Annotated in this window: 394 protein-coding genes, 6 pseudogenes, 1 riboswitch and 1 other annotated feature (2 of these 402 cut by a window edge); of the genes and pseudogenes, 69 read left to right on the top strand and 331 right to left on the bottom strand. The window is 45.9% G+C overall.

Annotation, left to right across the window (positions count from 1 at the left end):
• On the bottom strand, nt 1-1,731 hold the 5' portion of the coding sequence (locus tag GON05_RS09495) for an S-layer homology domain-containing protein (protein WP_181646240.1). It extends 3,381 nt beyond the left edge of the window; only the first 1,731 of its 5,112 coding nucleotides appear in the window; it begins with the start codon at nt 1,729-1,731; its stop codon lies off the left edge, out of view.
• Between the two features lie 207 nt (nt 1,732-1,938).
• Here GON05_RS09495 and GON05_RS09500 point away from each other — a divergent pair, with 207 nt between their 5' ends.
• Nucleotides 1,939-3,129, top strand: a complete 1,191-nt coding sequence (locus GON05_RS09500; protein ID WP_157318931.1) for an ATP-grasp domain-containing protein — start codon at nt 1,939-1,941, stop codon at nt 3,127-3,129.
• Nucleotides 3,126-3,878 carry an esterase family protein gene (locus tag GON05_RS09505; protein WP_157318932.1) on the top strand — a complete coding sequence of 251 codons (753 nt, stop codon included), beginning with the start codon at nt 3,126-3,128 and terminating at the stop codon, nt 3,876-3,878. Before GON05_RS09500 ends, GON05_RS09505 begins: the two co-directional genes overlap by 4 nt.
• 71 nt (nt 3,879-3,949) lie before the next feature.
• Here the strand turns inward: GON05_RS09505 and GON05_RS09510 are convergent, their stop codons facing one another.
• The 7 genes from GON05_RS09510 to GON05_RS09540 form a co-directional block, all read right to left on the bottom strand.
• The gene (locus GON05_RS09510; RefSeq protein ID WP_157318933.1) at nt 3,950-5,011 is read right to left on the bottom strand and encodes a Gfo/Idh/MocA family protein; all 1,062 of its coding nucleotides are present in this window, start codon (nt 5,009-5,011) and stop codon (nt 3,950-3,952) included.
• Nucleotides 5,008-5,835 (bottom strand): sugar phosphate isomerase/epimerase family protein, encoded by an 828-nt coding sequence (locus GON05_RS09515; protein ID WP_157318934.1) that lies wholly within the window; start codon nt 5,833-5,835, stop codon nt 5,008-5,010. The genes GON05_RS09510 and GON05_RS09515 overlap by 4 nt, the downstream gene beginning before the upstream one ends.
• Nucleotides 5,836-5,896: 61 nt before the next feature.
• A complete protein-coding gene (locus GON05_RS09520; protein WP_157319284.1) occupies nt 5,897-6,676 on the bottom strand; it encodes a phytanoyl-CoA dioxygenase family protein in 780 nt (259 codons plus the stop codon).
• A gap of 39 nt (nt 6,677-6,715) precedes the next feature.
• Nucleotides 6,716-7,597 (bottom strand): carbohydrate ABC transporter permease, encoded by an 882-nt coding sequence (locus GON05_RS09525; protein ID WP_127452765.1) that lies wholly within the window; start codon nt 7,595-7,597, stop codon nt 6,716-6,718.
• A 12-nt stretch (nt 7,598-7,609) separates the two neighbouring features.
• A complete protein-coding gene (locus GON05_RS09530) occupies nt 7,610-8,578 on the bottom strand; it encodes an ABC transporter permease (protein ID WP_145664795.1) in 969 nt (322 codons plus the stop codon).
• A gap of 133 nt (nt 8,579-8,711) precedes the next feature.
• Nucleotides 8,712-10,388 carry a type 2 periplasmic-binding domain-containing protein gene (locus GON05_RS09535; protein ID WP_157318935.1) on the bottom strand — a complete coding sequence of 559 codons (1,677 nt, stop codon included), beginning with the start codon at nt 10,386-10,388 and terminating at the stop codon, nt 8,712-8,714.
• A 38-nt stretch (nt 10,389-10,426) separates the two neighbouring features.
• The gene (locus GON05_RS09540) at nt 10,427-11,599 is read right to left on the bottom strand and encodes a Gfo/Idh/MocA family protein (protein ID WP_246239006.1); all 1,173 of its coding nucleotides are present in this window, start codon (nt 11,597-11,599) and stop codon (nt 10,427-10,429) included.
• 370 nt (nt 11,600-11,969) lie between these two features.
• Here GON05_RS09540 and GON05_RS09545 point away from each other — a divergent pair, with 370 nt between their 5' ends.
• Both GON05_RS09545 and GON05_RS09550 read left to right on the top strand, forming a co-directional pair.
• Nucleotides 11,970-12,818, top strand: coding sequence for an AraC family transcriptional regulator (locus GON05_RS09545; protein WP_157318937.1), 849 nt, complete (start codon nt 11,970-11,972; stop codon nt 12,816-12,818).
• Between the two features lie 30 nt (nt 12,819-12,848).
• Nucleotides 12,849-13,937, top strand: coding sequence for a DUF3626 domain-containing protein (locus tag GON05_RS09550; protein ID WP_157318938.1), 1,089 nt, complete (start codon nt 12,849-12,851; stop codon nt 13,935-13,937).
• An 80-nt stretch (nt 13,938-14,017) separates the two neighbouring features.
• Here GON05_RS09550 and GON05_RS09555 read toward each other — a convergent pair whose 3' ends face one another.
• From GON05_RS09555 to GON05_RS09600, 10 genes are all read right to left on the bottom strand, one after another.
• Entirely contained in the window at nt 14,018-14,959 is a 942-nt protein-coding gene (locus tag GON05_RS09555) for an SPFH domain-containing protein (protein WP_157318939.1), read from the bottom strand.
• 1 nt (nt 14,960) lies between these two features.
• Nucleotides 14,961-15,386: an NfeD family protein gene (locus tag GON05_RS09560; protein ID WP_157318940.1), complete on the bottom strand. Its 426-nt coding sequence runs from the start codon at nt 15,384-15,386 to the stop codon at nt 14,961-14,963.
• Nucleotides 15,387-15,578: 192 nt separating this feature from the next.
• A complete protein-coding gene (locus GON05_RS09565) occupies nt 15,579-17,153 on the bottom strand; it encodes a glycoside hydrolase family 43 protein (protein WP_157318941.1) in 1,575 nt (524 codons plus the stop codon).
• 19 nt (nt 17,154-17,172) lie between these two features.
• Nucleotides 17,173-18,327: a glycoside hydrolase family 88 protein gene (locus tag GON05_RS09570; protein ID WP_157318942.1), complete on the bottom strand. Its 1,155-nt coding sequence runs from the start codon at nt 18,325-18,327 to the stop codon at nt 17,173-17,175.
• Nucleotides 18,328-18,360: 33 nt separating this feature from the next.
• Nucleotides 18,361-19,191, bottom strand: a complete 831-nt coding sequence (locus GON05_RS09575) for a carbohydrate ABC transporter permease (protein WP_157318943.1) — start codon at nt 19,189-19,191, stop codon at nt 18,361-18,363.
• A gap of 1 nt (nt 19,192) precedes the next feature.
• Nucleotides 19,193-20,095, bottom strand: coding sequence for a carbohydrate ABC transporter permease (locus GON05_RS09580; RefSeq protein ID WP_157318944.1), 903 nt, complete (start codon nt 20,093-20,095; stop codon nt 19,193-19,195).
• Nucleotides 20,096-20,185: 90 nt separating this feature from the next.
• Nucleotides 20,186-21,529, bottom strand: coding sequence for an ABC transporter substrate-binding protein (locus tag GON05_RS09585; protein ID WP_157318945.1), 1,344 nt, complete (start codon nt 21,527-21,529; stop codon nt 20,186-20,188).
• Between the two features lie 251 nt (nt 21,530-21,780).
• Nucleotides 21,781-23,379, bottom strand: a complete 1,599-nt coding sequence (locus GON05_RS09590) for a response regulator (RefSeq protein WP_181646242.1) — start codon at nt 23,377-23,379, stop codon at nt 21,781-21,783.
• Complete coding sequence (locus tag GON05_RS09595; RefSeq protein WP_157318946.1) at nt 23,354-25,150, bottom strand: cache domain-containing sensor histidine kinase; 1,797 nt, start codon at nt 25,148-25,150, stop codon at nt 23,354-23,356. Before GON05_RS09595 ends, GON05_RS09590 begins: the two co-directional genes overlap by 26 nt.
• Before the next feature lie 105 nt (nt 25,151-25,255).
• Complete coding sequence (locus GON05_RS09600; RefSeq protein WP_157319286.1) at nt 25,256-27,133, bottom strand: beta-L-arabinofuranosidase domain-containing protein; 1,878 nt, start codon at nt 27,131-27,133, stop codon at nt 25,256-25,258.
• Between the two features lie 151 nt (nt 27,134-27,284).
• On the opposite strand from GON05_RS09600, the gene GON05_RS09605 reads away from it, so the two are divergent.
• Nucleotides 27,285-28,163, top strand: a complete 879-nt coding sequence (locus GON05_RS09605) for a helix-turn-helix domain-containing protein (RefSeq protein ID WP_157318947.1) — start codon at nt 27,285-27,287, stop codon at nt 28,161-28,163.
• Between the two features lie 23 nt (nt 28,164-28,186).
• On the opposite strand, the gene GON05_RS09610 is transcribed toward GON05_RS09605, so the two are convergent.
• The 5 genes from GON05_RS09610 to GON05_RS09630 form a co-directional block, all read right to left on the bottom strand.
• Complete coding sequence (locus GON05_RS09610; protein WP_246238944.1) at nt 28,187-29,092, bottom strand: nucleoside hydrolase; 906 nt, start codon at nt 29,090-29,092, stop codon at nt 28,187-28,189.
• Between the two features lie 228 nt (nt 29,093-29,320).
• Nucleotides 29,321-30,454: a glycerate kinase gene (locus GON05_RS09615; RefSeq protein WP_157318948.1), complete on the bottom strand. Its 1,134-nt coding sequence runs from the start codon at nt 30,452-30,454 to the stop codon at nt 29,321-29,323.
• Between the two features lie 33 nt (nt 30,455-30,487).
• On the bottom strand, nt 30,488-31,639 hold the full coding sequence (locus GON05_RS09620; RefSeq protein WP_246238945.1) for an NAD(P)-binding domain-containing protein: 1,152 nt from the start codon (nt 31,637-31,639) through the stop codon (nt 30,488-30,490).
• Between the two features lie 12 nt (nt 31,640-31,651).
• Nucleotides 31,652-32,704 (bottom strand): Gfo/Idh/MocA family protein, encoded by a 1,053-nt coding sequence (locus GON05_RS09625; RefSeq protein WP_157318949.1) that lies wholly within the window; start codon nt 32,702-32,704, stop codon nt 31,652-31,654.
• Nucleotides 32,705-32,710: 6 nt separating this feature from the next.
• Nucleotides 32,711-33,448, bottom strand: a complete 738-nt coding sequence (locus GON05_RS09630) for a ThuA domain-containing protein (RefSeq protein ID WP_157318950.1) — start codon at nt 33,446-33,448, stop codon at nt 32,711-32,713.
• A gap of 159 nt (nt 33,449-33,607) precedes the next feature.
• Here GON05_RS09630 and GON05_RS09635 point away from each other — a divergent pair, with 159 nt between their 5' ends.
• The 3 genes from GON05_RS09635 (at nt 33,608) to GON05_RS09645 (ending at nt 38,726) form a co-directional block, all read left to right on the top strand.
• A complete protein-coding gene (locus GON05_RS09635; protein ID WP_246238947.1) occupies nt 33,608-34,516 on the top strand; it encodes an AraC family transcriptional regulator in 909 nt (302 codons plus the stop codon).
• Between the two features lie 217 nt (nt 34,517-34,733).
• Nucleotides 34,734-36,272: a type 2 periplasmic-binding domain-containing protein gene (locus tag GON05_RS09640; protein ID WP_157318951.1), complete on the top strand. Its 1,539-nt coding sequence runs from the start codon at nt 34,734-34,736 to the stop codon at nt 36,270-36,272.
• Between the two features lie 117 nt (nt 36,273-36,389).
• Nucleotides 36,390-38,726 carry a helix-turn-helix domain-containing protein gene (locus GON05_RS09645; RefSeq protein WP_157318952.1) on the top strand — a complete coding sequence of 779 codons (2,337 nt, stop codon included), beginning with the start codon at nt 36,390-36,392 and terminating at the stop codon, nt 38,724-38,726.
• Nucleotides 38,727-38,802: 76 nt separating this feature from the next.
• On the opposite strand, the gene GON05_RS09650 is transcribed toward GON05_RS09645, so the two are convergent.
• The 60 genes from GON05_RS09650 to GON05_RS09940 all read right to left on the bottom strand — a co-directional run bounded on the left by GON05_RS09650 (nt 38,803) and on the right by GON05_RS09940 (nt 125,257).
• Entirely contained in the window at nt 38,803-40,827 is a 2,025-nt protein-coding gene (locus tag GON05_RS09650) for an alpha-amylase family protein (protein WP_157318953.1), read from the bottom strand.
• A gap of 30 nt (nt 40,828-40,857) precedes the next feature.
• A complete protein-coding gene (locus tag GON05_RS09655; protein WP_157318954.1) occupies nt 40,858-41,733 on the bottom strand; it encodes a carbohydrate ABC transporter permease in 876 nt (291 codons plus the stop codon).
• Nucleotides 41,734-41,754: 21 nt separating this feature from the next.
• Nucleotides 41,755-42,708, bottom strand: a complete 954-nt coding sequence (locus tag GON05_RS09660) for an ABC transporter permease (RefSeq protein ID WP_246238949.1) — start codon at nt 42,706-42,708, stop codon at nt 41,755-41,757.
• A 229-nt stretch (nt 42,709-42,937) separates the two neighbouring features.
• Entirely contained in the window at nt 42,938-43,477 is a 540-nt protein-coding gene (locus tag GON05_RS09665; RefSeq protein ID WP_157318955.1) for a methylated-DNA--[protein]-cysteine S-methyltransferase, read from the bottom strand.
• 12 nt (nt 43,478-43,489) lie between these two features.
• On the bottom strand, nt 43,490-44,956 hold the full coding sequence (locus tag GON05_RS09670) for an AlkA N-terminal domain-containing protein (RefSeq protein ID WP_157318956.1): 1,467 nt from the start codon (nt 44,954-44,956) through the stop codon (nt 43,490-43,492).
• A gap of 374 nt (nt 44,957-45,330) precedes the next feature.
• Entirely contained in the window at nt 45,331-45,795 is a 465-nt protein-coding gene (locus tag GON05_RS09675; RefSeq protein ID WP_246238950.1) for an Imm30 family immunity protein, read from the bottom strand.
• Between the two features lie 293 nt (nt 45,796-46,088).
• Entirely contained in the window at nt 46,089-46,325 is a 237-nt protein-coding gene (locus GON05_RS38800) for a hypothetical protein (RefSeq protein ID WP_185157200.1), read from the bottom strand.
• Nucleotides 46,326-46,473: 148 nt separating this feature from the next.
• A complete protein-coding gene (locus GON05_RS09680; RefSeq protein ID WP_157318957.1) occupies nt 46,474-46,827 on the bottom strand; it encodes a hypothetical protein in 354 nt (117 codons plus the stop codon).
• 180 nt (nt 46,828-47,007) lie between these two features.
• The gene (locus tag GON05_RS09685; protein WP_157318958.1) at nt 47,008-48,606 is read right to left on the bottom strand and encodes a stalk domain-containing protein; all 1,599 of its coding nucleotides are present in this window, start codon (nt 48,604-48,606) and stop codon (nt 47,008-47,010) included.
• Between the two features lie 453 nt (nt 48,607-49,059).
• Nucleotides 49,060-49,758: a metallophosphoesterase family protein gene (locus GON05_RS09690; RefSeq protein WP_157318959.1), complete on the bottom strand. Its 699-nt coding sequence runs from the start codon at nt 49,756-49,758 to the stop codon at nt 49,060-49,062.
• A 493-nt stretch (nt 49,759-50,251) separates the two neighbouring features.
• Nucleotides 50,252-50,548: a hypothetical protein gene (locus GON05_RS09695; RefSeq protein ID WP_246238952.1), complete on the bottom strand. Its 297-nt coding sequence runs from the start codon at nt 50,546-50,548 to the stop codon at nt 50,252-50,254.
• Nucleotides 50,549-50,641: 93 nt separating this feature from the next.
• Nucleotides 50,642-50,911: a hypothetical protein gene (locus GON05_RS09700; RefSeq protein ID WP_181646243.1), complete on the bottom strand. Its 270-nt coding sequence runs from the start codon at nt 50,909-50,911 to the stop codon at nt 50,642-50,644.
• A gap of 146 nt (nt 50,912-51,057) precedes the next feature.
• Nucleotides 51,058-51,420, bottom strand: a complete 363-nt coding sequence (locus GON05_RS09705; RefSeq protein ID WP_157318962.1) for a hypothetical protein — start codon at nt 51,418-51,420, stop codon at nt 51,058-51,060.
• A gap of 334 nt (nt 51,421-51,754) precedes the next feature.
• The gene (locus GON05_RS09710) at nt 51,755-52,336 is read right to left on the bottom strand and encodes an LOG family protein (RefSeq protein WP_157318963.1); all 582 of its coding nucleotides are present in this window, start codon (nt 52,334-52,336) and stop codon (nt 51,755-51,757) included.
• Nucleotides 52,337-52,358: 22 nt separating this feature from the next.
• A complete protein-coding gene (locus tag GON05_RS09715) occupies nt 52,359-52,673 on the bottom strand; it encodes a MazG nucleotide pyrophosphohydrolase domain-containing protein (protein ID WP_157318964.1) in 315 nt (104 codons plus the stop codon).
• A gap of 337 nt (nt 52,674-53,010) precedes the next feature.
• The gene (locus GON05_RS09720; RefSeq protein WP_157318965.1) at nt 53,011-53,562 is read right to left on the bottom strand and encodes a DinB family protein; all 552 of its coding nucleotides are present in this window, start codon (nt 53,560-53,562) and stop codon (nt 53,011-53,013) included.
• A gap of 73 nt (nt 53,563-53,635) precedes the next feature.
• Nucleotides 53,636-54,583 carry a helix-turn-helix transcriptional regulator gene (locus GON05_RS09725; protein WP_157318966.1) on the bottom strand — a complete coding sequence of 316 codons (948 nt, stop codon included), beginning with the start codon at nt 54,581-54,583 and terminating at the stop codon, nt 53,636-53,638.
• Between the two features lie 241 nt (nt 54,584-54,824).
• On the bottom strand, nt 54,825-56,060 hold the full coding sequence (locus tag GON05_RS09730; protein ID WP_157318967.1) for a family 1 glycosylhydrolase: 1,236 nt from the start codon (nt 56,058-56,060) through the stop codon (nt 54,825-54,827).
• Nucleotides 56,061-56,095: 35 nt separating this feature from the next.
• On the bottom strand, nt 56,096-56,917 hold the full coding sequence (locus tag GON05_RS09735) for a carbohydrate ABC transporter permease (protein WP_157318968.1): 822 nt from the start codon (nt 56,915-56,917) through the stop codon (nt 56,096-56,098).
• Nucleotides 56,918-56,929: 12 nt separating this feature from the next.
• Complete coding sequence (locus tag GON05_RS09740) at nt 56,930-57,637, bottom strand: carbohydrate ABC transporter permease (protein WP_220138838.1); 708 nt, start codon at nt 57,635-57,637, stop codon at nt 56,930-56,932.
• A gap of 298 nt (nt 57,638-57,935) precedes the next feature.
• The gene (locus GON05_RS09745; protein ID WP_157318970.1) at nt 57,936-59,198 is read right to left on the bottom strand and encodes an ABC transporter substrate-binding protein; all 1,263 of its coding nucleotides are present in this window, start codon (nt 59,196-59,198) and stop codon (nt 57,936-57,938) included.
• Nucleotides 59,199-59,326: 128 nt separating this feature from the next.
• Nucleotides 59,327-60,355: a LacI family DNA-binding transcriptional regulator gene (locus GON05_RS09750; protein WP_157318971.1), complete on the bottom strand. Its 1,029-nt coding sequence runs from the start codon at nt 60,353-60,355 to the stop codon at nt 59,327-59,329.
• A 180-nt stretch (nt 60,356-60,535) separates the two neighbouring features.
• Nucleotides 60,536-62,071, bottom strand: coding sequence for a response regulator transcription factor (locus GON05_RS09755; protein WP_157318972.1), 1,536 nt, complete (start codon nt 62,069-62,071; stop codon nt 60,536-60,538).
• Nucleotides 62,061-63,800 (bottom strand): cache domain-containing sensor histidine kinase, encoded by a 1,740-nt coding sequence (locus GON05_RS09760; protein ID WP_157318973.1) that lies wholly within the window; start codon nt 63,798-63,800, stop codon nt 62,061-62,063. Before GON05_RS09760 ends, GON05_RS09755 begins: the two co-directional genes overlap by 11 nt.
• A gap of 211 nt (nt 63,801-64,011) precedes the next feature.
• Nucleotides 64,012-65,127, bottom strand: a complete 1,116-nt coding sequence (locus GON05_RS09765) for a glycoside hydrolase family 88/105 protein (protein ID WP_157318974.1) — start codon at nt 65,125-65,127, stop codon at nt 64,012-64,014.
• A 104-nt stretch (nt 65,128-65,231) separates the two neighbouring features.
• Nucleotides 65,232-66,872 (bottom strand): extracellular solute-binding protein, encoded by a 1,641-nt coding sequence (locus GON05_RS09770; RefSeq protein ID WP_246238954.1) that lies wholly within the window; start codon nt 66,870-66,872, stop codon nt 65,232-65,234.
• A 41-nt stretch (nt 66,873-66,913) separates the two neighbouring features.
• Nucleotides 66,914-67,786 (bottom strand): carbohydrate ABC transporter permease, encoded by an 873-nt coding sequence (locus GON05_RS09775; protein ID WP_181646244.1) that lies wholly within the window; start codon nt 67,784-67,786, stop codon nt 66,914-66,916.
• Between the two features lie 19 nt (nt 67,787-67,805).
• Nucleotides 67,806-68,762, bottom strand: a complete 957-nt coding sequence (locus tag GON05_RS09780) for an ABC transporter permease (protein WP_157318975.1) — start codon at nt 68,760-68,762, stop codon at nt 67,806-67,808.
• A 262-nt stretch (nt 68,763-69,024) separates the two neighbouring features.
• Nucleotides 69,025-73,569: a family 43 glycosylhydrolase gene (locus tag GON05_RS09785; RefSeq protein WP_157318976.1), complete on the bottom strand. Its 4,545-nt coding sequence runs from the start codon at nt 73,567-73,569 to the stop codon at nt 69,025-69,027.
• Between the two features lie 345 nt (nt 73,570-73,914).
• Entirely contained in the window at nt 73,915-75,372 is a 1,458-nt protein-coding gene (locus GON05_RS09790; protein WP_157318977.1) for a sulfatase family protein, read from the bottom strand.
• A 177-nt stretch (nt 75,373-75,549) separates the two neighbouring features.
• Nucleotides 75,550-76,314, bottom strand: a complete 765-nt coding sequence (locus GON05_RS09795) for a response regulator transcription factor (RefSeq protein WP_157318978.1) — start codon at nt 76,312-76,314, stop codon at nt 75,550-75,552.
• A gap of 157 nt (nt 76,315-76,471) precedes the next feature.
• Nucleotides 76,472-78,340 carry a sensor histidine kinase gene (locus GON05_RS09800; RefSeq protein ID WP_157318979.1) on the bottom strand — a complete coding sequence of 623 codons (1,869 nt, stop codon included), beginning with the start codon at nt 78,338-78,340 and terminating at the stop codon, nt 76,472-76,474.
• 130 nt (nt 78,341-78,470) lie between these two features.
• On the bottom strand, nt 78,471-79,508 hold the full coding sequence (locus GON05_RS09805) for a TRAP transporter substrate-binding protein (RefSeq protein WP_309491788.1): 1,038 nt from the start codon (nt 79,506-79,508) through the stop codon (nt 78,471-78,473).
• A gap of 88 nt (nt 79,509-79,596) precedes the next feature.
• A complete protein-coding gene (locus tag GON05_RS09810) occupies nt 79,597-80,889 on the bottom strand; it encodes a TRAP transporter large permease (protein WP_157318980.1) in 1,293 nt (430 codons plus the stop codon).
• Complete coding sequence (locus GON05_RS09815) at nt 80,889-81,383, bottom strand: TRAP transporter small permease (protein WP_157318981.1); 495 nt, start codon at nt 81,381-81,383, stop codon at nt 80,889-80,891. Before GON05_RS09815 ends, GON05_RS09810 begins: the two co-directional genes overlap by 1 nt.
• Before the next feature lie 231 nt (nt 81,384-81,614).
• Entirely contained in the window at nt 81,615-89,810 is an 8,196-nt protein-coding gene (locus GON05_RS09820) for a glycosyl hydrolase 115 family protein (protein ID WP_157318982.1), read from the bottom strand.
• Nucleotides 89,811-90,078: 268 nt separating this feature from the next.
• Entirely contained in the window at nt 90,079-92,181 is a 2,103-nt protein-coding gene (locus GON05_RS09825) for a CBM96 family carbohydrate-binding protein (RefSeq protein ID WP_157318983.1), read from the bottom strand.
• 36 nt (nt 92,182-92,217) lie between these two features.
• Nucleotides 92,218-93,786: an S-layer homology domain-containing protein gene (locus tag GON05_RS39685; RefSeq protein WP_181646245.1), complete on the bottom strand. Its 1,569-nt coding sequence runs from the start codon at nt 93,784-93,786 to the stop codon at nt 92,218-92,220.
• A gap of 85 nt (nt 93,787-93,871) precedes the next feature.
• Nucleotides 93,872-99,169, bottom strand: a complete 5,298-nt coding sequence (locus tag GON05_RS09835) for a glycosyl hydrolase 115 family protein (protein ID WP_157318985.1) — start codon at nt 99,167-99,169, stop codon at nt 93,872-93,874.
• A gap of 116 nt (nt 99,170-99,285) precedes the next feature.
• A complete protein-coding gene (locus GON05_RS09840) occupies nt 99,286-100,893 on the bottom strand; it encodes a response regulator (RefSeq protein WP_181646246.1) in 1,608 nt (535 codons plus the stop codon).
• Nucleotides 100,886-102,697 (bottom strand): cache domain-containing sensor histidine kinase, encoded by a 1,812-nt coding sequence (locus GON05_RS09845; protein ID WP_181646247.1) that lies wholly within the window; start codon nt 102,695-102,697, stop codon nt 100,886-100,888. Before GON05_RS09845 ends, GON05_RS09840 begins: the two co-directional genes overlap by 8 nt.
• 63 nt (nt 102,698-102,760) lie before the next feature.
• Nucleotides 102,761-104,104 (bottom strand): ABC transporter substrate-binding protein, encoded by a 1,344-nt coding sequence (locus GON05_RS09850; protein ID WP_157318988.1) that lies wholly within the window; start codon nt 104,102-104,104, stop codon nt 102,761-102,763.
• 78 nt (nt 104,105-104,182) lie between these two features.
• Nucleotides 104,183-105,025, bottom strand: coding sequence for a carbohydrate ABC transporter permease (locus GON05_RS09855; protein ID WP_246238955.1), 843 nt, complete (start codon nt 105,023-105,025; stop codon nt 104,183-104,185).
• Nucleotides 105,026-105,964, bottom strand: coding sequence for a carbohydrate ABC transporter permease (locus GON05_RS09860; protein ID WP_246238957.1), 939 nt, complete (start codon nt 105,962-105,964; stop codon nt 105,026-105,028).
• Nucleotides 105,965-106,179: 215 nt separating this feature from the next.
• Nucleotides 106,180-107,850, bottom strand: a complete 1,671-nt coding sequence (locus GON05_RS09865) for a type 2 periplasmic-binding domain-containing protein (protein ID WP_157318990.1) — start codon at nt 107,848-107,850, stop codon at nt 106,180-106,182.
• Between the two features lie 42 nt (nt 107,851-107,892).
• Entirely contained in the window at nt 107,893-108,774 is an 882-nt protein-coding gene (locus GON05_RS09870; protein WP_157318991.1) for a carbohydrate ABC transporter permease, read from the bottom strand.
• 15 nt (nt 108,775-108,789) lie between these two features.
• A complete protein-coding gene (locus GON05_RS09875; RefSeq protein WP_397369438.1) occupies nt 108,790-109,779 on the bottom strand; it encodes an ABC transporter permease in 990 nt (329 codons plus the stop codon).
• A gap of 130 nt (nt 109,780-109,909) precedes the next feature.
• Nucleotides 109,910-111,514, bottom strand: coding sequence for a response regulator transcription factor (locus GON05_RS09880; RefSeq protein WP_157318992.1), 1,605 nt, complete (start codon nt 111,512-111,514; stop codon nt 109,910-109,912).
• A gap of 17 nt (nt 111,515-111,531) precedes the next feature.
• The gene (locus tag GON05_RS09885) at nt 111,532-113,412 is read right to left on the bottom strand and encodes a sensor histidine kinase (RefSeq protein WP_246239016.1); all 1,881 of its coding nucleotides are present in this window, start codon (nt 113,410-113,412) and stop codon (nt 111,532-111,534) included.
• Nucleotides 113,413-113,591: 179 nt separating this feature from the next.
• Nucleotides 113,592-114,440: a sialate O-acetylesterase gene (locus tag GON05_RS09890; RefSeq protein ID WP_157318994.1), complete on the bottom strand. Its 849-nt coding sequence runs from the start codon at nt 114,438-114,440 to the stop codon at nt 113,592-113,594.
• Between the two features lie 21 nt (nt 114,441-114,461).
• On the bottom strand, nt 114,462-115,763 hold the full coding sequence (locus tag GON05_RS09895) for an ABC transporter substrate-binding protein (RefSeq protein ID WP_157318995.1): 1,302 nt from the start codon (nt 115,761-115,763) through the stop codon (nt 114,462-114,464).
• Entirely contained in the window at nt 115,756-116,541 is a 786-nt protein-coding gene (locus tag GON05_RS09900; protein WP_181646248.1) for a response regulator transcription factor, read from the bottom strand. The genes GON05_RS09895 and GON05_RS09900 overlap by 8 nt, the downstream gene beginning before the upstream one ends.
• Nucleotides 116,534-118,315 (bottom strand): cache domain-containing sensor histidine kinase, encoded by a 1,782-nt coding sequence (locus GON05_RS09905; RefSeq protein WP_157318997.1) that lies wholly within the window; start codon nt 118,313-118,315, stop codon nt 116,534-116,536. Before GON05_RS09905 ends, GON05_RS09900 begins: the two co-directional genes overlap by 8 nt.
• 97 nt (nt 118,316-118,412) lie before the next feature.
• Nucleotides 118,413-119,234, bottom strand: coding sequence for a carbohydrate ABC transporter permease (locus GON05_RS09910; RefSeq protein ID WP_157318998.1), 822 nt, complete (start codon nt 119,232-119,234; stop codon nt 118,413-118,415).
• A gap of 33 nt (nt 119,235-119,267) precedes the next feature.
• Complete coding sequence (locus tag GON05_RS09915) at nt 119,268-120,188, bottom strand: carbohydrate ABC transporter permease (RefSeq protein WP_157318999.1); 921 nt, start codon at nt 120,186-120,188, stop codon at nt 119,268-119,270.
• 60 nt (nt 120,189-120,248) lie between these two features.
• Nucleotides 120,249-121,565 carry an extracellular solute-binding protein gene (locus GON05_RS09920; RefSeq protein ID WP_157319000.1) on the bottom strand — a complete coding sequence of 439 codons (1,317 nt, stop codon included), beginning with the start codon at nt 121,563-121,565 and terminating at the stop codon, nt 120,249-120,251.
• 294 nt (nt 121,566-121,859) lie between these two features.
• Nucleotides 121,860-122,777, bottom strand: coding sequence for a family 43 glycosylhydrolase (locus GON05_RS09925; protein ID WP_246238959.1), 918 nt, complete (start codon nt 122,775-122,777; stop codon nt 121,860-121,862).
• A 114-nt stretch (nt 122,778-122,891) separates the two neighbouring features.
• Nucleotides 122,892-123,239: a VOC family protein gene (locus GON05_RS09930; RefSeq protein ID WP_157319001.1), complete on the bottom strand. Its 348-nt coding sequence runs from the start codon at nt 123,237-123,239 to the stop codon at nt 122,892-122,894.
• A 183-nt stretch (nt 123,240-123,422) separates the two neighbouring features.
• A complete protein-coding gene (locus tag GON05_RS09935) occupies nt 123,423-124,034 on the bottom strand; it encodes a zinc dependent phospholipase C family protein (protein ID WP_157319002.1) in 612 nt (203 codons plus the stop codon).
• Nucleotides 124,035-124,606: 572 nt separating this feature from the next.
• The gene (locus GON05_RS09940; RefSeq protein WP_157319003.1) at nt 124,607-125,257 is read right to left on the bottom strand and encodes an HAD family hydrolase; all 651 of its coding nucleotides are present in this window, start codon (nt 125,255-125,257) and stop codon (nt 124,607-124,609) included.
• A gap of 501 nt (nt 125,258-125,758) precedes the next feature.
• Between GON05_RS09940 and GON05_RS09945 the strand changes: the two genes are divergently transcribed.
• On the top strand, nt 125,759-128,893 hold the full coding sequence (locus tag GON05_RS09945; RefSeq protein ID WP_246238961.1) for an amidase family protein: 3,135 nt from the start codon (nt 125,759-125,761) through the stop codon (nt 128,891-128,893).
• A 401-nt stretch (nt 128,894-129,294) separates the two neighbouring features.
• On the opposite strand, the gene GON05_RS09950 is transcribed toward GON05_RS09945, so the two are convergent.
• The 11 genes and pseudogenes from GON05_RS09950 to GON05_RS09995 all read right to left on the bottom strand — a co-directional run bounded on the left by GON05_RS09950 (nt 129,295) and on the right by GON05_RS09995 (nt 136,650).
• Complete coding sequence (locus tag GON05_RS09950; RefSeq protein ID WP_157319004.1) at nt 129,295-130,050, bottom strand: creatininase family protein; 756 nt, start codon at nt 130,048-130,050, stop codon at nt 129,295-129,297.
• Between the two features lie 270 nt (nt 130,051-130,320).
• Complete coding sequence (locus GON05_RS09955) at nt 130,321-130,749, bottom strand: OsmC family protein (RefSeq protein WP_157319005.1); 429 nt, start codon at nt 130,747-130,749, stop codon at nt 130,321-130,323.
• Nucleotides 130,750-130,927: 178 nt separating this feature from the next.
• Nucleotides 130,928-131,119 (bottom strand): annotated as a pseudogene (locus GON05_RS09960) (macrolide ABC transporter ATP-binding protein); the annotation flags it as partial.
• 117 nt (nt 131,120-131,236) lie between these two features.
• A pseudogene (locus GON05_RS09965) lies at nt 131,237-131,714 on the bottom strand (sigma-70 family RNA polymerase sigma factor); the annotation flags it as partial.
• A gap of 125 nt (nt 131,715-131,839) precedes the next feature.
• Nucleotides 131,840-132,928, bottom strand: coding sequence for a low temperature requirement protein A (locus GON05_RS09970; RefSeq protein WP_157319299.1), 1,089 nt, complete (start codon nt 132,926-132,928; stop codon nt 131,840-131,842).
• A gap of 117 nt (nt 132,929-133,045) precedes the next feature.
• Entirely contained in the window at nt 133,046-134,044 is a 999-nt protein-coding gene (locus GON05_RS09975) for a type I glyceraldehyde-3-phosphate dehydrogenase (RefSeq protein WP_157319006.1), read from the bottom strand.
• A gap of 49 nt (nt 134,045-134,093) precedes the next feature.
• Nucleotides 134,094-134,420: a hypothetical protein gene (locus GON05_RS09980; protein WP_157319007.1), complete on the bottom strand. Its 327-nt coding sequence runs from the start codon at nt 134,418-134,420 to the stop codon at nt 134,094-134,096.
• Between the two features lie 20 nt (nt 134,421-134,440).
• A complete protein-coding gene (locus tag GON05_RS09985) occupies nt 134,441-135,139 on the bottom strand; it encodes a pirin family protein (RefSeq protein WP_157319008.1) in 699 nt (232 codons plus the stop codon).
• A gap of 52 nt (nt 135,140-135,191) precedes the next feature.
• Nucleotides 135,192-135,467: a GNAT family N-acetyltransferase gene (locus GON05_RS38805; RefSeq protein ID WP_164819503.1), complete on the bottom strand. Its 276-nt coding sequence runs from the start codon at nt 135,465-135,467 to the stop codon at nt 135,192-135,194.
• Between the two features lie 14 nt (nt 135,468-135,481).
• Nucleotides 135,482-135,706, bottom strand: coding sequence for a (4Fe-4S)-binding protein (locus GON05_RS38810; protein ID WP_181646249.1), 225 nt, complete (start codon nt 135,704-135,706; stop codon nt 135,482-135,484).
• Complete coding sequence (locus GON05_RS09995; protein WP_157319009.1) at nt 135,703-136,650, bottom strand: ring-cleaving dioxygenase; 948 nt, start codon at nt 136,648-136,650, stop codon at nt 135,703-135,705. The genes GON05_RS38810 and GON05_RS09995 overlap by 4 nt, the downstream gene beginning before the upstream one ends.
• A 218-nt stretch (nt 136,651-136,868) precedes the next feature.
• Here GON05_RS09995 and GON05_RS39690 point away from each other — a divergent pair, with 218 nt between their 5' ends.
• Nucleotides 136,869-137,003: a hypothetical protein gene (locus tag GON05_RS39690; RefSeq protein WP_276509483.1), complete on the top strand. Its 135-nt coding sequence runs from the start codon at nt 136,869-136,871 to the stop codon at nt 137,001-137,003.
• A gap of 61 nt (nt 137,004-137,064) precedes the next feature.
• Here GON05_RS39690 and GON05_RS10000 read toward each other — a convergent pair whose 3' ends face one another.
• From GON05_RS10000 to GON05_RS10025, 6 genes are all read right to left on the bottom strand, one after another.
• Nucleotides 137,065-137,937: a LysR family transcriptional regulator gene (locus GON05_RS10000; RefSeq protein WP_157319010.1), complete on the bottom strand. Its 873-nt coding sequence runs from the start codon at nt 137,935-137,937 to the stop codon at nt 137,065-137,067.
• 370 nt (nt 137,938-138,307) lie between these two features.
• Entirely contained in the window at nt 138,308-139,870 is a 1,563-nt protein-coding gene (locus GON05_RS10005; protein WP_157319011.1) for a response regulator, read from the bottom strand.
• The gene (locus tag GON05_RS10010) at nt 139,863-141,764 is read right to left on the bottom strand and encodes a sensor histidine kinase (RefSeq protein WP_157319012.1); all 1,902 of its coding nucleotides are present in this window, start codon (nt 141,762-141,764) and stop codon (nt 139,863-139,865) included. Before GON05_RS10010 ends, GON05_RS10005 begins: the two co-directional genes overlap by 8 nt.
• A 36-nt stretch (nt 141,765-141,800) precedes the next feature.
• A complete protein-coding gene (locus tag GON05_RS10015) occupies nt 141,801-143,504 on the bottom strand; it encodes a type 2 periplasmic-binding domain-containing protein (protein ID WP_246238962.1) in 1,704 nt (567 codons plus the stop codon).
• 272 nt (nt 143,505-143,776) lie between these two features.
• The gene (locus GON05_RS10020) at nt 143,777-144,673 is read right to left on the bottom strand and encodes a LysR family transcriptional regulator (protein WP_157319013.1); all 897 of its coding nucleotides are present in this window, start codon (nt 144,671-144,673) and stop codon (nt 143,777-143,779) included.
• A 252-nt stretch (nt 144,674-144,925) separates the two neighbouring features.
• Nucleotides 144,926-145,900, bottom strand: a complete 975-nt coding sequence (locus GON05_RS10025; RefSeq protein ID WP_157319014.1) for a ring-cleaving dioxygenase — start codon at nt 145,898-145,900, stop codon at nt 144,926-144,928.
• Between the two features lie 290 nt (nt 145,901-146,190).
• Here GON05_RS10025 and GON05_RS10030 point away from each other — a divergent pair, with 290 nt between their 5' ends.
• From GON05_RS10030 to katA, 4 genes are all read left to right on the top strand, one after another.
• Nucleotides 146,191-146,601: a heme-copper oxidase family protein gene (locus GON05_RS10030; protein WP_157319015.1), complete on the top strand. Its 411-nt coding sequence runs from the start codon at nt 146,191-146,193 to the stop codon at nt 146,599-146,601.
• Between the two features lie 42 nt (nt 146,602-146,643).
• Entirely contained in the window at nt 146,644-146,973 is a 330-nt protein-coding gene (locus tag GON05_RS10035; RefSeq protein WP_309491790.1) for a c-type cytochrome, read from the top strand.
• Between the two features lie 37 nt (nt 146,974-147,010).
• Nucleotides 147,011-148,198: an MFS transporter gene (locus GON05_RS10040; protein WP_157319016.1), complete on the top strand. Its 1,188-nt coding sequence runs from the start codon at nt 147,011-147,013 to the stop codon at nt 148,196-148,198.
• Nucleotides 148,199-148,318: 120 nt separating this feature from the next.
• Nucleotides 148,319-149,776, top strand: coding sequence for a catalase KatA (katA, locus tag GON05_RS10045; RefSeq protein WP_157319017.1), 1,458 nt, complete (start codon nt 148,319-148,321; stop codon nt 149,774-149,776).
• Nucleotides 149,777-149,870: 94 nt separating this feature from the next.
• Here katA and GON05_RS10050 read toward each other — a convergent pair whose 3' ends face one another.
• The 5 genes from GON05_RS10050 to GON05_RS10070 all read right to left on the bottom strand — a co-directional run bounded on the left by GON05_RS10050 (nt 149,871) and on the right by GON05_RS10070 (nt 153,079).
• Nucleotides 149,871-150,095, bottom strand: a complete 225-nt coding sequence (locus GON05_RS10050; RefSeq protein ID WP_157319302.1) for a DUF896 domain-containing protein — start codon at nt 150,093-150,095, stop codon at nt 149,871-149,873.
• A gap of 124 nt (nt 150,096-150,219) precedes the next feature.
• Nucleotides 150,220-150,657, bottom strand: a complete 438-nt coding sequence (locus tag GON05_RS10055) for a Dps family protein (protein WP_157319018.1) — start codon at nt 150,655-150,657, stop codon at nt 150,220-150,222.
• 87 nt (nt 150,658-150,744) lie between these two features.
• Nucleotides 150,745-150,939, bottom strand: a complete 195-nt coding sequence (locus GON05_RS10060; protein WP_057305706.1) for a CDGSH iron-sulfur domain-containing protein — start codon at nt 150,937-150,939, stop codon at nt 150,745-150,747.
• A 40-nt stretch (nt 150,940-150,979) separates the two neighbouring features.
• Nucleotides 150,980-152,812 (bottom strand): amidohydrolase, encoded by a 1,833-nt coding sequence (locus GON05_RS10065; RefSeq protein ID WP_157319019.1) that lies wholly within the window; start codon nt 152,810-152,812, stop codon nt 150,980-150,982.
• Nucleotides 152,813-152,905: 93 nt separating this feature from the next.
• Complete coding sequence (locus GON05_RS10070; RefSeq protein WP_157319020.1) at nt 152,906-153,079, bottom strand: DUF1427 family protein; 174 nt, start codon at nt 153,077-153,079, stop codon at nt 152,906-152,908.
• Between the two features lie 306 nt (nt 153,080-153,385).
• Between GON05_RS10070 and GON05_RS10075 the strand changes: the two genes are divergently transcribed.
• Both GON05_RS10075 and GON05_RS10080 read left to right on the top strand, forming a co-directional pair.
• Complete coding sequence (locus GON05_RS10075) at nt 153,386-154,024, top strand: hydrolase (RefSeq protein WP_127452523.1); 639 nt, start codon at nt 153,386-153,388, stop codon at nt 154,022-154,024.
• An 82-nt stretch (nt 154,025-154,106) separates the two neighbouring features.
• Nucleotides 154,107-154,943 (top strand): alpha/beta fold hydrolase, encoded by an 837-nt coding sequence (locus GON05_RS10080; RefSeq protein ID WP_127452521.1) that lies wholly within the window; start codon nt 154,107-154,109, stop codon nt 154,941-154,943.
• A gap of 445 nt (nt 154,944-155,388) precedes the next feature.
• Here GON05_RS10080 and GON05_RS10085 read toward each other — a convergent pair whose 3' ends face one another.
• Nucleotides 155,389-155,760 (bottom strand): ATP-binding cassette domain-containing protein, encoded by a 372-nt coding sequence (locus tag GON05_RS10085; protein ID WP_181646279.1) that lies wholly within the window; start codon nt 155,758-155,760, stop codon nt 155,389-155,391.
• 12 nt (nt 155,761-155,772) lie between these two features.
• Nucleotides 155,773-156,981: an IS110 family RNA-guided transposase gene (locus GON05_RS10090; RefSeq protein WP_246238963.1), complete on the bottom strand. Its 1,209-nt coding sequence runs from the start codon at nt 156,979-156,981 to the stop codon at nt 155,773-155,775.
• 383 nt (nt 156,982-157,364) lie between these two features.
• On the opposite strand from GON05_RS10090, the gene GON05_RS10095 reads away from it, so the two are divergent.
• Nucleotides 157,365-157,724 (top strand): YmaF family protein, encoded by a 360-nt coding sequence (locus GON05_RS10095; protein ID WP_157319022.1) that lies wholly within the window; start codon nt 157,365-157,367, stop codon nt 157,722-157,724.
• Nucleotides 157,725-157,844: 120 nt separating this feature from the next.
• On the opposite strand, the gene ltrA is transcribed toward GON05_RS10095, so the two are convergent.
• From ltrA to GON05_RS39695, 5 genes are all read right to left on the bottom strand, one after another.
• A complete protein-coding gene (gene ltrA / locus GON05_RS10100) occupies nt 157,845-159,218 on the bottom strand; it encodes a group II intron reverse transcriptase/maturase (RefSeq protein ID WP_181646250.1) in 1,374 nt (457 codons plus the stop codon).
• 811 nt (nt 159,219-160,029) lie between these two features.
• The gene (locus GON05_RS10105; protein ID WP_157319023.1) at nt 160,030-160,248 is read right to left on the bottom strand and encodes a DUF7660 family protein; all 219 of its coding nucleotides are present in this window, start codon (nt 160,246-160,248) and stop codon (nt 160,030-160,032) included.
• A 113-nt stretch (nt 160,249-160,361) separates the two neighbouring features.
• A complete protein-coding gene (locus GON05_RS10110; RefSeq protein WP_157319024.1) occupies nt 160,362-161,012 on the bottom strand; it encodes an FMN-dependent NADH-azoreductase in 651 nt (216 codons plus the stop codon).
• Between the two features lie 193 nt (nt 161,013-161,205).
• Nucleotides 161,206-161,949: an SDR family oxidoreductase gene (locus GON05_RS10115; protein ID WP_157319025.1), complete on the bottom strand. Its 744-nt coding sequence runs from the start codon at nt 161,947-161,949 to the stop codon at nt 161,206-161,208.
• Between the two features lie 83 nt (nt 161,950-162,032).
• A complete protein-coding gene (locus tag GON05_RS39695) occupies nt 162,033-162,164 on the bottom strand; it encodes a hypothetical protein (protein WP_258567553.1) in 132 nt (43 codons plus the stop codon).
• 142 nt (nt 162,165-162,306) lie between these two features.
• Here GON05_RS39695 and GON05_RS10125 point away from each other — a divergent pair, with 142 nt between their 5' ends.
• Nucleotides 162,307-162,885, top strand: coding sequence for a TetR family transcriptional regulator (locus GON05_RS10125; RefSeq protein ID WP_157319026.1), 579 nt, complete (start codon nt 162,307-162,309; stop codon nt 162,883-162,885).
• Nucleotides 162,886-162,978: 93 nt separating this feature from the next.
• Here GON05_RS10125 and GON05_RS39700 read toward each other — a convergent pair whose 3' ends face one another.
• Together GON05_RS39700 and GON05_RS39030 are read right to left on the bottom strand one after the other, a co-directional pair.
• The gene (locus tag GON05_RS39700) at nt 162,979-163,104 is read right to left on the bottom strand and encodes a hypothetical protein (protein WP_276509493.1); all 126 of its coding nucleotides are present in this window, start codon (nt 163,102-163,104) and stop codon (nt 162,979-162,981) included.
• Nucleotides 163,105-163,118: 14 nt separating this feature from the next.
• Nucleotides 163,119-163,273 (bottom strand): annotated as a pseudogene (locus GON05_RS39030) (zinc-binding alcohol dehydrogenase family protein); the annotation flags it as partial.
• Nucleotides 163,274-163,430: 157 nt separating this feature from the next.
• Here GON05_RS39030 and GON05_RS10135 point away from each other — a divergent pair.
• Nucleotides 163,431-163,784 (top strand): winged helix-turn-helix transcriptional regulator, encoded by a 354-nt coding sequence (locus tag GON05_RS10135; protein WP_157319027.1) that lies wholly within the window; start codon nt 163,431-163,433, stop codon nt 163,782-163,784.
• 208 nt (nt 163,785-163,992) lie between these two features.
• On the opposite strand, the gene GON05_RS10140 is transcribed toward GON05_RS10135, so the two are convergent.
• From GON05_RS10140 to GON05_RS10165, 6 genes are all read right to left on the bottom strand, one after another.
• A complete protein-coding gene (locus GON05_RS10140; protein ID WP_157319303.1) occupies nt 163,993-164,325 on the bottom strand; it encodes a winged helix-turn-helix transcriptional regulator in 333 nt (110 codons plus the stop codon).
• A gap of 235 nt (nt 164,326-164,560) precedes the next feature.
• Complete coding sequence (locus tag GON05_RS10145) at nt 164,561-165,769, bottom strand: MFS transporter (RefSeq protein WP_157319028.1); 1,209 nt, start codon at nt 165,767-165,769, stop codon at nt 164,561-164,563.
• A gap of 273 nt (nt 165,770-166,042) precedes the next feature.
• Nucleotides 166,043-166,705 (bottom strand): MBL fold metallo-hydrolase, encoded by a 663-nt coding sequence (locus GON05_RS10150; protein WP_157319029.1) that lies wholly within the window; start codon nt 166,703-166,705, stop codon nt 166,043-166,045.
• A gap of 99 nt (nt 166,706-166,804) precedes the next feature.
• Nucleotides 166,805-167,128, bottom strand: coding sequence for an NIPSNAP family protein (locus GON05_RS10155; RefSeq protein ID WP_157319030.1), 324 nt, complete (start codon nt 167,126-167,128; stop codon nt 166,805-166,807).
• A gap of 13 nt (nt 167,129-167,141) precedes the next feature.
• Nucleotides 167,142-167,804: an MBL fold metallo-hydrolase gene (locus GON05_RS10160; protein WP_157319031.1), complete on the bottom strand. Its 663-nt coding sequence runs from the start codon at nt 167,802-167,804 to the stop codon at nt 167,142-167,144.
• A 55-nt stretch (nt 167,805-167,859) separates the two neighbouring features.
• The gene (locus tag GON05_RS10165; RefSeq protein ID WP_157319032.1) at nt 167,860-168,882 is read right to left on the bottom strand and encodes a zinc-binding alcohol dehydrogenase family protein; all 1,023 of its coding nucleotides are present in this window, start codon (nt 168,880-168,882) and stop codon (nt 167,860-167,862) included.
• A 174-nt stretch (nt 168,883-169,056) separates the two neighbouring features.
• Between GON05_RS10165 and GON05_RS10170 the strand changes: the two genes are divergently transcribed.
• Nucleotides 169,057-169,440: a winged helix-turn-helix transcriptional regulator gene (locus tag GON05_RS10170; RefSeq protein ID WP_157319033.1), complete on the top strand. Its 384-nt coding sequence runs from the start codon at nt 169,057-169,059 to the stop codon at nt 169,438-169,440.
• 293 nt (nt 169,441-169,733) lie between these two features.
• Here GON05_RS10170 and GON05_RS10175 read toward each other — a convergent pair whose 3' ends face one another.
• The 15 genes from GON05_RS10175 to GON05_RS10250 form a co-directional block, all read right to left on the bottom strand.
• Complete coding sequence (locus GON05_RS10175) at nt 169,734-170,357, bottom strand: hypothetical protein (protein WP_157319034.1); 624 nt, start codon at nt 170,355-170,357, stop codon at nt 169,734-169,736.
• A 205-nt stretch (nt 170,358-170,562) separates the two neighbouring features.
• Nucleotides 170,563-171,024, bottom strand: coding sequence for an NUDIX domain-containing protein (locus GON05_RS10180; RefSeq protein ID WP_157319035.1), 462 nt, complete (start codon nt 171,022-171,024; stop codon nt 170,563-170,565).
• Nucleotides 171,025-171,080: 56 nt separating this feature from the next.
• The gene (locus GON05_RS10185; protein WP_157319036.1) at nt 171,081-171,566 is read right to left on the bottom strand and encodes an 8-oxo-dGTP diphosphatase; all 486 of its coding nucleotides are present in this window, start codon (nt 171,564-171,566) and stop codon (nt 171,081-171,083) included.
• A 153-nt stretch (nt 171,567-171,719) separates the two neighbouring features.
• A complete protein-coding gene (locus GON05_RS10190) occupies nt 171,720-172,175 on the bottom strand; it encodes a GNAT family N-acetyltransferase (protein ID WP_309491791.1) in 456 nt (151 codons plus the stop codon).
• 133 nt (nt 172,176-172,308) lie between these two features.
• Nucleotides 172,309-172,569 carry a DUF3977 family protein gene (locus tag GON05_RS10195; RefSeq protein WP_157319038.1) on the bottom strand — a complete coding sequence of 87 codons (261 nt, stop codon included), beginning with the start codon at nt 172,567-172,569 and terminating at the stop codon, nt 172,309-172,311.
• Nucleotides 172,570-172,723: 154 nt separating this feature from the next.
• Complete coding sequence (locus GON05_RS10200) at nt 172,724-173,092, bottom strand: hypothetical protein (RefSeq protein ID WP_157319039.1); 369 nt, start codon at nt 173,090-173,092, stop codon at nt 172,724-172,726.
• Between the two features lie 165 nt (nt 173,093-173,257).
• Complete coding sequence (locus GON05_RS10205; RefSeq protein WP_157319040.1) at nt 173,258-173,848, bottom strand: HAD family hydrolase; 591 nt, start codon at nt 173,846-173,848, stop codon at nt 173,258-173,260.
• Nucleotides 173,849-174,067: 219 nt separating this feature from the next.
• Entirely contained in the window at nt 174,068-174,880 is an 813-nt protein-coding gene (locus GON05_RS10210; protein ID WP_157319041.1) for a hypothetical protein, read from the bottom strand.
• Between the two features lie 243 nt (nt 174,881-175,123).
• The gene (locus tag GON05_RS10215) at nt 175,124-175,546 is read right to left on the bottom strand and encodes a hypothetical protein (protein ID WP_157319042.1); all 423 of its coding nucleotides are present in this window, start codon (nt 175,544-175,546) and stop codon (nt 175,124-175,126) included.
• A 26-nt stretch (nt 175,547-175,572) separates the two neighbouring features.
• The gene (locus tag GON05_RS10220) at nt 175,573-175,833 is read right to left on the bottom strand and encodes a hypothetical protein (protein WP_157319043.1); all 261 of its coding nucleotides are present in this window, start codon (nt 175,831-175,833) and stop codon (nt 175,573-175,575) included.
• Nucleotides 175,834-176,123: 290 nt separating this feature from the next.
• A complete protein-coding gene (locus tag GON05_RS10225; RefSeq protein ID WP_157319044.1) occupies nt 176,124-176,453 on the bottom strand; it encodes a YobA family protein in 330 nt (109 codons plus the stop codon).
• A gap of 149 nt (nt 176,454-176,602) precedes the next feature.
• Nucleotides 176,603-176,854 (bottom strand): hypothetical protein, encoded by a 252-nt coding sequence (locus tag GON05_RS10230; RefSeq protein WP_157319045.1) that lies wholly within the window; start codon nt 176,852-176,854, stop codon nt 176,603-176,605.
• Between the two features lie 118 nt (nt 176,855-176,972).
• The gene (locus GON05_RS10235) at nt 176,973-177,440 is read right to left on the bottom strand and encodes a hypothetical protein (RefSeq protein WP_181646252.1); all 468 of its coding nucleotides are present in this window, start codon (nt 177,438-177,440) and stop codon (nt 176,973-176,975) included.
• A 417-nt stretch (nt 177,441-177,857) separates the two neighbouring features.
• Entirely contained in the window at nt 177,858-178,556 is a 699-nt protein-coding gene (locus GON05_RS10240) for a stalk domain-containing protein (protein ID WP_157319046.1), read from the bottom strand.
• Between the two features lie 432 nt (nt 178,557-178,988).
• Nucleotides 178,989-179,567 (bottom strand): DUF4352 domain-containing protein, encoded by a 579-nt coding sequence (locus GON05_RS10250; RefSeq protein WP_157319047.1) that lies wholly within the window; start codon nt 179,565-179,567, stop codon nt 178,989-178,991.
• Between the two features lie 397 nt (nt 179,568-179,964).
• Here GON05_RS10250 and GON05_RS10255 point away from each other — a divergent pair, with 397 nt between their 5' ends.
• Nucleotides 179,965-180,624: a hypothetical protein gene (locus GON05_RS10255; protein ID WP_185157203.1), complete on the top strand. Its 660-nt coding sequence runs from the start codon at nt 179,965-179,967 to the stop codon at nt 180,622-180,624.
• Between the two features lie 80 nt (nt 180,625-180,704).
• Here GON05_RS10255 and GON05_RS39265 read toward each other — a convergent pair.
• The 4 genes and pseudogenes from GON05_RS39265 to sigK (GON05_RS10275) form a co-directional block, all read right to left on the bottom strand.
• Nucleotides 180,705-180,809: pseudogene (locus GON05_RS39265) on the bottom strand (S-layer homology domain-containing protein); the annotation flags it as partial.
• Nucleotides 180,810-181,072: 263 nt separating this feature from the next.
• On the bottom strand, nt 181,073-181,633 hold the full coding sequence (locus GON05_RS10265) for an NADAR family protein (protein ID WP_157319048.1): 561 nt from the start codon (nt 181,631-181,633) through the stop codon (nt 181,073-181,075).
• Nucleotides 181,634-181,799: 166 nt separating this feature from the next.
• Nucleotides 181,800-182,486 (bottom strand): annotated as a pseudogene (locus GON05_RS10270) (ABC transporter ATP-binding protein).
• 48 nt (nt 182,487-182,534) lie between these two features.
• Entirely contained in the window at nt 182,535-183,095 is a 561-nt protein-coding gene (sigK, locus tag GON05_RS10275; protein ID WP_309491792.1) for an RNA polymerase sporulation sigma factor SigK, read from the bottom strand.
• A gap of 933 nt (nt 183,096-184,028) precedes the next feature.
• On the opposite strand from sigK (GON05_RS10275), the gene GON05_RS10280 reads away from it, so the two are divergent.
• The 3 genes from GON05_RS10280 to GON05_RS10290 are packed head-to-tail and all read left to right on the top strand — an operon-like array spanning nt 184,029 to nt 187,595.
• Nucleotides 184,029-185,111: a GerAB/ArcD/ProY family transporter gene (locus GON05_RS10280; RefSeq protein ID WP_157319049.1), complete on the top strand. Its 1,083-nt coding sequence runs from the start codon at nt 184,029-184,031 to the stop codon at nt 185,109-185,111.
• Nucleotides 185,104-186,489 carry a spore germination protein gene (locus GON05_RS10285; protein WP_157319050.1) on the top strand — a complete coding sequence of 462 codons (1,386 nt, stop codon included), beginning with the start codon at nt 185,104-185,106 and terminating at the stop codon, nt 186,487-186,489. Before GON05_RS10280 ends, GON05_RS10285 begins: the two co-directional genes overlap by 8 nt.
• Entirely contained in the window at nt 186,486-187,595 is a 1,110-nt protein-coding gene (locus GON05_RS10290) for a Ger(x)C family spore germination protein (RefSeq protein WP_157319051.1), read from the top strand. Before GON05_RS10285 ends, GON05_RS10290 begins: the two co-directional genes overlap by 4 nt.
• Nucleotides 187,596-188,024: 429 nt before the next feature.
• Here GON05_RS10290 and GON05_RS10295 read toward each other — a convergent pair whose 3' ends face one another.
• From GON05_RS10295 to GON05_RS10305, 3 genes are read right to left on the bottom strand one after another with little or no spacing between them, the layout of a single operon-like run.
• A complete protein-coding gene (locus tag GON05_RS10295) occupies nt 188,025-189,149 on the bottom strand; it encodes a Ger(x)C family spore germination protein (RefSeq protein WP_157319052.1) in 1,125 nt (374 codons plus the stop codon).
• On the bottom strand, nt 189,146-190,261 hold the full coding sequence (locus GON05_RS10300; protein WP_157319053.1) for a GerAB/ArcD/ProY family transporter: 1,116 nt from the start codon (nt 190,259-190,261) through the stop codon (nt 189,146-189,148). The genes GON05_RS10295 and GON05_RS10300 overlap by 4 nt, the downstream gene beginning before the upstream one ends.
• Nucleotides 190,254-191,780 carry a spore germination protein gene (locus GON05_RS10305; protein ID WP_157319054.1) on the bottom strand — a complete coding sequence of 509 codons (1,527 nt, stop codon included), beginning with the start codon at nt 191,778-191,780 and terminating at the stop codon, nt 190,254-190,256. Before GON05_RS10305 ends, GON05_RS10300 begins: the two co-directional genes overlap by 8 nt.
• A gap of 174 nt (nt 191,781-191,954) precedes the next feature.
• Here GON05_RS10305 and GON05_RS10310 point away from each other — a divergent pair, with 174 nt between their 5' ends.
• A complete protein-coding gene (locus GON05_RS10310) occupies nt 191,955-192,983 on the top strand; it encodes a DUF3231 family protein (protein ID WP_157319055.1) in 1,029 nt (342 codons plus the stop codon).
• 334 nt (nt 192,984-193,317) lie between these two features.
• Here GON05_RS10310 and GON05_RS10315 read toward each other — a convergent pair whose 3' ends face one another.
• Together GON05_RS10315 and GON05_RS10320 are read right to left on the bottom strand one after the other, a co-directional pair.
• Entirely contained in the window at nt 193,318-195,492 is a 2,175-nt protein-coding gene (locus tag GON05_RS10315) for a GGDEF domain-containing phosphodiesterase (protein WP_157319056.1), read from the bottom strand.
• Between the two features lie 368 nt (nt 195,493-195,860).
• Nucleotides 195,861-196,955, bottom strand: coding sequence for an L-dopachrome tautomerase-related protein (locus GON05_RS10320; RefSeq protein WP_181646282.1), 1,095 nt, complete (start codon nt 196,953-196,955; stop codon nt 195,861-195,863).
• A 228-nt stretch (nt 196,956-197,183) separates the two neighbouring features.
• On the opposite strand from GON05_RS10320, the gene GON05_RS10325 reads away from it, so the two are divergent.
• A complete protein-coding gene (locus GON05_RS10325; protein WP_246238964.1) occupies nt 197,184-197,675 on the top strand; it encodes a CBO0543 family protein in 492 nt (163 codons plus the stop codon).
• The gene (locus GON05_RS10330; protein ID WP_157319057.1) at nt 197,672-198,190 is read left to right on the top strand and encodes a CBO0543 family protein; all 519 of its coding nucleotides are present in this window, start codon (nt 197,672-197,674) and stop codon (nt 198,188-198,190) included. Before GON05_RS10325 ends, GON05_RS10330 begins: the two co-directional genes overlap by 4 nt.
• Before the next feature lie 114 nt (nt 198,191-198,304).
• Here GON05_RS10330 and GON05_RS10335 read toward each other — a convergent pair whose 3' ends face one another.
• Entirely contained in the window at nt 198,305-198,595 is a 291-nt protein-coding gene (locus GON05_RS10335; RefSeq protein ID WP_157319058.1) for a hypothetical protein, read from the bottom strand.
• A 204-nt stretch (nt 198,596-198,799) separates the two neighbouring features.
• Here GON05_RS10335 and GON05_RS10340 point away from each other — a divergent pair, with 204 nt between their 5' ends.
• The 5 genes from GON05_RS10340 to GON05_RS10360 are packed head-to-tail and all read left to right on the top strand — an operon-like array spanning nt 198,800 to nt 201,113.
• Nucleotides 198,800-199,042, top strand: coding sequence for a spore gernimation protein GerQ (locus GON05_RS10340; RefSeq protein WP_157319059.1), 243 nt, complete (start codon nt 198,800-198,802; stop codon nt 199,040-199,042).
• Nucleotides 199,043-199,054: 12 nt separating this feature from the next.
• Nucleotides 199,055-199,441: a spore coat protein gene (locus GON05_RS10345; protein WP_053376866.1), complete on the top strand. Its 387-nt coding sequence runs from the start codon at nt 199,055-199,057 to the stop codon at nt 199,439-199,441.
• Nucleotides 199,438-200,574, top strand: a complete 1,137-nt coding sequence (locus GON05_RS10350) for a zinc-dependent alcohol dehydrogenase (RefSeq protein WP_157319060.1) — start codon at nt 199,438-199,440, stop codon at nt 200,572-200,574. Before GON05_RS10345 ends, GON05_RS10350 begins: the two co-directional genes overlap by 4 nt.
• A 31-nt stretch (nt 200,575-200,605) precedes the next feature.
• A complete protein-coding gene (locus tag GON05_RS10355; protein ID WP_157319061.1) occupies nt 200,606-200,806 on the top strand; it encodes a hypothetical protein in 201 nt (66 codons plus the stop codon).
• Between the two features lie 10 nt (nt 200,807-200,816).
• Entirely contained in the window at nt 200,817-201,113 is a 297-nt protein-coding gene (locus GON05_RS10360) for a spore coat protein (RefSeq protein ID WP_157319062.1), read from the top strand.
• A 541-nt stretch (nt 201,114-201,654) separates the two neighbouring features.
• Here the strand turns inward: GON05_RS10360 and GON05_RS10365 are convergent.
• From GON05_RS10365 to GON05_RS10390, 6 genes are all read right to left on the bottom strand, one after another.
• The gene (locus tag GON05_RS10365; protein WP_157319063.1) at nt 201,655-202,233 is read right to left on the bottom strand and encodes a DJ-1/PfpI family protein; all 579 of its coding nucleotides are present in this window, start codon (nt 202,231-202,233) and stop codon (nt 201,655-201,657) included.
• Between the two features lie 253 nt (nt 202,234-202,486).
• Nucleotides 202,487-202,921 carry a hypothetical protein gene (locus GON05_RS10370; RefSeq protein ID WP_157319308.1) on the bottom strand — a complete coding sequence of 145 codons (435 nt, stop codon included), beginning with the start codon at nt 202,919-202,921 and terminating at the stop codon, nt 202,487-202,489.
• 308 nt (nt 202,922-203,229) lie between these two features.
• The gene (locus GON05_RS10375) at nt 203,230-203,646 is read right to left on the bottom strand and encodes a hypothetical protein (protein WP_309491793.1); all 417 of its coding nucleotides are present in this window, start codon (nt 203,644-203,646) and stop codon (nt 203,230-203,232) included.
• A gap of 29 nt (nt 203,647-203,675) precedes the next feature.
• Entirely contained in the window at nt 203,676-204,701 is a 1,026-nt protein-coding gene (locus GON05_RS10380) for a DUF3231 family protein (protein ID WP_157319064.1), read from the bottom strand.
• 257 nt (nt 204,702-204,958) lie between these two features.
• The gene (locus tag GON05_RS40065) at nt 204,959-205,345 is read right to left on the bottom strand and encodes a group II intron maturase-specific domain-containing protein (RefSeq protein ID WP_157319065.1); all 387 of its coding nucleotides are present in this window, start codon (nt 205,343-205,345) and stop codon (nt 204,959-204,961) included.
• A 96-nt stretch (nt 205,346-205,441) separates the two neighbouring features.
• Nucleotides 205,442-205,951 (bottom strand): reverse transcriptase domain-containing protein, encoded by a 510-nt coding sequence (locus tag GON05_RS10390; protein WP_220138840.1) that lies wholly within the window; start codon nt 205,949-205,951, stop codon nt 205,442-205,444.
• Between the two features lie 288 nt (nt 205,952-206,239).
• Between GON05_RS10390 and GON05_RS10395 the strand changes: the two genes are divergently transcribed.
• The 5 genes and pseudogenes from GON05_RS10395 (at nt 206,240) to GON05_RS10415 (ending at nt 209,906) form a co-directional block, all read left to right on the top strand.
• Nucleotides 206,240-206,794, top strand: a complete 555-nt coding sequence (locus GON05_RS10395) for a CBO0543 family protein (protein WP_157319066.1) — start codon at nt 206,240-206,242, stop codon at nt 206,792-206,794.
• A gap of 468 nt (nt 206,795-207,262) precedes the next feature.
• Nucleotides 207,263-208,259 (top strand): annotated as a pseudogene (locus tag GON05_RS40070) (IS110 family RNA-guided transposase).
• Nucleotides 208,260-208,628: 369 nt separating this feature from the next.
• Nucleotides 208,629-209,072, top strand: a complete 444-nt coding sequence (locus GON05_RS10405; protein ID WP_157319067.1) for an ASCH domain-containing protein — start codon at nt 208,629-208,631, stop codon at nt 209,070-209,072.
• 76 nt (nt 209,073-209,148) lie between these two features.
• On the top strand, nt 209,149-209,661 hold the full coding sequence (locus GON05_RS10410) for an acyl-CoA thioesterase (protein ID WP_028554763.1): 513 nt from the start codon (nt 209,149-209,151) through the stop codon (nt 209,659-209,661).
• 26 nt (nt 209,662-209,687) lie between these two features.
• Nucleotides 209,688-209,906, top strand: coding sequence for a hypothetical protein (locus tag GON05_RS10415; protein WP_157319068.1), 219 nt, complete (start codon nt 209,688-209,690; stop codon nt 209,904-209,906).
• Between the two features lie 665 nt (nt 209,907-210,571).
• Here GON05_RS10415 and GON05_RS10425 read toward each other — a convergent pair.
• The 9 genes from GON05_RS10425 to GON05_RS10465 form a co-directional block, all read right to left on the bottom strand.
• Nucleotides 210,572-211,246, bottom strand: a complete 675-nt coding sequence (locus GON05_RS10425) for an ABC transporter ATP-binding protein (protein WP_220138841.1) — start codon at nt 211,244-211,246, stop codon at nt 210,572-210,574.
• A gap of 69 nt (nt 211,247-211,315) precedes the next feature.
• The gene (sigK, locus tag GON05_RS10430; RefSeq protein WP_127452517.1) at nt 211,316-212,017 is read right to left on the bottom strand and encodes an RNA polymerase sporulation sigma factor SigK; all 702 of its coding nucleotides are present in this window, start codon (nt 212,015-212,017) and stop codon (nt 211,316-211,318) included.
• 195 nt (nt 212,018-212,212) lie between these two features.
• Nucleotides 212,213-213,229: a glycoside hydrolase family 130 protein gene (locus GON05_RS10435; protein WP_157319071.1), complete on the bottom strand. Its 1,017-nt coding sequence runs from the start codon at nt 213,227-213,229 to the stop codon at nt 212,213-212,215.
• Nucleotides 213,230-213,367: 138 nt separating this feature from the next.
• Nucleotides 213,368-215,677 (bottom strand): glycoside hydrolase family 3 N-terminal domain-containing protein, encoded by a 2,310-nt coding sequence (locus GON05_RS10440; protein ID WP_157319072.1) that lies wholly within the window; start codon nt 215,675-215,677, stop codon nt 213,368-213,370.
• Between the two features lie 52 nt (nt 215,678-215,729).
• Nucleotides 215,730-217,331, bottom strand: coding sequence for a response regulator transcription factor (locus GON05_RS10445; protein ID WP_157319073.1), 1,602 nt, complete (start codon nt 217,329-217,331; stop codon nt 215,730-215,732).
• On the bottom strand, nt 217,294-219,087 hold the full coding sequence (locus GON05_RS10450; protein WP_157319074.1) for a cache domain-containing sensor histidine kinase: 1,794 nt from the start codon (nt 219,085-219,087) through the stop codon (nt 217,294-217,296). The genes GON05_RS10445 and GON05_RS10450 overlap by 38 nt, the downstream gene beginning before the upstream one ends.
• Nucleotides 219,088-219,138: 51 nt before the next feature.
• Nucleotides 219,139-219,969: a carbohydrate ABC transporter permease gene (locus tag GON05_RS10455; RefSeq protein WP_157319075.1), complete on the bottom strand. Its 831-nt coding sequence runs from the start codon at nt 219,967-219,969 to the stop codon at nt 219,139-219,141.
• A 21-nt stretch (nt 219,970-219,990) separates the two neighbouring features.
• A complete protein-coding gene (locus GON05_RS10460) occupies nt 219,991-220,866 on the bottom strand; it encodes a carbohydrate ABC transporter permease (RefSeq protein ID WP_157319076.1) in 876 nt (291 codons plus the stop codon).
• Nucleotides 220,867-220,945: 79 nt separating this feature from the next.
• A complete protein-coding gene (locus GON05_RS10465; protein ID WP_246238966.1) occupies nt 220,946-222,253 on the bottom strand; it encodes an extracellular solute-binding protein in 1,308 nt (435 codons plus the stop codon).
• Between the two features lie 299 nt (nt 222,254-222,552).
• Between GON05_RS10465 and GON05_RS10470 the strand changes: the two genes are divergently transcribed.
• Nucleotides 222,553-223,374, top strand: a complete 822-nt coding sequence (locus GON05_RS10470) for a phytanoyl-CoA dioxygenase family protein (protein WP_157319077.1) — start codon at nt 222,553-222,555, stop codon at nt 223,372-223,374.
• Here GON05_RS10470 and GON05_RS10475 read toward each other — a convergent pair.
• From GON05_RS10475 to GON05_RS10560, 18 genes are all read right to left on the bottom strand, one after another.
• Nucleotides 223,365-224,249 (bottom strand): AraC family transcriptional regulator, encoded by an 885-nt coding sequence (locus GON05_RS10475; protein ID WP_157319078.1) that lies wholly within the window; start codon nt 224,247-224,249, stop codon nt 223,365-223,367. The genes GON05_RS10470 and GON05_RS10475 overlap by 10 nt on opposite strands.
• A 34-nt stretch (nt 224,250-224,283) precedes the next feature.
• Nucleotides 224,284-226,476 carry a family 78 glycoside hydrolase catalytic domain gene (locus tag GON05_RS10480; RefSeq protein WP_181646254.1) on the bottom strand — a complete coding sequence of 731 codons (2,193 nt, stop codon included), beginning with the start codon at nt 226,474-226,476 and terminating at the stop codon, nt 224,284-224,286.
• Between the two features lie 45 nt (nt 226,477-226,521).
• On the bottom strand, nt 226,522-228,747 hold the full coding sequence (locus GON05_RS10485) for a helix-turn-helix domain-containing protein (protein ID WP_157319080.1): 2,226 nt from the start codon (nt 228,745-228,747) through the stop codon (nt 226,522-226,524).
• A gap of 106 nt (nt 228,748-228,853) precedes the next feature.
• Nucleotides 228,854-230,494 carry an extracellular solute-binding protein gene (locus GON05_RS10490; RefSeq protein WP_157319081.1) on the bottom strand — a complete coding sequence of 547 codons (1,641 nt, stop codon included), beginning with the start codon at nt 230,492-230,494 and terminating at the stop codon, nt 228,854-228,856.
• Nucleotides 230,495-230,576: 82 nt separating this feature from the next.
• Nucleotides 230,577-231,452, bottom strand: coding sequence for a carbohydrate ABC transporter permease (locus GON05_RS10495; RefSeq protein ID WP_181646283.1), 876 nt, complete (start codon nt 231,450-231,452; stop codon nt 230,577-230,579).
• Between the two features lie 17 nt (nt 231,453-231,469).
• The gene (locus tag GON05_RS10500) at nt 231,470-232,330 is read right to left on the bottom strand and encodes an ABC transporter permease (RefSeq protein ID WP_338114039.1); all 861 of its coding nucleotides are present in this window, start codon (nt 232,328-232,330) and stop codon (nt 231,470-231,472) included.
• A 396-nt stretch (nt 232,331-232,726) separates the two neighbouring features.
• Nucleotides 232,727-234,895: a glycoside hydrolase family 88/105 protein gene (locus tag GON05_RS10505; RefSeq protein WP_157319082.1), complete on the bottom strand. Its 2,169-nt coding sequence runs from the start codon at nt 234,893-234,895 to the stop codon at nt 232,727-232,729.
• A gap of 68 nt (nt 234,896-234,963) precedes the next feature.
• Nucleotides 234,964-236,526 carry a type 2 periplasmic-binding domain-containing protein gene (locus GON05_RS10510; RefSeq protein ID WP_157319083.1) on the bottom strand — a complete coding sequence of 521 codons (1,563 nt, stop codon included), beginning with the start codon at nt 236,524-236,526 and terminating at the stop codon, nt 234,964-234,966.
• A 173-nt stretch (nt 236,527-236,699) separates the two neighbouring features.
• On the bottom strand, nt 236,700-239,063 hold the full coding sequence (locus tag GON05_RS10515; RefSeq protein ID WP_157319084.1) for a helix-turn-helix domain-containing protein: 2,364 nt from the start codon (nt 239,061-239,063) through the stop codon (nt 236,700-236,702).
• 73 nt (nt 239,064-239,136) lie between these two features.
• Nucleotides 239,137-240,003: a carbohydrate ABC transporter permease gene (locus GON05_RS10520; protein ID WP_127452493.1), complete on the bottom strand. Its 867-nt coding sequence runs from the start codon at nt 240,001-240,003 to the stop codon at nt 239,137-239,139.
• Between the two features lie 54 nt (nt 240,004-240,057).
• Nucleotides 240,058-241,026 (bottom strand): ABC transporter permease, encoded by a 969-nt coding sequence (locus GON05_RS10525; RefSeq protein ID WP_157319085.1) that lies wholly within the window; start codon nt 241,024-241,026, stop codon nt 240,058-240,060.
• Between the two features lie 256 nt (nt 241,027-241,282).
• Nucleotides 241,283-242,815, bottom strand: a complete 1,533-nt coding sequence (locus GON05_RS10530; RefSeq protein ID WP_157319086.1) for a sulfatase family protein — start codon at nt 242,813-242,815, stop codon at nt 241,283-241,285.
• Nucleotides 242,816-242,822: 7 nt separating this feature from the next.
• Nucleotides 242,823-246,128: a glycosyl hydrolase gene (locus tag GON05_RS10535; RefSeq protein WP_157319087.1), complete on the bottom strand. Its 3,306-nt coding sequence runs from the start codon at nt 246,126-246,128 to the stop codon at nt 242,823-242,825.
• A gap of 244 nt (nt 246,129-246,372) precedes the next feature.
• On the bottom strand, nt 246,373-247,863 hold the full coding sequence (locus tag GON05_RS10540) for an extracellular solute-binding protein (RefSeq protein ID WP_397369571.1): 1,491 nt from the start codon (nt 247,861-247,863) through the stop codon (nt 246,373-246,375).
• Between the two features lie 116 nt (nt 247,864-247,979).
• Entirely contained in the window at nt 247,980-248,852 is an 873-nt protein-coding gene (locus GON05_RS10545; protein ID WP_127452486.1) for a carbohydrate ABC transporter permease, read from the bottom strand.
• Between the two features lie 12 nt (nt 248,853-248,864).
• Nucleotides 248,865-249,707, bottom strand: coding sequence for an ABC transporter permease (locus GON05_RS10550; protein ID WP_397369573.1), 843 nt, complete (start codon nt 249,705-249,707; stop codon nt 248,865-248,867).
• A gap of 330 nt (nt 249,708-250,037) precedes the next feature.
• Entirely contained in the window at nt 250,038-252,290 is a 2,253-nt protein-coding gene (locus GON05_RS10555; RefSeq protein WP_157319089.1) for a helix-turn-helix domain-containing protein, read from the bottom strand.
• Nucleotides 252,291-252,471: 181 nt separating this feature from the next.
• On the bottom strand, nt 252,472-253,302 hold the full coding sequence (locus GON05_RS10560) for a phytanoyl-CoA dioxygenase family protein (protein WP_157319090.1): 831 nt from the start codon (nt 253,300-253,302) through the stop codon (nt 252,472-252,474).
• Nucleotides 253,303-253,495: 193 nt separating this feature from the next.
• Between GON05_RS10560 and GON05_RS10565 the strand changes: the two genes are divergently transcribed.
• Nucleotides 253,496-254,335 (top strand): AraC family transcriptional regulator, encoded by an 840-nt coding sequence (locus GON05_RS10565; protein WP_157319091.1) that lies wholly within the window; start codon nt 253,496-253,498, stop codon nt 254,333-254,335.
• A gap of 7 nt (nt 254,336-254,342) precedes the next feature.
• Here GON05_RS10565 and GON05_RS10570 read toward each other — a convergent pair whose 3' ends face one another.
• The 21 genes from GON05_RS10570 to GON05_RS10670 all read right to left on the bottom strand — a co-directional run bounded on the left by GON05_RS10570 (nt 254,343) and on the right by GON05_RS10670 (nt 276,887).
• A complete protein-coding gene (locus GON05_RS10570; protein ID WP_157319092.1) occupies nt 254,343-254,891 on the bottom strand; it encodes a hypothetical protein in 549 nt (182 codons plus the stop codon).
• Between the two features lie 415 nt (nt 254,892-255,306).
• Nucleotides 255,307-256,581 (bottom strand): histidinol dehydrogenase, encoded by a 1,275-nt coding sequence (gene hisD, locus GON05_RS10575; RefSeq protein WP_309491795.1) that lies wholly within the window; start codon nt 256,579-256,581, stop codon nt 255,307-255,309.
• Nucleotides 256,582-256,632: 51 nt separating this feature from the next.
• Nucleotides 256,633-257,592 carry an aldo/keto reductase gene (locus GON05_RS10580; protein WP_157319094.1) on the bottom strand — a complete coding sequence of 320 codons (960 nt, stop codon included), beginning with the start codon at nt 257,590-257,592 and terminating at the stop codon, nt 256,633-256,635.
• Between the two features lie 28 nt (nt 257,593-257,620).
• On the bottom strand, nt 257,621-258,412 hold the full coding sequence (locus GON05_RS10585) for a phytanoyl-CoA dioxygenase family protein (RefSeq protein ID WP_157319095.1): 792 nt from the start codon (nt 258,410-258,412) through the stop codon (nt 257,621-257,623).
• 42 nt (nt 258,413-258,454) lie between these two features.
• A complete protein-coding gene (locus tag GON05_RS10590) occupies nt 258,455-259,471 on the bottom strand; it encodes a Gfo/Idh/MocA family protein (protein WP_157319096.1) in 1,017 nt (338 codons plus the stop codon).
• A gap of 32 nt (nt 259,472-259,503) precedes the next feature.
• Nucleotides 259,504-260,334 carry a carbohydrate ABC transporter permease gene (locus tag GON05_RS10595; protein ID WP_157319097.1) on the bottom strand — a complete coding sequence of 277 codons (831 nt, stop codon included), beginning with the start codon at nt 260,332-260,334 and terminating at the stop codon, nt 259,504-259,506.
• 17 nt (nt 260,335-260,351) lie between these two features.
• Nucleotides 260,352-261,239, bottom strand: coding sequence for a carbohydrate ABC transporter permease (locus tag GON05_RS10600; protein WP_157319098.1), 888 nt, complete (start codon nt 261,237-261,239; stop codon nt 260,352-260,354).
• 86 nt (nt 261,240-261,325) lie between these two features.
• A complete protein-coding gene (locus tag GON05_RS10605) occupies nt 261,326-262,765 on the bottom strand; it encodes an extracellular solute-binding protein (RefSeq protein WP_157319099.1) in 1,440 nt (479 codons plus the stop codon).
• A gap of 57 nt (nt 262,766-262,822) precedes the next feature.
• Entirely contained in the window at nt 262,823-263,665 is an 843-nt protein-coding gene (locus tag GON05_RS10610) for a PIG-L deacetylase family protein (RefSeq protein WP_157319100.1), read from the bottom strand.
• Nucleotides 263,666-263,887: 222 nt separating this feature from the next.
• On the bottom strand, nt 263,888-266,131 hold the full coding sequence (locus tag GON05_RS10615) for a helix-turn-helix domain-containing protein (RefSeq protein ID WP_157319101.1): 2,244 nt from the start codon (nt 266,129-266,131) through the stop codon (nt 263,888-263,890).
• A 102-nt stretch (nt 266,132-266,233) separates the two neighbouring features.
• Entirely contained in the window at nt 266,234-267,022 is a 789-nt protein-coding gene (locus GON05_RS10620) for an SDR family NAD(P)-dependent oxidoreductase (RefSeq protein WP_220138842.1), read from the bottom strand.
• Between the two features lie 64 nt (nt 267,023-267,086).
• On the bottom strand, nt 267,087-267,878 hold the full coding sequence (locus GON05_RS10625; RefSeq protein ID WP_157319102.1) for an SDR family oxidoreductase: 792 nt from the start codon (nt 267,876-267,878) through the stop codon (nt 267,087-267,089).
• A 12-nt stretch (nt 267,879-267,890) separates the two neighbouring features.
• Nucleotides 267,891-268,721, bottom strand: a complete 831-nt coding sequence (locus GON05_RS10630) for an HpcH/HpaI aldolase family protein (protein WP_157319103.1) — start codon at nt 268,719-268,721, stop codon at nt 267,891-267,893.
• A 46-nt stretch (nt 268,722-268,767) separates the two neighbouring features.
• Complete coding sequence (locus tag GON05_RS10635) at nt 268,768-269,712, bottom strand: Gfo/Idh/MocA family oxidoreductase (protein WP_246238968.1); 945 nt, start codon at nt 269,710-269,712, stop codon at nt 268,768-268,770.
• Between the two features lie 14 nt (nt 269,713-269,726).
• Nucleotides 269,727-270,536 carry an IclR family transcriptional regulator gene (locus GON05_RS10640; protein ID WP_157319105.1) on the bottom strand — a complete coding sequence of 270 codons (810 nt, stop codon included), beginning with the start codon at nt 270,534-270,536 and terminating at the stop codon, nt 269,727-269,729.
• Between the two features lie 21 nt (nt 270,537-270,557).
• Nucleotides 270,558-271,316 (bottom strand): SDR family NAD(P)-dependent oxidoreductase, encoded by a 759-nt coding sequence (locus tag GON05_RS10645; protein WP_157319106.1) that lies wholly within the window; start codon nt 271,314-271,316, stop codon nt 270,558-270,560.
• A 12-nt stretch (nt 271,317-271,328) separates the two neighbouring features.
• On the bottom strand, nt 271,329-272,645 hold the full coding sequence (locus tag GON05_RS10650) for an aspartate aminotransferase family protein (RefSeq protein WP_157319107.1): 1,317 nt from the start codon (nt 272,643-272,645) through the stop codon (nt 271,329-271,331).
• A gap of 23 nt (nt 272,646-272,668) precedes the next feature.
• Nucleotides 272,669-274,219: a M81 family metallopeptidase gene (locus GON05_RS10655; protein WP_246238969.1), complete on the bottom strand. Its 1,551-nt coding sequence runs from the start codon at nt 274,217-274,219 to the stop codon at nt 272,669-272,671.
• Nucleotides 274,164-274,568 carry a RidA family protein gene (locus tag GON05_RS10660; RefSeq protein WP_157319109.1) on the bottom strand — a complete coding sequence of 135 codons (405 nt, stop codon included), beginning with the start codon at nt 274,566-274,568 and terminating at the stop codon, nt 274,164-274,166. Before GON05_RS10660 ends, GON05_RS10655 begins: the two co-directional genes overlap by 56 nt.
• 44 nt (nt 274,569-274,612) lie before the next feature.
• Nucleotides 274,613-275,713 (bottom strand): alanine racemase, encoded by a 1,101-nt coding sequence (locus tag GON05_RS10665; RefSeq protein WP_157319110.1) that lies wholly within the window; start codon nt 275,711-275,713, stop codon nt 274,613-274,615.
• Between the two features lie 19 nt (nt 275,714-275,732).
• Entirely contained in the window at nt 275,733-276,887 is a 1,155-nt protein-coding gene (locus GON05_RS10670; protein WP_157319111.1) for an N-acetylglucosamine-6-phosphate deacetylase, read from the bottom strand.
• A 393-nt stretch (nt 276,888-277,280) separates the two neighbouring features.
• On the opposite strand from GON05_RS10670, the gene GON05_RS10675 reads away from it, so the two are divergent.
• The gene (locus tag GON05_RS10675; protein ID WP_246238971.1) at nt 277,281-278,693 is read left to right on the top strand and encodes a GMC oxidoreductase; all 1,413 of its coding nucleotides are present in this window, start codon (nt 277,281-277,283) and stop codon (nt 278,691-278,693) included.
• A gap of 3 nt (nt 278,694-278,696) precedes the next feature.
• Here GON05_RS10675 and GON05_RS10680 read toward each other — a convergent pair whose 3' ends face one another.
• The 14 genes from GON05_RS10680 to GON05_RS10745 form a co-directional block, all read right to left on the bottom strand.
• Complete coding sequence (locus GON05_RS10680) at nt 278,697-279,725, bottom strand: LacI family DNA-binding transcriptional regulator (protein WP_157319113.1); 1,029 nt, start codon at nt 279,723-279,725, stop codon at nt 278,697-278,699.
• Nucleotides 279,726-279,749: 24 nt separating this feature from the next.
• Complete coding sequence (locus tag GON05_RS10685) at nt 279,750-280,508, bottom strand: SDR family oxidoreductase (protein WP_157319114.1); 759 nt, start codon at nt 280,506-280,508, stop codon at nt 279,750-279,752.
• A 24-nt stretch (nt 280,509-280,532) separates the two neighbouring features.
• Nucleotides 280,533-281,360, bottom strand: coding sequence for a phytanoyl-CoA dioxygenase family protein (locus GON05_RS10690; RefSeq protein WP_157319115.1), 828 nt, complete (start codon nt 281,358-281,360; stop codon nt 280,533-280,535).
• A gap of 126 nt (nt 281,361-281,486) precedes the next feature.
• Nucleotides 281,487-283,025: an extracellular solute-binding protein gene (locus GON05_RS10695; protein WP_157319116.1), complete on the bottom strand. Its 1,539-nt coding sequence runs from the start codon at nt 283,023-283,025 to the stop codon at nt 281,487-281,489.
• A 91-nt stretch (nt 283,026-283,116) separates the two neighbouring features.
• On the bottom strand, nt 283,117-283,977 hold the full coding sequence (locus GON05_RS10700) for a carbohydrate ABC transporter permease (protein ID WP_157319117.1): 861 nt from the start codon (nt 283,975-283,977) through the stop codon (nt 283,117-283,119).
• A complete protein-coding gene (locus tag GON05_RS10705; RefSeq protein ID WP_397369575.1) occupies nt 283,971-284,831 on the bottom strand; it encodes an ABC transporter permease in 861 nt (286 codons plus the stop codon). The genes GON05_RS10700 and GON05_RS10705 overlap by 7 nt, the downstream gene beginning before the upstream one ends.
• A 231-nt stretch (nt 284,832-285,062) precedes the next feature.
• On the bottom strand, nt 285,063-286,856 hold the full coding sequence (locus GON05_RS10710) for a sensor histidine kinase (RefSeq protein ID WP_157319118.1): 1,794 nt from the start codon (nt 286,854-286,856) through the stop codon (nt 285,063-285,065).
• 7 nt (nt 286,857-286,863) lie between these two features.
• Nucleotides 286,864-287,658 (bottom strand): response regulator transcription factor, encoded by a 795-nt coding sequence (locus GON05_RS10715; protein WP_157319119.1) that lies wholly within the window; start codon nt 287,656-287,658, stop codon nt 286,864-286,866.
• A 740-nt stretch (nt 287,659-288,398) separates the two neighbouring features.
• Nucleotides 288,399-289,733, bottom strand: a complete 1,335-nt coding sequence (locus GON05_RS10720; RefSeq protein WP_157319120.1) for a sulfatase family protein — start codon at nt 289,731-289,733, stop codon at nt 288,399-288,401.
• Nucleotides 289,730-291,124, bottom strand: a complete 1,395-nt coding sequence (locus tag GON05_RS10725; protein ID WP_157319121.1) for a sulfatase family protein — start codon at nt 291,122-291,124, stop codon at nt 289,730-289,732. The genes GON05_RS10720 and GON05_RS10725 overlap by 4 nt, the downstream gene beginning before the upstream one ends.
• A gap of 22 nt (nt 291,125-291,146) precedes the next feature.
• The gene (locus tag GON05_RS10730; RefSeq protein ID WP_157319122.1) at nt 291,147-291,935 is read right to left on the bottom strand and encodes a carbohydrate ABC transporter permease; all 789 of its coding nucleotides are present in this window, start codon (nt 291,933-291,935) and stop codon (nt 291,147-291,149) included.
• A 5-nt stretch (nt 291,936-291,940) separates the two neighbouring features.
• Nucleotides 291,941-292,858: a carbohydrate ABC transporter permease gene (locus GON05_RS10735; protein WP_157319123.1), complete on the bottom strand. Its 918-nt coding sequence runs from the start codon at nt 292,856-292,858 to the stop codon at nt 291,941-291,943.
• A gap of 93 nt (nt 292,859-292,951) precedes the next feature.
• Entirely contained in the window at nt 292,952-294,664 is a 1,713-nt protein-coding gene (locus GON05_RS10740; protein ID WP_157319124.1) for an alpha-L-fucosidase, read from the bottom strand.
• An 18-nt stretch (nt 294,665-294,682) separates the two neighbouring features.
• A complete protein-coding gene (locus tag GON05_RS10745; protein WP_157319125.1) occupies nt 294,683-296,026 on the bottom strand; it encodes an ABC transporter substrate-binding protein in 1,344 nt (447 codons plus the stop codon).
• A 383-nt stretch (nt 296,027-296,409) separates the two neighbouring features.
• Here GON05_RS10745 and GON05_RS10750 point away from each other — a divergent pair, with 383 nt between their 5' ends.
• A complete protein-coding gene (locus tag GON05_RS10750) occupies nt 296,410-297,549 on the top strand; it encodes an ROK family protein (protein WP_221435217.1) in 1,140 nt (379 codons plus the stop codon).
• 105 nt (nt 297,550-297,654) lie between these two features.
• Here GON05_RS10750 and GON05_RS10755 read toward each other — a convergent pair whose 3' ends face one another.
• The 11 genes from GON05_RS10755 to GON05_RS10805 all read right to left on the bottom strand — a co-directional run bounded on the left by GON05_RS10755 (nt 297,655) and on the right by GON05_RS10805 (nt 310,675).
• Nucleotides 297,655-298,638, bottom strand: a complete 984-nt coding sequence (locus GON05_RS10755; RefSeq protein ID WP_157319127.1) for a Gfo/Idh/MocA family protein — start codon at nt 298,636-298,638, stop codon at nt 297,655-297,657.
• Nucleotides 298,631-299,626, bottom strand: a complete 996-nt coding sequence (locus GON05_RS10760; protein ID WP_157319128.1) for a Gfo/Idh/MocA family protein — start codon at nt 299,624-299,626, stop codon at nt 298,631-298,633. Before GON05_RS10760 ends, GON05_RS10755 begins: the two co-directional genes overlap by 8 nt.
• Nucleotides 299,627-299,644: 18 nt before the next feature.
• The gene (locus GON05_RS10765) at nt 299,645-300,712 is read right to left on the bottom strand and encodes a Gfo/Idh/MocA family protein (RefSeq protein ID WP_157319129.1); all 1,068 of its coding nucleotides are present in this window, start codon (nt 300,710-300,712) and stop codon (nt 299,645-299,647) included.
• A 14-nt stretch (nt 300,713-300,726) separates the two neighbouring features.
• Nucleotides 300,727-302,256: a DUF3604 domain-containing protein gene (locus GON05_RS10770; RefSeq protein WP_246238972.1), complete on the bottom strand. Its 1,530-nt coding sequence runs from the start codon at nt 302,254-302,256 to the stop codon at nt 300,727-300,729.
• Nucleotides 302,257-302,293: 37 nt separating this feature from the next.
• Nucleotides 302,294-303,349, bottom strand: coding sequence for an aldose 1-epimerase family protein (locus GON05_RS10775; protein ID WP_157319130.1), 1,056 nt, complete (start codon nt 303,347-303,349; stop codon nt 302,294-302,296).
• Between the two features lie 21 nt (nt 303,350-303,370).
• Complete coding sequence (locus GON05_RS10780) at nt 303,371-304,702, bottom strand: sugar ABC transporter substrate-binding protein (protein ID WP_157319131.1); 1,332 nt, start codon at nt 304,700-304,702, stop codon at nt 303,371-303,373.
• A 32-nt stretch (nt 304,703-304,734) separates the two neighbouring features.
• Nucleotides 304,735-305,565 carry a carbohydrate ABC transporter permease gene (locus tag GON05_RS10785; RefSeq protein ID WP_157319132.1) on the bottom strand — a complete coding sequence of 277 codons (831 nt, stop codon included), beginning with the start codon at nt 305,563-305,565 and terminating at the stop codon, nt 304,735-304,737.
• Between the two features lie 3 nt (nt 305,566-305,568).
• On the bottom strand, nt 305,569-306,681 hold the full coding sequence (locus GON05_RS10790; protein WP_157319133.1) for a carbohydrate ABC transporter permease: 1,113 nt from the start codon (nt 306,679-306,681) through the stop codon (nt 305,569-305,571).
• A gap of 28 nt (nt 306,682-306,709) precedes the next feature.
• Nucleotides 306,710-307,903 (bottom strand): ROK family transcriptional regulator, encoded by a 1,194-nt coding sequence (locus GON05_RS10795; protein ID WP_157319134.1) that lies wholly within the window; start codon nt 307,901-307,903, stop codon nt 306,710-306,712.
• Between the two features lie 697 nt (nt 307,904-308,600).
• Nucleotides 308,601-309,791: an ROK family transcriptional regulator gene (locus tag GON05_RS10800; RefSeq protein WP_181646256.1), complete on the bottom strand. Its 1,191-nt coding sequence runs from the start codon at nt 309,789-309,791 to the stop codon at nt 308,601-308,603.
• Between the two features lie 146 nt (nt 309,792-309,937).
• Entirely contained in the window at nt 309,938-310,675 is a 738-nt protein-coding gene (locus tag GON05_RS10805) for an MBL fold metallo-hydrolase (RefSeq protein WP_157319136.1), read from the bottom strand.
• A 229-nt stretch (nt 310,676-310,904) separates the two neighbouring features.
• Nucleotides 310,905-311,003: riboswitch (purine riboswitch) on the top strand.
• 58 nt (nt 311,004-311,061) lie between these two features.
• Between GON05_RS10805 and GON05_RS10810 the strand changes: the two genes are divergently transcribed.
• Both GON05_RS10810 and GON05_RS10815 read left to right on the top strand, forming a co-directional pair.
• Complete coding sequence (locus GON05_RS10810; RefSeq protein WP_127452447.1) at nt 311,062-312,495, top strand: NAD(P)/FAD-dependent oxidoreductase; 1,434 nt, start codon at nt 311,062-311,064, stop codon at nt 312,493-312,495.
• Nucleotides 312,496-312,664: 169 nt separating this feature from the next.
• A complete protein-coding gene (locus tag GON05_RS10815; RefSeq protein ID WP_157319137.1) occupies nt 312,665-313,015 on the top strand; it encodes a LytTR family transcriptional regulator DNA-binding domain-containing protein in 351 nt (116 codons plus the stop codon).
• A 443-nt stretch (nt 313,016-313,458) separates the two neighbouring features.
• Here the strand turns inward: GON05_RS10815 and GON05_RS10820 are convergent, their stop codons facing one another.
• The 7 genes from GON05_RS10820 to GON05_RS10850 all read right to left on the bottom strand — a co-directional run bounded on the left by GON05_RS10820 (nt 313,459) and on the right by GON05_RS10850 (nt 321,863).
• The gene (locus GON05_RS10820; RefSeq protein ID WP_157319138.1) at nt 313,459-313,827 is read right to left on the bottom strand and encodes a hypothetical protein; all 369 of its coding nucleotides are present in this window, start codon (nt 313,825-313,827) and stop codon (nt 313,459-313,461) included.
• A 130-nt stretch (nt 313,828-313,957) separates the two neighbouring features.
• Nucleotides 313,958-315,214, bottom strand: a complete 1,257-nt coding sequence (locus GON05_RS10825; RefSeq protein ID WP_157319139.1) for an MFS transporter — start codon at nt 315,212-315,214, stop codon at nt 313,958-313,960.
• 6 nt (nt 315,215-315,220) lie between these two features.
• The gene (locus GON05_RS10830) at nt 315,221-315,661 is read right to left on the bottom strand and encodes a MarR family winged helix-turn-helix transcriptional regulator (RefSeq protein WP_157319140.1); all 441 of its coding nucleotides are present in this window, start codon (nt 315,659-315,661) and stop codon (nt 315,221-315,223) included.
• 160 nt (nt 315,662-315,821) lie between these two features.
• Nucleotides 315,822-317,180 carry an MATE family efflux transporter gene (locus GON05_RS10835; protein WP_157319141.1) on the bottom strand — a complete coding sequence of 453 codons (1,359 nt, stop codon included), beginning with the start codon at nt 317,178-317,180 and terminating at the stop codon, nt 315,822-315,824.
• 371 nt (nt 317,181-317,551) lie between these two features.
• Nucleotides 317,552-318,637: a lactonase family protein gene (locus GON05_RS10840; protein ID WP_157319142.1), complete on the bottom strand. Its 1,086-nt coding sequence runs from the start codon at nt 318,635-318,637 to the stop codon at nt 317,552-317,554.
• A 42-nt stretch (nt 318,638-318,679) separates the two neighbouring features.
• Nucleotides 318,680-319,324, bottom strand: a complete 645-nt coding sequence (locus GON05_RS10845; protein ID WP_157319143.1) for a DUF2238 domain-containing protein — start codon at nt 319,322-319,324, stop codon at nt 318,680-318,682.
• A 97-nt stretch (nt 319,325-319,421) separates the two neighbouring features.
• Nucleotides 319,422-321,863 carry an HAD family hydrolase gene (locus GON05_RS10850; RefSeq protein WP_157319144.1) on the bottom strand — a complete coding sequence of 814 codons (2,442 nt, stop codon included), beginning with the start codon at nt 321,861-321,863 and terminating at the stop codon, nt 319,422-319,424.
• Between the two features lie 109 nt (nt 321,864-321,972).
• On the opposite strand from GON05_RS10850, the gene GON05_RS10855 reads away from it, so the two are divergent.
• A complete protein-coding gene (locus GON05_RS10855; RefSeq protein ID WP_157319145.1) occupies nt 321,973-322,788 on the top strand; it encodes a glycosyltransferase family 2 protein in 816 nt (271 codons plus the stop codon).
• On the opposite strand, the gene GON05_RS10860 is transcribed toward GON05_RS10855, so the two are convergent.
• A complete protein-coding gene (locus tag GON05_RS10860; RefSeq protein ID WP_157319146.1) occupies nt 322,777-323,622 on the bottom strand; it encodes a helix-turn-helix transcriptional regulator in 846 nt (281 codons plus the stop codon). The two genes, GON05_RS10855 and GON05_RS10860, sit on opposite strands and share 12 nt — an antisense overlap.
• Nucleotides 323,623-323,756: 134 nt before the next feature.
• Between GON05_RS10860 and GON05_RS10865 the strand changes: the two genes are divergently transcribed.
• From GON05_RS10865 to GON05_RS10880, 4 genes are all read left to right on the top strand, one after another.
• Complete coding sequence (locus GON05_RS10865; RefSeq protein WP_157319147.1) at nt 323,757-324,752, top strand: Gfo/Idh/MocA family protein; 996 nt, start codon at nt 323,757-323,759, stop codon at nt 324,750-324,752.
• Nucleotides 324,753-324,796: 44 nt separating this feature from the next.
• A complete protein-coding gene (locus GON05_RS10870; protein ID WP_157319148.1) occupies nt 324,797-325,735 on the top strand; it encodes an aldo/keto reductase in 939 nt (312 codons plus the stop codon).
• A gap of 396 nt (nt 325,736-326,131) precedes the next feature.
• A complete protein-coding gene (locus tag GON05_RS10875) occupies nt 326,132-326,872 on the top strand; it encodes a (S)-benzoin forming benzil reductase (RefSeq protein ID WP_157319149.1) in 741 nt (246 codons plus the stop codon).
• A gap of 138 nt (nt 326,873-327,010) precedes the next feature.
• Nucleotides 327,011-327,766, top strand: a complete 756-nt coding sequence (locus GON05_RS10880; protein WP_127458734.1) for a DeoR/GlpR family DNA-binding transcription regulator — start codon at nt 327,011-327,013, stop codon at nt 327,764-327,766.
• A 52-nt stretch (nt 327,767-327,818) separates the two neighbouring features.
• On the opposite strand, the gene GON05_RS10885 is transcribed toward GON05_RS10880, so the two are convergent.
• From GON05_RS10885 to GON05_RS10955, 15 genes are all read right to left on the bottom strand, one after another.
• Nucleotides 327,819-328,013 (bottom strand): YbdD/YjiX family protein, encoded by a 195-nt coding sequence (locus GON05_RS10885; protein ID WP_181646258.1) that lies wholly within the window; start codon nt 328,011-328,013, stop codon nt 327,819-327,821.
• Between the two features lie 4 nt (nt 328,014-328,017).
• Nucleotides 328,018-330,087, bottom strand: a complete 2,070-nt coding sequence (locus GON05_RS10890; protein WP_157319151.1) for a carbon starvation CstA family protein — start codon at nt 330,085-330,087, stop codon at nt 328,018-328,020.
• 114 nt (nt 330,088-330,201) lie between these two features.
• Nucleotides 330,202-330,957, bottom strand: a complete 756-nt coding sequence (locus GON05_RS10895; protein ID WP_157319152.1) for a LytR/AlgR family response regulator transcription factor — start codon at nt 330,955-330,957, stop codon at nt 330,202-330,204.
• A gap of 6 nt (nt 330,958-330,963) precedes the next feature.
• Nucleotides 330,964-332,577: a LytS/YhcK type 5TM receptor domain-containing protein gene (locus GON05_RS10900; RefSeq protein WP_246238974.1), complete on the bottom strand. Its 1,614-nt coding sequence runs from the start codon at nt 332,575-332,577 to the stop codon at nt 330,964-330,966.
• Between the two features lie 481 nt (nt 332,578-333,058).
• On the bottom strand, nt 333,059-334,297 hold the full coding sequence (locus GON05_RS10905) for an MFS transporter (RefSeq protein WP_157319317.1): 1,239 nt from the start codon (nt 334,295-334,297) through the stop codon (nt 333,059-333,061).
• A gap of 195 nt (nt 334,298-334,492) precedes the next feature.
• Complete coding sequence (locus GON05_RS10910) at nt 334,493-335,491, bottom strand: ROK family protein (protein ID WP_157319153.1); 999 nt, start codon at nt 335,489-335,491, stop codon at nt 334,493-334,495.
• Nucleotides 335,492-335,508: 17 nt separating this feature from the next.
• Nucleotides 335,509-337,143 (bottom strand): beta-N-acetylhexosaminidase, encoded by a 1,635-nt coding sequence (gene nagZ, locus GON05_RS10915; RefSeq protein ID WP_157319154.1) that lies wholly within the window; start codon nt 337,141-337,143, stop codon nt 335,509-335,511.
• Between the two features lie 26 nt (nt 337,144-337,169).
• Entirely contained in the window at nt 337,170-337,997 is an 828-nt protein-coding gene (locus GON05_RS10920; protein WP_246238975.1) for a carbohydrate ABC transporter permease, read from the bottom strand.
• Entirely contained in the window at nt 337,994-338,854 is an 861-nt protein-coding gene (locus GON05_RS10925) for a carbohydrate ABC transporter permease (RefSeq protein ID WP_338114042.1), read from the bottom strand. Before GON05_RS10925 ends, GON05_RS10920 begins: the two co-directional genes overlap by 4 nt.
• A 35-nt stretch (nt 338,855-338,889) precedes the next feature.
• A complete protein-coding gene (locus tag GON05_RS10930) occupies nt 338,890-340,230 on the bottom strand; it encodes an extracellular solute-binding protein (RefSeq protein WP_157319156.1) in 1,341 nt (446 codons plus the stop codon).
• A gap of 94 nt (nt 340,231-340,324) precedes the next feature.
• The gene (locus GON05_RS10935; RefSeq protein WP_181646259.1) at nt 340,325-341,950 is read right to left on the bottom strand and encodes a response regulator; all 1,626 of its coding nucleotides are present in this window, start codon (nt 341,948-341,950) and stop codon (nt 340,325-340,327) included.
• Nucleotides 341,947-343,767 (bottom strand): sensor histidine kinase, encoded by a 1,821-nt coding sequence (locus GON05_RS10940; protein ID WP_157319158.1) that lies wholly within the window; start codon nt 343,765-343,767, stop codon nt 341,947-341,949. Before GON05_RS10940 ends, GON05_RS10935 begins: the two co-directional genes overlap by 4 nt.
• Before the next feature lie 138 nt (nt 343,768-343,905).
• Complete coding sequence (locus GON05_RS10945; RefSeq protein WP_157319159.1) at nt 343,906-344,349, bottom strand: OsmC family protein; 444 nt, start codon at nt 344,347-344,349, stop codon at nt 343,906-343,908.
• A 5-nt stretch (nt 344,350-344,354) separates the two neighbouring features.
• On the bottom strand, nt 344,355-344,753 hold the full coding sequence (locus GON05_RS10950) for a DMT family transporter (protein WP_157319160.1): 399 nt from the start codon (nt 344,751-344,753) through the stop codon (nt 344,355-344,357).
• Between the two features lie 169 nt (nt 344,754-344,922).
• On the bottom strand, nt 344,923-345,717 hold the full coding sequence (locus tag GON05_RS10955; protein WP_157319161.1) for a sugar phosphate isomerase/epimerase family protein: 795 nt from the start codon (nt 345,715-345,717) through the stop codon (nt 344,923-344,925).
• A gap of 1,253 nt (nt 345,718-346,970) precedes the next feature.
• On the opposite strand from GON05_RS10955, the gene GON05_RS10960 reads away from it, so the two are divergent.
• Nucleotides 346,971-347,378, top strand: coding sequence for a hypothetical protein (locus GON05_RS10960; RefSeq protein WP_221435219.1), 408 nt, complete (start codon nt 346,971-346,973; stop codon nt 347,376-347,378).
• 833 nt (nt 347,379-348,211) lie between these two features.
• On the opposite strand, the gene GON05_RS10965 is transcribed toward GON05_RS10960, so the two are convergent.
• From GON05_RS10965 to GON05_RS10985, 5 genes are all read right to left on the bottom strand, one after another.
• The gene (locus GON05_RS10965) at nt 348,212-349,984 is read right to left on the bottom strand and encodes a methyl-accepting chemotaxis protein (RefSeq protein ID WP_157319163.1); all 1,773 of its coding nucleotides are present in this window, start codon (nt 349,982-349,984) and stop codon (nt 348,212-348,214) included.
• 417 nt (nt 349,985-350,401) lie between these two features.
• Nucleotides 350,402-351,571: a lysophospholipid transporter LplT gene (lplT, locus tag GON05_RS10970; RefSeq protein ID WP_157319164.1), complete on the bottom strand. Its 1,170-nt coding sequence runs from the start codon at nt 351,569-351,571 to the stop codon at nt 350,402-350,404.
• Between the two features lie 14 nt (nt 351,572-351,585).
• Nucleotides 351,586-353,745: an AMP-binding protein gene (locus GON05_RS10975; RefSeq protein ID WP_157319165.1), complete on the bottom strand. Its 2,160-nt coding sequence runs from the start codon at nt 353,743-353,745 to the stop codon at nt 351,586-351,588.
• 276 nt (nt 353,746-354,021) lie between these two features.
• On the bottom strand, nt 354,022-354,399 hold the full coding sequence (locus GON05_RS10980; RefSeq protein ID WP_157319166.1) for a VOC family protein: 378 nt from the start codon (nt 354,397-354,399) through the stop codon (nt 354,022-354,024).
• A 92-nt stretch (nt 354,400-354,491) separates the two neighbouring features.
• On the bottom strand, nt 354,492-355,223 hold the full coding sequence (locus tag GON05_RS10985) for a glycerophosphodiester phosphodiesterase (protein ID WP_157319167.1): 732 nt from the start codon (nt 355,221-355,223) through the stop codon (nt 354,492-354,494).
• A gap of 291 nt (nt 355,224-355,514) precedes the next feature.
• Between GON05_RS10985 and GON05_RS10990 the strand changes: the two genes are divergently transcribed.
• From GON05_RS10990 to serC, 4 genes are all read left to right on the top strand, one after another.
• Nucleotides 355,515-356,396, top strand: coding sequence for a carbohydrate ABC transporter permease (locus GON05_RS10990; protein WP_397369577.1), 882 nt, complete (start codon nt 355,515-355,517; stop codon nt 356,394-356,396).
• Nucleotides 356,393-357,214 (top strand): carbohydrate ABC transporter permease, encoded by an 822-nt coding sequence (locus GON05_RS10995; RefSeq protein ID WP_157319169.1) that lies wholly within the window; start codon nt 356,393-356,395, stop codon nt 357,212-357,214. Before GON05_RS10990 ends, GON05_RS10995 begins: the two co-directional genes overlap by 4 nt.
• 86 nt (nt 357,215-357,300) lie before the next feature.
• A complete protein-coding gene (locus GON05_RS11000) occupies nt 357,301-358,686 on the top strand; it encodes an ABC transporter substrate-binding protein (RefSeq protein ID WP_157319170.1) in 1,386 nt (461 codons plus the stop codon).
• A gap of 281 nt (nt 358,687-358,967) precedes the next feature.
• Complete coding sequence (gene serC / locus GON05_RS11005) at nt 358,968-360,062, top strand: 3-phosphoserine/phosphohydroxythreonine transaminase (RefSeq protein WP_157319171.1); 1,095 nt, start codon at nt 358,968-358,970, stop codon at nt 360,060-360,062.
• 85 nt (nt 360,063-360,147) lie between these two features.
• On the opposite strand, the gene lpdA is transcribed toward serC, so the two are convergent.
• From lpdA to pdhA, 4 genes are read right to left on the bottom strand one after another with little or no spacing between them, the layout of a single operon-like run.
• Nucleotides 360,148-361,563 carry a dihydrolipoyl dehydrogenase gene (gene lpdA, locus GON05_RS11010; RefSeq protein WP_127455367.1) on the bottom strand — a complete coding sequence of 472 codons (1,416 nt, stop codon included), beginning with the start codon at nt 361,561-361,563 and terminating at the stop codon, nt 360,148-360,150.
• 4 nt (nt 361,564-361,567) lie between these two features.
• Complete coding sequence (locus GON05_RS11015; RefSeq protein ID WP_181646261.1) at nt 361,568-362,887, bottom strand: dihydrolipoamide acetyltransferase family protein; 1,320 nt, start codon at nt 362,885-362,887, stop codon at nt 361,568-361,570.
• Nucleotides 362,888-362,919: 32 nt separating this feature from the next.
• Nucleotides 362,920-363,900 (bottom strand): alpha-ketoacid dehydrogenase subunit beta, encoded by a 981-nt coding sequence (locus GON05_RS11020; protein WP_157319172.1) that lies wholly within the window; start codon nt 363,898-363,900, stop codon nt 362,920-362,922.
• A gap of 36 nt (nt 363,901-363,936) precedes the next feature.
• Entirely contained in the window at nt 363,937-365,019 is a 1,083-nt protein-coding gene (pdhA, locus tag GON05_RS11025) for a pyruvate dehydrogenase (acetyl-transferring) E1 component subunit alpha (RefSeq protein ID WP_127455364.1), read from the bottom strand.
• A 263-nt stretch (nt 365,020-365,282) separates the two neighbouring features.
• Here pdhA and GON05_RS11030 point away from each other — a divergent pair, with 263 nt between their 5' ends.
• On the top strand, nt 365,283-366,014 hold the full coding sequence (locus GON05_RS11030) for an alpha/beta hydrolase (RefSeq protein WP_157319173.1): 732 nt from the start codon (nt 365,283-365,285) through the stop codon (nt 366,012-366,014).
• A gap of 81 nt (nt 366,015-366,095) precedes the next feature.
• Here GON05_RS11030 and GON05_RS11035 read toward each other — a convergent pair whose 3' ends face one another.
• Nucleotides 366,096-366,920, bottom strand: coding sequence for a lipoate--protein ligase family protein (locus GON05_RS11035; protein ID WP_157319174.1), 825 nt, complete (start codon nt 366,918-366,920; stop codon nt 366,096-366,098).
• A 208-nt stretch (nt 366,921-367,128) separates the two neighbouring features.
• Here GON05_RS11035 and GON05_RS11040 point away from each other — a divergent pair, with 208 nt between their 5' ends.
• Complete coding sequence (locus GON05_RS11040; RefSeq protein WP_181646262.1) at nt 367,129-368,400, top strand: ATP-binding protein; 1,272 nt, start codon at nt 367,129-367,131, stop codon at nt 368,398-368,400.
• On the opposite strand, the gene GON05_RS11045 is transcribed toward GON05_RS11040, so the two are convergent.
• The 10 genes from GON05_RS11045 to alaS form a co-directional block, all read right to left on the bottom strand.
• Nucleotides 368,383-370,200 carry a peptidoglycan D,D-transpeptidase FtsI family protein gene (locus tag GON05_RS11045; protein ID WP_157319176.1) on the bottom strand — a complete coding sequence of 606 codons (1,818 nt, stop codon included), beginning with the start codon at nt 370,198-370,200 and terminating at the stop codon, nt 368,383-368,385. The two genes, GON05_RS11040 and GON05_RS11045, sit on opposite strands and share 18 nt — an antisense overlap.
• A 149-nt stretch (nt 370,201-370,349) precedes the next feature.
• A complete protein-coding gene (locus tag GON05_RS11050; RefSeq protein WP_246238976.1) occupies nt 370,350-372,527 on the bottom strand; it encodes a methyl-accepting chemotaxis protein in 2,178 nt (725 codons plus the stop codon).
• Nucleotides 372,528-372,714: 187 nt separating this feature from the next.
• A complete protein-coding gene (locus GON05_RS11055) occupies nt 372,715-373,998 on the bottom strand; it encodes a peptidase U32 family protein (protein ID WP_157319177.1) in 1,284 nt (427 codons plus the stop codon).
• Between the two features lie 26 nt (nt 373,999-374,024).
• Complete coding sequence (locus GON05_RS11060) at nt 374,025-374,954, bottom strand: peptidase U32 family protein (RefSeq protein WP_309491796.1); 930 nt, start codon at nt 374,952-374,954, stop codon at nt 374,025-374,027.
• Between the two features lie 38 nt (nt 374,955-374,992).
• Nucleotides 374,993-376,093 carry an endolytic transglycosylase MltG gene (mltG, locus tag GON05_RS11065; protein ID WP_157319321.1) on the bottom strand — a complete coding sequence of 367 codons (1,101 nt, stop codon included), beginning with the start codon at nt 376,091-376,093 and terminating at the stop codon, nt 374,993-374,995.
• A 118-nt stretch (nt 376,094-376,211) separates the two neighbouring features.
• Nucleotides 376,212-376,508: a DUF1292 domain-containing protein gene (locus GON05_RS11070; protein WP_127455358.1), complete on the bottom strand. Its 297-nt coding sequence runs from the start codon at nt 376,506-376,508 to the stop codon at nt 376,212-376,214.
• Entirely contained in the window at nt 376,505-376,813 is a 309-nt protein-coding gene (locus tag GON05_RS11075; RefSeq protein WP_056610485.1) for a DUF1292 domain-containing protein, read from the bottom strand. The genes GON05_RS11070 and GON05_RS11075 overlap by 4 nt, the downstream gene beginning before the upstream one ends.
• Before the next feature lie 6 nt (nt 376,814-376,819).
• Nucleotides 376,820-377,236, bottom strand: a complete 417-nt coding sequence (gene ruvX, locus GON05_RS11080; RefSeq protein ID WP_127455357.1) for a Holliday junction resolvase RuvX — start codon at nt 377,234-377,236, stop codon at nt 376,820-376,822.
• A 17-nt stretch (nt 377,237-377,253) separates the two neighbouring features.
• Entirely contained in the window at nt 377,254-377,514 is a 261-nt protein-coding gene (locus GON05_RS11085) for an IreB family regulatory phosphoprotein (RefSeq protein ID WP_028555746.1), read from the bottom strand.
• Nucleotides 377,515-377,626: 112 nt separating this feature from the next.
• The gene (gene alaS, locus GON05_RS11090; RefSeq protein ID WP_157319178.1) at nt 377,627-380,254 is read right to left on the bottom strand and encodes an alanine--tRNA ligase; all 2,628 of its coding nucleotides are present in this window, start codon (nt 380,252-380,254) and stop codon (nt 377,627-377,629) included.
• 461 nt (nt 380,255-380,715) lie between these two features.
• Between alaS and GON05_RS11095 the strand changes: the two genes are divergently transcribed.
• Nucleotides 380,716-380,940, top strand: a complete 225-nt coding sequence (locus GON05_RS11095; RefSeq protein ID WP_157319322.1) for a DUF3951 domain-containing protein — start codon at nt 380,716-380,718, stop codon at nt 380,938-380,940.
• Nucleotides 380,941-381,180: 240 nt separating this feature from the next.
• Here GON05_RS11095 and GON05_RS11100 read toward each other — a convergent pair whose 3' ends face one another.
• From GON05_RS11100 to cymR, 5 genes are all read right to left on the bottom strand, one after another.
• On the bottom strand, nt 381,181-382,251 hold the full coding sequence (locus GON05_RS11100) for an AI-2E family transporter (RefSeq protein WP_127455355.1): 1,071 nt from the start codon (nt 382,249-382,251) through the stop codon (nt 381,181-381,183).
• A gap of 148 nt (nt 382,252-382,399) precedes the next feature.
• Nucleotides 382,400-382,600: a hypothetical protein gene (locus GON05_RS11105; protein ID WP_079419326.1), complete on the bottom strand. Its 201-nt coding sequence runs from the start codon at nt 382,598-382,600 to the stop codon at nt 382,400-382,402.
• Nucleotides 382,601-382,610: 10 nt separating this feature from the next.
• Entirely contained in the window at nt 382,611-383,132 is a 522-nt protein-coding gene (locus GON05_RS11110; RefSeq protein ID WP_157319179.1) for a PRC-barrel domain-containing protein, read from the bottom strand.
• 28 nt (nt 383,133-383,160) lie between these two features.
• Entirely contained in the window at nt 383,161-384,309 is a 1,149-nt protein-coding gene (locus tag GON05_RS11115; RefSeq protein WP_157319180.1) for a cysteine desulfurase family protein, read from the bottom strand.
• A gap of 8 nt (nt 384,310-384,317) precedes the next feature.
• Nucleotides 384,318-384,737, bottom strand: coding sequence for a cysteine metabolism transcriptional regulator CymR (cymR, locus tag GON05_RS11120; protein ID WP_127455352.1), 420 nt, complete (start codon nt 384,735-384,737; stop codon nt 384,318-384,320).
• Nucleotides 384,738-385,058: 321 nt separating this feature from the next.
• On the opposite strand from cymR, the gene mnmA reads away from it, so the two are divergent.
• From mnmA to GON05_RS11135, 3 genes are all read left to right on the top strand, one after another.
• On the top strand, nt 385,059-386,147 hold the full coding sequence (mnmA, locus tag GON05_RS11125; RefSeq protein ID WP_157319181.1) for a tRNA 2-thiouridine(34) synthase MnmA: 1,089 nt from the start codon (nt 385,059-385,061) through the stop codon (nt 386,145-386,147).
• Nucleotides 386,148-386,198: 51 nt separating this feature from the next.
• A complete protein-coding gene (locus GON05_RS11130; RefSeq protein ID WP_157319323.1) occupies nt 386,199-386,882 on the top strand; it encodes an AlkZ-related protein in 684 nt (227 codons plus the stop codon).
• Between the two features lie 143 nt (nt 386,883-387,025).
• Complete coding sequence (locus tag GON05_RS11135) at nt 387,026-387,400, top strand: DUF3889 domain-containing protein (protein WP_157319182.1); 375 nt, start codon at nt 387,026-387,028, stop codon at nt 387,398-387,400.
• Here GON05_RS11135 and GON05_RS11140 read toward each other — a convergent pair.
• The 5 genes from GON05_RS11140 to GON05_RS11160 all read right to left on the bottom strand — a co-directional run bounded on the left by GON05_RS11140 (nt 387,395) and on the right by GON05_RS11160 (nt 393,955).
• Nucleotides 387,395-388,714 (bottom strand): replication-associated recombination protein A, encoded by a 1,320-nt coding sequence (locus GON05_RS11140; protein ID WP_157319183.1) that lies wholly within the window; start codon nt 388,712-388,714, stop codon nt 387,395-387,397. The two genes, GON05_RS11135 and GON05_RS11140, sit on opposite strands and share 6 nt — an antisense overlap.
• Before the next feature lie 636 nt (nt 388,715-389,350).
• On the bottom strand, nt 389,351-390,103 hold the full coding sequence (locus GON05_RS11145) for a tRNA threonylcarbamoyladenosine dehydratase (RefSeq protein ID WP_157319184.1): 753 nt from the start codon (nt 390,101-390,103) through the stop codon (nt 389,351-389,353).
• A gap of 24 nt (nt 390,104-390,127) precedes the next feature.
• Nucleotides 390,128-391,906: an aspartate--tRNA ligase gene (gene aspS / locus GON05_RS11150; protein ID WP_157319185.1), complete on the bottom strand. Its 1,779-nt coding sequence runs from the start codon at nt 391,904-391,906 to the stop codon at nt 390,128-390,130.
• Between the two features lie 43 nt (nt 391,907-391,949).
• A complete protein-coding gene (hisS, locus tag GON05_RS11155; protein ID WP_157319186.1) occupies nt 391,950-393,215 on the bottom strand; it encodes a histidine--tRNA ligase in 1,266 nt (421 codons plus the stop codon).
• A gap of 434 nt (nt 393,216-393,649) precedes the next feature.
• Nucleotides 393,650-393,955, bottom strand: a complete 306-nt coding sequence (locus GON05_RS11160; RefSeq protein WP_127455345.1) for a winged helix-turn-helix transcriptional regulator — start codon at nt 393,953-393,955, stop codon at nt 393,650-393,652.
• Nucleotides 393,956-394,077: 122 nt separating this feature from the next.
• Here GON05_RS11160 and GON05_RS11165 point away from each other — a divergent pair, with 122 nt between their 5' ends.
• Both GON05_RS11165 and GON05_RS11170 read left to right on the top strand, forming a co-directional pair.
• Nucleotides 394,078-394,467, top strand: coding sequence for a DoxX family protein (locus GON05_RS11165; RefSeq protein ID WP_157319187.1), 390 nt, complete (start codon nt 394,078-394,080; stop codon nt 394,465-394,467).
• A 341-nt stretch (nt 394,468-394,808) separates the two neighbouring features.
• Complete coding sequence (locus tag GON05_RS11170; protein ID WP_157319188.1) at nt 394,809-395,117, top strand: hypothetical protein; 309 nt, start codon at nt 394,809-394,811, stop codon at nt 395,115-395,117.
• 103 nt (nt 395,118-395,220) lie between these two features.
• On the opposite strand, the gene GON05_RS11175 is transcribed toward GON05_RS11170, so the two are convergent.
• From GON05_RS11175 to GON05_RS39910, 10 genes are all read right to left on the bottom strand, one after another.
• The gene (locus GON05_RS11175) at nt 395,221-397,167 is read right to left on the bottom strand and encodes an FAD-dependent oxidoreductase (protein WP_157319324.1); all 1,947 of its coding nucleotides are present in this window, start codon (nt 397,165-397,167) and stop codon (nt 395,221-395,223) included.
• A gap of 211 nt (nt 397,168-397,378) precedes the next feature.
• Entirely contained in the window at nt 397,379-397,552 is a 174-nt protein-coding gene (locus GON05_RS11180; RefSeq protein ID WP_157319189.1) for a hypothetical protein, read from the bottom strand.
• Between the two features lie 84 nt (nt 397,553-397,636).
• Nucleotides 397,637-398,077: a D-aminoacyl-tRNA deacylase gene (dtd, locus tag GON05_RS11185; protein WP_127455342.1), complete on the bottom strand. Its 441-nt coding sequence runs from the start codon at nt 398,075-398,077 to the stop codon at nt 397,637-397,639.
• Between the two features lie 41 nt (nt 398,078-398,118).
• A complete protein-coding gene (locus GON05_RS11190) occupies nt 398,119-400,305 on the bottom strand; it encodes a RelA/SpoT family protein (protein ID WP_157319190.1) in 2,187 nt (728 codons plus the stop codon).
• Nucleotides 400,306-400,536: 231 nt separating this feature from the next.
• Nucleotides 400,537-401,049: an adenine phosphoribosyltransferase gene (locus GON05_RS11195; protein WP_157319191.1), complete on the bottom strand. Its 513-nt coding sequence runs from the start codon at nt 401,047-401,049 to the stop codon at nt 400,537-400,539.
• A complete protein-coding gene (recJ, locus tag GON05_RS11200) occupies nt 401,046-403,490 on the bottom strand; it encodes a single-stranded-DNA-specific exonuclease RecJ (RefSeq protein ID WP_181646263.1) in 2,445 nt (814 codons plus the stop codon). The genes GON05_RS11195 and recJ overlap by 4 nt, the downstream gene beginning before the upstream one ends.
• A gap of 57 nt (nt 403,491-403,547) precedes the next feature.
• Nucleotides 403,548-404,501: a cation diffusion facilitator family transporter gene (locus tag GON05_RS11205; protein ID WP_181646264.1), complete on the bottom strand. Its 954-nt coding sequence runs from the start codon at nt 404,499-404,501 to the stop codon at nt 403,548-403,550.
• A 65-nt stretch (nt 404,502-404,566) separates the two neighbouring features.
• Nucleotides 404,567-405,493: a protein translocase subunit SecF gene (gene secF, locus GON05_RS11210; protein ID WP_127455337.1), complete on the bottom strand. Its 927-nt coding sequence runs from the start codon at nt 405,491-405,493 to the stop codon at nt 404,567-404,569.
• Nucleotides 405,483-406,715, bottom strand: a complete 1,233-nt coding sequence (secD, locus tag GON05_RS11215) for a protein translocase subunit SecD (RefSeq protein ID WP_157319327.1) — start codon at nt 406,713-406,715, stop codon at nt 405,483-405,485. Before secD ends, secF begins: the two co-directional genes overlap by 11 nt.
• Nucleotides 406,716-406,816: 101 nt before the next feature.
• A complete protein-coding gene (locus GON05_RS39910) occupies nt 406,817-407,173 on the bottom strand; it encodes a post-transcriptional regulator (RefSeq protein ID WP_157319192.1) in 357 nt (118 codons plus the stop codon).
• A gap of 165 nt (nt 407,174-407,338) precedes the next feature.
• On the opposite strand from GON05_RS39910, the gene spoVB reads away from it, so the two are divergent.
• Nucleotides 407,339-408,904: a stage V sporulation protein B gene (gene spoVB, locus GON05_RS11225; RefSeq protein ID WP_157319193.1), complete on the top strand. Its 1,566-nt coding sequence runs from the start codon at nt 407,339-407,341 to the stop codon at nt 408,902-408,904.
• Nucleotide 408,905: 1 nt separating this feature from the next.
• Here spoVB and GON05_RS11230 read toward each other — a convergent pair whose 3' ends face one another.
• Together GON05_RS11230 and GON05_RS11235 are read right to left on the bottom strand one after the other, a co-directional pair.
• Entirely contained in the window at nt 408,906-409,592 is a 687-nt protein-coding gene (locus GON05_RS11230; RefSeq protein ID WP_127455334.1) for a DUF421 domain-containing protein, read from the bottom strand.
• Nucleotides 409,593-409,698: 106 nt separating this feature from the next.
• Nucleotides 409,699-411,039: an ArsB/NhaD family transporter gene (locus GON05_RS11235; protein WP_157319194.1), complete on the bottom strand. Its 1,341-nt coding sequence runs from the start codon at nt 411,037-411,039 to the stop codon at nt 409,699-409,701.
• Nucleotides 411,040-411,148: 109 nt separating this feature from the next.
• Here GON05_RS11235 and GON05_RS11240 point away from each other — a divergent pair, with 109 nt between their 5' ends.
• Nucleotides 411,149-411,529: a TIGR04086 family membrane protein gene (locus tag GON05_RS11240; RefSeq protein WP_246238978.1), complete on the top strand. Its 381-nt coding sequence runs from the start codon at nt 411,149-411,151 to the stop codon at nt 411,527-411,529.
• A 93-nt stretch (nt 411,530-411,622) separates the two neighbouring features.
• Nucleotides 411,623-412,462 (top strand): phosphatase PAP2 family protein, encoded by an 840-nt coding sequence (locus GON05_RS11245; RefSeq protein WP_157319196.1) that lies wholly within the window; start codon nt 411,623-411,625, stop codon nt 412,460-412,462.
• A 48-nt stretch (nt 412,463-412,510) separates the two neighbouring features.
• Here the strand turns inward: GON05_RS11245 and yajC are convergent, their stop codons facing one another.
• From yajC to GON05_RS11290, 9 genes are all read right to left on the bottom strand, one after another.
• Complete coding sequence (yajC, locus tag GON05_RS11250; RefSeq protein ID WP_157319197.1) at nt 412,511-412,825, bottom strand: preprotein translocase subunit YajC; 315 nt, start codon at nt 412,823-412,825, stop codon at nt 412,511-412,513.
• Between the two features lie 15 nt (nt 412,826-412,840).
• Nucleotides 412,841-413,980, bottom strand: a complete 1,140-nt coding sequence (gene tgt / locus GON05_RS11255) for a tRNA guanosine(34) transglycosylase Tgt (protein ID WP_127455329.1) — start codon at nt 413,978-413,980, stop codon at nt 412,841-412,843.
• Between the two features lie 45 nt (nt 413,981-414,025).
• On the bottom strand, nt 414,026-415,099 hold the full coding sequence (gene queA, locus GON05_RS11260) for a tRNA preQ1(34) S-adenosylmethionine ribosyltransferase-isomerase QueA (protein ID WP_157319198.1): 1,074 nt from the start codon (nt 415,097-415,099) through the stop codon (nt 414,026-414,028).
• Nucleotides 415,100-415,109: 10 nt separating this feature from the next.
• Nucleotides 415,110-417,302: a SpoIID/LytB domain-containing protein gene (locus GON05_RS11265; protein WP_157319199.1), complete on the bottom strand. Its 2,193-nt coding sequence runs from the start codon at nt 417,300-417,302 to the stop codon at nt 415,110-415,112.
• A 580-nt stretch (nt 417,303-417,882) separates the two neighbouring features.
• Nucleotides 417,883-418,893 carry a Holliday junction branch migration DNA helicase RuvB gene (gene ruvB / locus GON05_RS11270; protein ID WP_127455327.1) on the bottom strand — a complete coding sequence of 337 codons (1,011 nt, stop codon included), beginning with the start codon at nt 418,891-418,893 and terminating at the stop codon, nt 417,883-417,885.
• Nucleotides 418,894-418,948: 55 nt separating this feature from the next.
• The gene (gene ruvA / locus GON05_RS11275) at nt 418,949-419,578 is read right to left on the bottom strand and encodes a Holliday junction branch migration protein RuvA (RefSeq protein ID WP_127455326.1); all 630 of its coding nucleotides are present in this window, start codon (nt 419,576-419,578) and stop codon (nt 418,949-418,951) included.
• Nucleotides 419,575-420,078 (bottom strand): crossover junction endodeoxyribonuclease RuvC, encoded by a 504-nt coding sequence (gene ruvC, locus GON05_RS11280; protein ID WP_127455325.1) that lies wholly within the window; start codon nt 420,076-420,078, stop codon nt 419,575-419,577. Before ruvC ends, ruvA begins: the two co-directional genes overlap by 4 nt.
• A 118-nt stretch (nt 420,079-420,196) precedes the next feature.
• Nucleotides 420,197-420,862 (bottom strand): BofC C-terminal domain-containing protein, encoded by a 666-nt coding sequence (locus GON05_RS39915; protein WP_157319201.1) that lies wholly within the window; start codon nt 420,860-420,862, stop codon nt 420,197-420,199.
• 92 nt (nt 420,863-420,954) lie between these two features.
• Entirely contained in the window at nt 420,955-421,266 is a 312-nt protein-coding gene (locus GON05_RS11290; protein ID WP_157319202.1) for a hypothetical protein, read from the bottom strand.
• 113 nt (nt 421,267-421,379) lie between these two features.
• On the opposite strand from GON05_RS11290, the gene sigW reads away from it, so the two are divergent.
• Nucleotides 421,380-421,991 (top strand): RNA polymerase sigma factor SigW, encoded by a 612-nt coding sequence (sigW, locus tag GON05_RS11295; protein ID WP_127455323.1) that lies wholly within the window; start codon nt 421,380-421,382, stop codon nt 421,989-421,991.
• Nucleotides 421,992-422,063: 72 nt separating this feature from the next.
• On the opposite strand, the gene GON05_RS39035 is transcribed toward sigW, so the two are convergent.
• From GON05_RS39035 to GON05_RS11320, 5 genes are all read right to left on the bottom strand, one after another.
• A complete protein-coding gene (locus GON05_RS39035; RefSeq protein ID WP_220138843.1) occupies nt 422,064-423,638 on the bottom strand; it encodes a LysM peptidoglycan-binding domain-containing protein in 1,575 nt (524 codons plus the stop codon).
• A 189-nt stretch (nt 423,639-423,827) separates the two neighbouring features.
• The gene (gene pheA / locus GON05_RS11305) at nt 423,828-424,691 is read right to left on the bottom strand and encodes a prephenate dehydratase (protein WP_157319203.1); all 864 of its coding nucleotides are present in this window, start codon (nt 424,689-424,691) and stop codon (nt 423,828-423,830) included.
• Complete coding sequence (gene thrB / locus GON05_RS11310) at nt 424,688-425,665, bottom strand: homoserine kinase (RefSeq protein WP_157319204.1); 978 nt, start codon at nt 425,663-425,665, stop codon at nt 424,688-424,690. Before thrB ends, pheA begins: the two co-directional genes overlap by 4 nt.
• Before the next feature lie 27 nt (nt 425,666-425,692).
• Nucleotides 425,693-426,979 (bottom strand): homoserine dehydrogenase, encoded by a 1,287-nt coding sequence (locus tag GON05_RS11315; protein WP_127455320.1) that lies wholly within the window; start codon nt 426,977-426,979, stop codon nt 425,693-425,695.
• A 34-nt stretch (nt 426,980-427,013) separates the two neighbouring features.
• The gene (locus tag GON05_RS11320; protein ID WP_246069137.1) at nt 427,014-427,496 is read right to left on the bottom strand and encodes an ACT domain-containing protein; all 483 of its coding nucleotides are present in this window, start codon (nt 427,494-427,496) and stop codon (nt 427,014-427,016) included.
• Nucleotides 427,497-427,662: 166 nt separating this feature from the next.
• Between GON05_RS11320 and GON05_RS11325 the strand changes: the two genes are divergently transcribed.
• Complete coding sequence (locus GON05_RS11325; protein ID WP_157319205.1) at nt 427,663-428,172, top strand: NUDIX hydrolase; 510 nt, start codon at nt 427,663-427,665, stop codon at nt 428,170-428,172.
• Between the two features lie 40 nt (nt 428,173-428,212).
• On the opposite strand, the gene GON05_RS11330 is transcribed toward GON05_RS11325, so the two are convergent.
• The 20 genes from GON05_RS11330 to GON05_RS11425 form a co-directional block, all read right to left on the bottom strand.
• Entirely contained in the window at nt 428,213-429,232 is a 1,020-nt protein-coding gene (locus tag GON05_RS11330; protein ID WP_157319206.1) for a C40 family peptidase, read from the bottom strand.
• Between the two features lie 186 nt (nt 429,233-429,418).
• Nucleotides 429,419-430,492 carry an anthranilate phosphoribosyltransferase gene (locus GON05_RS11335; RefSeq protein ID WP_157319207.1) on the bottom strand — a complete coding sequence of 358 codons (1,074 nt, stop codon included), beginning with the start codon at nt 430,490-430,492 and terminating at the stop codon, nt 429,419-429,421.
• 944 nt (nt 430,493-431,436) lie between these two features.
• Nucleotides 431,437-432,738 carry a GTPase ObgE gene (gene obgE, locus GON05_RS11340; RefSeq protein ID WP_157319208.1) on the bottom strand — a complete coding sequence of 434 codons (1,302 nt, stop codon included), beginning with the start codon at nt 432,736-432,738 and terminating at the stop codon, nt 431,437-431,439.
• Nucleotides 432,739-432,793: 55 nt separating this feature from the next.
• Complete coding sequence (locus GON05_RS11345; protein WP_157319209.1) at nt 432,794-433,549, bottom strand: Spo0B domain-containing protein; 756 nt, start codon at nt 433,547-433,549, stop codon at nt 432,794-432,796.
• A 188-nt stretch (nt 433,550-433,737) separates the two neighbouring features.
• Nucleotides 433,738-434,049: a 50S ribosomal protein L27 gene (rpmA, locus tag GON05_RS11350; RefSeq protein ID WP_127455314.1), complete on the bottom strand. Its 312-nt coding sequence runs from the start codon at nt 434,047-434,049 to the stop codon at nt 433,738-433,740.
• Nucleotides 434,050-434,053: 4 nt separating this feature from the next.
• Entirely contained in the window at nt 434,054-434,407 is a 354-nt protein-coding gene (locus GON05_RS11355) for a ribosomal-processing cysteine protease Prp (RefSeq protein ID WP_157319210.1), read from the bottom strand.
• Between the two features lie 11 nt (nt 434,408-434,418).
• Nucleotides 434,419-434,730, bottom strand: coding sequence for a 50S ribosomal protein L21 (rplU, locus tag GON05_RS11360; protein WP_127455312.1), 312 nt, complete (start codon nt 434,728-434,730; stop codon nt 434,419-434,421).
• A gap of 13 nt (nt 434,731-434,743) precedes the next feature.
• Nucleotides 434,744-434,831, bottom strand: a sequence feature (ribosomal protein L21 leader region).
• Nucleotides 434,832-434,884: 53 nt separating this feature from the next.
• Complete coding sequence (locus tag GON05_RS11365; protein WP_127455311.1) at nt 434,885-436,048, bottom strand: Rne/Rng family ribonuclease; 1,164 nt, start codon at nt 436,046-436,048, stop codon at nt 434,885-434,887.
• Nucleotides 436,049-436,071: 23 nt separating this feature from the next.
• The gene (locus GON05_RS11370; protein ID WP_309491800.1) at nt 436,072-436,938 is read right to left on the bottom strand and encodes a M50 family metallopeptidase; all 867 of its coding nucleotides are present in this window, start codon (nt 436,936-436,938) and stop codon (nt 436,072-436,074) included.
• 1 nt (nt 436,939) lies between these two features.
• The gene (locus tag GON05_RS11375) at nt 436,940-437,839 is read right to left on the bottom strand and encodes a M23 family metallopeptidase (RefSeq protein WP_157319212.1); all 900 of its coding nucleotides are present in this window, start codon (nt 437,837-437,839) and stop codon (nt 436,940-436,942) included.
• A 176-nt stretch (nt 437,840-438,015) separates the two neighbouring features.
• Complete coding sequence (locus GON05_RS11380) at nt 438,016-439,164, bottom strand: FtsW/RodA/SpoVE family cell cycle protein (protein ID WP_181646267.1); 1,149 nt, start codon at nt 439,162-439,164, stop codon at nt 438,016-438,018.
• Nucleotides 439,165-439,171: 7 nt separating this feature from the next.
• Nucleotides 439,172-439,966, bottom strand: a complete 795-nt coding sequence (minD, locus tag GON05_RS11385) for a septum site-determining protein MinD (protein WP_127455307.1) — start codon at nt 439,964-439,966, stop codon at nt 439,172-439,174.
• Nucleotides 439,967-440,008: 42 nt separating this feature from the next.
• On the bottom strand, nt 440,009-440,668 hold the full coding sequence (minC, locus tag GON05_RS11390) for a septum site-determining protein MinC (protein WP_157319213.1): 660 nt from the start codon (nt 440,666-440,668) through the stop codon (nt 440,009-440,011).
• A 72-nt stretch (nt 440,669-440,740) separates the two neighbouring features.
• A complete protein-coding gene (gene mreD, locus GON05_RS11395; protein WP_127455305.1) occupies nt 440,741-441,268 on the bottom strand; it encodes a rod shape-determining protein MreD in 528 nt (175 codons plus the stop codon).
• Nucleotides 441,269-441,281: 13 nt separating this feature from the next.
• Entirely contained in the window at nt 441,282-442,133 is an 852-nt protein-coding gene (mreC, locus tag GON05_RS11400; protein WP_157319214.1) for a rod shape-determining protein MreC, read from the bottom strand.
• 45 nt (nt 442,134-442,178) lie between these two features.
• A complete protein-coding gene (locus GON05_RS11405; protein ID WP_127455304.1) occupies nt 442,179-443,213 on the bottom strand; it encodes a rod shape-determining protein in 1,035 nt (344 codons plus the stop codon).
• 35 nt (nt 443,214-443,248) lie between these two features.
• Nucleotides 443,249-443,938, bottom strand: coding sequence for a RadC family protein (gene radC, locus GON05_RS11410; RefSeq protein ID WP_157319215.1), 690 nt, complete (start codon nt 443,936-443,938; stop codon nt 443,249-443,251).
• Between the two features lie 109 nt (nt 443,939-444,047).
• Entirely contained in the window at nt 444,048-444,500 is a 453-nt protein-coding gene (locus GON05_RS11415) for an RrF2 family transcriptional regulator (protein ID WP_127455302.1), read from the bottom strand.
• A 97-nt stretch (nt 444,501-444,597) separates the two neighbouring features.
• Complete coding sequence (locus GON05_RS11420) at nt 444,598-445,209, bottom strand: Maf family protein (protein WP_157319331.1); 612 nt, start codon at nt 445,207-445,209, stop codon at nt 444,598-444,600.
• Between the two features lie 47 nt (nt 445,210-445,256).
• On the bottom strand, nt 445,257-445,499 hold the full coding sequence (locus GON05_RS11425; protein WP_127455301.1) for a DUF4321 domain-containing protein: 243 nt from the start codon (nt 445,497-445,499) through the stop codon (nt 445,257-445,259).
• Nucleotides 445,500-445,645: 146 nt separating this feature from the next.
• Here GON05_RS11425 and GON05_RS11430 point away from each other — a divergent pair, with 146 nt between their 5' ends.
• Nucleotides 445,646-446,884: an N-acetylmuramoyl-L-alanine amidase gene (locus GON05_RS11430; protein ID WP_157319216.1), complete on the top strand. Its 1,239-nt coding sequence runs from the start codon at nt 445,646-445,648 to the stop codon at nt 446,882-446,884.
• A 57-nt stretch (nt 446,885-446,941) separates the two neighbouring features.
• Here the strand turns inward: GON05_RS11430 and GON05_RS11435 are convergent, their stop codons facing one another.
• From GON05_RS11435 to GON05_RS11460, 6 genes are all read right to left on the bottom strand, one after another.
• A complete protein-coding gene (locus tag GON05_RS11435; protein ID WP_157319217.1) occupies nt 446,942-448,288 on the bottom strand; it encodes an SPOR domain-containing protein in 1,347 nt (448 codons plus the stop codon).
• A 153-nt stretch (nt 448,289-448,441) separates the two neighbouring features.
• Nucleotides 448,442-449,830, bottom strand: a complete 1,389-nt coding sequence (gene murC / locus GON05_RS11440; protein ID WP_181646268.1) for a UDP-N-acetylmuramate--L-alanine ligase — start codon at nt 449,828-449,830, stop codon at nt 448,442-448,444.
• A gap of 7 nt (nt 449,831-449,837) precedes the next feature.
• On the bottom strand, nt 449,838-451,223 hold the full coding sequence (locus tag GON05_RS11445) for a bifunctional folylpolyglutamate synthase/dihydrofolate synthase (RefSeq protein ID WP_157319219.1): 1,386 nt from the start codon (nt 451,221-451,223) through the stop codon (nt 449,838-449,840).
• Between the two features lie 61 nt (nt 451,224-451,284).
• Nucleotides 451,285-453,954 (bottom strand): valine--tRNA ligase, encoded by a 2,670-nt coding sequence (locus GON05_RS11450; RefSeq protein ID WP_157319220.1) that lies wholly within the window; start codon nt 453,952-453,954, stop codon nt 451,285-451,287.
• A gap of 532 nt (nt 453,955-454,486) precedes the next feature.
• The gene (locus GON05_RS11455; RefSeq protein WP_181646270.1) at nt 454,487-455,584 is read right to left on the bottom strand and encodes a LysM peptidoglycan-binding domain-containing protein; all 1,098 of its coding nucleotides are present in this window, start codon (nt 455,582-455,584) and stop codon (nt 454,487-454,489) included.
• Between the two features lie 110 nt (nt 455,585-455,694).
• Nucleotides 455,695-456,591 (bottom strand): RluA family pseudouridine synthase, encoded by an 897-nt coding sequence (locus GON05_RS11460; RefSeq protein ID WP_157319222.1) that lies wholly within the window; start codon nt 456,589-456,591, stop codon nt 455,695-455,697.
• Between the two features lie 278 nt (nt 456,592-456,869).
• Between GON05_RS11460 and GON05_RS11465 the strand changes: the two genes are divergently transcribed.
• On the top strand, nt 456,870-458,378 hold the full coding sequence (locus GON05_RS11465; protein ID WP_246238981.1) for a phosphodiester glycosidase family protein: 1,509 nt from the start codon (nt 456,870-456,872) through the stop codon (nt 458,376-458,378).
• A 92-nt stretch (nt 458,379-458,470) separates the two neighbouring features.
• Here GON05_RS11465 and hemL read toward each other — a convergent pair whose 3' ends face one another.
• Entirely contained in the window at nt 458,471-459,769 is a 1,299-nt protein-coding gene (gene hemL / locus GON05_RS11470; RefSeq protein ID WP_157319224.1) for a glutamate-1-semialdehyde 2,1-aminomutase, read from the bottom strand.
• A 72-nt stretch (nt 459,770-459,841) separates the two neighbouring features.
• Here hemL and GON05_RS11475 point away from each other — a divergent pair, with 72 nt between their 5' ends.
• Nucleotides 459,842-460,501 carry a Crp/Fnr family transcriptional regulator gene (locus GON05_RS11475; protein ID WP_157319225.1) on the top strand — a complete coding sequence of 220 codons (660 nt, stop codon included), beginning with the start codon at nt 459,842-459,844 and terminating at the stop codon, nt 460,499-460,501.
• Here GON05_RS11475 and hemG read toward each other — a convergent pair.
• Nucleotides 460,498-461,373, bottom strand: the 3' portion of a protein-coding gene (hemG, locus tag GON05_RS11480; protein ID WP_157319226.1) for a protoporphyrinogen oxidase. Its footprint extends 591 nt past the window's final position; 876 of the gene's 1,467 nt are visible here — the last part of the coding sequence; the start codon falls outside the window, past its right edge; its stop codon occupies nt 460,498-460,500. The genes GON05_RS11475 and hemG overlap by 4 nt on opposite strands.

Consider the following 461,373-nt stretch of genomic DNA (forward strand, 5'->3'; position numbering starts at 1 on the left):
ATCCGTCAACCCCTGCTGCGCCGCTGTGATCGCCGCGCCCAGCGCCGTCGGAACGCCCGCCTGTAAAACGGCGGCATTAAACACTTGAACCGCCGAGTTTAACTGGTTAACGGCAGCATCCAATTGATCCTGCGTATAATTGCCCGCGTTATCGAGTATCTGCTGCGCCGTATTCTTCGCAGTTTCCAACGCAGTGCGCGCTCCCGCTGACGCCTGCCCCACGTTCACCCCTTGCGGATGATCCGTCAACGCCTGCTGCGCCACCGTAATCGCCGCGCCCAGCGCCGTCGGAATGCCCGCCTGTAAAACGGCGGCATTAAACACTTGAACCGCCGAGTTTAACTGGATAACGGCCGTATCCAACTGATCCTGCGTGTAATTGCTCGCGTTATCGAGTATCTGCTGCGCTACATTGGACGCGGTCTGCAATGCGGTGCGCGCTCCCGCCGACGCCTGCCCCACGTTCACCCCTTGCGGATGATCCGTCAACGCCTGCTGTGCCGCCGTGATCGCCGCGCCCAGCGCTGTAGGATTGCCGGCTGAAATAATCACGTCTTCGAATGTATCTATCGCCATTTCCAAATGTGCCACAGCCACATCTAATTCGCCTTGAAGATATTGGGCGGCTTGATTGAAAATTTGTTGGGCTGCAGTGATCGCGTTTTGCAAAGCGCTGCGGTCTGCCGCCGAAGTTTGTCCCACGTTCACCCCTTGCGGATGATTCGTCATCAGCTGCTGTGCCGCTGTGATCGCCGCCGCCAACGCTGCGGGATTGCCGGCCTGGATAATGTCCGCATTGAATGCCGCAATGGAAGAAGTCAGAGGTATTGCGGCGTTTGCCAGGTCGGAGGCGATGGTCGCATTCCCGATTCCGTCGATAAAAAGCTTAGCTGTGTCATAGGCTGCAGACAAGTTGTTGTACGTATTGGCCGGTACTTGTCCTACTCCGGTGCCCGTCAGATGACTTTTCAACAACGACTTGGCGCCGGCGACCGCTTGAAACAACGCAGTTCCGTCCACAAACGTATGTCCGTTGCTAGACGCATAAGCAGATACGGGTGAATTCGCAATTCCGAATATTTTCAGATTGCCTGGATTGGATGCAAATACGCCTGTCCCAAAAGTTGTTGCATCACCTAACACCGTTATGCTTGTCAAGTTATTATTATAAAATGAGCTGCTGTCGACTTTCGTTACGCCTGCCGGGATGACTAGTTTCGTAATGTGATTAGTGTCGAAAGCTCCGCCGTTAATCGTCTTTAAATTTTCCGATAATTTAATCGTTGTCAAATTATTCATATAAAAAGAGTAGTTGCCGATCATCGTCACACTATCTGGAAATACGACGGAAGTTAATGGATTGTTTTCGAATGCACTTGAGCCGATTGTTAACAAGCTGTCAGGAAGGTCTATGGAAGTGAGGCTGGTATAACGGAATCCATACGTTTGAATGACCTTTACACTGTTCGGAATCACGACGCTCGTAATTTGGGGTTTGCCCGTACCGTACGTATCAAACGCTGATCTTCCGATCTCGGTCACCATCGTCCCCGCATACGCGGCGGGAATAACCACGTTCAGATCCGTGCCCTTGTAGTCTGTAACCGTGGCACCATTGGAACCGACTGTAAAAGTAAAATCGCTCTCAGCTGCATATACAGGTCGAATCTGCGAAAATGAAGTCCCAAACACAAATAATACAATGAATAGGGATAAGACTAATTTTTTCATGGTTTGCTCCTTTAATATAACGGTTTCTGCAACTAGAACGTTCGCTATCATTCATTGTAAAGAAGGCTAATGAAAGAATAATGAAAGAATCATACGATTTCGCTGTCATTACTTCCATAAAGCACTAATCTTTACAATTGATTTTCTTGAAAACATGGAAATGTCAGGATAAGATTTTAGATAATAGGAGTCAGGAGGGACAAATAAATGAACTTTATTTTCTTTTCACCGAATTATCCAAATTACTGCACGGAATTTTGCTTTCACTTGAAAGAATGCGGAGTGAACGTACTTGGCATTAGCGATGTTGATTATTACCTGCTTAACGAGAAGCTGCAGTATTCGCTGACTGAGTATATCAAAATAGATCGTCTGGAAGATTATGATGAGGTTCTGAGAGCGGTCGGTTACTATACCCATAAATATGGAAAAATTGATCGTTTCGAATCCCTTAACGAGCATTGGCTAGAGCTTGATGCACACATTCGAACGGATTTCAACATTTTCGGGACAAAGCTCGATTTCATTTCTAATTTGAAGCAAAAATCGAAGATGGAAAAGTTTTTCAAAAAAAGCGGTGTCGAGTCCATACGTTCCATAACGAAATTCGACCGTGCGAAGGCAAAGAAATTCATTTCGAAAATCGGCGGCTATCCCGTGGTTGTAAAACCGAATATAGGCGTTGGGGCGAACATGACTTACAAAATCGCGAACGAGTCGGAGCTTGAGCATTTCTTGCATACCAAACCGCCAGAAGTCGAATTTATCATGCAAGAGCATATAGACGGCGTACTGCAAACCTACGATGGTCTCGTCAACAAGGATGGAGAAATCCTATTTGCTGCAAGCCACGAATTTCCGCATAGCATCATGGAATCCGTAAATGCTGGAAATCATTTTAGCTATTATTGTTTAAAGGAAGTAAGCGGGGAAATCGAGGAGGCCGGGAGAAAAATCATCCAAACCTATGGGATTAGAGAACGCTTTTTTCATCTCGAGTTTTTCAAATCTAATAGAGACGGAAATATTATTGCGCTTGAAGTCAATATGAGGCCGCCCGGTTCGTGGATGACGGATGCGATCAATTACACTTACGACATCGATATCTACGAACTATGGGCGAATATGGTTGTTAATAATCAGGTGGAAGGACCTTTTGTCGGGAAGTATTATACCGGGTTTGCCAGCCACAAAAACCACCTCCCCTACGCCCATGGACACGAAGAGATCATGCAGCGATATCACCATGAGATTGTCCATCACTTCAGCATTGAGGATGTACAAAGCCAGTCAAGGGGAAATTATGCGTATCAATTTCGCTCAAAGGACTTTAATGAAGTGAAACGAATTGAAGCTTTTATCCATGCAGTAGAAAACAAAGTCGAGGTGTATGCATGAAAGTAACCTATCACAAGGTATATAGTGACAACTTGCAAAGGGACATGGAATACAAAACTTACGGACATCAAGGGAAGCCCGTTCTTGTTTTCCCCACCTCCTGCGGGCGGTTTTATCAATATGAAGATTCCGGCATGATTGGAACGTTGGAAAGTTATATTGAACAAGGCCAGATTCAAGTCTGGACATGCGACAGCATGGATGAAGAGACATTTTATGCCAAGGACTCGACGACCGATGAGAAAATGAAACGCCATGACCAATATGATGCCTATGTGAAAAATGAGCTCATTCCTTCTATTTTGCATCAAAGCAAGGAGAATAACGGAGGACAAACGCAGAAGATTTTGGCGACAGGATGTTCGTTGGGGGCTTATCACAGTGCCAATATGTTTTTCCGGCACCCACAATATTTTGACAGTTTAATTGCTTTAAGCGGTTTGTATTCGACCAATCGTTTTTTTGGAGAAGAGGTCCCTCCTTCAGCTTATTACCATTCTCCACTTCACTATTTAAAAAACTTGGAAGACGATTTCTATCTGAATCATTACAGGAACAGCAAAATCATCATTTGCACAGGGCAAGGCGCTTATGAAGATTTAATGCGATCGGAAACGCAGAAGCTCTTGGAAGTGCTGCAGGAGAAACACGTCCCAGCTAACGTGGAGTTTTGGGGGCACGATGTTAATCATGATTGGTACTGGTGGAAGAAGCAAATCCTGTACTACATGAATTGGTGCTTAAGTTAATCCAATAGTTAAACAGGCTGCCAATTTGCCGGCAGCCTGTTGTCGCTTTATTTTATTCTTTTATTTTACAATTATAGCGAATTTTGTCTATGACATTCTTCCATAACGGCAATTTGCTGGCGTACTTGTGATGGTGTAATTTCCAGTTCTTTCCCATGTACGATCGTATTATAAATCATGTTATAGAAGTTTTGGGCCATCGAAGGGAATACATCTTTCCCCTGTTCGGCAGGGATGTCCCAGCTTTCTTCGTACCACTTTAGTTGTTCACGGCAGTAAGCCGGCTCATTTTTTTCGTTGACCATAGGCGTTGTCACTAATTTCAGTTCTCCCGCTTCCTCCTGTTTGAAATATTTCCAGTCCAGATGGGTTGTGCTCCCTTTAATTCCGCCTCTAGTCCCTTGGACATTATAGGTGAAACTCGGATAGGCGCAGCAGGAAGAAATTTCTATATCAATGACAGGACGCCCGTGGCCATGCAGGATGATCTTTACATAGTCCTCGGCGTCTCCAGCCGTATTCGCGCGATCCATCATGGAAGTGATATGCGGCATTTCCTCGCTTCCGAAAAATTGGAGGGCTTGATCTACCGGATGTGGACCCGTATTTAAGAGATTGCCTCCATCATTCGCTTTTAAAGTCTGCCAATCCCATCTTCTTGCAAAATTGTTGTAGGCAATACTGACCTGAACCACGCGTCCAATCACGCCGGATTTGATAATTTCCTGCACTTGGCGATAAGCAGGTGCGTACCTGGACTGCTGAAAAATAGCAAGCAATTTCCCTGTTTTCTTCGCCGTATCCATCAAAATATCAACCTCATGTGCCGTTCGGGCAAGCGGTTTCTCAGACAGGACATGAAATCCGCTTTCCATAATTTCTTTAGAAATCGTGAAATGAAAATGGCTGGGCGAAGCATTTACAATTAGATCAAGATCATTTCTCTTGAACAAATCACGGTAATCACGGTAAACCTCACAATTCAACTCTTTTTTGGCTCGCTCCAACCGCTCCTCCAACATGTCAGCTACTGCAACAATTTCATATTGCTCCTTCATTTGACTTAAGGAATTGGCATGTATGTCACGACCGCTGCGTCCTTGTCCTATAATGGCAACTCTAATCTTTTTCATATCGTTACCTCCGATATTAATTTGCGCATGTATTGTACATATTGGGGAAAGGCAATTTCCGGGTTTTCCAATTCAGGGTGCCATTTTTTCTCCCACTCTAAGGTGAAGTAACCTTGATAACCTTCACGAATTAATAACTTGTAGATGTCTTTCAGCGGTATATCTCCTTCTCCGGTTAAACAGTATTGGAAGCTTTCTCCCCCGCCTTCTCCGGCGCGTGAGTCCTTCACATGTGTGTACTCGATCCACTGCCCGAGTGTCTTCCAGGTTTCCTCAGGCTGTTCTCCCACCATGCGGTAAGGATGATGCACATCCCACAGTACCCCGACGGCTTCCGTATCCACCTGCTCCAACACCTTTTTCATATTTATGCATGAAATCCAGTCATCATGTGTTTCAATTAAAAGCTTAACACCGTGTGCCTTTGCGATTTTTGCCATTTCGCTTACATGCTGAACGACCTGCTCAACAGCCATTTCCCGGCTAGCATCATCGCTAATTTTACCGCCAAACACACGAATGTAACGTGTCCCGAAAATACGGCAAAGCTTCGAAAATTCCCTAATCTCCTGCATATTCTTCTCGAAGTTTTCAGCAGAGAATAAATGGACGGAGCTGGAAAAGCAAGATACATGCAGACCGGCATCTGTGATTTTACGAAGTGTTTGTTCAACCTGCTCGGAAAACTCCGGAAGCTTGTAAATATTCATTTCACCGGTCAAACCTCTAAAATCAATTGCGTCAAATCCATATTCGGTTGCGTTGGAAATAATTTTGTCTAAAGGCCACTCTGGACACCCTAACGTGGTAAAAGATAATTTCATATAGGTTCACTCCAATTTGTTCACATATTTTAGACTTCTTTTCCCATCCTATTGTCAGCTATCAAACTTCCAGTAATGTTCCTTCATATTTATAGTTTCTAAATCTCGGATTAATGCCGTGAAGCATCAACCCCTGTCCCCAGTTTACATGTTTATCATTCGTCGGCTGATCCTCGGGATCACGAACCTGGACAAGTATATTTCTACGCGTCCGGTCGCTGCGGTTGATCGGTGAGCCATGAATCGTTAAATAGTTAAAAAATAAGACGTCTCCGGATTCAGCGACACAAGGAATTCCGCTCTCTATAGGATATTCTTTATGATTCAAATAATAGCTTCCTACATGTGGTAATGGCCCCTGTTTATGCGATCCCGGAATAACATGTAAGCAGCCGTTTTCCTCATTCGTATGATCCAAATGGATGCTGGCGAGCATCATACTGTGCTTGCTGTGCGGGAAATACGGATAATCCTGATGCATGGGGAAGGCTGCCCCCTTCTCTGGAGGTTTGACCATCATCTTGGTATGATGCAGTTGAACATTATCGCCAATCAATTGGGTGAAAATCTTGATCAAATTCCTTTGAGTGATCATCCGCATAAACTGGGCGTCATGATATTGAACATCATGGAAGCCCTTAAGTACCAGCTTCTTTAATTCTTCCGGCGGCAGGTAGTCTCCAGCCCAAGCATGGCTCCGGTCAAATTTAGATGCAGCCGCCCTCTTCAGGAATGTTTCTACCGATTCACGGAACGTTTCAACTTCCTCTGCGTCATAGACACCTTTTACAAGTAAGTAACCATTCTCATGATAAAACTTCACTTGATCCTCAGAGATCATGCCAATCCCTCGTTTCAACTTTAATAAGGTCCTATTTGCTCAACCCTTCACAGCGCCTACCAAAACCCCTTTGGTAAAGTATTTTTGCAAGAAAGGATACACGGCAATGATAGGTAATGTAGCAATAATGATCGTGCAATATTTAATAATTTCGCTAACCGCCTCTTTATCGCTCCCGCCGGACCCGGTAATCATACTGTCGGTACTGCTGTTTATCAAAATCTCACGCAAGAAGAGCTGTAAAGGATAAGCATCTCGATCTCGCAAATAAATCATGGCGCTGAACCACGAATTCCAATGGGCCACAGCGTAAAACAAAATCATAACGGCGATCACGGCTTGCGATAAAGGCATCACAATTCGAAACAAGATCGTGAGATCATTGGCTCCGTCAATACGAGCGGATTCTTCCAAACTATCCGGAATCGCCGCAAACGAGGTTCTCATGATAATCAAATTATAGGTGCTGATCGCCCCCGGTAGAATGAGTGCCCACATCGTGTCAAACATGCCGAGACTTTTCACAAGCAAATAGTTTGGAATCAAGCCTCCGCTAAAAAACATCGTAAACACAATCATCATCATGATGGAATCCCGCAGCATGACACCTTTTCTCGATAATACATAGGCACCGATCGAGGTAATAATCACGTTGATGCTTGTTCCTACTACAACATAAATTAACGTATTGGTGTAACCCGTGATAATATTGGGATTTTTAAAAACACTGATGTAACCGTCTACATTAAAACCCAATGGCCAGAGCAACAACCCGGAATGACTCGCTAAACTTGAGGGGTTGCTTAAGGACGCCATAGTAACATATAGAAATGGATAAAGTGTAATTAAAGCTAAAAACAGCAAGAAGCATATATTAAAAAAACCGAAAATAGCTTCGGCCTTGCTTCGCTTTAGATTCATCGTCATCCCTCCCTACCAAAGACTGGTTTCATTGACTTTTTTACTGATTTTGTTGGTAGCTACCAAGAGCGCAAAATTGATCACCGAGTTAAATAATCCAACGGCTGCGCTGAAGCTGTAGTTTGCTTCCAAAATCCCTTTACGGTATACATAAGTTGAAATCACATCTGAAGTTTCGTACGTAACGGGATTGTATAACAGGAAGATTTTATCGAATCCGACGTTCATCATGCTTCCCATTCTTAAAATAAACAAAATGATAATGGTCGGCATAATCCCCGGCAGTGTAACATGCAGCATTTGCTTAAAACGTCCCGCTCCGTCAATCGTCGCAGCTTCATACAAGTCCTGATCGATGCCGGCTAAAGCAGCCAAATAGATAATCGAGCCCCAACCCACTTCCTGCCAAATATTAGAGCTCACATAGATGGTTCGGAATAATCCGGGTTCAAGCAGCATCGTTATTCTTTCCATTCCCATGAAGGCGAGTAAATCATTAATAATCCCGTTTCTTGCCGTAAAATCTACAATTAAACCGCATAAAACCAGAACCGAGATAAAATGCGGTAAATAAGTCACCGATTGCACAAACCTTTTAAAAACATCATTTCTTCGTACTTCGTTTAATAGCAAGGCCAAAATGATTGGCGCTGGAAAACCAAATATAATGTTATATACACTAATTAAAAGGGTATTCGTAAGAATTCTGCCGAAATAAACATCGTTGAAAAAATCGGTAAAATGCTGCATTCCCACCCAAGTGCTGCCCCAAATTCCCTTCATTGGGGAGAAATCTTTAAAAGCAATCGAGGCTCCATACATAGGAATATATTGAAAAATAATATAGTAAGCGACCACGGGTAAGGCCATGAAATAAATGATTCTGTTTTTATACAAGTCTCTTCGAAGTCTATGGACAAAGCTGCTTTGCTTCGTCGTCTGATAGACACTTCTGGCATGCGCCGCCTCACCAACCGTCATATTCTCCATCGTTCGTCCCCTTTGAGTGAAGAAATTCGCGCAGCAGGCATCCAGCACTGATCTTACCTTTGGGAGGCGATCAAGTGCTGGCGCTCTGGCTGCTAGCCAATCCAAATCTGGTCAACGTTAAGGCTTATTGCCTTGCCATGTATCTGTCGTATGCGGCTTGCTGAATTTTGATCGCATCTTCGATTCCCATAGCTTTTAATTTGCTCATATAATTATCAAACTCACTAAGAGGGACTTGTCCCATGATCATTTTAGAGAATATCTCATCCCTATACGTATTAACCGCAGAAGTAATGGATGCCATCTTGGTTGATTCCTCAATGGTTGGCGTTACGCCCGGCGGCATGGTTCTGTCGTAGGAGCCTGCTTTCCATAAGCCAATAATTTGCTGTTGTTCAGGTAAAGCCATGCGCTGCTGCCAAATCTCAGGTGTCATGATAAAGGCCAGCCCGCCGGATCCTCGGGAATATTTAGATAACGCCTCATCAATCGACAAGCCCTTTGGATTATTCGTAATCTCTGGAAGCAATTGAGGCGAACCGTTCACCATCTTGTAGCTCTCGCCTTCAATACCGAAGGTATTAAGCAGTGATCCTTCCGGGCTGTAGCCATAGTCCAACCACATCGCAGCTTCCTTCGCATATTTACTTTTTGCGGATATCGCGACACCGCCGCCACTGGCTACCTTGATTTCATCAACATTGAAATTATAGGATTTCGTGCCTGTAACATAAGGCGGAACCGTTCCTGATAATTTTACCGACGGATCTTTCGCTTTCATCAATTGAACAAATCTACCAAATGTTCCTGATGTCGATCCCGTCCATGAGCCTGCACGGTTACCCATAACTTTGGTATCGAATTGTTTGGCATCCGTAATTCCAAAATCAGGGTCGATCAAGCCTTCTTTATACCACTTTGCCAAGGTTGTTAGCGCTTCCTTATACTCCGGTGTGTAAGGTCCATATTTGACTTTATCGCCGTCATGATAAAACCCGTAGTTAATCCCCCATGCTCTGACCCAGTTCTGCAGGTCCCCCGCTCCTTTTGGCGCCAAAGGAATTTCGTCATTTTTACCACTGCCGCTAGGATTTTTCGTTTTGAAAGCTTTTAGCACTTCATACCAATCGTCAATTGTTTCAGGTGACTTTAAATTCAGTTTTTCCAACCAGTCCTGGCGGATTTGCCATCCAAAAGTCTGGAAAGCAGGATTCGGATTCGGGTTTACTTTTGCATATTGATTCGGCGATTGGGCCTCGGGATAAACATAGATCGTACCATCGTCTGTACGCAGCTGTTTATTCGCTTTAGGGTCGGAGTTCATAAACGCTTTAAGATTGGGTGAGTACTTATCTACCAAATCATTCAGCGGCAAAATGACGCCATCCTTGATCGCTTTATTGGGCCCGCCGTTATAATCGCCTATCCAGTTATAATAAATCAGATCAGGTAAATCGCCCGACGCGACCATGAGGTTAAACTGTTCTTTGATCGCCGCCCCATCCATAGATGCAGGATGAATGAACTCGATATGAATCCCTGTCCTTTTTTCCAATTCTTTAAACACAGCGATTTCATTATAGTTTTTCATCGTTGCCGCTACTTTGGCATCCATGGGCACAAACATTTTTAAGGTGATAGGCTTATTAACGATAGGAAGTGGGATTGAAGATAAACTTGCTTCATTTTTTTCTGACGTACTTGATTGCTTCGAAGCATTAGAGGTGCACCCCGTTAATACACTTGCGAATAATACAACAGAAAGAGATAAAGCTGAAACCATGCCAAGTTTACCCTTCATTGATCGTTCCCCCTAGATATTTTGTGAGTTGATAAGACCTAACCCTGGGAATAGCTGATATCCATAAAAACATCCTGTCTCACTGTCTTCTTGTATTTGGAGCTTCGGATCAGTTCGTTCAGCTTCTTCTCATATTCGTCGGCATCCAAAGGCAGCCTGATGGTTTGATCGTTGAACGAAGAAAGCATAATCGCACTCGCAAGGGTTAGTCCATTGATTCCCTCAGGACCGTGTGCGATAAGCTCCCCGCCGCCATTTTGTATCGCCTCGATAAATTTCTCTGTCACGACTTGATGCCCTGAAGGCACATTCACGTTCACAGGAATTTCCGTGTACCAATTTTCAACATTACCCATTCTACTTTGCGATTCTTTGATAAAACGAAGCATCGACTCACGGGTTCGATAAAAAACAATTTGATTATCCTCAAAAACCAATTTTCCGTACTCTCCCACAATCTCCATCCGGTTGGATCCAGGTGTTTCAGCGGTAGTCACGATAAAATGGCCAACCATCCCGTTCTCATGCTCAAAGTAGGCCGTCACTTCGTCTTCCACTTCGATATCATGATATTTGCCAATATGCGCAAAACCGTTGATACGTGACGGAAGACCGAATAACCACTGGTAGAGATCCAGATTATGCGGACATTGGTTGGTCAAAATTCCTCCGCCTTCTCCAGCCCAAGTTGCACGCCATTCGCCGCTATCGTAGTAAAGTTGGGATCGGAACCATTTGGTGTTAATCCAGGTCGCTCTGATTAATTTGCCCAGCTCGCCGCCGTCAAGAATGTCTTTAATTTTTTTGTGATGAGGGTAGGTTCTTTCTTGAAACATAATGCCAAACATCAGATTGGGATGGTGTTCCTTGGCACTTTCATAGGCGTCAATCGTTTTTTGTGCATCATTGACATGCACCGCAATAGGTTTCTCACATAAAACATGGATGCCCTTATGGAAAGCATCAATCGAGATAGGCGTATGATCGTAATGGGGAACGGCTATTAATACAGCCTCTATCTCCGATTTCTCAAAAAGCTCCGTATGGCTGTAATAGGCCTTGGTATGGTACAGAGCTGCTGCTTTATCAGCCTTTTCATGTACAACATCACAAACGGCTACGACTTCAACTGTCTCCATCCGTGTCAAATACTTGAGATGGCTGTTTCCCATTCCGCCTAAACCAATTACACCTAATTTCACTTTTCTCATTGGACTCAACCAATACCCCTCCCCGTATATTAAAGTGTAGTTAAGCCTGACCGCAGGAAGAAAAACGAAGAATAAAGCGTTTTCTTTTGCTATTCTAAAATAATACTCGAAATAAGTCATAGTTTTTTGTGATGAAAATATCGTTTTTTGTGCAGGAATGGCTACTTGATTCCCTTGACGGTAGTCTGTAAAATAGTTTTGTATAAACTTCTTTAATATGGAAGTGTAGGAAAGGTTGGGGAGCACCGGAGTTTATAGAACATCAGATTGATTGCGGTCATTATTTCACCGACTGTCGTTGGATTGTATCCAGCATCAGTAACACTACAATTCACCTGAATCTTCAGGTATTTAAAGTGAGGTAATATGGATGAACTTAGCTTATGAAAGTATAGACGAATGCATCCGTTATGAACGTAGAATCTATAATCCCAATAAATGTAATGTTAACTTTCATTTGCACGAAGAGTTTGAGATTTACTTTTTAATCTCAGGTGATGTAAACTACTTCGTTGAAAAGAACATGTATCCAATTAAATTTGGCGATGTCATGATTACAAATAATCAAGAAATCCATAAACCTTCCTTCAAAAACGATAACGTATACGAACGAATAACGTTACAGTTTGCACCACATATCGTTCGCAAGTTTAATTCTCCAAGTCTCGACCTTCTAAGCTGTTTTCTAAATAAACCTAAAGGCCAACAAAATAAGATTACGCTCCAACCCAGCCAAATCAATGAATTTCTACGTCTTTTTAATCAAATTGAGAATCTTAAACCCCATGCCGGCTATAAGATTTTAAAGCTGAATTATCTCATTGAATTGCTAGTCTTGATCAATATTATATTCAAAGACGTTAATCGTTCGGACAACCTTTCTTCTATGCCGGAATTATTAACTTCTCTATTAGACTACATTGATATGAATTTGGAAAAGGATCTCTCACTTGAATCTCTTTCTACCAAGTTTTATGTGGATCGATTCTATATGGGGAGAGTTTTCAAGAAATATATCGGTAGTAACATCCATGAATATATTCTTTTCAAACGAATATCCAAAGCTAAACAGATTCTCTCGGAAGGCTATAGCGTCACGGATACCTGCGAACTGTGCGGATTTAATGATTATTCTAATTTTTTGAAAATGTTTAAACGCACCGTTGGCATCTCTCCCGGCAAATATAAGGGAAATTTAGGTAATATGGACATTGACTAATCGGTTCGAAGAGGAGCGACTACTATATCCATGAAATTATCAAATTCACAATTATTGGCTTTAGAGCATATTACAAAGTACGCGAGGAGCCACAAAGATGAAGCTGAGCGGGCAATGAAGGAAATTATTCAAATGTCTAATATCGCGTCTAGACCATTTGAAGAAGCTGTCGCCAAACTCAAGGCGCACGCAAAAATTGCCCTGCATTTTCATCCAGACAGACCGGATCCGACGATGAAAAGCGTTGCCGAGGCCCTACTTGAGCAAGGAATTTATAAGAGCCAATTTGAAACATTATTATCAAATGGTAGTGTATCCGCTTACCCTGGCGGTCAACGCGACCTTTGGGAAAAGAAGATTTTTGGAGGCGCCTATCAACAAATGGGCTCAACCAATAGCCAGCGTCCCAAGTATGGGGCACTGGATTTGATGTTACATCCCGATGGTCCAGCACCACGTTTTGGATCTTGCTATTTCCTTTTATCCCCGGAGGTCTCACATCGTTGTACATTCACTTATTTAGATTCTCATCAAGATCCGAAGGAAAAGGGTACATATGAGGAGTTCGATATCATTTTGGCCGCTCTCCTGAAAGAGGCATTCTTAAGAGATTTTGCTATTGGGGGAAAAAATCTGACCCCTCAGAAATTAATCAATCATCTGTTGATTAATCTGGAGAGGCCATTCTCTGACCCAGGAACGAAAGAGCCTAGCCGCAATCTTAACCATTATATTGAGGCCCAGATACATGGAGATATTTCACTTAAGGAAGACGTGGAAGTACTCGTTGCAGATCCTTCATTTAAAGGTACTCCTACGGGCCGGACCCTGGAGCAAATATGCCTCAAGTATGCAATTGATCTCTATTGGCATATGGGCTTTGCGCTTTTGGCAAACGAAGTTCCCTCCGATTTTAGAGGTCCCTCGATGCCTTCCTTGGCCAAACGCATTGCACGAAATGATTTTATCGATGTGAGCATGATTGGATCTGCTGTAATGGACTTGAAACGCGATCCTGCTGCTTGGAGCGATCGTGGAACCTATAAAGAAGTGCTTCAAGAGTTGAAACTTATGTGGCATGTTCTAGTGAGATATGGAAAGCCACTTTCGAAGTTTTAACCTATACTTAATGGCAAAAGAAAAAAGAGACAGCCGTTAGACGAGGCCGTCTCTTTTCACTGTATCAGAACTGGGCCGTTTTATTGATCACTATTTTTATCTAATTTAAATACTTTGGCAATCGCTCCAACTGAGCCTAATGTACTAACTACATCCGTTGGGATGAAGATTGTTGATGCTGCTCCATTGGCCATCTCGGAAAGTGCCTCAAAAGACTTATAAGTAAGGATCTCCGAATTTAGACCGGCTTCATTTAGTGCTTCTATGCGTGAACGCTCTGCATTCGCAACAAGCTTAATAGCTTCTGCACGTCCTAAAGCTTCTAGTTCCTGGGACTTTTGCTTGGCTTCAGCGTCAAGAATTTGACGTCGTTTCTCCGCTTCCGCTGCAAGTATAACAGCAGACTGCTGCGCTTCTGCACGAAGGACGGTGGCTTGTTTTTCACCTTCTGCCTGTAAGATATTCGCCCGTTTTTCTCGTTCAGCTCTCATTTGTTTTTCCATGGAAGTTTGGATATCAATTGGAATCTCCAGTTGTAAAATTTCTACTCGATCAATTCTCACTCCCCAGTTCTCCGAAGCATTATCCAGGGCTTGACGCAGTTCAGCCTGAATGCGGTCGCGATTCGAAAGAATTTCATCAAGTTCCATTTTACCAATCGTGGAGCGTAAAGCCGAAGCTACAATATTGTGAATGCCTTGCACATAATTGGCTATGCCATATGTAGCTAATTTAGGATCAACCACGGAGAAAAATGTTGCAAGCTCGACGCCAATGGCCACGTTATCTTTGGTAATAACGGATTGGGAAGGAACTTTCTCCTGCTGAATTCTTAAATCATGCCGACTGCGAACATTATCAATAATGGGGATGATGATGTTAATACCTGCATGCAGTGTTTTATAAAACTTCCCTACTCTTTCAACAATCGCTACGGTTTGTTGAGGAACAATCCTAATGCCTTTAATGATAACAACAACAATGAGAATAATAAGAAAAAGAAAGACGATAACCCCTACCATATTACACCTGCCCCTTTTTTACATACAGTTTCGTGACTTTAACATCTATGACAATCGCTTCTTCACCTACTTGAATCAGCTCATCTGCGTATGCACTCCACATTTCGGAGTTCACCTTAACCAAACCGCCTTCACCAGGTTTGATATCACTTATTACGAATGCCTTTTGACCTATTAATTGATTCGGTGATGGCAGCAATTCTTTGGATGAAGGTATCAGCTTGCGTACAATAGGCAACAAAAAAGCATAAATCAAGAACGCACCAACCGTAAACACACATAGCTGTATCAGAAAAGAAAGATGGACGATTGCAGTGATCATTGAAAGAAAAGCACTGGCTGCTAGAACTAACATGTAAAAAGTACCTGTATAAAGTTCAAAAATCACAAATAACACGGCCAAAATAAGCCACAGTAACCAAAGCAATTTGTTTCCACACCTCCCTTTCAGCATCATTTCCTTGTTATGTTTTATGTGATATCCTGCTTGACTATGTCATTAAAACTACAAAGAAAGCAGTTACTTATGAAAACGAAACATACAAAAAAACCAGTAAACTCAAGGTTTACTGGTTTTTTTATAAACTTTGACCCCTCACATCATTGTTAGCTGCAAAACCTAGGCATCAATCTCCATATAATCAAAGAAGTCGAAGTCCGCATGCAGGCGAGTTCCGCGCAAATCCTGTGCGCAAAGACCAACGAAAGCGCCGGTAAAGGATAATTTGCTTTGGTAGCTGTCGGCAAGATTACCGGAGTACAGCGTCGGCCCCATTGGCTGCCACGACTGGCCGTCTAAACCATAAAAGAATTGAATTTGATCGAAATTCATTGCGGCTTTGAGATATACCCGTCCTTCAGGAATCGGCACATACGTGTCCAATTCATCATATTGTCCCTGATCGTTAACGACGATCGCCAGATGCTTGCCGAGCTGGTCATCGTGGGAAATGCGCAAATAGTAATGATCGGACTCATCATAATAAAGCACAAGACCCGCCATTTGTGTAAAAGCTTGCGGCTCATACTCCACACATGTCACGATCTCACAAGTAAAGCTTTGAATGCGTCTTGCCACTAGGCTTTGGTGGTGCAAAGAGGTAAGCGACTCTCTCCCCTTGAGCCGCAAATAGCCAGGACGCTCAGATAAGCTTAACCATGACTCGTCAGCCGGGACGCGCAGTGTGTGCCAATGCACGCTGAGCTTCCGTTCGTCAAAATCATCGCGGATCGGATCCGGATCAAACGGATGCGGCGTCAGCTCTGTTTCAGGAATGTGCAGCTGCGGCTGCTTTCCGCCTGCGGCCAGCCGCAGCCAGCCTTCCGGCGTCCACGTTACTTTCTGCAGGGAGGTTTCTCGTCCTAGTGGACTGAGTTTGCTGCCGTCCGGAAGAGGACGGGAACAAATGAACACCATGTACCAGTCCCCTAGCTGCGTTTCCACCAAGGAACCGTGGCCTGCGTTTTGCAGCGGATGATCCGGCGTGTTTCTTGTTGTGATCATCGGGTAGTCCGGATCAACTTCATAGGGACCTCCTACGGAAGTTGCGCGCATAAGGGTAGCGGCGTGCATTGGACCCGTTCCCCCTTCAGCTACCAGTAAATAGTAGTAGCCATCCTTTTTATACACCATCGGCCCTTCTGTCACACCCAAATCTGTCCCTTCGGTAATCAGCTTGATCTCTCCGATCAGCTTGCCTTCATGTGGACAGAACTCCTGCATGATAATGCCAGCGAACCGTTTCTTGTTTTTGCGAAAATCCCACTGCATATTAAACAGATACTTGCGGCCATCCGTGTCGTGGAACAAAAAGTGATCGAAACCGCTGGCATTCAGATAGATCGGTTCCGACCAAGGTCCCTCTATCGAAGGCGCTGTCACAATATAGTTGTGCAGATCCTTATATACACCTTTTCTACCAACTACATTCGTAAAGCACAAGTAAAACGTACCGTCGCAGTAGCTTAAGGAAGGCGCCCAAATGCCGCCTGAACTTGGCACACCGCGCAAATCCAGCTGACTCACCCGATCGAGTGGACGCGTTAAGGGTCTCCAGTTCATCAAATCTTTGGAATGATGAATGAGCACCCCAGGGAACCATTCGAAGGTAGATGTTGCAATATAATAATCATCCTCAACCCGAATGATCGACGCATCCGGATTGAAGCCGCGTAGAATTGGATTTTGAATCATGCTGTCGTACTCCTTTTCATTACCACAAATACAAATCGTTCCCTTTAAGCTTGAAAATCGCTTCCATGAAATAATAATCGCCATAAATAATTGCGTGATGATGGTTTGCCGAATGATAGGCCGCTGAACCGAATTGAACCAGGCTATCGCTGCCCGTTGTCCAATCGATTCGAGAGCTATCCAGCGTTTTGAGCAGCTTCAACGCAGCCCCGAGGTACAGATCCTTTTCATGCTCGCCTACGGCTTTCGCAATTTCAATCAGACCACACGCCGCAATGGCTGCAGCTGTATCATCCTCCAGCTTCGGTTCCTTCGGCTGTCGGAAATCAACGGGAATGACGCCATCCGCAGGAATGTTCGCGATAAAATAGTTGGCAATCCGTTTCGCGGTTTGCAAATAGTCATCCTTTTGCGTATGAATGTAGCTCATCATGTACCCATACAAAGCCCAGGTCTGCCCTCTCGTCCAGGAGGAGCCTTCTTCATAGCCTTGTCCGCCATACGATCTGATCACACCGCCTTCAAACGGATCAAATTCCACGATGTGGTTCACAGATCCATCTGCTCGAACAAACGCCGTCATCGCCGTATCGGCATGCTTCATCGCAATTTGCTTGAACCGCGGATCTCCTGTTTCTTCCGAAGCCCAGTACAGCAGCGGAATATTGAACATGCAATCAATAATGGCCCAACCTCTCGTATCGGAGCCCTCTAGATCGTTCCAAGCCCGAATAAAGCCCCCTGCCAAATTAAAACGGCCCGCGAGCAGGACAGCAGCATGCATCGCTCTCTTGCGAGATTCCGGATTCTGCGTCACTTTATAATTAGCCACACTCGTCGGCAGCCACATAAATCCAACATCATGATGCAGTCCATAAAATTCATCAAAACATCGATTTAATTCTTTTTCGGAGATTTGCGCAATTTCTTTATATTTCTCGTTGCCGGTTTCATGATACATGAGCCACATCATGCCGCCCCAGAAGCCATTCGTCCACCAGTTAATTTCATCTGTCTCCGTGCCTGTAGGATTATCGACGATACGATTATCATGTGTTCCGTTAATGGTTGTGTACGGAATTTTATGTTTTGACTTCTCGCTGACCCAGTCCATTTTCGTTGAAATCCTATCAATAACGTCATTCAACCAACCTTGTTCCTGTTCTTTTAACATTTGCTTCTGCCCACTTTCCCCATTGTTTAGTGATTAGCCTTTGGTTGCACCTGCTGCAATTCCTTTGACAAAGTACTTCTGAAGCGCGATGAAAGCGATTAAGACAGGGATAATTGAAATCGCCGTGCCTGCGAAAACCATGTCCCACTGAGAAGCATATTCGCCGACGAAACCGAAGATTTCGACGATCATCGTTTTGGGCTTATCCGAAGGCAGCACCAAGCTTGGCATCAGGAAATCGTTCCAAATCCCGAGACCGTTCAGCACAACCAAGCTCGCCGTACACGGCCCAAGCAGCGGGAATACGATCCGCCAGAAAATGCCGTACTTGGAGCAGCCGTCAATTTCAGCCGCTTCCTCAATTTCACGCGGCACCCCTTTCAGAAAGCTTGTATATAGCAACACGCCGAACCCAACCGAGCCGGAGATATAGATGAGAATCGGTGCGCTTAATGTGCCGTATAAACCTATCATTTTCATCTCTTTGAACAGCGGAATCATATAGACTTGAAATGGAATCATCATCCCTGCTAGAAAGTAGACATATACCATGTTCGTCCATCTTTTATTCGTCCGTTCAATGGCGTATGCCGCCATGGGGATGACCGCAATCATCGCGATAATCGAGCATAGTGTTAAAATGATAGAGTTGACCATCGCTCTAGGGAAATCTGTTTTGGTCCACAGATACACGAAGCTGTCCACGTACCAGCTGGTTGGAAATGAGATAGCATCCCGCAGAATCGCACCATTGCTTTTAAAGGCGGAAATTAAGCTGAAGTAGATGGGAAAAAAGAAGATAATAGCAAGAATTAGTGTCAGGACAAAGAGGAGAATCTCCAGTATATTTTTCTGCTTTCTCATCTTATAGCTGCACCTCCCTGCTGCGAAGCAGCTTAATTTGAATCAGCGATACGATCAAAATGAGAATAAATAAGACAAGCGATAGCGCTGTTCCGAAGCCTTGCCGCAGCTCGCCAAAGCCGACTTTGTAAATAATGTACGTCAGTGTTTCTGTTGCAAATCCAGGTCCACCGTCCGTCATGACGGCGATCTGATCGAATATTTTGAGGGATGCAATCATCGACAACATCATGCAGACCGTAAAGGCTCCTGCCAGCAATGGGAACGTGATATGGCGGAATTGCTGCCATCGGTTCGCTCCGTCAATGCTTGCCGCTTCCGTCAACTCTGGCGGAATCCCTTGCAGACCAGCCAAATAAATAATCATATAATAGCCGGCGCCTTTCCATACCGTTGCAAAAATGATGGAGATCAAGGCATAATCCGGATTTCCAAGCCAATCGACGTTCAAGAAGGAAAGATGCAGCTTAGCAAGCAATTGTGTAATCACGCCAAAATTGTAATTCAGAATAATTGTCCAGACAAACCCCATAACAATCCCGCTGAGTAACGTTGGGAAGTAAAAAATGCTGCGAAACAAATTGCGGAACCATTTCACCTGATCTACGAGCATCGCCAGCAGCAGGGCCACGACATTTTCAACAATAACTAAGACAACAGACAAAATTAACGTATTTCTCAGCGCATTATGTACGCGCTCGCTATGCCACATCTCTACGAAGTTATCGAAGCCGATAAAGCGAATATCCGGACTAACACCGTCCCAGGAAGTAAAGCTAAGGTAAACACTGCTTGCTGTTGGGACCATGACGAATAAGGTATAGAGGATCAGTGCAGGAACAAGAAACACGATGGAATAGTTTAGCCATTTTCTTTTTCTCTTAACAGGCTGTATGCTTGTCATTCTCTTATGCCTCCTATTGGAATTTGAAGGCAGTAGCAGGAAAACCTCCGCAAGTGACGCAGAGGTTCTCCGTTTGCAGCCTTTTCGCTTTTATTTTTTCATTGCCTTCACTTCGGTATCCCACTCAGCATCCGCTTTTTTCAAATAATCCGCGTTGAAATCACCTTTCACTAACCAATCTTGAACGGATTTATAGAACCAGTTACGGAATTGCGGCGGGATTTGGTTAGCTCCCCAGAAGTTATTGATTTGAAGTGATTTTTTAACATTTGGATCCGCCATCATCGTCAACACTTCTTGCAATTGCTGGGAAGCTTCATAGTTCATTTTTTCCTTTGTAGATGGGATTGCGCTTGCTATTTTCAAGTATTTCGGATATTGCTCTTTGCTGAAGAAGAACTTAATGAAGTCCGAGATCGCCGCTGTTTTGTCGGCATCTTTCGCTGCATTAGCTGACAGGGACCAACCTGCAGGTTGAGCAAGACCAACAACGTTTACTGCGCCTGTTTGATCCGGTACGGGGTACCAGCCAAAATCAAATTTCGGATCCGCTTGTGCAATCGTCGGGAACATCCAAGGACCGGAGAATAAGCTTGCTGCTTTACCGGTCACGAGCATGGAAGCCGTTTGGTTGTCCGCCGTACTCATGTAACCTTTATCTACGTAGCCTTTCGTAAATAGATCCGTCAATAGCTGCATCGCTTTCGCTGGACCTGGATCCGTAAAGCTCACTTTGCCTTCGGAACGCTTGGAATTCCAATCCGCATCTTTGATGAACACTTCGTCGATCAAAAATTTATTGACCCAGAAGCCCCAGTGAAAAATATCTTTACCGCCGACAACGATCGGTGAAATGCCTTTTGCTTTCAGCTTTTCCTGCACAGCGATGAAATCCGCGTACGTTTTGGGCTCATCGGTAATGCCTGCATCCGCGTACGCTTTTTTGCTATAAATGATCCCTTGTGGAGCAGGCAGCGCGATCGGCGCATTATATACTTTGCCGTTTACTTGTGGAACGTTTTCAAACAAGCCTTGTAGATCTTTTGGAAGTTCTGCCAGCTTGCCGGCATCCGCGAACAATTGCGTGTCACGCATTTCAACTAAATCCGGGAATTCACCAACGGCGTCTTTGGTTTTTAAGAAGTCCAGATAAGCCGCTGTCGTTGTTTCGCTCAAATCTTTGATTTTAACGTTCGGGTTCGCTTTCGTATAAGCGGCAATGGAATCGGCTACCGCTTGTTTGGTCGCCGGGTCGCCTGTCGCATAAATGACGCTGAAGGTTACATCCTTCTTCGGAGCTGCAGTCGCTGCAGCTGTGCCAGCCGGAGCCGCGCTTGATGCTGGAGTTGCGGAATCACTTTTGCTACCGCAGCCTGCCACAATGAGTGCTAATGCTGTCGATCCTACGAGTACTTTAGAAAAAGTTTTAACCATGGTTGAAAGTAACCTCCCTTTAGTTGTAGCTTCTTTTGAACAATCCTTGCTGTGTGCTTTGTTCGTTTGAATTAAGACTAACATACGCCCAAATCGTTTAGAATGAAGTTTTTTAAGCTTGATATGCATGAATTTAAGAAGGTGAAAACGGATGCAATAACTTTCTTCTACATGGAAAAACAGCCTCCGCTTAGGCTCCGAAACGAAGCTATGGCAGAAGCTGTCTTTAGAAAAAACAGATTGACTACGATTTATCCTTTAATTTGACTCTTATATTCATGCGGAAGCTTGCCATAGCTTTTCTTGAACATATCGCTGAATTGCCGTGGATTATGATAGCCAACCTGCTCAGCAATTTCATAAACGAGCAAATCCGTTTGCAAGAGCAGCCGGACTGCATTTTTCATCCGAATGTTCGTGACGTACTGCTTAAAATTCTCATTCGTGTGCTTCTTAAAGAAGCTGCTAAAATAGTACGGATTCATAAAAACTTGGGAAGCCATGCTTTCCAGCGTTATGTTCTCGCTGTAGTGCTCCTCAATGTATTCCTTAATCATCTTCATTTGCTGCGCTTCGCGGCTGCCGCCAGCGGTGCTTACTTGCTCCAGTATGTCCAAAATACGGGCATTTATAAAAGCGATAAGATCACCAAAACAGTAAAATTGATGCATCCGCTGCTGCCAGTCTTTCCGCTGCTCCGACGACACCTGAGGGTCAATTCCCACAGCCGACATCTCCTCCATTAAGTCCGTCAGCAGGGCGTATACGATTAAGATCGCCGATTCTTTGCGACCATTGGCGCCCGCTGCAGCATGCTCAAAGAAGCTGCCCAACAGCTCCTGCACCTGCTGCTTTTCCTTGGCGATGACCGCTTTAATCACAGCTTGCTTGGCATCAGCCAAGAGTTGATCTGAACCGCCACGCCGTTCATTCTGTGACCAAGAAAGAATCGTCCCATCCTTTTCAAAATAGCTATAGTTCATCGTCTCAACGGCCGACAAGTAGGATTGCCTTATGTCCTGTAGACTGTGAGCCGGCATTCCGATACAGATCGTCACATGAATTTTCAGATAAAATAAAATCTTATCCCGCATTTCGCTCACAAGAGGCTGCAAATCATCCTCTACATGCATGTGGTTCACAATGACGCATAAATTTTCACCTTTACGAAAGACGAGACCGCTGCCATAAAGTTGGATCAGCTCATCAACCAGATTGGATACCGCAAACACGAGCAGACGCTTCTCATGCTCCCCCCACCTGCCATCCTGCAACTGTACATGCGCAAGCTTCACATACAACACACTGAAACAGGGGCCCGTAAACTGTGTGTTCAATGCCTGAAGCTTACGCTGTGCTTCCTCCCACCGAATATCGCCTTGGGTAAGCCTGTCGAACAGCTCCTCGAGCTGTGTCTTTTTATCTTTTTGTTCATAAACAGCGAGCTTCCCCTTGGAGGATTGATCTTCATTCGCCTCCTGCAGCAACGTCATCGCTTTGCCCACTGCCTCGAGCAGCAGCCTCTTCTCAATCGGCTTCACCAAATAATCGACCGCACCGAAGGCTAGCGCGTCTTTAGCATAAGAGAACTCCTGATAGGCGCTGATGAAAATAATTTTCGTCCGAAGTTGCAGCCTTTGCACTTCTTTAATAACATCGATGCCTGATCCGTCCGGCATACTAATATCCGTGATGACCAGATCAGGCTGAGTGAGTTCAATCTGCTCCATCAAACCTCTGCCCGTCATCGCCTCACCTACGATTGCAATGCCGAGCTCTTCCCACGGAATGAGTTTTTTTAACCCTTTGATAATGATCGGTTCATCATCTGCTAGAATGGCGTTCAACACGGACACTCACCTCTTTCGTTAAAGGAATGACAAGACGGACGGTTGTTCCAATATGTTGACTGCTATTGATCTCTACACCAAAACCTTGCCCATACAGCGCCACAATTCGCTCATGGACATTAATAAGCCCGATACTGCTGCCCGTATCCAGTGAACTGCCCTTAGCCAACTTCTGACGAACAAGTTCAAGCTCATCCTCATTCATCCCTACACCGTCGTCGTCCACCGTGACACTAAGCAAGTTGTCCGGCAGCTTTTCAATCGATATACGAATTGTACCTTTTCCTGGTTTAGGCATAATGCCATGATAAATGGCATTTTCGACGATCGGCTGCAGCGATAACTTCGGAATCGCATAGTCCATTAAGTCCGCATCGAACCGGAAGTCAAGGCCTAGCTTATGCTCGCCGTACCTGATGACCATCAATTGAAAATATTGCTCCACATTCGCTTTCTCAGCCCGGATTGCAACCGATTCTTCGCCATAATCGAGGACATACTTAAGCTGATGAGATAACGATAGAATCATATCCCCAACCTCGTTCGCATCTTCCGCAACGGCGTTCATCCGAATTACTTCCAGTGTATTGTACAAATAATGCGGTCTGATCTGGCTTTTTAGTGCATTAAGCTCCGCCTGCTTTTGCTTAATTTGCGCTACATACACAACATCAATGTATTCCTTCAACCGTCCCACCATTTTATTAAAACCATGGGACAGTAAACCCAGCTCATCCTCCGTCTTGACGGTCACCTTCGTATCGAAATTACCGGATTCTACTTTTGCCATTTCTCGCGTAATGCTGCGAATCGGGTTGGAGAAGCGATTGGAGAACCAGACAGCTACCACAATCAACGAAACCATACACAAGCCAATGACGATCGTAATCGTCTTAATGAGCTGCTCGACTTTGAGAAACAATTCCTTTTTATAAAACTCTCCAACGATCTTAATGTTATTCTCGGCTGTTTCCTGTTGTAGATGCAAAAAATCATCTGATGCATTCGCATGAAAAACAGAACCGATTAGCTCTGTCTGATTGCTATAAAGGATAATCCCCTGTTTATCAACGACATAAACGGTATCACGGTTATTCAGAACCATTTGCTTAAAAATCTCATTAAACACGCCAAGCCCAACATCCATATAAAAGCTCCCGACGATCTCGCCTTCGACCTTTGAAGACCCCAGGACATCGGTTAGGTTGCGACCAAACGTCATCACTTGGTCCGATGCCCCAAGAAAATAATCTTGCTTATGTGTCGAAAAAAAGCCAAGACCGTTACGATTAAGCTTCATCTGCTCTTGCCATTCCACCCTCGGATATTGATATTGGTAATCCAGGGCAACGTTGTTCTTGGATAAGCTTTGAAAAGTTCCGTCCGGCAAAACAAAAAAGACACTTTGCAGGTTACGTTCTGTATACAACACCGTTTGCAAGAAATCGTTGATCGTCATCGTCAAGCGAATGTCTTTCTCCTTGCTTTGCGCTGCAATCGCTTGTCCCAATTGGCCATAGAGGCCGCCAACTCCGTAGGAGTACATGAGTTTGGAAATATTGTTGTATTTGACAAACATATCATCTACATTTCGGCTCGCAAACAGCAGCATTTGCTCATAATTGTTCGTCGCATAACGCTCCATAAAGCCGCTGAACGTCTGCAGTGAAATATAACTGAGAATGAGCAGCGGGATGAGACCGACGGAAATGAAAGAGAGTGTAAATTTGGCAAAAATGCTTTTGTGCAGCCGAAAAGGGTTCGATGCCATCTGGGAGCCGCCTCATGCTTTCGATTTAGAATAAGTCTATTTTAACAGAATTCGCCCGCTAAACGAGCGATGATATTTCATGTGAAGGTGCGCTTTTTTAAGAACTTATTCAGGGGCCTGATCAACAGGAAAATAAACAGTATACGTCTCATCCTTGATTTCATATAGAGGAATAAAGCGTATTCCCTTATCCTGCCCTTTCGTTCGATAGTAGCCGACATTCCACCAGCTGTGGTTTCTTTCGCGATCCGCCACGAGCATCGTCTCTGGCAAATCGGGATTTCCAACCAATCTACGTTCATATTCAACCAACCCTGCCAAAACAATCGGGCCATCCATAAAAGCTATCATGTCCTCTGCACCAGGAAGTGGCTCAGATGTCAATGATTTTGGAAACGCAATCTGCACGATATCCCCATTGCTCCATGTTCTACGAATCCCAATAAACGATTGCGGTCTTACTGGATCTGTCAGTTGAACGCCATTCACGTAAATAACGGGCTCATCTTTCACCCAGCTTGGGACTCTAAGTTTTAGTGTAAATTCAACCTCCATATCACAAGTCATTGTCAAACTATACTTAAATCGATCAGGTCGATGGACAGGGATTGGCGGCATATCAATTTTCGTTATCGCCGTCATGCCTGTAACATTCCAATTGTTCAAAGGATAGACGCCGTATTGCCCGTCTTGTTGTAGACAAATATTAATTTCAGTATCATCCAGCTTCAATTTAACTTCAGCGGGTATCCACTGACATACGGTCACTCCCGCTATCTCCTCCATGAAAATCTGCTGTTCATAAGAGGCATTCGCTTGAATAAGCGTTCCATGGCAGCACCAAAAGTGCTGTGTAGGGGAGCCCCACTTCTTATGACTCCCCGCGCCGATGCCTAGAAAATACGAAATCATGCCTGTTTCTCCATGCTGATGAGCAAGAACTCCGTTATAAAATCTTCTCTCCCAATAGTCCGCATATTGTGGTTCTCCTGTCCATCTGAGCAGTACATGAGCAAGTCGCATCATGTTGTAATTCACACAATGTTCCTGTCCAACTCCCATTCTTTCCACCATCTGACCGGGCGGCACCCATAATTCACCATCATCTCCAGCCCCCGTGCAATAATATCCTCTATTCGTAACCGCGCATGTCCAGAACGCCTCCACGACCTCTCGAAAACGTCTTTCTCCAGTTACTTCCCACGCTCTAGCAGCTCCCAAAATTTCAGGAATCTGCGTATTCGCATGCTTATTCGTCAAGACATCTTGTCCTGTTAACAAGGCGTCAAAAAACCGGCGGCGATCATAACGATGGATTAATGCAAGGTGTGTTTCGTCCCGAGTTACACCATATAGATCTGCCCAGACCTCCAACATCCCGCCTGTTTCCAAGTCCAGGAGATCATCCATTTGCTCACGGCTAAATGGTTCGGTGAAACGATGAAACCAAACGGCTACACCGCGCATTAAATCGAGCGCTTGTTTATTTTGACCAATTGCGTACATGTCGTATAGTCCCATCAAAAGCTTATGAATCGTATAATGCGGTGCCCAGACATACTTTCCTTTGGCTATTCTGTTCATATAGGACTCTGGAAATGCAGCAAGCCATTCCCCTCCATTCGCCTCCTGACAACGCGCCAATTCTTGGACGATGTAATCCGCTTTGGCTTTAACCAGCAAATCTTCCGTTTGCGCATAGATCCGCGCTGCTGCAGACAGCCAATGCCCCATCATATGTCCACGCAACTCACAAGTCGGTGATTCCCATCCCCAATGCCAATGTTCGGGTCCGTCCATACTCGTCGTAGTCGCGCTTGTAGTTCCTCCATTTCCACTGTAGCTCCACAATCCTGCTTCCAGATAGAAATTACGAAGCAGATTTTCATTCGTTAAGCTTAAGACGTACTTCTTGTTCAGCTCGAAACGTGCTGTAAGGGGTCCTGCGGACAATTTAACCCGTCCTGCCTGATAATCATTCATTTTAGTCATACGCAATGAGATACCTCCATTTTTTTGCATCTTAAGAATATTTTAAACCCCAATAAGTTGGATAAGAATGCACGGAACAGTATTTTACATATACTTTCTTTAGGTATAATCTATATACAGGCCATATAAGGGGGCAAGTAAGATGGATCCGTTCGTTTATTTAACTGGTGATCGTTTTCCCATGATAAGGGATATGGGGTGGAATCAAGTAGAAGAAGTTTATACGCATCACGACCGCCTATTGGATTTTGATGTATTCATATTTGTGACCAAGGGGAGCATGCAGGTCATTGAGGGGACCACGGAATATATCATTAACGAGAAGGAACACTTATTTTTGAAAAGAGGACTTCATCATTGGGGACGCCCTGAAACCGTGCCAGGAACATCCTGGTATTGGGTACACTTTAACTCCCCTGTACATGACTACTCATCCTATAAAGAGCACTCCCCTTTACCTGAAATCGACTTTTTTTATCCTGATCACTATGCCTACCGATTCCCTATGCCCAAGCATGGAACTTCGCCTTTTCATAGAACCTTAGAAAACAGACTACAAATGTTAGTTGAGGATTTTCAAAAGCCTAAGGAGCATGGTATGGTCCAGCTAAGCATTCAAGTCTATCAATTGTTTTTGGAACTTCATAAATCAACGAAAGAGTATAACAGATCTACTAGAAATGTAGGAAAAGGAGCAACGGTTACTGGGAGAGTTATGACTTTTCTTAAGCAGCATACGGACGAGGACTTTGATTCTACCAAACTAAGCAGCCATCTGAATTTGAACTACAGTTACGTATCGGCAACCTTCAAAACACAAACAGGACTAAGCATTATTGAAGCGCATACGAAATTAAGAATAAACAAAGCGATCGATTGGATGCGAAACACTTCTCTCAATGTATCTGAGATAAGCGAGAGGTTAGGTTATAAGAATCCTTATTATTTCAGTCGCGTTTTCAAAAAAGTAATAGGGGAATCTCCTTCTTCTTATATGAGTAATTTCTATAGGAATAAGTAGAGTCAAAAATAGAGAGCTGCTTCTTAGCAGCCCTGTGGATTTGCGAATAGAGATAATTTTGCATAGAAATCCTCTAATATAAACCGTGAGTCTACGCTCCGGTAAACTCGAATTTTCCGATTTCCAGCTTTATGTTGATAACTCATGTCTGAATGAATATTAGGGGCCTCAATTAGATCATAGTCAAATGCCTGATCGTCGAGCAATAGCGAAGTTGCAGGAGAATCACCAAGAACCCATATTTCCCCTTTCGGCCACTGAGGTCGATCCCCGTTTTTCATGTTGTGTTGGATCAGATATTCATATAAGTATTTACCGATTTCTCCATACGGGCGAACTTTAACAGCCAATTCTGCCAGTCCAACGCGAACCATATCATACACATTTTTCGGAACCTGCCATACATGTATCGGTGAGTTGAATACGACTTGGGCCGCTTCGATGTCGTTCGATAAATTAAATTCAACGTCGCCATCCGGATAGGTTCCGCCTCCAATCCAAATGGCCGTTAATCGCTCTGCGATTCTCGGTTCCTTCAAATAAGCAGATGCCAGATCGGTCAAAGGTCCTTGAAATGTGACAAATAGAGGCAGGGGGTCATCTTTCATGGCTTCTTCAATGATCAGATCAGCACCATTGGAAGATACGGGGGTTAAGGTATCCGGTATTTTATGGTTAGCGCCTTTGACTACTCTAAATTTGTCTTTCATGTGCATTAAATCAAGAAGATGCAGGACTTCCTGATAGGAATCCTCTGCACCTGTTGAGCTGCGAGTTCCGAAATGGGCGCCGATTATTCCTTTTATTTTTAAACGTGGCGATAAGATGGCATGCACAATGGCATATTGATCATCCGCTTCGCATTTCGCATCCGTATTGATAATAACTCGTATTTGTTTTTGTTCCGGCACTTCAAATGGCATATTCATACTTCATTTCACACCTTTTTTCGTTTCTTAAAAAATATCATTTCAGCTGAAACAATGAAATGAACTTATTGCATCTGAAAGTGTGGTTCTTTTAGAACATTGCGCTATTCTGCTCATTTAATCCTGTGCCTAAGTATAAAAGCAAATAACCGAGGCCCCTTCGGGTCCCGGTCACATGCGTAATCAAAACAATCGTCCTATCTTATTGATTCAAACCCTTAAAAATCTTCAAAATCTCAACACCAGTGTTCGTATGACCTGCTCACTCGCTTGCTCTAGCAATTCAGGTGCTTGCTTCATGGCGTCTTCTAATAGCATAGGACCTCTCATAATGCTATGAACACTATGAATACCAACATCATACAAGTGTTCAATCCCTTTACCTACCGAACCAGCGAAGGCAATGGTAGGAACATTGAATTTTTGTGCCTCTTGAGCAATGCCCATCGGTGTCTTGCCAGATACCGTTTGGTTGTCAATCCGGCCTTCTCCTGTTATGACAAGATCTGCGTCTATTAGATGCTGGCGCAATGAGGAATACTCGATAACAACATCAATCCCGCGTTGTAGCTTAGCAGGAAAGAAAGCAAGGAATGCTCCACCAAGACCGCCTGCAGCACCAGCACCGGGCTTATCATGCAGATGCATGCCGGTATGTGCTTCGATAAGATCGGCCCAATGTGTCATATTTCGCTCGAGTTGATTGATCATTACAGGGGTAGCACCTTTCTGAGGGCCAAAAACATGAACAGCGCCTTCTGGTCCGATCATAGGATTCTGCACATCCGAAGCGATCAGAAATTGAGACTCGGCAATTCGCGGATCCCAGCCACGATTATCGATGGTGACAATCTTGTCCAAGGCCCCTCCGCCCCATGAAACTTCTTCCCCGGCTTCGTCCAATAGTCGCATACCCAACGCTTGCAGCATCCCTGCGCCACCATCAAGCGTAGCACTCCCGCCAATTGCCAATATGAATTCGCGATATCCGGCATCCAGTGCTTTGGAGATTAATTCACCCGTTCCATAAGTGGTTGTTATTAACGGATTTCTTTGATCTTGTGATATTAAACAGATACCTGAAGCACAAGCCATCTCGATTACAGCGACCGATTCAGATTTAATCGCACCGTAACGGGCTTCTATCAGATTTCCTAGTGGCCCAGTTACGATTGCCGGATTAGACACGCCTCCGATACCTTCAATCAGGCAATCAATGGTCCCTTCTCCTCCATCAGCTACCGGAATGCATACAGTTTGAACATTGGGTTTATATCTCCTAAAACCCTTGTCAATAGCTAGTGCTGCAGCGGCTGCACTCATGCTTCCTTTGAAGGAATCTGGCGCAATAATTATCTTCATTGTCTTCCCTACTTTCCAAATGGAACCAACAATCTATTCGGCAAGCACGATATCCCATTCATGAATCTCATAATTACGGGCTCCTTCAATAATATAAGGATCCTCTTTCACCCATGCCTCGACTTCCTCCATGCTGTTTGCTTTGTAGATAACCAATCCGCCAGCTCCGTCTGTGAATCGCCCGTTTGCCAGCAGCTTGCCTTCCTCTCGCCGATTCGCTAGAAATTGTAAATGCTGTTCTCGAAACATCACGCTTTTATCCGCATCTTTCATCGGTAGAAAAACAGCAAAATGCTTCAAGAACTCTTTATTCTCGTCCCGCTGAAGTTGAAAGCCCAGCATAGCGGACATATCCTGTCCTGCAAAACCGTTTCGAATCGCGCCTTTCAGCAAGCTTCTTACACGGTTGCCGACAGATAGATCTACGCCGCTTTGCTTGGCCATTTCAATTGCGAGGTCCAGATCTTTTCCAAGAAGCTTAATGGCAAAACCAGGCTTGTAGTCTTCCTTCGCAATGTGATTACTATAGTGACGTTCAAGCATGCGGCTTCCTGCAAAGCTCGAACCTAAAATCTGCACAAGTTTCTCTTCTTCAACAGATGATTTCCTTCCAAGCGCCAAACCTTCACTAACCGCTTGCGTATGAATACCAACCATCAGTTGATTAATAAGTTTCACGACCGAGCCGCTTCCGCTGCTGCCAACGTAATCAACTTGCTTGCCGATTGCTTGAAGCACGGGGAGCGATCGTTCGAAATCGTTCCTATCACCGCCGACCATAATGCTCAGCGTACCCGCTGCGGCACCTGTCGTACCGCCGCTAACCGGCGCGTCGAGAAATGAAATGCCGCGATCAGCAGCAGCTAGGTATATTTTACGATTTAACTCCGGACTAACGGTACTGTTGTCAATCAGCATGAGACCCTCACGCCCATTGTTAATCAAACCATTATCGTCCAGATACACCTGTTCAATATCAGCAGGCAGCGGTAGACAAGTCATAATTAAGTCCATGTGAGAGGCAAGATCCGCAACCGTGTGCCCCGTATGTCCCCCTAATGCTTTAAGCTGCTCTTCAGCTGCTTTGCTTCTGTTTATCCCGTATACCTCATAGCCTGCATGAATTAAATTGCGAGCCATTGGCAAACCCATATTACCGAGACCAATAAATCCGATTTTCTTCAAAATAGTACCTCCTCATCTAATAACCTTATCTATAGTTATGGGGACCTTTTCTCCCCGTTTGGCGCTCTCAACCGCAGCAAAAACCATCGCCATGCTCACCAAATTATCGGAACAATCCGTTTCCGCTTTGCGGCCTTCATTCAGCGATGCCATCATCTCATCGAAACAAGCGTCATGACCTTCTTTGCCCGTCCAGATCTCGGAAGGTCCAACTGTTTCAAACTCCTGCATGCGAGAATCCGTAGTCACTTCTCCCCGCAACACATTGCAATACGGATCGTTGTCGCCATCCCATATGAGCGTGCCTTTCGAACCTACAACCCGCCAACTTCCTTGCCAAGATGTTGGAGCGCCATGTGCACACCATGATCCGTTGTACGAAAACACCGATCCATCCGACATCTCGAAGATACAGATTGCTGAAGCGTTTCCTTTATACCAAGAATACGGGGGATTGAACTCATGGCAATACACGGAGATGGGATCAGCCTGAAGCAAATACCGTGCCTGATCGAACGTATGAATAGCCATATCCAATAACAAAGGATTATTCATGACATCACGAAATCCGCCGAAGTGCGGCCCCAAGAAGAAATTCGCTGTTGTTTGTCCCGGCTTTCCAATTCGATCTTGATCGATCATTCCCCGTGCTTCCCTGATCTGTTTCGAAAAGCGGCGATTCTGCATAACGGAATATGTCTTGCCATGCCGTCGTACAAAGGCCTCCATCTCGATGGCATCCGCCATCGAAACGGCCATCGGCTTTTCGCCAATCACGTCGCATCCTAATTCTACCGCTTTCATTACGATTTGCTTGTGAACCTCGGGAATCGTCACATCAAAGACTAAGTTCGAATCTGTTTGGCGTATGGCGTAATCCAAATCATCGCTGCATAAGCAATCGATCCCAAATTCCCTTGCCATTGCTTCCGCAGCCGATTTATTAATATCAACCAATGCGACGATTTCTATATCCGCACGAGACATCGCATACTTCACCCAGCGCTTAGCCATATTCCCACAACCGACTTGTGTAAGCTTATATGTTTTACTCACAGATGACATGATGGACTATACCTCCTGCTGCGACTTAAGCTTTTCTAACGGCTTGCGGTTTCCGAAGTTAGGTGCCGGTCTTGTCGTCGGCGCTGCCCAATGTACAGCATTTCGAATAACCGTTCGGATTTGTTCATTGTAATAGGTCGGATAAGTTTCGTGCCCCGGTCGGAAGTAGAATATCTTTCCTTGCCCGCGCTGATACGTGCAGCCGCTTCGGAACACTTCTCCGCCTTCAAACCAACTGACGAATATAAGCTCATCCGGCGTTGGGATTTCGAAGCTTTCGCCGTACATTTCCTCTTGTTCCAGTTCAATATATTCCCCAATGCCTTCTGCAATAGGATGACCAGGTGCCACGACCCACAGTCTTTCCTTCTCATCGGCTTCCCGCCATTTCAGGTTGCAAGTTGTGCCCATCAGCTTTTTGAATATTTTAGAGAAATGCCCGGAGTGCAGAACAATCAGCCCCATCCCCGCTAATACGCGTTTATAAACGCGCTCCACAATTTCATCCGTAACCTCGCGATGCGCTTTATGGCCCCACCAAATCAGTACGTCGGTTTCATTTAGCCTTTCTTCCGTTAGGCCGTGCTCATCTTCTTCCAAAGTCGCGTAACCAATCTCCAGTCCACTACCTAAACCTTCCCCAATAGCATGATGGATACCCTTCGGATAGATTGCTTTCACTTTCTCGTTTATCTGCTCATGTCGGTATTCATTCCAAATCAAAACACGTTTTTTTTCGCTCATACGAATTCGCCTCCTGAATGTTCAATGCGTTCATCTACCTCCGATTATAGACACCTCCCCCAAACAAAAGATACGATCAAACCTGACCTCTTCTTCTCCAAAAATGACATCCATGATATACTGGTTCCGTAATTGCCTACAAAAGCGAGGTGCTCCTCATTGAAAATCCCTAGCCATGAACACGTGTCTCCCGTCAAAGAGGAAGTTGTCGACTATTTCAATCCTTCTCTATACTTGAAAATATGGGAAATAGATCTTGAGCCTCTCCAACCCGATATGGAGATCACTGGAATCTGGCATTTCCATAAAGAAGTCGAATTTCTGATCGTTACCGAAGGAAACATGGGTATTCAAACAAAAGATGAGTATTATTCACTGCAAAACGGAGACATTGTCCTTCTAGGTTCCTCCGAGCTGCACAGAACACATAGATCGAGCATGTCTCCTTTAAAATTCATTGTTTTCCAAGTCGATATATTCCGGTATTTCGACCAAAGCGACCTTCCTTACCTGCATGGCTTCTCTGAAACAACTCGTGCGCTAAGTGAGCTTAATTATTTGCTGCGTGAATCTCCAAAAGTGCGCCAGGAGATATTCTCTCTTATTCAATCTATATACGATGAATCTCAGCAAAGAGAGCGCGGTTACGAGCTGTTCATAGGCGCCGCCATTAAGCGTCTACTTTGGCTTCTCGTTCGTCACGATACCCGTGGCCTTCTTCAGAACAACGATTCCTACGATATTCAACGACTCCGACCTGTCTTCGACTATGTCGAACGCAACCTGCATCAAAAAATTACGATTGAAGATGCATGTACGCTCCTTAACTTCAGTTACCATTATTTTATCCGATATTTCCGTTCCGTCATGGGATGTTCCTTCATAGAGTTTATTAACCATAAACGCATTAAAAACGTCGAGAGACTTCTTCTTACCCAAAATCTAAGTATTACTGAGATTGCCCATGTATCCGGTATACCCAGCACGGCGCAGTTTTACAAACTGTTTAATCGTTACAACAAATGTTCGCCAAAAGAATTCATAAAAAACATGAGTGGCAAGAGATAATTCGAACGATCTGCTACGGACTTTTCTTACACTTTTCCAAGTTTTCAAGCTATGATTCCCACATTCCACCGTATTCGCAAAGGACAATTATTTTCTCAGCAGCTGTATACAAGTAATGTCTCTATTCTGCCCTTTGAATGGAATTTATGATGAAGTTGAAGCTAGGGCGTTCATCATCACGCTGCGCTTCAACACTATTTCGGGGAGGATACGAAAGATGAACGTAGTAAAACGATTACCGGTTTTAATCACGATTCTCACAACAATTACATGCATGACGGCATGCTCATCTAACGTGGGGAACACACAAAGCAACTCGAAGGGTACTGAAAACGCTGTCAATTCAGCCAAGGAGCCTCTCTCCATTCAAATGTTCGCAGGACTTTATAATGAAGTCCCTGATATGAATGATGCTTTTTGGACAGAATGGCAAAAGCGGACTAATTCGAAATTGAATATGGAATGGGTACCTTCCGGGGACTTGGACACGAAATTGGATCTCTTGCTTGCATCGGCACAATTGCCGGAGGTGCTGTCAGTTCCAGACTTCAAAAGGCCGTCATTGATCGGCGCAATTAAGAGTGGGGCTTTCTGGGATCTTACGCCTCTGCTTGGCGATTTCAGCAAATATCCCAATTTGAAAAACAATGTTGGCGCGAATGCATTTAAATACAGAACGGTTAACGGCAAAATTTATTCTCTTCCAGGATCACGCTCTGCGATCGACCCAGGAATCAAGATTCGCGAAGACTGGCTCAAGAAGCTCAATATTCCCGTCCCTACAACGCTTGACGAATACGCAGATGCATTAGTCAAAATCACACAGGGAGATCCTGACGGAAACGGTCGCGCTGATACGCTCGGATTAATTGGCGGAGGCGTTATCATCAGCGACGGCGACGCTTCATTTGCTTCCGGCTTTGGAGCCATGAATCCAACCTACAACAACGAAGGAGGACTTATTTACACCAACTTAAATCCTCAATATACAGATACAATCGCCTATTTCAGAAAACTCTATCAGTCTGGTGCGTTGTCTAAAGAGTTTGCTGTAACGAAACGTACCCAAGCACAAGACCTATTCACAACTGGACGCGCTGCTTCCTATACAAGAAGCATCTGGTGGGACAAGGAATGGGAGGATTTGATTAAGAAAAACGGTCAACCGGACGCAAAGATTCTCAATCTGACATTAAAAGGTCCGAAGGCTTATGCCGTTAACTTGACGATCGGCGGCACCGGAAGCTTCCTGATCTCCAAGAAAGTTCCAGAAGCCAAAGTCATCCAATTGCTTGACTATTTCGAGAAAACGGCCTCTACCGAAATGACCGACTTAGCTTATTATGGCATCGAAGGCGTTCATCACACTGTGATAGACGGACAAAAGGTCCTTAATGAGAAAGGGGTTAAAGAAGTAAACACCACCAGCAAAAACGCAGGCGTACTTGCCACCATGAAATGGGGAAAAGTCATCAGCGCATCGGGGGATAAAGCTTATAATGATGCCAAAATAGCTGAAGTAAAAAACTTTGACGAAATCGGCAGCGTGGATCCGTTCAACTATCTCAATTCAGACATATGGAATGAGCTATGGGCGAAGCGCCAAGATGAGTGGAAATCCATGGTCACCAAAGCAATCGTTGGTCAAATTACGATGGAAGAATACCAGAAATATGTAGACACTATTAACAACTTGCCAGAGGCTAAAAAAGCCTATGCTGAATTCGCGACCCAGTATAAAGCGATAAAACCGTAATTTATACACGTACGCATTGATATTAAAGGAAAGGAAGGTAATCAGAACTTATCCTGATTACCTTCCTTGTCTGTTTATTTCTAGCTCTTGTAGATCCACGGAGAGAGAGGGAATGCCATGATGAATTGGCTCAAAAAAATTCAACACCTATTTCAATACGCAATACCTCGAACGAATTACTTTAAACGCCTCGTCTGGTTGGGGTGTATTTCCGTATCTCTGCCTCTTATCATACTTGGTTCAGCCTATTATCAAATTTCCGTCGAGAAGCTTAAGCATCAATTTCAAGAAGATAGCCTTACTTCTCTTACGCAATTAAAAGATAGAACGGAAAGCGCAATGACAAGCGTGGAATATCAATCTTTACAGCTGCTAAACAACCCTTCTCTTCGTTCCGCGCTTGGACAGCCTACATTCTCTGAACAATTTGTTACGCAGATGGAGCTCCTCGACTATATGCAGGTTCAGAAAAATGCAAGTCCTTTAATCCAGGATATCGTATTCTACAGCAGCATGTCCGATACAGTACTTACTAATTTCTATGGAAAGTCTACGCTTGAAAATTCAACACAGCTGAGTAGTATCCAAGCCGCTATGAATTTGACGAAAAGCGAGGGATGGACTTATTTTCCTGGCAATCGCCAAAACGGATATATTTCCTATGTTCGTCAACTTCCTGTCATGAGAACCGGCCCTTTGCAAGGCTTACTGATCTATCAGGTCAAAGCCAGCGAAATTGAAAAACTTATCTTTCAATCCGTCACTAACAAGCTATCCGAATCTCTGATTGTAATCGACCCGGACAATACCATACTGCTCCATTCAACCGATTCATCCTTACTAGGAAAATCGATGAATGACTTGCCTCTGTACCAGAACATTTTGAATTACAATGGCAAAAATCAATCCTTTATAACAACAAACGAATCCGGCGAGAAATTTCTAACCGCAATTAACAAATCTTCGTTGGGAAGAACCTATATCTCGCTCTGGCCGGAACAAGAGCTAACGAAACAATTAAATTGGTTACGCCTGCTTATTGTGAGTTCCGTCCTTATCATTCTCATCTTTGGTATTATCCTTACGATCGCGTCTTCAAAGTTCGCTTACAGTCCGATTGATCAACTAATTCGGTATGGAGGACAATTGCGAAACGGTACTCTAGGGCGTGTCTCAGGTTCTGGAAATGAGCTCGATTATATTCGCTCAAGTTTGGCCTATTTGAATGAGCAGGCCAGTTCTCTCCAGAACTATGTTCAGAAAATTCAACCAGCCCTGCGCGATCAATTTATGATGAAGCTTCTGCTTGCAAGTAATGTCGTAAAGCTTGCCGAAGTCGAAGAGGGTTGCCGGTCGTTTCAGCTGCCTTTGAGTGGCAATTTTGCCGTGCTCATTGTGAGACCGGAGAACTTGTTTAAGGAAAAGCGTTTTTTTCCCAATGAAGGGCCTGTTATTGCCTTTGCCGTGAAAAACGTCATGCATGAGTTGATTGATTATGAACACATATCTGAGGGATTCGTTCTAGGCGAGGAAGAAAGGGAATCTATTGCCGTTATACAATTTAAGGATTCAGCCAATGAGACAGATTGGAATCAGGCTCTTCTTGCTTATGCGACAAAAATTCGCGAAATTCTTCGAACGCATCTTTCCTTCGATGTTTCAATTGGCATTGGTGGTTTGCGTTCAGAAATCGCACTTATTTCCGAATCCTACAAAGAGGCTTCACGCGCTTTGCAGCAACGGTTATTTGATGATAACCGGACCATTTTTCAATATCAAAGTAAAGCAGCTACAACAGAGAGATTAACCCTATTTAATTACCCCAAGGATATTGAATTATCCATTACAGAGTACCTTCTTCAAGGCGATCATCTGATGGCGAAACAATCACTACAGCTTTTTTACGAACGAATACGTATCTCTGATTCTTATAATACAGCCATCTATTGCTACCATATCCTTCTGTCCTCCATCATTCAATCGCTTGAAGAAATGGGCTATGGCGTGCTCGACAATCTTGGGGATAATCTATTCGTACAACTTAAGGCTAGACAAACCTACAGCGAGGTTCAGGAATGGTTCATCGAAGTTCTCTTCCCCATTCATAAACAAATTGCAGAACAAAGCCGTAACAATTCAACGCGCAAAGCCGTACAACTGGTCTGTCAACACATTGAAGCCAACCAAGGCATGCCTTCTCTCATTGAATGCGCAGAACTCGTGCAAATTAGTCCTTCCTATTTAAGTCGATTATTCAAGCAAGAAGCTGGAATGACCTTTATTGAGTATTTAATGAAATACAAAGTCGAACGAGCAAAAAAATTACTGGAAGAGACGAACTATAGCATTACGGAGATTGCTGAAATCATTGGCTATTCGGAAAGGAATCTGAATCGGGCGTTTCAACGACATGTCATGATGTCCCCCAATCAATATCGTTTATCGTTAAGGTAGAGGCTCATTTTGGCAGAAAAAGCCCACACATTTTGGGATGCAGGCTTTTCTAATGTTGCTATATACAACTGTACCACTACTGAAATTCAATTAGCAGGCATTCCCAAATATCCAGCTTCGGCAAACTAAGGACGAGATGATTCCCCTTTACCTCATACGCAATAGATTCACCGGATATCAACGGCCGTACATCGGCTATTTTCCGGCCTCTAAGCGCTATCTTTATTTCAATGTTATGGAGTGGAATGTTCGTTGCGAGCGGCCTTCTTCCGACTCCGTTAACCAGATGGATAAGCCACTGGCCGCTTTTCTCGAACATCGACATTTGCAAGCCATGATATGGGGTAACCTCGACCATTTTATCCTCGCCTAGTGCTATTTTCATGATATTGGATACTAATCCATAATGCTCACCCAACTTGTACTCATTAATGAGGGCACTCAATGAAAAGGTCAGATACACAGAACTTCCGAGTCCCGATCCATGATGAATGCAAAGTGGAATATCGGTATGGCTGACTGGTAATGATGCTCTTTCGGGGGGAGCACCGACGCTTTCTAACGGAGAAAACGGCGGAACCAACGTTGCCAGGACGCTCGATTTCGCGTTTGACGGCTTAGTATAATGAACCTTTCCACGATGCGGGATTAGCTCCGTATCCTCCATGCCAACCTGAAGCGGATTGTTAGCTCCTTCAAAACGTAGGTATGCGGCCGTTAGGTATTCGCTGACGGATGACCTACCTACTATTCCCAACAATTTCCGCAACTCCGGTTGCTCCGATACTTCACCCTCGCTGATTAGATGTCCGCCTTCTTCTACAAACTTGCTCAGGACAGCCGTGAAATCATCGCTTACTTTCATACCTTCAGGCAAAATAAGTGCCTTATATTGCGTCAACCGTTCTGAAGTAGCCTGTTCTTGCAATAACACGTCAAACGGTATTTGACAGTTGATCAATCCGTCAGCCCAACCCTCTGCTGCAGCGTCAGCTGTCCACATTAACGCTACCTGCGCTAACGTTTGTGCCTTATCCATATACATCTCTACTTTACTGACATTGCGATTAAATTCAGTTACCGTTTCAATAATTCGTTTATCCGTGATCGTATCGGGGATGCCAGTCAGGGAATGCCAGATGCTTCCTCCATGAGAAGTAATTTGAGCCAACCAGAAGCGATATTCCGCCGGCGGTAAGCCCGTATGCCTCCACTCCATGCCTGGGCTTGAGTGAACGATTCCAAGCGGCGGAGGGTTGTCTGGAATCGAACGTCCTAGCTTTATACTAAGCGCAGGTTTCCAGAACTCCGGAATACGATGATGCCCTTCGGACAAAATATCTTGCGGTTCCGTACATAAGATATCCGTAGTTTCCATACGGGCATACAGATTATCTTTGTACAGATTGTAATATAGAATCATAGGTACTTCCGGAGATTTTCGCTTAATAAACTTGTACATTTTCTCCATATTATCTCGGATACAGGAAGATGGCCAATCTACAGCAAATAAATTTCGGTCAAGTGGAATTTCTACCCCATAGCGATTACGGTATTTATCCTTGCAGATTTCACAGTAACAAGGCACATAATGCGGCGCATTAAAAAATATACCATCAACATCGTAATGGCTTAACACTTCCTCGAGCACAGGTATCGCCACGTCTTCATTTCGATAGCCGCTATTTAAGCACGTACTCATAAGCAGTGACCAATTGCCAGGACGCTCAGCGCCAATAATTTCCGGCAATCCCGAAGGTTGTCTTACAAACCAGTTTGGCTTCCTAAGGTAAACAACATCTTCTGTCTTGCTGAAATCCAATCTTGCAATGAAGCGAATATCCTGTTCATGACAAGCCTCAATAACTTCCTTCAGTAGATCAAAGTCCTGAGGAAGATACTCATTTACTTTATGTCCGTCTATCTTCGATGGATACCACGCATAGATGCCGCCGACATTAAATACGAGCGCCGTAGCCCCCATTTCTTTCATTTGCGATGCTAATTTACGTGGATTAATGAAGTGGGTATCCTTAATCTGCAAGTTGGTCTGTATAATACGTTGAGGTTTATCTAACCAATTAATAATATTTTTCGCCATTTTCAGCTCTCCTTCATATAAATTCTTGAGTTAGCCTTTAACCGAACCAAGCATTACTCCTTTAGCGAAGTGCTTCTGGAGAAACGGATAGACAACAAGAATAGGTAACATGGCTAGCACGATAGAAGCCATCCGTATCGTTTCTTGTGGAATGGATTTTTCATCTCCGCTAGCTCCTGCCATTCCGGCATTATCTGAGTCGATCACCAACGACTTTACCAACACCTGCAGCGTCCATTTTTTCGTATCCGATAAGTAAATGACTGCGTTGAAATACGTATTCCAATGAGCTACCGCAAAAAATAAAGTAAATGTAGCAATTGCAGGCATAGATAGCGGAATTACGATGCGCAAGAAAACACCAATATCAGAGCAACCATCAATTCTCGCTGCATCCTCAAGCTCAGAAGGCATGGATTCAAGAAAACTTTTAATAATAATCAAACTCCATGCGCTTGTTAAGACCGGCCAAATCAGGGCCCAATAGGAATTTAACAACCCAAGTTGCTTGACTAATAAATAACTCGGAACGATGCCCGCATTAAATACAAGCGTGAAAATAATAAATCCCATCATCGCGTTACGCCCTGGCAGTGCCTTTTTTGTTAATGCATAGGCCATCGAGAACGATACAATCAAGTTTAATGCCGTACCTACAATCGTGATGAACGTTGTGCTCTTCAGAGCATTGATGAAACTGCCTGTAGACAGGATATAGGAGTATGCCGACAGCGACCATTTTTGTGGAAATAAATTAAACTGCAACGGGATATACACGTCCGGGTCCGTAAAGGATACGCTGAACACATAGAGAAATGGAGCCAGACAAATTAATGAAATTAGGCTTAGTAGACCGTAGTTAATCCAATCAAATATGGCTATTTTTTTACGTGCAACTACACTCATTTTTCTTCCTCTCCCTTTTCATTAATAAATGCCTTCATGACCTAATTTTTTGACCATATAATTAGAGGTCATAACCAGAATGAAGCCGACAACGCCCTTGAACATGCCGATCGTAATACCTGCGCTGATCTGACCTCGTAAAATTCCTTGTGTATACGCATACGTGTCGAATACTTGAGCCACTTGCATAACAAGGGGATTCATCATTAGCAGCATTTGCTCGAAACCGACATCTGTTATTTGACCTATTCGTAAGATTAATAGAATAATGATTGTCGAACGAATGGCGGGTAAAGTGATATGCCAAATTTGGCGAAACCGATTCGCTCCATCCACAACAGCGGCCTCATATCTTTGCGGGTCGACCCCAGCCATCGCAGCAAGAAAAATGATCGTACTCCAACCTACCTCCTTCCACATGGTCTGAGCCGTGATTAATCCCCAAAAGTACTTCGGCTCTGATAAAAAAGAGATAGTTTCAAAGCCCGCCGCGCTGATCAGCTTATTGACAAGCCCAACATCCGTCGATAACACGAAGAAAGTCATACTCGAAACAACAACCCAAGACAAAAAATGGGGCAAATATACAATAGATTGATTGAATCGCTTGAATACCTCATGACGAACTTCATTTAACATCAGCGAGAGTAAGATAGGTAATGGAAACATAAAAACGATACCGAACACGTTAATGGCTAATGTATTTCGCAGCATGATATAGAAATTTTGATCAGCAAACAAATCTCTAAAATGTTTAAAACCAACCCATTCGCTACCTGTAAAACCTAAATAGGGACTGTAATCTTTAAAAGCGAGTAAAAGCCCAAATAATGGAACAAGTTTGAATACAATAAAAAACACGATGCCAGGCAACGCAAGCAAATATATCAATTTATATTGCATCATTCGCTTGCTCAATTGTTTCCAATACCCATTAGCTGTAAAAACCTGATCAGCTCTTTCGATCTTCAACATAGGTCGCACCTCTCCTTCATGACTGTTAACCAGATTATGCTTATTATTGTACGGCCATGGGAATGAGCAAAATAGGGACATAAATTGAAAATGACCGATACAGGGTATCGGTCCAATTGAGATGAAAGTTATGTCTGTTTCTTAATGGCCTTATCGGGTACGGGCGACTATATTTCCTGTACTATTTACAACTTAGCCTTGTAAGTAGAAAGAAATGTCTATTCCCGTATCAAAGCGCTGTACCTCTTGTCGGCACAAAAAGCCCCGACATATCGGCACCCTCAAATTCAAGCAATTTCACCTTTTTATCAATACCCCCGGCGTACCCCGTCAAGCTGCCATTTGAACCTACAACTCGGTGACAGGGAATGATGATTGAAATTGGATTATGCCCAACAGCTCCACCTACTGCCTGGCTTGACATACTTTCCTTGTTCATCTTTGCCGCCATTTTCTTTGCAATGTCGCCGTAGGTGATCACCTCGCCGTATGGTATTTTACATAGAATGCTCCACACCTCTTGACGGAACCCACTGCCAATGGGAGAGAGCGGCAATTCTGAAATGTCGGGCTTCTCGCCTGCAAAATATTTGTTCAGCCATTTTTTTACGGTATCGAATATCGGCATGTCTCCACGCACGATCACACCTTCAGGTATAGTAGCCCCGTGATACTTTTGTCCCTCAATCCATGTGCCAACAAGACCACTTCCATCAGATGCAAGTGTAATGATTCCAACGGGTGACGGGTAGGTTGTCTGATAATACATGTTCCTGCCTCCTTATAGCGTTAGCGAGTTCCAAAGGTTGATGGTGGCATAACTGCGCCACGGTCGCCATGCTTCCGCCATTTTCAGTAATTCCTTTGATGTGTAAGGCTGTAAGGCCTTTTTGACACCAGCGTCCGTTTCAAGGAAAGCGTCCGGCCATTCCATAGCGCGCATGGCGATGTACTGCGCTGTCCAGCTTCCAATACCGCGAATCGCGATCAGCTTTTTCATCTCTTCCTCCGGCTGGGTCGGGAGGTTAAAATCAATCTCCCTCTGTACGAATGCTTGTGCCAGTTCATAGATCGTATTTGAACGCGCAGAAGTAACCCCTAACACTCCGAAGAGATCTTCGATCGCTCCGTCTAAAGACAATATATTTTCGGGTAAAGGAAAAATATGGGTCAATCCCTCAATTGAGGTTTGTATAGGCACTCCGTAAGTTTGGACAATTCTTGTCGCCAATGTGCTTGCCGCTTTCACTGTAATTTGCTGTCCCAGCACCGCCCGAACGGCTATTTCAAACGCGTTGAAGCACCCAGGCACGCGGGCTCCCAAAACACAAAGACCGGGTCGAATGTCGTTCATTCCCTGAAGTGTTTCATACACCGCACCAGGATCGCAGTATAAGTCAAACAGATGACGTATCCGTGCTAATACTTGCGGCAGTACCGGCAGTAAAGTTGCGCTCACGGTTACGCTCAATGCATACTTTTTAGGATCATGCCCCACGCGCACCCAACCGTGCACAGGTTTTCTATCAACGTTTACCATCTGCACGGTACGCATGTATTCACCGTTTTTTACAACTTCAATTCCTGCTATTGCGCGTCCGGCCAAAAAGTTCAGCATTTCGTCCCAAAGATAGGGCGGACGATAGCTTAATGATAAAGTGATGTTGTCTGTATGCTTTTTATCTTCTGCCTTCCGTTTTCGTAAAGCCGTAGGCGAAAGTTTGTATTGTTTTTTAAAAAGGTCGTTGAAACGACGCAAGCTGCCAAAGCCCGCCGCCATCGCAACTTCCAGTACCGGCAAATGTGTGTCTGTGAGCAGGTTTTTGGCCAGCAGCAATCTGCAGGTTTGCAAATACTGAATTGGCGACACCTGATATTCTGCTGTAAAAACGCGCCGCAAATGTCGGTCCGTACAGCCAAGTCGTCCGGCTATTTCTTCTAAACTTTGCCCGCTACCGCTGCTTTCTTCTAACATTCTTGCTGCTCGATAAACTAAATTAGCTGTAGCGTCGGTAATTGAAGTGCCAGGAGCAAGCTCCGGCCTGCATAAAAGGCATGGGCGATATCCCGCCTGCTCCGCTGACGCCGCAGTCACATAAAAAGTGCAGTTTTCCGGCTTCGGTTGCTTAGCCCGGCAGACAGGACGGCAGTAGATTCCCGTAGACGATACGCCTACAAAAAAGCGTCCGTCGAAACGTGCATCTTTTGCCTTGAACGCTGCATACAGAGCATCTTTGTTATCCGTCATCTGGTCACCCCTCTCCTGACCTATTGTTATTATATCATGTTGTCCCAAAAGGTCTGGCCATTTTCGGACATGGTTTTTGAGGAGGACATTATGACGAACACGCTCAGCCATGCCCCCACTTTTCAAGCAGCTTGAACTATAAGTGCATTTGAAGCGTTCGCTTATAAGCAACATTGGCAGCCCATATCGACCCGTTAACGTAATATAGACCACCGATCATACCGGCAGCCTATCAATTCGGAGAATTTAAATGTGCTGTAAAATGGGGAATCCAAATTGATAAGTTCCTCTATTTTCCACAACCTCAAGTAATTTCTTACACCAACCGTACAATGAAATTATCTTCCGGATGTTGAATGAAATCCATGTTTCATCTAAATTGCACTCAATAATTGATCAACAGCCTCTGCAAACTTGGCATGATTTTTATTCTTGATTTCAGTAACAAGCGAAATAATCACATTTCTATTCATAACATCTAAATTTTTAACTATTTGGATATATACAACTAGAGAAGGAGGATGATTTAATATTCGTTTATGTAGAACTTTTGCCCACTCCCTCGCATGAGGAAGCATTACTGGAATTGATACTGCCAGTTCTTTTAAAGTTACTTCTAATTTATATTTTTGGTCAAATGATTCAATAGCATGGATTAGATTAAACATCACTTCGTCATAATCAGTTTCATCATAAAATCCTGAACATAAAAATTTTATTGATGAAAGTTCGTTCAGATTAATAATGTCTTGAATTGCATTTTCAAATTTTGTAATTTCTTGCTGACTTACTAACGTTCTGTTCTCTATAAGAATTTCTCTTTGCACATTCAATTTCAACAGCTTTACCCCTTTTCTAGCGAAATTAGCACCTGCTGCTTTTTCATATTGTTATTAAGATATAGTTCCCGTTAACCATTTAGGTTGTTATATTTCATTCTCAGGATATTTTGCACGTTACAGCCAGGACATGATAAATATCTTTCAAAGTCTGAAGGGTTCACATTACTTTCAATGTCCATAACTTGTAAGAAGTGCTTATTACATTTGGGGCAATTTACTTTTGTAGTTGGGTCTTTGCTTAAAACTATAGCAGCGTTTATCCATTCTTTATTCACTGCTTACCTTCTTCCTTATAGTAATTTCAAGTCCCAGTCATAGTTATATGGCTGTGATGCCCCGAGCAACTTATTTTCACTCTCTAAATACCTTAATGTTAGCTCAATATCATCTACATCATAACTCCGTACAATTATCATGTGCTTGATAAACAAACCTGGAGGGTTGATATTCTTACGTGAAAGATTATTTTTTAGCCTGTCAGGTGTGTACAAGATGCTCCATCGCTTGCTTCCATCTTCAAAGGTCATGGTAACTTATACCCAATTCCATTCATCTGACGGACCCTGCGGGTCATCATCGAAACACCAGTTCAATAATTACCTCGTACTGAGTCCATTGGGAGCCAGCCGCGGTGTTAAATGAGGTGTTATGCAGTTCTGCAGAATTCCTGTGTTATTATTCCAGAATTCCTTCACTTTCTAATTCACTTTTATTAGTCAGACCCTCAACAATCGATATATATAAAATAAAATAGTCTTTGACTCTTCGTTCCTTCATTAATTTTTCTATTTTCTTTCGTGTATCTTTTACCATATCTTCAGAGATAGCTAGTTCATTAGGATCTAAATTCACTATTGTTTTATCCCAATTACTTGTCCATTTTGGCTGAGCATTTTTAATGTACTTCTCAATGTATGTCCAAGATTCCCTAAGTCCATCTATGATTTTTGGAGGATTAAAATTACTTGGTTCGGATACTAAATCTAAAAAAATTCTAGTAACCTTATTTAGATGACCATAGATATTCATAATATCACCATTTGTAAAATTTGTTTTTTCAGATCTACTAACAGCCTAAACTTTCGAGTCCTACGTTAAACTGCCAGTTACTTCATGAAAACAGGGAACAACTGCCGTAGCAAGCTGGTCCCTGTTTATTGTGCTATAGTTTCCCGTTACTTTAATCAATAGTTGCTAGTGATTATAACTTTATTGTTTTAACCCAGTTGCTTCTGTATCAACAATACGAACACTCTTGCTCGCATCATCCCATTCAATTTTGCTGCCTAGGCTTTCGGCAACATAGCGAAGCGGCACGTAAGTCACATCGTCAATGAGTGTTGGCGCCGTATCAAAAACCGTAGTAACGCCGTTGACGCTAGCATCATTTGAACCAATTTGCATCACTATTTTTTTATCATTTCTTTCGGCTATGATTTGGTTATGCTCTGCGTCCCAAGTTACCTTGGCCCCAAGCATTTCAAAAACCTCACGAAGTGATATCATGACGTGGCCATCCTGCATAAAGAGCTTATGTTGGAGGATTTTCTCTTTTTCATTCAACCATAACGAAATATTGTTTTGCTGATCGTCAATCTTCTCGAGGCAGATTACATTCCTATTGTTGGTAATCACTATCGTATTCTTTGATAACGGGAGGATCTGCGAAAACCCGATGATTTTATTTGTTATCTCAAGGGTAAACCTTACTTTCCCCTGGTTATTTAAAGAATGAATAGTGCCTCCATTTGTTGACACGTAGACGTTACCCTGATCATCAGATACAAAGTTTTGATTAAAATTTCCAGCCATATTATATCCGGCTGAGCGTTCGGAATCGCTTAAGGTATAGCTCCAAATCGTATCGTTAGAATTAAATTTTTTATTTGACAATGTTGAAGTTTTCTCATCGACTTGGTAGTAACCTCCATAGTGGTCAATCGGTCTGCTGCTTAGTGTAAAGGCAGTATCCGGGTTTGTTTCCTCAGTAAGTCCGGTTGAAGTAATTGTATAAATCTTCTCCCCGATCAAGAGGTAGCCAGCGGAAATGGTTACAGATTTCGACGTATCCTTCGGAAATCCCCACAATACCTCTCCTTCAGCGTTCAGGCAAATGAGCTGATCATCAATAACCACCAGCAAGTGGCCCTGCGAATCTGCAAAAAGCTTTTGCATATTGAACACGTTGAATGAATGATCATTGACCTTCAGCTCTTTGAATTGCCATTTCACGGTACCATTCGTTTCTAGCAAGGTAAGCCCATTGTTTAACAAAGCAATAAAGTTACCCTTGTGATCAACCGTGTAAAACATATCAGCTATGTAAGAGTTGTTTTTTCGTACTAATGCAAGAGGTATATCCTGATACTGGTTAAGTACTTTTCCGTTCTTATCAAACCGTGTCATTGTATCTTTTGATACAGTCTTCTTAGGATCAAGAAAGGCAAAATCATCGGTAACCGAATATAGACTGCCGTCGGCGCCAATTTCAAGTTCATGACTAGCGCTTTTCTGCTTCCAAATAACTTGACCATTCTCATTTACCGCAAAAACTTCGCTAAAATTATGTAAAATAACAGTGTGCTCATCCATCTTTGTTGCATTGAAATGGTCGTACTGACTATCACTCGTAATTGACCATTTCAATCGATACTTTTCATTTTCATTATGAAGAATCCAGTTTCGCCCGCTATCATCTTTCACTGGGAGTGCCAGTGGTTCCTCCATTTCAGACTCTGCAAGAGCTATGGATGTTGATATGTGGCTTAATAATAATATCCCTGTGAGAGCTAGTAATATTTTTTTCATTTGAAGTTAGTTCCCCCTAAATAGCACGTGAATATACAAAGATATTCTACATCTACTAACAAACCCCTTTTTTATCTAAATTTTCTTCGCGCCTTCTACCGCGTGACGAGCTGCACGCAATCCATCCATCTTAGTCTAACGAGTAATATAATTGGCTTATGAATATTTTAATTAGCACAATGACAAAAGCTGCGAGCCAACCGAAAAAGAAAAGACCTAAACACGCACTAAACATTTGTTTCCCGAAACTTCTTGTTTTATCTGATATCTTGATCGTTAAGATATAACCTATAAATATTAAAAAGAATAAAGTCCAAAAGATACTCTGAAATAGATAGATGGCTCCGCCGAATAAAAATGATGCTAGAATAAAATAAATTATCGATTTTTTCTTGTTCATTGTTCACCCTTTGATGTTTTTATGGCTAAATCTCCCACGTTGTATCTCATTAACTAGGATTGCTCAGTCGGAAGTAGCTCAATTGATTTATATATAAGTTTTTGTTTATTTGGTAATTCCATATCTCTATGAAAGTGACCAAAATACCACTTTTTATAAGATAACCGCTCTTGTATTTGCTCAAAGTAATCACTTAACTGATCCTTATGAATACCCGAATGTTTAGATTCATTCAGTGTATGCAAAGTCGATGTAGGGCACATATGCGTAACTACAAAGTCAACCTCCCAATTATGCCGCTCTAAATTCTTTATTCCTTCATTGTACTCTTCCAGTGATGGCATCTCTTCTGGCCACCAATTAACATTCTCTTTTCGATATTCTTTATCGTGAGATTGAGCTCCTCCAAAAGTAAATATCTTATATCCCTTAATAGTAAAAATCTGTCCTCGCATTAAATGTATAATGCTTTCATTTATTCGATGTACCTTCCCACCATTCCAACACTCCACAGGATAAGTATTAAGTAACTGGAAATTCTCATGATTTCCGTCAATAAATAAAGTACTAAAGTTTTTTCGAGCTAACCATTTCCTCCAATATATTTCATCATTTTTATTATCCCAGACAAGTCCAAAATCCCCAGCAATTATTACAAAGTCATCTTTACTTAACTCTCTATTTATAGAGAAGCGCTTGGAATTCAATTTACCAATATCAATATACCCATGAAGATCACCGGTTACGTACAATGTAATTCACTTCCTTGGGGAAATCTCGATTTAATAGCTAACAGTTCATTCTGCATTCAACACGATTTTCCTTCATTCAAAGCAAACCTGCCTAATACGTGAATAAAAAAGATACCCACAGCAACGGGCCGCGAGTCCAAGTTATATTTTCGTGTTCCATAAGTGCAATCATATTTCTCATATTAATGTCAAAGTTATACGGTATCTAATTACTTTATAAAGTCGGGATAAAACCAATGTAAATCAAAGAATAATTTTTCTAATTTCCTGAATCCACCACATCCATCATACACTCTATTCCATTGTCTATCTGCATAATAAGTATCAATGTATCTAAACTCTAATTTATTACTTTCAAACTGGCTTATTAACAAACTGAAGTCCATCATTTCAAGTCCAGTAAATGGGATTGTTTATCGCTTATTCAACACTTGGATTATTTTCATAATGTCTTTCTTCATAAGATTTCCCATTCTCATTAGAGATGTGATATTCAGAGTATCCTTACGGTCGCTATCTCTTTTCCAGCCCATAATTTAAAGCAATATCCACCCACGAGTAAATGCCATGGTGCTTCCTCGACTAGAAAACGTACATCTGCGTATGTATCCCACGTACCTTCAATGAACCCAGTGACCTTAACAGGTACCGTCCAAGAATCTCCTGTAAATGTCTTACCAATAATCTCTCCATAATTGACAATGAGATCCCTTAACCAAACATCTTTGGGAATGTTGCTTGGATCTCTTTCCCATGTAATGATGGCTCTGAAAGAACGATTAGTGTCCAAGTTTTTCCTCCTTTCCATATCCAATACCGCAGGGAGTAACTACTTGTCATCTGCTTCCTGTGCTATATAACTCAGCTATCGTACACCACTAGTTCAACCATCTTTTTCTTCTTCAACCCTTTGGGATTCTCTAAATGTACCGAGAACGCCTGTAATAAGACCGATTAACCCAAATGTAAATCCATATCCAGAAGAATCTTCAAAAGATAGCAAAACAATTACTCCGAACAGTATAATAATGACACCTAAAAGTTGAGCTTGAAGTGCGCTTGGATTAATAAAGTCCAAAAATACACATCCATAAAAGATCGCAACAGCTATTAGAGTTAGGACGATTAAACAGATTAAAGCAAAACTCCCCATCTTGACCTCCTCAAGATTCAAAAAAATGCTTTCGGCCACATAGTTTCCTTAAAAAACTCGGCTGCCAATCCATGCTGGTAGTTCTTTCTTAGTTGCTTGTTAAGCTAACGTTCTCTGATTACTTAATGTATTGCCATACACACCAGTTAAATTAGATTTCCATCCCAATCAACAAAATTCAGTTGGTCTTTTGGAAATAGGCACCATTCGATAATTGTTTTAACAAGCCCTGGTGTGATAATACGATCATCCCAAATTGGAGTTTGTACTCTAACCCAACCTTGAAGAACTTTATTTTCTAGGCCCCCAAACTCCTTACCCTGTATTACAATATGCGGTGTCTTATGATTGTCTGACTGCGCTACACGATAAGAAACAATTAATTTTTTATCTTCTGAAACAATACTAAGATTGATTCTTCCATAATCCTCGGCATCTTCTTGAACATTCCAATAATACATCTTGCCGTTATACTCTAGCTTCCGTCTTCCTTTTGTGTTTACACCCATAGGCTTATTCCTCTCCTATTCATAATAAAACCTCCCATTAGTCCTATTTAATCTAGGTCTTTCTACTAATGAGAGGTTTTAATCTGCTATATTGAACTAACTTTCTATCCGCTTTGAGCGTATTTCGTTCTGTTCTTTGCATATTACTAGTTAAATTCCAGAATATTTCATATATGTTTATTCAACGGTTGACTTCGTTATCCTGCACTTTTGATCAACTATAACGATGTTATATCGCAATTTATCCCTAATATCCTCGGCATTGTCGACCCAACTTTAATAAAAAAAGAAGCTGCCTCTTAGCAGCCCCTTATAGACGCAACTCCATCAAAACTTAAGTACGCTTTTCAGTGAGATAAGTTTTAACCGAGGGAGCCGAGTAGGTCGAAAACTTCTCTAGAATAGCTTCCGGGGTATACTCAGCGATGACTATCGAGCGATATTTGGGCTGCATGAATTGCTCGCGTTCCATATTATCAAACATCGACACAAGCGGATCAAAATATTGATTAATATTCAGCAGTCCGCATGGCTTATTATGCAAACCCAACTGAGCCCATGTAAAAATTTCAAAATATTCTTCCAATGTTCCAGGACCGCCAGGAAGAGCAATAAATCCGTCTGCCATATCGGCCATCTTAGCTTTACGTTCGTGCATCGAATTCACCATAATAAGCTCTGTCAGACCTTTATGCGCAATTTCGCGGTTTTGTAGAAAATGAGGGAGTACGCCAACTACTTGACCTCCTTGTTCCAATACAGCATCAGCAACAGCTCCCATCAGCCCTACATTGGCTCCTCCATATATAAGCGTAATCCCGCGTTTGGCAAGTTCTTGTCCTAGTTTAACTGCATTTTCTTTATATATAGAAGAGCTCCCTTCACTGGAGCCGCAGAATACAGCGATTGATTTCATTAGCTGAACTCTCCTTTCATTATTATGAGTAACGTGCTCCAAGCTTTTGTTTATGCATCTCTACTATATCTTCGAGGGATATATTGTATTCATTTGCAATGACAATTAGATTTCCTAGCACATCCCCAAGTTCTTCTGTTAGATGAGCTTTGTTCTCTTCATATGAGCCTTCAATTTCATCAGGCCGATCCCGCCCAATTTCCAATGCACGAATGGCACGAGCTACTTCTCCAGTTTCCTCCGCAAGAAAGCCAATTCGAATAAAGATATTCAAATCTAACCATTTCCGCTGCTGGTAATAATCCTTTACCCATGACTGAAATTCATTCATATTCATTTTAATCCTCCAAATGCTAAATAAATTACACACAAGCGTTACTTTGAAATATCTTACCATATTAAGATGTCAACCGAGTACAAGTAACTTTTGACTAGTGGGAGTGATGACAATCCGATAGCAAACATCAGACTGAGCGATGCTGTGCCTAGCCAATTAATTTTTCTATTCATGCAAAGGGTATCTTATTAGCGTACTAGCATTATTTCATCTTTATTAAAATGCTGAAATATTGATATTCTACCACGTAAAAGGGCTGCCATGCGGCAGCCCTTCATCATACCTATTAACCAATTTTATCCACTAAAATAGATAGCGATAATCTAACCGCCAACATTTATGCGTTATTTCCCAAAAATTGTTTCAACCGCTCCAACTGCGATAAATGATGCCTGTAATGCATCTCTATAAGCAAAAACCACTCATTGGCGTTTAGAGCGCCGAATCCAGGATGAAGAATTTTTCTGTTTATTCTGCTCTCGGGTACCGTACTCAAAGTGGATTCCGTATTTTTCATCCGCTCCACAATACCGAGAAAACTTTCCTTCAGCTGCTCCTTACTTTCCGGTTGTTTCGGAGTGTATTGCGGTGAAGCAGGTACTCGAATCCGCACGGGAGGAAAACTTCCCAGTTCGAAGGCTCCTTTGCCCCTCTCTGTTTTTTCCTCCATAGCGTCTAATGTCGCTACACTTCCAGCCAAACATTGATCAACATTGTGCAAATGCATGAATTGTGCCGATTGAATTAGATGCATATACATTTGACCAATCGACCATTCCTCCTCGTTCGGTTTTTTTATCAGCTGCTCCATATCGAGGCTATCCAGTTCTATTAAATAACGCCCTACTGTTGTCTCAAATGCTTGTAATGCTTCCGCTGTACTTCTCATGAATCAAACAACTCCTCATCATTCATTCTTGGATATGATCCAAATATAACAAAACGCTACTGACAATAGCGTGTCAGTAGCGTTTTAAGATTTTTTCGGCCTCTTCCCGAATCCGATGTCGGAGAGACTCCGGTTCCAACACCTCGACATTCCCGCCCCAGCCGAGGATATAAGACAGCAGCTCCTCCGGCTGTCGGACAAGAAAGTTGACGAGAAGACCGTCTTTCCGCTCCTCAGTCGATTCCATATAATAATGACAAGTCTCAGCGATTTTGTCCGCAATTTCAGGATGAGCCAGAACCAGCACCCGTTCGTTACGGTCGTCCAACGGACGGTAGTTGTTAAGGTTAAATCCGTTTGGAATGAGAAAGCGATCCTCCAATACGGTTAGCCCCGTCATCCGCGACAACCGGAAATGCCGAATTTCTTGCCGCAAGTCACAACGTGCAATCAAAATCCAATTTCCCTGAACAAGCGCCAATCCATATGGAGCGATTTCACGTGTACTCTTCCGATTGCCGTCCGCTTCCGGCATTTTTTTCAGATACGTCATACGTAATTTGCGGAGCTCCATAATTGCCCGCCTCGCTTGTCCGAGATAGTCCTTTTCCCTCAAGCTAGTTACCGGCTCGCCGGCCTGAAGAAGCCGCATCGTTTCCCGAACGCGCATCGACTCGTCGTGCACTGTTTCTGGCAGGATCGCTTCAATTTTGCGTCGGGCCGCCTTAGCTGCACTTACGTAATCGCCATCCAACCTCTGTTCGATAAAGTCAGTACCCATAAGCACGGCTACTGCTTCTTCAGCAGAAAACCCGACTGGTGGAAGAAAATAACCTTCTATTAGAGAGTAACCCTGCCCGGGAGCCCCAAGGATCGGAACCCCCATTTCACTTAGAGCTTGTATGTCCCGATATATTGTCCGAACGCTAGTCTCAAATATCGATGCCAAATCTTCTGCTCTTACTACTTTACTCCGTTGTAGTTCAAGCATTATGGCGAGCTGCCGATCGGTCTTGTTCATTACTGTTCCCCCCGTGTCCGTCCTGTCACTCCATCTACTTATTCTACCACAGCGAATTACACGTTAGCATGGAATTGACAGCCAACACTTACTTTGATTGTAATATTATGGTACCATAATATTACAATTTTATTGATTTTTTGTTTTCATCCGCTAAAATAACCATCCAGGCTCTACTGCCTGTTAACGCAACAAGACTGCCGTACAATCTCACGGCAGCCCCTGTTTATTGGTAATTTAGCTAAAATAAAACTGACTTTTTTCTCAATTCTTCCTCGAATCTTTCGCCTGCCGCATTTTTAACTCTACGAATCGTTCCGTCGGGCTTCTCCTCCAAACTGTATAGACCGAAGGTAGCCAGATTCTCTTGAAACGATAGCCCATTCGTCCGATAAGGCCAATCCACCATATCCAGAAAAGGAAACCACGTTACGCCATAAAGCTCAATTCCCTCCTCACTCATCTTCCAGCTTGCACGAATGAGTTCTTCCAACCAAGAAACGCGTTGTTCTACGCTGCCATTATAGCTGGTTTCCGTAATGAAAATGGGCTTCTTGTATCGTTGATACAGATCCCTGGCAATATCGATCATATCCTCAGCTGAACCCATCACCGCACGTGGGACCATTCCTTGCTCGGCCGTCTCTTTGCCAATCACATTCAAGGAAAATTGCGGATAATAATTGACTCCGATAATATCTAGATCAATCCGATTCTCTGCATACCATTCTAAATCACGATGGCTAAAATGATGATCCAATACCCACGTGTATAAAGGATGTGCCTGCTGAATGCGACCCTGTATAAGCTCCCACATGATAAACCGAATTTCATTCCATAAATGGGTTTCTTCGATATAGGATTCATCTACGGCTATATACTTCTTTGAAGCCTCCACATGCACCATCACCGCATCTGGGTCGACTTGTTTTAAATGCTGAACTGTTAGGATGATTCCCTTACATAATTGATTCATAAGTAAACCAAAGCCCAGTAAGCCCGTTAGATATGGCGGCCAAGTTCCGCTCCATCCACACCATTCCGCATTAACGAATGGCTCATTTAGCGGCGTGTAGTAAGAAGTTATGCCTTTGTATCTTTCCGCAAATGCCTTAGCATATCTAGCAACTAATTGCGGGTACTCCGCATTCATGAATTCATTCTTAAGCCATAGCGGCGTACCATAATGCATCAAGTCAATGATGGGCACTAATTCTCTATGCCGATCAAAGTAAGCCATCACCTTATCTGTCCATGACCAATCGAATACACCCTTGCTCGTTTCAATCCGATACCAGGGAACGCCATACCGAATCATGGTAGCTCCCGATGCCCTCACTCGATCTAAGTCCTCTTCCCAAAATTGATAATGCTGTGTAATTTCGAATTCATCTAGAACCCTCTCGCCTCTCGCCGTTTGACCGATGAAAGTATTCTCGATTCCTACAGCCCAAACCCAAGGATGTAATTTGCCCATACAGTCGTTCTCTCCTTTTCCGTCAAATCTTTTCTCTATTCTTTCATACCGGTAAATGCAACACCTTGAATGAAATACTTTTGCGCAAATAAAAAGGCAATAACAAGCGGTGCGGTAGCAATCGCTGCCCCAGCAGTTAAAATGCCATATTCCACAACATGCTGCCCCATAAATAAGGCAAGTCCAGCCGGCAGCGTTCTCATGTCCTCGGTACTTGTAATAATCAATGGCCACAATAAATCATTCCAGTTGTACATCAAGTGGAACAGCGCCAAACTCGCAATAGCGGGCTTAGCAAGAGGCAAAATGATTTGCCAATATAGTCTAAATTCAGAGCATCCGTCTATTCTCGCTGCTTCATCCAATTCTTTGGGCAAACCTACAAGAAACTGTCTTAACATAAAAATACCAAATGCATTCGTTGCACGTGGGACAATTAAACCCACAAACGTGTTAAGCCAGCCAAAATGGCTAAGCATGATAAACAACGGAATAATGGTTACTTGGACGGGAATCATTAATGCAACAAGCACAAGAAGAAACAACTTATTTCTTCCTCTAAACGAAAGTCTCGCAAACGCATAACCGGCCATGGAGTCAAACAGGAGAGAGATCAAGGTAACACTGAACGAGAAAATAACGCTGTTTTTGAAAAACACCAGAAAAGGAATCCTACTCCATACATGGATATAGGAGTCTAAAATCATTTTGGATGGAAGCAAAGTAGGTGGAAAATGTACAATTTCGTTCTCTGGTTTAAATGATGTTAGCACCATCCATACGAAAGGAAAAGCGATGAAGATTGCTGCCGCAATGAGCATAAGATACTGGAAATTGCGGGTTAAAGTTACCTTCATATCCAATACCCCCTAATCCGTTTCATTGTAGTTAAACAACTTAAGTTGAGTTAGTGTAATTAAAAATACAAAAATAAACAAAATCCAAGCCGCTGACGAGGCATATCCCATATCGAGCAATTCAAAGCCTTGATGGTAAATGTAATAAACGATGGTTTCCGTACTGAACAAGGGACCTCCGTGCGTCATAACAAACACCTGATCAAATACTTGGAATGAGGCAATGAGGGAGATAATGATCACAAACAGCGTGGTATGCCTTAAGGACGGCAATGTAATATGCCAAAATTTTTGGAACGTGTTAGCGCCGTCAATTTTTGCAGCTTCATACAAGGAAACAGAAATCCCTTGCAAGCCTGCCATAAAAATGACCATATTGAATCCGACATTTTTCCAAATAGCAATTAGAATAACAACCGGCATCGCCCATGTCGTATCCCGCAGCCAACCGGTCACGGAAAAGCCAATGAGATGAAAATAATAAGAGAGTAAGCCTATATCCGGATCCATCAAAAAGGACCAAATAATCGAAAGCACAGCAAACGAAGAGATCACGGGCAGGAAATAAATCGCTTTAAAGAAACTCATACCTTTAAGCGTTAAATTACACAATAGAGCGAGCAGCAGCGAACAAATAATACCCAGAGGGACAGATCCAACTGTAAAATAAACGGTATTTCTCACGGAATTCCAGAAGCGCTCATCCTGCATCAATTTCATGTAATTACTTAATCCTATAAATGGGTGGTCTGATTCCAGCAGACTCCATTGATGAAGGCTCAACCAAAACGAATTCATGATTGGCCAAAATACAAATAATGATAAAATCAGTCCAGTGGGCAATAAAAAGAAAAAGGCTGCCCGGCTTTGTTTTATCAAAGGCTTTCTGATAGTGCGTGTGCTTGTCATAACGACCTCCTGAACCGGGTTACTCTTAACATAAGCGGCATGAGAAGCACCCTGTCAAACTGGTGTTTTCGACCACAGTCCGTAGGGTGCTTTTTCACACCGTTATGAACTATTTGCCTGATAAAAGGGCATCCAATTTCTTGCTTGCATCTGCCATTGTAGCTTCTACGGTACCTTTGTTATTGGTAATCGCTTGAATAGCCGGAGTAAAGATATCGCTGTCAATTTTGCTAAACTGTTCTAAGCCTGCTAGATAAAATCTTGAATCATTTGCGACCGCTGCAAATTGAGGAATGAGTGGATTCGATTTTACCTGCGCATTGTCATTTAAATCTGTTCGCGTTGGTGGGAATCCGCTTTTTGAAGATAGATAAGCTTGTGCATCCGCACTGTTCCAGAACTTCATGAACTCGTAAACCTCATTTTTGTGCTTCGTGTTTTTCCCGATAACCATGGCAACCGCATTCGCAAGCGTAGCCTTACCTGCAGGGCCTGCCGGAACCGGTGCAACGCCAAAATTCACGCCGCTTAATCCAGCAGCCATCCAAGGACCATTAATTTCCATGGCTGCTTTGCCAGATGCGAAGATTTTATCAGCATCTCCACCCGTGAGATTAACGGGTGAAATCCCCTTGTTTGCGACTAGGTCAGCCCATATTTTAAGCGCTTCCACAGTTTTGCTGTCGTTTAACATGGACTTCTTGTGATCGGAAGAAAGAATGTCTCCGCCGTTGCCCCAAATGAGAATTGGCCACATCGGAATTGTTGCATGGTCAGCGAGCACCAGCCCATATTGTTTATCCGTGCCGTTCGTTTTCGTTGTTTTAAGAATAGCATCCTGCCATTCGGCCCATGTTGAGGGAGGAGCGGCAATCCCTGCAGCTTTGAATAGGTCCTTGTTATAGTACATTAATAACGTTGCTGTATTGGCCGGCACTGCGTATAACTTGTCATTATATTTCATTGCCTCAACTAAACTCTTCGCCATAACATTTTGGTCGATCCCCTTCCCGTAAATATCATCTACTGGAAGAATCAAGTTGCCTTTAGCATATTGCGGAATCAGCGACGAATCGAAAGAGGCGATATCAGGACCTTGCCCCGAAGCTAGTGATGTAGGTAATTTGGCAAGAAGTGCATCCCATGGAGAAATGTCCATCGTAACTTGAATATTGGGGTGTTTATCATTAAATTGTTTGACTAGTTCTTCATAGGCCGGACGATCCGGACCCGTGAATCCATTCCAATAGGTTAACGTTACTTTTTGTCCAGAAGCTTCTTTACTTCCTCCACATGCTGTCAGAACAACGGATAAAGTCAAAACGGATACGAACGAAATCACCCATGATTTTTTCATTAAAAAGTTGCTCATATTATTCCTCCTTTGATTAAATGTAAGAGACCCCTGTTTTTTGACACCTTGGGCAGCCATTTCACGTTACATCCCTATCACTTCCTTTCAAATTTAAATCGATTTAAATTAATTTTAAAAAAAAGCGTTTATGGCCTATCTGCACCGCATGATTCGCGAATGATGAGATGTGTAGACATAATCGTTCTTTTTTCCTTTACTTCTTGGTTATTTAGGAAGGCGATTAATTTCTCCGCAGCTGCATAACCAATCTCTCTCATGGGCTGATGAATCGTCGTAAGCTCGGGACTGACAACTGTTGCCATTTCAATATCATCAAAACCTACAACGGACACATCACCTGGAACCGAAATCTTGTTTTCTTTATAAAATTTCAATGCGCCAATTGCCATAAGATCATTTCCTGCGAACACTGCATCATAATCGATTTGTTTACCCATTAATTCCGCTGCAGCTTCGTATCCGGACTCTCTGGAAAAATCCTTTTCAATGATTAAAGCTTCATCGTAGTGAATTTTATTATCAGAAAGAGCTTGCTTATACCCCTCTAACCGATCAATACCTTCTTGATGGTCTAATGGACCTGTAATATGTACAATTCTCCTTCGGCCAATCCGTATAAGATGCTCTGTAGCTGTATAAGCCCCCCCCTTATCATCTCTTTCGACCGTTAGCACATTGTCATGGTGCCATTTCCCCAGATATACAACAGGGAAGCCTGATTCAACCATTCTTAAAATATTTCTATCATGTATGGAAGCCGATGAAAGTATGATCCCATCTGTACGGCGATTCTTCAATATTTTATTGTAAGCGGCAGATTCATCCTTTTCCGATGGGCTTGTCGATAGCATCAAATTATAATTATGATTATCAAGCACTTCGTTAATTCCTTCTAGTAGCTGAGCAAAGTAAGGATGAGTGAACACATGATGAGAGGTATTGGGGATGATAAATGAGATGGTTTCCGTTTTCTTAGCTCTGAGACTGCGGCCAATCTCGTTCGGAATATAATTCAGCTTCAAAGCTGCTTCTTCTACCAATTTCTTCGTTTTCACGTTTACCCTTGGATCTCCAGAGAGAGCTAAGGATACGGTCGCCGTTGAAACATTGGCAAGATTAGCAACGTCTTTTATTGTTACTGTAAAATTTTTCACTTGTTACCCCTTTTTTTGTTTAAATCGATTTAAATTGTATATCCGAATAATAAATCGTTCTCATTATTTTGTCAATACTAAGTTCGATGAACGCCTAAGTCGTACTGGCCATAAATCAAAACCGGAACCCAGCGGAGTCCCGGCCTTCAATCGGAGGTTTCTTGATCGGTGGTGTGAATGTCACTGGCCAGCCATCTGCTTGCGGTATTCCTTGGGGGAGACCCCCGCTATTTTGTTGAACATATGTGTGAAATAATTAGAATCGTTGAATCCGGTGGCCTCGGAAATTTCGAATATTCTCATTTCTGTGCTTTTCAGCAGAAGCTTCGCTTTCTGTACGCGCAGGTTCTGCACATAGACGGTTACACTTTCCCCGATTTCCTTTTTAAACAGATTGCTGAAATAACTGGGATTGAGGTGGACATGGGCTGCTACTTCAGCCAAGCCGCATACCCCCATGTATGATTCTTCAATAAACCGAATGGCCTGCTTGACCGGATTATCATTCTTGCTAGCAAGCCAGTTATTGTAGGACTGCATGAATTCATGGATGTAATCATTCAGCCATGCAGCAATTTCCTTCGGCGTCGCACATTTGTAGACAGAATCCCACTCTATAGGACGAACGGCCATTTGCCATTCGGGAAACCGGACCTGCACCAGCCGGAGAATGGCAGCAGCCAGCAGCAGCGCTTCGATCTTTGCGGTTTGCGGGGGTAAATAGCTAATCCGAATGGATTGCCCCTGCATCTCCCGGCTCAGCAGACTGTTATCCTCCGACATGAGCCAAGTTACAATTTCCTTCTCTTTCTCGTAAAGCGCTGTCTGGTTGAGCAGTGAATCATTGGCAGACCCGTGGTCCCTATCCCCTTCCCGGCAATACCGTCTGTAGCCCTGGTGTAATTCCTCCGTACTGGCGCATAGCCCTTGTCCGTTGCATTCAAGAGCCAACCTCAGATAATGATCGACTGAATCGGTGAGTAACTGCAGCCATGAGGAGGATGTATCCGGCCGGGAAGCACTCCGATCCACCAATAAAGCCCACTCCGAAGCATTCAGGGGGAACAGGCGAAAGCCGTCAGGAAACCATTTATTCAAGTGCTCCCCGGCTATATTCGCGAAAGCAAACTGCAAAAGCGGCACATCCTGATCTGAATAATGCTTCTCCGGTGGGAAATAGGTAGGAATATGGAGAAAGTGCAGCTCACATTGCTTCATCCGTTTCAAGAGAGCCTCCACCTCTTCACCGTTGCAGGGCATACCCATGATCGCCGAGCGTAACTCGCTGTCTTCATGCTGGCGCTTCCAGCCCTCCACCAAGAGCTGGGACTGGCTTTCTTCAATCAGCTGCACATAAATCCGGTCGAGTACGCTTAAGATATCCGCTTCCACACAAGGCTTCGTGATAAAGTCCAGCACCCCGAACTTGACGGCAGACTGGGCATAGGAGAAATCCTTGAATCCGGTTACAATCACAATTTTCGTTAGCCAACCGCGGCTTCTGATTTCTTCTGACAGCCGCAGACCATCTATATGGGGCATTCGGATATCGGTCAACAAGAGATCCGGGACACATTTCTCCATCATTAACAAGGCGTCCCTGCCATTTCCCGCTTCCCCCATGACCATCCACTCGGCGGACCGCTTCGCCACCAGCCTTTGCAGCCCCTTACGAAAGTTAGGCTGGTCCTCTGCAATAAACATCTTACCTTTCATCCGTTCCCTCCTCATGACTCCCCAGTGTCCCAGACTTAATAGGGAGCGTCATGTGAACAACCGTTCCTTTCCCTTTACTGCTGACAATTTCCACTCCATAAGCAGGTCCGTATACCAGTTGAATGCGCCGCAACACACTTTTGTAGCCGATTCCTGTCTTATAGCCGCCATCCGGTAGATCAGCCTTCTCCTCTGTCAAAATTCTCATGGTTTCTTTATCCATGCCACATCCATTGTCGGCTACCTCGATATGCAGCGCTTCATTAAATAGGAAAGCTTTAATCCGCAGCACTCGTTCACTCTCCATATCACGAAAAGCATGCACAAAAACATTTTCTACCACCGGCAGCAAGAGGGATCGCATCATCCGCAAATTCAGCAAAGACTCCTCCGCTTGAATAATGGTTTCAATCTCGCCGGTGAACAGCTCTGTCTGGATCTTGATGTAATTGCGAATCTGATGCAGCTCCTCGCCAAGAGTCGTATCCGTCTGAACAGATTTAAGGGAATACTTCAACATCTCCGAGATAGCGTTGATTAGAAGCGCTGCCTCCTCTTGGTCTTCACTGTACAGCTTCCAATACAGCTCATTGAAAAGGTTGTGCAGATAATGAGGATTCAGCTGTGCCTGGATGGCCTTCAACTCCGATTCTCTCTGGCTGATTTGCGCCAAATACACCTTATTGATCAGCTCGCTCACTTGCTCTGCCATGCTGTTGAAGCTGTCTCCGATGTAGCCCAACTCATCACCGGAATCCACTTTGACACGGACCGTGAAATCGCCGGAACGCAGTAATCGCAGTCCCTGCATCAGATGGGCCAGAGGAGTCAGGAGTGTCCGGGTGGAAATCGTAATAAGCAGGGCACTTAGCAAGATCACACCGATTCCGGCAAATGCCAATACCTGAATGATGTCTTTATTTTTCCGCTGTATCTCTTGTAAGGAAGCCCCTCCATATAGGGTAAATCCTGCCGGAATCAGCTCGTGGCGGACAAACAGATAGCTGATGCCATTCATTTTAACATAACGGGGATAATTGGCTTCTGTCAGTTGCAAGAGTTGCTCCATCTCGCTCTGGTCGGTATTGGAGTAGAGCATGCCGCCCATAGGCGCAAGTAGCAGGACCTTGCCACTGCCGTTCTCCGTGAGATCGCGCAGCACCTTGGATACTAGGCTTTCTTCCATCACCAACACCATGGTGCCATACGGGATCAGCTTCTCATTAAGCATTCGTCTAGCAGCAACCAGAACGGTTCTGCGGCCGTCGGGATCAATAGTGCTGGCCGCCTCGGCCCGGCCCCAGACCATATTCCCCCGATTGGGTTTAAGCTTTTCCATCATTCTGGTCAAGTCTTCCGTTCCCGGCTCTCCCGACGCACCGGTTTTAGAGAGAACCGTCATTTCCCCATTTTCATTGTATAAGAAAACGGAGCGGATGGACGGCGCATCCACCAGCAGCATATTCAACTGCTCTTCCACATACTTGCGGTTCTTGAATTGGGTGTAAGAATCGCTTGCGGGAACGGTGTTCTCCCTGAGGAATAGTTCGATGTTCGGATTCAGGATAATGGATTGAGATACTCGGTTGATTTCCTGGAAGGACATCTCCAATCGGGCCAAAGCCTGTTCGTTGGCGATGGAGAACTGCCTGCTGATTTCACCCTCCATTAACTGGATATTTGACCGGTAAACCATCCAGCCTGCCAAGGCAAAGGCAAGTGTTACCATACACGAGAGCAGCACGATCAGTTTGAACTTGAAGCTGCCTTTTATTTTTCCGGTTATATTCCCGGGCCAGCTTGTTGGATGCAGTCGGCTCCCCTCCCCCCTTGAATTTCATCTTGTATTATAAAACGCTTCCTTCCAAGCAAACAAGGTTTACATTGTACCTGTCTGCTTAGGAAGAAAGCGCATCACGCTCCAGTCCGTTTTACCCTTATTAGGTTAAGGCTTCATACAACGCTATAAGAGCAAGGGACTGCCCGTATGCCATAGGCATGATGGTAATATTTTTATAATGATCTTTATCCATGCCCATACCAGTTCCAGCCGATACATTCAGCACAGTTCCATCCCCGCTGATATTTTGGCAAACAGCCTGGATAGCCTTGTCTGCAGCAGCCTGATAGGTGAAATCCAGAATACCGGCTTTTATGCCTTTCAAGATACCCGCAGCAATTGCTGCCGATCCCGATACCTCTTCATAGCTGGTAGTGTCTTGCAGGACTGTGTGCCAGAGACCGGAAGTGGCTTGGAGCGGAACGAGAGCATGGATCTGAGCTTTGTACGTGTCAACCAGAAATTGACGGACGCCCGGGTTCATCGTATCCTGGCAAGTTTCCAGATAATCCACGAGGCCGTAGGTGAACCAGGAATTGCCACGGCACCAGAAGATGCTGCCGAAATTATCATTCCGCTCGAAACTCCAGCCATGGAAGAACAGTCCGGTATGCTTGTCGAACAAGTACTTGATATGGAGCAAAATCTGGTGTAGGGCTTCTTGCTCCCACTCCGGCCGATTGAACTTTCGCCCAGCCTGGTTCAGAAACAGAACCGCCATAAAGAGCGTATCAATCCATAACTGCCCATTGTGCAAGTGGATTCCATTACGGTTGCCAATGGCAGTGACTGTATGTTGGAAGCCTCCTTCTTTGGTTTTGGGCAGCTCATGAATGAGCCAGTCCGCATGATCCTTGCATAGCTGTTCCAGCTGGTCGGAAGGCTCAAGCTGATCTAGGAGCAGAACCAGAGCCAGATAAGGAGCGGTCGTATTAATATTTTTTGAGGGCAGACCTACCTCCAAATTGCGGGAATACCAGTTCTGTAGAAATGGCATATAGCGATGATCGCTGTAATACTTCTGCAGCTTGTACAGACCATAAAGACCAACACCCTGCGGCCAGTCCCATTCTTCGATTCCGAAATCCCGTTGGACAATCCCTTTTCTTGTATCGGTCTGGACCACGGTTTTATCCTTTTCATAGTCGCTGCCGCCCAGATTCATAAGTTTGTCTACGACCAGTCCAATTTTTTGAAGCAGCACTTCATTTATCATGATTCATATACTCCTTCTCATATAAAATGTTCCGAAAGCAAACTTAGCCCGGCCTTTGCCGGACCAAGTCTGCATTCATCCTATTATTCTTGACCCTTCAGCCCTTATTTGTGTTGGGAGCGGACCATCTCCAGGATATCCTTACCCAGGAAGGCTCTGTCCTTATTTTCTTTGTACCAGGTATTCATGAATTCCTCGATCTGTTTGCCTCCGCCTCTCTCCCAGGCAGCTTTAGCATCTGCAGCGGCCTGCTCAGGGGTATATTTGGCCCCGCCAATAATACCTTTGGCATAGATGTCCTTCATTTCCTTGTCGATATTGGTATTGATCACGACCAAATCGCTCGGTAAGTTAGGCATATGTTCGTAGTGACTTAACGCCGGATACTGGGCCTCGGGATTAAGCAGAAACTCGTCGGCTTTCTTCAGCATGTCCAGACCTGCCTTCTGGTCAGGATCACTCACGTCGAACGCAGTGGTGGAAATAAGAAGCGGATTCTCGGGTATCGAATAGAACATGGTGTAGTCCATCGCCCAATCCAGTTCCTTAGCATTCTTCGCAGGATCAATGACCTTAGGAAAACCGTCCGCACCTTTCTTCCAATGCTCTCCCTCCACTCCTTTTTTCAGAATTAGGCTGTTCTCCGGCTTTATCATGAAGTTAATATATTCCATAGCGGCTTTCGGATCTTTAGCATCAGCATTGATCACCGTGGTCATCTGAACCGGATTTACCACATGATGAACGAATTGCCCCATGGGAGACCTGGGCTCTGCCATCGGCGCAATCTCCGCTCCCGGAACAACCTTGCGGAGCGTTTGGAGGTCTGTTACGGTACTTTCAAACCAATTGCTGACAACAGGAGGAAGATAAACGCCTATTTTTCCATTCAGATAATCCTGCTTGGCTTTGGCCCCATTCTTATCTGCTAGGTAATCCTTATCGATAAGTCCTTCCTCAAATAACCTTTTCTTGAATCTAAGAGACTCTAGTGTATTTTCCCAAGTTCTTACAATTTTGTCATCACTGGAGATTTTCCAGCCGTATGAGCCGAACATGGAATCCACCATGCCATCCGAAGTGTAGCTCATATTAGTTCCATAAGTATCCTTCTTCCCGTTGCCGTCAGGGTCCTGCTCAACGAATGCTTTCAAAACGACAAGCAATTCGTCGGTGGTCTTCGGAACCTCCAACTTCAGCTTTTTCAGCCAATCCATCCGGATAAAGGCCACACTTTGCAAATGGGGCTCATTGATTTTACCGATTTCGTAAAGCTTACCGTCCGGCTTGGTACCTATCTTGCGAAGCTGAGGGTACTTTTCTAGCAGCTTCTGGTATTCAGGTGCATATTGCAAGTAATCGTCCAGAGGCAGCAATTGCTTCTGCTGGTACAGGGAATTCCGGAACCCCGTATCAAAGTCATTGACAATATCCGGTGCACTGCCCGATGCGAACAGCACATTCAGCTTCTTGACTGACTCTGCCCGGGCTACTGGCACATACTTGGCCGTAACGGGAGAATGTTCATTGATCCACTTGGTCCAACGGTTCTCCTCAACCGTTCCCTCCGCTGCGGGAATATTGCCTCTGTCATAGTTGGAAACGGTAATTGTCGCTTTTCTTTCGGCTTGTCCCTTTGTCCCCTCTTCCTTCTGACTGCAACCAGCTGCCCCTGCTGCCATAACCGCCGTCAGTCCCAGTGCCAACGTGATCTTCATTCTTGGTGTGGATGTTTGTCTAAACATGTGGAATCCCCCTCAATCTATGATTGATTTCGTTGTTGCTGCTAACCTTTGATAGAGCCAAGCATAATACCTTTGACAAAATACTTCTGCAGGAATGGGTATACCACCAGCATGGGCATAACCATAACCATAACCCCAACTGCTTTCAGCTTTTCGGATACCATCTCCTGCTGCTGCAGCATATCCATGGCCGACATATTAAAGTTCCCCTGAATTTGCAGCATCCCCTGTACGATAACAGTAAGATTTTGCAAATTCGTTTTACTGATATAAAGAATAACGCTCATGAACATGTTCCAGTAGCCCACCCCGTAGAATAACGTCAGCGTAGCCAGCATGGGAAGAGACAAGGGCAATAGGATGCGCAACAGCAGCTGGACCTCGCCGCAGCCGTCAATCTGGGCGGAATCCATCACTTCTGCTGGGGTGCTCTCAAAATAGCTTTTCATAATCAGCATGTTATAGGTGCTAATCAGCCCACCCAGCCAAAGCGACCAGTACGTATTGGTCAAATGCAGGCTATTCATGACCAGATAAGTCGGGATCATGCCTCCGCTAAAGAGCATGGTGAACAATGCGGCCGTTGTGATCGGCTTGCGAGCGTACAGGTAACGACGAGATAAGGGATAGGCCGTCAGCACTGTAGCCAGCATGCTCAAGGCCGTTCCGCATAAGGTAATGATCACGCTGTTGGTAAAGGCTCGCAAGGCCGGTGTATTTTCAAAAAAGTATCTATAAACCGTGAAGTCAAGTCCCACCGGCCAGAACCAAACCTGACCCAAGTCAACCGCATGCCCCGAGCTCACGGACAGCGCAATCAAATGCAGGAAAGGCAGGATGCAGGTGAGCGAAATAATGATCAATACCACGTAAATAAAGCTTACAAAAATTTTCCCGCCTGTGGATTCCCTCAAGAGGAATTCACTCCTTTCTTCAGAATAGTCCCTGATCAAATTTACGGGCCAAGGCATTGGCCGACAGCACAAGCACCAGGCCGACAAAGGATTCAAACAAGCCCATGGCTGTGGTCAGACCAAACTGCGCCTGCTGCAGCCCCACTTTGTACACATAGGTGCTGATTACTTCCGCTTTCTGCATGACAGTGGGATTCTGCAAATTGTAAACCTGGTCAAACCCAACTTCCATCAGACGACCCATTCCTAGAATCAGCAATAGGATAATCGTAGAACGAATGCCCGGCAGGGTGATATGCCAAATCTGCCTAAGCTTGCCTGCACCATCCAGCCCCGCGGATTCGTACAAGCTGGGGTCAATGCCGGAGAGAGCAGCGAGATAGATAATAGCTCCGAAGCCCATCTCCTTCCACATGCCGGAGCCGATGAAGATGGAGATCCAAGAGTTTGAGCGGTATAGGAAAGGCACCGGCTCCATCCCCCAATGGCCCAACAGCTTGTTGATGGTGCCGCCATCGATGGAGAACAGGGTCAGGATAATACCTGCAACGATAACCCAGGACAAAAAATGTGGCAGATAAATAATGGTTTGAATCCAGCGCTTTAACCAGCTCTTCCGGACCTCATTCAAGGCAATGGCGATAATAATCGGCGCAGGGAACCCGAAGACCAGATTCAGAACGCTCAGGGTGAGGGTATTCCAGATAATTTGCAGCGTGACGCGGGACTGAAATAAAATCTCGAAATATTTCCACCCCACCCACGGACTTGACCATATGCCATCGTGAAAATTGTAGTTCTTGAAAGCAATCACAAGTCCGCCCATTGGCATGTAGCGGAATATCAGATAATAAAGTACTCCCGGTATCAGCATGACAAATAGCGGAATATTCTGCCGAAACCGTTTTGTTTGGTAAAAAGCTTCTTTGGCTACCGGTGCTCTAACCGTTCCTACGGCGGCAGTCTTTGTTTTCATGGCTCCCCCTTCTTTCCAGGCGTAAGTTTTTGTTGGATGTGATGCTTATAATGTACCGCGGTTCGTCTATTCCGAGCCTTAAGAATCTTTAGGTCTTTCTGTACGATTTTTGTTTCTCCTTCAAACCAAGCAGCCTCCCTGACATGGGTAAGAATGAGAATCTACCTGACATCCACCAGCACGGGACACAAAAAACCAAGGAGCCGGGCGGATATTCCCGCTTGCCCCTTGGTCTTTTTCACCTGAGATCCACTCAAACGCGTTAGTTGCTGCGCCACGCTATGAAGCGTGCAAGCATGGCGGATACTTCCGCCCGGGAAACTGCACCCGCAGGCTCCAGAAGGTTCCACGGTTTGCCGTTAAGAATACCTGTCGATACGGCCCAATCGATGGCATCAGTTGCCCAGGCGGACACTTCGCCGCTGTCCGCAAAGCTCTTGCCATTGCTCCTTGCAGCAGGCTGTCCAGCGTAACGGTACAAGACAGTAATCAGTTGTTCGCGCGTAATGGAAGCTTCTGGGGTACTGCCATCGCTGAATCCGGATGTGGTTGCCCAGTCTGTCGCCTTGCTGTACCAATATTCCCCACCTTCGGTTTCAACGCCATGCAAGCGGGCCAGCACGGTAAATAACATGGCTCGGCTCAAGGATACGTCGGGAGCGAAGACTCCCTGCTCCGTTCCGAGCAGCCATTCCCGGCTTGCTGTGAAGGCAATCGCCTCCGCAGCCCAATGGCTGTTTGGAACATCCCGGAAAACAACTTTGTTGTCGATCAACTTCACTGTCATATCCCCCTTGGCAGTAAAGCTCAATCCTGCTTCAATAATAACCGTATCGATCACTTCCTTAGTTCCGTCATCCCGAACCGCAAAGGCCACAGTGTATGCAGAAGCATTCTTGAACGGAATCGTGACCCGCGCTTGTGCTACGCCTTCAGGTAGATGGATAGTGGAAGTTACTTCCCCCAGAGAAGTCGTGATGGTCTCAACTTTGACTCCCTGCGTATCCGTGGTGACCAAGCGGCTGCTGCCATCGGGCATGTTCACGGTCTCGCGCTTGCTCCCATTCGGCCAGACCGTAGTCTCCGTCACTGCACCGGTTGTCTGATCGGTTGTGGTAGTAGTTGTGCTGCCATCCCCGTTTTTGACCCCAGTAGAAGGCGTAGTTGGGACGGCGGAATTGCTGCCGCCTCGGCCGCTATCCTCTCTGCCGTTATCATATACACCCACAGTTACAACACAAGAAGCTGTAGATCCGCCGTCTTCAGCGATTACCGTAATAATAGCTTTACCTGAGGCATGAACCGTCACAAGCCCATGTTCGTCCACGGTAGCAACAGTCGGATTGGAACTGCTCCAAGTCACCGTCTTGTTGGCTGCGTCAATGGGCTCCACATTGGCGGTGAGCTGAACATACGAGTTTCCATGATTGGTATACAGTTGAGCGATGGTCTGATTCAGGCTCACCCCGGTGACATGCACCGGCTGAGTATAGACCGTAATGTTCAAGACCACATGAGGACTGGCTTTATGGGTAACCGTCTCAGCGTATCGAACCCAATACGTCCCGGGTGAAAGATTTGAGATGGTATCCCCTTCAACACTTAACCAGGTGCTCCCATTGTCCGAGGACCATTCCATGGAGGAGGTGACCCCCGTGATGCGTCCATCCTTGGCCCCAACCGCTGATTCATTGGTGATCTTGAGCCCTTCGGGCGTAGCCTTTGGCCCTCCGGTAACCATCGCTTTAAAATCGTCAAAATCGATGGAGGCGTTGGCATAGCCATCGACGCCGAACCGCTGGCCGGTCAGCTTGTCGCCGCCTGTATGACGGAAGTTGTAGTCAGTGGCTACCTCAACGTCGTCTATATAGACGGAATAAGTCTTGGCGTCCCCAATTGCCACCATTTTGATTTTGTACCATGTATTGTACTGAAAGTCTTTGACTTTAACCTTCGTAGACGGTCCGTTTTGGACGATAATTTTGCCCGTATCAAAAGCCGTGACCATGGAATAATTGCCCGTACCGCTGTCATTTCGTATCATGGCGCCATTGGCGTACTGGAAGTTGGTGTTTAATCTTGCGCGATATTCAATGACGATGCGTTGATCTGCCTCAGCCTTTACCTCGCCTGCATACGGCAAGAACAAGTTTGCCTTGCCCGAAGTAGCGGTTGTGGTCAGCCGGAGGAATTTATTCCCGTCCTCTTCCTGCACAGTTGCGGTAGCCCCATTGGTCAGATCTTCGGTGGTAATGCCATAAGGGTACTTGCCAACCGTATCGCCGGTGAAATCCCGGTAAGCGTTATAGAGGACGCCTTCTTGAATACTGTTCAGAGAACTTAACAAAGCTGCTTCCGCTTGAGCAAGCTTATCCAGTTCCTCGTCAAATTGTTCTTTGCTCAGATCGGCGTTTACGGCCATCTCTTCCGCCTTGTTGACTTCGGCCACGAAGGCATCATACTTGGATTGGCTATAGTTGCCAAGCCCATCGCCCAAAGGATAAGAGAAGTTGGCCAGCTTGCTGCGGAGTTGATTCACAATCTCGTCAAGGCCCCAGCCCGGAATAACGTTTACGGCAATGGTGGAAGGAACATCACGGCCATCCAGCTTTAGGATGACAGGCACCTGAACTGTGCCAAGCGAGCTGAAATCAAGCCCCTCCAGCTCCCAACTGGCAACCTCGGCTTTCTTCGACTGACTGTTGTAGACAACATCAACAACGCTAGGCAGCTTAGGAGCCACTCCGGAAGGAATCTTTACTACAGAGGCAACCTGAACTGCATCGGAAGCGGCAATAACGGTCAAGTTAAGCGCTATTTTCTTGCCGTTGTATTCGGCTGTAAGAAGCGCTGTGCCCGGTTTAACCGCATATACCGATTGGGTCACAGAATCCGAATCAATCCTGACCACCCCAGGATCACTGCTGGTTAAATGGGCAGCCGCTGTCACATTCTGAACCTCATAGTTGTTATAGCGTGCCGTTACCTGCAATGACCCGCTTGTCTGCCCGCTGGTCAGGATGCTGTCCAACCCGCTAATGGCAACGGACTGTACAGCTTTAGGCTCCGCAGCAACGGTAACCGTAGCTGTAGCCGTTTTTCCATTATATGTGGCGGTAATTGTTGCACTGCCCGCATTTACAGCCTTAACCCTAACGCCTCCGTCAATCACGGCGACCTTAGTATCGGAAGAACTGAAGATTGCTCCTGTGTCAACAGCGGTATAGGTAGTGCCTGTTACGGTATACAGGGACAAGCTGCGGGTTTCACCCAATCCCAACGTGTAACCCGGGGCATTGAATAACATTTCCGATGCATCCAGTTTATATATATCCATGCTGTCGATTTCGGCAAAGTTATTCCCCTTCGAGAAGCGCAGGATATTCTTGCCTTCTCTAAGATAAACTTTCGCTGTGGAGAGCCCCCAACGATTCAGTCCGGAATAGACGATGTTCAAATTGACGCCGGAGTTCCCGTTGACCGACAAGATATGGGAGGCATCGGCTGCATTGGGTGATCTGTTGGCATTGCGTACGGACAGCATATAAAATCCTGCCTCCGGCACGTTTACGGTAAACTGGGCGTAATCGTTGGCGTTCTTAATATTGGCGACCTTCATTCCGCCGGAAGCGGTGCTTTCCAACCGGACAGCAGGAGAAGTTTCGCCGTCCGGAGCTTTCACCAACAGCGCGTTTTCCGCTTCATAGCGCTTCCGCACCGGCTCGCCCGAAGGCGTCGCAATCGGTGTGTTCGGATCGGCAGGCTCTCCCAGGTTCGGCGTATTGTCTGCTTTCCAAGTAAATTCCTGCGTGTAGACTTTGCGGGTCCATCCCGATCCCGACCAGCGGGCGGCATGGTAGATGATCCAGTCCTCTGTGCCATCAGGAGACGTGACGATGCTGTGGTGGCCAGGGCCATAAACGCCATTGGCGCTGGAGAAGATCGGCGTATCTTTTTTCACCCACGAGTCGGGATTCATCAAATCGTCGCCGATCTTGGCGGTGATCAGCCCGAGACAATAACTGTCTGTCCAGCTTCCGTTTGCAGAATAAACCAGATTGATTGTGTCGCCCTTGATCGTGACTTCTGGACCTTCATTAATTCTGGCCGGGGATGATTCCCAATCATACTCAGACGTCGAGAGCAATACCCGCTCTGAACTGATGGTCCGAGGGTCACTCATCTGGGCAATATATAAATTCTGGAAGCTTCCGTCCGTTTCTTCCCAACCGGACCAAATGAAATAGTGCTTCTCATTTACAGTCAGCACAGTGCCGTCAATCGCCCAACGGTCGGTAGAATCCGTAATCTTCCCTTTGAACTCCCAGGTGCCAGTCAACGGATTTTCACTCTCGTTCTCCAACACGTACATGCGGTGGTTAGCGTTAGTTCCGTTGTCAGCCGCAAAGTAAATATACCATTTGGATTTGCCGTCAGTATCCTTGAGATAGTGCATTTCAGGCGCCCAAACATTGGAGCTGTACATGCTGCCCTTATCCGGCGTCCAGGCCAAGCTCCTCTCACCAGCCTCAATGCCGGTGATCGTTTTCGCTCTGCGGATCACGATACCACTGGAGTTCGAAAATACGTTGTAATAGTAGCCGTCTGTGTGCTTATAAACCCACGGATCGGCTCCTGTCTGCATGATTACATTGTAGAAATCCGACACATTCTTTCCCTCATGCGCGAATGTCGAATCCATCTTGGCTGTCTTCGGTTCTGCCGCCGCAGCCATTCCGCTCCATTGTGGCAGCATTAGCAGTACTGCAAGACAAAGCATCAGATGTCTGAACTTATTTTTGACCATGTACAATCCTCCTTGGAATCGATTCATTATTTTGGTCCTTATTGCAACAATTTCCTCCTTTAGAAATTTTATTTGGAGTTTTTTGCTGACAGGGAATGATCGCTCAAAATTAACCGCTTTCATTTCTTGTAAAAGCTTTACTCCATGGATGCTTTCACTGTACTGCGATTCCTCCATTCCAGGCCTTAAGGATCTTTAGGTCTTTCTGTACGATTTTTGTTATTTAATCAAATCTGCTTTCAACCGGATTATGAGACTGCGACACATATGTTCACGTGGAATTTTACAAGAATAATTAAAAACCGGAAACCCATCGGGTCCCGGTCCCTATTCATCTCACTCAGATTAAAGAAGACCCATTCTTACATATTGGCTTGCTGGCGCATCATATCTCATCAGAAGCTCCTTCATTTTGCTCCTCATTGTTTCCTCCAACTCTTGGTCGCATATAGGGAACTGCTGTTCCGGATCTTTAATTAAATCATAAAGCAGTGGAGAACCAGTAGCATTATGATGCCTGCGTGATGTTTCCGAAAAGCGATAAACCGGTAGCGGCGATTGCTTAAGAAAATTTCCTACTTCTACATTGGCGAAACGTTCGGGGTCAGATCTGAAACCAACCGGCATAGCCGTATGGTGATGAACGATACTTCCTTCTATAGGTTGCAAGCAATAGGTATACCTGCCGTCCGTAAGGTTAATATCCTTGCCGAAATATCCGTATAGCACAGCGTCATGGTGACATTGATCGTCATTAAGCAAATGTACAAGCGACTTGCCCTGCTCCATGCGGGTAGGCACGGCTCTATGAAACTCCATCACCGTAGGCATTAGGTCAATCGTCGTAGTAAGAGCATTCACTCGTTTGCCATTATTGGCTGCATGAGGTGAATAAACGATAAGTGGGATGTGTGCCAATTTTGCATAATCAAACATATAATTTTTGGCCCAATAGCCGTTCTCGCCTAACAAATGCCCATGATCGGTTGTTAAAATAACTGCAGTGTCTTTCCATAGGTCCAACTCATCCATCGTATCCATCAATTTACCCAACCATGAATCTGCCATCGTCAATGTGCCTGCATAGCATTTGCGGATGTGCTGAATCGCATCTTCTCCTTCGTGATCGTGATCAACAGGCCCATAACTTGGCCAATCAAAATGATACCTATCGTCCCAAGTATCCTCATACATATCTACATATTTTTGTGGGCATATAAAAGGTTCATGAGGATCAAATACCTCTACATGTAAATGCCAGTTATCCTGATCATGGTTGTGTCTAAGAAAATCGATTGCTCTCATAAACGATTTGGGTGTTGGATAATCTTCTTCCCGCTCCAAGTTCATGGCAGAACGGTTTACCCAATCCTGCCTTCTGTTCTTCCCGCGATATACCGGGATAACCGGATCCTGAACTCTGGGATGCCAATGATCGCCTTCTTGCCCCCTAATAAATTCCCAAGTATTAAAACCAGTATGATAACCCATACCGTTCCACTCGAAATAATGAAAGTGGTCGGTAATCATATGACAGTATGTGCTGCACTGCTTCCGCAGCTCGCGCACCAAACATTCATCGAAGGGCTGAAGCGGACTCCATGGTGTTTCAAGAAAGTTAAGTCTGCTAGTAAAGATATCCCGACGGGCGGGCATACAGGGCAGTGATCCGGCAAAATGTTTATCGAATACTGCCCCTCGCTCTGCCAACCGATCGATGTTTGGCGTCTGTACCCATGTCTCGCCATAGCAATTTAAGTAATGTCTGTTCAGAGAATCCATCAGAATGATAATGGTCTTCATCACGGCACCTCCTAATGAAAAAGGATGGAGGATTCCCCCATCCTTTCATGCTTTTATTTAGCGAAAGTTAGGCGAGATTGAAACTCCCCTCTGTATCTTTCGCTCCTTCATTATAAAACAGAGTATTTGAATTAAACCTTCAATCTTTACGGACATATCTTGAATATCTACAGAGTTTTAATACTCCACAATAACAGCTTTCAGCTCTTCATAAGTTTTTCTGTATTGCGAAGGGGTTAGTTTCGAAACTCGTTTGAAGGCATTCCCAAAATACGAAACATCTGTATATCCTAATCGATCTGAGATTTCAGTAATTCGCAGCGATGTTTGACTCAATAATTTTTTGGCTTCTTCCATCCGGAGATTTAGCACGTAGTCCCCGAAATTAACCTTTGTTTTCTGTTTAAACATTTGACTTAGATAGCTTGGATTCAAATGAACCTTAGCTGCTGCTTCGTTAAGCGTCACATCTCTTGGCATACTTTTTTCAACGAATTGAATAACTTGTTCGATTGAAGTCAGTTCAGATAAACTACGCGATTCGTTCGTAACATCTTGTTTAGATTCCTTCTTTATCCGTTCTAGTATTTTGCTTAAACACGCATTCATATCCTCAATACCGACAGGCTTTAATAAATAGTCTCTAACTTCAAACCTTATGGCCGCTTGGGCAAATACAAAATCATCATAACCGCTAACAACAACCATTGCCTGACCCTTGTTACCGTCATACAACTCCCTTACCAACGTTAGCCCATCCATAACAGGCATGTGAACATCCGTAATTACCAAATCCACTTCATTTTCTTTTAACCAATCTAGTGCTTCAAGCCCATTCGCACATTCACAAATTACACAGAACGGCAGTCCGGTGCGTTCAATACAGTGCTTCAATGCGGTCCGTATCCATTTTTCATCATCTACGACCAAAATTGTGTGCATGGTCTCTCCCCTTCACAATCACTTTTTTCGGAATCGATTAAGGAGAAATTTCATCGGATCCGAATAAACTTTTACATATAATAGCGCTTTCATAATTATCTAATCAACTTATTGTAACACCCCAATCAATACGATTTCCTTTGTAAATCATCGAACTTTATTGAATTTCTACAGTTGTAGCACATTCCTTATTATTCAAGCGGTCCCAATATTCGCTTTTAGGCAACTTTATGTTCACCGAGGTACCTTTCCCCTGTTTGCTTTCAATAAATAATCCGTACCCTTCGCCGCACAACAATTCAATTCGCCGATGTACATTGATAATGCCAATATGGGATCCTCCAGATAAAATATCTTTTTGCTGCAAATCTTCGTTTATGGATCTAAGCAACTCCTGCTCAATTCCCGCCCCAGAATCGCTCACTGTGATTTGAAAGCTATGATCCGATTGGCTTGTAGCTGAGATCGAAATTTTTGCTGTACCCAGATTAGGCTCAATACCATGAATTACACAATTTTCCACAATTGGCTGTAGAGAAAACTTTACAATTTTCTGCTCCAGGACCCAGTCGGGCATATCAAAATCATATTCCAACTTATTGTCAAAACGATACTTTTGAATACGTAAATACCTTTTACAAACAGATAGTTCTTCTTTGACCGTGACTAGCTGGGATGTTTCTTTCAAATTATAGCGTAGTAATTTTGCAAGTGATAATGCCATATCCGCAATATCTTCCTTTTCATATTCTAAGGACATGCCACGTATTGTTTCCAGCGAATTAAAGAGAAAATGAGGATTTACTTGTGATTGAAGCACCTTAAGTTCAGTTTCCTTCTGTCGCAGAGACATCTCTGTTTCTTTGAGCTTCGAAAAATAAATCTCCTCCAACAGGTTCTTCAGCTTTTCGACCATTTTATTAAAACCATTTGTTAACATCCCGATCTCATCTCTGGATTCGACAGCAACCTTCTGTGAGAAAACACCGATCTCCACTTTTTTCATGAAATGCTGCAAATTACGAATAGGTCGAATGATGCTGGATGCAAAGCCTACCCCAAATATGTAAGCTATACATAGCGTGATTATGGTTGTCCATACTATCGTATTCCCTATATACCCCGTACCCTGACTGAGTTCTGAATAAGGCACAGCCATATACAAGGTCCACCCGAGAAATTGTGATTTACTATAAGTCACAAACTCGTCCTTTTTTTCATTTATCAGAGTGCCTTTACCCTGCTTCAGCATTTCAGTCAAGTTGTCAATACTTGCCTTCTTGCCTATTTCATTAACATCTGGGTGATAAACATAATGCCCTTGCGAATCTAGAATATACATAGCTCCCGTCCGCCCGATAATCACTTTATCAGCAATATCCTTCAGCCTTCTGAAGTTAACATCCGTTATAATTAAGCCAAATGATTCCAGTGTATACGGATTTACAAGTTTTTTGATGATAGAAATAACAGGTTCATTCCTGTCCTGTAGTTTAACAAATCGACTGACTAGCAAGTCTTCCCCGTTAGTGGGAACCGACTTGTACCAATACTCTTGTGACAGATCGGCCATCGGCTCTATACTCTTCCCAAAAGAAGTAGCTACAGGTTCCATATTATCAAGTATTATTGTGATCCCGGAAATGTCTGATCTTGAATAAGAAGTATTGTTAAGCAGAGTTTGTAGCGAGTTACGAATGCTTGTTTTTTCCCCTTCTTCCCATATCCCTTTTCTCATGAAAGATCCCATATCTGGATGATTAATCATTTTCAACGTACCGATTTCAAAGTCTAAAACGTAATATTCGATATGTGATTTTACTTGCTCAATAATTTGCCAACTATAATCTCCGGCTTCTTGCTCTAACACTTGAGATGAACGGAGATAAGAAATACTACCTACTGTAACCATTGGAACAACGACCAATAACCCTGAGAATACAAGTAGCTTCGTAATTAAGGATTGATCTTTTAAAAACAAATAACGCAGTACGATGTTCATTCCGATCTGCCATTTTATTTGCATAGTTCCACCTTCATCATCCTTTACAGTTCACCTGTTCTTAAGTGTTAGCTCAACATCTAGAAAGAGGCTTCACTAGGAAGCCCCTGCTACTTTACTCATAACAGTAAAATGCGCTTTGATGCCGAGTATCTTATTTCGCTGTACGAGCTTTATCAATGGCATCAAGGACATCCTTATACTCCGGACGGTACTTGTCGATAACCGGCTTTACTGCTGCCTGCCATGGCTTTAAATCCTTGACTTCCACGACATTCGTACCCGCAGCTCTCACTTTATCTTCCGATTTCTTCTCATATTGCTTCCATTGGTCGCGTTGGTAGCTTACTGATTCCATGGCTGCTTCTTTAATAATCTTCTTGTCTTCTTCAGACAATTTATCATTCACTACTTTACTCATCATCAGGACTTCCGGTACGCGTTGATGTCCATCAAGACCAATATTTTTGGCAACCTGATAATGATTGGAAGTATCGAAGCTTGGCCAGTTGTTTTCCGCTGCATCAATAACCCCTGTTTGCAGTGCGTTGAATACGTCTCCAAATGGCATTGGCGTTGCACTGCCTCCAAGAGCTTCGATTAAATCAATATTAATTTTGTTTTGCTGAACACGAATTTTTTGCCCCTTAAGGTCGCTAACATTGGTGATCGGTTTCCGCGAATAAAAGTGGCGCGCACCGGAGTCGTAATAAGCAAGTCCAACAAACTTAGATGCCGAAAGTCCGTCAAGTAGCTTTTGACCATCAGCGCCCTGCAGGAATTTCCACTCATGCTCATCATTGTCGAAGATATAAGGCAAGCTGAATACACCGAGCGATTTATTAAACTCTGCCATTGGTCCTGTACTTACACGGGTGAAATCGAGCGCACCCAATTGTACTTGCTCGATAACCGCCTTCTCCTCGCCTAATTGAGCGGATGGAAACACGTCAATCTTAATTCGCCCGTCCGATTTCTGATTCACCAATTCAGCAAATTTTTTATCACCCATTGTTGTTGGATAATCAGGTGGTTGTGAGTCAGCCAGTCGGAATGTATAGCTCTTCTTGGTCTCCCCTGTACTTCCCTGGGCATTGCTTTTTGCATCTTGGTTCGTGCTGCACCCGGAAATTATGGTTCCCGTCATTAACGCCATAGCTGTAACGCCTAAAACAAATTTACCTTTCTTCACTGTAAGTCTCCCCTTTAATCCATAATTTGTTTTATGTGGAACGCATTTAAGCGTTTACATACCAGAGGTAAAACTATCTTCCGGGATCTCATTTAAGTACTAAATTCGGCAGCCAAAGTGTAATCTGGGGCACATAGGTAATGAGCAGCAATACCGCAATCATCGCAAAGAAGAATGGCAATGACGCTTTCGTAGCTCGATCTACAGATACTTTGCCTATGGCACATCCAATGAATAAGACGGTTCCGACAGGTGGCGTAATTAATCCAATGCCGCAATTTAGAATCAAGATCAGACCAAAGTGAACCGGATCGATGCCAAGCGACGTAACAATTGGAAGCAGGATCGGTGTCATAATTAAAATCATAGGTGCCATGTCCATCGGAAAACCGAGCAGCAACAGCAGCACGTTGATCATCATCAGAATAATGATTGGGTTTGTTGATACACTCAGGAATAGATCCGTTACCAATGCTGGTACTTTCAGAAACGCTAACACATACCCGAATGATGCGGATGCCGCGATTAAGAACAGCACCATTGAAACGGTACGAAGCGTTCTTTTCATGACAACCCAGAATTGGGACAACGGTACGTCACGGTATACGAAGAATGTAAGAATAAATGCATAGGCACAGGCAATCGCTCCCGCCTCTGTAGCGGTAAACCATCCGGATAAAATTCCTCCCAGAATAATAACGCCTGTAAGCAACGATAGGAAACCATCACGCAGAATTTTGGGAACATCCTTTAACTTGACCGGCTCCCCTTTAACATATTGGCGTTTTCTTGCTATTACGTAGGAAACAACCATCAAGGTAAAGAGAAGAATCAAGCCAGGAACAATCCCGCCTAAGAACAGGGCCGAAACAGAAATGCCGCCAGCAGCAAGCGAATACATAACGAGGTTGTGGCTCGGCGGTACAATGACTCCTTGAATGGATGCCGATGTGGTGACAGCTACGGCAAAGTCAGCGTCGTATCCCTTTTTCTTCATCGCCGGTATGAGGACAGACCCGACAGAAGAGACATCTGCTGCAGCAGAACCCGAAATGTTGCCGAAAAACATGCAAGCTACGCAGCTCACGAGTGCTAGACCGCCTCGTACCGCGCCGACAAATATTTGTGCCAGATTAACGATCCGAAGCGCCATACCGCCTACGCTCATAATTTGTCCTGCCAGGATAAAGAATGGTATGGCCAGCAGCGGAAAGGAATTAATGCCTTGAACCATCGTTTGTCCAACAACTATCCAAGGTACATTCAAATACATTAGTGTAATTAGTGTCGAACCTGCCAGCGTAATGGCGATCGGAAACCTCAGTACAATGAGGCCTACAAAGCTAATTACCAAAATAAGTATGGCCAACGTTGTACTCATTACTGAACTTCCTCCTCAATACCTTTATGACGAATCGTTTGAATACCGAGTAATTGTAGTGTCGAGTAAATACAAATCATAATCCCGGAGATCGGCATCACGACATACATGAAACTTGTTGGTAATTTCGTAGCAGGCAAAGTGGATTGATTCATTAACTCAGTAAACTGCCACCCATTCATAACCAAGTAAAGTCCAAACCCAAAGATACAAATATCGATAATCTTCCCCAGCACTTTATTAACTCTTTTTGGGAAATGCTGAGTTACACTATCCATCGCAATATGCAGCTTCTCACGAAAGCCGAGTGCAAACCCCATAAACGAGAACCAAACCATTAATAGTAAGGTCACTTCTTCCGACCAGAAAAACACAAAATTGAACAGCTTTCGCGTAACAACCTGAACAAAAACAATGAGTGTCATGGAGGTTAGCGCCACTAAAGCCAAATTTTCAAATAAGGTGTCGATGGCCAGCGCTGCTTTTCTTAGCATGGTTTTTTCTCCTTTCTTTAATGTAAGTGTTTTCAAATCCTATCCAGTTTTAATTGTAAACCGTTATCTATGAATTGATAACCTTTGTGCGATTAGTATTATCTTTCATTTATTTAGGTGTCAGCATTAAGCCTACGCCTGCTCTTTGGCACAAATACAAAGGCTGTCCCAAGCCATTTTCATGGTTTTTGGGACAGCCCTCGCTAACATTATAAATAGAACTTTACTGTTTTATTTCTTCATGCCAAGAGCTCTCAGAATGACCGTTGCGGCTTCTGCACGGGTAGTCTGCCCCTGCGGTTTGAACGTGCCGTCCGGATAACCTTCCATCAGTTCACTGGCTGTAGCAGCAGCGACGGCAGCTTTCGCCCATTCGGATACGGATGCACCATCCGCATAGGATAATCCTGCCTCTACAGCGCTGATTTGCGCAGCACGGACAATGATGACGGCCATCTGCTCGCGAGTAATGTCATCATCCGGTCCGAATGTTGTTTCCGTATAGCCTGAAACGATATCTAGCGAAGCTGCTATGGCAATTGACTCGCTAGCCCAGTGACTGCCGGTATCTGCAAAGACGATGCCTAGCTGCCCTTTGAGCTTGAAAGCCTTGACGATGAGAGACACAAATTCCGCCCTCGAAATTTGACGATCCGGTTTGAACGTACGATCCGGATAGCCTTCAATGGCTCCAGTTTTGATCAGTTCTTGAACGTTTTTCTCCGCCCAATGCCCTTTTAAATCCGTCAGATCTCCTTTACTCTCCGTTGGCTGCTCCTGTGCGCCATCGGGCGTAGCGGGCGGGTTGACCGGCGGATTAACTGGTGGGTTAACTGGCGGATTGGCTGGCGTACCTTCTCCATTGCTGTGGTTGCCCTCATGACCGCCTCCGCTGCTTAATGCCGTATAGGTAATGTACGAGGTAAAGTGTTTCGTCCAAAGCACCAGATCATTTCCTACGGTAATGATTGCGGACCCTCCAGCCGGAATTTCATAGTCAGCGGCCATCTGATTGTCTGCGCTGATTGTGGTTGTAATCGGAACAATCACTCCTTGCGCAACGTAGCCTGCCAACTGGCCTCCTTTTCCTGGAAACACCATTCTTGCCGCTTTATCCAACGTGAGAGACACTTCCTGTGAACCCGCCTTGATAACGGCGCTAACGACACCCTGCGGAACCGAAACGGTACGATTGTCTTTTAATTGCGGTAATTCAAACTTGCCGTTCCAGCTTGCCGGTGCCTGAACTTGCGTGTTGGCCGGAATGTCCAAAGTCACATTGCCAAGCGCTGTACTTGCATGAACCGCGATGGACGGAAGTATAACCTTCGCTGTCGTTCCTTCAATAACAGGCGCCAATTGAATCGCGGCATTCGTTACTTCTTGCGAAACCGTAATACTTACCGGAACCGTACCGTTCACGGGAAGATCCAGAACAGGCTCGTTGACTGTCGGCCTTAATTGAACAGCGCCGGTAACCGTAATGTTGGCGCTCGCGCTTTGTCCGCCGTAAGTGACGGTTAGAACCGTCGAGCCTTGGGCCAAGCCCGTAACCACCCCATGATTTGTCACCGTTGCAAATAAAGGGTTGGACATGACATAACTCGCATCATTCGTCACATTACGATAATTCCCATTCGAATACACAGCCGTTACAACAGTGTCATGCCCTGTGCCGACCAGTAAGCTGTAGCTGGTGCTATCCAACAAGATAGAGGCCAATTCAGGGGCAGTAGTACCGCCATCTCCTTCACGTGTTACGTTGACCGTATAGGTCTTGGTTGTGCCATTTTCTGCCGTAACCACGACCGTAATCGTATTGCTGCCCACTTGAAGTGCAACAGGGCTGCTTGGTTGACCGCTGGCAGTTGACTCTCCATTGATATTCAGATTCGCATGAATCTCAGCAACTTCCGCCATAATTGTCAGATTCTCTACATTTGTCGCTACGCTCACATGATAATTTGTCGTATTTGGCGTAAATACGAGGCTTCCACTTGACAATTTCAAGCTCGCCAAGTCTGCGTTGCTGCTGAGGTTCCGAATTATTCCGGCGACAGCTTGCGCTAATCGTGCAAGTGCCTCATCCACTTCGGATTGCATGGAATAGCTACCTTTTTCAGCATAAATCGTTTGCATTAGACTGCTCAATGCAGCTCTGGATTCCACCGTATAAGCCATGTCTTCTACTAATTTTGCAGCTTCTGCAAGTTTAAACTCCAAGCTTGCCAAATTTACAGCTGTAGTTCCCTCGCGATAGACACGAACATAGTCCAGATAACCAACGGCATTGGCACGAGATGTTGTACTATCATCGCTGTAGAATCTAAGTTTGCCAACTGTTGAGAATGGATTACGCATTGCTAAATCTTGTTTCTGCAGAATTCCATTCAGATAGACTTGCATTTTCTGTGTGTTGGAATCGATGATTAAACTAATCGTATTCCATTCTCCACTATTAAAGGTTCCAACTTGAGTTGTACTCGAATTGTTATTACCCAAATATGAAGTTCGGATTAAGCCATTATCGCGTAAGGAGACAGATCCAAGAATCGTTGTTGAATTATCGTTTTGATAAAGGAATGGTGCACCAACAAAACTCTCAGGCGTATCCGAGCGCACTTTCATCTCCAAATACAGTTTTCCGCTGGATTCCGGGAAATTTCTAATGGCTTCAACCGAAAGCCCAGCTCCCTTTTTCGTTTGGGCAAACTTCAGATATTTGTTGCCATTATCGTTTTCCAACGTCACATTTCCGCCTGTTTCAACCATTCTCCAATCATTCAAAAGGTCATTCCGTGAGTTGACGTTGTCAAAGTTATCATTAATGATATAGGTTCTGCCCTTCAGCCCATCAACAGCAGCTTTAATATTCTGCTCAGCCCCTAGCAAGGCTTCTTGACTTCCGCCATCCGCAACAAGCTTGTCACCTGCGAGAATTGCAACCATTAAAGCACTATAACTGTCTGCCGTGTAGGTATCTCCCTGAAGCTTTTTCGCATTAACTAATGAGCTTTGCAGCTTAGTCATTGCTTCTCCGCCCGCTTCGCGAGTTAAGTGAACCGAATACGTCTTGGTCAAGCCGTTTGCTGCCGTTACGATAATGTTGATGGTATTATTACCAACCGCTAGCGTAATGGGACTGCTTGCTTGAGCACTTGCTGTTACAATGCCATTGATGCTCAGCGTTGCTTGACTATCAACTGTACCAGCCGTTACCGTCACGCTAGTCACATTGTTCGCAACGCTGACATTATAGCTCGTCGTAGTCGAGTTGAACGCTAAACTACCGCTTGAAAGACTCAAGCTTTCCAAATCCGCGTTGGCACTAGCATTCAGAGCTAATCCAGCAATGGCTTGCGTTAATCTAATTACTGCTGCGTCAACTTGGGATTGCAGCGAATAATCTGCTCTCTCAGCGCTGATTGTTTGAATCACATCGCTCAACACTTCACGAGATTCAACCGTGTACGCTTCATCATCGACGAATACCGCTGCTTCCTCAAGTTTAGAATTTAAGCTGTCCAGATTTATAGCTGTCGCTCCTTCTCGGTATACCCGAACGAAGTCGACATATCCGATGGCAGGCGGATTGCTTGAATTGTTGTCATCACTATAAAATCTCAGTTTACCAAGTGTCGTCATTGGATTGCGTAAAGGTAAATTTTGCTGCTGAAGAACTCCATTGACATAGACATTCATTTTTTGACTACTGGAATCTACAATTAAACCGATCGTATTCCAATCTCCAGGATTAAACTTTCCTACTTCAACTGTCGTCGTACTATTATTTCCCGTACTAGATGCTTTGATTGAGCCATTATCGCGTAAGGCTGCAGTAGCGATAATTGTTGTTGAACTATCATTTTTGTAAAGGAATGGCGAGCCGAAGAAGGTGGCTGGAGCGTCGGAACGCACTCTCGTCTCGATATACATTTTCCCGCTCATCTCTGGGAAATTTTTATTCGCTTCTACCGATAGTCCACTTCCCTTTTTGGTCTGAGCAAGCTTCAGAAACTTATTGCCGTTATCATTTTCCAGAGATACACTACCACCGGTTTGGATTAGCTTCCAATCGCTTGGAAGATCCGTTATCGCGTTCAAATTGTCAAAGTTGTCGTTAAGGATATAAGCCCTGAGCTTTAGGTTGTCGACTGCTGTTTTTATTTTCTCCACGGTGCTTAGATAAGCTTCATCTGTTCCATTAGTTGCGACAAGCTTATCACCTTCAATTATCGCACTCATCAGAACGCCATAGCTGTCTGCCGTGTAGCTTTCTCCCTGAAGTTTTTTAGCTTCGTTCAACGTATCTTGAAGATTCGCTTTGGATTGCTCGCTGCCGGTATCCTGAATAATGGTATATACCTTTACATTATCTATATATACCGATCCCGTTTTCCCTGCATTGGATCCATCGTTATTGGTATAGAAGCTAAGCATATTGGCGGTTGTCATAGCCACACGAAGCGGCAAGTCCGACTTCACCTTTACGTCATCCACATAAAAGTCGCAGGTCTGCTTAGCGCTATCCAGCACAATCTTCAAGTTATACCATGTGCCGCTTGTAAACTTGCCTGCATCTCCGTTATTTACGAGGAATGTGCCATTATTTCGCATTGCATTGCTGAAAAGGTTATTGCTGTTATCTCTAGAAATGCCATAGATATAAGGCATTCCGAAAAAGGTATCCGGCGCATCGGAGCGAACTCTCATCTCGAAGAACACTTGACCGCTTGCTTCTGGATAGGAAGCCGTAAGTCCCGTTTCACCGGCAGCATTGTTCTTCGTCACCTTCAAATATTTGTTGGTGCTCTCAACAGGATCCGTTTCCAGTGCTACGGTCCCACCGGACTGCATGATATTCCATTGTATGTTCAGGTCATTGATCGAGCCGATATCGTTGAAATCATCGTATACCAGCATTTTTTTGTTTCCGTTAATCTTAATCTGTTTACTATCTAGCGCGTTGATCGCTGCCACAAGCTCGCCATACCCGGATTGCTTAACTGTCCAGTCTTGGCTTCCATTCAATTTAACAAGTACCGCAGCGTATTGTGTCTTGAATGTCGCCAGTGCATCTGCTGGATAATTTAGAAAATCAGTTCCCGCGACGCCGTTCTTCTTAATCCACTCTGCCCTCGCTACCGCTTTTTCAAGCAAGCCCTGAAGATTCTTGAGGGAGTCCACCTCGCTCATGGCTTTGATCAGCCGGACATATCCGTCGTGCACGGTATCAGCCTTCAGATCACTCAACGATGCTATAACCTCATCACGTGTATTTTTTAGAAATGCCAATGCATCCTGAATAGTCGGATCACCGCTCGTATCATTTTGCAGTTCAGAAATCTTGGCGTTTACTGTTGGAATATAGGCATCCAAGACCTCTCGGGACATACTCAGGATCCTTGGGACGAATGACGGATTCGCATTGTAAACGGAGTTATAGCTTTCCTGCGGACCTTGATTAGACGGTTTTTCGCCTCCCGTATTAACAACGATCTTATCAATGGCCACACCCGCATCTATCATGTACAGCTCAATCGTATGGTATCCTGGCGTAGGAATATTGATGCTCACTTGCATCTTCTCAATTGCATTGGTGACATTGGTTTGCCAGTTGCCTTCCTCAGCCGTTTTTTGACCCGATAGGACGATCGGAGTTTTCCCATCCACCCCAATGGCAAATCTTTGGCCCTCCGCACCTAAAGTCGGCACACGATATACGGTCGTGGAGAAACTTCCCGCATTGGCAAAATATACATCGTAGCTTAGCTTAGGAGCATTGCTCAAATTATTCATATAGCTTGGTGTATTCATCGGATACGCCGCTACGGAGCCTCCGGAGCGGCCTAGTCCGTTAAATACTTGAAACCCGATAGCTCCATTCTTACTTTCTCGAGTAAAGTGTTCTGCTTCAATGGATATATAACCGTTAGCTTCGGCGAATCCGGTAATCTGATCCCTGGTCAGCGCAGGCTTGCTCGCATTTACTGTAATCTTTTTCTCGCTGCCTGCACCGATTACGGTAATAACGGCACTCTGAGTGCCAGTAGGGACTTGATCCCAATCGATGGACACCAATAGACGAGTGTCATCTATAATGGTACCGGTACTTTTCGAAATTTTCACCCATGGTTTATCCGCTGTTACTTGATAGACAAACGACTCGCTTCCTTTATTAAAGACGTCAATAAAATGCGTATCTTTTAAATAGGATGAGAAATTGAGCACGCTGCTCGTAGTGCTATTCGTTTCACTTTCAACGACGACTCCCAAGCTCGCTCCATTTGGAACATTAACCTTACTTACGGAAGGCATGCCCGGAGCGTTAGGTCGAAGTGGCGACAAGTAGGGATTCATCATCATTCTCCACTTCCCGCCGGACATCGTATTATTGTAATAGGCGGTTTCTTGCGCTTCTTTATTGTGCGCCCATTGCGCCAGATCTGCAGCCAAATTGGCAGCCAGGGCTCTCCCCTGAGCGCTATACAGTTTGTTCTTTTGAGCATAATAATATTTTAAGTTCATATAGTAAGATCCCTTAATAGGGTAAGAAATAAGCTGATAGAAGGAATCTTTCTGCTCATTAGGGAGCGTCTGATAAACGGCGTCAGCCCTGTTCATCAAGTTTTGATAATCCACAACTCTTTGTTGAGACTCATCGCCATAATTTACTGCGTTAAATTCTGCAGCGTTGGTGTGCTCAGGCTTTCTGGCATAATTCAGGCGGTAATACTCCGCTAAGATTTCACCTATTTCCTTTTTGTTCGCTTGAGGAAACGCTTTTTTAGCAAATTCGGATAGATATCCGTTGTCTCCGCTCAAGTTTTCTTTGTTCCACTTATTTATATTCCATGCCATATCCAGGAAAAAATCCATACCGATTTCATTTGGCTTGATGTCGCCTACGTTGAGAACCCAAAGCTCTTTCGCTCCACTTTCATAGGCTTTTCCCATTTCGCTTAACATAAGAGCAGGAGGGGTAGAATCAAGCCAGATGTAAGTCATGCTTCCTACATAAGACAGATGGTAGTATACACCGCTTCCACCCAAGCGAGCATTCTCAGCCACGGTAGGAAACCGCCGGATGAAACCATGATTGTCTTCCGCCCATACAATGGTTGCGTTATCAGGAAGCTTTAAACCTGCTTCATAAAGAGGCAACACTTCTTTGTATGGAATAAAGATAGGGAATGCTTCGGGATTGATGTTATGATCACTCATCATTTTTGTCTGGCTGTCAACGATATCCTGAAGCACCTTAAGTTTTTGTGAAGTTGTCGATGCATTGGCAGTGACGAATGGCTTGTCATGAAGTCCGCGCATGCCAAGCGTATAGGAGACCTCATAATCTTTGTAAGCCGTGACGCTTTCATCCCAGTATTTATTAACGAGTGTTGGATTCACTGTATAGTCATATGGCGCTGAGTTAGGATATTTCGTTAGGTTATTCAAATCATCTATTGCATTTACTGTTTTGAGATCAACGCCTTGCAAATATCCCTGACTTTGAAGAAACGGACCCCACTCACCGGTACCATTGCGCATCATCGGCTCAGCGTGGCTAGTTCCCACTACGATACCATAGGCATCGGCATTTACACGGTTCTCAGGATATTTATTGAAATAGTCCGTCGGTCCCAAACGAATTTCGGAATGCATGGCTGGCCAAATGTAATTTGCTTTCAGCCTTAGCAGTAACTCGAATATTTTCTTATACGTTTCAGGACCTATATTGCCGCCCTGTGCTCCTGCAGGGTCATTGAGCGCCGCCCACTTGGCAAGGTTTTGCTCATCATTCAGGAAGATCCCGCGATATTTCACAGAAGGCTCTCCCACTTCTTTCAACGGCTGCGTAAGGACGATTTCACTCTTTACTTGTGGGACAATATCCGCCCAATAATACCAAGGGGAAACTCCAATTTGTTCGGAGACGTCGTACACACCATATACGGCACCTCGTTTATCGCTGCCGGCGATAACCAATGACTTCTTCACGCCGGGAAGTGGATCATCTACCATTTTAATGACGTAGGATTCCCATTTGCCTTTCAGGTCCTTGGCTTCATCCAATTTTCCCTCTGTTATCAGTTGTTGGATAATATCACTTTTATCAACTGAACCAACGATGATGGAATACTGGTTCAAACCATTAGCACTAATTTTAATTCCAGGTGTCTTTGTTGTAACAGCAAGTATATCTTTTTGCAGATCTCCTACTGCTCGTACAATTTGCTTATCATCCGAGCTCGATACATAGATATCCGCTACCGAACCATTCTTAAATAGCGGAAAGCCTGATTCATTTCCGTCAGGTGCATTGTCTACAGCAAGCACATTCATCGGAACAACGGCCGAAAGCATTAATGATAAGACTAGAAATAACATCACAAGTATTTTCATATTTCGATTTCGCAGTTTTGCCATGTGCAGGCTCACTCTCCTTTCATAGATTACATGTAAGCACTTTCAAAATAGTGCCATTTCTAATTGTAAACGCTATATTTTCGATTGATAACCTTTCTATGATTAGTTTTATCTGTTATTTATTTAGATCATCCTACTTTTTGGGCATCTCTAATTCGCCTAACTGCATGAAGAATAGAGCGACTTATCAGTATGCGTTCACACTTGAAAAGTCGCTCTATGAACTAATAACGATTCATGCGGAACTGAGGTTTGATTCGCAATAGGACTAATTTAAAAGGACAACAACATTTGACAAGGGAATCATGCTTGCATCTTGAATATCTGTTCCTTCCCAAACGACTGCTTTCGCTTTGAAACCGTCGACAGCACCAGGCAGCTTGAATCCAGCAACAATCTGATCACTTTGTCCCGCTGCCAGCTTCTTGGATGAATAGGACAGATTAACGATTTCATCGTTCTGATTATAAAGCGCTACGACAACAAGCACTTCTTTCTCAACCTCGCCAATATTAGCTGCCGTTACATTCGCGTTAAGGGTTTTTAACGGTTCAAGTTTGCTCATGTTGAAAGTAACATTTACTATAAATTTATTCCCCTCGTTTACTGCTCCTATTGCAACAACTGCTGCACTCTGCTTAGTCTCCCCTGCCAGACCTTTAGCGTCTACAGGCGTAATTTCAAATTTGATAAATTTTCCAACATGAGCGGAAGTAACCTGCAGCGTTTTCTGTGTCTGGCCGACCAGAGCGCTGTACACACCATTCTCTGTATCCGCCATAAGCCAGCTGCAGGAAGAGGTTCCTTCTGCATCGCCATCTGCATCCGTAAACGTATACGTTCCAGTTAGTGTTTCTCCGGGCTCTGCCACACCGCTTATGCCTACATTGGATGCAACAGGTGCCGTATTCGTCGATACAGGAGGACGGCTATCTAACACTAATTCAGGTTTATTGTCCGTTGCTTCATTACTTGCAAAAACTACTTTCGATTTTTCATCGGCTGTTGTGACAACCAGTTTAAAGGAAAACTGTTTCGTCCCCATTTGACTTTTCATATAATCGGTTACATCAATTTCATACCATTTAGGCACTTCACTCTTCTTTACAGAGAAGCCCTTGATTTCAGTTCCATTAGCAGGGATCGCCGCCAGTGAGGCAATATCTTCTTGCCATGAATCATACGGAACCCCATACAGCATCAGATCCCTATTCTCCAACGAATCCGTGTCTGCCGTCGCATACAAACGGAGAATCGCTTGCCCCACCTGATTTCCATCATACTGGCTGGTGTCGAATTTTAATAATGCCACGCGCGTCGTATTTGCTGCTTCACTTGTACCCTTTAATTTAACTACAAGATCCTTTTCGTTCTTTTTGACAGAAGTGCTGTTTCCCTGAACATACGTATCGAGCGCCGGATGATAAACTTCATGGACAGGAACAGCTTCAATAGCGACTGCCGCACTCATCTTCGCTGCTCCGGCCAGCCCCTTGGCATCAACCGGCGTAACTTCAAATTTGATGTACTTGCCGCTTAGCGCTGAAGTGAGCTGTAACGTTTGGTATGTCGCCCTGATAACTGAGCTGTATGTTCCACTCTCCGAGTCCGCCATGAGCCACTTGTACGTGGACATTCTATCCGCATCGCCGTCCGCATCCGTAAATGTGTAAAGTCCCGTTAACGTTCCACCAACTTTGGCCTGGCCGTCAATGGCAACATCGGACGCAACTGGCGCCGTGTTCACCTGCTCAACTTCGGATTTGTAGAGCACTAATTCCGGCTTGTTGCTTGCCGCTTCATTACTTGCAAAAGTAACTTTGGATTTATCATTAGCTACCGTTACTTCCAGTTTAAAAGATGCCTGTTTGGCAGCCAATTGGCTTTTTAAATAATCAGTCACGTCGACTTCATACCATTTGGGAAGACCACTGGTCGACACCGAGAATCTGCCGATTTCCGTTGCATTATTGGTTGGGACACTAGTCAAAGTATTGATGTCATCTACCCACGAACCGTAAGGAATCCCGGATAGTTTCAATTCTCTGGTCGGCGAGCTATCCGCCGTCGTTGCATATAATCTGATTTTAGCTTGCTCTATCGTAGTGTCCGCAAAGTCATTGAAGTCGAACTTAAACAGTGCCACTCTGGTCGTATTTGATCCTTCATTATCGCCCTTTAGCTTAACATCAATAATTTGATCGTTCTTTTTGACCGTTGTGCTGTTTCCCTGTACATAGGTATCAATCGTAGGATGATACACAACCGGTTGAGCATCCGCGGCGTGTGCTGGTACCGAAGTCATTTGCGAGAGTCCTACAGACATAAGGACGAGGATAGCAATAAGGAGCAATTTGGATAGCAGCTTCATCTCGTGTTTTGCCCACCTTCCTATTTCAATCTAGTTTTAATCTGCTATATACTTAAACTTAACGAAAATCGGTGCAGCCAATTCATTTGTTCCCAACGCTGCTGTGAATTCCCCTTGAATCTTGTTACTCGGTGTGAACGTGAAAACGAACTTTCCTTCTGGGCCGCTTAATGTCTGACCAATCCAGTCCACATTTCCTTCAGGATCTATCACTCTGAATGTAACTGTTTCCGCACTGCTGCTAGCGACGTAGCCCTCAAGGGTAACCTGCTGACTCGCTGCGTTGACAGTAGTCGTAACATTGTAGATCCCCTCGTGAATGTCCTGCTGCGTTACGGTGACTATGCAACTTGCCGAATAACTTCCATCAGACGTCGTTACCGTGATCACTGCGCTTCCTGCTGCTTGTGCAGTTATTTGGCCGTTCTCTACAGTCGCTATTGCCTCATTGCTCGAGGACCAATGCACATTTTTATTATCCGCATTCGCCGGTGCAATTGAAGCCGTTAATGTAAGCGCTTCTCCTACCTTCAACGAAGCTGCTTGCTGGCTCAAGCTTACACCTGTTACGTGTACAGTTGAGCCCCCGCCCGAAGACGGGCCCGTAGGTTCCTTTGGACCTGTTGGGGCTGTTGGGCCGTTGGGTCCCGTTGGAGTCGATGGAGTCGTCGGATTTGTCGGGTTCGTTGGCTTTGTTATGACAGTAACTTTTCCATCTTCAACTTTCACAACACTTCCCGTATCTATGGTTTGCCCGTTTATCTTCACGCCCTCGGCAGCAATTTGGATGCTTTTAATCGTCGTTTTGCCGGAAATGGTCAGGGAGATGTCTTTACCAGTAATGACAACCTCTCCTGCAACCATCGTGTCATCCAGTTGAGCATTGCCCTCACCAACTCCTGCGGTGATATACAAATTTCCTTTGATCTTTACATTTTTCAGTGTAACGCCTATTTTATTGATTAGTGCATTGCCGAAAACATCCAAATCTGCATACGTCTCTGAGCGCACGAACAATTCCCCCGCCAGATTGTCAAACATTTTGACGCTCTCCGCGCGAGTAATCTGTTGAGTTGGTTTGAATGACTGATCGTCATAACCCGCAATATATCCAGCTTGCGCCAACCCGCCAACATACCCTCTGCTCCATTCAGCAATGTCTCTTGCATCTTTAAAGTGATTTAATCCCGTTGCATCCGTTTGTATGTGAAAAGCTAGAGATAACACTTTTGCAACTTCCTGACGTGTGATGGGATCATTAGGTCTTACTTGAAGATCGCCATCCCCTTGCACATACCCCGCTGCAACTGTTTTGGCAATATAGTCTGCATACCACGCATCCGCCTCAACATCCTTAAAATGAGTCCCCACAGTTGTGGTTAGTCCCATCGTTTCAGATATTAATTTGAAAAATTCCGCTCGGGTAATGGGGGCATCCGGTCTGAAATTTCCGTCTGGATAGCCGCTGACGATCCCGGAAGACTGCCACTTGGAAATTTCCTTGGATGCCCAATTCGTCTGATAGTCTGGTGATTCCGCATATGCGTTGCTACACATCATTAATCCCAAAACTACGAATAACATCAGTACTTGTTTTCTTAACATAGACTCACCACCTCTTCCTAATCGTAGATACAAAACATGATGGATGGAGACGGAAGCTATCACTATCCGCCCCATCCTCTCCAAACTATCTCAACGTAGTAGTACCATTTGCCAGTGGGATCATGCTGGATGATTCTATATCAGTACCCTTCCATACAAATATTCGTGCAACATGACCCTCTACATTGGCAGGAAGCTTAAAACCGGCATTGAGATATTCGCTGCTTCGTTGTGCAACGATTTTAGAAATGAAAGATACATTCACCATCCGTTCGTTACTGTCATACAAGGCGACAATGACCAGCACTGGTTGTCCGCTTGCATCTACGTTGGTAACTTTCACTTTTCCGGTAAGCATCTCGCCTGGCTGCAAAGAATTTAGGTTGAAGCCCGCTTCTATGGTGTAGGCCTCTGCTTCTCTTCCAATCTTATACATGAATTCAGCGACATTACTATCAGCCAGTCCGTCTTTCACTGCTATCGCTTTAATCGTTGTGCTTTCCCGAACATCAATTTCGCCTGTGTACAAGGTGCTGCCCGTCGTAGGTGTGGTTCCATCTATTGTGTAATAGATCTCTGCACCTGCCGTATCGCTTGCCAATGCTACTTTTTGTGCGTCAACATAGGTGCCTGGCATCGGATTCGCAGTAGGTATAGCAAGCTTATTAGCCGCTTCTATAAGTACTGTAATTGGTGCAGATACTGCCGTTGTGCCATCATTAAGCTTGGTAACTTTGATCGTCACAGTGACTTCCTCGTCATTTTTCTGAGGGGTTACTATGCCACTGGTTGAAATAATTTCAGGCTGACTTGAGCTGGCAATCTCCAATTTGTAGTCAGAATTATTCGGAAGATTAAGCGCATTGTTTCGATAGGTTAACGTTGTAAGAGCATTAGCGACTTCTTCTGCAGTTGGTGCCACATATACCTGCATGTCGTCGACATCAAAAATGCCGTTCGGCTGATTATCCAAACCAAATTGTTGATAATTCAGTGTTTCACGATCCAGCGCTCTATACGTAAAATTGTCAGCTACCAGCTGATTATTAAAATACCCGCTGTATGTCTTGTTAGCTGTATTTACAACAAATTTAACATCCTGCCACTTATTTTCTTCATAAAGGCCAACCATTTTTTTATTACTGGCATCTTGCATCATGACATTCTTCTGTTGTTGAGCATTATTTCGATCAAGACCTGATGCGATAGCATATTTACCATCCGGAGCGTTGGAAATATAAGCCAGATTGGTGAATGGTGCGCTCTGAGGCACTCTTACCTTCATCTTAACAATCAGCTCTTTTCCAGCAGCACCGCCGTTTTCCCCAAACGGCAATTGAAGCAAGGCCTTAGATCCACTTGTACTCGAAGTTGTAAGTCGCAAAAATCGCTTTCCATCCTCTTCGACTACAGCAGCCGTTCCGCCATTTGTAATACTTTCTACATTGAGGCCAAAAGGCAGTTTACCTATTTCATTGTTTTCAAAATTTTGATAGGCAATATAACTGAAAGGACCATCTTGTAATTTTAGATTTTTTCTTAGCTTACTTTCTGCATCGGTTAGCTTAGTAATAGCCGTATTAATGACTGTCATATCTTTGGAGCCACTATTTCTAAGGTTTTTCAATTCTTGTAAAGCAGAAAACCAAAGATCATAATCCGCTTTTTCATAAGAACCAACATCCGTACCTACAGGCACAGGTGCATCCTGCAATTTCTTTTCAGTGACGGCAATCGTATTGGACATGATCGTATCAGGGTTTGCTTGTTCTCTTTCAGAAACAACCCAGCTTGCATCATTAGGGGTCTCTGATCCCGTCGTAAGATAAATTCTGTCAACTGAAATACCGTCTTCCCGCATCCAAACATTGATTGTATGCTCACCCGCTGCAGTTACGGTAATAACGCCATTTCTTCTCGGCCACAACCACTTTTCATCTCTGTCATAGCTAAACAGTTGAGAAGTATCAAAACTCGCTGTTGTATATTTACCATCAATACCACCATAGATAGAGTCGCTAGCATCATCAATAACTCTAGTTCTCATCCAAACGTTATAGGTCCCTGGCGTTGAGAATTTGACTTTAAATTGCATTTCAGGACTCTTGCTTACCAAATCTGCCGCATTGCTCACCTGGCCGCCTAGGTCTGGAAGTCTCATTGCATAACCTGTATCCGACTGTGTGATCCTCCACGAATTCCCACTTTTTGCGATGACTTTTGCATAATCACTATTTTCCGAGGCCATTTCTGCTTCGATCGATACTTTACCATTCTTTTCAAGAACGGCACCACTTCCCCACTGAGCGAGTTCATCTTTCTCGGTTTGTGCGACAGGAGCAGTGCGAGGCAGCATCTCATATCCACTTGAAAACGCTTTGTTATACGTGCTGTTATAACTTTCAGGAGGTCCGTTGTCAGCATACAAAATCCCTTGCGGACTTGTATAAATGACCATCTTATCAATCATGATGTAATTATCGACCATCCAAACTTTCACAGTGTGCTTACCTGCTGTTGGGATAGTGACGTTTGTCAGATGCTTTTCAATATGCCGGAAGAAATTTTTTACCCAGTCTGTGCCTTGGCCTTCATCTGCTACTGCGCTGGAGATAACAGTTGGTTCTCCATCATCAATGGAAACTGCAAATTTGATTGTTCCCATTGAATCTAAAGTAGGTACTCTATAGATTTCCAATGGGAAAGTTCCTGCCGTTTCAAACTGTACATCATATTCCATTGAAGGTGCAGAAGCCTTGATTTGATTTTCTGGAACTCTTGCAAGAGTCGGGTTATAGGTTCTCATAACATCTCCCGTATTTCTTCCAAGATTATAAATCGGTTGCCACAGTACCTGACCAACATCATTTTTTCTGCTGTAATGCTCTGCTTCTATGGAGACGTAACCATCCGCTTCAGCGTAACCTTGCACTTGACTTAAAGAAATCGAAGTTGCCTTTATTTTTACGGTAATGATTTTTTGTATGGCTCCACTTTGTAAAGTTATTGTCCCGGATTCACCAGCATGGCTGGAAATATTACTAATGTTTACCCAAATACGATCTTCATCTACAATCATTCCGCTTGTTTTGGAAAGATTAATCCAGCTTTTATCTGCAGAAGCGCTCCAACTAAAGCTTCCTGCTCCCTTATTGAATATATCTACATATTTGCCACCTTGATTGAATTCAGAAAATTCAATAACGGAATTAGCGCTTACTTTTTCTTCCCCTTGCACAATTGCGCCCATTTCAGGATTTCCCAATTTCAGAGCCGGTGATCCTGCTGGCAGTTGAGACATTGGTGGCGGCGGATGAATCTCAGGATCCAGTATTTTATCCCATTTACCTGCAGCTAACGTCTTGTTGTAATAATTTATTTCCGTTTTCTTTTGCTGATCCGCCTCTTGAGACAGTGTCAAGAAATTATTCGCGGAAGAAAGTCTTCCCTGATCATAAGCCATGTTGCTTCTATCGGCATAATAGTAGGACTTAAATACATAATAGGACCAACGAACTTTACTTAGGACCTGTTCATAAAAACCGTCTTTCATATCCGCCGGCAAGCTGTCATAAATGGCACTGGCTCGATCAAAAATATTTTGAAGGGTGAGCATTCTCTTAGTTGATTCATCCCCATAATGTAATTGATCAAAGAAATCAACTCTCATTTGCTCGGGTCTTCTATTATAAGAAAGTTGATAATTCGTGTTGATAATATCCGTAACTTCATCTGCATACTGAGAGCCAAAGTCTCTGCTAATCCAGTCATGCAGGAATTTCTTCGAATTATTCTCATATTTATGAACATCCCAGCCATAGCTCAGGAAGAATTCCATTTCGCCCTCCAATGGTTTCAAATCACCAACATTTAATATCCAAGCTTTTTGAATCCCTGACTCATATGATTTCTGCAATTGTTCTCCCATTAAAGATAGTGGCGTATTTCCATACCACAAATAGCTTTGATCGGCGGGTGCCCAATAGGAAACGTGATAGTATAAACCATGTCCACCACTTCTTTGTCTTTCCGCTGCATTAGGCAGTCTTCGCATGTAGCCTTGATTATCATCGACCCACATGATCGTTAATTCATCCGGAACCGCTAAGCCCGCGTTATATAAAGGCAATACTTCTTTATAAGGAATGAACATTTTGAAGGCGTTGTCATATCCCTGTTGCCCCAATACATCTTTCATCATATTCTTTTGATCTTGTATAATCTTGCCAAGCAGGTTAACTTTTCTTTCTTGTTCAGTTGCGCCAGGAAAAGTTCCATTATTGATATTTGCCGTGGTAAAAGGTTCATCGTGGGCACCTCGCATACCAAGTGTCCACTGTGATTCATAGTTCTTGTTTCTCATAAGCGCATCTTTCCAAAATTGCAATACGGCAACAGGGCTTACGGTATAGTCATATACAGAGCTTGTTCCGTGAGCGGCATCGTACGCGGTATGCCACTGCGGCCATTCCATATTATTGTTTCTCAAGAACATTTCGGGGTGACTTGACCCCATTACAATGCCATATTCCTCAGCTAGCCTTGCATTGTTCGGATCATTATTAAATCCGTTGACATGCATCGCAGGCCACATGTAATTGGCTTTTAATCTCAACATTAATTCATAGATATGAACATAGATATCCGGTCCGATTGTCCCGTTACTTGTATGTGCTTTTGCCCAATCATTCAGATTCTCTTCGTCGTTGAGAAAGATTCCTCTGTACTGAACATCAGGTGAATCTGTAATGTTCGTATCCCCTTTTATGTATACGCTTTCTTTATGGTTAGTGGCGACATCCGCAAAATAATACCACGGAGAGACCCCCATTTTCTCAGAGATATCATAAAGTCCAAAAATAGTTCCTCTTCGATCGGTTCCAGCGACAACCAGCGCCTGATCTACGCCTGGAACCGGGTTTTCGACAACATCAATAATAAAGCCTTCCCATTTATACGACCCATCGTCTTTTTTCAATTGGGCTACATTTAGCTTGCCGTTGGCAATCAACGTATCCACAGCTGCACTGCTGCCAATCGTGCCGAATATGACAACATTTCCGCTTGTCGGGACTGTATTGACGACCTGCGCATCAGCATTCGTAACACCTTTAACATCTTTTTTGAAATCTCCAACCGCTCTTATTACGCTTACAGAATCATTTTTGTCCACGTATAGTTTTGCTGAAACACCATTCTCCACTAATTTGAAATCATTTCCTGCATTTACTGTGGACACATAGCTGCTAGAAATATTACTTTGTTGTGTCAATTCTTGTGCTTTTGCGGTAGTTACGTTTACAGTCGCGACTTCAAAGCATATCTGGAAAAATAGTACACAAACTAATCCCCTTGCAAGCCATCGTTGTATGCGATGATTCATTTTTCACTTCCCCTTTCTCTTGACATATAGTCAACACGCTTCCTATTTTAGGTGTAAACGAAATTAAAGCGAATACAAAAAAAGCATCAAACTGTTAAAAATACGAAGCAATTCTCTTAAGTGCTCATGCGGCTCCCGTTCCGATAATCCGTTGGTGTGAAGCCTGTATACTTTTTAAAACAGACGCTAAAATATTGAGGATTGCTGAATCCAACCCTGTATGCAACCTCATAGGATTTGCAGTCTTCCCGACTCATTAAACTCAGTGCTGATTTCATGCGAACTTCCAACAAATAATCGGAGAAGACCTTATTGCCCACTTTTTTAAAAATGGAGCTCAAATGGCCGGCACTTACATTTACATAATCAGCAACTTCCTGCAAGGATAATTCTTCACGGTTATAATTATCTTCAATATATTTATGTGCTTTATTCAGCAGTTGCTTTTGATGGCTGTCGCGCCGGGAACAAATTTCTGCTAGTAACTCGAGCAAAAACTCTTGAATCGTAGAGAATACTTCTTTCGAGGTTGTCAATGTTTGAAGATTCGTACAAAAGTGGGTGAACCCGCCGAACTTCAACTCCATCTTCCATGTATGAATCCACTCCCAGAACTCACGATACAGCAATAGTGCAATCTCTGTCCCCAGTATATGTATATCCTGCAGAGGCACGATCTTCCGGTTAACAATGTCTTGTTCCAATTCTCTAATAATTGCAAGTGATTCCTCTTTCATACCCAATTTTACTCTCACAAGAAGTTCATCCTTCCAGCCTTCCAGAACAGTCGTTTCAACTGGGGGTTGAAGATCAATATCCCTCGTAATCAACACCTGATTCGTGCCGACAATGTGCCGGTACTCCAGTATCATTTTCGCTTCCAAATAAGAGCGTCGAAGCGAAATCGGATTCTCGTAGATAGGTCCGACACCGATCGTGACCGTTGTTTTCAAATATCTTTCAACATTTTTACAAACTTCCTCCATCATCTCTCGAATTAGTTGTTTCCTCAACTCCGTATCAGCTGAAACTCCGAAAGCGATTACAATTTCTTCGCCGTCATAATGAAAAATATGGCATTGTTCAAGATCTGCCGTCATTTCCTGAATAATGTTGCTTACGCAGTACCTTAACATCTCTTGCCCATACCGATTCCGAACTTTAGGAAAATGGTAATCGTCCAGTTTAATAATACATGCCAAATAAGTAGCTGCCTGCAAGTTGATTTCCAGAAATTTCGCTTCTGCCATAAGCTCGTTTTCATGGAAGCGCCCTGAAATCAGATGCTCCCAGAACAATTGCCGCATCAGGGGCATGCTGTCAGAGATTTGCTTTCGTACCTTGCTCTCGCGTTGATATTCTGCAACAGCCCGTTGCATTGTCTCAAGTAATACTTCATTCTCAAAGGGCTTAAGCACATAGTCAAACACTTTAAGTTTAAGTGCTTTCTGGGCAAACTTAAATTCATCATAGCTTGTCATTAAGACGATTTTCACATCAGGATATTTTGCCAGCAATTGTTCAGCAAGTTCCAGCCCATCGATATGAGGCATTCGAATATCGCTCAGAACAATATCCGGCTTCAGTTCTTCGGCGAATTGGAGCGCTTCCCTGCCGTTTCCTGCTGCCCCAATGAGATGCAACCCATAACTTGCCCAATCGATAGTTTTGCTTAGTCCCCTTCGAATAATAACGTCATCGTCGGCAATAATCAGGTTACGCATAACCATTCCCCTCCCCATCAGCTTTACTTTCATCCTTGCTTTTACGGATTCTGATGGTTACAATTGTTCCTTTGTCGGGATCGCTATCATATTGCAACCCATATTCCGGTCCATACATCATTTGGAGTCTTCTGTGAACGTTGACGATGCCGAAACCAACTTGAACCGGTCTTTTTAGGAGCAATCCTTCCCTGATTTCATTTAATTTCCACGGTTCAATCCCCGCTCCATTATCCTCTACATATAAATAAATATCTTCGTCTGAACTGTAGCCCTTGATGCGAATTACCCCAGGCTGCTCACCCTTCTTGATCCCATGGTAAATTGCGTTCTCAACAATAGGTTGCAAAGTCAACTTTACAATGGATTGACCCAAAATTTCATGATCGACATCAACCTTATATTGAAATAAATCCCCGTATCTCATTTGCTGTATAAACAAATACATTTGGACTTGTTCCAACTCCTGATCGATGGTAATAACTTCTTCTCCTTTGCTGATGGAGATTCGAAAGAAGGTCGACAAGGCTGATATCATCCTGCTGGCATCCCTTGATTCACCCATATCACAAAGCTGTTTGATAGAAAACAACGTATTATACAAAAAATGCGGTTGTATTTGCGCTTGCAATAAGGAGATTTCAATCTGTCTCTTCACTTCTTGTTCGACCTCAACCTGATGCAAGAGAGTTTTGATTCTTTCAACCATTTCCTGCAACCCGTGATTTAGCGTATCCATTTCGTATTGCGGCCAACGTTGTACATTCACATTCAGATTGCCTTCCCGAATGTGATTGATTTGCTTCGTTAAATGTTTGATCGGCCTTGAAATGTATCTGGCTAGAAGATTGGAGTACATGATTGCAAATATGAGTGTGGCCAACATCACTACAATGCTGACATATTTGATATAATTCACCTTGCTGAGCAGTTCCTCTTCGGGATAAACGGCAGCAATCTTCCAACGATTCACACCTACTGTTTCGTAAATCACAACCATGTTCGAGCCGTTGTTATTTTTGACATCCATTCGGCCTCTTGCATTTGGCGCATGCAGCAGTTTTTCCTGAAGCTCATCTTCATCGAGATCATATTTATCCGCTACCGGCTTAAACCGCATAATGCCATCAGGACTTTGCAGAAATAAATAGCCGTTATCACTAATTTTAGGTGAGTTCAAAATTTTATAAAAAAAGCTTTCTTTGATGTTAACAATAAACACGCCCTGCGGTGCTGTCCCCTTTATGCCCAACCATGTATAAAAGCTGGCAACCATTGGGCTGCTGAAATCTCCTGATGGAAGGTCCCTTGTATGTATATTTTTCCAAAAGACTGTTTCAAAGGAGCTTTCGCTGCTCCGCTTTAAATATGATGCACCAGGAAAGTTCTGAAGTGGAAAGAAACGATCTGTTCTAGCAAAGGAAACGGACTCATTGTTATACCATAGAACAACAGAGTCGACCATGTCATAGTAATCATTTGTAAAAATTTGATTCGTTGCCTGGTTCAACGCAATATAATCCGACGGACCCAGAGTAAAATCTGGCTCCTCGGATGCAATTAAGGTTTGAGTCAGCTCCTTACTGCCTGATAAGTTGACAACCGCTGCTAATAATACGCCAAGTCGGTCGTCCAGGTAGTTTTTCGTTTGGAAAACGGTATCATAAATATTGTCGTAAGCATTCGACTTCAACTGTTCTGCGGATAAAATGTAGGAGACAACGCTGGAGGAAACAACTAAAAAGATAAGACCTGGAATTAGTCTCCATAGAATGGTAGATGTAATAGACCGTACCTTTTTCATGTTATCGCCTCCACCCATAGTAATCTCATTCAAAGACTTCTAGAACGATTACAAGATTTTCCTTTATTTTTTTATCATTTTATCATAATCTTGCTTTGATTTTTCTATAGCTTTCGCCCAACCGTTTAAAAACTCTTCCGCGGTCATCGTTCCTGAGAGTACCTTTTGAAAGTTTGGCTCCAGTTGCTGCGTGAGCAATCCTGCATAATCTGGTAAATAAACAGGAACATCCAGTACTTTGGTGCTGCTGTCCGCCAGAATTTTGGAACCTTCTTGAAGATGCTTAGAGTTCTTTACATAATCGCTGGTCATGGAATCCTGATTCGTCGGCATTTGTCCAATGTTTTGATTCCAATAGGTCTGCATGTCGCTGGAAGCCAGATAGCTTAACAGTTGGAACGCTTCCGCCGGATGCTTCGAATTCTTGAAAATGCTGTATCCGTTAGGCTGTGTGATCACAACTTGCTTGCCATCCGACGATTTTGGCAGCAATACACCTGCTAGTTTATCTTCTCCAAGTGCCTTCAGATTGTCGTTGTAGGAACCGAAATTATGTTGCACAATAGCCGTTGCACCGCTTCCAAATTCTGCAACCATTTCTTTGTATCCATTGGTAATGTCGCTAGTCGGCGTGTTCTTCTTATACAATGCTGCATATTTCTTCAAGAATTCGACGTTTTTCGGATCGTTGACTGTGGATTTGCCATTCTGATCAAAATAATTAGGTATACCGGAGTATGAATACATAACCGTTGTTAATTGGTTGATACTACCTGTCCCGCCACGCATCGAATAGCCGAACTGACTTTTCCCTGCATCCGTCAGCTTTTCGACATCCTTGAAAAAATCATCCCACGTTCCAGGGGGATTCAATCCGGCTTGTTTGAGCAAATCCGGCCGATACCAGAACAAATCCATATAGAGCGTATTCGGCAGCATATACAGCTTTTTATCCGGTACCAGCGTACGAATAAAATTGACAACGGAAGGAATCATCTTATCCTTATCCGACCATTTATCCAAATACGGATCGAGCGCAAGCAGTGCTCCTTTAGCTGTGAAATCAGATACATAATTATTAGCTACGGCGCCAACGTCAGGCGTATCATTCGAAGCAATGGCGACATCGAATTTCTGTTTATAGGATTGCTGTGGAACTCCGACATATTCAACGTGTATGTTCGGATATTTTTCTTCGAATTTCTTAAACATTTCCTGATAAAACGGCGTTCGGTTCGGCCCTGCATTATCATCCCAGAAGGTTAGCGTAACTTTCTCTTTGCTCGCAGGTGCTGCACTTTCAACTGGCTTAGCTTGAGAATCTGTTCCGTTACCCGCTGTATCCTGTTTTGTCCCGCACCCGGCAATCGTCATAGAAATGCAAGTCATGGCCAAAGCTATCTTCATCCATTTCAAAGTAAATCCCACCTTCTATATTTTTGGGTTATATGATGAATCCCCGTTTAAAGGAGTACATCCGAAACATTAGCCTTTGACAGCGCCCGCCGCCATTCCCTGAACCATATATTTCTGAACAAAGGCGAACAACACAACGACCGGGAGCAAGGAAATGACACTACCTGCCGCAAGTGCTCCGTAAGCCATGTTAAATTCGCCTTGCATATACCGCAAACCGATTGGCAGCGTGAAAAACTGCGGTTTGTTGATGAGCATCAATCCGAACAGGAATTCGTTCCATGCCCCAATAAACGTAAATACCGTGGTGGCGACAATACCAGGCAACAGAATAGGGAAGATAACCAAAAATACTGCTTTCAAACGGCTGCAACCATCTACCATAGCCGCTTCCTCCAATTGCTCCGGGATGTTCGTAATAAATCCGCTCATCAGGATCGAGTTAAACGGAAGCTGAAATACACTATAGGTGATAATCAAACTAAACGGGTTGCTCGTCATACCTAGTGTTTTGAAAATGAGGAAAAGCGGTATGAGCAGCATGGCACCTGGGATAAACTGAGTACAAAGCAGCATAAGAAGAAAGGCGTTTTTGCCATAGAATCTGAATCGACTTATGGCATAACCGGTAAGCACAGAGAGAAGAAGTACAATAAGCACGGTAGACATGGAGACGAATAAGCTATTTTGGAAAAATTTCGAGAAGCCGACTGCATTCCAGGAAATCCCGTAGTTCTCCAGAGTAAAAGTTTTTGGCCAATACACGATAGGCCGTTTGATGATATCTGTTTCCCGTTTAAAGGAAGTTACGATCGTCCAATAAAAAGGGAGCAAGGTAAACAGCATGGCCACCAACAAGGGCACATACAGCGTAAACGTGCGGTCCAATTGTCTAAGCATCATACTCTTCATTTACTTATCTTCCTTTCCGAAACCGCTCAACTTCAGATAACTGCTTGCAAAAATCATTAAAATAAGGAATCCAATTACCGTCAAAGCAGATCCATAACCAAAGTTTTGGGCGACAATGGCTTGATTGGCTACATACATGGTCATGGTCATCGTATGATTCGCAGGTCCGCCATTCGTCATAGTGAAAATCAAATCGACATTATTAAACTCCCAAACTGCCCGTAGCAGCGTCGATAAAATAATAGAATTCTTTAGAAATGGCAAGGTAATCTGAGTAAATGCTCTCCAGCGACCTCCACCATCCACCTTGCATGACTCGTATAATTCAGAGGGAATGGTCTGCAACGCTGCAAGCATGGTAATGGTAAAGAAAGGGATCCCTCTCCACAACTCAGCTAGAACGATAGAGAAAAATACCCAATTCGTGTCTCCTAACCAAGCAATCGGGCTGTGAATGAGATGCAAGCGCGTCAGCAAGTCATTCATCATACCATTGTGCTCACTGTAGAGGAACGACCACATAGTGGCCGTGATGACACCTGAAATGGCCCAGGGAATGATAGCAGCCGTTCTGAAGAAAGCGCGAAGACGAAATGCTTGATTAAGTACCAATGCAACTAATAAGCCAAAGACGAGTTGGAGCGTCACTTCCACAAGCACCCATTTGGCAGAAATCCATAAACTTTGCAGAAATAGCGGATCATCCGTAAATACTTTCACAAAATTATCCAATCCAGCGAAGCTATTATAAAAAGGCTTACTTGGATTGTAGTTCAGGAAACTGAAATAAAAAACGTTAAGCATCGGATAAAACAAAAACGATACGATCAGCAACACGGTAGGTGCGATAAACAGATAGGGAATCCATTGAATGCGCTCCCTTCTTCGCACAGATGCATGGGGGATATTGGATACCACGTCTGCCTTTGCTTTCATCATCCTGTACATTCACTCCTTTTCATGACCTTATTGTAGTAGATTGATGGCCCTGAAAGGAATGTAATATACTCATCATATTGTTTAAAATTATCTGCATTGACAAATTCGAAATCACCGCATTCGATGCTCAAAAGGATGGAGGAATCCCCCACCCTAATTGAATTTTCACTTTTCGTTATGCATCACGCTTTATACCTTTTATCTGGTTCGAGGCTTTACTTCAAGCTTCCAACCATTTTCTTATAATCCTCGTATTGCTTTTTGGAAATTTCGATTGCATCCTTGGCTAAAAACGCATTGTCCTTATTCGTTTCATACCAACTCTTATACCAGTCTTCTACCTGAGCGCCTCCAGCCTTGCTCCAGGCATCCTGCGCATCTTTCAATGCTTGGCTGATTGAATATTTCTCGCCGCTCACAATCGCCTTCAGCCAGATATCGCCAATCGCCTTGTCTGTGTTTGTTTCAATGATATTAAGATCCTTCGATGGTGTCGGCATATGCTCGGAAATGGTCAGTTCCGGGTAAGAACGGTCAAAATTCAAATACGTTTTAAAGAAATCATCCTGGAACTTCTGATACTCTTCCTTCCGCGGATCGCTCTTGAACTTGATCAGTGGTGCATCGCATTTGGTGTAAGGGGCTGCACTCTGCAGCATCCGCATATCAACGGTCAGATCCGTCACTTCTTTTTTCTGCTTAGCTGCATCCAATACTTCGGGACACCCTTCCGTGACCTTGTAATTCGTTCCCTCGATGCCAAGTTCGAGTGTTTTCCCTGTCGTTTCCTTACTTAAGAAATCGACATACTTGATCACGGCATCCGGATTTTTGGCCGTTGCGCTAATGGCTGCCGTCATTTGTACAGGGTTCGAAAGTGTCGGCATGAAAGCGCCAAACGGACTTGTTGGATATGGGAGGAAGTCAATCTCCGCTGTCGAAACGTTTTTCTTTAATGGATCAATAACCCCGATTTTCTCAGTGATCGGATCCGGGTTTAAGAATCCGTAAATGCCAGTCTTGCCGTTAATGAAATCCTGTTTGGCTTTGGCGCCATTCGTATCGTTAACGAAGTCTTTATCGATCAGACCTTCATCAAACAATCGCTTAGCTAACGTATAGTATTCTGTGGAGCGATCCCAATTCAGTACTAGTTGGTTGTCCTTGACTGTCCATTTGGACATGCCGCCGAACATCTGTCTTAAGCTATATGCGGAATTGCCGCTCAGGGAAATACCGTACGTATCTCTCTTTCCATTTCCATCCGGATCTTGCTCCGTGAATGCTTTCAGCACCGTATATAATTCTTCTGTCGTCTTCGGCATAGACAGGTTCAGCTTCTTCAACCAGTCGGTACGAATAAATAACCCCCGGTTTGGCCCGCCACGGTTAATTCGACCGAAATAGTAAAGTTTACCATCATCTTTCATACCGGCTTTTTTAAGCAAGGGATTGTCCTTTAGTAGATTTTTATAATCGGTGCTATACTTTTCGATCAAATCGTCGAGAGGCATGAACTGCTTTTGCTGCTGCAGCGGATCTCTGGCTTTCGGATTGAATTCGAATAGCAGATCCGGCGCGCTGCCTGAGGCGTACAGGACATTAATCTTTTCCTCTGGCTTCGTCCGCGGAATCGCGACGAATTTCACATTAGCCGGACCGTTATCGTTAATCCATTTGGTCCAAGCGTTGTTTTCGATCGTGCCGGCATCCGGAGATACTGCGCCCCGATCATAAATCGATACGGTTATATCCTTCTTGGGCGCTTCCGATTTTCCTTCTCCAGCTTTCTTGCCATCGCTCGAGTTCGAAGCGCAGGCGGCCAGTACAGTCAGGCCAGATAGCGAAAGCGCCAGCAGTGCGGTTAGTTTCAATTGTTTTTTCATTTGGAAACCCCTCTCGATTATGGATGATCTATGATTTCAAGCCTAGCCCTTTACGGACCCTAACATGACACCCTTAACAAAGTACTTTTGCAGGAAGGGATAGACGAGCAGCATGGGAAGGACCATGATGAGTACCCCCGCCGCTTTCAGCGATTCCGGCACAACATCCACAGTTACGCCTGAGGTGGCACCGCTGTTGACCAACTCCTGCAGCAAGTTCTGGCTTTGAATCATTTTCTGGATGAGCACGGTCATGTTAAACTTGCTCGTATCGTTAATATAAATCAAAACATTCATAAACATGTTCCAGTAGCTGACACTGTAGAATAACGTTATTGTCGCAATGACCGGCATGGACAGCGGCAAAACGATTCTCATCAGATAAGCCATCTCCGAACAACCATCAATTCTGGCTGCATCATCGACTTCACTCGGAATGTTCTCGAAGAACGTTCGCATGACGAGCAAATTGTAAGTGCTGATAAGAGCCGGCAACCAGAGCGCAAAGTAGGAGTTCATCAACCCGAGCGATTTCACGACTAGGTAAGTCGGAATTAGTCCTCCGGAGAACAGCATCGTAAATACCATGGCTAAGGTAAAGAAGCGCCGGCCGTAGAATATGCCTCTGGAGATGGGGTATGCGGTCATAATTGTTACGGTCATACTTAACGTTACACCAACAATCGTAATGATGATGCTGTTCTGCAATGCGGAAAGAATGCGCGTTCCTTGGATCATAGAAATGTAGGCTTCGATATTCCACCCTATTGGATAAAAGGTTACCTTACCAGAAGCAATCGCATGCGTATCACTGAGTGAGACGGCAATTGTGTTAATAAGCGGAAATAGACAGGTGATGCCTAGCAGCGCCAGGATGATATAATTAGCTGTATAAAACCACTTTTCTCCTACGGTCGATTTCATTTGTATATTCCCCCTTTACCAAAGCCCCTTGTCGTATTTGCGAGCTAATGCATTCGCCGTTAAGACAAGGATCAGACCGATGATGGATTCAAATAGTCCCATTGCCGCTGTCAAGCTGAATTGTGCACCTTGCAGACCGATACGGTACATGAAGGTGCTGATGACATCCGCTACATTCGACACCGTTGGATTCTGAAGAATATAGACATGGTCGAAGCCCACTTCCATCAATCGGCCCATAGCCAAAATAAACATTAGAACAATCGTCGTGCTAATTCCAGGAAGCGTCACATGACGGATTTGCTGAAACTTGTTTGCCCCTTCCAGACTAGCCGACTCGTATAAGCTAGGATCAATAGACGTTAATGCCGCCAAATAAATGATTGCACTGAAGCCCATTTCTTTCCAAATACCTGAACCGACATAGATCGTAATCCAGGATCCAGCGTTGAACAGGAATGGGAAAGGCTCCCCTAACAAGCTCTTTAAGACATGATTGATTGTGCCCGATTCGGTTGAAAACAAGGTTAGGACAAAGCCACCGATGATGACCCATGAGAAGAAATGGGGTAGATAGACAATCGTTTGAATAGCCCGTTTGTACCATGTCTTTCTAACCTCGTTTAACATAATTGCCAGAATAATAGGAAACGGAAACCCGACAAACACATTCAATACGCTGAGTATAATCGTATTACGAATGATGCCGACGGTCTGCGGCTGCTTAAAGATCGTTTCGAAATTCTTAAAACCGACCCATTCACTTCCAAAAACGCCGTCAAAAAAATTGTAGTCCTTAAAAGCAATAATCAAACCACCCATTGGCGCATATTTGAAAATTGCAAAAAAGAGAAGGCCCGGGATAAATAGGAGCATTAAGGGAATGTTCGCTTTCCATCTTCGCCGGCGAGATGCTTGCCTCATGCGACGCTGCAATTCCGCGCTGGATTCGGGAGCTGCTGTAACGGAGTTTGTGGACAGTGGTGCGGTTGACATAGATTGCAAAGCTCCTCTCAGGTTGTTGACTTATCTCTATTATATAAGGGCTGTCCTGAGCTAGCCTTCGATATTTACGGCGTTATCTTAGAAATTTACAGAAAAAAGAGGCATCGGCATTGTGCCGGCCTCTCCATTCTCATTTATTAAGCTGGTGCATCTTGCGGTATTCTGTGGGAGGTTTACTTACTACCTGTTTGAAAGCAGTCGCAAAATAGTTGGAGTCTGTGTACCCTACCGCTTCTGCAATCTCTGAAATCTTCATGTCTGTGTTTGTTAGCAGCATTTTAGCCTTATCAATTCGGAAACGCGTTAAGTACGATGTGAAACTTTCACCGGTTTGCTTTTTAAACAAGTTGCTAAAATAGTTTGGATTCAAATGCATCTGAGATGCTACACTAACTAAGTTGCATTCCTGTTCGTAATGTTGTTCAATGTACCGAATCGTCCTTTCGGCCAATCTGCTGTTACGTTCCTCTAGCCAACTAGCCAACGTTTGCTCCATCACCGCAATGCGTTCCATAACCCATTCGCCGACTTCTTCCCTTGATACCATTAAACGGAGCTTTTGAATTTCCGTTCCGATATCCCAGTCATCTTGCGTTGCAGCAATCTCTTTGCGCAACACCTCCCGGATCGCCAATGCCAAACAAAGCGCGTCCGCTCGGCACTGTGGCATTGAAGCGTGCAGATCTTCCCAGAATCTTTGACGTAAAAAAGCAGACAACTCTGCATGTCTGCCCAATAGCAGGAAAGAGGTAATTTCTGCTTGGACCGTGCGAACCTTGGTTTCATCGATGGTTCCCGGCGCAGTAGTAACGGCTGCGTCTGTACCAGAAACTGTGATCTCATCTGCTTCCCTTCCGAATGCAAGCGGGCTTCCCGTAAGAGTAAACATGGACGCAGGCGCTTCCAATTCGTGACGTCTGTACATCGAGCTGACGTCCTCCGCTGAACTGACAAGTCCTAGTGACAGAGTCGTGAGTGAAATTCCCAGTAAGCGCTGTACCGTTTCACATAATTCATGAAAGAAACGAACATGATCAGAAGCTGGCTCCATAAAAAAGGCAAATCGACCGTACTCAACCGTGATCCAACGTTCTAGAGAGCTACTGGCTTCCAGCAGTTCTTCTATAATATTTACCACCGCAAATTGCAGCAGCGGTCCATCCTCGGGCCGATACTCTTTACCTTCCGGCAGAAAGGTATCGACGCGAGCTAGCCAGAAGACATGTCCTTCAAGCAATTCCTCGGTCCGCAGAACTTCCCCTCCTGCAAGCGGAGGAAGTCGCAGCAGTGCGGCACGAACAGCATGATCTTCTCGCACCCGCAGCGCCCTGCGCTCCTTTTCCTGGTACTCTGATTTTTCCTGAAATTGTGTGTACGCTTGCCGAAGCACACGACAAATGTCATCTTCAGGGCACGGTTTAAGCAGAAATTCCTTGACGCCATAGCGAACCGCAGCCTGCGCGTATTCAAAATCCCGGTACCCTGTCAAGATGATGACCATCGTGTGCGAACAGTGCTCCCACATATAATTTGCCAGCTCCAAACCATCCATAATCGGCATTCGGATATCGCTAATAATTAAATCAGGCTTCACCTGCGCCAGTTTGTGGATGGCTTCCCTTCCATTACCGGCTTCGCCTGCAACGACCCACCCCAAATCATTTGACTCAATCAACTTGGTCAATCCTTTGCGGATTAATGGCTCATCGTCGACAATCATGATTGATCCTCTCATCCTACTCCCTCTTCCTCCTAAGACTTTCTGTTAGGCAAATCCAACTCATCATCTTTCGTTAGTGGAAGCAGTAACCGGAAAGTTGTGCCCGAACCTAGCTTGGATTCTATCTGTACACCGTAAGGCTCCCCGTACAGTAAATTCAGTCGGCGGATAACACTTCGAATGCCAATATGAATGCGCCTTCTTTTCTGCATCCCCTCTTCCGACCTCAACGTGCTGCCCAGGGATTCACTTATCGGTGATGTCGTATTCATGCTTGTGAAACCACGGTTATCTGCGGATTTCCAAATCGCATTCAGCTGATCTTCAGCGATCCCTTTGCCGTTATCTATAATTTCTATTACGATAGCTCCTAGCTTATCATCTTGTTCCCTATTCCTAACTGTACTTTGGAATGCCCGAATAATCAGCACCTGACCAGTCGCCATTTCCGTAAAAGCGTGCATGAACACATTCTCGACAAGCGGCTGTAAAATTAACCGTGGTACTGGCAGTTGTTCAATACCTTCCTCCAGTTGAGCAACCGTCTCCAGCTCATGTCCGAATCTGTGATTCTGGATCGTCAAATAGTTACGGATTTGCGTAAACTCGTCACGTAATGTCGTGGGCAGGTCAACCGGCTCCAAGGCATAGCGCAGCATATCCGATAGCGATACCACCAGCTTAGCTGTTTCGTAGTCATCTTGTAAGTACAACTTCCAATAAATTGTATCCAATGTGTTATGCAAAAAATGCGGGTTCAACTGTGCCTGAATCGCCGTAAGTTCCGCTTCACGCTCACTTAATTGACGCTCATATACTTCCTTTACCAACTTATCGAGGTTTTCCGCCATCGAGTTAAAACTATGTGCCATAAAGCCCAGCTCATCATCGCTGCGGGTCTCCAACCGAATCTGAAAATCCCCCTCGCGCATTCGCCGCATACCTTGAACCAACCGATGAAGCGGCCTAAACAGCCGATTGCCTGTCCAGAACACCAAGAGCCCCGTCAATGCGACACTGATAATCCCAATTACAACATTAACCTGAAGAATAATCCCGCTTTTCGATTGCAGGTCATCTAGTGAAACACGGCTGACCAGTGTGAAATCAACTTGTCCAGAACGACTCTTCGAATACAGATACGGCTTTCCGTCAACAAGATCCACACTTTTATTCGTAATGCTGCCCGGTTCAGGCGCACCGGAGAGCAGATTCATATCGCTGTAAACAAGGTTATCCATTTTATCATACAGGAACACATTGGCTTGCTCATCTTTCACAAGTTCATTCAAGTATTCGGAAATCAGCGATTGATCGAACAGCATGACCATCATGCCGTATTGGTCCTGATTAACCGTCTTCATCTGCCGTGCTGCTGCGAAAAGTTGCCTTACGCCAGACGACGTACTATCGCTTGGCAGTTGCAATGGGAACCAGATCAGATTACCAAAAGAGCCCTCCAGTTTTTCCTTAATGTCAAAATATATCTCCTTGCTCAGCCATGTCGAAGGCGCATTAGCTCGCCCGAAAATAAATCCATTATCCTGTACATCATAGAGATACATTGAGAACAACTTCGGCTCATCATATTTAACTTGATACAACAAATTGTTCAGCTCATCTTGGTCAGATAACTGCGTATATGTCTCTCTTTTCTCCGATTGTGCCGATCGTTTCAATACCTGCTCCACATAAGGATGGAACACAATAAAGTTTGAAATTTTATAGATGTTGCGGATTTGTAAATCCAGACGGGCAGCGGCTTGTTCGTTTGTCTTGGAAAATTGCGTGCTAATTTCTTCCGTAAACAAATGCAAATGAATTTTATAGGTAATGTAACCAGAAACAGCAAACGTAATCATCATAACGGCGCCTAGGCTGATAATCAATTTTCGCGAGAAGCTTTTTCGCATAACCAATTTCTATTCTCCCGCTCTCGTATAGAAGTCTGAAATGTCTGCCCTAAGTTTACTCTAATTCGATTAAGCGCGCCTCTGTTATTTGTGGGGATATCTTTAAAAATAACAGGATTTCTAAGCTCCTTGCCGAACAATACCAAAAAAAATAAAAAAAACCGCGTTTATAAGCGGCATTAACACATCATTTCTAACATTTTAAATGCATAACGTTTACCCAAAATCCGTTGACTCTCAGAATTAAAATGGGTATTGTCACCGATTGAGCTTGTTCCTTCACTGCTTACATAAGCTGAATTTGCAATTGTATCCGGAATTTTACCGATCATAGTCGTATTAAACAGCTCATATTTGCTGCCGGGAAGCAATTGTCCTGCAATAAATGGCATCTCGCTAGCACATATACCTAATTCAGACCTTAAGTCTGTAACAAACAGGCTCAACTGCTCGATATAACAGTCATTGTAACGATCCGCTTCTCCTTGATGCCATAAAATACCTTTCATTTGGCCGTGATTCATAGCTATTTTGGTTCTTCTGACGGCTTCCTCGAACAATCCCGTACCTGCATCCTTCTGCCATTTGACAATGTTGGTATCTCCTACTGCATTGGAAATTATGCCAATCTCTGCATGAGGCACACGTTCGGCCATTACCTTAGAGAAGGGTAGTGCAAGACTTAAACCGTTTTTTTTGCTCGCGACTTCGACCGTTGAAAAACGATTGAACCCTTGATGTCCTTGCTTGCCGTATTCCCCTGTTTGCGCAGGCTCCCATTGATCGTTGTTATTCAACAAGTAAACTCTCTCTATAATCCCCTGATCTTCTTCTTCAATTGGAGCTCTGCCTGCCATGTTCGACTGGCCGATACACAAGTACAAATACAAGTCTTTATTGAAGTTGCGACGGTGAAACGGCACCTCTGCAGTCCGTTGGGGAAATGAGTCCCCAATCATTTTCTCCAGTCGCCACTTTTCTTTCAAGTTTAATGAAGGCTTGCTGCTGGATACATCCGTGTTGGACAAATTTATCACCCTTTTTATCGATTAACGAATCTGTTTCAATAAATCCTCAATCTCCTCCTGGGACATCGTAGGCGCGCTAGCCATCGTTACTACAGCATTCAATAACAGCTGAGATCTGTGGGGATCGATTTCTTGGTCATAATAACCGAAAAAATCGACGGGATCTTTTTCAATAAAGGTAACAAAATCGTATACGAGTGGGTTCATATTATTTCTATCAAGAGGCATAACTTTTACTGTAGAGAGCAGCCCGCTCGCCTCAACAACCTTCTTCCTCTCTTCCATGCTAAACATCGAAGAAAGCACCTCAAAGGCCGCATCGCGATTGCTGTTTGCGGAAATGGCCCAGCCTGAGGAATAGCCTCCGTAATAGACTTGAGGATCTCCTTTGCCGTGAACCGTCGGAAAGCGGAAATAGCCGATGTCCGGATTACTGAGCATTTTTTCCGCAACCCAATCGCCTTGCAAATACATGGCCGCTTCACCTTTTAAAAGAATATCCTCGGCCTTCGGCCCGTCTAAGCCTAAAAAGCCAGGCACGAACATTTTTGCCGTAATCAGGCCGCGGAATAACTGAGCCCCTTCTAAAAAGGCGGGATCGGTAAAGTCACCTGTTTTCTTTATTGCATGCTGAAAAGGAGTCGAGCCTCCCATACGGTTGGACAAATAAGCAAACCAATTGAGAAGTGGCCATCTCTCCTTGCCGGAGACGGTAAACGGCGGAATTCCGTTATTCAATAACTGCTGCGCAGCCGACATTAATTCATCCCATGTTTGCGGAGGCGTAATGCCATATTGAGCGAATATTCGTTTGTTGTACCAGAACACGACATGACTGGTTGTGTGTGGCAGCCCATACAACCGGTCATAATAAGTAGCATATTGCAGCGCTTCCGGATAAAACTGTTTCATAAAAGCGGGCTTTTCCTGCATTTTCTCGGTTAAATCCGCTATAATCTGGGAATCTACCATATACTTAAACGACTCGCCTGTCCAATAATAAAACAAATCCGGCATTTTTCCAGAAATCATGGACAGTTTAAGCTTGGCTTTATAAGTTTCCACTTCATAAAAATAAGGCACGATCTGAATAGCCTTATGAGTTTGGTTAAAGGCTTGGATGCTTTGATTTAATAAAGCTTGTCGAAGGTCATTGGTCTCGACGTTCCAGAACGTAATTTTTACCGGGGCCGAAGAAACAGAAGTTGCTGCCGGTGGAGACTGGGAAACGTTAGGAGCATCCCTCCTGCCGTATATAGTAAATAATAAAGTGACTAACAGCACGGCTGCAATCAACATGTTTAGCTTATGCGTTCTATTCATGGCCGAACCCGCTCTTATTCATCATTTTTTTATGTTCATTGCGGAACTCCTTAGGAGTCAAAAGCTCCGCCTCACGGAAAACCTTCACGAAATATTTAGAAGAGCTGAACCCCGTACGTTCGGCTACTTCGTATATTTTCATATCGGTTCCAAGCAGTAATTCCTTACCTTTGAAGAGCCGCAGCCGGGTCAAGTAATCACTGAACGTATAGCCGGTTTCCTCTTTAAACAACACCGAAACATAACTGGAGTTCAAATGAATATGCTCGGCTACATCCTTGATCCCAAGAGACGGATTCCACAGCTCGGCGGAAATATAGACTAAAGACTTACGGATTGAATCGTTAAGCACCTGCGGTACAGTGAAAGAAGAAACATGGTTGACCTGTTTCCACAGCTTGTTCTCTTCAAAGGCTTCCTCGACGGCCGAAATTAAATTTTGGAATTCTACGGGCTTCAGAATATAGTTCACAGCGCCAAGAGTCAGCGCTTTTCTGGCATATTCAAACTCCGCATAGCCCGTAAGCAGAATGGATTTTGTCTGCAAGCCTTCCTTCTTCAGTCTTTCGAGAAGCTGTATCCCGTTTAAACCGGGCATCCGGATATCCGTGATCAGTAAATCGACTGGATTTGTTTTTCGGTAGTGGAAGGCTTCCATCCCGTTTTCCGCCACTTGCAAATTGATTTTCCCTTCCGACCAAGTTTGTAGCGCTTTCATAATGCCGTTTCGGGTAGGCGGCTCGTCTTCGGCTATAAGAATACAAGGAAGTTCAGACATCGCGTTCAACTCCGTAAGGAAGATATAGATCCACAACAGTCCCTTGCTCCGGGCTGCTTTGAATGTAAACTCCATAATGATTGCGGTAATAAAGCTTAATACGCTGCTGTACGTTTAAGAGGCCAATGCCTGATTTGGAAGATGTATCCGGCCGGCTGGATGATTCCAATCGGTTTTTGAGTGCTTCAAGAACATGCCGTTCCATTCCTACGCCATCATCTTTAACTTGTATACCTAGCAAGGTTTCCCCATCCTTTTCGACGGACCGTATCAAGACAAGCAGCGATGAATTTCCAATCTTCGGTTCAATCCCATGCTGTATCGCATTTTCTATTAACGGTTGAATCAACAGCTTGGGAACCTTTACTTCTTGGGTCAGCGGTTCGATATGAAACTGCCAGTTTAGACGATGGCCTAGGCGGTATTTCATAATTTCCATATAACGCTGGCAGTGCTCTATTTCGTCTGTTAAGCTCACCCAATCATCTTTGTCTGCAGCATGTATCGTATACCGGAACAGCTTGGATAAGGCAATAACCGTCTGGGCGCCTTCTTCCTCTTGTTTATCTATCAGTGTCCAATATAACGATTCGAGCGTGTTGAACAAAAAATGCGGGTGAATTTGCGCCTGCAGCATTTTGATTTCCGCTTGGTTTTTGAGGCGTTCCTTTTCGTAAACCGTTTGCACCAGCTGATGCAATTCCCGAACAAGATTGTTATAAGAAATATTCAACTCATTCATTTCAAAATTAAAATAGACCTCTTCATTCAAATGCGGCAGCCCGAGGAACGGAATACGCATTTTATTTCTGAGCCTGCGGATCGGCTTTGTAATAAAGCTGGAAAGTATCCACAAAAGCAGAAGACAGAAAACAACGCCGACAATTAACGACCAGAGTAAAGCCTGCTTGAGTACAAGCAGCCCTTCTGTAATCGCTCTTACAGGAACAAGCATGAGAATGGACCAGTGAGTTTCCGTTGACTGCCGAATAATCTTAAGATAATCCGTCCCGTGTATATTAATGATGGAATGAGTTCCCTGCGGAGCCGAGCTAAGCAAGAAGGACGGATCTACCGATGTCAGCAGCGAGGGAGAGCTGGATGCGACAAGCTGTTGATGCTGGTCGTACAAATGCATCGTGCTTCCCTTGATTGAAGAGAACTCCGTGTTAAAAAAGTCAAGAAGTGAATCGCTGATTCGGAACACAATGTATCCTCCTCCAGCCAGATAGTCATCCTCCAACCGGATTTGCCGCACAGCGAGAAGGTGACCATTCTCCTTCTGCTTTGTGTCCGCCCATACAAGCTGCCCTTCTTTCAAATTGGCGAAAATAGCAGCCTCCTGGCCGATGCGTTCCAATAAATTTTGGTTTTCCAACGGATAGAACGGCTCATCGCCCGCGTACAGCTCAATGCCTTGAATGAGGTCGGAAAAGGTCATCAAATTGATCAAAATAGGCCGGACGGACAGCTTTTGGTCAACCGTTACGGTTTCTCCTTGTTTAACTTTGTACAATAACTGTTGGATCCGGGCATCCGTCATCAGCAGCAAGCTAAGCGTGTCAACCTGTGCAAGCACCGCATCCAAGCGGGCACTGGCCTGCTTGGTTGTTTCCCCTACGTAGGATTCAGCATTGCGGACCAACAACTCGGATATTGAACGGTAAACCAATCCGCCTGCAATGGACAGGACAACCATCATAACCAGCAGGAAACCAAGTAAGATTTGCACTCTTGTCCGGTTCAATTGCAAGGCGCCTATAATCCTGTTCATGCTAAACACATCCTTTATTCCTAGCAAAAAGAACCATAACCCATAGTATACATCATAGGAATGGTTTGCAAACTACTTATATTTATCTGTCGGAAACTTATCCTTTTACTGCGCCGGCTGATAAACCTCTAACCACTTTTTCCTGCGAAAGAAAATAAGCGATTAGCAGTGGTAAGGTTCCAAGTGTCAATGTAGCCATGATTCCAGGAATGTTAACGGAAAACTCACCGTAAAACGCACGTAAACCGAGCGGCAGTGTCATTTTTTCAGGGGTTGTGATAAGCACCAAACCAAAAACAAATTCATTCCATATATGAATAAAATTATAGATCCCTATCGTCGCAAGCGCCGGAGCAAGCAATGGCAGTATGATTTTCCAAAACAATGCCGGCTGCGAGGTTCCGTCCATGATAGCCGCTTCATCCAGTTCGCGCGGAATTTCCTGGATGAATTGTGTCAAAATAATGATGGAAACCGGGAGGCTAAATGAAATATACGGCCCCAATAGCGCCCACAACGAATCATATAATCCGATTTCCTTTGTAAGAAGATAAACCGGGATCAATGTGGTATGCACCGGAATCATCATGCCTGCAAGAAATACATAGTAGATAGGCCGGTTCAACTTGAATCTTATGCGGGACAAGGGAAAGCTGACCATAGCCGATAATAAAATAACGGCAAACACGCTAACGACCGAGATCAATATACTATTGATAAAATATTGATCGATTCCGAGCTTAAACACGAGCGCATAGTTTTCAAACACAAAGTTGCTCCAGAGAGAAGTTGGATTTTGAAAAAACAGCTCTTGTGTTTTCACAGAAGTTGCAATCATATATATAAATGGATAGCCTGTAAAAAGCAGCAGAATGGCCGCGATCAAATAAAGCCCTGTATACTTTATTATGGAAGGCATAGTGATCACCCTTTCTTTATCTATGTCATATTCCTATTGGTTTGCCTTCGCGCGTGATCTATCCGCTGCCAAAATGATCAATGCAACCACAAATGCGATAACAAACATAGTAAATGAGATGGAGCTCGCGTATCCCATATTGAATTGGGAAAAGGCCTGCTTATACATATATGTGGCCATTAGCTCTGTACTGCTGGAGGGACCGCCCTCCGTCATGACGAAGATTAAATCAAAATATTTTAACGAGCCGATTACTGATAAAACCGAGGAAGTAATAATCGTTGGTTTAATTAACGGCAGTGTAATATGCCAAAACTTTTTAAAGCCGCTGCAGCCGTCAATGCCAGCCGACTCGTAGATGTCCGTCGGGATTCCGGAAATGGCCGCTCGGAACAAAATCATATAAAACGGAGTGTACTGCCAACAAATGGTAATGATAACTGCGATAAAAGCGGTTTTCGTATCTCCAAGCCAACCGTTCTGCCACGAGCCAAGCCCTATAGCCTCCAACGTTTTATTAATAACGCCGAACATCGGATCGTAGATCAGCGACCACAAAATCCCTACTGCTACGGTTGACATCAGCAAAGGCAGGAAATACACGGTTCGGAACAACCGCATGCCCTTTAGCGGAGCAAACAAAATAAGCGCCATAACGAGTCCGAGCGGAATTTGTGTAACAACGGAAGCGATAACCAGCAGTAAATTATTAGAAACCGTCATCCAAAAAACGTTATCCGACAATAGAGTTAAGTAATTTTGTAACGCAATGAACGTTTTTTCAGTCTGAATTCCGCTCCACTTAAACATGCTGTAATAAAAAGTAGCAAAGATGGGATAAATCACATAAATCAAGTAAACGAGCAACGCCGGACCGATAAACCATAATAAAAATAGGCTGTTTTGTATCTTATTTTGCCGGCGTATATTTCGTGGCGAGGCATTGCTGTTCATGGGAAGCTCCTCTCCTTGGTGTAATAGTAGAAGGGGAGGCATCCCTCCCCTTGAATGACTTTATTTCTTTAATACTTCTTTTGCTTTAGCTTCCATTTGTTTAGCTGCCTCGGCCGGCGTCATGGTCTGGCCAAAAATATTTTGCGTTGTATCTTTATGCAGCTCAGCTAATTCCGAAGGCAACGTTTGGTCATAGAACGTTTGCAAGGAAGTCGCGCTGCTCAACATGTCGTTTAATTGTTTGGCAAAGGCATCCGTGTAAGTAATACCTTTCTGTGCCGAGATTGTACCAGCTTGGTCAGCTAATTTTTGTCCCAGCTCCTTGGATGTTAAAGCTTTAATCAGCTCAACGGATTCGTTAGGATATTTCGTTTTGGAAGATACGGAAAGTACAGGTGATACTCCTCCGACTACGTCTGTAATTTTCCCTTTGCCGCCGTTGATGGTCGGGAATGGGAACATGCCTAATTTTTTCTCAAAGTCAGGCGCTTCGGTACGGACGTTGTTAATATACGAAGAGGTTTGTACTTCCATTGCAGCTTTGCCCGTATACATCAACTGACGTGAATTTCCCGCATCGTATTGAATACCATTAAACCCTGGATTGAAGCCGCCGGCTTTGACCAGCTGCTGGATCATATCTCCAGCTTTTACATAGGATTCATCATCAAATGTGCGTCCTTTTCTTTCAAAGGCTTCGTTGAAAATTTCCGAACCCCCAAGACGGTTTGCATAATACATGAATAACAAAGCAGCAGGCCATTTCGTTTTATTAGCAAGCGCAAAAGGAATGATATTCTCCTTTTTAAGCTTTTCTACAATCGTCATCAGCTCGTCGTAAGTTTGAGGCGGCTGCAAATTGTATTTAGCGAAAATTTCCTTATTGTAATAAACAGGAACTAAGGACAAAGCCACCGGTGCGCCGTATACTTTATTATCAAAGGTAGCGGAGCTGATCCCGGCAGGGATAAAGGTATCGGTGCTGATTTTACCGGTTAAATCCAACACTTGGTTAGCGCTTACAAATTGTTTCAGCCAACCGCCGCCCCAAGAATGGAAAATATCAGGAGGATTTCCGCCGCCCATAGCAACGGTTAACTTCGTTTTGTAAGGGTCATTAGGAATTTGAACCGCTTCCACTTCCACGTCGGGATGATCCTTCATAAACTGTTGAATCGTTGCCTCAATCAGTTCCTTCCGTTTCCCCGTTTCTATATACCATAACGACAGTTTCTTTTTCTCTCCGGCCGCAGCAGGAGCAGGAGCAGGTTGGGTTGGTTTGGAGTCAGGTGCTGCCGGTGCCGCAGTTTTAGTGCCACTACAAGCTGAAATAACAAACAGCGCGCATACGCAAAGCATAGCAATCCATTTCTTCATTGGGGAACCCCTCTCGATATGTTTATATTAAATGTTTACGCTTTCATAATATCACCGGTCCCTGCGCATAAAAAAGGTACTTTGATAGGCAAAAATGCCAATTTGATTGGGTATGTAGGCTTTTAACAGAAATGAATAAAGGAGTGATTGCGGGAGAAAATGCCGGGGGAATGCTTCTGGAGAAGTCATTTCATATAACGAAACAGCCGCCAAAATCACTGCTTCAGTGAGTCTGACGGCTTTTTTGTTATGACCATTCGACAAACCTAACAGATATTCATTCATTTCAACAAATTAGAGTGGAGGGATAATTACCGGAATGTTACCATCAGCTTCCCATCCTATCTCGACATAGGACAAATACCAAGTTTCCCCGTTATCGTTGTTGCCTTGAAAAAACAAATAAGTGCGCTGATCTTCATCTTCAAATAGATATGGATGACCTGACTCACTAGAATTCCAGCTGCCCGGTTCGCCATTCGGCAAAAGAGGCTCTGAAAACAGCCTTTGAAAATGCACTCCATCTTCGCTTACCGCACATCCTATTTGCTGCGGCCAATTATTATAGGCACCCGCATAAAACATAAATACTTTGCCATTCCGCTTACACGTCGCCGCCGCTTCGATACATTGCCCCTCCCAAGGAAGCTCGGGCTTAAGGATGGATTGGTCACAAGCTTGAGTCCATGCGCCTGCTCCAAAGTCAGAATCAAGTGGCGCTGTTGCCACACCCTGCATTTGAATTTCACCCTTGGGATCGCGCGTCGCAAAATAAAGGAACAGCTTATCCCGGTGAATAATAACATCGGCATCGATAGCTCTACCGTTATTCCACTCACCTGTTGGCGAAAACACGGGGTTCGACTTATTTCTCTCAAAATGCAGCCCATCTTCCGAAACGGCGTGACAAATCGCATCCTTTGGGAAATTCCCGTAGGTTTGATAGAACAAATGAATGCTTCCGTTCAATACAATAGCCCCGGGAGCACATATTCCGTTGATTTCATAAGGATGCTGCGCTGTCATTTCACCAACGCGTTCCCATTGCTCCAGATCATCGCTTACAGCAATACCTATGCCCCAGCCGTCCGGTTGACGCCCGTCTTCATAGGAAGGAATGGAATAATACATCCAATACTTTTCTTTAAATTTTACAACAGCCGGATCTTTAGCGTATGGCTTTCCCCTGGAATGATCAGCATAGTACATCATTTTTCATTCTCCTTTTTCTGGATAATTTATGCATTGGTAAAGTATAGCATTTATCCGAAAATTCTATCAAATAGTTTTTCCTGTGTACTTCCACTACGTTTTTGAACACAGGGCCTAATCCTTTAATTCAATCCTATTTCCTTCGGGGTCTATAATTACTCCAATCGTTCCCCAACTATGCTTCTTTACATCAACAGAAACGCCACGCTGCATCAACTCTGATACGGCCTCTTCAAAGTTATTTACGTTAAAACGAATAACTGTAGGATTCTCTGCCCGTGTTTTTTCCTTTACCGAAGCTACCCCGTTATCCTCTAACATGAGATAACTACCTCCGAAGTCTAATACGGACAAGTGCTCTCCTTTATTGCGAACATGTAACCCTAATTTTTCAGAATAAAATTTTAATGCCACATCATAATTTTCACAAAATATAATGATTCCGGTTTCATTAATATTCATCTAGATCCTCCATTTTTAACCAACTGTCATTTCAAAATAATAACATAATTGCCCAAATTCTTGTTGAGGAATTCTGCTCACGGTCAAAAGAAAAAAGAACAGCTGCCGGCCTCGGCAAACTGCTCCCTTAACTTTCCACTATTGTTCCCTGTTAGTTTAACGCTCTACCCAATTCGGTATACGTTAGCTTAATCGCATGCTGGACAAAAACATCATACTCTCCTCAACCGACTTGTTAATATAGTCAATGATTTCAAAGTTATTGTTGTTAAACAGCTCCAGCCCTTCATTCATAAGGACTTCATCAATTGTAAAGTCCTTTCTCAGCAAATCTAGTAAGACAGGTAAGTATTCGCTGTTATACCCGTCAATGTTCACGGTAGTCAGTACATGCTGATGAAGTTTCAGAGAATATTGTTTTATAATTCTTCCGTTTAGTCTTTCAAAGTCACGATAAGCGACTAGTCCTTTCTCCTTCAATTGCTGAGGAGATGCGAATCCCACGATTTTTAAATATAGTTCCAGCCAAACTACATCCGAAATTAAGTGACATAAATAACCAAGGTAAAAGGGTTTATTCATATTATCCTTGTACGTATCATAAAAGCGAAAGTAGTTGATACGACTTTTTCCACTTGCATCAATATCCTTAAAATGTGTTACTCCTTTTGCCACACCCATGAGCCCATGTATATCGGGTGCTATCCCCCCGAGCATAAACTCGTTCCTGTTCCCTATACCTAACCTATCAGCTAATAGAGATGAAATACAATAATGCATGATTCTTGAACCCATCTGTATGCCTCCTTCTTAAGCTATAGAAACTGTATTTATATGCCTTTATCCATATATACATGCATATATTTCAATAGTCGTAAACTAACATGTCAATGACAATAAGATAATAACTTGTGGAGAAATGTAAAAAGGAGTTCCAATCATTATCCATAAAACAGAAAATATGATCCCTACCAGTGGGTGTAAGAAATTTAGGTTTATCCACTAAATTACCCCCGTAATTCTTCGTTGTAATACTTTATACAATTCCATTACTTGGTAGTTGTGTTAAACTCCCGTTAGGTGAGCAAAAGGCTGCCGATCGTGCCGGCAGCCTCCCATTGCTGTGTATTGAACAAACGTTCACCGTATTTTTTAAAAGGGAAATAAAATCTGCTGTGTTTGAGAATACAGCATCAGGTTTTATATCAAATACTGTACTTTGATAAGTGGATAACCACTGAACTGCATAAGTCCGAACCCCTGCAGATTTCCCCGCAATAATATCTGCATTACTATCACCTAGAAACACTGCTTTCTCTACTTAAGAAGGTGCTCAATGGAGTTATCGTCCTCGCTAGCTAAAGACGTTAGCGCAACACTATTTGTTTTAGTTCAATTAAGCTATCTATAACGATATCAGCTTGAGACAATTCATTCTCTTGTGCAAAATCAAATTTACACCCTATTGCAATTAAATGATTGTCTTTAGCTGCATTTATATCCGAGAGACGGTCTCCAACTACCGCTCCGTTGGTAATCGCATACTTTTCAATAATGATCTTGACTAGATCAGATTTATTTAAAGATTCAATTTGCTGAATACTAAAAGTTTCAGTCACCCAATTATCTAATTGATAAAAATTCACAATGGCAGTTAGATATTCGGTTAAGCCATTACTCGCTATGTAAATTGTACAATTATTCTCTTTTAAATAACTCATAATCTCCTTTACATAAGGATATAAATCACCTTTTCCGATATTAATATTTTCAATTAGCTTTTTCAGGAAATAAGCATCGGTTCTTTCTCTTACTTCAATTGAGTGATTTGGCATCAAAGCTTCCCATACTTTAGGCAAAGGTACACCCATAATTTCACGGTATTCATCTATAGGTGTTTCCTTGTCCCATTCTTTTAGTGACCTTAAATGATTGAAGGTATCTTCGAGTGATATTTCTAAAATCTTATCGGTTTGAAAAAGAGTTCCATCCATATCAAAAATAATTGATTTAATCATTGAGTTCCCACTCCATTTCTTATCTGTAAGGCACAATTCATATTCTATATATTACTGATATGAACTGCAATAAGGCAGGTTCCATTACGAATTCCGCTCCCGCCAATCATTTTCAGCATCTTTTTTTAATCCATATAAATTCTGCTTCAAATCTATCTTTCAAATAAATAAATAGGCGTGTACTCAATGAGTGCACGCCACTTAGCTTCAAATGCTCCCCGTTAGAGTTGCCTGTAATTCCTTCGTTTGCACTTGCGATATACACCCGCCCATTTGGTAGATTTGCAACTAACTTTAGTAGAGTCATTTATGTGTCATTAATATTCACACAAAATCAATAAACCTTAAACTTTTCAGTGCCATTTTCGCTTGTTTTGTCATTAAATATTAAACTTTTTAAATATATGTTATTTTATGTAACATATTAAATTATATTACTTGACGTTATACTAACGCGGTGATAGAGTTTCCACTATATTCTCTAAAGGGAGTTGAAAAATATTGTTTAAGATCAAGAACATTTTGAGGCTTAATAAAGGTCAGTCTGCTATAGACTTACCAGCCTCCCAAGCAGTAAAACGTACCAGGAGTAATAAAGCCACTTTAGCAGCAGCACTTGCTCTATCCATCTCCATCGCAGGATTGGTTCCGTTCAACAGTGCATATGCATTAACTAAACTGACATCGAAAAGCGGTACGGAATGGGAATTCCATGATTCCTTTGCGCCTAACCTCGATACAGGCAGTATTCGCAGAGCGAGTGCTACACCTCTACAGGGCTTCGGCGATATTTTCGTACAAGTGTCCACCACACCTGGACCTCGCATGAATGGCCAAATGATGCGGGGTTTTGGACTTACCTTTGACAACAATGACACTTTTGCCACTACCCAATCTGTTAATCTGGGCAATGTACTTATTACACGCGATATATACTTTGATAGCACAAACAATAGAACACGTTTCTTCGACACCTTTACCAATACGACCGCTTCGCCCATCACGGTCAATGTATCTTTCGGTGGATCACTCGGCTACGGTACAGGCCCCTATTACGCCAATGTGAAAACGACCTCCAGTGGAGACACTGCCATCGCTTCCAACGATTCATGGGTGTTGATAGCCAATGCGAGAGCAGCAGATCGTCCAATCGGTGTTGCTCTTGGTTCGCCTGCTCCATTTGGAGGCGCGCTGCAAGGCACCGGCAACCAGCAAAAGGATCCTTTCACTACTCCACTGGCCACTTCAGGCAATGATGCAAACTTCTACGGTTTTATCCATCGCCTGACGATTGAGCCTGGCCACACCAAGTCGCTTGCCAGATATGTACTAGCTGGAGATACAGGCGCAGCCGGACTCACACAGGCTGCCGATTCGCTGGATCAGTTGGCGAAGAATCCTGATCTTACGCACCTGACTCCTGCACAGGTATGTACAATAAGCAACTGGGACTTGACCAATCTGGCTGGTTATGATGCTGCTGCTTGCGCAGCCGTTACTCGCCTTGACATTCCGGCGGCTCCTGCCGTACCACCTACAGTGACAACCGCCACTTACGATGTACTCAACAAAAGTATTTCGCAAATGCAGGATGCTATGGAGAAAGGCTTTACTACCTCCGAAGACATCACAAGGGCTTATCTCGATCGCATTACAGCGTATGATTTTGGACAGTTGGGCTTCCATTCCTTCCTTCATGTCTCTGAAACAGCTATTCAACAGGCCCAGGCAGCGGACCAAGCTCGCAAAGGGGGGAAGAAAGGCCAATTGCTTGGCATTCCGATTGCAATCAAGGATCTTTATGATACAAAGGATATGCCGACTACCGGCGGTACCAAAGCACTCGAGGGCTGGCAGCCCCAAGCAGACGCTTACCAGGTTCAGAAGCTGAGAGAAGCAGGAGCCGTCATTATCGGTAAAACCAATCTTTCAGAATTTGCCAACAGTGGCAGCTTCAGCGAAAGCGGATGGATGCAAACCTGGAATGCGCTCTATCCGTCCAAAACCTCGTTCGGTTCCAGCGGCGGCTCCGCAGTAGCCGTTGCGGCAAACTTTGCAGCAGCAGCCTTGGGTACACAAACTGGTGTTTCGCTGTACGCACCGTCTGTAGGTGCTAGTCTGACGGCTTTCCGCGGAACGGATGGCATGGCAAGCACGCGCGGTGTTATGCCGCTGACATGGGGACAGGACTATGCAGGACCCATTGCCCGCACCGTCACCGACCTGACTTATTTGCTTAATGCAACTACAGGAACCGATCCACTGGATTTGGTGTTGACAAAGGAGGCAGATGCAAAAAGGCCAAGCGACTGGACGGAAGCACTTGATCGCAATGCCCTGCAAGGCAAGCGAATCGGCTATATTCCATCCTCATTCGTTTCCTCGTACGCCGATGACGGCACGGGTGAAGCCGTTTTGCAACATTTATCCGATCTGGAGGCGGCAGGAGCTACTCTGGTCGAAATGAGCACGCCTCCTGGCGGTGGATCAAGCCCATCGGGAAATGCCGGCGCTGAGGGATGGGCGCGCTACATCGAGCTACAGAAGGATTTCCCATTCGCTAGCGGCGACGAGCTGCTCGCCTCGCCTAAGGTGCTGCTGTACAATCAGCGCAACTTGCAAGTGCGTCCGCGAATGACAGAAAGCCAGGTACAGGCCTACCTCAATTACAGAAAGAACTACAAACAGATTATTGCAGGCTGGATGGATCAGTACGATGTAGACAGCGTCGTTTATGCAGGATTTATAAGCGATGTGTATAACAACGACAGTGCAGCTACTCAGCTGAGCTCGGACAGAGGTACCGGCGTACTGACATCCAATGTCGGACTGCCAACTGTTATCGTACCCGTAGGCACAAGTCCAAATGGTTATTCGATTTCTATGCAGCTTGTGGGCAAAGCGTGGGATGACGCCAACATTCTGGGCATGGGCTACGCATTGGAGCAGCAAACCAAGGCTTCACGTGTTACAAGCTTTGCTCCTGCGCTGACCTACCAGAATAACAACAACGAATCGACAGATTCAGGCAACGGACCGTCATCCACACCAACACCAACGCCAACGCCAACAGTAACACCAACGCCAACGCCAGACAATGTGAAGGAGCCGTCACCAGAAGTGATCTCGTTTACCGACACGAAAGGACACTGGGCCGAGGATAGCATTGACTTCCTCATTAAGAAGGGATTGCTGGCCGGTTACCCGGATAACAGTTTCCGTCCTAACCTCAGCATTACCCGCGCCGAGGCAGTGAAGGTGCTGTCGACTCAGCTTGGCCTAAAGCCGCAAACAAGCGACTTTACTGATGTACTTGCCGATCACTGGGCTGCTGGCTACATCGGAGCCGCAGAGAAGTCAGGCCTCATGAACGGATATGATGACGGCACATTCCGACCGGATGACACCCTTAACCGAGCTGAGATGGCCGCCTTGGTTGCAAGAGCATTCAAACTAAGCGGCAGTAGTGCTGTTTCATTCTCAGATGTCCAGTTGGACTCCTGGTCATACACATATATCAATACTCTGATAGCCAACAAAATCGTCACAGGATATGATGATGGTACATTCCGCCCTACTCAAGCGATAACCAGAGCCGAATTTGCCACAATGATAGCCAGAGTACTGCAACGCTAAACAAGAGAAACCGACGATCGGATGTAACCAGCAGCCGTTTTTATTTTACATCGTCAAGACCAACAAACTGGATATCAAAAGATTTTCACACTCAAGAAGGCTGAGAACTATTTATCAACCTATACAATATAATAATTGTTGGGTGACAATTAAGTTTTGAAGTGCAAGAAGCCAGCAAACATAAGGGTTTGCTGGCTTTTCATATATATAATCGATTTGCAAATTAAGGAGTGAAAACCCTATTTACAAATAAGACTTGAAGTACTACTAACAAATAATTGCCTACCCTTTCATTCAACTAACGTCTCCCGTTAGCGTAACACAATTAAGAGTTTCCAGTTCTCTCTTTAATCAAATACAAGGCTAGATCATAGATTATGCTATCGTTCAGAATTAGTTTTTCATACCAGAGTTTTTCGACGGTATCCCTCATCTAGAATTTGTTTCAAACCCTCTGCTCTTTTATTAATAAATGTGTTCCAGAATAGCTTTCCTTTTTCAGCCAGTTCATCGTGTGAATAGATTCCTTCTTCGAACTTTCCCCAACAACCATCCTGAGTTAATCTATCCCATCCTAAGTAATCCGCATAAAGACGGTTTTCTGCTGGTATGTCTGAACCCATTGATCTTGTTTTAACCAGTTCGGGACAAAGCCACAAAGCTGTACACACTGACAATAACCCACCGTGTATTTCGTTTAAGCCTTGTAAACCTGCCATATTAACTGCTTCTTCCCATGCAATATGATTGTTATGATTTGCGGTGATTAAGATAATCTGAGGGTACTTGTAATTAATATGTTTGACGAAAGCCCCCTCCCAATATGAGCCACCATGTCCAGTGCAGACCAAGAACTTCTTAAAACCTTGTCTTATCAGGTTATTAATAACTTCTTCCAATAAGGATGTTAATATATTGGGGCTTACTGTAACTGTTCCTTTAAAATTAGCATGTTCTTCTGAGGTATTAAACGGAATTGTAGGTAATACGTAAGCATTTAATTCTCTTCCATAAGTTTCAGCGAATAGCTCTGCGATAAGCGTATCTAAATGCATTGGCAAGTAAGGTCCAAACTGTTCCGTTGCTCCTACCGATAGAACAACTGTGTCAATGCCACTATTTGAAATTTCCGTTGTACTGTTCTTAAAACTTAGCATAATAACACTCCCTGAATACGAACAATTTTTCATTACGTAGAAAATTATACCACTCCCGGGGCTTTGAAAAATGGCTATATCTATCTAAACTATCTTAATCAGTAAAAAGTTTTTAGTCATTATTGAACAATTCTGCCCGTTGGTGAGCGAAAGGCTGCCTATCGTGCCGGCAGCCTCCCTTTGCTGTGTATTGAACTATCGTTCTCCCGTTAGCTCAACAAAAACAGCAGCCGGCAAGTAACCGGGTGCTGTCGAGTTATTTTAAAGTAATCATATCCTTTGCTCAGATAATACTGCTTCATTAATAAATTCTAGCTGTTTAGATAATGTTTTTTTAACTGGACAGTTCATTACCTTTCTCAATACTACTTCCTTGGTTTCTTTATCGATTGATCCTGAAATGTCAATTTGGTACTTAAATATAGTCTTTACTTCGTTGCTTCTATCCAATTCAACTTTAACAATAATCCCGTCGTAAGATACATTCATAGAGTCCAATATCATTCTCGTAGTAATATTTAAACACGAAGCATAAGCTGATTCTATCAGATCATGTGGTCTAAAATATTTCCCACTCCCCCCTTTCTCTTCAGTAACATCAGAATGAATTTTGGAAGTACCATTAAAAATTTCCGTAATATAAGTTTCGCTTCCACTTGTTGAGATAACCACTGTATTCCCTCCAATTATATTCTTCATAATAAGGATAACTGTATTATTGCTCTTGCGATGATAGTAGTGAAATATATTAAAACAATTTATTTAATAGATATAACCTATAAATAATTCTTGATCGAATCTACTGCCCCGTGAGTTTAATCCCAAGGCTATTAACAAAATAAAAAACCAGAACTCCAACGGAGTCCCGGTCCTCATCCTATCCAACCTCACTCAACTTCCCATCCCAAAAATACACAACCCGCTTCGCCTGCTGAGCAATCGCCAAGTCATGCGTAATTAAAATAATCGTCCTACCCTGCTCATTAAGCCTCTTAAAAACATCCAAAATCTCCACGCTCGTTTTCGAATCCAGTGCCCCCGTCGGTTCATCCGCCAGTATTATCGCCGGATATAGCTCTTACTCACATACTCAATCTGGATTAAGGTCATGCTCTTCGCCTCCATTATCTGAAGCCAAATAAATGAAGTATGCGATTCATTAGTCACGCTCGACCGACCTTACCGCTCACCGCTTCGCCTTATAAAATTCATGATACAGCTTCATCAGCGCCCGCTTCTCAATCCGTGATACATAGCTGCGTCCGCTCTTCCCCGCCAAGCTCCAACCCGAACCGCCCGACAACGACTTCCTTCTCGCTATCATCCAAAATCTCTAAGTTCCGATAAATCTTGCTCTTCTCTATCTTGAGCTGCACCTTATCCACGACATCGTCGGCCTCTGTCCCAAGGATGTCGATCAAAGTAATTTCATTCCCCTCTTTGTCCGTTCCGATGGGATCATGCAAGGATACATCTTTGCGTGTTTTCTTCAGTGAGCGAAGATGCATAAGTATTTCGTTCTCAATACAACGTGCCGCAAACGTTGCCAGCTTTGTCCCTTTGTTCGGGGAGAACGACTCGATGGCTTTGATCAAGCCGATCGTTCCGATCGAGATTAAATCCTCTAGATCTTCACCGGTGTTGTCGAATTTTTTGACATTGTGGACACGAAACAACGTAAAACTTACTCATATATATGAATCAATTTCATTTGTTTGCAGTAGGAGGTCCTTCATAAAATACGAAGTTTTGGGTAACCTCACTGGTTGGAAACGAGCAAAAAAAAAACTCAAGTCGTTAATTTTGCGTATACGATAAAAAACACCATCATCTCTCCGATGATTGCATAATTAGGTACATGAAAAACCAAGTCCAACGCCATAAAACATCCAATTATCCCTAATAATATCACCAAATGATAGTTCTTCAGGCGTAGGTGTTTGTGTCTGTATCGGTGAAAAACCAGTGATGTAGAGAAGAAATATAGCAGTACGGATCCAAAAATAAAACCCAACATGAATAGATAATCGAGTTGTTCCTTAAATAACAATTGGATTGAAGCAGCTATCGAACTCATGGATAAATAAATGAATAGATGTCCATAAATAATCGTTTGACCGGTAGTTTGTATTTCTTTGCTCAATTTCCGTTCAATGGGATCAAAATATTGCCACCACAAAGCAATAACTAATATACATGTATATGAGGCAAACAATATGGAGGGCAATGTCCAATCACTTGACTGCAAAACAGCAAGTATACTGATCACCGATTCACCAAGAAGAATTAGTGTAAACAATGCAAAGCGTTCCAATAAGTGATGGGTATGTATGGGTGTTTTTATCAGGTACCGTCGGCCGATTAATGGCAGCAAAATATCTACAGCAATTCCCGCATACAGAATCGCGTAACGGATCCATGAATCAAAGAATAGCGAGCAAGAAGATATCAATATTCCGATCCAAAAGCGAGTCCCCAAGTATTTAGCGGTCTTTTGTTGATGTGTGCCTATTGCTTTGTGTACCGTAAGATATTGAATAGCTGTCAGTGCTCTCGAACCAATATAGCCTACAAAAAAGGGAATATAGAAGTGATCAAAATTAACAGATAGGCTTGCTGTCATAATTAAAACAAAGAATAGTTGTAGGAACATGAATATCCTTTGAGTAACAATATCTTGGCCAAAACGATTATTAAAGAGAGTTTGTCCTACCCACGCCCACCAGATTGGAATGAAGATTAAAACAAATTTGGTTAAGTATTCAATGGGAATAGTCCCATGATCGGCATGCAGCAAAACGTGGTTCGCTTTTGATACTGCTGCTACAAAAAGCAGATCGTAAAAAAGCTCCAACCAGGTTACTTTTTTCTCAACCATAACTTCAAAACTCCCTTTATTTGACTTCATGTTTACTAAACAATGAGAGAAAGGACTATCATCAAAATTCGATAGCCCCACGTATATAAAAAATTATATTTTCAATATATTAGAATATCACTTATCTACTAAATAAGCCGCTACTTCAGCTAATCGCGAAGCATAACTCCATTCGTTGTCGTACCATGTTGCGACGGATAGGAGTTCTCCCTGTACTTGAGTCAGGGGAAGGTCAATGATAGAGGAATGGGAATCGCCTACGATACGAGAAGAGGCCCATTCGCCTTCTAAAATATCTAAGACTCCCTTTAGCTGACCCTCTATAGCGGCACTACGGAAAATATCATTTACCTGTTGCACCGTACATGGTTTTTCCGTAACAAGGTTTAATTCAGCAATACTTCCGGTACGAGTTGGAATTCGGTATGCCTTACCTGTAACCTGTAAATCGTTCCATATGAATTTAAGCGCTCTTGCAGCTCCAGATGAAGAAGGAATGATATTTTCCGCAGCGGCCCAAGAATCCCTTCGATCCTTCATAGGCTGATCCGTAAGCGATTGCGTGTTTGTATAGGAATGGACGGTCGAGAATAGACCATATTTGATCCCGAAGTTTTCTCTTACGATTTTGATGACTGGAGCCAATGCATTTGTCGTACAACTCGCCATACTAATGATTTTATGCTTATCCGGGTCGAAACTATCCAGATTGATCCCTTTAAGCAAGACAGCATCACAATCCTCAAGGCTCTTGCTGGGTCCACTAACCAGTACTCGATTTGCACCACGGTCCAAATGGACTTGAGCAATAGCACGGGTAACGGCTCGGCCTGTACAGTCGATTACCAGATCCACATCCAAGGCCTTCCAATCCGGAACTTCTTTAGACGAATTGATAAACTGAATTTCCCGTCCGCCGATAACTATTAGACCATCCCGTCCGGAGACATCTTCAACCCAGCGTTTATAGTTAGTATCCACTTCGAAAAGAGCGGCAAGGGTCGCTTCATCTTTAATATCTGAAATTGATACCGGAACGAAAAGTTGATCCTGCAAAGCGACTCTTAATAATTGCCTTCCTATACGTCCAAATCCATATATCGCTATTCTGCCCATCTTTAACCTCCATTGAAAATGAATTATACTATTCTTAGTCATCCATGCTCTATATGCCAAATTCATTCGGAATATACTCGATCCGAGACTCGGCGAAAATAGTAATCTGCTTGAGCTGATCGTCGTACGTGACAGGACCTTCTTTCACATAAAACCAAATTTTTTTCGCAGGTTGATCATCATATTCCCGAAAAAGAAACACATTCAATTCCTGTTTCCAACGGAGAATCTCATGAATATCCACGTCCTGTGTAATGATTAAAGCAATTCTCCACCCCTGACCCGTACGTGTTACCGAATATTCCATGGGTTGTTGTTCGGTATGAATAAATGTCCTACCTCCAACCGAGTGCCTAACCACAAGTACCTCTTTCATACAAACACTCCTATTCGTTCTTATGGAAGGTCAATCAGCATTAGAAATGCATCTTCCTCCGCCATGATGCCGAGCTGAGCCAAAGATTCGATTCGAGCCGTATCCCCTTCACCTAACCGAGTATCGTTTACTGTAAGGCGTCCCTCAATGACGAAAAGAAATATCCGACGCCCCTCTTCCTGCCGAAAGGTAATATCTTTATCTTTATCCAATTTGCATAAATAGAGAGTTAGGTCCTGATGGATTTTAACAATCTGCTCTGATCCCTGCGGATCAACGATCGGGAGCAAGGCATTCTTTAACTTCTCTGAATTGTACCTGCGAGTTTCATAGGAAGGATCTAATCCCCGTTCATTCGGCATGAACCACAATTGAAGAATTCTCATCGACTCGTCCTGTGAAGCGTTGTATTCAGCATGAACAACTCCGGATCCCGCGCTCATTCGTTGCACTTCCCCAGTTTTCGTTTCTTCCGTGTTGCCCAAGTTGTCCTCATGACGGACGGATCCTGAAAGTACGATTGTCACGATCTCCATATCACTATGCGGGTGGGCACCAAATCCTTTGCTAGGATCTACGTTATCGTCATTGCATACTCGCAAAACTCCAAAACCGGTGTTATCGGGGTCATAGTAATTGCCGAACGAGAAGCTTAAACGGCTGCGCAGCCATCCATGATCTACGCTAAACCGGGAGTCTGCCGGGAATACCTGGATCATTTTAGAACTCTCCTTATCAGCTATTTAAATTGATTATAACTATTGATTAAAATTATTTTAATAATACGTCATCATAATCTTGATGTTGGTCAAATTGACTTTTGGCGAAAGGACATAGTGGCATAATCTTTAACCTTTCCTTCCGAGCAAACTCGACTACGCGCCTAACTAATTCTTGTCCTACCCCTTGTCCTCGCAGACGATCGGAAACAAACGTGTGATCTACGATTATGATTCCATTCCCAGATGGAACATAATGTAATTCTGCCTCTCTTTTATCCTGATCTCCTACATAAAAACTGTCCGTATCTTTATTAATTTCAATCATTATTGTTACCCCATTCATGCTTGAAGATCTTTTCTTATATATTGCAAAGCACCGCTTGGACATTTATCAATAAGATCAGCGATTTTGTCAGCCGTTTCTCCATCTGCTTGAATCCATGGTTTCTTTTTAACGTTAAACACTCCTGGCAACCCTCTCACGCAATTTGCCGAATGACCGCATTTTCCAGAGTGAAACAAAACATCAATATCTTTCCCTTTATATATTTTGAATTCTTTCATTTATCTGACTCCATCACACGTACTTGAATAGGTGATAAACCTTTTTCGATTTCTGCACGTTCAGCTTCAAACCATTCAGGAAGCATAAGTTTTTCACCTAATACATCGGATTGCTCATCTACTGCAAAACCTGGTGGATCCGTGGCGATTTCAAATAGGATACCGCCTTCTTCACGAAAGTAAATCGCATTAAAATATTGCCGGTCGATAATAGGTGTGGGTTGAAGGCCATGTTCCTGTACATGAGTTCTCCATGAAGCATGATCTTCATCATCCTTTGCGCGCCATACAATATGATGAACAGTACCTGCCCCACTTATGCCCCACTCCATTGCCGCAATGTTTACGTCAATAACATTACCAATACTCCCTGTCGATTTATAACGAATAAAATCCCCTTCTTGGTTCACCTTTTGAAGACCCAAGACTTGCTCTAGGACATTCATCGTTTTTTCCGGTGCGGTACTAAACAGAACAGCGCCGCCAAAACCTTTGATAGCTTTGTCTATTGAAACACCACCGAACGACCACTGACTCAAATCTCCTTCCTCGCGCTCTACAATCTCTAGCTGTAAACCATCCTGATCTGAAAAAGTTAAGTAATTCTCATTAAACCTCGTCTTTAAAGAATAAGGAACATGAAAGCTCTCTAGGCGATCTTTCCAAAAATCGAGTGCACCTAAAGGAACGATATATGTTGTTATACCGACCTGTCCTCCACCAATACGCCCTTTACGGTTCAATTCATATGGAAAGAATGTGATTACGGTACCTGGACGACCTGATTCATTACCGAAATACAAATGGTAAACTTCCGGAGCGTCAAAGTTGATCGTTTTTTTTACAAGTCTCAGACCCAGTATCCCTGCATAAAAGTCCACATTTTTTTGAGCATTCTTTACAAAGGCTGTTATATGGTGAATTCCTTCCGTATGTTTTTCCATTTTGCAAACACTCCTTGTATGATCTTTAACTGTTTGTGTCCTATCATATTGAAATTATCCTTCATGAACAATTCCATTATTTCTATATCACGTATAGTCATTAGCTATATCTTCAAGGGCGAAGCTAATATAAGCATATCTATACTTCATATAGATAGATTCATATTGCTAGCAGCTTATAATTTTATTTAAGAGAGGCTATCCCAAAAGTCATTTAAATGACTTTTGGGATAGCCTCTCTTGATACAGATAATATTCTGATTATCGGCCGTTGCAATACGAACGAGATTGGGCACGCCAAGAAACCTGCGATGCCGTCTTGGCGATCGCTATGCAGCACAGCCATTCAATAAGGGCTGGAGGCAAATCGAGGGAGCGTTTTCACAATCCCTATTTGTGATGGCCATAGTCTACCTACTTTTTCGATTGTTCTAGAAAAAAGTCGATAAATGTTTGAACCGAAGGATTGTTGTAATGATGTTTTTTAAAAATAAGCTTGATCTCACGGACAGGCGATGGATCTACAAGACGAATCATTTTCAATTTCTGACCAAAAAAGCTTTCGATTAAAGAAGCAGGTAAAATAGCTACCCCCATCTTATGCAGTACCATAAAAAGAAGAATTTCCACAGAAGTTGACTCAAACTTTGATTGCAAAGATTTGGTGATCTTATCGCTAAATGTATGAAGTTGCTCGATTACACTTAAATCCCTAACAAATAAGGCAGATTCTAAATCCTCTAGCTCCTGAAAAGAAATAAAGGTTCGATCTGCCCATGGATGATCCTCATAAACGACCAATGCTTGTTCTTCTTTATAAAGGTGCATCATATGAATTTCTTTGTTTGGTTCATGATAGTCGATAATGCCAATATCGATACTACTATCCAATAATTGCTGTGATGAATTCTCTGCACTGGCAAATTTTAATGTGATACCAGGATACTGTTCATGGAATTTCAAAAATCGGGGTACTAAACGAAAAAAGTCCATAGACGAGATGCCTATCAAAAGTTTATTTGTGCGAGCATTGCGTAACTCGTAAGTTTCTTTCTTCGATTCCTCAATGAGCCTCATCACGAAAATAGCTTTTTGGTAAAGTATTTCCCCGGCAGCTGTAATCTTTACCCCTCTACCAACTCTCTCAAACAAAGGAGTTCCAACTTCTCCCTCTAAAAATCGGATCTGTTGACTTAAAGTAGGTTGAGACATCATTAAAACTTCTGCAGCCTTAGTATAGCTTCCTTCTTTGCAAATTTGAATGAAATATTCTAATTGCCTGAACATGAAAATCAATCTCACTCCTATTTTCACAAATTGGCTGGTTCTGTTATTCGTTAGCATAGGGGGACTTTTCTTGGTGCTTCCCTTACTGGGTGTTCACCCCCTGGTGGTAATGAGCGTGATCGGAGTGATTGTTGGACTTTGTAAGCATTATATCAAGGAATCTGTCATGTAATATATCCGCTAGATTTCAGGTAAAGGTTGCTAGATTTTAGGGTTGGTACGTTTGTAACTCCCTAACCACCCGCTTAGTCTTAATTATGCAGAAAAAAGGTACAGTCCCTTCAAAAAATGAAGAAATCTGTACCTTACTTTTATACATGGGACTTTTTCAGCTGCTTGATTTGAGGGTCCTGCTAAGTTCAGTACAATTTTAGATTACTTGGATTTCAAACAGCCTTCGCTGGCTTCGGTATTCTAGCGCTGTGATGCCTTCGGTATCCTTGAATATTCTCGTAAAATGCTTCACATTTTCGAATCCAACCTGATCACTGATTTCGTACACCTTCAAATCGGAGTGCACCAGCAGCTCCTTCGCCTTGTCCAGCCTTAAACGGCGAACATAGTTCGAGAAACTCTCACCGTAATATTCTTGGAAAGCTTGACTGAAATACGAGTAATTGAGTGAGAAATGGTTGGACACGACCGCCATATTCAAGTTGTCGGCATAATGCGTCTGCAAGTAGGCGACAACTTTTTGCATCGTATTTTGCTCCGTAGGCGCTTGCTCTCTCCGATCTTGGATGAACCGATCCAGATTATCGAGAAGTTGCTCAACAAATGCATAATAATGTTCAAAACAATCGAAATTCCCGATATGGCCAACAGAGGCGTAGTGACTTAATAGGTCAAGCACTCTATTTCCGTATATGTGGAACACCTTGTCGAACAGCTCTTCATTGAGCAGCTGGCTGATCCGCTCCAGATAGCCGATTTCACAGCAGCTAATTATACGAACGTCTAGAATTTGATTGAGAAGCTGCTTCATTTCGTTCCCGCGTCCCATTCCCATCAGATTCGATAATCGCCCAATCAACTCAACAGGAACGACATGCCGCTCATTGCGCTCGCTTATGCTGGTGTAGTCCAGCACATCAAGTTCAGGAAGCACAATACTGTATTTCAAGGTTTGCTTCGTTTGGCTATATGCCCACCTTATCTGCTCTATCCCTTGAACAGACTCGCTAATCGCGATTCGCAGCTGCGACTCATATACACTCAACCTCCACCGTTCCGCCAACTGGTAGAACATAACCGGATCGCGTGCGATCATAATCGTTCCGCCTTTTCCGTCACGCGTGAGTATCCAATCCATATGCCCTTGTAACAGCTCAGCGATCTGATTCCTGAAGACAGCATCCGTACTGCTGGTCTGTGATCCTCTACCGCGTCGCGTAAGCAAGCCCAGCGTATATCCTGTATCCAACCAGCTTAAGCCTGCCTGCTTCAGTTTGTTCTGTGTTATTGCATCACCAGCATCCTTCTGGGTCAAATGCAGGGTTACTAGCTCGGCAGCAACAAGGACGGCATCTTCGCCCGCCTTGTCTGCTCGCTCTTCTCTCATTCTTATGTCCCGCATTAATCGCTCCAGGACGGAAAACAACTCCTCCCGCATCACAGGCTTTACAAGATAATCCTTCACAGCACAACGGATCCCTTTCTGTGCATATACGAAGTCATTATAGCCAGATAGCAATACAACCTCGGGTTTAACCGGATGGTCTTGCAGCTGCTCGAGCAGTTCGATCCCATCCATAATTGGCATTCGGATATCTGTGAACATAATATCCGCAGGCTCCTGGCTAAGCAGCTCCAGCGCCTCTTGTCCATTCTCGGCAAATCGGTAGTTGAACAGATTAGGAAACTGCCTCTCAATCACCGATTGCAAGCCCCTCCGAATGTTCTTCTCGTCGTCGACGATCAGCAAGTTAATCATAGATGTCTAATCCCCCTCCTATGGCCCGATACGGCAAAGTCATGATTATGCGTGTATAGCTTCCTTCCTGACTCTCGATCTGAATCCCATATTCCGTCCCATAGCTCATCACTAAACGTTGGTCCACATTACGCAGACCGATTCCATTGCTGTCCTGGTTATTTTTGAGAACGAATAATTGCCGGACATTCTGGTAAGCGGACTCTTCCATTCGTAGCATTCGGTTCAATATGCCCAGCTTCTCTTCCGGTATGCCGCAGCCGCTGTCAGTGATCTCTATGACACAAGCTTGATCACGCAGGACGGCAGAGATCGTAATGACAAGATTTCCGTCACTGGAATGCATCCGGCTCATCCCATGCTTAATTGCATTTTCGACTGCGGGCTGAAGTGACATTTTGAGCGATTCCTGCTTAAGGCATTCCGGTGCTATTGACAATCGGAGATCAAGTCTTCCGTCATAACGGATGTTCATGACGGATACATAATGCTGAACTTGCTTAATCTCATCGCTAAGCATTACGTGATCCTGCTTCCATTCCATCGAATACCGCATCATACCGCCTAGCGAGGTCATTATGTCCGAAATAAGGTACTGCCCTTCAATCTCTGCCAGCATCTTGACGTTCTCCAGCGTATTGTAGAGGAAGTGGGAATCGATCTGGTTCTTCAGCGCCCGAAGCTCTGCTTCTTTGCCTGCCGCCTGCCTAGCTGCCTGCTCTTGAATAAGCTCGTTTATCTTCAGAATGAGCTTATGGTAATGCAGGCCCAGCTCTCCTACCTCATCGGTACCAGTTATCGGGGGCAGCTCGATGTTGAAGTTACCGCTTCTTACCTGTTGCATCGATTCTCTTAAGGCCTTAAGCCTGCGCAAAATTATCGCCTGCATCGAGTAAGATAGCAGTACGAGAAATGCCACTAATAACGAAATGAGTACAATATAAAGAACTCTCGAATGGTTAATGCCTTCCATCGTGTCCGAAAGACTAACCATATTGACCAGATGTACGTCGATCGAAGGAATGTAGCTCTGAAATGCCAAGTAGGACTGCCCATTAATCTTGAACTGTACCGTCTCGATATCTGTATTACTCGTCAGCTTCACACTGTTCATCAATTGCTCCACACTGTGCTGTTCGAACACAGGTGATGCCTTCAAGCTGAATACCTGTCCGCTCCTTGCTACTACAATCAGCTGGGAGTTCTTGTCCTGCACACTACTGAACGTTCGAGAGAAGAAATCCGACAGCTTCATCGATATCTCTAGAATCCCGTTATGTGTTGCGTTGTCTGCATATTTAAATTCCTGCAAGTACGTCATGAAGGGCTCATTCGGCGATGGTTCGGATGGCATACCGGTGAGGGAGACGTTCTCCTGTATCTCCCACCAGGGCAAACCGCGCTGCTTCATCACCTCATCATGCCATGGCTTGTCCTTAATACGTGATTCCTGTAGAATGACTGGCCAAATCTCGTTCACATAAGGGTTGCCCGTGAACAACCGGACATTCGCAATTCGTGGATTGTTGAACAAAAAATATTGAAAGTTGTTGACAACATCAAGCTTAATATGAAGAACACGCGCTGTATCCTGAATTTGTTCAATTTGCAGATAATTGTTCATTTCCCGATTGGATAACGCAAGCTGATCGGTCCATCCCATCAGCTCCATGTTATTCTCAATGTTTATTTTCTCGAACTCCAGCACATTCTCGTTGTTCTTCGTCAATTCTTCCATTGCCTTGGTGGACTCTTCATTGAGGGTATACCAGGAGAATAGAATAACCGGTATGAAGATAACGAACACAAATGACAGAATCAGTTTGACTTGAAGCGAAAGCTTAAACGTAAATACACGTATCCCCAATAACCAACGGATTGCCGCGAATCCCATTTTCCTGTCTCACATCCTGCTGCTTCCTCTATAAAATTATTGATTGAGCACCGACTTCAGCTTCTGTACATTTCGTTCATAGGCTGCTTGGCGGCTAGCTACAAGGGCTCCATACTCTGGATCCTCGGTAATACTTTTCATGAATTCGGTGAATAGCTGATCGAATTCAGCATCCGACTTGGACATCAGCAGCTTCGGCAGTGTCTCGGCCCAGAGCCGTATGTTTCGGTCTTCCGCAATACCTTCCTTCGTCGTCGGGTCCGGATCCAGATTGTCGAACTCAGTCATGCTGATCGTCTTGCCCCTCGTCCAATCGGCAATTTGTTTGGCAGGCTCAGCATCCATTCCCGTCATCCATGCTAGATTCATGTTCGTATCCATTAACATCCAGTACATATAAGAACCGCCATATTTGCTATCGAATGCTTTGCGGTCGGTGTTGAGCAGATGCATGACCTCCGGCAGGAACTGATCTTTGCCGTCTATCGTATCGTAGGTAATGCCCTTCTCTCCTAAATACAGATCCTTGTTTCCCTCTTCGCTGAGCAAATAGCTGAGAAAGGCAATTGCCCGTTTCTTATCCTTGACATTCTTCGAGATGAGCGTCACCGTCCAACCAGAGACGCCATTTCCTGCAAGTGTTGGCGCATCATGCACATCATTCGCAGGACCATCAATCGCAATATACACCTTATTCGGGTCCTTCTGATACAACGCTTGATTAATCTCTGTAAAATCAGACCACTGATACAGCATGGCAAAATAGCGCCCTTGCGATATTTTTTCATCCTTTTCCAATCGTTTTTCGTCAATGTAGACATCTGTCGGCATCAGTCCGTCCTCATTCGCTTGGCGGAACACCTTCAGCCATTTCAGATAGGTTGGATCGCTTCGGCGGTCGTAAAGTTTGCCGTTTTTCTGCTGCGGAATGGCTAGGAAGTTCTGAAGATACGTATCCAGCGAAAAGTTGCCGGTCTCCGTAAATTCATGCAGGCCGATCGGAATGAGCGGCTTGCCGTCCACTTTCGGAAACTTCTCCTTCGCAGCCTTCAGCGCGCTGAGAAACCCTTCCGGCGTGCTCATATCCGGCTTCCCAAGTGCTTCATACATGTCCTTCCGAACAACAAAGGTCTGATTAGACGTAATAAACTGACCATATTTCTGATAATCCGTAGGGGATGAAGATGCATTCGGATAGCCATACACATTGCCGTCAGCCTGTGTATACCAGCTAAGCTTTGCAGGGTCTGCAACTTTAATGAAATAAGGATCATACTGATCCGCTAGCTTATTCAATGGAAGCACCATATCTCCCTTGATCATCTTCAACACGGCATCTTCGTACCAGCCTAACGTGATGAAGTCAGGGAGCGTCCTTGCTGCCATCATCGTGTTGAGCTTCTCGCTGGCGTCACCAGCAGGCATGATAAAGTTCAAGCTGACGCCCGTCTTCTTGGTTATATAATCGGAAACGACGTTCCCTCCCCATTTACTGGTGAACCAATCGAAATTTATGTACCAGTCAAACGTAATCGGTGTCGTGTCCAGCTTCCAGGCAGGCTCATCCGGAGAAGGCTTCGTTTGAGAAGCAGCACCTGCCTGCATAAGATTGGCGTTCGATTTCGTATGATTCTCAGCAGTGTCATTGCTCGATGTGCCAGTGTTCCCATAACAAGCCGCTAATGTCCAACACATCATCAGAGCAAGTAACAGCATTGCTGATCTACGCATTTTATCCATTCATAATTCTCCTTCGTCTGTGCAGTGGTGTACTTATTATCCTATATAGGAAAGTGGTGATCTTGTCATACGCAAACAAGCTCTCAGCTGCGCAAAACCCTCCTGCTAGTATAAAGGTTACTGAAAGAAAAAGAAAGAAAGCTTACATTTTAGGTAAGGTTATTTAGGTTTCCTAAACCGCCAACGCAATAAGCGAGCACGACAAGGAAATATCCCTTCGTCTTGCTCGCGTTCGTTAGCTATGATGTTCTAATTCTTGTCCTACTTCTTCATTATTGCAGCACCGCTTGGACATATGGATTCATCTCTTGAATGAATTTGCGTACAGTGGGCCTCATAGTAACGGAATTAAGATAAACTAGAGATATATCCCAACATGGAACATTGCCTTCTAATTTTACAATACGCAAAGAATCGTCCCTTAGACTTTCGAGCAAAGATGTTGGTATAAGAGCTGCTCCAAGTCCATGACGAACCCCATGAATCAATACTGAAATGGAGGACGTTTCTATTATCGACTTCAAGGTAAACCCATAAGAGAAACAATACATTTCAATTAATGATTTGTTTTGTTCTCGAAACATGATCGAATTCATTTGCTTCAAGGATCGAAAAGGAATCGAAGATTTATCGGCCAAAGGATGTTCTGAGTGAATCAATAGCGCCATTTCTTGTCTATACAAATGAGTCGAAATGACCGAAGCATCAGAAATCGGATTTGCAGTGATTCCAATGTCCACCCTTTGCTCCAAAACTTTATTCTCGGCATCCTCTGCAGCGATAATTTCCAATGAAATATTCGGGTACTTTTCGCGAAATCTCATGAAATAAGGAGCTAGATATCCAAACTCAGCAGGACAACATCCAATAGAAATTATTTCTCTAGATATATGGTTTCGCCCATATATTTCATTTCGCGCCTCTTCAAGAAGATTCATAATAGCGTTCCCCTTATTCAAGAGAATTTTACCCGCTTCCGTTACTTCAACTCCCCTACTTACCCGATCGAACAATGGAATATTATACTCATCTTCCAAAACCCGAATTTGCTGGCTTAGTGTAGGCTGAGTCACACCTAATTCATCTTTAGCTTTGGTGAAACTTCCCGATTTGCATATTTGAATAAAATATTCAAGCTGGCGAAGCTCTATATAGACCACCCCGATCATCCCACTTGCGTATTTTGCTTACTGGACTTTGTAAACATTATATCAAGGAATCTGTCATGTAATATATCCGCTAGATTTCAGGTGAAGGTTGCTAGATTTTAGGGTTGGTGCGTTGGGAACACTATGTGTGAAGTCCGAAAATATGAAGAGCCCCTTCTCGATACGAAGCAGGCTCATCTTTTACTATGTTTTTTATAAAATCGGATTACTTCTGAAACATCGCTCGCGCAAACGCTGCTTCGAACAATGCTGTTACTTCGAAACGATGCCGCGATACACCCATGGCTTGAACGGCTCCAATTCGCGTACTTGAATAGGAGACAAGTTCTTTTCTATTTCAGCACGATTGCTTTCGAACCATTCTGGCAGCATTAATGCCTCGCCTAAGCGATCTTGAGGCTCATCCTTAGCAAAACCTGGCGGGTCTGTCGCGATTTCAAACAAGATCCCGCCTTCTTCCCTAAAATAAATGGCATGGAAATACTGCCGATCAATGATCGGTGTAGGGTGGAAGCCCCAATTCTCAACATGGCTTCTCCATGCTTCGTGTTCTTCATAATCCTTGGCTCGCCATGCAATATGATGAACCGTACCGGCTCCACTTATGCCCCACCCCATTGCCGCAATGTTTACGTCAATAATATTACCAATTCTCCCCTTTGATTTATAGCGAATAAAGTCTTCTGTTTGTTCCACCTTTTGAAGACCTAAAATCTGCTCTAGCACTTTCATCGTTTTTTCAGGAGCGGTACTATAGAGGACAGCGCCGCCAAAACCTTTGATTGCTTTATCTATTGAAACACCACCGAATGACCACTGACTCAAATCCCCTTCCTCGCGCTCCACAATCTCAAGCTGTAAGCCATCCGGATCTGTAAATGTTAAGTAATACTCATTAAACCTCGTCTCCAAAGAATAAGGAACATGAAAGCTTTCAAGGCGCTCTTTCCAAAAATCGAGTGCACCTAAAGGAACGACATATATTGTTACACCTACCTGCCCTCCACCAATACGCCCTTTATGACCTTCATACGGAAAGAATGTAATTATGGTGCCTGGACTTCCTGCTTCATTACCGAAATATAAATGGTAAACTTCCGGAGCGTCAAAGTTGATCGTTTTTTTTACAAGTCTCAGACCTAGCACCCCTGCATAAAAGTCCACATTTTTTTGCGCATTCTTTACAAAAGCCGTTATATGGTGGATCCCTTCTGTATGTTTTTCCATTTTGCAAACACTCCTCGCATGATCCTTAACTGTTTATGTTTTAGCATATTGAAATTATTATTAACGAACAATTCCATTATTTCTATATCATGTATAGTCATTAGCTATATCTTCAAGGACAAAGCTAATATAAGCAATTTCTATATTAGATATAGTCAGATTCATATTGATAGTTGCCTATCTGTGCTTATAAGATGTTGTATAAACTTCCAATTGAAAGAAGTTTAAGTTTTAGGATAATTCCCGGCCGGATGAATTGTTCTTTATAACATTAACAAGGGGGAAATTCTATGGGCGTACGTTTTTTAAAAATGGCAGTCGTTTATATTTTGCTTGGTATTTGCATCGGTATTTACATGGGTACAACACTTAACTTTGCACTAACAAGCGTACATGCTCATACAAATCTTTTCGGGTGGGCAACATTGGCTCTTTGCGGATTTACGTATCTTCGTTTTCCCAAAGCATCAGAATCTCCTCTAGCAAGGTGGCACTTCTGGTTGCAAGGCATCGGCCTGCCCATCATGCTCATTACCCTCGCTTTAATGGCTCATGGCTACGCTCCAGATTGGGTTACAACGTTAAAGCGTATTGGCGAATCTGTGGCTGGAATCGGTATCTTGATATTTGCGGTCAACGTTTTTACTAACGTAAAAGCAATGGACATTTATAATAACCATACGAATGATGTTTCCAAGTAATACTCAGATACGTTCTTATATAAGGCCGGGAGGTGATAATTAGTGAAGGTAAAATGTCTGGTTATTTTGTTTTCCACTATATCTATGCTCTTGGTATCTGCTTGCTCAAAACAAGAAACCCTTGCTTCAAATTCGAGCGCTTTGAGCACCTCAATAAATGACGGTGAACTGCTGTACAAAAAAAGCTGCATTGCATGTCATGGCAACAATTTGGAAGGTGGAGTTGGACCGAAATTACAAAAAATTGGTTCAAAACTGAGTGTTGATCAAATAAAAAACCAAATTATTAATGGTCGCGGTGGTATGCCTGCTGGAATCCTCAAAGGGGACGATGCTCAAAAAGTAGCCGTTTGGTTAGCTGAACATAAATAATCCAATTAAAAAATCTGAAGAACAAGGGGGTAGGATCTTGGTTAACGAACCGTTGTCCAACTCGTCGAATTTCTCATTCATTACCGTCGTTCTTTTCTGGTGTTCATTAGTTGTAGTATCTTGTGTGTATTTAACAATCCCGTTAATAACGGTTTTTGCAGACGTATTCAAGGTGTCGTCTTCTCAAGCTGCTTGGGCTGGCAGTGCCTTTTCGTTTGCTTTTGCAGGTGGAGGTCTATTCTTTGGAGTTTTATCCGATCGTTTTGGGCGAAAAAAAATGATGTTGTCAGGGTTATTATTGCTAACTGTAATAACTCCTCTAATTGGAAGTGTCAGCAGCTTTTCTTGGCTTGTTGCCCTTCGAGCCATCCAGGGTTTAGCTGCATCCATGTTCCCTCCGTCTGTCTTAGCCTACGCCATGGAAATGTTTCCGATAAAAAGAAGAATAACCATTATTGGTTTCATCAGTACGGCATTTTTAATGGCAACTATCGTTGGACAAATATATAGCAGCTATATTGTTTTATTCTTTAGTTGGTCTTATATTTTCTATATTCTTTTTGCCGTGTATTTAATATCGTTTATCTTGATTACCTTTATTGCAAAAGATGCAACACTGCAATCCGATGGCAGCTTCTTTTCTGCCTTTTTGCGAATAGGCCATATTTTTAAAAAGAAGGGTTTGCCACTTTGCTACATTATTTCTGCTACGCTCTTTATTTCGCTTGTCGGTTTTTTTACGACACTTGGAAGTTACCTAAACAGTTCGCTCTTCGGATTAAGTCATCAAGATATTCTATGGGTACGTGTGGTTGGTATTATCGGAATGCTAATAGCACCATTTGATGGAAGATTGGTTGCGAAATTTGGAATCAAAAACGTTTTATGGTGTGGATTGATCTTTGCTGGAATCGGCTTGGGATTGTTAGGCCTCTGGCCTAACCTCATTTTTTTAGTTTCGATGAGTGTCGTGTTTATTATTGGAATTGCTGTGGCTCTTCCCGCACTGATCTCACTAATTGGTCACATTGCGGGGGAGATCCGGGCGATCGCGGTTTCGTTCCACATGTTTATGGTGTTCATAGGTGCATCACTTGGGCCGATTCTCTCAATTTATCTGATCAATCACGGAGGCTATTTATTCTCTTTTGAAATATTAGCTGGACTGTTGTGTTTGAGCTTGATTGTCCCCTTTTTTATTCGTTTAGAAGAAACTCGCAGTTAACCAGCATCGTCCCAAACAAGACAAACGCGAACTCTGAGAATTGATTCGGTATCGTATCCGGTAATTCCGGTTCACCATGGCTCATCGTTTGTACACATATATTACTTTGGAGGTTTGTACATGGAAACCAAAAATGGCCATTTAACTACAAGTTGGGGCGCTCCCGTTGGAGATAACCAGAACTCCATGACTGCCGGCTCACGCGGTCCAACCCTTATTCAAGACGTCCACCTTCTGGAAAAGCTTGCTCATTTCAACCGGGAACGCGTCCCCGAACGTGTTGTGCATGCCAAAGGTGCCGGCGCACACGGATATTTTGAAGTAACGGGCGATATTTCCGCCTATACAAAGGCCAGCTTTTTGTCTGAGGTTGGCAAACGTACACCCGTATTTATACGCTTCTCCACGGTAGCAGGTGAGCTGGGATCGGCAGATACCGTACGTGACCCGCGTGGCTTTGCTGTAAAGTTTTATACGGAAGAAGGAAACTATGATTTGGTGGGCAATAACACGCCTGTCTTCTTCATTCGGGATGCCATTAAATTTCCGGATTTCATTCATACCCAGAAACGCCACCCTCAAACTCATCTAAAAAACCCCAATGCTGTTTGGGATTTCTGGTCCTTATCTCCCGAATCCTTGCATCAAGTCACTATCTTGATGTCCGATCGTGGTATTCCTGCGACTCTGCGTCATATGCATGGCTTCGGAAGCCATACGTTTAAGTGGGTCAATGTGGACGGACAAGGCATTTGGGTCAAATATCATTTTAAAACGGAACAAGGCGTGAAGAACCTGAATGTCGAGCTGGCCGCCAAGCTGGCCGGTGAAAACCCAGATTATCATATCGAGGATTTATTTAATGCCATTGACAAAGGCGACTTCCCCGCATGGAAGCTGTATGTACAAATGATGCCGATGGAAGATGCCAAGACCTATCGTTTCGATCCTTTCGATGTAACGAAAGTGTGGTCGCAGAAAGATTACCCTCTTATCGAGGTTGGACGCATGGTCCTCAACCGAAACCCTGACAATTATTTTACCGAAGTTGAGCAAGCAACCTTCTCCCCTGGGGCGTTCGTACCCGGTATTGAGGCTTCGCCGGATAAAATGCTTCAAGGCCGTTTATTTGCCTATGCCGATGCTCATCGCTATCGGGTCGGCACGAACCATAATACACTGCCTATCAATAAACCTATCGTAGAAGTGAATAACAACCAGCGTGACGGACAGATGCGTTCCGATCGTAATGGGGGAAATTCGATATACTATGAACCAAATAGTTATGGCGGAGCTGCCGAATCTGAAACGTACAAGACAGCCCCGTTTGAGATAACCGGTTCAGCCGATAGCGTCCCATATGACCAAGATGATCATTACACTCAAGTCGGCGACCTGTATCGATTGCTTAGTGTAGAAGAACGCGGACGATTAGTATATAACATAGTAAATGCTATGAAGCCGGTGGAAAAAGATGAAATTAAACTCCGCCAAATCTCTCACTTCTTTCAAGCAGATCCCGAATGGGGGCAAGTCATCGCCAAGGGGCTTGGTTTGAGAGTTCCACAACTGACTTAATACGATCCGTCAAAAATAGAGCAGTTCACCCAGTAAATGATAGCTGGGGAACTGCTCTTTTTTTACTGAAGGAATTCTCCATTAAACGAGCCAGCTAAATGTTTGGCTCTTCTTTCTCGTGCACCAACTTTAATGGAGTTACGTCATTACCTTCAGGGTCGACAACAGATAAGCTTAACACGGTAGACAAAGCTTGGAATCTAATAAGCTGCAAATACTCTTGACGCAATGCTGCTTGTTCAGATTTCTCCTCTTCTGTCAAACCAATTTCGCGTTGTTTCCTGCTTAGCTGGTTGATACGATCAAGAATAGGGATCATTTTCTTCACCTCAATGACAAAAGTTTCTAATATGATAAGGAAAAGACCTTCAAGAATCGTAGCTTTTTAAGGCCGCTCTCTTTCAGGTCTTCCGTTAATCCATTATTCTTTAGAAAGATTACAATTATCCTAAGTAAGATTTTAACATCCATACATGCTTTTCCAGGGAGCTATGAATCGACAATAGCATATCACTAGTTGTCTCATCACCTTCACGGTCAGCAGTATTCATGCCCTCTTTCAGCTCACTCACAATAATCCCAAAATCAGCTACAAGCGTACGGACCATCTCATTTGCATTCTCATTGCCTGCTGCATCTTTTAATGAAGTTTTTTCAATAATTTCATGGAGTGTCGCTACCGGACTACCGCCTAATGCCAGCAGACGTTCGGCAAGATTGTCCACATGAAGTGCAGCTTCTGTATAAAGTTCTTCGAACTTCAAATGCAAAGTGAAGAACTGCGCCCCTTTAACATACCAGTGATAGTTATGAAGTTTGGTGAACAACAGACTCCAGTTAGCGATTTGAATGTTAAGCACTTCCGTTAGTTTTTCAGTCATCAAAAAACTCCTTTCGAATTTAGCAACATTACCAACTATTAGCTTAGGCTATACGAAATATAGAATGATCGATATTGATCTTTTAATCTAAGCTCGAGGAGCGCTTTCAAACTTACCTTTATGAGTCAAATCGCAGAACGGTTTTTGACTGGATAAACCGCACCGGCACAGAATAAAGCTTTCCTTGGTTTCAAAACGGTTGCCCACCGCATCCACCATTTCTACTTTGCCTGTAATACGCAATGGCCCATTATCGTTTACTTTGATCGTAACTTCAGACATGATGATTTCGCCCCTATTGGATTATTTTGGTGAAACATACTTAGAAAACGAAGCAATCCAGGTCACAGAAGCCACTGCCATGGTGATGGTTGCATCCATGATGATGGTGTGCCTTTTGAGGTGCCTGAACCCCCGCTCCGCCTCCTCCGTAACTTGTTCCATTGTAGTAGCCTCCAAAGATATTATGCGGAGACCAGTCTGGACTTGCTTGGGGAGCTGGCGGCGACAAAGGCTGAAATTCATTAGTACCATAGACAATTTTGCCTCCTACAACAGTGAAAACAGATTCAATTTTTTTAATAGCTTCTTCGGAGACATGAAAGAAGTTATCAGAAAGTATCGAAAAATCGGCATATTGACCTTCTTTAATTTGCCCTTTCACATCTTCCTCTTTTGAAAACCATGCATTTCCTGCTGTATACATGCGAAGCGCTTCATGCCTCTCTACACGATTGGAAGCAGGGTACAAGATTAGCCCACCAAGTGTCTTGCCCGTTACTAACCAGTATAAGGCAACCCATGGATTATAACTGGCTACTCTGGTTGCATCTGTCCCTACTCCAACACGCAAGCCAGCTTTAATCATCTTGGTGATCGGAGGCGCATTTTCCGCTGCTTCGGCCCCATATCGATCGACGAAATATTCCCCCTGAAAAGCCATTCGGCTTTGAACAGCGATCGAACCGCCTAATGCGATGACGCGCTCCAAATCCTTCTCCTGGATTGTTTCAGCATGGTCCAGAATCCAGCGTAAGTCTTTAAAGGGAACCTCTTTGTTCACGCGTTCAAATACATCGAGAAAACGTGTGATAGATTCTCCGTAAGTGGCATGAAGACGAAATGGCCAACGCTGCTCTACGAGATGCTGGGTTACTTCGAATAGTTCATCTTCCAGTACAGCGGGAAGTTCCGGACGGGGTTCAACAAAATCTTCGAAGTCCGCTGCGCTATAAACAAGCATTTCACCTGCACCATTATGACGATAGTAGGAACTGCCTGTGTACGGCTGCGTCGTAGCGGTCCATGCTTTAAAATCACTCAGTTCATTCTTGGGATGCTGGGTGAATAAATTATACGCCGTGCGAACCGTAATTTCTCCACGTCTATCAAGCTCATCAAATACCTGATAATCGTCAGGGTAGTTTTGAAAGCCCCCACCAGCGTCAATAACGCTTGTAACTCCGAATCGATTCAATTCCCTCATAAACAATCGGGTTGAATTGATTTGATCCTCGTATGAAAGCTTCGGTCCCTTCGCTAGGGTCGCATACAAAATAGTAGCATTAGGCCTAGCGATGAGCATTCCTGTCGGATTCCCTTGGCTATCCCTTTGGATTTCTCCACCTGGCGGATTCGGCGTATCTTTCGTATATCCGATGACTCGTAATGCTGCTTTATTCAAAAAAGCCTGACGGTAAAGATTGAGAATAAATACCGGCGTATGCGGAGCAATTCGATTGATTTCATCCAAAGTTGGCATTCGACGTTCCGCGAATTGAAATTCTGTCCAACCGCCAACAACACGAACCCAGTGGGGTGCTGGCGTACGATCCACCTGCTTTTTCAGCATCCGCAAGGCATCCGCAACGGATGGCACGCCATCCCATCGAAGCTCGAGATTATAATTGAGGCCGCCTCGAATAAGATGAATATGAGAATCATTCAAACCTGGAATCAACATTCGTTTATTCGCGTCCACAACCTGCGTGGTAGGTCCAGCATATTTCATGATTTCGGCATCGTCCCCCACGGCCAGGAATTGGCCGTTCTTCACTGCAATGGCTGTTGCAGTTGGATTAGAATCGTCCATGGTCACGATATTGGCATTATGAATGACTAAACTTGCTTCAACAATCCTTGATTTCTCAGACATGATTATGTTCTCCTTTGTTATTTAATGGGAACTAGGTTTGCTTCAACAATCGTCGGTTTCTCAGACATGATTTTGTTCTCCTTTATTATTGTGTTACTTACGGCTTAACCAAAGTTGTATCCAAGGCATCAAACGTTGTCCTAAAAACATTCCTAAGAGACCAAGTAATCCCAAAAAAGGCGGCGCCGGAGAGGGGATCTTCAGCGATTGAAAAACAACGCCAATGACGATACCTGTAGCTAAAGCGAGAAGCATTGAACCCCACATACTAACTTTCCTCCTTCAATCCAGTCATTAATGATGTTGTTTGTTCAATCATTTACTTTCTATTTAAGTTTATAAGTCAGGATTTTTTCCATCAATAAGGCTTTCTCTATACCAGCCATAGAAATCACTTATACATTATTTTTATTTTTTCTTTATAATCTATAGTTTTCACCTATGGGATTTATAGAAAAATGAAGATTGTTCATCCTTTTACATTTCAATAGACTTGTTACATGCAGCAGGTTCGGGTTCTCATATTTGTGGATCTGTTGTAATCAATCATAAATAGAAAGTAGGGATTTTTACATGTTTAACGACAAGTCCGATTTACTAACTGCTGAGAACTCCGCTATCATTCTAGTAGACCATCAGCCTCAAATGCTTTTTGGTGTACAAAGCGCCGATCGCCAAACGATTATTAACAATACGGTTGGACTGGCTAAAACAGCTAAAGTTTTCAATGCGCCAATTATTCTTACAACAGTTGCTGCTGAATCGTTTTCTGGTCCTATTCATCCGCACATTCAAGCTGTATTTCCTGATCAAAAGCCGATTGACCGAACAACAATGAACTCCTGGGAAGACAAAAACTTCGTGGAGGCCGTGAAGAAAACAGGTCGCAAGAAGCTGATTATGGCAGCTCTGTGGACAGAAGTTTGTCTTGCTTTTCCTGTAGTTTCAGCCATCAAAGATGGATATGAAGTATATATCGTAACGGATGCTTCAGGCGGGACGACGACGGAAGCACATGACATGTCCGTTCAACGCATGATTCAAGCAGGAGCCATTCCCGTGACCTGGCTGTCTGTTCTTCTTGAGTATCAGCGCGATTGGGCGCGTCAAGAAACGTATGATGCCGTTTTGGAGATTGCTTTGCAACACAGTGGCGCCTACGGTGCGGGTATTGTTTATGCTCAAACGATGTTTGGCGGCCATGGAGGGTAACCTATCCATTCCAAAAAAAGATAGTCAATTCATTTTGACTGTCTCAGCCTAACCAAAACCAATTCGAAAGGAAATATGAAACATGGCTAAATTAACAGTAGGAACAGAAAACGGGCAACCCATTGAACTATATTTTGAGGATCTTGGCGCAGGCAAACCTGTCGTTTTGATCCATGGCTGGCCGTTGAGCGGGCGCTCGTGGGAGAGTCAAGTTCCAGCGCTCATCGATGCAGGTTACCGCGTTATTACATATGACCGCCGTGGATTCGGGCAATCCTCCCAACCGTGGACCGGTTACGACTATGATACGTTTGCGACGGATCTCCATAAGCTGATCGAGTATCTGGACCTTAAGGACGTTACACTGGTCGGATTTTCGATGGGTGGCGGAGAGGTTGCCCGTTACGTTGGCACATACGGAACAAGCCGTGTCAAAAAAGCCGTGTTGGCTGCTGCAGTTCCGCCGTTCTTCTACAAATCCGCTGAGCATCCGGAAGGTGGTCTGGATGAAGGCACCATTCAGGACTTCCAAGACGGTTTGAAAAAAGACCGTATCGCCTTCCTTGACGGCTTCACTCACAATTTCTTTAAAGCAGGGGATAGAACCGACCTAGTCAGCGAGTCCTTCCGTGTTTACAACCTTGATATTGCTACTTACGCTTCGCCAAAGGGGACGCTAGATTGCGTTGATGCCTTCGGCCGGACGGATTTCCGTGGCGATTTGGCCAAATTTGATATTCCATTACTTGTTATCCATGGCGATTCCGATGCGATTGTGCCGCTTGAAGTAAGCGGTCAACTTTCCAACGAAGCTGTTTCAGGCAGTCAACTCGTCGTAATTGAAGGTGGACCGCATGGCTTGAACGCGACTCACCCTGAACAATTCAATACCGCTTTGATTAACTTCCTTAAAAACTAAATTATATGAAAAGGCTATCCCAAAAGTAACAATTATAGATATTCGGGACAGATTAATATTTGAAATGAAAAAGAGAGCTAAGCGGCTATGCGCTTAGCTCTTTCGTTTTTGGCATCCACTACTGCTTTCTTCAGCAGATTGTAGGCAAGCGAAAGTACCCGACCTTCAGACTTACTTTGGGTAAACCTCGAAGCAGAAACCTTTTGAATCCTCGGTTATTCTAGTTGTGGTGCAAAGCTCTAATTCATGATAACGTTATAAAAGCACATTCTGGATGCTATGGTCAGTATCGGGTCATGTCTTAAGTCCAGTAGATTTTTTAGTTTCTTAACTCGCTCACTTTGCATGTAATGATTCCGTTAGGTTCTATAGCTGGTAGAATAAATCAAACAATTTGAAAATAAAATAGCCGGAACCCTTATTTGGAGTCCCGGTCTTATAAACACTAAACAACTTCATTCAACCGCCCAACCTGAAACCGCACTACCCGCTTCGCCTGTTGCGCAATCGCTAGGTCATGCGTAATCAACACAATCGTCCTGCCCTGCTCATTAAGCCTCTTAAAAACATCCAAAATCTCCACGCTCGTTTTCGAATCCAGTGCCCCCGTCCGTTCATCCGCCAGTATTATCGCCAGATCTCCCGCCACTTTGAGCCGATTAATGGCCTTTCCATCCAGCACATAGTCCCCGCGATCCGCTACATCCAAGCAGCCCAAAATGTTCATCAGCGTCGACTTCCCCGACCCCGATGGACCCATGATCGCCACGAACTCGCCGTAATCGATATCTAACGAAACATCGTCCAACGCACGAATCGTTTGAAGATGTTAGGCAGCGTGAGTATACGGAATGACCGTTTTTTCAGGAGTGAATGACTCCTCGGAATGTACCAAGCCAACTAAGATTCGTGCCAGTTTTCCGAGCAATTTAAATATCGACTTCTGCTTACTCATACGTTTAATCTGAACATTATTCAAATGTAATTGCTTAAATATAGGATTTGTTCCCACTAATGTTAAGGTAGCCAGATACAAATATTTTCGGAGTGTGGAATCCCCTCGTTTCGAGAGTATGATCTGGCCTTTACGCTTTTCAGACATGCTCTCTGCCAAATTTAAACCGGCTTTTCGTAGCAACTGACGACCGTGAACGTACTGCTTCAGATCACCGGCACCAGCTAGAATTGCTGCAATATAGATCGTGCCCAAACCTTTAACAGAACGAAGCTGGCTAGCAATCGGGATCTCGCCAAGTAAAGCCGCGATTTCTTGTGCTATTTGGTTCAATATACCGTCAATGCGCTCGTACTCTTCTAGTAAGCGATTCAGCTCCTGTTTGGCCTCATACAGCGCTACCGTCTCCCCCATGCTTTGAGCCGCTTTAGAGAGTAATTCAGCTGTCTTCTGAATACCTGTGGAGCCGCCAGCTCGTTTCATATATTTTCGCCAACCTGTAATAACTTCTGAGGTAGATTGACCTTTTAAATCCAACGGAGAGGGAAACTCTTTGAGTGTAGCTATGGAGCGTGGACAAGTCCAATCTTTAAACACAGAAGCATACTCAGGGAAGCGTATATCCAGCCAGCGGATGATCCGATTCTGCATCTGAACGCTATTTGTGACCCAAAACTCTCGATCACTCATTAGGGTCCGCAGCCTTTGAAAATGAGTCGCTTGCCGAATGTAATCATAATAATAGCCACGGCTAACAACACCTGCAATGACAAGGGCATCCTTCGGATCACTCTTGGAAGGACAATTATCTCGGTTCTCCTTGTTTCGTTTCGTCGTTGCTGGATTAACTAAAACGACATTTAGGCCTTTCTGGGCAAGCCAGGTAGCTAAACTGTACCAGTAGTGTCCCGTCGGCTCCATGCCAATTATGATATCCTTCAGTCGATGTTTTTGTTGCAAACCCTCCATCCAACGCTGTAATTTCTCAAATCCCTGGATAGTGTTTTTGAATGACAGATATTGGGTTGTAAGGACAATCCCTCGATAATTTGTAGCTTGAGCTACCTGAGTTTCTTTTGCCATATCAATACCCACAACTAGATACGTTGATTTTGTCCGTCTGATTGCTTAAACTTCATATTAAGAGCGTCTCCTTGATGGTGTTGGGTATCTACCCGTCGACAAACCCATCATACCGAGGCGCTCCTTTTTTGACAAAGCCCATTTCTTAGGCTATACAGAAATGTTTAGCGTAACAAAGAGGCTGTCCCATACGCAGCACAAGGGATGGCTTCTGCTTGCCCCGGCCCGGGCTGAGCTGGATGGCGTTCGGATTGACGTGGACAATGGTCGCGATGGCCCCCTTAGTTGTTTTTTATTAACATACCGTTAGGTATTTGCCCTAACACCTCGCTGTTGGCGACTGAATAAAATGTTTAGATTTAACTAAAGGAGGGGATTCTCGTATGCCAAAGAAAATATTGATCCGACGCCAAATGGCCGTCGTATCCAAGAAGCAAACTCACGTTCATGAATTTGAAGGCAGCACGAAATTAGCTGAGCAAGGCGCAGATCGCCACAACCACCGCTTCGCCGGCGTGACCAGCCAAGTAATTCCAGCCGGGAACAGTCATGTCCATGAAATTGTGTTCGAACACACCGATTTCCTCGATCATTTCCATAATCTCCGTAAAATCAGAACAGGTCCTGCCATTCCTGTCGGAAACGGCAAGCACATCCACTTCGTGAGCGCTCAGACAACGGTCGTCGACGGCCACAGGCACCGGCTTCAATTTGCGACAGCGATTCAGTCTCCGCTCGTATAATCGGAAAGGGGCTATCCCGCAAGTGCTCCCACTTGTGAGACAGCCCCATTTTAATATTGCACTTATATATTTTACTTTTATTACTGTAGAGTAGGGGACTGGTTTCCCAGTCCCCCCTCATCAAACCGTACGAGCGGTTTTCCCGCATACGGCTTTCCGATGTTCTTCACCTTGGGCAGTATAGCTACCCCAAGCGCTTACTCGTTTCAGGCCCATACGGCCAAGTACCTCGGCGACCCTCCTCGGGTGCAGTTGGTTTCGCTTGTGTTTTTTGTTCCAGTACAGTGTCAGTCTACGAATAATATGCCAGTCCACTTTTAATAGAAATTTGTTCGACATGCCAGGATCTACATTACCATAATAGTTCTTCCATCCTTGTATAACGGGATTGAGCTTGTCTACCATTTGCTTTGGTGACCAGTAAAGTCGCGCACGTGGCGCTGTTACTTCCTTTACTTTGTCACGCATCTTCTTCATCGCCTTTTTGGATGGAATACTTCGCAGGTCATAGAATTTCCCCGACTTAAACAATTTCGGCATGCGGCGGTGATGGAATCCAAGAAAGTCGAATCCCTCTTTATCCAGCCACAGGTTCACAAGCTTGGACTTGTCCGTGTTCATCGTCAATTCCAGTTTCCTGAAAACTGCCTTAAGCACCTGAATGGCTTCCATTGCGTTGGGTTTATTTTTACATAGGATAACTAGATCGTCCGCATATCGCACCAATGTACCAATATGGGAAAATTGCTTTTCCCAAAGGCTATCGAGATAGTTCAGGTAGATGTTCGCGAGTAGCGGTGAGATGACTCCACCCTGAGGGCTTCCGATCTCTGTGTTATGAACCTGTCCATCTTCCATGACACCGGCTTTCAGCCACTGTCGAATAAGTTTCAACACTCTTCGGTCACTCACCCGTTGTTCCACGAGCTTGAGCAATTTGTCATGTGGGATATTGTTAAAGTAACCGGCGATGTCTACATCAACCACCCAGTACACTCTCCCGTAGTTCACTGTTTTGTGTATCCGCTCAATCGCCTGTTTCGCGCTTCGCTTCGGTCGGAACCCAAACGAGCAATCCTTGAAATCCGCCTCGAATATTGCCTCAAGGACGATTTTCGTTGCCATTTGTACCAGTCTATCCCGAATGATGGGTATTCCGAGCGGACGTGTTTTACCATCGCACTTCGGTATATCCTTCCTCCGAACCGGCTTAGGACGGTAGAGGTTTTCCACTAGCTGGCGTTGTACGTCCATCACGAATCGCTCTTCTCCATACTCCTGTACAATGTGCTGAATCGTCACACCGTCGATACCGGCGCTTCCTCGATTTGCTTTAACCCGTTTCCATGCTTCCCACAAGACATCTGTCCGATACACTTTGTCGTATAGAGCATGAAATCTGCGCTTGTTACTTGCCTTAGCCGCAAGGTAGAGGGTCCTTTGGAGTTCTTGAACTTTTACTTTGGTGTAGTTAGCAGATTTCACTGCATTCACTCGCTCTTACCTCCAATGTTACCCATAAACAAAGTAAGGGTGCTTTCCTCCCACAGGTTATGTTGTCCTGCGTTCATAGGTACTACCACCCTCTCCGACTCCCTTCTCGCCGCTTACCACTTCACCCTCCGGGCTTATAGGTTCGCGCTTTACGACGCTGTCGTGCGAGGTAGGGTCTCCCTAGTTCCAGACACAACTGTTACTACATGCTGTTCCCCATACACCGGAGGATTCTTCCGCGTTGCTTTTCCAAGTTCTTCACGCGTTCCGTGGCCTTCACCGTACAATACGGGGTTCGGCTCCCTCTTGTCCCTTTCGGGTTCGATATGACGATGCGGCAGGATTCACTTTATGTTACAGCCTGCAGTTTTGCTTCACCCTAGTTTGGGGTTTTCACAGGGCTTCATCCTTAGGATCTCGCCACCAGATGCCTGCTAGCTACGAGGCGGCTTGGTCCCTACCTCGGTTGGACTTTCACCAACTAGTTGTGCCTAGCTTTGCTAGGCGCACTATTGCGCTATCCTGCCCGTTCAGTCTGCAACCATATTACTATAGGACACAAGATATAGTACTGGCGGCAAGATAATGCTTCAAATTCAGAACTTAAGGCAAAAATATGCTTTAAAAATGAACTTGTTGGAATGAAAATAGCCTAAAATCAAATGATTTTAGGCAAGAAAATGTTTCAAACTGCGGCAAAGAAATAGCGGCAAAGTAATGCTTCCAAAATTACTGTATAACCGGGATCCGCAGTTGCAGAACCCATTATAATTCATTGAACTATCGTGTCCCGATGGCGTAATGACTTAGTTCACTCATATGCCTTTCCTGCCAATAATGAGGTTGCAAAGGTACTCCAGGTTGGCGTATTAGAAACGGAATTAGAATCATTTAACCAAGCTTCCATAGCTTCCAAGAAACTCTCTAGTGTTTGGTTTTCCCAGCTCGCAGCATTCTCAGTTAAATCATGTCTCAATGTATTAAGAAATGTTATGAAGTCTTCTTTTGTTGATAAATCTTTTGGGTTCAAGCTATTAGGTCCTCCTTCTTTATTAAGATTCAACTATCGTTTCCCGTTAGTTTAACACCACACTATGTTTTGTGAGTAGTAAAATGAGCTGCCGCGGCAGCCCATTCATTGTTTTACAATATTGACTCAACCAAGCTCCAACGTTTAGCAACTTCCTTAGCCTGTGCAATCGCTTTTGCTTTAACTTGCTCTGCTGACCTTACTGCTGTTCCTTCAACAAAAATTGCCTCCATATTTGGAATCCCATAGAACTGTAAGATATTTTTCAAATACCTGTATCCCATTTCAATTGAAGCTAAAGGACCTTCCGAATAAACAGAACCACTAGCTTGAATGTGCAAGGCTTTCTTACCGTGCAACAGACCTACAGGACCATTTTCGGTATATTTGAAAGTCTTACCCGCAATTGAAGTCGCATCTGTGTATGCTTTCAAAACCGGTGGGAGCGTAAAATTCCACATCGGGGAAACATATACGTACTTATCCGCAGCCACGAATTGATCAACAATCTCTCCAAGACGAGCTACTTTTGATTTCTCAGCATCAGACAGTTGATCAAAAGATAAACCCGACCGAAGCTTTCCCCAACCCCTTAAAACATCAGCATCGATTTGCGGAATATTCTCTTTGTACAGATCCAAATGAATAACTTCATCTCTTGGATTTGCTTCACGGTACGCTTCAATAAATTCTTTGCCCACCGCGAGGCTAAAAGATTCCTCAGGATCAAGGGGATGCGCAGTGATGTACAGTACAGTTGCCATGAATCAAAACTTCCTTTCTGCAATCAAAATAATTAACTTCTTTGGATTTCATCATATAATGCATACTTAATTATCGTTATCGTAAGTAGGCACTATAGTGTGTTATTGTATAAAAAAAGGTACTGTAATGGAGGCCAACGTATGAACTTAGAGCGGTTAAATCCGCTGATGAGACACCCCCCTTGTAACCAAATTATTCAATGGCACCTTTCATCGCTTGATACATTTTTTCTACGTATATGTCGATTTCGTCACGTGACATGCGTAAGCGATTCATGGATGAGCCATAGCCAATCTCCTGTTTACCTTCTTCAAATCCCTGGAAAATTCCATCCGCAAATGCATCCAAAGGCTCTCCATTATTTTGGGTGAAGGCAGTTTGAACTGCCGGCGGAGCCACTTCAATGACTTCTACAAATGCATCGGAAAGTTGATGTCTTAGACTCATCGTAAAGGAATGTAATGCCGCCTTTGTTGCTGAATAAATTGGGCTAATTGCTAGAGGGGTGAAAGCCAACCCAGACGTAACATTCACAATAGCCGTATGTTGTTTTGTTGAAAAAAATGGTGCGAACAGCAGAGAAAGATGGACAGGGGCTTCAAAGTTTATCGCAATTTCACTGTTGTAATAGCTCCAATTCTCTTTTTCTTTCAATACATGAAACTGGTCCCCAATCCCCGCATTATTCACCAATACATTGACGTCTGGATAATTCGTGGTCACCCAGTCAAATAACGCTATACGCTCAGATTCAAGCCCAAGATTACTAACTCGAGTAATGAGACTCGGGAACTTCTCTTTAGCATCCTGTAGAACACTTTCACGTCGTCCGCAGACAATGACCGTATTGCCAGCTTTGATAAACCGCTCTGCAAAAGCTAAACCAATTCCAGAACCTCCACCAGTGATCAGTATCGTGTTCCCTGAAAGTTTCATCAGAGTTTCCTCCTTGTTTAATTTAATGTGTCTAGTCAAAATAAAGTAAAAATTTCTAGACAGTTATTTGAAGTGAAAAAGTTTTAGGCGACCATTCGCCAGAATGCTGCGAAAATCGAATCAACACCGTGGTTTGACAGGCTTAGTACAGTGCTTCGGCCAATGCCGCGGCTTCCTCCTGTAACAAAGGCAATCTTTGTGGTAGCTTGTGACATCGAGAATTCCTCCTTTCATTAGGTTTTCAGACAATATAACCATCTGGTTAGTTATAATCTACATCTAACTAAATAGTTTGTCAATAACATTAACAGTATGATATATTTTAAATACAGATGCTTGAACATGGAGGGACGAACTTTGAAAAACGCAGAAGCAACAAAAGCGCGGATTTTAGAGGCAGCTATGGAGGAGTTCTCCTCCTATGGTATTGCGGGCGCACGTGTTGATCGCATTGCCAAAAATGCCGGATGCAATAAGAATATGATCTATATTTACTTTGAAAATAAAGAGACGCTCTTTACAACCGTTCTTCTGAATAACCTGACACGCGTTTATGAAGAACCCTTCACACCTGATGATCTTCCCGGTTATGCAGCAAGGGTTTTCGATTTTGCGATGTCAAATCCCGATTTATTTCGATTAATGGCATGGTACGCGTTAGAACAGAAGGCCGTTAACTTAACTGACCGTGCGTCCGTCCAACAAAAAAAAATAAATCAGCTGATGAATGCGCAAAGCGCCGGTCAGGTAGGAACGACCTTCACCCCTGGTTTTCTTTTAACTGCTATCATGGTCTTAGCTACTGCCTGGATACCAACAAATCCTTTTGGCCCATCGTACGATCCTGATGCATTGAAAACGCCAAACGAGACAAGGGAAGCAATCGCGAAGGCCATTAGACTGCTTACCAAGGGCGAAGAAAGCATATCAAATTGAGGAAACAGCAAACCAAATCCTAATTTTAAAATGAACAAGCATGGAACATTTCTGTTGCGTGGACAGGATTTAATGCTCTGTCGAGCCTTGCATTTATGATGAAGCGGTCTCGAATTTCACCATGTACAGCTTGTCCCCAACCGGTACTTCGCCCGTACAAATGACGGATGCATACACACCGAACTGCAGTTTCATCACATCCTTCACTGCCAACAGCATACGTTCGTGACATTAGGTGATCGAACCTTGTAATCAACTGAATTAACGGCGACAGCTTTTACACGAACGAGTAGATCCCGGCCAGAGCAACTTGCTTTTCCATTTTTAGATCCAACAAACTTTCTGGGTTTTCAATAGGCAGATAACGATGCAAGCCAACAGCCTTCATTGTTTCCATAGTTCATTCATCTAGTTCTTTAGAGTTTGGATATGGTTACCTTTCACGCTCCAACTTATAATAATGCAATCAGCTACTTTATATAAGTACGCACAATTTTGTTGTATAGTGTACTTTTTTATACTAAGACTTGAATGGAGGCATAAATATGGAAGGGAACAATAACCAGTACCTCCCTGACCCCCGCGGATGTCCAATGGAAGCCACATTAGAAGTGATTGGAGTAAAATGGAAAAGAGTTATTGTATATCATTTACTGTCAGAGACAAGGCGGTTTAATGAATTTCGCAGGTTAATGCCAGATATCACACAGCGAATGTTGACCCTCCAACTTCGTGAATTGGAGGATTGCGGGGTATTACACAGGGAGGTTTATAAAGAGGTTCCGCCAAGGGTTGGATATTCGTTAACGGAGTTCGGTCGTACCTTAGAACCCATTATTAATCTCATGAGAGACTGGGGGTTGGAGAATGCAAACAAAAGAGGTATGTTTCCTGGTTAACCACAGTCAACTGAACGAAAACAAAACGGATAGCGGCAGCAGATCGGTTCTGCTTCTGCAGCCCGCTATCCGCTTTTAACTTGCCTGCGCTTCGTACAGCACTATGCTGTCCGTTAGTTTTTATCTAACCACCAGGACATCATTAACCTCCCCCTCCGATTACTCAAGTATATCCCCCCTGTCTCGTTCTAGTTTCGTTAAGTCTGATTTAACAAGTCTCTCCCCATGCTTTCATAGATACTATGATCGGTTCCAACGTTCTTCCAAAGTCAGTCAACGAGTATTCCACTCTGGGTGGGACTTCTTTATAAACTTCTCTATGGATAATCCCATCCCGTTCAAGCTCCCGTAGCTGTAATGTAAGCATAGACTGCGTAATTTCCGGATGAAGACGCCGGAATTCATTAAATCTTTTCGTTCCGTCAATGAGATGATACAGAATGATCCCTTTCCATTTTCCACCGATGACATCCAGAGTTGTTTCCACAGGACATCCTTCAATTTTGGGACTAACTCCGTACTTATTTCTTTGATCTCCCATTACTCTGTTCACCACCAATAGTATGATTTTTCAGTTGATTCGATTCTTGCACAAACGCCAATTCCACCTGTTAATGAAATTTAAGCATATGCTCGTGCAGCCTGTTTCCCTGAGGTACAAGGTCATTTTCCGTAAAGAAAAAGCTGCTCACATTCCGTTTTTCCTTCGGGGGGAGCAGTGTTCAGGAATGTTGATGTTTTTATTGAATTCCGTTACGACTGCTACATTGTTGTTCTTATGAAGCCCTACGGGTGCTCCCTCCTGACATGGAGAGCGTTGCCTGGCTGCGGCTGTTGACCCAAGCAACCAAGGCGGCTGCACACAGAATAGCTGCCAGCGTAATGCCAAGGAAGCGAAAGCCAAGGTGCATCAAGGAAGAAGAAAGGATCTGTCCGATACTGGCTCCAATAAAGACAAAGAATGAGTAAAGTGCAACGGCACCACCACGGGCATTCCCGGCAAGCTGGCTAATACGAACGATAATTCCCGGAGCGCTTATCGAGATGCCAGCGACGAAAATAACGCTGGAGACAACCAACGCGAATACCGTTGTGGATAAAGCCTCGAAAGCAATACCGGCAGTGGCGATTATCAGCCCGGTAATAAGAACCTTGGAGGCGCCAAAACGCTTAATCGATTGACCGGCAAGAGGTGACATCAAGATGCCGGGAATGCCTGCCACCCGAATCCACATTAGCCCGCGTCCCCCCATACCAAATGCATCCACGATATGCGTGCCAAGGCCAGAATACATCGCCACGAAGCTAAGCAGCAGCGTAATAGCAACCGCATAGGTGGCGAGCAGCGGTGCGATCCTGAACAAGCCGAACAAACGGCCAATGACCGTTCGAACCGATGCCTTATCACCTGAAACCACTCCGGCTGGTAGTCGAAGTAAGCATACAGCTATAATAAGGTAGCAGACGGCAAGAACATCAAACACCCCTTTCCAGCTGACTATCTGCTCCATAGCACTGGCATACAGCTGCCCAAGCACGCCGGCAAGCAGGAAGCCGCAGCTAATGATTGAAATGGCGACTGAGCGCAGGCGAGGATGTATCACATCACCTACGTACGCGAGGGCGACCGGAGGAAACGAGGCCGCTATAAACCCTTGTACGATGCGCAGTGCGATCAGCCATTCCACCGATGGGCTTAAGCTGACGGATACACTGGACAAAACGAGGACGAGTAAGCCGCCGATTAATATATTTCTGCGTCTAGCTCGATCTGACCAAGTGCCAAATACGATAGTACCAAATGCATAAGCAAAGCCAAACCCACTTCCCGCCCACACCAGCCGGTTTTGCGGCACACCATATGCCTCGGCCAGCACGGGCAGCAGTGGAATGGTAACATACAGCAACGATACGACCAATATAGCTCCAATAGTCAGAATCGCTATAATTCCATAATTCGTTTTGTTTTTGTTTGTTTCATTCATCCTTATACCCTCTATCCTTTTGTTTCTACTCATTTTTTCTAAACCAAATGCTATAAATGAATTCGACCCCTCAAAAATGCCTTACTCCCCAAACCGCTGCACACAGCAGCAGTCCTGGGAAAACATTAAAATTATTAGAATATTCAGTCATTTAAATCGGGATCAGAGTTAGCCGCTCCGATTATTGTATCGCTTAATATTTCGTCGGTGATAAAATAGTATGGACGGCTCTTAGTGTTAGAGCCAGATGTTCATTGGATATATTGACTTTTTTCAGTCTCGATACCGTATCACATGATTTGTATACAATTCATCATTGTAGAGAAGTTCATGTCCATGTGAAGAGCTGAGTAGTGCGGGTTTGATTTCATCAATAATTGCGGCGCTATCAATGTTCTCGTTGACATCGATGCTAAAACTTCTAATGGGTGGATGTAAATCCTCCTTACTTGTAATAAAGAGATCTCCTGTTAAAAGTACATTGTCCGTTTCATGATGGTAGATGACATGCCCAGGAGAGTGCCCAGGTGTTAGATAGTATTGGATAGGCAGGTGTGCAAGTGTTTGCTCTGTTAATGGCAGAACTCTGTTGGCTACCCCTGTATTTTCAAGAGTATTGAAGTTCGGATAGGGCGCTTCTCCATTGATATAAATAAGTTCTTTCTGATGCGCATAAATAGGAATGTTAAACTTCTCTAACCACTTCGCAGCACCTTGAATATGATCACTGTGGCCATGGGTAAGTAAAATTGCTTTGGGAGTACCAATAGCTGTGGCTGCCCTCATTTGAGCATCTACTAATCCTTCTAGACCTGTATCGATGATATAAACATCATCATGATCTTTAATTAACCAAGTATTTACAGGGATATGGATAGGTTCGGTGACTACAGATTCGCATTTATACACATGTTCTGACAGTTGAATCAGGTTCATGTTAAGCACTTCCTTTTAGTATGGTTTGGTATTTCTATTTAAATTTTATTGGGAAGCTGATAAATCGATTTGAATCGGGATTAGAGTTAACAGCTCCGATTATTGTATCGCTGAATATTTCGTTGGCGATAAAATAGTATTGACGATTCTTAGTGTTAGAGCCCCATTCTTCTCTGACGCCGCACGACCAGCAATCCATTCGGGATCGCTAAAAAATGAAGCCCACGCTCGTTCTCGATGGGAGAGATCTTCGAATTCACAAAGATAGACCAGTTTTGGATTTTCACCGACTACGACATTCCAGTATCCAAGCGCTTTTATTCCATGTTTTTTAAATAGAGGCTCTGTTACTTCCTCAAACCGCTTGTGCAAATCGGCAGATTTTCCTGGAGCTATTGTATATTCACGCCATTCATGTATCATTCTGAATCTCCTCTCAATCTCGATACCGTAGCACATGATTTGCATACAATTCATCATTGTAGAGAAGTTCATGTCCATGTGAAGAGCTGAGTAGTGCGGGTTTGATTTCATCAATAATTGCGGCGCTATCAATGTTCTCGTTGACATCGATGCTAAAACTTCTAATGGGTGGATGTAAATCCTCCTTACTTGTAATAAAGAGATCTCCTGTTAAAAGTACATTGTCCGTTTCATGATGGTAGATGACATGCCCAGGAGAGTGCCCAGGTGTTAGATAGTACTGGATAGGCAGGTGTGCAAGTGTTTCCTCTGTTAATGGCAGAACCCTGTTGGCTACCCCTGTATTTTCAAGGGTATTGAAGTTCGGATAGGGTGCTTCTCCATTGATATAAATAAGTTCTTTCTGATGGGCATAAATTGGAATGTCGAACTTCTCTAACCACTTTGCAGCGCCTTGAATATGATCACTATGGCCATGGGTAAGTAAAATTGCTTTTGGAGTACCAATAGCTGTGGCTGCCCTCATTTGAGCATCTACTAATCCTTCTAGACCTGTATCGATGATATAAACATCATCTTGATCTTTAATTAACCAAGTATTTACAGGGATATGGATGGGTTCAGTGACTACAGATTCGCATTTATATACATGTTCTGAGAGTTGAATCAGGTTCATGATAAGCACTTCCTTTTAGTATGGTTTGGTATTTCTGATATTGTTTTTGAGTGCATTAAAAATTTTCAATGGCAATTTTACCAATAACTCTGCCCGTTTCCAGCAATGAATGAGCTTTTCGTAAATTCTCAGCATGGATAGGGGAAAGTCGTTCGCTCAGGGTAGTTTTTATCTTTTTACTATCAATTAAATCAGCTACTTCGTTCAAGAGTATGTGTTGTTGAATCATGTCTTCTGTTTGAAACATGGCTCTTGTAAACATCCACTCCCAAACAAAGGTTGCACTTTTGTTTACGATCAATTGCATATCAAGCGGCCCGTCTGCAACGATTGAACAAATGGTTCCTTGAGGTGCAATCGCGTTCGCCATGTTTTTCCAATGCTTAGCTGTTGCGTTAAGACAAAGAATGTACGGAACGGTTTCATATCCTAACTGCTTTAATTGGGGGACGAACTCCTCGAAGTGGTTGATGGTGTAGTCAGCCCCTTGCTCTTTTGCCCAAGCAACGGAATCAGGTCTGGAGGCAGTTCCAATAACGGTCAGTCCAGCCCATTTTGCTAATTGGACAGCTATAGATCCGACTCCACCTGCTGCTCCAATGATAAGAATAGCTTTATTCTTATTTTCGTTGGATTCACGACTAATGTTCATTCGTTCAAACAATGCCTCGTAAGCAGTCAGCGTTGTTAATGGCAGGGCAGCAGCTTGTGCAAAGTCCAAGGATTTTGGCTTTTTCCCTACAATTCTCTCGTCAATAAGATGGAATTCACTATTACCCCCTTGCCGAGTAATGTCACCAGCGTAATAAACCTCATCACCTGGACGGAACAACGTGCAATCCGGGCCAACTTCTTCAACAATACCCGCCACGTCCCAGCCTAAAATTTTTGGGTTTTCTTCAACCTTGTCTTTAGGGGAGCGAACCTTGTAATCAACTGGATTAACGGCCACAGCTTTTACACGAACAAGTAGATCTCGGCCAGTAGCAACTGGCTTTTCCATTTTTAGATCCAACAAACTTTCTGGGTTTTCAATAGGCAAATAACGATGCAAGCCAACAGCCTTCATTGTTTCCATAGTACATTTCATCCTCTCGTTTAATTCTTTAGAGCTGTTTAACGGTATATAAATGTGAGTTGGTTACCGTTTATGTTCCGACTTCTGTTATAATAAAGCAGTTAGCTATTTTATGTAAGTACGCACATTTTTGTTGTATAGTGTACCTTTTTATACTAAGACTTGAATGGAGGCATGCAAGTGAAAAGTATTAATACTGAGTATCCATCTTGTCCTGACCCCCGCGGATGTCCAGTAGAAACCACATTAGAAGTAGTTGGAGGTAAATGGAAGGGCGTTATTTTATATCATTTACTGTCGGAGACAAGACGCTTTAATGAATTTCGAAGGTTAATGCCAGATATCACACAGCGAATGTTGACCCTTCAGCTTCGCGAATTAGAAGACGGCGGAGTAGTACATAGGGAGGTTTATAAAGAGGTTCCACCAAAGGTTGAATATTCGTTAACGGAGTTCGGCCGTACCTTAGAACCCATTATTAATCTCATGAGAGAATGGGGGTTGAGGTACAACCAGGAGATTGCAGACAAAAGGGATATGTTAGTAAAAGCGGAGTAACAAATTACTTGCGTCACTCGATCCAGTTACAGAGTTACAGGGCTCAGGAGTGGTCTAGCCGACGAACTCATAGACATATGTATCAAATTCGTGATTTTATTAAGTAATTAAAAGGAGCTGCGCCGCAGCTCCTTCGTCGTTTATTAAGCAAGCTTAACGCCCGCCCGCAGTCTAAAACTTCATTTTCACAGTTTATCAAGACCTAATTTTGGGAAAGTCAGATATAATAAAGGGTTCCACATATTATACATGACTAATATGTGGAACCCTTTATGTTTAACTATCGTTCGCCGTTAGTTGAATCCCATGAGTATTTGTTTTGCATAAGAATCCCAGTCTGCTTTATCGGTGTTTATCTCTAAACTGGGGATAAGCGATTGTTTAGTACACATACGAAGCTTTTCCTGATCCTCTAAAAACTTCTGACATGCCTCTGTTACTGTGGGGTGGTTTTTCATTACGTAGGATTTCCAAGCTTCGCCCCGACTTTCAATATATCTAGGCTCTACAGCATCTTGGGATAAGGTTAAAAGCACACAACGTGCATTCAGCCTTGATAAACGTTTTTCCATCATTTCAATTTCTGCAGAATTTATAAAGGCCGCTCGATGATTTACATTGAACCTCTCTAAAAGAAAAAATACACCTTTGGATGGTTTCGTATGACCAAGTGAATCAATCCATTCGAATTGCTGCTCAAGATAATCAACATGACGATTTAATAGCTGAATATGTTCATCCTTGTTCATGGATCTTAATATACCTTGGTATGAATGCAAAACTTGCGAGTAGTGTTCACTTATTGCAAATAACGTCTTTTCATCATTGTTTGTTTGGCTGTGTAATCTCTTTATTGCAGAAAATACTGATGTTTTTCCTGTGGTAGACAATCCTTCAATAATTACTCCCCGAATCATATTTCACCTCACGCTATAACCTTATAAGTTCCACTATAATTGAAATATTCGATAATTGGTTAAACTATCCCGCCGTTAATTCACCGGGAAACGGCAGCCAATCATATGCCAGCTGCCGTCATGTTCCTTTTGAACTATAGTTCCCCGTTAGAGCTTAGTCAATCGCTTTCAAGCTCTTGAGCGAGCTTGCCATCCTAATCGGATCTCAGTTAATATTTATCACTTCGATACTTTCCACATCTAAGTCAAAAAAATGGTATTGGGTAACTTTATTTTTAATCCAATCTTTTAATGGCAGGACTTGAGGTCGGAAATTCAAATATGCTTCAAGTTCCTTGATTGGAACAAAGCTTGCTTCGCTTATCTCATTATCAGGGTCATTGTTGACAGTAATATTTCCATCAATAATATCAGCTGAATAATAAACTTGAAGATACTGCCCCCAGTCAGACCTTTTAAACTCCGTTACAAATGCTACATCATTTAGTTTCACGTTAAAACCTGTTTCCTCTTTTGCTTCTCTGATCGCTGCTTCTGAAAAGACCTCTCGTTCGTGGATACCACCTTTTGGCAAACTCCAACGGTTATTGTTTCCCTTTACTAGTAGAATGGCGTCGCCATTTCTAATGATTACTCCAGTTGCTAATCGATGAGATGGTGGATACAAAACAAATCACTCCTATTTATGAGATTTACTATTGTTTCTTCGTTAGTTCATTTATACTAACCGAGTAATCTGAGCTTATCTTCGATTGATCTTTTACTATCCTCATCCCATACGACGGATATCTCAAAGGTTCCCTTTTCAAAAAATAGGGGTAGTCTACGTTTAAACCACGGCTGCATCGGTAAGTTTGTAGCATCACTAATATCAACCCAGCGCAACTCTCCTTCAGGTGGATTCGTAAGTAATTCCCCTTCAAATTTTGTAACCAGATAATTGAAGACCATATATCTATAATTGTTTTTTGGCACCACATATTCGTCTATTCCTTTGAATATTAAGTCCTCCGGTTTAGCGAGTAATCCTGTTTCTTCTCTGAGCTCACGCACAGCTCCCTCGGTCAAACTTTCAGGGAGATCTACTTTCCCTCCAGGACCAAGATACCCTGGAAATCCCAGTTTATCAGGGCGATTTATTAGTAGGATCTTATCCTCATATTGCACTAAACACATTGTATATAATCCGCACTCATTTTTAACCGACATTTTCTTCCCCCAAGTATCTTGTAGTAATTGGTATTTCTACATTGTTACAGGAATTCCCTTCAATTGGAACTAACCTGATCGTTACTTTAACGAAAGCAGGGAGCAGCTGCCGCATGGCGGGCTGCTCCCTGCTTATTACGCTATCGTTCCTCGTTAGAATAAAGACCACTCATAAATACATTTTTGTCTTTCTCCTTCAAGGTACATATCATTATCGGGAGGAAGGTCAACAATATCATTCAATTTAGCCCCGATGTATTCACATGTTTTTCTGGAGGGAATATTATCTGGATTACATGTAATTATTAGATTCTCCATGAAATGTGCCAGAGCTACTTGTTTAATCAACAGACAAGCCTTTGCAGCATAATGTTTGCCTCGAAATTTTTCAATTATCGAATAACCTATATGTCCGCCGTAGTAAAGGTTTTCATTATTCCCAATTCGAACATCAATTTTACCGACTATCTCATTTGAACTCGTAAGAACGATGTTATATTTATATGCAGGGACAAATCCCTTCGCTTCATCTCCAGGAATCTTTCTATGAATGTATAAAGTTATTTCCTTACCTGAAATGAGGTCAAAATCTAGGAATTTAAAATTCACATTCATCCCCCTAATCGAACTATTAAGTTATCATATTTTGATGCATTATTTTGAAGATAGATCCAATTAGTTCAACGAAAAAGCAGCCGATCGGCTACCATGGTATCGTATTGAATTAACGTTTCTTGCTGGCTTAACCTCGAGAGTCACCTTCAGTTATATAACTTGCTAATCCAAAGATAAGTTTAAAAGCATGCCGTGACTTTTTCATTCTTTTTAAACCTTCTCTTGAGTCCAAAACGAACACTGTTTTACCTAACCAAATTCTAAAATAGATGGAGTGAAGAAGAATAGGCTTAATAATACCCTTTTGCTCATATTCAGACCCATCATCAAGTTCTGTTTCCGTACGTACGATCCAGGTATTCCCTATACCAACCTCGATATATTTCAATTAGGTTACCTCATTCCTAGCTAATAAGTGCCAACCTTCATATTAACACATATTGGAAGTAATCTGCCCTTTAGTTGAATGAAAACAGGGAGTAGCTGCCGAGGCAATCTGCTCCCTGTTTGTATTGAACTATCGTTCTTACGAAAGTAGAATTTCATTCTTCATCTTCAAGTAGTTTGTGCTGCTTCATATAATCTTCATATGCTTCATTCACTTTCTTTTTACAAAGACTTTCCCATGATTCTTTTAGTTCCGATACCATTTTGTCGTTATAAGGATTTGGGTCCATATCGCCTCCAAATCCTATCCACGCATCAGAGGCTACCTCACCCTTTTCATCTGAATAGGCTATTTCAAGTGGCGCTGGTGCATGCCCAGAGAACTCACAATTTTCCATTAAACAATGGTACCCTGGTTTACGTACTCCATATTTACAAAAAGGTGGAACAGGTGGAATACCTTCATCTTGGTCTCCTATCCCGTAAAGACAGTGTAGCTCCACAATAAGATGTGCAAACGCCACGCTTACAACCTACTTTCTCAATATACGTTCCATTCATGATTATTAATTCTTTGTACTTTCGAAGTATCCTGCCCTTTGAGAAAAAGGTCCCCTCGCGGCAGCCCAATTAATTAAACTATAGTTCGCCGATAGTTCAACGGAGATTGATCTTTTTACTGCATTAAATCAATCTTCTACAGCTGACAAAAGTGAAGTGACATTATAAATCCAGGCCCCTTTTTCGTCGGCTAATATGGTTTTCCACCCGAGCGAATTTGCTTCATTAAAATTTTTATCCTGATCATCAACAAACAATATATCTCCCTGGTGGTTTAGTTGCTCATGAACTAGAGCGTATATTTCAGGCTTAGGCTTGCAGCAACCTACTTCACTGGATACTGTAATACTGCATACATAAGGTTCGATAGGTTTAAGAATGGATTTTATCCACTCTATGCGATGGTTACTTAATATATGGATATTTGCGTATTTACTCCACATCTTTACTTTCTCAATAGCTGGCATTGGACGAATATTTGAAATAAGGATTTCTTTTGCGTTTTCTATATGAATTGTAGGAAATTTCAAATGCAACTGTTTCCAGAACCCCTCCTCTGGCATCTTTCCAGTCCATAACTCTTCACGCATTTCCTTTCTAAAATTAAAAAGCATTTCATAAGGAGTACTTGATTGTTCCGACAGATCTTTCCAAAAATGTGGAGAAAAATTAGTAGCAAGTACCCCACCAATATCGAGGACTAATTCTTTATCAGCCATGCATAAAACCTCCACTAAAAAGTTTCAAACATATTCGACTTATAGAGTACAAACACCTCTTGTTAAACTAATCTCCCGGTACTTCATTGAAAAAGGCAACCGATCGTCTGACCGGCTGCCGTGGTGTTCATTACGTTTTCGTTCTTGCCTTAGTTCAGCACTTTGTGTGTGTCTATGCTTTATTTTCTCTATTGGATTTGAATAAGTCTCTGCTTGGCCTCATTTCTTGGTCAAAAACGGCTTCATATCCTCGGGAGACTTGATCAAATCCAGCGTAGTTTTTGTTTTGCCTGTACGGGTATCAAATTGGATTTTAAACGGTAAGGCTTCACGATAGAACTTGCTATTCATGGTATCGCTTTGCATGGTAAAAACATCATTCTTCCTTATGTCATTACCTAGACTTTCGATGAAGCTCTTCGGATAAAAGATAATCTCCATTGAAGCATCCTTTAGAGCTCTCTGCTTCATAAACTCAGTTACGAGATAACCATACTCAAGAGCTCTTTGCTCAGTAAAATAAGGATCGACTGCCATTCCCATAAACAGATATTCTTCAGTAGCATGCTCATGTAGCTTCCTAATGTCCTTGTACTGGGTCTCGGCAGAGAACTTGTCGAGTAACTCCTTCGGTATGTTTATATTGACTGCATAACAATCGAAGCCTGGACTCAATTGAGAAATTAAAGGAGCGTACTCCTTGATCGTGTCATATCGCCATTTCGATTCCTTAAAGCTATGTTCGTCCACTTTAAAGTCTTGAGACACAGACACATAAAACTTGAGTTGAGGTCTAGTCGCTGGGTGCGCCGTTACGAGATATTTTCCCTTGTCTTCTCCGAACTGTTTAGAATAGGCTACGCTCTCGATGAGGAAATCTTCTGATTTCATGTAGACAACTGCTGCGTGTTCAGCCTTAAACCCGATAATCGGATAGTAGATATAGTCCCAAAGAACGGCGATGAAAATGGCGGCAATTAACCCGAATACTGATATAAAAACGACTAAAAACGCCTTCAATCCCTGCTCCACTCCCTTTCGATGTCGTCATTCCCCCGATAGAATGCCCTTCGATATTCCATGAACATTAGGATAGAATTGGGAAGCATGAGGTAAAATTGCTTATAACCTTATATTAATTATCGGCTCTCACCTAATCTCTCTGTAGTGCATTTATTGAAGATTACTGCCTGTTACTTTAATGAAACAGGGAGCAGCTGCTGTGGCATTCTGCTCCCTGTTTATTGTGCTATTGTTATCCGTTAGTTGAATCCCTTATCGGGGAGGATTTTGATTTCTATCAAAGACCACCTCTGTTTGGTCTTCTAATTGATTGTAATTAGCCCAAATCGATAACTCTCCATCGAATCCTTCTTTTCTCCATCTAGAAATAAATCCCCCTGCCCAATCGTTTTGTGTATCATTATCATTAAGAGTTGAACTCTCATACGCAATTTTCCAATTAAGTCTAGGGAGTTGTTGCAAATAAAAGTTATATACTTCTTTCCAATGGTTGCCTCTGATAACATAGTTCCGATTGGTCGGTTTCAATCCTTTATATAAAGGAATGTCCTTATGTTGCTCAGGAATAATAGACATCGCCTTGTAAGTGTCATCTGTAAATTTTTGATATGAAAACCATCCTACAATAAATAAAACCACAACAAAACCTAATACAAGACAATTTAATTTCTTCATTTCATCCTCCCACAAAGTATTTTCAGCTAGCTATTAATAGCCTTCTCCGCGAGATATACCTCATCCTTTTTGACGTAGATGTCGTATTGGCTGTTTTCATTTCTGCCTGAACCCACTGTACCCGTGTCATGACTTGTTATTCGGCTGCGATAGGAAATGCCATGACTTTTTAATTTATTTACTGCATCATAATAATTCGATTGATTGAATGCAGTAAACACTAAACGCCTATGCTTGGAAAAAAGAAACATGATGATATTCATAATGAGTTGCTCGATATTCCCCATATTAATCATCACCCCTAACATTTTTCAGATACTTGCGAAACCGTTTGCCAATATCGTTGGTTGGCAATTTTTTGCTTACTTTCAGGCTAGGTTTCGTTTCGTGATTATTTTCCATTGAACCACCCTCCTGTAAGTTACTAATATCATTTAGACATTCAACACTACTCACGTAAGTTCCAGCGTTTTACAGAATTTATGTATTTTTCATTTCACTCTACTGCCCGTTCGCGGGGAAAAGGCCTGCTACGCGTTAGCCCTTTTGAAAATTTAAATTTTTTTTTCCCGTTAGTTCAATCATTAATTATTTCTATCTTTTTAGCACTCGCCTGTGTTGGAAAAGACTCATTAATTCCACCATCGACCCAATATCTTACTTTTTGTCCTACTGAATGTTTTGAGGTCGAAGTTTTTAGCCAAATAGCATTTCCTGAATAGCTCCCTGATATATCTCGCCATTTTTTACCCAAATCGGTGTCTTTAATATTATCCAGAACTAATACTCCGCTGTCACTTACTTCAAAGATATACCCTTGCCCAGTAGGTTCCGTACTTAATTTCCCTTGACATCCCAACAACGTAAATACGACTGCTGCTATCATCACAATCTTTAAAAAATTCAAATCTCAAGTCACCTCTGTTATTAAATTTGTTCCCCCTTATTGAAGCAAACTGCCAGTTAGCGGGGAAAAGGCAGCCGCTTGATGTCGACTGCCTTCCTGATGTTTATTAAGCTATAGTTACACGTTAGCTTAATCATCATTTGTTGCGGTTATTTTCCGTATTCGATAATTTTAAATGCCTGCTTTAAGCAAACAAGTTGATTTAATTTTACCCCCATTTTATCGTTGAACACTCTGTAAATAAGTATCGCTAAATCTGTTTCAGACTTACATGACGTGGATTTCTGAGCGATTGCTCTTACTTCAATGCTATATTCGTTTTCTGGAGCACCTCCTGCTAAAAGACCAACAGGGTCCCAATCATTAATTACTTGGGTTAGAGCCTCTATGTTTATGTTCACCTATTTATCACCTTCTGATATTGGTTATATGTTCTAATCACTCCCGGTGGTGAGCATAACCCGGCAGCCGATCCATGCCCGTATCCGCGTCTTCGTTGAAGCTATAGTTCCCATTAGTTTAATCGTAAATTTTGCTTAGTTGAGCAATGTATTGCGATTCCTCGAAAATCATTGGAGGAATTTTATCAAGCCAATCAACTTTCGTTCCCAAACTTTCATATCCCTGAAGTAACTCTTCTCTTGTGCTCTTATCGAATCCGATATGCTTCCAGGTGATAAAACCATCTGCTTTAATGACATCTGCAACAATTACAGTACACCATAAATCGCAATCATCGGGGCACATCAGAATTGGCAAGACAAACTCACTTTCTGCTGAATTGAACCTCTCTTTAATCAATTCCTTCTCTTTCGGGTTGTCTATCCAGTCAATAATTGTTGGAATCATACCTAATAGATGATTTTCAGGATAGTAATTATGAAGCAATATATCCAAAGGAATATCGTCTATTACGATATTGTGATGCTCGACTTTGCAATATTCGCTCTTCATCGAGGCGACTTCAATTTTATTCACCAGTTTCACGACCAACACCTCATTTGAGCATTTTACTTCAATGATATTTTATCACGAATCACTCCGCTAAACTGCCCGTTAGCTGAATGCCCAAAAGTATATATTTTGGTCTTGTCGGCAATCGGAACATATTCTTGACATCGAGAAATGACAAGAATATATTCCGAAAAAATAAAAAAGCCGCCATTTTGGCGGATATAAATCGGACTATATTCTTGTCACTCGACATCTAAGTATATAGAATGAACGCGTGTTGAATTATTTATTTGTTGTATCGACGACGGGATGGTGGAAATTAAAAAGGTCTGTGCAATTAAGCACAGACCACCACATACTACTTTTTATGAGACTATTATTCCGAACGGGGTCGCTTTTTGGTCACGAAATCCTTACTTAATTGACCCAGTAACTAGTTGATGTTATTCATTATGGAATCTCATTGTGGAATGCCCCCATGCCCCAAGCTTGATCTTTGACTGCCTGGTAATATTCATCTATGATGCTCTGAGGAATGAATTTTTTAAGGAATGTCAAATCAACATAACGACTTCCCATATAAGCAGGAATATCGTCTGAATTAATTACTTCTATACCATATGTAAAATTATATTCTGTACCTTGGAATACAATGTATTGAACAATTGTTTTACCATCTCCAAGAAGCTTGCTACCTGTATTGAACCAATATTTATTAGAATTTCCAGTTCCCTCAGCCTTAGCGCTCATGAAAATAGCGAATTTATCGAGGTTTATAAGTTCAATACCTTTCACCTTATAATCCCCATAGAGTTTTTGAATTTTTGTATTCAGAGCTTGTCTGAATTGTTCAGCTCTTTCTTCTGGTGTAAGTTCAATAGCTGTTGCGGGTACATCTCCGATCTCTACCCTCTTGAGAGTATCATTCCACAAAACTTGTTTACCTAAAGCTGTTCCAATAGACTTCAGAGGAAGATAGGTACTTCCATCAATGTTAAGTGGTTCTGAATTATTACTTTGTAATTGTTTCCCATTTACCAAGATTTGGTAGGTAACTGGACTGATAATGTGCTGGATCTGCTCAGCAAACGATTGTCCTGCAAAGGTAATTGTACAGCCAATGATGATACCTGCAATAAGTTTTTTCATTCTTGATCTCCTTTATAAAGATAAATATATACGAATTTCCACATTGAAATTGGAATGATAAAAAGTAAAATAACGGGTCTAAGTACTTACTTGTAAGTCTTAAATTGTCATGCTTCGTTCATACCATCGTTACTAGAACTAAATGTTAATCTTATTCGCAAGCAACGCCATCACCATCCCGGTCAAGCTTTTCTAGTAACTATCAATGTTGCCCAACTGCCGGGGCCTTCCTGCAATAAAAGAAGAAAGAGGGTTTCCTAGGGTCCCTCTTTCTTCTTATTCAAAACAGCCTCAGGGATAACTCTTAAAGATCGGTCTCCTTCGTTGATCCTCGTAAGAAAAAATATCCAAGGAGGGAGGCAGCATCTTGCTTTATTGACTTCACTTTTTTTAAACCGTGATGTATAGGGCGATTTACTGTCAGAATCGTTATTAGGACTGAACTTCAAAGAAAATGTACTTTGCCCCACCGAAGTCAAACATGTTATCCCGAACGGCTAGTCCAAATCTAGTCACGTCAGCCGGTATTTCAAAAGCTATCGTACCTGATTTTTTGAGATCAGGATTGATCGGATCATAGCTTAACATTTTATACTCACCACTCCACGGTAGGATGTCAAGGCTGTTAGCTTTGTACTGACGGTCTTTGTCATCGATCAAAACAAAGTTACCGTCCATCATGGTTTCAGGCTTTTTACCTACGTTCTTTAGTTCAATATCTATTAGGATAAATTGGTTATCAGTTGTTTTCTTATCCACTTTATTGGTAGCAGTGTTCTTCAAGACTTTTAATTCAAAGCTACCAATTGTACCGGATTCACCTTTTGGAATCAGCTTAGGTGGCGTAGGTGTCGGTGCAGGAGTAGCTGTTGGTGCAGGTGTGGAAGCCGTTATCGCTTGTTGAACGGGCTTCTGATTCTCTAAATTTTTGTAAGCTGATTCTGTAGTACAAGCGGAAAGAACAATTGCACTTGATGTAATAGTAATAGCTGTGATTAAGAGTTTTTTCATAGTTGAAGTGATGATCCCCTTTTTATGTAATTTCTTACTATTCTACAGAAGTAACCCTACATCCTCTTTATTTAGTTATATCTCCCTGCTCATCCAATATGAAGCGAGCAAAACTTAGCATCTATTTATGCAAATACATAAATATTTAACCTTCTTCTACAACTCCAAGACGAAGCGGCAATTTACTATACCGGCAAAACAATCCATTAACCGGATACAGCCCAATTGAAGTTATCTTTGCCATTCTGACTAGACTAGATTCGGCCGTTCCATAGGATGCCTAAAGTTTAGAAACAGCGTGTAGTATCCTTACTTTCATCACTTACGATGTAATCTTTCGTAATATCTGTTATAGTAAGAAAAAACTTACAAAATAGATTTAGGAGTGAATGGGTTAATGAACGCCAAGAATCAAATTATTTTACTTGCAATGCTCTTAGTGATTATCTTGTCAGGATGTGCAAAGACAACGACAGAAGTAAATGGAGAAGGTTCTGTAGCAGCAACTACTGAGCAGCCCAAAACAGAAATTTCAAAAATTACTAATCCACCAACAACAGAAGTAAAGTCAATAGAAGTAGATAAGGGTCTTTTGAATGTCAAAGTGACAATGCCGTCAAATATGTTCAACGGGGCAAACTTAGACGAAGTGATCGCAAAGGCCAAAGCTGATGGTGTAAGTGAGGTTGTCAAAAATGATGATGGCTCCCTTACATATACCATGTCTAAAGCCAAACATAGTGAAATGATGAAACAAATGGAGACCACTCTTCTTAAAAATATCGACGATATTAAAACTAGCGGAAACTTCAAATCAATTAAGGATATAACTAGCAATAAATCATTATCAGAGTTTACAATTACTGTTGACCAAAATGCATTTAAAAATAGTATGGATGGCATGGCTGGCCTTGGTATCGCCATGACAAGTATGTTTTATCAATTATTTAATGGGGCTTCAGCAGATAATTATAAGGTTACAATTTCTTTAAAAGATGCTGAGACAGGTGCTATCTTCAATACTATTGTTTATCCAGATGCTTTAAAAAAGAAATAGGAAACAATAATGTCCAAGGAGAAGCTACTGCATATCCCTGGAAATTATTTTTTGAAAAAACGTTTCTAATCTTTATCTATTTACATCTTATATTTATAATCTGGCTTGAATGTGCCGTCTTGATAGCCATCAACATAACCGGCTTCTAAAGTATTGTCGATACTTGTTTTTGCCCAGTGTGTGCTGGTATCAGAAAATCCGGCAGTATTTCATAGTTGCCCCTGTTGCTGTCCAGAGAAATTAAAGTTTTAGACTGTGGGGCTTGATTTAACGTGGTTTATGGAGATTGAAAACGCCAGACTTTGAAAAATGAGTATTAGACTGACTAAAAAATGAAACAGCGGCGGCCCGAGACTTCAAAAATAAAGTCTTAGACTGTCGCTGTCTTTGTTCAACTAACGTTCTCCGTTAGTTGAACGAGTGCTCACCCATAATACTCTTTAGGGATTCAGCCCTGGTTTATTTGCAATAATTGATCGCGTACTTCGGTCAATGCAAATCCAAGCAGGTTTCTCCCTTTCCATTTCAACGGATTTTCTATGTCTGGGTTGTCCTTTGCTAGCCCAATACCCCAGATAGGGTCAACAGGACTCGCTTCGACCAATATTCGATTTTTTGTAGTTTTCATGTAATTCCAAAGATCTGAGTTTTGCTCAAATTTCGCATAGTTTCCACGTTTCACAATGTCATAACAGTGCTTTTCCCAAATAGCCCCATCGAAGGACTTCACTAATCGACCAAAATCTTTCATCTCTTTAGGATGCCGCGCATTCATAATTGCTTTTAACATAGCTCTATCGCCAAATAACCTTGCTTTTTCTGCCATCATGAACTGTTCTGCACAACTATAGGATTCGCCGTTAACAATGAACTGACAATTCCACCACTGACTGAAGCAACTCTGGTTGATACTTCCATCAGAAAGAGGTGTATGACCCCAGAAGAAAATAAATTTTCTTCTTTCTCCTTTTTCATAGAGATTAATCAAATCTTCGATCGAGTAAATCATTCAATTCTCCTCGCATTTTTATGAATTCATTGATAAAGCATACCAATATATAGTAACAGATAATTACCATTTACTGAAGAATTCTGCCCGTTAGCTTAATCCCAATACCTAAGTAAAAAAAAACAAACCGGCACTCCATCGGAGTCCCGGTGCTTGCATCCACCTATCAAACCTCACTCAACCGCCCATCCCGAAAATGCACAACTCGCTTCGCCTGCTGAGCAATCACCAGATCATGCGTAATCAAAACGATCGTCCTGCCCTGCTCATTCAATCTCTTAAAAATCTCCAAAATCTCAACGCCCGTCTTTGAATCCAGCGCTCCTGTCGGCTCATCCGCCAGAATAATCGCCGGATCCCCGGCCAACGTCCGGGCAATCGCAACCCTCTGCTGCTGCCCGCCGGAAAGCTCCGAGGGCAGATGTCGCCTGCGATCTACTAAGTCAACCGCTTCCAATGCTTGCATGACAAGCGGCTCCCGCTCTTTCCTGCTCATCCCTCGGTAAATGAGCGGCAGCTCTACATTCTCATATGCATTAAGCCGTGGCAGCAAATTAAAGCTCTGAAAAACGAATCCGATCTTCCGATTCCGTATTTCAGCCAACTGAGCATCCTTAAGCTGGTTAATTTCCTTCCCGTCCAGCACATAATCCCCATGATCTGCAATATCCAAACAGCCAATGATATTCATGAGCGTCGACTTCCCCGATCCTCACGGGCCCATAATCGCCACAAACTCGCCATGATCGATTTCCAGGGAAATATCATCCAATGCCTGAATTGTTTCCCCACCCATCACATAATTCTTACTCACATGTTCGATCTGGATTAAGGTCATTCCCTTCGCCTCCATTATCTGCAACCAATAAATGAAGTAAGCGATTCATCAACCTAGCCGACCTTACCGCTTCGCCTTATAAAACTCATGATACAGCTTCATCAGCGCCCGCTTCTCAATCCGTGACACATAGCTGCGACTGATGCCCAGCTCCTTCGCAATCTCCCGCTGCGTCCGCTCTTCCCCGCCTAACTCAAGCCCAAACCGTCCGACGACGACTTCCTTCTCGCGATCATCCAAAATCTCTAAGTTCCGATAAATCTTACTTTTCTCTATTTTGAGCTGCACTTTATCTACGACATCGTCGGCTTCCGTACCGAGGATGTCAATCAAAGTGATTTCATTCCCCTCTTTGTCCGTTCCGATGGGATCATGCAAGGACACATCCTTGCGTGTTTTCTTCAATGAGCGAAGATGCATAAGTATTTCGTTCTCAATACAACGCGCCGCAAAAGTCGCCAGCTTTGTACCTTTGTTCGGGGAGAACGACTCGATGGCTTTGATCAAGCCGATCGTTCCGATCGAGATCAAGTCCTCCAGATCTTCTCCGGTGTTGTCGAATTTTTTGACATTGTGGACACGAAGCAACGTAGATTTCCTTGGAGAATATAATGCTAGATTCAATTTTGAATTAATAAGACAGACATAAAAAAAACTGCTTCTTACTTAAGTGAAAAAATAATTCTATTTTTCTCCTTCACGATTTCAAATGGTCGTTTCATATCGTAATCCTATGTTCGAGCATGTGACAATGCCATACAAAAAGCCCAGTGAAAGGATCGAATCTCGCGATAAAGGGAGGTGACATAACCAGTGGGTGCATGATTTCAATTTTTAAATTCCCTTTCATTTGGTTCAGAAGGACGCGCCAGTCCTGTAAATTCAAGTTTAGCTGTTGCTTGAAATTGAGCAGCGTTAAAGGTTGGCGCTCTATAATTTGCGTGTCAACGACATGCAAATTAATGGGGTGGTCATCTGCTGTGAGATTTGATTAACCGCCAGATCTCAACAGTTTAATGCCTATTGTCCTTTGTATCTCTAACCTTTCCAACCTTTTTACAAGCTCTTCAATAGGTGTGATATTAGCTTTTAATTCTTTTTCAATTTCTGCAATCTCCCTTTTCTTCTGTTCGACAATTATAATTCCTTTCTTATAACCCCCTCCTATTCAGGATCATCGACGGGCAAACGCCGTTAATGCACTGTAAGATGTAACTTAATGGATTCCCCTGATGGTCGTAGTTATGATTTCTATTACCTTCTAACCGTGACTCACCGCACGGGACTCGTCTAAACAAAAAAAACTCGTTCCCATAATTGGGATCTGAGGCTTTTCTTTATTTGAATATATTTTTCATAAAATTAAAGATATCAAAAATCGTCCGATTGTAAACTTTGTTGTAAACAGCTTTTCTAGGATTTCTTAGCCATCCATACCCACAAGGCAGTTAATTCCCAAGCCGTTGTACAATCTGCCATCTTACACTAGTACGTGAATAAAATATATGTAATTGGAAAATTTAAGTATACCGCCATCGTAAGAAGGAGCTGATTTGTTTGAACGGAAAAATCACACCCTTCCAGTTGTCTATGCTCCTGATTACATATATCGGAATCTCCAACCATGTCATCCTCATTCCAATATTGTTAGATACCGCGAATCGCGACGCATGGATCTCTGTCTTGGCAGCCATTGTACCTTCCTTACTTCTTGGCCTGTTGTATGTATATATGTACAAACAGATCCCCTCTTCGCTCTCCACCTGGGTAAAAGAGAAAACAAATTCACTGGTGTGGCTTATTTTCACAGTTCTATTCACGTTATACTTCTTAACTCAGGCTAGCATCAGCATACGGGATACGATCGTGTGGTCAAATACATCATACCTCACTTATACCCCAACATGGGTAGTCGGCATATGTCTCATCGGGATTAGTTATTACACGGCAAGAAAGGGACTGGCCGCAATTGCAATCACCAATGGTATTCTGCTTCCCTGGATCGTTCTATTCGGTTTTTATATTATGACAGTAAACTTTCAATATAAAGACTACAACTATATGTTCCCTATCTTCAAAAATTCAGTGCTATCTATCACAAATGGCGCATGGTACACAACATCGGGGATCACGGAGATCTTCCTCGTGTTCTTTCTCAAGGACAATGTGAAGGGCAAGCTGTCTCGAATGAATATGATACTGGTTGTTCTTATGTTGATTGAGCTAACGTTCGGACCATTGTCAGGCATAATAGCCATGTTCGGTCCGTTCGAAGCCGAGAAACTGCGATACCCGGCTTACGAGCAGTGGCGCATGGCATCCATCGGAAGTATGCTAAGTCAAACCGACTTTTTGTCCATTTATCAGTGGTTAGCCGGTGCGTTTATACGAATTTCGTTGGCGATCTACATCATTCACACTCTGTGGGTGAAAAAATGGAGGCATCCAGAAATTTTATTCATCCTGATTTCTTTATTTCTATTTGTAATCAATCAGCTTAAGCTGTCGGATATAAAGTTTCACGATTATGTAAAAACCTATTATACGAGTTCCAGTCTATTTTGCGGTGTCACTAGCTTAGTGCTCTTAATTTGTTTTTGGGCAGGAAAGAACAAGAAGGCGGTGAAGCAAAATGGCTAAAATAAGCGAAAGCGACATACGGCAGTTATTTGAGGACTGCGGCGATGTTAGCCTTGAACCTATCGGTGGTTTTCTGTTCATTTTCTGCCAAGGCATGTCCAATCGGGAGCAAATCAATGAAATGAGCACATGCAGTGCAGACATTTTGAGGCAGCACCAAGCCACTTTAACATCGAATTGGAAGAATGAGCTATCGTTATATGTGTTTAGTGGCAACTTACTTCTCTTCGACATGGAAACGGAATGCTTTTATCTGCACTATGTCGCAGACCCGCCTCAAAGAGACCCGGAAGAGTCAGTGACGGAAACGTCCTCCAAGGGAGCACGCGACGGATTTACCGAAAGCATCAAGACCAATGTGGCGCTAATCCGCAAGCGACTGCTAACTCCGACACTCAAAGTGGAATCTTTTACAATTGGTGTCCGGAGTCAGACCGAGATATGTTTGCTCTACATCCAAGATATTGTTAATAAGGAGGCTGTCGATGAGGCTCGAGAAAGATTACAGAACATCCACATCGATGCGCTTATTACGAGCTCTCAGCTGGAAGAAGCAATTTCGGATAAGACTATGTCGGTAGTACCGCTTATTGACAATACCGGGCGGCCCGATTTTGCTGCTGAGTACTTGATCGGCGGCCGTTTCGTAGTTTTGCTTAACGGTTCGCCACTTGCCATTATCGCCCCCATTACACTTACATCGCTTATAAAATCACCGGAAGACGGCTATTTCCGTGCGGTGATCAGTTCTTTTCAACGGCTAATCCGAATGTTTGGCTGGTATTTGGCTTTGTTCCTGCCAGGATTCTACATCGCGCTGATCGGATTCAATTTCGAGCAGATTCCATTGCCTTTGTTAGCAACAATCGCAACAAATCGCATCGGACTTCCGGTTTCACTTCCATTAGAGGCAGTTATCGTGCTCATCTTGTTTGAGTTGTTTAAAGAAGCAGGACTGCGGCTCCCGAAATCTGTAGGCCCAACCGTAACCGTAGTCGGCGGTATCATCGTAGGCGATGCCGCCATACGAGCCGGTATTACATCCCCTACAGTAACAGTCGTGGCCGCGACCACGGTAATATCCGGCTACACGCTGGTGAATCCGACGCTGAGCGGCATCGTATCAATTGCACGCATCGCCATTATGATCATCACCTCTTTTCTCGGGATGTTCGGGTTCTTCCTGTCTATCTTCTTCGTCATCGCCTATTTATCCGATCTCAAATCGTTCGGGATCCCATATCTCTCTCCGCTTTCACCGCCATCTTGGGCAGATATCACAGGGGCTCTGCTTAGGAAACCGGCGAATAAAATGAAAAAACGTGCACAGAACTTACATTTGCAGGACGATACGAGGATGAGGGACGGAAAGTCATGAATAGAGTCTGGAAATCTACCTTGGTCGGCTGCATCATGTTATTCCTTTGTGGATGCTGGGACGGAAAGAACATTCAATACTTTAATTTCGTTAATATGATCGGCATCGATTATATCGACGGAAAATATAAAATCTATGCGCAAATAAATGATCTCGCGTCCATGGCGAAGCAAGAAGGAAGCGGAAACACCCCGAATCCGATTGTTGTTGGAGTAGGCGAAGGCGAAAGTATCGGGATGGCGATGTTCGATCTGCTGAAGGAAAGTCAGATGAGAATGGATTGGACACAGACAAAAGCGTTTATATTTAGCGATCGTATGCTTGCTAAGGGGATTTTCAATATCCATGACGACTTGATGCGAACACGCGATCAACGCTATACACCCTGGGTATTTGCTACGAATGAAGACCTTAGAAAGATTCTAAGCACAAAGCCGATTACTGGAAACTCCTCGATTAACACAGTGTACTATCAACCAAATCTTTTATATAAGCAGATGCAATCCTCTTTTGAGCCATTGAATTATCAGAGGTTCATACGATCTTCAAGAGAGCCGTTCGAAACCATGCTGTTGGATCATATAAAACTCTCCGAGAGCTGGGATAAAGACGGTAAACCGTTTACGCTGCCAACCGTGGATGGTCTTGTTGCTTTGAAGAAGGGAAAGAGCGAAGTCAGATTCAACCGTAAAGAAGCTAGCGGAGTGAAATGGTTAAAAGAGAGAACATTACGCGGTATACTCCCCATCAAGGACGATCATGGCATATTTATTGGAACAGCTGCCTTAAAGAACAATAAGGTAAAGAAAACAGCCGCATATAAGAATGATAAACGAATCGTTAAGATTGAAATTAGCATGGACGCCTCCATTAGAGAGCAGAAGAAACCGCTCAAGCTGAATGAAATGAATATGTTGATTAAAAAAAACGTCGTAGATGAAATTACAAAAACCTATGAACTTGGCAAGAAACGATCTGTTGACATTTACTCCTTAAACGAAGTTTGCTATCGTAAAGGCTTGACCGTCAATGAAGATATTCCGGAGCTTGAGCTGGATATCAAAGTCAATCTCTTGGCTGCGAACATGTTCGAGTTACGGGACTAGTTCTTACGAAATGCCTCCACTTAGGCCCTCTTTATAATCAACGTCTGACTGTTTGGATATTATATTTCAACGTTGATTAAGTACAGATACTAATTTTACCATTTAATCCCTAAATTTATGACTGATGTTATTCTGATGACCCGATAACAAAAAACGAATCGTCTGTTTTGGTAGTCAGCGATCAAATATCATTATCAATGTATTAAAAATGAAAAAGTGAGCAGCGCCGCGGCGATTTGCTCACTTAATGTTGTTGAACTATGCTGCCGGTTAGTCGGGAATGGGATAAAGATCTTGTCATTTGGTTTTGACAAGAACTTTATCCCATAAAACAAAAAAGCCGCGATTTTCGCGGCACTTAATTAGGTAATGTTCTTGTCAGCCGACGTTCTTGTATCCATTTCCTGCTTACAGTAAAGTCATTCCAATCTATTCCACTTGCCCTGACCTCACGATTCGAATATCGAAATGCACTTCAAAGGTAGCGGACTTATACATGTCGCGCCAGACTTCGCTCGTCAGATGTGCGCGGTAGACTTGGCTTCGGAGCACCTCGCCGAATCCAACAGGATCGGATTGCATCGCAGTTAGCCGCCCGAACAGTCGTTGAACATCGGCTTCCGATTTGCGGGTAATGGCTTGTTCGAGTGCTGCGATCACCGCCGGCTTGCCAAGATCAAGCTGCGCCGAGGATTCCGTCAGCATACCTTTCAACCGAACATCTACTCGGAACTTGAGCGGATACTGGCTAATGAGCTTTTTCTTACTGTCGCTCTGGATGTTTTCAATGACAATACGAACTTGCTTCTCGTCGATTTGCGAAGCGACTTTTCCTAAATTCTCACGATCCAGAGACACCTCAATGCTGCCTGCCTTATAACGGTCCCTGATGAGTTTCAGATAAAATGTTTCGTTTGGATTCACCGTGCCAACCATGCGATCACCGCGAAAAACAGCTACATTCTTTAGTTCGACTGATTCCCCTTTTCGCTCAATTAATGGAATCATTGGATCCTCCAGCGAGTAGTAATTTGACAAAAATTCATGCAGCGTACTCGAAATGAATTGCTCCCGAATGACGTTCTGATGAATGTTCTCGACGATATAAGCACCGGCATCCGGGATATCCAGATACTTGTGCATGAGGATGTCCTCCACATCGCCTTTACTCACCGCCATATACAAGGTGCTCGAAACGGATGCGTCGCGAAACAGCGTATCTACGAGTGGTAACACGCCTTTTTTGGCAAGCTTCTCGTTAAAAATCGCCACACGCAATTGGCCGGAAACGAGTTTCTTATGCGATTTTCGGTTGGCTGCAACCCTAGCCCCTTTGCTGGTTAAGGCTTCCGATGTCAGCCGCATGACTGGCGTTTTGGAGTTGGGGTCAATTTGATGCAAAACATACGTCCCTTTAATGCTGTCGCCTTCCAGCTCATCGTATCCTGCTGCAATGATCATGCCTAAGTCTTCGAGAACATTTTTCTTCAAATGTAGGGATAACGGCAGTGACATCACCAACACCAAGAAGAAAATGACATTGAACTTTTTCATGATTGCGTTTCACCTGCCAGCAACGTCGTTTTGTGCTTCCTGCCATAAAGCCAAGCAGCTACATATAAAATGAAAGGATACACATAGATGAGGTAGACACACCCTTTGGCAAAAAAGTCGTTAAGCGCTTCGATCTGAAGCCGAGTATCGATAAAGGAGCACGTAACCGTTACGACGCCGATGATTGGATAAAGCCAATACTTTTGCTGCCAAGCAAAGATTCGTTTAACTCCTCTGGAGGCTGCCCAGCAGAAAAATAGTAAATTCGGCAAAATCACCATCAACCACAAGCTTACGCCAATGAACTCAAAACGTTCCAGAAAAGGAAACTTGATTACTTTCAGCATGGTAAAGGTGGCCCAATTCGTCTTTAACAGCTCACCGCCGCTAAAGAACACAATCGACACAATCATGACCGTCGTATAAACGATCGTCACGCTAAAAATCCCTAGCTGTGCATAGAGCTGGACTTTCGTCTTGTCTTTCGCATATGTATAGATGAAATACAGGATCTCAAAGCCCGTCATCGTAAAAAAGTTTGAAAGCATCCCTTTTGCAAATTGTCCAGCATCTGCTTCCATCAGCGGCAGGAGCCGAGTCCATTCCGAATACCTCAGCGGAAAATACAGTAGTAGATTTAGCCAAAGCGTTAGGCAGATAAATACTAAACTTGTGCCGACAATGGTCCGTAACCCACCTCTCACACCGTAAAATACGGCACAGCCTATTAAGAGGGAGAGCACCCATTGCGGTGCAGCGGGAAACAGCCAAACCTGAATCATTTCCACATAATTGCGCAGCTCAATGACCATTGCAAATAGAAAGTACCCGATATAAATCAGGTTCATCGCATATCCAATCGTTTTGCCATACACCATGACATGTATGTCATACAAGTCTTTATCCCCAAACTTCCTGAGCGTTCTAATCATGATCCATACAATGAGCTGATTGACCAGTCCCGCCGCAAGAACGGCAAGCCAAGCATCATGTCCGGCATCCCTGTACACAATTCGCTGAAACCCGGGGAGTCCGACTCCCACTTGAGCGTCATGCACCAAAAATATCAGCAGAAAGCTGCTGTACATATAGGGTATTCGTGATTTATTCATCGATATCCGGACTTCCCTTCCGAGGCATGCCCCCCATATCGGCGAACACCGACCGCTTAGGCGCCATAGGAAACGGGATACGGAGAATGCCATCACGCTTATTTTTCTCCTTGATATCATATGGCGGGTAGAAATAGGGATGTCCAGCGCTTGTCAGACGCAGCAAATGGATTACAAGCAGCGTCGTGCTAAACACCATGCCGAACAGCCCTAACAAACCGGCAGAAATAATGATGGGAAATCGGATGATCCGAATCGTGAAAGCCATGGACAGAATCGGTGTTGTAAAAGAGGACAATGCGCTCAGGGCAACGATGATAATCAAAATGTTGCTTGTAAAACCGGCTTGTACAGCGGCTTGCCCGATGACGATACCGCCTACGATGCCCATCGTTTGGCCTACTTTTGTTGGAAGTCTTGCACCTGCTTCACTGAGCAGTTGAATGATCGTTTCCAGCATAAGCGCTTCGACAAGTGGTGGGAACGGCACCCTCGACCGTGACTGTGCCAGGGGGACTAGTACTGCCTGTGGAATGATTTCGTAATGAAACGTCAATGCCGCCACGTAGATTGCAGTTGCATAGAACGAGATACCAATAGCAATGATTCGCAATCCTCGCAGAAACAAACCGATAATCCATCTAGCATAATAATCCTCAATGGATTTGAAAAAGTCCAAGAACGTTGAGGGTGAGATCATGACATGAGGGCTGCCGTCAACGGCTATTACGATTTTACCTTCGAGAAGCGGAAAAATGGCTCGATCCAAACGTTCGGTGGTCACCGCTTGCGGAAAGAACGAACTTGGGCTATCTTCCAGCCATTGCACGAGAATCGTCGTATCTATGACTGCTGCCAGTTCCAGGGCCTGCAGTTTATCATGTATATACTTGACGATTTCGGCGTCAGCACGGTTGCTGATAAAGAGGAGTCGAATTTCCGTCTGCGTTTTTTTCCCAAGCTTCATGCTAATTTCACAAAGATCGGGGTCACGCAAATACTGATGGATAAGTGCAATGTTTGTGGTCAAGTTTTCCGTAAACGCAATTTGTGGGCCCAAAATCTGACTTTCGTTTTCGGGCTTCATCAGTGTGCGCTCGCGAATCTTTGCCGTATTAGCCAAGACGCCAATCGCATGTCCCTGTACATGAATGTACGTCCAACCGTGCAGTATATACTGCTGAATCGTTTCCCAATCCGTTTCCGGGAGCAGTTCGCAGCTCGGAAGCAGCTCAGCCAACCGCTCTGGCGTATTTGAACCATCTGTTTGCTGCAAAGGTTGCAACAGTGCTTGCAGCAGGACATCATCGTCCACCAATTGACTTAGGTAAAACACACCGATCGACGGTTGCGTCGGCAATGTCCGAGAGACGAAGTCCGGAAACATGCGAAATGCTGCTAGCAGTTGTTGCTGCATCTGAGCAAGTTCGGGCACAAGCAGATAGGAGGAAGATTGGCTTGCTGCCGCTGCGCTCTGTCTCGGACTTGATTTGAAGAGAAAACGAAAGAGAGAAAACATAAATTTCACCCAATTACCCGATAGATTTGATATGGGTATGTTTTCCTTGAAGTTGATGGATTATGCAAAAAATGGATAGACGCCTTTCGAATAAATTGACTTCTTGATCATAAATATACGTCTAATTGCAAAATATATATTTAACCAATTAAATGCACTTTGGAGGTTTGAATAATGACAGGAAATGAAAATTACATCCAATTAACTTCCGCTGAGATAGCGTGCATTTGGAGCGAATATATGAATGATACTATGTCTACATGTATTCTTGGCTATTTTTTAAGTCATGTAAAAGATAATGAAATTAAATCTGTTATCCAGTTCGCCTATGACATTTCAACTACTCGTATAGGCAAACTATCCGAAATATTCAATAACGAAAAAATTCCTTTACCTATTGGTTTTACAAATAAAGATGTAAATATAAATGCTCCAAGGTTATATACAGATCCTTTTATGCTTCAATATTTAGCGCATATGGCTAAAGTAGGACTACTCGCATACAGTGCCTTTGTTTCTATGGGTGCAAGAAAAGACATTAAAACGTTTTTCACTACAGGGCTTCAAGAAACATCCGATTTATTTGTTAAAAGTACGGATGTATTACTTGAAAAAGGATTGTATATTAGAGCACCATATATTGCATATCCAATGAATTCCACAATGGTAGAAACTAATAAATATTTAAGCGGTTTCTCTTTTTTTAGTAAACAACGTCCACTAAATGCAATTGAAATATCCCATTTATATATGAATATTTTGACTAACCAAATTGGATCAAAATTAGCACTAAGCTTTGCTCAAATATCGCCAAATAGTGATGTTCAGACATGGATGTTGAGGGGAAAAGATATCTCCAACAAACATGCTAAGATATTTTCAAGTTCTTTAATCGATAATGATACACAAGCACCCTCTTCATCAGACGTTTGCATAACGGATTCAACAACGCCTCCATTTTCAGACAAGTTGACAATGTTTCATATGAGTTTGTTAAGTGCTGCCGGGTCAGGAAATTACGCAACTTCAGCATCTGCTAGTCAAAGAAGTGATCTTATCGTGAATTATGAACGTTTATCTCTTGAAGTTGCTCAATATGCTAAGGATGGAGCAGATATTATGATTAAAAATGAATGGATGGAACACCCCCCCACAACTTTGGATAAAGAAAAACTTGCAAAGGATAAAAACTTCAGTAATTAGCTAATCATTTTATGAATTATAGATTTTCCGAAATTAATTAATTAATTAAATCACGCAAAACTTCCCGTTACTTTAAACGAATCCAGGGAGCAGCCGCCGGGTGGCGGGCTGCTCCCTGGTTATTAAGCTATCGTATCCTTTAGCGTAGTAACGGTTCTATATACCATCATTTTTTGGAACTGGTGATACATACAGCGAGTCATTCTGTATTAACACAATATAAAAAAAGCTCATCGATTGTTTCACGTATTTTCCTGGTAGTTACGAAGTTTTCGATTGCCGTCAGCTTATAACTATTATAAATATAAGTCGTTTTTGGGGACTCCATATATGTTTACTTTTTAGTTACAATATTTTTTATATAATTGATTCTATCCATCTTAACAAATCTACAATTGGGAACAAGAGGGTTTTTATTAATCTGCATGTCCAATTTATTCAATAATGGCGCTAATCGATCTCTTTCTTTTTCGTGGATAGTAAATTCTAAACCATATTGATAGATTCCATTTTCTATTTCTTGTTGCCAAACAATAGATCCAGATACTTTAATGAGTTCACCTAAAATCTCTGTCTCCATTTCAAATACGATGTCTGCATCAATAGCTAAACTAAGGTATGATAAGAAACGAAGTCCACCAATCCCAATGTCTTCTATTAATACCTCTGTACTTCCCAAACTAATCGCGTGATCTTTAATCCTAATGATGGTCATTTGCGAACTCAAAGGAAAAAAGAGAGCCACACGGGAATATCTCCGCTTGTTCTCAAACCCCATTAACGGACTTCCTTTAACTGGTGTTATGATACGATTTGCGAGTAGTCTTAAAAAATCTTCGAAAACAATAGGCTTACTAAATAAGTACCCTTGAACTTCATCACAATTTTGTTGCTTTACAAATGTTAATTGTTCCTTCGTTTCCACGCCTTCAGCTACTACTCTCATCCCTAACCCATGCGCTAAATGGATGATGGTTTTGACGACAGTAGCATTGGCTTGGTTGATGGTAACGTCCCTGATAAAAGATTTATCAATCTTTAATACATCAACTTTGAATCGAGTTAGATATGCAAGAGAAGAATACCCCGTACCAAAATCATCTAAAGATATTTTTATACCAAGTTTCTTTATCTCGGTTATCGTTGAGTCCACAAGTTCTTGGTTATCTAAAATGGATGTTTCTGTAATCTCCATTTCCAGCCATTTTCCTTCTAATTGTGTTTGTTCTAAAGTTTTCTTTATGGTACTAATAAAATTTTTTGATAAAAATCGGTGGGCAGAAACGTTTATCGAAATGGGTACGAGACTGATCCCTTGTTCTTGCCAAGATTTTAGTTGACTACAAACTGCTCTCTCAACCCATTCCGACAGTGGAGCGATTAATCCCGTCTCCTCCGCTAAAGGGATGAAATCTGCTGGAGCCACCATCCCCCACTCGGAATGATTCCAACGAACGAGTGCCTCAGCGCTCAATATTCTACCTGTTTTTGCACAGACTCGTGGTTGATAGTATACTTCTAAATGATTTTCTTCTATTGCTTTGCGTAGGTCTTTTTCAAGGGAAAATTTTTTAAAAGCTTCAATATCCATCACAGGATTAAAAAACTCATACCGATTTATGCTTTTTTGTTTAGCACTGTTAAGGGCTATATTCGCATTTTTTAATAAGGAACTTGCATCTTTTCCGTGTTGTGGATAAAAACAAATTCCTAAACTACATATCAAATAAAGTTGATTATCATTCAGATAAAAAGGATATTCTTCAATTGTTTTGATGATTTCTTGAGCAATTATTCCGACTGATTGAATGTCATTAAATTGTTCGTGCAGCATTATGGTAAATTGAATTCCCCCTACATGGGAAACAAATCCTTTTTGCCCTATATGTTGTATTAGCCGTGTTGAAAACTGTTTAATTAATTGATCTCCGATTATATACCCTAGTGTATCGGTAATATATTTAAAACGATCCAAATCTAAGGTGATGATGGCAAATGAGTATTGTTTTTGATGTGCCTCTCGTAACTGCTCACACAATTTTTGTTCAAAGCACCTTCTATTAGGTAAATCGGTTAAATAGTCATGATAAGCCATATGTTCAATAGTTTTTTCATAGTTTTTACGTTCTGAAACATTATTTACATAACCAATCAAGTCACTATCTGATGGAAACAATCTAACTTCAAGCCATTCATTTGTTGGCTCATAATATTCTTCAAAAGTAATAGAGACTTGTTCTTCCATAGCTTTATGATAATTTGTGTAGAATTTAGTATTAATGGATTCAGGCAGGGATTCCCATAAATTGTATCCAATAAGGTCTTCTTTCCTTCTTTGAACCCAATTCTCCATTGATTTATTTAGATAAGAAATAGTCCAATCTTGATCTACAATAAAGAAACCATTGGTTATATTATCGAGAATGTTAACTGTTGGTGGTAGGAGGGAACCATTATTTATACGATTTAAAGAATCTATCTTTAATTGCTTTGATTTAAATAAACCCATTATAGAATTCCCCTTAATATTTATCTTTGATATTTATCTACTTATAAAAAAAAGCTTACTCGATAAAAACTCCGAGTAAGCCACCTTTCCGGGCGCAAAGTATTTCAAGTGGTATATCGGCAACTGGTTAGCATGGGATCCTATTATAATACAAAATTCAACATATCACTACATTATTTTCAAAAAATGGATTAATCATTGCCAAAAATAACCGCCATTGTCAACAGTTTATTTATCAAGTCTTTTCGTAAATGGGTGCGAACTCTTTTTCAACGATTGTTGATTTTGAATTTGAATAGGAACTGGATGATATTTTGGATAGTCTTCATCAGAGCAAATAGAGTCAACTTTGTAAAGCGAAATACTTACTAAAAGGTAGGAGCAGGTGGTTCGTCTATTTTCATACGGAGTAAACTATAAGGCTTCTGCCGCAGGTCATTTCCATAATGAAATCTTGCCTGCCGATGTAATTGGTTCACGATGAAATATAAGTATTGATCTGGACCAATAGAAAAAGTATCCGGCCATAAAATTCTCGGATCATGTGCGATGGTTTCCATTATTCCGTTCGGCAATATCTTACGAATACTATTGTTTTCATAGTCTCCAGCGTAAACGTTTCCTTTTGCATCGGTGATCATTCCATCTGAAGCGCCTTTTTCTCCCCAATACTTCACGTGATACTGTAAATGCATATCCGGTAACGTTCGGTCTCTTAGGGCTTCCGTTGAAATCGAGTACAGATGACGACTGGAGAGAGGACAAAAATACAGCATCTTGCCGTCCGGGGAAATGGCTATACCATCGGATGCCAATCTAAAGGGTGAAGTAGATCCGTCTTTGTTTCGATTCATCAGGATTTTACCTTCAACTTTCGGTAAGAGATAGAGATCGGGCGAAGTTGAATTTGCCCCATTTAACCTTCTCCAGGCATAACCGGTTTCTAAATCAACGACAATAATGGCTCCTGGTCCTCGGGAAGATGAATCCGTTATATAAGCATAACCTGCTTTACCAACACGAAAGTCAACTCGGACATCATTCAGATACGTGGTTGGCAGGACAACATCTTCCGTAAATGTATATACCCTTTTTATAGTATTTGAATTTAAATCAATAGCGACTAACTTCGCACCCCCTTTGATGGGTTCTGAGAAATTAGGAGCTCCTGTATCCAATACCCAAAGCGTACCATTTCCATCTGCAACGACACTTTGCACACTAATGAGGGACGTTGTGATATTCGATGGGCTTACCACATTAGCTTGTAAACTAGGATAAGGCTGTAATGTATCGTGTACGATTTCAGCCACCGTAAATTTAACGTCGTCTCCCCATTTGGGAAAGCAAATGAAAATACGCCCGGTTTCAGAAACAGCAACGCCTGTAGGCATGGCTCCGTAAAATAAAAAAACCGCCTCAAACTTACCGAAATACTTTTCACTCGGTAACATCACTTGTATAAATCCTCCTCAACAGTTTCGAACTGCTTTCCCCTATTTATATGACTGAATGTGGCTCAATTGCCTGGATAATAAAATAATATTACGGGAACCTCGCAAGTTCGTATCTATGACGGACAACGAGTAAACGGTGTTGTATTTTTTTGCCTAAGTATCACCGCCCACGAAAGTGTGAATAAAAAGAAGTACACTTACATAGGAGCCTCCTTCCTTGTACAAGCTATGGCCATGAACATCGAACGAAATTTATTGCTGCTAGTCTGGTTTGTGTGTATAACCACCATCTATTTTCTTGTTCCAAGAGCAAAAGCTCATGAATTTGTGCTGTGCTTTCTTGCGTGTCAGGCTGTGGTATGGACGGTAGAAATGCTGCTCGTTCACTTTGATCTGGTGGCCTACCCGTTGCGTGAATTTCCCAAAGCTTCGGATTTGAATATCACGTTCAAAGTGGTGTGGACGCCTGTTGCGAGCGGACTTTATTATATCTTCAGACCTCGTTCGAATAAGTTGACGAAGTGTTTTTACTTTGCCGCCTGGATTTCACTGCTCACCTTAATTGACGGGTTGCTAGCCGCATATACCGATTTGGTGGATTATGTACATTTTCACTGGATTTTGATGGCGATCGTGTTATCGTTTATATTCCTATCCGTCCACAGCATAGCGAGCTGGTTCTTTAGAAACCGCAAAGTTTTCAGAAAGGAGGCGAGCGACCGATGAGTTTGCTGCTGCAATACGGCATTATCGTCTCCGTGTGGATCCTTTCATTGTCATTGATTCTCATTATCCCGCGGCAGAAACGTCGATTGGCGATGGTCGCTTTTTTGTTCAAACAGTATATTACATGTATTTTCGGTCATGCCGTGGTCGAACTCCAACTTCTCGCCTATCCCGTAAGGGAGCTTGCCGACGTTAACCGGACGAGCTTCACCTACGAATATATGGCCTATCCGATGACATGCGCGGTGTTTAACGTGTATTATCCGAGCCATCGGAGTGGCTGGATTCAATTCGGCTATTACGTATTATTCGCTACTGTACTGACGATAGTTGAGGTGTTGCTTGTACAATATACAGATCTGATTCGGTATGTTCGTTGGAACTGTTTTTGGTCGTGGGCCACTATTTTCCTCACATGCCTGATGACTCGAGCGTTCTGCGTGATCTACTTCGGAACCATGATACGAGTGGAAACGGCAAAACAAAAGAACGCATCCAATACGACACGTTCCTAAGCTCCTGCTGCCGCCGCGCATGGTGCCGAAGAACGTCGGCATTTAAACAACCAACCCGTAATAATAGGAAGCAAAAGAAAGAGGGAGTCCCCTTAAGGGTCTCCCTTTCGCTTGTCATGATTCGCTGTGCTGGTCCGGCAGACGTAATGCGTTTGCTGAAGTCTGTGCTTGATCTAAAAATTCCTCTGCTTGGGTCAATTGCTGCCGGGCCGTCTCCAAAGCTTGTGAATTTGTTGACGCATTAGATTCACTTATCGAGCTTATCGCCTGATTTAAAGCCGTTTGCGCCTCAGAAACCGCGTTAGATGCATGCTGTTCAAGCGTATTGCCGCTCGAGTTAAGTGCACCTTCCGCCGGTTTTCTTGCATTTTCGGTTGCTAGATCAATTTTGTTTTCATTGGGCAAGGTAAGTCCTCCTTCCTTAAACAAAGATCAATAACTTAAACGAAATATTATACAGAAATAAGTATGCGGTTGAGATTTTGTTTATATTCTTACGACTGCATGGGAATATTCGGACCCCACATTTCCGGCAATTAAATTTTAGTATAAGATCCAATGCGGAGGTAAATCTAACTTAGATGAAAAAAAGGAGGAGATAATTTCTCAATGAATACGCCAACGCTAGCGCCGCACGAATCGATGGAACTGCATGAAGCGTTAAACTTTAAAACGCTTTGCCTCGCTAAGTCAAAACTTATGCAAGGCTTGGTCTTTGACCAAGAGCTTAAAGCGTTAATGCAGAAGGACGTCATTCTATCCACGAAACAGATTGCCGAGCTCCAGGCCATCTACGCAAGATCCCCATTCCAAGCACCTGTTCCAAATAGCCCGACACCTATCACACATTAAAGGGGAGCGCCAATGAACACCGATTATTTAGACCCGATCAATTCATTAAATATGCCGGAAATGGCAGACATGACTTTTGCAATGGACTTCCTTCTTCGTGCTAAGGAGGGTGTGCGGAATTTGTCCATCGCCCTGACGGAAACGGCTTCTCCGGATGTAAGAGCGCTGCTACGCAATCATCTTAAGCAAGGGATTGCAATGCACCAAGAAATCACGGAGCTCATGATTCGCAAAAAATGGTTCCATCCTTACGAGCTGAATGAACAGTACCAACTCGACCAGCTTTCAGCGAAAAATACGGTGATGATCGGGCAGATGAATTTGTTCCCGGGTGATACGTCGCGTAAAGGGATGTTTGATCGGACCCCAGATGAACATATTGGAGGACATAAAGCATGAAGGCGGTAACTTATCAAGGGATTAAAAATGTCGTGGTCAAAGAGGTGCCGGATCCAAAGATTGAGAAACCGGACGATATGATCGTAAAGGTTACCAGTTCCGCCATTTGCGGTTCGGACCTTCACCTGATTCACGGGATGATCCCTAACCTTCAGGAAAACTATGTCATCGGGCATGAACCGATGGGGATTGTAGAAGAAGTAGGACCTGGAGTGACCAAGGTAAAGAAAGGCGACCGGGTGATCATCCCTTTCAACATCGCATGCGGAGAATGCTTTTATTGTAAGAATCAGTTGGAAAGCCAGTGCGACAACTCAAACGAACACGGGGATATGGGCGCATATTTCGGCTACTCCGGAACGACCGGTGGTTACCCTGGCGGGCAAGCCGAGTATTTACGAGTTCCGTTTGCTAATTTCACCCACTTCAAGATTCCTGAAAACTGCGAGCAACCGGATGAAAAGCTAAGCTTGATTGCCGATACCATGACGACGGCGTTCTGGAGCGTAGACAATGCCGGCGTCAAGAATGGAGATACAGTCATCGTACTCGGCTGCGGTCCGATCGGACTTCTTGTCCAGAAATTCTGCTGGCTGAAAGGAGCAAAGCGGGTCATCGCCGTCGACTACGTCGATTACCGCTTACAGCATGCGAAGCGAACGAACCATGTTGAAATCGTAAACTTCGAGCAGGATAAGAATATCGGTAACAATCTCAAGGAAATGACCAAAGGCGGCGCCGATGTCGTGATTGATGCGGTAGGAATGGACGGCAAGATGAGCGATCTCGAATTTCTAGCCAGCGGTTTGAAACTGCAAGGCGGCACCATGAGCGCATTTATCATTGCGTCTCAGGCTGTACGCAAAGGCGGGACCATCCAAGTCACTGGGGTATACGGCGGACGCTATAATGGATTCCCATTCGGCGACATCATGCAGCGCAACGTGAATATCCGTTCCGGACAAGCTCCGGTCATTCATTATATGCCGTATATGTACGAGTTGGTTAAGTCGGGTAAAGTGGACCCTGGAGACGTTGTTACGCACGTCATTCCGCTCAGTGAGGCCAAGCGCGGCTATGAAGTGTTCGATACGAAAACGGACGATTGCATCAAAGTCGTCTTAAAACCTTGAATATGGATGAATAAATGGGGGGACAATCCAAATGAATTCCAATTACGCCTTGCATGAGATGCTGGAGGTTCATGAAATGGCTGCGTTCAAGACCGTTTGCATGACCAAATCCAAAACCATGCAAGCTCTGGTAACCGACCCTGAGCTCATACAAATTTTGCAGCAAGACGTTCAATTATCACAGCAGCAGCTTCAGGAGCTCAGTGGAGTGCTGTCTAAAGTGACCCTATAGGAGATAAAACATGAACACAATAGTAGAACACATGACAGGGCTTCACACGCTAACCGACGACGTTATCGCAATGGATTTTTTGATGAACGCCAAGAGCGGAGTCAGAAACTACGCCATGGCGGTAACGGAATGTGCCACCCCCGAAATCAAGCAAATTTTGATGAAACAGCTCGACGAAGCTATAGACTCCCATGAAAAGATAACAAACTACATGATGCAGCGGGGCTTATACCATCCCTACCATATTCCAGAGCAAATTCAGCTCGATCTGAAAAATATTCAGATCGCTATGAATATTCCGTCCTGAGACCGTATTCTTCCAAAAAAAACGCGCAAAACCATTATGGTTTCAGGCGCGTTTTTGATTTTAGCCGAAGACTTTAGAGAATAAAATGTTCCCCGTGTCAAAAACCCAACAATACAATAAGGGCAGATACGCTTCGCACTAAATACGGCTTCGTCACAAACACACTTGAACAAGCGCTCCTTCGTTTGTTTTGCTTCTGATTGTCATCACCACGCACTCTGTGGATCTCTGCTCTCACGTCTCCCCTTCTCTATAGGTATTCTTATGTTGCCAATCTTGCAGATAACGTCTGATTTGTGATTTTAAAATACTCAATCCTCGCAGCATTCTGTAGAATTGAATTATTTGAACTATTCTGCCCGTTCGTAACGCGTCTCCGCTTCAAGCCAGCGTTATAAATCAGCTCCCTTGTCATTTAGATCAACCAGAAACTGAAGTGATTAATAATACATAGCTATCCATACTTAGAGCGATCCATAATACTCTATTTATAAATAACGGGAATAACCGTCAATAGGCGGTTATTCCCGTTATTTCACAATTACATAACAATCTCAAGCCCCTGGCCGACAGGCTGAACCGTCTCCAGAACGCGCTGGGTCATTTCATTCCCCATCAAAGAATCAATTACCCAAGCAGACAACTCTTGTCCAGCCAAACACCCAGCAGCCGTGCTGATGTTACCGTTATTTACAAAACTCTCATTAACGACCTCCACGCCAAATGCGATTAACTGTGAAGCTACAGTCGGGTAAGTGGTAGCGCGCTTCCCTGTCAAGAAACCGAAAGCTCCCAGGAGCAAAGCACCCGAACACATGGATCCAATCAATTGCCGATCCGGTGTAAGTTGAAATCGACTTAGATAAGCCGGGTCCTTGAACAAGGGTTGCACCCCTCTCCCGCTTGCGAACAGAATGGCATCAAATGTGTTCGCCTCCTCAACCATCCCATGCATGGGGATTCTTAATCCCGCCATAGACACATGCGTTGGTGCGGTCCCAAGCAGTTTTACTTCCCAATCGGCGATACCACCGACCAATCGTACTCTATTCAACAAATCCCAAGGCAGGAACACATCAAGATCCGTAAAATCATCAAAGCAAATAATAGCTATTTTCATTTGTAAACATCTCCTCACATTTTTATTGGAAACGTCACTCAATCCCTAGTATAGCGCATCGTTATAAGTTTACAATTCATAATTTTTATACTTTCGATTGTCCTCATAGCAAATCAAAAATCACTATTGCATAAATTGGAAAATGTTAAAGTAATCTGCCCGTCCCTTAACGAAAGCAGGGAGCAGTTGCCGTGTGGTTGGCTGCTCCCTGCTTATTACGCAATCGTTCCCCGCTAGCTCAATGACAAGTACCCTAATTGCTGATCATTTTTCCGAGATAAATCCCTACTCCTACACCAAAAAAACAAAAAATTAATGCTAGCCACACCGGCCCTAACAAATAGGGAGAATATATCAAGCCAGCAGTTGCAGAAAATGAAGCAAATACAAAAGGAAGAAAGGCGAATGGTTTTAGTTCATCGTCCGCATCACGGTTAGCGTCCCAAATTCCAAACATATAAACGCAAGGGTAATACATAAGCCACTGATAATCCGTCTCCGCAATAGCTCTTCCGACGTCCCCCGTAAAACTTCTTTGTATCATTTTATTTAAATGAGATTGTAGGTTGATTATTACTTCTAGTGCAATTAATAAGACTCCCTTAATATATTTCCTATTCAATAATTGGCCAAGACCGGGAAATGAAATGCTCCACAAAAGCCTTTCTAACTTCTGTCCCCTAACCATATGAATCACCGTTCACATGGATAAAAGCGCATCACGTTCTACCGCATCAGGCATCTTTTGCATCCATTTATACTTTATCAAGAGTTCAGCACCGTCATCAACTTCAGCATTAGCTAGTACAATGGATAAAGAAAAACTTACAAAGGATAAAAACTTTAGTAATTAGCTAATTATTTTATGAATTATAGATTTTCCGAGAAATTAATTAATTCACGCAAAACTTCCGTTACTTTAAACGAAACCAGGGAGCAGCCGCCGCGTGGCGGTCTGCTCCCTGCTTATTAAGCTATCGTTCCCCGTTGTATCCCTTAATGGCTGATCATTTTTCTGAGAAAAATGCCTACTCCTACACCAATAAAACAGAAGATTAACGCTAGCCACACCGGTCCTAACAAATAGGGGGAAAATATCAAGCCAGCAGTTGCAAAAAAGGCAGCAAATACGAAGGGAAGAAAGGCGAATGGTTTTTGTTCATCGTCCGCATCACGGTAAGCGTCCCAAATTCCAAACATGTAAACGCAAGGGTAAAACATGAGCCATTGATAATCAGTCTCCGCAATAGCTCCTCCAATGTCCCCGGTAAAACTACATTGTATCACTTTATTTAAATGAGATTGTAGATTGATTATTACTTCTAGTGCAATTAGTAAGACACCCTTAATATACTTCCTATTCAATAATTGGCCAAAACCGGGAAATGCAATGCTCCACAAAAGTCTTTCCAACTTCTGACCCCTAACCATATGAATCACGTTTACATGGATAAAAGAGCATTACGTTCTATGGCACCAGGCATCTTTTCCATCCATTTATTTTTTATCAAGAGTTCGGCACCGTCATCTGCAAATGTTCCTATTTCTGCTATAAGCCGCAGATACAAAGTTGCTAAATCTCTCCTTGTGCTCGTTGCAAGAGCTGCTCCATAATTCCCTAAACCTAATGTTGAGAGGAAGACCGTATGATATAGCATAAGCTTTTCGGAAAATGGTGCTTCTTTCGAATTGGATATGTCTGTTTCCCAAGTCATAGGTGCTGGCAATTTGTCATCGCGTAATACAGAGCTAAATACTTCAATGTGTTTAGCGGAAATATCTCTGCCGCGCAAAATATATTCGACTACCTCCTTTGTTCTTGCTACTTGAGAAAAACCTAGCATCAATGCTTGGCCTACGCAGTTAGTCATTATGTTTAAAAACAACTGTGTTATTTCTGAACCATTAATGGGTCTCCGATCACCTAATACCCCATTTAACCAGCCTTCTTTTTGTACAAACTCAACAGAATCAGGATACGGAATATAAGGACTTCTTGGAAGTAACCCTTTTGATTGCAGGGTAGTTGTTGCTTTTTCTAGCAGTTCAGCTGCAGTCTTCAAATTATGATTAAAGAACGCGCGTATATCTTGTCTAGAACTGCTAGCTAATGCCATTGAATAAGTTACTGTACCAGCAATACCCATATTTCTTAAATACAAAAGCATAAAACAATCCGAAAATAATCTTGGAGCGTTAATGTTAACATCATTATCAGTAAAGGCTAGAGGAATAGGGAACTTTTCATTTTTAAATAATGAATTTTTAAATTCCATATGTTCCTCTGTCAATCCAAGTGCATACTCAACGATTGGTTTTACTTCCGCGTCTTCAACTTTATTCAGAAAGTATTTGAGCACACAATTTGCCATACTATCGCCTTGATAACCTGCCCATAGGGGGGTGAGTTCACCAGAAGTTAAACGAATATCATGTTTCTTTTCCAATACTTCTTTATTTTCGCTCATTACGTTTGTCTCCTATCATGGTTATGCAGTTTATTCTTAGATTTCCAAGAGTTCGAGTTTATTATGTATTAATTGGAATTGTCACAACCGTATGAATATAAATTAGATTGCTTGGTGGTTGCCCGCATTAACCTGTTCTCACGATATGTAATCTGCCCTATAGTTGAATAGCAATCGGGTAGGCGGCTACCCATTAGTTGAGTAGCCGACCTCCCACACCACCGTACGTACCGTTCGGTATTCGGCGGTTCCTTAGTTCATGCAGTTACTTGTCGATAATAATCTGAAAAGAAAGGGAATCCTAGGCTTTTGATCGTCTTTTTTCCGAGGGATTTATCGAGGATTGGGCTTTTGGAGGTTCTCCAATAGCTCTTTCTTGTGTTTGCAAATTCCCATCCTTTCTGGACCTGTACTCCGAGTGTTTGCAACATATTGAATCTTGTTTTGACCCGTTTCCATTGCTTCCAGTAAATCATGCGAATCCGTCTTCTCATCCATTCGTCCGTTATTTGGAGAAGTTTCTTCATGTCCGGTATTTTGAAATAATTTATCCATCCCAACATATAACGTTTCATGTTTTCTGCTCGGGCCGTATTTCCCATTCCATTGCTTCTTGACGTAAGCGCCTTTATTTTCGCTTTCATCTTTGCTATAGATTTCGGATGTACTCTGACTCTTACTTTTTTACTTTTCCTCTGTTTCGGTAGAACGAAAACCCAAGAAATTTAATCCTTTTCGCCTCATCCACTACTAAGAAGATCGTCCGCGTATCGTACGAATTTATGTCCTCTTCTCACCAGCTCTTTATCCATTTTATTCAGCATGATATTGCTAAGAATTGGACTTAAGTTACCACCTTGCGGCACGCCGATTTCCGTTTCCTCAAATTGCTGCTTCACAATGACGACCGATTTCAAGTACTTGTGTATGAGCGAGATGACTCGTCCATCTTTGATGGTTCTAGATAATACCTCGACGAGTTTACTTTGATTCACCGTATCGAAGTATTTCTCTAGGTCCATATCCACTACATATTTGTACCCTTCACCTATATTGTTCTGGCTTTTCTTGATCGCATCGTGTGCACTCCTCGATTGGACTTCGTTTTGTTTTGCAAACTTATCCCATACCGTATGCCTGATCATGTTCGTGTTCCTTGGGTCGGAGTTTTGCCTCCAGCTTCCTTCAGATTCTACCTCACGGTGGACACCCTTGCTCTTGGCTAATTGTTGGTAACTACAAACCCCCATAGTGGACTTTCACCACCTAGTTAACCGCCATGCGTGGCGCACAAAAAGAGACCCACAGCATCGGGCTGAGGGTCTAAGGTTTATATTTAAAAGGGGGGTCGAGTTTTATTATAGGCTTAATTCATTAATATCACATGAATGCAAGATTTCAATTATGTTACATTCACTTAACTCTCGTGCCCCGTTAGCCTAATCCCAAGAAAGAATTCTATTTCCGTTTAATTACTTCATTGTGTATAACAATATCGCTACCCTGAAAATAATAACTCCGTAAAGGGGTGTTAGTTAATGGAAAAACAACAAATTATTGAACTTATTGACGCTAATGTTAATCAAGTTCAAACATTGATTCATGAAAGAGTACAAATTTGGCAAACCTACGTTCTCTTTTCAGGTTTATGGTGGTTCGGCGTATTCTTATCCATTTTTCCTTGGATACTTTGGATTTTCTTACGTGATAAACATAGTACTGACAGAATTCTATACGTTGGATATTTCGTCATAGTTATCTCACTCGTTCTCGACATTCTTGGGGATCAGTTAGGATTCTGGCATTATAGATTTAATGTAATTCCAGTACTTCCAACTTATTTTCCATGGGATATAACTCTAATGCCAGTTTCGGTAATGTTTCTTATACAGATAAAACCTAAAACTAATCTTTACCTTAAAGCAATATTTTTTGCACTTCTTACTTCGTACGTTGCAGAACCATTTATCACATGGCTTAAGATTTATGAGCCGCAAATTTGGAAATTTAGCTACTCAGTCCCAATTCAATTCATCATTTATTTACTTGCTCATTACTCCAGTAGAAGAAATAAATTTAAAGAATTGACTTAATAGCGGACTGTATTGGTGCATTCACCATATTTACCATACATTTTGAAGATAACTGTCCTTTATCTTAATGGAGCTGACCAAGTAATAATAGAGATACAAATAAAAAAGTCTAGGGCAATATTTCCCCGGACCTGTATTCATAATAACACATGTCCAATAGATTATTATTGAATATCCAAATAAATCAATAAATTCCATCACTATATCATTAATGTAACCTCCCGTTAGCCATACATGCAGCGCAAGCGCCGCACCACAGATGATGAAAATGGGATGACGAGTCCGTCAATACTGCTAGGAAGGTCGATGAGCAATGGTGCCTTAGAACCCATCCGTTAGTCTGACTTGGGCGATCACGGTGCATCACAGATTGTCGCTCCCTTTTGGGAAGCATCATAGGAGATTAATCCTACTCTGGTTGTTGCACCAGCCTCTTACCCGATTTAGCCGTAGAGAGGATGCTTTTTAGTGGAAGTTGTCATTGAACGTGCATGCGGTATGGATATTCACAAGGATAACATTACAGCTTGTATTCTTACTTCTAAAGGAAAGGAGATTCAAACGTTTTCTACGAAAACAGTGGATCTATTACAACTCATCGACTGGATTAAACAACATGAATGTTCTCACGTTGCAATGGAAAGCACGGGCGTGTTTTGGAAACCAATCGTCAACTTGCTAGAAGCCGAAGGAATTGAATTTTTATTGGTCAATGCCCAGCATATGAAGGCATTACCTGGACGTAAAACAGATTTTAAGGATTCCGAATGGATCGCTAAACTTCTCCGCCATGGACTTCTAAAAGCCAGCTTCATTCCAAATCGAATCCAACGTGAACTCCAAGAGCTTGTGCTTTACCGCCGCAGCATCTTTGAAGAGAGATCGAGACAACGCTGCGTGCTTTTGCAGATAGCGAGGATGATCCCGAAAAGCTAGCAAGTTTTGCTAGACGCACCTTGAAACGAAAAAAGGACGAACTCGAACTTGCTCTTCAAGGCTATGTAAACCCTCACCAACGTCTTATGATTAAAACAATTCTAACTCACACTGATTTTTTGAGCGAACAAGTTGAATTGCTTGATAAGGAAGTTGCTGAACGGGTAGCCTCTTTTCATGAAGAAGTTGAACTTCTAGATTCAATCCCAGGCATAGCTACTTGAATGGCAGAACAAATCCTTGCGGAAATTGGAACTGATATTAAAAAAACAGTTTCCCAGCGCAGCGCATTTATGCTCTTGGGCTGGATTAGTGCCTGGACATAATGAAAGTGCAGGAAAAATGAAATCTGCCAAAACAACTAACGGTTATGTTACGGATTGCATTTTATCTTTTAACTCGTAAAGAAATGTATGTGGATCTAGGCGAGGATTACTTTGACAAGCAGAAACAACAATCTATTGTAAAGTATGCCGTTCTTAGACTAGAGAACTTAGGTTACCCTGTAACAATTGCAGCTAATTCCTAGTTCTATTTCACCATATTCAAGACGCTTCAAAAAATGATTAGGAAGTGTCTTATTTAGTGCTGCCATTTTCCGATACTCCAGATTTAATTTTCATGGGAGTTCAACGAATAGTCCACATTGATTACAATATCATCACCTCTACTCTACCCTGCCCCACGTCGGGAATGAGATAAAGTTCTTGTCACCCAACATTATCGCAATTGTATGTACTGGACTGTCTAATGACACAAAGTTCCCTACATTTTAGCTAGCCGCTCCTTTTTGTCAGTCTTTTTGATGGGAGGGATTGCGTCTTTTTAATGCGGGTATGGAAGTCTGAGAATGTTTGGGGAATAGTACTTCATTATGAACAGTAATGGAGTGTGAGGAATGAAAGTATTATCCATGATTCAACCGTGGGCGACTCTGCTTGTCCAAGGCGAGACTCTCTATGAAACAAGATCCTGGAAGACCCGGTATCGCGGACAGTTGGCCATTCATGCAAGCCAGAAAGTCGATAAGCAGGACTGCAAATATGAACCCATCCGTTCATTACTCGCCAAGAATGGCTATACAGAACAAAACCTCCCTACGGGGGTTATCCTTGCAACTTGCGAGCTTACTAATTGTTATCAAGTCATCGACGCTAATCATACTTCAGCCATTCTGGATTGCGGGAAGGTCGTGACGGGGGATGACTTCCTGTTAGGTGATTACAGTCCAGGTTATTTTGCGTGGGAAATAGCGAGTTTCCGTCTGCTGAAGTCCTATATTCCAGTGAAGGGAAAACTGGGACTATGGGAATATCCGATAGGCGAAGAGTTGATGATATGACCTATGTAAACAATCAATTAATGGAAGTTCTTTACTGAGGGCATTATATAATAAAAATGGATGGGGAGGAACAATGTTGGAACAGAAATACGTTAGAGAGACTAGATGTTTCAAAACTTCAAGAGTGTTTCCGCTGGATGTCAATAACCACAACACGATGTTCGGCGGTAAGCTCATGTCCTTGATCGACGATATCGCATCTATAACGGCTTCCAAATTATGTCGGGTGACGGCAGTGACGGCTTCTACGGACTCCGTCGATTTTCTGAAACCGATCCGTCCGACGGATTATGTATCCTTGGAATCCTTCGTCACTTGGACGGGCAAAACATCCATAGAAGTTTTCGTCAAAGTTATTACGGAAGATTTGCGCACTGGAAAAAGGGATATAGCAGCAACTTCGTTTTTAACCTTCGTTGGACTTGATGAATGCAACAATCCAATCCCTGTACCCAGAATCCTGCCAGAAACCGAAGAGGAACGAAAGCTATACGAGACTGCAAGCCACCGCGCGGAAATGCGTAAAACCAGAAGAGAAGCAAGTAAAAATTTCGCTCACTATTTGGTCACAAAGTATCCGTGGGAATGAACATATCTAGGAAAGGGGAAGAAAAAATGACTAGTTTTCAAACAACTGTTGATGAAATGAATGAATACTCCTACATCTTAAAAAATGCATTATCCATGGAACTGAGAGTAGATAATTCGAAAGTGGATCACATCGTGGAAATCATGGAAAATCTAGGCTTTAAAGGTAAAAACTCATGGGCCTCCATGCAATTATCCGACCATACTGTAATTGAGTTTTGGAAAAAAGAGCTTATTAAATCCTGAGTTCTCCGATAATAACGGCACTTCTGAACGCGGTTGCTCAACTTCGAAAGATCTCAATAAAGTTTTATCTCATCGAAAGTTGGATTTATGCTATTTTCTCGCATGATATCCAGACTGGACTCTCATATGATAAGGGTATACTTGCAGTAGAGGAATATAAAGGAGAAATTATAATGTCTGAGGTCGTTCTTAGCTAGCAATTTCATACTGAAATCTGTTTTGCTTGGCGTACGAGAGTGAACCGGCAGGTTGCATGTGATGCTGTCATCAGTTTCTCCCTAAGCGGACTGGAAACGATTGTGGTTTCCAGTCCGCTTTTTGTGAAGAAGGAATTTCGCTCCGCGGTGGGATCGAGCAAGCGGCAGTCCCATCCCATCCTTACCTTAAGCAAAGGCACTAAACTGACTGGGTAAGGCGTCACTTTCGCACCATCCCCTCTGGGCGAAAGTTGATTCGATGTGAACAGTGAGAGTAATAGATTGAAGCACAAAACAATTATAAAAAAACCAGAAATCTAGAGCATTCTTTTGTTCTAGATTTCTGGTTTTTATTCAGAGATATTCACAAAACAAAAAAAATTATTAACATTTTGTCTATTGATACTGTTAGTAAGTATATGTCCATAAATCAAAAACCGGCACCCCAACGGAGTCCCGGTTCTCATCTTATCCAACTTCACTCAACTTTCCATCCCGAAAATGCACTACCCGATTCGCCTGCTGCGCAATCGTCAGATCATGCGTAATCAAAACAATTGTCCTACCTTGCTCATTCAACCTCTTAAAAATCTCCAAAATCTCCACGCCCGTCTTCGAATCCAGTGCCCCCGTCGGTTCATCCGCCAGTATTATCGCCGGATTTCCTGCCAATGTCCGAGCAATCGCAACTCGCTGCTGCTGTCCACCGGACAGCTCCGAAGGCAAATGCTTCCGGCGATCCACCAAGTCAACCGCTTCCAATGCCTGCATGACAAGCGGCTCCCTTTCACGCTTACTCATGCCCCGGTAAATCAGCGGCAGCTCTACGTTTTCATACGCATTCAGCCGTGGCAGCAGGTTAAAGTTCTGGAAGACGAAGCCGATCTTCCTGTTCCTTATTTCAGCTAACTGTGCATCTTTGAGCCGATTAATGGCCTTCCCGTCCAGCACATAGTCCCCATCATCCGCAACATCCAAGCAGCCCAAAATGTTCATCAGCGTCGACTTCCCCGACCCCGACGGACCCATGATCGCCACGAACTCGCCGTGGTCGATATCTAACGAAACATCGTCCAACGCACGAATCGTTTCCCCGCCCATCACATAGCTCTTACTCACATGCTCAATATGGATTAAGGTCATGCTCTTCGCCTCCATTATCTGATCCCAAATAAATGAAGTATGCGATTCATTAGACAAGCTCGACCGACCTTAGCGCTTCGCCTTATAAAACTCATGATACAGCTTCATCAGAGCCCGCTTCTCAATTCGTGACACATAGCTGCGGCTGATGCCCAGCTCCTTCGCAATTTCCCGCTGCGTCCGCTCTTCCCCGCCAAGCTCCAACCCGAACCGCCCGACAACGACTTCCTTTTCGCGATCATCCAAAATCTCTAAGTTCCGATAAATCTTGCTCTTCTCTATCTTGAGCTGCACTTTATCTACGACATCGTCGGCCTCTGTCCCAAGGATGTCGATCAAAGTAATTTCATTCCCCTCTTTGTCCGTTCCGATGGGATCATGCAAGGACACATCTTTACGTGTTTTCTTAAGCGATCGCAGGTGCATCAAGATCTCATTCTCGATACAGCGAGCCGCAAAAGTCGCAAGCTTCGTACCCTTATTCGGTGAGAAAGACTCGATCGCCTTAATCAATCCGATCGTTCCGATGGAGATCAAATCCTCTAGATCTTCCCCTGTATTATCGAATTTTTTGACTATATGGGCAACTAATCGTAAATTGTGTTCAATCAGTTTATTCCTTGAATAATCATTGCCTTCGGCCATCAATCTAAGATGCTTTTCTTCTTCTTCTTCCGTTAAAGGTTGTGGAAACGCGTTATTTTTGACGTAGGATACGAGTAATGTTAACTGCTTGATTAACACAGCAATTGCACTGAAAATTCCAGGCATTCCAGCCACCCCCTCAATGTTAGCGGATCTTAGTTGCTTCGGAAGCCTCCGCTTTAAAGATTAGTATTAGTGTATGTGGGTTTGTGCCTAGAAGTGCATGTACGGATGAACTTGAGGAAATTAGTCTTGTAATCGCCCCAATAAAAAACTGCCCCCCCAGCCAAAAAATCGCTGAAAGAGCAGTTCAAAAAAACATTATTTCGGTTCGTTCAAAATATAGTCAACCAATTCGTCAAGCGGCACCGTCGCAAGAGCGATCGCTGTGTCCGTAACACCGTAATAAATATATAAAAGTCCGTCTTTCACTACATTGCCCGTCGGGAAAATAACGTTTGGAATCTGGAAGCCGAACTTCTCGTAATACGTTTCCGGTTCCATGATGAAATTCTGGGTTCTGGCAATGATTTTCTCCGGGTTCTCTAGATCGAGCAGGAGTGCCCCAACTCTGTACACGGTATCTTTATCAACACCATGATACAGGGTCAACCAGCCTTTATCTGTTTTGATCGGAGGTGTGGAGCCGCCGATTTTCTTGAATTCCCAATCGTCGTTTTCCGCTTTGGCGAGCAATTTCGGCTCTTCCCAGTCGATCAGGTTGTCGGAATAGGTGATCCACATCGCCGCTTTTTCCGTGCCGTACTTCTCGCCGATATACTCTTCCGGACGGCGCAGCAGCACGTACTTGCCGTTAATTTTCTCAGGGAACAGGATGTTGTCCCGGTCATTTATATCAAGCGGAGTGGTATCACACAGGTACTCCCAGTTAATGAGATCCTTCGACGTCATGATTCCGGAACGGGTCAGCCAGTGCTCCGGCTTCTCTCCCCAACCGTCCGGATATGTTGGAACTGAACGTTCCGGAATGCCGGCTCCGGTCGGATAGTAGCTCATCGCGCAAGGTCGCAACGCATAGTTCAAGTAAAACGTATCGTCAATCTTAACGACACGCGGGTCCTGTACGCTGCCGTACGGAAATCCGAGCATGTCCGGCGTAACGATCGGTTGGTCCACCACATGGCGGAAATTAACGCCGTCTTCACTTTCCAAGAGTCCTAGAAAGTTTTTGCAAGGCGTCAAAGATTCTGCCGTACGTTCAATCATGTAGAACTTGTCGTTGTCGATAATGACAGCTGGATTAAAGACCGTCACTTTACGCCAGTCGTATATGCCCGGAACCACGATTGGGTTAGCGGGATGTCTTGTGATTTTCATGGTGGTGCCTCCTGATTATGAATTATCTGTTATCCATTGTGTCTTGCCGTTCACCTCATTATATAACTGTCCAGTGAACGCCTCATATCCGTGAAAGTTTAGAAAATATCCAGATTTTTATGGATGCTGTCCGGAAAACTAACGTGTGATGTGAAGCATCGTTTCGGCCGTATGCTGCGAATTGCTGCCGACCATGATTTTCACATTTCCCGGCTCTACTTTGAATTCCATTCCCGAATCCCAGATGGCCAATTCCTCGAAACCAAGACGGAAGATTACGGTCTTCCGCTCACCGGGCTCCAGCTCCACTTTCTGGAATCCTTTGCATTCAATGATACGCCGGGTAACGCTCGCTTCCATGTCTTTGATGTAGAGCTGAACAACTTCAGCTCCCCTCATTGCACCTGTATTTTCGATGTCAACCTCGACAACAACAGAACGCCTGTTCTCCAATTCTGCTGTAGAGATGTTCGTTTGAAGAAGGCGAGGTTGTCCGTAATCAAACGTCGTGTAGCTGAGGCCATATCCGAACGGGTACAGCGGGTCGGAGGTCATATCGCGATAAACGCGCTTTCGACCGGGATCCTTCTGGTTGTAATATACCGGCAGCTGCGCGGTTGACCGCGGTAGCGATACAGCCAACCGGCCGCTCGGATTGACATCTCCGAACAAGATTTCGCCGATCGCCTGTCCGCCTTCCTGGCCCGGATACCAGCCGCAAAGAATGGCATCACAAGCATCGACGATGCCGGTTAGCGCATGCGGCCGTCCCTGGATCAAAACGGCGATGACCGGCGTTCCCGTCGCGGCGATCTCCTTCACAAGCTGCTCCTGCACGCCTCCAAGCCGTAGATCGGACAGGTCAACGCCTTCCCCGCAGTCCATCTCGGACGGATTGCCTGCCGTAATAATCGCCGCCCCATTCGTATCAAACCCCTGATCGAAACGGCGGGCGCTGCTTCCTCCCAATACGAGAACGGCCACATCCGAATCTTTAGCGGCGTTGACCGCCTCTGCGAATCCGGCTGTAGACTCGTCGCGAATGCCGCAGCCTTTCGCGTAGACGACCTCCGTCTCGCTTCCAGCGGCCATGCGGATGCCTTCCAGCACCGTGGTTCCTTTGCCTTCCCGCTGTGTGGATGTATAATCGCCGAGCTGGTTATAGAGTTGATGCGCATTCGGTCCGATGACGGCGATGCGTTTCAACGTTTTACTTAACGGAAGTTGATTCTGTTCATTTTTGAGTAAAACGGCCGATTCCCGGGCAACCTGAAGATTGGTACGGCGGAACGCTTCGTTGCCAATGACGCGTGCAGCCGTCGTTTCATCGGTAAATGGCTGGTCAAACAGACCCAACACAAATTTAAGCCGAAGCACACGTCGAACGGCCCGGTCGATTCGTTCTTCATCCGTTACCCCTTTTGTAACCGCATTCTCTAATGTCGTGAATGCCGTATCCCACAAGCTGAGATCGACGCCTGCGGCTAACGCGGCGGATGCGGCCGACTCCGAATCGGCCGTCTGTTGGACGAGCCGGTCCACGGCTTCTCCGTCCGCCATGACGATGCCCTCAAAACCCCATTCTTCGCGCAAAATGCCGGTCAGCAGCTTCGTATTCATATGGCACGGGACACCGTCAATTTCGTTGTAAGCGGCCATACACCCCATCGCTCCCGCTTCGACACCGGCCTTCATGCCCTGCAGATGAATTTCCCGCAGCTCTCGTTCCCCGATATTCGCCGGCCCAGCATTGCGTCCACCAACGCAAGCGCCTTGCGCGCTTAAGTGCTTCAACAATGCGACGACTTTGTCCGGTCGCGATAGCTCTTCCGGCGTCCGGCCTTGCAAGCCCCGTACGACGGCTTCGGTCATGCGCGAAGCATGGTATGGATCTTCGCCATAGCATTCCTCCGACCGCCCCCAGCGCGGTTCGTGCAAAATGTCGAGGGCGGATACCAGCGCAAGATGTGCGCCCCGGGCCCTGATTTCTTCCGCCGCATGAGCGTATGCTTGCTCGATCAGCTCAGGATTCCAGGTCGATCCCGCGCCGATATTGACCGGCAGCAGTGTTCCGTCCAAAGCCTGGTGGCCGTGGGGACACTCTTCCGACAACAGAACAGGAATGCCGAGCCGGGTATTCTCGATGACATACCGCTGCACCTTATTGGCGATTATCGAGCTTTCGCCTGCCGGAATGCCATTCTCAAAAGTGACTGCGGACCAAGGATCAGCACGGAACAAACCGTACAATGCACCCATCCCGTCGCCGAAGGCCACCTCATTCTTGAACGCATCCGTCAATTCGATTCCATGTTCCGTTCGGTTGTAGGCATTCCAACCGTACATCTTCTGATTAAGCTGGCCGACCTTCTCCTTTAACGTCATGCGCGACAACAGATCGTCCACCCGTTCTTCGATGGAAAGCTGCGGGTTTCTATATTTCTCCATCCCCAAATTCACACTCTTTTCTTGTCATAAGTAGCAAGTTGCGAACCGATGCTCAAGTCGTATTTAGATCGCGATATTCTGTCGGCGTCATGCCCGTGTACGTTTTAAAAATTGAAACAAAGTATTTGTACTCCTTGTAGCCCACTTTGTCGGCGATCTCGTATACCTTGTCATGCGTTTGCAAAAGCAGCTGTTTGGCCTGCTCGATACGAAACTGGTTGACGTACTCCGTGAAGCTTTTTCCAGTGCTTTGTTTGAAAATATAGCTGAAATAGCTGGGCGTAATTTTCAGCCAAGCTGCCACATCAGCCGCCTTCAATGCGCTCCCGTTGTGCTCAAGGATATATTTTTTCGCTTTTTCGATAATCCAATAAGGCTTGGAAATTCCGCTCATCTCGATTAATGTAAGAACGGCCGCCAAATCTTCCTTCGCAATCTGACTTATAGCCACATAAGAGTTAAGTGCATCTAAATCCAATGGCGCTCTATTCAAAGCATCCAAATCTTTGATCCCACTCTCCCTAAGCCGCTGCTGTAGCAGAACGCGGATTTCTCCATACGCGATAGCCGCTTCGTCCAACAAATAACCGCGACTTCGGAAAAATCCGAAGATGTCGGAGATCAGCGTTTCAATCTCTGCTAGATCATACCGGAACAGCGCATGCATCAAATTTTGTACCATTTCAGCGCCAGGAAAATGTTCCGGAACCCCATCTCGCTTACGGTCAGCCTGATCTTTAAATTCCGTTGTTAGTATGGCCTGCTCATCCAACACATGATAATTCAGCAGAAGCCTGGCCTCGTCACAGTGTTCTGCCGTATCGGCAAGCGAGTCATAGGCCGTCGAAATGCTGCCGTACAACGATTCCGGACCTTGCCAAGCCTGCAGCATGTCATCTATCGCTTCGTTCCACGCAAGTTCCGTGGCGAGCCGGTTCGATGAATCCACGCATAGTGTAAAAAGTAAATTGGTATGATCGAACACCGATAAACAATGAATCGCATGCTTTTCAAAAGAGAGGTGAACATGGGTCATCCATGCTTCCTGAAGCGCTTTATGCTCGGCAGATGATGTAACCGAAAACCATTGGTAATAACGGTTCATTTGTGTAGCAATCATCCGGAATTGAGCCCCCGGTTGAAGCGCTGGCATGACGCTCGAGAAATCGTATGAAGAGTTGACGCCTCGAACGACATTGGAGAGCCACATCATTCTGTTTTCGTTGTCACGATTGACCTGCTCCGCTTCCTTGCGCACCTTGGCCACAATGTTGCGGACGAGTCTCAGCAATTCGTCTATATCCACAGGCTTGAGCAAGTAATCGGATACACCCAGTCGAACCGCCTGTCTGGCATACGCAAAATCCTCGTATCCGCTTATAATCACGATTCGGACATTAGGCAAGGCTGACATGAGATGCTCAGCAAGCTCTAAGCCGTCCATCCCGTTCATCCGGATGTCGGTCAGCACCAAATTTACCTTGTGCTCCTCAGCAAGCCGAAGCGCTTCCGTTCCGTTATATGCCTCCCCGATTACTTGAACGCCAAGCTCCTCCCAAGGGATCGTGTATCTTAAGCCTTCGCAAATAATCGGCTCATCATCGACAATTAACATTTTAACGTTCATGCCATTCACCGCCGTTCTGCGCTTCATAAGGAATGATTAAACGAATCCAGGTTCCTTCTACAGAAGCCGCAACAATTTCCAACCCGTATCCCGCTCCGAATACGATAGACAAACGCTCGTGAATATTCGCCATCGCTCCCCGATGATCACTATGGCCTGATCTTGTGAGCGATTCTCGAATCTCTGCGATCTGCTCGTGGCTGAGTCCTCTGCCGTTATCCTGCACGTCAATCCATATATCCTGATTAACTTGATAGCATTTCACTTTAATGAAATTACGTGGTTGACCGCTATCGAGACCATGCTTCAGAAAGTTTTCCACAAGCGGCTGAATGGTCAGCTTCAAAATAGCCGCATCAGCGATATGTGCTTCCGCTAGCAGGGAGTACTCCAGCTTGCCGCCTAAGCGCTTCTGTTGAAGAAACAAATAAGATTGAACGAATTCCAACTCCTGCTGAATGGTTGATCTGTCTTGTTCCCTGCCCAGGCTGGAGCGAAAAAACTTGGATAACATCTCAATAAGCTGGCTTGTCCGGGAAGCTTTCTCCAGTCGGGCGGTCCAGCGAATCATATCTAAGGTATTATATAAAAAATGAGGGTCCATCTGTTTTTGCAGCAGCTTCAGTTCGGATTCCCGCTGTCTAAGCTCCAGCTTGTACTTATATTCAATGAGTTCTTGGATCGTCATCACCATACCGTTAAACTGCCTGTTCAGCTCGGAAATTTCATCGTGCGACTCGATCGGTACTCGGACCGTAAAGTCGCCCTGCTTCACACGACCCGTTTCCCGTTTTAACCGCAAAATCGGAAGAATGATCGTGTAGTGAAATCCAATCAGCGCTGCTAACCCGAGGATCAGCGTCGCGACGATAATCAGCAGCATGATAAATTTTAAACCGGCTGTATTTTCGTTCATCGTAGCCTCCGGAACCATAGCGACAACTTGCCATCCGGTATTTTCCATCGACTGATGAAATGTGAGATAAGAGGCTCCGTCCAGCTCATAAGTGAACGTATCGCCGCCATGCTTGCGCAGTGTATCGAGCAGCGCCTTGTCCGTATCCCGCTCGCCGGTCACCTTATCATCCGAAGTGAGGATTAAATTCCCCTCTTTGCCCACAATAAAGATAATTCCGGTTTCTTTGAAAATACCGCTTTTCAGCAAATTCACGATGCTTGACGCATCAAGACGGATAATGAGTTTGCCCAGGGGCTGCGTAATTTCATCGAACGAGTTGATAATCCGGAACAAGGAAATGACCTTCGTTGGCCCGTACCAATCACTTGTAACCGGATATGCTTCGCTCCAGACCAAACCGCCTTTGCGCTGCGCTGCGCGCTGAAGCCATTCGTTCTCATTCCCGCTGACCGGCTCCCCCATATGGATCCGATTTTCGTTCAAGCCTTGAATCATGATCGACTTGATATAATTTTTGGACATTAATTGAAACGTAAGAAAACCCTCGATATTCTCCTTATAGAGCTCCGTCTGTTCTCCTGTCATCCATAAACCCGACGGGTGCAAAAAATTGCGGATATCAGGGCTAAATATCATATAATCCGCGATATCCTCCACCATCTTCGTTTCTTCCGTCAGCTGATTCGTAACGGTATCGAGACTCCTTTTGGTGGATTCAACGAATTGTTGGGTCAAGATGCGACTGAACTGATGCTGAACGAGAACTCCGACTCCGAATGTAGGCAAAGTAACAAACAGCAAGAATATGAGGAAAGCTTTCCGCTTTAAGCTGAAGTTTCCGAACTTCCACAAACGAGCCCGCATTGTACTTTTCTCCTCATGGCCAAAGTCGGTTGTTACCGTATCTGCACCTGCTTACCCCTTGACCGCACCTGCCGTCATGCCGTTCACAAGCTGCTTCTGAAGAATCAAATAGAAAAGGATGATCGGAATCAGTGCTATCGTGAGCGCAGCCATCTGCAGTGTAAGGCTCGCCGTTTCGATGCCGACGAAATTAGCAAGTCCGAGCGGCAATGTTTTCAATTCGCTGGAATTGATCAATACAAGTGCAAACAAGTATTCATTCCAATTATAAACGAAATTTAATATGATGACCGTTGCCATGGCAGGTCTCGTAATTGGCAGGATGATGTACCAGAAAATACGAAAAACGCCACACCCGTCCATAACGGCGGATTCTTCCATATCTTTCGGAAAACCTCTCATAAACCCTTCAAGAATAAAGATCGTCAGCGATAAATGAAAGGCGGTATACGGCAAAATGAGCGACAGACTCGTATCGAGCAGCCTCAATTTTTGCATAATATGAAAAATCGGTATTAAGGTCGCATGAATCGGAATTAACATGCCGAGCAAGAAAATTCCGTAAGTGATTCCCCGCAGCTTAAACTCAAACCGGGATAAAAAATAAGAGGCCAACGCTCCGAGCAAAACCGTGACAATAACGGAGACAGCTGTAATGATGATGCTGTTTTTGTAATACGTCCCCATATTCGCGACTTCCCACGCCTTCGCATAATTGCTGAAGTGCAGTACGGTCGGCAGTGAGAACGGGTTTGCAGCATACTCCTGCTCACTCTTGAAGGAATCGACTACCATCCAAAAAAGCGGCAATAGATTAATAACGGCAAACAATATTAAAAACGCGTAAATGATGAAATGCTTGATTTTTCCTATCCGTTCCATTCGGCTTCAACTCCTCCTTCTTCATCTCTTTTTTTCCATGCCTAATTTATTCACGACAGTGACGACAATCAGGCTGAATACAAGGATCAGAATGGATACCGCACTTCCGTAACCGAAACGCATGTTTACGAATGCATTGTTATACATGTAGATCGTCATGACTTCTGTATAATGAGCCGGTCCACCGCCGGTCATGACCTGAATCAGGTCGAAGACACGGAAAGAACCGCTGATACTGTACACAATAGCGACGACAAGCGTATCCCGAATCATTGGAATCGTGATGAGAAATGTTTTCTTCAGGCCAGTAGCCCCGTCCATATGAGCAGCCTCGTTGACTTCGGCCGGTATATTTTGCAATGCGGCAAGCAAGATGACCATATACAAACCGCAGTTTTGCCATATATAAGTGATGCTGATCGACAGCATGGACCACTCGGTGCTTCCAAGCCAGTTTTGCTTCAAGCTGTCCAAGCCAAAGAGTCCGAGAACGGAATTGAGCATGCCGTATTCCGTATTATAGATCATTCCCCAAATCAAAGAAACGATAACGGAAGAGATGACAACCGGTAGAAAGCCAACCGTGCGGAAGAAACCGGAACCTTTCAGTTTCTTATTGAGCAGCAGCGCCAGAAGCAGCCCGAATGGGATCGTTCCTACGATACCCGCAATCATAATGAAAATATTGTTTTTGAGCGAATTCCAAAAAATCGGATCTTTCATAATTTCGATGAAATTATCAAGCCCGATGAACGTCATGGGCGAAATACCATCCCAGTTCATGGCAGAGTAGTACAGCGACAAACCGATCGGTACGACGGCGATGCCTAAATAAATGACAAGCGCGGGCAGCAGCCCGATGAAAATCGAGAACTTTGTTCCCTTGAGCGTATGCATGGCATTTCCTCCTTTTCCCAAATTTGCCCCTTAAAAAGGGAAGAAAACTCGAACAATCGAGTTTTCCTGCCTATCTCATTTACTTTTTAAGATTATCGATCGAACTCTGCAGATCTTTGGCCAGCTGCTCCGCAGACCCTTTGCCTACCGTGAGAGCCTGTAGGCCGTTTTGCATGACATCGACCACTTGTGCAGGGATCACGCTATCGAATACCGGAGCAATTCCTTTACCCGTAAGCGCCATCATCTCTTTTAAATAAGGGCTCGCATCTTGCGGAATTTCGACTTTCGCAGGGACGACGACACCTTTGCTGATCAATGTCTTGTACAAATCTTCTCCAACGAAAAATTTCAAGAATTCAATGGCTGCCGCCTTCTTTTTCTCATCCAATCCGTTGCTGATGGAAATTCCGTATTGAACGACACCTGCGCTTTTCTCAGGGTTCCCCTTACCGCCAGTAACACTAGGGAATAGAGCGATACCGAATTTATCTCCTTCCTTATTGTTGATACGGACTCTACCGTCAACTGTAGAAGAAGAAATATGCATAGCTGCTTTACCTTGGATGAAATAATCTTGCGCCTGAACCGAATCCATATTGTTCATGTCTGTGTTGAAAGCGGACAGTTTGGTCAGTTCTTCAATGACGCCAAGCGCTTTCACATACTCGGGATCTGTAAATTTGGCTTGCTTATTCAACACCTGGTTCAAGAAATCGCTGCCAACAAAACGATCCCCGATAATTGACATATAGGAAGATTGAAGCGGCCATTTCTCTTTGTTACCCATGGCAATCGGAGTCATTCCCGCAGCTTTCAGCTTTTTAATCGCATCGATAAAGTTATCGTACGTTTTTGGAAACTCAGTATAACCCACTTTTGCAAACATCTCTTTGTTGTAATAAATAATGTCGACGAATGATTGCTTGGTCGGAATGGCATACTGCTTCCCGTCCACTTTCATGCCGGCCAGCGCATCCTCAGGAAGGATGTTTTTCCAGTTGTCCATAATTGAATCAATCGGCATTAACAGGTTTCCAGCGACGAGCGGCGTAATATCTGCTCCCGGCCACACGACATTAATGTCGGACAGATTGTTTCCAGCTGCAAGCGTACGAAGCTTAGTCTTATACTGGGCAGATGGCACCCCGTCTTGTTTGATTTTAATATTCGGGAACTTTTTCTCAAATTCTTCGATTCTCGCCTTATACGCGTCATTATCGACATTCGGCGACGTCCAAGGATGCATCATCGTCAACGTAACGGTTTCGCCCGCTGCTGCTGTTGCCGCTGCTCCTCCGGAAGTTGCCGTACCTTCTTTTTTACCGCAAGCGACCCCTACCGTCGCAAGCATGGTAACCATGCCGATCAATAATGATTTTTTCAACTTACGACTCTCCATTTTCAACCCTCATCTCTGTGTATTTTGTCCTAGTTTTAATGCCCATTTCCTATTCCTTTAGATTATAGTTCCTATGAAATGAATCTAATATCCTACGAAATTTTGATAATATCCGAAATATGCCACTAAAATGCGGAGCGCTTTCAATTTTGCACATTCCAACCTTACATGATCCTCAGCTAATCTGCCTGAATCATCGGCGAATCCTCCTAGTTCTAACAGAGCGATGCTTCTATACTTATCTTATAAAGGAACGCCAAACCAATACGGAAAGGACGATCGCCATGAAGGAACAGCCATTCGGCCAACACCCGGCGGACCGCTACATCTCTCAGGATCAGATTGAATTTTATCGGGAAAATGGATTTGTTCAAGTCAATGATTTGTTGGATGGGGATGAGCTTGCCGCATTACGCGAATATATGGAGGAGTCGATGAGTGCGAAGGAAGGCTTATCGGTGAAAACGGGGAAAGACAACGCTGCATACGCCAAAGTGCTTAATCAAAAGGTGAACACCTGGAGAGATCACGGCGGCATGGCGACCTTCGCCTTTCACCCCCGATTTGCGGAAATTGCCTTACGTTTGACAGGTGCGAAAGGAATCCGTTTTTTCCACGATCATGCGTTATGGAAAATGCCCGGGGACACGAATGCCACGCCATGGCATCAAGACTCACCGAAGTGGCCGATGAATGAGGACGGCTGCATGAGCATCTGGATTGCGCTTGATGATGTGGATGAGAATAACGGCTGTATGATGTTCGTGCCGAAATCTCACAAGGTGGGGAAGTTAACGAATATCTCGTTGCATGATCCGGTTAATATTTTCGACTTTGTTCAAGGGACCGAAATAGCTGAACGGAAGCCGGTCGTCGTACCTCTGAAAGCGGGCAGCTGCACATTTCATGACGGTCTTACCTTTCATTATGCGCATGCAAATAAAACCGACAAGCCTAGACGCGCTTACGCCATCATCTATATGCCTGACGGTACCACGTTTAACGGGAAACCTCATATGGTTTTGGATGGGCAGACCTATACGCCGGAGGAACCGCTGCGCGGGCCTATGTTCCCGCTGCTTGCCAAAATCCCGGCTCAAAGCTGATCCTTTCGATACTGGCTGGGAGACATGCCGGTTAAGTGTCGGAACGTGCGGTTGAATAAGCTGACGTCCTCAAAGCCGACCTCTTGGGCAATCGCTATCATTTTGAGTTCCGTCTGGACCAACAGCCGTTTGGCAGCCATAATTCGCATTTCATTGCGGTATTCCAGAAACGTACGTCCTGTATTCGCTTTAAACTTGGCTTTGAAGGTGGAGACACTCATCCCGCACAGACGGCTAACCTCGGCCAGCTTAAGCTGCTTCTCCAGATGACGTTCAATAAAGCGGGCGATTTGTTCCATCGCCTGCTTTTCTGATGGACTCGCAAGCCTTACGCTTTCGTTGTTCTTGCGGTTGCAGCGGCTTAGAAAAACGAAACATTCCACGAGCTTAGATCGGATCATCGATCGATAGCCATGGTCTTTTACCGTAAATTCCCGAACAATTTCATCTAGCAATGACTTAAATACGCTCTGCTCGACTGGGGACAGCCATAGCGAGGGCTGATCTTTGACCGATTGGCGCATAAAGGGAACGACATAATAAAAATCAAAAAAGGAAGAGTCTTCCTTTAAGCTTTCCAACTCATGAAAAATCAGAGATGGATGAAACAGTACATTATAGACAAGAAGCTGTTCATGCTCCCCCACTCTGTAGGAATGTTCCATGCCGGGTTCAATGATGAACGCATCACCTGTATGAAGCCTGTGTTCAATTCCTTTATATGTATGCATCCCGCCACCTTCGACAATGTAGACAAATTCGACGAATTCGTGGCTGTGCGGAGCTACGTACCTTCCTGCCGGGAGTTCGAAGGGGGCTGCGTAGAATGGAAAAACATCGCTTTCCAGAAAGCGGTCATTGGTATGATTAACCATAAGCTTAGCCCCCTCTCCCTATACGTTTGTCCGCTTACTCCGCTCTTTTAACCGTGATACCTGGCGGGAAGCTTTCGGTCCATACCCCGTTGTTGTAACTGAGCTCTATCTTTCCGGTTGGCACTTGTACCTGCAGCGAAAACGATGTCCAAGATGCCGGAAGCTGCGGATAAAATGCGATTTCTTGCCAACCCGGCTTCGCAGGCTTCAGTCCAATAATGTCTTCAATCAGCACAGGAACGGGTCCGCTTGCCCAAGGATGGCATAGGCTGGTGTTCCATTTCTGATCCTTCCCCCATGCCTCGAAGCATGTTGTTGCTCCTTCTTTCAGCATATTCCCCCAAGAATGCTCATCCTCTGACGATAGCAAATCATAGATCAATTCATACTCTCCCACCTCTGCAAGTGCCTTCATAACGAAGTAGGAGAAATAAACGCCGCAAGCGAATCGTTTGGTTTGGATCATGTCTACGATAGCCATGACGGATTGATCAGGAGCGATGCCGAATAATAAAGGAAGAACATTGGCGTGCAGAGCATGATGCCTACTTTCTTCGGAATCTTTAAACAAGGCTTTCTCCTCATCATAGAAGGCGTCCAAGAAGCTTTTCTTTAATTTTGGCAGCCGATTCTCATAAGTGATGCCCAGCAAATCCCGCATCTCGTTCACAGTACGCACACAGCCGATAAATAACGCATTGATGACATTATGACAGCCAGGGCCAATCGGCTTGGTTAGTTCAAAATCATAGTTATCACGCAATCCTTGCGGCCAATCGACAAGATTCCATTTATCCGCAACGCCCTGCAGCAAGCCATCTTCACGTTCAAATTTCTCAAAATGCTGCAGCAACCCTTCCGCATACGGGTACATTTCTTGAAGAAAGGCCTTATCGCCACTGTAATTGAAATACGTCATGACCTGCATCGGCCACTGTAAAGAAAAATCAGCTATTTCCTGCATAAAATGTCCCGGTACAACGGCCATGAGCCCGCCACAGACGAAAGAGCTGCGTCCGAATTGCTCAATCGCCTTGCGATATAACCGTAAATCGCCGCTAAGCAGCATATGCGAGTGACCGATAATCGTATTGTCGCCCAAATATTGGCCTTTCTCTCGGCTGGGACAATCCACGAAGTTTTCCTGAGATCCGTATTGGACACCATTTTTGCATATATCAAAAATTTGATTCATCCGCTCATCCGAGCTGTGAAGCAAACAACTTTGCGCATCAAACGGATAATGTCTTACCAGAGCATGAAAGGATGCAGGACTCAGAGATTCCTCCGGTCCTTGCACCTCTACATAGCGGAACGCCTTGTAATCAAACGTTTGGAAGAAATCGCTGTCACCGGATAGTGTCCACTGATCATGGTAAAGGCAATTGCAGCGCATTTCGTAGCGTACCGCCTGATCCCCCGGCAGCAGTTCTTCTCCAGACCAGATTTGCACTTCTTCTCCCGCTTTTCCATGTGCCATCATGGCGAATTGGCCCGTCAGTTCCCCTCCGAAATCGATCAAATAATGACCAGGTGCCAGCTGACGGACATCCGATGGCTGCTTACGGTAAACATCAAGCACCGGAGTCGGCTGTTGAACAAACGTATAATCGATTGTCTCCGCAGCTTCCGTTTGCGGCCAATCGGAATCGTCATATCCGACTTCTGTCCACCCTCTCTCCGATTGCCTGGCGTCCACATGCTCGGTGAATTGCGTGTCATAGCCGAAAGCGACACCGGGCCGATTGTCATATACCCGCTTCGCTTTCCATGTACGATCTGTTTTAACCAGCAAATTCTCGCCTGCCCACAGTTCTGCTATCACACCTTGCCTGTAGTCGGCGCTGTTATAAGCGCGATTTAATAGCCCTTGATAATAGACATGAATGGCAATCACATTTTCCCCGGCCTTTAAACTTGAACCAACATGAATACGATTGAAATAGTAATGATACGCATCGCTTTGAGCCGGCCCCTGACAAACGAACTCGCCGTTTATATACAGCTTGTAATAATCATCCGCCGTTAGATGAAGCCAGATCTCCTCCTCATTCAAGCTCTTCTCATCCAACCTAAATACGGATCTTACATACCAATGGTGATGCTGTAAATCGGTTCGATGCGGTTCTACCTCACGTACTTCAAGCTCTTTATGGTAGAGATCAGGCTTTTTTACATTTATAAATGAATGATCAGTCAACCAATCTGCCTGCCACTTTGCTGACAACCGAACCATCTCCTCTTTAATCATAAGTACACGCCAGACTCCGTATTACAGTATTTTGTCAGTGAAACGTTTCTTCCGAAAATCGCTCGGCGGGAAGCCGGTCAACTTCTTAAACGCTCGGTTAAACGAAAAATAATGCTCATAACCAACGAGTCCGGCGATATCCTGTATCGAAGTCCCCGTTTCTTCGAGAAGCTGCTTCGAATGAAAGATGCGCAGCGCCGTTAAATAATCGATAAAATTTTCACCTGTTTCTTCTTTAAATAAGCGGCTGACGTAATTTTTACTTAGTGAAAATTGTTCGGCAAGCAGCTGCAGGGACAAATCTGCATTTGCGTAATGGGCATCAATATAGGCTTTCACATCGTGAATCAGCAGCCTGTGATTTTTAGTTTCACGCAGCTGCTTCCATAGCTCGGCAACGGTGCTGAGCCGTTCCAGAAGAATCTTTCTGATATCGTCCATCGTTTCGAATCGGTCAATTGCCTGGGAAATAGGAACGAGTCCCTCCACTCGCCATGACTCGGTATATTCGCTGGGAAATTCAGACAATTCACGTGTAAACGTAAAGGTCATATAGTAAAGAAGGTTCTTCAACTCATCCCGGGTATACAACTCGCGATTGATCGCTTTGAATAGAAAATCGAATTGGTTATACCATTCATCGTTTCCGCTTTTATACAACTGAACGATCGTGCGGATTAACTGTAAAATATCAAATATCTCGGTTTCCGTCTGCCGCGCAATGACCTCATAATGAATAACGCGATTATTTCCCAATGCGGAGCGGTACTGCACAGCCTTAACAGCCTGCTCGTAGGATTCGCCGATATCCTCCGAACACTCCGTCTTTTTCCCTACGCCGATCGTTACTGTGAAGGCAAGATTGGCTTCAACCCACTCCCGCATACTCTCACAAATGGCGCTAATATCACTCATCGAAAGTTCGTCGTCCGCGCCAAACAGAATGCTCATTTTATCCACAGATATCCATTCACTCCAAATACCTATTCCATACTGTTCAGCGGTTTCTTTCAACACGTTCGACAAGACAAATTTCAAGAGCACCTGATCTCGCGTAGAATAGCTTTCTGTAAAATCACTAATTCTATCGATCTCCAATTTAGCCGTATTAAAAGAATGCCAATTGCAAGGGAAGCCAAAGTTATGCATCTCTTCGATCAATTCGTCTTGGCTGATGGGACGATCCCCTGTCAGGAGTTCTTGGAAAAAATATTTTTGGCGATACGGCAAATTTAAATTACTCTCCGACTGATAACGATCAGCGAAATCAATAATTTTGTCTACAGCCGCATCGACAACTGAAATCAATTCTCCACCTGGCTGCCTGACGTTTAAATAATCGGATATTCGGCTCATACTCGCATCAATCGGTCTTGCATAGCGTTTGGACAGGTAGATAATTAAGGCTGAAGCAATCAGAACCATCACAACTCCGATAATGATCCAACTATAGTAAAGCTCGGAAAAAAAGCCATAATGGTAGGATTCTTTTATCCCGCTGTTGAACGTCCACCCCGTCTCCTCAAACTTCAAGTTAAGGATATCCTTATTGGCTTTAACTTTACTTTGCCCAATGAGCTGCCCTGCTTGATCCACTAATGTAATCGAACTGATGGAGTTGGCAGAGATGTTTTGCAACCAAGAGGTCAGGCTGGAAACATCGATATTCACAATGAGGATACCACTTGGTTCTGTTAGAAAAGGGACCTTTTTCACGAGGGATACAACTTGAGCATCATAAGGTTGAGAAGGAAGAACTTTGTAGGTTCTTACATTCGTCCAAATGCTTGGAAGCGGCTGCTTTATCTGCTCCTGTACGAAATCGCGATCACCAAACTCTGCAAGTGGCAGGTACATTTCCGTACCGAGCACCGTCATATCGATATTGCGATAGAAGTAAATGGATTGAATGAAGGGAAAACCCGCCTGGACCTGCCTGAAAAGCTCCGCCACCTTACTGCGCAGCAAATACGGGTTAACATCAGAATCGTGAAGCTGAAACATATACTGATTAAACTCCCTGTTATTAACGGTTGCCGCATTCACATTCTGATCGATGTTGCCAAGAATCGAGTTAAGCTGAAGCATGGTATATCGCGTAAATGCTTCATTGGCACTCACAGTTTGCGTTTGGGACTGCTTATTCATTGTCATGAAGAAAACAAAAAACAAGATGAATACAAGCAAATAGACAATTGGCAAGTAGGTTGTGACCAAACGGTAAAACCAAGAATGTTTCTTTAACATGGCATGCTCTCCTCGGTCATCGAAATGAAACGGCGAAACCGTCTATTAGGGACGGTACGAACAAGGCTGTCGGCAGAAATCTACCGACAGCATTTTTCGTACTCTTTTAGTTAAAATTCATAGAAAGTAAGTCGTTCTGGCTAACCATCGTATCCTTATTTTTCGTATACCAATCCTGATACCAGGCCTCCAGCTTATCGCCATCCGATTTTTTCCAAAGATTGATCGCATCCTGTTTGGCTTGAGCCGAAGTATACGAAGATCCGCTTACAATCGCTTTATTCCATAAGTCTCCAATCGGATTGCTGGTGGAATCAAGCAAGTTCTTGGAGATGAACTGCATGTCAGCAGGCAGTGTAGGCATGAACCCGCCAAGCGTGATGCTGGCTAACGGGCGGTCCTTTGTAATATTCAAGCTGAAAACGTCCTTGCCGAGATCGTAAAACTCCTTCTGAAGCGGATTGCTTTGATCAAAGCCCTTCATCGTCGTATCAAACTCGTTATAAACGTATTGGCCGCCTAACATACGGAAGTCGCCCAACCAGTCCAGCTCCTTCTTATTTTTCTCCGCATTAATCGGAACCTCTTTGTTATTTTCAACTTTGTAATGTGTGCCTTCAATGCCGCTATAGGTGGTTTTGACCCACTCCGGTGAGCTCAAATAATCAATCATTTTGATGGCCGCTTCAGGATCTTTCGTTTTGGCGTTCAACACACCCGTCAACTGCACCGGTGGATTGAAATCAGGCGAAAAGCTGCCAAATTGGCTGGAAGGTAGTGCGATGGCCACCAGCTTGGCATCCGGGACATTTTTACGCAAGGTTTCGTATTGAGAAGTAAACACTTTGTATGAGCCTGCAGCTGTATAGATCCCTATTTTACCTGTAACAAAATCCTGCTCGGCTTTCTTTCCATTCTTATCGGTTAGAAAATCCTTATCAACGATGCCTTCATCGAAAAGCTTCTTGCGGAATGCGTTCGCAGCCTCGGCCCGATCCCAATCCTTCACCCATTTGCCGTCTTTGAGAATCCAGGTCACATTCTGGAACATAGGATCAATTAAGCTGCCGCCTCCGGCCATATTCAAACCATATGTATCCTTCTTGCCGTTACCGTCAGGGTCTTGCGTTGCAAACGCTTTCGCAACTTGAAACAATTCATCCGACGTTTTTGGCACCGATAGCTTCATCTTATCCAGCCAATCCTGCCTAATCACCGTATAACTGTATGGCACATAACCAAGAATACGGCCCAAGTCATAAATTTTTCCGTCATCTCTCGTGCTCAGCTTTTTGAGAAGAGGAAATTTATTTAACAACTGCTTGTATGTTGTGCTATTTTTTTCAATCAAATCTCCGATGGGCATGATCTGTTTTTGTAAATACAGTTGATTGCGGAATCCCACATCGTATTCTAAAATAACATCCGGCGCTGACCCTGACGCGACAAGGGTATTCAGCTTGTTAACGGATTCCGCACGTGGGACGGGCGATATTTTCAAATTGATTCCTGTTTTTTCCTGGATGAATTTCGTCCAGATGTTGTTTTCGGCAGTCCCGAGATCAGGTGCAATCGTTCCCCGATCATAAAACGACATCGAGAGGGACATGGCACGCGCAGATGCCGAAGCAGCAGGTGTGGTTGATGTTTGTTGAGCTTCTCCCGTCTTACTGTCGGAGCAGCCTGCCAGTGACGTTGCCGTAAGCGTCAACGCAACCGTGGAGATGACTAGCGCTTTTTTGTTCATATAAGAACCCTCCTGTTTAGTATTGTATACAAGCATTCTTCTTTTAGGAAGAGCAGACTTGTCAGAATATCAGATGTTCAACCTATCCTTTGACTGAACCAATCATTACGCCTTTCACAAAATACTTTTGCAAAAAAGGATATAAGATCAGCATTGGTACGATCATGACAAATACCCCTGCCGCTTTAATCGACTCCGGTGTGATGGATGTAAGGTCTTCCGAAGACGTGTTTGCAATTTCCTGCAGCAGCTGCTGGCTGGAAATCATTTGCTGAATAAGTACAGCGAGCGTATTCTTACTGGAGTCGTTGATGTAAATCATGACACTGAAAAACGAGTTCCAGTAGCCGACACCGTAGAAAAGCGTAAGTGCGGCGATTACCGGCAAGGAAAGCGGCAAAATAATCTGAAGCATCAGCCTGATCTCTCCACAGCCATCGATACGGGCGGCTTCTTCAATCTCCTCTGGAAAGCCGTTAAAGAACGAACGCATGACCAGCATGTTATAAACGCTTATCAATCCAGGCAGCCAAAGTGCGCCATAGGTATTGATCAATCCGAGTGATTTAATAACAAGATAAGTAGGAATTAATCCTCCATTGAAAATCATTGTAAACACAATCAGCATGGTAAAAAATTTGCGGCCGTACATAAATTTTTTCGATAAGGGGTATGCCCCTAATAAGGTGAACAGCATGCTGAGGAACGTTCCGACCACTGTCACCTCGACACTATTCCGAGCCGCTTGCAAAATGCGTGTGCCTGTAAAAAGCTTATGGTACGTCTCGAAATTCCATCCGATCGGCCATAAGCTGACAAATCCGGATAAGATGGCATCATTGGTACTGAGAGACAAAGCGAGCATATGCAGCATGGGGAGTAGGCAGCTGACAGCGATAACGCCAAGAAGGACATAATTGATCAAGTAGAAGATCTTTTCTGTAGACGAAGCTTTAATGAGAATACCCTCCTTTTCTACCAAAGACTATTGCCTGTTCGTTTGGCAATTACGTTGGCTGCAATGACGAGCAATAAGGCCACCATCGACTCGAAAAAGCCCATTGCCGTAGCCAGACTAAACTGGCCGCCATTAATGCCCACCCGAAAATTCCAGGTGGAGATGACATCCGAGACTGCGGATACCGCCGAATTCTGCAGCACATAAATTTGGTCGAAGCTGACCTCCATGAAGTGGCCAACCGATAGCACAAACATGATCGCAATGGTCGGCAATATAGCCGGTAATGTAATACTCCAAATCTGCCTTAGCTTACCTGCTCCATCCATGCTGGCCGCTTCGTACAGTGACGGGTCAACGGCAGCAAGAGCGGCCAAATAAATGATGGCGTTCCAACCTGCTTCTTTCCATATCCCACTGCCTACAAATATCGCGATCCAACTGTTCTCTTTGTACAAAAAAGGATAAGGTGTATCTGACCACTGGGTAACAAAGTGATTCAGGAACCCTTTTTCCTGGGCAAACACGAGGGCAATAATACCGCCAATGATGACCCAGTTCAGAAAATGAGGTAAATACACAAGGGTTTGCACCAGTTTTTTAAACCACAACTTCCTCGCTTCGTTCAAAAGAATGGCTAACAAAATGGGGAACGGAAACCCGACAACAATTTGTAGGAAGCTCAGAATAATCGTATTGCGGATAATTCGCAGCATTTGAGGTTGCGAGAACAGAATCTCGAAGTTTTTGAAGCCTACCCAGGGACTTCCGAATACGCCATCACCAAAATTGTACTCTTTAAAGGCAATAACCAAGCCTCCGATAGGGGCATATCGAAAGATAAGAAAAAAGGCTAGCGCCGGTAAAAACATAAGCATAATGGGGACGTTTTGCCGGAAACGCATGCGATCGAATCCCCGTCTTCTATTGAGCTTTCCAGATACTGTCGTATTGAGCAGCTTTTCTATTTGTCTCACCTTCCTCAAAATTTGATATCAGTTCAATAACCTTGAATCGCCTTGCCAAACTCTGGATTTATCTTATCTCCTGTTCTCAGCCCTCACAATTCACACATTTCCGGGTAGATCACATTTCTTACATAGCCATCTGATCTCACCTTTTTCACTTACCTCAACTTTTTCAATGTGGGAAAAGCTGCAAAGACCAAAAACCCCCTCCATGTCTCACCTGGAGGGGGTTTGATACGAGAGAACGCTTCAAGAACGCTACCCGTTACTGGGAAAGAACGCTATAATACTGCTTCAAGAACGCTGTCAAGATGAGCCCAAATGGCGCTCCAACTGCAGCACTTCAATACCAGCAAGCAGCACAATACCGATGCCGTGCGTATCATTTAACAGCCAGGAGAGATCATCTTTATAGTAGCCAACGCTATACGAATATCCCGAACCGCGGCACACACCGTACACGTTGCCGAATTTATCGATGGAGATGCGAGCCATTCCGTTCCATCCTTTATGAATCGCTGCGATATACCTCTCCGTTTCTGTCAGCCAGCCATATCGTACGCCGCGAGCAAATGCATACAAGAACATGGAGGTACACGAGGTCTCCTCATACGAGGCAGGTTCTGTCAGCACTTGGTGCCACAGGCCGTTCTCCCCTTGCAGGCGCAAGTAACCTTCGCTCAGTTCATTGAAGAATTCCAGCAGCTCGTTGCGCTGTGCGTGGTCGTCAGGCAACACAGCCAGTAATTCGGACAGGGAGAAAATCACCCAGCCATTGCCGCGGCCCCAAGCAATTTTCGTAGGCTTGTCGATCCCGAAGTCATAGACGTGAGACATGATTTGCAGCTCAGGGATGTACAATTTTTTCTTAAATTGGATGAATTGATTTGCTGCATCCTCCAGGTAACGGATTTCACCCGTCCGCTGGTAGCAGCGGCACATGTACGGCACGCTCATGTACAAATCGTCGCACCACAACGTCGCGTTCGGGAAATCGACATGCTTCGGCTTGCGGTACAGCGATCCGTCAGGCAGTCGATCCTGCTGATTGCTAATATAATTCGCAATCACATCGGCAATCCGCTCAGCGCCTTGAAGCGGCTGATTTTGCAACGCAAGCAGCATCGTTGCTCCGAATGAGCCGCAATCATCCAAGCTATCCAGTGTCGCCAGCGTGTTCAGCACACCGGAGGCGCCGTATTGGGCTTTATCCCAGCCCGCATAGGTGTAGAGCCGCGTGCATGTTTCAATATGCTTGTAGACATATTGCAGCAAATCGTCGCGACCGAGCAACTTTCCGGTCTGCAGCATCCCGTAGAGCGTCACGCCAAGCGGATAGTTCCACTTGCCGAACAACGCATTCTCCGTGAACGGCCGCACCCACGTGTTTGGCTGATCCAGACGCCAGAACGTTCCACCTTCCTGCGTCTCCACCAAGGCAAACAGCGAAGCTTCAACATCAGGCATCACGTCCTCTGCACCGAACGGCCCTAGGTACAGCCACTCGTCCTTCGCCCCATGTACGGGATAAGGCTCTACAAGCTCAATGCCTGCCGAAAGGGAGTCCAGACGAAATCCTGCGCTCCCGTTCGCACCAAAACATTGGATGACGAGGTTATGCTCACCGTACGCTAACTTCACCACGGCATGGAAAGCGCCTGCTTTGTCGATGCTGGCTTGCAGTTTCCCATCCACATAAATGGCAAGGCTTCCTTCCGCATGACCACTCAATTCAACCTGCCGCGGTTCAGCCGAAAAGGAGCGAAGCTTCGTCCAAGCGAGCACATACCCCTCGTTCAGTTCGCAGAAGATGCGGGCCACCGGGTTTTTCGCCTGCTCGGCATCACTCCACGCCAGCTCCGGATACCAAGCGATGCCGTGATCTCCTTCCGTGCTTCCCTCGCCCGGGAGCTCGCTCCACACATGATCCTGCGGAGCGGTGTAGATCCAGCCTTCGTGGCCGAATCGCTCGGGTGAAGGTGCCAGGAAATGAACCGGGTTGCTCTTATAAGAACCTGGGCCAAGCGAACCTCCACAGCCCGCTTCCGTTTTTGTAAACTGGAACACAAAGTGATTCCAGCCTTTCTTCATCTGAATCGTCACGACTGTTCTGCGTTTCGGATTCAGTTCATCGGCGATATTCGCTTTATATATGGGTTGCCCATTCGCATACAAAATGAGCGGACCATAGCAGTGCAAGATGAAATTGAGCGGTGTCTCCACGTCACTCCAATATTGCGACCATGCGTAAACGATCTGTCCGTTCTGAATCTCGGGAAACCGGTTTACAAAATGAAAGTCATAACTATAATCGTGATTCTTCAATATGCCATTAGCACAAAAAGCTCGGTATGCCATCGGATGAGGCGGGTTGTTGCCTACATGTCTGTCGGCTACTGTAGCTAATATTTCGCTTACGTGGTCTCCACATTTCGTATAAATGCTCTCATTGATGTCAATATAACGCTCAGCCATGGTCTCTTCCTCTCCCATTCCAATGCAGAAAGGGGCGAAGTTTCCCCGCCCCTTGCCAGATTTAATTTTTATTTAGCCGCTGCGCCAGCGCTGCGTTTTTGGTACGCATCCGTCATCTCTTGGCTCATTTTCGCCAAATCCGCATCTGTTTTAGCTTTTGTCACGAAATCGTCCCAAGCGGTAATCGGCTCACGGCCCAGAATGATTTTTGTTTTCAAATCTTGTACTTTTTTCTCAAACTCAGGCAGCAGCTTTTGCGCTGTTGGCGAGTACAGACCGATACTGATATCGGCTACGCTTGTTTTGGCACGATCATCTTGGATCTTCATAAACAGATCGTTTGCTTCTTTCGGGAAGTATACCTTCGTAGAGCTCGCATATGGATCTGCTACATAGACAATTTGGTTAAAGTCAGGACCGTTATCTTTGGCCAGCTGCTCGGTGTTGATCACTTTTTGGCCATCTTTCACCGTGTAATCCACACCTTCGATGCCGTATTGCTGAATAGCGAATACATCGTCATTCATCCATGTATCGACCATTTTCAAGATGCGTTTCATTTTCGCTTCAGGTACGGATTTCGGGATTGAGATCATACCGGAGAAGCCAGGGCCTTTCGGATTGTATCCATTCATATTGGTCAACGGATAGAAATCAGTTGGCTTCATGTTCGGATCGATTTTTTTCAACAATTCGTAGTGATCGTTCATCGTGCCCGCTTTATCCATAATGATGCCCGCTTTACCGCCATTGAACAGATCCGCTGCCTGTGACAGCTTGTAGGAGGCGAAATCTTCCGGCAGCAGCTTATCTTTGTACATTTTAGTCAAGTATTCAATAGAAGTGCGAGTTTCAGGCAGCAGCGCGGTATTGACGATTTTGCCGTCGACCAGCTTCCATTTATCGTTTTTCACGTTCGCGCCTGTGAAGCTGTTCTCAATCATCGCAAGCGTTCCCATATCTGCCGGAGGCGTCATGAAGGCCGCGAGTGCCGTTGTATCGTTTTTGCCGTTTTTATCCGGATCTTTCTCCGCAAAGGCTTTCATAACCGTGTACAGCTCGTCGGTTGTTGTTGGCACCTGCATCCCGAGATTGTCGAGCCAATCCTTGCGAATAATGAAGAAGGAATCGGCTTCAGCTGGGCGAGGACGCGGAATCCCGTAGTTTTTGCCATCCTGCATTTTCGTCAGGTCCCAAGCTGTTTTGGAGATTTTGGAATTCAAGTTCGGATAATCTTTAATGTAAGGAGTCAAATCCCAGAAGGCGCCTTGCGATACGGAATTACGGAAAACTGACGTGAACGGATCGTTAATCGTGATCAAATCAGGAATATCGCCGGATGCCAATGTCACATTCAACTTATCCGTATAGTTATTACCGGACACCCATTGAATTTTCATCTTGGAGTTAGTTGCTTTTTCAATCGCTTGTTTAATTTTGTTATCATCTGCTGCCGGAGACGGCGTAAGCAAGATCGTCATGATGTTCACTTCAAGCGGTGCTTCCGTTCCGCCTGCGGCATTACTTTTTCCCGTATCCGCTTTGTTCCCGCATGCAGCCATGACACTGGATAATGCCAGCATCAGGATCATTGAGCCCAAGACTACTTTTTTGTTTTTTCTTACTTTCATTTTGTGATCCTCCCTTGTTATGAACTTCTGTGTATCGAACGCCTTAACAGAGCACAAGGTTGACAATAGTACATTCCACTTTGATCGACAATCGGACTTTTTTGTACCGCATTTCCAGCCATTCTAGGACTATCTTGCAGCTTGCACTTCGATGCACAAAGGCTTCAAATCCCTTATTCCGTGCGGTTTACCTCGCGAAATTGACTTGGTGTAATGCCTTCATACTTTTTGAAAAGCCGATTGAAATAACTATGCTGATAGCCAATCGCATCGGCGACTTCGTTGATCTTCATATCCGTTTCGACGAGCAAAGACTTGGCGTTGCTAATCCGAATATTCGTCAAGAAATCGATAAAATTAATCCCGGTTATCTGCTTAAAAGCCCTGCTTAACGTATATGGACTTGTGCCGAATAAATCGGCGCACGATTCGAGCGATAATTGCGTCATGTACTGCTCACGTAAATGAGCGATGACCTGCTCGATGATCTGCTTGAAATGATAATCCTGCCGGGAGATCATCTCCTGAACGAAAACCGCAATCACTTTGTGCTGAAACCACTTGAGCATTTGCTCTGGCTCTTTAATTTGCGCAAGCTGCTCAAACAAGTTCACACTGCCGAACAGCTGCACGGGATTCATCCCGGATTGCAAGGACGCATACCGAATGCTGCCCAAGAGCTGCAGCATGCCTTGCTGAAGCATAAATTCGGTCGAGCCGTTCGCCGCCAATTCCTTCATAAATTGACCGATCAAATCAACAGCATCTGACTCCTGACCATTGCGAATCGCATGAATAATTTCTTTATCCAAGGTGAACGGGTAGCCGGTTTCCTTGAAGACATTGAGCTTGGAAAGCTGCTCCGTCTTAATAATCTGATTCTCGTCAAGCAGATCTCGATATACCAACGCTTGCTTCACTTCCTCGAACAAATGTGGAATTTGTTTCACGTTGTGAACCCATTTGCTGACCGATATCGTAACCTGCATTTTCAGAATTCGGTTAATTGCGAGAATGATTTCTTGGCACGCCTGCTCCAAATCATCCTCTAACCAGGTTAACGGGTGAGCTGCGGGAAAGGATAGCAGAACCCCAATCGAAAAGTTATGGAAATTCATGATTTCCGCTTGTTCATATTGGCTTGTGAACAACTCATCGATAATGTTGGCGGCGGCGAACGTCACAAGACTTTCATCGCCTTGCGAGAACCTTCCCTCCAGGTTGGCAAAACCCGTCAATTGAATCACAAGCGCTACAAATTGACGCTGCTCCGTTTCCCAGCCATAGCGCTTCATCCGCTCCTTCAAGTCGCTCTCTTGCAGAGAAATCAAGTAGCCTTGCGCCAGCTGGAGGAAAAAACCCTCCCGCAATAGCGGCATTTGCTCTTTAAGTTTGTGCCGCATCGTCTCGGTTTCCTTGGACATATGCTGCCAGTGCTTCTCGATCATGGCAAATTCGTCCTTCACCTCAGCATTCTTTTCACCGGACAACAGGGTCAGCAGCCGCTGTACGGGATGATAGATGCGGCGGGACACGAACCAAGAGAGCAGCAGCGCAATGAGTAGACCAGAGAAACTAAGAATTAATATCCACTTGGAAATGGAAACAACCGGGGCGGTAATGGACGATAGTGGCGCAGCGGAGATATACACCCACTTCTGGCCCAGCCGGTTAAAATGACCGTACGAAACCGAATACGAAACCTTCTGATAGTCAAATAACAACGATTCAGGCTTCGCGTCGTTCACCGCTGCTTCCCCTAAATCCGCTTGATGCTTCATGTAAGCTTGTTTAAGCGCTTGATCGAGTTTTGATCCTTCCGCCCCGCTGCTGCTGGATAAATTCCAGTTGTCCTCCTCATTAAAAAGCATCGTGACGCCCTCATCATAAGGAGTTAGCGTTTTTAGCACCTTTAACAAGTTATCCTGATTCAATGTGGCAACAAGAGCACCGAAGGGTTCGGTGCTGTCGCCGGGAATTTTATTCACAATCGTAAGCTCCTGCTTGCTCGTTCCTTGAATCTTCGGAAACGTCCAGAACATCGACTTATCATGCTTAAGCAAGGTCTCGTAATTCTCGACATCCGCCGAATCACCTAGAAATTTGTACCGTTCCGTTGTGAAGACGAGCGGACGCGGTTTGTCCAGAAACAGCTCTACTTTCTGCAGAAAAGGATGTGAGCTCTCAAGAGACAACAGGGTCCGGTACATATCCTGAACCGTCTCATAATTATAGGCAAAGTTAAGCGTCTTCAATTTATCGTCAAACTTGGAGTCGAACGCCCAATGCGATACCGTCATTTCGAGAAAAGCAAGCTGGTCGTCGATATTCGCCGCCCGATTACTAATCTGATTCTGGTGAAGTCCCTGGAGCTCTTCCTCCACATTGTTCGTGGCGATCCAATAAATACTGAGGCCGGTAATGAGCCCGGGAATGCTTGCCATAATGAGAATCATCGCAAGGCTTTTCCAGAAGAAGCGATTGTTATATTTATATTTTTGAAAATAGCCGAGTAACGCGCCCCAAATTCCAGTCAAGATGCTCACCTTCCAAATACTATTTTTTTACACGATTCGACATCTAGAGCTGGAATCCCTCCCCTTCGGGTCGTTACCCTTTGACTGATCCTACCATGGCACCTTTGGCAAAATGCTTTTGCAAGAAAGGATATACCACCAAAATGGGAACCGTTGCAACAATGACCGCAGCCATTTTTAATGTTTCAGAAGGAGGCGGTACCGAGGAAACATCCATCCGCAGATCCGTGTTATTCGCATTGAGCAAAATGTTTTGCAGCATCACTTGCAGAGGCCATTTGCTGGCATCGTTAATATAAATCAAGGCATTAAAGAACTGGTTCCAGTAAGCGACCGCATAAAACAACCCGAATGCAGCCAGCGAAGGGAGCGACAACGGCAATATAATCCGAAAAAAGGTCGACAAGTCGTTGCACCCGTCCATTGAAGCGGATTCCTCCAGCTCGGCGGGGATACTGTCGAAAAAGCCTTTCATCAAAATGACGTTCCAACCGCTCGCAAGTGCCGGTAAAATGAGCGACCACAGGCTATCGATGAGGTGCAAATTACGTACCAGCATATAGTTCGGAATCATACCAGGATTAAACAATATGGTGATGAGAATCGCGATCAGAGCGAATCGTCTGCCGCGAAGCCTTTTTCTGGATAACGTATACGCCAAGGAAGCGGTGAAGATTAAGCTTAGCGCGGTACCGACTAGAGTCACGTAGACGCTAACACCGATCGATTTTGGAAAAGCGCCTGTCGCCATCAGAAATTTATACGATTCAAGCGACCACACCTTCGGAAAGAGCACGAAGCTTTCCTTCAAATATTCCGTGGGATCGGTAAAGGAAACGACAAACACATAATACAGCGGGAAAAAGGTGATGATGCCGACAAGACCCAGCAATACGATATTCCCTATGTTAAACAACCGGTTTCCCAATCCTTCTTTCATATAATTCCCTCCTAAGGACATTGCTATAGCTATGTCTCTCCATAGATATGGACGCTAGTAAACCCCTTCTTCGCCCATTTTTTTCGAAATCCAGTTTGCCACTACGACCAACACCAAGCCTACAATCGATTTGAACAAACCGGCAGCGGTACTGTAGCTAAACTCGCCTTGTTGAATACCGACCCGGTACACATAGGTATCAAATACTTCAGCCACATGGGAAACGGCGCCATTGTACATCAGGAATACCTGCTCAAAGCCAACATCGAGCATATGGCCGAGGCGCAAAATGAGCAGAGTGATGATCACGTTGCGGATCGCCGGCAGGGTAATATGCCACATTTGGCGAAGTCGGCTCGCCCCATCAATTTTAGCGGCTTCATAAACCCCTGGGTCAATGCTTGCCATCGCGGCCAGAAACAGAATCGTCCCCCAACCACATTCCTTCCAGATCGATTGCAAGGTCAACATGCCCCAGAACGTATCTGGATTCGTTAAAAAATCAATCCTGGCCAAGCCCAGTCCTTCCAGAACTTTATTGACCAATCCTTCACCTTTGGCAAACATGAGGAACGTCAAGCCGGAAATAATGACCCATGACAAAAAGTGCGGCATGTAGACGATCGATTGAATGACCCGCTGATACACCACACTGCGAAGCTCATTCAAGAGCAATGAAAGCACAATAGGCAGCGGGAAAAAGAGCACGAGGTTCAGCAAATTAATGGCCATCGTATTCCGGAAAAGCAGCATAAAGTCCGGATTGGTAAAAAATCGTTCGAAATGCTCGAACCCCACCCATTCACTGCCGGTGATGCCGGCAAACGGCGAAAAGTTCTGAAATGAAATGACGACGCCCCACATCGGGGCAAATTTGAATATCAGAAAAAACAATGCGCCTGGCAGGCCAAGCAAATATAAATATTTATCCCGCCTTAGATCTCTTATAATGCCCCTCTTATGCCATTCTCGGGACTTCGCTAATTGGTCAGATGCCGTAGATTCCGGTTGCATGAGTGCCATCCTCGCCATTCCCCTTTCTCATTTTTTTCTCGTATGCTTAACAACTTAGAATAAAATCTTACCGTTTACAATCAGACAATATTGTTCGGGTTTAAGGCAATTTTGTCGCAACCGCAATCGAGGGTGAGACTATTTTGCCGATTGAGACAATCTTGTGCAAGGGGTTAAAAAGCGCGCCACAACAAGGATTACGTTCCGATATACGCAAAAAGGGGCAGCCCCTGGTCAGTCATGACACTTGGGCAGCCCCTCATTGTTATTCCATTGCCGCAAGCCCATGCCGGTCATAAAAGACCGGGCCGCGGGACCAGACGCATGCCAAATGCATCAGAAGCTCCCCCGTCATGCGTTCACGTATTCTCGCATAATGCTCATTGTCATACACGTTATGCCATTCGGTAGGATCCACTGCCAGATCATACAGCTCTCCTTGAAACTCGCCGATTCGGCCAATCGCCTCTCCGAGCTTACCAGGCATGTACAGGATCAGTTTATAATCCTGTTTTCTCCACATTAAGGCAGGCGCCGAATGGTGCGGTTCCGCTCCTTTGCCATGAAATTCGCAGAAGGTCCCCAGACGCTGCGTCTCGCCCAGCAGATCAAGCCCGGGTAACTGCGGATTTACCGGCAATCCCGCTACCTTGGATAAGGTCGGCACAAGATCCACCAACTCGGCTGGGCGGTCGTCTACTGACCCCCGTACCTTTTGTGGCAAATAACTTCCGGCTAAGATCATCGGTACACGGACACTGCTATCATACAAACAATATTTGCTGAAGCGGTGTTGTCTCTCGCCCATCATCTCGCCGTGGTCGGAGACGAAGACGATCAAGGCATTGTCCAGCCGCCCTTGCCGCTCCAACCGCTCCAAAGCCTTACCCAAGTAATCGTCAAGCCAGGAGCAATTCGCCCAATAGCGAAGCGTGGTCCGCTTGCGCTCCTCCGGCGTCATCGCTTCCCAGACATGCCGTTTCTCCCAATAGTTGCTTTGGCTGCTCTCATTCACAGCATCGGTCGCGGCCAGATGCGTATTCTGCTCAAGCTCCCATGGAGGTTGAGCGATATCCGGGATCTCGTTAATATCGTATAGATCCTCGAATTCCTTCGGGACGTTGAAGCCGGCATGCGGTTTCAAGAAGGAAAGATAGAGAAACAGCGGGCGCGACTCGTCCAGCCCTTCGTCGATGAAATTCAAACATTGCTCCGCCACCCATCCGTCACGGTGCCAATGGTTCGGTATTTGACTCGTGCAGCCGATATAACCTTTAGAATTCTCCTCACCGCCACCGTAGTCTTTCGTTTCTTCATAATAAGCGGCGAGCCCCTCCGGCTCGGCATCCCCCATCATGACAGCGCCATCCTCATAATGTCCGCTGTCACGTGACAGTCCGACAGCCCGTACTTCGAAGCCGCGTGCTGAGGGAACCGGATTTTTCACACCGTGATTCCAATGGGTTTTCCCGAAGCCTGCGGTTTGGTACCCTGCTTTTCGCATCAATTCCGGAAGCGGATCGCTCGGCAGCTTGTCTTCGTCGTACAAGCCGCCGTGATTGGTTCGCACACCGAGCTGCGAGGGATAATAGCCGAACATCATCGAGGTGCGGCTAGGCACGCACATTGGCGCCTGACATACCGCTTGGCTGTATGTGATTCCCTGTGCCGTCAGTTTATCGATGTTCGGTGTATGGATATGCTCGTTGTAGGCACCGATACAATCCCAGCGCTGCTGATCCGTCATGAAGAAGATAATATTGGGTTTGTTCGCTGCTTGTTCTGTGTTGTTTGGCATGAACGTCTTACTCTCCTTCCGGGTTCTGGTAGGACTGCACCCGCTTGGCTGTGTAAGCCGGCTTCAATTCGTGCTTCGCATAATCAAAATATTTCCCTTCCAGCAAGCCGATTAACGTGTTGGTCACGCGAACTTCAATACGGTTTGTACCTTCCGTCAGTATGGAGGCAGGGCCGCTGAAGCGGTACGGCATCCAAGTACGGGCGCCAAGTGACACCTTGTTCACCAGCACTTCCGCCACGTCGTGGAATTCACGATCCAGTCCTTCAAATGTAAGCTCGAAGCTATCCCCTTCGGGCAATTGGCCAAGCTGAAGCTCACGGCTGAAGGTCATCGTTCCGGCAAAATGCGGATAACCCGCATATGGACTTGCCGCAAGCGGATGCTGCTGGACGAGTGGACGTTTCAAGACAGGACGCTGTTCGGCGTCAAAGCCGGCTTGGAAGCTGCCCGTTAGATACAGCGCGTCGATCAAACCATGCCAATCCTGCTCAATCGTCACCTCAACTGAAATTTCATTGACGCCAGGCTGCAGATACGCTGTAATTTCGCAACCTACGTTCATATAGTCATACAAAACGTGTCTCGCGAAATCCCCTTTCTGAAGACGATGGCCGTTAATTGAAATCGAGCCTTCTCCGGAAAGCGCTCCTTGATCCATCACGAGAATCACCCGATCCAGTTGGTTGTCCACGACGATGGTTGTAGAATATCGGGCTTGAAGCGGATAAGCCATACTGATGCGCATCGGCGTTCCGAACAATTGGCTCATCTGTACCGGCAGCTTCGTCGAAGCCGTCAAGTCCGCACATTGGTCAATGAACGTTTTGACCTGAACTACCGGTGCGTCCTCCTCCGCTCCCGATGCCAAGCTGTTCACACCAGGAATCAAGAGGTGAAACGCATCGAGCCGAACCGCGTTATCCTCCTCGGTTTGCATGGTCCATAACGTAGACTCCGACGCATCGACGGTGAGCTGCCAAGGTTGGTCTGACAAGGCTTGCACAGCTGTACTCCGCGTGATAAGGAAAAGTCTGGACTCGTAGGCACCCAGGAAGACCGGCATCGTCCAGCCGCTAGCCGTACGTTCAGCCTGGGCAGGCGCCTCATCGCCGCGATCCAAGGATAGCTCTGTAAACAGAGCCGCATAACCCACATTTTCCTCCCAGAGAGCGGTTGAAATTTGCAAAGACAAATCACGCTCCGCCTCTTCTTGATTGCTTATGAAAACAAGGAAACTATCCGCATCGATTTGGCGAGTTTGCAGGAGAATACTGCGTCCGCCGTATGCCGGTTCAAGCTTCACCGCCTGCGGATGAAGCTCCTCAAGCAGCATGGACAGACTGCCCAGCACTGCAGCTTCGTCAGCGGATGCTGCGAATGGCAAATGATACGCGCTCGCAGCGCCTTTGGACCACACCGGCACTGATGCCGCGCCTTCGTTCCAGAAATGCTCTCCGCTTGGCTGCTGCAAACCGAACACGCTCGCTGAGGAAGCCGCGTCCAAGCCATTCGTTTCAATCGCTTGATACGGCAATTGCCCCATGCTGATGACCGTTCCACCTTGTGCAAGGAACAGTTCCAGCTTCGCCCATGCGCCACTCTCCAGATTCGTCATTGGCGGCACGATCACATTGGTATAGCTGGCATTGCCCAGCCTAATCCTGCCGTCCTCCACCACCGCTTCCGCGAGCAGCCCTGTATCCAAATGATCGTAATCTCTGCCGCTGTAGGTCAGTTCGTTGCAAATACGTGTCCACCAGGCCTTCAAGTCGTCAAGCTTACGCTTCTCATCCGTGTTCTTACCGCCATAATCAAAATGGTGGAAGGGATTGCCCATGTAGGCCCACAGCGATGTTGTCGGTTGAAGCACCGCCGTACGAATATCCGCTTCGCCGCAGCTCATGACGTAGCTGATTCGGCCGACGTAATCGCCGAGTTGTCTAAAATGCTGCCAATACGGATTTTGCAGGAACTGAGAAGGCGGCGCGTCATGTTTCATCAGCGCATCAAGCGTATAGAAAAAAGCATGGAAGTTAAAAAAGTTCGTGCCTTGCGCAGCCATACGATCAATCATCCACTTCGCGTCCTGGAGCGTCATTGACCATCCGACACTATGGAAGCACTCAATCAAGTTACGCTCGCGGCCGAACTGGCGGGCAATGGAACTGACCATTTTGGCGCTGGAACGAAAGCTTTCCGCCTGATTATTCAAAATCCAATCCAGCGAACGCCCGAGCTTTTCATGCGCGGTATCTCCACCTGGCACATGGCTGTAACGCTGTGTCGTATGCCTTACGGACGGCACTTCAGTCACGTATTGAAGCCCAAACCGTTCACACCAATCATGCACCTGCTTATGATAGGAGCTGAGCAAAAGCTCATGAATCGCTTGATAGTAATCATAACGAATACGGGCCGACTGCTCCCCTTCTTCATACAAAAGGGCATGCAGATGTTCCCGTAGATCATAGCCGTTTTGCTCCATGAAAAAAGCCAGCAGCTGCGGCGACCACGGCAGCTTGCCCAAGAGGCCGATCTCGTCGGTAAACATGCCCTTGATCGTACCGCCGAAGTATTCGCCCAAATGCTGGGCATACTTGTCGTGCGTTAATCGAATAAACGTCGCCATTGCCTCATGATGGCAAGGATCGACGAACGTCCCGTAATATTTGAAATCTTCGATTTCCTTCTCCTGCATGATCAGTACTTCCCAATCACCGGGAGGCGCCGTCCACTCCATCTTCTGAATCGTGCGGTACGTAAAAAACCGCTTCTGGTTGTAACTCGTCAAACCCGCTTTCTGAAAAATCGGCTCCGCCTGGAAGTTCCCAATGGATGAACGGACGTCCACCGCCTCGGCCCAAAGCTTGTCACCGTCCGAGTTGACAGGTACCGCTTTTGCATACAAAATACGTGCCCATGGGAGTTCCAAGGACACATGCTCTCCGCCCTGCACCCGCTCGGCCCGATGCTCGAGTGTATAGTGCTTGGCCTCCGGATGCTCCAGCGTCACCTCGCCGCCGGCGATGCCACTCGGATACGGGTACTCGTCGTAGAGCCACACCTGCAAATTGCGGCGTTCGGCCGCTTCGACCGCTACGCGTACTTTTTGAAACCAGGCATCGGATAAGTAAGGAATCTCCAACCCCTGCCTCGCACAGACGAAAAATCCCCCCAAGCCCTTGTCCGCCATTTCATCAATCTGATAACGAATCTGCTCGTCGTCCATTTCCCCATTCCAAAACCAAAACGGATGAATGCGATATTCCGCTTCCGGCTGTGCAAAAGACTGCCTATTAAACTGAGCCATCTAAGTTCATCTCCTCGGCATGTACGTATATGAAAATATTGCTTCCATCTATTGATCACTATAAAGGAAGTAACTTTGCCCTAACAATCGCACTATTTTGACGTGCCTAATTCGCTCTGCAACTATCTTGCCCGGTTTGCACATCCTTGCGAAATCAATGAATTCAAGCTAAACTTACCGCCCATATACGTAATAAGGCTGCCAAAAATTCCTGGCAGCCTTGTAGTATTTGTTTACGTAGCAGTTACTTCTTTTTCATTTCCTGATACACTTTCTTCTGTTCGTCCATAACCTCTTTACCGCCGGTTTTCATATAATCCGCAACCATATCGTCGTACAGTTTATCGAAATCCGCCGGTTTTGCCGTTACCGTCTTCACAAAAATCTCAATGGCTTTATCACCCAAGGTTTGATTGTATTTAATTTGGGCTTCGATCGGTCTGTCAAAACGCGCCGGCAGCTGCCCGTCCTGATCGCCAACCTTGATACTATTCATCGTGAAATCCTTATATTTGGGATCAGCCGCGTTTGCTTTTAACGTTTTTTCCTGATCGCCCATATCTTTACCGTTGATGAGCATGCTGTAATCCAAATAATTGTACATCACCTTTTTCGCATCATCTGAGTCCAAAATAACCGGAATGCCATCATCGCCCTTCTTGTAAGTAACCCCTTCCGTTCCGTTCTGCAAGTCGAAGATCACCTTATAATCCGACATCCAGTTTAGAAACTTAATGGCTTCAACAGATCTTTTGCTAGCTTTCGGTATCATGAGATGAGCAGACAGCGGGTGGTAAATCTGCTTCACATGTTTGCCTTCATAGTTCGTGAACGGATCTACAGGCAGCAGCGTAGCACTCGGAACATTCTTCTGCAGGGTGGAGTAATAAGACTGGTAGACAGGTTCGTTCGTATTGGTGATCGCAAAGCCGATCAATCCGTTCACCAGATCAGCCTGAAATTTTTTACCGTCCTTATCCAAGGCAAAATCAGGGCTAATCAAACCTTCGTTATACAGCTTGTTCAAAAACTTATACCCTTCTTTATTGCCCGGTTTCATCAAATCCGGAAGTGAGTAATATTCTTCTTCCGTCATTTTCTTCCAAAACGTGCGAACCAGAGGATCAAGGTTATTGTTATAGCGAATACCGTAAGGAATAACCTTGCCTCCCGTTTTGCCTGGATCTTTCTCCTTAAATGCTTTCAACACAGCGTAGAATTCATCGGTCGTTGCAGGTGGTTTCATCCCCAGCTTGTCAAGCCAGTCCTGGCGGATGATTGGCGTCGAGCTGGCGATAATAATTCTTTTTGCCGGGATGGTGTACTGCTTGCCATCAAAATTTCCATAGCTGAGGAGCTTATCTCCGAGATACTTTTTCAAATTCGCACCATGCTGGTTTAGCAAATCACTAAGCTCGGTCAAGCCTCCTTGCTTCACCCAATTCTGAACTGCGGGATCACTATAGGTAAAAATAATATCCGGCGCCTCATTAGCCGACATCAGCACGTTCAGTTTCGGCACTTCCTCTGTTCGCGGAACGGTGACAAACTGCAGCTTGATATTATTTGGGTCGCCAAACTTTTCCTGCATGTATTTGACAAAGTAACTTTCCGTAAGCGGCGGCGCGCCAGGCGGCGTATTGCCACGGTCGAAAAGCTCTATTTTCAGTGTTACGGGATCTCCCTTAGCCCCGCTTTCCTTCGCACCATCTGAGCTGGAGCAAGCGGTCACCATACCAGCCAATAAAATGGCCGCGAGTGAACTGTTAATTATCCGGATAAGCGATTTTTGATTGCGCAAATCATTCATCTCCCTTTTTCATGTGGAATGGGACTCATCGTTAGAATCTTTCAACCCTTCACTGCGCCAATCATAATCCCGGAAATAAAGTACCGTTGAAGCCAAGGATATACGAGCAAAATTGGAATCGTAGCAAACATAATACTTGCCGCTTTCAAACTCTCGGGAATCGGAGCCAAAGCGTTCATCCCTTCCGTTGCCGTCGCATCGCTCATTTGATTGCTGATGACCAATTGGTACAGCTTCAGCTGAATCGGATATAAATCTTGATTAGTAATATAAAAGAGTGCATCCATGAACCCATTCCAACGCCCTACCGCATAAAACAAGCTTAATGTCGCCAACACCGGCAATGAAAGCGGTAACACAATACGAAATAACGTTCCGAAATGCGAGCTTCCGTCAATCCGTGCAGACTCTTCCAGTTCTTCGGGAATGGAGCTGAAGAAGGACTTCAGGATGATCAGATAAAAAGCGTTAATCATGCCCGGAAGTACTAACGACCAGATGGTGTTCGTCAGCTTTAATGATTTTACAAGCAAATATTCCGGAATTAATCCCCCGCTGAAAAACATCGTAAATACGATGATAATCAAAAAGAAGTCCCGGCCTTTCAGCTTTTTCTTCGTCAGCGGGTAAGCTGCGCAAATCGTCATGATCATGCACACTACTGTAAAAACAACCACAAGTATAATTGTAAAAAATAACGAGCTGATCATCTTGGCATCCTTGAAAACCGTTTCATAAGCCAGTGTGTTCCACTCTACCGGGAATACCGTCACCTTATTCGATAAAATCGCTGCGTTGGAACTCAACGAGACGGCAATCAAGTGAAGGATAGGAACAAGGCAAATAAAGGACGCCACGGTTACAAGCAGGATGATAAAGCTATCAATAATCTTGTCGCTTGCACTAACTCTCATTTGACGCCCTCCTTACCAAATGCCTTGGTCGGTCACTTTTTTGGAAATATAGTTTGATGACAACAGGAAGATCAGTCCGACGACAGCCTGGAATAATCCAATAGCCGTAGCGATTGTGAAACGGGCGGATTGTACCCCGACTTTATACACAAAGGTACTTATAACATCCGACACGTCAGTAACTAGCGGATTTCCCAGAACAAAGGGACGTTCAAAACCGATGCTCGCCATGTGCCCAATATTAATGATCAGTAAGATCATAATCGTTGGTTTGATTCCGGGAAGCGTGATGTTCCATATCTTACGCAGACGCCCTGCTCCGTCCACCTCCGCGGCTTCATATAACTCTTTATTAATGCCTGCTAGAGCCGCCAAATAAATAATGGTCCCCCAACCGGCATTTTGCCACACGCCTGATCCCACATAAGTGATCACCCAATAGACGGGCTCAGTCAGAAATGGAATCGCTTTCACGCCTGAGGACTTCAATAATATATTTACCAGCCCTGTATTCGTGGAAAGCAGCTGATAAACCATCCCCCCGATAATGACCCATGAGATAAAATGCGGCAGATATAAGATCGTTTGTGCACCCTTCTTAAACCATTTGATGCGAATTTCGTTCAATAACACAGCCAAAACGATAGGTGCCGGGAAGGAAACTAACAGATCCAATAGATTAAGCAGCACCGTGTTTCGCAGCACCTTGTAGAAATCCTTCATAAGAAATATTTCACGAAAAGCATCCAGGCCCACCCAAGGACTCTTCCATACACCCTGGAACATATTAAATTCTTTGAAAGCGATCGTTACCCCATACATCGGGATGTACTTAAAGATCAGGAAATACAGCATGGGCAAAAATAGCAGCGCGTACAACTGCCAATCCTGACTCGCGATAAACCTCTTGCTTTTCTTCAAGACTGACGAGCGAATAGTGTACTGAGCGACCAGCGTCTTGTCCATTGCAGGTTCGTTACCAGGCATATGATCCCTCCTTTTCGTCATTGTCTTCCCACAATAATCCAAGTTTGGACAACGTTCAATTAACATGAATCGCCGCTTATCGAAATGTAAGAAAAGTGCTTTTTCCTATGACCTAACCTTTTCTCACACCTTAACATTTCCGAATAAAAGGTTGAAAGCGCTTGCCATTTTCTATTTTAACGTGTCCAAACCATCCCCTTATCCCTTGCTGTTTACCTCTGTTTTTTTACGAAAGTCCCCTGGTGGAATGCCGAGCGCATTTTTGAAAGCCCGGTGAAAGGAAATGACATGAACATAGCCAACTCGTTCTGCAATCGTTTGTACCGGTAAATCAGTCATAAGGAGCAATCTTTGAGCTTCCTCCAAACGAATCCGCACCAAATAATCAATAAATTTCTCCCCGAACTCCTCTTTAAACAGCTTGCTTAAATACCGGGGATTCATTTCAAAATGGTCGCTTATCCTGTTTAGGGATAAATCGCAGTCGTAATAATTCGTTTCGATATACACTTTGACTTGGCAAATGAGTTCATGATTGTTCCTTGCGTAGCGGGCGGCTCGCACTCGGGGCTCAAGCTCGGAAAGCAGCATAACCAACCGCTCATGCCATTCTTCCAGCTTTTCAGAGTGATCCACTAAGGCTTCGAGCACCGGCTTATACTCCGTGGTCCACAGTTCCTGTGCCTCTCCCGTCATTTCCATCAGCTCTTTATTCAAATGATAAATCAAATAATTGGAAATATGATTGATATCCCCTTGGGAGAACCGGCCCTTCTTTAGCGCATGAAAAAGCGAAATCATATGCGTCTGCCATTGCCCATCGTCTGTCCGGAACGATTTGACGATGGTGCGAACCGATTGCAGATGAGGGAAAATCCGGCCTTCCGTTTTGGCATGTACATCTCTGCTTCCAATCATTGAACCTAAGCCAAACACCGGCTTGTAAGACAAATGCTTTTTGGCTTCCGCATAGCTTTGAGGCATGCCTCCAAGTGTCTGGGTCTCCGGCCCGATGCCAACGGACACCGTAAATTCAAGATTGGCCAGAATCCAATCCTGCAGTTTCTTCATGAAATCATAGACCTTATCGCCGTCATGTTCCTGGCTATCATTCAAGTAAAACATGACAGCCATTTGCTGTGGCTCCACCCATTCATTCCAAACAAAGATCCCTTCGTTCTGGGCAACCTCCTGAAGAACATTGCTAACGACAAATTTAAGCAAATACTGGTCACTCGAGCTATAGTCACTGATAAAATGAGCATAACGGTCGATTTCCATCACCGCCACCGCCAGTCTGTCGAACTGGGAGGGGAGTTGCAATCTCGTGGTCTCTTGCTTCCACTCCGTTTCGTTCATCCTCCTATGTCCTTCCAGCCAATCGACCAGCACCTGCCTTCTACGAATCAGTAGATCATCTTTATGCAGTTTTTCGTACTGGCTCGTCCTTTCCAACAAGTTATCGATGGCCAATTCGATAAATTTCAGCTCGTTGACCCCTGCCAGCTCACTGCTTTTTCGTTTCGTGTATTCATTGATCCTTACCGCAATAGACTGAATGGGCTTGTAATGCCGGTGAGTAATAAATGTAAACCAAAACACGCCAATGATGATCGTCGCTATGCCCACTATGATCCAAAGATCACTAAATTGGGACATCAATGATAATTTCTGATCTCTTTGTCCACCTGGCATATACAGCCACCCTGTATAGTCAGAAAGAATCCGTTCCCTCTTTAGTTCTTGTACGGAAGTGGTTTGGCTCTGCAGCGCCATGTTTCGATCAAAGGGCTCCTGGTTAGCAGTTAGCAACCGAATGAAACCGGCGTCGTATCGCGTCAAATCTTTAATAAACCCAACTAACGCCCTAACACGGATGTTGACCACGACAGCTCCCTGTTTGATACCATCTAATGGGAAAAATTTGACTAACGACACCACTTGTTCCTCACTTGAATCATGAATGAATTCCCGATAGCTTCTCGGACTCGTCCACCCGGCCGGTGCCGTCTTCGCACGATAGGCAGCAAGAAGGAAATCACGGTCCCCAAACTGATCCAAATCTGATAACCCGTTTCTGGATAAAATTTTTCCTGATTGTTCATTGTACATATAAATGGAGCTGGAAAAAGGCAGCAGGGAAGAGAAATCATCCAGCTTATGTGAAATGACAAAGTAATCAAAAAGCGTTTTATCACCGGTCGTATACGTATAGAAATCTTTTAACTTCTCATCGGTAAAAATTTCTTTGATCGTCATTTGTTCGGAAGCCTTCAGATTCGCGTCGACGGCCTGCATGACCTTTCTCGCAATAGAGTCATCTGTCATCGCGATTTGTTTTTGTGCGGAGTTGTTTAATATCGAGAAAAAAGAAAAGATTAAGACGGAAATGACAACGAAAAATAGAGGAGCGTAAGACAGCAACATGCGATGATACCAGCTCATTTTCATCAAAATCAGTCCTCCTGCACCTATAACTTGATTGACAACAAGCAGAATACGTTACTTTTCCGCCAATTTCCATTTATTTAGCATAGTCGATTAGAGTGAAAATTGTTGTCGAATCCTGTTTGGAACACCATGGACAAGACGCAAAAAAACACCGGAATTTGATCCGATGTTTTGGAGTAAATTAACACTCTGCAGAAGTCATTTCATTTGTAAAAATCCGTTTGTATTCCCCCGCTGACATCTTCTCTGCCGATTTAGGCGCATAGTGAAATTGCAGCGATCGGCGGCGTTTGGAAGAATGATTATTCGGCGTGCCGTGATACAACAGGCCATGGAAGAACAGAATTCCGCCCGGTTGGAGTGGAACTGCCACATCCCTCTCTACCGGCACGTTCGCATCACAGATTTGCCAATCTCGAACCGCGTAATGTGGTGTGGCTCCATCCATGTGGGAACGTGGGATGACGTGCATGCAGCCGTTGTCGAGTCCCGCCTCGTCGAGTGCAATCCAAACGCCAACCACCGGCTTTTTCCATGTCAAGTTGTTGTAAGCCATATCTTGGTGCCATGGCTTTTCCGCTCCCCCGAAGGGTGGCTTGAGCAAAGCCTGGTCCTGCACAAGATTAGCTTCTTCGCCCAGCAGGCGCTCCACCACGGATAAAATTGCCGGATGATAGGCGATCGATCGCAGCGACTCATCAAACTCCACGAAGTTAAAAAGCTTTCTTACCGCAAACTCTCGTTCCTCATCGGTCTTGAGCTCACTCTGCGGTTTGGTGAATTGCAGCTTAACCTTCGTATCACGGTTATGAATATTATCCATAACAGCAGCAATTGACTGCCCGACTTCTTGGTCCGTTAATATTTGCTCTATGGCAATGAATCCAGCTTTCTTATACTGTTTGACTTGCTCGTCCGTAAAATCATTGATCGAAGCTAATGGCTGATGCACATTGTCAAACCGGTACATACGTTGGTTAATGTCTTCTGAATTTTGTACATTTGTACTCATTGAAACCCTCCTTCAAGAGTGATAAATCTACATCCATTACACTAACAATAACGTTTATTATCCTGAATGAAAATGGACCAAGGAGCGACTTTTTTGTACAAATCTGCATGTGTCAGAGATTCACAAATTCGTTGCTAACAGCCTGTGCTTATGATTAAATGGAAACCAAACGTCACTTGAAGGAGGGTTTGCGATGATCACTTTCATTTACAATGGCTCCGTAGGAAAATCTCGTTGTGAGCCAGGTTGGGAATGGTCTCGTTTAACTCCCATGCCCGATTACGACCTATGGTATGCCATAGAAGGAAGAGGGCAAATGACAATCAACGGAGTCAGCTACCCGATCGCTAAAGGCTCCTGCTTCTTAATCCGGCCCGGCGATCAAGTGAAGGCCACTCAGGAACTCGAACATCGGCTAACCGTCATTTTCATCCATTTTATTATCCAACCGGGTATGGAAGTTAAGCTCCCCGAAAGACATGTCCGATTAGAGGACACGATTGTACCGGAAACCTGCCTGCAGCGCATTGTTGAACTGCAGCTTCGGGAGGAGGATCAGCAGCAAGAAGAATTCGACCTGCTCGTGCGGCTTGTGCTACTGCATATGCTGCGCCAGCAAAAAAGCGGTGCTTCGTCGCCGGTCTCCCATATGCACAAACAACTCATCCACAAAGTAATGGATGAGCTCCGCGACCAAATCGGCGAAAAGGCCGTCACCGTAGCGAGCCTCGCCGAAAACGTCAATGTTTCTCCGCGTTATTTGAGTCAACTGTTCATGAAATATACCGGCTTTTCCTTACGGGAGTACATTACACGAGTCCGCATGGAACGGGCACGATTTCTCCTATCCGAGACCTCGATGAACATCACGGAGGTTGCAAGCGCACTTGGTTTCACCGACGTCTACCATTTCAGCAAAATGTTCAAATCTCACAATGGCGCGCCTCCGTCCAGTTTTCGCTATAAGGGGCGGCCGGCTAAGAGTAATTATGGGGATTTAAAGATTAGGCAGGATATTGATGTTGATGAATGACTATCAATTATTCTAGATTAAGATTGTGTTTGTTTGTTATTGCATTTAGACCCGTTGGTAATTCTTTGTTTTTACCAATAACTGTTCCTGACTTATCTAGTTTGAACTTACCTTGATACATCCCAAGTATAACATAGGCTTCTTTTGTGACTGGGCCATTGTATTTTTTGAGAAATAAGATAGCAGTATCCTGTTTCTTTAACGTTTTTTCCCCTTCGAATGTGTGCTCTATATGATTATGAACTCCACCAGTTTCAAGTATATTTATAGAAGTTTTATTCTGTAATTCCCCTTTATATATTTTTTTTACCTCGGCGTTCGAAAGAGTAAAGACAACTTCATTATATTTTTCCGCTTTCGCATCAGATATATTGACTTCAACAATGACCTCAGCTTTCTGTTTGAGTTCGTCTACTGTGGAAAATGATTCAGATAACTCGCCATGACTGTTAAATGTTAAAACGGGTATGTTTAATAAATAGATCAGTAGTGTAGATAGGCATAGCGCAATGATAAGTCCGAGAATTATTTTATTTTTATTTAAGGATAAAGACATTGTCATTCACTCCTTTTCGCAGCTAATTAATACCAATAATTTACCATTTAATTTAAAACAAGGGAACTAGCGTCCTCTATTTGAAGAAAAACGAGCAATTTCCTCGCCGAGCGGAACTACAGGCCCTTATTTGTTCTCCACGGCGCCTTTTTCAGGTCAAATTGGTAAAATAGCGGACCGTAGTTCCCCTTCCACGTGGAAAATGTGCTTTATCCAGGGATAGCGGACCGTAGTTCCCTTCGAGCTGATAAAACCAAAAAAAGCCCTCCCCAGTAGAAACAATCTACTTGAGTGAGAGCTCCTCGCGAAAATCGACGTAATCCTATGCCCCGCTTTTCACCGAAAAACTGAATCTGCGCAGCACTTCGCTTTGCTTATAATAAGACTCGACGCTTGCGCCTTCCTCAGGAGGACTTCATCCGTAACGGCGCACACGCAGATCCGCCTGTTCCTTATGGCCCATGAAGTTCTCAATGTCACACAGCCTGGAGACATATTCGCCAACCAGTTTGCTGGCGTCCTTCGTACAGCGCTGATACGTGCACGTTTTCAAAAATTTGCCCACCCAAAGCCCGCCCGTATATCTGGCAGCCCCTTTGGTCGGTAACGTATGATTCGTGCCAATGGCTTTATCCCCATAAGCCACATTCGTTTCGGGACCGAGAAATAATGCTCCGAAGTTTGTCATATTCGCCAAGAAGTAGTCCGGCTGTTCCGTCAGTACCTCCACATGCTCGTAAGCGAGCTTATCAGCTTCGATGAGCGCTTCCTCTATGCTGTCAACGACCAGCACGGTACCGTAATCCCGCCATGCGACACCTGCGATGTCTGCTGTAGGGAGTACCTGAAGCTGCCGTTCGATCTCAAGCAGCGTCTCCCTGGCTAGTGACTCGGAAGTCGTGATCAAGGCAGCCGGCGACGTAGGGCCATGCTCCGCCTGACCAAGCAAATCCACGGCGACCATTTCCGCATCCGCCGTATGGTCGGCGATGACGAGAACTTCCGTCGGACCAGCAATCAGGTCGATGCCGACTTTCCCGAACAACTGGCGTTTGGCTTCAGCCACGTAGGCATTCCCAGGCCCTACAAGCATATCGACGGGACGAATCGTTTCTGTCCCGAGAGCCATTGCTGCCATAGCCTGAATCCCGCCAAGGACGTAGATTTCATCAGCTCCGGCGAACGCCATCGCGCATATCGTTGCTGCCGGTATTTCGCCTTTAATCGGCGGCGTGCAGGCAATAACTCGCTTGACTCCGGCCACTTTAGCCGTGAGGATACTCATATGCGCAGAAGCGACCATCGGATAACGTCCGCCAGGAATATAACAGCCCACGCTGGCAACAGGAATATGTTTATGGCCAAGAATAACGCCGGGCAAGGTCTCGACTTCCATATCCTGCATCGTAGCTAACTGTTTTTCGGCAAAATTGCGAATTTGCTGCTGTGCGAATCGAATATCTTCTTGCACTTGTTCAGGTACGCGAGCGATGATGTCCCTAATTTGCTCCTCACTCAATCGGAAATGCTCAGGCGACCAGTGATCGAATTTTTCCGATATGGTTCGAACCGCTTTGTCTTGACCAATTGCAATGTCATGAATAACTTCTTTCACGGTACGGTAGACAGCCTCTTCACTAGCGATATAAGATGTCTGGCCGACATCCCCTTTTTTCAAATAAATACCCACGCCGCTCTCCTCCATGTTTCGAATTCAATTGAATGTCAAGCTGTCACGCTGTCACTTGCCTTCCCACAGGTTAGGCGTGATTACATATTCAGGTACTTGTGAAAATGCTTGAGCCAGCTCATGCAGTGTCTTCTCACGGATGGCAGGCGTATGCAACAGCGCAATATTGGCGTTAACCTGCTCCGGCGTTTCAGCGCCAAAGACGATACTCGCAATACCAGGCATGTGGTGAATGTAGGAAAAAGCAAATTCAGCCACAGACATGCCTTCCTGCTCAGCGAAGTCCTGTAACCGAGCAAGCCATGGCTCTGCCGGCTTCAGCCGATCTTGCAGCGCCTCCGGCTTCATAAAGAACAAGCCTTGCAAATAAATGCTTCTTGCAAACAGCTTTTTATTCGAACGAGTGAGCTGATCGAAGGTCCCGTTCGCAAACATTCGGCGATCCATGACATTGATGGGTACCTGGACAAGCTCGTAGCAATCATGCTGCAGTTCCCGCCAATTCTCTGCAAATTCCTGCGCATCAAAGGAAAGCAGCGAAGCACCGAGGGTGCCGATATTCCCCCGCTTGACCTGCCTCAACAGCAGCTCGGTCACTTGGTTGCCGAATTGGCCCAGCACATTTGGCCGATGCAGTAAGACTGCAGGCAGACAATCCACCTGAAGCCGCTCCATGGAACGGTTCACACTGTCTTCGATTTGCGCTTCCAAGTCAGACAACGTCGTTTCACGATTTACTTGTAAAGTGAACTTCGTGATGATCGTGGCTGCACGTGTTTGCTTTTGAAAATAACGGCCCAACACCTGCTCCGCACTCCCGTAAGCGCTCGCTGTATCGAGGCAGGTAATGCCTCCATTTAGCGCAGCATCCAAAATGCGCCCCGCCATTTCCTCATCCGGCTGCCCCAGCTGGTTTGCAATGCCATAGGGCATACCCAATTGGACGGTTCCCAGCGTCAACGGAGAGATTGCGGCCGTCCACTGTTCATTGTCGGTTCGAATAAGACTCATCTCGCTTTCTGCTAGGCGATGTTTCCTATTATTCTCTTTTACGAATCCGTTTCGCATAAGGCGGGCGCCCAAAAGCTTCCACAGGCAATTCCCCCTGAGGATGGTACCCGTATTCGTCTTTTCCTCTCATCATATACATTTCAAAATTAGGATAGGTTTGCGGATCCCACTGCACCATCGTCTTGGAGTAGCGGATAACGAAGCCGATGCGCCAGCGATCGGAAGTGTTAGGACCGGAACCGTGTATGAGCGTATCGACATGCATGGAAATACCGCCTGCGGGAATGATCATCGAGACCGCGTCCTTCTCGCTGAAGGTCCCCTGGTCGAGTTCGAAAGACAAAATCGCGTCATCGCCGGCAATTTTATGCTGAATCACACCTGCTGTATGTGTTCCCGGGATCACTTTCATAGCCCCGTTAGCCTCATCCACATCTGTGAAAGCCAACCACACCGTGACGGTGTTGTTTAGCGCAGTAGACCAATAATAGGAATCCTGATGCCATGGCACCACTTTGTCCGAATGCGGCGATTTCGTAATAAACTCGCTCGCTGCCAAATAAAAATCGCTGCCCAGCACGCCTTCCACATAATGGATAATCTGCGGATGAGCACAAATGTCATACAGCCACCGGCTCGTCTTATGCCAACCCATGATGTCCGAGGGATTTTCGTCCCCCTGCAATAAAGCCGATAGCTGCTCATAACCCTGTTGCAGTTCCTTCACTTCTTCGCTTGAAAAAACAACGGGAAGCCCTAATAAATACCCGTGATCTTCATAGAATTTCTGCTGCTCGGCGGTTAATTGATTCAGTCCCATCCGAAGCACCCCCTTCTGCCAGAAAAAATGAACGCCCCACAATCAACGACAACGCACTCTCACCGATTTGCCGCTGGCATAGGATTGGTTTAGCGCCTCTGCTACATAAAGTGGATCCATACCATCCGCCAGTGAACACATCGGCTCCACGCCTGCTTGTAATATATGAACAAGGTGGTCAACCGCATTTTGCATGTTGCTCGATTTGCTGAGCATACCTGTCTCCGTTCGTTCATGCACCAACTGCCTGATTCCCGGTTGCACAGGATGCGGTTCGGTCGCAGAATAGCGGATTTCATCTCCGCCTTTTACCATCTCCATCACCCCTTTTTCCAGGTACAGCACAATGTCAAAAAGGTTATAAAGCCGGTCATCGAACGCCTCCGCATAACCTGTAATCGAACCTCCATCTGCCGTAAAAAAGAAGGAATAGGTCCAATCCTCCACAGCATCCAAGTTGGTCGCAACCCGCTCAACTACTTGCACGTCCTCGATCGCCCCGGCCAAATACCGAACCATATCGAACAGATGCGAACCTGTATTGTAGATGCCACGGCTGTATCGCAAATGGATTTTCTTCACCTTCCCGTACGTCCCGTTGCTTACGGCTTTTCGGACCTGCATCGCTCCTTCACTCCATCTTCTGGACAAGTTGACAACGACCGTCCGATCGCTATGCTGCTCGCACAAGGACATAATCCGCTCCGCTTCCTCCACACTATTCGCAACGGGCTTTTCAAGAAAGATGAGCCTGCTGCTGGATTGCTCCAGCACGGTTTGCAGCAGTTCATACCGAACGGTAGGCGGTGTGCAAATGCTGATGAGATCCAAAGGTTGCTGACTCAGCATGGCAGACAATTCCGAATCCAAATAAAACTTCGTCTCCGGAGCAGCCTTAGCCAGTTGTTCCGCCTGTGCCTGCCTTCTACCGACAGCAGCTGCCAGCTCAATCTCCGGATGCAAAAGATAGGCCATGGAATGGCTGTGCGCTCTTCCTTGAAAAGGGATGTCAAAGGTTAATCCAATTTTGCCAAGTCCGATTACTGCTGCCTGAAACACCAGGAATCCCCTCTTTCTGTCTCATCCCACCATCAACCCTTTAAAGCGCCTAAGGTAATGCCTTCCGTAAAGTACTTTTGGAAATATAGAAAAATGATCAACACAGGAAGCGTAGCGAACATCGCCCCAGCCATCGCAATGCCATAATTAGTCTCGAGCTCCGATATTTTCTGGGCAACCTTGATGCCTACCGGCAAGGTAAACATTTTCTCCCCGTTCAGCACGATGACTTGCCACACATAGTCGTTCCACGTGTTCACAAATGTAAAGATGGCAAGCACGCCAATGCCAGGTTTGGCAAGCGGCAGAATGATGTGCCAGAACGTCTGCCATTCGCCGGAGCCGTCGATTTTCGCAGCTTCTGTCAATTCCGTCGGCAGCGAAGCCATGAACTGCTTCAACAGGAACACACCGTACGGCCAGCCAACGACCGGCAGTAAAACTCCCCACCGTGTATTAATGAGACTGAAATCATTTAACAACTGAAATAGCGGGATGAATAACACCGTGTGCGGAATCGTCATGGCGGCGATCATCACCGTGAACAACCATTTCGAACCTGTAAATGGAATTTTGGCTAAAGCGAAAGCGGATAAGGAGCTAACCGCAATCACAAGCAAAGTGGCGATTAGCGAAATGAACATGCTGTTATAGAACCAGGTGAACACCGGGCTGTTCTTGAATAGCGACGCATAATTTTGAAAAGTAGGATGAACAGGTATCCATTCCGGCGGGATTTGCAGGGCTACCTTCAAATTCTTGAAGGAGCCGCTGACCATCCAATAAAAGGGCCAGAGGAAGAACAAAGTGAGTACCCAGAGGAAAATATGGCCTCCCCATAGCGGTGATTTTTTATTCGGCATCTTCGTCTCCCCCTTCCCTAGTACTCAATATCCGATTTAAGAAATTTGAACTGCACGTAGGCAATCAAGCTGATTAAGACGCACAGAACAATCCCCATCGCATTCGCAATACCAAAATTCATGTTCACGAACGCCTGTTGATAAATCAGCATCATGATCGTCGTTGTCCGGTAAGCCGGCCCTCCACCTGTCATGATCAAAATAATCGCAAATACCTGGAAAGCACCGATCGTTCCCGTTACTACGACATATAGCAAGGTCGGCTTAAGCATTGGAAGTGTAATCTGGAGGAACATCTTCCCCGGCTTTGCACCATCCAGTGCAGCAGATTCATAATAATCCTTGGGAATTCCGCCGAGCGCAGCAGAAAAGACGACAACCGCTGACCCCACAGAGATCGTAAGCACAATTAAAGATAACGCCAGTGTCGCCGAATGGACTCCCAGCCAATTCACCGGCTGCAGACCGACTCGGCCCAGGATATAATTGCCAAGGCCAAATTGTCCATTGTAGATGTACTGCCACACTAAAGTCAGGGAGACAATTGAGGTGACGCCTGGGATATAGAAGGCAGCCTTGAAAAACGATTGCATTTTCTTCGGATAGGCATGTAATGTAACCGCTATCATCAAGGCAATCACGGTGATGGATGGAACCAGATACAAGACAAATTCCAACGTATTAAGAATGGACTTCCAGAAAAGAGGATCTGTAAAAATCGTGCGGTAATTATCAAGTCCCGTCCAATAGTACTTGGTATAATCAAAGCCATAAAAGCTGCTTTTGATCGCTTTGAGAATGGGATACACAACAAACAGCAGAAAAAACAACAACATGGGCAGGACGAATAGCCAACCGCTGGTTTCTCTGCGCAAACGGATGCTGCTGAATGTACTCGGTTTCATTGGCTGCTCCTTCCTTTTACGGCTAAGAGGATAAGGAAATGACGGCAGGAGGCTACAACGTGACAACAGCCAACCTGCCGCATCGGTTACTTATTATATTTGGCGATGGTGTCGTTAAATTTCTTCGAAATGGTATCAATCGTTTGCTTAGGCGTCGACATACCGATAAACAGCTTTTGAATTTCAGGGAACATCGCGGCTCTCATCTCTGGATACCCTTTGATTCCCCAACCTGGATCAATCACCGGCCATTCCTTCGTTTTCGTTGCCAGCTTGGCAAGGAACTGCAGCTCAGGGTCGCTTTCTGTCCATGCAGGCGCTTTGCCGAGCGGGTTAAAGGATTTCATGGCTGTTTGGAAAATGGTATTATCCTTCATCGTCCAATAGAGGAATTTTTTCGCCCATTCTTCTTTGATTGCATCCGCATTTTTGAACACGACTCCGAATCCTACTTCCGACTTTAACGCCGCTTGCCCTGGGGTTGTCGAAGGGAAATTGACGTACATGTACTCATGCGGTCCGCTGACGCTTCCGTCTTTCAAACCGTTTTTGATAATATCCGAGTGGGCTGCCGATGCAACGACCATCCCGTTTTTCCGCTGCTTCCAATAGTCCAATGCGTTCGTAGAGGTCAACGTTTCAGGATGCGGTGTGACAAGCCCTTCATCAACCAACGATTTGAAGAACGTTAACGCTTTTTCCGACTCCGGGCTTTCCCCTGCTGTATATTTCGTGTAATCCGCATTAAACAATTTGACCCCGTAGCCGGAGATAATGTTGTTATAAATCTGATCGCCTTGTTCGTTCAGAGCGAACAACGTCAATCCGTATACGCCCTTCTCTTTGTTCGCCACGGCTTTCAATGCCGCTTTGAATTGGTCCGGCGTCCACGTCCTGTACTCGTCTTGCGGAAGCAGGTTTTCAGCGCCGGCCTCTTTCCACAAGGATTTATCAAGAATCAATCCGAGCTGAGTCGAGTAGTAGGGCATTGTCACAACGGTGCCGCCTACCGAAACCATTTTCATCATATCCGCACTCTTCTTCACTTGAGCCAGATCATCTGCAGGAATAATATCCTCCAGGGAAGCTAGCGCACCCATTTGACCGTAGGCCAAAGTACGTCCCGGATAGTCCAGGAAGACGTTAGGCGCCGACTTGGAAGCAATCGCTGTCGTGACCTTCTCATTAATGCCGTCGAAAGGGATGAGCTCGATGTTTACCTTGACGTTCGGGTGAATTTTGTTCCATTCCGGAAGCAAATCCTCCTTGAACCAGTCACCGGCCTTCTGCCCCGGCTTGTAGGTACCGTTCGGCGCTGCCCAGACCGTTAGTTCAATCTTCGGATCTTCCTTCGGGGCTTGCGACGCTGCTGCTGCCGGACTCGTGCTGCCTGCGGGAGCCGTTGTCGGCGACGGTTTACTGGAACCCCCATCTGTACTGCACCCTACGGTCGTCGCCATGAGAAGCGATACACCTGCTGCTACAAACCATGATTTAAATGAATAATTATTCATTTTACGGATCATTCCGTCGGCCCCCTTCTCCTATGTAAAGCGAATTGGATAGATATGCGGATAACGAAGTTAAGTCAGGGGAAACATCTCACGAATACTCATAGTTGAATAAGAGAGATGCCTCATTAACAAATCACTTTTTTGCGCAGCTTCCGTTAATGGTAAATGCGAATGCGTTTCGTTATAGACGCGGTAAAAGCCTTCTGCGAAATTGACGCCGGCCGCCCGTCCATACTCGCCGTTGTAGGATTCAAGCAGCTTGCGAGCGAATAATCCGCTGTAGCCTTGGCTTTTGAATTCATCCATCGCTTTAATCTTCTCGCCTACAACTGAGCTGATATCAATAAACACGTCATTACGCATCCCGTACAGGCTAAGGCCATCAATTGGGCTAACCGGCAGCGAGGTTAAAAAGATTTGTTTCACTTGATACTCCGCCTGACCGTCCAGGTTTTTCAAGAAAAGCGAAACCTTGCTTAGGCCGGCAAAAGCCATCTGGGTCGCAATCGTATGCGGATTATGGAAGGCCGTATTCATCGGAAAATCGCAAATCACGATATCCGGCCTTTCCTTGGACACTTCTTCCGCGATCCGATCCACGATTTCTTCATTCACAACCGAGTAGTTGTCATCATAATCAAGTAAAATGAGCTTGGATATGCCGATCGTTTGAGCGGCCCGCTCCAATTCACGCCTTTTATTCAGCGCAATTTCTTCCAGGCCCGCATGTAGAAGGCTCTCGTCGGGATTGTCTTTACGCCATTCCTCGGCGTATTTGTTGGGATGCAGCCGTCCTCCATGTGTCAAAATCAGAGCAACGACTTCATCCCCGCGCTTCGCGTGAAGCGCCAGCGTACCTCCGCAATTCGTGATCGTATCGGCGGGGTGCGCATAAATCGTCATCACTTTCATAGAGCCCTCCTTGTGTGATCAGATTGTTGAACCCCTCTGTGAATCCATCTGCACAGCGCTGTCAACATCGAGAGTGTGATCTACCAACAAGGTAGCATAGGTCCCTTAACATTGCGTAGGTGAAATTCATTAGATAACCTTAAATTTCGTTAGTCTCACAAGAGAATATAAGGAATTCGACCTGTTTCTTAAAATAACAAAGGTGTATAGCTGGCTGTATGATTACCCGATTTGCCCTAAAAGCTGCTTGCGATACTGCGAAGGCGACAGTCCAGTGTTGTCTTTGAACCAAATGCTGAAATAGTGCGGATTCATAAATCCGACCTGCAGCGCGATATCCTTGATTTTGTTGGCCGGTTCTTCCAAAAGCCGTTTGGCGTGTTCCATGCGCACTTGCCCAACGTAGTCCGTAAACCCGACACCAACTTCCTTTTTGAATAATTGGCTGAAGTAGTTGGCGTTCAGGCCGATTTGCTCGACAACCGAATCAATCCCCAGTCCCACATCGCTGTATTGCTCATTAATGATTTGCAGTGATTTGAGAATGCTTCTGCTAGGCTTTTTCTCTTCCTGAACATTCGGGCTTAAGTGTTCTCTGACAAGCGCGATGAACTGTCTGCCGTTTTTCTCCAGCGGCTGCGACAACAGCTTTTCCTGCACATCGCCGAACCAGCTTTTACTCAGTACCGCCGATTGGCCTGATTTAATGAGCAGCTTATACAAGTGATTGTAGAGCGAAGCCATTAACGCATACAGCACGTGCGGCACAAGATGGCTGGCTCTCGCATAGACAATCAACTCTTCCATCACAGCTGAACAGTTATCAATATCACGCTGCTCCATGTAATAAAGAAGCTTGTTTTCGTACGCTTCAGGGTACTGCAGCTTCCAGGCATCTCCGACGAAGAAGACATTGGTCTGTTCATCCATTCTTTCGCCAACCAGATAATTCAGCAATGTCTTGGCTTCCTCGAACGAGGTTTTGATCAAGTTAACATGTTCATATTGATTGCCGACGAACGCATACATGTGCAGGCCAAGCCTTTCTTTCAACACGGCAATCAGCACATTGATTTTATTAAACACTTCGTCATTGGTACCGTTAAAAATTAAACAATATTGTTCGCTCGACAAATAAATGCTGATCATCTCATGCCAATTTTCGAATTCATGGATGATCGATTCCGCCCGATCCAGCATTTCTTTCTCATTACCTCCGTGTACGTGCAAGAGAACAACGCGAAACGAAGTGCTGCTGAGGCGGAAACCGAGCCGTTCTTCGAACATCTGCGCTTCCGTCTCCGTCATACTTCCTTCGATGAGGGAACGGACCAGCTTCTCCCGCATGAGCGGCTCGCCCTCGCGAACTTTATCAATCATGTGATTGAACGCACGGCCAAGATCACCCAGTTCATCTTTATATAAAGGTTGAAATTTCAAATTCAAATTGCCCTGCTCGACATGCCGGAGCATGCGAATCATTTTGCGCATCGGCATGGAAATCGTCCTGGAGATGAAGACGGAAACAATGACCATGAGCGCAAGGGATAGGCCTAGAAAAGTAATCCATAAATTGTTGATTTGCTTCAAATCCTTAAGCAGCAAACTTTCTGGAATCGTATGAACAAACGTCCAGTTCGTCAACGGGTGCTTGGAATAAGCGACAACATAGTGATTGCTCTCTTCGGTATAATGCCCTTTCGTACCCGTCATTCGGGCGATGTCAATGGGAGGATTCTCTGCTCCGCTCCCGGCGGAAAAGATAAAACCGTTAGAGTCGACGATACTGTTCGTACCTTCGTCCAGATTTGATGAGGCCAAATAATTGTTAAGAATCGTTGGAGAAATCGAAATGATGAGATAACCGAGGATTTGCAAATTGTTTTTATCGTAAATCGTTTTGAACATGACAATCGATGTTTGCTTATCGCGCCATTTAATGAACGACCATAACGAATTGCTGCTGTTATTGTTGGCCATTTTGTCGTACCAGCCTTGTTTGACGAACTCATCGCTAACCAAATAACTCGGCGTGAAATTCATCCCGACACCGCTGTCGTATACATTCTGATATTTATCCACCAAATAAATCGCTTCGATCCCATAAAACCTGTCAGATAACTGCCGTAATTGATCATAGATGTAATTGAAAGCCTGTATGCGATTCATCCCATTCAAATTCGCCGCATTAGCGCTTAACGGCTCTTGAATATTTTCATTGTAGACGAGGAGCTGGGAAGACTTTTCAATACTTTGAATGTAGCTATCCATGCTGCCGGTGAAATACTCGATTTTTTGCAGCATCGCATTGCCTTCCCGGTCCGTCATGAATTGTTTGATAAATGTCGAAGACAGCACAGCAAAGATAATGAGCGCAATGAGTGTAACCAGTGAGAACGATAACCACAGCTTTTTTACCAATTTCAGATCGTGAAAAACCCGGAACCCGTGAACAGAGCTTCTCATAACCTTCACCCCCAATAATATCTATTTTTCTAGTCTAAAATTGACATAACCGCGGGTACGCGAAAACGGCACCATGCGTCGATGCCGTTTGTGTATGGATGTTTACTTCGCTGTGTAACCCCCGTCTACCGGAAGGTTCGTGCCGGTTACGTACTGGGAAGCATCGGAGGCTAAGAAAACAATCGGCCCCCAAATGTCATCCGACTTCGCCATGCGGCCTAACATCGTTCTGTCGTTATAGCGATGAACGAATTCAGGGAGATTTTTCTCCGTCTGGAAGCCTCCCGGCGAGATGCAGTTGCACCTGACCTGACGCGCGCCATAATAGCTGGCGATGAATCGGGTAAAGTTAACCATGCCGCCTTTGTGGAAGAAATAGTCCGGGACCAAGCCATTCAAAGGAAGCCCCTCATACAGGGTGGGGTCCGGTCCAACCATCCCTTGAATCGAGCCGATGTTAATAATCGAACCCGATCCTTTCTCGGCCATCCAATCTCCGATTACCCGTGTGATCTCGAACAACCCTGTCGCGTTTACCGCCATGCTGCGGGCAAAGCTTTCGAGCGAATCGTTGTAGTGCGACATCGTGCGGGCAACCGCATTGTTAATGAGGACATCACACTTCCCTTCGCGCTCTTCAAGCTTATCACGGATCGCAGCAATCGAGGACAGATTTTCTTGGTCGAATTGGAGGGCATGCACCGTACAACCCTCTTGTCTGAACTTCTCCTCAATCGCTTCAAGACGCGATTCATCCCGTGACGTCACATACACGCTGCCTCCGGCCTGTGCACAAGCGATTGCAATTTGCGTGCCGTACAGCCCTGCTCCTCCTGTCAGTAATACCGTCTTGCCGGCTAACGAGAAACTTTGCATCACTTGCGAATTCAAATCGAATTCCCCCTGTCCCTTGTGGCCCTTGCTGCCCCTTGTGGAAGCATCACCTTTCCTATCGTTACCAAGCCGTCCATCCGCCGTCTACCATCAGATTCGATCCCGTCATATAACTGGAGGCATCCGAGGCCAGCATGATGACGGCACCCGTCATTTCTTCAGGCTTCCCTACCCTGCCTAGCATGGTTTTAGCCTGCAGCTTCTGAACGAAATCTTCATTCTGACCGATGATGGTGTTCGGAAAAGGTCCCGGAGATACGCTGTTGCAGCGTATCCCGTATTTCGCCAGATGAGCGGCGCTATAGCGGGTCAGCTGGACGACGCCCGCTTTGCCAACGCCATAATTCGGCGGGTTGTTCGCACCGCTGTCGCCATAGATGGAAGGATCAGGCGAAACGATGCCGTACATCGAGGCAAAGTTGATGATCGAGCCGCCTCCGCTTTCTCTTAAGTGCGGAATGGCTTCCCGGATACAGCGGAACGCTGTTCCTGCCGCACCGTCCACACCTTTTTGCCACACTTCATCTGTCATAAATTCCAGCTCTGCTCCTTTGCCATAACCGGCCCCATAGGTAGCACAGTTGACCAGTACGTTCAACCGCCCGCTGGCTGCGACGTGCATCTGCATCATATTCCGGATCGAATCCGTATCCGAAACATCACAGACGATATTACGCAGACGGCCTTCCTGAATGGCGGCCTCCAGCGTTGCATTTGTACGGAACGTCAAATCCGCCACCGTGACATCAGCGCCAAAGGCCAACATCGCTTCCGTAAGCGCCGATCCGAGATAACCGGACCCTCCCGTGATCACAATGCTTTTTTGCCGTAAAGAGAATAGCTCTGTATACATCCCTCGGCCTCCTTAACTGCTCTTCGTCGAGCCGTAGACAGAATCCGTGCCGGTTCCAGACACGCGGTTAATACTGGAGGCAACCCCGCTCAAATATTGGCCGAACCCAACGACATCCGCCCCCACACTGACAAATTGGTAGCCCATTGCCGTCAACTCGTGCAGATTGCTCGGACTGCCTACCGTTCCTGCAAATTTGCCGTGTTTCTGAGCAAGACGCGCCACCGATTGGCGTGTTTCTAGCAGCAGCGGGTGGTCCCACTTACCGGGTGCGCCAATGCCTTGGCTGAAATCGCCGGGACCGAAAAAGATCATGTCCAGTCCAGGCAGTGCAATCATCTCCTCGAGCTCGGCAAGCGGCTCCGGATCTTCAATCTGCAGCACATTGAAGCGCTGATCATTGGCCTGTGAGATGTAATCAGCCAAGTCTAAATTACAGAAAGCGCCGTCGGCATTTCCGCCATCGAGCGGGCGTCGGCCGAGCGGATGAAACTTCGTATGATGGATGATTTGCTTGGCATCCGCCAGACTCATTACGTGAGGAATCATGATCCCTGCTGCATCCATTTCCAATGGACGGATCAAATCGCTATAGCTGCCCCTCGCCACGCGCACAAGCACATCTACATCATAAGCTTTCGCAGCCCAAATTTGCCGCTCGATCACAGACCAATCATTGGGGACATGCTCCATGTCCGTCCAGAGGCAATCCACACCGGAAATCCTGGCAGCCATCTCCGTAATTCGCGGGTCAGCGAGATTAAGCTTCAGCGCAATCGCCGTTTCCCCTGATCTAAGCTTGCGTAAAACGCGACTCGGACGCATATGAAATTGTGTTGTCATCCTTTCAACCTCCTTCAGGTGTATGCGAAAAGCAAAATTGACTTCATCAATAATCCGCAGCGATTTCTTCCAGAGGGACTACTCTTCCGCCCTCTTCCCGGCTTCGAATACCGGCAATGACCATACGCATTAATTCTTCTGTTTCACTGAACGGAAAAGGACGCTCATCTGTATGTAAATAACCGATAAAGGCTTCAAGCTGAGTTTTAAAGGAATAAAACGTATCTTGGAAACTGACGGTAGCACTGGCACTCGTGCCGCACAGCTGCAAGAGGCCGTGCGAACCATATAGATCTTCAATCGCAATCACAGCAACATCGCCATGTGTGCGATGCTTAAATAACACGATATTTCGTTCCTTGGTTCCTACGTTTTGTGCAGAAAGAAAACCGGGGCCTAGAATGGGGTAAATGGACTCCAAAGCATGGATGCCGTAACGCTCCCAGCTTTTGCAAGTCGTGATGCTTGAATAACGAAGCTGTCCTAAAGAATGTATCGAAGTGCGGTAGGGCATGAATTCTTTGCTGTAGCGCATACAGCTCGATGACATGATTCTGGCGCCATCCCGCACCCATCGCTGGAATTGTCTAAGATCAGGCTCATTATCGACCAACGGTTTGTCGACAAAAATGGGAATGCCCGCTTCGACGAACGGCCGGCAGCGTTCCACATGCTCGTGGCCCTTGTCCGTCGTGATCATCACAGCATCCACATGCCCGATGACATCCTCCGGCCTGCTCACGATATGAGGAATGAGTGATGCTTTTGCCACGAGTTCCGCGTCTTTGGGATCATCGGTCCAAATGTGCGTCACCGACGCGCCTGGAATTTGCAGCTTTTCTTTCGGTTCTTTTGCAAGATAAGCCGGAATGGCGGGATAAGGACAATCGGCCATCGCTGCTTGATCATAGTTATTGAACATGGCACTCCAGGAGTAAGGATGGCCATTCCCATCCACCATCCCGAGAACCGCAATACGCAAAGGTTGCATGAGGAGCTCTCCTCTCATTTTTCGTCCATAACGGTTGGTGCATAGGGGTATCCCAGCTTTCGGGAGATCTGGAACGCAGCCGTCTTGATGCTTTCCGCCATTGCGGGCACAACGTCCGGAGCAAACCGGTGCATCGCCCCTGACAGGCTGACTGCACCCTCGATGGTCCCATACATATTAAAGATTGGAGCAGCCAAACAACGCGCACCCTCTACAATTTCTTGATCATCCAATGAAAATCCTTGCTGTCTGACCTGATTTAATTCAGCAAATATCGATTCAGGTGAAATCAGGGTATGTTTGGTTTTTGCCGGCAATCCATGACGTGCAATCAGCTCCCTGACTTGGTCCTCCGGCAAGTAAGCGGTCATCGCTTTTCCCATGGCTGTGGCATGAAAAGGGGATTTGGAACCTACGGTATCCGTCATGCGAAGTGGCTGTGTGCTTTCAATGATGTCCACATACAGTACCTCACCATCTACTAGAACGCCTAAGTTAATTGTGTCTCCATAGCGCTCTGAGAGCTTCTTCATTTCGTGCATCGCAGAGGCTCTTAATGTGTTGCGTTCCAACAATCCTCGCGTCAGCATTAATTGCTTGTAACCAAGGCAATACTTGCCGTTGTCATCGCTTCTACTGATGAAAGCCCGCTGTTCCAACGTCAAGACGATCCGGTACGTGGACGATTTGGGTTGATCGAGCAGATCCGTCAGCTCTAGCAAATTCAGGGAACCATGTTCAGCCAGCAGCTCCAACAAATCCAACGCTTTGTCAATCGTTTGGATGGTGTAGCGTTCCTGCTTCTGACTTACATCCATGCTCATAGGTAGGTTCGCTCTCCTTCGTTAAGATAACTTAATGAGCTGCCCGCCATCCACCACGAGGCAATGGCCAGTCATATAACGTGAATCGTTCGTCGCCATAAATAGCGCAGCGTCGGCAATCTCTTCCGGTACCCCGGCGCGTCCCATCGGAATCGTCTGCAAGTACGGCCCGAAAGCGGCCGGATTGTCGATCAGCGGCTTCGTGAGCCTAGTCTCGATAAAGCCTGGGCACAGCGCGTTGACGCGAATACCAAGCGGTGCAAGTTCAATGGCCATGGACATGGTGAGCAAGTTGATGCCGCCTTTGGTTGCATTATAGTGCGCTTGATCCTTTTCTGCTGCGAGACCGTTCACACTGGACATGTTAATGATCGAGCCGCCTTTGGCCTGCTTGGCGAGCACTTTCGCAACGGCTTGCCCAGCGAGAAACGTGCCCTTCAAATTGATCGCCATATGCCGGTCCCACTCCGCTTCCTCGATCTCCAGGAAGGAGGCCGGACTGCAAATTCCCGCGTTGTTGACCAATACGTCAATCATGCCCCAATGCTCTAGCACCGTATCTACCATCCGATCAACATCCGCTTTGAATTGCACATCGCCATCGATCCAAATCACCTGCCCGCCTTGTTCGGCGATTTCCGCAGCGGCTGCTTGAAGCGCCCCCTTCTCTCTGCCTGTGATAGCCACCTTGGCTCCTTCAGCAGCGAAACGGAAGGCCGCTGCCTTCCCGATGCCGGTTGAGCCGCCGGTAATAAGCGCAACCTGATCTCTCATTCTCATCCGGTTTCCCCCTTATAAGTGAGCCAACGCTCGATCGACAGCCGCTAATGTCTCTTCAATCTCCTGTACGCCATGTGCAGCAGAAAGGTACCACAGTCCGTTCGATCGGACCAGCACACCCTCCTCCAGCATATAACCCGAAAACTCGGTATACCTCGCCGCATCCCGCTTCGTGAAAGAAGCGAAATCGTCTACTTTCGGCTCCTGAGTAAACATCATATGGAAGACTGGCCCAATGTGGTTAATGAGGCCAGGAATCGCATGTTTCGCGAGTAAGCTGCGAATTCCTTCGACCAGCTTGCTTGCGTTTGCTTCCATTTTCGCAAAAACCGCCCCCTCCTCCTGCGACAGTTCAGCAATAGTCGCCAAAGCGGCAGCCGTGGCAACACCATTCCCGTTCAGCGTACCCAGATGGCTGACCGTCCCCTTCTCAATGAGCGCCATGACTTCCTTCCTGCCGGCCACTGCACTAATGGCGATCCCTCCGCCCAAAGCTTTACCGACCGTAACCAAATCCGGTTTCAGCCCGAATCGCCCATGCGCCCCGCCAAGGCCAAGCCGGAAACCGGTAATCACTTCGTCCAGGATCATCACGATGCCAAGCTCTTGAGTCAGCTCCTGCATGCGCTCCAGATAGCCCGGCTTCGGCAGCACACAGCCCGAATTGCACATCACGGGCTCGGAAATGACCGCCGCAATGTCATCCTTATGCTCGCGGAGCGCCGCTTCCAACACAGCAGCGTCGTTCCATGGCAGCAGAATAATTTCCTCCAGCGCCAGTTCGCTTTGCCCGCCTGTGCCTGCGGCAATCGGCTTATCCTCCGCCAAGCCAGCTGCTGCATCGGATTTGCGCATATCCGAGCTGGGGAACGAGGTGAAAATCGTATCCGACCACCCGTGATAATGGCCGTGAAAGCGGACGATTTTGCGCTTGCCTGTGTGTGCCCTGGCTAAACGGAGCGCCAGCATGACCGCTTCTGTGCCTGACCCGCTTAACGCCACCTTGTCCGCGCAAGGTAAAATCTCCGTCAATCGGCGGGCTAACGCGATCTCTCCCTCATGCTGAAGTCCGAAAGTAATCCCGCGCTGCATGGCTTCATAGACACGTGAGGCGGTTGCTTCGTGTGCATGGCCCAGAATCAACGGCCCATAGCCGAGCAAGTAATCAATAAATTCGTTGCCGTCCACATCTCGAATTCTCGGACCCGATCCCGCAGCTGCGAACAAAGGTGTAGGCTTCATCGCGCTTCTTAAGGAGCTTGCCACTCCGCCAGCCAAGTAAGCTTGTGATTCCGTATATTTTTGCCTCGAATTCTCAACTTGCTTCATCGTGAATCCTCCCTTTTCATGGCCTACTCATACGTTTCGAACCTAGGTACCGGCGTAGGCGTCTCATCTAATGGATAAACAGGGCGCAGGACCCGATGATAGTCAAAATGCGCCAAATTCGCGTTGCAGCACCCCGGTGAATCCACGTTAATGACATGCTTGGCGAACAATCCGAAAGCCGTCTGCCATGCGAGCGCCGATTTGGCTACAATAATGTGATAATCAGCCGGCCATAGCCCGACGGAGCGCACATGCCCAACGTCCCACGGAGCCACCCGTTTTTCCGTCAATATCAGCGTCAGCTGTCCGCATTCGACGACGGCTGTTAAGCCCATTTCCGCGCGCTGCCCTGTCATATAAGGCCCGACATGCCGATAATGCCCGTCGAACAGCAGCCGGACTTTCCCCTTAACCCGGACCGGTTTGCCGTGCAGCGTATCGCTTTTCCCGCCGACCCAGCCTTCGAACGCGCCTCCGATGCCGACCTGCCTAGCAGCTTCCACCGCTTCCTGATCGCGGATCACGATTAACGCTTTTTGCGGCGAGTTTACCAGCTCCGCAAATACATGGGTCGCATCGGCCGGAGCGCCTCCTCCGACATTATCGGAGCCTTCCGCGATAATGACGGGACCTTCCGGCTGGGCGAGTGCTTCGGCTACTGCTTCGCGTGGTGTCAGATAAGAGACATTGAACGACTCTTTATGGTCGATAGCCATTTGCGCAAGTTCCGAAGCGCATCGATTCGCCAAATCGGAATCACCGTCCGTCGTCACAACAAACGACATGCCTGCATCCGGGACATCGCTGTAAGGAAAGCCTCCCGCCACAGTCACGTTTAGAACGCCGGGGATGCGCTCCATGCTGAAAGCAAGCTCCATCAGCTGCTTCATGCTGCCTTTATCGGTCAGCATGCCTTGCGGCACGACCAGCATTCCCGTATGCGCCAAAGCCCGTACGGGACGAATATCCCCTCGGATTTTACGGATCAGCAAATTTACAGCCTCGACAGCCCGTTCGTACATATCCACATGCGGGTAGGTATCGTACCCGACGATCAGATCAGCATGGCGTACCATGTCCTGACTAATATTACCGTGCAGATCAAGCGTCATGGCGATCGGAAACTCCGGGCCCAATTTAGCTCGAAGGCGCTTTAGACATTCACCTTCATAATCCGGATATTGCTCAGCTACCATAGCACCGTGCATGATGATGACAAGTCCTTCCGCCCTGCTGTCGATACTGTCCACAAGTTCATCGATGAGCGCATCTCCTGCGGCCGCCTCTACCATTCCGCTTGGCGTCGCCGCTGCATACAGGCCTGGAATCAAATCGACGCCATGGCTCTCTGCCGCTGCGATGACCCCGCCCATGGAGGTCCTTGTTCCCGCATACCGTGCGGTAAATGCCTCCAAGCCAACTGTCCACTGATCGCGAAAATGGGACAAATCCGTTATCCCCGGCGCAAACGTGTTCGTCTCATGCAAAATGCCGGCTACCGCAATCCGCAGCTGATGATTACTCATCTTCACGGCTTTCTCCGCGACGAGAAGCGGCGTAAGCGATGGCGTCAATCTCGACTAAATAGCTGCCGATGGAGCATCCGATCGAGGTTCTGGTAGGAAAAGGCTTTTTCATGACATTCTCATAGGCCCTGTTGTAACCTGGAAAATCCTCCTGCCTGGAAAGGAAGGCATTGATTTTCACAATATGATCAAGTGAAAGTCCCGCCGCCTCCAGAATGGTCTCAATATTGCGCAGGCATTGAACCGTTTGTTCCTCAATCGTTTCGCCAACGACTTCACGGGTAGCGGGATTTACGCCGACTTGACCAGACACATAGACAAAATCGCCGGCACGGAGCGCTTGGGAAAAAGGAAGTGGAAATTCAGGTGCAAGGTTCGTATGAATAGGCTGTGACATGCGTATCATTCTCCTTCATATGGATATTTCAAAGTTTGTTCCTGCTACTTCACTCTGCCTCTTGCATCTACCGGGATGATTCGCTCCAGTTGACCATTCCGCACGCCCAACAGCTGATCATGCAAATTGGTAACGGCGCAGCAATGATTCGGGATGATGGCTACCACGTCACCGATTTGTAAATGAACCCCTTCCGGAACGGACAAAATGCCATGCTCCTCGCTAAGCCTCTCCACGAAAATGTCAGGGAATTCCGTGATGATCCCGAAGCCTTTGCGATGAGCGCTGCTGTCATTCGACAGCGTCTTTGAGCCGGCATCGATGATCACGGTGCCGGGTCTCGGCGTGCTGACAACCGTCGCATAGATGCGCATTGCGCATTCCTCTTCGCCGATCAGCCCCGTGTACAGCTGAGAGCCATCGCCGAATACGTAAGCGCCGGGCCGAATCTCGGTGACACCGCTGCCTGCGAGTGCGCCAATGAACTTCGACGTCGGGGTTGAACCGACGCTAATGTCGGGCACCTCGATGCCGAGCTTTCTCAGTGCACGCTGCGATTCCAGCAGCGCTTCCGCCTCGGCTAAGGCGACTTCCAAGCAATCGTCGGCACGGCTCTTGGCATACGCTTGACCTGCATGCGTCATTAAGGCGGCAAGCCGGATGCCGGGCAGCTTCGCTATTTCTGCTGCCAGCTCGGCCGTCTCTTGCCCAGGCTCTTTCCCGCAGCGGTTCAAGCCGCTGTTGACATCCAAATAGAGCGGAACCCGCAGCTTCAGATGTTCGCCTAATTCAGACAGCCCTTTGGCTACTTCATAGCTGTCTACACTGACAGACACCTTGACTTGCTGCAGCAATCGCCCAAGTCGCTCAAGCTTGAGGCGCCCGACAATGGGATAGGCGATCAGGATATCGTCTATCCCACCGCTTGCCATAACCTCGGCTTCGCCTAGCTTGGCTACAGTTATGCCCGAAGCCCCGTGCCGCAGCTGCTCTTGCGCGATCCAAATGCTTTTATGCGTCTTCGTATGCGGCCTCAAGCGTACGGCTGCATGGGATGCTAATACCGCCGTGCGTCTCAGATTGGCATCCAGCCGATCCAGATCAATCACAATTGCCGGTGTATCCATGTTCTCTTCGAATTGCATTCCTTCACCGCCTTTTTCCCTAGAGATTTACGGTTTGGCCTTGTAAAATAACCTGTTGAATACGGATTTCTTCATCTACTAGAAGAAGATTAGCCCGCTTGCCTACCGCAATGCTTCCCATCTGATCCTCCATGCGGATGACCTTTGCCGGGTTAAGCGCAGCCATCCGAAAAGCATCCACCATGCCGATTCCCGCATGCACCATCATATTGCGCACGGCTTTGTCCATCGTCAGCCGGCTTCCGGCCAAGTGACCAAGATGATTCCAATTCACATCGGACGAATCTCCCTTGTCCACGCCGGCATCCGGCATCGCATCCGTAATAATGATGACACGATCCGTCCCTTTTGTTTTGTGAATCAGCTTCAGCATCAAAGGGCGAACGTGAATGCCCTCGCGGTCAGGAATCACTTCGGCATAAATATCGTCATGAACAAGAACTGCCTCATCGACGCCAACTTCACGCGTTCCCCCATAACGGGATGGTGAAGGCGTTATGCCCGAAGCATTCGTGCAGTGACAACCGATTCTCAGACCTTGAGGGACAAAACGGAATATTTGCTCCGCAGTCGCCTCGGAATGACCGACAGATAAGGAAATATGATATTTGGCCGCTTCGGTTACAAAAACATCCTGGCCATCGAGCTCAGGCGCCAGCGTCCAAACCTTAATCCGATCTTCGGCAACTCGGAGTATTTCCCCATATTCCTGCGGATCAACCGGACGGATCGGGGACGTGATGGCCCCGTATTTTTTATTAATATACGGTCCCTCCATATGTATACCCACGATTGCTTCCACAAATGGCTTACTCGACTCCATCGTCGCCAGAATGGTTTGAAGTCCGTCCCGCACTTGCTCCCGACTCTCGTTATATGTAAAAGTAGGAAGAATCGCTGTCGTCCCATGCTTCAGATGGCTAAGGGCAAATTCATAGGGCTGTTCCCACGACCACACCCCGCCTCCGCCATGGCAATGGATATCGACAAAGCCGGGAGCGATATAGGCTCCTTTCGCATCCAGCACCTCACTTCCCAACGGCACTTCCATGCTGCCCGCTTCTCCTACACCGACGATCCACCCGTTCTCCATAAGAACGAGCCCATTCGGGATCAATCTGTCTGCTGTCACAATGGTGCCGTTTTGAATCACGCTACTGCCTTTTGCCGACATCCAGCCACCCCTCAACTTAAATTGAAACCACAGTTTCACTGATGAGTATAGCAACTCGCCAATGGGCCTAAAAGATTAAAAAACTCAGATTGCACCTGCCTAAGAAAAGTGACCATCACCGGTTTGGAAACGCATACAAATGTAGCAAAACCAATAAAATTCTACTATGATCAGAGGAATTTAACCTTTTTTGAGCATCTAGATTTTCCAACTATCCATCCTCATAAATACAACTCCTACTCATAAGCTATATACATCTCTGCAGATTGGATGTGACCTGTTATGGATTCCTATCCTGCACAATCAAAAAGAATGATCCACCTTCCCATCGCCACTCCTCGGCCTCCCGAAACCGATCTCAAACAGTGGATTCCTTTAACTTCATTAGAACAAATGTCAGAAACCGAATATGATGTGCTAATTGTTGGCGCCGGGGCGGCAGGTCCTGCCGTCCTTTGGAGATTGTGCCAGCAATGGGGATTAAGCGGCAAACGAATTGGCATCGTCGAAAGAGGAGATCTCCTGATTCCCACGCACAGTATGAATATCGCTACCTTAAATGCATCTCGCAAACGGGATTTTTACAAAAATATCTCGTATCCGCTTGGCAAATCCCAACCCGAATACCCGGGGGCATCTCAAGTTTTCGCGCTGGGAGGCAAAACTTTGTTCTGGTCAACGGCTTCGCCCCGTATGGATCCCAGCGACATGCAGGAATGGCCGATTTCCTACGAAGAATTGACCCCTTACTATAATATTGCTGAGCGGATCATGAATGTCTCCAAAGGATATACGCAAGATTCCACGCTTACAACGATCATGCTCGATATCCTTAGAGGAAGCGGTTTTCCGGAAGTTACAGAGCTCCCCACAGCCGTTGATCTTTCGGCAACGAAGTTTGGTCAGGTCCACTCCAACGCTTTATTCAGCTCCATTGCCTTTCTAGGTTCAGCTTTAAATCTAAGACCTTTTGATTTAGCCGTTAATGCTAGAGCTGTTCAAATCTTATCCGAAAATGGAAGCGCAACAGGTCTGCGGGTAATGACTCCCGATATGAAATCCTATCTCATCCGGGCAAAAACAATTGTCGTGTCCGCCAGTACTTGGGAAACCCCGCGCCTTCTCTTGCATTCCGGCATTCCAGGAAAGGCGATCGGCCATTATTTAATGAACCACTCCAAAATCGTTGCCACCGTTAAAATAGATCGCAGCTACTTCCCCGAAGTGTTGGGAACGCTTTTTATTTGGAAGCCTCGAACCGCTGTGCAGCCCTATCAAATGATCATTTATGGTCCGGATCTCGAAAGATATCTGTGGTACCCGGTTTTTGAAAATAAAGAAATTCTTCCGGAATTTGATATCGGAATTGAAACTTTGGGGGTTGTAGAGCCGCAGTTTGAAAATTATATCTCATTAAACCACTCTAAATTGGACGCGTATGGGGTCCCGGAGATACAGGTTCATTTCTCTTACAGCGAGAAGGATAGGACCGTCATTGGCCAAATGCTGCATGCGACAAACCATATGATCGCCAGCCTACAAGCAACCATCGCTGCAAAAAACCGCCAGCCTGACTTATCTTTTTACGTGCCGGGAGAAGATTACCACGAGATGGGGAGCTGCCGGATGGGCAATGATCCCTCTACTTCGGCTACCAATCCTTATGGCCGTGTGCATGGCATGTCAAACCTCTATGTGGCTGACAATAGCGTTATCCCCTACAGCGGTGCCGCCAATCCTACATTGACGACGGTTGCCTTAGCGATTCGTACGGCAGATCATATCGTCCATCAATTAACAAAATAAGCTCTACCGGATAATCCCGGTAGAGCGATCAGTTTCTGATACTTCCGTAGAGCGCCGAACAACCAGCTCCCCTGAGAAGAAAGGCGTTTCAGCTGTATGTCCTCCTATCGTATCCAGCAGCAATCGCATCGCAGCTTCGCCGATTTGCGGACGAGGATAATGGATGGCCGTAAGCGGCGGATCCGTTTGCGCGGACATCAAGATATCCTCGCAACCAGCCACAGCCAACTGCTGCGGCACCTGGACACCGGCCTTTCGGCAAGCGGCGAGGCAGCCGGCGGCCATCAAATCATTGGCGCAGACCAGCGCAGTAAAGTGGGCGGACTGATGAATCAACGCAGCGTGCAACGCCCGTTCGGCCGGTTCGAATCTGCCTTCCCCATTCAATAAATCCTCCGAATGCCATGTACAGCCTGTTTCCCGCAGCGCATGAATGAACGCCTGCAACCTGACTCCATAATGCTGCGCCGTATCACCGCCGCCCATAAAGCCAATCCGGGTATGCCCTTGCTGCTGCAAATGGCGGACTACTTTCACCATTTCATCTTCCCAGTCGACATCCACATATGGAATTCTCGGCTCTGAATTCTCTAAGCCCTCCGGCTTCAAAACAGAGACAATCGGCATTCCAAGCGTCTGAAAATGCGCCACCACCTGAGGTTTCAGCGACTGCCCGAGCAGTAAAATCCCATCCACTCTGCCCATGAACAAGCCCTTGAGCTCATCTTCTTCCTCTTGTTTATAGGTTTGGAAAAACACAAAGTACCCTCTGTCTTTCGCATGCTGCTCGATATTGATCAATAGACCGGCCTCAAAAGGGTTCCCGAGGTAGTTGATCAGCACGGCAATCTGCCGCGATTTTTTCGTTTTCAGACTTTGCGCTAATAAATTCGGTTGATAGCCAAGCTCGCGAATGGCTTCCAGTACTTTCTGCCTCGTCTCTTCCTTCACAATCTCCCGATTATTCAACACATAAGAAACGACCGCAGAGGAAACTCCTGCGCGGTCGGCTACATCCTTTCTAGTTACCATTCGCTATCTCCCTAACAAACGTTATCAAATCCCAAACGTATTGCCCCCGTTAACCGAGAGGCATTGCCCAGTCACAAAGCCTGACTCTGACGAAGCTAAGAAAACCACCGCATTCGCAATATCTGCCGGCTCTCCGACTCGCCCAAGCGGTACGCCGGTTTGGTAACCTTCCGTGCTGACGCCCTCATGCCGCTCAACCGGTATCCAACCTGGTGCGACCAGATTGACCCGGATACCGTGAGGTCCCAGCTCGCTCGCCCAGGAGCGCGTCATCCCCACCATGGATGACTTGGCCGTAACATAGCTGGAGAAGTTTGCATTCCCGATTTGCACAACCTCGCTGCCGATATGAATGATGCTTCCTTCTCTCTTCAACTTCATCCCCGGAAGCACCGCTTTGGCAAGCAGCAAGGGGGCTTTCACGAAAAACTCCAGCTGGTCCAAGTAAGTCTGCCATGTACTCTCTTCAATCGAAAGCATTGGTTGAGGGCCTGTTGCGTTGTTGACCAGAATATCAATACTCCTGCCAAAATGCTGCTCCACTCGCTCAATAAGCTCGTTAACTTCCCCTTCGCTTGTGATGTCAGCGCGAAAAGCAGTGGCGTTGCCTCCAGCTACGGTAATCAGCCGAACCGTCTCCTCCGCATCCTGAGTGCTATATGCATAGTTGACTGCCACATTCGCTCCCGCTGCCGCAAGCGCAGCTGCAATATGACGTCCCAGTCCGCGTGATGCTCCGGTAACAAGCGCGATTTTTCCCTCTAACCTTGTTGATGAACCCAAGATATCCACCTCTTCCAAGTGAGCTTATTTGTAGACGCTTTTGCCAGCATCCTGATTGTACAGCTCCTTTAATGGTACCATAGATTCGGAAGGAACATAATATTTAAAAGGATTCTCATCAATGACACCCAAAAGCTGTTTCCGGTAAGGCGATGCGTTTTCCAGCAATCGATCGGATGCTGTGCGGTAGTCAATCGGTCTCATCCAGATCGGACTGTAGCCTAGAAACAGCTGCCGGCGTGTAAATTCCGAGCGATTAGGTGCTCCGGCATGCCACAGGTTTTGTGGGAAAATGAACACATCGCCCGGTTTACCGCAGACTTGCACTTCTCCGTCCACTAGACCATTCACATCCTGGCTCCCCGGATGAAACGGTTTGTTATGCGAGCCAGGGACGACTTTGGTATTCCCACGGTCCGGCTGGGACATATCGCTCAAGATATAACATGTTTTAATGTAATAGGTTGAAGTGATGCCATCTTGCTTCGGGAATTGTGGATGCGGACCGTCTTGGTGCCAGTTAATGAAGCTGTGCGACTCGGTTTTCACATCGTTGGGATTCGGTTTACGTACAGTTAAATGTGAAATGTGCAGCTGAATGTTAAAGCCAAGCAGATTAACCATGAGAGGAAGCAGTGTCGGTTCATCAATTAGAGAGGCTATTTCCTCGTCTCTTTCTATGCTGTTATAGATGTTATACGCTAATGATTCCGGTTCCTCGGCAACAATTCGGTCGATCGCAGCGTTCAAACGGTTCACTTTCTCTTCTGACAAAATCCCTGGCAGGATCAAGTAACCATTCTCGTTAAATTGCTCGATAAGTGCAGGAATATCAAGTTTTGTTTGTGTCATTTGAATACACTCCTCATTTTTTAAATTCATTTATGGTAAGTATAACCAATAAATTTACACGTGTAAATAGTGTTTTTAAAAGAAAAGGAAGCCCATTTCTCCTTCCTTTTCCGTACACTTCTACGTTTACTTCACGTAGCCAAGCTCTTTAATTCTTTTATCCGCAGCATCTAAATACGCTTTATAATTCATGGAGCCTTCCAATGTCTTAAGGAAGCTGTCATATTCACTCAGCGGACGCTTGCCATATATAAATTTGGAAAACTCTTCTTCAATGTAGCGAGTCGCATCTGCAGCGTTATAGCCATTCGGCATATCCACGAATCCAGCCAAACCGTCAATGTGCGGCTGTTTGCTCGCGTATTCCATATACTTAGCCTGCGGACCGAACTTCACCGTCAAATATTCCATCTCCGGGCGTCCTGCGAATTGGTACAGCCAGAAATAACCGCCCTCTTTGCCCATCAAATCGGTTGGGACCACTTTATTGCCATCGAGGTTGAAGTGTTTGCCTTTGACCCCGTATTGCACCAACAAAGACCCATCCTTCGAAGAAACATAATTCAGCAAGTCGACGACTTTCTGCAGCTTCTCAGGGTTTTTCTCAAGGGACTTCGGCACGGCGTACAGTGCTGCTGCCTTCCCGATGTCATAGGCGCTTGCATATTTGCCGCCAGGTCCTTTTAGTGCATCCACTTGCACCCAATTGGCATTCGGATTCACTGCCTTAATTTGCTCAACAAATTGATCCTTCGTCACATTCGGCCAATCCAGGTAGACGATTCCCGCCTGCCCTTTAATTGCTTTTTGCTGGTGCTGAAGGCCGGAGTTAGCCAATAGCTCGGGATCTACGGAACCGGATGCTATCATTTTCTGGATAAAAGCAAGAGCATCCTTCATCCCAGGATCATACAGTGAATTCACCACTTTATTATCCTTCACATAAACGGTCGGTGTGCCGCCATCCATACCAACGCCATAGGCTCCAAAAATGGTATCAAAAGCTCCCAGTTTACCGCCGGTGAGGCCATACGTATCCTTTTTCCCATTACCATCCGGGTCTTTCTCGGTAAACGCTTTAGCTACCTCAAGCATTTCCTCCGGTGTAGTCGGAACTTTCAGATTCAGCTTATCGAGCCAATCCTGACGAATCCAGTACGTGTTGTAGGGAACTTGCGGTGACTTCGCGATAGCATACGTTTTGCCGTTCAGCATCCCTTTCTTTAAACTGTCGGCTCCAATGAAGTCTTGTACAGGCTTAAGCTTATCCAAATAAGGCGTGAGATCAAGCAGAAGTCCCTGGTCTGTAAATTGCTTTAACTGCTGGCGGTCGACAGCGAATAAATCCGGGAAGTTCGCTGATGACATGCGTACGTTTAACTGATTTTTGTAATCGTCGCCGGAGGCATACACGGTCAGATTGAGATCCGTGCCCAGCGCTTTATCCAGCTCCTGCTTAATGGTGTCCTGATCAGGAGAAGGAAGTCCGCTGCCCGTTTCGATAATATCAAGCTTCACTGGCTTGGCGCTGGCAGCTGGCTTGCCGCTTTCCGCAGCTTTGTCAGCAGGTTTATTCGCAGCAGGCGCTCCACCGCAACCGGCAATCAGCGTTCCACCGGCGAAAGTCATGGCGAGAAGAATTGGTACAAGCAATTTCTTTTTCATAGATACCCCTTCTTTCTTTTAAAATAAAAGTTGCTTCTATTGTCGCCGTTACAGAACGAATCAGGCTGCAGTCCTGATGCATTCAACGGGGTCAACCTTTGACAGAGCCCACTAACATTCCTTTGGTGAAATGCTTTTGAATGAACGGATACACGATAATGATCGGTAAGCTTGCAGCAACAACAGATGCCATTTGCATCGTTTCGGTAGGAAGCATATTTTCGGCATTTTCCAGCGGTTGCTGGGTCAGCATGAGAATTTCGCGAATAACAACCTGCAAGGGAAACAGGTTCCGATCCGTCACATACATAATCGCCTGGAAAAATTCATTCCAATGGCCGACCATGTAAAACAACCCAATCGTGAGCATAGACGGTATAGAAAGCGGCAATACGATTTGCCAGAGAATCCTGAATTCCTTCGCTCCATCCATTCGAGCTGATTCGAACAACTCTTCGGGAAGGTTTTCAAAAAAGCTTTTCATAATCAAAATGTTAAAGGCCCAAATCGCATTCGGCAGAATCATCGACCAGACGGAATCCAAAAGCCCTAAGGCTTTCACAACTAAATAAGTCGGAATTAGCCCTCCGCTGAACAACATCGTAAACACAACCATAAGAAGGAAGAAGCTTCTGCCCGGGAGATTGCGACGGCTAAGCGGATAAGCCATCAGCAAAGTCAATATCAGGTTTACAATCGTACCTACAACGGTGATGAAGATTGTCACCCAGAAAGCTTTTGGAATATTCGTTTCAGTGAAAAGCTTGTGATAAGCGCTAAAAGTGACGGACTTCGGAATAAGGATGAATCCTCCATTCTTCAGTACTTCAGAGAAAGGTGTGATGGACACGGCAATTACATACATCAGCGGTACGATCGCCGCCAAAGCAGCAAGTCCGAGGATGACGACGACAATCGTGTTTACGATCCGGTCTTCCCAGCCTCTTACCATATGCCATCACCCCATTTCTTGGATAAATGATTCGAACCTAGTACCAAGATAAGCCCAATGACGGATTTGAATAATCCTACGGCGGCCCCCAGTGAGAAGTTCATCTGCTGCAGCCCTGTCCGGAATACCCAAGTATCCAGGATATCGGCAACTTGATACACTTGAATGTTATACAAAATATAAATTTGATCGAATCCGGCATCCATAATATGGCCCAGCTTGAGGATGAGCAGAAGGATAATGACATTTCGAATGCCTGGCAGCGTAATGTGCCAAATCATCCGCAGGCGGCTTGCTCCATCCACACGGGCTGCCTCGTATAACGTCGGATCAATCGCCGTCATCGCAGCCAAGTAGATTATTGCGCCCCAGCCGAGATCCTTCCAAACTTCCGAGCTTACCAGAATCGTTCGGAAGTAATCAATTGAGGTCATGAAGCCTATCGACTGTCCGCCCGCATCTTCGATAAAACGGTTGACGATCCCGGAATTCTGAGAAAGCAGGGCGATCAGAATCCCGTAAATGATGACCCAAGATAAGAAATGCGGCATATACGTGAGTGTCTGCACAACCGTTTTGAACCACCGCAGCCTGCACTCGTTGAGCAGCAAGGCCATAATAATTGGCGGCGCCATCCCAAATACGAGCTTGTAGATACTAATGACGAACGTATTGACCATTAGCTGCCCGAAGTATGGAGAATTAAAAAACGTCTGAAAATGCTTGTACCAAGGATCCGCCCAACCACTGCCGAGAATGCCATCCAGTATTTGAAAATCCTTAAACGCAATAATCACACCATACATGGGAATATAACGGAAAATTACGAAATAGATAACGCCAGGCAAAAGCATAAGATAAAAAGCCCGAAAGGCCCAAACCTGCTTCGCAGATAATTTAAGCCTTGCATCTTTTGTTTGTCTACCCGCCTTTACTTCCTGCTTGGCTACGATTTGCTGTTCCATGAGGCCACCTCTTTTCCATCTGATCACTCGCTTCCTAACGGGTTGAGTTAAGTATAGCAAGCGCTTTCTTTGGAAAATATACAGTGATCCTGCGAAAATGTTCGAATTCTTGCAAACGCTTTATTTGTTTTTTTCTGTATGTTCATGTTCCATTGCCGGAAGTTCTATTCGAATCAATGTTCCGATTTCGGGCAAGGAGAAAATAGACAAACCATACTCCGTTCCAAAATGAAGCCCGATTCGCTCATGGACATTCATGATCCCGATTCCTGTGAATCTATGTTTGCTCGGCGCTTTGTGCCGCTCTTCGAACACACTGTTCAGGACCTCCGAGTTCATCCCGAGCCCGTTGTCCCTGATCGTAATAATCAATTTATCCTTCGCACATTTGGCCCGTATGCGAATGATTCCCTCACGTTTGAGTGGAACAATTCCATGAAAAATGGCATTTTCCACAAGCGGTTGCAGGGTCAGCTTGAGTATGGTTTTGGAGAGCGTGGCAGGCGCTGCGTCGATCTCCATCGTGAATTTATCACCATAGCGCACCTTCTGGATGTAAGCATACATGCGCAGCCCTTCCAGTTCGTCCGCTAACGTAACGAATTCCGTGCTTTTATCAAAACTGAAAGACAACAGACCGACCAGGGTTTTAATCGTTTCTCGGACCTCGTAGATCTTGTGCTGCTTAGCCAAAGAGCTAATGCAAGCAAGCGTATTGTACAGAAAATGCGGAGCAATTTGGCTCTGCAGCATTTTAAGCTCAAAATGCTTCTTGCGGCGTTCCGCTTCCTTCGTTTCCTGCATCAGATGATGAATCCGCTCCATCATGGCATTGTAGCTTCGCGCCAATCGGCCAATTTCATCATTGCCTGTTGCGTGTATCGTGTGGAGCACTTCCATATCTCGCACCCGATCCATTTTGGCAACCAATGTGCGTACCGGCAGCGTAATATACCGGCTAATCATGTAGGTGCTGGCCAAAACAAGAAATATCCAGAAAACGCCTGCCGTGCTGAAGTTCCGGTACAGGCTAGCAATATTTTGATAGAAAAAACTATTTTCATAGAAGGCGATAAAATACCAGCCCAGATTATTCATGCCGGACTTGACCGCAACCAAATCGCCTTCCGGGCCACCAATCTCCGATGCACCGACAGGCAGATCGGACACCTGCTCGACAAACCCCTCATCCAGCTCAGGCGGATAGACCGACGTATGATAAGGCAGCAGCCGGTAAGAGCTGAGCGGAAGGCCAACATCAAACGAATGGACAACATTCTTTTTGTTCGTGATGATGGCGAATGTTTGATTCTTCGTATTCATGAACTGCGCGATCATATTCGTTAATTGAACGAGATCGATTTCTACGACGGCAATTCCTTTCAGCGACTTCGTCGAAGAGGATTGAATCGGCAGCACGAAAGCGACTGTTTTACCCGACATAGGGGATTGATAGGGTTCGGTGATAAAAATGCCGTAAGTTTGCTTGGCTTTCTCAAGCAGCTTAGGGATTTCCGGATTTCCAATAATATCGAAAGTGGTTTGCGAGTCGGATATGACATGGCCGTCTACGCCCACCAAATAAAGCGACTTATACAGCGTCCTGTTCATATTCGCATACGAGCGCAGAACGTCTGAAGCCTCCTTTTCCATGCCCACATTTAATAAATCTTCCCGGGTTGAAATCAGCAATAGGATATTTTGCACATTGTCCAAATAGGCATTCATATAGAGATTGGTTCGGTCAATAATCACTTGAGCGTCCGACACGACCTGTTTACGAAACAGTCCCTCCGCTTCGCGCAAGTTAATGTAGCCAAGCCCCCCTAACAACACCAGTGTTCCCAAGGACAAAAACAAAAAATGCTTGGCCAGCATGCTCCAGCTGCCAAACCATGAGATAAGCGCTTTCATTTTAGCATCATCCCTTTTTATAGTCTGTAGGCGCTACGCCGGTCCAATTACGGAATAGCTGTGAGAAGTAACGGTAACTTGGAATCCCTACCTGTTCGGCGACTTCATACACTTTGAGCTGCGTGTTCTGGAGCAGATTCACGGCTTTCTCCATTCGCAGCCGGGTCACATAATCGTTAAAGGATTCCCCTGTTTCTTCCCGAAACAGTCGGCTAAGGTAATAGGAGCTCAGCCCAACTTCTTCCGAAACGGAAGTTAACGTAATGGGCTCGCCGAGCTTGACCTCAATAATTCGCTGGGCGAGCTGAACTTCTTTGCGAATCTTCCGTTCGTCACTCACCGCCGGTTTTGGCGCATTCGCATTGGCTGACTCTCGGCGCATCCGTTCTTGTTCATATTGTTTCAGATCGACTTCACGTCGGATCGCTGCTCTCGCTTTTTCAATCGCCGTCTTCATATCCTCTTCATCAAAGGACAGCTTCGTGAAATAGTCCAAGGCTCCTAACTTCAGCGCTTCTTGGGCATAATGAAAATCGCTATGACATGTTAAGAGGACGAATTGGATGTGCGGAAATCTTTTTTTGACGTTCCGGAACAATGTTAAGCCATCCATGATGGGCATCGTAATATCTGAGATCACAAGGTCGGGTTCCAAAGCGATACAGAGCTCCAAAGCCTCTTCCCCATTCTCGGCCTCTCCAACCAGTTCTGCGCCAAAAGTAGGCCATGGCATGGACCGGAGTTCTTGTCTTAACGGCAATTCATCATCAATAATCAGCACGCGTACGGGTGCGACAGACATATTGCCCACCACCTTTCCTTTGAAGCTTGAAATCGCTATCATTCTTTAACACAATGATATCAATTATATCAGTTTTTGTTTATACAGAAATAATGTAAAAATGTATGAAAAACCAAACTCGCGCGCGCATTGTGTCGCCATCACATGGCGGCTGCCACCCAGTCAGAGGACATTCACTCGCTGTGGGAACTACGATCCCTTATTCGGCAATAAACCGGTGCTTGGATTAGCTGAGGGGAACTGTGGTCTCTTATTCTTTCATTTTGGCGGAAAATCGGTTTTTTCAAGGGAATAAGACCCTGTAGTTCCGTTTAAACTAAAAATAGGCCTATTTTCTCAAAATAAGACCCTGTAGTTCTGTTTCACCCAAGAATTAGTCCATTTCAGACCGCTGGCCGCAGCACACGCAACAACCTTTCGGGACAGTGCGCGCTGAGGGAACTGTGATCCCCTATTCTCCAAAAAAGCAGCGCTTGGGCTAGGTGAGGGGAACTATGGTCTCTTATTCTTTCATTTTTGGCGGAAAATCGGTTTTTTCAAGGAAATAAGACCCTGTAGTTCCGTTTAAACTGAAGATTATACAATTTTCTCGAAATAACGCCCTCTAGTTCCGCTTCACCTCATTATCCCCAAAAATTAGCACGCTTCAGATAGCAAATTGGCCAATCAGCGCAAAAAGAGGCTGCCCTCAAGTAGCATTCTACTTGTAAAGCAACCTCTCAAGTGTGCCTATGCGCCACTCACCATCCTTGAAGCGCAGCCTTAAGCTTTGCCGTCACATTCGGATAATCCTCCGCGACATTGCGATTCTCCCACGGATCGCTACGTAAGTGGTACAGCCGATCCGCCCGATCTCGCTCAACGATCAGCTTCCACTCCCCGTCCGAAGCGATCCGCCATGAGCTGGGATGCTGAGGTCCATCGTCCAATCCGGAAATTTGGACGTCGCGCAAACTAGCCGCCACTTCGCCGCGCACCACACTTTTCAGGGAAAGCGAATCTTTCGCTTCTTCCATAGTGAGATCAGCGAAATCTAATATGGTGCTTGCCAAATCCTGCAATTCAACCAGTACATCGCTGTACTGCCCCTTCTGAATGTCAGGCCCGCTAATCACTAGCGGAATATGAACAGAACCGCGCTCAGGCTTGCATTTGCCGAATTTATCGAAATCCCCTAGCATATCGCCATGATCCGAGGCATAAATGATCACCGTGTTCGCCAAGTCGCCTCTGCGCTTTACCGCATCCAGAAGATGACCGATATTGCGGTCGATGTTCTCCAGCATGGCGGCATAATTTTGCCGAATCGGGTTCCAGGTTTCCTGCGGAACACTGCTGTTGTTCGGCTCTGCGAATTGCACCTGCTCCCAGTCCGCTTTCATCCGGTGCGTAATGTCCCATGGCTCATGCGGGCCAACGAAATTCACCATGAGAAACCACGGTTGGTCAGCTGGAAACGACTCCAGCATTTGCACACCGTTTCGCGTCAGCCAATTGTCGCAATACGCTTCATCCGGCAAATCCGTGGCGTCGGTGCGTTGACCGCGATCCTGCATATCTTGCAGGTGAATCTCAGCTAATCCTTCCTGATACAAATACTGCATATAGGGGTCTTTCGGAGACTCTTTGCCCGAAATAATCGCGTCTATTTTGCCGGCGTTATCTATCGCATCTGTAAAACCAAGCTGGCTTAATTCATCAATCCAGCCATCCAGCCCCCACCAATGGGTGGCTTTGTGCAGGTCGAACTTGCCGACGCCGCCAACACGGTAGCCGTTATCTTTCAAGACCGAGTAGAACGTTCGGCGTGACAAATCGTAATTCTCATGATTACCGGCCACTTCCGGCTTATTGTATCGTAATCCCGATGCTAGACAGGCACGGGCCGGTGCGCACAAAGGCGAGGAAGTAATCGCCTTGGTAAAGGTAACTCCTTGCTTCATTAAAGCCTCCATATGTGGCATTCTAATCGGCAATGGCTCCATGCCCAAAGCCTCGACAACAGCCGGTGCGTAAGGCATCCAATCTCCACGATGCGTGTCTGGAAATAGAAACAGAAAGTTGGGACGGCTCATCCTTCACTCCCCCTTTCATGAAGCATTGGATCTTGGACGCTTTGCTGCCACACGAACAGCTCATCTTCCAATCGCTGCAGTTGCTCCTGATTTGCGGCATCCTCCGCCAAGTCACGGGTTTCCCAGGGGTCGTTGTATAGATCAAACAACTGCGTCCGATTCGTGCCAACTTCGCCGCTTCGGAAGTAGCGGATTAATTTCCAGCGTCCGTCACTGACCATGCGCTGCACATTTTTATAAACGGCAAATACTGTTTTCCTTGACTTCGTATCTTCACCGGTTATCATTCGGACCATGCTTTTACCCTCCACCGTTTGAGGCAGCGATGTTCCCGTTAGTTCGCATAATGTCGGGAAAATATCCATTTGACAGCAAAGACCACCAGCTACAGCCCCTTTCGGCAGTCCGGGACCCTGCATGATAAGAGGAATATGGATGCTGTGATCATACAAATTTTGCTTGCCCAAAAGTCCATGCTGCCCCAAGGCGATGCCATGGTCAGCCGTGTATACAATGATCGTCTGCTCTCTCCGATTCGTTTGGTCAAGCGCCTGCACAATACGGCCGATTTGCTCATCCATATGCGTAATCATGCTGTAATACTCAGCCAGATGCTGACGAATTTCTTCCGGCTTGCGCGGAGAGGAAGCCAACTTCTCATCCCGTACATGCATTTCGCCATTATCAAAAGGATGTTCCGTCATGAAATTATCGGGCAGCGGTATATGATCACTTGCGTAGAGATCCAAATACGCTTGAGGCGGGGTCCGTGGATCATGCGGAGCTGTAAATGCCACGTATAGAACAAACGGCTCCTCTTCCTCATATTGCTGGATAAAATCAATGGCTGCTTCTGCAAAAAGTTCCGTCGAAAACTTCTCGCTAGGAGCTGCCTGATCCGTCGGATAGTGGCCTGCGGGGTCATATTGATGAATGGGCAGGCCAATATGATCGCCCATTCCTCCGAAGAAAATGTTCGCCCCGTCCGAGAAACTCCGGGCAAAACTTTCTTTGCCATTATGCCATTTGCCAATGCCAAAGGTCCGATAGCCCTCTCTGCGGTACACCTCCGGCCATGTTGGGAGGGAGGGATGAATCGCCCATAGCTGCTGATTCTCCGTCTCACCCAGCTTCACTTCTTTTTCCGTTACCGTTGCCTGAAACACATTTGTCCCCGTCAAGAGACAGGCACGGCTGGGCACGCAGAGTGCAGCTGTCTGTCCCCCCATCGTATAAATGGATGTAAACCGCACACCTTCAGCTGCCAGACTATCCAGAACAGGCGTTTGTACCACCTGATTGCCATAAGCGCCAATCCCGTCAAATCGATGATCATCTGCGATGAAAAATACGATATTCGGCTTTTTATCCCGAGCTTCATGTTCTCTCATGTTAACCTCCAGAATCTGGCGTTTATTTGATTGCGCCGCTCGTCAAGCCGCGCTGCATATACTTTTGACCGAAGATATACAAAATCACGACCGGAATCGTAATTAACACAAGTGCCGCAAACACTTTATGGTAATCAGAGGTATACTCTTTGATGAAAAATTTGGGAGCCATGGTTACGGTCAGCATCGTTTCCTTGCTAATGAAAACCAGCGGAAAAACGTACTGATTCCAGGAATTCAGAAAAGCCAAGATGCCAATGGTTGTCAGCACAGGGATCGCCAGAGGCAGCATCACGTGAACGAATCTTCCCCACGCGTTTGAACCATCTATCTCCGCCGCTTCCAGAAGCTCGCCAGGCACCTCGTCGAACGCGTTACGGGCCAGCAGCAAGGAAAAAGGAATGCTCATCGCGACTTCCGGGCCAATCAAGGCCAAATAGGTATTCATCCAATGAAAGGACTTGATCGTTTGGAATAAAGGAACGAGCATCGCAACAGGCGGGATCATCAGTCCGATCAAACAAATGGCAAAAACAGAAGAATCCCCAGGAAATCTGAGCTTACTGAAGCCAAAAGCCGCTAACGATACGACCATCAGGAGCAGCAGCACAACCGAAGTCGATACAATAAAGCTATTGATTAGAAAGTGCGGAAATAAGTCCAAATTGACAACGGCTTGATAATTCCCCCATCGGTCACCCTCGAACGAATACATCACCAGATAAATCATAGGAATAACCCAAATAGCAGCCAGGATTAGGAGCAGAAGGTTCATCGTAATCTTTTCAGACAGTTGTATGCGACCGAACATCTTTTTTACCTCCTAACCTTGTTATAGACACGCAGCTGGAAAGCCGTATAACCAAAGGCGATAAGCAGCAGAACAACAGAGACCGCTCCACTGTATCCCGTTCTATATTTGAGAAGAGACTCACGGAATAAGAAAGTGGAAATAAGCTCCGTTTCTCCTCCCGGACCACCTTCTGTCATAATCCAAATGAGGTCGAATACTTTAAGCGCATGAATAATACCCAGAATGAGTAAAGTGATGTGTGTACCGCTGAGCATCGGGAAAATAATATGGCGGAATTGCCTCAGCACCCCCGCTCCATCGATTTTTGCCGCTTCGAATATTTCCTGGTCAATATTTAACAGACTTGTATAGTAAATCAGCATGTAAAATCCCGTATTGGCAAAAATGTAGACGGCAGCTATCGCATTTAGCGCAGTAGCTGGCTCAGACAGCCAGGCATGTGCCCAGTTTTCTACGCCTGCAAAACGCAGCATCGTATTGAGCAAGCCAAAATTCGGCTCATAAATGCCGGCGAACGTCGTACCAACCGTGACAACGGCAATGACATGCGGTAAAAAGAAAATGGACTTAAACAGCCCATCTGCGACCCAAACGCCGTTAAGCAAAGTTGCCAGCAAAAGTCCAAGCGCCATCGAAAGTGGAATGGTAACAACCAGAAAATAGAACGTATTGCCGAGTGCTTGATAGAAATTAGGGTCATGAAGCAGACTCACATAATTGTCGAGACCGACAAACGCTTTGCTTCCAATACCCGACCACTCAAAAAATCCGATATAAACATTATAAAAAATGCCAAAAAACGTGAACACCGAGACAAAAAGCAATAAGGGCAGAACAAAATATAAGCCTGCGAAACGTCCCCGCTTTTTCTTTTTCAATTTGGCTGCTGCTGGTTTCGTTGTCGTTAGCACGATATCCACTTGGCTCCTCCTCACAACCTTCACGAGGAAAGGGACCCCTGACTGCCAAGCTGCAGATGACAAAGGCCCGCTTCTTCATGAATGTAAGCTTAATTAATGAAACGTTATGTAGTCCAAATGAGCAAAGTAGTTATTTGAGCTTGCGTTTTTCGTATGCTTCACGACCATTTTAACCGTATGATTGCCGGCAGTTAGATCTTGCTTATCGAATGCCAACACTTTATTTTGCTGCGAAGCTGCGTAAGAATCGAAAGTCGTCTGTAGTACGCCATCTACATAAATATCAAATTTGCCCCCGCCTGCTCCTTTTTGGGTATACAGCTTAACGCCTGTTCCATTAAAAGCATACTCGGCATACGCATCCTGTGTACTGCTGTACGAAATCGTTCCATCATAGCTTGTAGCCCTGGAAATGTGATTCCATGTACCGCTATAAGTGATGGCTGCATTCGTATCGTCAACGATCGTATCCGTTTGTGTCTGCACGGGAGTCCCCAAGTACTCGAACAAGTCCAAATTCACGTTAGTACCGCTTGAGTTCGGATTTTTCGTGCCTGTTGCGACCATTTTAATCGTGTGCGCAGCGTTCGTAAGCGACGTTGTTTCGTAGGCCACAACATCAAAATCTGCCGATGACGAGTAGGAATCATAGGTCGCAACCTTATTCCCATCGATGTAAACATCGAAGATGCCTGTGGACGAATTTTTTTTCGTAATCAGCCTCACGCCTGTCCCTGTAAACGTATATTCTGCGGAAGCACCCGCCTGACCGCTGTTTCGGTCTGTACTTTTGAAGTAGCCGGAATTGCTCTGGTCAGCCCAAGTTCCGCTATAGGTGATGAGCGGGCTTCGATCATCGGTTTGTCTCCACCTCGGAATCAATCCAATATTGTGCATCAGGTCGATCCCTGCCTGCGATATTTTCCCACTCGGGCCAGGCGGCACGCTTACGGCGAACGAAGCATACCTCTTGTTGTAATAATGCACTTTATTCGCTGTATACGCTGCGCTACTCCATGGTGCCGCCGGCGATTCATTGTTCGTATAAGACCAATAATCTGTATATAAGCTCCACGCTTCTTCCCACGGAGTGCTATTGCCAACTGGCGGGTCGCCATTCACTAATTCCGTCACATGCACATCGGAATCGGCTGCTTTATCATCATCATGGAAAAAGACGAGCGTATTCGGCTGAATCGATTTCACGTGAGCTTCCAACTCAGCCGCTTGGCTGTTATTAATGGCTTTGGCATGATCAAACCAGATCGCAATAACGTCCCCATAATTCGTTAACAGCTCAGTTAGCTCATTTTTGGCAAAATCCGTATACGCGCTATTTCCCATAACGCCATTTGGAAAATGGTACCTGTCATCCGCGTTAAAATAAATAGCGAACTTCAATCCGTATGTGGCGCATGCATCCGAAATCGCTTTAACAACATCGAGATTCGGCGCAGAGCTTGTAGCGATATCGTAGGTCGTATACGCGCTATCCCAGGCTGCCCAACCATAACGGTGTTTGGCCACGGCAATCACATAGTCCATCCCTGCGTCTTTCGCAGCAGCTACCCATTGATTCGCATCAAAATCTGTCGGAGCAAACAGCGTGGAAGGAAAGTTCTGAGGATTCCCATCGCCGCCGGATGTACCTGTGTAAGTATTTAATCCATAGTGTGGGAAAAATCCAAATCCCAATTGCACGTATTCATCCGGTGTAATTGCCTTAGCGCTAGGGATAAAGGTAGAAACCGACAGCACAGACGCGATGAGCAAACTTCCCATGGCGAGTATCGCATTCTTTTTCATGGCTATCTCCTCCTCACACTAGCGTTTCACGGCATCCGAAGCTTTTTGCACCTCGGCCATCGCTTGCTCCGGCGTAACTGCTCCAGTCGCCACCTTTTGCAAATTGGTAAACAACGCTTGCTCGATGGAAGCATTGTCCAGGAAGCGAATGCCGCCAACATTATTCGTAAGTGCGTTCAGAACCACATCAACGGATTGCTTCTCAATATCGGTTTTGAGCGCGGATTTGTCCATGGACAGCCCTTCTTTCACAGGAAGGAACTGGAGTGCTTTGCTCAAAATCGTCTGATATTCGCCCGTAGCCATAAATTCAACGAATCTCCAGGCAGCCTCTTTGTGCTTCGAATCTTTACTAATGCCAAGCGGGACATCGCCGTTGATCAGGACGCTTGTTTTACCGCCGGCAATGGTCGGCATCGGCACGAGCCCGAAAGTGCGGTCGCCGATTTTCAAACCGTCCTTATTCGCTACGTCTGTCATAATCCATGCCCCAACGAGAATCATGGGAAGCTGTCTCTTTTGCTCATACATATCGCGAAGGTCCGGATCGAATTTGGTCGTCAGGTTGCCGTCTTGAAATAGATGATCGGTATAAAATTGCTTGAACGCATTCGTCGCTTGAATGAATACCGGATCGGTAAATTTCGCTTTACCCGCATCCGCTTCATACAATTTGCCCGGCGCAATCTGGTTGACGAGGGTATAGAAAACATCCGTTACCGTTGCGCTTTTTCCGCCGGCGAAGCCTAGACGTGGCACAATGCCCGGTAATTTGGCATCTTCAAACTTTTTCACGACTTGTTTCAACTCGTCATACGTCTTAGGCGGCTCTGCGCCTACTTTCTTGAACAGGTCCACATCATAGGAAAGAAACGGCGTAACCGCGACCCCTGTCGGTATCGTCTTATAATCATTTTTCTTGGACGATTCCATTGGTGTAGATTTGAACAGCTTCTGCCAATCCTTACCTAACGATTTTTCCGCTAAAGGCGCTAATGGCTCTAGAATAGGTGAATAGTTTTTGATCATCGGACCGTTGGAGAACGCCATGACATCCGGTACCTCGCCGCCTTGAATGGCGACTTGAATTTTCTTGTCGTAGTCAGCCGATGGTGTACGCACATAGTTCACTTTAATTTTTGGATATTTCTCATTGAAAGCTTTGATTAAGGGCTGCCAGACGTTATCTTCGGGTGACCAGGACCAAAATGAGATTTCACCTGTGACCTCTTCCGGCTTTTGCGTGGCGGCTGTTTTTGTATCGCTGGATGGGGTTGCCGTCGTGCTTTGAGTCTGAGCGGAGCAAGCGGACAGCAGCATCAGGCCTATCAGCAAAGAACTCGCAAGTCTCATTCGTTTCATGTAAGAACACTCCCTTTTCGACTTATTTAGTATAAATGTAATACCAAGTAAATAACTAGGCTTAGTTGATATTAATTTAATGTCTATTCGTTAATAAGTCAATAATGAGTTTCAAGTCGTTACAAAAATACATTCCCCCCTCGTTTTAGCCCGCGAACCCCCGATATTTTATGTAAAACGCTTTCAACTTCTTGCTATTTAGTATATACGTTATACTAAATAAAAGCACGGTAATTTTTGGATGTAGCGATATTATTTTTTGACATGTTCTAATATTTTGTATATCATTCATACTAAATAACTACCACGCTTGAAGTAAGGTTGTGATCCATTTGCATTCGAACGGACCTATCGGCAATTATGATCTTGTTAAAAAAATAAATATGGAACATGCCATTTCAACGATTTTGAAATATCGGCCATTATCCCGCGCCAAAATCGCCTCTCTGACCGGCCTCAACAAGATGACCGTCTCCAGCTGTGTCGATCTCTTCGTGCAGAAAGGTTTTGTCGTCGAGCTCGGCACAACGGGGACTTCCCGGGGACGTCCGCCAACGCTGGTCGACCTGAATGAAAAAGCAGGCATCTGTGTCGGGATTGATGTTGAAATCAATCAGTTCACCGTTCTGGTTACAGATCTGCTCGGAAAAAAGCTGGACAGCATGATGATTCCGCTCCAAAGCAAAGATCCCTTCTTTTTCGTGGAGGCGATATCGGACATTCTAAAACAATTAGCAACAGATCATTCGCATCGCCAATTAGGCATTGTAGGTGTCGGAATCGTCATCCCGGGCTACTACAATATCCGGACTGATGTTGTAGATTACAGCGCCAACTTGCAGGAATGGAACGATTTCCCTTTGCGAAGTGAGCTGGCCAAACGCGTTCCCGGGCTCACGATTCATGTCAACCCTGCTTCATATGCGGGCGCAATGGGGGAAGTCCATTTTGGAGGGGCGAGAACAGCTGATCATTTAGTCTATGTAACAAGTTCCTGGGGCTTGTCCGTTGGGGTCTACAGCAAGGGAGAATTATTCACGGGTACGACGGGTACTGCGGGGCGATTAGGGCATTCCACCATCCATATGAACGGCAAAAAATGCACCTGCGGCAGCAGAGGTTGTTGGGAAATGTATGCATCCATCAAGGCGCTTTACGAATTATTGGAGACAACGCCTCAGGAGATGTCGATCTCTGACATTGTGGAAGGGATTGAGCGTGGTGATTCCAGAATCACGAGTGCGGTGCATGAGCTTGGACATTATCAAGGTATCGGCCTGGCGAACGTGATCAATGCGTACAACCCAAGAGTGATCTGTCTTGGAGGGCTTCTAGCGCTGCTTGGCCCTACGCTGATTAATTCGATCTGGAACACCTTGCGTGAAATGATTCCTGAGCGGTTTCTTCTGAATTTGGAGATTTACTGTTCCGATTTAGGCGAGCTTGGCGTTGCCCACGGAGGCGTATCCATGGTGCTAAGGCAGCTTTCTACGACGATTATCGAGAGCTCTTTGTTGGAGTGACGGTGCAGCAGCAGAAATAGCCGGAAAATCTACCGTTACTCTTCGCTGCTCAGCGGCAATGAAGAAAATAACGGTAGATGACCCAGCTAAAATGTGTCCCCACCCCTAGAGGCGCACCGGTTTATTAAGCCTAATCGACTCGTAAGCCGCTAGCGCAATAACCGTTGAATTATAGCCATCCTCACCTGTAATCGGTACAGGCCGATCTTCTTTTAGACATTGAATCCAATCATCGATCAGCATTTCATCTTTGTTGTCGCCCCAATAGCTCCACTCCGCATGCCCGGTCGTTTCGCTGTATATTTCGTTCACCTGAGCGAAATAATCCAAGGAAATGACGCCCTCCGTCCCGATGAACGTCATCGTTAAGTCACGTTTATAAGGAGCCGCATGCTTCCTTGACCAACTTGCATCCAAAGCAGCGATAACTCCGTTAGCAAATTTGACATGAACAATGGCAGCATCATCCATATCGATGCCATGAAACAGACTGTCAGCCTGCGCGTAAACTTCAACGGCTTGCGATTGGAAAATCCAATTCAATAGATCCATGACATGCACGGTATGATCCATGAGAGAGCCCCCGCCGGACAACGAGCGGTCATTAAACCAACCGCCAATCATTTCTCCTTTGTTCGTCGCCTTAACAGCAACCACCTCACCAATCTCTCCACGCTCAATGGCTCGTTTCGCCTCCACAATCATCGGAATGTAACGGTTTGGAAAGGAAGTCATCAATTGCACGCCGCCAGCTTGGCACGCCTCAATCATCTGACGCATTTGTTCGCGGGACACACCTAGCGGCTTCTCACATAGCACATGTTTTTTGTGCTTCGCAGCCTCAATGGTCATCTCAGCGTGATTGGCGTTTTCCGAGGAGATAGTGACAGCCTCGACATCTCCAGCCAGCAGCTCACGGTAATCCGCATAATAAGGCAGCTGGTACTTCCTAATAAACGGTTCCACCCGCTCCCGGTTTTCATCTGCAATTCCGACAAGCTCTACATCGTCGCGCCGAACCAAAGCTTCCAAATAGCTGACCGCATGCAGATGGGCAAAACTGATCATGCCGATCTTCCGTTTATGCATCCTCTTCGCCTCCAATCCCGTGCGAAAACGTATGGTCCATGAGCTCCACCGGCTGCCCGGTCAAGATGGATTGTTCCGCTGCAGCTGCTACCTTCAACGTTCCAAGGGCATCCTCCGCCGTCATTACCGGCTGCAAACCCTCTTTCACGCAGTCTAACAAATGAACAAGCTCTTCATATTCAGGATTGCGAAAGGAAGGACTGAAGTCTTGCTTCCGTGGACTTGCCGCTTTATAAACATGCAAAGCATCTGTTTTCCGATTATCATAGCGAAGCAAACCATGTGTACCGGCATATTCCACGGCCGATGTATACTCCTCCGGGTATCCCAAACACGCTTCAAGATTGGCAATTGTCCCACAGCGGAATTTAAGCGTAATCAAGGCATAGTCCAAATCCCCCGTGCCTCTTTGCATGGCATAGACGTTTGTAACTTCCCCTACGATCCAGCGAAGCACGTCGATGTCGTATACAGCGAGCCGCTGGAGCGCGCTTCCTGACTCATTTTCAGGCGGCTCTGGACTATAACGCTTGACGTTAATCACCCCGATGCTGCCAATCGTTCCGGCATCTATCCGCTTTTTAATATCCACTTGATGAAAATAAAATCGTTCCGGGTTGATAAATAGCAAGCGACCTCCGCTTGAGCCGGCAGCGCGCAACATGGCTTGAACATCCAACAAATGGGAAGCCGAAGGCATTTCGGTTATAACGGTTCTGCCTTTTTCTAGTAGGAGTCTCACCGTCTGGGTCCAGTCGTTCCGAAGCTTCTGAAGTCCGACAAAGACGAACAAAGTGCTCAAAGGTAGTGCGTCGTTCAAATCGGCAATCGAGGGGAAGACAAGGCCGCCGTAATCCGCAGCAAGCTCTAATGCCGCTTCCTCCCGCTCATCGTATAGACCAACGATTTCCACCTTTCCCGTTTCCGAAAGCAGCTGCGCATATTTTCTCGCCGCATTCCCAGCGCCAACCAAAGCTACTTCTATCATTAAAAGGCCTCCCCCACTCTAGAGCGAAACAGCTTTCCCGGTTTCCGAAGAAACATAAATCGCTTCTAGGATTTCCTGCACAACAAGTGCTTGCTCAGGCTTCACAATCGGATCCTGCCCGTTCATCAAAGCTTCAATCCATAACCGCGCTTCGAGATCCGCCGGACTTTCTTCTTGAGTCTTATAAAAAGGGACTCCCGTATGCTGAAGATGGATACGTTTCCCATACTTTTCTCCGTTGATGTTCAGACCGTCCCACATATCGGCCCCTGCCTCTGTTCCGCATAACGTCACTTTGCCAGCACCTTCATTTGTGATGTTTAGCGCCCAGCTGGCTTCAAGTTGAATGGTGGATCCGTTCTCCATCATAATCATCGCCACGGCAGAATCCTCAACCGTGAATTGAGCCGGATCCCACGATCCATACGGATTGGCTGCATTTGCTTGCTGCCCCAACTGATGAAAGGCTTTTCCCAGCACCGTTCTGGGTTTATAGTTGTCCATCAGCCATAGGGCGAGGTCGAGCGCGTGTGTGCCGATATCAATCAGGGGTCCGCCGCCCTGCTTATCCTTATTCAGAAAAGCTCCCCACGTCGGAACCCCACGTCGGCGCAGCGCATGTGCTTTAGCCAAATAAATGTGTCCCAAATCACCGTTTCGGCACATGTGACACAAATATTGCGAATCCGGGCGATAGCGGTTGTTGTAACTGATCGTCAGCTTCTTATTCGCACGTTTCGCCGTCTCAACCATTCTCCTGGCTTCCGCCGTCGTTTTGGCCATTGGCTTCTCACACATGACATGTTTCCCTGCTTCCAATGCGGCAATCGCAATTTCGGCATGCGAGTCGTTTGAAGTGCAGACATGAACGACGTCAATCGTCTTGTCTTCAAGTAAATGGCGGTAATCCCCGTAGACCTTGGCATCCTCCGAACCGAATATTTGAGAGGCTAATCGCGCTTTATCCTCTGTCCTGTTGGCAAAAGCAGCCATACTCACCTGCGGCAGTTTACTCAGACTTGGCATATGTTTGGCGTTGGCGATACCGCCGCAGCCAATGATTCCGACTCTCAACTCTTTTGCCATGAACGGGAGCCTCCTTAAGAAATAACGAATACAGGCGTGATCCAAGCATACTGTTCATTTGTTTGTCTGATTTCCACATGATAGGCGTCGCAATCACGTTCTTTTTCATCGTCGTGCCATTCGCCCTGGAAGCAATAAGCGTGTTCAGGAACAGCGCGATGCACGAGGATAGCCTCGGAGCTGTGCGGCAGCATATGCGCCGAGCGGCTTCCTTCAAGGAGCTCACCGATCGTATAAGTGAAGGTTTGGCCGTTCACTTCAATGGATAATTGACTGTTTGTGTCTCCTTCAATTTCGAAAATAAGCGCAGCGGTTTGCGGGTGCCGTGTGGACACATTCTTAAACGTGGTACAAGTCCATTCCGCCGTCTGTTCAGACCAAGCTATGAGCTTGTTGCCTAGCAGGTTAATATCCGGATTATCCCGCATCTCCGGCGTCGGCGCCAACACGCTTTGTCCTCGGAAACATGTCTCTACCGAGACGATTTGCCCCTTGTCCAGACGAGCACTGCCTTGCCATACATACCCTGTCTGGCTGTCGCCCCATCCCATTTCCACACGCACTTTATACTTGCCTTGCGTTTGAGGCTCGGGTAACTGCTGAAGACCGGCATACTGAGCATTAACAACTTTCCATAGCACACCGTTCTTATACACGCTTACTTTGTCAATGAAGTCGCAGCCCGTAACATCCAGTTTAAGCTCTCTGCGTCCGTCTACCTTCACTTCGCTGCCAAAAATAGCCCCATTCACGGTAAAGGAACATGCGATTTTATCGCCCGTAATTGCATATGTGCGGCGAGCCAGCAGAGCCTCCCATATCGCATCACGCGTTTTTTCAGTAGCCAGTACAGCCACTCGACCGTCTCCATAAGAGCCGGGGTATCCAGCGTGATGATCGGTTGAGCCAGCGAAGCCGAACTTCCGGCCGCTCCGAATGGCTGATACAACTGTATTGCGCGAGTCGCGAGGGCCCATCGTATGCCAACACGGATACGCACTGGAGTCGGACATGGAGCAGCCGTGCTTGGAGTATACTTCCACAACAGGACTGATTGACTCCGAAAATGCCTCCCAGTTCGCTCCCCGGTAGCCAGGCGTGTAACTCACATGATGAGGTACAGCAATGACAGGCAGTGGAGCTAGCGCAGCCACAAGCTCAGACGGCGAACCAGCTTCGATCAAAGGAAGCTCATCCGAAGTTGTCAGTACATGATGATCACCAAATTCACTCGAGTGGATCTCATATCCTTGAAAGGTTACAAATTCATGTGGAACATTCCACGTTTTAACCGTTTCACGGACATGCTCCCAATTGCCTCTCAGCTTAGCAAATCCTTTCAAATGGAAATCGACCAAAAATTCCAGGCCTTCCGTTCTTTCCGGCATATCCGGCCACATCGCGTGGCCAATGATTGCGCAGAAATCCAATTGTTCTTTGGCCACAGACAACGCATTCTCCAAATCGCCAAAACCATACGTAATCCCACAGTGATTATGCAAATCTCCCCACAACAGCTTCATTTCCCGATCACTCCAATTCATGATATTATCGTTAATCCTTCACGCAAATTTCCACCCCTTATACGGGTAAAATGGATTCCAACCGAGCTTCCACGCAAAATGAGTACGTTTTCCGCTCTCCAGGAGCCAGTACCGGCAAGGTTCCCCTCGCGCGATGTACAGCGCGTCCTTCAGTTGTCGCATTGCCTGGCTCAATGCCGAGTACGTAAACTCCTTTGCCAGGATGCTTCCATTGCGTCAAGACAGGGCTTGCTTTTTTATCGTATCGTATTCCTACCACTAACCTTTTCTCTTCGCCGTTATGCACAATCTTGTTGCTGATGCGAACCTGAACGGTTCCTTCCTTATGATCCTCCTGCACATTCTCGTGTGCCATTACCGATGGCTGCCCATTCTCCAGTGGCGCAGGATACGAGCTCCAACTATCGGTTGCTCCCTGGCCGTTAATCCATCTTTTGGGGCCATCTGGTATATCAATCGCACAGTTTTCACCAATAAGCGGAAAGCCAAGGTTAAAATGATGCATCATTAAATGTGCAACCGGCCGCTGCGATTCGTTCGTGACCGAATCCGTGATCTCCAATCTGTTCTCCCCCAGCCTGGTCACGATCGTCCTTTCCAACACAAGGTTCTCACCGGTCGCTGAGCTTTCACGGACGCGTCCGCGAAAAATCAATTCATATTGACCGCTGTCATTCCAGCGCCCCTCTGACTGAAGAAGTTCCGCAGGTATCGAGGAAATACGCCCGTGCGGACCGTACACTTGCCCTTCATCTACACTCGGTTTGCCCATCGTCGTTAAGCCGCAAGTTGCCAGCAAGCCGCCTTCAAAGCTGCGGTTCCACTCCTCTCTTTCATAATAAAAAGGAGCGACAGGCCCGTTTTGCGACAGCCAGGCAAGAGAAATGCCATACAATTCGCACATGCCAATATCGAAAGAGCGGCTTACCGCAATTTGAAACTGCAGTCCTGAGCCATTGCGAACCTGGATGACTTCATTGCCACGGCCTTTGCCTTGCAGCAGCTCCATGCGCTCAAAACCGGCTAATTGGCGAATATCTGGCATATGCGCAAGCAAACTCTCTTTTCCTTGTAATCCGTATACATTCGGCATCCTGTCACTCCCTCAAAAATATTACTTTTTACTTCCGTCTATAAGTGCTTGCAAATCTTTCTCCGCACTTTTCAGCGCAGCATCCGGTTTGACCGTTCCCGTCATAATTCCCGAAAGGGCTGTGTTCATGATTTCATGCTGCTTCAAATAATAAGGCACGAGCGGCTCGTCTTTTGCGACTTTTAACGTTTCCAGGACTGTATCGTAAAATTCACGTGGCTGCAGCGAAGGATCGCTGAGTACAGAGTAACGAATTGGCAAACCGCCTAGTTTGGCTTCACGCATCGCTCCTTCTTTACTGGTCATGAACTCTACGAATTTCGCTGCATCTTCTTTGTTTTTTGCATTCTTGTTCATAATCAGCGTCCATGATTGGAAGAGCGGTGTACGCAAGATGTTGCCGTCAGCCTGCTTCTCTCCAGGAATTAAGCCAATTTTAATCTTATCTTTGTAAGGGCTGTCGCTTTTCTTAAGTTCTGTATAAGCTGCACTCCAGAAAGGTGCGGCCATCGCAATCGTGCCTGTTTTCAATGCATCGAATACATTCGAATAACCCCAGTTTGGCGTATCCTTCGGAATGACTTCGTCCTTCACCATGGATTGCCAGAGATCCCCGGCCTTGATCGCCCCAGCCGACCCTACGCCTGCCTTGCCGTCTTTCGCAATCTCCCCGCCAAATGACCACATCATCGAATAAAATACTTTCGGCTGCTCAGAGCCGGACATCGCCGTCCAGGAAGCACCGTATGCCGTTGGCGAAGCCGGATTTTTCGATTTGGTCCATTTTTTAGCTTCTGCTGCGAACTCTTCCCAGGTTTGCGGCGGATTCGAAATCAGGTCTGAGCGGTAGTAGAACAGATGAATGCTTAGGTTATAAGGCATGGCAACCGTTTTATCTTTGTACTTGTATTGAAAAGCAACATCTTTCCAATCATAGTTCGGATCAAACTTCTTGATGTACTCATCGTACGGCTCAATTGCGCCTGCTTCTGCCAGCGGAGCTACATACGTATTGTTTGTAGTCGCCAAGTCAAAAGTGTCTGTGCCTCCAATCAGTTGATTGGTCATGTTGGTAAAATAATTGCTGGCACCCTGCTCGGTAATGTTGACTTTGATCCCTGTTAATTTCGTGAACTCTTTGCCTTGTTCTTTGACATAATCACTCGTGTCTGGACCCGTACGCGTAAATATGGTGATTTCCCGCGCTTTTTGCCCCTCTTGCGCCTTCGGGCTTTCCTCACTCCCTTTGTCGATTGGCTTCCCGCTGTCAGATGAGCATGCACTTACGTAAACAAGACTTGACGCCAGCAATACCGTTAACACTGATCTTCTTTTTAACCGCTTTTGCTTCATGTTCGAACCCTCCATTTTTATTGGTTTTTGCTCTATTTAACTGCCCCCACAGTTAAGCCCTGCACGATATAACGCTGCAGAAACAAAACCATGATAAAGGCAGGCAATAGAATTAAGCTTCCCGAGCCGAATACCGGCCCCCAGTTAATCGAATACCCCGTAATGAAATCCCCGGTTGCGACAGGCAATGTTTTACTTTTCTCCGAAAGCGCAAGAGTAAGGCCGAACAAGTATTCATTCCATACAAACAGGAAGCAAAAAATGCTGGTCGTGATGAGCCCCGAGCGGGCCAAAGGCAGCGATACGCGCCAAAAAGCTTCAAGTCTTGTGCAGCCGTCAATTAACGCAGCTTCCTCCATATCTTCAGGCAATTCATCGAAAAATCCGCGCATCGTCCAGATAACAAAAGGAATATTGAACGTAATGTTGGCAATGACAAGCGCCCAAACCGTATTGATCAAGCCAATGCTTTTGAACATCAGGAAAAAAGGAATGATAAGAATCGCAGGAGGCGCCATTTTCGTAAAAATGACCCAGTTCGCAAACGCATTCCCTCCTGTCCGCCATCGTGCAATGCTATAGGCAGACAGCGTTCCGGTCGTTAGGCATATAAATGTCGCACATACTGCGACGATCAAGCTATTGATCAGGTATTGGAAGAAATTCTGAGTTTCAAAAATAAATTTGTAGTTAGCGAGTGTCGGCTTAAACCAAACGATGAGTTTTGGCTCAATGATCGCTTGTGTGGACTTGAAACTGCTTAAAATCATCCAGAAAATCGGTACTGCCCACACCAGGATGACGATTGCAATAAGACAAGTTACGACAATTTTCGCCGCAATGGCCTTGAAGGTCCTTTCCATCCGTTATGCCCCCCTTTTGGAAACCCATTTACCGATATTTGAGAAAAGAAAGCTGATTCCGATAATGAGCACCAGCACAAGGATGGATAAGGCCGCGCCTTTACTATAATCCTGACCGGTCAGACCCGTTGAAAAAATATGAATATTCAGTGTCCGCATGGTAACCGAGTCGCCAAACAAAGCCCAGATCTGATCGTACACCTTCATGAGATCAATGATTCGAATGAGGAACACTACACCGATAACCGGCCGCAACAACGGGAACGTAATGTGCCAATACGTCTGCCAGATATTTGCTCCGTCCACCTTGGCTGCTTCATACGGCTCCCTCGGCAGAGCACTTAACCCCGCTAGGAACATTAGATATACAAAAGGCGTCCACTGCCAAATATTCACGATGATCGCAGCCGCAAAACCGATATTGGCATTCAGATAGGTAACCAGAAAGTTACCGATTCCCGGGATTTGGCTTATCCATGGCAGCGGTTGATTGGTTAGCCACGGGATCTCGCCGATCCCCACGTTTTTTAACATTAGATTTATAAAGCCGTTATAACTGCTGTACATGTATTTCCATAACATCGCAATGACGATGGGACACGTCATCACCGGGATCACCAGCACCGAAGAAACGAAAGAGCGGCCTCGGAACTCTCGTTGCAGCAGCAGCGCAAGGCCCATTCCGATCACCATTTGCAGCCCAAGCACAATGACCATGTATTCGATCGTGCGGATAATGGCTCCGTAGAACAATTTGTCTTTGGTGAGGAAATACGTATAGTTGGCAAGCCCTACAAATGACCAGTCCCCTTTGAAATTTAACAGCGATACATCGAACACGCTAAGGTATAGGAGGAAGATTGCGGGTACGGTTGTGACGCAAAACAAAATCACAAATCCTGGAATCACAAGCGTATAGCGGATATGTTTATCTCCGAAGAAAAACAAAGACCATAGGAACATGAAGACAACGGTTACTCCAATCAAACCGAATTTGGCTGCAGGAGCTATCTCACTTTGCAGTGTAAAGATATTTGTAACGAGTCCCAAGATAGACAACCATAAAAACAAGTATGCTGGTGCTGAATGGCTTCTTGCTTGCTTTATTTGATCCATACACGAACCAATCCCCCCATAGACGAAGTCATTGCCAAATCATACGGTGATACATGTCGGAAAAAAAATGATTGCTGATGATAGCTGCAGCCCCCCTCACTTGAAGCTTCTCCGAATGTTCGGAGAACCGGATTTGGCTGCGCCTTGTGACCGCGGAAACTCTTTGCTGAACAACTTCGATAATTTTCTTTTCCAACTCAGGGCCTGCTTGGGTTATTTCCCCTTGGATAATCAGCTGTTCGGGATTAAACACATTTAAAATCGTTGCTATGCCAATCCCCAGCCAATAGCCGGTATAGTTAAGCAAAACATCTGCAACAACCGGATCGCCCTCACGGTAAAGGCTTACGATTTCACTGAACTCTAACTCCGCATACTTTCCGTCTCTGCGTGACAGCTCTTCGCCCAAAGCCGTGATGGATGCCAGAGCTTCCCAACAACCGCGGTTGCCGCAGCGACAAATGGGGCCATCATGATCGATGGTTGCATGGGCCAAGTTTACAGCCCCACCGAATGCTCCCCGGTATACCTCATTACCGATGACGACTCCGGTCCCGATCCCGATTCCAACGCTGACGCAAACTAGCGTATCTCTATAGTTGCCGTTGCTGTTCAGCATCTCTACATACGTGCCAGCCCTCGCATCATTTTCCAGGAAAACCGGGATGTCCAGGCTTTGACTCATATATTCTCCGATGGGTGCGTCCTTCCATGGCATCGCCGATGAATAGCGCATGATGCCCTTATCCGTGTCGACCAGTCCGCGAACGGCAATGCCGCATGCCATGACAGGCTGCTGCTGGCCTTGCGCTCGCGCCTCTTGAATCAAATCGCGAATTCCTTGCACGATCAGATCGATCGTTTGCCGGTAGTCATCATAGATGCGGATTTTCTTTTTCATATAAAATTTCACGACACCCAGCAAATCGACTAGCGCAATTTCGTAATGCTTGTTGTTAAAAGATACGGCTGCGATCATCGCCACATCTGCCTGAAAATCAAGCAGAATGGGCTTTTTACCGCCGGCTTCGGTAGAGTCCCCCCTTCCGGTCTCAACCACCAGGCCTTCCTTGATCAGTTCATCAACGAGCGCGGAAACGGCCGGCTTACTTAGCCCAAGAGCTGCTGAAATTTCGGCTCGTGAGCAAACTCCGCTTCTGATCGTTTTCAGAATGCTCATCCGGTTTCGTTCTTTCATATCATTTTTGCTGATCATTTTCATCGTGTCCTTCCAATCTGTCCATTTGTCGGCATGAATTGGTTTTGCGTATGTTAGTTATAATAACTAACTAACTTATAAGGCAATATTACTGCCTACCCGTTGGGGCTGTCAATATATTTTTTGAGCCTTATGTTGTGGGCGGATTGGCGCTCGTCTCTAACGGACCGAGCGGCCGCTATTCGCTGGAATTGGGGCTTTTTCTAATTCTAACGGACTCCAGTGCCGTTATTCGTGCTTCAAGACGGGATTTAGCGTGTGAAAAGGCGAAATAACGTCACTGGGGTCCGTTAATGTTGCATATAGCGGCAAAAGGCTGCAATAACGGCGCTGGGGTCCGTTAAAGTAGCTGGCTACTTTTCAAGGATACACTGTCGGAGTGTGGGTACTGGGGTTGGGTGAGGGTGTGCGGTGTGCGGTGCGGTTTAGTTACGCGGTATGCGTGTAAGGTTTGGAAGTGCGGCGTGGATACAGTTCTAAACATTAGGCGAGTTCCTATCCCTAACGGACCGAGCAGCCACTATTCGCTGGAATTGCGGCTTTTTCGAATTCTAACGGACTCCAGCGCCGCTATTCGTGCCTGAGAAGCAGATTTAGCATGTGAAATGACGAAATAGCGTCACTGGAGTCCGTTAATGATGCAAATTGCGGCAATTTGCCTAAAATAACGGCGCTGGGGTCCGTTAACGCAACAACGCCATCATTTCCAAATAAGACGATGATGCGAGTCGGAGAAAAAGTACTGGGAGATAACAGCCGCTGCTCCCCTTACTTGAAGTTTTTCGGAATGTTCGGAAAAACGAATGACGCTGCGCTTTGTGACCGCAGACTTCACTCGTTGATGGACAACTTCGGTAATTTTCCGCTCAAGCTCAGGCCCGACAAATGTAAGTTCCCCTTGAATAATCAGTACCTCGGGATTAAATGTTTGCAAGATGTTGGCAATGCCTACCCCGAGCCAATAGCCGGTATAGTTGAACAAAACATCCGCGACAACAGCGTCGCCCTCATGGTAAAGATTTAGAATTTCAGTGAATTCTAAATCCGCATATTTTCCATCGCGGCGTACCAGCTCTTCACTGAATGCAGTGATGGATGCCAAAGCCTCCCAACAGCCGCGATTTCCGCAGCGGCAAAGAGGACCGTCATGGTCGATAGTCGCATGAGCCAAATTTACAGCACCGTCGAACGCTCCACGGTACACTTCATTGCCAATTGCGACGCCTGTCCCGATTCCGAGCCCGACACTAACGCAGACGAGCGAATTGCTGTAGGCTCCGTTGCTGTTCAATAGTTCAACATACGTGCCTGCTCTCGCGTCATTTTCAAGAAAAATCGGAATATCCAGGCTTTGCTTCATGTAATCCTCAATGGGTGCATCTTTCCACGGCATCGCCGAGGAATAGCGCATAATCCCCATCTTCGTGTCCACTAATCCGCGAATGGCTACGCCGCAAGCTATGACAGGCTGCTGATGCCCCTGCTCCCGCGCCACTTGAATTAAGTCGCGAATTTCTTGCACGATCAGATCGATGGTTTGCCGATAGTCGTCATAGATGTGGATTTCTTTTTTCACATAAAGTTTCACGACACCTACCAAATCAACTAACGCGACCTCGTAATGTTTATTGTTAAAGGAAACAGCTGCAATCATCGACACGTTCGCCTGAAAGTCTAGCAAGATAGGCTTCTTGCCCCCCGCTTCAGTCGAATCACCCCTTCCGGTCTCGTACACCAAGCCCTCCTTGATCAGCTCGTCAACGAGCGCAGACACCGCAGGCTTACTAAGACCAAGCGTGGCCGAGATGTCCGCACGGGAACAAACTCCTCTTCGGATCGTTTTCAGGATGCTCATCCGGTTTCGTTCTTTCATGTCGTTTTTACTGATCATCTTCCTAGTTCCATCCATTCTGTCTACGAAGTTGCGACCGTATCGATCACAACTGTACGTTAGTTGATATAACTAACAAACCTTATCTTGTGTAAAAATACCGCTTACCCACTGGGTTGTCAAGGTATTTTCAACGTCCCGAGGTTCTACCACTCATACACGCGCAATGGCTCAGCCAAGCGAAGTTTATGTTTACTATGAACCTGCTCACGCGCATCCGCGAGCACATAATCATCCACATAATGCATGAGCAGCATCTTCTCTTGAATGGTCACGGGGAGCGTTAAAAGCTCCTCAAGTGACGTATGCGAAGGCAGTTGATCCTCCTGCATGTGGCATTCGTGGAAGATCGTTTGCACCTCGCCGGCAACCTCTCCGAGAAACGTTTCGTCTAACCTCGTGTCCCCGCTGAAATAGAAATACGGCTTACAAAGCAAGCCATAGCTAAGCATGTCCGGCACATGCTGCGTCCGAATAAGCTCGAATCGCTCACCCGCGATTTCAAAGACATTTTCCACGCATTCCACGTCAAAATAGTCCTCTAACACTCGTTTCCCTCGTGTGGTTAGCTCCAACCCATGGCGTAAAACCTGCCATAAATCAGCTAGCAGCCCTGCAGGCACATAAAGTTTCGGCTTGATTTTGCCGGGATACACCCGGTGAAACAATGCCAGCTTCGCCAAACCATTGATATGATCCTCATGCAAATGCGTTACGAAGACATGCTCAACCTCATTGAGCTTTTTCCCCATCTGATGCAAAGCAGTATGATTCGACTCTGGAAAATCGATGCACAGGTTGGTATTTCCGAACGTGAGTAAAGCGCTGTTATGGCCTTGTTCGACACTAAAGCCGTCACCACAGCCCAAAAATGTTAATTTCATCATATATGCCTCGCTCTTTATCCTCATGATTTCGTTAATCATTGTACTACTAACCAATAGTGTATTCTACACCTACTCGAAGTAAAAATACGGCGGAACCGTTCGGATAAACTCAACGAAAAGCGGAACAACCTACATGATTCCGATCAAATCCCAGTTATATTGACGAACATTATATGATTGACAACCAAAATTGTTCGTATTATGATAATTAAGGCGATAAGAAACTGCCACATACGTCATAATCGTTCGTATATCCTTGAGAATTGGCTTAAGGGTCTCTAGAGGAAGCCATAACTTCCTAGCTACGACGGGTTCTTGCTTTTGCATACCCGTGTGGCTAGGTTTTTTTGCGTCTAAAAATGACATTTCCAGAGGAGATCGCAATGAACGCTTATGATTTGATCGTAGTTGGTGCAGGACCTGCCGGTATTTTCGCCTGCTATGAAATGACACTGCTTCACCCTGCCGCTAAAATATTGCTCGTCGACAAAGGCCATGATATTTACCATCGCAGTTGTCCGATTCTGGAAAGCAAAATCAAACTGTGCCCTCCGCCAGCCGGTAAAAAGGAGTTCTCAGGCTGTCTGCCTGCATGTTCCATAACGGCCGGATTCGGAGGTGCTGGCGCTTACAGCGACGGCAAGTTCAATATCACCACGGAATTCGGCGGTTGGATGACGGATATATTGGCCCCCAGCCAAGTCATTGATTTGATTCGATATGTAGATCGCATTAATCTAGAGCATGGTGCAACGGAGAACATCACGGATCCGACGACCGAAGCTGTGAAAAACATTGAGCAGCGCTCTTACGCGGCTGGACTTAAGCTGCTTCGCGCACAGGTCAGGCATCTAGGCACCGAACAGAATCTAATGATTCTGAAATCCATTTACGAATATTTGAAAACACGTATCGACATGCAGTTCAAAGCTGAAGTCGACGACATCATCACCGTAAAACGCGAAGACAAACATATCGTTCAAGGCATTCGGCTGAAAGATGGCACTGAGATCCACAGCGATCATGTCATGCTAGCTCCCGGACGCGACGGTTCCGCATGGTTAACGCAAGTTTTAAAGAAGCGCCGTTTGAAAATGTACAACAACCAAGTCGACGTTGGCGTCCGCGTCGAAACATCCGATGTCGTGATGCGCGAAATTAACGAGCATTTGTATGAAGGAAAATTCATCTACAATACCTCTGTGGGCACGCGGGTACGCACCTTCTGCAGCAATCCTTCCGGCCATGTTGTTGTCGAAAATCATAGCGGCGTAATGGCCGCCAACGGGCACTCCTACAAGGATCCGGCCCTCGGCTCCAATAATACGAACTTCGCCCTGCTCGTTTCCCACAAATTCACCGAGCCGTTCGATAAGCCGAACGAATATGCCCGGGAAATTTGCAAACATGCGAACGATCTATCAAGCGGCGGCGTTATCGTTCAGAAATTCGGAGACATCATGAGAGGACGACGCTCTACAGCAGATCGCATTCGCGAGGGTTTTCTGGAGCCGACTTTGGCTGAAGCCGTTCCTGGTGATCTTGGTCTCGTGCTTCCTTACAATACAATGAAAAGCTTAATTGAAATGATTCACGCTCTTGAAAAAGTAACCCCGGGAATTGCGGCTGAACATACGCTCTTCTACGGTGTCGAAGCGAAATTTTATTCCGCTCGTCCTAAGCTTAGCGAAAGCTTCGAAACCGAGATCAAAGGCCTGTTCTGCGGCGGCGACGGTGCAGGAATTACAAGAGGCTTAGCCCAGGCTGGAGCTGCCGGTGTTTGGGTGGCTCGCAACGTGCTTGAGCGAATAAAATAAGTATTAATGTTGTTAAATATTTCCTAGGAAATACAGTATCACGGATCTCCTTTTTTTAACCAAGGAGGTCCTTTTTTTACATGAAAAACACTTTTAAAATCTAAATAAATGCGGTATAATGAGAACGTTCTCAATTGTAAGCGTTATCATTTTAAAGGGGGAATCTAAAATGACTGTAGCGCTCGAAACCAGAAACAGCTATGAAAATTTCGTACTGGAGAAAGATATTATGTACTTCCGGGTCGGAGAGCATGGGCTGGTCTCTTTTCATGGGAAAAATTTTCACATTAAAAAACGGATGTCCACAGAGCAGATCGTAGAGATTACAACGGGCAGCGTTTTTTTCAAGGTGAATACTGATTGCTATGTGAACACGCATAAAATTGTTCAGATTCAAGATGGCAAAGTATTTTTTGAGGTCAAAGGTGCTGATTCCAAATTCACCTCGGTCACGAAACTTCGCCAATACCGTTTGAAAGAGATTGTGCAGCAGCACAAAACGGAAGCAGCGAAGAAGTAATCATCGCTTGCGACCGCAAAAAAAGCTTAGTTAGATCCATGTTGGGGATCTGGCTAAGCTTTTTTGTTATCGTAGGGTCCAGGCGTTGCCAACACCTACACACTTCACCAAACTGCGTTTGCAACAGCGTTCTATGTTGTAGTTTGTACAACCATTTCGCTCTAATTGCGCCTTAACACACCTCTATATTGTACTTTATGCAATGATTTAAACACGAAACTGCCTATATCTCACCTTTTGGCAACCAATGGTTGTACTTTGTGCAACGTAGGACCGTTTTCGCGGTCAGACCTCGCCATTACGTTGTATAATATACAACGTAAGCCTTTGATTTCGACTTGGCCACTCAGCTGCCGCTTCACCGTCCACTTAAATCGAGCACGCTTGTCCCAAGTAGACAAAAAAGCCAGCGATGAAATCGCTGACTCCTTTATGTGGTCCTGCTATGAAGTTTGGGCGAGTGTCTCTTGTTGATGTTCGCGAATCAGGAATCGAATGTATTCTACGGTCGTATCTTTTACTTTCTTGGCCTCTTCCAAAGTAGCAAAGCTATACTCCGCGTAATCCGTGCTCCCGTATTTCTTCAACTCTTCATAATTCATACCCAGCGTGGAAAAGTTATGAACCAGTTCATATGGTGTCTTAGCATCCACATTTTGCACGAAAATGTCCTTGGAGAAGAAAGAGCCTTGTTTCTCTACTTTGAAGATGACTCGAAAAGGCCTGTCCTTATCCGACACGAAGCACTTAATAACCACGTCAATCTCCATCGTTTTATAATCCACAGCGTTTGCAGGATCTTGCTTTGGCATATGTTCAGGTGAATGCATCCATCTTTTCAAAAACCCTAGCACAAGATTACCTCCCCAATAACGACATGAATATAACTCATATTGTAATGGAAACGCTTCTAATTGACAATCCAAAATTTGGATAAATTGGTTAAATGGCCTCAAGCGATTTTTTTCCGCCTGTTTTCCTAAATTTCCAGATAATAATTAAACATAAAATACCCGTTAGTAACCCGCATACGACAAAAGCCCCATTCGCCCCAAAACGGTCTGCGACATATCCGGCAAACAAGCTACCAAACGGTGTAGAACCCGCAAATACTAGCGCATAGACACTCATAACCCGCGCGCGATACTCCTCTTTGGCATTCATTTGAAGATTGGAATTGCTATTCGTAGCGAACATAATATTGAAAAATCCCGTTAAAGCCAGCACTCCCCCGCACAGCCAAACAGACGTACTAAGCCCATTTAGAATCAGGCAACTGGCAACCACTAGGCTTGCGATCATGCTGATTTTGAGTCTTGGACCCTTTTTACTGCGAAATGACATCGTCAGCGCCCCTGCAAAAGAACCAATTCCAAGGCATGACATCAGGGTACCGTATGTGGTCTCTCCTAATTGCAATACATTTCTCGTGAAAACTGGAATGAGGATATTAAAGTTAAAAGCTAAAGTCCCAATCACCGTCACAAGCAGGACCGTCTGAGCTAACACTGGATCTCTTGCAATATAGACGATTCCGTCTTTAATCTCTTTAAAAACACCTTCCCGCGAGGTTTTCTTTCGAACATAAGGCGCTGTTTGAATCTGGAGAATGCCATACAATACAGCTATAAAACTGACTCCGTTAAGCAAAAAACACCAGCCTGCCCCAAGCCAAGCCATCATTACTGCGCCAATGGAAGGTCCAACAATCCTGGCCATATTAAACGTTGTGGAATTGAGCGCAATGGCATTCATCAGATCTTCTTTTCCAACAATTTCAATGTTAAAAGCCTGCCTGGTCGGCATATCCAGCGTGTTATTAAGCCCCAGCAAAAGCGCAAGTACAATAATAAACTCGTACCTCACTGTATGTGTCAAAACAAGCGTTGCCAGCGTAAAAGCAAGAATCATGGAAACCGTCTGCGTGACCAACAGGATATTTTTCTTTGGAAATTTATCTACGATAATGCCCGCAAATAGCGAAAATAAAAGGATCGGTAAAAATTGACAAGCCGTAACCATCCCAAGCTTAAGCGGCGAACCTGTCAGTGTAAGAACAAGCCAAGATTGCCCGATATTTTGCATCCATGTCCCAATGAGCGATACACACTGCCCTGTCCAAAGATAGCGATAATTCCGATGAGTTAAAGCATGGAAATGTCGATCGATAAAAACCGAACCTGCTGCCCTCACATTCATGCTGATCTACGCCTCCTCTGCAAATCCAGCTGCATTATTGCCCATTTTCTCCAAAATGGTTAGAGCCAATTGCTTCTCTTCTTGGGATAGACCGTCGGTCAAACGCTCCCGCCAATCCGTTAACACTTTACGCACATCTTCCTTGATCAAAAGCGCCTTTTCAGTCAGATGAACCTCGTTGCATCGCTTATCCTTTTCGCTGACCGTACGCGTTATGTAACCTTGCTCTTCAAGTTTTTTCAGTGCTTTTGCCGTCGTACCTTTATCGATCTTCAAGTAATCAGCCAGATCTTCTTGCGTCAGGCCATCTTCCTTATAGAGCGCGTTGAGAAAAATATGTTGCCCCTTGCCGATATCATACGCTTTCAGGTGCTCACCAATATACATTTGTCCATACCGGTATAACAGAGAGATCCACCTTGGAATGCTGTTTCGGGCATCAATCATAATCCTTTCCCCTTCCTTTCTGCAAAATGGTGGGACTGACCGAATCGTTGCACTTGCCACTAGTTTATCATACGCGCGATTAGTTGCATGCGCAACCAATTTTTCAGATAAAACAGCCCCCTTTTTAAGGGGGGCTTGTCTGATCTGGTCAGATTATTGTTCAAAAATGTGAAGTCACTGTGCTTGTAGAAACAGCAGTTTTCGGCAGCTTTTTGCGAGCCATCCAGCGCCGCTGGACAAGAAATCCGCGAATCGCTTCATCGCAAATCATAGCCACATAGACGCCGTGGAGCAGCCAACCGAATTTTAAACCAAATACGTACGTGCCTCCAACCGCAAAAATCCACATGACGCCAATGCTCACATACATGACAAATTTGGTCTCACCAACGGCATTAAGCGCATTGTTGAGCGGCATATTCCACATTTTGAGCGGCTGCAGAATTAAATTCATGGCCATGACACCAACGACAATGGAAATAATTTGGTTATTTTCAGTAAATGCCCCTACGATATGTTTGCCTAATAAAAATAACAAGAGCGTATTGGCAACGACGACCACTTCGCCCCAAAATAACGCTTTATAGAGGCTGCGATACGCTTTCTCCATCTGTCCCGCACCAAATAAATGCGCAACCTGAATTTGTACCGCCATCGCAAAAGACCAGCCTGCCAGAAAAGAGAACGACTCCATCGTATTTAGATAGGTTCTAGCCGTAAGCTGCTCTGCGCCCATTGTAGCAACCATTGAAAAAAGGATGACTTGGGACAAGGTCCATGACGCCGAACTAATGGCCATCGGCAGGCCAACTTTCGCGACCTCTTTCAATAGTCCCTTATGGAATACGCGCAGGTCACGCCAAGTGATGAGTGTAGTGAAGGTTTTGCGGAAAATATAAAAAAGCACGAACAACGCGATGACGCGACTTCCCACCGTTGAAAGAGAAACGCCAAAAAGCCCCCATTTCGGCAAGCCCAACGCGCCAAAAATAAACACATAGTTGCCGATAATATGAATGATGTTCATACCGATAGCAACAAGCATCGTGCCTTTCGTATTGCCAGTGCTGCGGATAATCGTGCTTAAAGTTAAAACAGCTGCCATGACGATCGTTCCGCTACCCACAATTTGAATATACTGCCTCGTCATCTCATAAAGGGAAGCCGGGACATGTAGGAAATAAACGAACAGATCCACACCGAAATAGAGCAGCAATGAAACAACAACGCCCAATCCCAGCGTTAATGTAAAAGCCATCGAAGCCACTTTTCGCGCTTCTTCCTCTTTGCCTGCTCCAAGCTTCTGCGAGATGACAATGCCCGCTCCGCTGGATATAAGAACGAATAGCATAATGACTGCTTGGAAAAATTGATTGCTGATCCCAACGACAGCTACCGCATCGTCCGAAATCCGGCTCACCATCAGCGTATCCGCCGTGCCAATCATAAATTGCAGAAATAATTCAATCATTATCGGCCATACAAGCCCGAATAACGTCATTTTCTTTGCGGTTTCCATGTAGGTTTCCTGTTCTTGACCTTATTGTGTACACGCGTTCAGCACGTACATACAATGATCTATTTTAACAACACTTCTTCAGAAGTCAATGCTTTTTACTGCACAGCTGCTGTGATATCTAGGGCCGAGCTGAGGAAGCATTGCCTGCCTACTCGCTAACGGACTCAGGTGCCTCTATTCGATGAAATAGAGGCCTTTTTAAAAGCTAACGGACACAGCAGCCGCTAATCGCCTTTGTAGCAGGGTTTTCCGCTGCTTTTAGGTATAATAACGCTTCTGGTGTCCGTTATGTTCAAAAATCAGGCTATTTTATTGAAAATAGCGCCTGTGGGGTCCGTTACAACTTCGGGGAGGCTTCTTGCCTAGAAAGCCTAAAGAAACTTCACGCAAACCGGCCGCGACACCGCCGCGCTTTGCCCGGTTTCCTGCAGCATCCCCGACTCCGCGTCCACGCGGAAAACTGTGATGCTGTCCGAGCCCTGATTCGCCGCAAGCAGGAAGTCTCCCTGCGGCGTCAGGGCGAAGTTCCGCGGCGTCCGCCCCAGCGTCGCCTGCCAACCCAAGACGGACAGCGTCCCGCTTGGTCCGTCCACGGCATAAACCGCGATACTGTCGTGTCCGCGGTTTGAGGCATACACATGCCGGCCATCTCCGGAGAGATGGATGTCCGCGCATGTGCTTTCGCCGCTGAAGCCCTCTGGCAGCGTCGAAATGCTTTGCAGCGCGGTCAGCGTTCCCGCGCTCGCGTCATAAGCCAGCACAGTCACTGTGCTGTCCAGCTCATTAATTGCGTACACGAAGCGGCTGTCCGCGCTGTACACCAAATGCCGCGGGCCAGCGCCCGGCTTCACCGCTGTTTCACCATGCGCGTGAAGGAGGCCGCCCTCCGCGTCCACGCGGCTCACGATCAGCCGATCAAGGCCCAGATCGGCGGAAATCGCATACCGATTGTCTGGCGCCAGTACAATCGAGTGCGCATGCGGACGCTCCTGGCGATCCGTTCGCGGCCCTAAAGTACCTTCATGCTTGACCAACTGCGTAGGCTCGCTCAGCTTTCCACCGTCTTCAATCTGATAGAAAGTCACACTTCCGCTTGAATAATTGGCCACAAACACGGCGCTGTTCGTTTGATCCACGCTTATATAACAAGGAGCAGTGCCGCCTGTAGGCTGCTGGTTCAATTTCGTCAGCTTCCAAGTCCCGGCTTCAATGGCATATGCTGCGGCTGAGCCGCCGAATCCACCTAGATAAGTATCCGTCTCACTGACGGCGTATAAAACAGTCCGATCCTCATTCAGCGCAAGGAACGAAGCGTTAGGTAAATCACTATACGCATCCATAAGTGTGATTTCTCCGCTTTGCAGGTCCAGCCTAAATAACGTAATCCCCGTCTTATGTTCTTCGTTCGTATAGGAACCTACATAACCATACAATTCTTTCCGTTCTTCACCTGACATCAGCAATCAGCCTCCACAATTGCAAATTTAATTACTCATCATTCATCTTCCACCACTACCACGCCTCAGCACAGCCGTCACCACCATCGCAATAACAGCCCCATAAAGCGCTAACTCCATATCGTGATGAGTATCCCACGGATCACCTTGCGTTCCAAGAAATAACGTACCAATTTCCGGGGCAACAAGCAAAGCTACCCACATTTCTATCAGCTCATAAAAGGCTCCCAGCGCCAATATCATAACGCAGGTCATCACGTAAAGCCATCTACGGCTTAACTGCGTCCACGCACGCAAAGCTTCCCTCAACGGGTAAGCGAGCAGCAGCCCAAAACTGAAGTGCACCAAGCGATCATAATTATCGCGTTCCGAATGTAAGATCAGCTTCAGCCAAACATCCACGATATTTTCGTTATACGAATAATGAGCCCCGACGGTATGCAGCGCCAAGAACAAACCGATTAACGCATAAGACAAATTGGATAACTTATTTAGCTTATAAGTGCTGACCAGGGCAATAAGCGCTGCCCAAATCAAAAGATTTTCCAATACCCAATCGAATCTGCTGTAAGGAACAATCGCCATCCAGATCCACAATCCGGCATAAATGACGATCATCGCATGTAAAGGCCAATTCGAACCAAAGGTTCTTTCAGATTTCCGCGCAACGTTTCCCTTCTCTTTCATGGCTGAGCCCCCTAATTTAGCTTTTACTAAGTTTAGGTTATCTCGCCACAGTCTTTTCCAAAAGTACTAAGTTTATGTAGTACTACGCAAATCCTAGCTACGGACGAAGCTGGTAAAGCTTGGGTGTTAGATCGGAGCCTTCAAAAGCTTTTAAAATCCGACTCGGATACGTTTCAAGCTCGGAAAGCGTCGCAATGAGGAATGCAGGGGCAGTCCTTCCGGACGCTTCTGACAATGCTCTTGCCTGTTCCAAAGTCTTATACGAAAAACGCCCCCAAGGAGCGGTATTCGCCTCCACAGCCGGATCGATCCAATAGGAAATATGTAGGCCATGAAACCAAGCGGCTTTGAGAACCTGCTCGGCAAATGCACCCGTTCCATACAGCATTAGAGAGACAATGCCGTCTTTTTTAACCCTTTGAAGAGTGTCGAAAATCATCGCCTGACTGCCGAACCCATCTGCCAGCTGCAAATAATAATGATACAAATAGTAGGGAAACCTTCTCGTCGCCATGCCCTGCGGCCAATTCACATTCATAACGGAAGGCGCATAATTACAGCTGTTCAAAAACGCTTCCGGTCCCGCCAAATACCACTCCTCCGCCACCGCTTCACAAATCAAAGCAATATACTCCGTGCAGAAATTGTCCTGATGCGTCAAGTCCCCCAAAACCCTTGCCTCTTCCGGCTTAGGCATAGCTAGGACGCGGTGCAGCGGCTTGCTCCACTCTTCCGGATGCATGGACGCTCTGGATAACCGTCCGTCTTTTTGCTGCAGCAGATACGCATAGTACCTTTGGAAGGCTAGCGCACCTTTTTGACACGCCAGTTTCCCTGCGTATTCTTCCTCTGATCTGTGCAGCTGCGCTTGTATAGGGCTTATGCGGCCGGAATCGTCTTCGCTATAACGCAGCGTTGAGCCGAAACCGCCCATCATGAGCTCCTCCAAAAAAGCCGGCGTCCTCGCAATCCGCTTCCCCGACTCGCTTCCCCCGCTGCCTGAGCGAAGCATGCTCCGAATGTCCATGCCTTGAAGCCGGAGCTCATCCAGCCGATTCGTGCCTACAGCGAGTAAATGCAGCATTTCCGGCTGCAGTCCTGCGAGTCGTACAATTTTTTCCAATGCACCTTGAATGGTTCCTTGAAACCCAATATCGATCGTCACTAAACGATTCGGGGACCCAAACTCTTGCGTCAAATAGCCTACCAAATGCTGCCTATGACGCTCAATCGACGCGGAGAGCTTACTTTGCCCAGATTCACTTTGTAGATAATTGTATAAGAGACTATAGATGGTTTCCCCATTGTCCCCAGTTATGTATTTACATGCTTCAATCGGTTTCTCCAAGTAAAGCTCGAAATCCCTCTCATCCAACCCAACACCTAACACGTCGAAAAGCTCTCTCACTTTCAAACCTTGAATATTTAATAGATAAGCAAGCTCATCTTCCCCAAAATGCTCCAGTCCCGCCATAAAAGTAGCTTGTCTGGACACGTAAACCGGCTTCACTTGAAGCTCCATACCTCTGAGTTGCGCAGCTTGCTCAAGCATCGGAGCTAATAAATACGCCTCCCTCATCAACGGGTTCACACATGTGACGCCCTCTTGGACGCAAATATCCAGCACCCACTCACACAAGGTATGCAGGAAAGGTCCGATCACATCCGTACCAAATTGGTACAAAACGCGCTCCTTTTCCTCATATCCAGCCGCAAAGTCCGAAGCTGCAGCCAGCTTTCGCAGCGACTTCCATTCCGGCAGCACATCCCCGTGCCTGACAAATTCCCAATGATGGATGCTTTCAAAATGCTCCAGAATGACAGGATAATGTAACCCCCTGATTCCGGCTTTGGACGCTCCTTCCACATCAGCGGCTATATTGTCACCAATGTGTAAGATAGATTGACTGTCGATTTGCGGATAAAATTCTTTGAGCCTGGCAAACAGATGCCCTGACGACTTGCCCTCGCGCTCCTCCGACGAGACGAGCAGCGTATCCACCTGAGACAGGTCAAGCCCGGCTGACGCAAGAATTCGCCGAAGCTGCTCGGAAGACAAATACATATCCGATAACAACGCCACCGGAATCCGCTCTTTTTTACAGGCGTAGAGCAAGGAGGTAATGTGGGGGTTAACATAGCAAAATTCCGCTTCAACCTCCACTTCCATCCGGGCAAGCTCATCTCTGCGGCCAATCGCTTCCGGTATTTCCTCATAAATCAGCTCCAGCGTGACTTCACCGAAGCCGGTTCGAGCGGTTTGCTTCGCACGAGCTTTGTGTTCGGCACGAATGCGCATTTCTTTGAATGCTTCCGGGGACACATAAGTTTTCAGAAAGCCATTACGATGCGCCTGCTCGGCGATTTCCGCAAATACGTCAGACGGATTCGCACAAGTACGAAAGAGCAGCGTGTCGAAAATATCCAGACTTAGCAGCCGAATACCCTGTATTTTCCCAGCCAAGACACTCAAATAACGATCCTTTTCCCACAAAAGCAGATCCGTCGGGCTTATCGGAGCATGCGGTTCCTTTGGCATCCAAATCCTCCTTCATATATGGCGCAAGAAGCAACTTGCACAAATGTATTTGAGAAATATGACGAATATGAGGTAAGCTTAATCTATGATAAATCGGAGGTGTTCCTAGTTGTCTGACCAACCCTTGGTGTCCATTATTATTCCAACGTATAATCGCCGAATCGAGCTTGCTGAGCTCGCAGAATCATTATACCGCCAAACGTACAAAAACCTGCAAATCATTATCGTCAACGATGCCGGTCCTTCGGTAGATTTCATTCAGGAGCTATATCCAGAGCTTGACATTCAAATCGTGAATATGCCGCAAAACCTTAAGCACGTTCACGCTCGAAACCGCGGCCTGCAAGAGGTGAAAGGCGATTACATCATGCTCTGCGATGATGACGATTTGCTGCTTCCCACCCATATTGAACGCATGCTGCAAGAAATTAAAGGATATGATCTTGTTTATCCTGATGTCGAAATTTTCGATTATGTCTATGAAAACAATGCCCGCTCCATCACGAACCGATTCGTTTTCGCGTATGAATTCGATGTGCCGGCGATGCGCAGATTTTCGACCTTTTTCTCATCCGGCTGTATTTTCCGCCCTGCATTGATTGAAGCTTTGGGACCTTTTGACACAGAAGTGTTCCATTACTGGGACTGGGATTTCTTCCTAAGAGCCGCTGAGAAATTCCGCGTGAACCGCGCGCCGATTGCCAGCGTCCTCTACGCTTTTGCGCAGCAGGGCACCAGCAACATGTCAGGCCAGCTTGACAATATGCGCCCCTTCTTGGACATGCTCTCGGCCAAACATGGGCTCGGCGATTTGCCTACCAAAAATTTCTTCCTCCTGCTTGAAGAACCCGAAGTCAAGGAACGTCAAGCTGAGACTGAAATCATTTGGGACGGCGAACCGATTCGCTCGCGCTTATTCGAATAAACCTTTGCCATACAAGCTCCGAAATTCGCTCGGCGTCATCCCTTCTTGCTCCTGAAAACGCTGGTTAAAATAACTGGCGCTGGCATAACCGGCCTGAATCGCGATTTCCTTGATCGCCAGGCTTTCCTTCTCAATCAAACGCTGCTTCGCAAATTGAATGCGGCATAGCGTAATGAAGGAGAGCGGTGTCATCGAGGTCGCTTTGCGAAACAATTTACAAAAATAGTATGTGCTTACGCCTGTGAGCTCCGCCCATTCTTCCAGAATGAACGGTTCGCAGGCTTTTTGCTGCATGGTTGGAAGTATCGCCAGAATCCGGTCTACTGACTCTATTCCTCGGTTGCTCGATAAGGGGGCGGCATAGCTCATGAACTCACTCAAGATTTTATAGGATAGTGTCGAGAGATTTGCCGGCTTCAGAATGCTGTTCAGCTCCGCTTCTACCAGCAGTTCATGCAGGGCTTCCTCAAGCTCACTCCATCTTTTGAGTGTCCATAATGTGCGCAAGAAGCCTTTCTCAAGCATAAACTCCTTCAGATGACTCCCGTAAAAATGAATCCAACGAACGTCCCAAGGATCATCTTTGGAAGAGTAATACCGTTGTTCTTGAAACGGAAAGTACAGGAAAGCATCGCCTTTTTGAAGCACGTGCTGCTCCCCTTCAATCTCCACATACCCTTTGCCTGAAAGGATAAAATGGATGCTGTACGAATCATAATAGCCTTCTTGCCGGTAAATGGAATGGTCAGGAAAATCCTGATACCAGCCAACCGATTCCGGAAAAATAAAATAGGGGCATTGCTGCAGCTTCGGCAGCATGACTTGTCTTTTCATCCCTCGTGCCCTTCTTCCTCAATGACAATATTCCGATATCTGATGCAATATATTATCATATTCATTTTAAATAACTCGATTTATAATAACAATATAACGCTATTAAATATTTTTTCAAAGGAGATCATATTGTCATGACAAAGCTTCGTTGGGGAATTTTAGGCTGTGCGGGTATTGCTATCAGGGCTTGCATCCCCGGAATTGTGCAGTCCCAAACTGGAATTGTAAGCGCTATAGCCAGTCGCGATTTGCAGAAGTCACAAGAAGTTGCGGAAAGGCTTAATATTCCAAAAGCTTACGGCAGTTATGAGGAATTAATTGCTGATCCAGATATTGATGCTATGTACATACCTCTGCCGAACCATCTGCACAAAGAATGGACAATTCGCGCTGCTGAGGCTGGCAAGCATGTGCTTTGCGAAAAGCCTGCTTCACTAACGGCTGCTGATACAGAAGAAATGGTTGCGGCTTGCGAAAAGGCCGGTGTTCAGTTCGCCGAAGCCTTCATGTATCGCCATCATCCTCGTTACACACGCATTAAAGAAATTATTGATTCCGGAGAAATCGGCGAAATTCGCGGTATTCACGGCGCTTTCACCTTCAGCAACCCGGGTGACAGCAAAAATGTCCGCTTCAAACGCGAGTGGGGCGGCGGTTCGCTCTATGATGTAGGCTGCTATCCGATCAGCGCAGCGAGATTGATTCTGGGCCGAGAGCCTGAAGCGGTTACGACACATGCCTTCTTCTCACCTGAACATGATGACGTCGATATGATGATGTCCGGACTTGTGGAATTCAGCGGCAATGTCGCGCTAACTTTTGACTGCGGCATGTGGGCTGGTTCCCGCAATATTCTAGAAATCGTCGGAGCGACGGGGCGGATTGAAGTCCCTTCTGCCTATGTCACACCTACGGAAGAATCCGGTCACTTTATCGTTCATACTCGCAATGAGCGTCGGGTTGAAACCGTTCCTTTCTTGAATCAATATGCGTTAGAAGTTGACGATTTGGCTTATGCCGCTTGGGGCGAGAAGCAGCCGAACTTTGCGGCTAGCGATGCTACCCTTAACATGAAAGTGCTTGACGCTTGTTTGGAATCAGCCAGAAAGCGTTCCCGCATTGTACTGTAACTTAACAATAATTCCTTATCATACGAAAGGTTGGGATGACTGCGATGAAACACATTCAAATTAAAGGCTTGGAGAAACCTGTATCCAAACTGATTATGGGCTCTGACTTTTTCCGTCTGGACAACCGTCAGGAAGTCAGCGACGTTCTGGGCCATTATTTAGCAATTGGCGGAAATACTATTGACTCTGCTTTCATTTACTGTGGCGGGCAAAGCGAGCAAGCGCTCGGCATTTGGATGGATGAACTGGGCAACCGCGATGACATCAACATCTTCACCAAGGGAGCTCACCATGATCAAAACGGCCCCCGTGTGAACGCAGAGGCGATTCGCAGCGACCTATTCACATCGCTTGAGCGACTGCGCACGGACTACATCGACCTCTACGCGCTGCATCGTGACGATCCGGCTATTCCGGTCGGCGTGATCCTGGAAGCGCTGAATGAGCATGTAGAAGCCGGACGCATTCGCGCTTTCGGCGGCTCCAACTGGACGCACGCGCGTCTGCAGGAAGCGAACGACTATGCGGCGAAAAACGGCCTCGTCGGCTTCAGCTTCAGCTCCCCGAACCTCAGCCTCGCGAAAGCGAAAGAGCCGTTCTGGAGCGGCTGCGTCTCCGTCGATGAAGAAGCTCTGCGTTGGCACGAGTCCACGCAGCTGCCGCTGCTGTCCTGGTCTTCGCAGGCGCGCGGATTTTTCACGGGCCGGTATACGCCGGACGTGCTCGACAACGCCGACCTCGTTCGCGTGTTCTACAGCGACGAGAACTGGACGCGGCTGCACCGCGCGGAACAACTGGCTAAGGAAAAAGGCGTAACCGCGATTCAGATCGCGCTCGCCTACGTGCTAAGCCAGCCGTTCCCGGCTTGCGCGCTCATCGGACCGCGCAACGAGGCCGAAATGCTCTCATGCCGCGACGGCGCGGAGCTTGTGCTCACTCCGCAGGAGTTGGCATGGCTTGATTTGACAGCAGCTACGGTGTAGCTGCATGATGGAAGCCCCGGCGGGTAGTGCCGGGGCTTTTTTACATTGTTAGTGGCAATTTATATCTCCCCGCTCCAGTTGAAACAAAAGGGATTTCTACCTCTAATCCGCGCTGCGTAGTGGCTGAACAAGAGCTAGCTGTAGAAACTCCATTTAAATCATCAGTAGATGAAAGGTAGTGGTTAAATTCAGCGAAATTAACGGTAGGAATTCCAGTTGCTTGGGCAAAAATGACGTACACCAGATATAATAACAGCAAAAATCGGCGTTAATCTCAGCATGTCCCCCAGACCAATTAGAGGACTACAGTTCCCTCTTGCCGAAAGAATTGCTTACCGCAGTCTTTTAGCAGCTATGAGCCTCATAATCATCTAATCTATTAAGGGAGTTGTTCAAATGAAGTACTTTATCATTACCGGCACATCCCGTGGTCTTGGAGAAGCTATGGCATTTAAGCTCATTTCTCCTGAGCATCAACTGATTTGTATTTCTAGGACAAAAAACAACGACTTAATAGCGGCTAGTAGTCACCTAGATTACTACGAATTTGATTTACAAAACGTCAATCAAATCGAAGCTCTGATGGAACAAGTGTTCCAGAAGATTAATCTAACAAATGCCGATGGCGTCTATCTCATTAATAATGCAGCTATCATTTCACCTTTTTCCCGAATCGAGCAAGCGAACTCACAGGACTTAATGGACAACCTTCATGTTAATCTGCTCGCCCCTATCGTGCTTACCTCCAGTTTCATTCGCCTTACCCAGCACCTACCGTTAGAAAAGCGCATCCTGAACATTTCCTCAGCCTCTGCCAAACAATTGCTTCCAGGTATGAGCGCATATTCGGCTGCCAAAGCGGGTCTCGATGCTTTTTCATCTTGCGTGGGATTGGAACAGGGAGTCGAATCAGCGGCAGTTAAAATCGTTTCGGTTTACCCGGGTATGGTTGATACAAGTCTGCAAGAACAGGCAAGGAATACAAGCAACGAGGCATTGACCACACCGGACATTTTTAAAATGGTAAAAGATCGCGGTATGCTGGCATCCCCCGCTGCAACAGCCGACAAATTGATCAGCTTCTTGCTTGGTCACTCTTTCCATCAAGGGGCAGTTGTAGAAGACCTCTTCCTGTAGCAACGACCTCAAGCACATCGGCTTGTCCCCCATCCTCCTCCCCAATGGACGGCTTATCCATCCACATGATAAGATAGAAGCTAGCACTACTTACATCGTTAGCTAGCTTTCCTTGAGGAAAGCTTTTTAGGAGGTTCCATGGGAAAGACAGATATTCGCCGAGATGCCATTATGCAAGCCATCAAAGATAAAGGCTCCATCGCCTTGATCGATATCGTTCAGCAATTTGGCGTATCGGAAGCAACAGCCAGGCGGGATCTTGAGATCCTGGAGCAAGAGAAACGCTGCATCCGCACCTTCGGAGGCGCCGTGCTGGAAAGCTTAAAGGTGGAAGTCCCCTTTTTCAACAAAATGGACCTTTATACAGAAGAGAAAAAAGAAATCGCCGACAAAGCGCTTAACTTCATCGAGGATGGCGATATTATCGGTTTGACCGGCGGGACGACTACGACATTCATCGCCAAAAAGCTGAACCAATTCAAGAACCTCACCGTCATCACCAATGCGGTGAATATCGCCTACGAGCTGATTGGCACGCAAGGGCTGCAGCTCATTCTGACAGGTGGCGTGATTCGCACGCAAACGTTTGAACTTTCGGGGCCGCTCGCCAATGCGACACTCGATAATCTCAGCATCCGCAAAACCTTCATGGGTGTAGACGGCATTTCCTTGACTCGCGGCATGATGATCTACAATGAGCTGGAAGCCGAAACGAATCGCCGAATGATGAAGCAATCCATGGAGACGTATCTTGTGGCCGACCATTCCAAATTCAGCCGCAGCTCCCTATTCGTCATTGGGGAAGTGCAGGAAACAACCGGTATTATTAGCGATTCCAAAATAACGCCAGAAATGAAGGAAGCCTTCAGAGACGCCGGCGCCCCCTTCCTTTAAAAAGAAAAACTCGACCTCTCGGCTCATCACCGGGGATCGAGTTTTTTTCATTTTAACAGCACCTATTGATTTTGCCGCTTTCATAACGCTCGTGAAGAGACTGCATATAGAACTCTTTTTCCGTCAAAATGGGATTGCCCGGATGATGCTCCTGCTGATGCCTTACATATTTGTCATAGTCCGGAATATTGAAAATGATCTTGACCGTCGTATTCAGCTTGTTCGAAAATCTTGTGATCGCATTCACGCTATCACCCTCCAAATGTGGATTGGACGAACGTCGATTCTTGTAGTTGGGGCTTTTGTTTTTGAATAATAATGTTGAACCACAAACGTATTGAAATGATGATCATCAGAAGGACAACGATACCAAAGAAAATCGTTAACCCTGCATCGATATAATTATTCGTTACAATTTGGTGCATAATTGCCATGTTTTTAGCTGGCGCTATTACTTGGCCTTTATCAATTCCCTCTTGATACTTTTTGGCAGCCGATAGAAAACCGATCGTTGGATTCGGGGAAAATGCTTTTTGGTAACCCGCAGTCAACGTCGTCACGGCCAGGAATACGAAAGGGATCATGCCTACCCAAGCATAGCGGGCTTTGCCCATTTTAATCATAATCGTAACCGCTACGGCTAAAGCAATGGCCGCCAGCATTTGGTTGGCAATCCCGAAGAGCGCCCACAGGGAGTTAATGCCGCCAAACGGATCGACAGCTCCTTGATAAAGGAAGTATCCCCACGCCAAGCAAACGATTAGGGAAGCGATGAAATTGTATCTTAGATCTTTGGTTTGGCCAAAAGGTTTGTAGAAATTTCCGACTAAATCCTGCAGCATAAATCGGCCGACGCGTGTTCCCGCATCTACGGCAGTCAGAATAAAAACCGCTTCGAACAAAATCGCGAAATGATACCAGAACGCCTTGGCCCCATTTAAAAAGGAAGAGAAAATCTCCGCCATACCTACGGCAAGCGTTGGTGCTCCACCCGTTCGAGAGAGGATCGTTTTCTCGCCGATTGCTTTGGCTGTGCCCATAATTTGATCAGGCGTCAACGTGAAGCCCCAGGATGAAATTTTGGCAGCGACGGCAACAGGATCGGTTCCGATAACAGCAGGCGAAGAATTCATCGCGAAGTACAGACCTGGCTCCAAGGAGCACGCCGCAATCAATGCCATCACCGCAACGAAAGATTCAGCTGCCATTCCGGCAAAACCGATAAACGGCGCATGGCTTTCTCTATCAATCATTTTCGGCGTCGTACCGGAGGAAATCAATGCGTGAAACCCGGAGACCGCGCCACACGCGATCGTAATGAACAAGAACGGGAATAAATTACCGGAGAATACAGGCCCAGTACCGTCAATAAACTTGGTCACGGCAGGCATTTTTAGTTCAGGCAAAATCACCATAATACCGCCGGCAAGGAGCAAAATAACTCCTATTTTCAAAAATGAGCTTAAATAATCCCGCGGAGCAAGCAGTACCCAAACCGGTAAAATGGAAGCAATAAGACCATAGATCACCATCAAAACCGCAATTTGCGGAGCGGTGAACGTAAACATACTAGCTAAAGCTGGACTTTCCGCCACAAACTGGCCCGACCACAAAACGATCATTAACAAAACGAAACCAATGATAGAACCCTCAATAACTTTGCCTGGACGAATAAATCGCATATAAAAGCCCATGAATATCGCAATCGGCATCGTCATCGCAATGGTGAACATGCCCCACGGAGATTCTGCTAACGCTTTCACAACAACAAGCCCAAGAACAGCGACAATAATAATGAGAATGGCCAGCGTTGCAATAGAGGCTAGCGTACCGCTGAATGGGCCAACTTCATCCTTGGCCATTTGTCCGAGCGACTTGCCTCCGCGGCGCATGGAACCTACCAGGGTTACAAAGTCCTGCACGCAGCCCGCAAGAACGGCCCCTATAATGATCCAGAGAATACTCGGCAAATATCCCATCTGAGCGGCCAAAATCGGACCAACTAGCGGCCCCGCCCCTGCAATCGCAGCAAAATGGTGACCGAAGAGGACATATTTATTCGTTGGCACATAGTCTTTGCCATCATTTTGAACATGAGCCGGCGTTGCCCGCTTGTCGTTAAGCTCGTAAATTTTGCGAGCGATAAATCGACTGTAGAATCGGTAACCGAAAGCATACGTACAAATGGCAGCAACAATCAGCCATATGGCGGAGATGCTTTCGCCTCTCGAAAGTGCGAGCATCGCGAAGCCTGACGCGCCAAGCAGAGCGATAACACCCCAGATCACATAGGAAGCAAATTTGTTTTTTAATAGTGACATATCTATGAACACCCTCCTGATAACATGATTGTTAGCGCTTACAGGAAGTATAGCTTGTTTGGGGAACAAGCGAAATACCTGAAACGCAACATGCCATTTTCGAGCTTCATGATGTTAAATTTCTAGTTTCAAACGCAGCTGCTTCACATAATTTCGGCTGACGGGTATGGTGCTTCGCCCTGCATCTTCCATCAGCAGATTGTACGCGCCATTCACCCAGGTCTTCATTTCTGAGATAGCGGCGAGGTTAACCAGATAGCTTTTGTGGCAGCGGAAAAAACCGTAGGGCTCCAACTTTTGCTCTAGCTCAGATAGGGTATACGAAACGATATAAGCCTTATCGTGAAGGTGAACCTGCACATGCTTAATCTCTTTGCTAATATACATAATATCCTTCGGCGAGACATATCGGATTCCTTCTTCCAATTCCAAAGCGAGCTTTACGCTCGTTTTCACGGATGCCGTCTGGCCTAGTGCGGCCGCCGCTGCGCTGTTCTGAGGTTGTGTTTTGCTTTTGCGCAGCTCCCTGAACACAATGGCGATATCCTCCTCATCGTACGGCTTCAGCATATAATGAAAAGCACGCAGCTTAAACGCGTGAACGGCGTATTGATCGTAAGCAGTGGAAAAAACAATTTTCACCTGCGGATTGATTTCTCCTACAATTTCGGCAACCTGTAAGCCGCTAAGATCCGGCATGTCCATATCGAGAAATAACACATCCGGCGCTAATTCTTTGACCTTCTTAATCGCATCCATTCCGCCAGTTGCCGCGGTAACTTTATCCACCTCCTCACTGCTTTCCAATAGATAAATCAATTCTTCTCTTGCCGGCTCTTCGTCATCCGCAATGACAATATTCCAACCCAACCGCCATCACCTCACCCAAAATTTAATGATCGTGCCTTCCCCCGGCTTGCTTGCAATTTCCAAAGGATGTTCTTTGCCGTAGTGATAATTCAGACGCTGCTCGATATTCCGCAATGCCAGCCCCGCATGTTCCGACTGATTATCGAGTTCGGCTGTTTCAAGGCCAACTCCGTTGTCCTGTACAGTAATACGCGCATGGAGCTTGCCCTCGTCGAGCTCCTCCTTCACCGAAAGTCGAATGACCCCGATGCCCGGCTTGTTTTTGATCCCATGCACGATGGCATTCTCGATCAGCGGCTGAATCGTAAAAGGAGGAATCGCATGGTCCAGCAGCCTTTCATCGATATCGGCGTAAAATTCCATCTGATCCCCTAGACGGGATTTGATCAAGCTCAGATAAGACATGACCAGCTCATATTCATCACGTATGGTGATAAGGCGCTGGTTGCCGTGACTCATATTTTTGCGCAAAAACTTGGATAGATGCATCACCATTTGGCGGGCCTCTTCCGGTTTCGTACGGATAAAAGATTTGACTGTATTCAGCACATTAAAAAGGAAATGAGGATTCATCTGCGCCTGCAGCGAGCGAATTTCTGCATCCGCCAAAAGTTGTGTTTGCCGATCCGATTCAACGAAAGCATATTGCTGAGAAAGCAGCTCCGCGAGAGAGGAAAGCATGCGTCTGCGCGACGGATTGTCATCCTGCTCACGCTCAAAATACAGACGGAACTGGCCGACCTGCGGCCGATTGGGAACACGGATGATGAGATCGTTGGCGTGCTGCGTTTTTCTCCCCTCCGCAACCCACGACTCGCCATCCTTACTGAAAAATACGCCTACCGACTTCATTTCCTCATTCAGCACCTTCGAGATCTCCGCTACAGCCTTATCGAAATCTAGCCGCCAAAGCGGCATTGTCATATCAGCAATTTGCAGGGCTTGATGTGCATGCTCAGCACCAATTCTGGCCTCTTCGCGCTCCATTGTGTTGTATAACACAAAATAGAGAGCGACACCAACACTATTCGCGAGCGTCTGAGGCAAACCAATAAGCGATACCAAATTGAACGCATCATCCCAAGGCTTGGCCAAAGCAAGAATAAGAATCATCTGTAAGGCTTCAGCCATGAATCCAACGAGAAATGCGAGCTGTACGGATGCTATCTTCCGAAAGCGCTTCTTGAAGGCATTGCGGCACAATCCTGCCAATATGCCCTGCAGAATAGGAGCAATCATACAGGCAACCGCTACAAATCCACCTAGGCTGTAGCGATGCACGCCGGCTATGATGCCGACGATAAATCCGCTTTTGACGCCACCCAACAGTCCTGCGATGACAACACCAACGGTACGTGCATTCGCAATAGCCGCTGTTGGCGAAACCTCGCCAATCCAAGGCGCCGGCCTGTACGTGTAGTCGGAAACCGTCACACCCGAATACGTCGCAAGAATCGCATACGCGGAGAAAAAGAACAAGAAACGCCATTGATACGTCCTGTCCCCTTGATAGCTCATATAGCTGCGCATCCATCGGCTGCGGGAAAACGCAAACGCCAACGCGATCAGAAAGCCAACCCGTTCCATCATATCCACGAACAATTGAATCAGTTGAAGCATGCTTCACTCACCTTTTGCAATCTCATATCGTTATCCTAACAGAAATTGTGTGGGCTTGCTTGCCGTATACTCATCCAGCGCACCTTTCCCCCCGCCAGCCATTGTCAAAAACCTAGCGAGAATTCCGCTATGGCTTGCTTATGGGAACTGGCGTCCTCTGTTGGGAGGAAAACGAGTGGTTTCCTATCAGAGCGGAACTACAGGGTCTTATTTTGCCACTCAGGCGCGTTTTCCTCAGGAAATTGGCGAAATAGCAGCCCGTAGTTCCTCTCCCTTTCATAATCGGCTGTTTTCGGGAGAAATAGAGGCTTGTAGTTCCCTCAGAAAAAAGCTGTCTGCGGGACCTGACGACACAAACGCCCTCAGGCTTGGGGCTAGCTAATTTGCCATTCCATCCCCAACCTGCCCCCACAATAAAAAAAGGAGACTGCCCTAAGAAGTCAATAATGACCTTCTCAGAGAATCCCCTTTTTCAAAAAACTTACCCAGCTTTAACTTCATCGGTATTCGGTTGTGGTGCAGCATTTGCTTTGTACTTCAAGGTAGGCAGCATAATAAATACGCCAATCAGGAAAAGTACTGCGGATGTGACATAAATGGATGGCAGCGAGAAGGACGCTTTAATGCTGCCGGCCAAACTCATTGTGAGAACCATAGCTCCCATGAACAACGGGTTCAAAATCCCATTTACACGGCCAACGAAAGATTCCTCTGTGTTACCGAGTATCATTGTAGAGATCGCAATTTGGATAGCAGGCATCACTAGACCGGAGAAGAACTGCATCAAAAGTGCCAACCACACCAGATGAGTCAATCCCATGACAGCAAAAGTCACGACGCTTACCGCCATCCCGATAATCAGCAGTGCTTGCGGGGACACTTTTTTCGAAAAGCCCATTGTCGCCCCGCCTCCAAGGATCATCGCAACGCCGTTGGCTGCCATAAACCATTGCAAATCTTCCTTCGGCAACCCAAGGTTTTCAGTGACTAGAAAGATGCCCAGCGGTGAAATCAAACCAATCGCCAGACCTGCTACTGCAAAGCAGCCGCCTAAGGTGACAAGCATTTTATTATTCAAAACATACTTAAACCCTTGACCCATTTCCGCAAAAATATGCGTGGATGGCTTCTCGGTCCCTTCCTCATTTTTACGGTCCGCAGGAAGAAACGTGAGCACAAGCGCAGAAAGCAGGAAGCATACGCCCATGATCGCAATAGCTACTTCAATGCCAAAATGATAGTAAACAAATGTCCCCATAATAGGGCCCAGGATCATAAAAATCGCCATCATCGATTGAAACAATGACATCCCCATTTGCATTTGGGATTCAGGCACGTGAACCTTGAACAACTTCATGCCGGAAGGTTGGGAGAACTGAGACAAGATGGACGAAACCAATGTGGCGAAAAAAATCGCCTTCCATGAGCCGTAAAACAGTGTCACCATAATAGCAAATACAGACACTGCGCTGAGAATATCACACCAGACCATCGTTAATTTCGGTCTCCACCGGTCCGCAAAGGCACCACCGATAAACGAGAAAATAAAAATTGGCGCAAACTCTGCCACCGAAATTAAAGAAACGGAGTATGGATCATTATTCGTCATGTCTGTGACATAGAGTAGAATCGCAAAGTTACGAACCCAGATTCCGATTTGTAAAAAAAGACCGGACAGCATAATGGCTTGCACGAAACGACTGGCAAAAAACGAACGCATCGTCGGAGTATCCGAAGCTATTGCTTGAGACAAAAGAAAAACACCCCTTCATTAATCAGATAGTCTTATAAAACAAGACCTCCTTCTTACGTAAGAAGAAGAAAAAATGTTTCATAAACCTTTTCTACTTTAACGAAAAAAGGTTCCTATCGTCTAGTGACATATGTCATATGACCAGTCACAAACCTGGATGCCTCAGCGTGACTGAGACATGAGCAGCGCGGCCCCAACAGCGCCTGCGGAGGACCCGAGCGCAGATGCCGCGAACCGGACCGGTCCGCGAATTGAAGGCAAGCAGCGCTCCTCGACGATCTCGCGCATCGGTCCTAACAGCGGCTCGCCGATATGCGAGGCGCCGCCGCCAAGAATGACCACCTGCGGATTCAGCAGGTGGAGAATGCTCACGAGCCCGATGCCGAGGGCTCGGCCCGCTTCGCGCAGGATGCCGCTGGCGGCGGCATCCCCTTCCGCGGCTGCGGCCGCGACCAACCGCGCATCCACGCGGTTCGGGTCGCCTCCCGCGAGCCGCACGAGGGCGCCCGCTGCGCCCTCGCCAGCCCGGCGCACGTAGTCGGCGCCGCGGCGGCCAATGGCAGTGCCTGACGCATACAGCTCCAGGCACCCCACATTCCCGCAGGGGCAGAGAGGCCCATTTCCATCAATGGAAATGTGGCCAAGCTCCCCTGCGTTATGATTCGTTCCGGCGATCAAGCGCCCGCCGGAAATGATGCCCCCGCCGATCCCCGTGGAGATCGTCACAAACACACAGTCCGGCGCGCCCTCGCCCGCGCCGGCCAACCATTCGCCGACCGCCGCTGCGGTGGCGTCGTTCTCCAGCCTGACCGCGCAGCCGAAGCGGTCAGTGAGCACGGCGGCGACGGCCACGTCGCGCCAGCCGAGATTGGTGGCGAACGTGACGACACCGTTCGCCGTATCAAGCGTGCCCGCGGTGGCGACGCCAATGCCGCGGAGAACGCCGCGACCGCCGGGCGCGGTCGCGAGCAGCCCCTCGATCAGGCTGCCGAGCCGATCGAGCACAGCCGCCTCTCCCTGCTGCGCCAGGGTGGGAATCTCTTCCTTGGCGATGATGTTGCCATCGCCGCTAATGAGCGCGGCCAACATCTTCGTGCCGCCCAAGTCAACCCCAACGTAGTACTCCCGCAGGGACACGTCTTGTGTTTTTAATTCCTCCATCCGTTCCTCACCCCCACTCATACCTCCAACCTCCATCCAATCGCATATTGTTCCGACAACGTAACAGGCAACCGCCCAACCGGCTTCTCATGCCCCAGCAGCACATTTGCCAGAGACACCATCGCCAGCGGACGATTCTCATAACAGGCGAAATACGTCTTCACTTCAGGAAACTCAAGCAAATCATAAGGGTTCCTTCCTGCAGCTACGATAAGATGCAAATCTTCAATCGCCGCAAGAGCCTTTACCAACTGAGTCTGTCCTGGCGAAAAAGTGGCATTATAAGTGACCATAACCACCTGCTTTTTGCCTTCGGCAGCTTGCAAGGTTGCTGTAATCTCCGACTCGGAAGGATATATTCCCAAGTATACCTCTTGGATATCACTCCCCGTAAGCTCAGCCAGTGCACGTCCCAGCGTTCCCTGCCGCTCAACAACCTCATCAATCTCGGTGCCCGTCTGCACTTCCGTCCAAATCACGAGCGGCGACTCATTCATATCCAGCAGCATACCGACTTCGTCCTTCACTAGCGTAATGCTTTTGCGGCTGAGCTCCTTAGCCAAAAGCTGATGCTCCGGCGTTGAAATAGGCCCTTCAGGAATTGGCGCCAGCTTTTCAAATTGGATCTCTCGTTTATATTTGTGGGTCATTACTCGCAGGACTGACGCATCGATTCGAGACTCCGGAATTCGCCCGCTTTCAACGGCTGCAATGACGGCCTCCATCGCGGAAACTTGGCGTTCCAGTGTATGACTGACCAGTATGAGATCCGATCCAGCCTCGATGGCACGAACCGCGCCTTCAGCTACTCCGATCCCTTCGGATATCGCTTTCATTTCCAAACAGTCCGTAACGATAAGCCCTTTGAAATTAAGTTCTTCCCGCAGCAGCTCGGTTAAAATCCGATACGATAACGTTGAGGGCACACCGTTTTGTTCCAAAGCCGCGAACACGACATGCGCAGTCATAATGGCGTCTACGCCGCCTTCAATGGCTTTGATAAAAGGAGCAAGCTCAAGCTCCATAAGCCTCTCCATGCTGTGCGGAACAACCGGCAGATCATGATGCGAGTCCTCTGAAGTATCGCCATGCCCCGGAAAATGTTTGACCGTGGCGATAACGCCCATGTCCTGCAGCCCTTTGACAGCATGCGTTCCCATATCGCCGACGATGGCCGCGGTTTCCCCGTAGGAGCGCACCCCGATAACCGGATTCAAGGGATTATTGTTAATATCCAGACATGGCGCAAAGTTCATGTTCACGCCCATCTGACGCAGCTCTTTGCCCATGATTTTGGAGCTTGCATACACCCCTGCAGGCGCAAAAGCAGCCCCGAGCGCCATATTCCCCGGCAGCAAAGTCGCCCCTTTTTCGATTCGAGACACCATGCCGCCCTCTTGATCCACCGCGATAAACAGGGGTTGTCCCCCGCTGTGATGGCTTATTTCTTGCAATTTTGCAGACAAATGAGCCAATTGATGCGCATCTTTTACATTCCTCCGAAAATAAATAACGCCGCCAAGCCCATACTCTTCAATTAGCTGCGTAATCGCTGGATTTGGCTCAATGGCATCAAAGCCGCAAATAAACAGTTGACCAATTTTTTGGCGTAAAGTTAATGGTTTATGCGCGTTGCTGGATATGGACGACATTATGGACACGCTCCTTGAATAAGTGGTTAAGCTTTAATGCATGCAATAATTCGTTTCTGCATAAGGAAATACATCAGCACGACAGGAATCAGACTGAACATGATGGCTGCGCAAAGTGAACCATAGTTCATATTCAACTGGTCATAGAAGGCCACCATGCTCACAGGTAGCGTTCGAAACTTTTCTTTTGTGAGAAACAGATTCGCCATCATAAACTCGTTCCAATTGCTAAGGAAATTGAGCATAAATACTGGAATAAGCGGAGGTACGGTAATTGGAACAATGACGCGCCAAAGCAGTCCATAGATGGATAACCCATCCATTGTACCCGCTTCCTCAAGCTCACTTGGAAAGGATTTGAAAAACCCGCTAATCATAAAAACCGTGGGCGGCAATCCAATAGTAATGTAAGGCATAATTAAAGCAAGAGGCGTATTGTATAGATGAAAGCTTCTCAGCAGCATATATAGAGGGACAAGCAAAGAGCCGGCAGGCACCAGTAATGCTACCATCAGAACTCGATTAATGACCTTGCTCAGTCTCGGAAATTTCATGCGTATCAAGGCAAAGGAGGTGCTTGTACCGAGGATCAGCGTCATCACAGCCGAAATACTGGAAACCACGAGACTGTTCGTAAAATAGTGCGAGACATGCGCGCCTGTCCACGCGTTCCCATAATTGGACAGCAGCCACTCATGAGGGAAAGACCAAGGAAATGCGATGATTTCTTTATTCGTTTTAAAAGAAGAATTGAGTACCCAGGCCAGAGGGAACAGGATGATAACTATGTAGACCATAAGTATGGCGTGCTTGATGGCACTGCGTAGGGAATTTGCTTTTCGCTGAGTTTTCAAAACCGCGCCTCCTCTTGCTTGGCCGTCAACCAGCCAAAGACGGAAGTCAGCACACCTGTGAATAGTAAAATGAGCAGAGCAATGGCATTCGCATAGCCGTATTCGCCGATTCGGTACGCCTTTTTATACATATAAGTTGCCATCACTTCCGTTATTCCGTAGGGGTTCCCTCCTGTCATCACAAAGACGATATCAAGCGCTTTCATCGCACCGGTAATCGAAAGCAGGATCATCACAATAATCACAGGACGCAGGAGCGGCAGCGTGATCGACCAAGCTTGACGAGAGCTTGATGCGCCGTCCATTTCGGCTGCCTCGAGGATGGTTACCGGGATGGCATAAATGGCTGACAAAACGAGAATCACATAGAAGCCAACCCACTGCCAGGCGTTAGTGACGAGCACAGAAATCATCGCTGTCGATTCATCAGCCAACCAAGTATGCTTCCAAGCCCCTAGGCCTGCAGCTTCCAGCAATTGATTCAAGAGTCCCGCTTCAGGATGATAAATGAATCCCCACAATACGCCGACAACAGCCGTCGATAGAATGGTAGGGAGGAAAATCATGGTTTTATAAAATCCCGTCCAACGCCGAATTTTGCTCAACACGAGAGCTAAACAAACAATGAACGGGATCTGTACACCAATCGAAAAAGCAATAAAATACAAGTTGTTTCGCACGGCAATCCAGAAATATTTATCCTGAAACGCTTGGGTGAAGTTGTCCAGACCGGTCCACTTGGCTGGTAGGATTCCGTTCCATGCCGTAAATCCGTAGCGCAACGACATCAGCATGGGGGAATAGAAAAAAATCACTAGAAAAAGCAGTGTAGGTACTGTAAAAATGGCGTATGCCAATGGGTTTCTTCCTACTTTGTTCATGGTTCATCCTACTAATTCGTATGAGTTTCTTCCTTATTTGAAGCATCCTGCTGCTTCTGTATTTCTGTCATCAGCGTGACCGGATCTGTTCTGCCGCCGACTAATTCCTGCATACCGCGTTCCAACTTCTCACGAACCTTGGTTTGAATGCGCGAGTCGAAAGCAGGGAATGCCCCTTTGCTGGTCGCAAACACATCCAAAATTTGCGTAATCAGCGGATTCACATTGCTCGTATCCTGCAGCTTCATGGCAGGCGGCATGCCTTCCTCGACCAGCTGCCTTTTTTGCATCGGCTCATTGTACATCTGCCTGATGAATTCCTTTATCGCATCAAGCTGCGCCGGCGTCACTTTCTTCGAGAAACCATACGCGTTTGACCACCCGCCGTTAATGAAGCCGTCTCCAGGGCCGCCCATATCCGGGAAGCTCATGAAGCCTACATCCTTCGCAATGGCAGATTTCTCCGGGTCAAGCAGCGGCGTATTGGCCCAACTGCCGTCAAACATGAATGCCGCTTCTCCGCTGCTGAATTTGTTTTGCTGCTCGGCATATGAAAGTGCTAAACTGCCCTCTTGGAAGTACCCTTTTTTCACGAGGAGATCGTATTTCTGAAATGCATCCACGACATCCGGATCTGTCCAGTGCTTGCTCCCATCCAGAAAGCCTTCGACGGAGTCGCGCCCAGCTGTGCGCACCCACATGGTGTTGCACATCATGTTGATGACCCACGAGTCTTTGGCTGCCAGCGCGAATGGCGTTATCTTCTGAGCTTTCAGCTTGGCTGCAGCGTCAAGCAGCTCATTCCAGGTTTGAGGCGGTTTGATTTGATGCTCTGATAAAATCTTTTTATTATAATACAAGCCCTCGACATATCCGGCCATCGGGATGCCGTATATTTTACCGTCGACTGTAAACTCTTCAAAGCTGTAGAACTTGTCCGTTAACCCCAGTTCACTCAAGATGGGCGTCAGATCTAGCAGCCTGTTCGCTTTCACATAATCTTTCGTATCCGTCCCGCCGAATAAGTCGAAGATCTCGGGTGGATTCCCGGCAGCCATCTCGGCTCTAAGCTTTTCGAAGCGATTCACTTTGTCCTCTACGCCATCCAATGTAATTGAAAGGCCGGGCACCTTCGCCTCCGTGGACTTCACAACCTCTTGAAGCATCGCCAAACGCTTCTTCTGCGTATCTTTCACCTGCGTGTGACGAATGGTCAGCAGGATTGGTTCACCTTTTGCCCCTGGGGAGGGTGCTTCGGAGTTTGGGCTGTTCAGGTTTAAGCTGCTGCAAGCGGACAGGATGAACGATACGGCCACAACCCCTGTTACCGGGAACAACGTTCTAATTTTCATCTTCCTTGATCTCCCTTAGGCTTGCATGTTAAGTATAAAATAATGGCTGCTCCTCCTAAAGACCGATAAATTCCTTATATAGGGGCAAAATCCTCTACTTCGGCTCCATGCGTTTCTCCCGATACTCCGAAGGAATTTCACCGGTAAACTTCTGGAACACTTTCGTAAAATAACGACGCTCCGTATAACCGACGGACCTTCCGATATCCGTAATGCTTTTGTCGCTATGCAGCAGCATCGATTTCGCCAGCTCCATCCGGTGTTTGGTTACATATTCAACGAAAGTTTCCCCGAATTGCTGCTTGAACAATAAGCTGAAATAACTCGAAGAGATGCCGAGGGAGCTCGCAATATCTTCAATTCCGAAATCATTCGAGTAATGAGTTCGAATATACTCTTTCGCAGCTGTCATTAGAAGTTCGCTGTTTTTCTTCTTATTCGTCCCTTCCAGCCCGATGGCGGCGAGCTGTACCATCACTTGAAGCAGGTGTTGTATGCTCTCACTTGTATCCAGTTGGCGCCAAACCTGCTCTTCTTCCTGCACATCAAGCGAGTTCATCTCGCGCAATTCGCGAAGCACATGCAGGATCAGGAAGTGCAGCATTTGATACGCTCTGGCGAAAGAACTGTTCGGCAGCCCCTCCAGCAACAATTTCAGCCTACTTAGAGCGTCCTCCGTTTTGATTCGATTCAACTGTTTGAGTCCTGTTACAATCTCTTCAACCAAGTACCATAAGGAGCTGTTGGCGTCCGCCTGCTCTTTGGACTCCCTATAGAGCAGCACAGACTCCTGCTTATTCAGGTTTAACTGCATGAACCGCTGCAGCTTCCGATACGTGTCAGAGAGCAATCGCAGACCTACAGCACTAGGATAAAAACCTATGCTAATGCCCAGTTTGACGGATTCGCGGACATCTTTTTGCAGCTTCAGCGCTACTTCATGCAAATTAGACTGCATTTGCGTTTCCTCGGCTTGGACTCCGTTGTCCTCGCCCCCTCTAGTGTCCCATTGAATAAGCAGGCACCATTCGCCTTCACGCATCTGCAGCACGGAAAATTCCGCTTTGAAATTGGCTAGTGAATCTTGCATCACATTACGGACGGCGAAATTCCACAGCTTTCGTTCTTGCTCTGACCAAGGCAGCGACTTTTGCGAGTAATCATCCACATCGATCATCATGAACGAATACGTCATCGTTTCCAAATCCATATTATCGATCGGAAGCAGCGTGTACGTTGAAATTTCCGTATAGTTCATGAGGACATCCTGGAGAATTTTCTCATAGGCCAAATTTTTCATTTTACCCCACTTTTGCTGCTCCTGCTGCTTAATCGCCTTGTTTTCCCTGATTTCATTCGCTAGCTTACGAATACAGTTTTCCAACTCTTCATAGTTGATCGGCTTTAACATGTAATCACTAACGCCAACCCGCATTAGCGAGCGCGCATACTCAAAATCCTGATAACCCGTCACCATCAGCACTTTGCAAGCTTCGTTGATTTCACGGAGTTTTTGGACAAAGGTAATCCCATCCATCAAAGGCATCCGAATATCGCTCATCACCAAATCCGGTTCATGCAAGCGGGATAGTTCCAGGGCATCTACCCCGTTCTTGGCCGTTCCTACAATATCAATTTCCAACTCTGCCCACGGAATGACCGCCTGCAAATTACGTAAAATGTTAGGCTCATCATCCGCCAAAATCGCTTTTAGTCTCACAGGCTCGCCTCCTTTGTTTTGGGAATGACAATCTTCATCGTCGTCCCGTGCCCTTCCAAACTGCAAATAAAGATGCCATAATGCAGGCCGTACTGGATGCGTATGCGGTCGGCTACATTGCTGACGCCCAGACCTCTTCGCTCTTCATTGACATTCGCATCTAAAATTTCGTGAAAAGGCGTCTCCAGCTCTGTTTTATAATGAAATTTCGCTAACTTGTCATTGGAGATGCCGATCCCGTTATCCGAGACATAGAGCCCGATCCTGTCCCCTTCATCAAGGACTTTGATCGCGATTACCCCCATATAATCAATAGGTTCAAAACCATGCTGCAGCGCGTTTTCTACCAGTGGTTGGAGCGTAAGCTTCAAAATGCTGTAATCCAATATCTCCGGGTCCGATTCAATTTCATAACGGAATTGGTCTTCGAAGCGGAATTCCTGAATTTCGAGGTAACTTTTGAGATGATCCAACTCTTGTTTAAGCGAAATCTCTTCCCTGTTCTCCATACCGATCCGCAGCAAATTGCCAAGCCGATACACCATTTGACTGACTTTCTTCCCTTGGTTTTGGATCGCAAGCACATTGATGGATTCCAGCGTATTAAAAAGAAAATGCGGCTTGATTTGCGCCTGCAGCAGCATGAGTTCCGCTTTGTTTTTGCGGTCCTGCTGACGTTTGACTTCGTCCAGAAGGTCCTCGACCCTCTCTACGAGACTATTAAAGCCTCTAGCCAGCGCCGTAGTTTCATCCTTACCGCTTTCCTCCATACGCGTCGTCAGATCGCCGCGCTCTACTTTTTTCATGGAGCCCAGCATCCGGAGAATTAACTGCACAATTCGGCGAACGAACACTAAATTATAGACCAGAGCAAAAAATAGGCACACAAACGTAATCCCGGCGACCAGCTTCATAATCGTTTCGATTTCGCCCGCCACGTACTTCCAAGACGTTATCGATACGACGCTCCAATCCTGCACGCCCATTTGATTAATATTTAAATGATAAAGAGAAACAAGACTTTTTTCATTTTGAAAATTAGCTTGAAAACTCCGGTTGCTTTGCTGCAGATCCAGCTTGCCTTGCAGCAGCTGAAGCACATTGGCGCCTTCCAAATGCTGCTTATTGTCATAGAAAATAAGTCCGCTTTTATTCACGAGCAAGTAACGCTTAGAGCTGTCTTCATTCGTATTAAAAGATTTAAAAATTTGATCCAGCTCATTAAATTTAAATTTCAACAGCATGTAGCCGAGATTGTCCATTGTCCAGAAATCTTTAACCATCCTAGCCTGATAAAACTCCCCGCGACCTGCGCCCAGCTCCTTATATTCAGAGGGGCCAATCCACATGGGACTGCCATTCAGTTCCTTGATCTGTTCAAAAGCCGTGCTGCTCGACAACGTTTTCCATGGCAGCGCATTCCCGCTTGTTCTCCCTGCGCTGAAGGACTTACCGGCATTGTTGTAAATGACGACTGACTGAATCGGCGAATACGTCAAAATCGAGCCACGCAGCAGCGTATCGAACGTATTCAAATCATACGACGACGGAGCTTCTTCATTCGGCCTGACCTCATCGATTGTCCGGTAAATGCCCTGAATGCTGTCTTTGACCATCCAGAAGTCTGAGAAATAATTCGCTTCCTTGAACATGTAATAAATGTTACGGGAAATCGCTTGCAGCGTAACCTCGGTCAAGTCACCGTATTTCTTCTCAATGAGTTGTTGGGATACGGTATAGACGGCCGTGCCCAGTACGAACAAAGGGATAATAATAAAAAATAAAAATCCGATAAACACCTTTTTGTTCAAATTCATCGACGTTTGGCAGACCCCTTCTAACCCGAATCAGGCACCATCCTGTATGCTGGTGCCCTTCATTGCTTTTTATTATTATAATTGACCCGTCTTTGCGTCACCTAGGGATAGGTTCGGATGGAGGAGGGATAAAATCCTCTAGTCCAGTTCGGATCGAATTTCGGGTTCCACCGTCACTTCCACATTGCCTTTTAGCGCTTTACTGATCATACAGGCCTGCTCGGCCCGATAGGCTGCTCTGCTTATTTTATCCAACTGATCCGGAAGAGTATGAGCGGGTACTGAAATGTATGGCCGGTGTATGATCCTATTCACCTTCATGGCCGGCGTATTCTCAACATAAATCTCCGATTTCAGCTCAAGAGAGGTAATGCCCTGCCGCTTTACCAGCATGCCGAGCGTTATGAGATAACAGGTTGCGGCTGCTCCGAGCAGGAGCTCTTCCGGATTCGTGCCGATGCCAGGTCCATCTAACTGGCTTGGTACTGAAATTGGTGCGTCCAGATTCCCCGCGCGAATGCTGCCTGTGCCGTCCAACCCGCCGGTCCACTCTGCTTTCAAATCAAATCGATGCTCGCTCATCCGTATCACTCCTTATTTAATGTAGCCGCGGATTGCTCTTGTTGCTTGCTGGACTGCGCTTTCGCTTGCGATTGCGTCTGGGCTTCGTCTCCACCACTTATATGCAGCCCGATGACGCCTAAAATGATGAGAACAATGGAAATCACCTTCAGCGTGGAGATGGACTCGTTGAACCACCAAATGCCGATGATCGTTATCAGTGCCGTCCCTACCCCGGACCAAATGGCATAGGCCAAAGAGACCTCAAGCTGCTTCAAAGCCAGTGTAAACAACGTGAAACATATGATGTAGCAAATTCCCATCACAACTGCTGGACCAATCCTCGTGAAACCTGATGACATCTTCATTGCCGTCGTGCCAATCGTTTCAAACAGGATAGCCAGCAGCAGAAATGTCCAATTCATATTCCAAATCATTTCATCCATCCTCTACTGATCTTGTTGCTCTCATTGTAAAGGAATGGAAGGCGTTTCACCAGTTCGTTCGTCGTGAAGTTGTCCGGGAATAACCGAAGGAACAATAAAAAATGGCTGCACGCGGCAGCCATAGCTATTTTGACAAACCAATTAAATTTTAGGCAAATTTGTTACGAAGCCTGTCTGCCATCTTAAGGCATACCTCCCATAAGTCAGACACTGGCTCGTTCGAAAATGGCATCGTATGCATGTAACCGGGAGGCCCGAATTCCGGTGTAATCGTTGTAACTGCACAACCTCGACTCATTCGAGTCTTCCATATATTTTCCCACCACAGCTCATGTGTCTCTAGTTCCCGTTTATATTCAGGTGCATCTGGATGGGGAACTTGTGGCCCCTGCGCGTAGCCTACCCTTGCATGGATATGTATGGTCCGCTCAAAGGCGATCTGCAAATTCTCCTGTTGATCCTCTAAAAGCGATTCACAAACGCAGCACCAGTGGCTGAAATCCGCTGTGATCTTCAAATCAGGAATAGCTTGGAGCAGCCTGGCCGTTGTCCATGGGGTAAACATGGCGCGATGCCGGTGTGTTTCATGGCCGACTGGAATGCCATAATGCTTCTCTGCTTCGACGGCAGACTTAAAAAATTGCAATTGTCGCTCCTCACTCATGTTATCTCGGGCACTATGGGAAATAACTAACGTCGGGTCCAGTGATACCGCAGCTTCGAGATTTGCCTTGAACGAATCCTCATGATTGCCGGATGTACTAATAAGTGCAATATAGTCCAGGTTATACTCCTGCAAGAGTTGTGCAAACTCTGTGCGATGTTCCTTCATCGGGACTCCTGCTTCCACACCTGAATATCCCGCCGCCGCTATTTTGCCAAACGCTTCTCTATAGGTATAACCTTCCATCCCCCACAACGATTTAAACAACTTCATTTGCATGGCCATTCCTCCAACATTCATTTATTCAAAGTTTAACGGAATAGGAGGCGTTGAATCCATGGATGCCTGTATGCTTTCATGTATAATCGTTCGCTAAAACTTCAGCGTACTGAGACACTTGGCAGAAGGGGTAGCCTTATACTAGCGTTAATTTGGTCAACGAAATACCCTTGAGGAACTACAGGCCACTATTCTAGCAAATGCAGCCCGTTTCCGTGTTCGAACGGAACTACAGGGCTTTATTTGACCGCCTCATCCCGGTTTCATTAAGAAAACGGACAAATAGTGGCCCACAGTTCCCCTGCACTCGAAGAAAGGTCTATTTCGATGAAATAGAGCCCTGTAGTTCCCCAGGACAGGGAGAGACCCCAGAACCCCAAACCTATCAATTGAAAAAACCGCCCCCGCCCTGTAATCAGGGCAAGAACGGTTCTATTAGCGCAATGGATGAAGGCTGCTCACTACGTGTGATAGGCTCTTCTATAGAATTGCGAATATTGATCTCTATGAAAATGCAAATTTCATGTGTTGGAATCAAAACAATGAAAGCCCTACCTCTCTTCCATCCTTGCGGCTCCAATGACCGCGCCAGTGCGAATTGCTTTACAAACACCTGCTGCCGAAACACGATGACACTGCCTCGGGTTTACCATAAAATGAGCTGAATTTACTGCGTCATTGGGAGAAAAACAAACAAGGAGAGGGGGTTACTTTCTACTCGCTAATCGTCCGTATGGGGGTAAATGAGGTTTGGTCTAAAGTGTTTATATGGTTCATTTCAATCAATCTATAAAATATACACGAAAGTTATGAACGTGTCAATAGGACTATCCACAGTAAACTAGTTATGCTATAAGGGAAAATAATTTCAATCGGTTGTGAAGCACACGCCGCTTTTCTAGATCCAGCATGGACTGCTGAATCCAGAGAGGCCGCTTATTTTATTCATATATGAAATGGAGTGTATTAACATGGATGAGCAATTTCGCATTGCATTAGAGAATTTTCTTACTAAGCATCTTGCTAAAAGGGAAGGAAAACGTCATCGCAGACTCAAAGAGGGCCATGGCCACGCTGAACAATTATTTCTTCGGCAGGTTTGATGGCCAGCCTTCGGCGGCTTCACGGATTTGCACCCTGAGTACGAGGTGAAAGACTTTCGGGATGGGACTCGCTTTCTCGACTTTACTTTTATGCGGCACTCCCTGAAGCTAGCCATCGAAATTGATGGATACGGACCTCACGCCTCCCAAATGAGCCGCAACCAATTCTCCGACCAATGGATCCGCCAAAATCATCTCGTCATAGACGGTTGGAAAATCCTCCACTTTTCCTATGATGATGTCAAAGACCGCCCCCGCATGTGTGAACAAATCCTGCAGCAATTCATGGGACGCTTTCTGGGCCGCGATGCTTCAACATATGTGAAATTGAATTACGTGGAGAAGGAAGTCATTCGTTTTGCACTCAACATTGACAGAGCTATAAAGCCAAACGATGTATCGGCTTTGCTGGACGTTGGTTCACGTAAATCCTATCAAGTACTAAAAGCAATGACAGATAAATCGTTACTTAAGCCTGCCGGCAGTGGGCGAAAGTGTATTCGCGGTTACAATTTGCATGAACAAGCACAAGCAATTTGGGAGAAAAACAACCACTAAACCCTGCAGGAGCGAAAATTTCTGCTGAGGCGGCCTTTTCAGACGGCTCGTTCTCCTTTTCCTCCGCTCCGCCTCCGGAGACAGCCCTTTCAGCTCTCTCGACCGCAGTGGGCGCACCGACGACTGCCTTGCACTGCTGAAGCGGCCTTTTCAGACGGCTCGTTCTCCTTTTCCTCCGCTCCGCCTCCGGAGACGGCCCTTTCAGCTCTCTCGACCGCAGTGGGCGCACCGACGACTGCCTTGCACTGCTGAGGCGGCCTTTTCAGACGGCTCGATCTCCTTTTCCTCCGCTCCGCCTCCGGAGACAGCCCTTTCAGCTCTCTGACCGCAGTGGGCGCACCGACGACTGCCTTGCACTGCTGAGGCGGCCTTTTCGGACGGCTCGATCTCCTTTTCCTCCGCTCCGCCTCCGGAGACGGCCCTTTCAGCTCTCTCGGGCGCAGTGGGCGCACCGACGACTGCCTTGCACTGCTGAGGCGGCCTTTTCAGACGGCTCGATCTTCTTTTCCTCCGCTCCGCCTCCGGAGACGGCCCTTTCAGCTCTCTCGACCGCAGTGGGAGCACCGACGACTGCCTTGCACTGCTGAGGAGGCCTTTTCAGACGGCTCGATCGCCTTTTCCTCCGCTCCGCCTCCGGAGACGGCCCTTTCAGCTCTCTCGACCGCAGTGGGCGCACCGACGACTGCCTTGCACTGCTGAGGCGGCCTTTTCAGACGGCTCGATCTCCTTTTCCTCCGCTACGCCTCCGGAGACAGCTTTTTTGGCTTTCTCGGGCGCAGTAATCCACGCCCCAAGTAACATAAAAACCGCGAGCCTAAGCCCGCGGTCCAAAACTACACCGTAAATTTCTGTAGCGAAATTTGCAGCTCCTCAGCTAGTCCTGCCAGCGACTTAGCGGAATTCTCGATCTCCTCGGTCGTGGACATCTGCTGCTGGCTGGCAGCGGATGTCTCCTGGCTGACGGAGATGCCCGTTTCCGAAACGCTGCTGACAATGCCCATCACCTGCTCGATGCGGACATTCGCATCCACCAGCTGGTGAATGTTCTGATTCACACTCTCCACCTTCGCGTTGACTTCGTCAACGGAAGTTTCGATGTGAATGAACGACTCTTGCGCCTCACCGGAAATCGTTAAGCCGGCCTGCACTTTGCCCGCTCCATCTTGCATGGAGCTTACGGCGTGGTTGATCTGTCTCTGAATCGTCGAGACCAGATGCGTAATGTTGCGCGCTGATGCAGCAGATTGCTCCGCAAGCTTGCGCACTTCGCCAGCAACAACCGCGAACCCGCGGCCCGCTTCACCCGCACGCGCAGCTTCAATCGCCGCGTTCAGTGAGAGCAAATTGGTTTGCGTGGAAATTTCATTGATGACATTGACAATCTCGCCAATTTTGTGAGCATTTTTCCCTAAGGCTTCAATGACGCCATTCACTTCTTGCACGGCTTCCGAAATCTCGCCCATCTGGCCTGCGATCGATACGACAGAACGTTTACCGTTTTGCGCGGCAGCCGTAGCCTGTCCAACAAGTCTGGCTACTTCTTGCGCTGATTCATCAATCAGCTTCGTACTCGTAAGCATCTGCTGCACAGCTTCATTCGCCTGATTCACACCCGCAAACTGCTTCTCAAAATCCTCCGAAAGCTGCTGACTCGAAGACGCGACCTGTTTGGCAGCTTGCGAACTTTGCTCCGAGCTTGCAAGTAGCTCTTCAGAGCTTGCCGAAAGGGTTAGTGCATTATCAGCGATTTGGGACACCAAGCTGCGTAAACTTCCTGTCATTTCATTAAAGGAACCGGTCAGTTTACCGACTTCATCATCGTAAGGATAATCTCCTTTGACAGACAGATCTCCGCCAGCGGCTTTCTCCATATGCTCCTGCAATCTACGAATCGGAGTCGTAATAATCATATTTAATGCCATTGCGTTCACCGTCATAATAACAATAGCAATAACAATCGTAAGAATGATGAACCAGTGGGAGGTTTTAGAGTCGTTGCTGCTCGTTTTTTGGAAATTTTCAGCCGCGGTCTCTTTAAGCTGCACCAATTTATCGAGTGCCACAATCGTTTTATCACCATGCGGAGACACTTCATTATTATAAACTTGGTAAGCCACTTGATTATTTTTGGTGGCATGATCGATCGTCATCGTAACGATTTCACGATACTTCTTATTCAATTCTTCAAAGTCCTTGAAAGCAGCCGCCTCTTCTTCCGTCAACCGGATACCTGACAGCTTCGTGACAAGCTCCTGGTTCATCGCGCTGTTTTCATCAAGTTTGGCCTTCAACTTACCTTTATATTTCACATCTACGGATAACATCATTTCGAGCAAATTTGATTCGGTTTCATTGAAGTTCGTTTTTAGCTGATTAATCCATTTCACAGATAACAGACTTTCCTCGTACATTCTAGTAGAATTACTAGACATCTTATCCATGAAGTAATAACCCGTAATACCTACAATAAGCAGGAACAAAATAGCAATAGCATTCATGAAGAGCAGCTTGTAACGCAGTTTAAGGTTGCGAAGGACGGACAGGTTGACTTTCACATTTCTTGCCTTCTTTTGTTGATTCACATTCAAACTCATGTTGAATTTCAAAGTCCTGTTCTCCTCCCGACATGCAGATAATCCTCTAACCAATGTCAGATTACCTTACACATAAATGATTAATTTACCTATGGTTTATTTTACAAACAAGTTAACATTATGTAAAGACAAAATTCGTCATAAAACGTATATTTATAGAACTTTTATCCTAGTAATTTACTACTATTTCAGCTGCGGATCGGGGATATTTCACATGCAGTCAATAGGCTTTATTGTGAATCCGTTTTCAGTCGATGGCAGAGGAGCTAACATCTGGAAGGAGATTGAAACCTATCTGGGCAGAACCAAATTCCCTATGTGGCTAAAATAACGCAAAAAAGCTGGCGAAGCCAAAGAGCTCGCCAACTTTCTTATCCAGGATTTTTCGGTTACCCTACGATTGGAACTGTCCTCGATCACCGTTAATTTCTAAACGGAAAGTTTCAACCGCTCACGCTGAACAATCAAATACACGACAAAACCGGCAAGGATACATGCAATCCCCGTAATCGACAGGTCCGGTGACAGCCCATCCTTCGAAATTTGCGTATAGAGACCGACTCCGGCAAGCATCATCGCATTTTCCAGGAAGTTTTGAACCGCTATCGTTTTCCCTGAGCCTATCATTCCTTGACCTCTATCTTGCAGCACGGCATTCATAGGTACAATAAACACCCCGCCGCTGAAGCCTACAAGTAGAAGCAGCCCTATTGTTAGATACAAATTGGTGATTAGCGGGAATAGCAAGATGCAGATGATCATGAGAATGCCAAATATAAATGAATTATAATAACGCCTTGCCGGGACCAGCTTCGGTGTCATCAGCGCCCCAATCATGATTCCTACGCCGGTTACAGCGACAAGCATAGAAATTTGATCGACGGACTGGATACCGAGATGAGCAGGCACCCAAGCGATGATCGCCAACCGGACGACCGAGGACGTCATCCAGAACGAGCCCGTGCCGACGAGGGAGAAACGGGTAGCCCGGTCTTTTAACAAGAAACTCATGTCGGAAACGAACGTTCTCGCTGCCTTGCCATACCGGATCGTTCTATCGCCTTGCATCTTCGGCATTTGCAGCGTCAGTTGCAAAGATAACAAATACAGGGCTAGGCAGGCGATCATCGAACCTGATAGCGACATTTTCGCCAAAATACCACCGCAAACAGATCCTAGCAAAATAGCCATGATTGTATAACCTTCCATGCGCGCATTAGCTCTAAGCAGTTCATGATCGGAATGGGTAAGCGCAGGCAAAATACCGTATTTGGCCGGTGAATACACCGCGGCGCCGATGCCGACGATCCCATAACTGACAGCCGGGTCCACATGAAGGAACATCGCGATAATACCGATGCTTTTGATGGCATTTCCAACGAGAAGTACGCGGGATTTGGAGTGCTTATCAGCTATCGCACCGACAAAAGGCGCCAAAACGACGAAGGCAACTAGAAAAGAAGCTTGAACAACACCGATGTAATAGTCAGGAAAAGCATTCATCTTAATAATCGCCAACGTAATGAAGAGAATCATATTATCGGCAAAAGCGGAAAGAAATTGGGTCAAATTGAGCGTCTGAAGCGGTTTCATTTTCATATCATTTCTCTCCCTTAGGATGCATGATGCTCCTCTAGCGCAATTCGCTTAATGGTTACGTAATCTACTTTCCCACTGCCCAAAAGCGGCAATTTCTCTACATATCGCAGCTCCGAAGGCATATAAATCCCCGGATGCCCCTTCTGTTTCATCCATTCTTTTAGAGACTGCAGCTGCATGTCCGGACTATTGTGGTATACCACAATCCGCTCTCCTTTTCGTGCATCCGGAACAGCAACGGCTGCGCACACGGCTTGATGCGATAAGCTTGGCAGCACGAGTTCTTCGACCATAGGCAGCGACACTTTTTCCCCGCCAATCTTGGCAAAAGACTGCAGCCTCCCCTGAATCGACAAGTAGCCTTCGTCATCGATTTGCACAATATCGCCGCAGTTGTACCATTCCGGGCAAGGGACAAAGCCCTGTCCATGAATCAAATATCCTTTCATCACATTAGGACCTTTGACAAGCAAATTGCCGCCAAGCTCGATGCCATCCACTTTCTCGATTCGAACCTGAATACCTGGCAGCACACGGCCTACGGTTCCTTTTTTAACATGCATAGGTGTATTAAGCGAAATGACAGGCGCTGTCTCCGTGGTGCCGTAACCTTCCATAATCCGAATGCCGAATTTATCGATCCAGGTTTGACGGACTTCCTCTTTCAGCTTCTCGGCGCCAGCCACGACATATTTCAACGCATAGGCAAAATCATAAGCATGTGCCGTTCTCGCGTAAGCCGATAGAAACGTTGACGTACCGAATAAAATGGTAATATTGCGATCGTACACTATCTCTGGAATAACTTTATAATGCAGTGGATTGGGGTACATGACCACTTTCATGCCTGAAAGTACCGGCAGCATCGTCCCGGCTGTTAAGCCGAAAGAATGAAACATGGGCATCGCCCCAAGAAGGATATCCGCTGCATTGAAAGCAATCACAGCTTTGGCCTGCTGAAGATTAGCAAAAATATTGCGGTGCGTCAGCACAACTCCCTTCGGTTTGCTTTCACTCCCGGATGTGAAGAGAACAACCTCATTCTCCCCATCCCCGACTGGACCTTGCACTTTCATCAAGAGATTACGAATTCCTACCCATTTATGTTGAAAAGTGATACTCTCTCTAACTTCTTCAAGATAGATAATCGAGTAAATTTCACTGGCACTGTTGATAAAATCGGATAACCCCGCCTTCTCGATAAAAGCCCGAGACGTAACAATCGTCTTCGCCGAAACGGTTTCACAAGCATCCAGCATGGCGTGTTTTCCTGCGGTATAATTCAGAATCGCCGGTGTAATGCCTAAGCGGAATAAGGAAAATAAAGTCACGACATGCGCCGCCGCATTCGGCAATAGGACAGCTGTTCGCTTCTGGTTACCAAGCAGCTCCTTCAAACGCTCCGCCATCGTATAGGTGCTTAATAGCAGTTTGCGGTAACTTATCGACGTATCTGATAGGATGTCTTCACAAATGATTTTGGAAAAGCCATGCTGCTTGGCTGCTATGAGCATTTCATTGAATAAATTAAGCTCCGGTTTCATCCGACTGTCCACCAAATGACTCTGCATTCGGCTGCCGATGAACTCTGTTGCCCGTTCCTTCTGAACTCTTCTCGTCAGCTTTTCATTCACAGGCACTTGAAAAGACTCTCCAATCGTGATGGTTACAGCCGGGAACCAAATCTGCTTCATTTTGCCACGAAGATACGATAATTTGGAATGCTCCAGTCCGTTAATCGCAATCGGCACCATGTGAGCCTGGGATCTTGACGCAATATAGCCAATGCCGCCGTACAACTTCATCATGCTGCCTGTGGTCGATATGCGCCCCTCCGGAAAAATGACAAGCGGCGTACCGCTCTGCACCGTTTTTAGCATTTTCCGTACGGAGTAAGGGTTGAGTGGATCTACTGGAATATGCATACGGAAATGGAGCGGCCAAGCAAAACGTTTGGCCATTCGTGTATTCACGACAAAGGCCACTTCTTCGGGCAGAATCAACGCTAGCAGAACAGCATCCAACAATGAGACATGGTTAGGTATGAGCACTGTTTTATCTGTCAAATCAAGCCGCTGCATCCCCTTCACTTTTACGCGAAAACTAGCTAGTAGAACAGGGCGCAAGATTGGAAGCAGAAGCTTTAACAGTACAATAAACAACCATTTGATCATGGTGACTCCTCCTAAGCGTTCGCATGGCAAATCTGAGAAAACCTTGGTACAACGTATTAAGCATCCATTGATTTATTGGGCTTCTCTTAATACCAGGTCATAATCCCATTGTATGCATTTGCTGCGATTCTGATAGTACTAACTTTACCTAGTACTACTCGCCAATCACCTGATGGATCGTACTGCAGCGACCTTTTGTTGCCCCCCCTCCCCCACATAAAGCTTATTAAAAAAGGACCACAGCATCCATATGCAGCGGTCCCTTTAGCGACTTATTTAATTCGAAACTTCACTCGTTAATGCTAGTGTATTCCCCTCGGTGTCCCGGAAGAACGCCATCCAAATATTCAAATGTTCCATTTTTGCAACGACATGTGGTTCGCTGATAAAGGTAACCCCTCGCTCGATGAATGCTTCATACACCTGCCTCATGTCTTCCACCTTATAATAGATGACCGATCCTGGATGACTGAATTCAGGTTTCTCAGGAAGGCTGAGCATCAAACGAATGCCATTGCAATCAAAAAAAGCCATTTGCCCAGTTTGAAACATAAATTTCATGCCCAAGGTGTCGCGATAAAAAGTAATAGCTCTTTCCATATCAACAACATTGACAGAAATTTGTGCTATTTGAGATAAGATGTTTGCGTTCATACGATTCCCCTTCCAAACCGAGATACCCATATTCTACCATACTCGTAAAAGGTGTGATAGAACATCCATCTGCACGTCCGTGCGCCTACCGCTTATTCGCCTTTTAATAAAGCATTAAGCTTCCTTGGAAAATCCGTAATAATGCCCGTAACACCAGCATCGATCATCTTCTGAAAATCCCTTTCAACGTTCACTGTCCATGGATACGTGGCTAATCCTGCTTCTGCCACCGATACCCCATCTTCTTTTTCAAAATGATGATGTTGAGGGTGCAGAGAGTGTACCTCAACCCCGATTAGCTGGGCATAAGCCGCATGGTCAATCAGGTTGGCGCCATACAGCAGTCCAACTTTCACTTCAGGCTCGGCCAACTTGATCCGCTTAATCACTTTGTGGTCGAAGGAGGAAATAACAACGTCTTCCATCCTGCCGCTTTCACGCAAAAAGGCGATCAGCGCCTTCTCCATTCGTCCTTCATACGCATGCTTCACTTCCACATTGATGAGGAAACCACGTGGCACAAGCTCAAAAACCTCTCGTAGTAACGGCACTCTTTCCCCAATGAAATCTTCGGAAAACCATGAACCGGCATCCAGCTCTTTGATTTCATCCCAGTTTTTTTCGCAAATTAGGCCAGAACCATTCGTCGTGCGATCCAGTGTACCGTCATGACAAACGACAATTTCGCCGTCTTTCGTCAGGTGGACATCCAATTCAATGCCTTCCGCCCCTTGCTCAAAAGCTAAAGCGAAAGATCTTAACGTATTCTCCGGTGCATCCCCGGCTGCTCCTCTATGGCCTATTACAAGTGGTTGTTTGTTCATTATACGTAACACTCTCCTAACCTCATTAACTGCTTACCCTCAAATTATAGTAGAGCAGCTCCGCTTTTGCCCAGTAAATCTTCGTAAATATTATGTAAACATAGGCATGAAATTAACAAATCATTTAAACCTATTTAACATTGGTCAAATAACAGGGCGTTAACCTAATAGAGATCGAACTAGCCTAATAATCTTTATGGAGGTCAATGCATGAGTACGCTGGACCAGGATTTAACCTTAACAAATGTTCCAAAAAAAATAACAACACGTGCTGAACTCCCCCGTCGTTCTATGTTCTTCTCGAAGTGGGCAGAGACGCTGCTTGGTTATATTTTCTTATTTCCTTCATTGCTGCTTTTCGGTGTGTTTCTGTTCTACCCTTTGATTCAAACCTTTTATCTCAGCATGCATGAGACCGATCCCAGAGGCAGGGTGGCTTCCTTCGTCGGCTTCGACAACTTTACGGCTATCTTCACGTCGGAGAAGTTCTACAAAAGCTTGGAGGTCACAGGTTTATTCACCATTCTGACGGTACCGACCAGCATCGCCCTTGCGCTTCTGCTCGCAGCTCTCACACACAATCAGCTAAAAGGGATGCGATTTTTCCAATTTATTTTCTCGCTGCCTGTCGTTCTGTCTGTGGGAACATCCTCTGTCATCTGGATGATGCTATTTCATCCTAGCGTCGGCATGCTTAACTACCTGCTGCAGCTTGTAGGTTTAGAGCCTGTGGCTTGGCTAACGGATCCTCGGTGGGCACTGCTTTCCGTCTCCTTGATGACCGTATGGATGAATCTTGGCTTTAATTACATTGTCCTGTTTAGCGGACTTCAGGGCATTCCCGATGAAATCTACGATAGCGCAAAAATCGACGGATCCGGGCCTATTCGAACGTTTGTGCAAATCATTTTACCCCTGCTTTCACCGACAGTGTTCTTCGTCACGATTGTATCAATTATCGGCGCTTTCCAATCTTTCGGACAGATTCACATTCTGACCAAAGGCGGTCCGATCAACTCGACGGATGTACTCGTTTATAACTTGTATCAAGATGCTTTCATTAACTTCCGGTTCGGAACTGGAAGCGCGCAGGCCCTTGTTCTGTTCACAATCATCCTGATTTTCACCTTTGTGCAATTCAAAGTGTTCGAAAGGAATGTGCATTATCAATGAACCGTCCCTTACAAAAAACAGCCGTTTATGTTCTGTTGGCGATTGCAGCCGCACTTGTGCTGTATCCAATCTTTTACACATTTTCCGCTACATTCATGACGCCAGATGAAGCTTCTGCTTATCCGCCGCGTTTCTTGCCAAGCGGTTTCTATGTGGGCAGTATTCTAGCGGTCTTTCAACTTGTTCCGATCGCCAAATTTATTACAAACAGCTTTATCGTTTCACTAATCATCATGATTGGGCAGCTGATGACCTCCTCAATGGCAGCTTATGCCTTTGCCAATATCCGGTTTAAAGGAAAAGCTTTCATCTTCTCCTTGTTCATGGCGACGATGATGATTCCTTGGGAAGTCACGATCATACCGAATTATTTGACGGTCAAAAAATGGGATTGGCTCGATAGCCTGCAGGGCCTAACGGTTCCTTTCCTGGCAACAGCTTTCGGCACCTTCCTGCTGCGCCAATTTTTCCTGCAGCTGCCCAAAGAATTGTTCGAAGCGGCGCGTATCGACGGATGTGGTCACATTCGCATCTTTTTCCGAATCGTGCTGCCTTTGGGAAGACCTGCGCTTGCTACATTAGCTGTCTACGCCTTCCTGAATGCGTGGAACATGTACCTATGGCCGCTGCTCATTACGAACAGTGAAGCAATGCGAACTGCACAAATCGGCATCGCTATGCTGCAATTTGAAGAATTAACTGTGTGGAACCTCGTTTTGGCAGGTGTCACCATCGTCCTCTTGCCATCGCTTATTTTGCTCATCCTTGGTTTAAAGCAGCTCGTACGCGGACTAACCGCGGGGGCTGTGAAAGGTTAATCTTGTTGGCCAATCTACTCGGCTAGTACGCTGAGTCAGGTTTCCATAAATAAAAATATAGTTAAAAAAGGGAGAGAAACAAATCAATGAAATCCGTAAACATAAGAACTTCCGTTCTCGCAATGACAGCACTCACGATGGTGCTGACTAGCGCATGCGGCAAAGCCGAAGTAACGCCAGCTAGCAGTTCAGCACCTGCAAGTTCAACTGCCGCTTCAGCAGCTCCAACCAAAGCCGCAGAGCCGGTCAAAGTCATCTGGTGGCACTCCATGAGCGGTGAACTTGGCAAAGCTGTTGACAAACTGGTTGCAGACTTCAATGCTTCCCAGAAAAATGTGCAAGTTGAAGCTGTTTTCCAAGGGACTTACGATGAAAGCTTGAACAAAATGAAAGCTTCCATGGATACAAAAAGCGGCCCATCCCTCATTCAAGTTTACGAGATCGGTTCGCGTTTCATGATCGATTCCAAGGCGATTACACCGGTTCAAAAATTCGTTGATGCCGATAAATTCGACCTTTCCCAACTTGAAGAAAACATTTTGAATTACTACAAAGTTGACGATAAATTGAATTCTATGCCTTTTAACACATCCAACCCAATCCTTTACTACAACAAAGATATGTTCAAAGCCGCTGGTCTAGATCCGGAGAAGCCGCCAACAACGTATGAAGAAATAACAAAAGCCGCGCAAGCGCTGAGCAAAGACGGTAAAGCCGGCGGATCCTTCGCGATTTACGGTTGGTTCATGGAGCAGTTTTTCGCTGGACAAGGCGCTGAATTCTTGAACAACGGAAACGGTCGTACAGCCGCAGCTACGGAAACTCTTCTTAACAATGAAGCAGGCGTTAAAACGTTGACTTGGTGGAAGGACATGGTCGATAACAAATCCCTTATGAACCTTGGCCGTAAAACCGATGATACGAAAAAAGCTTTCCTAGCTGGACAAATTGCAATGACACTTGATTCTACAGCTTCTTTACGTGGTATTGTTACTGGTGCAGAAGGCAAATTCCAAGTTGGAACAAGCGTTATGCCTAAACCAGCTGATGCCAAAGACGGCGGTGTTGTTGTTGGGGGCGCAAGTCTCTATATCTTGAACAACAAGTCCGAGGCTGAGCAAAAAGGCGCATGGGAATTCATCAAATTCTTGACGAATCCGCAAACGCAAGCATGGTGGAACGTGAACACAGGATACTTCCCAATTACGAAAAAAGCTTATGATGAGCAAATTCTAAAAGATAATTTAGCGAAATTCCCGCAATTCCAAACCGCAATCGACCAACTGCACAACACAAAAGCGAACAAAGCAACGCAAGGCGCGGTCATGGGTGTATTCCCTGAAGCACGTCAACTCGTTGAAACAGCTATCGAAGAAGCACTTACAGGTAAAAAATCACCAAAAGATGCCTTGGATGCAGCTTCAAAAACCATCGCAGAGAAACTAGCCGCTTATAACAAAACAGTAAAATAAAGCATTGACCTTTTCAAACAAGAAGCATATACTTTTATTCAACTTCTATATTCGATCGTGCCTATGATGAGAATCCAACTCGGAGGCGTTATCGCCAAGCATGCTTGTTGGATGTAAAGTCATGCTAAGTTAACCGGCACCGCCCGTTACCGCGGAACCAAGTGGAGAAACATGCACGTCATGTTTCTTAAATTGGGTGGCACCGCGAGCAAACGCTCCTCGTCCCAATCGGATGAGGAGCGTTTTTTGTTGTCCAAAATACGGTTACGGGAGGCAATCACATGAACCAAACAAAACGCAGGTACAATTTCAATCCAGGTCCGGCCGCACTGCCTTTAGGCGTTCTGAAAGAAGCTCAGGAGCAATTTGTCGACTATGAGGGGAAAGGAATTTCTCTACTGGAAATGTCGCATAGAAGCCGGACAGTCGAGGAGTTGAATCACGAAACGCAGCTCCTCCTGCTTTCCCTGCTGGATTTGCCCAAAGGATATGAAGTGCTCTTCATGGGCGGTGGGGCTAGCACGCAATTCGCTCTTCTTCCGATGAATTTCTTAAGCCGCCAGCTAACAGCTAGCTACGCCTTAACAGGCAGCTTTGCAGAAAAAGCCTATAAGGAAGCGACGTATCTTGGCCGTACCCATGTCGTAGCAAGCTCCAAAGAACAAGGTTATCGCAGCATTCCTGCCTGGGAAGCACAGGATCTCAGCCCAGATGCTGCCTATGTGCATATCACGATGAACAATACCATTGAAGGATCGCGTTATGCAAAGATACCCGAAGTCGGCAGCATCCCTCTCGTTGGCGATATGACCAGCGAAATCCTGAGCCGCAAGTTGGATCTCACGAAGTTCTCCATGATCTATGCCGGCGCACAAAAAAACCTTGGACCTGCGGGTGTCACCGTGGTCTTGATCCGCGAAAGCTGGCTGGAGCAAGCTTCAGGCGAGATTCCGGAAATCATGCGCTACAGCACATTTGCCAAGAACAAATCCCTGTTCAACACGCCACCTGTCCACGCTATTTATATGACGAATTTGGTGCTCAAATGGACGCAAAAGCAAGGCGGCGTGGAACAATTAGAACGCAATAATCTTGCAAAAGCCGACCTCCTTTATGAGGTCATCGATGCAAGCGGCGGCTTTTATCAAGGCATCATTGACGCGAAAGACCGTTCCCCCATCAATATCACTTGGCGTATGGCTAATAGTGAGCTTGAACGCCGTTTCATCGCGGAATCCGAGAACCTTGGCTTTGAGGGCTTGGCTGGACACCGCAGCGTTGGCGGTCTGCGCGCCTCCGCCTACAACGCTGTCCCTCTCGAAGCCTGCCAAGCTTTAGCAGAGTTCATGCTTGATTTTGCCCGTAGAAACGGGTAAACAAATAAAAGAGTCCCGTAGAGCGGCTTGCGCCATGCTCTCGGGACTTTTTATCTAAAGGTATTGGAAACCGCTCTGATGATGCTTATTTACCAAGTTGGTGAATCGGGTGTCCAAGCGCACCTTCAGCTGCATCCATGATCATTTCTGTCAATGTTGGATGTGCGTGGATCGTGAGCGCGATATCTTCCAGGTTAGCTCCCATCTCAACAGCAAGAGCAAGCTCTCCAATCAAGTTCGATGCTTCTGGACCAACAATTTGACCACCAAGCAGTTGGCCTGTTTCTTTGTCGCCGACAAGTTTCACGAAACCTTGACCTGCATTCAAAGAGTTAGCGCGGCCGTTAGCTGCGTAAGGGAATTTCCCGATCGTTACGTTGATGCCCTGAGCTTTTGCTTCCGTTTCGCTCAAGCCTACACCGGCAATTTCCGGATCGGAGAACACAACAGCCGGCATCGCTTTGTAGTCTACGATGCTGGAATGCCCTGCAATCGCTTCTGCCGCCACTTTTGCTTCATAAGAAGCTTTGTGAGCCAGGGAAAGACCAGGCACAACATCACCAATCGCAAAGATATGCGGAATGCTGGTTCTACCTTGGTTATCAACTTCAATCAAACCACGGTCCGTCATTTTCAAGTTGATCAGATCAAGACCAAGCTCGCCGTCTGTGTTCGGACGACGACCGACAGTTACAAGCACGTAATCAGCAGTAACTTGTTTCTCTTCGCCTTTCACTGTGAACGTTACGGTTACGTCGTTCTCTGTTTTCGTGCAGGATTGCGCCAGCGCTTCTGTATGAACTTCAACGCCAACTTTCTCCAGGTTGCGTGCTACAAGCTTCGTTAGATCTTTCTCGAAGCCTGGCAGTACGTGATCTGAACCTTCCAGCACCGTTACTTTCGTACCGAACTTCGCATACGTTTGGCCAAGCTCGATTCCGATGTAGCCGCCGCCGATCACGATCATGCTTTTCGGAACTTCAGGCAAGTTCAAAGCTTCTGTGGAAGAAATGATTCTTCCGCCAAAAGGGAATGCTTTCAGCTCAATCGGACGGGAACCCGTCGCGATAATACAGTGCTTGAAGCGGTAACGCGGAGCTTCTGCATCATTGAACACACGTGCTTCGTGCTCATTGATGAACATCACTTCGCCTTGGAACGTTTGGATTTTGTTGCCTTTGAGCAGCGCGCCAACGCCGCCCGTTTGTTTAGCAACAATGCTGTTTTTCCAAGCTTGTACCTTTGCAAAGTCCACTTTCACGTTCTCTACAGAGATACCCATGCTGTCAGCGTGCTGCGCATGCTCATATGTGTGAGCAGCGGAGATCAACGCTTTGGAAGGGATACAGCCGCGGTTCAAGCAGACGCCGCCCCATTCCGATTTATCTACAATAAGGACGCTTTGACCAAGTTGAGCCGCGCGAATGGCAGCTACGTAACCACCTGGTCCTGCACCGATAACTAGCAAGTCAATATCTAGAGAAGCATCTCCTACTACCATGTTGTTACACCTCCAAGACGAGAAGCTCTGGATCAGCCAGGAGCTGTTTGATGTAGTTCAAGAAGCTTTGTGCTGTCGCTCCGTCAACGATACGGTGATCGAAGCTCAAGGAAAGAGCCATCACCGATGCGGCAACGATTTGACCGTTTTTCACGACAGGTTTTTCAGTAATGCGGCCAGCACCTAGGATCGCAACTTCAGGGAAGTTGATAACCGGTGTGAAGAACATACCGCCTACGGAACCAATGTTTGTGATGGAGATTGTGCCGCCCTTCATCTCGTTCGGAGTCAACTTGCCATCGCGTCCGCGAGTAGCCAAGTCTTTGATGGAAGAGGCAATCGACCAAACATTTTTGCGGTCTGCATCATGGATAACAGGAACGAGCAAGCCGTTTTCTGTATCTGTTGCGATACCGATGTTGTAGTACTTTTTGTAGACGATTTCTTGCTTTTCTTCGTCGATCATCGCGTTCAACGCCGGGAATTGACGGCAAGCCGCTACCAGTGCTTTCACGATGAAAGGAAGGTAAGTCAATTTCACGCCTTTTTTCTCAGCAAGAGGCTTCGTACGCTCACGCAGAGCGACTAACGCGCTCACGTCGATTTCGTCCATCAGTGTCACGTGCGGTGCCGTGTACACGGATTTCACCATCGCGTTCGCGATCACTTTCCGGATTCCTTTGAACGGAACCCGCTCTTCTACGCGATCGCCCACAGCAACCTGCGTGCTAGCCGCAGGTGCTGCGCTGCCAGCTGCTTCCGCTGCAGCTGGTGCTGCTGCCGGAGCCGCGGCGTTGCCGGCTCCTGTAAAGCCGAGCACGTCCTCGCGTGTTACGCGGCCGTGCTTGCCTGTAGGCGTCACCTCTGCGAGTGTGATGCCTTTTTCTCTTGCAAGCTTGCGCACGCTAGGCGTCGCAAGCACTTCGCGGCCGCCAGCGCTTGGCGCTGCTGGCGCAGCAGCTACTGCCGGTGCTGCTGCAGGAGCCTCTGCTACGGCTACCGCTGTAGCAGCAGGTGCCGCTGCGGAAGCAGGCGCAGCGTTGTTGGAGATGCTGTGATGCATGGACTCAGCCGGCATCTCGCCTGTTACTTCGATTGTCATCACGAGCTCGCCAATCGTACAGATTTGGCCGTCTTTGACTGCGACGCTAACGACTTTACCTTCTACCGGACAAGGAACTTCAACAACAGCTTTGTCGTTTTGTACTTCCATAAGAATGGTTTCGTCAGTTACGGTGTCACCCGCTTTAACGAGCATCTTAACGATTTCGCCTTCATGTATGCCTTCTCCAAGCTCTGGGAACTTGTATTCAAACAATGCCACGTGTACTACCTCCTGTTACCTTCGACTATGAATTAAAATTCGAGTACTTGTTTAATACCGGCAATAACACTTGCTGGGCTAGGCAACCAAGCATCTTCGATTTGTGCGAACGGATAAACGGTATCCGGAGGCGCAATACGCAGAACTGGAGCTTCCAAGTGCAGGATTGCTTTTTCATTAATTTGAGCAATAACCTCTGCGGCTACTCCAGAAGTTTTTTGTGCTTCTTGTACGATAATCGCACGGTTCGTTTTCTTGATCGAAGCGACAATCGTCTCGATATCAAGCGGAAGCAGTGTACGAAGGTCGATGACTTCAACTTTCACACCTTGCGTTTTTTCGATCTCTTCAGCCGCTTTAACGGATGTATGAACCATTGCTCCGTAAGTAATGATCGTTACGTCAGAACCTTCACGAACTACGTTCGCTTTACCAAGTTCAATCGTGTACTCGCCTTCTGGTACTTCTGCGCGGAATGCGCGGTATAAGTTCAGATGCTCCATGAAGAAGACAGGGTCATTATCGCGAATCGCGGAAATGAGCAAGCCCTTCGCATCGTAAGGGTTGGAAGGAACAACAACTTTAATCCCCGGAGTTTGCACCAAAAGACCTTCCAGTGCATCCGTGTGAAGCTCAGCTGCTTTAACGCCGCCGCCGTAAGGCGTACGGAATACGATTGGCGAGTTGTAACGGCCGCCGGAACGGTAACGCATACGAGCTGCTTGCACGCAAATTTGGTCAAGCGCTTCGTAAATAAAACCTACGAATTGAATCTCAGCGATTGGACGGAAGCCTTGAACGCCAAGACCTACCGCAAGTCCGCCGATAGCAGACTCAGCAAGAGGCGTATCAAATACGCGGTCTTCGCCGAATTCTTTTTGTAAACCTTCTGTAGCACGGAATACGCCACCAACATGGCCAACGTCTTCGCCGAACAAAATTACATTTGGATCTCTTTCCAGTTCAACGCGCATTGCGTCTTTAATCGCTTGAATCATCGTCATTTGTGCCATGACTTCTCCGTGCCTCCTAAGAGTTTTTGCCAGATTTTATTTATACGCTTGTTTCTGTTCTTCGAGATGGGAAGGTGTAACTTCGAACATGGAGTCGATTAAGCCCGGAACTGTCATTTTCTCAGTTTCCTCAGCTTTTTTAATGTGCTCAGCAACAGTTGCCTTTGCTTCTTCTTTCACTTTAGCCTCTTCTTCTTCGCTCCATAGACCTTTTTTGGTCAGGAAAATACGCATGCGCGTAAGCGGATCTTTCGGCTCCCAATCGGATTCCTCGTCTTTGGTACGGTATTTCGTCGTATCATCTGCCAAGGAGTGCGGACGGTAACGGTATGTCAATGCTTCAATCAATGTAGCGCCTTCGCCTTTGCGGCCTCTTTCAGCAGCTTCAGACACAGCTTGAACAACAGCCAGAACGTCCATACCATCTACTTGCACGCCTTTGATACCTGCAGCAAGTGCTTTATGAGCAACTGAAAGTGCTCCTGTTTGTTTGGAGTAAGGCGTTGTGATCGCATAACCATTGTTTTGTACAAAATAAATGGCAGGCAGCTTGAATGCTCCTGCAAAGTTCAAACCTTCGTAGAAATCTCCTTCAGAGCTTCCTCCGTCCCCTGTGTACGTGATCGCTACACGAGGTTGGTTACGTTTTTTGAACGCCATCGCTACACCAGTTGCGTGCAGAATTTGTGCACCAATGATGATTTGCGGCATAAGAACGTGAACATCCTGCGGAATTTGACCGCCATGTTGGTGTCCGCGGGAGTACAGGAATGCTTGATAAAGCGGAAGTCCGTGCCATACGAGCTGCGGCATATCACGGTAACCCGGGCAAATAAAGTCATCTTTATTTAATGCAAATTCACTACCGATCATGGAAGCTTCTTGTCCGGATACCGGCGCATAGAAACCAAGACGTCCTTGACGACCGAGATTTACGGCTCTTTCGTCCCAAACACGTGTGAATACCATTCTTCTCATTAACTCTCTTAATTGGTCATCGCTAAGTTTAGGCATTTTGTCGGGATTTACAACTGTGCCGTCTGGAGCCAGTACTTGTAAAGGCTCAACCTTTTCTGTGGTCACTTCGTAATTTGCTTGGCTGACAAGTGGCTTACTCATACCATTTCACCTCTTATATGATTTTGATGCCTGCTAGCTACACTTCTGTTATAGTATTATTATAAACCTGTTTTTGTGAATTGTACACCGCTATCCTTATGATATATGACCTTTTTTCGTGGAAGCGAATAGTACAGTTTAGGAAAATATATAATACAGTTAACATGAAATTTACAACTGCTATAATACACCTTACCCAAACCATTTCCAACTTACGCTTCACATACCATTTTTCCCCACAAGGATATAAAGGAGAATACTCGATGTCTGATGACGCTCGCTATTACCAAAGAACGATTGTGAAAGATGAACTCACCTCGGTCCTGCTTCAAGAAACACGCCAACTTCGCGTTTATTTACCTCCCGGTTACAATGAATTGCTCTCCTATCCGGTTATCTATTGTCAAGATGGCGAGCAATTCTTCAATTTCGGACGCATTGCCACAACCATTACCCGCTGCATATTAGATGAGGACCTGGAGCCAGCTATTGTGGTAGGTGTGGATGTGAACGCGGCTAACCGCACATCCGAATACGCGCCGGAAGGTGAGCGTCATGACGCTTACTGCCGCTTTTTCGCCGAGGAGCTGCTCCCTTATATAGAAAGCCGCTATCCGGTACGAACGGAGCGCAGTGAACGCATTGTCGCAGGTGATTCTCTTGGAGGGACCGTTTCCTTGCATCTCGCCTTAGATTATCCTAGCCTTTTTTGCCGCGTTATATCCTTGTCTGGCGCATTTTTCGACATTACCCGGGAACGCCTTAAAGCGGTCGACGATTTATCTTGGCTTGAAATGTACATGTTGATCGGCTTGGATGAAACGGATGTCAAAACGGAGCGAGGAACCTTTGATTTCGTCAGAGAGAACCGTTTGGCCAAGGAAGATCTTGAAAGGAAAAATGCCGTGCTTCATTATATCGAGAAACCTGGCAAACATTTGTGGGGATTCTGGCAAGGGGAATTGAGCGCGGCGCTGCATTATTTTCTGGGGTAAAACTTCGCTACCCCGCTCTCCATCAGCTTCACATAAAAAAACGGTCTGACTTCGTCAATTGACGGAAGCGGGACCGTTTTTTTACTGCTTGATCGCATATCGAGCTTTCATCAGGTCCACCATGTCGCCGATTTGCCCGTCCGTCGGATACCCTGGGATTGTTTCAGGCGTCTTCACTTGCAGCCCTCTCGCTACCATCACTTCTACCAAGTTCGCAGTAAACTGCTCAGCTGTTAAAGGAATGTTCAAGCATTCCGCCAAACTCGCCATACTCCCCGGCGCCACGGCAGGGTACTCGCTTGGGTCTGCGGACTGCGCCGCGCGCTCGTAGAAGCCTCTAGCCAGCGCCGCTTTTGCTTCGCCTTCACCTTCGACGATAATAAAAGCTTGGACCGACAAAGCCAGCTGCTGCCTGCGTTGTGCGATCCCGCAGAACTTACGGCCGCCTACACTGAGGTCGAACTCTCCCGGGCAAAAGGACCCCATCACCTCACCTTGATCAATATGATCGGTAAGTTTGCTCATCACCTCACGGATCAGGCCCACCATAGCTTCAAAATCTTTGCGATGCTCCATATCCCCGGCTTCTTTCGGCAGCAGCAAAGAGACATTCACAACGCTTAGATCCAGCGGAACCGCTGCTCCTCCTGAATTTCTAACAGCCGTATCATACCCTTGGTCAAGCAACCATTGGTTAGCAAGTGCCGCTTCCGGGAGCCGGCTATCCCTCAGCCCCATAACAAAAGCTCGCGGGTGCCGCCAGATGTGGAGGATCGGAGGCGCCATTTTCCCAATTGACCGGCAAAGAAGTTCTTCCAGCGCAAAAGCATATAAAATTGATCTTGCGACCGTTTCCTGTGTTCGGTCAAGGATGACCATAGAAGAAGAAAGGGGTATATTCGTCATTTACATAATCTCCTGAGCCTGCTATTTATGTTCATCCTCCGAATTGTAAGCGAATCTAGCGTTAGCCGCAATGTAAAAATCGCTGCTTTTCGTCAAAAAACATCAAAATTTAGGATACATTTCGAAGGAATTCCAAGTTTTGTGTCGAATAAAAATCTGTGTCGAATAAAAAGTGGAACATCAAATTTTTGTTAAGTAGGCGAGATCTTTGAACATTTTTGACGATTTACTCCTGAATATCCTTGTTTTAACCGTCCCCATTGTTTTAACTCACATCTTTTGGCTCGAAAAACCCGGCTCTCTAGACAGTTACGATAAATATCGTCAGGTATTTCTTATATTTATCTGCACACTAGCCGCCATTTTTTGCGTGACCCATCCTTTTTTTAAACCCATAGGCAATCATTTCGATCTCCATATTATTCCTGTACTCATCGCTTTCTTATATGGCGGTATACGCTCAGGACTAGCGGTTTCCGGATTCATACTCGCCTATGTGTACATCATGAACGGCCCGAATTTCGTGTGGATCGTCACCTTATTAGCTCTTCTCATCCCCTTCATTGTAGCTTTCATTGCGCTGAGCAATTGGAAGCACCTAACCCCCAAAGTGATGTTTCCCACCCTGCTTGCTTTCATCAGCGCTCTAGCAACTTTCTGTATCACCCTGCTGTATAGAGTCGGTTCTTTTGACACCGTAGATCGTACCTTTTTGCTATATGGAATATTGTATTGTCTCGTTCACTTATTTACGATGTGGCTCATTACGTACTTAATTGCCCGAATCCGCGAAAATATCACATTGCGCCAAGAAATTCAGCGCTCTGAGAAGCTCAATGTCCTCAGTGAATTGGCGGCTTCAGTCGCCCATGAAATTCGTAACCCCATGACGGTAGCCAGGGGATTCATGCAAATCCTCAGTCAATCTCAGGTCACTGAAGAGAAGAAACATATATACACTGCCATGGTCATCGAAGAAATTGACCGCGCCCAAAGCATTATTACCGACTACTTGTCCTTTGCCAAACCCGAGGCTGAGAAGCTTGAACCGCTTAACTTATCTGACCTGTCATACAAACTGAGCAATCTGATACTTCCATATGCCGCAATGCGCGGGGTTGATGTCCAAATCGATATGAAATCCCCGTTAGTCATCCAAGCAAATGAAGAAAAAATCATGCAATGCCTGCTCAACCTGTCCAAAAACGGTATTGAGGCAATGACAAACGGAGGAGCACTGCAAATCATAGGCTTCAAACGAGGACCCCACATTATTCTGCAAATTAAAGATACAGGCATCGGTATGACAGCTGAACAGATCAACCGCCTTGGAACCCCTTTTTATTCCACCAAAAACAAAAGCACTGGACTCAGTATGATGGTCTCCTATCGCATCATTCGCACCTTAGGAGGACTCATTGAAGTTACGAGCGAGCCCAACCAAGGTACCTGTTTTACAATATCACTGCCGGCTGTTTGATTGGCTTGCCAGAATATCCATAATCCCTTTGAACAAAGGTATGGCCTTGTTGCTTTCCGTTGGATCCGTATTTTTGATAACAACAGATACTGCATACTTGGGAGAAGCCGCCGGGCCATATCCGATAAACCATTGATTCACCTTTTCCTGCTTGCCGACCATCGTTTGAGCCGTACCGGATTTCCCTGCGAGCTGCCACTTTGCATCCTTCAACCCTTGGCCGGTTCCTTCGGTCACGACTTCTCTCATCCAGCTCAAAAGCGTACGGCTTGTCGCGGCGGACACGTATCCCTCTTCATCCTTTCGCGTTTGCGGTTCAAATTTTTCCATCACGCGATCGGTCTGGTAGCGGATTTCTTGAACCACTCTCGGCGAGTAGCCTTTTCCATTATGCAGTAAAGTAACAATCATATTAGACGCCTGCAAAGGGGTCATCATCACGTCTCTTTGCCCGATGGCTGTCTGCATAAGAACACCTTCATCATCGTGCGGCGTATGAGCGCCAAAGAGCTGTCCAGTCTCTTCGCTATCTAATTGATGGAGAAGGATCTTCGTGTCCGTCTTCCCTGTCCATCCCACTTCATCCAGCACACCAAGCTTATGCGCGAAGCTTTCCAGTTGGCCAGCCGTTAAGCGCTGCATGACTTTGGCAAACACGATGTTGCAGGACTGAGCGAACCCTTGCTCCAAGGTTAAGGGACCATGTCCTTCTTTCCTCCAGCAGGTAAAACCGTACTTGCCAAGAGCTCCTTCACAAGTGAATGTCTCTTTGGGATTAACCACACCTAAATCCAGCGCAGCGGCTGCCACTACGGTTTTGAAAATAGAACCGGGAGCCGTTGCTTTAACCGCATAGTTGCTCCAGCTTTTACTTGCAAGATCCACGGATGTCGGATCATAGTTGGGTCTGCTCGCCATGGCGACGATATCGCCTTGTGCGACTTCCTGAACGACGGCAGCACCGTCCCGGATTTTCAATTTATCCATTAGCGCCTCAATTTGCTGTTGAACGTTTACATCAAGAGTCGTAACTAACTTAACGGGATAAAAAGCATTATTCGGCGCAATCATACGCGCATCCAGTCCGGTTAACGGCCTTTTGCCGGCATCCATAAAATAAGAGATCGATGTCTCCCCGATGCCGCGAAGCCAGAGATCGAAGGTCTTCTCAAGGCCCGCTCCGCCAATCTTCGTTGTTAGCGCGACCTTGCCTTTTTCCAGATCCGCGCCGTATAGGTTCATTACACGATCCGGATTTTGCCCAATGAAGCCGATCAACTGCCGCGCAGTCATCCCGCTCGGATAGCGATCTTCCATCTGCACCACCTTCACATTCGGCAAGTTAAGTGCTTCAATCTGCTCTTCCTGCCCATCCGTTAACGCGACAGGTTTGCCCCCACTGGCTTGACTCCACACTTGCGGCTCTTTCAGATCCTTGGTGAATACACGCCAAGACTCCGCATTCGTCTGCAAAATCCGGACAAGCTGATTTACCTGCTGCTGGCTTGCTTGAAGATCATTGTTGATGGGAAACACAACGAGGGATTTCACAATCTTTCCTGTCATCGGCTGCAAATTCCGATCCAATATTTCGCCTCGGCCGCTCTCCAGCACTAGCGCACGCTGTCTTTGAACGACTGAGTTTTTAAGCAAATTAACGCCGTGTGAACTGTAATTTTCCGTTGCTGCAATTTGTATCCAGAACAGCTTACCCGTTATGCCAATAAACAGGAGTACGATGGTAAGAAGAACAAGAAAAATACGGCGTTTTTCAAATGAAGATAATTGTTTGACCCTCATACATCTAACTCCTAACGATGTCATTCATCCTAATCTTAGATGTTATCAGTATCGTCACTCCTGCACGTAGACAAACCGTCGATGCACCTTCTTAAAAATAAAAAGAGCCCACCCTCTTAAACAGAGAGTGGACTTCGAATTGTATACAACTAGACTTCGAATTTGGATAACGTGTCGGTAAGTGATTTGGAAAGTAGATCCAGCTTGTCCGACAGCTTCACTAAGCCATCGCTGATGCTAAGCTGCTCGGAGCTCAAGGAAGCAACTTCCTCTGAAGTAGCAAGAGATTCCTCCGCTACCGCACTTACATTTGTCATAGCGTCCGAAAGCACGACTTGCGATTGTTCCAAGGTTGAGATCGAATCGCTGACCGTGCTGAGCTGCTCAATGAAGCCGCCCATGTGGTTCGTTACTTGTTTGAAAATAATATCGGCTTCTTTCACCGCCAGGATCTGTTCTTTGAAGATCGGCGTAGCTGTGGAAAGCACCTTCACCGTTTCATCGATTTCTTTCTGAATCGTTTCGGTGATTTGACCTACGACATCAATCGATTGACGGGATTGGTCTGCCAGCTTCCGAATCTCATCCGCAACAACCATGAAGCCTTTGCCCGCAGCTCCGGCACGCGCAGCTTCAATTGTCGCATTCAAGGACAAGATATTCGTTTGCTTCGTCATATTATTCAGAACATCCAGGATTTTACGAATCGAACGTGTGCTGTCTTTCAAGTTGTCGACTTTATCCACCATGGAACGGATCATTTCTTCCGTCAAGTTCGTCTTCGAAATGAGCTCGGACATATATTTCGTTCCTTGCTCACTGGAGCTCTGCACATCCGCTGCAGCTGTTCCCATCTCCAGGTTGGCTTCGATAACCTGTTTCATCTGGATACCGATATGATGCGTCAGCTCATTGCCTCTTTCGGACTCTGTCGCCAAACCTCCGGCACCGTTGGAGATTTCATCCGTAGCTACAGCAATTTCTCTAGCCGCAGTAGCCGTCACCTTGGAGGAGTTCGTTAACTCTTGTGCCGTTTCAAAAACCGCTTGCGCAGAGGTACTGGTTTGTTGCACCAACGTTGTAATCTGCTGCATCATCACATCGAAGCTTGCGCCCAACTGACCAATCTCATCTTGCGTTGTATAATTGGCACGCACGGTTAACTTGCCTTTAGCGCCTTGCTGCATCAAGTTGCGAAGATTAATCAGCGGTCGTCCAATCATTCTGGCAACGAATAATCCGATTAACACTGCCGCAATAGCCGCAAATAAAGCGATTAAGAGCGTGTAATTGAAAATCTTCTTAGCATCCTTCACAAGCGAGCTAACTGGAATATCCCCTACTAGATTCCAACCGGATAAAGTTGATTTGTAATAGGCTACCAAATGATCATCTTTTGTTACAAAAGAGCCATTTTCTTGATCCAATTGCTCTTTCGTTAACTGGATGGCTGCATCTTTTTCGAGCTCAGTAATATCTGCAGAGGCAATATTCTTATTCTCAGCATTCGTAATGACAACCTTGCTGTCATCTCCGAGAGACATGCCCGTAATTTCTTTATTCAAGAGATCTGTGCTAAGCTCCAGCATTAACACAGCAGTCGTGCTATTCGTTAATGTGTTTCTCATCAGACGGCCAATGGCAAATGTATTCGTGGAAGAGCTGGAATAACCTTTAACTTTACTATCCAACCACGCTACTTTTCCCCCATTGTCCACAATTTTCTTAAACCAATCGGTCGATCCTGAATTTTCGCTTAGCGTACTTCCACCAGAGCCCGTAATAACAATCAGCTTGCCGTCTGGCCGATAAAGATGAAGCGTTTTAATCGACTTGTTAGCGAAGGTCACCACATTTAATTTATCCGTTAATTGGCGAACAACTTCCAGTGATTCATACGAAGTAGGATCTAACGTAGGAACTTTCTCCAGAAGGTCCTGCAGCTCTTTGTTCAGCATAATTTGTAAAGATGTGTCTTCGAACGTCTGATAAAGGAAATCCAGCTTCTGGCCTGCTTGTGTGACTGTTTGCAAGGAGGATTCTGCCACTTTGTTCTTAATGACATTTTTGGACACGCTGTAAGAAATCATACCCACAATGAGAACGAAGAACAAAATGCTGATAAAAAACATTAAAAACAGCTTCATGCCTACGGACTTCACCGGATTTTCCAGCTTAACCTGCCTCATTTCTTTGAAAGCGACTGTGCCCATTTCCTTAGATGTCTTTCCTGCCGCTCCCGCCACGCGACCCCATGGCACATTTCGGAGTGTTTGCGCGACAGCTTTGTTTACAAATGCGAGAATACTTTGGAGTCTCTTCTTCATCTTTTCACCGCCATTAGTTTCTGTTCATTGTACCCGTACTTTCGTCCTAAAATGAAAAGGGTTACAATTCATGTTTTTTATTCAATTCGACAACATTTAACAATTTCCTTTAATATTCGCTCTAAACGAAAATAAAAAAAAGAAACTTTCTCCAATATAACCCAGTCTGGAGAAAGCTTCCATGGTACTATTTTCCTGTTTTCTTACGCATCATATCCCACTTATTTACAGGAAATTCTGTTTTTAGTTTAATGACTTGAAGCGGATGCCTTGCTGCATCCAGCTCCTGCCTCTCTTCATTCCAGATGACGCCAACCTTTTGTTTAAAATGCGTTCCTTCTGGTCCAAAGAATTCAATTTCCTGTCCTGGCTTGAAATGATTTCTTTGCTGAATCAGCGCAGTGCCCGTTGCCTCGTCATAAGACAGCACCAGACCGACAAAATCAAAGCCAACCACTTTATCCTCCGGTTCGAAAATATGATCTTCAGGACCGGGCGTATCGTAGAAGAAGCCCTCGTTCAAAGGACGGTTCGCCGCTTTATGGATCTCCTCCTGCCAAACAGGATTGAGTTTGAAGTGTTCCGGATCCTCAAAGTAAGCATCAATCGCCTGTCGGTACGCATTAACAACCGTCGCTACGTAATGAATGCTCTTCATTCTTCCTTCGATTTTGAAGCTGTCTACACCGGATTCAATCATATCGGCGATATGCTCGATCATGCTGAGATCCTTCGATCCCATCGTAAAGGCATCATCTTCATCGCCAAACAACGGCAAATCCGTCGCCAGTGGCGCTGATTCCGGCTGATCTTTGGCAAACAGATCATATTTCCAGCGGCATGATTGCGAACAGCCTCCTCGGTTGGAGTCACGATCCGTAAAGTGATTGGAAAGCACACATCTGCCAGAGTAGGAGCTGCACATCGCGCCATGAATGAAAGCTTCAATCTCAACATCGACATGCGCTTTAATTTGATCAATTTCTTCCATGCTGACTTCACGAGCCAGAACGACGCGTTCAATGCCTTGGTCTTTCCAGAACTTCACGGTTTGCCAGTTCATCACCGACTGCTGTGTACTCACATGAACTTCCAGCTTAGGCGCCACTCTTCGGCAGGTTTCCATAATTAGCGGGTCCGCTGCAATGATGGCTGAGATACCAACCTCTTGTAGACCTCGAAGGTACTCATCCAGCCCTTCAATGTCTTCGTTATGTGCATAAATGTTCGTTGCTACGAACACTTTGGCTCCGTACCCGTTCGCAAACTCAACTGCTTCACGCATTTCTTCAAGCGAAAAGTTGTCTGCACTGGAACGGAGACCATACTTCTGTCCGCCAATATATACCGCGTCAGCCCCGTAATGAATAGCAAATTTCAATTTTTCCAAATTGCCCGCAGGGGCAAGTAATTCCGGTTTATGCAGTCTAACACGCTTCCCTCTCGCACGTGCTTCTAATGCTGTCGTCATCTCGAAAACGCACCTTCTTCCATCTATCAATATACCTGTTCTTTATAGAAAAACCCGTACGACAATTCGCGTTCAGGGTCCTGCAATTCTGTTATCGCATCCAGCCATTCTTGCTGGAATTCAAATTCTTCCGGGTTTGCGGCATAAGCGTCAATAACAGCACGGTAGCTGCGAACAACCGTTTCGTTATACGCGGTCGATTTCAGATGACCTTCGATTTTGAAGCTATCGATCCCGCCGTCCATAAGCTCAGGCAAATTCTCCAGCATGCAAAAATCCTCAGAACTCATGATATGCGTACCATTACTATCCTCATACACAGGGTAACGCTGATCACGGCGCTCGTGCTCGATAAGGAACAGTCCGCGTTCAATGGAACGATCCTCCGTGGATGCATCTTTCCCTTGGTGTTCGATATAATTTTTCACTAGCTCTCGCTTAGAGTGATAAATATTGGTGATCCCATGCACTTGAACTTCAACCGCTAACTCCGTATTCTCTTTAAAAGCTAATACCTGCTCCATATTCAGCTCTCTAGCCAGTACAACGCGGGTTGCCCCCTGTCTGCCCCAATAATTCGCAGTTGCGAAATTGGTAGAAGTCATCTCCGCGTTCCAGTGCAGCGCTAGCGGCTTTGGTAACGTCCGCGCAGCCATGAGGACTGCAGGATCACCGAAAATAACACCATCCACGTTGCATGCCTGCAGCTTGCTTAAATAGTCTGACAGGCCCTCCAAGGAGTTGTTGTCAAAAATTTTGTTCACCGACACATACACCTTTGCCTGTTTCTCGTGCGCCCAAGCTACTGATTCTTCAATCTCCTCTAGCTTCACGTTTCCAGGCAAACGCATAGCGTAGCGCTCTTCTCCAATTATGACACTGTCCGCGCCAGCTTCAATCATTGTTTTCAATTCAGCGACATTGCCGCAGCTTATTACTAACTCTGGTTTTTTCACTTGCTTACCCTACCTTCTGTCAGCTTCCTAACGTGGTATTAATTCGCGGCCTTTTTACTTTCCGCAATATTTTTCTTGTGTTCTTCATAGGTCTCCGCAAACAAATGCCCTTTCGTGCCGTCTTTCTTTGTTACATAAAACAAGTACTTCGTTTCTTGCGGATAAATCGCTGCTTTCATCGAGGCGAGGCTCGGACTGGCAATTGGCCCCGGAGGCAGCCCTGTATTCAAGTACGTATTATAAGGGCTTTGTATTTGCAAATCCTTTTCCAACAACCGATCCTTGGACTTATCAAACAAATATTGCACCGTTGCATCAATTTGCAGGGGCATGTTCTGTTTCAACCTGTTTTGGATAACGCCGGAAACAAGAGCCCGCTCTTCATCCACAACAACCTCTCGCTCAATTAAAGAAGCGATCGTCAGCATCTGATGCACGCTAAGTCCACGTTCTTTGAGTTTATCCTTCCAGTCCGGCGGCAGCGTTGCAAGCTTCTTGTCCAATTGCTGCAGCGTTCGCTCAACGAACTCCTCTTCCGTCGAACCCTTCTTAAACTCGTACGTTTCCGGGAACAAATACCCTTCAAGCCGGTGCTTCAAATTCTTATTATCCGGAATGCCGCTCGCGGCGGTATCTTCCGTCAAGCCTGCAGGCGCATCTGCCAGCTTCAAGAACACATCTTTGTTCCATGGCGTCTGTTCACTTAATTTGGAAGCAATTTGATCAACGGTGTATCCCTCAGGAATCGTTATACGAATAACCTCTTCCTTTACCGTTTCCCCTTTATTCAGCTTTTCAATCATCTCATCAAAGGTTAAGCCGGGCTTCATGTCATATTCGCCGGCTTGAAACCTGGAGCCTTGCTTTTTAACTTTTAAATAATACGTAAAAATGGATGAGTTCTTAATAAGGCCCTTTGTTTCAAGCTCTTTCGCGATTTGTACAGATCCGGCGCCTGGGGGAATGGATACCCTCACTTCTTGCTCCGAGGCTTCAACCGGCTGCAGGCCGTTCGCAATATATAATCCTATACCGCTTGCTGTCCCGATAATAATAAGCAGAAACGTACCCACTATAAGAAGTGTTAGCTTCAGTTTCTTTGTTTTCGTCGTCTTCCCTGCGCTTTCTTGATCAAGCATGTTGTTCACGATGATCCTCCTAAACGTTATGCAGCAGCAAAAAAAACAAAACTTTGCTATCGCGAGCTCTCCAAGCAAACAAAAACGAGCGGATGCGCTCCGCTCGGTTGTTTGCTTCTTACAAGTCATCCTGATCTGGAAATACCATCTCATCGTAGAGCTCCGAAACAGTCTCGTATTCGTCGTCATCTTCGATGGTTTCCAGCTCGTATTCGCCGTCCGCATTCTGCGTCACCCGGAAAACCGCAACCTCGTCTTCCTTCTTGAGTTCATCGGATTGCAAAACCGCATACGTTCTATTGTCATAAACGAATTCTTTAAGAAGATGATAAACCGTTGATTCATTTTGCTCATCAAACAAAATAATATCATCCCCGTAAGCTTTGCGCAATACGTCAGAAAGCGTCGTACTCATGCTTCTTCTTCCTCATCGAATTCTGCCATTAATGTGTTAAATGTTTCTTCCACGATATTCCACTCTTCTTCATCATCGATGGTGAACAGCTTCAAGTCTTCGCCGTCATCATCTTCTTCATAACGGAAGGCATACACTTCGTCGGATTCTTCGTCTCCTCCGTCTGTAGGCACCACCATCATGTACTTCTTGTCAGAACCGTCCACTTCGAATTTCATGATAACCTCGAACTCTTCTTCGTTGCCTTCATCGTCCGGGATGTAAATGATTTCTGGTTCCTCTTCACGCAATTCTTCTTTGGACATGTTCATTCACCTCTTCATATTGGCATCCATATACCCTTGCAGGATGATTTGCGCGGCCATTTTATCAATGACCTGCTTCCGCTTCTTCCGGCTCACATCTGCTTCAAGCAGTGTGCGAGTCGCAGCAACGGTCGTTAGACGCTCATCCCACAAGTGTACGGGTACACTTAGTTTTTGTTCTAACTCTTTCGAAAACTCGATGGCCAATTCGCCACGAGGACCAATCGTGTTGTTCATATTTTTGGGTAAGCCAACGACAATTTGTGTAACACCGTACTGCTCGACAATTGCAACCAGCCGGTCAATGTCTTCTCCTGGCTTACGACGATGTATGACTTCCAGCGCTTGTGCGGTCCATCCCAACTCATCGCTCATCGCTACACCGATCGTTTTATCCCCGTAATCCAAGCCTATCCATCTCATGCGGTTCTCATTTCCTTCTATTTGTGTTGACCCAGATAAGCGCGAACCAACTCTTCAATCAGTTCGTCGCGTTCCCGTTTACGAATGAGGCTGCGCGCATTATTATGCCGTGGAATATAAGCAGGATCTCCGGAAAGCAAGTACCCGACAATCTGGTTGATCGGATTATACCCTTTTTCCTGAAGAGCATCGTACACCGCTAATAACACATCTTTGGGCGATGTCTCAATTTCTTCTGCTTTCACGTTGAACTTCATCGTTTTATCCATGGAACTCATCAGGAGCACCTCACTTTCCTTGTGATACCATTTGTAAAAATTTGAAAACTGTTCGTGTATACTGGTTTATATTCTCTATGGGTTTAAAAATTCCTGTCCCCCAAAAAAATAATTATGCAAATTGCGACAGAAGTCCCTCAACGCCGGAAAGTGCAGCCTGCAATTTGGAAGCGTCTTTACCGCCTGCTTGGGCCATATCCGGTCGGCCTCCACCGCTTCCGCCAACTGCTGCAGCTACTTCTTTAATAATTTTGCCGGCATGGAAACCTTTTGCAACAAGATCCGGTGTAACAGCTGCAACCAAATTGACTTTATCGTCAGCCACAGCGCCTAGAACGATAACAGCAGATCCCAGTTTCGTCTTCATTTCATCGACGATGTTACGAAGTGAATCCATATCCGCTGCGTTCACTTGAGCAGCTAGCACCGAAACACCGGCAGCTTGCTTCACTTGATCCGTTAAGGATCCCGCTTCAATGCGGCCAAGTTTGCCGCGCAGCGACTCGTTCTCACGTGCCAGCTCTTTCACTTGCTGCAGTGCCGCTTCTACACGTTTCGGAACGTCTTGAACGTTCGATTTGAGCATGCCTGCTGCTTCTTTGAGCAATTGCAGCTGCTGGTCAAGGTATTCATACGCGCTGCGGCCAGAAACTGCCTCGATCCGACGTACGCCGGATCCAATACCGGATTCGCTCACGATTTTGAATAGACCGATTTGGCCCGTGTTCTGAACGTGACAGCCGCCGCACAGCTCTAAGCTGTAATCGCCGACTTGCACGACGCGCACGATATCGCCGTACTTCTCGCCGAATAGTGCCATTGCTCCCATCGCTTTCGCATCAGCAATTGGTTTCAATGAAATTTCGACATTGATGTTATTCCAAATTTGACGGTTCACGCGCTGCTCAACATCCTGCAATTCTTCGCTGCTAATGCTGCCGAAATGTGAGAAGTCAAAACGCAAACGATCCGGTTCTACCAGGGAGCCTGCTTGGTTAACATGCGAGCCCAGAACTTCTTTCAGCGCTTTATGCAGTAAATGCGTAGCCGTATGATTCTTGATGATATCGCCGCGCTCAGCAGATGCTACGATAGCCTCTACCGTGTCGCCTCTGCGTAGAACGCCAGACTCCACTACGACTTTGTGAACATGCTGCCCATGAGGCGCTTTAATAACGTCTTCAACCTTCAGTGTAACTTGGCTGTTGCGAATGGTTCCGAAGTCGCTCACCTGGCCGCCGCTTTCTGCATAGAAAGGTGTGCGGTCCAGAATAACCTGGCAAGTCTCACCTACGCCAACGATGTCGACAAGCTCATTTTCATGAACAATAGCTTCAATATTAGCAGTAACTACCAATTCATTATATCCAACAAATTCGCTTTTAACCGTCAATTCGGACAGCGGGCCGCCTTGAACCTTCATTCCGCCTTCTTTTTGACTAGCTGCTCTTGCACGGTCACGCTGTTCCTGCATCGAAGCGTCGAACCCTTCACGATCAACCGTCAAGCCTTTTTCTGAAGCAAAATCCTCCGTCAAATCGAACGGGAAGCCATACGTATCATATAGTTTAAAGGCATCCGGTCCGCTGATTTGATTCGTACCGGCTTGACGCGTCTTTTCGACCATCTCCGCCAGGATGACCAAACCATCGCTTAACGTTTCATGGAAACGCTCTTCTTCGGTACGGATAACCTTCTCGATAAATTCACGTTTGTCTACAACCTCAGTATAGTAAACGCCCATGATTTCAGCGACGGTAGCAACCAGTTTGTACAGGAACGGTTTATCTTGGCCAAGCACTTTGCCGTAACGCACAGCACGGCGCAGCAAACGGCGGATCACATAACCGCGTCCTTCATTAGAAGGAAGTACGCCATCGCCAACAGAGAAGGCCACCGTACGAATGTGATCGGCGATTACTTTCAATGCCACATCGTGATCATCGTTTACATGATACTTCATACCTGTAAGCTCGCAGGTTTTATCGATAATCGGTTTGAACAGATCCGTGTCAAAGTTGGAATCTACGTCTTGCAGAATCGAAGCGAAGCGCTCCAGTCCTGCGCCTGTATCAATGTTTTTGTTAGGAAGCGGTGTGTAGCTGCCGTCCTTATTATGGTTGAACTGTGTGAATACAAGGTTCCACACTTCCAAGAAACGTTCGTTTTCTCCCCCAGGCCAGCACTCCGGATCGGATAAATCACCGTATTTGTCGCCACGGTCATAGAAAATTTCCGTACAAGGACCACATGGACCTTCGCCGATGTCCCAGAAATTATCTTCTTTGAGCTTGTAGATACGCTCTTCCGGGATACCGATTTGTTTGTGCCAAATCTCAAAAGCTTCTTCATCATCTTCGTGCACGGTAACGGAAATACGATTCGGATCAAAACCGATCCATTGCGGATCCGTCAAAAACTCCCATGCCCATGGAATGACTTCTTTCTTAAAGTAATCACCGATAGAGAAGTTCCCTAACATTTCGAAAAATGTATGGTGACGGCGCGTTTTCCCGACATTCTCAATATCGTTCGTACGAATACATTTCTGAGCATTCGTAATACGCGGATTTTCCGGAATTTCCCGTCCATCCAAATATGGTTTTAACGGCGCAATACCGGCGTTAATCCAGAGCAACGACGGATCATTATGCGGAACAAGCGAAGAGCTGGGCTCTACTTTATGCCCTTTACTTGCGAAGAACTGCAACCACTTGGAACGAATTTCACTTGCCTTCATCTCACTCAAGCCTCCATATTTACCTATAATGTTTGAAAACAAACAAAAAACGCCCCTGTAACATACAGGGACGAATCATCGCGGTACCACCCTGGTTATTGCGTTTCCCTCCTACCGAACCTGCGGCAGAGGAAATCAGGCAATCTCCTTGTGCGGATCTGTAACGGGTCCATCCGGTGGAGTTCATCCACACTCCGAAATTAGCTTTCAGCCATCCTAGCACCGAGAGGTTCTTCCAGCCGGATTCGCGCAAAAGCCGCTCACCGGAACCTCATCTCTGACAGTGGACTATGACTTACTTCAATTTCATCAACGCTTTTGCAGTAGATCTAGATAAGGCAAATTATAACTTTATGCCTGAACCGTGTCAATATTGATCCCTGTTCATGGAACCAGTTTGGAGTGGGCATCGTAAGTACATTACAATATCGTTCCAACAAACTCGTGAGGAAGTGATGCTAATGGATTTCTCAACACTTACGCTGCTAGGGCTAATTACACCTGTTTTTGTTCTCGTCATCTACATCATGGCCAAAACACTCATTAAGAAGGAAATTCCGGATAGCAGATATAATCCTTTCGATTATATAACAGGTCAAACCCGCGTTGAATTTCAAGAGCAAAAAGAGGAAAAAGAAGAAAATACTGATCAAGGAGACGACAAAGATAAAGGATTAAAATCATAGTTGACAATCGTTCTCAATGGCGATATACTAAATTCATTGATAATGATTTTCATTATCGAATGAAGTAACATAGAATCAACGTTTAATTCATTCCGTAGCCCATTCGATGGTTTACGTATGCCACACCCTTTAATATCCTCAACCCTCGTGCAAAACCCCTGTGTACCATGATCCCGCAAGTCATGATGCACGGGGGTTTTGTGCGTCTTTTTATGCGCTTAGCCCTATCCTTGGAAGCAGCTATGTCGTGGGTTTATGGACATAATGCAAGAAAACGTGCTGAATGATCACCTTCATGACCGCGAAGAAGGGCACCGCTAGGATGAGTCCCACTATACCCGCTACTTCCCCTCCGACCAATAACGCAAAGATAATAACGAGTGGATGCATATGCAGCTTTTTGCCTACCACTTGCGGCGAAATGACATTCCCCTCAAGAATTTGCACAGCTAAATTCACAATCGCGACGAACAGCACCATTTTTAGCGAAATCGTTGAAGCCATAATGATCGCCGGCGCGGCTCCAAAAAACGGCCCAAGGTAGGGAATAATATTGAAAACCGCCACAACACTGGCGAGTAAAAGCGCATATGGCATACCAATGAGCCAATACCCCAAATAGGCAAGCCCCCCGATAATAACGCAAACCAACAACTGGCCGCGAATATAATTCCCAAGCGCAGTATCGATATCGATGAGAAGCTTAACTGTTTTCTTGCGATGCTCCTTCGGTACGATGGCAAGCGCCGTCTTCTCGATGATTTGAAAATCTTTCATAATATAAAAAGCAACGAACGGCACGATAAAAGCGATAAACAGCATGGAAATCGTGCTTCCAATTTGATTCATGTAGTTCGATATCGCCATGGAAATGCTATTTTCCAACTTCGTTAACGAGTGGTTAAAGCCGTCTCGCACACTGTCCGGCAGCAGTCTGTTCTGGTTAAATCCGTCCACAATCGACTGCGCGCGAATTTCCATCTGCGGCATGTGCTCGTTCAACTCCGCAATTTGCGTCATAAATACGGGAGTCATATTCATGATAATGACCGTGAGCGAGGATATAAAAACACAATAAATCAACAGCACGGCAATCGTTCTCGGCACTTTGCGCTGGTTCAGCATGTTAACGACCGGGTTCAAGATATAGGAAATAATTACCGCGATGAAAAATGGCGCTAATATCGCTTTTAAAAAAGTGAATAAGCTTAGTAAAATCGGTTTTATCAACAGCAGCATATAGATACATGCCAGTGCCAAAAGCAAATACACCAGCCCTACAAACCATCGATTTCTCCAAAAACGTTCCATCCCGTTCACCCCAGTGATTCTAAATATGTCCACGCTCATACAGTATATGTACATGCTGGTCAAATTAACCTTGTAGACAAAAACAAAGAGACGCTACTTCACAAGCACAGGTGTGCCCATAAGTAACGTCTCCTGTTTGCTATTATGATTAATTTGCGTGTTCTTGGATCAATGGCATTTCTTCTTCAAAAAATAAATCATCCAGAGAACTTAGCGTTCCGTCTTCTTCTACTTGATACACGGACATTTTCTCTCCGTTGACGCTGAGTTCGATAAAGCAACCCCAGCAATAAAATTGGTGCGAACCGATTTTTCCAATATCTTTGGAATTACAGTTTGGACAACGCATCTTGCTCACCCTATTCTTCTTTGGATACGAAGAGTTCTTCTACTTCCTGAGAGCAATGTACAGGCACTATAATGGCATCTTCACCTTTGGTTGCCGAATCCGGCATGGGAAGCCATTTACGCCCTTCCTTTAAATCAGAAATAAACCCTTCGGACAATTCATAACCTACTATTTGTTTACCCCAATCTTGCGTTAAATAAACATCTTCCACCACGCCTAATTTGTCTCCGCCGACAGTAACGACAGGAAGACCTTTAATCGGGTGGCTTCCTTCCAGAAAAGCATGGCATTCAACTGCCTGCTCAAACTCGACTATGACATTTTCGTTCGGTATGGTAACGGCATCTTCACCTGCAGCGACAACTCCATCCCACGGTACGTACCGTAAGGAGGAAAACCACATCTTTGCTTCTAGAATAATGCCTCGTATGTTCCATTCAGGGTCAATCATCAAATCTTTCACTTGGCCTAATTGTTTACCGGAATCTACCGTCAGAACGGGAAGTCCGATCAAATCATGCGCTCTGCGCAAGGTGCTTTCCTCCTAGAACCACCCGGTACTAATTATTACGCAGCCGTTTGACAATGGTTGCAATTTTCTGGGCAGCTGTTTCAATTTGATCTTTAGAATTCCCCATTCCAAAGCTAAATCGAACGGCAGAGGCAGTAACATTTTCTGGGAGTTTCATTGCTTGTAGAACGTGAGACACTTCAAGTGAACCTGAGGTGCACGCAGAACCGCTTGCTGCAGCCACATCTTCCAGGTCAAGATTCATAAGCAGCGTCTCTGTGGATACGCCAGGAAAGCTGATGTTCAGAATATGTGGAACTTGTTGTTCGGCATGTCCATTTATCGTAAATTGATCACGGCCTATTTGCTGCTCCAAGCTAGCAATCATACACTGTCTAAGCTCTGCAGCTTGCTCGTAAAGGGTTTCCGTCTTAGGGAGAATCATCTCCATGGCCTTGGCAAACCCTGCTATGGCAGCTACATTCTCCGTTCCCGCGCGGCGTTTTCTTTCCTGCGCACCGCCAAATACATGAGGAACCAGCTTCGTATTCTTGGACACATACAATGCACCCACACCATTAGGACCATATATTTTATGAGCAGACAAGCTAAGCAAATCAACCGGCAGTTCATGAAGATTCAGCGGCAATTTACCTAAAGCTTGAACGGCATCAACATGAAAAGGAATATTCCGGCTTCGTGCTAACCGGCCAACTTCTGCAATCGGTTGAATCGTGCCTATTTCATTATTCACATACATGATAGAGATGAGAGCCGTATCGGGACGAATAGCCGACTCCACATCTTCGACTTGAATAAGACCAGTCGGACCTACTGGAAGATAAGTGACCTCGTAACCGAGGCTCTCCAGCCGCTCACAGGGATGCAGGACAGCATGGTGCTCAATCTCTGTCGTAATGATATGTTTCTTGCCATTATTGTTCGCATGGATGATCCCAAAGATCGCCATATTGTTGCTTTCAGTCCCGCCGCTCGTAAAGATGAGTTCACCGGGCAGACAGCAAAGTGACTTCGCCATCGCGTCGCGAAAGCGGTTCAGTGCTGTTCTCGTCGCTCTGCCGAAGCTATGCGTGCTGGAAGGATTGCCAAAATAAGCTGTATAAAAAGGAAGCATAGCTTCCATAACGTCGGGATGCACCGGCGTGGTCGCCGCGTGATCAAGATAAATTGGATTCATAAATCACCTTAAATGTAAAACATGTAATTGTCGTGCTGGCCTGCGTCTTCAAAGGAAATCAGGTTCGCAAGCGTTGTAGAATCAAGCACTTCCGCGATGCTGTCGCGGATACGGATCCATAAATCGCGCTTCGCCGGGTCATCTTCCTCCGTAAAGTCGACTGGACTAATCGGTCCTTCCAACACGCGAATCACTTCACCCGCTGTCACTTGATCAGCAGGCTTGGAGAGAATATATCCACCGTACGCTCCACGAATACTTTTGACCAATCCCGCGTTACGCAAAGGAGCAACTAGCTGCTCGAGATAATGCTCGGATAGCTGATGCTTTTCGGCAATACTTTTGAGTGAAGTCGGACCTTCACCAACTCGATTGGCCAACTCCATCATGATCGTTAGACCATAGCGGCCTTTTGTGGAAATTTTCAAAATTTACACCTCATTCAACATTTATGCCATCAAGGGGGCTAATTGATATTACGAGAAATTGTGAGTTGTTTACCTACTGCTTTGTCCACATTCAGACAGTATGCTCGTCCCTATCTAGGTAAACAGCGTTTCCATTTTTAACAAAAACATTCCTAAACATCCGTATATCGTATCTATGTTATCATAATTCCTTGTTCTGTGGGGGAAAAACAATGACATTCTCATGAAATATTTTAATTTTTAACTAGAGAGATGTATAATAGGAAGAGTTTCAAAGATAAACGACTAAGTCTCACAGGATAGAAAAGAGGAACACAAGCCATGAATAAAAAAACACGTGTCATTCTAGGTATGTCCGGGGGTGTCGATTCTTCTGTTGCCGCACTGCTCTTGAAAGAGCAAGGCTATGAAGTCATCGGCATTTTCATGAAAAACTGGGACGATACTGATGAGTTTGGCCATTGCACAGCCGAAGAAGATGCAGAGGATGTCCGAAGAGTATGCGACCAGCTCGGAATCCCTTTTTATACAGTTAATTTTGAAAAACAGTACTACGATAAGGTGTTCGCTTATTTCTTGGACGAGTACACCAAAGGTCGCACGCCGAATCCGGATGTGATGTGCAACAGAGAAATCAAATTCGGTGAGCTGCTCCAGAAAGTCATGGACTTAGGCGGCGACTATATCGCAACCGGCCACTATGCCCAAGTGAAAGAACAAGACGGCGAGTACGTGCTCCTGCGGGGCAATGACCCTGGCAAGGATCAAACTTACTTCCTCAACGTGCTTACCCAGCAGCAGCTGTCCAAAGCGATGTTCCCGATCGGCCACCTGCCGAAACCGGAAGTACGTAAAATTGCCGAAGCAGCCGGTCTTGCAACGGCAAAGAAAAAAGACAGCACGGGCATCTGCTTCATCGGAGAGCGCGATTTCAAAGAGTTCCTCAGCCAATACTTGCCTGCCAAACCCGGCAATATGGTTGATATCCGCAACGGCGAGGTTAAAGGCCGTCATGACGGGCTGATGTACTACACGCTAGGTCAAAGACAAGGTCTCGGCATTGGCGGTTCAGGCTCAGGCGAACCATGGTTCGTCGTGGATAAAAATTTGGAAACCAACGAATTGCTGGTGGTTCAAGGTGAGCAGTACCCTGGACTTTATTCCAAGGGGCTGACAGCGACTGATGTAAACTGGATTTCTCCGAAGAAACCTCAAGGCCCATTCGCTTGCACAGCCAAATTCCGTTACCGTCAGCCTGACCAAGGCGTCGTTCTGACTTTTCAAGAGGACGGAACTGTTGAAGTAGTTTTCGATTCGCCGCAGAAAGCTGTCACGCCTGGACAATCCGTTGTTTTTTATGACGGTGAGGTTTGTTTAGGTGGCGGTGTGATTGATAAAGTTCATAAATAATACAAGACAAAATAGATGGTTCGAGAAAGAAGGATGATCAGTTTGATTAAAATGAATGAGGCGGACTTGAAGGCTGCTACGTACGAGGATGTGACAAAAATCGTGAAAGAAGTCGGCATTCTACCTCTCTCTTCTTTCATACCGGATCATCCTTCACTTGAATCCATGACAACACAAGGACAATGGCATACCGGCTTGGAGACGGATCCTTGGCTTTGGCGGGATCGTCTGCCAGGTGACGGACTTGCCGCCTATGGTCGTTTTTTCGCTAAGAAGCCTTTATTAATTTCGGCGGACCTTTTCCCTTTGGTAAAAAATCTGTTGGAAGACCCCTACTCTGTGGAAGAACGCTATGAAGACGGGCTGCTTCCCAAATCAGCCGTCGAGCTGTTCCAAGCGGTTGAGGCAAACGAAGGCATTGATGTCAAAGTGCTCCGGGCTGTTACCGGAATGAAAGCCAAAGAGTCCAAAAGTGAATTTGACCGTGCGCTCATTGAGCTGCAGAGCAAAACGGATATTGTAATTGCAGGCATCAGCGAGCGTTTGACCGCCAATGGTACAAAAAATGGCTGGAACAGTACCTGCTATATGACAGCCCTGCATTGGATGGAACTTCATGGTTTAGCGGTGAATTCATTACCGACACCTGAAGCGAAAAAACAGTTTAGAGCTTATATTCAGGAGCGTTATAGCTCTAAGGCAGTTCAATACCTTGGGAAGATTTTTAAGTTATAAGTAAAAAAAGAAAAGGACCTCTTCTTCTTAGGAGGTTCTTTTTTTATCCCCTCAATCTGCAAAAAGTGCCCTAATTTACCTCAACGCCTGCTAGTATGCCGCCTCGCGCCTACGCGAACCCTATAGGCGAAAGGTGTGAGCGAATGAGTAAAATCTCAGCCGTGCTTCTCCTGCTTGGACTAAGCTGGTGCGGCACAGCACAAGCGAGCATGGAAGTTGACATCCTGGAAGCTATAGCCCGACAACCAGCTCCGTCTCAAGATCCTGACCCCCTCTATGCCAAATGGAGCCGAGTCGCCTTCCATGAAGCTGGCAAAGTATACACGTTGCTAGACTATAAGTATTTGGGCCATTCCCGTGTAGCGCCAGGGGTGGATCAGCAGCAATTTCGTTTCTGGGTTCGACATCAGGGCGTTGAATTCCCGCTGATCGTATCCATACGATATGACCCTGTGTCGGAAAAACTTTTTACCATTCAAATGGAACAAGAAAGAAGAGGGAACTTACAGATCCTATAGATCTGCAGGCTTCCCTCTTCTTTTGTGTTGATTCTGCCGCATCTTATCTTCCGTTCCCTGCTCACTGGCCGCAAAGATGATTTCATGTTTAATCTCATCCGGTAAATACTGCTGCTGCACATAATGCCCAGGATAATCATGCGGATACATATATCCTTTGTGCCCGAGCTTCTCCGCTCCTTTGTAGTGCGTATCGCGCAAATGAAGCGGCACATCCGCAGATTTAACGCGCTCCATCATCTGTTCCGCACGAGAGATCGCTATCGGGATGGAATTAGATTTAGGACTCTCAACAGCGAATAAAATTGCCTGGGAAATGACGTACTTCGATTCCGGCCAGCCAATCTTGTGGTACGCGTCCATAGCCGTCACAGACTGCACCATGGCCTGCGGGTTAGCCAGGCCGATGTCTTCGCTGCTGGCGACGATAAGCCGCCGCAGGAACGTCATAGGGTCCATGCCGAGCTTCTCGACGGCATACAAGAACCAGAACAACGCGGCGTCACTGGAGCCGCGTACGCTCTTGTGAAAGGCGGACAAGACGTCATACTGCGTCGACTCGTCCGCTTTCACGATAGGGCGGCGGATCGACTCTTCCGCCACCTCCAGCGTGATCCGAACCGTACCATCCGGTTCGGGGGAGGTCGTGAGCGCTGCCAGCTCCAGCGCGTTCAAAGAGCGGCGGATGTCGCCAACGGCCATCTGCGCTATGTGCTCCAGCGCCTCCTCGTCCACGTGGAGGCGCATGAAGCCGAGCCCCTTGTCGGGATCGGCGATGGCTCTTCGCATGGCGATGAGCGCATGCTCCGCCGTGAGGGGCTCGAGCTGAAACAGCGTCGAGCGCGACAGCAGAGCCCCGTTCACATGGTGAAACGGGTTCTCTGTGGTCGCCCCGATGAAGATGAGGATGCCCTGCTCTACGGCAGGGAGCAGCGCATCCTGGCGTGAGGTGTTGAAGCGGTGCACCTCGTCCAAGAACAAAATCGTCTTGCGGCCGTACATCGCTTTATTGGTCTTGGCGAGCTCAATAATCTCTCGCACATCTTTGACCGAAGCATCGACCGCATTCAGCTTCATGAACTCGCCTTTTGTCCGGTTCGCGATGATATTGGCGAGAGTTGTCTTCCCTGTGCCCGGCGGTCCATAGAGCAGGATGGAGCTCACCTGATCGGCTTCAATGGCTCTGCGCAGCAGCTTGCCTTTGCCGACAATTTGCTCTTGCCCGATGTACTCGTCCAGCGTTGTAGGCCGCATACGGTCAGCGAGCAGCTTGCCGGTCGGTTCTTGCGATGAGGCATATGTAAACAAGTCCATGTTGGTTATTCCTTTGCTTTGGGTTTAAATAGACTGTTTCCATTATACGCCTCATGGGGTGGACTGTCATGTCTTGTGTGAGGTGGCTGCTTGGCTAGGGCGCGATGAGAAGCTGTATTTCGTGCAGTAAGTTTAGTGCTGAGCTGGTGTTTAAGATGATGTACTGTAATGCCTACAGTTTAACAACTGGGAATTGCTTGGAAATTGGGCATTTTGTCAGAATTTGCTGCTTGTTGAGATTTCTGTGGGGGCTAACGGACTGAGGTACTCTATTGGCTGCTTTTGGGACAAATTTTACTTCTAACGGACTCACGAGTCGTTAAAAGCCTTGGAATTGCCTAAAACAGCAACAAAACCATTAAATAACGCCTCCTCAGTCCGTTAGCTCCTCAAATCTAGCTCATTTGGCTAGAATAGCGGCTCCTGAGTCCGTAAAAAGATGGCTACTGTCTAGATAACGTGAGGTGGGCGTGGAACTGGGGTCGAGGGGTTTGCATTTAGCACTTGCACTTGGAGTTGCACACGGCTCCCGAATGCAGCACCTCTCTGTTTCACAGCACCATGTCCTCCTTTTCCAAAACAAAAAGGGGCTACCTCAACAGATCATCCCTGACCTGTTAAGATAGCCCCTCATCCTTATTTCTTCGAACCGATCTCCAGCAGATCTTTCACGGCCACACTCACCATGATCAATCCTGCCACCGGAGGAACGAAAGCGTTGCTCGCCGGAGGCTGCTTCGCTTTGCGAATTTCTGGTGCATTCGCCGGTACGATTTGTTGTGTAACGTCTTCACGCGGCTTCATCGGCTCTTCGGTGGAGAAGACGACTTTTACGCCTTTTTTGATGCCTTCTTTGCGCAGCTTCTGGCGCACGACCCGAGCGATCGGATCCATGCTTGTTTTGGAAATATCCGCTACTTTGAACTGCGAAGGGTCCATTTTGTTAGCGGCGCCCATGCTGGAGACGATCGGAATCTTCCGCTCCAGGCACTGTTTGATCAGATGAATTTTATAGGAAATGGTGTCACTGGCATCGAGCATGTAGTCGATGTGATGAGCGAACACTTCCTCATAGGTTTCCTCTGTATAGAACATCCGCATGGAGATAACATCGCATTCCGGATTAATCAGTTTGATCCGATCGCGCATCAGATCAGCTTTGGGCTGCCCTACGGTCGTTGTAAGGGCATGGATCTGACGGTTAATATTCGTGATGTCGACAACGTCCTTGTCGATCAGAATAAGCCGTCCGACCCCTGTACGCGCCAATGCTTCTGCAGCAATGGAACCGACACCGCCGATGCCTAGAACGGCGACGGTGCTATTTTTCATAATATCTAAACCTTCAGGGCCAATGGCAAGTTCAGTCCGCGAAAATTGGTGAAGCATAGAAACACGTCCTCTTCTATGTTCTTAGGCTTTAGCAGGCTGCTTAAGCGCTAAGCGAATCGACAATTGATCAAGCTGTTTGTCATCTACTGTTCCCGGTGCATCCATCAACAGGTCCGTCGCGCTTGCTGTTTTCGGGAATGCAATCGTTTCTCTCAAGTTGGTACGGCCTGTGATCAGCATCACCAAACGGTCGAAACCGAAGGCGAAACCACCATGTGGAGGCGTTCCATATTCGAACGCATCGAGCAAGAAGCCGAATTTCTCCTGTGCTTCTTCACTTGAGAAACCAAGTGCTCCGAACATTTTCTCTTGCACGTCACGTTGGTAAATACGCATGGAACCGCCGCCTACTTCATAGCCGTTCAAAACAAGGTCATACGCTTGAGCTCGAATTTGACCTGGGTCCGTGTCAAAGAAGTGAATATCGTCTTCATTAGGACGCGTGAACGGATGGTGCTCTGCGACATAACGTTTGGCTTCTTCGTCGTATCCAAGCAGCGGGAAGTCTACGACCCATGCATACTTGAACTTGGAGTCGTCGATAAGTCCGAGTTGACGACCGATTTTCAGACGAAGGTTGCCTAGAACATCGGCTACGACTTTCTTTTTATCCGCGGAGAAAAGAAGTAGATCTCCTTCTTCAGCGCCTAGACGCTCAGTCAGAGCAGCAATTTCAGCTTCGTTAAAGAATTTCACGATAGGCCCTTTGAATTCGCCGTCTTTGACTTGAATCCAAGCTAAGCCCTTAGCCCCGTAACGCGCCGCGAATGGCAGCAGGTCATCGATCTCTTTACGGCTCCAAGTACCACAGCCTTTAGCATTCAGTGCTTTAACTTGGCCTCCGCCTTTAACCACATTCGCAAATACTTGAACGCCGGAAGTTTGAACGATATCCGATACATCTTCAAGCTCTAGCCCGAAACGCAGATCCGGTTTGTCTGAACCATATTTCGCCATCGCATCCGCATACGTAATACGTTGGAAAGGACGCGGAATTTCGACTTGTGCCGTCTCTCTCATCAAGTTCACAACAAGCTCTTCCAAAATATCCAGCAATTGATCTTGCGCCAGGAAGGAAGTCTCAATGTCGACTTGTGTAAATTCCGGTTGACGGTCTGCACGAAGGTCTTCGTCGCGGAAACAACGTGCGATTTGGTAGTACCGCTCCAGACCACTAACCATCAATAGCTGTTTGAAAATTTGTGGGGATTGCGGCAGCGCGAAAAATTCACCTGGGTGAACACGGCTTGGCACCAAATAATCACGAGCGCCTTCCGGTGTGCTTTTCGTCAAAATCGGTGTTTCCACTTCTACGAATCCTTGGTCATCCAAGAAATTGCGGAAAATTTTGGACGCTTTCGAGCGAAGCATTAACGTTCTTTGCATTTCCGGACGGCGAAGGTCCAAATAGCGGTATTTCAGACGAACAGCTTCATCCACTTCCACACCGTCTTCAATGAAGAATGGAGGTGTTTTGGCAGCGTTCATGATTTCGATTTCCGTTACTTGAATTTCAATTTCACCCGTCGGGATATTTTTATTAACCGTTTCGGCGTCACGCTCTACGATTTTCCCTTTTACAGCAAGCACATATTCATTACGTGCACGGTCAGCAATCGCTAGAGCATCCCCTGAGAAATCCGGGTTAAATACCGTCTGTACAAGCCCGCTGCGGTCGCGAAGATCAATAAATAGTACCCCGCCTAAGTCACGTCTTCTTTGTACCCACCCGTTTAGAATAACAGTCTGTCCTACCTGATCTTTCGTAAGCTGCCCGCAATGATGTGTTTTGAGCATCATAATGTTGTTGCCTCCTCATGAGTAATTAATCATTAAGTACTATCTATTCGAATAGTGTCTTTGCAGCATTTGAAGCAAGATCCACTAAACTTACAATGACTTGAGAACCTGTTTCCATCTGCTTCAGCGTAATTTCGCCGCGGGCTAACTCATCGTCTCCGAGAATTGCCACATACTTCGCTTGGAAACGGTCTGCTGATTTCATTTGCGCCTTCAATTTGCGCCCTTGGTAGTCCTTCTCGGCTTTGAGGCCTTGAACCCTTAACTGGTGCAGCAGCTTCGTGACTTCCTTCTCGGCAGGCTCGCCTAACCCGATCAGGTATACATCAAGCGGCTCTGGTTTCGGGATCTCAACACCCTGCGCCTGCAGCACAAGCAGAATGCGTTCCAGACCTAGCCCCAAACCTACGCCTGGTTGATCTGTGCCATGACCGCCAATTTGCTCAACGAGACCGTTGTAACGCCCGCCGCCGCCAATTGTATCGATAGCTCCAATGCCAGCTGCTTTGTACTCAAAAGCGGTGTGTGTGTAATAATCAAGCCCGCGTACCAGGCGAGGGTTCACCCGATAGGGAATGTCCATAGCGGTTAAGTGCTCGCGAACCTGTGCAAAGTGTGTCGAACATTCTTCGTCCAAATAATCCAGAATCTCAGGAGCGCCTACCGCGTACTTCTGATCGGTTTTGCAATCAAGAATGCGCATTGGGTTGCGATCATAACGGGACTGGCAATCTTTGCAGAGCAAGTGTTTCACAGGTGCAAAAAATTCCTGTAATTTCTCACGGTAAACCGTTCTAACGGATGGTGTGCCCACGGAGTTAATTTCAGCGGTTACATCTTTTAACCCAATTTCTTTGTAAAACGTGTACCCTAGTGCAATAACTTCGGCATCAATGCTTGGATCAACGGATCCGAAAGCTTCAATCCCGAACTGGTGGAACTGACGGTATCTTCCGGCTTGCGGCTGTTCATAGCGAAACATTGGTCCCACATAGAACAACTTCGTCAAATCTGGCACTCCATACAGCTTATTTTCTACATAAGCCCTAACAACGCCGGCTGTCCCTTCTGGACGCAAGGTCATGCTGCGATCGCCTTTATCCATAAAGGTGTACATTTCTTTCTCGACAATATCCGTCGTTTCTCCCACACCTCTGGAGAAAAGCTCCGTACTTTCGAAAATCGGCGAACGGATTTCTTTGTAGTTAAATCGTTGACATAAGTCCCTTGCTTTGCTTTCCAGGTACTGCCACTTCTCCACTTCGCCGGGAAGCAGGTCCTGCGTGCCTTTTGGCTTTTGAATGCTCATGTGTTCAACCTCCCTTTATCTGTCGCTCTTGGTTATATAACAAAAAAATCCCCCACCCCCGACGTTCGTCAGGGACGAGAGATTTGATTAACAAATTCACCCGTGGTACCACCCACATTCAGATCGTCTGTACTCGCGCCATAGGCACAATAAACAGAAATCTGCTCTTAACGGTTAACGCCCGCGAATACGCACTGCCACTACTAGACGGTCATAAATCGACATGTCGTTCCCAGCAGGTCCTCGGGGAGGTCTTTTCGTTCGCTCATCATAGGAAGCTCGCAGCCTAGACTTCCTTCTCTGATAATGTGGGGGCGAAATACTTTATCCCTTCAACGGATCACAAAGGTATTGAATTATTGTTTATTGTAAACATTGGCAGAAGTAAAGTCAAGAGATATACGTCCACTTGACTTAGCGCCGCCTTCATTTAATTAATGAGAGTCCGCCCATTTTTGCAACTCGTCCATAACAGGCTTAAGTCCTTTTCCTTTAGCTGTCAATTCATACTCAATACGAACCGGAGTTTCCGGGTACACGTGTCGGACAATGATCTCTGCAGCCTCAAGTTCTTTAAATCTCTCCGAAAGCATGCGATCGCTCATACTTGGGATAAGCACGGATATATCTTTAAACCGCTTCGGCCCCGTCAACAAGACATGTACGATGAGCCCCGTCCAACGCTTTCCCAGAAGTTCAAATGCATTTTCGAATTTCGGGCACAGTTGGTAGTCTTCCATATAAATCATCTCCTTATAAACAATTTTAACATAGTCGCTTGACAAAAGTAAGTGCTGCGTAATAATATACTAACATAAAGTAAGTAATTAAATAAAATTTATTTAAAGAGGAGTAGTTAGTCATGGCTTTAGGTCTTCTTCTTATTCGTTTGGTGTTAGGTTTAACAATAGCCGCGCACGGCACACAGAAAGTATTTGGATGGTTTGGTGGGTATGGACCAAAAGGCACAGGAGGCTTTTTCGATTCCATCGGCATTAAGCCCGGTGTCCTGATGGCCGTCGTTGCCGGTTTGTCGGAAATTGTAGGCGGCTTGCTCTTTGCTGCAGGACTTTGGACCCCGGTTGCGGCTGCACTTATTATCATTACTATGCTTGTTGCTATTATAAAGGTTCATAACAAAAGCTATTGGTCCACTTCTAATGGGTTCGAGTACAATTTGCTTTTGATTGTGGCGGCACTGGGCGTCGCGCTTATTGGTGCAGGCGACTATTCTCTGGATGCTTTATTATAAAAAATGAAGAACTGGGCTATCACCTTAAGTCAGAAATGACTTGATGGATGATAGCCCTTTTCTATTTCGATGGCGAAACATGAGCCTATCCTACAAAGAAAATAGCCTGCAGCACGAGTGGCGGCAGGCCTCTAGACAATATATAAATTAAAGGGGGTCGAGTTTTATTATATCCATGGTTGATTAACGCAGTATGAAATTTAAATTACAATTTCATTACAGTGTTTTCCCTGTATTTTCAATGATTTTCATTTTGCTCCCCTCGTATATTCAGCCTTTTTTACACATATACATTACAACAAGGCAAATGGCCTTGAATTTATCATCAGGAGGCTGTAACAATGACAACACAAAACGAGTTTCAAGAGGAACGGCAGGATCTAGTGGTGCTCTTCTCTGAGGAATCCGAAACCGAAGCTGAAGTTGAAGACGATGTAGCCGAAGAAGCTGAAGCAGCCGAAGAAGAGGCCATTGAGGATTCGGACGAAGCCGAAGAAGCTGAAGAAGCAGCTGAGGAAGAAGAAGTCGAAGCGGAAGAAGAAGCGGAAGTTGATGCCGACGAGGAAGCTGAAGTAGATAGTGATGATTCTGCCGAAGAAGATGCGGAAGAATCTGCGGAAGCCGAAGAGGATGCATCAGAAGCTGACTGAATTTTGTAAGCGCAGTCAAAACTTCCATTGGCTTCGAAAAAAAAGATAAGAGCCTTATCGCCACATGCAACTACGGCGTAATAAGGCTCTTATTTGTTATTTTTTAAGGTTTGCCGGTTAAACCAACCTTCAGATCTTTGATAAGCAAGTAAATATCACCGTTCGTTAACTTTTGATTGTCTGCTATTAGCTTCAATGAAGCATCGGTCAACAGCTTATTCTCTATTAGCTTTGCCTGCGCCTCTTTGGATGTAGCAGTCAATCCCAAAGCTTGTGTTATCGTATAAGTAGCCTGCTCAAGCGATAACGGGATTTTATCGGCATTCTCCATCTTCGCGATGGCCTGCGATACATCCCCTTTGAAGGCATCCGGCTTCATTTTCTTCGCGCCGCTCACGAGATTGACCATCCGTTTCGGATTCGCGGGGTCATCCAAGTGAAAATTGTTGTCGTACGCACCGGAAGCCAAGCCAAGCATAAGAGCGGATTTCAACCCCTCATAAGCTTTATGCTCCATAAAAGGCTGCGGCTTGAGTGTCATCGGATGAATCTCCATGCCTTGTTTGTTCAACTGCTCCTGCAGCTTCGCAATCACTTCTTTGGACGCCGATAGCTGGCGGAACGTCATCTTCTCCTGCTTCGCGAACATCGCTGCAGCTCCTGCGGCTTCCCCTTCGGCCATGCCTGTAGGCATAACGCGGGCACTTCCATGCGGCAGTGTATCGTAACTGGCCGCTCTACCTACTACAAGCAGTCCATCCACCTTCTGCGGCACTAGGCTGCGGAACGGGATCGCGTACTGCTTCGGTTTACACACTACGTTGCCGTTATCGGTCGGAGAGATCCTTTGAATATCCACTGGATAAGAACCGAATCCAATGCGGTCCCACTGATCATTGTTCGTACAAACGTCTACAATGTTGAGTCTGTATTCTCCCTGCATATGACGCGTTTCCCGAACATATAGCTCTGGTGCAGATCCATCTAGCTCAAGGCTTGCAAACTCAGGGAACGTTTTTTGCATATAAGATAAAATATTAGGCAGTTCTTTTTTCCCGATGTCAAAAGCTTCTTGAACAGCTTTCGGATCAAAGGTATCAACCCCGAAAATTTGCAAGGCATTAATAAGGACGGTATTGTCATTTTCCCTACCCATATTGAGCCCTCTCATCTTGGCTCTTTCTTTGTTAAGAGGTGGATATTTACTCATTTCCCCATAACCAAATACACTTACATCATTGACCCCTGTATCCGGATTATTATCCCCGTTCAGCCTTGTGGCCATCAGGTTCCAAACTTCCGGTGTTACGTTTTTCAAACGAAACGCAAGCGTCACGGCCATCTTGGAATTCGGATCCCCGATATCCTCGTGTCCGATCGTAAACGCCACTCCTGATGCCGCCGCGAAATCTCCATCCTGCGTCGCATCGATAACCGAAGCCGCCTTCACGACTTGCGTACTGCCATCTTCGAGTGTAATCGTAGCACCTTGCACAGCCTTTTTATCTTGAGAAAGGAGCGGATCAATCTTCTTCGTTTTGAGCAGCACATCAATTTTAGATTCATTTTTAACCAAATCATAGAACGCATTTGCGGCTGTATTCACATCGAAGGAATCCCCTTCAATTTTGGCATACCACTCGGAGAAGAAGCCCTTGTTGAAGACATCATCTTTTCCTAAAAGGTTCTTGTTTGGAGCATAGTTCATATCAATGGAGTTAATCCAGCCCAGTGTCATTAGCCCTCCCAGAATCTCACGATTCCGTCCATCCACCAGAAGGGTAGTTAACCCATTACGCGCAGCCGAAACAGCCGCAGCAACTCCCTCAGGATCGGTACCCACGACAATGACATCATACGCTTCTTTTGTTTTCTTTACGGATTTCACTTCTTCAATTTCTTGCTTCGCCTTCGTCTGTCCACCGCTTATGTGGTGTTTATATTGATAATACAAAGACGCCGCAGCCCCCAGCACCGCGAGCAGAATCAAGATTCCCATCAACCAAAGCCATCCTTTGGAAGCGGAATTGTTACGATTCGGATTTGCCATTAAAACGAAAGCACCCACCTTGTCCCCTGCTTTTCATACAGCTTACCGGTTGAAGGTTTGATAAGCTTTCTTGAGCAGTCGATTATTTTGTCAACCAAAAACATCACTTGTTAGTTTACCACATTTTAAAGGTGTAGAGAAATCCTGCCACATTGCCTCATCCTACAAATAAAGCCCCGCATTGCTGACGAGGCAGCGCGAGGCTTTACGATTAACGATATGATTTCTTGGGAATGCTTTTCATTTTCTCCTGATCGGATGTGAACTCTGCGCTAATTTCAACGTCGGCTAACGCCGGTGCCTGACTCATCCGCTCGGCAAGTGTTGTATGCAGCAGTTGCTGCTCTGGCGCCGTCATGGCTTTATGCTTGATCGATTGACGCATCTGGATGCTCCTAACTGCAAGAATATACAGTTTTAGTATATCCAGGCTGTCCGCATCTTATCCTTTGCGCAAAAAGCAACCCGATTATTTACTATCGATGATCAAAGTAACAGGTCCCCAATTCGTAAATGAAACATCCATCATTTCGCCAAATGCGCCCGTTTCCACTTGCAAGCCCTGAGCGCGAAGCAGCTCATTGAACTTATCATACAGCGGCTGTGCAATCTCAGGTCTAGCTGCTGACATGAAGTTGGGCCGTTTCCCTTTGCGGCAATCTCCATACAAAGTAAACTGGGAAACGGATAAAATTTGGCCGCCTGTCTCCAGCACGGATAGATTCATTTTACCGGTCTCATCTTCAAAAATGCGCAGTCCGGCTACTTTGTCCGCTATATATTTCGCATCCTGCTCCGTATCGTCGTGGGTGATGCCGACTAACAGCATCAGACCCTGCTCGATCTGTCCGACAGATGCGCCATTCACAGTTACTTCGGCGCGCTTGCACCGCTGAACAACTACTCTCATGGTTTCTCTAAATCTCCTCACGTTCGTTCACAGCCGCAAGCTTAGCTTTGCATAATGCGCTGAACGGAATAAACGTCTCTCACACGTTTGATCCTCTCGACAACGGATTGCAGATGATCGATATTTTTGATCAAAATGGTCATATGAACCGTTGCCATCTTGTTTTTATCTGATCGGCCTGAAACCGCTGAAATACTCGTTTTGCTTTCTGAAACAGCCTGAAGAACTTCGTTCAAGAAATCTCGACGGTCATGGCCTGTAATCTCAATTTCCACATTGAAATTGGATTCGATGGCTTCACACCAATCAACCTCAATGACCCGTTCCTCTTCCCCCATGCTTGTAGGAATATTCGTACAATCCGCCCGGTGCACGGACACGCCGCGCCCTCTTGTAATGTAGCCGATGATCAAATCACCGGGTACCGGATTACAACAGCGGGCAAAGCGCACAAGCAAGTTGTCCACGCCCTTCACCTTCACGCCGTTGGTTGGACGGCTTTTCCGTTCGGTTGCGCTTGGTGACTTAACTTCTTTAACCTCCGTAGTGAGCTGAAGCACCTGAGCTTCTTCGGCTTCCTTACGCAGCTTCTCTGTAAGCTTCGTACAAATTTGCGCGGCTGTAATCCCGCCAAACCCGACGGCAGACAGCATGTCTTCAATGTCGTTAAAATTGAACTTTTTCGCCGCTTCGAGCATTTTCTCATCACTCATCAGTGTCGGCGGATCAATGGCCAACCGCTTGAGCTCGCGCTCAATCATGGTTTTCCCTTTTTCGACGTTCTCTTCGCGCTTCTCTTTCTTGAACCACTGCTTAATTTTACTGCGGGCGTGGGACGATTGCGCGAGCTTGATCCAGTCCTGACTTGGTCCATAAGAATGTTTGGACGTCAGAATTTCAATGATATCCCCTGTTTTCAACTTGTGATCCAAGGGGACGATGCGGGAATTGACTTTGGCGCCAATTGTCCGATTTCCGACCTCCGTATGAATACGGTAAGCAAAATCCAAAGGCACGGAACCGGCCGGAAGCTCGATGACCTCGCCTTTTGGCGTAAACACAAAGACAAGATCGGAGAAAAAGTCCATCTTCATGGATTCCATAAACTCAGAAGCATCATTCGTTTCATGCTGAAGCTCCAAAATTTCACGGAACCAGCTCATCTTATCTTCAAACGTGCCTGATGGAACAACGGAGCCACCTTCTTTGTAGGCCCAGTGTGCAGCAATACCGAACTCGGACGTTCTATGCATTTCCCAAGTACGAATCTGAACCTCCAGAGGTTCCCCCTTGGGACCGATCACCGTTGTATGGAGAGACTGATACATATTCGGCTTAGGCATAGCGATATAATCTTTGAAACGTCCAGGCATCGGTTTCCACAAAGTATGAATAATACCCAAAGAAGCGTAGCAATCTTTGATGCCATCGACAATGACGCGCAGCGCCATGAGATCATAGATCTCATTGAACTGTTTGCCGCGGGAGCTCATTTTTTTATAAATACTATAGAGATGTTTGGGCCTTCCGGAGATATCTCCCTGGATTCCCATCTCATCCAGCTTTTCTTTGATACTGTGGATTACGTCTTCGATATATTGCTCACGCTCGGTTCGCTTCTTCTGCATCAGATTCACGATCCGGTAATACTGCTGAGGATTCAAATAACGGAGAGCGATATCCTCCATTTCCCACTTGATGGTGGAAATCCCGAGCCTATGTGCAATCGGACAGAAAATCTCCAGCGTTTCCTCCGCTATGCGGCGCTGGCTTTCCTCCGATTGGTACTTCAACGTGCGCATGTTGTGCAATCGATCCGCCAGTTTAATCAAAATAACGCGAATATCCTGCGCCATAGCGACAAACATTTTGCGGTAGTTCTCATTCTGCTGCTCTTCCTTGGACTTGAACTTAATCCGTTCGAGCTTCGTCAAGCCGTCAACAAGCATTGCGCAGGTTTTCCCGAATTTATCTAGAACAGTTTCGAGTGAAACTGTTGTATCTTCAACGACATCATGCAGAAGCGCCGCAATCACGGATGTGACGTCCATCTGCATGTTCACCAGTATATCTGCAACAGCGAGTGGATGCAGAATATAGGGCTCCCCCGATTTGCGCACTTGGCCATGATGGGCTTCATCCGCGAATTCATAGGCCTCCCGTATCCTCTGCAAATCATTCTCTTTCAGATAGGTGGCTGCCTTCTCTAACAGCTGCTCTATACCCATGCATCTACCCATTCCCTTTAGAGGTTGTTTAAAAAGCGAACTTTTCAAATGCTCATCTTTAGTCGATTTTTATTCATTATGCCTGCAAGGCAGGCTCCGCGTCAACTATGCCATGCTAACCTTTCGACAAAAAACATCATTTTGCCTAAAATCCTTTGAAATATTCCTTCCTTACGGCCTATATCTATGTACAAAAAAGAATCGAATATGACATTCGATTCTTCGCTTATTTTAATATTGAACTAAGGAAACCACATCTATACCATTAAACTTATTTCTGCCTTCCAAATAGGAAAGTTCAATTAAGAACGCCGCTCCAACAATATCTCCGCCAAGCTGTTGAATCAAATCGATCGAGGATTGAATCGTTCCGCCGGTTGCCAGCAGGTCATCGGCAATTAGAACTTTTTGACCAGGCTTAATGGCATCCTTGTGCATAGCTAGTTTATCTTTGCCATATTCCAAGGCATAATCCACTTCAATGGTCTCGCCTGGCAGCTTACCGCTTTTGCGAATCGGAATAAAACCTACGCCAAGCGCATAAGCCAGCGGAGCACCGATGACGAAGCCGCGAGCTTCTGGTCCCGCGATGACGTCAATTTCTTTCTCTTTAACCATTTCTTTCAATTGATCAATGGCTTCTTTGTAGACAGCACCGTTTTGAAGCAGTGTGGTGATATCTTTGAAACGGATTCCCGGTTGCGGGAAGTCTGGGATAACGCGAATGTACTCTTTGAAATTCATATAATTTCCTCCAATATGTGGTTTTCTTGCTTGATATGCTGGGCAATCCACTGCTCTAATTCTTTGGCTGAAGAATACATCACAACAGATTCAACTTCTTGACGATTCATTCTATGCTGATAAATGCGGGATGCCGTAAGATCTTTTTTTGCAGGTGATGCATGCAGTTTAACGAAAGCCCCTTGTCTTTCAATAAACGATAACTCCTCAAACACGGATAAAATGAATTGAATCATAGCTGGTGACAAGCCCGATCTTTTGCTGAATGAGGCCATTAGACGTGGATCCTGCACATTCAACGAGCCTTCTTTTTGTAATGTGCCGTACATCATCTTGAACATCTCACGAGAAGGCAAGGTGCTTCCACTGTCAGGTCCTAACTCTGCGAAAACCGGATAACAACGCATCATGCCAAGGGCTTGCTGTAACACACCTTGTAAGCTAACTAAACTCCTTGGGATCGTGTACAAAATGATGTCCTTCATATGAGCAAAATCCAGCTGACTGGCTGTTTGATTGCCTGGCCGTAATAAGCCGCTGTCTTGAACGACCCAGTAAGGGATTTCGTCGCCGATTTGGAAAGCCGTGGCAGCAAAAGCTTTCACATCTGTTTCATCGAAGAGCACGATACCAGGTACTTGATTCTTCGTGTTGCTTGTTGCCAGGTTATTTTGAAGCATATTCAGCTTGGCGCTTAATTGACCCGCTCCACGCCAATCAAAGAGCTGCATATGCGTGATCTTCAAATCCTGCATGACAATTTGCGGCTTGCGGACGCCGTTCCACTCATTGATGGACAGCTCGCCAAGGACATCGACCTTAGCCGCTTGAGTGATGAGTCCAGCCAGACTGCCTTTGCCGAATCCAACGGCTTCCACCGAGCAGCTTACTTCATCTTTGGCCTGAGAGAGCGCGAGCTTCAGATGCTGCTTCTCTTTGCCCATGGTCCGAATGTCGTCCAGCGATAGATCGGTGAACATGAACCTGGGCGCGGGATTGCCCATGCCAAATGGCGCAAGCTTCTCCAATCCTTCGATGCTGGCAATAGGGACATCAGGCAAGCTGCATACAGCGTCGGCCTTCAACAGCGGGATATAATCCTGCTCCGTCAATGTCGCAGCTGCAAGCTCATTCAGCTTTTGCGTGAAAGCCTCCAAATGGCCTCTGCTTAAACTCATTCCAGCTGCCGCTTGGTGGCCTCCATAGTGATCCAGCCACTCTTCACAGACGGTCAAAGCCTTGTGCAAATCAAAACCGGCAATGGAACGTGCTGAACCTTTGGCAATTCCTGTCTGCGGATCTATGCTGAGCACCAGGGTCGGACGGTAAAATTTATCCACGATTTTGGAGGCTACAATGCCGACAACGCCCACATTCCAGCCTTCCTTCGCAACGACGATCACTTTGTCCAGACCTTTGGCCTGCTGCTCCTCTGCGAGAACAAAGGCTTCTTTCACCATCTCTTCAACGATAAGCTGACGCTCTTTGTTCAGCATATCCAATTCAAAAGCAATTTGCTCCGCCTCGGTTTCATTGGACGTCGTCAACAATTTAACCGCGATATCCGCTGCTTCCAGTCTTCCGCTGGCATTGATTCTTGGTGCGAGCGAGAAGCCGATGTGACCTGCTGTCACTTCCTTGCGTTCAATGCCTGAGACGCCAATAAGTGAACGGAATCCCGCGTAAGCCGAATCCTGCATGCGCTGCAGACCTTGTTTGACAATTAAGCGATTCTCACCATTCAGCGGCATTAAATCCGCTACCGTGCCAAGCGCCGCAAATTCCAGCAGTTCCTCTGGCAGCCTATCCAGCAAAGCGTGTGCCAGCTTCAGAGCAACACCGACACCGGCAAGGTGCTTAAAAGGATAAGGACAGCCGGGCTTCTTAGGATTGATCACAGACAGAGCCTGTGGCAGGTGCTCCGGAGGCTCGTGGTGATCCGTCACGATGACATCTATGCCTAACTCCTCACAGTAGGCGATTTCCTGAACGGCACTAATGCCTGTGTCCACGGTAATTAACAGATCTACGCCTTGCTCTTTGGCCAAATCAATCGCTGAGCGATTCAGACCATAGCCTTCACGAATGCGATGTGGGATATACGTATCGAACCGGGCGCCCAAGCCTGTGAGCAAATGATGCATGAGCGAAGTGCTGCTAACGCCGTCTGCATCATAGTCCCCATATATGCGAATAAATTCGTTGTTCTGCAGTGCTTTCCGGATACGTTCAACAGCCGGGAGCATGCCGTCAAGCAAATAGGGATCATGATAATACTGAACTCCGCCGTGCATGAATTGTTCGGCTTCAGGTATCGTCCGAATGTCTCGGAGAACAAGCAGTCGGGCCACAAGCGGGTCGATCTGCAGCTCGCGCACAAAAGTTTCTATGAGCATTTCATCCGCATGGCCAATGCTCCATCTTGCCTTTGGTGCTAGCACTTGTGTGTCCTCCTTAGCGTTTTGCTGTGCAAAACTTTCTTCGTGCTTATTACAAAATCAATGAATAACGGACGGGAGCTCGCTGAGCTCTGAATCCGTAGAATGTTTGTAGGGATAGCCGGCATCATAAGGAGCCACGTGCACAAACACATCCGAAACATGATGGAATCTTTTCATCAGCTGCTGTTTGATCCTTTTGGAAACTTCATGCCCTTCCCAAACCGTTACCCTTGGATTCACGCTGATTTTGACCGTAACCACCACATAATGTCCGTGCTCTCTGGCTCTTAAGTCATCTACAGTGATTACACCTTTAATCAACTGCACAACGGCAATCAAATCATCAGCATCCTCTTGCTGTAGAACGTACTCTTGCTTCCTATGTAAAGCTTCCTTGACAAGCGAATATCCCATTTTCAAGATCATAAGAGAAATGATAATTCCTGTTATCGGATCCAAATAGGAAAGGAATGGGACCTGCAAAACGTTGGAGAGTGTTGCGCCGAATACCCCGATCAGAGCCACAATAGTAGAGTATATATCGGAACGGTGCCCTCTGCTATTAGCAATTAATTCCTGAGAGCCTATACGTTTGCCTAACCGGCTCACGTATTGATACATGATTTCTTTGACGACTAGCGAAAGTCCAAGCGCAGCGAGCGCGTAATTCTTGTCAGTATGTTCCTCGGCAGACCCTAAGGCATGAATCGCTGAAATCCCCATCTCGATTCCTATAATAAGAACGACAATAGCCAGCAGAATACTTGCAATAGACATATTCTTTTCTGGACTTTGGGCATCCAACTCCTCTGGAGGCTGCTGATCTGATCTCACCCGAATCAGTGCTGCGGATGAAGCTATGGCTCTTGATGCCGAATGTGCGGCATCCGCTAACAAGGCTGAGCTCTGCGCCATAATCCCAACAATACCTTTCAGACACGCTAGAGCTGCATTACCGGCGATGCCGCCCCATACCGCAAGCTCCGTTTTTTGAAAACGCTCGTCTTTCACGCTGACACTCCCCCTGAACGGATACAAAGGCCGCGCAACATTCACGCGGCCAGTTATTATGGTTATTACGCTGCAGCTTTCTTTTTAGAACTCCGTAACGATTTTCTTTTCAAGAGGTACCACAGAGAACAAGCAATAACGATGGAGGAGTAGGCACCGCTCGTTAATCCGACCAGCTTCGCAAGTGCGAACAGCTTGATGGACTCGCTTCCGAAGATGTACAAGCAGCCAGCGGCAATTAATACCACGAGAACGGTATTGATATTACGCGCCATCGTCTGCCAAATACTGTCGTTGACCAAGGCAACGAGGTCTTCGTCCGTTTTGAGCTTAGCGAATCTGAGATTTTCACGGATACGGTCAAAAATAACGATTTTATCATTGATGGAATAACCGATTGTCGTTAAAACCGCCGCCAGAAACGGAAGATTGACTTCCAGACGGAAAATCGCAAAAACCGCGATAACCATGAATGCGTCGTGAAGAATGGCAATAATCGCAGCAATCGCAAAACGCCATTCGAAACGGATACTAACATACACACAAATCAATACGCTGGCAATCGCTACCGCATATACGGCTTTCAACAGTAATTCTTTGGCCAACTGAGGATCTACGGTATTAATCTCTTTGGAAACATCAACGCCGTAAGCCGTTGCAAATGCTTTTTGAATTTTATTCACCGCGTCGTCGTTCAGCACGTCATCGAAACGGATTGAGACACGATCGCTGTTATTCCCGCCGATTGTCGGGTCCGCATGGTGCGATTTCACATCTCCGCTCGTTGACAGACCGTTCAGAATCTCATCGACTTTGGCTTTATCCAACTGCTTGCCTACGACCAGATCGATGTTCGTTCCTGCTTTGAAATCGACCCCGAAGTTCATCCCTGAGAATAGCATTACAGCTAATCCTATGATAAGAAGAACAATCGAAATACCAAAGAATTTATTACGAGATCTTACAAAATCAAACTTGTTCTTAGAGTCCACGGATGTCTGCCTCCTTCACGCCGAAATAACTTGGCTTTTTCAGCAAGTTGCCTCGAATGATCAGATGAAGCAGCCATCTGGAGAAAAGAACGTTGGTTAAGATACTGATGATAATACTTAACATTGTAATAACCGCGAATCCGCGGATAGCGCCGTTCCCTACATAGTAAAGAACAATACCGGCAATCAAGTTCGTAACGTTAGCGTCCATGATTGTACGGAAGGAATGCTTGGAGCCTGCTTTCAAAGAGGAAAGGATGCTCTTGCCCGCGCGAATTTCTTCGCGGATTCTCTCGTATGTAATAATGTTCGCGTCAACTGCCATACCTGCTCCCAGTACAAGAGCCGCAATACCTGGCAACGTTAAGGTTGCATTCATAAAGTCGAAGACCGCAAGAAGAACCCAAACGTATGTAATTAGCGTGAAAGCCGCAACAAGCCCCGGTGCACGATAGTACAGTACCATGAAAAGGAAAATCAGGATCGATGCAATCAGCCCAGCGCGCGCTGTTTGGTGCAAGGATGCTTGTCCTAGCGTCGCATCAACACGTTGAATATATTTTTCGGTTAACTTTAGCGGCATAGCCCCCAAGTTAATCATTTTCGCTACTTTAGTTGCTTCCGTTACACTTGTTTGTGTAATGATGGCAGAGTCGCTGTCGATCGGGAAATTAACGGATGCCGTCGATTGCACTTGATCGTCCAGATAGATGGACAATGTGCTGCCCACCAGCTTAGTCGTAACTTCCTTGAACTTCTCTCTGCTTTTCATTTTGATCTCTACGATCGGCTGTTTCGTATTCGGATCGTAGCTTAATTTCGCTGCGTTCTCCACGAAATCGGTACCATTCATGTAGACTGTCCCATCCGGACCTCTGAAGGTAAGAACAGATGGCTTGGACATCAAAGTTCTAACTTCTTCCTCGTTCTCCACGCCTGCCAGACGCACACGAATCCGATCTGTTCCTTCTGGGTAGACCTCAGGCTCTGCTACACCAAGGGAGTCAGCCCGTTTGGCAAGACTTTCCGCTGCTTGCGTAAGCGTTTCCTTCGTTAAAGGCTGCCCAGCTGTTAGTGGCTCCGCGGTGTACAATATTTCAAATCCGCCTTTTAAATCCAAACCAAGCTTGATTCGTTCTACAAGTCTAGGGCTTGTTGCTCCGATTGCGCCGAGAACAATTACAACCGTTAGAAAAAAGAACGATATTCTTTTCCAATCCAGCATCTCTTGCTTGTCTCCCTTCGATACTCAATATGCCTATTATATACAGGTCTGAAAATCGAGTCAATTTAAGTCGTTACATGAAAAAATAAGCCCTATTCTTAGAATTGGGCCCCTCTATACATGCTTATCGTCAGCCAGTTCATAAACTGGGTCGATTTCAGTGATAAGATGTCATTCACGATTTGATGAAGAGAAGGGACACCCGTTTTACGGTATTTGTCACTCACACAATCCCAGATCTCTTTTCCAGTGACATGTTCATAGCCAAGCAGCACAAACTCCTCCACTTTGCTCAAACAAAGATTCTCGATGAGCTCGCTCAATTCAAAATCGGAAAGTGCAACTTCCGCTTCTTCCTTGTCCGTATTATGGGGGGCTGACTCACCTTCCTCTATCTGTGCGCTTGCCTCGTCCTCAGGATGATGAGGAACTTGATCATTATCTTCTCCATTCATAGAGAGATCCTCCTAAGGTCAGTTTATCATGGTTAACTTGACATGTTATTCGATATTCACACCCCAATTTCCTGCTAGCTTTAACCTGTCCATAAAATGTTAGCATGAGCCTGACCAACTCTCGCATATCCATAAGGTAAGACAAGTATCGGAAGAGGGTATGGCATGACCAAGCAGTCATTTATCAGGGGCACGATGATTCTTTTGGCCGCAGGCATTTTGAACCGTATTCTCGGCTTCATCCCTAGAATTACTTTACCGCGTGTCATCGGCGCAGAAGGTATTGGCCTTTATCAAATGGGTTGGCCTTTCCTTTCCGTCATCTTGACGATCATAACGGGAGGCATACCTATTGCCATTGCCAAGCTGATTGCCGAGGCTGAAGCCGAGCATAATGAATCGAGAATTCGCAGCATTCTTCGAATTTCTTTAGTGATCACAATTGGCTTGAGCATCCTATTTACCATTGCTTGCGTCGCAGGAGCCTCTTGGATCACCTCCCATTTGTTAACCGATTCACGCGTTTATTACACCTTCTTATGCATGAGTCCAATGATCCCGATCATCGGGGTTTCCGCTGTTTACCGCGGATACTTTCAAGGCAGACAGAATATGATTCCCACGGCCACGTCACAGATCATGGAAACGCTGATTCGCATTGTGATGGTGCTTGTTTGCTCGTATGTCATGATCCCATACGGGATCGAATATGCCGCCGCCGGCGCCATGGTAGGCGTTCTTGCCGGTGAGATTGGCGGACTAGCCGTTCTGGCCATCCATTTCAGATACGATAAGAAATCATCACCGAAACTTCCTGTCGCTCAGATCGGTACGACGAAAACGAATGGCCGGTTGGCTAACTTGCGGCGGATATTACGCATTTCCATCCCGATTACGGGCAGCAAGTTAATTGGGGCAAGCTCTTATTTATTCGAATCTATTCTCATTGCGCAAAGTCTAGCCATTGCAGGCATTGCCACTTCTCTGGCCACAGCGCAGTATGGTGCGCTGCAAGGTATGATTATCCCTATCATTCTACTTCCGAGCGCACTGACGATGTCTTTATCGGTCTCGCTGGTTCCATCCTTAAGCGAAGCAGCTGCTCGCAAAGATATGAAAACGATCCATGCGCGCCTGCACCAATCCTTAAGGCTGGCTTTAGTCACGGGTGCTCCGTTCGCTGTCATCATGTTCGTCCTGGCCGAACCCATCTGCAGGTATATGTACAATCAACCCGATGTCGGTATCATGCTCAAAATGATGGCTCCAATTGCCCTATTCATCTATTTCCAGGCACCCCTGCAGTCGACTCTGCAAGCTTTGAACAAACCTGGATCCGCTTTGATCAATACCTTGATAGGCTCTACCGTCAAATTGATCCTCATTTATTGGCTGGCCAGCAAGCCGGAACTCGGCATTCAAGGAGCTGTTTTTGCGATCAATGTAAACATTGTGTTGGTTACGCTCCTACATTGGAACAGCGTTGTGCGTTTGTTGAAGTTTCGTATGGAGGGCAGTGATTTCGGCAAAATTGGAGCGGCTATGGTCCTCTCAGGTCTATGTTGTTACTTCATCATGTACATGCCATGGACTACCGTTGAATGGCTCCGTTTTGTATCTGCAACTCTCGTAGGGTTTATTGTTTATTTATTTTTGATTACGGTTTTCCGATTGATTCGTTTAAAGGACCTGACCCGGGTTCTGAACATGGGCAAAAAAATTATCCGCTAACCTATCTTTTGCGGTCAAGAAACATTCTGCCTCTGTGGTCAATGGAGCAGTAAAACACTTCTTTGAAATCGCGCGCTCCCTTGAATTGAAGCTGGTTTTTTAGCCAGAATCTCGTTTTGCCTATTTTCTCCAAATTATCGTCCTGTACTTTGCCATCCATAATGAGAGGCAGCGGTAAACCCTCATATCGAATCGTGCCTTTCAGGCCTTGTTCGTCAATCGCTGTCTCTTTCGCTTTCAAGCTTTTCTCCACTACGCTTAACTTCCCCGAGGGCTCAAGAACGGCAAACTCCACGTCTGCGACATTCATGATCTTATTTTGTCTGAGCTGCTGCATTAAGTCATCCAGGTTGTAACGGTGTTTCCTCATTTCTTCACGGTCGATCAATCCTTGTTTGATGATCACGCTAGGCTTCCCGTCAAATAGAATCCGGAGATTTCTATTTTTTAATGTGACATAGGCGATGATGATTTGGATCAGCACCAGTGTCGCCATCGGGACAATCCCATCCATGATTGGCTTCTTTACATCTTCAAGCACGAACACGGCAATCTCGGCAATCATAATCGAAATAACCAGATCAAACAGCGATAACTTCCCGATTTCCCGCTTCCCCATCAGACGGAGCATTAGAAAAACGACAAAGTAGATCAGCACGGTACGTAAAAAAATGGTCAGAATATCCATCGATAGCCTCCCTGATCTAAGCTTCTTGCCTGTTCTCGGAGTTCACTGGTATTCTGACCGCTCATGCACTTCATCATGCAGATTTTACGTATTCAATTGTTGGGAATTACAACAGAAATAACTTGAAATAAATCGTAGCTACGATGAATAAAACCAAGGAGATCGGCCCTGCAATCATGAAATAATTCCGGGGATTAAGCCCTCCTCCTTCTTGCTCCGCAAGTGCTGCCGCATACATGCTTGATATCGAACCGAAGAGTGTAACCCCGCTTCCAATTGCGGTTCCAATAATGATGGACCACCACAGAGGTTGAATGGATGTTTGAGAAAAACTCTGCATTTCTGTTCCTATATGTTCTATCACAGGAATCATCGCCGCAGTATATGGCACATAATCCACAACCGATGAACCAAACCCCGTCAACCATAACAAAAGCATGGATAAAAATGACATGGAACCTTGGCTCAATTCCAACCCTCTAACAGCGATGAATCCCGATATCCCGGCATACGTTAATCCGCCAACCATAATAAACAATCCTAGAAAAAACAACCCCTGTGTTTCGAGTACCCCACTCCAGAATGAACGGTAGTCTCTCTTTTTGAAAAGCTGAATGAGGTCCTGATAGTTAAGCGCGATTAGCGCTACGGCTCCGCCTGCAGCAATATAGGAGGCTTGCCACCCCAAAATACCTTGCAGTAAAAAAGCAAGCAGCGTTGCCCCGGCAATGGCGTTGCCCCCGATAAATTGGACGCGATCTTCCGTTAAGTATGTTTCGGGCTGCAAACTAAGTACCTCCCGCTTGTACGTTTCCGGAATAATCATTTTCCTTCCATAGAGAAACCAGATTGCTAGATAGACGATGGCCAACATGAGAACAACTAGCGGTCCGATTTTGATCAGCATCTCCCCTGTTGTTATGTGCTCAGCTGCACCTATCAACCTATTGGACCAATTGCCCATAAGCGTTGCTGCGCCACCGAGATTCGCCGATAACAAGACAGAAATCAAAAAAGGTACAGGCGACAGTTTCATCATCTTCGTCGTTTTGAGCAGGATCGGAACGATAACAGCGATGGCGAGCAAAGCGTTTAATAAGGCAGAACTTACAGCAGCCAGCACCGACAAACCTATTAATATCGTAAAAGGCTGTAAACGAAACACACGTATGATTTTGCTTGCGGCGAATGCGATAAGTCCTGTTTTCTGAAATAGACCGGCAATCACAAATAAACTAACAAGAAATAAAAGAACATGCCAATTAGCGTATGTTGTAAGCGCCTTTCCAATTGGAACAATGCCTAGCAAAAGCATCAGGATGGCTCCTCCAAGCGCTGTATACATACGGTCCCACTTCTCAATCAAGATACAAATATAAGCGGCAACAAAAATAATAAGAGCTGCAATAGCCTGCCACAGAGCGGGTCCTTGAGAAAATTCCGTCATAATTATTCACCTTCCCTTTGAACAGTCTGTACTAATTCTATGTGCTTGGCCATACAATGATGATAATGAAAAGAACGAATATAAGAAAGGATTGGTGCCTGTGAACCCCATGAAAACGGTCAGTCAGGTTCGAATAACATCACCTTTATTTTCCGGACTTGCCTATTCATTAAGCATGATGACAATTGGGACAATAGTAACATCATTATTTTTGCTGCTAACTAGCACACAAGAGAGTTCCTTGCATACGTTAACTACGATTATCCATGCTGCAGCACTGTTTATTGGAGGCTGGGTTTCAGGCAAAAGAGCCGGTAACCGCGGCTGGTACCACGGGGGACTCGTCGGATTCGTCTATTTTATCCTTATTTTCTTGGTTGGTTTTCTAGCTTTTGACGCAGGATTGAATCTTCAATCCCTGCAATTGCTCGGTATTTTATTTGCAGCAGGAGCACTTGGAGGCATCCTTGGCGTTAACACGACGAAATAAGACGTTTCCGTGAAAATTCACTATCCCCCTTTGATTGTGGTATACTATCATAGTTATATTCGCAATAATTTCCAATATTAGGGGGAAAACACCATGAGCCCGTTTCAGTCTATGACACATGCGACGGTCTATATAGTAATTACTGTCATCGTCTTTCTAATTGCCGCAACACGCAAAAATCCGTTCGTTATCGCTGGAAGCTTCGTTCAAGAAATATTTACATCCCGCAAGTATTTAATCCACTTCGCAGCACTCATCACAATCCTTTTTTTCAATAAACTTGAGATGTGGGTCGAGAAACGAATTGACTATAAAGCTGATTTTACCAAATCCATCTATAGCATAGAAGGAAACTTTGTTTCAGCGATTCAACATTTCTTCCACAATGATATATTGACCGTGATCAGCAGTTACTTCTATGTTGTGGTCTTTCCGTCCGTCATGATTACATCCATTGCCCTGTATACATTTCAGAAAAATTACAAACTATTCTACGCGATTTGTTACGCACTCATGTTCAACTATATGATAGCCATTCCGTTTTATCTGTTCTTTCCAGTTAACGAAGTCTGGTCGTTTCATCCCAATGTTAAGCTGCTTATTCTCGATGTATTCCCAACCTTCGAGCAGGACTATCGCCCGCTGTCGGGATTGGATAATTGCTTCCCTAGCCTGCATACGTCGATCTCCGTATCGATGGCCGTCATTGCTGTGAAGAGCCGCAATACATTCTGGAAAATTTTCGTTCCGATTTCCTCAGCTTTTATCATTTTCACGATTTTCTATCTCGGTATCCACTGGTTATCCGATATGTGTGCTGGTGTCGTGCTAGGTGTTGTAGCCGCAAGATTAGGACTGCGCATTTCCGAAGGACGCCTGGTTCTTGGCGAGCAAGCACTGCTTAAACGATCTTTCAAAAATAATGAGCTTTAAAAGCCAAACAAAAAGCGAGAGCCTGATGAAGGTTCTCGCTTTTTTATTTTATTCCTTTGCTGTTGTTTGTGAAACAGCATTGATGGCAGAACGATCAAAAGTCATTTTCGTTGCATCGTTGACACGAAGCACACAAATGTCGTCAGTGATCTCCATAATCGTGCCGTGAAGACCGCCAATCGTAACGACCTTATCTCCTTTTTTCAAAGAGCCGAGCATTTGATTGCGTGTTTTCTGTCTTTTTTGCTGTGGACGAATAAGTAAGAAATAGAGAACCACGAACATGAGCACTAACGGCCCGTATGTATACAAATATCCTACCGCGCCAGTATTCGCAGTTGTAGTTTCAGCCAATAGAAACATAGGTATCCTCCTTTCTTAAAATCCTCTTTCATTATCATTCAGCCCATAGGAGGCAAAGAATTCATCACGGAAATCGAGCAAGCGATCTTCCATAATGGCCCCTCTGACATCGCGCATAAGCTGTAGCAGAAAGTGAAGGTTATGAATCGTTGTCAATCTGATTCCAAAGGTTTCATCCGCTTTAATTAAATGACGAATATATGCTCTGCTGTAATTTGTGCAAGTATAACATGAACATTTGGGATCCAGTGGGCCAAAATCCGTTGCATGCTTCGCATTCCGAATCACAAGACGGCCTTCGCTTGTCATGCAAGTCCCATTTCGGGCGATCCTTGTAGGCAGTACGCAGTCGAACATGTCGATCCCGCGGATAGCGCCTTCAATTAAGGCATCGGGTGAACCCACACCCATCAGATAACGTGGTTTGTTAGCCGGCATCAACGGTGCTGTATAATCAAGCACTTCATACATCAAATGCTTAGGCTCTCCAACGCTCAATCCACCAATAGCATACCCCGGGAAATCCATGGAAGTCAACTGCTCCGCGCTCATTCTGCGAAGGTCCTCATGCATCCCGCCCTGGATAATGGCGAATAAACCTTGGTCTTCCGGACGGCTGTGACTTTTCAGGCAGCGCTCGGCCCAGCGTGTCGTACGTTCCAATGATTTCTTCACATAATCGTACTCTGCCGGGAACGGAGGGCATTCATCGAAGGCCATCATAATATCGGAACCAAGCGCGTTTTGGATTTCCATGGCTACTTCCGGCGAAAGAAACAGCTTATCACCATTCAAATGGGATTTAAACGTAACGCCCTCTTCCGTAATTTTGCGCATGTTGCTCAGGCTAAACACTTGGAACCCACCGCTATCCGTTAAAATAGGGCGATCCCAGTTCATGAATTTGTGCAATCCGCCTGCGGATTTCACGATCTCATGTCCAGGACGAATGAATAGATGATATGTATTGCTCAAAATAATTTGAGCATCCATCGTTTTCAACTCTTCCGGGCTCATCGTTTTTACCGTAGCCTGCGTGCCAACCGGCATGAAAGCCGGCGTTTCAATGACGCCATGCGGGGTGTGAACCCGACCCAAGCGGGCACCGGATTGTTTACAAGTTTTGATCGGTTCGTACGTTACTGCTGCTGCCATTACATCCACTTCCTATTCTAAGCTTCCTCTAGTCTTTGTTTCTATTTAGTAAATAAGCATTGCGTCTCCAAAGCTAAAAAAGCGATACTCTTCTCGGACAGCCTCTTCATAAGCTTGCATGATATGCGTCCTTCCAGCCAGAGCGCTAATCAGCATGAGCAGGGTTGATTTCGGCAAATGGAAATTCGTTAACAGAGCATCCACCACCCCGAATGTATATCCCGGATAAATAAAGATACTCGTCCATCCCTGCGAAGGCTGGATAACTAATGGCTTCCCAGCTTCCGCTCCTCCTTGCTCACGGCTGATACCTGCGGCGGTTTCCAGCGTTCGAGCAGATGTTGTTCCTACAGCAACAACACGTTTCCCGTTCGCTTTGGTTTCATTGATCGCCGCTGCGGTTTCAGCGGAAAGCACGTAATACTCCGCGTGCATTTGATGCTCTTCAATGGTGTCTACGGACACTGGACGGAATGTGCCTAATCCCACATGCAGCGTGACGAACGCTAGACGAACCCCCTTCGCTTGCAGCTTCTCCAAGTAAGCCTCCGTGAAATGAAGTCCTGCTGTTGGCGCCGCGGCCGAGCCCTCGTGTTTCGCATACACGGTTTGATAGCGTTCCCTCTCCGGCAGCTGTTCCTTAATATAAGGAGGCAGGGGCATCTCCCCTAATCGATCCAAAATTTCATTAAAAATGCCCTTATAGCTGAATTGAAGCACGCGTGCTCCCATCTCTCCAACTTCAACGACCTCCGCCGTCAGCAGCGGCTCTTCCTCCTGGTTCACTCCAAAAACGGCCACAGCCCCCATCTGCATGCGCTTCCCGGGCTTTACCAAGGCCTCCCAACGGTCCTCACCGAGCTGTTTCAAGAGCAATAGCTCAACCTTGGCTCCCGTGTCTTTCTTCATGCCAAAGAGCCGTGCTGGAATGACTCGTGTATCATTCATCACGAGCAAGTCCCCGGCTTCCAGATAATCAATTAGTTGTTCAAAAGTCTGGTGACCAATTGCTCCGGTCTGTTTATTCAGCGTAAGCAGTCTAGACGCCGTGCGATTAAGCAGCGGCGTCTGGGCAATCAATGATTCAGGTAATTCAAAGTCAAATGCTTGTACATCCATGAGTGTGTATTCATTCCTTAGTTATGTTGACTCCAGTATAATATGTCTGAAGTATTTTTTTATAATCATAGCCTTGTTCTGCAAAACCTCTTGCTCCCCATTGGGACATTCCTAATCCATGGCCATATCCTGTGCCGCGGAATACGAATTGTTTGCCTTGCGTTGGTGTTACCGAAGGTGTGTTCGGGGTTCCAACTGGATCCGTTGGTTTAGCCAACCCTGTGGTGCCTAATGCGGTCAAATCCGTTTTCTTGAGCGAGGTCGGCTGGGATTGATTACCGGAAAGCACGTAGACGGAGTCAGCGCTTGTAGTGCTCGTCCCGGCACTTCCGCCCCCCACGATCGCCAGATTCGCTCCTTGCGGGGTACTACCAGTATAACTTCCTGCTCCTTCAATTTCAAACAGGGTGCTGGGCAAGCCGCCAAGCACAGTGCGCAGGGCGTCAGGATATGGCACTTTAACTACAACGCCATTTGCTTTGAGCTCTGTAACCCTTCCAGACGGACCGCGTGCAGTTATCTCCAGGGATGTTAGTTCACCGTTGATTTGTACCCCTGCCGCTGTTAATTTACTCTTCATCTCACTCGGCGTATAAGGGCCTCTCATCCAAGAGTAGGCATTAGATTCTTTTTCCTGCCCTATGACGAGTACTTTTTCCTTAGCTGCAAGCTGATCAATAGAAGGATTCGCTGTATTGTCCACGTACGGCGCCAAACGGACATTGACATTTTGATCGGTAGACTCGTAGTAAGGGGTACCGTTCTTGTCTTTCTGGCCGGTATCCTTCAAGTACTCCGCGGAGACATAGCCCAGACGGCCATCCGTCAATTGAATGCGGTACCATGTTGCTTTGCCATTTTCCGCTCCTTGATCAGGGCTAGCCACGCTGCGCAAATAACCCACAGGATTTCCCCAAACCTCGGATGGATCTGCAGTTTTCCCACCGGAATTCGATGAGAATACAGGTGAAATCAACCCACTTTTATCCGAAATGACTTCATCTTTCGTGGCATCAACCGCTTGATTGCCTGCCGGGAACTCTTTTTGCATGCCGTAATAAGCTTGATCTAAGGTCGTATCCGTCACTTGAGCGATTTCGTATTTATTTCCCTGTTTAATGGCAAACGTGCGGGCCGCGACCGCTTGAGCCTTTAATGCCTCTGCTGGCCATCCGGAGCCAAGTTCCGCGCCTAAAACGCCATATAAGTAGGACTCCATCGGCACTTCATTTACCAATGCTAATTTATTCTGATATGTACTGATTTCCATGTCGCCACGATATTTGCGGTCTGCTTTTTCTTTTACAGTTATCGCTTCACCTTTGGAGTGAACCAACGTTTTTTGCTGACCAGCTCCTGCTGCGAAATGCGGGACAGGTGTAGTTCCATTCGTCGACGCGGTTACGTCTGATTTGCGAATAAGATAGGACGCCTTCGTATTGGCGGCTTGCAAAGGAATGGCAGGAACCGCAAGCATAGCGGCCTGTTTCACCGTTTCTAACTGAGCAGGACTCGCTTCGTTGCCAATCCATACACTATATGCCGGCTTACCTGTGGCATCATCTTGCAAGGCTACATCTGCTTGAATTCCAGCTCCAGCATAAACAGCCGCTTGCTGCAAAGCAGCAGCCTCTGACGCAAACGTACCCGCGCTTAAATGGAGCGGCCCTGTCACTGCAGGAGGGGCTTGCTTCGTGAATGAAGCCACTGTCACATCTTTTAGCGCTTGAGCTGAAGCGCTTTCTGCCGCTTCCATCGTAGGGAAGCTGCCGTAAAATACCTGAAACACCGTTTTCCCTTGTTTCACCCGGCTTAACACGTAACCATCCGCTGACATGGTGGCGAGCTTCGTACTTAATCCTTTTGCAGCAGCGAAGTCCGTCGTTTCCAGCATCATAACACTGTACTGATCCAAAGACATGCGGATGGTGCTGTCTTGTAGAGTAAGCCAGAGCTGTTCGGCGACTGCGGCTGAACTGCGCACACTGATATCCATTCCGCCAGTCGAGCTGAGTGTCGTAACCGGTTCTATTAATTTATATTTGGCAGAATCTATGAATAAGGCAACACGTACTTCATCCAAATGCGATATTCCCGCTGCATGTGCAGGGATCGTCAACACTGGAACTGTTCCAAACGTTAAAGCAGCCGTCGTAATCAAAGCTAGTGTTCTGGGGGCTAACAGCTTTTTTGTTCGTTTCATTCGACAATATTTCCTTTCTTTTGCAGCATTCTACTAAGTTAGACTCTAGCAAAGCGCAGAAGTTTTGTTTTTTAGTAGAATAAAATGGTAAACCATTAAGTTGCTGCTCAGGTGTCGCTCGTGCAGCCTCATTACGTAGCGGACTGAGGTGACGTTATTCACGGACTTTGTTGTTGTTTTGAGCATATTCATGCTCAATAGCGGCTCCTAAGTCCGTTAGATGTTAATTTTGCGCCAAATGTAGCAAATAGGGTCATCTCAGTCCGTTAGCCTGCGACTCGTGCTCCCAAAGGGGGAGCTGGTAGCTGGCGCTTGCAAGGAGTGAACGGTAGTAGGTGCATAGGAAGTAAGCAGTAGCTGGTGCACAGGGGGAAGCGGTAGCTGGTGACCGCTGGGGAAGTAAGCTTGTGGTCGAAATAAGCTCAACTGTCGAAGGAAAAACATCGCCAGTAGAGGCCAACTAGTTAAAGTGTCGTGAATCCCACCAGTAGGCGCTCAAGCGTAAGTCTCCTCATATCCACCAGACTCGACGGCAACAAGTAACGAAAAAAGGGAGCCTCCCGGCTCCCTCTCAAGTTCCTCATGACCGCTGTTCCGGCACCGGCAAGCCCAAATGATGGTACGCCTGCGGCGTAACGATTCGCCCTCTTGGCGTACGCTGCAAAAATCCAATTTGCAGCAAATACGGCTCGTAGACGTCTTCGATCGTCTGACTCTCTTCACCGATGGTGGCAGCGATCGTCTCCAGCCCTACAGGGCCGCCCTGGAAGCTTTGGATGATCGCCCTCAGCATCTTATGGTCGATCTCATCCAGACCCAGGTCATCGATCTGGATGCGCTTCAGCGCCTCTTTGGCGATGTCCAGGGTGATGATGCCATCGCCCTTCACCTGCGCGAAGTCGCGAACCCGCTTCAGCAAGCGGTTCGCGATACGCGGTGTGCCACGCGAGCGCATGCCGATCTCGCGCGCGGCTTCACCGACGATGCCGACCTGCAGGATGTCGGCCGTCCGGGAGACGATGTAGGTGAGTTCCTCCACCGTATAAAACTCCAGCCGGCTGACGACTCCGAAACGGTCGCGCAGCGGCGCAGACAACAAACCGACGCGCGTCGTCGCGCCGACCAGTGTAAACGCCGGCAAGTCCAGCCGCACCGAGCGTGCGCTCGGCCCCTTGCCGATGATAATATCAAGGGCAAAATCCTCCATCGCCGGATATAACACCTCTTCCACCGTACGGTGGAGGCGGTGAATTTCGTCGATGAACAGCACGTCGCCCTCCTGCAGGTTCGTCAGGATGGCAGCCAAATCGCCGGGCCGCTCAATGGCGGGGCCGGAGGTTGTTCGAATGTTCACGCCAAGCTCGTTGGCAATGATATTGGACAGGGTCGTCTTCCCGAGCCCCGGCGGTCCATAAAGCAGCACATGATCCAGCGCTTCCTTGCGCATTTTGGCGGCTTCGATATAAATCTTGAGGTTCTCCTTAGCCTGCTTCTGGCCGATATATTCAGCCAAATAACGGGGACGCAGACTGTACTCTATGACGTTGTCCTCCATCATCAAATTAGCCGATATAATCCGGTCATTATCCATGGTGATCCTCCTACGAGCTTTCCCTTGGAAAGCTTTCTTCATTGGCTAATACTTGCTACATCGTATACAAGGCTTGCAGGGCAAGCTTCATCAAAACATCTGTAGAATCCGAAGGATTTGCTTTGGGCTTCACTTGCAGCCATGCGCGGTCCACTTCCGCTTCCGTGTAACCAAGCGTCATCAGAGCCTCTTTCGCTTCCGTCCAAACTTGGCCGCCCTCCGTAATTTGAGCTGAACCCACAACGCTTAAAGCAACAGCAGCTTCAGGACTCGAGAACGTCACTGAACCTAATTTGTCCTTAAGGTCCAAAATAATCCGCTGCGCCGTCTTTTTGCCGATGCCTGGCAACTTCGTCAGGAAAGCCAAATTTTCTTGGCTAATTGCCAAAATAACAGCCTCCGGCCTTCCGCCCGCCGCAAGGATACCCAAAGCGACCTTAGGTCCAATCCCCGTCACATCCAGCAGCAAACGGAATAAAGCCTGCTCATCTCGCGAGACAAAACCGAATAGCAAATGAGCGTCTTCCCTCACGTGATAATGAATGAACATCGTAACTTCTTCATTATCCTTATGCGAAAGCGCATAGGGATTAGGACAAAATACTCGATAACCTACGCCGTTCACATCCAGCACAGCATACTCGCTCTCGCGCAGCGCCACTTTTCCTCGTAAGAAATCTATCATCTTTTTCTGACCTCATTTATTCTAGATTGCAAAGCAGAAGAATGTGCATGGCAAATAGCAATCGCCAGAGCATCAGCTACATCATCAGGCTTAGGCACCTGCGATAGTTTGAGTAATATTTTGACCATTTCCTGGACTTGCTTCTTCTCCGCATTCCCGTAGCCGACAACGGATTGTTTGACTTGAAGAGGCGTATATTCCGCTATGGGCAGACCTGCCTGAACACCCGCTAGAATCATGACACCGCGTGCTTGCCCTACGGTAAATGCCGTCGTTACATTTCGGTTAAAAAAAAGCTTCTCTATGGACATTGCGTCCGGTTTATACTTTTCTATCAATTGCGTTGTAGCGTCGTAGACATCCTTCAGTCTCAGACCCGGATCGGTATGTGCTTCCGTCTGAATTGAACCATATTGCACAGGAACAAGCTTGCTGCCAATTTTATCAATAAAGCCAAAACCTACAATCGCGATCCCCGGATCAATCCCCAGAATACGCACAGCATTTCTCTCCCATCTAAAAAAAGCGAACATATGTAGTCATTTCTCATTATAGCAGATAACAAAAAAAAGAGATAGACTCGGGATTTCCCCTTATCTACCTCACTTTTTTGCTCCATTATGGTCTTGTCATCGCTTTTTCTGTTTCTTCCACGGCATAATCGCTGAATGTTGATAATACGCTATTATACTCCTCCATATCAGAGATGCGAATGCCCTCGCGCAGCTTTTCCACCGTATCCGGGGGCAGGCTGCTTTCCAAATGCTTGATGTTTAGTTGGAAAAATGTCCGTATCACGTTATCTTTGGCAGGAGTGCCGTTAAACAACGAGAGATTGCTGCTGCCGTCGATGCCGAATACCGCTTTCTCTTTGCATGCAGGAGACAAATCTTCAATATTCTCGGTAAAAGTGACCTCTCCGCTAGGACTGACACTGAGCAGCCAGTTCGGATGTTTCATTTGCATATCAAGCAGCTGCTCTGAGGTTTGCTGGCCGAGTGTGCTCTTCTCTTCACCGCAAACGTAAGATTTAAGCAGGTAGCTTTCCCTGGTATCTGTAATCCGCTTCAGCGTTGCTTCCGCTTCTTTCAGACGCTCATCGTCTTCCGGCGTTAATTGAGCCATCGCAGCTTGAGTCGGAGAATGGTCTGTACCTGAAAAACCATCTGTTGCGTAGCCAATGAAGCAAACCGTACCTACAAGGAAGATCATCCCTAATGTCAACCAACTGCGTTTCCAGCGCAGCCTTCTTTTCCAATGCTTCAAAAAACGTTGTACATTCACTGGTATCCCCTTCTATTCTCTTTTTTCGTATTGTTTCCATTTGCATGAGACGCTATACATCATTTACCATAGGGAGAGTAGCATCAAACCAATCAAGACGGACGGTGAAGCTCTATCATGAAAGGTAAAAGACGAATCAAGCGTACAACACTCCTGATTATTGGAGTTGTCCTATTATGGGGAGCCGTTGCTATTTGGAATGAAGTACTCAAAATTGAAAAAAGCGTGCCTGCACCTCGCTCAACTTCAGCCTCATATCCGACCACTGACATGAAAAGTAACCAAACATCCATAAATTCGGCAAATAATGGGAATGTTTTGAGTATAAAATAACTATAAAATTTGACTGTTGCCACAGAAATGATATAGTCAGAAGTAGATGAAATATTCTCATACTTATTCATGAAAAACGATATATATCTGAAAAGGCTGCCAGCTGATTTTCTTCAAGAAAATGTGCTAAGCCTGATCTTTCGAAGACAGTTTTCTTTCGAAAACGCTAAGGAGGGGAAACACCATGAATGTCGCAGAACTTCAATTAATTCAATTATCCAGACGAGGCGATCGCAACGCTTTCGTTGAATTAGTCGAGTTATACCGGAATAAAATACAAAAGCTTGCATTCCGCATGCTTCATAACAGGCCTGATTCGGAGGATATCGTTCAGGAGACATTTATCCGCGTTTACTTGAATTTGAATCACTACGATGAAAGCCAGAACTTCTCTACCTGGATTTATCGGATCGGCAAAAATGTCGCGATTGATTTGTTGCGCAAAAAGCGGCCTGTTCAATCCCTAGATGCTGAGCTGAGTGATCACGACGATGATTACAGCTATTACAGTAAACTCGCAAGCCAGGATCAATCGCCGGAGCACGCTGTGCTGCAAACAGAAATCCAAGATCACATGCACACTTCCATTAATAAGTTGGCCGACAAATATAAAAGTGTCATTACGCTTTATTATTTGGAAGAACTTTCGCTTCAAGAAATTAGCACCAAGCTTAACTTGCCGATTACAACGGTAAAAACTCGTCTGCACCGCGGGCGGGAGCTGCTCCGCAAGAAATGGGGCATGAATTTCGTCGTTGGGCTTATGGTCTTCTTCACCATCGGAATGATTGCATAATGGTTCCGTCAGCTAAAATAATAAAAAGCCTCCCAATCCACGGACTGTGGACTTAGGAGGCTTTTTTGTTATTCAGAAATTAATCCAAGGAACATTGGGTCTGGATTCCTGCGACTCTAAAACTGCTCTTTGCTGACGTCTGACGAAGGCATTGAGCGCGTCTGTTCCGGTCAATTTCGCTTTTTTGGAAGCACCGCCGCTATGTTTGGCTTTCCCTGACTTGTTCGTACGAATATCGATTTCTACGACTTCATCTTTGTCGCTCTCTTTCGTAAGTTCATGCGTATGAACTTGCGGCATCATAGGCGACTCGAAAGGCGCTTGATAGTGAGCTCCGGCATAAGGGATTCCATATGGACCCGGTTGAAAAGCAAACGGATTATGTCCGGACTGCCCCATGTCAAAAGGAGATCCTTGCGGATATAAATCAGGCATGTAAGGCATATTCGGCATCGACGGCATTGTGTTCATGTCAGCCATGTTCGGCATCCATGGCATTGTGTGCATGTCAGCCTCATTCGGCATCGATGGCATTGTGTTCATGTCAGCCACGTTCGGCATCGATGGCATCGTGTTCATGTCAGCCACGTTCGGCATCCATGGCATCGTGTTCATGTCAGCCATGTTCGGCATCGATGGCATTGTGTTCATGTCAGCCATGTTCGGCATCGATGGCATTGTGTTCATGTCAGCCATGTACGGCATTGATGGCATGCCGTGATGGTAGCCATGATGCTGCCCTTCCCATGGATTTCCTAATGGGTTAGCAGCAAATCCTTCTGGTCCTGTCATCCATGGCTGCTCCATGATGGCAGGGCCCCCACAGCCGCACCCCTCGTTGCTGACAGGGAACGTGGGCATCTGAGTATGATGAGGCGCTTGTTCCCACGGCTGCTGTTGATACGGCATAAATGCCGGATGCGCCGCTGCTTCTTGCTGGTTCGCCTCTGGATAAGCGAATACTTCCGTCGCAGTAATATGAAACTGCTTGAAAGGATGAGTGGCTGGCTGCTCGTATGGTTCTTGCAGCGCAATATCCTCTGGCTCTCCACTTGGCACTTCAGGCATCAAAGTCTGCTCTGGGGCAGGCGCAGGAACAGTAGGCATTGGTTGCATTGGTTGCATTGGTTGCATTGGTTGCATTGGCATTGGCATTGGTTGCATTGCCTCTGGCATCGTTTCTTCCGGAGCCGGGATATATGGCGGCGGACTTGCATCGCTTGGAGTCGTCGGCTGTGCCTCCGGCATATGATCGAATGGCATCGTCGACGCTTTTGGAGGGGAATGATGTGCCGTGTCCGCAGCTCCATGATGCATTTTGGGAACAAAAACAACTTCCCCTGTCATAAGTACGTTGGGATTCTTCAGCTGCGGATTAGCCCCAATCATCGCCTGTAGAGGTACATCCCAGGCTTTTCCAAGCTTCCATAAGCTGTCTCCCTGTTGAACAATGTGCTTGTAAACGAACTCTGACGCAGGCGGATCGACCGGCTTCGGTTTGGAAGGGATCTTCACCTTCATGCCGATGTCCAGCACATTGGGGTCTGCAATTTGCGGGTTGAATGCAATGATCTGATCCAATGTACTATGATATTTTTTTGCGAGCTCGTACAGGGTATCTCCCTTTTTGACAATATGGATTTTCAACACCTTACCTCCTTTTTTCGTTAGAAAAAACTGGCTTTGGAAGCTTATTCACAAGCAATTTTTCATAAACCCTGCTAGCTAAGCCACCTACATATTCACAATGATATTACATCTTATGCACGTTTCTAGGCTTTTGCCCCTTTCGGACAAAAAAAATCCCCCGCGCTGGAGAGCCGGAGGATCTTAGAGTTAATTCGTATAGGGATAGCTAGGATAACAGCCTAATATGCGGACCTGACACCCAATCGCTTCAATTTCTTGAATCGCCGATGGGAGCAGAACGGAGTCCAAAGAGCCCGCTATATCAATGTAAAAATAATAAGTACCCAATTTTTTCTTCGTTGGCTTGGACTCAATTTTGGAAAGATTGATTCTCCGCCATGCGAAAGCAGAGAGCACCTGATGAAGTGCGCCCGGATAATCTTCCGGCAGCGTGACAAGAATTGTCGTCTTCATGTCCTCCGAGGATTTCAGCTCGGAAGCTTCCTTGCCGACCAGCAAGAAACGCGTCATGTTGTCTTTGTGGTCCTGGATTTCTTTTTGCAGCATAGGCACGCCATAGTTCGTAGAAGCAATTGCCGTTCCGATGGCCGCAACCGAAGGATCCTGAAGAGAAGAAACAATCCGTACTCCTTCTGCCGTTGAACTGACCTGTTCGAATTCCGCTCCGCTTAAATATTGCTTCATAAAACGGCTGCACTGTGCAGGCACGACGTGATGAGACAGCACCTTGCGGATATATCCAAATGGATTCGAATCATCCATTCTCCCCTCAGGAGCAGGGTACCCGATGAGATTCATATCGATGGGAAACACCCATTCCGCCCGAATCGGAAGATCTACTTCATGAACGAGCCAGTCCACATGCAGATGGACGGAGCCTTCAAGTGTATTTTCGATGGGGATAACGCCCAGATCCGTTTCACCGGACGATGTTGCGTTGAAGACTTCAGAAATTAACTTATAAGAAACGTAGGTAAAGTCCTCGCCCAAAAAATGGCGGGTAGCCTCTTCCGAAAAAGTGCTCGGTCCAAGAATCGCGACTCGCTTCATGCATGAACCTCCTTGTCTACGAAGGACTGGAGATCCCCATCGTTTTCCTGCAGCGCAGTCGTTGTTACACCTTCACGGCTTGGCTTTAACCACAACGTCTGTGCCTCGATACCTTCTTTAGCCAGCGTCTCCTTCAAAAACCCTTCCAACTCCGCCTTGCGGCTGCTTCGCTGGTCCACCAGCGCTAGCATGGTTGGCCCTGCTCCGCTTAGTGCAACCCCTAGCGCGCCGTGATTCTCGGCTTGCTCGAGCAGTGTCTTCATGCCAGGAATAAGAGGCGCGCGATACGGCTGATGCAGCGCGTCCTTCATGGCATGACGGATCATCCCCAGGTTGCCTGTGATTAGCGCGGCAACAAGCAGCGATGAGTGGCTGAGGTTGAACACCGCATCCTTCATGGCTACCTGCTTCGGCATAACGCCTCTCGCCTTCTCTGTAGCCAGTTGGAAGGCTGGGATCGCCACCAGCACCTCCAGGTTCGGGTCCGGCTCGATCCGGATGGATTCCGCCTTCTCTCCATCCCAGAACGCAACCACGATGCCGCCAAAAAGGCTTGCTCCTACATTGTCAGGATGCTTCTCCAGGCGGCTTGCAATTTGAAACAGCTCATATTCTGTGAGCTTATTGCCAATCAGTGCATTGGCTCCGGCCAGAGCGCCAACAATCGCCGACGCGCTGCTGCCCAGCCCGCGGGTTAGCGGAATATCGCTGTACATCGAGATAGACAGCTCCGGGTGGGAAACGCCCGCTTCTTGAAATACCATTTGTGCAACTTTATAAATGAGATTCGTCTTGTCCGTTGGAATCCCGTGCATTTGATCACCGATCAAATCAATCGTGGTTTGCTCCGAGATGGCCATATCAATCCAGGCATATAAATTCAAGGCCATCCCCAGTGAGTCAAAGCCAGGACCTAAGTTTGCCGTACTTGCCGGCACTTTCACTCTTACCTTTTGCACTGCCTTATAACTCATTTCGAAATTGCGCCTCTTTTCAATAGATTAGCCTTCAACGCGGTAGACGCTTTTGATGGCGTGGATAACGTCCATGGATTCAAACTGCTTCAGCACATTTTTCATGCTGGCTTGGTTGGCGTCATGCGTAATGATGATAATTTCAGCTTTCGGGTTGTGCTTGTTCGGATGCTGGAAGACGGACTCCAGGCTGACTTCATGCTCAGCAAAAATTTGCGTAATTTGCGCAAGTACACCAGCTTTATCTTCAACGTGCAAAAGAATGAAGTTTTTGCAAGCGATTTGCTCATCTGTTTTCAGCTTCTTCTCCTTGTAAGGGGCAAGCACCCTGCGTCCACTCACACCAAGCTTCAAGTTCTGGACAACGGCAACCAAATCCGCTACAACAGATGTTGCTGTAGGCAGCTCGCCTGCGCCGGCTCCGTAGAACATTGTCTCGCCAACCGCTTCGCCCGTCACGTACACGGCATTGAACACGCCATTTACGGAAGCAAGCGGATGAGAGCTCTTCACCATCGTAGGCTGAACGCTTACGGAGATATGCCCGTCATGATTTTCAGCAATACCAAGCAGCTTCACTTCGTATCCTAATTTCTTGCCGTATTGAATGTCTTCTTTTGTTACTTTAGAAATTCCTTTTGCTTCAACATCGCTAAGGCTAACATTGGCATGGAAGCCAAGTGTGGATAGAATCGTCATCTTGCGGGCAGCGTCAAGACCTTCAACGTCGGAAGTCGGGTCAGCCTCTGCATAACCAAGCGCTTGGGCTTCTTTCAGCACATCCGCGTAAGCAGCGCCTTCTTGGCTCATTTTGGTTAAAATATAGTTCGTTGTTCCGTTAACAATCCCCATGATCTTCGTAATACGGTCAGAGGAGAAGCCTTCTACGAGTGCACGAATGATCGGAATACCGCCGGCAACACTTGCTTCATAGAAAACGTCACAGCCGTGCTCAGCTGCTTTCGCCAAAATTTCAGCGCCATGCATCGCCATGAGATCCTTATTCGCCGTCACAATGTGCTTTCCGTTGCCCAGAGCCGTTAGAATATGATCTTTCGTAGCGGAAACGCCGCCCATCACTTCAACAACAACATCAATTTCGCTATCGCTGATGACGTCCCAGACATTCTCCGTCAGCTTGTCCGCGTCTACGGAAATGTTGCGAAGCTTTGATTTATCTTGCACCAAAATTTTGGCAATTTCGATCGCAGACCCTGTCTGACGGTGTAAATCCTCTTGATGTCCTTCAATAATACGTACGACACCTGTTCCTACTGTGCCTAGTCCCAGTAATCCTACCTTGATCGGTTTCATTTCGTTTGTCCTCCCGAATAGTAATATGTTTATCTTAACTGCCCTGACCGATAATCATGGCACGCTTAACTCCTTCTTGCGACTGCAGCCGGTCCAAAATCTGACGAATTTCTTCCCCCATCGTTGAGGTTTCAACAGAAATGACGACATTGGCCATCCCTTGCAGTGGAATCGTCTGATGAATCGTAAGCACATTCCCTTCCAAATTAGCGATAAGCGCAAGAACGCGGGACAAAATCCCCGACCGATGCTCCAAATCCATCGAAATCGTTACGATACGCTCTCTTTCCAGCTTATTTAGCGAATGAATGCCATCCTTGTACTTATAAAAAGCGCTGCGGCTGAGCCCAACCTGTTCCACGGCATCATGAATCGTCTTCACTTCACCCCGAGCGAGCAGCTCTTTGGCCTGCACTGTCTTCAGTACACCTTCTGGCAAAATATCTTCCCGGACTAAGTAGTACCTCTCAGGACCGGTGTGCTTGATCGTTTGTAGAAACTCTTTGCTTTCCGGCACGACCTTACCGTCCTCTCTAGAAAGACTATTGTTTACCTATAGAGGACATTATATCGAATCACGAGGTCTGAAGCAATAGGCAAATTGCTCTGAAACTACCTTCTTTGCAGGAGCTAGTTTACTTGTGCTAAGCTGAGTGTACTAGAAAAAGAAAGGGATCGCCACCATGATTACATTGCGTATGATGTCTACCGCTCTCCTATGGAACAGCCGGAATGAATTGCTTATGATGAAACGCTCTTTAACGCGCACACTGTCCCCTGGGCTGTGGGCCGCTATCGGGGGCCATTTAGAGCCAGATGAACTAAACAACCCGCGTGCCGCGTGCTTACGTGAAATATGGGAGGAAACTGGCATAGAACACGATGAAATCCAAGGACTTCGCTTGCAGTATATTTTACTGCGTCTAAATGGACAAGAAGTTCGGCAGCAGTTTTTCTACGTCGGCTCCACCGATGTGAATCCCCGTATCACCACCCCTGAAGGTGAGCTGCACTGGGTTCCGAAAGATCTTGTTCTAGAACGTCCTCTTCCATTTATTTTCCGCAATTTGCTGGAGCATTATTTAGTTGCTGGACCTACAACAACCCCCTGGATCGGTTCTGCTGGCGTAAGTGAACAAAGCAATTTACCTACCATTCATTGGCATCCATTTGTTGATCCTATGGAAGTATAAAAAAAAGCAGACTTCGATTTCGAAGTCTGCTTTTTGAATTTTAAAGTGCGCTGCCGCCATATAAGAAACGGTATTCCCAGTGACGATTTTCAAAGGAATCAATGCGAACTCCGCCGCTTTCCTTGGAATACGTCGATAAAATTTGCCCATTACCTAAGTAAATGGCCACGTGTGAGATCGTTTGTTTCGATTTATCGATACCGCTGTAATTCGACTTGCTTGTCCCTTTGTAATCCATGAAGAACATGAGATCGCCAGGTTTCAAATCATGCCAATCGGTTTTGGCGTTACCGAGTGATTTCACATAACTCCCTTGCCCTCTAGAGTCGCTTGGCAATTTCAACCCAATACCGTCCAAGAATGCTTGACGAACGAAGTCAGAGCAGTCAAACGTGTTGGTATTATCACGGCTAGAACCATATTCATAAGGTGTCCCTAAATATTTTTTGCCGGCCGCAATCACTTTTTGCGCTTTTTCGCTGGCGGATCCGCCGCTTGTACCACCGTTATTGTTTGAATCTCCCGGCGATGTTACGCCTGAAGTTTTAATGTACTTGGAATCCGTGCTTACATAACCTTCCTGGCCATCGGACGCTCTTACTTTGTACCAATAACTGTTCACTTTGGACAAGATGGTGACTTTCTCGCCTGCCTTCAAGTAACGAATACGAGCAGCATCCGTACTTGCACCTTGGCGGAAACTGACGGAGCTTACAATTTGTCCCGTTGAACCGCTGTTATTATCGGAACCATCCGGCGTTGTCACGCTAGACGTTTTTATGTATTTGGAATCGGTGCTTACATACCCTTCCTTGCCATCGGATGCTCTTACTTTGTACCAGTAGCTATTCACTTTGGACAGAATGGTTACTTTCTCGCCCGCCTTCAAATAGCGAATACGTGCAGCATCCGTACTTGCACCTTGGCGGAAACTGACGGAGCTTACGATTTGACCGGTTGTGGTCGTCGTAGCGGCCGAAGCTTCTTTGGCCATAGGAACGGTAACTGCGCCGAAAATAAGTGCTGGAACCAGCGCTAGGGTGAGTATTTGTTTTTTCATGTTGTATGCCTCCTTAGCGTTCTGCTTTTCACGTTGTTGTGCATCCACTTTCGTGATCTTGCTTGTGCCAGGTTGTCCGGCACCGAAAGCGTTGCCTCTTATATCATTTCGCAGGGGCAAGCTAGTTTCAGAGGGTAGAAATAAAAAAAAGACCATTTTTGCCGAATTAACCGCAGAATGGTCTTTTTATCCAATTTTTGAAGAGGAATCGTTGTGAGGATAGTCTTGCAATGTGAAACGATGACTCTGATCCACCCATTTCTGCATCACCTTCTGAGCTTCTCTCCTTTGCAACAAAGATTCCGCTAATTGAAAGCCTTCCTCATAACTTCCCACCTTATCGAACCACGTCAACCTCAATCCAGCATTAAAAATAACGTGATCCCGCTCCCGCTTCAGCTCTTCGGAATTCTCACCGCCGATAATACGGCGCAGCGACGTGAGCTGTTCAGCCTTGTCCATGGGCTGCAGGGGGCCGCTCAGAAAGCCGAATTTCTGCGGTTCCACCACGCGTGACTCGTCTCCCCAAGGGGTAACGATGCGGATTGTGCTGTTTTGGTAAATCGGCAAATCTTCAGAGCCCTCGATACCGTTCACCAGATAAATACTTTGTACGCCGGATCTCATAGAAATAGGAATGAGCGACTCCATCGTTTTCCGCTGATTGACGCCAATAATCATATTCATGGATTGTACAGGATTCATCACTTTCTCAATCATGTCGATGACCGTTCGCAGCCCTATCTGTTCACGAACCTGTTTCAACTTCCCAAGCGGTGGACAGAGTTGATCGGTATGCAGGAAGCCAATGTGCAAGTGAAACAACATGGTTTCCCAAGCTTTGGCCGATAAATCCATGGCAACGCCGAAGCTTTCCAAGATTTCTTGCATCGCTGTTCCCTGTCTTGACGGGAGAGAATCGCCTCCATGCAGCACTTGGGAGAAACCTACTGAGGCAAGCAAGAGACTAACAGGTAGTGTAACGGGAAAAAATTGACGCCCTTCCGTAGGGCCTGCACAATTAAGCGAATCCGCAAATGGATGATAAGGTTGGGCATAGCTGTGAAAAACGTCAATAAACGCCCTCATCTCTTCATCAGCTTCACCTTTCATACAAAGCGCCATCAAGAAAGCTGCACATTGCGCGTCGGTAGAATTTCCTCTGGCCATTTCATGCGCTGCTTCCAAAGCTTCTTCGTACGTGAGATCGCGCGTGGTTCCCTGCTGGCCCGAACCGATCGCTTGAATCCATCTTTTCATCGTTCATCCTCCTTCCTATTAGAGCTCCAGTTCTTGATTTAATGTCATGTTTAATAACATAAATATTGTTCGGATAAGGAAATCGTAATACTTTCCAATTTATATGTCAAGTATTGTGACATTAATCAAGAATCACACAAGGATAACCGACTTCGTCGTCCTTTTAGGACGAGCGCTTTTGTCAAGGTAGATGCGAAGCAAAAGTATTTCAATGAAATAGTGCCCAGTATTTCCTCGTTGAGGAGAAAGGAAGCGTTGGAGAAGTTAATTCCCCTCCGTAGTTTAGCTTGTTAAGAGCCCATAGGGAGCGAATTTTGGCGGTGGAGAACACCCAACGCCGCTAAAAATTCAGCGTTACTGAGACATTTGGCGGAGGGGGCATCCTCATAGGAGAGGTAAGCTGGCTGGCCACTTAGAGGAACTACAGGGCGCTATTCTAACAAATTAAGCCCGTTTCCTCGTTCAAGCGGAACTGCAGGGCCCTATTTTGCAGCCTAACCCCGATTTCTTCAAGAAAACGGACAAATAGAGGACCTCAGTTCCCCTCCACTTGAAGAGGAGCCTATTTCGATGAAATAGAGCCCTGTAGTTCCCCTCCAGGAGGAACTGCTGGAGCGATAACAGCGACTGTGATAGCTATGTTGTATTTTGCGCAACCATTTGTCCGTAAAGGGGCCTCACTTCGCCACTATCTTGCACTTAATACAACAATTGTTGCATTTAAACCGCTTACAATTCACCTTTTGCAACAAATGGTTGTATGATGTGCAACGAAAGACCGCAATCGCGGTCTAACCACACCATTACGTTGTATGTCATGCAACGTAGCTCTTCAACTTTGCTGCACAGCCGTCTTTACAACGAAAAATATTTGTTTGAGTAGATTCGATTCCATACATAGATTTTAACAAAAAAACACCCATCCCAAAGGATGAGTGTTCCTTTTAGCCTTTTTCATCAAACTCAAAATCAAAGTCACCGATCTGAATCGTCTGTCCATGCACAGCACCACGGCTGCGCAAATCTTGATCGATCCCCATGTTCCGCAAAATGCGGGCGAATCGCGCGACACCATCCTGCGTGCTAAAGTTCGTACGTTTAATCAACTTGTCAATCGAAGGACTTTCGATCACGAAGACATCGTTTACGCGACGAATTGTGTAATCATTCTCTTCTTGTTTTTCAAAGCGATACACCTTACGCTCTTCTTTCTCTGCCACGCCTTCCACTTCAGGAGCTTGCGGAATGCTCTCTACGATGTCAGAAATCTTATAGAGAAGCTCCTGCACGCCACCACGTGTTAAAGCCGAGATTGGATACACCTCAAACTCTTTGCCATCAGCTGCAAGCTGTTCCTTGAACAAAGCAAGATTGTCCTCGGACTCCGGCATGTCCATTTTATTAGCAACAACGATTTGCGGGCGCTGCTCCAATTTAGCGTTATAGAGCTTTATTTCCTCATTGATCATCAGGAAATCTTGATAAGGATCGCGTCCATCCGCTGCGGACATGTCCACGACATGCACGATAACTCGCGTCCGTTCCACGTGTCGCAGGAACTCATGCCCAAGGCCCACGCCTTCGTGCGCGCCTTCGATCAAACCGGGAAGGTCCGCCATAACGAAGCTGCGTCCGTCGCCGACATCGACAACCCCAAGATTCGGGGTAAGGGTTGTAAAGTGGTACGCTGCGATTTTGGGCTTCGCGGCAGAAACAACCGACAGCAGCGTAGATTTCCCTACGCTAGGGAAACCGACTAGGCCGACGTCCGCCATTACTTTCATCTCCAGCACAACCCAGCGCTCTACACCTTCCTCGCCGTTCTCGGCAATCTCCGGCGCTGTGATGCGCTGTGTGACGAAACGCGTGTTGCCCCGGCCGCCCCGGCCGCCTTTGGCCACAACGACTTCCTGGCCATGGCGCGTCAAGTCTGCGATGATTTCTTGCGTATCATCGTCAATCACGGTCGTGCCCGGCGGGATGCGAACGATCATGTCCTCTGCGTTAGCGCCGTGCATGGATTTATTGCGGCCTTTCTCGCCGCGATCCGCCTTAAAATGCTTCTGATAGCGGAAATCCATCAGGGTACGCAGACCCTCGTCGACGCGAAAAACCACATCGCCGCCATTGCCTCCGTCACCGCCGGCTGGGCCGCCTTCCGGTACGTATTTCTCGCGCCGAAATGCAACTAATCCATCGCCGCCGTCGCCGCCTTTTACAAAAACCTTCGCTTTATCTACAAACATTTCTACACCTCAACTAAGATGGGACTTTGGTCAATGAAAGCCCAAGATCCCTCTATTATGTAAGAAACGGCAGTCGTACCGTGATAACCGCTTCTTCCTCTTGCCAATCGCTATTCTCAAGTGAAGATGAATGGGCATGAGAGCGCAACATTTCCTTCACTGCGTTTTCTAACTGGTCCCTGCGATAAGGACCTTGATATACGAAATCAAGCAGTAAGCCATCTTCTTGAAGCTCGAATTCCAAGCTTAGTTTGCCGCTCTCATCGTCACTTGTTGCCGCATGCGCCTGCACGCATTCAGCCGTTTGCCTGACTAATCTCTCAATCAGTCCGCTTCGCAAAGGAAGCTGTCCCAAATTTATCTCTTCGTCTAAGGCAACTTCGAGCTCTAAGGACTTTGACTGCACTCGGAACAACAGCAAGTAAGCAATTAAAGAGGGGATACCCAGCTTGGATAGATTGCTTTCCTGCTGCATATTCATTTTTATTTTTTCCATATAAGGCTGTAAATTATCAAACTTCTTCAACTGAATATAACCAAATAAAATCTGGGTATCGTTCATCCAATCATGGCGCAATCGGTTGATGACCTGTATCAAATTTCTCTGAGCAAGCTCATCTCGCTCCCTAAGCTCTTGGTTCTGTTTCTCTTGAACGCTGCTTTCCTGCAATTTAAAAGCTGTGTAACCACTGATGACGACGATTAGGAGTAATGCCACCCTGACAATCCAGGGTTCTAGAAATAACATTCCCGTTAACCCAATGAGCACAAGTGCCAATAAATAAGCCTGTGCGCTGCTCACTCGTTTCATTCCTCGTCCGCTCCGTTCTCCCTGCTTTGTAACCGTTTATCCAGTATAGCATGGCCATCTTGCAAACGTCACCAAACAAATGAGAAAACCTCTGCCCTTGGCCATCCATAATGACTGACCGCGATTAGAGGTTATCTTCATATGAGGAAAAAATCCCTGACGGGCTTATCGCTCGCCAGGGATTCTCATTACGCTTCTAGAGCTGCAGCCACAGGAGCTACATCAACTGGGTATACACTCACTTTTTTGCGATCGCGGCCAAGACGCTCGAATTTCACTACGCCTGGTACTAAAGCGAAAAGTGTATCATCCGAACCAATACCCACGTTCGTTCCTGGGTGAATTTTCGTACCGCGTTGGCGATAGAGAATGCTTCCTGCAGTTACGGTTTGACCGTCTGCACGTTTAGCGCCAAGGCGCTTAGAGTGGGAGTCACGTCCGTTCTTTGTGGAACCTACACCCTTCTTGGAAGCGAAAAACTGGAGATCCAATTTCAACATGATGTTATCCTCCTTTGTTATAGATTGTTTTAATCGTTATATAGTCACCGTAATTGTCTGCAATGGTTTCTAGCATGACGACCATCGATTCCAGAATCACTTGAATCTGGCTCCATTTCTCCGGTACAGATCGTGCGCTGTCTGGAATCGTAATATCCATAAAGCCCCGTTCCATCTCGTGAATAGGAATGACTCCCGTTAAGGTTTCAATCGAATTATATGTACCGAACGTTACCGCCGATACTGCAGCACAGACTAAGTCTTTGCCTGGTACGTCAAATTCAGCATGGCCTTCCACTACAAAAGATACAATTTGAGGTGAATCCGGTACTAGACGCTTTATGGTCACGTAGATCATAAGCTCGCCTCTTACGCTTGGATTTTCTCAACTACAACTCTTGTGTATGGTTGACGATGACCTTGCTTTTTGTGGTAGTTCTTTTTCGGTTTGTACTTATACACGATAACTTTCGCGCCTTTGCCGTGTTTCTCCACTTTCGCGGAAACTGCAGCACCGGATACCAATGGAGCACCTACAACTACGCCGCTCTCTTTGGATACCATAAGCACACGATCAAAAGAAACAACTTCACCTTCAGCTGCGTTCAATTTCTCGATGTAAAGAACATCGCCCTCTTGAACTTTGTACTGTTTACCACCTGTTTCAATAATTGCGTACATTTTTCATGACCTCCTCATGTCTCAGACTCGCCTTGTCCAGGTGACGGTCCGGATGAATATCCAACCGTGCTTCAACCCGTTTCGTGCGGTTACAGCATGCCTAAACAACACACTCCGAGTATTATATCACAGAAACATTTTGATATGCAATGTTTTATTTGCGTTTTCGCGTCATTTCCAGCAAGCCTAGCTTCGTCCAGCCAACGATGATCGTTTTGGAACGATCCTTGCGCACAGCCTGCGTAATGTTCTCCATAACCGCCGCGCGGTTGACTTCCGAAATCATATCAATAAAATCAACGATAATAATGCCTCTAATATTCCGCAGGCGCAGAAGCCTTGGAATCTCACTTGCCGCTTCACGATTAATATCCGTGACTGTTTGCTCCAAATTAATCGATCCGGTATATCTGCCTGTGTTCACATCAATAACCGTCAGCGCTTCGGTCTGATCAATAATCAAGTAGCCGCCGCTTGGCAGCCATATCTTCCTTCTAAAACTCACATTCAACTCTTCCGTTACGCCAAAATGATCGAACAGCGGAGTCTTCCTGTCGTAGAAAGCGATTCGCCCCCGCCAACTCGGGTGCTGCTTGCGAAGCAGCTGTCTCATCTCTTCGAACACTTTGGAGTCATTAAGCCAAACTTCGTTCACTTCCGAAGTAATCACGTCACGGGCTAATCGCGGCAAGAGATCCAGATCTTGATAAAGCTGCGCAGGAGCCTCGGCGCCTTGTGCTTTGGATTGAATCATCTGCCACAATTCACGCAAATTTTGCAAATCGTCGCGGATCGCTTCTTCGCTTTGGCCAAGAGAACCCGTCCGAAGGATGACGCCTTCGCCAGGGAGCAAATTGCCTTCGGCCAGCTGCTTGAGGCGCTGTCTTTCAACTTCCAGGTCAATTTTACGGGAAATTGCAATGTAGTCGGCACCTGGCATATACACAATCCAGCGGCCAGGAATTGAAACATGCGTCGTTACTCTTGCGCCTTTGGTGCCTTGCGGGTCTTTGGATACTTGTACCATAAGCAATTGCCCAACTTCAGCAAGCTCCGTTATTGAGGGTTTAATCTTAGGTTGCTTGTCCAAATGGACAGGGAGGAGATCGTCTATATAAAGAAAGGCATTTTTCGCAAGTCCAATGTCGACAAATGCCGCCTGCATGCCGGGAAGTACGTTGACGATGCGACCCATGTAGATGCTGCCTGCTCTTTGGGAATCAAGCGGATACTGCGAATCATACTCAACAAGGCGACCTTCTTCCAGCAATGCCGCTTGTGTAAGCTCCGGTGCGCAGTGAATTATAAGTTGCTTCATACACGTTCACCTCACCAGTTATTTTACATGAAAAGATCGGAAACTGCACTCCCCGGTTTTTTTCCATCCAAATAACCGCTCACCAACTGCTGTTCAGGCAATATAGCTTGAATGCGTCCCGCCTCGTTGACAATGTAAATTAAATGGTATTTTTCCCGCATAAAAAGCTTCAACGTATCGGCCATTGTCCGATGTTTTGTTATGACAATCGGCTGCGCCAGAGTGCCGCGGCTCAGCAGCAAGCTTACCCGGCTCCCGCGGCCAATCAGAAAGCGAAAAAAGTGATACGGCAGCTGCCGGTACGCATACCAATTTGACACTAGCAGAAAAATGCCGATCACTAATATATTCAGCGGCAGCTGCCCGCTAATCAGCTGTAGAATTGCCATCACAATGATGCCAAGACTTAAGAACATGGATATCCAAACCGAATATAAAATCGTGTTATGGTACGACAATAAATACCCAAGTAAGGACTGCATCACTTTTCCGCCATCCAGCGGCATGACCGGAAGAAGGTTGAACAAACAGATCATGATGTTAGCTTCAATAAAGTAATCCCACCAACTCGCGGTCCCAACCTCCAGCCACTTCATAAGAAGCGCCAGAATAATCAACCATACATGCTGCAACGGCCCCGCTAAAGCCACCACGAGCTCCTCCCAGGTCGGTACACTTCCTAGCTCATCAACAACAAGCACACCGCCGAAAGGGAGCAATTGGACCTCCCGCACCCGCCAGCCGAAGCCGTTAGCAGCAGCTAGGTGACCGAGTTCATGAACGAGAACGATGCCGAATAAGGTAATCGCCTCAAGAAAATAGCCCGTCAAAGATGAGCCTATTAGAACAAGTGTAAATAAAGGGTGAAACCGATAGGTCGTTCCGGCCACTTTAATCAAAGGAGATCACATCCGTTGGGTTGACAGGGCGGCCATCTCTCGTAAACGCGACATAAAGTGTCCCTTTGGCCGGATCTTTCTTAGAGGCTTTGCCGACGAGTTCTCCTACCTTCATCCAATCTCCTGTTTCAACGCTAACCTCGCTTAAGCCCCCGTACAGGGACTGCATTCCTCCTGGATGGCGGATGATAACCGTTGTACCCGTTTCAGCCGATACCCCGGAGAAAACGACTTGTCCCGTGTCCAGCGCATAGACAGGCGCATACTCCGCCGTATTTAGCGTGACGCCAAGCTGATTGGTCCCATCGAACGGCTTGATGATACTTCCTTTTACAGGGGCATACAGGGTCCGCTTAGAGGTACTTACCTTTACGGCCTCGTCCCCTACACGATTAAAGCTCGGAATAAAGGACGGCGAACCACCGAATTGATTCGTATACCAAGTCGATAAGGCGTTAAAATCATAAGACTGTGTTAACGAAGCCGCAACGAACTGCTTGCCTTTATTCGCCCATGGCTGATTCAACTGAAACATGCCGTACAGAGAGGCAAAAAGCACACAGCTAACCAACAGCTTGACCGCTATTTTGCGTGGCGAAGGAGGCGCGAACAGCCCTCTCTCTCCATCTTCCGGTGGTCCGCCGCCGCTTAGCGTCTTGTCCATCAATATTTTTTGCTGCCAAGCATATTCGGGATCTTCCATACGCCTTTTCCAGTCCGCATCCACATAAAGCGGAAGTTCCACCTGCTGCTGCCGTGGCGGCACAGGCACATGTTCCATCGCTCTGGTTGCTCTCGCCGGACTCCCATTGACGTTCGCATGCTCCGATGATTCGCGCAAATGGCGAAGCCGTTCCAATCGCCTTTGTTTCACTTTATCTTTGACTTCCATGGAAGCCCCTCCCAAACGTTTTCCTCCCGGAAAACAATCTTCATATCGCTGTATTCGCAAATCTCGCATAGTACAGCCTATGAGAAGAAGGACAAGATTATGTGATAATCCGCAGGGAAACGCCTCCGATCGGACAGAAAAAAAGCCCCTGACTGTTCGCCAGGGACTTATCCTTTTTAAAACAATTCCGGTTCACGATCCTGATGGAGCTTAACGCTCATCACCAGGCCAAGCGACAGCATGTTGATCAAAAGCGAGGTTCCCCCGTAACTAACGAATGGCAGGGTGATTCCCGTTAATGGCATAATGCCGATCATCATGCCCACATTTTCAAAAATTTGAAAGACGAACATAGAGACAACGCCAACCACAATATAAGCTCCGCTAAGCTGAGTGCTTTGAATGGAAATCAGAATCATGCGGTAGATCAGCAAGAAATAGATGAGCAGCAGAACGGCAGAACCTCTGAAGCCGAATTCTTCCCCCACCACAACAAAGATGGAATCCGAATAAGCAAAAGGAATGAAGTTACTGTGGACAGAAGTTCCCTTTAGGTAGCCCTCGCCTTCCAGTCCCCCTGACCCGATTGCTCTGATCGCATTTTTCACTTGATAACTATCATCTTCCGTTACATCTTGCGGGTATAGGTAGGTGTCGATACGGTCCATCCAGTGGCTGAAGCCGTACGCTTTGAGTGTTTCAAACAAACTTGTATGGAATGTCTTATAAAGGGTGAGCAGCAGGAAACCCAGCCCTGCAAAGATAACGACGCTCAATAAAACATGCGTGTATTTGATGTTACCGATCCAAAGCATACCGAGCAGGATAATGACGAAAATAATCGCATTCCCCAAGTCCGGCTGGATCAAAACGAGAATAAACGGAAGCAGAACAGCCGCGCATACAGGGATCAGATCGTTTTTGATTTGCAGCAGCTCGCCGCCGCGTTTGGCCAGTAGCGCTGTCACGCAAATGATCAAAATCAGCTTCACAAGTTCCGCCGGTTGGAAGGTCAGGCCTCCCGGAAGTTCAAACCAGCCGCGCGCTCCGTGAATTTTTTTACCGAAAAAATAAACGGCCACCAAAGATACGATACCGATACCGTACAAGACAGGAGCAATCCGTATGAGTACACGATAATCAAAAAGGCTGCAGGCTAGAAAGGCAAGTAATCCAACGGCATAGAGAATAAGTATTTTGGATATCGAGATGACAATGGACGGATGATCCACGGACGCACTGTAGACCGTCATTGTGCTGATAACCATGAAAGCGAACAAAATAACAACAATAGGAATGTCGATGTTTTTCAGTTTTGCGAGCACAGCAAGATCATCCTATTCCGATAAACTTTTTCATACGTTTGACCCAGCCAGTCTTGTCTTCGAGCTGCATGAGAGGCACCGTGTCGCCCAAAATCCGGCGAGCCACGTTTCGATAAGCAATCGCAGCGCGGGACGATGGGTTCATCACGGTCGGCTCACCTGCATTGGCCGCCTTAATGACATGTTCGTCATCTGGCACAATGCCGAGCAGATCGATGGCTAGCACTGAGCAGATTTCGTCAATATCCAGCATCTCGCCTTTTTTCATCATCATCGGGCGAATTCGGTTAATGATGAGCTTCGGCGAAGAAATTTTCTCATTCTCCAGCAGTCCGATAATGCGATCGGCATCCCGTACAGCAGCGTTCTCCGGAGTCGTTACAACGATCGCTTTGTCAGCGCCCGCTACCGCATTTTTGAAGCCTTGCTCAATGCCTGCGGGGCAGTCTATGATGACGAATTCAAAGTCTTTTTTAAGATCAAGAATAATATCTTTCACTTGCTCCGGCGATACCGCATGCTTGTCCTTCGTCTGAGCAGCAGGCAGCAGATACAGTTCTTCGAAGCGCTTATCTTTGATTAAGGCTTGTGGTAAACGGCAGCGTCCTTCCGCAACATCCACAAGGTCATAAATGATTCGGTTCTCGAGTCCCATGACGACATCCAAATTGCGCAGGCCAATATCGGTGTCCACCATGCATACTTTTTTCCCTAAAAGCGCCAATGCTGTTCCAAGATTTGCTGAAGTCGTTGTTTTGCCAACGCCGCCTTTTCCCGAAGTAACAACGATTGCCTCTCCCATATGTTCTCACCCCACGCGCTATTTTCTATAACGTATATAAGTTTATAATTTCAAATTCGAATCAGGGGAAATCCGATGAAGCTGATGAAGCTTATCGATTTCCATTTTACCATCTTTCACATAAGCAAACTCCATAAAAGCTTCTTCAATGCCCCATTCATCCGGAGAACGACTAATAATTCCAGCGATCCGCAATTGGGTAGGACGCATATGAGAAGCGGCAATAATCGCTTTATCATCGCCGTCAATCCCGGCATGCGCCATTCCGCGAAGCGAGCCCATAATGTAAATGTTCCCGGTAGAGGTAATTGTTCCGCCTGGATTAACATCGCCTAAATAAAGTAAATCCCCCTCATGATGGAGGGTTTGTCCCGAACGAATCATGCCTCTTAGCGTTGACATTCTTGCAGCAGGTTCTACGACTACTTCCTTCCGAGGTTCGCTTTCGATCGATTGAATCAGCAGATTGCCCTTTTGCTTAATGACAGATCTGATTTCTTCTTTCTGCTCCTCGGTTGCTTCCCTGCTGCCTAATTTAACGTGCACATGAATAATCGGTCCGGTCAGTATTTGCTGATGGGTTTTCTCCAGCTTATGCTGCAGCTCTTTCAGCAAATCTTGCCACTCACATGCATCGTTTAGTAAAAAAACAAGGCCATCCTTGACCCCTTTTATCATCACATGGTGCTTAGCTACAGACATAATTGAATGACGACCTCCCAACCTATACATTTCGGCTCTTGTCGTGGATTCTCCTGCTAACCGCCTGGAAAATTAATCTTCGGTATTCGCAGGTACGATCCGCTTTCCTTCGAGCAGCTTGCGAATCGGTACGTAGCAAATCAAGGCGAAAAGCAAATTAAACAGCACGCTTGGGAGCATGTAATGGGTGAGAGCAAATTTCAACTCAATATCAATGAGCTTAAACAAATGGTTAATGCCAAAATCGATGAACTCAAACAACAGCAGACCGACGCCTATAATGAGCAGATTATAAAAGATGAGGTTAGGCTGCCTGCGCTGCGCCAGTCCCGCCAAATACCCGGTGAGTCCCATCCCGAAGGAATACACACCGAGCATCGCCCCATAATAGTTAAAATCATGCAGCAGACCGAACAAGAGCCCATAAATCAGTGCAGAATGTCGATGATGGAAAAGTCCGATGAACAAGATAAAGACCAGTGTAAAATGGGGGGTAACATGAACGCTGCTTTGCCACGCAGATGGGATCAGCCAAACCACAATGGAGCCTTGCAGGATAAACAAGCCTAATAGAATGAGCCACAGCAAATGTCGAGTCACGTAACGGCTCACCTCATTTCACTTCCGGAACTTCGACTACGAACACTTCGCGAATACGGTTAAACGAAGCTTTGGGCTTCACCATAACTTTGTAGGTGATTCCGAATTCCCCCGGACCGATGGAAGAGATCGTCCCTACTTCAATTCCCTTAGGGAATACTTGCCCCAAGCCTGATGTAATAATCGTATCCCCGACTTTCATGTCGTCCGCATGTTCCACCTTGTTCATCACGAGTTCCCCTGTATTGCTGTCATAAGACTCAATCATGCCGAACGGTTGGCTCGCATTGCCTTTCACAGTAACCGCTATCGCTTTGGAGTTGTTGTCGGAATCCGTAATCTCTTTCAACAGCTGCACATTGGAATGAAAGCCGAATACTTTACTCACTCTGCCAACTAATCCGTCGACCGTCATAACCGCCATGTTCTCTTTGATGCCGTCCTTGTCGCCTAAATTAATCGTCACTGTACTGTTGTACGGATCATTATCCACCGTAACAACCTCGGCAATCCGATACGTGTATGCGTTGGCTTGACGCTGTCGTTCTGTAAAGCCCAAGGCTTCCATCAGCCGTTTATTTTGCGATTCCAGGTCGTTCAGACGTTGTGTATCTCGCGCATACTGCGTCAAGGTCAGCTTCAGCGTCTTATTTTCTTCATAGATGACTCTAAGCTGCCGAATGTCTTCAAAGAAACCCGCTACCTGCGCAGCGGGCTTGTAGAAGAGTCCTTGCGTCCACGATACCGAGTCTTTGAGGAATTTCTCCGGCCACGTCATCGGTCCCCGGTTTCCCAGCGTTAATCCCATCAATATAAAGAAGCAGACTAAACCGAACATCAGGAAAATCAGCCTCTTGTTTCCCATGAATTTGAACAAAATGAGCACCTTCTAACGAATTCTTGACGAATATTAACGCTTATAGCGTGAACCTGAACCTGATTTATTTTTAAATAAATGAATATTTTCCAAGGCGCGGCCTGTCCCAATCGCTACGCAATCAAGCGGATTCTCTGCAACCAGAACGGGCATGCCGGTTTCTCTGGCAAGCAAGCGATCCAAGTTGCGCAGCAAACCACCACCGCCGGTTAACACAATCCCGCGATCCATAATATCCGCTGACAGTTCGGGCGGACACTTCTCTAACGTAACTTTCACAGCTTCAACGATCGCATTCACCGTATCCGTCAATGATTCTGTGATCTCATCAGAGGTTACGCTCATTGTCTTCGGCAAACCGGAAACAAGGTCACGTCCACGGATTTCGAGTGTTTCCGGCTGTTCCATTGGAAGTGCAGAACCAATCTCCATCTTGAGCGTTTCCGATGTGCGTTCCCCAATCATCAGATTGTATGTACGTTTAATGTATTGAATGATGGCCTCGTCCATTTCATCCCCGGCAATGCGAATGGAACGGCTCGTCACAATGCCCCCAAGCGAGATGACCGCTACTTCCGTGGTTCCCCCTCCGATATCGACAACCATGCTTCCCGTTGGTTCCCACACAGGAAGATCTGCGCCGATCGCTGCCGCAAACGGCTCTTCAATCGTATAGGCTTCACGCGCTCCGGCTTGTTTCGTTGCGTCTTCCACCGCACGTTTCTCTACGGCCGTGATGCCAGAAGGCACACAAACCATCACATTCGGGTGGCGTTGGAATAACCAGCGCTGTTTTTGAGCCTGTCTCAAAAAGTAGCGAATCATGGTTGACGTTGTTTCAAAATCAGCAATAACGCCATCTTTCATCGGGCGAATCGCACGAATGTTGCCCGGCGTGCGACCGATCATTTTTTTGGCTGCATCTCCAACAGCCTCGATTGTTTTCGTATCCGTACGTAGAGCAACCACCGATGGTTCTCTAACGATTATTCCTCTGCCTTTTACATAAACCAGTGTATTCGCTGTACCTAAATCAATTCCCAGATCTTTCGTAAAGCCTCCAAACATGGCAGTTACTCCTTTCCTATTGCCAACCTATTATATTACATAAAGCCTTCTTCCTTCAAACTTATGAATCTCTGATCACCTATGATAACATGATCCAACACTTCAATACCAATAATAGTTCCGGCTTCCACCAAACGGTGGGTTAGCTGTATATCTTCCGGGCTTGGAGTGGGGTCCCCGCTAGGATGATTATGTACACAAACAATAGACGCACTGCTTCTTTTTATGGCTGCACGGAAAACTTCGCGGGGATGGACGATGGACGCGTTCAAGCTGCCCATGGAGAGTGTTTCTTGCGCAAGCACATGATTTTTCGTATTCAAAAACAAACAAACGAAATGCTCCTTCTGCAAATATCGAAGCTCCTCGCTCATTAAATTCGCGATATCCTTCGGTGATCGAATCGTAATCCGCTCTGCGAATGTGCTTTTGGCAATTCGTCGACCGAGCTCGATGCCGGCTAGAATTTGCAGCGCTTTGGCATCACCAATGCCTTTGATTTGCGTAAGCTGATCCTTGCTCATATCCACCAGGCTGCGCAATCCTCCTGACTCGCTTAAGATGCGGCTTGCCAGACGAACCGCTGACTCCGAAACCGTTCCTGTTCGAAGAATAATCGCCAACAGCTCGGCGTGACTTAACGCCTCAGCTCCATATTGAAGCATTCGCTCTCTAGGTCTTTCTTCTGTCGGTACTTCACGAAGCATTAAACTTGTGACTTCCATCAATTCCCCTCTTTCCATCTGTAGGTTGTGTTACTTATCCGTATCCCATTCATCGCGACAAGGGTCTTAAAACGACACAAAGCCCCCGGATTATAAGATCCGAGGGCTTCTAGGATAACTGCTCATTATTCAATTCCGGGCATCCGTAAGCTTTGATTCGTTCCAGCATACCGCCGATGGTATAACCATCGAAGTATAATTCCATCTGCTTTTCGGCGTCTGCGAAAACGTTGCCCATCAATTTATCCATTTTGGATGAAATGATACAATCGTTATTCTTCTCATCGCCGGAACACCAGCTTGGTTTCAAAGAACCATGACACGTTAATCGGTAAATTTCACCAAGTGTCACATCATCCGGATTACGGCAGAGAATGAATCCGCCCCCGATGCCTTCTTTGGTTGAAACGTAACCTGCTTTTCGCAGAAAGCCCATAACTTTGCGTATACGAGCAGAATGTGTGGATACATTCGTAGCAATTTCTTCACTGGTTGCCATATGATCAGGCAAATTTGCAAGAAATACGAGACTGTGGACGGCTATTGTAAATTCGCTGTTCATGGCCAATCCTCCCTGAAGTTGCGATGTCATGTCGCTTACTGTCATTGTAACCGTTACAGATTGCACAGTCAATGTGTGAACGACTAGAAAGGAGAGATTACAGAACTTGGATATCGAAGGTTAACAGCAAATCACTAAGCAAGGAAAGCGGCAAGCCAACAACTGTAAAATAGTCCCCTTCAATGGATTCTACGATGGTTGCGCCAATCCCTTGAATCGCATAGGAGCCAGCTTTGTCCTTAGGCTCACCTGTCGCGATATATCGACGAATCTGCTCGTCTGACATAGCTTTCATTTTCACATTCGTTACGCTGTGCGAGACCACCTGTTTGCCTGTAGCTGCATCAATGCAAGCCACTCCGCTGTATACCTGATGCGTCGTGCCTTGCAGGCCTTTCAACATCCGGAAAGAGTCCTCTTCATCCACGGGCTTTCCAAGAACCTCATTGTGAAGCACAACGACCGTATCAGAACCCACGATGATCCCGTGTTTTTCACTGGACTCCAGCATCTCGCGAACCGTTGACGCCTTGCGTACAGATAGAACTTCTACTAGTTCTGAAGGCGTTATTTTTCCTTCTACGGTCTCATCTGCGTCGCTCACCCGAATGATATAGGGTAGTCCAAGTCCCTGAATCAATTCCTGCCTCCGCGGCGAGGATGAAGCAAGAATTAATCTTTGCTCTTGGTTTGGTGATTTATTCAACAGAAACAACTCCTAGCTTATGATAATGTCCGTATAGGATTCAATGCCGATTAAAGCTTGCGATACAGGAGGAAAGCACCCACTAATCCAAGAATACTGCACAAATTTAGTCTCACCAGAAGATGCAGCTCATATTTCACAACTTGCAGATCTGCCTTTGGATCCCAAGTAATCGAGGCCGATTTGGTTAAAAAAGATAGAGCAGGCACAGGAGTCAGCAGCTGGCCGACAATAATCCCGGTTATCAATCCGATGATTAAAAATATGACTAAGGTAAAAGTGCCTTTTTTCATCGCTGTCATCCTCTCTTCTATGTACAAGCCCTATTATACGGGCACACTCTAATTTTTTCCATGAAAAATGTAACCGAATGGTGATTCTTACCTGCTTACATCCTTAGCTGTTCCTAGTAAGATAGATTTTGGAGGTACTTCAACTTATGACTTTACTTAAAAGACTTGTTCTACTCACCTTTATACTTACGATAGCGTTTCCTTATCAAGCTTTTGCCTATAAAATCGTTCTTGATGCCGGACATGGCGGAAGCGATCCCGGTGCCTTGGGCTTGAACGGTTTGAAGGAGAAAGATGTCAATCTCGACATCACGCAAAAGCTGCGGGACGAGCTAACGAAGCGAGGTTACGAGGTCGTCCTGACAAGAACCGATGACACGTATTGGTCACTCGCGGAGCGCGTGAATTTCACGGATGCCTTGCAAGCGGATTTATTCGTATCCGTCCATGCCAATTCGCATCCGAACGGCACAACCAGAGGCAGTATGGTACTTTACTACGACAATGATTACCCCCAAGAAGATTATCCCGCAAGCGACAAAATGAAACAGTTGACACCCTACAGTAAAGATTTGGCCCAGCATGTTCTGGATTCCTTGGTTTCGGCAGCCGGCACGAAGAACTTAGGTTTAGTTCCAAGCGCGGTTTACGTAGCCAGAATGGGCAGCATTCCAAGTATTCTTGTGGAAACCGCTTTTCTAAACGAACCCAACGATGCAGCATTGCTTGCAAGCGACGCCGTTCGAGCGAAAATGGCCGTTGGGATTGCGAACGGCATTGCGGGCTATGCGCCTCCCTTATTCACAGATACCCTTGGGCATTGGGCAAGAGAGTCCATTATGCGCATGAAAAATAAAGGCATTATTGACGGAATAAACAATCAGTATCAACCGGATCGCGCTTTGAAAAGAGCGGAATTCCTCACTTTGATGGATCGGGCGTTTTCATTCGACAAACTCGCAGCCGCTTGTACGCCTAGTGGAACCGTCACCTCAGCGGTATATAGCTGCCAGACGGCTGACCAAACGTACAAAGACCTGCCTGCTTCTTACTGGGCAACCCCTGTTTTCGCCAAAGCGCAACAATTAAATTTGCTTCAAGGATATGCGGATGGAACGATTCGTCCTGAACAACCGATCACCCGTGGCGAAGTCGCTTATCTTTTCGACCGCCTCATTCAATTGTCTACAAAAAGCGGTGGGCAAAACCCGGCCCCTAAGGCAACTTTTGACGATGTGCCAGCGGATTTGTGGAGCGCCAAAGCCATTTATGCTTTGAAACAGAAGGTCATCATTAACGGAATCACAGATACTTCGTTCAAACCGGAGCAAACGATGACACGCGCAGAGATGGCTGCCCTGTTAGATCGTTACTTCACAAAATAAAAAAACAGGTGATCTTCAAAGCTCCAATGAGCTCTGAGGACACCTGTTTTTTTCAAGTTAAGAAACGCTTATTTTCTTCAGCAAATCTTTCTGTGCCAGAATGTACTGCATCATGGATGTTTGAGCTTGCCAGAGCATCGCCGTGGAAGGGCTTTTCTTGTACTCATCCATCGATTGCACGGCACTGTTCAAGGAGGAAGTCATCTTTTGGACGATAGGCTTGGCGTCATCGCTTAAGCCTTCATTTAGCGCCGTAGACAACGTAGTCAGCGATTGGTGAGAAGTGTGAATCGTTTGCAGCGAACTGTCTGAGAGCGCGCTAGGCTTTGTTTCAGCCAGATGAATAAGAGCCAATTCATTGATTGTGTTCACAAGCTTATTTGCTTCTGTTAGGAAAGCAGGCACTGAATCGGGCTTTTGGCCGCCCCAACGAATTCCTGTCACTGCCGGGATGTCTAAACTTTTGATATACACTTCTATCGTTTTATCCACGGTTTGGACTTGTTGTCTCAAGGCCGTGGCGTCGTCTTTGTTATTGGCAAATCCTACAAAAACCGTGGGCTTATCCGAACTGTCCAGGGCGGATGCCAAGCCTTTCTTCTTCAGCGTATCCTGGATGGCTTGGGCGCCCTGCATGGAGCTGAACACCCCATTTTGCAGGAATGTATAGGATTTAGCCGGAATTTGAACTGGTGTGACAGCGCCAGCCGTTACAGGCAAGCCAGCTGCTTGATCTGTGCCTGTTTTGGTAGCACCGCCCGGCGCTTTCGAAGGAACAGCCGCTACATTAGCGGAAGGAACAGCAATCGTAGTCTTGCCGGGCCCTGTGTCCGTCGGGGTGCGGTCAGATGGCGAGAACATCGAGAGGACAAAAAATCCGAAAGCGACTCCCGTCACGACAGCTCCTGCTACGGAGGTGGCAATACGAATCCAAGGCGCACCATTTGATTTAGCATATCTAGTGCCAACTTCCGGTTCGATATAAGGCCCCTTATGCGTCCAGCTCGACCATTCATCACGATTTTGCTCTGTTATCGGCTCTGGTCTTTGGACAGGAACCTCTGCCCTCACTTGCTGTTCCCGAATGGCCTGAGACTCGCGGATAATTCGCTCGACTCTTTCGCCTTCCGTCTCAATCTGGCTGTTCCAGCTGCCGAAATCCGTAGTAAACGTATTCAGCGCATGCGGTTCAAATAAGCTTTCTACTTGCTCTCTCTCAGCTTGTTGATAGGATGTTATCTCCTCTGAGTTTTGCCCGTCATTGGGAGAATTCGTTACAACCTTATACTCTTCCTGATAGAGTGGAATCACCTTTTCTTCAGGACCGGGTACTCGCGACGCTTTACGGTTCGATTCTGCCGGCTCCTTGGTGTCGAAACGATACGTGATTCTTGCTTTACTCATTCCATTCACTCCTCATAAAATGTATTTGGAAACGGACCCGCCGTCATCTTGTCCAAATCTTCTGTTACTAGATTATGATTGAGAGAATTGAAATATGTTTGGTTAAGCAAAAAAAGACCGCCTCCAGCCAATTGGCTTACAGCGATCTTTCCTCTAACCGTTCGTCTCGTATTTCTTGCGCAGTGACTTCGCTAAACCGTCGGCCGCTTTCCAAATATCCCCGGCACCCATCGTCAGCACCAAATCACCTGGCTGTACATGATCGATTAAATACCCAAGAACATCTTCCCTTGTGGCAATGTGCTGAACATTAGGATTGCTATTGCTCTTGATCAATTCAACTAGTTTAGCTGAATCTACTCCTTCAATCCGCTTCTCGCCCGCAGGAGAATAAATATCGGTGATAATCACCTCGTCCGCCTCATCAAAAGAGCGGCTGAATTGCTCAAATAGATAATAGGTACGCGTATAGCGTTGAGGTTGGAAAACGGCAATGATCCGTTTGCCTGTTGCCTTGGCAGCAGAGATCGTCGCTTGAATCTCAGTCGGATGATGCGCATAGTCATCAATGACCAGGATATTTTCTACTTCCCCGAGCACCTGGAATCTACGCTTCGCCCCCCGGAACTCTTGAATAGCCTCAGCAATCTTCTCAAAAGGCAGTCCCGCTTCCAGGCATGTGATCAATGTCGCCAATGCGTTATACACGTTGTGCTTCCCTGGTACAGATAAGCTAACCTGCCCAAGCAGCGCGCCTTTGTTGTGAACGTTAAACGTAACCTTCCGGTCGCCTAACGAAATATCGCTGGCTACATAGTCAGCGTCATTATCTATTCCATACGTGATGACTTCACTTTGAATGGCTGGAATCATCTCACGTAAAAACATATCATCTTGACAAACAATCGCTTTTCCGCCAGGTCTTACTTGGCTGAGGAATTGCTTATAAGCTTTCTTTAAATTCTCGAAGTCGCCATTATAGTTCTCTAAATGATCAGCTTCAATGTTATTTACTAGAGCAAGCGTAGGATGATATTGCAGGAACGTACCATCGCTTTCATCGGCTTCCGCTACAACGAATTCACCCTTGCCTGCTTTGGCATTGCTGCCCACATTCATGATTTCGCCGCCGATAATATAAGTCGGATCTATTCCGCAAATTTCCATAACCAAAGCGATCATTGAGGAGGTTGTCGTTTTGCCGTGTGCTCCTGCAACCGCAATGCCTTTGCGTTCGTTCATAAGTCTTGCCAGCATCTGTGAGCGGTGAATGACCGGAATGTTTAATTCCTCCGCCGCTTGCATCTCCACATTATCTTTGGATAAGGCTGTCGAATAAACAACCAAATCAGCACCTGATACATTGCGAGCTTCATGCCCTATGAAAACTTGCGCACCCTTCGCTTTTAACTTTTCCGTTAACTCTTGGTGTGCCAGGTCGGAACCGGAAATCCGGTAACCCATTTCAAGCATGACTTTGGCAATAGCACTCATGCCGTATCCGCCGATGCCTATAAAATGTACGTGTTCTGCTTGACTCACGCCGTTCTCACCATCCTTTTTCAGAATCGGTTTGATAGGTAATCCAAGAACGAACATCAGAGATTAAATACAGCGTGCCGGATACGACCGCCAGATCATCCTGCTCAGTTCTGCTTGTAAGGATTTCTAATGCCCGCTTCCAATCGCGCTCAACCACGATATCCACCTGACGGTCCATATCATGAAGAAGTTCACGTGCTAGCTCCGCGAGCATCTCGGCATCCCCTTTTTTATGAAAATCGGGTTCCGTAATAATAAGTGTATCCACCAATGGTAGTATATGCCTGAGGTAGCCCGTATGATTCTTTGTCGAAAGCATTCCCATCATGAGATTCAGCTTTCGGTAGCTATAGACGGTTTGAAGCGCAGCAGCAAGTGTCGCGGCACCTTCAGGATTATGCGCACCATCGAGCAATACACGAGGCTCGTTCGAAATCATCTCAAGCCGTCCAGGCCAGCGAGTCTCTTTCAGCCCTTTGTACAAATCCTCATCGTCCACAATGCATGCATAGTATTGACGAAGTACTTCCAGCGTCATCACGGCCACTGCGGCATTTTTCAGCTGATGTTCGCCATTCAGCGAAATCGGCACGCCCGGAATCGGCCGGAATTGACCCGTGAAATCAAAGGTCTGAAGATCCAATTGACTGGTCACATTCGCGTAATTGAATTGATCTCCAAGCGAGTAAAGCGTCGCTTTCTTGGCTTTCGCCGTTTGTTCGATAACGCTCCAGCCTTCATGAGGCTGGGCTGCTGTAATAATAGGAACACCAGCTTTAATGATTCCCGCTTTTTCAGCAGCTACTTTCTCGATGGTATCTCCCAGAATGTCCATATGGTCATGACCCACATTGGTAATGACGGTTACGACCGGATTCACGATATTCGTGCTATCCAGCCTTCCCCCCAAGCCTGTTTCCCATACGACGTAATCGGGATAAGCCACCTTGCCGAAGTACATAATAGCGAGCGCCGTAGAAATTTCAAACATCGACGGAGCCCCGAGTTCGGTTTCGGCAATCTCGTCAATCACCGGCTTCATGTCATTCACCAGTCTAAGCAGATCAGCATCTGGAATATCCTCACCGTTCACTTGGATACGATTCGTATACTTTTCCAAATACGGGGACGTGAACGTCCCCACATCATATCCGCATGCCCGCAAGACAGAAGTTAAATAAGCGCATGTAGAGCCCTTGCCATTCGTACCCGCCACATGAATGAATTTCAATCTGCGTTCAGGGTGACCGAGTTTCTCCATCAACATCTGCATCCGTTGGAGTCCCGGTTTGATACCGAGTTTCTCCATCCGCCCGACAATCCAAGAGATCGCTTCTTGCGCGCTTTGGAATGCAGCCGGATGGTTGTCTTTGAATTCGTTCATCGATCTCATCCTCATTTACTATATGAATCACCTTGTATACGTAACTAGGCAATCGTTGGTTTTATTGAAATTATCCCTTTAATTCCGCTAAACGAGCAATCACTTTATCCCGCTTATCCGCATAATCTGCAAGCTTAGCCTTTTCTTCCTCAATCACCTTCGCAGGCGCCTTGGCCACAAAGCCCTCATTGCCCAGCTTTTTCTCGATACGTTCAACTTCCCCGTGCAGAGTTTGCAGCTCTTTATCCAAACGCACGAGTTCTTGCGCGATATCGATCAGCCCTGCCAACGGCAAGAACAGCTCTGCTCCTGTGATGATTGCGGTCATCGCTTTCTCCGGTGCGCCCATTTCAGCGTCGATTTGCAGCAGGGATGTGTTGCAGAAACGCTTCAGGTACTCTTCGTTCCTTTGAAGAATACTTTGCGTCTCACTGCTTGCCGGTTTAACCAACAGCTCAACCTTTTTGCTCATCGGAACGTTAACCTCGGCCCGGATGTTACGAACGGAACGGATTGCATCCATCAGCAGCTCCATCTCGCGAACAGCATCCGGAGACTCGAACGCCGGGTTCTCAGTCGGCCAAGAAGCAAGCGTAATCGTTTCGCCTTCATGCGGCAAATGCTGCCAAATTTCTTCGGAGATGAACGGCATGAACGGATGAATAAGGCGCTGTGTACGATCCAGCACGTAAGCTAATACGGATTGCGTCTTCTTCTTCGCAGCTGCATCTGTGCCGTATAGGCTCAATTTACTGAACTCAATGTACCAATCACACAGGTCATCCCAGATGAAATTATACAGCAAGCGGCCGGTTTCACCGAATTCATAGCTGTCTATCAAGCGAGTTACATCGCGAACTGTTTCATTCAAACGATGCAGAATCCAGCGATCGGCTGTGCCAAGTTGGCCTGTCAGATCGATATCTTCAGCCTTAACGCCTTCGAGATTCATAAGCGCAAAACGGGATGCATTCCAGATCTTATTGGCAAAATTGCGAGCCTGCTCCACTCGCTCCCAACGGAAGCGGAGATCCTGTCCCGGCGTGCTGCTTGTAGAAATCATATAGCGCATAGCATCTGCGCCATATTTCTCAATCACCTCTAACGGATCTACACCGTTGCCAAGCGATTTGGACATCTTACGGCCTTCGGAGTCGCGTACAAGTCCGTGCATCAACACGTCTTTGAACGGAATTTGATCCGTAAATTCAAGGGCTGTGAAGATCATGCGAGCTACCCAGAAATAGATAATATCATAACCCGTTACTAGAACATTCGTAGGATAGTAACGTTTAAGGTCTTCTGTATCGTTCGGCCAGCCCAATGTGGAGAACGGCCATAGAGCCGAACTGAACCATGTATCAAGTACATCGTTATCTTGTTTGAGATTCGTGCTTTGGCAGTGTGTACATGCTGAAGCGTCCTCACGGGATACCGTAATTTGCCCGCAATCTGCACAGTGCCAAGCTGGAATGCGGTGACCCCACCATAGCTGACGGGAAATACACCAATCACGAACATTCTCAATCCAGTTCAAATAAATTTTCTCAAAGCGGTCTGGTACGAAGTTGACCCCTTTGCCTGATTTTTGCGCATCGATCGCTTGATCGGCAAGCGGCTGCATTTTTACGAACCACTGCGTGGACAAGTACGGCTCGATGACAGCCCCGCTGCGCTCACTGTGGCCTACTTGGTGAACATGCTCTTCGATTTTGATCAGAACGCCTTGTTCTTTCAGATCAGCAACGATTTGCTTGCGGCATTCGAACCGATCTTTGCCTTGGTAAGGGCCCGCATTCGCGTTCATCGTACCCGTTTCATCCATGACAAGAATTTGCGGCAGATCATGGCGTTTTCCTACTTCAAAATCGTTCGGGTCGTGAGCAGGCGTAATTTTCACAGCACCGCTTCCGAACTCTTTCTCAACATACTCATCAGCAATAACCGGAATCTCGCGGTTTACAATCGGAAGCAGCAATTTCTTGCCGATCAAATGCTGGTAGCGCTCATCCTTCGGATGTACAGCAACCGCCGTATCGCCAAGCATCGTCTCTGGACGCGTTGTAGCGACAACAATGGAATCCAGGCCGTCTGTCGTTTTGTAAGACAAATGGTAAAGCGCGCCTTGAACCTCTTTATATTCAACTTCAATGTCTGATAACGCCGTGCGAGCCGCAGGATCCCAGTTAATAATATAGTTTCCGCGGTAAATAAGCCCTTTTTCATACAAGCTGACGAAAACTTCACGAACGGCTTGGGACAACCCCTCATCCAGCGTGAAACGCTCACGGGAATAATCCAATGAAAAGCCCATTTTAGCCCACTGCTCGCGAATGGTGTTCGCATATTGCTCTTTCCATTCCCAAACTTTCTCCAGGAACTTCTCGCGTCCCAGATCATAGCGGGATTGGCCATCTTCGCGGAGCTTTTGTTCCACTTTCGTTTGTGTCGCAATGCCCGCATGGTCGGAACCAGGTAGCCAAAGCGTGTCATACCCTTGCATCCGCTTCGTACGAACCAAAATATCCTGAAGCGTGAAATCCAGCGCATGCCCGATATGCAGCATACCCGTTACGTTAGGCGGCGGAATCACAATGGTGTAGGTTTCCGCGTCCGGACGGCCGCCCGCTTTGAAAAACTCATTTTTAATCCAGTAATCGTACCACTTTCGCTCCGCTTCTTTGGGGTCGTACGTGGTAGGCATTTGCAATTGCTCTTTCGTTTCATTCGCTTCGGTCATAAGATTACCTCCATTACTGTTATCTCTGTTAAATAGGCTTTTGAGGCCTGTTATTAAGCTCGTCTGCTAGGTTAAATCAAACAAAAAAAGCCCTCCGCCCGCAAAGGACGAAAGGCTTGCTTCCGTGGTACCACCTTTATTCCGCGCAGCTTCAACATGAAGCGCGTGGCTCTCAAACAGATAACGGCTGCGGCCGGCAAATGCTAAGTGAGCTACTCCGCGGATCGCGGGCGCTTCCCGTCACATTCACAACTCCAGGGCGACTTCGTTCGGTTGCTTCCTATGGAACCTTTCAGCGTTGCAGTTCCACTCTCTGAAGGGCATTCCGCCTACTACTCCCTATCAACGTTTCCAATATTACTCAAAAGGATTACATCATATGATAACGAACATTTGAAATAGAGTCAATATATCATTCAAGTATTACCGTTTATGAGTAAAATATGCCGCTTTCAAAAAAGATGTTCCGCAACAAATGAAGAGCCCCCAGCCGTGAAAACGGCCAGAGGCTCTTGCCTATGTATCCAGCTTATTATCTAGGGAGGTAAATAACCTGCCCTACGGAAATCTCTTGATCGCCGAGCCTGTTCAGCAGCTGCAGCTCACGCGGGTTGAGCTGATAGCGCTTGGCAATCGTCTCTAACGTTTCTTCTTTTTGAACGATGCACATTTTCAACTTTCTGAACTCTTGCGAATTCGTCTGGTTTTGAAGAAACAGGCGCTTCCACTCAACGGCGTCTATCCGCGACTCCTCGGCGAGAGCAGCTTGCGCTTCCTCCTCAGCCCGCCTCTTGTCCGTAAGGTACGAGCCCGCTTTCGAGAGCAGCGACTTGAGACCGTACGGGTTGATATCGACAGCCTCATTGGCCTTCTTCCCGAACGCAACTTTGAGATCCTTTTTCTCCTCCGTAACAACCGTGCTGTCCGAATGGGGGCTCACCTTCAATTCCGTTTGCTCAATATCTACAACTGCCGAGCCGCCGTCCTCACAATCGTCTTCCTCAATCGACGAAGGCGATGACTGTATAAGCTCAGGAACGGGCTCTTCATTCACTGGCATTTGTGTAGGCGTTGGCATCTGTTGTTCTATTGGCTCCTGAACCTGGGGAGTCGGCTGCATATAAGGCATTGGAATCGGTTGAATCGACGGATTCTCTTGAATCGGCTGAGTCGGATAGTTGGCAGGCGGCGGCTCGTACCGTGGGAAATTAATCTCATGCACGAATGTAACTTCCTCTTCCTCCCGCCAGCTCTCAACCGGAGCCGAAACAATTTCGACGCCCTGAAGAGATAACACACCTGTCACATTCAAACTTCTCGCTGATAATAAATCAATGTCAAAATTCTCAATATCCACTTGAATGTCTTCTACACGATGAATGCGATTCAGAGGCAACGTGATCTCTACCGGAATCAAATGTTCAAGTAGTCGCGGTGCTCCCCCTTCTTCGCTGGCATAGTTGCCTGTAAGCAGCAAGTTTCCTTTAAGTATCGCCTGATTATCCAAAGTAAGCACCTGAATGTGAGGAACCAATTCTACATCATTCAACTCTTGTATCCCCGCCAAATCCTCCTGCAAATGAACACGCTCATAGATATCGAATCTCAGACCTGGTTGTTGTTCAGACACCGGATTAATCCTCCCTTCCATCAAACCCGGATGCCGAAGGCATTCTCGGATTGCTGGTCCATTTACTTGTTTGTCTTTCTAAGTATATGGGTGGTAAGGGCGAGGCATGACTACATTTTTGTTGTCGACTCGACTTTGTCCAGCAATTGCTGGAAATCAAGCGGGAGCGGTGCATGAACCTCAATCAGCTTTTGCGTAATAGGATGCTCGAACGTAAGCTTCTCCCCATGCAGGGCCTGGCGATGGAACAAACGGGAAGATCCCCCGTACAGGACGTCGCCAACAAGCGGATGCCCCAAGTGGCTTAGGTGTACCCGAATCTGATGCGTACGCCCTGTTTCCAATTCCAGTTCCACAAGCGCAGCATGGTTCAATTGGCGCGGCACTTGATAGTGCGTCACTGCTTGATCGCCGCCTGCTGTCACTCTGCGTTTGCCGGATTGATGCCTGTCTTTGCCGATTGGCGCGTCCACCGTTCCTTGCTTTCTTTTGAAAACTCCTTGGGCCAGAGCGACATAACGACGATCAATCCGCTTGTCGCGCATGGCTTCATCAAGCAGAACATGTGCCCATTCATTTTTGGCATATAAAACAGCGCCAGTCGTATCCTGGTCCAAACGATGGATATGCCGCACGGCGCAGGCTTGACCGGTCGATTCATAATAATAGGCTACGGCAGAAGCCAGCGTACCGCCTTGACCTGCTTCGGAAGGATGCACCGACATGCCTGCCGGCTTGTTAACAACAAGGCAGAAATCGTCCTCGAACAGGACGTCAACGTCATGGCGTTCAGCACGGAACGCTGCCTCTTCATTCGCAAACACATGAAGATTTACCTGATTGTCTTGCACACGGATACGCCCTTGGGAAGCCAATCGCAGAAAGTATTTGCGCGGAACCGGCAGCAAAGCAGCAATTTCATCAACGCTACCTGGCTTCAAGGGTTTCCATGTTTCACTCGGAAGTGGAAGTTCCAGCCATTCCCCGTTGCGTTTCCACACCGTCATGAACGTGTCCCTCTATGAAAAGAAATGACGATAGCAAGTAAAATCAGTAGAAACAAGAATGTCAAAGCCATTAAATCTATAGGAAAATCAAAAAAATAGTAACGTTTCATGGATCAATAACTCCTTATGGATACTGGATATGAATATTGGATGACGTACATTTTATTTTAACAATTACCAATATCAATTGCATGCAAAAATATGATAATATAAGTCTAGTATTGATTTTTTTCGACATTGAATCATCAAATAGAATACTAGAGCAGGAGAGGAACAACTTGGGTAGTTCAATTTTAGATCATTTTCGCAACTATAGTTGGTTGAAGCGCACTTTACTTGTTATAGCTGTATGTACATTCCTTACTTCAAGCTTTTTGTTTCTGACCCCGCCAGGGACATTCATTCGCGAGTATTTAGCCAAAACGGTCATTACCACGCAGCACCGGGATTGGGCCTGGATCTTCGTAGGCGCCCAGCGCAGAGACCAGATGGTTCTTGAAATGCAAAATTTAACCGAAGTTAACTCAGTAGAAAAACAAGACTTGCAAGCTGTTCAGTTCAATACGAACCGTTCCATAGAAAGCCTCGTGAAGGTTGAAGATATTTCCGGTCAATTCTGGAAAGGTAAAAAGATGTATGTTTACGATCCGCGTACGATTCGCGTTGTCGTTCCTGATAAGCAAGGCGAAGGCGAAAGAATCACCTCGATGGTTCAGCGCACAGGCGCTGTCGCAGGCGTCAACGGCGGAGGATTTAACGATCCGGACGGTTTAGGAAACGGATTTGCCCCAATTGGAGCTATTATGTCCGGTGGGGAAATTCTTTATACCGACCAAGAAGGCAGCATTCCACAGCATATTGTTGGGTTTACCAAAGAAGGTACGCTCATTATCGGTAAATATACGATTGACGATCTATTGAAGCTAGGCGTTACAGATGCGGTTTCATTCTATCCTCGTGTTATCGCAAATGGCAAACCGCTTATTACAAGCGGAGATGGCGGTTGGGGACGCGCTCCCCGTACGGCTGTAGGCCAAAAAGCAGACGGCACCGTTATTTTCATCGTCATCGACGGCCGTCAAACTCACAGTGTGGGTGCAACCCTGAAAGAAGTACAGGATATTTTCCTGGCAGACGGCGTAATTAATGCAGGCTTCTTGGATGGCGGAGCTTCTTCCGAGATGGTTTACAACGATGAGTTGATCACGAGTCCTTCCAGCCGTTATGGCGAGCGTCGCTTGCCGTCAGCCTTCCTTGTTTTCGATCATCCGGATGAAGTAAAAGTGAAAAATGTTTGGGCAGGACTGACCACCATCGATCCAGGCGGCGCTTACGATCACCCTGATTTCTTGAAAGAACAAGCTGAACTCAAAGCGCATCCGCCAAAAGCAACACCGAAACCAACAGCTACTCCGACACCGTCCCAAAAGCCTGAATCCAGCAGTGATTCAGTCAAAAATGGCGGGACGACACAAAACCCTTCAGAATCAAATAACGGTTCTGGCAAACCAAATTCGACGGGGAAACCGCAAACTTCACCGACGACAACACCAACATCAACACCAACGCCGACTCCACCAGCGTCATCAGCAACCCCGACGCCGACACCGGGAACAGGCGGCGGCACAACAGGTTCCGGAGGCTCCTCGACAGGAGCTTCCGCAACACCAAAACCGAGCGCGACACCGACGCCGAGCTCGAACGCTTCGCAGGGCCAGCAGCAGGGTAACAATAACGCTGCAAACCCTTCTCAGCCCGTGACTAGTCCTCCAGTGAAAACAGAATAGGTTGGACTACATAAGATCGCCAAAGAGGCTGTATCCGAAGTCATCAATCGTAGATGACTTAGATACAGCCTCTTTTGTTGTTCATGCTGGTCTTACAATCTTTTCAACGCTTCGCGATGAGCATCAATCGTCGCCGCGATATCTTCATCCGTATGCGCCGTGGATACGAACATCCCTTCAAACTGTGACGGCGCAACCGAAACGCCTAGATCAAGCAAATGGCCAAAGTAAGCATTGAATTTCGCCAGATCGGACGTTTTGGCCGTCTCATAATTCGTGACCTTCGTCTCGGTAAAGAACGGACAAATCATCGAGCCTACGCGATTAATCGTGCTTGCCACACCGAATTCAGCGGCATTGCGAGTAAATCCAGCTTCCAACATGGCGGATTTGCGTTCCAACTCCTCGTAGACATTCGGCTCGCCTAGTAGCGACAATGTGGCATACCCTGCTGCCATTGCCAGTGGGTTTCCGGACAACGTGCCAGCTTGATAGATCGGACCAGCCGGAGCCATTTGCTCCATGATGTCCAGACGGCCTCCATAAGCGCCTACAGGAAGTCCGCCGCCTATTACTTTACCAAGACACGTTAAGTCCGGTGTAACGCCGTACAGGCCTTGTGCGCAGTTCTTGTGCACGCGGAAGCCCGTCATCACTTCATCGAAGATAAGCAACGAACCGTATTGCTTCGTAATTTCACGTAGTCCTTCCAAGAACCCCGGTGCTGGAGGGACTACGCCCATATTGCCAGCAATCGGTTCAACGATCAGAGCGGCAATTTCTTCACCGAACTTCTCAAACACTAATTGCACAGAAGCCAGATCATTATAAGGCACTGTAATGGTGTTACTTGCCACACTGCTAGGGACACCCGGACTATCAGGCAAGCCCAGCGTAGCTACACCGGAACCTGCTTTGATCAGCAGCGCATCCGCGTGACCATGATAGCTTCCTTCGAACTTAACGATCTTGTCGCGTTTCGTATAACCGCGAGCCAATCGCAATGCGCTCATCGTCGCTTCTGTACCGGAGTTTACCATTCGAACCATGTCAATTGACGGCACACGATCAATGACCAGCTGCGCCATCTGAGTCTCCAGAAGCGTCGGAGCGCCAAAACTTGTCCCCTTCTCAGCAGTCGCTTTAATCGCTTCCAGCACCGCAGGATGAGCATGTCCAACGATAAGCGGTCCCCAAGAACCTACATAGTCAATAAACGTGTTGCCGTCGATATCCGTAACGCGGGATCCAACACCTTTCTCCATGAACAACGGTGTGAGTCCCACCGATTTAAAGGCGCGAACAGGACTGTTGACGCCACCGGGAATGACCTTCTTGGATTCTTGAAAAGCGGCTGCAGAGCGCGTGTCGATTCTGCTCGAATTTTCCATAATTTAATACCCCCCGTTAAACTTTCTATGCTAAAATATTGACATTATACCTATAAAAAGGCGGTACCTGACATGCTTGATTATATTAAAAAAGTCCCTTTATTCGCTCGGCTCAATGAAAATCAGCAGAACGCGCTGGCACAGATTTGCATAAGACGCTCTTACAAAGGGAATACCGTCCTTTTTTCCGAAAAAGAAATCGGCAACGTGTTTTATATGGTTGTCAGCGGATCCGTTAAAATCTTCACAACCGGCAGCTCCGGTGAGGAGAAAATACTGTCCATCTGCAAATCCGGCGAGAGCTTCGGCGAGCTGTCTCTGATCGACGGCAAGCCGCGGTCAGCTTCGGCGCAAACCTTGGAAAACTGTGTGCTGCTTTCCATGACAGCGCAAAACTTCCTCGAGCTGCTGCGTAACCATTTTGATATCACGTTAGTCATTATGCAAGAACTTAGCAACCGGCTGCGCGATACGAATCAGCAGGTTTATGATTTAACCTTTTTAGACGCCAGAACTCGGGTAATCAAAAGCTTAATTACATTGGCTAACAAACATGGCATTCGCTCAGAGAACAAGATCACCATCAAGCTCGTGCTCAATTTCGATGAAATTTCGCAGCTTGCCGGTGTGCAAAAAGGGATCCTCATGCAAGTGATTCGCGATCTAGAGGAAAAACAAATCTTGGCCATCTCCCCTTCCGACTTCAAGTTGGATCTGGCCAAGCTGCGCTAGATGGAGGCGGAGGTTACAGCCGGCTCCTTAGCGGATTGATGTATGATACGGTCTGCAAGCTGCCAGGCAGCCTCTTTCCCCTGCCTGATGCAGTCAGGAAGACCAACGCCATGGAAACCTGCCCCTGTCACCAGAACCTGTGGCATTGCGGCATTCAGCTCTTCACGGAAGCGCGCAATCTGCTCCAGATGTCCTACCGGGTATTGGGGCATTGAATGGTTGAGACGCGTTACTTCCGTAAACAGCGGCTCAGCCGTTAAACCGAGCAAGTTACGCAGATCATGGCGTGCTTTGCTGATCAACTGCTCATCAGACCACGCAGGCCATTCCTGCTCGCCTGAACGGCCGATGTAGCAGCGCAGCAGCACTTTGCCCTCTGGCGCCGTGTGCAGCCACTTGGCGGAGGTTAACGTGCACGCGGTGATCGTGCTGCCCTCATTTCGCGGAACTAGAAAACCCGAGGCGTCCAGTTCAAACGGAATATCTTTCCGATCAAATGCCATGATGACATTCGCTACGGAAATATAATCAATTTTCTTCAATTCGCTTGCTGGAGGGAAGTGACCCAATATTTGGGCAGCCTGATAAGTCGGTGACGTTACAATCACGCCATCGACAATTTCGCTGCTACCGTCTTCAAATAAGACCTCTGTCTGCTGTCCTGCCTGACGAATAGAAGCAACACCTAACCCCGTTCGCAAGTCCGCTGACTCCAGTGCTGCCACTAAGCCCGAGACAAGCGTTTGGAGCCCTTTCTTGAACGTGACGAAAACCGAACTACGAATCGCTGCAGGCAAATGTGCCGTTTCTTCCGGGACGTTTTTGCGGCTCGCCATCATGCCGAGGATCAAGCTCCGATGTTTCTGCTCCAT

The organism is Paenibacillus anseongensis (assembly GCF_009757995.1).
Lineage (GTDB): Bacteria > Bacillota > Bacilli > Paenibacillales > NBRC-103111 > Paenibacillus_E > Paenibacillus_E chondroitinus.

Bases quoted from the DNA above. Each gene is read 5' to 3' on its own strand.
- GON05_RS09500 (WP_157318931.1), top strand. From the start codon at position 1,939: ATGAACTTTATTTTCTTTTCACCGAATTATCCAAATTACTGCACGGAA.
- GON05_RS09505 (WP_157318932.1), top strand. From the start codon at position 3,126: ATGAAAGTAACCTATCACAAGGTATATAGTGACAACTTGCAAAGGGAC.
- GON05_RS09510 (WP_157318933.1), bottom strand. From the start codon at position 5,011: ATGAAAAAGATTAGAGTTGCCATTATAGGACAAGGACGCAGCGGTCGT.
- GON05_RS09515 (WP_157318934.1), bottom strand. From the start codon at position 5,835: ATGAAATTATCTTTTACCACGTTAGGGTGTCCAGAGTGGCCTTTAGAC.
- GON05_RS09520 (WP_157319284.1), bottom strand. From the start codon at position 6,676: ATGATCTCTGAGGATCAAGTGAAGTTTTATCATGAGAATGGTTACTTA.
- GON05_RS09525 (WP_127452765.1), bottom strand. From the start codon at position 7,597: ATGAATCTAAAGCGAAGCAAGGCCGAAGCTATTTTCGGTTTTTTTAAT.
- GON05_RS09530 (WP_145664795.1), bottom strand. From the start codon at position 8,578: ATGACGGTTGGTGAGGCGGCGCATGCCAGAAGTGTCTATCAGACGACG.
- GON05_RS09535 (WP_157318935.1), bottom strand. From the start codon at position 10,388: ATGAAGGGTAAACTTGGCATGGTTTCAGCTTTATCTCTTTCTGTTGTA.
- GON05_RS09540 (WP_246239006.1), bottom strand. From the start codon at position 11,599: ATGAGAAAAGTGAAATTAGGTGTAATTGGTTTAGGCGGAATGGGAAAC.
- GON05_RS09545 (WP_157318937.1), top strand. From the start codon at position 11,970: ATGAACTTAGCTTATGAAAGTATAGACGAATGCATCCGTTATGAACGT.
- GON05_RS09550 (WP_157318938.1), top strand. From the start codon at position 12,849: ATGAAATTATCAAATTCACAATTATTGGCTTTAGAGCATATTACAAAG.
- GON05_RS09555 (WP_157318939.1), bottom strand. From the start codon at position 14,959: ATGGTAGGGGTTATCGTCTTTCTTTTTCTTATTATTCTCATTGTTGTT.
- GON05_RS09565 (WP_157318941.1), bottom strand. From the start codon at position 17,153: ATGATTCAAAATCCAATTCTACGCGGCTTCAATCCGGATGCGTCGATC.
- GON05_RS09570 (WP_157318942.1), bottom strand. From the start codon at position 18,327: ATGTTAAAAGAACAGGAACAAGGTTGGTTGAATGACGTTATTGATAGG.
- GON05_RS09575 (WP_157318943.1), bottom strand. From the start codon at position 19,191: ATGAGAAAGCAGAAAAATATACTGGAGATTCTCCTCTTTGTCCTGACA.
- GON05_RS09580 (WP_157318944.1), bottom strand. From the start codon at position 20,095: ATGACAAGCATACAGCCTGTTAAGAGAAAAAGAAAATGGCTAAACTAT.
- GON05_RS09585 (WP_157318945.1), bottom strand. From the start codon at position 21,529: ATGGTTAAAACTTTTTCTAAAGTACTCGTAGGATCGACAGCATTAGCA.
- GON05_RS09595 (WP_157318946.1), bottom strand. From the start codon at position 25,150: ATGGCATCGAACCCTTTTCGGCTGCACAAAAGCATTTTTGCCAAATTT.
- GON05_RS09600 (WP_157319286.1), bottom strand. From the start codon at position 27,133: ATGAATGATTATCAGGCAGGACGGGTTAAATTGTCCGCAGGACCCCTT.
- GON05_RS09605 (WP_157318947.1), top strand. From the start codon at position 27,285: ATGGATCCGTTCGTTTATTTAACTGGTGATCGTTTTCCCATGATAAGG.
- GON05_RS09610 (WP_246238944.1), bottom strand. From the start codon at position 29,092: ATGAATATGCCATTTGAAGTGCCGGAACAAAAACAAATACGAGTTATT.
- GON05_RS09615 (WP_157318948.1), bottom strand. From the start codon at position 30,454: ATGAAGATAATTATTGCGCCAGATTCCTTCAAAGGAAGCATGAGTGCA.
- GON05_RS09625 (WP_157318949.1), bottom strand. From the start codon at position 32,704: ATGTCATCTGTGAGTAAAACATATAAGCTTACACAAGTCGGTTGTGGG.
- GON05_RS09630 (WP_157318950.1), bottom strand. From the start codon at position 33,448: ATGAGCGAAAAAAAACGTGTTTTGATTTGGAATGAATACCGACATGAG.
- GON05_RS09640 (WP_157318951.1), top strand. From the start codon at position 34,734: ATGAACGTAGTAAAACGATTACCGGTTTTAATCACGATTCTCACAACA.
- GON05_RS09645 (WP_157318952.1), top strand. From the start codon at position 36,390: ATGATGAATTGGCTCAAAAAAATTCAACACCTATTTCAATACGCAATA.
- GON05_RS09650 (WP_157318953.1), bottom strand. From the start codon at position 40,827: ATGGCGAAAAATATTATTAATTGGTTAGATAAACCTCAACGTATTATA.
- GON05_RS09655 (WP_157318954.1), bottom strand. From the start codon at position 41,733: ATGAGTGTAGTTGCACGTAAAAAAATAGCCATATTTGATTGGATTAAC.
- GON05_RS09660 (WP_246238949.1), bottom strand. From the start codon at position 42,708: ATGTTGAAGATCGAAAGAGCTGATCAGGTTTTTACAGCTAATGGGTAT.
- GON05_RS09665 (WP_157318955.1), bottom strand. From the start codon at position 43,477: ATGTATTATCAGACAACCTACCCGTCACCCGTTGGAATCATTACACTT.
- GON05_RS09670 (WP_157318956.1), bottom strand. From the start codon at position 44,956: ATGACGGATAACAAAGATGCTCTGTATGCAGCGTTCAAGGCAAAAGAT.
- GON05_RS38800 (WP_185157200.1), bottom strand. From the start codon at position 46,325: ATGACCTTTGAAGATGGAAGCAAGCGATGGAGCATCTTGTACACACCT.
- GON05_RS09680 (WP_157318957.1), bottom strand. From the start codon at position 46,827: ATGAATATCTATGGTCATCTAAATAAGGTTACTAGAATTTTTTTAGAT.
- GON05_RS09685 (WP_157318958.1), bottom strand. From the start codon at position 48,606: ATGAAAAAAATATTACTAGCTCTCACAGGGATATTATTATTAAGCCAC.
- GON05_RS09700 (WP_181646243.1), bottom strand. From the start codon at position 50,911: ATGGGGAGTTTTGCTTTAATCTGTTTAATCGTCCTAACTCTAATAGCT.
- GON05_RS09705 (WP_157318962.1), bottom strand. From the start codon at position 51,420: ATGGGTGTAAACACAAAAGGAAGACGGAAGCTAGAGTATAACGGCAAG.
- GON05_RS09710 (WP_157318963.1), bottom strand. From the start codon at position 52,336: ATGAAATCAATCGCTGTATTCTGCGGCTCCAGTGAAGGGAGCTCTTCT.
- GON05_RS09715 (WP_157318964.1), bottom strand. From the start codon at position 52,673: ATGAATATGAATGAATTTCAGTCATGGGTAAAGGATTATTACCAGCAG.
- GON05_RS09720 (WP_157318965.1), bottom strand. From the start codon at position 53,562: ATGAGAAGTACAGCGGAAGCATTACAAGCATTTGAGACAACAGTAGGG.
- GON05_RS09725 (WP_157318966.1), bottom strand. From the start codon at position 54,583: ATGAACAAGACCGATCGGCAGCTCGCCATAATGCTTGAACTACAACGG.
- GON05_RS09730 (WP_157318967.1), bottom strand. From the start codon at position 56,060: ATGGGCAAATTACATCCTTGGGTTTGGGCTGTAGGAATCGAGAATACT.
- GON05_RS09735 (WP_157318968.1), bottom strand. From the start codon at position 56,917: ATGAAGGTAACTTTAACCCGCAATTTCCAGTATCTTATGCTCATTGCG.
- GON05_RS09740 (WP_220138838.1), bottom strand. From the start codon at position 57,637: ATGAAATTGATGCAGGATGAGCGCTTCTGGAATTCCGTGAGAAATACC.
- GON05_RS09745 (WP_157318970.1), bottom strand. From the start codon at position 59,198: ATGAGCAACTTTTTAATGAAAAAATCATGGGTGATTTCGTTCGTATCC.
- GON05_RS09755 (WP_157318972.1), bottom strand. From the start codon at position 62,071: ATGAAAGGTAAGATGTTTATTGCAGAGGACCAGCCTAACTTTCGTAAG.
- GON05_RS09760 (WP_157318973.1), bottom strand. From the start codon at position 63,800: ATGGTAACACTTGCCTTTGCCTTGGCAGGCTGGATGGTTTACCGGTCA.
- GON05_RS09765 (WP_157318974.1), bottom strand. From the start codon at position 65,127: ATGATAAATGAAGTGCTGCTTCAAAAAATTGGACTGGTCGTAGACAAA.
- GON05_RS09770 (WP_246238954.1), bottom strand. From the start codon at position 66,872: ATGTTTAGACAAACATCCACACCAAGAATGAAGATCACGTTGGCACTG.
- GON05_RS09780 (WP_157318975.1), bottom strand. From the start codon at position 68,762: ATGAAAACAAAGACTGCCGCCGTAGGAACGGTTAGAGCACCGGTAGCC.
- GON05_RS09785 (WP_157318976.1), bottom strand. From the start codon at position 73,569: ATGGTCAAAAATAAGTTCAGACATCTGATGCTTTGTCTTGCAGTACTG.
- GON05_RS09790 (WP_157318977.1), bottom strand. From the start codon at position 75,372: ATGAAGACCATTATCATTCTGATGGATTCTCTGAACAGACATTACTTA.
- GON05_RS09795 (WP_157318978.1), bottom strand. From the start codon at position 76,314: ATGCACACAATTTTGGTCGTAGATGATGAAAAATGGATACGGACCGCA.
- GON05_RS09800 (WP_157318979.1), bottom strand. From the start codon at position 78,340: ATGCAAATAAAATGGCAGATCGGAATGAACATCGTACTGCGTTATTTG.
- GON05_RS09810 (WP_157318980.1), bottom strand. From the start codon at position 80,889: ATGAGTACAACGTTGGCCATACTTATTTTGGTAATTAGCTTTGTAGGC.
- GON05_RS09815 (WP_157318981.1), bottom strand. From the start codon at position 81,383: ATGCTAAGAAAAGCAGCGCTGGCCATCGACACCTTATTTGAAAATTTG.
- GON05_RS09820 (WP_157318982.1), bottom strand. From the start codon at position 89,810: ATGGCAAAACTGCGAAATCGAAATATGAAAATACTTGTGATGTTATTT.
- GON05_RS09825 (WP_157318983.1), bottom strand. From the start codon at position 92,181: ATGAAGCTGCTATCCAAATTGCTCCTTATTGCTATCCTCGTCCTTATG.
- GON05_RS39685 (WP_181646245.1), bottom strand. From the start codon at position 93,786: ATGTTAAGAAAACAAGTACTGATGTTATTCGTAGTTTTGGGATTAATG.
- GON05_RS09835 (WP_157318985.1), bottom strand. From the start codon at position 99,169: ATGAATCATCGCATACAACGATGGCTTGCAAGGGGATTAGTTTGTGTA.
- GON05_RS09840 (WP_181646246.1), bottom strand. From the start codon at position 100,893: ATGCGTAACCTGATTATTGCCGACGATGACGTTATTATTCGAAGGGGA.
- GON05_RS09845 (WP_181646247.1), bottom strand. From the start codon at position 102,697: ATGAAAAAGGTACGGTCTATTACATCTACCATTCTATGGAGACTAATT.
- GON05_RS09850 (WP_157318988.1), bottom strand. From the start codon at position 104,104: ATGAAGATAGCTTTGGCCATGACTTGCATTTCTATGACGATTGCCGGG.
- GON05_RS09855 (WP_246238955.1), bottom strand. From the start codon at position 105,025: ATGAAGAGTATGATGCTTAGACAATTGGACCGCACGTTTACGCTGTAT.
- GON05_RS09860 (WP_246238957.1), bottom strand. From the start codon at position 105,964: ATGATGAAAGCAAAGGCAGACGTGGTATCCAATATCCCCCATGCATCT.
- GON05_RS09865 (WP_157318990.1), bottom strand. From the start codon at position 107,850: ATGAAAAAACAATTGAAACTAACCGCACTGCTGGCGCTTTCGCTATCT.
- GON05_RS09870 (WP_157318991.1), bottom strand. From the start codon at position 108,774: ATGAAATCGACCGTAGGAGAAAAGTGGTTTTATACAGCTAATTATATC.
- GON05_RS09880 (WP_157318992.1), bottom strand. From the start codon at position 111,514: ATGAGAGGATCAATCATGATTGTCGACGATGAGCCATTAATCCGCAAA.
- GON05_RS09885 (WP_246239016.1), bottom strand. From the start codon at position 113,412: ATGCGAAAAAGCTTCTCGCGAAAATTGATTATCAGCCTAGGCGCCGTT.
- GON05_RS09895 (WP_157318995.1), bottom strand. From the start codon at position 115,763: ATGAATAGAACGCATAAGCTAAACATGTTGATTGCAGCCGTGCTGTTA.
- GON05_RS09900 (WP_181646248.1), bottom strand. From the start codon at position 116,541: ATGTCTGAACTTCCTTGTATTCTTATAGCCGAAGACGAGCCGCCTACC.
- GON05_RS09905 (WP_157318997.1), bottom strand. From the start codon at position 118,315: ATGAACAGGATTATAGGCGCCTTGCAATTGAACCGGACAAGAGTGCAA.
- GON05_RS09910 (WP_157318998.1), bottom strand. From the start codon at position 119,234: ATGCCTTCCATAATAAAGTATACAGGGCTTTATTTGATCGCGGCCATT.
- GON05_RS09915 (WP_157318999.1), bottom strand. From the start codon at position 120,188: ATGAACAGCAATGCCTCGCCACGAAATATACGCCGGCAAAATAAGATA.
- GON05_RS09920 (WP_157319000.1), bottom strand. From the start codon at position 121,565: ATGAAGAAATGGATTGCTATGCTTTGCGTATGCGCGCTGTTTGTTATT.
- GON05_RS09925 (WP_246238959.1), bottom strand. From the start codon at position 122,777: ATGATGTACTATGCTGATCATTCCAGGGGAAAGCCATACGCTAAAGAT.
- GON05_RS09930 (WP_157319001.1), bottom strand. From the start codon at position 123,239: ATGAATATTAATGAAACCGGAATCATTATATTTTGTGAAAATTATGAT.
- GON05_RS09935 (WP_157319002.1), bottom strand. From the start codon at position 124,034: ATGGGTTCAAGAATCATGCATTATTGTATTTCATCTCTATTAGCTGAT.
- GON05_RS09940 (WP_157319003.1), bottom strand. From the start codon at position 125,257: ATGATTAAATCAATTATTTTTGATATGGATGGAACTCTTTTTCAAACC.
- GON05_RS09950 (WP_157319004.1), bottom strand. From the start codon at position 130,050: ATGCTAAGTTTTAAGAACAGTACAACGGAAATTTCAAATAGTGGCATT.
- GON05_RS09955 (WP_157319005.1), bottom strand. From the start codon at position 130,749: ATGAAGAATATAATTGGAGGGAATACAGTGGTTATCTCAACAAGTGGA.
- GON05_RS09970 (WP_157319299.1), bottom strand. From the start codon at position 132,928: ATGGTTGAGAAAAAAGTAACCTGGTTGGAGCTTTTTTACGATCTGCTT.
- GON05_RS09975 (WP_157319006.1), bottom strand. From the start codon at position 134,044: ATGGGCAGAATAGCGATATATGGATTTGGACGTATAGGAAGGCAATTA.
- GON05_RS09980 (WP_157319007.1), bottom strand. From the start codon at position 134,420: ATGAAAGAGGTACTTGTGGTTAGGCACTCGGTTGGAGGTAGGACATTT.
- GON05_RS09985 (WP_157319008.1), bottom strand. From the start codon at position 135,139: ATGATCCAGGTATTCCCGGCAGACTCCCGGTTTAGCGTAGATCATGGA.
- GON05_RS38805 (WP_164819503.1), bottom strand. From the start codon at position 135,467: ATGATTGAAATTAATAAAGATACGGACAGTTTTTATGTAGGAGATCAG.
- GON05_RS38810 (WP_181646249.1), bottom strand. From the start codon at position 135,706: ATGAAAGAATTCAAAATATATAAAGGGAAAGATATTGATGTTTTGTTT.
- GON05_RS09995 (WP_157319009.1), bottom strand. From the start codon at position 136,650: ATGGAAAAACATACGGAAGGAATTCACCATATAACAGCCTTTGTAAAG.
- GON05_RS39690 (WP_276509483.1), top strand. From the start codon at position 136,869: ATGACTTTTGGGATAGCCTCTCTTGATACAGATAATATTCTGATTATC.
- GON05_RS10000 (WP_157319010.1), bottom strand. From the start codon at position 137,937: ATGTTCAGGCAATTAGAATATTTCATTCAAATTTGCAAAGAAGGAAGC.
- GON05_RS10005 (WP_157319011.1), bottom strand. From the start codon at position 139,870: ATGATTAACTTGCTGATCGTCGACGACGAGAAGAACATTCGGAGGGGC.
- GON05_RS10010 (WP_157319012.1), bottom strand. From the start codon at position 141,764: ATGGGATTCGCGGCAATCCGTTGGTTATTGGGGATACGTGTATTTACG.
- GON05_RS10015 (WP_246238962.1), bottom strand. From the start codon at position 143,504: ATGGATAAAATGCGTAGATCAGCAATGCTGTTACTTGCTCTGATGATG.
- GON05_RS10020 (WP_157319013.1), bottom strand. From the start codon at position 144,673: ATGATCGGGGTGGTCTATATAGAGCTTCGCCAGCTTGAATATTTTATT.
- GON05_RS10025 (WP_157319014.1), bottom strand. From the start codon at position 145,900: ATGGAAAAACATACAGAAGGGATCCACCATATAACGGCTTTTGTAAAG.
- GON05_RS10030 (WP_157319015.1), top strand. From the start codon at position 146,191: ATGGGCGTACGTTTTTTAAAAATGGCAGTCGTTTATATTTTGCTTGGT.
- katA (WP_157319017.1), top strand. From the start codon at position 148,319: ATGGAAACCAAAAATGGCCATTTAACTACAAGTTGGGGCGCTCCCGTT.
- GON05_RS10050 (WP_157319302.1), bottom strand. From the start codon at position 150,095: ATGATCCCTATTCTTGATCGTATCAACCAGCTAAGCAGGAAACAACGC.
- GON05_RS10055 (WP_157319018.1), bottom strand. From the start codon at position 150,657: ATGACTGAAAAACTAACGGAAGTGCTTAACATTCAAATCGCTAACTGG.
- GON05_RS10060 (WP_057305706.1), bottom strand. From the start codon at position 150,939: ATGTCTGAAGTTACGATCAAAGTAAACGATAATGGGCCATTGCGTATT.
- GON05_RS10065 (WP_157319019.1), bottom strand. From the start codon at position 152,812: ATGTCTGAGAAATCAAGGATTGTTGAAGCAAGTTTAGTCATTCATAAT.
- GON05_RS10070 (WP_157319020.1), bottom strand. From the start codon at position 153,079: ATGTGGGGTTCAATGCTTCTCGCTTTAGCTACAGGTATCGTCATTGGC.
- GON05_RS10075 (WP_127452523.1), top strand. From the start codon at position 153,386: ATGTTTAACGACAAGTCCGATTTACTAACTGCTGAGAACTCCGCTATC.
- GON05_RS10080 (WP_127452521.1), top strand. From the start codon at position 154,107: ATGGCTAAATTAACAGTAGGAACAGAAAACGGGCAACCCATTGAACTA.
- GON05_RS10090 (WP_246238963.1), bottom strand. From the start codon at position 156,981: ATGGCAAAAGAAACTCAGGTAGCTCAAGCTACAAATTATCGAGGGATT.
- GON05_RS10095 (WP_157319022.1), top strand. From the start codon at position 157,365: ATGCCAAAGAAAATATTGATCCGACGCCAAATGGCCGTCGTATCCAAG.
- GON05_RS10110 (WP_157319024.1), bottom strand. From the start codon at position 161,012: ATGGCAACTGTACTGTACATCACTGCGCATCCCCTTGATCCTGAGGAA.
- GON05_RS10115 (WP_157319025.1), bottom strand. From the start codon at position 161,949: ATGAAACTTTCAGGGAACACGATACTGATCACTGGTGGAGGTTCTGGA.
- GON05_RS39695 (WP_258567553.1), bottom strand. From the start codon at position 162,164: ATGTCACAAGCTACCACAAAGATTGCCTTTGTTACAGGAGGAAGCCGC.
- GON05_RS39700 (WP_276509493.1), bottom strand. From the start codon at position 163,104: ATGCTGTTGGCAGTGAAGGATGTGATGAAACTGCAGTTCGGTGTGTAT.
- GON05_RS10135 (WP_157319027.1), top strand. From the start codon at position 163,431: ATGGAAGGGAACAATAACCAGTACCTCCCTGACCCCCGCGGATGTCCA.
- GON05_RS10140 (WP_157319303.1), bottom strand. From the start codon at position 164,325: ATGGGAGATCAAAGAAATAAGTACGGAGTTAGTCCCAAAATTGAAGGA.
- GON05_RS10145 (WP_157319028.1), bottom strand. From the start codon at position 165,769: ATGAATGAAACAAACAAAAACAAAACGAATTATGGAATTATAGCGATT.
- GON05_RS10150 (WP_157319029.1), bottom strand. From the start codon at position 166,705: ATGAACCTGATTCAACTGTCAGAACATGTGTATAAATGCGAATCTGTA.
- GON05_RS10155 (WP_157319030.1), bottom strand. From the start codon at position 167,128: ATGATACATGAATGGCGTGAATATACAATAGCTCCAGGAAAATCTGCC.
- GON05_RS10160 (WP_157319031.1), bottom strand. From the start codon at position 167,804: ATGAACCTGATTCAACTCTCAGAACATGTATATAAATGCGAATCTGTA.
- GON05_RS10165 (WP_157319032.1), bottom strand. From the start codon at position 168,882: ATGGAAACAATGAAGGCTGTTGGCTTGCATCGTTATTTGCCTATTGAA.
- GON05_RS10170 (WP_157319033.1), top strand. From the start codon at position 169,057: ATGCAAGTGAAAAGTATTAATACTGAGTATCCATCTTGTCCTGACCCC.
- GON05_RS10175 (WP_157319034.1), bottom strand. From the start codon at position 170,357: ATGATTCGGGGAGTAATTATTGAAGGATTGTCTACCACAGGAAAAACA.
- GON05_RS10185 (WP_157319036.1), bottom strand. From the start codon at position 171,566: ATGTCGGTTAAAAATGAGTGCGGATTATATACAATGTGTTTAGTGCAA.
- GON05_RS10205 (WP_157319040.1), bottom strand. From the start codon at position 173,848: ATGGCTGATAAAGAATTAGTCCTCGATATTGGTGGGGTACTTGCTACT.
- GON05_RS10215 (WP_157319042.1), bottom strand. From the start codon at position 175,546: ATGAAGAAATTAAATTGTCTTGTATTAGGTTTTGTTGTGGTTTTATTT.
- GON05_RS10220 (WP_157319043.1), bottom strand. From the start codon at position 175,833: ATGGGGAATATCGAGCAACTCATTATGAATATCATCATGTTTCTTTTT.
- GON05_RS10240 (WP_157319046.1), bottom strand. From the start codon at position 178,556: ATGAAAAAACTTATTGCAGGTATCATCATTGGCTGTACAATTACCTTT.
- GON05_RS10250 (WP_157319047.1), bottom strand. From the start codon at position 179,567: ATGAAAAAACTCTTAATCACAGCTATTACTATTACATCAAGTGCAATT.
- GON05_RS10255 (WP_185157203.1), top strand. From the start codon at position 179,965: ATGAACGCCAAGAATCAAATTATTTTACTTGCAATGCTCTTAGTGATT.
- GON05_RS10265 (WP_157319048.1), bottom strand. From the start codon at position 181,633: ATGATTTACTCGATCGAAGATTTGATTAATCTCTATGAAAAAGGAGAA.
- GON05_RS10285 (WP_157319050.1), top strand. From the start codon at position 185,104: ATGGCTAAAATAAGCGAAAGCGACATACGGCAGTTATTTGAGGACTGC.
- GON05_RS10290 (WP_157319051.1), top strand. From the start codon at position 186,486: ATGAATAGAGTCTGGAAATCTACCTTGGTCGGCTGCATCATGTTATTC.
- GON05_RS10295 (WP_157319052.1), bottom strand. From the start codon at position 189,149: ATGAAAAAGTTCAATGTCATTTTCTTCTTGGTGTTGGTGATGTCACTG.
- GON05_RS10300 (WP_157319053.1), bottom strand. From the start codon at position 190,261: ATGAATAAATCACGAATACCCTATATGTACAGCAGCTTTCTGCTGATA.
- GON05_RS10305 (WP_157319054.1), bottom strand. From the start codon at position 191,780: ATGTTTTCTCTCTTTCGTTTTCTCTTCAAATCAAGTCCGAGACAGAGC.
- GON05_RS10310 (WP_157319055.1), top strand. From the start codon at position 191,955: ATGACAGGAAATGAAAATTACATCCAATTAACTTCCGCTGAGATAGCG.
- GON05_RS10315 (WP_157319056.1), bottom strand. From the start codon at position 195,492: ATGGGTTTATTTAAATCAAAGCAATTAAAGATAGATTCTTTAAATCGT.
- GON05_RS10325 (WP_246238964.1), top strand. From the start codon at position 197,184: ATGAACATCGAACGAAATTTATTGCTGCTAGTCTGGTTTGTGTGTATA.
- GON05_RS10330 (WP_157319057.1), top strand. From the start codon at position 197,672: ATGAGTTTGCTGCTGCAATACGGCATTATCGTCTCCGTGTGGATCCTT.
- GON05_RS10340 (WP_157319059.1), top strand. From the start codon at position 198,800: ATGAATACGCCAACGCTAGCGCCGCACGAATCGATGGAACTGCATGAA.
- GON05_RS10345 (WP_053376866.1), top strand. From the start codon at position 199,055: ATGAACACCGATTATTTAGACCCGATCAATTCATTAAATATGCCGGAA.
- GON05_RS10350 (WP_157319060.1), top strand. From the start codon at position 199,438: ATGAAGGCGGTAACTTATCAAGGGATTAAAAATGTCGTGGTCAAAGAG.
- GON05_RS10355 (WP_157319061.1), top strand. From the start codon at position 200,606: ATGAATTCCAATTACGCCTTGCATGAGATGCTGGAGGTTCATGAAATG.
- GON05_RS10360 (WP_157319062.1), top strand. From the start codon at position 200,817: ATGAACACAATAGTAGAACACATGACAGGGCTTCACACGCTAACCGAC.
- GON05_RS10365 (WP_157319063.1), bottom strand. From the start codon at position 202,233: ATGAAAATAGCTATTATTTGCTTTGATGATTTTACGGATCTTGATGTG.
- GON05_RS10370 (WP_157319308.1), bottom strand. From the start codon at position 202,921: ATGGTTAGGGGACAGAAGTTAGAAAGGCTTTTGTGGAGCATTTCATTT.
- GON05_RS10380 (WP_157319064.1), bottom strand. From the start codon at position 204,701: ATGAGCGAAAATAAAGAAGTATTGGAAAAGAAACATGATATTCGTTTA.
- GON05_RS40065 (WP_157319065.1), bottom strand. From the start codon at position 205,345: ATGAAAGCGAAAATAAAGGCGCTTACGTCAAGAAGCAATGGAATGGGA.
- GON05_RS10390 (WP_220138840.1), bottom strand. From the start codon at position 205,951: ATGGGGGTTTGTAGTTACCAACAATTAGCCAAGAGCAAGGGTGTCCAC.
- GON05_RS10395 (WP_157319066.1), top strand. From the start codon at position 206,240: ATGGAAAAACAACAAATTATTGAACTTATTGACGCTAATGTTAATCAA.
- GON05_RS10405 (WP_157319067.1), top strand. From the start codon at position 208,629: ATGAAAGTATTATCCATGATTCAACCGTGGGCGACTCTGCTTGTCCAA.
- GON05_RS10415 (WP_157319068.1), top strand. From the start codon at position 209,688: ATGACTAGTTTTCAAACAACTGTTGATGAAATGAATGAATACTCCTAC.
- GON05_RS10425 (WP_220138841.1), bottom strand. From the start codon at position 211,246: ATGACCTTAATCCATATTGAGCATGTGAGTAAGAGCTATGTGATGGGC.
- sigK (WP_127452517.1), bottom strand. From the start codon at position 212,017: ATGCCTGGAATTTTCAGTGCAATTGCTGTGTTAATCAAGCAGTTAACA.
- GON05_RS10435 (WP_157319071.1), bottom strand. From the start codon at position 213,229: ATGAAAATCACAAGACATCCCGCTAACCCAATCGTGGTTCCGGGCATA.
- GON05_RS10440 (WP_157319072.1), bottom strand. From the start codon at position 215,677: ATGGAGAAATATAGAAACCCGCAGCTTTCCATCGAAGAACGGGTGGAC.
- GON05_RS10445 (WP_157319073.1), bottom strand. From the start codon at position 217,331: ATGAAGCGCAGAACGGCGGTGAATGGCATGAACGTTAAAATGTTAATT.
- GON05_RS10450 (WP_157319074.1), bottom strand. From the start codon at position 219,087: ATGCGGGCTCGTTTGTGGAAGTTCGGAAACTTCAGCTTAAAGCGGAAA.
- GON05_RS10455 (WP_157319075.1), bottom strand. From the start codon at position 219,969: ATGGAACGGATAGGAAAAATCAAGCATTTCATCATTTACGCGTTTTTA.
- GON05_RS10460 (WP_157319076.1), bottom strand. From the start codon at position 220,866: ATGCATACGCTCAAGGGAACAAAGTTCTCGATTTTCATCGGGCTGCTG.
- GON05_RS10470 (WP_157319077.1), top strand. From the start codon at position 222,553: ATGAAGGAACAGCCATTCGGCCAACACCCGGCGGACCGCTACATCTCT.
- GON05_RS10475 (WP_157319078.1), bottom strand. From the start codon at position 224,249: ATGGTTAATCATACCAATGACCGCTTTCTGGAAAGCGATGTTTTTCCA.
- GON05_RS10485 (WP_157319080.1), bottom strand. From the start codon at position 228,747: ATGTTAAAGAAACATTCTTGGTTTTACCGTTTGGTCACAACCTACTTG.
- GON05_RS10490 (WP_157319081.1), bottom strand. From the start codon at position 230,494: ATGAACAAAAAAGCGCTAGTCATCTCCACGGTTGCGTTGACGCTTACG.
- GON05_RS10500 (WP_338114039.1), bottom strand. From the start codon at position 232,330: ATGCTTATGTTTTTACCGGCGCTAGCCTTTTTTCTTATCTTTCGATAT.
- GON05_RS10505 (WP_157319082.1), bottom strand. From the start codon at position 234,895: ATGGCTGAGCGTTATATTGACATCAATGAGAGCATTTATACGAAATGT.
- GON05_RS10510 (WP_157319083.1), bottom strand. From the start codon at position 236,526: ATGAAAGTAAGAAAAAACAAAAAAGTAGTCTTGGGCTCAATGATCCTG.
- GON05_RS10520 (WP_127452493.1), bottom strand. From the start codon at position 240,003: ATGAAAGAAGGATTGGGAAACCGGTTGTTTAACATAGGGAATATCGTA.
- GON05_RS10525 (WP_157319085.1), bottom strand. From the start codon at position 241,026: ATGGCACTCATGCAACCGGAATCTACGGCATCTGACCAATTAGCGAAG.
- GON05_RS10530 (WP_157319086.1), bottom strand. From the start codon at position 242,815: ATGCCAAACAACACAGAACAAGCAGCGAACAAACCCAATATTATCTTC.
- GON05_RS10535 (WP_157319087.1), bottom strand. From the start codon at position 246,128: ATGGCTCAGTTTAATAGGCAGTCTTTTGCACAGCCGGAAGCGGAATAT.
- GON05_RS10540 (WP_397369571.1), bottom strand. From the start codon at position 247,863: ATGGTGACCGCTTGCTCCAGCTCAGATGGTGCGAAGGAAAGCGGGGCT.
- GON05_RS10545 (WP_127452486.1), bottom strand. From the start codon at position 248,852: ATGAGAGTTAGTGCAAGCGACAAGATTATTGATAGCTTTATCATCCTG.
- GON05_RS10550 (WP_397369573.1), bottom strand. From the start codon at position 249,707: ATGCTGTATTTCCTGATCTTTAAGTACATCCCGATGTATGGGGTAACG.
- GON05_RS10555 (WP_157319089.1), bottom strand. From the start codon at position 252,290: ATGAAAATGAGCTGGTATCATCGCATGTTGCTGTCTTACGCTCCTCTA.
- GON05_RS10560 (WP_157319090.1), bottom strand. From the start codon at position 253,302: ATGAGTACAAATGTACAAAATTCAGAAGACATTAACCAACGTATGTAC.
- GON05_RS10565 (WP_157319091.1), top strand. From the start codon at position 253,496: ATGATCACTTTCATTTACAATGGCTCCGTAGGAAAATCTCGTTGTGAG.
- GON05_RS10570 (WP_157319092.1), bottom strand. From the start codon at position 254,891: ATGTCTTTATCCTTAAATAAAAATAAAATAATTCTCGGACTTATCATT.
- GON05_RS10580 (WP_157319094.1), bottom strand. From the start codon at position 257,592: ATGAGTCTTATTCGAACCGACAATGAACAGTGGACGGCCGCAATCTCT.
- GON05_RS10585 (WP_157319095.1), bottom strand. From the start codon at position 258,412: ATGGGACTGAATCAATTAACCGCCGAGCAGCAGAAATTCTATGAAGAT.
- GON05_RS10595 (WP_157319097.1), bottom strand. From the start codon at position 260,334: ATGCCGAATAAAAAATCACCGCTATGGGGAGGCCATATTTTCCTCTGG.
- GON05_RS10600 (WP_157319098.1), bottom strand. From the start codon at position 261,239: ATGAAACCGAGTACATTCAGCAGCATCCGTTTGCGCAGAGAAACCAGC.
- GON05_RS10605 (WP_157319099.1), bottom strand. From the start codon at position 262,765: ATGATCCGTAAAATGAATAATTATTCATTTAAATCATGGTTTGTAGCA.
- GON05_RS10610 (WP_157319100.1), bottom strand. From the start codon at position 263,665: ATGAAAGTGATGACGATTTATGCGCACCCCGCCGATACGATCACGAAT.
- GON05_RS10615 (WP_157319101.1), bottom strand. From the start codon at position 266,131: ATGAGAAGCTCTGTTCACGGGTTCCGGGTTTTTCACGATCTGAAATTG.
- GON05_RS10625 (WP_157319102.1), bottom strand. From the start codon at position 267,878: ATGTATACAGAGCTATTCTCTTTACGGCAAAAAAGCATTGTGATCACG.
- GON05_RS10630 (WP_157319103.1), bottom strand. From the start codon at position 268,721: ATGACAACACAATTTCATATGCGTCCGAGTCGCGTTTTACGCAAGCTT.
- GON05_RS10635 (WP_246238968.1), bottom strand. From the start codon at position 269,712: ATGCAACCTTTGCGTATTGCGGTTCTCGGGATGGTGGATGGGAATGGC.
- GON05_RS10640 (WP_157319105.1), bottom strand. From the start codon at position 270,536: ATGAGCATGGATGTAAGTCAGAAGCAGGAACGCTACACCATCCAAACG.
- GON05_RS10645 (WP_157319106.1), bottom strand. From the start codon at position 271,316: ATGAGAATGAGAGATCAGGTTGCGCTTATTACCGGCGGCTCAACCGGC.
- GON05_RS10650 (WP_157319107.1), bottom strand. From the start codon at position 272,645: ATGAAGCAAGTTGAGAATTCGAGGCAAAAATATACGGAATCACAAGCT.
- GON05_RS10660 (WP_157319109.1), bottom strand. From the start codon at position 274,568: ATGTCACAGCCTATTCATACGAACCTTGCACCTGAATTTCCACTTCCT.
- GON05_RS10665 (WP_157319110.1), bottom strand. From the start codon at position 275,713: ATGCAATTCGAAGAGAACATGGATACACCGGCAATTGTGATTGATCTG.
- GON05_RS10670 (WP_157319111.1), bottom strand. From the start codon at position 276,887: ATGTCGGCAAAAGGCAGTAGCGTGATTCAAAACGGCACCATTGTGACA.
- GON05_RS10675 (WP_246238971.1), top strand. From the start codon at position 277,281: ATGTCAGAAACCGAATATGATGTGCTAATTGTTGGCGCCGGGGCGGCA.
- GON05_RS10680 (WP_157319113.1), bottom strand. From the start codon at position 279,725: ATGGTAACTAGAAAGGATGTAGCCGACCGCGCAGGAGTTTCCTCTGCG.
- GON05_RS10690 (WP_157319115.1), bottom strand. From the start codon at position 281,360: ATGACACAAACAAAACTTGATATTCCTGCACTTATCGAGCAATTTAAC.
- GON05_RS10695 (WP_157319116.1), bottom strand. From the start codon at position 283,025: ATGAAAAAGAAATTGCTTGTACCAATTCTTCTCGCCATGACTTTCGCC.
- GON05_RS10700 (WP_157319117.1), bottom strand. From the start codon at position 283,977: ATGGTAAGAGGCTGGGAAGACCGGATCGTAAACACGATTGTCGTCGTC.
- GON05_RS10705 (WP_397369575.1), bottom strand. From the start codon at position 284,831: ATGCTTTTGCCTGGCGTTATCTATTTCGTAATTTTCCGTTATATTCCC.
- GON05_RS10710 (WP_157319118.1), bottom strand. From the start codon at position 286,856: ATGAAAGCGCTTATCTCATGGTTTGGCAGCTGGAGCATGCTGGCCAAG.
- GON05_RS10715 (WP_157319119.1), bottom strand. From the start codon at position 287,658: ATGTCTGTCGCACCCGTACGCGTGCTGATTATTGATGATGAATTGCCG.
- GON05_RS10720 (WP_157319120.1), bottom strand. From the start codon at position 289,733: ATGAGCCGTCCCAACTTTCTGTTTCTATTTCCAGACACGCATCGTGGA.
- GON05_RS10725 (WP_157319121.1), bottom strand. From the start codon at position 291,124: ATGAGAGAACATGAAGCTCGGGATAAAAAGCCGAATATCGTATTTTTC.
- GON05_RS10730 (WP_157319122.1), bottom strand. From the start codon at position 291,935: ATGTTCGGTCGCATACAACTGTCTGAAAAGATTACGATGAACCTTCTG.
- GON05_RS10740 (WP_157319124.1), bottom strand. From the start codon at position 294,664: ATGAAAAAGAATGCGATACTCGCCATGGGAAGTTTGCTCATCGCGTCT.
- GON05_RS10745 (WP_157319125.1), bottom strand. From the start codon at position 296,026: ATGAAACGAATGAGACTTGCGAGTTCTTTGCTGATAGGCCTGATGCTG.
- GON05_RS10750 (WP_221435217.1), top strand. From the start codon at position 296,410: ATGGAACATGCCATTTCAACGATTTTGAAATATCGGCCATTATCCCGC.
- GON05_RS10755 (WP_157319127.1), bottom strand. From the start codon at position 298,638: ATGCATAAACGGAAGATCGGCATGATCAGTTTTGCCCATCTGCATGCG.
- GON05_RS10760 (WP_157319128.1), bottom strand. From the start codon at position 299,626: ATGATAGAAGTAGCTTTGGTTGGCGCTGGGAATGCGGCGAGAAAATAT.
- GON05_RS10765 (WP_157319129.1), bottom strand. From the start codon at position 300,712: ATGGCAAAAGAGTTGAGAGTCGGAATCATTGGCTGCGGCGGTATCGCC.
- GON05_RS10770 (WP_246238972.1), bottom strand. From the start codon at position 302,256: ATGAATTGGAGTGATCGGGAAATGAAGCTGTTGTGGGGAGATTTGCAT.
- GON05_RS10775 (WP_157319130.1), bottom strand. From the start codon at position 303,349: ATGCCGAATGTATACGGATTACAAGGAAAAGAGAGTTTGCTTGCGCAT.
- GON05_RS10780 (WP_157319131.1), bottom strand. From the start codon at position 304,702: ATGAAGCAAAAGCGGTTAAAAAGAAGATCAGTGTTAACGGTATTGCTG.
- GON05_RS10785 (WP_157319132.1), bottom strand. From the start codon at position 305,565: ATGGAAAGGACCTTCAAGGCCATTGCGGCGAAAATTGTCGTAACTTGT.
- GON05_RS10790 (WP_157319133.1), bottom strand. From the start codon at position 306,681: ATGGATCAAATAAAGCAAGCAAGAAGCCATTCAGCACCAGCATACTTG.
- GON05_RS10795 (WP_157319134.1), bottom strand. From the start codon at position 307,903: ATGAAAATGATCAGCAAAAATGATATGAAAGAACGAAACCGGATGAGC.
- GON05_RS10800 (WP_181646256.1), bottom strand. From the start codon at position 309,791: ATGATCAGTAAAAACGACATGAAAGAACGAAACCGGATGAGCATCCTG.
- GON05_RS10805 (WP_157319136.1), bottom strand. From the start codon at position 310,675: ATGAAATTAACATTTTTGGGCTGTGGTGACGGCTTTAGTGTCGAACAA.
- GON05_RS10810 (WP_127452447.1), top strand. From the start codon at position 311,062: ATGAACGCTTATGATTTGATCGTAGTTGGTGCAGGACCTGCCGGTATT.
- GON05_RS10815 (WP_157319137.1), top strand. From the start codon at position 312,665: ATGACTGTAGCGCTCGAAACCAGAAACAGCTATGAAAATTTCGTACTG.
- GON05_RS10820 (WP_157319138.1), bottom strand. From the start codon at position 313,827: ATGCCAAAGCAAGATCCTGCAAACGCTGTGGATTATAAAACGATGGAG.
- GON05_RS10825 (WP_157319139.1), bottom strand. From the start codon at position 315,214: ATGAATGTGAGGGCAGCAGGTTCGGTTTTTATCGATCGACATTTCCAT.
- GON05_RS10830 (WP_157319140.1), bottom strand. From the start codon at position 315,661: ATGATTGATGCCCGAAACAGCATTCCAAGGTGGATCTCTCTGTTATAC.
- GON05_RS10835 (WP_157319141.1), bottom strand. From the start codon at position 317,180: ATGGAAACCGCAAAGAAAATGACGTTATTCGGGCTTGTATGGCCGATA.
- GON05_RS10840 (WP_157319142.1), bottom strand. From the start codon at position 318,637: ATGTCAGGTGAAGAACGGAAAGAATTGTATGGTTATGTAGGTTCCTAT.
- GON05_RS10845 (WP_157319143.1), bottom strand. From the start codon at position 319,324: ATGAAAGAGAAGGGAAACGTTGCGCGGAAATCTGAAAGAACCTTTGGT.
- GON05_RS10850 (WP_157319144.1), bottom strand. From the start codon at position 321,863: ATGCCAAAGGAACCGCATGCTCCGATAAGCCCGACGGATCTGCTTTTG.
- GON05_RS10860 (WP_157319146.1), bottom strand. From the start codon at position 323,622: ATGAAAAGACAAGTCATGCTGCCGAAGCTGCAGCAATGCCCCTATTTT.
- GON05_RS10865 (WP_157319147.1), top strand. From the start codon at position 323,757: ATGACAAAGCTTCGTTGGGGAATTTTAGGCTGTGCGGGTATTGCTATC.
- GON05_RS10870 (WP_157319148.1), top strand. From the start codon at position 324,797: ATGAAACACATTCAAATTAAAGGCTTGGAGAAACCTGTATCCAAACTG.
- GON05_RS10875 (WP_157319149.1), top strand. From the start codon at position 326,132: ATGAAGTACTTTATCATTACCGGCACATCCCGTGGTCTTGGAGAAGCT.
- GON05_RS10880 (WP_127458734.1), top strand. From the start codon at position 327,011: ATGGGAAAGACAGATATTCGCCGAGATGCCATTATGCAAGCCATCAAA.
- GON05_RS10890 (WP_157319151.1), bottom strand. From the start codon at position 330,087: ATGTCACTATTAAAAAACAAATTTGCTTCCTATGTGATCTGGGGTGTT.
- GON05_RS10900 (WP_246238974.1), bottom strand. From the start codon at position 332,577: ATGCTTCAACTGATTCAATTGTTCGTGGATATGATGGAACGGGTTGGC.
- GON05_RS10905 (WP_157319317.1), bottom strand. From the start codon at position 334,297: ATGCGTTCGTTTTTTGCCAGTCGTTTCGTGCAAGCCATTATGCTGTCC.
- GON05_RS10910 (WP_157319153.1), bottom strand. From the start codon at position 335,491: ATGGAGGAATTAAAAACACAAGACGTGTCCCTGCGGGAGTACTACGTT.
- nagZ (WP_157319154.1), bottom strand. From the start codon at position 337,143: ATGTCGTCCATATCCAGCAACGCGCATAAACCATTAACTTTACGCCAA.
- GON05_RS10930 (WP_157319156.1), bottom strand. From the start codon at position 340,230: ATGAAAATTAGAACGTTGTTCCCGGTAACAGGGGTTGTGGCCGTATCG.
- GON05_RS10940 (WP_157319158.1), bottom strand. From the start codon at position 343,767: ATGAATTTGAACAAAAAGGTGTTTATCGGATTTTTATTTTTTATTATT.
- GON05_RS10945 (WP_157319159.1), bottom strand. From the start codon at position 344,349: ATGAGCGAGCATCGATTTGATTTGAAAGCAGAGTGGACCGGCGGGTTG.
- GON05_RS10950 (WP_157319160.1), bottom strand. From the start codon at position 344,753: ATGAATTGGACATTTCTGCTGCTGGCTATCCTGTTTGAAACGATTGGC.
- GON05_RS10955 (WP_157319161.1), bottom strand. From the start codon at position 345,717: ATGCAAATGAAGTTGTTTAAATCGTTGTGGGGGATGGAAGGTTATACC.
- GON05_RS10960 (WP_221435219.1), top strand. From the start codon at position 346,971: ATGAGCCGCAACCAATTCTCCGACCAATGGATCCGCCAAAATCATCTC.
- lplT (WP_157319164.1), bottom strand. From the start codon at position 351,571: ATGAAAATGAAACCGCTTCAGACGCTCAATTTGACCCAATTTCTTTCC.
- GON05_RS10975 (WP_157319165.1), bottom strand. From the start codon at position 353,745: ATGATCAAATGGTTGTTTATTGTACTGTTAAAGCTTCTGCTTCCAATC.
- GON05_RS10980 (WP_157319166.1), bottom strand. From the start codon at position 354,399: ATGAACGCAAACATCTTATCTCAAATAGCACAAATTTCTGTCAATGTT.
- GON05_RS10985 (WP_157319167.1), bottom strand. From the start codon at position 355,223: ATGAACAAACAACCACTTGTAATAGGCCATAGAGGAGCAGCCGGGGAT.
- GON05_RS10990 (WP_397369577.1), top strand. From the start codon at position 355,515: ATGTTCTTCTCGAAGTGGGCAGAGACGCTGCTTGGTTATATTTTCTTA.
- GON05_RS10995 (WP_157319169.1), top strand. From the start codon at position 356,393: ATGAACCGTCCCTTACAAAAAACAGCCGTTTATGTTCTGTTGGCGATT.
- GON05_RS11000 (WP_157319170.1), top strand. From the start codon at position 357,301: ATGAAATCCGTAAACATAAGAACTTCCGTTCTCGCAATGACAGCACTC.
- serC (WP_157319171.1), top strand. From the start codon at position 358,968: ATGAACCAAACAAAACGCAGGTACAATTTCAATCCAGGTCCGGCCGCA.
- lpdA (WP_127455367.1), bottom strand. From the start codon at position 361,563: ATGGTAGTAGGAGATGCTTCTCTAGATATTGACTTGCTAGTTATCGGT.
- GON05_RS11020 (WP_157319172.1), bottom strand. From the start codon at position 363,900: ATGGCACAAATGACGATGATTCAAGCGATTAAAGACGCAATGCGCGTT.
- pdhA (WP_127455364.1), bottom strand. From the start codon at position 365,019: ATGAGTAAGCCACTTGTCAGCCAAGCAAATTACGAAGTGACCACAGAA.
- GON05_RS11030 (WP_157319173.1), top strand. From the start codon at position 365,283: ATGTCTGATGACGCTCGCTATTACCAAAGAACGATTGTGAAAGATGAA.
- GON05_RS11035 (WP_157319174.1), bottom strand. From the start codon at position 366,920: ATGACGAATATACCCCTTTCTTCTTCTATGGTCATCCTTGACCGAACA.
- GON05_RS11045 (WP_157319176.1), bottom strand. From the start codon at position 370,200: ATGAGGGTCAAACAATTATCTTCATTTGAAAAACGCCGTATTTTTCTT.
- GON05_RS11050 (WP_246238976.1), bottom strand. From the start codon at position 372,527: ATGAAGAAGAGACTCCAAAGTATTCTCGCATTTGTAAACAAAGCTGTC.
- GON05_RS11055 (WP_157319177.1), bottom strand. From the start codon at position 373,998: ATGACGACAGCATTAGAAGCACGTGCGAGAGGGAAGCGTGTTAGACTG.
- mltG (WP_157319321.1), bottom strand. From the start codon at position 376,093: ATGCTTGATCAAGAAAGCGCAGGGAAGACGACGAAAACAAAGAAACTG.
- GON05_RS11070 (WP_127455358.1), bottom strand. From the start codon at position 376,508: ATGAGTACGACGCTTTCTGACGTATTGCGCAAAGCTTACGGGGATGAT.
- GON05_RS11075 (WP_056610485.1), bottom strand. From the start codon at position 376,813: ATGTCCAAAGAAGAATTGCGTGAAGAGGAACCAGAAATCATTTACATC.
- ruvX (WP_127455357.1), bottom strand. From the start codon at position 377,236: ATGAGATGGATAGGCTTGGATTACGGGGATAAAACGATCGGTGTAGCG.
- GON05_RS11085 (WP_028555746.1), bottom strand. From the start codon at position 377,514: ATGAGTTCCATGGATAAAACGATGAAGTTCAACGTGAAAGCAGAAGAA.
- alaS (WP_157319178.1), bottom strand. From the start codon at position 380,254: ATGAAGGCAAGTGAAATTCGTTCCAAGTGGTTGCAGTTCTTCGCAAGT.
- GON05_RS11095 (WP_157319322.1), top strand. From the start codon at position 380,716: ATGGATTTCTCAACACTTACGCTGCTAGGGCTAATTACACCTGTTTTT.
- GON05_RS11100 (WP_127455355.1), bottom strand. From the start codon at position 382,251: ATGGAACGTTTTTGGAGAAATCGATGGTTTGTAGGGCTGGTGTATTTG.
- GON05_RS11105 (WP_079419326.1), bottom strand. From the start codon at position 382,600: ATGCGTTGTCCAAACTGTAATTCCAAAGATATTGGAAAAATCGGTTCG.
- GON05_RS11115 (WP_157319180.1), bottom strand. From the start codon at position 384,309: ATGAATCCAATTTATCTTGATCACGCGGCGACCACGCCGGTGCATCCC.
- mnmA (WP_157319181.1), top strand. From the start codon at position 385,059: ATGAATAAAAAAACACGTGTCATTCTAGGTATGTCCGGGGGTGTCGAT.
- GON05_RS11130 (WP_157319323.1), top strand. From the start codon at position 386,199: ATGAATGAGGCGGACTTGAAGGCTGCTACGTACGAGGATGTGACAAAA.
- GON05_RS11135 (WP_157319182.1), top strand. From the start codon at position 387,026: ATGAGTAAAATCTCAGCCGTGCTTCTCCTGCTTGGACTAAGCTGGTGC.
- GON05_RS11140 (WP_157319183.1), bottom strand. From the start codon at position 388,714: ATGGACTTGTTTACATATGCCTCATCGCAAGAACCGACCGGCAAGCTG.
- GON05_RS11145 (WP_157319184.1), bottom strand. From the start codon at position 390,103: ATGCTTCACCAATTTTCGCGGACTGAACTTGCCATTGGCCCTGAAGGT.
- aspS (WP_157319185.1), bottom strand. From the start codon at position 391,906: ATGATGCTCAAAACACATCATTGCGGGCAGCTTACGAAAGATCAGGTA.
- hisS (WP_157319186.1), bottom strand. From the start codon at position 393,215: ATGAGCATTCAAAAGCCAAAAGGCACGCAGGACCTGCTTCCCGGCGAA.
- GON05_RS11160 (WP_127455345.1), bottom strand. From the start codon at position 393,955: ATGGAAGACTACCAACTGTGCCCGAAATTCGAAAATGCATTTGAACTT.
- GON05_RS11165 (WP_157319187.1), top strand. From the start codon at position 394,078: ATGGCTTTAGGTCTTCTTCTTATTCGTTTGGTGTTAGGTTTAACAATA.
- GON05_RS11170 (WP_157319188.1), top strand. From the start codon at position 394,809: ATGACAACACAAAACGAGTTTCAAGAGGAACGGCAGGATCTAGTGGTG.
- GON05_RS11175 (WP_157319324.1), bottom strand. From the start codon at position 397,167: ATGGCAAATCCGAATCGTAACAATTCCGCTTCCAAAGGATGGCTTTGG.
- GON05_RS11180 (WP_157319189.1), bottom strand. From the start codon at position 397,552: ATGCGTCAATCGATCAAGCATAAAGCCATGACGGCGCCAGAGCAGCAA.
- dtd (WP_127455342.1), bottom strand. From the start codon at position 398,077: ATGAGAGTAGTTGTTCAGCGGTGCAAGCGCGCCGAAGTAACTGTGAAT.
- GON05_RS11190 (WP_157319190.1), bottom strand. From the start codon at position 400,305: ATGGGTATAGAGCAGCTGTTAGAGAAGGCAGCCACCTATCTGAAAGAG.
- GON05_RS11195 (WP_157319191.1), bottom strand. From the start codon at position 401,049: ATGAATTTCAAAGAGTACATTCGCGTTATCCCAGACTTCCCGCAACCG.
- GON05_RS39910 (WP_157319192.1), bottom strand. From the start codon at position 407,173: ATGAATGGAGAAGATAATGATCAAGTTCCTCATCATCCTGAGGACGAG.
- spoVB (WP_157319193.1), top strand. From the start codon at position 407,339: ATGACCAAGCAGTCATTTATCAGGGGCACGATGATTCTTTTGGCCGCA.
- GON05_RS11230 (WP_127455334.1), bottom strand. From the start codon at position 409,592: ATGGATATTCTGACCATTTTTTTACGTACCGTGCTGATCTACTTTGTC.
- GON05_RS11235 (WP_157319194.1), bottom strand. From the start codon at position 411,039: ATGACGGAATTTTCTCAAGGACCCGCTCTGTGGCAGGCTATTGCAGCT.
- GON05_RS11240 (WP_246238978.1), top strand. From the start codon at position 411,149: ATGAAAACGGTCAGTCAGGTTCGAATAACATCACCTTTATTTTCCGGA.
- GON05_RS11245 (WP_157319196.1), top strand. From the start codon at position 411,623: ATGAGCCCGTTTCAGTCTATGACACATGCGACGGTCTATATAGTAATT.
- yajC (WP_157319197.1), bottom strand. From the start codon at position 412,825: ATGTTTCTATTGGCTGAAACTACAACTGCGAATACTGGCGCGGTAGGA.
- tgt (WP_127455329.1), bottom strand. From the start codon at position 413,980: ATGGCAGCAGCAGTAACGTACGAACCGATCAAAACTTGTAAACAATCC.
- queA (WP_157319198.1), bottom strand. From the start codon at position 415,099: ATGGATGTACAAGCATTTGACTTTGAATTACCTGAATCATTGATTGCC.
- GON05_RS11265 (WP_157319199.1), bottom strand. From the start codon at position 417,302: ATGAAACGAACAAAAAAGCTGTTAGCCCCCAGAACACTAGCTTTGATT.
- ruvB (WP_127455327.1), bottom strand. From the start codon at position 418,893: ATGGATAATGACCGGATTATATCGGCTAATTTGATGATGGAGGACAAC.
- ruvA (WP_127455326.1), bottom strand. From the start codon at position 419,578: ATGATAGATTTCTTACGAGGAAAAGTGGCGCTGCGCGAGAGCGAGTAT.
- GON05_RS11290 (WP_157319202.1), bottom strand. From the start codon at position 421,266: ATGAATAAGTATGAGAATATTTCATCTACTTCTGACTATATCATTTCT.
- sigW (WP_127455323.1), top strand. From the start codon at position 421,380: ATGAATGTCGCAGAACTTCAATTAATTCAATTATCCAGACGAGGCGAT.
- pheA (WP_157319203.1), bottom strand. From the start codon at position 424,691: ATGAAGCGAGTCGCGATTCTTGGACCGAGCACTTTTTCGGAAGAGGCT.
- thrB (WP_157319204.1), bottom strand. From the start codon at position 425,665: ATGAGTTATAAGGCAGTGCAAAAGGTAAGAGTGAAAGTGCCGGCAAGT.
- GON05_RS11315 (WP_127455320.1), bottom strand. From the start codon at position 426,979: ATGAAACCGATCAAGGTAGGATTACTGGGACTAGGCACAGTAGGAACA.
- GON05_RS11325 (WP_157319205.1), top strand. From the start codon at position 427,663: ATGATTACATTGCGTATGATGTCTACCGCTCTCCTATGGAACAGCCGG.
- GON05_RS11330 (WP_157319206.1), bottom strand. From the start codon at position 429,232: ATGAAAAAACAAATACTCACCCTAGCGCTGGTTCCAGCACTTATTTTC.
- GON05_RS11335 (WP_157319207.1), bottom strand. From the start codon at position 430,492: ATGAAAAGATGGATTCAAGCGATCGGTTCGGGCCAGCAGGGAACCACG.
- obgE (WP_157319208.1), bottom strand. From the start codon at position 432,738: ATGTTTGTAGATAAAGCGAAGGTTTTTGTAAAAGGCGGCGACGGCGGC.
- GON05_RS11345 (WP_157319209.1), bottom strand. From the start codon at position 433,549: ATGAAACGAGTGAGCAGCGCACAGGCTTATTTATTGGCACTTGTGCTC.
- rpmA (WP_127455314.1), bottom strand. From the start codon at position 434,049: ATGTTGAAATTGGATCTCCAGTTTTTCGCTTCCAAGAAGGGTGTAGGT.
- GON05_RS11355 (WP_157319210.1), bottom strand. From the start codon at position 434,407: ATGATCTACGTGACCATAAAGCGTCTAGTACCGGATTCACCTCAAATT.
- rplU (WP_127455312.1), bottom strand. From the start codon at position 434,730: ATGTACGCAATTATTGAAACAGGTGGTAAACAGTACAAAGTTCAAGAG.
- GON05_RS11365 (WP_127455311.1), bottom strand. From the start codon at position 436,048: ATGAAGCAACTTATAATTCACTGCGCACCGGAGCTTACACAAGCGGCA.
- GON05_RS11375 (WP_157319212.1), bottom strand. From the start codon at position 437,839: ATGGAAGTCAAAGATAAAGTGAAACAAAGGCGATTGGAACGGCTTCGC.
- minD (WP_127455307.1), bottom strand. From the start codon at position 439,966: ATGGGAGAGGCAATCGTTGTTACTTCGGGAAAAGGCGGCGTTGGCAAA.
- minC (WP_157319213.1), bottom strand. From the start codon at position 440,668: ATGTCTGTAGCTAAGCACCATGTGATGATAAAAGGGGTCAAGGATGGC.
- mreC (WP_157319214.1), bottom strand. From the start codon at position 442,133: ATGGGAAACAAGAGGCTGATTTTCCTGATGTTCGGTTTAGTCTGCTTC.
- GON05_RS11405 (WP_127455304.1), bottom strand. From the start codon at position 443,213: ATGTTTGGAGGCTTTACGAAAGATCTGGGAATTGATTTAGGTACAGCG.
- radC (WP_157319215.1), bottom strand. From the start codon at position 443,938: ATGGAAGTCACAAGTTTAATGCTTCGTGAAGTACCGACAGAAGAAAGA.
- GON05_RS11415 (WP_127455302.1), bottom strand. From the start codon at position 444,500: ATGAACAGCGAATTTACAATAGCCGTCCACAGTCTCGTATTTCTTGCA.
- GON05_RS11425 (WP_127455301.1), bottom strand. From the start codon at position 445,499: ATGAAAAAAGGCACTTTTACCTTAGTCATATTTTTAATCATCGGATTG.
- GON05_RS11430 (WP_157319216.1), top strand. From the start codon at position 445,646: ATGACTTTACTTAAAAGACTTGTTCTACTCACCTTTATACTTACGATA.
- GON05_RS11435 (WP_157319217.1), bottom strand. From the start codon at position 448,288: ATGAGTAAAGCAAGAATCACGTATCGTTTCGACACCAAGGAGCCGGCA.
- GON05_RS11445 (WP_157319219.1), bottom strand. From the start codon at position 451,223: ATGAGATCGATGAACGAATTCAAAGACAACCATCCGGCTGCATTCCAA.
- GON05_RS11450 (WP_157319220.1), bottom strand. From the start codon at position 453,954: ATGACCGAAGCGAATGAAACGAAAGAGCAATTGCAAATGCCTACCACG.
- GON05_RS11460 (WP_157319222.1), bottom strand. From the start codon at position 456,591: ATGACGGTGTGGAAACGCAACGGGGAATGGCTGGAACTTCCACTTCCG.
- hemL (WP_157319224.1), bottom strand. From the start codon at position 459,769: ATGGAAAATTCGAGCAGAATCGACACGCGCTCTGCAGCCGCTTTTCAA.
- GON05_RS11475 (WP_157319225.1), top strand. From the start codon at position 459,842: ATGCTTGATTATATTAAAAAAGTCCCTTTATTCGCTCGGCTCAATGAA.